Below are 461,373 nucleotides of genomic sequence, written 5' to 3'. Positions count from 1 at the left end.
GGCCGTTAGCCTACAAATCAAGCAGCTGGAAGAGCTGCTGGGCCAGCCGTTATTCGATTACGTCGGCAAAAAGCTCTATATGACTGAAGCAGCCGAAGCGTTGCAAAGGGCCAGCCGAGATATCTTCGGGCGCCTGGAAAACCTCGATATGCAGCTTTCGGACATGCAGGGCTCGTTGCAAGGCCAGTTGAAACTGGCGGTGGAATCCAGCGCCAAGTACTTCGTGCCGCACCTGTTTGCCGCCTTCAAGCGCCAGCACCCTGAGGTCAACCTGCACCTGACGGTGGTCAACCGCGCCCAGGTGATTCGCAGGCTGTCGGACAACCGTGATGACCTGGTGATCATGTCCATGGTGCCCCAGGACATGGGCCTGGAATTCCTGCCGTTCCTGAACAACCCGATTGTCGCGGTGGCGCCCCACGATCATCCGCTGAGCCATCAAGGGCCACTGCGCTTGCAGGACCTTGAGCCTTACACGCTGCTGTTGCGCGAGCCAGGGTCCGGGACGCGGATGGCGTGCGAGGAGTACTTCAAAGAGAAGCGCGTGCACTTCACCCAGACAGTGGAAGTGTCTTCCGCCGAGGCACAGCGGGAGTGCGTGACCGCCGGGTTGGGCGTGGCGCTGCTGACACGCCACGCGGTCAACCTGGAACTGGCCACCGGCGGGCTCAAGGAGCTGCCGGTGGAAGAACTGCCGCTGTACCGCAGCTGGTGCCTGGTGAAGGCCAAGGCCAAGCGTCTGTCACCGGTGGCCCATGCCTTCCTGGGCTTTATCCGCAGCGAGCGGCTACAGATCAGCGCGCTGGCTGAGCGCTTCGCTGGGCAGCTGCGGGCGCCTGCCAGTGGAGCTCCGGATAGTCACTGATGCTCTGTTGCAATTGGCGCTGATCGCAGCGGTCTTCAATTGCGCGACGGAAGGCCATGCGGCGCTGGTCTTCCTGTTGGCGGCGGGTTTTGACAGCGCTGTTGCTTTCTTCGTATTGCCGAGCCATTTCGAGTCTCCCAATGCGAGTAAGGGGAGTTCAGGATGGGCTCGGGCAATGACGGTTTAGCGGCACGGGGATGACAGGACGATGAATCTTCCGAGGCTCAACACGATCAACTGTGGGAGCTGGCTTGCCTGCGATAACGGTGCATCAGCCAATGAAGATGGCAACTGACAGATCGCTATCGCAGGCAAGCCAGCTCCCACATTTTGACCGTGTACGCCCTTGAGTCAGTCGTCGAGGGCTTTTACGGACTTGGGTGACAACCGAAGGCTGCGCAAGCTGCGCTTTACGCTCTTGAGGTGGTTGACCAGGCTCGGGCCGCGCGCCATGGCCACGCCCATCGCCAGCACGTCGATCACCACCAGGTGGGCGATACGCGAGGTCAGCGGCGTGTAGATTTCAGTGTCCTCGTGCACATCGATCGCCAGGTTGACGGTCGACAGCTCCGCCAATGGCGTCTGGCTCGGGCACAGGGTAATCAGGGTCGCGCCGCTTTCACGCACCAGGTTGGCGGTGATCAGCAAATCCTTGGAGCGGCCCGACTGGGAAATGCAGATCGCCACGTCGCTAGGCTTCAACGTCACCGCCGACATCGCCTGCATGTGCGGGTCGCTGTAGGCCGCCGCCGTCAGCAGCAAACGGAAGAACTTGTGCTGGGCATCCGCCGCCACCGCACCGGACGCGCCGAAACCATAGAACTCCACGCGCTGGGCCTGGGACATGGCAGTCACGGCTTTTTGCAGTTCTACCGGGTCGAGCTTTTCCCGCACTTCCATCAGGGTATGCAGGGTGGTGTCGAAGATTTTCAGGCTGTAGTCGGCGACGGAGTCGTCTTCGTGAATCGCGAACTGCCCGAAGCTCGCACCGGCGGCGAGGCTCTGGGCCAGCTTGAGCTTCAAGTCCTGAAACCCGGAGCAACCAATGGCGCGGCAGAAGCGCACGATGGTCGGCTCGCTGATGCCCACGCTGTGGGCCAGGTCGGCCATGGAACTGTGCATCACAGCCGCAGGGTCAAGCAGCACGTGATCGGCAACCTTGAGTTCCGATTTGCGTAACAGGTGGCGCGACTGGGCGATATGTTGCAACAGGTTCAAAGGGCTGGACTCTTGTTATTGGCAGACGCCAGGGATGTAGCAAGCTTGTAGTTATACTACAAGAATTACCGATTTGCCCGCTCGATGCATCACTTAATCACGCTGCTGCCCGCTGAAACAGCGGGCAGGACCGATGTAGCCCCGCGTGCGGCTTGGGCTCAACTACGGAAAATCGGCATTTTTTCGTAACAAATCCGCCAGGCCGTCCGCTTCCACCGGCCGACTGATCAAATAGCCCTGCACTTCATCGCATTGCTCGGCCCGCAGGAAATCCAACTGCTGTTGATCTTCCACGCCCTCGGCCACCACCTTGAGCGACAGCCCGTGGGCCATGGCGATGATTGCACGGGTGATCGAAGCATCTTCGCGGCCCTGCCCGAGGCCGCGGATGAAGGTCTGGTCGATCTTCACGTAATCCACGGGGATGCGCTTGAGGTAGCTGAGGGACGAGTAGCCGGTGCCGAAATCATCAATCGCCAGTTTCACACCCAAGTCACGCAGTTGCTGGAAGGTGGAAATGATGTGTTCGACACTGTCGAGCAGTTGGCTTTCGGTCAGCTCCAGCTCCAGGTACTGCGGATCAAGCCCGGTTTCTTCCAGCACCTGACGCACCAGACTGACCAGCTTCCCTTGGCGCAACTGGTGCACCGACAGGTTGACCGACACACGGATCGGTTCAAGCCCCTGGCGCTGCCACTCACAGGCCTGCCAGCAGGCCTGGCGCAACACCAACTCCCCAAGCGGTACGATCAATCCGGTTTCTTCGGCCAGCCCGATAAAATCCCCCGGCGGCACCATGCCCCACTGCGGATGCTCCCAGCGAATCAAGGCCTCGGCGGCATTCAGCTTGCCACTGGCCAGGCACAGCTTGGGCTGGTAGAACACCGTGAGCTGGCGCTCATCAATCGCCTTGCGCAGCTGGTTTTCCAGTTGCAAACGCTCCAGGGTGCTGGCCTGGAGGCTGTCGGTGTAGAACTGGAAATTATTCCCGCCCAAATGCTTGGCGTGCTGCATGGCCATGTTCGATTGGCTGACCAGCGCGGATATTTCCCGCGCATTGTCGGGCAACAGGCTGACGCCCATTGAGGCGCTGACCACCAGTTCATGCCCCTCCACCGTCACCGGCACCCGCAACTTGGCCAGCAGCCGCGTGGCCACCCGCGCCAGGCTCGACAGGTTGCCGTACGCATCGAACAACACGGCGAATTCATCACCAGAGAGCCGCGCAATGGTGTCGGCTTCGGGCAAGGCATTGATCAAGCGGCGGGCCATTTTCTGCAATAACTGGTCGGCCACTTCATGCCCGAGGCTGTCGTTGAGCAGCTTGAACCGGTCCAGGTTGATATGCAGCAAGGCCAGGCTGCGGCCGCCTTGGCGCACCCGTTGATGGGCTTCGCGCAGCCGCTCGCGGAACAGCGAACGGTTGGCCAACCCGGTCAATTCGTCGTAATGCGTGAGGTAGCGCATGCGCTCCTCGGATTCGCGCCGCGCAGACAGATCAGCGAAGAAACCGACGATATGACTGACATTTCCCCGAATATCCCGCACTACATTGAGTTGCAGCCATTGTGGGTAGAGTTCGCCGTTCTTGCGGGTTTCCACCAGCTCGCCCTGCCAGGTGCCGTGGCTGAGCAGCGCCTGGCGGATCACCGGGAAATGGCGACGCGCGTCGCGGCTGCTGGGCAGTTCAACGACATTGAGGCCGATCATGTCATCAATATCGAAGCCGGTGACGCGGCTGAACGCTTGGTTGACCGCCACCAGCACGTAGTCCGGGTTCAGGATCACAATGCCTTCGCTGGCTGCCTCGAACACCGTCGATGCCAGGCGCTGCTGTTCTTCCAGGACCTTGCCGGCGCTGATGTCGCGGCGGGTGCCGAGCATCCGCGTAACGCGCCCACTGGGCGAGCGCTCCACGGCGCGGCCACGGTCCTGAATCCACACCCAATGGCCATCGCCATGGCGCACCCGGTATTCCACCAGGTAATCCTCGCTGCGGCCTTTGAGGTGTTCCACCAGCGCACGCTTGAGCAGCGGCAAATCGTCCGGGTGCAGCCGCGGCTTGAGATGGCTGAGCATCGCCGTGACGTATTCCGGCTCCAGGCCGAACAGTTCCTTGAGTTGGGTGTGGTGGACCTCGTCGGTTTGCAGGTTCCAGTCCCACAGACCCAGTTCGCTGGCCTGCAACGCCATCGCCAGGCGTGCCTCGCTTTTGCTCAGGGCCAGGCTGGCGGCATCCAGTTCCTGGCTACGCTGATCGACGCGCTGCTGCAGGCCGATCTGCGCCTCACGCAGCTCCTGCTCGACCTGGCGTCGTTGCTCCACTTCACGCACCAGCTCCTGGTTCAACTGCTCGCTGCGCTGCTGCGCTTGCTGCAGATGCTCGATCAACGCCTGGTTCTGGAAGCGCCTGAGCAGCCCGCGCTGGATCAGGCGATTGACCTGCCACGCCACCAGGCTCAGGGATGCCAGCAGAATCAGGCCCAGGCAACCCCAGCCTTGTTGCTGAGGGTCACCGCTCCAGAACAGATAGATAATCGCCGGCACCAGGCAAGGCACGGCAAACGACAGGAATGCTGGCAGGCTGACGGCGTAGGCCACACTGGCGGACAAGGTCGCCGCGCCGAGCAAGCCGAACACCCAGGCCTGCTGCGCAAAGCTGTCCACCGGTACCAGGGCGATGGCAGCACTGGCCAGCGTCAGGCCGCTGACGGCCGAACCCAGCATGAACATGCGGCGCCAGATCGGCTGCGCCTGGCGGCTCGGCATGGCCGAATCGAACGCCGCCACCTGAATCACCCGCAGGGCCACCAACGCCACCAGCCACACCAGCCAAATGCTGTCCAGCAGGTAACGCTGCGGGCTCCAGAGTAACCAGGCGCAGACCAGTCCGTTCACCAGCATTAATAAGGTAGGCAGCAGGGAGCCTTGGTAAAGCAGGCGCGTGCGCTCGACCGCCATCTCCATGGCGTAGTGTTTGCGGATAACCTGCGCCGGCGCCACCGAGGGGCCAGCCAGGTCAATGCTAAGGGTCATAGGCAGTGTTCTTATAATGGTGAGCCCGAAACGTCGACGGAGCATACACAAGCAAACGCTCGGGCCAAACTGCTCCACGTCATAAAAACAGCGCGACAATCAGGCGCAAACCTTGGAGCCAGACAGCTTGAGTGAGACAGGGCGCGGGCTGCGGCCAATGACCGACCGGTCATCACCGTGAATAGATTGTTGCCTTATCCAGTGCAGGCCCTGAAGTTTTCCCGCGACCATCCGGCATTGGGATTTGCCCGACTCCCCCGGGCACCCTAGAATGCGCCGATGCGCGATGATCTCTCCCTTTTGCTGAACTCCCTCAACGATGCCCAACGCCAGGCCGTAGCTGCCCCCGTTGGCCGTCAGTTGGTCCTGGCCGGTGCTGGCTCCGGTAAAACCCGAGTGCTGGTGCACCGTATCGCCTGGTTGATCCAGGTCGAGAACGCCTCACCTCACTCCATCCTGTCAGTGACCTTCACCAACAAGGCCGCTGCCGAGATGCGTCATCGCATCGAGCAGTTGATGGGCATCAGCCCGGCCGGTATGTGGGTGGGCACCTTCCACGGCCTGGCGCACCGCCTGCTGCGGGCTCATTGGCAGGAAGCCGGCCTGAGCCAGACCTTCCAGATTCTCGACAGCGACGACCAGCAACGCCTGGTCAAGCGGGTGATCCGCGAGCTGGGCCTGGATGAACAACGCTGGCCGGTCCGTCAGGCCCAGTGGTTTATCAATGGCCAGAAAGATGAAGGCCTGCGTCCGCAACATATCCAGGCCAGCGGCGATCTGTTCCTGGCCACCATGCGCAGCATTTATGAAGCCTATGAAGTGGCCTGCCAACGCGCCGGCGTCATCGACTTCTCCGAATTGCTGTTGCGCGCCCTCGACCTGTGGCGCGACAACCCGGGCCTGCTGGCGCACTACCAGAAGCGCTTCCGCCACATCCTGGTGGACGAGTTCCAGGACACCAACGCCGTGCAGTACGCCTGGTTGCGCCTGCTGGCCAAGGGCGGCGACAGCCTGATGGTGGTGGGCGACGACGATCAGTCGATCTACGGCTGGCGCGGCGCGAAAATCGAGAACATCTACCAGTACAGCGACGACTTCCCGGACGCCGAAACCATTCGCCTGGAGCAGAACTACCGCTCCACAGCCGGGATTCTCAAGGCCGCCAACGCCTTGATCGCCAACAATACCGGGCGCCTGGGCAAAGAGTTGTGGACCGACGGCGGCGAAGGCGAAGCGATCAACCTGTACGCCGCCTTCAACGAACACGATGAAGCGCGCTACGTGGTGGAAACCATCGAAAGCGCCCTGAAAACCGGCCTGGCCCGCAGCGATATCGCGATTCTTTATCGTTCCAACGCCCAATCGCGGGTGCTGGAAGAGGCCTTGCTGCGCGAGCGCATTCCGTACCGTATCTATGGCGGCCAGCGCTTCTTCGAACGTGCTGAAATCAAGAACGCCATGGCCTACCTGCGCTTGCTGGAAGGTCGCGGCAACGATGCGGCGTTGGAGCGGGTGATCAATATCCCGGCCCGCGGCATCGGCGAGAAGACCGTCGAGGCGATTCGCGACCATGCCCGCCACAGCGATGTGTCGATGTGGGAAGCCATGCGCCTGCTGATCGCCAACAAGGGCCTGACCGGCCGTGCTGCCGGTGCCTTGAGCGTGTTTGTCGAGCTGATCGAGAACCTGGCCGCCAAGTGCATGGACATGCCCCTGCACCTGATGACTCAGACCGTGATCGAGCAGTCCGGCCTGATCGCCTACCACGAAGCGGAAAAAGGCGAGAAAGGCCAGGCCCGGGTAGAAAACCTTGAGGAACTGGTCAGCGCCGCCCGCGCGTTCGAAAACAACGAAGAGGACGAAGACCTGACGCCACTGGCGGCATTCCTCGGCCACGCTTCGCTGGAAGCGGGCGACACCCAGGCTGACGAGCATGAAGACAGCATCCAGCTGATGACTTTGCACAGCGCCAAGGGCCTGGAGTTCCCGTACGTGTTCCTGGTGGGCATGGAAGAAGGCCTGTTCCCCCACAAGATGAGCCTGGAAGAGCCCGGCCGCCTGGAAGAGGAACGCCGCCTGGCCTATGTGGGCATCACCCGGGCGATGCAGAACCTGGTGATGACCTACGCCGAAACCCGGCGCCTGTACGGCAGTGAGACCTACAACAAGGTGTCGCGCTTCGTACGTGAAGTGCCGAAAGGGCTGATTCAGGAAGTGCGCCTGTCCAACAGCGTCAGTCGCCCGTTCGGCGGCGGCCAGCAGCAGAACTCCAGCAGCATGTTTGCCGGTTCTGAAATTCCCGAGACGCCGTTCAGCCTTGGCCAGCACGTCAAGCATGCGGTCTTCGGCGAAGGCGTGATCCTCAACTTCGAAGGCTCCGGTGCCCAGGCTCGGGTGCAGGTGAACTTCGCCGAAGGCAGCAAGTGGCTGATGATGGGTTACGCCAAGCTCGAAGCAATCTGAAACAACTGCGGAACATGAAGGATGTTGGCCCGCCCTTGTATTTGGCAACGGTGGGGCCAATATCTGTACTAAGTCCTACAGACGATTCGGTATTGGCCCTACGCAAAAGCCCGAAACATTATGCCGCTGGCCACTGCCAACACACCTGTGCAACATGGCGCGCGTGCAATCCACAAATGGGAATTCCCTTTATGAAACGTTTTCTTAGCATCGCCATGGCGTTGTGCATCGGCCTGACGATGAGCCTCGACGCCAACGCCAAGCGCTTCGGTGGCGGCAAATCCATGGGTTCGGCTCCGAGCCACCAGACCAGCCAAATGGCCCCTGCCGGCGGCGGCATGGGCGGCGCAGCTGCGACCGCGGGTGCTGCCGGTGCCGCAGGCGCTGCTGCCAAGGCTGGCGGTGCTTCGCGCTGGTTGGGCCCTCTGGCCGGTATCGCGGCCGGTGGCCTGCTCGCCTCCATGTTCATGGGCGGCGGCTTCCAGGGCATGCAGATCTTCGACATCCTGATCATGGCGGTCATCGCCTTCCTGATCTTCCGCTTTATCGCCGCCCGTCGTCGCAAGCAGCAGGAGCACATGGCTCCAGCCGGCGCGCCGATGCAGCGTGAAGTGTTCGAACAGAAGCCTGCTGCCATGGGTTCGATCTTTGGGGGTTCGGCCGCACCTGCCGCTCGTCCGGTGATCAATGCGCCAGCCTGGTTCAACGAAGAGCGTTTCGTCGAAGCCGCTCGTGGCCACTTTCAGGCGCTGCAGCAACACTGGGACGCCAACGAAATGGACAAGATCGCCGAGTTCGTGACCCCGCAATTGCTGGAGTTCCTCAAGCGCGAACGGGCTGACTTGGGCGACGGCTTCCAGTCGACCTACATCGAAGACCTGAAAGTGCAGCTTGAAGGTGTGGATGACCGCGCCGACAAGACCATCGCCACCCTGACCTTCAGCGGCGTATCGAAGACCTCGCGGTTCGACCAGGGCGAAGTGTTCAGCGAAAGCTGGAACATGGAACGTCCACAGGGCGAAAACCAGCCTTGGCTGGTCGCCGGTATCCGCCAGAACGGCTGACCCCTGCACGCTTCGAGTGCGCTGTAACAAAAACCCCGGACTTGTCCGGGGTTTTCTATTTCACGGTTGCACTTATAGCGAGCTACTGTATAAAACGCCCCTATAAACCGCGCCATCTAGCAAGAGGATCCCGGCCGTGGAAGAAGTTATCGAACAATTGCGTGAAGCCAACGAACCGGTCCCGGTTCCTCTGGAGCTGCCTGACGAAGACCAACTGGTGGAGATTGAAGAAGAACTCTTCATCAATATTCCATTCGTCTTCAAAGAGTTTCTACTGACCGTCAGCGATGTGGTCTATGGCAGCCTTGAGCCGGTGACAGTCACCGACCCGGGCTCACACACCTACCTGCCTGACGTGGCCTCGACCGCCTGGGATCTGGGTGTACCGCGCGAATTAATCCCGATCTGCCAGGACGGCGACGACTACTACTGCGTCGAAGAAGACGGCACCGTGGTGCTGTGGTCCGGCGAAGAAGAACTCGTCACCGAAGAGACCTGGGAATCGGTGTGGCACTGGGCGCGGGACGTCTGGCTGGAAAGCTGAAACCCTGCACCACCCTGTAGGAGCGAGCTTGCTCGCGAAAATCGTCAACGATAACGCTGCCCTCCTGAGGGACGCGGCGCTCTCAGGCTTTTCGCGAGCAAGCTCGCTCCTACAATGTGTCCTTATGGTTATCCAGGGTCTCCAGCAAGGCGACCTGCATCCGCGTATGCACGCGGATGAACCACCGCCAGAGCACGGCGGCCACGGCGGCCGCTACCACGGCGATCAGCACCAGCAACTTGTTGGTCGGCAGGATACTGGCCGACAAGGCTGCCAATAGCAGGAAAATCACCAGCAGCGAAATAATCGGGATCACCTCGGCGATCACCCGGCGCACGCGCTGAGTGTGGCGCCCCGCCATTTCCGGCTTCACGCTCATCTCCGCCAGCAGCATCGACAGCGCCTTGAGCTTGCGGTACGCCGCAATCAAGAACGGCAGCGACAGCAGCAGCGCGCCACCCCAGATCAATGCTTTCTGCCAGCTCGGATCGCTGATCCAGCCTTCCAGATAACCGCCAATGCGCGCCGCAAAAAAGCTGCCGGCAAAAAAGATCGCCACCACCAGCGCCAGATTCACACCCACCTGCAAAATGATCTTGCGGATCATCGACGCCAGCATCGCACCCTCACCCTGGGGCTGAATGCTGCGCAGCCACTCGCCATACATCCCGAACACCCGGCTCATGCGCTTGGGCATCACAGCCGCTATCTTCAGCGACAGCGGGTCAGCGCCACGAATCAGATACGGGGTAAGCAGCGTGGTGATCGCAGACACCGCCACCGCCACCGGATACAGGAAATCGCTGGTGACCTGCAACGTCATCCCCAGCGCGGCGATGATGAATGAAAATTCGCCAATCTGTGACAGGCCCATCCCCACCCGCAGCGAGGTGCGGCCATCGTTACCCGCGATAAACGCCCCCAGCCCGCAGGACAACATCTTGCCCAGCACCACGGCCACGGTAATCACCGCGATCGGCCAGGCGTATTGCAGGAGGATCTGCGGGTCGATCATCAAGCCAATGGCAACAAAGAAGATCGCACTGAACATGTCGCGAACCGGTTCGATCAGGCGTTCAATCTTCAACAACTGCCGGGATTCGGCCATGATTGCGCCGATCAAAAATGCCCCCAGCACCATGCTGTATTCCAGCTTGACCACCAGCAGGCAGAAGCCGAAACACAGGCCCAGCACGGTGATCAACAGCATCTCGTTGCTTTCGAATTTGGCCACGTACTCCAGCAGGCGTGGCACCAGCAAGATCCCGATCACCAGCGCGACAATCATGAACAACGAGAGCTTGCCGACGGTGGAGAACACCTCGCCGGAGCTGACCGTGCCACTGACGGCGATGCTCGACAGCAGAGCGATGATGCCGATGCCGAGGATGTCTTCGACGATCAGCACGCCAAAAATCAGCTGGGCAAAGCGCTGGTTTTTCATCTTCAGGTCATTGAGGGCCTTGACGATGATGGTGGTGGAGGAAATCGCCAGGATCGCGCCCAGGAACAGTGAGTCCATGGTGTTCCAGTCGAACCAGCGGCCGATTTCGTAGCCGATCCAGATCATCAGGATGATCTCGAGGAACGCCGCGATAAACGCCGTGGCACCGACCTTGAACAGCTTGCGCAGGCTGAACTCCAGGCCCAGGCAGAACATCAGGAAGATCACCCCAAGCTCGGCCAGGGTCTTGATCGTGTCTTCGTCGTGGATCAGGCCAAAAGGCGGTGTGTGTGGGCCGATAATGAAGCCGGCGACGATATACCCCAACACCACCGGCTGCTTGAGCCGATGGAACAGGATCGTCACCACCCCGGCCACCAGCATGATCACGGCCAGGTCCTGGATAAAGCTGATGGCGTGCATGGCGAGGGGCTCCTTGAGGGTACTGGCGCTTTTCCCATTTCCACGCATTCACCCCGAAAGGTCGCAATGAACGGAAAGAAAAGTCTGCCTTGATCGTAAGAATTGCCCTTGAGGCGGGCTTTTGAAGGGTAACACCGCGACTTGCGACAGAAAGCCGGTGCAATATATGGAAACAGATCGCCCCGGGCGTGACGGCAAGCCGGGGCCCAGCGTCCCGTTATGAATGGCTCTGCAAAGATTCCAGCACCCGCAGAGGTGCCTCCCCACCCAATGCCTACAACCCGTGAGTGTGCTATGGAACCCGGAAACGCCCAGCTGTCGATGACCGTATTGATGACCCCTGACATGGCCAACTTTTCAGGCAATGTGCACGGCGGCACGCTGCTCAAATACCTCGACGAAGTGGCCTACGCCTGCGCCAGCCGTTATGCCGGCCGCTATGTGGTGACGTTGTCGGTGGACCAGGTGATTTTTCGCGAGCCGATCCATGTCGGTGAGCTGGTGACCTTCCTGGCTTCGGTCAACTACACCGGCAACACGTCGATGGAAGTGGGGATCAAGGTGGTCACCGAGAACATCCGCGAGCGTTCGGTGCGCCACACCAATAGCTGCTTCTTCACCATGGTCGCGGTGGATGACCAGCGCAAACCGGCCGCCGTGCCACCGCTGCAACCACACAACAGCGAAGACAAGCGCCGGTTTGTACAGGCCCAGCAACGTCGGCAGATTCGCCAGGAGCTGGAAAAGCGCTATCAGGAAATCAAGGCCGACGGGCCTTAAAGCCCTATGGGGGTTGCCTCGAAGCGAACCCGCGGATGGGCAATCCGGTCCTGGGCGCGCACCAGTTCCAGCTCATAGCTGGCGCATGCCTGAGTTTCCAGCAGCACTTCGTGCACCGCTGCAGCGGTGAACTCAAAGGCCGCCACCAGGCTGTCGCCCAACAACACCCGCGCCAGGAACAGGCCCGACGTCAGGTCACCCACGCCCACCGGCTGACGCGGGAACGCCAGCAACGGCCGGCGCAGGTGCCAGCTGCCTTCGGCTGTTACCAGTAGCATCTCGAAGGCGTCCGGCAGCTTGCCGGGATAATCCAGGTGCTTGACCAACACCGCTTTCGGCCCACGAGCCAGCAGCGCACGGGCCATGCCCAGGCAATCGAACAGCGACTGCGGCTTGCGCCCGGCAAAGCTGTCCAGCTCCAACTGGTTGGGGCACAGGAAGTCGGCCATCGCCGCCGCTTCGTCCAGCAGAAAGTCGCTGACCTCCTGGGGCACGATGCAGCCTTTCTCCGGATGGCCCATCACCGGGTCGCACAGGTACAGGGCCTTGGGGTTGATCGCCTTGATTCGTGCCACGCCGGTGAGGATCGCCCGCCCCTGGGCCGCACTGCCCAGGTAGCCCGACAGCACTGCATCACAGTTGCCCAGCTCGCCAATCGCCGCGATGCCTTCCACCAGCGCAGGAATTTGCTGCGGCGCCAACACTTCTCCCGCCCACTGACCATACTGAGTGTGGTTGGAGAACTGCACGGTATTGAGCGGCCACACGTTCACCCCGATCCGTTGCATGGGGAACACGGCGGCGCTGTTTCCGGCGTGGCCAAAGACCACATGAGACTGGATCGCAAGCAGATGGGGCGTACGTTTCATGCAGGGGATTTCCGTAAAGCGGTTGAATTTCTGGCTGCGCAGTATGCGACTAAACGCGGCCTGTACGACAGACCGGAGACGCAGTTAAGCTGGCCACACTTTGTTGGAGTTCATCGAATGCTGACCCTCGGAAATATCTTCGTGCTGATGCTGCTGGCGACCGGTGCCGCCTGGCTGTGGCACAACCACGGCCTGCGCGAGCGGGCGCTGGAACGGGTCAAGCAGCATTGCGCCAAGCTCGACATCGAGCTGCTCGATGGCGCCGTGGCGTTGAAGCGTATCGGTTTTGTGAAGGATGCCAGCGGTCGGCGGCGTCTGGCGCGGATCTACAACTTTGAATTCACCGTGACCGGCGAAACGCGGCACCCGGGGACCATCACCCAGTTCGGCGCCCATAGCGCGCAAATCGAGCTGGCGCCCTACCCGTTCGAAATCAAGACGCCACTGCCCAGCGCCGAGATCATCGAGCTAAGCCAGTGGCGCCAGGAGCATGGCAGCAGCAAGACCCGTCACTGACGGCAATCGGCTAACCCACGCTGTAACTGCGCAATGTCCTGCGCTTCACTGAAGATCAATTCGATACGCGAATCCCGGCGCCATTCGCTAGGCTGCCAAGCCAGCTCGGCGTTATCCACAGCGTTGGCCGACATCCAACCGTCGAGGCTGTGGATAACCAGTTTTGCCCGCCGCCAGCCCAGCGACTCCAGCCATTGCTGCAAGCGCTGCCGGTCGAATTGCTGGCTCGGATGCCAGCGCCAACCAATACTCCAGCCATCCTCCTGGCCCTGACTCAGGCAAATCGGCGCCGACGGATCCGTCCAGATGGCCGGCATTTGCCCCACGCCTTTGGGCACTTCGAAGTTATCCACAGCCGCTGCGGCTTGAGCGCTCAAACCCGGCAATTGCGCCAGGGATAGTTGCGCCTGCTGAGTCCAATAGATCGGCCGGTCAGGCAATTGCCCTTGAATCACCAGGCGCTGCGCATCACTCAGGGCTTCATTCTTGTTCAATACCAACAGTCCGGCGCTGGCCAATGCTTCACGTTGGGCATCAGGTAATGGCTTGCCCGCCGCCAACGTCTGGGCATCCAGTACCAACACGCACGGCTGCACCGCCAGCACCTGCTGCCAGGGCGCTTCCCGCAATTGCTTGAGCAGTTGAGCCGGATGCCCCAACCCGGACGGCTCTATAAACAGCCGGTCCGGCTTGGCCTTACGCAACAAACGGCCCAGTCCTACCTGGAACGGCGCACCGTTGACGCAACACAGGCAGCCACCCGCCACTTCCCCGAGGGCGATACCGTCGTCATCGCGGGTCAGCAACGCGGCATCCAGGCCAATCTGCCCGAACTCGTTGATCAACACCGCCCAGCGCTCGTTGGCCGGGCGCTGGGCCAGCAGGTGCTTGATCAGGCTGGTCTTGCCGGCGCCCAAGGGCCCGGCAATCACGTGGGTGGGAATGTTCTGCAGCATGGTGGACATCATTCAGACCGTGTAGAGAGGTTTGATCCTACCCGGTTACGCCAACCAATCCAGCGTCAGGATCAACCGTCGCTCATCCGCTTGCAGTTGCGGCGAGCGGTGGATCAGGCCAAAGCCTTCGTTGCCGTGCCATTTTTCGCCCTTGAGCAACGCCACTTCACCGCAGTGGATTTGCTCAATGCGCGCTTCCGGCTCCGCGCTCGCCTGGCTCAGGTGCCGCCGCTCCATCACGCCTTCGCGCAACCACTGGCTGCCGATACCGGCGTAAGTGGTGATCAGCCGCACCGGCACATGGTCCACGTGAAAACGCGGGCACATCGCCTTGTCCAGCAGCCGCAGGCGCACGCCGATGCGCTTGGCGCCCAGCAAACAGGCAAAGGCGCTGACCAGCCACGACACATCGGCGATAAAGCCTTCGTAACCTTCAAGGTCGCGGCTACCTGACGCAAAGTCCTGCAGGTTCGGCTCGGCGTCTTCGCTGTTCAACTCAACCACCAGCGACTCGGCCAACGGCTCATTGAGCGCCACCAGCAACGCGCCGAACTCGGCGATGTGCAGCGGCAACTGACGCTGCCACACCGCGAGATTCACGCCATCTTCAAGGATATCGGTGAGCACGGCCGGGGTTTCACCATGAGTCTGGCGAATCACCGGGCGCAGTTTCAGGGTCGGTGCCAGCATCAGGCAGCCTCTTCGAACCAAGGGCCAAAGGGATCAGCCAACAAGCGCCAGCCTTCGACGCCTGTGGCCATTTCATCATCGTTGAGCAGGCAGGCATCCAGTTCGGCGGTCATCTGCGCGAAGTCGATGTTCTGGCCGATAAACACCAGTTCCTGGCGGCAATCGCCGGTACTCGGCTGCCAATTGTTCATGATCGCGGCGACACCTTCCTCGTCCTGCGGCCACTGGGTTTTCGGCACAAAACGCCACCAGCGCCCGGCGAAACCATGGCGCATCAGGCCGCCGGCCTGGGACCAACTGCCGGCGTCCTGATGTTTACTGGCCAGCCAGAAAAAGCCCTTGGAGCGCAGCAGTTTTCCATTCACCCAAGGCCGGTCGATAAAGTCGAAAAACCGCTGCGGATGAAATGGGCGGCGGGCGCGATACGCGGTGGAGGCGATGCCGTATTCCTCGGTTTCCGGCACATGCTCGCCCCGCAATTCCTGCAACCAGCCCGGCGCCTGGGACGCGCGTTCGAAGTCGAAACGACCGGTGTTGAGGATCTTCGCCAGCGGCACTTCGCCCATGACCATCGGGATGATTTCCGCCTGAGCATTCAGCCGCTCCAGGATCGCCATCAACTCCTCGCGCTCGCGGCTGCTGATCAGGTCGATCTTGCTGATGAGGATCACGTCGGCGAATTCAATCTGCTCGATCAGCAGGTCGGTGATCGAGCGTTCGTCTTCTTCACCCAGGGTTTCGCCCCGCGACGCCAGGCTTTCGGCAGCCTGGTAGTCGAGCAAAAAGTTCATGCCGTCGACCACGGTGACCATGGTGTCGAGCCGAGCGATATCTGCCAGGCTCTGGCCTTCTTCATCGCGAAAGGTGAAGGTTTCCGCCACCGGCAACGGCTCGGAGATACCGGTGGATTCAATCAGCAGGTAATCGAACCGACCTTCCTTGGCGAGCTTTCCGACTTCCTCCAGCAAATCTTCGCGCAAGGTGCAGCAGATGCAGCCGTTGCTCATCTCCACCAGTTTTTCTTCGGAGCGATTGAGAGTGACGTCGCGCTGAACCTCACTGCCATCGATGTTGATTTCGCTCATGTCGTTGACGATCACCGCCACCCGCAGGTTTTCGCGGTTGCGCAGGACGTAGTTGAGCAGCGTGCTTTTACCGGCGCCGAGGAATCCGGACAGCACAGTAACGGGGAGACGATTGGGCATCAGGTATTCCTCATCAGGGTTGGCCGGTCAAATCGCCCGTTGATGGCGTTCGCGCAGCTCTTCACGTTCTTTGGCTTCGATACACAGGGTGGCCGTGGGGCGCAGCAGCAGGCGCTTGAGGCCGATGGGCTCACCGGTTTCACGGCACCAGCCGTATTCGCCGCGGGCCAGGTGTTCCAGGGCTTCGTCGATTTTGTCCAACAGCTTCTTTTCGCGCTCCAGCAGGCGCAGTTGCCATTGGCGCTGTTCTTCAGCACTGCCCACATCGGCCGGATCGCTGTTGGGTTCCTGTTCGCGCAGCACCATGAATTCAGCGTCGATGCGCACTTGCAGCTCATTGCGCTGGGCCAGCAACAGCTCGCGGAAGAAACCTTGCTGAGCTTCATTCATGTAGTCGGCGGAGGGTTGGGCGAGAAGGTCTTGTTCGGTCATTGGAGGTGGTTCACGGGTCAGGCTGTTTTTTAATGTTATAGTATAACAATGCAAATAAGCCAATCCCCCTTGCTCGTGACGACGAAGGGCGCAATGCTGGCAGCCGAATAACGCCCCGAGAGCCTCTATGAAATACCTGTTGTGCGCTGTGTTGCTGATGGTGGCGAGTCAGGCCAATGCCCAGGTTCCCAGCCTGTTGGCCAACTGCACCCGCAGCGCCAACCTGCTGGCGTGCGTCGACGCGCAGGGCAATGCCTACAGCGTCGCGACGGCGGGCAGCACCACGTATTTGCGGGGTTTCGAGGTGATCGGCAAACGCTACTGGGCACAGACCAACAGCCGCTACGGACAGCTGACGTTCTTTACCGGGTTGGCATCCGATGGTGAGGCGTGGGTGGGCTACACACGGCGAGTGGGCTGGACCACCATCAACCGGTTTTCCAGTTCCGGTGGTGCCAGCGCCACATTCACCTGCAGCCGGATTACCGGCTGTTAGACCTGGCCATTCTTCTGTTCCTGAACCCACGCCATGTAGCTGTTCATTGGCGGGTTCTTCTGGAAGTAGTTTTTCAACCCTTCAAATAAACCGTCTGCCACCGCCTGTTGATGGCGCGCGGTGACCAGCCGCTGGGCGTCCTGGGTGTTGGAGATAAATCCGGTTTCCACCAGGATCGACGGCACATCGGGCGACTTGAGTACCGCAAAGCCGGCCTGTTCCACGCGTTTTTGATGCAGCGAGGTGATGCTTTGCAGGCTGCCCAGCACCGAACTGCCCAGTTGCAGGCTGGAGGCGATGGTGGCGTTCATCGACATGTCGAGAATGACGCCGGCGAGCATCGGGTCTTTGTCCTTGAGGTTGAGCAAGGTGGTGGCGCCCAGCAGGTCGGCGCCGTTCTCCCGCTGTGCCATGAACCGCGCGGTGGCGGACGTCGCACCGCCTTCAGACAACGCATAGACAGAAGCGCCTGACGCCGTGAGCCGTGGCGCCGCATCGGCGTGCACCGAGATAAACATGTCGGCCTTGTGCTGACGGGCGATGTCCACGCGTTTACGCAGCGGCACGAAGAAGTCGTCGTTGCGCACCAGCTTCACATCGAAGCCCTTCTCACGCTTCAAGCGCTTGGCCAGCAATTGGGCGATGGACAGCACCACGTCTTTTTCGCGCTGGCCCTTCGAGCCGATGGCGCCCGGGTCTTTACCGCCATGGCCGGGGTCGACCACCACGATGATGTCGCGCTTCGGATGCGCCTTGTCCACCGGCGGTGCCAGGGGCGCCGGTGCCGCGGCGATTTGCTGAGGTACACGGGTGGCGCTGGTCAGGTCCAGCACCAGGCGATGACCTTGGCCATCCTGGGGCGGCAGCAGAAAGCTGTTGAGCTGCATCGGCGCCTTCAAGTCCAGCACGATCCGCGTATCACCCTGGCCAAAGTGCCCCGAGCGAATCGAGGTAATGCCGCTGTTGGTCAGGGCCAGTTGGCTGAAATCCCCGGTCAACTTCGCGCCGCTCAAATCAATGATCAACCGCTCCGGCGCGGTCAGGGTGAAGGTCTTGTATTGCACCGGGCCGCTGAGATCCAGCACCAGCCGCAGCTTGTTATCCGAGCGCCACAGCCGTGCTTTGCGGATCTGCGCGGCAGATACACCAAAGGGCAGGGTGAACACCGCGCTGGCCAGCAGCAGGTTGAGGAGTTGACGTCTGTGCATGACTTACACCGCAAATAAAGGAGCGTCCGTACTCGACATGACTGAATAAAAGACAGAGCAGAAAAACTTTCGTCGATTCAATTGTAATAATATAACATGTCTTTTTATTTCCAACGATGGACTGCTCATGAACGCGCTGACTCTGCCCGATATCGCCGCGCAGGCTTCACGCCAAGCCTTGCCGCTGGATTGGGTGGGCATGTGCGGCATTGCCCTGCCCATTCAGATCGACGGCCAGCGCCTCAGCGCCAAGGCCGATGCAGGCGTCAGCCTGGACGACGGCGAAGCGCGTGGCATTCATATGTCTCGGCTTTATCTGGCGCTGGAGATGCTTGAACAGCAGCCGCTTACGCCAGCACTGCTGCGCAGTGTATTGCAACGTTTTCTCGACAGTCATGAAGGTTTATCCACAAATGCCTACCTGCGGATTCATGCGGATCTGCTGCTGAAGCGCCCCGCTTTGGTCAGCCCGCTGGCCGGCTGGAAAAGCTACCCGGTGAGCATCGAAGCCCGTCTGGAAAACCAGATGTTCCACGTGGAACTAAAAATTGACGTTACTTACTCTTCAACCTGCCCGTGCTCGGCTGCCCTCGCCAGGCAATTGATTCAGCAGCAATTTATCGAAGACTTCGGCAACACCCCGTTGCAACACGAGGACGTGCTGACCTGGCTGGGCAGCGCGAACGGCATCGTCGCCACGCCCCACAGCCAGCGCAGCAGCGCGCTGTTAAAGATCCGCCTTCAAGGCGACCAGCCAACCCTGCCGCTGACGCAACTGATCGACGAAACCGAAGCAGCCCTTGGCACCGCCGTACAAACCGCCGTAAAGCGCGCGGACGAACAAGCCTTCGCCCTGGCCAACGGGCAGAACCTGATGTTCTGCGAAGACGCCGCCCGCCGCCTGAACCTCGCCTTGAAACGCTCGGATGCGGTCATTGCCTTCCACTTGAAAGTGATCCACGCCGAAAGCCTGCACGCGCACGATGCCGTGGCTGAAAGCCGCTGGACGAGACCTACCGAATGATCACCTGCACCGCCCTGCGCTGGGGCGCTCCCGGCCAACCACTGACGCCCGCTGTCGACTTCACCCTGGAAAAAGGCAGCCTCACCGGCATCATCGGCGCCAACGGCACCGGCAAAAGCAGCCTGCTGAAAGTCATCGCCGGCTTGCAAAAGCCATTGGCCGGGAAAGTGACGATTGATGTTCCACGCCGGGGTGGCCTGTCGTTCCTGCCCCAGCAACAGAACCTCGACCGCCAGTTCCCCATCAGCCTGCAAGAGTTGGTGGCCGCGGGCTTCTGGGGCAGCAAGCAAACCCCGCAACAACGCACCGAACGCCTGAACGCCGTGCTCGAAGACTGGTGCCTCAGTGGCCTGGAGCATCGGCCGCTGATGGCCTTGTCGGGCGGCGAACTGCAACGCGCCCTGCTCGCCCGCATGAGTTTGGCCGAGTCACCGATATTGCTGCTGGACGAACCCCACGCCGCCCTCGACGAAGACGGCCAAGCGCTGTGCTGGAAACACATCCACGCCTGGCACGACGAAGGCCGCACCGTGGTCGTGGTGTGCCATGACCTGGGCTCCGTCCGCCAGCACACCCAGCAAGTGGTGCAGATCAAAAGCAGCGGTTGTGTGTTCGGCTCAAGCAAAGAACTGATCCGCCCCCAGCCACACATGCAGGTGGCCTGATGCACTTCGCCGTTCACCTGTGGATGCCGTTTCTCGACTTCGTTTTCATGCGCCGCGCGCTTGTCGGCGGGCTGGTATTGGCGTGCAGCACGGCACCGCTGGGGGTGTTCCTGATCCTGCGTCGCATGAGCCTGATTGGTGACGCGGTGTCCCACGGCATCCTGCCGGGCGCCGCCCTGGGCTTCTGGTTCGCCGGCCTGAGTTTGCCCGCACTGACCATCGGTGGCCTGGGCGCCGGCCTGAGCATGGCCGGCCTCGCCGCGTGGATCACCCGTCGCACCGGGCTGAAGGAAGACGCGAGCCTCGCCGCTATCTACCCAATCTCCCTGGCCAGCGGCGTGCTGATTCTTGGCCTCGCCGGCAAGCGCCTGGACCTGCTGCACCTGCTGTTCGGCTCGGCCCTGGCGGTCGACGGCCCGACCCTCACCGGCATGCTCTGGGTCTCCGGCTTCAGCCTGATCGCCATGGTGGTGATCTACAAACCGCTGCTGCTGGACACCCTCGACCCGCTGTTCCTGCAAACCGTCAGCCGCCTCGGCCCGTTGGCTCACGGCCTGTTCCTGACGCTGGTGGTGCTGAACCTGGTGATCGGCTTCCAGGCCATCGGCGCCTTGATGGTGGTCGGGTTGATGATGTTGCCGGCGATTGCTTCACGTTTCTGGAGCCGGCGCCTGCCGGTGTTGATCGCCATATCGGCGGTGCTGGGATGCCTGTCGGTGTGGCTTGGCTTGTTGCTGTCGTTCTACTACTCGCTGCCCAGCGGCCCGGCGATTGTGCTGGTGGCTGGCGGCTTGTACTTGCTGTCCGTGGTCTTCGGTCCGGTGCACGGCTTGTTGCGCCGCCCGCCTTTGCTTACATCCCAATGAGGTGTTTCCCGATGCGCGCTCTACTCGTTCTGTTCAGTGTGTTGCTGCCGCTGTCGTTCGCGACGGCCCAGGCTGCCGACAAGCTTCAGGTGGTTACCAGCTTCAGTATTCTTGACGACATGACCCATCAGGTCGGTGGCGATCATATCCAGATCAGCAACATGGTCGGCCCCGACGCCGACGCCCACACCTACGAACCGACGCCAGACGATGCAAAGGCCCTGCTCAAGGCCAAGGTCATCATCAAGAACGGCCTGGGCTTCGAGCCTTGGCTGGATCGCCTGGTCACCAGCACCGAGACCAAGGCGACGGTGGTCACCGCCAGTAAAGGCGTGCTGTCCCACACCATGGAAGAAGACGGCGAGACCATTCCCGACCCACACGCCTGGCACAACCTGGCCAACACCGTGATCTACGTGAACAACATCACCAAGGCGTTGATCGCTGCCGACCCGGCCAACAAGGCGGACTACGAGCACAACAGCCAGGTGTACCTGAAAGAAATCTACCGCCTGCTGGCTGAAGCCAAAGCCAAGTTCGGCGCCCTGCCACCGGGCAACCGTCGCATCGTGACTTCCCATGATGCCTTTGGCTACCTGGGCCAGGCTTACGGTATCGAGTTCCTGTCGCCTCAAGGTTTGTCCACCGAACGTGAACCGTCCGCTGCCGAAGTCGCCACGCTGATCACCCAGATCCGCAAGGACAAGGTCAAGGCCGTGTTCATGGAAAACATCAAGGACTCGCGCCTGCTCAAGCAGATCGCGGACGAAAGTGGCGCGCAAATCGGTGGCACGCTGTACTCCGACGCCTTGGCTGCGGAAGGCCCGGCCAGCACCTTTACCGGCCTGTTCGAATACAACCTCAACACCCTGTGCGCGGCCCTGAGCAAGCCATGAAGCTGAGCATGCTCGACCTGGAAAAGGCCGCCATCGGCAGCCGCTTTCCACTCGACCGCGTGCTCGACGCCCTGCCGTGGAACAGCGATGGCCTGATCGCCGCCATCGCCCAGCAACACGGCAGCGGCGAGGTGTTGATGCTGGCCTGGATGAACCGCCCGGCCCTCGAAGAAACCCTGGCCACCGGGCAGGTCTGCTACTGGTCCCGCTCGCGCCAGCAGTTGTGGCGCAAAGGCGAAACCTCCGGCCACTGGCAATTGCTGGTGGAGGCGCGCCTGGATTGCGACGGCGACGCCGTGTTGCTGATCGTCGATCAGCAAGGCCCGGCCTGCCACACCGGGCGCCCCACCTGTTTCTACAACGCCATCGACGGCCGCCACGTACACATCCTTACCGCGCCCCTCCAGGAGCCTGCCCCATGATCCGCAAGAACCCTTCCGGCGATCTGCCCGTGATTGCCGAATCGGCCTACGTCGACAAAACCGCAATCATCTGCGGCAAGGTGATCATCGGCGAAAACGTGTTTGTCGGCCCTTACGCGGTGATCCGCGCCGACGAAGTCGACGCCAACGGCGACATGGACCCGATCACCATCGGCGCCAATTCAAATATCCAGGACGGCGTGGTGATCCACTCCAAATCCGGCGCCGCCGTGACCATCGGCGAGTTCACCTCCATCGCCCACCGCTCCATCGTTCATGGCCCGTGCACTGTCGGCGACCGGGTGTTTATCGGCTTCAACAGCGTGCTGTTCAACTGCATCGTGGGTGACGGTTGCGTGGTGCGCCACAACTCGGTGGTGGACGGTCGCGATTTGCCCGCCGCGTTCTACGTACCCTCCACCACCCGCATCGGCCCCAATACCGACCTGTCCCAGTTCCCGCCGGTGAGTGTCAGCGCCTCGGAGTTTTCCGAAGACGTGGCGCGCACCAACGTCGACCTGGTACTGGGTTACAAAGCCCTGCAAAACGAGTTCTGACCATGAGCCGCCTGCTGATCCGCAATGCCCGCCTGGTGAATGAAGGCCAGGAATTCGAGGCTGACCTGCTGGTCGCCAATGGCCGCATCGAGAAGATCGCCAGCAGCATCGACAACGCCAATGCCACCCTGGAAATCGACGCCCAAGGCCAGTGGCTGTTGCCCGGCATGATCGACGACCAGGTGCACTTCCGTGAACCCGGCGCGCCGGACAAGGGCAGCTTCTACAGCGAGTCCCGTGCAGCGGTGGCCGGTGGCATCACCAGTTTCATGGACATGCCCAACACCAACCCGGCGACGTTGAACCTGGAAGCCCTGGCCGACAAGAAGCGCCGCGCGGCGCTGCATTCGGTGGCCAACTACGGCTTTCATTTCGGGGTGAGCAACGACAACCTCGACACCGTGGCCGCGCTGGATCCGCGCGAGGTGGCTGGCGTCAAAGTCTTCATGGGCGCCTCCACCGGCAATATGCTCGTGGACGATCCGAAGATTCTCGAGCGCCTGTTCGCCGAGGTGCCGACCATTCTCCTGGCCCACTGCGAGCACACGCCCAGCATCCACGCCAGCGAGCAACGGATGCGCGAGCGCTTCGGCGAGCACATTCCTGCCGTGGCTCACCCGCTGATTCGCGATGCCGAAGCCTGTTATCGCTCGTCGTCTTTGGCGGTGGAACTGGCCAGGCGGCATGGCACGCGCCTGCATGTGTTGCACATCACCAGCGCCCGGGAGTTGGTGCTGTTCGAAGACAAACCCCTGGCGGAAAAACGCATCACGGCGGAAGTCTGCCTGCATCACCTCTTGTTCGATGACCGCGACTACGCGCGCCTCGGCCACCAGATCAAATGCAACCCGGCCATCAAGACACGCGCTGACCGCAACGCCCTGCGCCTGGCATTGTTGAGTGATCGTCTGGATGTGATTGGCAGTGATCACGCGCCGCACACCTGGGCGCAAAAACAGCTGCCGTATCGTGAAGCGCCGTCAGGCTTGCCGTTGGTGCAACACGCCCTGCCGGCGCTCCTGGAACTGGTAGCCGACGGCTTGCTGCCGCTGACCACCCTGGTGGCGAAGACCAGCCATCGCGTCGCGGACCTGTTTGCGATCCCCGACCGTGGCTATCTGCGGGAAGGCTATTGGGCCGACCTGGTGTTGATAAAACCCGAACCCCAAGGCAAGCCCGTCAGCAGCCAGCCGATTATGGCCCGTTGCGGCTGGACGCCCTTCGCCGAGCGCAGCTTCCGGCACAGCGTCAGCACCACCCTGGTCTCCGGTCACCTGGCCTGGCACGACGGGCGCGTGCACGACAGTTGCCAAGGGTTGCCGCTGCACTTCCAGCGCTGAAGGGAATCAGGCACTGGCAATCTAATCAAATGTGGGAGCGGGCTTGCTCGCGAATGCGGTAGGTCAGTCGCCACATGTATTAACTGATCCACCGCATTCGCGAGCAAGCCCGCTCCCACATTTTGATCGGGGGTTTATCTTAGGTTAAGCGCGCGGTTTGACGGTGCCGCAGTCGTTGCCCAACCACTGCGCGTGAGTGTCCAGGCTGCCCTTCTGCTGAATGCCGGTAGCGTTGAAGGTGCCGTTCACCGTGGTGGTGAATTCCTGTTGGCTCTGGAACGTCGCCACGCCAGTGCCCTGGGCTTTCGGGCAGCTGAAGCGGAACTTCCACTGGTTGCCGGTCTTGTCCGTCACTTGCTGTTTGCAACCCGATTGCGGGTCCGTCAGCGGGATGGAATCGGACGCCACCTGGGCCGGGGTCAGGCACACCTGCACGCCTTTGCCGGCCATGGTGATGCCTTGCTTCTCAAGCATGGCGCGTTGTTCCGGGGTCATCTGTTGCTTGAGCTGACCGAGGATCAGCGACAAGTCCGGCAGGTCCTGGTTATCGACCTTCATATTGCTGGTGGTCAACTCCCACAAGCCCGGCGCCAGCATCTGCGCTTGCGCCGCCACGGGCAGCGTTAAACCAACAACCATGGCCAAACCAAGCAGACGAGCATTCATCGGGTAACTCCTGGGCAATTGTCGGCGTTAGACGCCGCAAAAGCGCCAGTGTTGCACAGCAAATAAAATAGCGACATTCGTGGCCGAACATGGTCTGTTAGGCACTTGTTCGTCAGGAGTACCGTTGTCCATGGATTTCTTTGGCCCGCACCTGCTCGCCTATTTCATTGCCACCCTGCATTTTCTGGGCTCCCTCGCTGCCATCCATGCGGTGCTGACCGTCAGGACCGCCCAAGGCTCGATTGCCTGGGCGTTGTCGCTGATGTTCATCCCTTACCTGACGCTGATTCCCTACCTGATCTTTGGCCGCAGCACCTTCGACGCCTACATTCAGGCGCGTCGCCAGGCCAACCAGGAAATGCACAAGGCGATCACCGAGCTGAACTGGCGCCCATGGGTCGAAGAGGCACTGGCCGCGCGTAATTCCCACGCCTACGCCTCGCTGCGGGCCATGCCGAAGCTGGGGCGCATGCCGTGCCTGGCGAACAACCAGGTGCGCTTGTTGATCAATGGCGAGGCCACCTTCAGCGCGATTTTCGAGGCGATCCGCTCGGCAAAAACCGCCGTGCTGTTCCAGTTCTTCATCATTCATGACGACGAGCTCGGCCGCCAACTGCACACCTTGCTCAAGGAAAAGGCCGCCGAAGGCGTCTCCATTTTCGTCCTGTATGACCGTATCGGCAGCCACGCCCTGCCCCATCGTTATGTGCAGTCACTGCGGGACGCCGGAGTGCAGGTCAAGGCATTCGCCACCCGCAGTGGCTGGCTCAACCGCTTCCAGGTCAACTTCCGCAACCACCGCAAGATCGTGGTGGTCGACGGGATTACCGGGTTTGTCGGCGGGCATAACGTCGGCGATGAATACCTGGGTAAAAAGCCGCCCCTGGCGCCATGGCGCGATACCCACGTGCAGGTCAGCGGCCCGGTGGTGGCGTGCCTGCAGGAATCCTTTGCCGAGGACTGGTTCTGGGCCGCGCGGGAGTTGCCGCCGCTGTTGCTGCCGGATACCTACCCGGATGACGGCGTACTCTGCCAACTACTCGCCAGCGGCCCGGCGGATCCCTACGAAACCTGCTCGCTGTTTTTCGTCGAGGCGATTCATGCCGCGACCGAGCGGGTGTGGATCACCAGCCCGTATTTCATTCCCGACGAGGCGGTGTTTGCGGCATTGAGGTTGGCGGTACTGCGCGGCGTCGACGTGCGCCTGCTGCTGCCGTCACGGCCGGATCATCGCATCGTCTACGCCGCTTCCAGCCTGTACGCGATTGAAGCCGTGCGCGCCGGGGTGCGGGTATTCCGCTACACGCCGGGGTTCCTGCATCAGAAGGTGGTGTTGGTAGACAGTGAGATCAGCGCCATCGGCAGTGCGAACCTGGATAACCGTTCATTCCGGCTGAATTTCGAAGTGATGTTGCTGACCGTGGATGAGACCTTCGCCAGCCAGGTAGAGCACATGCTGTTGGATGACTTCGCCCAGGCCCATGAAATCAGCCAGGAAGAAAGCCGCCAGACCCACCGCCTGCAACAGCTGGGCATGCGAATCGCGCGGCTTATTTCCCCCATTTTGTAATGGCTTGCACCGAACCAAATGTGGGAGCGGGCTTGCTCGCGAAAGCGGAGTGTCAGTCACTGAATGTGTTTCTGATACAACGCCTTCGCGAGCAAGCCCGCTCCCACATTTAGATCACCGGTACCATTGCTTACTGGTACAGGTCATCCCGCGTCCAAGGCAGCTCATGGCTACCATCGGCATGGGGTTTCACCGCCAGAATCTGGTGCAGGTTGATCCAGCCACGGGCAAATGCATACGCACAGCCGGCCAGGTACAGGCGCCAGATGCGCAAGGCCTGCTCCGGCACCATCCTGCCCGCCGCCTCCAGGTTGTCTTCCAGGCGCTCGCTCCAGTGGTCCAGGGTGCGCGCGTAATGCAGGCGCAGGCTTTCCACGTCGACCACTTCCAGCCCGACTTCGCTGATCTCGGCGGTCATCATTGCCAGGTGCGGCAGCTCGCCATTGGGAAACACATAGCGCTCGATAAAGTCCCCGGCGCCACGGCCCACTGGCCGGCCATCGGTGTGCTTGGCGGTAATGCCATGGTTCATCACCAGGCCGCCCTCACGCACCGCGCCGTAAAGAATCTTGCAGTACTCCGCCAGGTTGGCGTGGCCAACGTGTTCAAACATGCCCACGCTCACCACCTTGTCGAACCGGCCATCCTGGGGCAAGTCGCGGTAGTCGAGCAGCGTCAACTCAACCTGATCTTCCAGGCCTTCGGCTTTCACCCTTTCCTGGGCCAGTTCCAGTTGTTCCTTGCTCAGGGTAATGCCGAACACCTTGACCCCGAATTCCCGCGCGGCATAGCGTGCCAGCCCACCCCAACCGCAGCCCACGTCGAGCAGATACTCCCCCGGCTGCAGCCGCAATTTGCGGCACAGGTGGCGGAATTTGTCTTGTTGGGCTTGATCGAGGGATTCACTGCCGGTCTCGAAATACCCGCAGGAATAGGCCATGTCGCGGTCCAGCCACAGCTGGTAGAACTCGTTGGACAAGTCGTAATGGTAGGAAATAGCGGCTGCGTCGGTGGCCTTGTCGTGGATCGAGCGTACTGGACGAGTGTCCTCGTCGTCATTCACCAGGGCATGACTCAACTCGTCAACCACCCTGATCACTTCGGAAATGGAGCCTTCCAGCTCCAGTTTGCCCTCGACGAAGGCTTCGCCCAGAGAATCGAGCGTCGGATGGCTAAGCTTTGAAACCATCATGGGGTCCTTGACCACAATGGTGACACTGGGATCCGGGCCCAGGTTGAATTCATGGCCGTCCCAGAGTCGAAGACGCAGCGGTAGCTGAAGATTCTGTAAGGCCGGTGGAAGTTGCGCGAGCATGAGTAGTCCCCCCTTGTTTCAGACGTCTGAAATGAGGGTAGACCATCCACGGAAAAATTAGCAGGCTATCGAAACAATAGCCCTTTTCTATGGTGCCCGCCGCTGGAGCAAACCCTCCTGGACCCACTGTTTCAGCCAGGTAACCGCTTGCAATGGCGCGCCCTCCTGGTAAGTGACTGCCAACTCGGCACACAGTTCGGAAAAACTCCAGCCACGGGTGACCATGCCAGTCAGCGCGCTGGCTTCAGCCGCTTCCAGGCTGCGGTACTGGCAAACATTCTGATGCCGCCAGACCAGGCAGACCTGCGCCAACGGCAGGGCCTCGCTGCCGGGAAAGTCCCATTCACCCTTGCTGGCGCGCCAGATGCCCAGACTGTTGAAGTCACACGTCACCTGCTGCACCGAAGGTGCGAGCTGCACGTGCAACCCGGGCCAGTCTTCAGGCGGCAGCGTTGCCATGTCTTGCAGGGTCAACGGCTCGCCTTGCGGTGCATCAAAGGCCAGGGTGAAGGCCCATTCCAGCCGCGCCAATTCGGCCAACGCCAAACCTTGCCCGGCGTAATGCTCGACGATAAACCCGGGTAAACGCTCGCCAAACCAACGCAGGCTGTAATGGGCCGAGGGGTAACGCCGGATATAGGCCGAACCCAGCTGCGCAAACTCCTCATCCCCCAGCCAATACCAGACGGCGCTGAAGTCATCGCGCAGCACTTCCTGCAACCGGGCGTGATAGGCGTTGTGGTAAATCGCCAGCCCCGTCTCGACATCCAGGGTCGGACCGCCAATCAAGGTGGCGCTGAAGCTGTTGCTGGCAGTGGACGTCTCGGCCAGCAAATGCTGCTCAAACGCCAATTGCCAATCGATCAGGCGCATAACGCTCTCCTGTCCAATGCGCTCGCGCCCAGTTCGCGGGCTTTGCTCAGCTCGTCGAGCAGTTCCTGGAACGGCGGGAAATGGTCATCGCGCTCCAGCAAGGTCGAGACCGGCCCAAGATGCTCCAGGGTCTGCTGATACAGCGCCCACACCGGATCGCATACCGGATGGTCGTGCGTGTCGATCACGTAGTCGCCGTAGTCCATGTGCCCGGCCAAGTGCAGTTGGCGGATGCTTTCGGGCGGCAGGTTGCGGATAAACGTCCAGGCATCGAAGCCGTGGTTGCGTGAGCTGACGTACACATTGTTCACGTCCAGCAACAGCTGGCAGCCGGTGAGATGGGTCAGGGCGTTGAGAAATTCCCACTCGGTAAACTCATCCGCCTTGGAGCGCACATAGCTGGAGACGTTTTCCAGCACGAAGGGACGCTGCAACACATCCTGCACTTGCCGCACGCGACCGGCGACGTGGTACAGGCTTTCTTCGGTGTAAGGCAGCGGCAGCAGATCATGCAACTGGTGCGCGTTGCCGCGGCTCCAGCACAAGTGGTCGGAAACCCACGACGGGTGGATGCGCTCGGAGAGCTGCTTGAGTTGCTTCAGGTAATCGATATCGAGGGCATGGGGCCCGCCGATGGACAGGGAAACACCATGCATCACCAGGGGATAACGCTCGGCTATTGCGTCCAGGTAGTACAAGGCCTTGCCGCCCTGCACCAGATAATTCTCGGAGATCACTTCGAACCAATCCACGGCCGGCGATTGTTCAAGGATCTGCTGGTAGTACTCGCTGCGTAAACCCAGGCCGTAACCCAGACTCGGAAGGGAAGCGGACATAAAAACACTCCTGGGGAAAGTGTCCGCAGCGGCGGGGGGCCCGCTGCGGTTGCACTCGGTTGTCGGTTACTCGCCGACTTTGCCGCCCTTCTGGTCGCACATCGCCTTGCTCATCGACAGGAAGCCCTGGCCTTTGCAAGAACCCATGCCTTTGCAGGCGTGGTCTTTGGTTTTGCAGTCATTCTGGCCTTTGCAAGCGTTGACGCCATAGCAATGGACCTGGGCGTCTGCTGCCTGTACCTGGGTGGCAACACCGGCAAACATGCCGGCAGCGGCGATAGCGAGGGCGGCACCAGCAGCAGCGGATTTGATGTTCATTGTGTATTCCTCATGATCGGTAGTGGAGCCGGTCTGAACGGATTGTTCAGTCTCGACATAGCACTAGAGTGAGGTCCCCCCATGGCGTTACAGCGCGACTGAAAAATTTATTCCTCGAGTTTCAATAGCGGCTCCTGGAACCGCAACAGACGCCCCGCATTGCCCAGCACCAGCAGCGTACTGAGGTTGTGCAGCACCGCCGCAATCATCGCTCCCGCCGCGCCCAACCAGCCGAATGCGGCGAACACCACGATCGCCAGCGTCCAGCCCAGGCCGATGATCACATTGACCTGCAGCGTGTGCCGGCACTGGCGACTCAAACGCACACAGGTACCCAGGCGCCGCAGGTCGCTGCCGATCAGCACCACGTCCGCCGACGCCAGGGCGATATCCGCCCCGCCCGCGCCCATCGCCACACCGACCACACCCGCCTTGAGCGCCAACGAATCGTTGATCCCGTCGCCCACCACCATCGGCCGGAAACCGCTGCCGATTTCCCCCAGCACGCGGTTGAGTTTGTCCTCCGGCAACGCCTGGGCTTCGACGTCGCTGATGCCCACTTCCAGCGCCAGGCTGTCGGCCACGCTTTGGCGGTCGCCCGTCAGCAACAGTTGGCGACCGAGGCCCAGTTCACGCAGCTCCTTCATGGCCTGGCGGGCTTCAGGTTTCACGCTGTCCGCCAGCAACAGCCAGGCAAGGAATTGCCCGTTCAACGCGAGCCCGGCAATCGGGCCGTCGTGATTGGGGACCGCCGTGGTCGCGATGCCCAATTGTTCAAACAATTCCGGCCGGCCGAGGGCGGCTTCGCCCTGCCCGGTCTGGGCGACCACACCGAGGCCCTGGCGCTCGCGAATATCTGACAGCACCAGCATTTGTTCCTGAGTCGCCAGCCCCGCCAATGCCCGGCTGACCGGGTGGCTGCTGGCAGAGCCGAGGCTGGCCGCCAGGTTGAGCAGCACTTGCCGATCCGGCTCGCGGGTGTCGATGGACTGCAAACGCAGGGTGCCAAACGTCAGGGTGCCGGTCTTGTCGACCACCAGTGACGTCAGGTCCGCCAACTCTTCGAGAAACGCCGAGCTGCGAATCAGAATGCCGTGACGTGCCGCCACCGCAATGCCCGCAATCGCCGTAGCTGGTGCCGACAACACCAATGCACACGGGCACGCCGCCACCAGTACAGCGAGCATCGCCTGAGCGTCATTGGTGACAAACCAGGTGACCGCCGCCAGCAACAGCACCAGCACCATGTAGCTGCCAGCGTAGCGCTCCAGCAATCGAGTGATCGGCGGCTTGGAACGTTCGGCGCTCTGCATCAGCGCGATGACTTTGCCCAGGGTCGACTCATTGCCGGTGCGGGTCACTTCCAGGCGCAGCAGGCCGTCGAGATTGATCGCGCCACCAAACACCTGCACGCCAACACTCGCTTCCAGCGGCACCGATTCGCCGGTGATCGGCGCGGTGTCCAGGCTGGCCTGTCCCGACAGCACCACACCATCGGCGGGCACCCGGTCACCGGCACGCACTTCGACGATATCGCCGGTCTTCAGGATGCCGTTGTCCACTTCCAGGATCGTCCCGTCCGCCTGCACCAACCGTGCGTGGCTACGGGTCAGCTTGCCCAGGGCATGAATCGCTTCCTGGGAACCGATGACACTGCGCTCTTCCAGCACATGGCCGAAGATCATGATGATCGGCAGCAGCGCGGCGGTCAGCAGGTCACCGGTAGCCCAGGCACCGAGCATGGCCAGTGCGATCAGTTGGTCGGTGATGCCATGCAGGCTCGGGTAACGCAGGCTGTACCAGGCCGAGCGCATCACGGGCACGGCCACCAGCAACGAGGCGACGCCCAGCAGCAATTGGCTCACGCCGGTCTGGTCCGGCGCCAGCCAGCGCCATACCAGGCCCAGGCTGAGCAAGCCCAAGGCGAGCATCGCCAGGGTCAGTTGCCGGGCGGCGCTGCGTTGTTCGGCCGATGAGAGCATCGGGGCGGCGTGGGCGGTCATTGTTCGGCTCCCTGAATGATCAGGCGGGAATCGTCTTTAGGGTCAACCGTGGTCACGGAGCCGGCCTGGCCGAGAATCTTCGGCAGGCGTTCGCGGTACAGGCGCAGCAGCAGGCCGGGGTCTTTGACCTGGGCCAGGCTGGCGACGGTGGCGGTTTGGGCCTGGGCGCTGGCCAGGCGCTCGCTGGCCTGGGCGTGGGCCACCTGCACGGCGCGGTCGGCGTCCTGGTTGGCGGTCTGGGTGAGTTTTTCGGCGTCGGTGCGCGCATTGGCCACGGTCTTGTCGGCTTGCTGGCTGGCGGTCAGCACCGCGTTGAAAGCGTTGACCGCAGGGCCCGGCAGGCTTGATTGCACGTCGACCCGGGTGACTTCGATGCCCAGGCCAAGGCCGGTAGACGTCAGATCAGCCAGGCGTTGATTAATGCCGCGTACCAGATCACCGCGCAGCCGTTCGCGGCGTTCCGCAGCCTGGTTGTCGGCGCCGATCAGTTCGGGGCGCGCCACCAGAATGGTGTCCAGGTCTCGCGCAGCGGTCAGCACCACGGCGCTGCGGGTGACCAGTCGATCCAAGGCCGGCAGCACGTGATCGCCCTGCAACACAAACGCATAGGGCTCGGTGACCTTGTAGAAGACCCGCACATCCAGTTGCACCACCCCGGCATCGCCGGTCAGCAGGTAACCGGAGCCGGCCAGGGCATCGCTCAGCGGCGTGGCAAAACTGGCCACGCGGTCGGCTTGGGTGGCCGCATCGGAACGCAGCAGGTTTTCCACCCGGCGCTCAATCACCCGGTCCGCTGCGGGCAACAGCACCACTTGCTCGAACGGACGCGGCCAGGCCAGCAGCAGCCCGGCATTCTGGATCCGGTCCAGCGCGCCGAAGTGCAACACCACGGCGCGGTTCTGCGGGTCGATCTGCCGCACGTTGGAAAATGCCCACGCCAGCGCAGCCAATACCGTCACCGCATACAGCGCCAGGAACGTCAGCCGTCCAGCCTGGATCCACGGGCTGTCGAGGCTTTCCCGCTCACTCATGGCTGAATATCCTTCGGCCCATCCACCAAAGCGCGGAACGGCGCAGCGTCGGTGCGCAGGATGATTTTGGTACCCGTTGTGACCACTGTGCCCAGGGTGTCGAGGGAGCGCAGCAGGTTGTACAACTGCGGATTGCCAGCGTAGGCACGGCCATAAATCTGCGCGGCTTCGACCCGGGATTGCGCTTCGATATCGGCGGCTTTCACCGTGGCGTCGGCCTGGACGATTCGCGCATCACGCTCGGCAGCCGAACGAATCTGCGCCGCCTCACGCTTGCCCACGGCGGTGCGTTCAGTGGCGATGGTCTCGCGCTCGGCACGCATGCGGTCGACAGTGGCGGCCAGGGTCACCGACGGCAAGGTCAGCCGTTCAACGCCGACCTGCACCACACGCACGCCATAGGTGGTGAGCAATTGTTGATCAATCTGCTGGCGCAACTGCGCTTCAAAATCAGCAATGCGCACCTGGCTGGCATCGGTGTTCACCAGGTTAGCCAGGTCGAAACTGGCAGCGGTGGTTTCCAACGCCGAGCCGACGAAGGTGCGAATCTGCCGCGCCGCTTCATCCGGCTGGTTCTGCACCGCGCGCATAAAGCGCTTCACATTGTCGGGGTCGCCCTGCACCTGCCAGGCCACGTAGGCCTGCACGATGATCCGCAGGCCATCCCGGGTGCCCACATCCTGCAAACCGCTGGAGGTGGTGCGCAGACGCAGGTCCACCGGAATCGCCGCTTCGAACGGCGCCGGCCAGCGCCAGCCCAGGCCCGGTTCCAGCAATACCCGCGACGGGTTGCCGAAGCGGGTAATCACCGTGGCTTCACCGGAACGCACCTGCACCAGGCTCGCCGCGGCAACGGCGAACAGCACCAGCAACACCGCCCAGCCCATACGCCGCCAAGGGAACGGGCCGGCTTCCTGTTCATCACCGTGATGGTGATGATGATGGCCGTGGTGGTGACCATGGCCTGCGTGATCGTGAGAATGAGCGCTCAACAGATGAACTCCTTATTGAACGGCTTTACGCGGCACTGCAGGGTCGGCCGGTAAGGTAAAGGAACGCAGATCAATGGTCGGTGCGCCTCTGGCGCCTAGGCGATGATCAAGAATGAGTAATTTGGCGTGGGACAGGCCCTGGCTCAGTTGGCTCAGGTACTGCTCCAGCACGAAGGCCTGGCCCGCTTGCTGATAGGCCTTTTGTTCGGCACTGAAGCGCAGATCCGCCGCCTGGGCGCCAGCACTGACTTCATGGGCCGTGGCCTGGGCCTGGTCGCGGGCGGTGCTGGCTTGCAGCAACGCCTGGTTGGTCTGCTCGCTGGCAGCGCCGCGCTCCCGGGAGATCAGCGCCTGGGCGCCAATCTGTGCGGCTTGCACCGCGTGGTAAGCGTTGGCCGCACCGGAAGGCGGGTGAATCGCTTCCACCACGGTGGCGAGGATTTCCACGCCGCTGTCGAGTGTCTTCAGGTCCGCTTGCACTGCCTTGCCAATTTCATCGGTGAGGCTGTTGCGTTCTTCACCCAGCAATTCATCGAGGGTTCGCGAGGCAAATTCGTGCACCAGGATGCGGCTGGCGGTGCTGCGGATCAGCGTAGGCACATCGGCACTGTTATAGGTGGCGGCGAGTGCGGCCTGGTCGGTCAAGCCGATGCGGTACACGAAGCGCACATCCATATTGACGATCTGGAAGCTCTGTTTGTCGCCGCTGCTGCTGGCGATGACCTGGGATTTGTCATTCACATGGCTCGCATCCCACAGGCGGTTGGCGATCAGCGGCGCCGGGCCCTCGGCCGGAGCGACGTCGGTGTTTGCCGCTTCGCCAACGCTGGTGGCCAGCTCATGGACCACGCCGTTCTCCACGTTCAGCACGCGGCCCAGCGGCCATGGCAAACCGGTATGCAGGCCAGGCCCGAAGACCTCCACCGGCTTGCCAAAGCGTTCATAAATCCCACGGCTTTGCAGGGCGACTTCATGCACGCCGGTCAGCAACCAACCTACGGCCAGCACCACCACCAGCACCGGCAGGAATGCCCGGCGCATGTAGGTAAAGGCCCAGATCTGTCGCAGGTCGATGCCGAAACGGTTGTGCAGTTCGTGCTGCAAGGCGAGCAACGGTTGCGGCGGCCAGCGCAGCATCCCGGCGATAAAACTTTGCGCCATCAGGCGCGGTTCAAGGCGCTCCTGGCGCGGGCTGAACAGCGACAGCAAGCCTCTTAGCAGAAACTCCAGCGCCACCAGAATCGGCAACAAGCCGATCAACACGGCCAGGCGCAACGGCCACACGGATTCTTCACCGGCAAACAGCAGACAAATCCCACTGACCACCAGGCAGATAATCGCCACCCGGCTCAATTGCGCGAGTTGCGCGGCTTCCGGCCATTGGGCGGTGCTTTCCTGGGCCATGCGCCGTTCAAACACCAGCAAGCCGAATGCCAGTGCCAAGGCAATGGCCGCGCCGACACTGGCAGCCTGGCCCACTGCAGCGGCGGGCAAGGTCAGGCTCCAGAATTCCAGGACGCTGAACAGCACCAGCAACGACCAGCCACACAGCCAGAACACCGGCGCGCCAATCTGCACCCGCAAGCCATTACCGACGCGACCGAACTGCCGGTTAAGCCAGCCAGGTTCTTCTTGTGGCAGCGGCTGCTCGATCAACCGCGCAGCCGGCTCCTCCAGCGCCATGGCCCGCCAATCCGCGACCCACCACGCCGATTGCAAACCGGCCACCAGCACCAGCAACGCCGAGGCGCAGTTGATCAGCACCACCGGCCAGATCGACAGTGGGGCGAACAGCGCCACAAACAGCGCCAGCATCCAGCCGCCGACCGCCAGCACCGTCAAGCCAATGCCGGCCTGCCTTAACCGGCGGGCATGAAACAACCCCTGCTGAAAACGCGGCAGCCCTTCGATGGCCACGTCATCAGCGTCTAGATCCACTCGCATCCCCAAACGCCCACCCAGAAACAATTAGTTACTCTATAACCCGAAGCGTGAAATTTTTGTTTGGTTTCACACAGATAGTGATGAAAGCCCCAGAAACACGAGCCATCACTGGTTTCAGCCGTGATAAATCGGCACACTCCCCACAGTTTTTCGCGGGCTTACGGACAAGGAAGCGTCACTCCCCATGATTTCGATCTATCAGCTTAAACCGCGTTTTCAGAACCTGCTGCGCCCGCTGGTGCAGCGCCTCTACGACAACGGCACCACCGCCAACCAGATCACCGTGCTGGCCGGGGTAGTTTCCCTGCTGGTGGGATTGCTGATTGCCGGCTTCGCCCAGCATCTGTGGCTGTTTGCGTTGATCCCGCTGTGGATGATCCTGCGCATGGCCCTCAACGCCATCGACGGCATGCTCGCCCGGGAATTCGGCCAGCAGTCGCGACTCGGCGCCTACCTCAATGAACTGTGTGACGTGATCGCCGACAGCGCGCTGATCCTGCCGTTTGCGCTGATCCCCGAGGTCAGCCTGGCGCCGGTGTTGCTGGTGACGCTGCTGGCGGTGTTCAGCGAATACGCCGGCGTGCTCGGGCCGATGGTCGGGGCCTCGCGGCGCTACGACGGCCCCATGGGCAAGAGCGATCGGGCATTTGTGCTCGGGGTGCTGGCCACCGGCGTGGCGCTGGGCTGGCTCGGTGCCGGTTGGGTCGATGCCGTGATGTGGCTGGTCGCGGCCTTGTTGGCCTATACCTTGGTCAACCGCGTGCGCCAAGGCCTCAAAGAACAACAAACCTCCCCTTCTGCATAAGGATTTTGCGATGCGTGAACAGCAAGAGCACACCTTCAGCACCCATGACGGGGTGGAGCTTTTCTACCGTCACTGGCCCGCCACGGCGCCTGCGGGCTTTGCACCCCGCAAGGCGATTTTGCTGTTCCATCGCGGCCACGAGCACTCCGGGCGTATCGCGCACCTGGTGGACGAACTGAACCTGCCGGAGTTCGACTTCTTCGCCTGGGACGCTCGCGGCCACGGCCAATCCCCCGGCGCGCGCGGCGACAGCCCGAGCTTCGCCACCAGTGCGCGGGACGTGCAGACCTTCGTTGACCATATCGGCGGCGCCTACAGCATTGAGGAAGAAAACCTCGCGGTGATCGCCCAGAGTGTCGGCGCAGTGATCGCAGCGACCTGGGTGCACGACTACGCGCCGAAGATCCGCTCGTTGGTGCTTGCCTCGCCCGCGTTCAAGGTCAAGCTCTACGTGCCCTTCGCCCGGCCGGGCCTGGCGCTGATGCGCAAGTTTCGCGGCAATTTTTTCGTCAACAGTTACGTCAAGGCCAAGTTCCTGAGCCATGACCCGGAGCGCGTGGCGTCCTACGACAGCGATCCGCTGATCACCAAAGCCATTTCCGTAAATGTGCTGCTGGGCCTGTACGAAGCCGCCGACCGGGTGGTAGCCGATGCCCAGGCAATCCAGGTGCCGACCCAACTGCTGATCTCCGGCTCGGACTTTGTGGTGCACCGCAAACCCCAGCAGCAGTTTTTCGACCGCCTGGGCAGCCTGAAAAAAGAACTGCACATCCTCCCCGGCTTTTTCCACGACACCCTCGGTGAACGTGACCGCGCCGTGGCCTTGAGCAGTGCCCGGCGCTTTATCCTGCAGAACTTCGAACACCCGCTGGACCGCGCCTCCTTGCTGGACGCCGACAAGATCGGCCTGACCTGCGCCGAATCCGAATCCCTGGCCGCGCCGTTGCCACGCAACTCCCTGCGCGACCTTTACTGGCGCATGACCCGCGCCAGCATGGGCCTGGGCAGCAAACTGTCGGATGGGGTGAAGCTTGGTTTCGACACCGGCTTCGACTCCGGCAGCACCCTGGACTACGTGTACCGCAACACACCCACCGGCAAAGGCGGGCTGGGGCGGATGATCGACACTAACTACCTCAACTCCATCGGCTGGCGCGGTATTCGCCAACGCAAGCTGAACGTGGAAGAGCTGCTGCGCCTGGCGATGGCCAAACTGCGGGACGAGCAGCGGGAAGTGCGCATCGTCGACATCGCCGCCGGGCATGGTCGGTACATTCTGGAAGCCTTACAGGGCGTTTCGCCGTTGCCGGAATCGATCCTGTTGCGGGACTACAGCGACATCAACGTGCGCGACGGTGGCGCGCTGATTCGTGAAAAAGGCCTGGGAGACATCGCACAGTTCGTCAAAGGCGATGCGTTTGACCGGGCGGACCTGGCAGCGCTGGAGCCCAAGCCGACGCTGGCGGTGGTGTCCGGGCTGTATGAACTGTTCGCGGATAACGCGATGGTCGGTGGCTCGCTCGCCGGTTTGGCCGAAGCCGTGGAGCCCGGTGGCTATCTGGTGTACACCGGCCAACCGTGGCACCCGCAACTGGAACTGATCGCCCGCGCCCTCACCAGCCACCGTCAGGGCCAGGCCTGGGTAATGCGCCGGCGCAGCCAGGCAGAAATGGATCAACTGGTGGAAGCCGCCGGTTTCCGCAAGATCACCCAGCGTGTGGATGAATGGGGGATTTTCAGCGTGTCCCTGGCACAGCGAGTCTGACCCATGCGTGAACCGGGCCTGTTAAAACCGGCGGTGCTGTGGCTGCTGCTGTTGGCACCGCTGTTTTTCAGCACCTACGGCTTTGCCACGTGGGTCACCAGCCAACGCAGCGACGTGGGCACCATGGTGTTCGGCTGGGAAACCCATATCCCGTTCTGGGCCTGGACCATCGTGCCCTACTGGTCGATCGACCTGCTCTACGGTTTTTCCCTGCTGCTGCCCAGCACCCGCCATGAGTTGAAGCAACACGCCTTGCGCCTGCTGACGGCGCAAGTGATCGCCGTCACCTGCTTCCTGATCTGGCCGTTACGCTTCACCTTCGAACGCCCGGAGCTGGATGGGGTGTTCGGCTGGCTGTTTGCGGTACTCGCCGGGTTCGACAAGCCGTTCAACCAGGCGCCATCGCTGCACATCGCCCTGCTGGTGGTGCTGTGGATAATGTACCAGCGGCATAGCCAGGGCCTTTGGCGCTGGGTGGTGCATGGCTGGTTTGCGTTGATCGGCATTTCGGTACTGACCACTTATCAACATCACTTTATCGACTTACCCACAGGCGCCCTCGCCGGCTGGCTGTGCGTGTGGCTGTGGCCGCTGGAACATCCGAGCCCGCTGCTGAATGCCCACCTGACTCGGGACCGGCAGCGTTGGCGGCTGGGGTTGCGCTATGGCTTCGGGGCTTTGGTGTGTCTGATCCTCGCGTTTTCCCTCGGCGGCGGCTGGTTGTGGCTGCTTTGGCCGGCAGTTTCCCTCGGGTTGGTGAAGGCGAATTATCTGGTGCTGGGCGTTTCAGGCTTTCAGAAACGCGCCGACGGGCGACTCACTCCGGCGGCACGCTGGTTGTTGGCGCCATACCTGGTAGCTGCCTGGATCAATTCCCGCCTGTGGACACGTAAACATCCACAGCCCGATCAGGTTGTGGATAACGTTTGGCTCGGGCGAATTCCCACCGGCGGCGAGCTGGAGTCATTCAAGGCGGTGGTCGATCTCTGCGCCGAGTTACCGATCAATCCACAGGGCCGCGCCTATTACAGCCTGCCGGTGCTCGACCTCACGGCGCCCACCGCCGCGCAATGTCTGGAAGCCGCCCAAGCCATTGAACGACTGCGCTCAGCCGGGCCATTGCTGGTGTGCTGTGCCCTTGGTTACTCGCGAAGTGCCACGGCTGTGGCTGCATGGCTGGTACACAGCGGGCGCGCAGGCAATGTTGACGACGCGGTAGCTATTATTCGTACAGCACGCCCGCATGTGGTCCTGCATCCCGCTCACCGTGAAGCCTTGGAGGGTTTAGCCCATGCCCGCTGATATGGAATTACAGGTCGTCGCCAGCCTGCTACGTCGCGGCCGTTCCCTGGATCAGTTATCCACAGGCCTGACCTTGCTCGGCGTACTGTTCGGCCTGGCGCAACTGCTGATGGCCAGCATCACGCCGATCTGCCTGATCCTCAGCCTGTGGATGATTGTGCTCGGGCTGCTGCAAAAATACTGGGCGCTGCGGGTGGCCTTCGACGCTGACCTGTTCGCCCTGCTCGCCCGTGATACCGAGCGCACGGCCGATTTTGACCAGGCGATGCAAACCCTCGGCCTGCAATCCGCCAAACGCGCGGGTCGGCCGTGGAACGAACGCCGTAGCGGCGCCCTGAAACTGTTGCGCAAGCAAGCCTACCTGCTGGCGGCGCAAGTGCTGCTGACCGTGGCCGTCATCCTGGCCAGCCCTTGGCTGCCCTTCGCCGGATAAGGAAACCTCATGTTCGAACCCGTGGTCGCCACCCTGATTACCTCCATGGCCCGCACCGTCACCGGCGCCCGCAGCCTGTGGCTTGGCTGCGCGCCCGTGCCGGTGCAGCGCATCTATTACGCCAACCACAGCAGCCACGGCGATTTCGTGCTGCTGTGGGCCTCGTTGCCACAGAACCTGCGTAAATTCACGCGCCCGGTGGCCGGCAGCGACTACTGGAATCAAAGCGCCCTGCGCCGTTACATCATCAACCGGGTGTTCAACGGCGTGCTGATTGATCGCGAGCGCAAGGACCCTGTGGATAACCCCCTGCAACCGATGCTCCAGGCCCTGGAGAACGGCGACTCGCTGATTATTTTCCCCGAGGGCACTCGCAACCTGGAAGACGGCTTGCTGCCGTTCAAAAGCGGGCTGTATCACTTGGCCAAGAGTTATCCACAAGCCGAGTTGATCCCGGTGTGGATCGCCAACCTCAACCGGGTCATGCCCAAGGGCCGCGTGCTGCCGCTGCCCTTGCTGTGTACCACCAGCTTCGGCGCACCGCTGCAACTGGAGGACGGCGAAGACAAGGCGTTGTTCCTCGCCCGCACCCGCGACGCCTTGCTCGCCCTCGCCCCGGAGCATTCCTGACATGGATAGCCAAACCCTGATGTTGTTCGGCGGGATCGGCGCGATCCTGGTACTCGCCTCGCTGATCGGCCTGATCCTCAAACTCCGTACCCGTGGCACGCCCAATGCGGTGATCGACAACCTCAACGCCCGCATCAATGCGTGGTGGGTGATGGTGGTGGTGATCGGCGTGGCCTTCTGGCTCGGCACCGGCGCGGTGATCTTGCTGTTCTACGCCGTGTCGTTCTATGCGCTGCGGGAATTCCTCACGCTCACACCCACCCGGCGCAGCGATTACCCGGCGCTGGTGGCGGCCTTCTACCTGGCGCTGCCGCTGCAATACCTGCTGATCTACTTCGACTGGTACGGGCTGTTCTCGATCTTCATCCCGGTGTACGTGTTCCTGCTGCTGCCGATCCTCGCGTCACTGGGCGGCGACAGCACGCACTTCCTGGAACGGGCGTCGAAGGTGCAATGGGGGCTGATGATCGCGGTGTTCTGCGTGTCCTTCGTGCCGGCGCTGCTGACCCTGGATATCGTCGGCTACGAAGGCCGCAACCTGCTGCTGATCGCCTACCTGGTGATCGTGGTGCAGCTGTCGGACGTCTTGCAGTACGTGTGCGGCAAGCTGTTCGGCAAACACAAGATCGCGCCCAACCTGTCGCCATCGAAAACCGTAGAAGGGTTTGTTGGCGGGATTTTGCTGTCGTCGCTGATTGGCGCGGCGCTGTGGTGGACCACGCCGTTCAACCCCTGGCAGTCGTTCCTGATTGCGCTGTTGATCAACCTGCTGGGGTTTGCGGGCGGGATTGTGATGTCGGCGATCAAGCGCGACCGGGGCGTGAAGGATTGGGGGCACATGATCGAGGGCCACGGCGGGATGCTGGACCGTCTGGATTCCGTGTGTTTTGCCGCGCCGATTTTCTTTCATCTCGTACGCTACTGGTGGACCTGACACACACACCAAAGACAACACAGATCAAATGTGGGAGCGGGCTTGCTCGCGAAGGCGGAGTGTCAGCCACTGAATGTGTATCTGATACTCCGCCTTCGCGAGCAAGCCCGCTCCCACACTTTTTCGCAGTGTTTTCAAGGTTGCGACAAAGTCTGAAATGCCATGCTTGAGCGCCCCTTCCCTTTCTGATCGTTCCCACGCTCTAGCCGGGAAGATGCCCCAACGGCAACGCACCCGGGGTCTTCACCGTCTGAATCGCGAAGTTGCTGCGGATATCGCTCACTCCCGGCAACTTCAACAAGCTCCCGGTCAGGAACCGCTCATACCCGCGCAAGTCCGGCACCACCACTTGCAACAGAAAGTCGGATTCCCCCGACACCAGAAACGCCGAAATCACCTGAGGCAACGCCGTCACCGCCAACCGAAACGCCTCGGCCTGTTCGTCGTTATGCCGCTCCACTTTGACCCCGACAAACACCGTCAGCCCCAACCCGACTTCATCCCGATCGAGGCTTGCCTGGTAACCACGAATCACGCCCGCCTCTTCCAACAACCGCACCCGACGCAAACAGGGCGAGGCCGACAAACCAATCTCGTCCGCCAGTTGCACGTTGCTCAAGCGGCCATCCCGTTGCAGCGCCTCAAGAATCTTGCGGTCAAACGCATCCAGTTTCAGGTTTGGCATAAGTGAAGTGTTTCGCCCGGTAAAAGTGGCAGGTTATGCCAAGACTAGACGCCTTTCCGGTCGACTACGCAAGCACCTGCCCCGGCCTTCACCTCTAAAATTGCCCTACGAATCACCTACCGCAAGGGGCAGGCACATGGCAGAACTCTGGTTGTTTTTAGTCGCGCTGGCGGTGGTGTACCTGCTGCCCGGCCCGGACATGATCCTGCTGCTGCAAACCGGCGCCCGCCAGGGCAAGGCGATGGCGCTGGCAACCGCAGCCGGTTTGGGGCTCGCACGGGCCTGCCATGTGGCGCTGGCGGGGATGGGCCTGGCGACGTTGTTCAAGGTCGCACCCTGGACTTTCGATGTGGTGCGCCTGGGCGGTGCGGCGTATCTGCTGTGGATCGGCGTGCAGTGCTTGCGCTCCAACCTGCTGCCCAACCTGAATACTCAAAACGGCCCGGCACCGGCCCATGCCTGGCGCGAAGCCTTTCAACGCGGCCTGCTGACCAACCTGCTCAACCCCAAGGCGTTGCTGTTCTGCTCCGTATTGCTGCCGCAGTTCATTGATCCACACGGCGCTTCGGTGACGGCGCAGTTCGCAACGTTGGGCGCAATTCTGGTGGCCGTCGGCCTGGCATTCGACAGTGGCTATGGATTGGCCGGCGCCAGAATCGGCCGCTGGCTGCAACGCAGCCCGTCCGCCCAACGCCTGCAACAGTGGCTGTTTGGCAGTCTTTTGATCGGTTTTGCGATACGCCTCACCTTCGTGCAGCAAGCCTGAGCAAAACGAGGTCTTTTACCGTCATCTTTTGTATTAAAGAGACGTGTAAGATACGCGACACATTGCCAGGGATGCTCACCATGTTTGATTCGTTAAAAGCGACCAGCCGCCGTTTTTTCGGGGCCTTGATCTCAGTGGTGAGTGTTGTGTTCCGCGCCGTGCGATGGCTGGCGCGCAGCCTGTTCGGCCAGTGGCAACCGCCGCGTTGGATGCAAGCGTCCGGCAACGGCCTGGTCAATGTCGGCCATAAGGCCCGGGCGTATCCGCGTCAGGCCGCAGGCGGTGTACTGGCCCTGGCGTTGCTGGTGGCCGCAGGCGTCTATGGCTGGCATTGGTATTCCCACCTGCCGCAGCCCCACACCGTGGGCTATTCGCTGCACAAGCCCAACCTGACGGATTACACCCAGCCGCAGCCGGTTGTGGATAACTTGCAGGTGCGCTTCGCGGAATCCGTGGCTCCGCTGGCGGCAATCGGCAAACCGGTCACCGAAGGCATCACGCTCAAGCCGAGCATCGCGGGTACCTGGCGCTGGTCGGACGACCGCAGCCTGGTGTTCACCCCGGAAAAAGACTGGCCCGTCGACGCCCACTACACCATCGACCTGGCCAAGAAAAACCTGCTGGCCGACGGTGTACTGCTCAGCCAATACACCAGCCAATTCTCCACCCAGCCGTTCCGCGCCACCTTGACGCAAAACGAGCTGTACCAAGACCCGAGCAACCCGACGCAGAAACAGCTGGTCGCGACCTTCCACTTTTCCCACCCGGTAGATGAAGACAGCGTACGCAAGCGTGCCTCGGTCACCCTCGGCAAAGGCCTGGCCTACCGCGACGCGCAACTGCCCAACCGTCCGGAAGTGACCTTCGACGAGCACAAGCTCAACGCTTTTGTACGCTCCGCCGCCCTGGCCACTCCGCTGGAAAGCACTCCGGTCAGCGCCAAGCTCGATGAAGGCCTCAAGGCCCGTGACGGCGGCAACGCCAGCACTGCACCGTTGGTGGCCGAAGTCACCGTGCCCGGCCGCTATCGCCTGACCTTTACCGGCGCCGAAGTCAGCTTTGTCGACAACGAGCGCGGCGAGCCCGAGCCGGTGCTGATGTTCAGCAGTTCCAGCGCCGTGGCCGACGAGACCATCGCCAACAAGGTCCAGGCCTGGATGCTGCCGGAAAAAGCCGAGGACGATACCCGCCCCTGGAACCTGCAAGACATCGACGACAAGCTGCTGGCCAGCAGCACCAAGGTCAAGCTGACCCACGTACCGAGCGTCGAACCGCTGAACACCCTGCACGCCTTCAAGTTCAAGGCCCCGCCGGGCCGCGCCCTGTATGTGCGGGTACCGGCCAACCTGGAAGCCATCGGCGGCTACCTGGCGAAAAATCCGACAGCCTCCCTCGTGAGCATGCCGGCTTATCCGCGCACGCTGCAGTTCCTGTCCGACGGCGCCCTGCTCAGCCTCACCGGCGAAAAACGCCTGGGCTTCATGGCCCGTGGCGTACCTGGCGCCCATGTGGAAATCGCCCGCCTGCTGCCCAACCAGTTGCAACACCTGGTGGACCAGAGCAGCGGCAGCTTTGCCCGACCGAATTTTGCCAATGACTACTTCGACCGGATGGTGGAACGTCAGAGCCTGGACATTCCGCTGTCGGCTGGCGACCCGTCAAAAACCGTCTACGACAACGTCGACCTGAGCAGCTACCTGACAGCCAACGGCGGCCGCCGAGGCATTTTCGTGCTCAAGCTGAGCCCGCAGGACGACCCGGCTGATCGCACCTTCGACTACTCGCGCAACACCACCAGCGACCTGCGTTTCATCGTGGTTACCGACTTGGGCATCATCGCCAAACGCTCCAGCGATGGCAGCCACGACGTGTACGTACAGTCCATCGGCAACGGCTCGCCGGTGTCCGACGCCCAGGTCGATATCATCGGCCGCAACGGTTTGCCGGTCGCCAGCGGCCATACCGACGCCGAAGGTCACGCGCACTTCGCCAAGCTGGATGAACTGCGCCGTGAGAAAACGCCATTGATGTACGTGGTCAGTCGTGGCAATGACCAATCGTTCCTGCCAATTGCCCGTCAGTCCCAGCAGCTGGATTTGTCGCGCTTTGATGTAGGCGGCCTGGAAGAAGACGGTGCGATCAATCGTCTCAGCGCCTACCTGTTTACCGACCGCGGCCTGTACCGGCCTGGTGAGACCGCGCACCTGGGCATGATCGTGCGCAGCGGCGACTGGAAAGGCGCCCTGCAAGGCCTGCCGGTTGAGCTGCAGATCACCGACCCACGTGGCCTCGAGGTGATTCGCCAGCCATTGAAACTGTCGGCCAGCGGTTTTGAAACCTTCGATTTCCCCAGCAGCGAAGTGGCGCCTTCCGGCGATTACACCGCGACCCTGCAACTGATCGGTGAGAAGCAGCGACGCACTGACCTGGGCAGCGTCAGCTTCAAGGTTCGCGATTTTGAACCGGACCGGATGAAAGTCAGCCTGAGCCTGCACGACACCCCGGTGCTGGGCTGGATCCCGCCAGACCAGGTGGTGGCCAAGGTCACCGCGATGCACTTGTTCGGCGCTCCGGCGGCGGGCCGTCGCGTCACGGCAAAAATGTCCCTGAGCCCAACGCTCGCGGCGTTTGATCGCTACCCGGATTACCGCTTCCGCCTGAATGACTCGCTGGAAGAAGCCAGCTCCGAAGACCTGGCCGAAACCACCGTCGACGACAACGGCCAAGCGGTGCTGGACCTGAACCTGCAACGCTTCGCCAACAGCACCTACCGCCTGCAAGTGATGACCCAGGTGTACGAAGCCGAAGGCGGTCGCAACGTCGCCGCACAAAGCGCGTTGCTGGTGTCGGCAGCACCGTACCTGGTGGGTGTGAAGAGCAAGGATTCGCTGTCTTTCGTCGCCAAAGACGCCCCGCGTGAAGTGCAATGGCTGGCCGTGGCGCCAGACCTCACGCCAGTCGCCGTGGACGGCCTGACCAGTGAAGTGGTCGAACACCGCTACGTCTCGGTGCTGGTGAAGCAATCCAACGGCACCTACAAATACGAGTCGCGCATCAAGAACATCAGCCAGCCGGCCTCGCCGCTGGTGATGACCAAGGACGGCGCCAAGCAAACCCTGAACACCGGCACCCCGGGCGATTTCACCCTGCAACTCAAGGATGCCAACGGCAACCTGCTGAACCAGATCGACTACAGCGTCGCCGGTCGGGGCAATACCTCACGTTCCCTGGAACGCAATGCCGAGCTGCAACTGCGCCTGGATAAACGCAGCTACGCCACCGGTGATGAGATCGCCATCAGCATTCGTGCGCCGTACACCGGGGCCGGGTTGATCACCATCGAGCGGGACAAGGTCTACACCCAGCAGTGGTTCAAGGCCGACAGCACCAACAGCGTGCAACATATCCGCGTTCCTGCGGGGCTTGAAGGCAACGCCTACGTCAACGTGCAGTTCGTGCGGGACATCGGCTCGTCCGAGGTCTACATGAGCCCGCTGTCCTACGGCGTGGTGCCGTTCAGCATCAACCTGGATGCGCGGCGCATGGCGCTGAAAGTCGAAGGCCCGGCGAAGATCGAGCCGGGGCAGACCCTGGATATCAAGGTCAACGCCGACCGCCCTGGCCGCGCAGTGGTCTACGCGGTGGACGAAGGCATCCTGCAAGTGGCGCGCTACCAGACGCCGGACCCGCTGGGCTTCTTCTTCCAGAAGCGTGCGCTGGAGGTCGGTACCAGTCAGATTCTTGACCTGATCCTGCCGGAATTCAGCCGCCTGCTCAGTGGGGCAGCGCCGGGTGGTGATACCGAAGGCGCCCTGGCCAACCACCTCAACCCGTTCAAGCGTAAACATCAGCCGCCAGTGGCCTGGTGGTCGGGCTTGGTGGACTTGCCGGCCGGTGAAACCGTTCTGCACTACCAGGTTCCGGACAGCTTCAACGGCAAACTGCACCTGTTTGCCGTCGCGGTGGACAGCGACAGCGTGGGCGTCAGCGAGGCCAATACCGAAGTGCGCGGGCCACTGGTAATCACGCCGAACGTGCCGGCTTTTGTCGCGCCGGGTGATGTGTTCAGCGTCAGCGCCGGGGTGTTCAGCAACCTCGACGCCGCGGCGGACGTGAAGTTTGAAGTGCAGACCAGCAATGGCCTGCAGGTGCAAGGCGACAAGGGCAGCACCCTGGCGCTGCAACCGCGCAAGGAAGGCGTCGCCGAGTTCAAGATCAAGGTGGGTGAAAACCTCGGCTCGGCCGACTTGCGCTTCGTCGCGGTGCTGCCGGATGGCAAGCGGATCCAGGTGGCGGAAACCACGTCGATCCGGCCATTGAGCGAACATCGGGTGGCCCTGAGCCTGGGCCGTTTCGACAGCGCCAGCAAAGAGCTGAAACCGACCCGCGACCTGTTCGGCCAGTTGCGCGATGTGCAGTTGGGCGTCGCCGCTTCGCCGCTGGTCTGGGCCAACGGCCTCAAGCATTACCTGGATGACTACGGCTACGCCTGCACCGAGCAATTGGTGTCCAAGGCCATGCCGGCGTTGATCTGGGGCGGTAACGCGCCGGAGGCCGAGCAGGCCTTCAACGGCGCGGTGCGCATGCTGCGTCAGCGGCAGAACCAGGCCGGTGGTTTCGGCCTGTGGGCGGCCAACCCGGACGTGGCGCCGTACGCCAGCCTGTACGCCACCGACTTCCTGATCGAAGCCAGGGAGCGCGGGCTGCCGGTACCGGAAGACCTGTTGCAACGTTCCAACGCGTACCTCACCGACCTGGCCAACGGCCCGAGCGAAGGTCTGTCGGAACTGCGCAACCGCGCCTATGCCAGTTACCTCCTGAGCCGTCAGGGGATTCTGGTGAGCGGCGCCTTGAGCGATATCCGCGAACGCTACGAGAGCTACTTCAAGGACACCTGGCAGAACGACATTGGCGCCGCGTACCTGGCTGCCAGCTACAAGTTGCTCAAGCAGGATCGTCAGGCCGACACGCTGTTCCGCAAGGTGCCGTGGCTTTCCCTGTCGGATAAATGGAACAGCGACGGCCTGTATTACGACCCGCTGGTGCACGACGCAGAGCACCTGCATTTGCTCGCCCGTCACTTCCCGGAAATGCTCGACGATGTGCCGGCAAGCCTGCTGGATAAACTCGGCAAGCGCCTCAACGAGCAACGCTACAACTCGCTGTCGGCGGCACTGTTGCTGCGGGCCCTGGACAACTATGGCCAGCGCGCGCAAAGCGACATGACCCTCAAGGCCACCGCATGGCTCAGCGACAAGCAGCAACAGTTGTTGCAGATGGCCGGCCAGCCGCCACGTGCGGCGGTGCCTGCCGGTACGCAAAAACTGCAGATGGAAAAATCCGACGGCCCGGCGGCGTTCTACATGCTGAGCGAAGCCGGCTATGACAAGGGCGCCAACCTCAAGCCGATCAACAGCGGCCTGGAAATCATCCACGAATACCTCGACCTCAAAGGCAACCCAGTCAGCAAGGTCGCGGTAGGCGATGAGTTCCTGGTGCGCCTGCGCTTGCGGGCCACCGACCGTGATCAGGTGCAACAAGTGGCCGTGGTCGACCTGCTGCCGGGCGGCGTCGAGCCTGTGTATAACTTGCCGCCAGAGCCGGAAGCGGCCAGCAGCGAGGAAAGCGAAGGCGACGATTCGGAGTACGTTGAAACCAGCGAAGACACCGAGGAAGCCGACGCCTGGCAGGCGCCGATTGGCGAGACCGACTTGAGCAACTGGCAACCGGACTATGTCGATGTGCGTGATGACCGAGTGGTGTTGTACGGCACCGCGCTGCGGGACGTAGGCACCTTCGTGTACCGCGTGCGCGCCACCAACGCCGGTACCTTCAATACGCCACCGGCCTACGCCGAGGGCATGTACGAAACCACCTTGCAAGGACGCGGCAAAGTAGGCCAGCTTGAAATTACCAAGCCTTAAAAGCCTGACGCCGCTGCTGGCAGCGGCGTTGGTTCTGGCGGGGCTACGGTTGTGGCCCCACGCGCCGCTGGAACAGGCAGCCACCTCCTCACGGGTGGTGCTGGCCGATGACGGTTCGCTGCTGCGCATGACCCTGGCGGCTGACGGGCAATATCGCCTGTGGCTACCCCTGGAACGGATTTCTCCGTCATTGGTGGAGGCGTTGCTGCTCAAGGAAGACCGCAATTTCTACTGGCACCCGGGGATCAATCCCCCGGCGTTGCTGCGGGCGGCCATGGCCACCTATAGCGGCGGCCAGCGCCAGGGCGGCTCGACCTTGAGCATGCAGTTGGCCAGGCGCCTGTGGGATCTCAATACCCGCCAGGTACCCGGCAAGCTGCAGCAAATGGCCTTGGCGTTGTGGCTGGAGGCGCGTTACAGCAAGCACGACATCCTCGAGGCCTATCTCAACCTGGCCCCCATGGGCGGCAATATCGAAGGTGCCGAAGCGGCCAGCCGGATCTATTTCGGCAAGTCAGCGGCGCAATTGTCCTTGTCTGAAGCCCTCGCGCTAGCTGTGATACCCCAGCAACCCGGCCGCCGCGCGCGCTTCGGGCCATCGCTGCAAACCGCTCGGCAACGGCTGATGTCGGACTGGCGGGAAACTTATCCACAAGACCCGCGTAACGACAGCTTGCTGGACCTGCCGCTGGAAGCCCGCAACCGCCAGCAGATCCCGTTTCTGGCACCGCACTTGAGCGAACAATTGCTGGCCTTGCAAACCGGCAACGAGTTGAACAGCACCCTCAACCTGCCGCTGCAACAATTGCTGGAACGGCTGATCACCGGTTTTATCGCCGAGCGCCGCAGCAGCGGTGTGGAAAACGCCACGGCTATCCTGATCGACAGCCGCGACCAGAGCGTAAAAGCCCTGGTGGGCTCGGCGGACTACTTATCCACAAGCATCCACGGCCAGGTCAACGGTGTGCTGTCGCGGCGCTCGCCCGGCTCTACGCTCAAGCCATTCCTGTATGGGCTGGCGCTGGACCAAGGGGTGATCCACCCCATGAGCATCCTCAAAGACATGCCGAGTAACTTCGGCTACTTCCAGCCGGAAAATTTCGACGGCAGTTTTGTCGGGCCGGTGACAGCCCGTGATGCGCTTATCCGCAGCCGCAATATTCCGGCGGTGTGGCTGGCCAGCCAAACCCGCTCGCCGTCACTCTACGGATTGCTGCAACGCGCCGGGATCAAGGGCCTGCGCGGCGAAAGCCATTACGGTTTGGCCCTGGCCCTGGGCGGCGGCGAGATGACGCCCGAGGAGCTGGCGCGGCTGTATGTGATGCTGGCCGGAGACGGGCATTTGCGGCCACTGCGCTATTTGCAGGAGCAACCGCAAACCACTGGCGCCCAGCTACTCACACCGCAGGCCGCGTTTATGGTGCGCGACATGCTGCGGCGCAACCCGCGCCCGGACGGCCTACCGGGACGCCATTGGCGCACGGCCTGGAAGACCGGCACCTCATGGGGTTTTCACGACGCGTGGAGCGCCGGCCTCGTAGGCCCTTACGTGCTGGTGGTGTGGGTCGGCAATTTCGACGGCCGTCCGAATCCAGAGTTTATTGGCGCGAAAACCGCCGCCCCCCTGTTCTTCCGTATCGCCGACGCCCTGCCCCTGGCCTTGCCGAATGTGGTGATCAAACACGACAAGCCGCCCGCCGGGCTGATCCGCATCGACGTCTGCACGGCCTCCGGCGACTTGCCCAACCGCTGGTGCCCGCGTACCCGCAAGACCTGGTACATCCCCGGCGTGTCACCGATTCGCGTGTCCAACCTGCACCGCCCGGTGCTGATCGACACCCGTACCGGCAAGGCCGCGTGCCCGCCATTCGACCCGCAGTACACCCGTGAAGAAGTCTTCGAATTCTGGCCCAGCGATGTGCAGCGGCTGTTCCGCGCTGCTGGCCTGCCCCGGCGCACGCCGCCCAATGTGCAGAAAAGTTGCCAACCCAATCGCATCGGCGACCAGAGCGAGGCGCCGCAGATTCGCTCGCCGCTGACCCAGGTCAGCTATCACCTGCGCCTGTCACAGCCTCAGGAAAGCATTCCGCTGAACGCCAACGCGGCCAGTGATGCACTGACGCTGTATTGGTTTGCCGATCAGACCCTGATCGGCCAGGGCCCGCCGCAAACCACGCTGAACTGGCGGCCGGGTAAGTCGGGGGACTATCGGTTGCGGGTCACTGATGATCAAGGCCGCAGCGCCAGCCGGGGACTGAAGGTGGAGTTTGTGCCCTGATCAGGGATCTTCGTCGCCTGAACCGGCGGTGCCGGCATCTTTTGCGAAATGCTTGTACGCGACCCCTAGCTTGCGTTGCTCAAAGATCGAAAACACCAGGGTGCCCAGCAGAATCATCATCCACACCAGGAACACCTTCATGGTGTCCACCTGAGCCACCACCAGCAGCAACGTCACCACGCCGCCAATCACCATGCCCAGGCCCATCCAGGCGCCCAGCACACGGCCTACCGCCAGGCGCATGCCCTTGGGCAGCAACAGCCGTAGCGCGAGCAACACCACGAACATTGTCAGCAAGAAGCCAAACGCGGCCATGAAAGGAATCACGAAGCCATTGTCACGGTACAACCAAGCCAGAAAACGATAGGCCGGGTTCAGATCTGCCATTTGCTGGTAGGTGGCAGGGCCCGGCAGATGCAGTTGGGCAAAATGCTCCGGGGTCATGGCCATGATGCCGACACCGATCAGGCCCACCACCACCGCGTAGAAACCACCGGCGCGCCACAACGGCGCCAGCACACGGCGATTCTCCACCTCCTTGGTCTCGGCCAGGCCGAACACCGCATCACGTTGCCGGCCCTGGGCAATCACCGTCTTGCCCTCACGTTCGCAGGCGTCGCCAATCAGCATCACCTGCATATCCTGGGTGAGGAGCAGTTCGCCCTGGCGGCGGGAGCTGCTGATCCACTCATGGTCGTCAGGGCGCTTCTTGCCGAACAGGTCGATGCCTTCGGCAATCACCGTCACTTCGCCGGTGGCGTCCTGCAGGCGGAAGTCGTTGCAGCGAGCCTCGGCTGAGACCTGGCTCCAGCTCCAGTCGCCGTCCTTGTCTTTGGTGCCTTCCTCGATGATCCACACATAACCCGCACAAGGCTTGCCGTTGACCGGTGAGATCAACGGCGTGTCGACGATCACCTTACCGTTCACTTCCACCAGGCCCATGGCCAAGGAGCGTATCTGGCTGGTGGCCAGGCGTTGTTCGGTGCGATAGAAGTTGGGGCCGAAGCTGGCCAGCAAACCGATCAAGATGCAGACAGGGAAAAACAGCGCCACCAGGATCGTCGGGGCGTAAACCATCAGGCCGATGAAGCCGGCGAGAAAGACCAGCGCCACTAGGGTTTTCCACGCCGGCTTTTTCGCGACAACGCCCGCCTGAGTGGTTTTCATGCTCCCGGCACCTCAAGCTTCACGCCCTCGTAGCGGGTTTCTTCGGCACTGATGGCCAGCAGCGGAATGCGCTGGTAGCCGAGCATTTTTGCGAAGAACAGATCAGGGAAAATCGCGATGGCGATGTTGTAGAGGTTGACCGACTCATTGAAGAACTCGCGGCGGTCGGCGATGCGCTCCTCCACCGCCGAGATCGCCTGCTGCAACTCGACCATGTTGGGGCCGGAGATCAGCGTCGGATAATTCTCGGCCACCGCAATCACCGACTTGAGCGCCGTATTGAGCAGGTTGGAGGCATCGACCTTATCGGTGAGGCTGCTGGCGTTGAGGTACGCGGTGCGGGCGTCGCTGAGGCGGGTGAACAGCGCGTTCTCATGGTTCATGGCGGCTTGCACCACGCGCATCAGGTCGGGAATCTGGTCCGCCCGTTGCTTGAGCAACACGTCGATGTTGGCAAAGGCTTTATCCACATCGTTGCGGCGCATCACCAGGCCGTTGTAGACCCCCACCAGCCAGCCGACCAGGCCGACCACAATAATCAGCACGACGATACCGGCGATCAGCAGTTCGATGTTCATGGGGCGGCATTCCCTGGCTAGTTATCCACAGCGCATTCTAGGGGTAAAGCGGGGGAATACCTCGGAATTAGTCCACAGAAACGGTAAGAGCTACCTGCAGCAACCGTCAGACCCGTTCACTTCCCATCAAAGCCTACATTCGTTGCAGCACGTAACTGTTCTCGAAGCCATGCACACTGCCCAGCACGTTGAAACCTTGAAAGAACCCTGTTGCTCTCAGCAGGTCGACAGTCGGGCCCACCTCTGGCGAGTGCTGAAAATCGCGGTAGTCGTCTAATACGATAAAGCCGCCCGAGACGACGCTTGGCGAATACAGCAAGAAGTCCAGCACTACGTTGCGACGGGTGTGGCCACCATCGATATGCAACAGCGCAACGTTGGGCGCGAGGTTGTAGAAACGTTCAGCACTCAGTTCCGAAAAGCCACGAATCACCTGCGCATTAGGCAACATCAGGTCCTTGTAGTAACTGAACTCTTCGAACTGGTTTGGCAATTCGAACGGGTCAATACCAATGATACGACGCTCGTGGTTGCATACCTCGTTCATCAGCATCAACGATTTGCCCTTCCACACGCCAATTTCCACCACATCACCCGGCAGCTCGGCAATCAGAAACGTAAGGTAGCCCAATAGACGTACCTGATCATGGAACGACAACTCGCGACGCTCCATTGCGAACTCAGCCGGCAAGCTGTCTTGCGCCTGCTCGAAATGCTGGCCGATAAACTCCCAGATCTGCGTGATGTTGTCGGTCAATTCCGGGTCGCTGGTAAATTCGTTGAGCGCTTGAATAGTGATCATGGTTTTCTCTGCTTACTTCCAATGATTACGAGGGAAGCTCTGAAAAAGGCTTCCAGAATTGATAAGACGTTGAAATAACAAGCGAATCAGTCAATCCCTAAACCATGCGTTTCGCCAGGCAACCAAGTGTTCATCCCGGAGCATCCATTTATCGACTACAGCGCTGCGTAGAGCATCTCCGGCAACGGCACTGGCGCGTGGTTCAGCAAGATGTTCGCGGATAGCGGCAATCCACTCTTTTGACGTGTTCTGGACCCGAGTCACTGGCAGGTCACCACGATAACAAAGGATGTCCGAGCAGATTACGGGGAAGCCGCAGGCGCCATATTCCAACAACCGTAAGTTGCTTTTACAGGCGTTGAAAAAATTGTCTTCCAACGGCGCCAACGCCAGGTCCAGATTCAAGTCGGCCAGCCGTGCAGGATATTTCTCGATATTGACGCCCTTATGGAACTCATGGACATACGGACGAAGCTCAGGTGGGCACATGCCCATAAATACCCATTCCACTTCGCCAGCCAGTTCACGAACGACATCGGCGATCACTTGCAAGTCACCGCCGTGGCTCGACCCGCCCGCCCAACCGACCCGAGGTTTCCGGCCTTGTTGGCGGTAGCTCATCAGCCCGCTCCACCACTGACTTGGCAGGCGATTCTCTACGACACGAATGTCCGCGTTAAAACCCTTCAACGCACTGGCCAGTGGCTGGGTCGACACCACCAGCCGGTCGCACATACCGACCGCTTTCTTCAGGCGCTTGGCGATATCCTTGGGAAACAGTTCTCGGCTTGGATTGCTGTTGGGTATCTTAAGAATATAGTCATCCAGCTCGTAAACCTTGAAGGCCCTGGAGAATGCCTTGGTGTTCTGGATGGTTTCCAGCTGAGGCGTCGTGCATTGCCGTTGGAAAATGATCGTGTCTGGCGCCAAGCGATGCAGCTCCACGGGATGAAGCAGGCCATCGCTTATCGTGCCCTCTATCAGGCGTGCGGCTTCAAGGGCTGCGAAGGGCTGGCGAACCCGATAGTTTCCGCTGCCGAAAGCGTCGGCGGGACAGCACAGCGCGTAAGGCAAAGAGCGACCGGCCAGCGGTTCCCAGGCGACCTCGCTACGGCATTCGTAGCCAAAGCCGCCGCCTTCCAAGGTCAGGTTGGGGTTGTAGGCAGGGTCACTGGCGAGCCGGGGCAGCCAATTCTTGTACATCACCGATTGCTCGCGCTTGAAACGCTCTTGCTTGGCTTTTAACTTCGTCTTGTCGACCTTATTCTGGCTGACGTTAGCTTCGTGCATGAGCACCGCATAAGGCGTCCAAACGATCAGTTGCCCGGCCTGGCCGACTTTCAGGCACAGATCGACATCGTTATAAGAAACCCCCAGGTTGATCTCGTCCATTCCACCCACCTGGCGGTACAGCTCGGTGCGGATCATCAAACAGGCAGCCGTCACGGCGCTGTAATTCTGGTCAACCTGGAGACGGTGCAGGTAGCCATTGGACTGCATTGGAGCGCCGATGAATGCATGGTCTGCCAAGCCACGTAAGCCGAGCACCACACCTCCATGCTGAATAGTCCCGTCGAGGAACAGCAATTTGGCGCCGACTATCCCGACTTCTGGCCGCTGAGCGTGATGGAGCAGCGAACCCAGCCACTCCCCATCAATGACGGCAGTGTCATTGTTGAGCAACACAAGGTAATCACCACGGGCGTGTCTGACGGCAAAATTATTGATCGCCGAATAGTTGAACGCGTGGGGATAACGCAAGATGCGCACCTTATCGCTGTTCAGACGCTCCATACCCGCGAACCAATTTTTTGCTTCAACCGTTTCACTGTTGTTGTCGACGATTATGAGTTCGAAGTTCGTGTAAAGGGTTTTTTCCATCACACTTTCGACGCAACGCATCAGCATCGGCAGTTGGTCTTTAGTGGGAATCACTATGGACACCAACGGCTGCGAGCTGTGCTGGTAAACCACCCGGTTGACCATCGGTAAAGGTCCCGGGCGCAACTCATGAGCGACGCCCAGGCGCTGCAGGTGCGCCTCGACTATAGCCGCGGAGTACTTAACGACCTGGGGTTCGACCAGCCACTGGCCCAGGTTGATTACATGATGCACCAGCACTTCACTGATGTGGCCGACAGCGCCCAGTCCATTAACCTCAATCAACCGATAAAGCAGGTCGTGGGGTGCCAGTTCGGCGAAAGCGAGATCGAAGCCATCGGCACCCAGAGCGGCCGCTCGGTTGAAGGCCAACGCTCGGCCGACATACGGATAACTGCGCAACAAGTCCAGGTTCAGGTCCGGCTTGAATATCGGGTCTTGGCAACCATTTGCGGTAAGCGTGCCTTCATCGCTGTAGCAAACGCTGATACCAGGGTTCAGGGCTATACCCTCCGCGAGTAGCAGCAGAGCGTGGGGGTCGAGTTGGTCTCCTCCCCGAAGCAAATAGCACCAGTCGACATCGATCTCATGCAGCAGCTCATTCAGCTGACTTGGCCAGCATTCAGCGAGCGGCAACCACACCAGGTTGTCGGAAGCTTCTACCCCTACAGGCTCGACGTTAGAAAGCACCGCAATGGCTGCCGCGCCGTAAAGCTGGCGATCAATGCTTTCCAAGCTGGAACGTAACTGCGCAATGTCACCTGTGGTATCAGTCAATACCACCAGAATGTTTGTGTGCTGCGGCCAATTCGCAAGCCGTGCGGGTAAACCTTCGAACTCAGCCGCAGACAGTTGCCGGGTATCCAGCCAGCGACGATACAGATTGATATCGCGCTGCTCTTTACCAATATTTGCCAGCACGCCGAAAAACCGTTCCACGGCGTGAGCCATGGTGCCGTCCAACTGGCCGCATTCAGGCTCAAAGTCTTTGTCGGTCAATTGCATCCGTTCTAAGTGCGCCAGCACCTCGGTACGCACAAAGAACATGGTACCGCCAAAAAAATCGGCCTGGTCCATTCGTTGTGGATCAATGCCGGCACGCTTAGCCAGGAAAAGTAGGTGAGAGCGGTTTTGTCCATTGAGGTTTTGGGTTACGGGCTGCCGGAACGCCTCAGTACCGATCAGCGGGTGGTGCATGGGATCAGCCAGGTATTCCACCGATTGGCTGAAGCGCGCCGGGTTTAGCAGGTCATCGAACAGGTCTTGGGCCCAGGAGTCTTCCACCCCCATGTGCAGCGAGCGCTTGGTGTGGAGTTTGATCAGCGTGTGGATGTTGTCTGCACGTAAAAACGGCAACACTCGCAGGAACGGCAAAATATCCCTGCCGTGATTGGGTACCCGATACAACGAATAGCTCAGCCCGCTCGCTGCCAGCAGGTCGCGCACCTCTTTATCAGCACCTCCCACGCAGGTTACGTACAGGTGCAGGTGCTCATTCAATTTAATCAGCCGGAGCAAAATTTCTTGCAGCACACCCGGATAATACGCATGGATGACGACACCGATTGGCGGCTTGCCGTCTTCAAGCGAAGGCTGACTTGAGAAGAGGACTTCGCACTGCTCGGCGAAGGGGGTAATGCTGCTGGCGGTATAGAGGTTCTGGGTATCAGGTGCCAGGTAAGCCTCTCGCAAACGAAACAGTTGAAAGGCCTGATCGGCTGACAACGGCGCACGGCGCACTTGCTTTAACGGCTGTGGGTTATACAGTCCCAGGGCATGTATCTGATTGATAAATCTTGCATGACCCTCTGCGAACAACGCTGGCATGTCTGGCTGTTTCTGGCGCTGTTCGGCGTGATGGCGAAAGAGCGACAGAGGCTCACTTAGAAACGCCAAGTGGCCGCGTTGAAGTAAGTTCACATACAGCGACAGGTCGTTGATAGCATCAACGAGCACGCCTCCAAGGGCGCAAATATTCGGAACTTTGTCTACCAACTGAGCCCGTCGAAACATGACGGTGGTGGGTTCGCCGATGAAGTTAACGGGCCAGTCACAGAGCAGTGAAATAAGGTCTGCACCATGAAGGCAGACATCTTCGCCAAATACTTCAGACGTCTCGAGGATGTCTGGCAGCGTCTCACCTTGGGCATCGATCAAACGGCGCCGCGAGGTGACCAGCGAGATGTCCGCGCGAGCATCCAGCACCGCGGCCATGCGCGTTACACAATCTGTCAGTAATACGTCATCGTCGTTGAGAAACTTGATGTACTCGCCCCTGGCTTCTTCCAGCCCACGGGTGAGGTTAAGCAGGCCGCCCAATTGCTGTTCGTTTCGCAGGTAACGGATCGGCACCGTGGTGTGTGCAGCAAGACGTTCGGTGATCAAACGAATACCATCGCCGCGACAGTCATCGTTGATCACGATTTCGATATTCGCGTAGCACTGGTTGAGCGCACTGTTCAGCGCGGCTTCGAAGAAGCGCGGGTTGTAAGCCGGTATCGCAATGGTGACAAGCGGCAAGCGCTCAGCCAAGAGGGGGTTTGTCATGCTCATACCAATTTGCATAAGGGACGAAGGTAGAACTCGCTTAAGCCGCTTTCACTGCCTGGGCGGTTGCAGGTACGGCCTGATCGAATACACGGTGCCAGTAATTGTTCTTGGGTCATTGGCGTGTACCAGAGCGAAGTAATTCCAGGAGCTGATGATTTGCCATATTGGCGCCAGTGACTATGACGACCAGAGGCTTTTCACAAGGCATAACGGTCATTAACTCACCTGCTTTTCAGCAAGCAACTCAGCCAGGCAATCGATAACTCTTCGGATGCTTGCATCGTTCAATGAAAGATGAAATGGCAAACCCAACAGGCGTTCAGCCAGGAGGTCAACCATTGGCAGCGGGCCCTTCGCGAACGCCTGAAAGGCCGGGTGGTCTTGCAGGGGTGGGCAGTACCAGCGGCGGGTTTCGATATCTTTGCCCAGCAGCCGCAGTTGAATATCAACAGCCCGGAATCCCGGGGGCAGTAGCACCAGCATCAGGCTGTAAACGCCATCCATGGGTTTGACCTGAAGTTTCAGCGCGGGAATTTTTTCCAGAAGCTGCTCGGTGTAGTGTTGATGCAGGTTGCGTCGTGCTTCAGCAGTGGTTGGCCAGTTGTCCAGGGCAGCCAGTGCAACGGCGGCGTGATATTCGCTCATCTTGCCGTTCTCACCCGCCTCGAACACCAGCCCGCCGCTGTGTGCATCGATACCGAAGTTACTCAACGTTCTCATGCTCTGGGCATAGGCATGGTTCCGCGAAGCGACGAACCCCCCTTCTCCACCACCGAGGGCCTTAGTGGCGTGCAGGCTGAAGGCGACTTTGGTGGTCAGGCCGATCTTCTGGTTACCCCAGGCACCTGCGGCGTCGATAACCACAGGGATGCCGGTTTCGGCACTGAACAGGTCCCAGCCTGCGACATCCTGGGGGCAGCCGTAAGTGGAGACTGGCATCACTGCGTCGAATGGCATTTCAGCGAGTGCTGCGCGTGCGATAGCAGGCGTCAGCAACCAGCTTTCGGAGTTTACGTCGCTGATCAAGGGAGTGAGCCCAGCCCTGATGATCGCTGTTGCCGTGGCGACGAATGTCAATCCGGGCACCAGTACGCGCGCCCCGCGGCGTAGCTTCAAAGCTTCCAAAGCTATTTGCAGCGCACAGGTACCATTCGCCATAGATACGATGTGTACCTGCGTTGGCTCCCGACTAAATGAGAGCGACAGCCGACGTTCGAGCTCGATTACAAGCGGGCCGAAGTTGGTGTACCACTGGTTTTCATCGATTTGCTGCCAGTAAGTGAGGATCTGCTCGACTTTAGGCACCTCAGGAACTAACAACTTGATGATGTTTTTCATGGTACACACTGCCGTCAATGAAATGTCGTCCCGTATTATCCAAAGAGGGCTTAAGCAGAAATCGCGCCAACTTCTAACTACCCTACCGCTGACGGGCTAATGGGCCCTTACACAGAACTGCATTATTTGACATGGGACTGTTGATCCATTCAGCTGCCGCCATCCTTCAGCGAGACCGCCGGCAACGCGCATTACCCTGCTGGATGCCGAAGGCGAGCCCCGGGACAACATTCCACGGCTGGACGTGCTTCTCCAGCCCGACAATCAAGCTACGGTATGTGCTATGGGGCCGTGAACATCAGGCAGGCAGAGCATCCATGCTTCCCTATTCAACTCCCCCCGACATCCACTTCCTGGATGTGGAGCGCTTATTTCGAGGCATCACGGTGTGCCTGCGCGACGGCAACTTCGTCCCGTGCTTGCGCTGGAAAGCGCAATTGCAACATCCAGGGGGTTACGCAATACTCAGCCAACCCAATATGTTTGGAGCGCAAAGCGAGAAGGGATGTTGAGAAAAACTCAACGAATGCTGGAGACGCTTTGATCCGGAAATTATAAGTAAGTTATTTCGAGAACAGTGCACTAGACCACTCCAGACACTGGCAACTTTCGGCTGTAGAGTCGCTCAGACCAGGAATGATTCATAAGAACTCTCAGGAGCTGAGATGAAAATTTACGCAATTGTAGGCGCAGGCGGTTTTGGGCGTGAGGTTGCACCGCTGGTCAACACAATGCCGAGCGTGATAAATCAAGATAACTTCAAAATTATCTTCGTGGTCGATAATTCGAAAGAAAAGACCGTGAATGGCTATGATGTGGTGAGTAGTGAGTCTTTCTTAAGCATGGAGGGGGATAAGTTTTTCAACATCGCTATCGCGGATAGTAAACCGAGGCAGGAAATCTCCGAACGCCTTATTTCGGCGGGCATAACTCCCTTCACTATTTCAGCTCTGAATGCCCTGAATTTAAGCAACAATACTATTGGTCAAGGCGCGATCCTCTGCCCATTTACCACTATCACTGCGAATGCAAAAATCGGTGATTTTTTTCACGCGAACATTTATTCGTATGTTGCCCACGACTGTGTGATTGGTAACTTCGTGACGTTCGCCCCTAACGTGCATTGCAATGGACGCGTTGTAATCGAAGATCATGCCTACATTGGGACTGGCGCGATTATTCGTCACGGCTCTCCCGACAGACCCATCGTCATTGGTGAGGGCGCCGTTGTTGGGATGGGATCCGTTGTTACGAAAAGCGTGGAACCTTACACAACAGTATTTGGTAATCCAGCAAAGCCATTGCGCACGACTCAACAATAATCAACGCGAATAAACCACATGAAAAAGTCTGGTTTTAAGACGTCGCTTTGAGCGATAGCCGGCCGCGTAACTCAGGCTGAATCCCACGAGCAAGCGCCTCGACGTCATGCTTCGCGCCTCACGTCGCGTGATTCATAGATCACTCGTTGAACGAGCTAGCCCTGATTCCAGCTGTGTCACGTGAGGCGCCGCCCGAGATCAAGCGGCACCTGCGACGGTTTTGATTCTCAAAATGAATTTAGAGAATTAAAACTGTCGCGGAAGGGGCCCGTTTTTTGTGGCCTGCAGCCTATTGGGGAGGAAACGCAAAACTGTCGCAACCACTCAGAAAACCGATTCGGACACGTGCACTAGAGAATTAAAACTGTCGCAGCTAGAAACGACGGGCTCTCACATGCGTTCAAGAGCACCGGCGGTTGGTCGGCCGCCGGCCCTGGAATCATAGACGTGGGATGAAGTAGGCAACGAGACCGATGGTCATCAACCAAACGTGAATTGAGCCGTCGACCGGGGTGTCACTGGAAAAAGGATCATGGTGTACATGGGCCGATTTTCCGGCCAGGGGAAGGGTCACCGCCGGATTTGACTGGTGACTGGCCTGACTTCGTATTTATTGGTCGTGATAGTCGAGTTGACGAATTCAGAGAAAAAAGCCGCGTCGGCTGAGTCTCTAGTCGTGGCAGGTTACGCGTCGATTCATGCTCTGCTTTAAACGATAGCGCCACAGTCGCTGGCGGAAGCTTTGGGAGTCGTGCTGGCTTCCCTAGTCGCTGTAAAACAGCAGACGTGCCAAGCTTGTTGATAAGTGTGTCTGCATCATGATTCGATCACCGTTGGTGTGACGCCTCGGTCCCCGTTTGAGAAGCAGCAACGGATTCGGTAAGTCGGAAAATGGCGCACCATTACGCGGTGAATCGTTCGCTTTTCAGCAAGTAGCGGCGCCTGTCGGGGAATTTCGTCTTGCTGCCAATGTTCGGCAAGTTGATCGGAGCACCCTAGATTTGGTTCTCCCTTAAATAGCCTCTGAGCTTAGTATCCAGGGATACACAGCCATAAAGGTGTGAGCTTTATCGAGTCGCTTTGATAGGCATCCTTCCCCTATTCCGGTAGTCTGCGGACAGGGTAAAACAGAAGCGAAACCGTCATGTGGATTAAAGAGTTCTCCATCGAAAACATCAAATGTTTCGAGCAGCAGACCTTGAAACTCGATCAGGAGAATACTCCCTACCAGTGGATTACATTTCTCAGTGAGAACGGCTGCGGGAAAAGTACAATTCTGCAATCGCTCGGCTTGCTGCTTGCCGGGCCAGACAGTATTCCCAGCCTGCTGCCTCGCCCCACTGGTTGGCTGCGCGATGAGAAAATGGCGGGTAAAATATCTATTCGAGTTCACCAAGGTCCTATGGACCCAGGGGACTTTGGCGAGGAAAAACGCCGACGCGTTTTCGCCTACAGCTACCACATTACAGGTGACCGGCCTGTCACAATCCGGAACAAGACCCACACAGCACCGGGTGTTCACGAAAACCCGGATCGGGCTTTGAGCTGGCTTCGGCAGAACGCATTCACGAGCAAGGGGCAAGGTTGGTTCTGCGCAGGTTACGGACCTTTTCGACGACTTACACGCTCTCATCAGATCATTGTGCCGACCCTGGAACCGCAGGCTCGGCATAACAACTTCATCAGCCAGTTCCAGGAAGACGAAGCGCTGGCGGTTTTTGAACGTTGGATGGTCTACCTGGACTATCGAATTGCTAAAGACGGTCATGAAAAAGACCGAAGGACTTTGAAGTACGGTATCGAGGCCATCGACAGTCTCTTACCGGATGATGTCTACTTCGACTCCATCTCCTCCGAAGGACGCATCCTCTACAGCGTCAATGGAGAAAAAGTACCCACGCTCTCGCTCAGTGATGGGTATCGGAGCATCTTGGCGTTTGCGGGCGATTTGGTCTGGCGCTTGCTGCTAGCGTTTCCTGAGAGCAAAAACCCAGCCCACGAGCAAGGGGTGGTGCTGATTGACGAGTTGGACATCCACCTGCACCCGCTGTGGCAAAGAGACATTGCCCTCAAACTCAGACGTGCGTTCCCCAAGCTTCAATTCATCGTGACCACCCACAGTCCCTTGGTCGCCGCAGGCGCGGGCGAAGATGCGTTGACAGTCAAGATTTCGAAGGGCGACAAGGGAGCTACATTCCATCCAGTGGATGACCTACACAAGCTATCCGTAGACAAGATATTGACTACAGAGGCGTTTGGCTTGGTGTCAGCATATTCGCCACAAACCAACGAAAAAATGGAACAGTACTCCCAGTTATTCAATAAACCGGACAAAACGCGTGCGGATAAGGCCGCTCTGAAAAAGCTCCAGCCCCAGATCAAAGATCTTACGAGCGGCCCATCTGGCGCTCAGGAACTAGATCAGAGGATTGATAAACTCCTGGCGAGCTTTATAGATGATCAAGCTTAAGCGACCGTTACAACCCAACATTCTCAAGCAGAATGAAACGACTTGGACGGCTGATTACTTGGCAGCTAGGGCATCTGGTGATGCTGACGCGATCGACTCTGCAGAAAGGAAATATCGCCATAAAGAAATCAAGAATGCCTTACGCGACATGCACCAGCGTAAATGTGCCTTTTGTGAGTCTTTCATTGAGCATGTTTCTTACTCCCATATCGAGCACTTCAAACCTAAAAAGCGCTATCCGAAAATGCTTGTCCGGTGGAGCAACCTCCTGCTAGCTTGCGGTGTGTGCAACGGGGCGGCCTATAAAGGTGAAAAATTCCCGAATGCGGCTCAAGATGGGCCTCTTATTAACCCTGCTAAGGAAAATCCTGACGATTTCCTGACCTATACATTTGATCCTGTGACGAATGTAGCGCTGGTCGGTTACAAACATCCCCGAGGGAAAACCACCATTGATACGCTAGGCCTAAATCGTCCGGATTTAGCGAAAGACATTCGATGCCAAGTTGTCAAAAAATTATTCGCCTTGCGAAAGATTATTGATCAGCCAAACGTGCAGGATGATGTTCGACAGCCCATGCTAGACATCCTGTCCGAAGCGGCTGATAGCGGCCAACATTACTCCGCGTTTGCAAAGGCGTTGCTACCCTGAATGAATTTTTCCGGCTTTCTTTAATACTGTTCAGCCTGAATGACGTCCTAACATGAGAAACTCAACCAGCGGCGGTTTCTGGCCGGAAACCGCCTGTCATGATTGACTGCTATCGGCAAAATCCGTCACTCAGTTTATTCGCGAAACAAGGGCAGTTCAGTTACCGGCAAAGTGAATGGTTGACTAACTTGAAAACGTACACATCAAATAATCCTTTCTAAATGCCCGGAATAACTATGGAAGATATAAACAAGTCACTCAAAGACAATGGAATTAGGATTGGCTCTGACTTAGTTAGCAACGGCAAAATTCTAAAAATATATCATAATGACATATTATGCAAAATAGCAAAGATCGATTCTCACCCTGCTAGATTGACGGCAGGATATCAAGCAATGCTCAACGACGTTTACAAAATTCAAGCTTATACAGAGCTCGGCAGCAAAATAGTCAACGAAAAATTGCAAAAAGACTTACCGGTTAAAGAGTTTAAATTCGATGACCCAAACCAATTGATTTGCAGTAGCTTATACCTGTCCGCAATTACCCTGTACGGAAAATGCTTTACCTCGGCTGAGGGAAGAATTGCCCAACTACAAGAAACACAAATATTGAAGAGAATGTCAGAATCTCAGCAAAAAAATCACGCGAAATTTATGGATCTTCGACACAACTGGGCCGGGCACGGCGGAAATAGTAATCACGAATTGATGTGTGGGGTAGTGGCTTTTTTGCCTGACAATAAAGCCTTGACCCTTTACCCAGCTCTAAGCACTGGCTTCTCTGTGGCAGGAAGCTTCGAAGATCTCTCGGACTTGTGCTCTATTTTGGCTGAAGAGATTCAATATCGTAAGGACCAACATTCGGCAGATGTATTTAAGAACAGGGACCAGCAAGAATATCTATATGAACTACTGGATAAATCTAAACTTTTTCTCCATATTGAAGATCCACAGCCAGAAACAAGCAAAAAGGCGAAAATGAAGCAGAAGAAAAACAAGCGTACTTAACATTTTAGGTCGGAATCCGACCAATTCGCCTTGAAAGAGACCGTAAGCCCGAGCCGAATCGTACTTGGTAATAAATACCCTTCTTTTCCCCAAAGCAGCCCTTCGCATAGTGTTGCTGATGGCCGAATAGCAAGGGCGAAGCTGCAACAGTCGACCTCTAGTATCGGCGCCGATGCCCAGGTGACCCAGTTGCCGAGATTTCACTGCCCCAGCCTGACTTCTCGTGAATCATTGTCTGTGCTGGATTTTTGCAGGTTTTGAGATGGGGCAGTCTTGCGTCGGCAACTGGATCAATCCAGGGGCAGCGCCAGGCGAGGAGCCAAACAGCAGTTCGCCCCCAGATATGCCGGGCATCGACACCCTGCTCGAGCATTTTCGAGGATATAGGGCTATACATGATAGATGGTTGAGGAGCTGGGGACTTCTCAGTTTGAGCTAGCTAATAATTTAGAAATCAATGAGGAATTAATAACAAAAGAGTATTTACTGATGAGAAAATTAACAACTGATTTTAAAAAACCAACAAGCCTGCACAATTAGTCGGAAGAGAAAATACATGAAGATAAAAGTAGAAAATGATGACGAATTATTATCGAATGCAGAGTCTGCAAAGTACAGAATCGAGATTGCGCTATTAAAAATCAAATATCAGCGCCTACTCAGCCTGACCGCGTTAGCGGCCTCATTTATATTGCTAATGGTTCTTCTATCCTTGCTGATTCACTCAACTTTTGAGGACGTAAGATTTGAATTGTACCTGCCAACCGTGACGCTGCTGGTTGGTTTTGTGTTTATTCAATCGTTACGCTGCTTCAGGATAAGCTGTTTCCTTTATTCATCTGCAATCCTATCGCGCCGACGTATAGCTGCTTCAATTGATGAGTGGCAAATGGTGTGTAGCGTGGAGAACCAGTTTGTGAGTCTTTCATTGAGCATGTTTCTTACTCCCATATCGAGCACTTCAAACCTAAAAAGCGCTATCCGAAAATGCTTGTCCGGTGGAGCAACCTCCTGCTAGCTTGCGGTGTGTGCAACGGGGCGGCCTATAAAGGTGAAAAATTCCCGAATGCGGCTCAAGATGGGCCTCTTATTAACCCTGCTAAGGAAAATCCTGACGATTTCCTGACCTATACATTTGATCCTGTGACGAATGTAGCGCTGGTCGGTTACAAACATCCCCGAGGGAAAACCACCATTGATACGCTAGGCCTAAATCGTCCGGATTTAGCGAAAGACATTCGATGCCAAGTTGTCAAAAAATTATTCGCCTTGCGAAAGATTATTGATCAGCCAAACGTGCAGGATGATGTTCGACAGCCCATGCTAGACATCCTGTCCGAAGCGGCTGATAGCGGCCAACATTACTCCGCGTTTGCAAAGGCGTTGCTACCCTGAATGAATTTTTCCGGCTTTCTTTAATACTGTTCAGCCTGAATGACGTCCTAACATGAGAAACTCAACCAGCGGCGGTTTCTGGCCGGAAACCGCCTGTCATGATTGACTGCTATCGGCAAAATCCGTCACTCAGTTTATTCGCGAAACAAGGGCAGTTCAGTTACCGGCAAAGTGAATGGTTGACTAACTTGAAAACGTACACATCAAATAATCCTTTCTAAATGCCCGGAATAACTATGGAAGATATAAACAAGTCACTCAAAGACAATGGAATTAGGATTGGCTCTGACTTAGTTAGCAACGGCAAAATTCTAAAAATATATCATAATGACATATTATGCAAAATAGCAAAGATCGATTCTCACCCTGCTAGATTGACGGCAGGATATCAAGCAATGCTCAACGACGTTTACAAAATTCAAGCTTATACAGAGCTCGGCAGCAAAATAGTCAACGAAAAATTGCAAAAAGACTTACCGGTTAAAGAGTTTAAATTCGATGACCCAAACCAATTGATTTGCAGTAGCTTATACCTGTCCGCAATTACCCTGTACGGAAAATGCTTTACCTCGGCTGAGGGAAGAATTGCCCAACTACAAGAAACACAAATATTGAAGAGAATGTCAGAATCTCAGCAAAAAAATCACGCGAAATTTATGGATCTTCGACACAACTGGGCCGGGCACGGCGGAAATAGTAATCACGAATTGATGTGTGGGGTAGTGGCTTTTTTGCCTGACAATAAAGCCTTGACCCTTTACCCAGCTCTAAGCACTGGCTTCTCTGTGGCAGGAAGCTTCGAAGATCTCTCGGACTTGTGCTCTATTTTGGCTGAAGAGATTCAATATCGTAAGGACCAACATTCGGCAGATGTATTTAAGAACAGGGACCAGCAAGAATATCTATATGAACTACTGGATAAATCTAAACTTTTTCTCCATATTGAAGATCCACAGCCAGAAACAAGCAAAAAGGCGAAAATGAAGCAGAAGAAAAACAAGCGTACTTAACATTTTAGGTCGGAATCCGACCAATTCGCCTTGAAAGAGACCGTAAGCCCGAGCCGAATCGTACTTGGTAATAAATACCCTTCTTTTCCCCAAAGCAGCCCTTCGCATAGTGTTGCTGATGGCCGAATAGCAAGGGCGAAGCTGCAACAGTCGACCTCTAGTATCGGCGCCGATGCCCAGGTGACCCAGTTGCCGAGATTTCACTGCCCCAGCCTGACTTCTCGTGAATCATTGTCTGTGCTGGATTTTTGCAGGTTTTGAGATGGGGCAGTCTTGCGTCGGCAACTGGATCAATCCAGGGGCAGCGCCAGGCGAGGAGCCAAACAGCAGTTCGCCCCCAGATATGCCGGGCATCGACACCCTGCTCGAGCATTTTCGAGGATATAGGGCTATACATGATAGATGGTTGAGGAGCTGGGGACTTCTCAGTTTGAGCTAGCTAATAATTTAGAAATCAATGAGGAATTAATAACAAAAGAGTATTTACTGATGAGAAAATTAACAACTGATTTTAAAAAACCAACAAGCCTGCACAATTAGTCGGAAGAGAAAATACATGAAGATAAAAGTAGAAAATGATGACGAATTATTATCGAATGCAGAGTCTGCAAAGTACAGAATCGAGATTGCGCTATTAAAAATCAAATATCAGCGCCTACTCAGCCTGACCGCGTTAGCGGCCTCATTTATATTGCTAATGGTTCTTCTATCCTTGCTGATTCACTCAACTTTTGAGGACGTAAGATTTGAATTGTACCTGCCAACCGTGACGCTGCTGGTTGGTTTTGTGTTTATTCAATCGTTACGCTGCTTCAGGATAAGCTGTTTCCTTTATTCATCTGCAATCCTATCGCGCCGACGTATAGCTGCTTCAATTGATGAGTGGCAAATGGTGTGTAGCGTGGAGAACCAGCTATGAATAAGAGAAAACAAGCTCGTGCATCTCTAGAATCTGCTACACGTGATCTGAAGAGCTACGCAGACGGAATCATACAGACGAGTGAAAATCTCAATAAGCTGTCGACAGCCGCACTTTATGGTGTGGTGGGTGGAGTGGTCGGAATGCTCATTGGTGGTTTAATTCCGAATATTCAGTTTTTGCCTCAAGCTGGCGTAATAGCCTTGATGAGCCTTGCGGGAATTGCAGGAGGGATTATCTTTCATCGCTCTGGCTCTAAGGGTATTCAGCAGGAGCAGCGGTTGAAAGCTCATCGTATGGTTCGCCAAGAGATGCTGAGCGGAATCAACGACGCGAGGAAATTAAACGCACCAGAAGCTGTACTTTTAAAGTTATGGGGTCAATATGAAAACCACAACTTAAACTTACAAGATTCTAGCCAAATTACTCAGCCAAGAATTGGAGGAGTTACCGGAGCGACCATATATATTGGGAGCGAAGACTTACACAAAACTGACGCGAAATCAGGAGAAGCGTGAATTATTCATATGCAAACAGATAAACCACCCTTCTGCATTGGTGTTAGAAAGAGCATATTTTATCGTAATTTCACCAGGTTATTACGTTAACCGAAGGCCTTTTAGATGATCTGAGCACCTCTCACTAAATCGCTAATAAGGAGATATGGAATACCGAGCATCATACTAGGTGTACCGCTTGTGAAGCGTGAATTATGGGATCCACTCGATGAGGACGCGACATGGGGAAGTTGATATAGGTAACCGCGAACAGCTTAAGGCGGAAAAAGTCGCAGATAAGCTGAAGAAACCCATTGCAGTGGTACCTGCGACTCCCCCAGTCAGCCCTTAAGCCCGTGAGCAAACTGGCTCCGTAGGCCCTTAGCCGCGGGTAGAACTGTCCCACCCGGGGTTAGGCATACAGCCAGCTCAGGCAGGAGAGGCCGCGAGCCAGAGAACCTGATTTTTTCATATCACCTCCTCATATATTCCAAGGCAACAAATCCGGTTCGTATTGTTCCACTAAAGGCTGGACTACATTCTTTAGCGCTCGCATAACCCTTGCCTGACTGAAAACCTCTGCGCCATTTATACCCCTTAGTTCCTCACTCACCTTTTTAGCTGCCTTGGACTCGACCATTCCACCGTCAATAAGATCCCAAGCTCGGAGTCCGGCGATCATAGGCCTGACACTATTCACAGCCTTCATAAGTTTATGGGCCCCGGGAGGCTCGACTAGCAAGGCAAGTAATGTGTCGATGTTTGCTCTATCTGCGAACGGGGCCTTTTCAGGAAGAATGCCCTTTTGGAGCAGAGCTAAATCGCGAAACGCATTGGCAGCACGCTGCTTGCTAACCAACATAGCTTCGATTCTCTGCATCGATGGCAACGGCTCAAATAGATCAACGTGCAACACAAGCTGATTTATCAGCTCGTGTCCGTTTATAACAATTTCCGCCTCATCTGTAGAGTGGACCCAACAACGCTGCCTACTCACCCGCCTAGGAAACGAAACTGGCGCTTGAAGCGAGGTGATAGTACTAACAGAGTCACCTACCCTAATCGTAGGTTCATCATCGCCCGTGAAGGTCACGTCCTCGGTTGCCGCAATCGGCCTTGCCTCTCCAACAGTGGAAAACTGTCCAGACGTACCCAGGTCCTCTCGACCTCTGTGAGACGTAATGTAGGACCACCAATCATGAAGTGCCTCCAAATCCGTTTCCAGAGAAAAATCGTAGAAGTAAAACCCTTGGTGATAGGGGATCTGATTGTAGAGATCAGTTGCCACCCCAAAGTATTTTTGGGCCGCTTTTTCAATCAGTGCGGCATGGCTAGGATCTGACACACGGTCCAGCACGTGCCATCCGAACTGCACAATATTGAGTACAGCCGCGTCGCCATCTGTCCACGGCTCGTCCAGATCGTCGGCAACACTGACGAAATACTCCTCGAGCTCACTTCTCAAGCTCACCAGTCGTGCATAAGCATCTCCAAACAAAAGACGTGCCTTCCGCTTGGCGATCTCAATCCAGAACAAGCGCTCTAGGTCATCTTTAACGTAGAGCTCTGATTTCGTATACTCAATTCTTGGCAATTGTCAACTCCAAATTGGGGTTTCCCGGTTTGAAATAGCGCACCTCGTAAAACAGCCGTAAGCTTGAGATCGCCAGGCAGCAGAATAAGACCTAGCATCCAATAATCGGCAGAGAGGAAAAACCCATGCCAGTACTAGCCCCATTGTTCCGCGAAATAAACTACTCCCGCATCACTCAGCTTGATGAGGCAGGGATGAGCGCACAAACAATTGCAAACATCATCCGCGACGAGACAGACTCGCAAGTGAAGCTCACCCCCTCTGATATCCGCAGCTATTTGAAGATCCAAGATGTGGCTTCTGAACGGATGCTGATCACGAAACCCACAATGAAGGAGGTGCTAAAGCGTCCACCGCTCGAGTCTCAGCCTGAGTGATCCTCAGACATCAGTGGCCCTCCGGCGAGCCCCGCAGGGCCACTGTGCTCCCCTCAAGTGAACACGCCGGCTGAACAAGTATATTGACACCTTGAATCGCCCTGGATTCTCTAGAGACCTTGCAAGCTCAACTCGCGGGACTCTTCGTCTGTCGCAGAAAGGAACTCATTGCCAGAAAGGTCTGGGTCGTCGTCTGGGTTCAACGGTGCGCGCGCATTGAATTGGTCAAGCAGCTTCTTCAGTTCTGGGGTACGACTTTTTTGCCAAGGTTCAATCATAAGCTGCTCCCCTTCCTAGTGAATTAGGCGTGGGTGCACTTGATCGAATCTCTAGCTCGTGCGGCCCCGCCTAAGCCCATGATCCGTACTATCCTTCTACGCACATAGCCTTCTGTTTTTCAGGGAAATACGTCGAGTCCAAGCCGCACCTCAGTTCATGGAAGGTGAGCAATTTTCTGAGTTGGATCGGCAAGAAGGTGATCGTAGCCCCAGCATTGATCGCCGCCGAAGGTATCTTCACCGGCGTGACATTGGATGGGCTTAAGGCGCTTCTCGGTATCAGCTAGTACCGATCTGGGGCGATTCATATAGGGGGAAAAAAAATGAGTCATCCGATGTGGATTGCTCAACGCGATGGGCATGATTGGACGGATGACTCTGTGCTACGCGTAATCGATTGGTTCCGAAACATGGTGACGGAATCTGTTTGGTCGCAACGTATGGATGCAGTGAGGGATCGATTCGAGGCTGGAAAGAGAGCATGGGCGCAAGGCAATCCTGAGCCCCTTTTTGATCCGGAAGACGCAATCTTCTGGTACCTCTTCCAGGCTGCTGCATATGCTTCCCCTGGTCGACGACATGACTATTTCGAGCCCGATGCTTTCAGGATTAGCCCGGTGTTCGCTCGGCTGGGTCAAATGCTCCCGCAGCTATCTCATGTCGTTGGCATTGAAGATCGCCTTGAGACATTAATAACTAAAGGTAAACGCCAGCCGGATGCAGGTCTCTATGAGGTTCTTGTTGCCGGTGCCTACAAAAGCCGAGGATGGAGAACAGTCACATTTGTTCCCGAACAGCCGGGTGTTGCGAAAACCCAGGATTTGCTGGTCACCAATGGCCGGCGACGGTGGGCGGCGGAATGCAAGCGGGTAAACCGAAACGAATATGAGGAGCAGGAGTATCAGTACGCCTTGGTTTTGGCGCAGCCTGTACACGAATTATCCGAACAGCTTGGATTGTCAGTCCTCTGTGAGGTGATGTTTCTAGTCGAGCTAAAAGACGTCCCCATGGGATATCTAGTAAACAGGTTGCGCGATTGTTTATCCGATCCGAGTTCGCGTGTTTGGGAGGACGAGATCGCTATCGGTTTCATTCAGGACGCTCGGCTGGATCTCCTCCAGCAGGTGTTGCAGCACGATGATGTGTTCTATGGCTCAAGCAGAATGGTTGAGTTGCTAGCAGGGAGGTATCGGCAGGATTTCGACCACAGCTTTAAGGCGCTGTGGGAGCCATCTCCGCAGCGCCCACTCCATGCATACTGGGTAAACCAAGCCAGTGTGGTCAGCTGGCGTAGTGGATCGCCTGAGGCAGCGGAGAGCAAGGCACGCCACTTTCGGGCTCTTATTGCAAAAGCCACCAAGCAATTACCTACTGATTGCCCTGGCGTTGTGCACGTGGGCTACGAGGCGCTCGGTAACAATTCTGTGGATCAACAGCGTCATGCACGCAATACTTTCGAGATGTGGCGATTTGATCCAGAAGGTTCCCGATTACGCTGGGTATATGCCAACTACCTCATGCCCGAACACACGACGGCGAGAAATGAGAATTGGGCGGTCAATGAAACCACCGCTCACTACCGCATAGGTCGGCATAAAACGGCTCAGCCATTGCCCGGTCATTTAGTACTAAGCCAAGAGGATGGAGAGCCGGGAGATCATTGGTAAGAGGGACAGATGAATGTCGACATCTGCATACCTGACAACGCGGCTTGTGAAGGTTTCTTCGGCCGACTGAAAACGGAGCTGTTCTATCCTCGCAACTGGCAGTCAACGAGCATCGAGCAGTTCATTCAGGCTTTGGATTCATACATTCGCTGGTACAACGAAAAACGTATAAAGATTTCCCTCGGCGCGCTCGGTCCCATTGAGTATCGTGAAAGCCTGGGCTTCGCGGCATAACCAGTCCAAGTTTTTGTCCGCATCCCCACTGGGTCAGTTTTCGGTCAGCGGCAACAATATGGGCTCTCTACCTCCCTACTTCTCTACATGCCTCCATCGGACACGACACATAGATCATGACCGCACCTTCCGCAATAGACACAACGAACTTGTTGACCATTCTTGGTGTGGTTGCCGCTGTATGGGCTCTCATTTCACCCACCAGCAAGCTGCAGCTCCGCTTCTGTTTGACATGGCTGGATTGGACGATAGGGTTCTCCATCCTTTTTCTCGCTCACTACCTGGTTTTCGCCCCTGCCTTGATGGAGCTCGGTCTGTATTACAGTCTTGGGCCGTGGCGGTGGGGACTGAACAGTTCGAGTGCGGTCTATCTCCTCCTATTAACGGGCGCTTTGTATTTCTTCTGGAGAACACGAACACCATCTTTAGTCCGAGGAAAAATCCCTGTCTTCCGCGAATTAATCGAAAACTTTCTTTTCACCAAGCGCTACGGCGAGCTGGTTCTGCATGTTGAGCCGCAATTGCCGAAGCTAATCCGCATGAGCAAAGGAGAACATTGGCTCGTTCGTTGGATCGATTGCGTCGCCTATTCTCGTTTGGATTTTGTGGTGCTCCTGCATGGCAGGACGCCCCCCTCCCCAAGCATGTGGCGCCAAGGCATGAGCAAAGTGCTGAGAAAGGTGAAGGTTTGGTTCTTGAAAATGGACCATTCAAGAGTGCAGGCCCGCGAAACCTTGCTAATCCTCGTGACATCACCTGAACTAGTTCATTACCTAGCAGTAACCCACCCCTACTTCTGCCTCAAGCTGACCGAGTCCGATGAGGCGACACGCTCCGATTTCATCGAAGAGTGTCTGGATGCCATGCTCGCCGCCCCAGGCAGCCGTCTCTACGTTGAACTCAAGAACAACCAAAACCTAAATAGCGGAAATCGCCTAGCACTCCCGGAGAGCAATCGACTGCTGCGCTTTTTTTTCGCAGATGCCTCTAAAGCAGCCGATAGTGGAGTGTCTCAGGCAATCGGTAATGCCGTACTCCGGCGACTGTCCGAAGATAGAAAGCTAGTCACGAAACTCAATGAACCGCTGATGTCTTATTTTGAGCAAGGGCGATTTCGCTGCCCAATCAACTCCGGCATCACCATGTTCGAGATCATGGTCCACGAAGGTATCCATCAGGGGCTAACAGACCACATGTGGCTGCATTACTTTCAATATTTTGCGAAAGAAATTATAAAGCAAATGCTGCCACTTACAGCCAGAATCGATCACTTGGAATGGCCTACGCCATTTCACTACCTGCTGTATCGTTTGATCAGCGTTGCTACGGATTGGGCTGAACAATGTGCACGCATAAAGGACTCTGAAATACCCGAAGAGATCCGCAATGTGGAAGGCTTTGATCGATATTACATATCCAAGCAAGCCACCAAATCCATGGGTGAAATGCTACAAATCATTATCCCAAGCGAGAAAATCTCAGACTCCTTTAAACGTTATTTGCTGGGGGTAGTCATTCGTGGTCACAACAAGCTTCAGGCCAACGCCGATCTTGTCGAAGTTGCAAACACTCTCCGCACCGAGGTGATTCAAGGTATAGATATGCAGACAACGTGCGACTATCGGAGAGATCTGCAGAATCAATTCAAGCAGCTCGACCACCGACTCAGAATGGATGCAGAGCCATTCGAAAAAGCCCTGCAGTTAGCTATTACGGAGTGCGAAGGCACCTAAGATTTGTCAAATCCAGCAGCACCCCATGGCTTCACTACGTACGCCTGGTGAATTGAATCGCCGAGGTGGAAAAGACTGTTTGGGATACGTTTTTGACCCGAGCTACCGGAACTCATTGACCCACTCGAAGGGTCAGCAACGATGACCCAGCGCGGAATTTCACACATCTAGGTGGGGCTGAATGGTAGTGGTCAACTAATCTCGGACACTGCGTTAAGTTTTTCCTCGGCCACAGCGGACGTCAGCCCGCTGTTTGTTGATGGAGGTATGTGGAAACGTCTGGCTGGAACATTATTAGCGTCGGAAGGGAAGCGAGCCGATCGGGGCTAATGCCCTTCGGGCCCATCAAACGACTGCTCTGCCAATCTCTTCACCTCTCCGGCTCGGAAGCTTCTCGGTATCGATGCGTTTCCGATACGAAATCGATAAATGCCACTGCTGCGGCAACCGCAAGCCGAGCATGCCTGGGCTGCAGACCGCGATGTTGGCCATCTTTGCCATGCCCGGTACCGTACAAACCTCTCAACTGCGTGAGATTGCTGGTCAACTGAGTGAGATTGCGGAGAATATTCTTGATGTTTTCCGAGCCTTAGCTGCTTCACTGACTCCGTCGGGAACCAGCTGCAATGCTTTGGTGACCTTCTTTGTAAGATTGCCTAGGTCATCGGCCTTGGTGAACGGAATTTCTCGTTTCGTGAGAATGGACTTGCAGCAGCTTTCCACCAGTTCTTTGGCTGTCCCGATCGCCAGTTCGGGGTCCGAATCGACTGCATATTCCAGACGTTCAATTTGCTTCGCCATCCATCCGGCGCTCAGCGCCTCGACAACAACTCTCGCTCGCATGACCGACCTGGTTGCGTTCGCTTCTGTCGAAGCGCTGCTTATCAACCGGTAGGAAAAGCGCGGGCGGCCGGCGATTTGCTGCTCCTGGTACAATTCCCAGCCGGCGTTCTGGAGTTGATCGTTGAAATGCTCAACGAGCTTAATCGCTTCTTCTCGTTGGGGGCGAACTACGGGGTGCACCGTTTCGCAGAGAAACCGGAGAAATGCCTCAGCGCTCCCATCGAAGAGGTTGAATCGGGAGTCGCTGAAGACCCAGTCATCCTCCCAGTCATCGTTGTTGTAGCGATGTTGCCAAATGTCGCCGACGGCGTCTTTGTAGCGATTGTCCGTGGAAGGAAGGGTTTCGAGCTCATACAGGCGACTCAGAAACTCAACATCATTGAGCTCCCCATACCACTTTACGTTCTCTAGACGTAGCCCATCCGTGATGTTTTGCCGCACCGATTTCGGTAGGTTGGAAGACTTCCCGGAACGCCAATCCACCTGATACTCACGTGCAGGCACGATCAGCGCCGAGTACGCATCGCTTTGTTCGTGCTCAGTTACCGTCCTTAACGCGGTTGTGATCCTTTCCTGGAGTTGGACCCGTTTGACCCCGAGCTTGGCGTACTCCAAAGCAGGAATGATGAAGCGAATTTCCCAATAGTTGGTTCCGCCATTCCAGTTGTCGTTGCCTGTCAGTTCCGCATTCGCAGGATGACCGCGGACTACCTCCGCCGCCTCATCAGCACCCTCTGCGCGGAGAACCGCGTATACCGTCGCCAAAAGCGGCTCAATTTCGGTTTGCTCCATACGGCCCCCCAATCCTGATAACTGAGAGTCATCGTAGCTAGCAGGAAGGGCCATCTGCTATCAAAAAATAGATAGGTCGGTGAAAAGCTAAACCCGAGCATGCCCAGTAAACCACGGGCCATGCACATGCCCTTCAGTTTTCAACCCTTTCCCTACTTGTGGTCCTCATTCCCTGAACCTGCAAGCGTGCCCTCCCTTCAGCTAACCCCGCTTACGAGATGTAGATCCGCGCGATACCTCCCTGTTGTGCGGCTATGACCTGATAGATTTTTACGAGAATGCTGGGCTTGAGCAAAAAGGCGCATTCACGGCTCCAGGGAAGCAGCAAGGATTTGCACTAACTCAAGGTATGTACGCAGACCTGGTTGTGATGGGCACACGAGGAGCAAATGTGGCGGCAGGTGTGTTCATGCTCAACGATCACGACGTAAAGGCGTTATTGGCTTACGCCTGACCTCATTTGAGCAAGCTTTGAAAAAAGCGCCGCACACCACGATGCATGAACTGATGATCAGAGCGGGCTTCAAAGAAGCTGCCAAACGTAGTCTCGATAGTTACTGACGTTTGCAAGCAAGCTTGGGGGGTGGACTGTAGCTTCGCCGAAATGAAAGTCAGCGTACAAAATCCTGACAATCACGCTAAAGAGCAAATCAATGGTAATTCAGGCCATCCTTTTTTTGCTGTGACAGAGCGCTGATCGAATTTTGATTTTTTTTATGTGTAACTAATTGATTTTAAACAAAATATTTAACAGCTATTTTTCACCATGCAAGGAGTATTGATTTTAAATTATAAATAGCGCTCTGTGACATAACGTGAAGGAGGATCACATGATCAAGGATGCGCTGGAGGAACTGGGACCTTGCCTAAGTACAAAGCTGGCGAGTTACCTAGCTGGGAAGCACGGCCTCTCTTCTGAGGCCGCTCGCCAACGCATAAGCCGTGCTTCAGATGAATTTCAAAAGCTGAAGAGCTTGCCTTTCGCACGCGGCGCAACATTTGTATACCTCAAAAGGCAGTATGCGACGGATGAGTACTGGGAAAACCTTTATAAAGCAATTTTCTCCGTCGATGGCGCCTACTCGTGGGCACTAGCTGCTGTCCTTTGCCGTGAGATATTGCCAGTCCATCACTTTCACATCGCCTGTGGCGCACCGATAGCTCAGAAGCGACATATTGCCTCCGCTGCTGTCCTCAAACGCATGACAGAGGCTGGCGTCTTAGTGGTGAAAGACCAGCCTGGAATTGGACCATGCGTGATGACTAGACAGACATGTATGAGCCCGGATTTGGATGCAATCTCAGCCGGTGTCCGTGCACGCCTGATGGCAGAATCCGTGCTTCTCGATAGCATCAAGGAATGGCTACGAAACCTAGCGTTCGCTAGCTACAACAGCGTCATCCTCAGAGGAGGAATTGAAGAGAAGTTACCTAGCGTCGGCACCTTTAACTGGGATCTCAGCGCTCCGAGCTACAGCACCGCTCTAGCTGATCGTGGCAAAGGCGAACTCAAGCCTGGATTCATCGCGTGCGATGTTCTCCTACTCGACAATGTCAGCGTCAGCGCAATCAAACCTTTTCTCCACAAAGTTAAAACACTCCAAGCATTGGGGAACATTGGTCGCGTGATGTTCCTATTGGTCGGACAGCGCTTCGAAAACGGCGCATTCGCTGAACTGAGATCGGCCGGTGTCATACCCGCGACTCCTGAGTCTCTTTTTGGTAAGGACGTGGCTGAGGCATTCCGCGATCTGACCAAAACACTAAAGAACGCCGTACAAGGAGTGGTGGACTCCGGAAAACTCGATGATGTCATTACAAGGCTAAGCAAGCTCGAAGGGGCTTTAGGGAACATGCGAGGATCCTTCTTCGAACTACTCATTGCCGAGCTCGTTCGGAAGACTTTTCCTGGGGAGGTTCAGCTCAACAAAATCTGCTCGGGTGTGGACGGTAAGGCTGAGGTGGATGTCTGGGCTGTGAAAGACGGAGTTTCAGCCCGATTCATCGAGTGTAAAGGTATGGGGCCTGGCATCCTTGTCAGTGATGAGGAGATAGGCCTATGGCTAAATACTCGCATTAAGCGGGTCAGGCACCATTTGCAAAACATAAAGTGGGACAAACCCAAACCACAGTTTGAACTGTGGACGAGCGGACTTCTGTCTCCTGAAGCCCTGCAACGGATCGAAAAAACACGCATCGCGAACAGTGCCAAATTTAACTTGATCGTGTGTGGCCCCGAGGATATTCGACAGGCTGCTAAATCTGTGGGGGATGCGTCTTTACTGAAAACCTTGGAGCACCACTTTATCCCTGTAAGTCACCCTTGATTTTTTGTACTCCTTCTAAGTTCATGGCTCGACTCGATGGTTGCCTGTAGTAGTCAACAATTCCCGGACAAAGAATTGAGTTTTTCTTCCGCAACCTCCAGCGGTGCGAAGCTGTTGTGCTGATGCGGCCCTGTCCAGTTGTAACGCTGAATGAGATATACGCTCCACAACGACCTCTTCGCGTCGAAAAAAGAGGTCAACGGTAGTGGATAGTCCTGCATTGCTGGTTGACTGGGCTTGGATAGAATCAGTGGAAGTCACAGTCCAAGTGGCTATGAAATGAGTGTCCAAGTATTCATGGAATGAGCATCCAAATGCTCATGGAGTCCTCATTCCAGCCTCATTAATGGCTTCCAGCCACTAACTCACCCTTCCGACCCGCGTTCTCCCGTGATAAAAGCCAATCACACCCACAGAGCGCACGGACTGCCTTACGCCATTTGGGACAGGCTTTCCAACAGGACGGAGAAGCAAGATGCATTTGAAGCGGATAAGGGCGTCAAATTTTCGTGCGTTTGGCGACGGTACGGTTGCCCCATCACTTGATTGGGAGCTTGCCCCAGGACTGAACATCCTTGTGGGGGAAAACGACTCCGGCAAAACCTCTGTAATAGACGCGATCCGCTACGTTCTATGGACAACCAGCTACGAGTTCATTCGCCTCTTCGAAACTGACTTTCACATCAGGGGCACAACACGAGCCCGCTCCCTGTTCATCGAAGCCACCCTTGTGGACCTGGACCCCGCGCAAGAAGCCTCCGTTCTCGAATGGATGACCCACGAAGCAGACGGGTCTCATAGCTTGATCGTCCACGTGTATGCGCGTTGGATACCACCGAAGGCCAACAAGCGTGGACGGGTCGAGGCAATCACCTGCTCTGGCCCGAACGGCACGGGGCCAGAGATCGGCACGGCGGTTCGCGAGCTCATACGGGCCACCTACTTGCGCCCCCTTCGAGATGCCGAAGCCGAGTTGCGCCCTGGTCGCCAGTCTCGACTGTCTCAAATTTTGGGCGCCCATAAACGCATTGATGGCCAAGAGCAAAATGACTTCGACCTAGCGGCCCCAGCTACCGTCCCCAGCAACCTGGTAGGGTTGATGGCTTTTGCTCAGCACCACTTGGGCGAGCATCAGGTCATCAGAGATGTCCAGGACGACATCAACGACAACTACCTGAACAAGTTCGCGTTCGCCGGCGATGCGCTGTCCTCACGTATCCAGATCGCTCCGGAGCTGGGCCTGCAGCCCATTCTGGAGCGCTTCGAATTAGCGCTGCTGCCATCCTCCACCATAGACCCAGGTGAGCGGTGCATTCGCGGACTCGGCTATAACAACGCTCTGTTCATGGCGACTGAGCTTGTTCTGCTGCGGGACGGTGATGAACTCGGATTGCTTCTGATCGAGGAACCCGAGGCCCATCTCCATCCGCAACTGCAGGAGCGCGTTCAACAGCTGCTCGAACGCACCTCCAAGGCAGCGGAGCCAGATAGCCGCGCTGTTCAGATCATCATGACTACTCACAGCCCATCTCTGGCGGCGGGTGCGGACATCGCAAGCCTGACCTTGGTAAACCGTGCCCACCTATTCAGCCTGGCTCACGGGAAGACCAAACTGCTAAAAAGCGATTACGAGTTTTTGAGGCGCTTTATCGATGCCACCAAAGCGAATCTGTTCTTCGCTCGGGGCGTTGCGATCGTGGAAGGGCCAGCAGAAGCGCTGCTACTGCCCGCTTTGGCTGCAGCTTCAGGATACTCGTTCAACGAACACGGCATTTCTTGCGTTAACGTCGGCGGAGTTGGGCTTTATCACTACGCGCGAATCCTGCAGCCGATTGATGGCTCGGCGATTCCCATTCCTGTCGCCTGCATCACGGATCGTGACATCGTTCCCAATGAGGCCACATACATATCTCCTCCCAAGAACAACCGTAAACGATTCGAAAAAGACTACACGCCAGAGGAAGTCGACGTACTAGTCAAAGCGAAGGTCGACCGCGCCCAGGGTGGCAGCACAATTGTCTGCGTCTCCAACAACTGGACGCTGGAATTCGATCTCGCCCTTCATGGATGTGCCCAGTTGATGCATGACGCAATCCACCTGGCTAAAAAGGCAGATTCGAGGGGTGAACGACTAACGGAGGACGATGAGAAGAAAACGATCTTCGAGGCAGGTGAGCGTTGGAAAGACCTCTCGAACGCTGGACACTCGCCAGTGGAACTGGCGTCACTCATTTACCAGCCACTCGTTGAAAAAGATGCATCAAAAGCGATCACCGCCCAATACGCTGCTCACCTGATTTCAACAGGCAACTATGGGAAAGGCGAGGACCTGTTTAACAAGCTGCCGCCTTACCTACAGCAGGCGTTACGGCATCTGACTGGCAGGGCTGAGCCATGACAGTCCCTGTGATCAATGCTGCCGATCTAGCGGCTCTACGCGAACTGACACCTGACTTGAACTTCGATGATCAAGAGCGGCGTGCCGTATTACTGGAGAACCTGTCTCGTGACATCAACGCCGCGCCAGGCAGTGGCAAGACCACGGTACTGGCTGCGAAGCTCTTGATGCTGAGCCGCAGATGGACCTCAAGCCGCGCAGGCGTTTGTGTGCTCAGTCATACCAATGTCGCACGGGATGAGATTCAACACCGGTTAGGTACAAGCCATGACGGGAGTCGCCTGCTCTCGCATCCCCACTTCATCGGGACGATTCACGCCATGGTGAATCAGTTTCTGGCTCTGCCCTACCTGCGAAGCAATGGGATGACTGTCGAGGTGATCGACAACGATATCTTTGCTCGGCGAGCATTGGCGTTAGCCCAAGCTAGCTTTGGTTTGAAGCTTTATATGCAAAATAATGCAAGCGTCGCGCCCATGCTAGAGGGGCTGGTGTACAAAGGTGCCTCTCTGGACCTCGCCAGCGAGTTTGGCTCGCTCCCTAAACCAGGCGCGAAAACCCTTCCAACAATCGTCGGTATCAAAGAAAAGCTCGTTGCTGAAGGGGTTTTCCGGCACGCGGACATGTTCGCGTACGCAGAACGTTTGCTGACCCTTTTCCCTAAGGTTCGTACCCAGCTATCCCGAAGATTCCCTATCGTCTTTATCGACGAAATGCAGGACACGTCCTGGGAGCAAGAGCGTTTGTTGAAACTGATGTTCGATGAGACCGTTATCGTTCAGCGCTTCGGCGACATCAATCAACGAATCCTTGGAAGCTCGGAAGGCGCGGAAAACCTGACTTTCCCCCGAGGCGACGTACTTCCTATCTCCTCCAGCAAGCGCTTTGGTCCCCACATCGCTAAGTCTGTGTCTAGAACACAGCTAGCAGGTACCGCTGTTACTGGAGAGGCCGTAGACCGCCACGCGTCCATGCTGATCGTCTACAGCACAGGGCGAGTAAAGGATGTGATTTCGACCTTTGGAGATCATGTACTAGACCGGTTCAGCGATACCGATCTGACCAGTGGAAAAGTCAAAGCCCTTTGCGCTCGCAAACAGGGAGATGCCATAAAACAGTTAGCAGGCCGTACCCTCTTAGACTACTGGCCGGCCTCGGGTGGCGGCCAATCACCCGGACTCAAGCTTGTGCGAATCTGGGCGCTTCTCGGGGGAGCCAAGCCTGCCGTAAACGCATCATTTTCATTAAGATTTGAGGAGATCCGCAGAGCACTGTTTTTGGTACTGCGCGCGGCCAAGGCAGAGATTGTCGAAGGCTTGAAAACCGATCATCAGTTAATTCGAAAACTCCGCGATGCTGATGGAGATGTTTCAGCCTTCCGGCTACTGATTCGTGATCTGTGCATGGCAAACGTGAGCGATGCGGATGAAGCTAGGCGTATCCGTATCGTGAATTCTTTATACGTCAGACTGCGTCCGTTGCTACCTAATCACATGACGCCACAGATATTCGCCGCGCTCCCGGTTTTTGAGCGACCAGAGGCCATGGCTATTCAAGGAGCCCACCGGTCCATGTGCTCTATCGAAAAAAATGGTCGCAGCTTAAATATTCATATCGGTACCCTCGCCTCGATGAAAGGCGAAACGCATCTGGCGACCCTCGTCATGGAGTCACTAGGCCATCCAAGTCGTCGCTTCGACCTGCAGCTAGCATTGCCCATCATCGCTGGGATTGGCACTCGCTCCGGGAAAATGCCTGAGACTCAGCTTTCTCAATTTCGAAACCTGTATGTCGGTATGTCGCGACCTACCAGCTTTCTATGCTTGGCAGTCAATGCAGAACGGGTTTCGGAGGAGTGTAAAACGGCATTGGCCGATCAAGGGTGGGCCATCACCTATTTGCTGTAGCAGGACAAGGAGTGCAGCCTTCGAGAGCGAGGGCTTCCTGACAGGCGTTGAGCCATTAGCAACTCATCGTCCAGAACTGATCGAGACCATCATCAGCTCGATGTACAGGTGCAACGCTTCGATGGCTGAGAGACGGGACACATTGCTCGTATCAGCCCACCCGAATGGTGTTAGGGATTGAAGCCCGAGTGGGTGAGACGGGGCGGCTGTTTGACCTGGCTCGATAATCAGCACGAAAGCCCGGCCCCCAGCGTAGCAAGGGAAACACCCCAAGGAGGGGATCACCCAATGCTAGACATGCTCAGTGCATCCATGTTTATAAAAAAGCCCTTCCCATTTACTTTCAGACCAACGGCCATCAATTTTCATTTACCGATTTTGTGCATTTTTTGGCTTCTCATTTACTACTATGCGCAACTCATTTACCAAAAATACCTTACGTAATGTACTGATTTTCATAGAAAAAATACATATATTTTATACATAAAAAAAAACACTCCTTCTAGATAGACGTAGAATATTGTCGTAGCCTGCGCTGACACTCTCGATGAATAGGTGCTGAGATGAATACCTTTGTTTCGTTTATTTCTGCAATTTCCAATGCTAATCCGTTGGTTTTAGTAACTGTTATTTCTGTGGTTGCCCTCCTAGTTGTAGCCGAGTGCGTCCGTCAGCTTTGCCGCGCGATTTCAAAAGGAGATGATTAATGGCAATCCGTTTCAGCAAGTGCCCTACCTGGTGGATTAGGGATCCGCAGATAGGGCTAATCAAATTTGGTGGTGGAAAAAGCGCGGGGTTAAACATCGCTGCATTGAAATGCTTCCTGGCAATTTCAACCTCGATCGACTTTCACTCGCAAAAAGCAAAATTGTCTATCTCAGACCTAGAAGCTCTGACCGGCCTATCAAGGCCAATGGTCATACGTGGCCTTCAAGTACTCGTTGAGCGCGGGATGGTCAAGGTGGACAAAACCGCACACATTTATGAGTACGAACTGACGTCAACGAGGAAAGATGAGGGCTGGGGAAAGATTCCTTACGAGCGTATCCGTAAGCAGTTGCCCGAAATTCTGAATCGGGGTGCTATTCCACTGACAGCTTTGAAAATCTACCTTCTGTTGATCTCGCTGCGTCCTAACGGATCGGAGTCCATCCCAATAAACTACGAGACGATGTTGGGATATTTGGGTTGCCAAAGGGCTCATATTCGACCGGCACTCGACATCCTTTACAGCCATACCTTGGTGCGCATCACGTTGGAGGGATCGGATGCAAGGCAACGGCATAATGTCTACACGATTCTGGGGATATAGATCTTGTGCCAGTACACTAAGGTAGTGAACCGCTTAAGACTGAATCTCGAAATGCAGAGTCAGGTCGGTTGCTAGGCCTGGCTCGAGTCGCGGCACGAAAACGTGGCCCGCTTGACCGCAATGGACACAACAGACAAGTCCCCCCAAGGTTAGCCAACAATCAGGCGACCAGAAGTGTTGGCGCCAGCGCCGAATTGATCCAGTTGCCGAGATATCACTGACCCGGGCAGCCCCCTCGCAACCACTACTTTTACTGGATTTGTGTTGACTTGAGGGTGGGCTAATCCCACGTCAGCAGGGGGTCAATTCAGCGTTGGCGCTAATACCATTTGATGAAATCCTCGTCAGCTGTAGCCGAGTGCATTCCAATCTGCCCCCCCCACAGCCCCTCAAGCTATTGCGACTGGGCGGTTCTGTAAGAACTGACCGATGGCAAAGCGGCCAAGCTTTGAACCTCTAAACTTGAGTTATGTGTTAACCGAGGCTTGGATGGGATGAAAATCACAGGTCGTGTAGAAGTCGAAGCTGTGACCGACGTGCGTTGTGACGTATGCGATTGCTCTACCCGTCTAGGAAGCGGCAACTTGGAGTATGGGAACCTCCATGCGCATTGGGGCTATGGTGCCTTGCACGACGGTGAACGCTATGAGGTGCATCTCTGCGAAAACTGTTTTTTAGCTACCCTCGCTTACCTCAAGCAGGAGAAACGCAAAGCGCACATGTTTGAGACTGGCCCTAAAAGGCCGGGAGACGATTTCGGGCTGGCCGCTAAAGATGACTTTTTCCGTGACAGTCACTGACCGCCCCCCATGATCAGGTCAGCTATTTAGGCTTTTTGGGACTGGATGACGGTGACTCCATGTACTGACGGAAGGAGCGCATTAAGTCCTCGTCGGTCGCCTTTGGGACAGGCAAGCGTCGGGTGGATTTGGCAGGGGTTTTATCTTCTGGCAAGGCGATATGCTTTAGCAGCGAGCGCTCCGCCTCAGTAGCCGACGAATTAAAAACCCTTGCCTGCACACGCTGGTCGCGATCTGCCCGTGTGAAGCTCACTACGTTCGACTTGTACTCAACGGGTAAGTCGAATGGGCAACGCAGGTCCAAGCGCTTGCTGGATCCTCTGCTGATCGTCTCCAACTGCAGGTATTCGACATCTCTCGCGTTGCTGGTATACGCACTGGACCGGTAGGCCGTATGAAGGTCATCGACTTCAATCCGGTGCCTGCCAGCGGCACGACATTCAATGTAAGCAAGCTTTAGCAACTGTACAACGAGTCGCTTGATACCAAAGGTGGAACGGTAAAGCTCCACCCCAAACTCATCATTGCCGACTTTGACACGGCCCCCACTAACCCTCATGCACTCGTCAACATAGTCAGCCCAATCCTGGCTCTTGGGATCATCGGGCAGCATGATCCGCGGCTCGGAAAGCAGTCTCTGCTTATCCTCGCTGTTACGACGGAGTAACTTGTGCACCAGGCTGTAATTGGACACAAAGATCATAGGGGGTCCGATGACTGCCATCGTCAGCAGGATGTCGGTCACTTTAGACGCGCCCTCACCAGTGTTGATGTGCTGGGTTTCATCCAGAACGACCAGCGTGACGCCATCCCGGTTGGCTAACCGACGGCAGTCCACGAGCAATTTCTTTAGATTGCCCCCACGACCGTCGTGACCACTGCCATGAACGAAATCCAGGAGAAGCTGCTTACCACCAGCTTTGCCGCGAGCGCTCGCATACCACAGCGACATCAGCTCGACGGTTCCTTGGTACAGGTCACAAGTGAGTGCTATCGGTGGAGGGAGAGCCCTCCATAGAGCAGCAATCGTCTGGCTCTTACCCACGCCCGCCAGGCCGGTAAGACAGATTGGTGAAACCTCCACCTCTGGAGGTGTGAAGATTCTGGCCGCGTACCCAGCCTCGCTGCTGAAAACTTTGAGGTTGTGCAGATACGCCAAACCGATCATTTCATGAATAAAGTTGAGAGATGATTCGCTGGGGATGTATATCTCCATCAGCCTCTCAGCGAGGAGTTGAGCGCCAATCGAAGGGTGAAGCGTCTCCAAATCTGAAACGGGCTCGGGTCGCACGACAACTCGTCTACGGATGCTTTCAATGTCCATATAACCGTCGAAACGAGATTCGATGGTTTTGTTCATTTCGTTGCACCTCTGAAACGGTTGTAATCGGCACTGTCACGCCGTGCCGCGCCGCCTTTGGAAGGCCGCCCTATTTTCCGCTCACCTGCGTCCCAATCCTCGCCTGTATTCAGTTTGAATCTGTCTTCGAAATGTTGATCATGAGCAGGCCTCTCTTCTCGAAGATCAGCATCAGTATCTCGTCGCACATGGTCAATTTCCTGCAGTTGGCGAAGTGAGATATCGATGGTGCCCTGCGACGTACGCACCGATCTCATAAAATCTAACTCATACAAAATCCCTTTAACTTCTATCCAGATGTGGCGAACACACATGACTAATACATATGCTGAAGTGTTGATGACGCCTTGCCGAGCTACCAAATCAAAAACTCCCGTCTCTTCCAGAGCACGGGATCTATATTTACGTCCGTAAAAATAGACGCCATCTTTTCTTATCGCGGCTGGTCGCACATCAAGAAACTCCTTTACAGCGGTATCGAAAGGTACGCCGATCGAGGAATCTCGACCACGCACGCTCCAGTAGCTGTAGATGTCATGGGGCGTTGGCTTAATGCCAGCCAGAATCATTTCCTCGTCCATACGCAGTCGTGCGTCAGAGGTGTGGTTGTCCTTCAGAACGCGCAGAATCTCGCGCTTGGCCATCTGCACAAAATCCAGCCTGCTATGAAAATAGGTCGGCTGTCCGAGTATTTTCTTATCCCTCGGGTGAGACGACTCTACGGAGGCCTTGGATTGACCAGAATAGACAGGTGTCAGCTCTACTGACTTCAGCCAGTGAATTTCTGGTTCTACCTCGTAGCCAGCTGCGGGGCCTCTATCCAGTACGATTCCACCTGACAGACCAATACTAGGCCATTCTTCCGCGCTGATCTCCACACCATACTGCTCGCAGTATTTGACCTTGTCGCACGCCATGGAATAGATCGCCATGCGATAAGCAGCCATATTTTCGCTGCCTTCCGAAAAGCCAATCCCTAGCACCATCCCTGACAGCGCACAGACAGCTCGGACAACACAGAAACTATCTACAGCACTACCTTCAGTTAGACCTGAAAGCTTCTCCGATATGTAGTAGCCATCAAACTCAATGCGTTGGTTAACATTGATGAGATTGTCGGCAAAACTTCCTTCGGAGCCTGATTGAGCACGAGCGCCATGCTTTCCTTTTAAAGAGATACGAAGCTCTTTCGGACTAATCATTTTAGATACCCAATACTTAAACTGGGGGAAGGACGGGAAAGGCTTACTTTGGGGATGTCTAAACTCCACTGTCTTACTGCTCTGTTTGGCTGAAACACAACCAAAAACTCTCGTGAGGACTTCGCTGTAAATCTTGTTTTGAGTCTTGTGGGGAGACTTATAAGTGAGAAAGCCTTCCAATATCAGTTGCTGCATGGCTGCATCACAACGATAGCCATGTCTTTTCCACTTGCGAGAGGGGCGACCAAGCTTCTTCGTTCGACCAGGTCCTTCTCGACTCCATGCCCCGATTCGGTGAAAAGGTGGCAACAGGGACCATTTGGTCTGGCCAAACACTACATAGGAATAGAACCAAAGCCTCATCCTTGCAGCGTTCTGATGGGGGCGCAGCGCTTTAGCGTGAGCGTTGATGAGAGCGTCAGGATCAGCGCTCGCAAAAATTTCATCTCGGCGAGCGACCAGGCTCGAGATTGCAGCAAAACGCTTATTCACCTTCTGCTCGTAACTCTGTTTCGATGAGGCCCGACGGTTTTCCAGATGCTCGATGGCCACACCTTCGATGGGTATCAGCCAAGGGGGGGTTGAATCGGCCAAGCCATCCTCCGCCAACCATCCATTCTCAACCGCGTCCTCAAAGTCAATCTGGCTCAGCTGAATCAGATGAGTACTGATTCTTTTCCCATCGTCCTTGAACTCGACCAGACGAACCCGGTTTCGCCGACCATCGCTCACGAGGAAGTGGTAGATAATGCCCTGTACGAGACTGAGAAACCCCTCTGGGGCGATGATCCGTGAACCTGCTCTCATGGCGCCGCCTCTTCGAAAAACGAGCCAAAAGCCTGAAGTAGATCGCAGCCACCCGTGATGAGCGGGCGATCGATCAGGATAGGTTCGTTGAAGTCGACGAGGAGCTTTCTATCCCAAATATCCTGGTAAATCTTGGCAATGAACTGATCGCGGAAGCCCCATCTAGCGCTATGTTCAATCGCCACATAAGCGACTGGTTTTCCGATTTTTATGGCATCAGTCACTGCACCACTGAAGTCTTCCAGCAGAGCTGCCCCAAGCGAGAAATCAAGATCGTGCATGCCAAACAAGAGATCCAGATTCGCTTGGATCGTAGGTGATACAAGATCGCGAGAAACTTCAACGGTTCGGATTCCGGCGCTTGCATAGTAGCGCCGCTCTAACTCGCCCCTTAGTTCTGCATGCTCACGGTCTTTCCTCTGCTGGACAGGTGTCTTGGGCGACATGCTTCGGCGTTCACGAAAAGCTAGAGCCTGGTCTTTGACAGTCCAGTTTACGGCGAAGGGTTCCCCTCGACTGTTGAGAAGGTACAGCAGCAGGTCCCCTTGGTAAGGGAATGGCATTTTGTGCCTGTTCCCGCTCGCATCCTCCACTACGATTTCAAAATGCTTAAAACCAATCTCCCTCGCGACATCAACAGTGCCGCGCAGAGGGGGCGGGAAGGTCCCTTTCGTCAGGGGATGTCCTCGAAGTGGATGGCCTGAATTAACTGGCCAGAGCATTTTCTGCTCGTGGAGCTCAAACAGATCAGGGTGATAAAGGGCTAATTGCGTAAATACCTTCTCGGGTCCAGAAAGTAGATGAAGTGTGCGTTTCAGCTTTCGACTGCGCAGCCTACTGATTCGAGATCCCTTTGGCGCCTCGCGGGGAACAGCCAGCGTGGACGGTATGTATTCACCGCCCCATTCGAACCGGCTTTGGCGACTCATAATGAGGGCAAATCTGTCTTGCGGTTTCATCCGAATATTCCAATCTCATCAGGATCGCGCGAGCTACATTTGCTGGGGATAACAGCATACGCTCCGGCGAAACCCTTATCCTGCGGGCAGGTAACCGCGCGTCCGGTTGTGGATAACGCGCAGCGTCTTGTGGATGAGCGAAGCCGTGCGAGACTTGACGTCTCACATGTTAGGGATAGAAAATGGATGAGTCAGGGATCGAAATCTGACTTATCCACAGAGGCCCAAGGTCGCACTTGGGCCTCTGTCTATCTGACATACAGCGCTCACGTTTAACGAGCTGTCATCTGATTTTTCGAATAGGGCATACCTTAGGCGTCATCGCCGATTGTGAACCGCCCACCATGACGAAGCCTATTTCAGGCGTTACGAGCATAGTGTTTCCTTCGCTAGCATTTCGATTAAGCAGAATATGTTACAGCCGGTAATTCCTAACTGACAACAAGTTTGCGCACCAACCAAGCATGATCTGAGTCGTTGATAAAAGCGGCATCAGTCTGCACCTACCTAGGCGTACACAAGATTCCGGTCCATGGACGGATTTTTTTCCGTTTTGAACTTTGGCTGGCGGTACGACGCCTCGACTCTGAAGGCTTTGAACAAAACAAAATAATAACTAGCTAAGTAATAACTTAAAGAGATTTCACAATTTTACAACGTGGAATTATGGTGACTCCTTTGAGCTACGAGATAAGGGCGCGCCATCAAAATGCGAACTGCGTATCTGCATTGGTTAGAGGACGAGTGCTTTTTTAGCCTATGTAGTCGGCAACATCTTCTTTGCGCCAACCATTCATCTGCGGAAACACTAAGCTATCTCTTTGGAAGCGAAACTACGTCGTTCTCACACGACTTCCCCCGAAGCCTCGAACTGCTGAATGAAGATGCAAAATTAACATGGGGTAGCTCAGAGGAAATAATTCGTAAGCATACGATTTCCCCTATATTCTTCCCTTTCCAATCACCTGAACATGTAGGTGCTCTTGAGCAAGCCATGAACAGGCCCACGCTGGGTTCTTTTAAATACAGACTAGGACTTGTCACCGGCAGGTTTGGAGGAGAACACCCTTTAAAGGCTTGTACTCAATGTATGACTGCTGATCGTGCGCTTCATGGAGTAGCTTATTGGCATCTATCTCACCAGTTTCCAGGCGTATCGATATGCCCACTTCATAATTGCTTACTTATGGAATCCACGGAAAATAGACAATGGTCGAGACGCTTTCAATGGGTTCTTCCAGATGAGGCGGCCCTTATTACGATTGGTTCACGTACACCTAGTGCTTCAACCCTCAAAACGCTGCAGGCTATGTCTATCGCAGTGGTAGCGCTCGGTAAATGGGGTAGCTCTTGTCGTTTTGAGCCCAGCATGGTCGTTCAAGTCTACAAGGCCGCGATCAATCTTCAGGGAATTTCCCCTCATGCGCGAGAGGCGACTGCAGAGCGCTTTGCGGAATATTGCTCTATTCTTCAACCTTATCCGCCTTTTTCTGCATTACCCTGCGACGCGCATTGTGCAATACGTTTCATGACTCAAATGACTCGCAAGCCGCGTAGCTATTGCCATCCGCTGAAGCATTTGACTCTCATAATGTTTCTATTCGGACGCTTCGATTTGTTCGTGGCCTCGTACCAACAGCTCGCCGCACAGCAGGAAATATCAGTATCAAGGAATGCTAAACTGATTAGTCAAATTCAACCTAATGAGTGCCCGCTACCAAAATTAGAACTAGAAGCATGCATTCCAAAACCAAAAAAGCTAATCAAGGAACTGAAAGATCAAATTATAAAGTCATTGATGGTAGGTACATCCAAAAAAGAAATCTGTTCAAGATTTGAACTATCAATAAGTACAGTGAATCGGGTGCTGCGCTTTAACCCTTTAGTTGAAAAAGAATTCAACAAGATAATTTATCTTAGAAAGCAAGAGCAACAACGAAACAGATGGGACACCAGTGTCAGTCTAAACCCCAACCTCAGCACGAATGATATTAAAAAGTTGAATCCTAATGTCTACGCTTGGCTTTATCGAAACGATCGTTCCTGGTTATCTAATCGAACCAGTAATCTACCGAGTGGCAGACGCGGTAATCATGTTTGCATGGACTGGGACAGCCGCGATGAAAAGTTACGCACTTTAATTAAATTAACGCTGATCGAGCACCCTACCAAACTTCGCAAGAGTGACTTATACCTGCTGGTGCCAAGTTTATTTTCATCACTTGAGAAGAGGTCGCATTACCCTAAAACTAGAAAGTTTCTCTCTGAAATGCGGCAGAGTTTCACTTAGCTTCGGACTACTGGATTCATATCTCTTGGAGCTGACTAAACATCATATTGAGCCGGGCGCTCACCTCATCTTCCTCGGTTGAGAGCTTCCGCAATTCGAAATTTGACTCCATTGGGCCGTATACGGTTCAGCCGCTAGGTATCAATGAGCTAGTCTTAGGCAAAGGAGATTGCTCTGCCGCCAATACACCCATCCGGTGGGGCGTAAAAAACACCACATTACTCCAACGTGAGCGAGTTTGTATGCCTGTTTCCGCAGCTATTTTTGACGCGTTCGGTACGCTGATAGAAATCAACGAAGGCAGTCACCCCTTTCGAAAAATTCTCAAACTCGGCATTGAACAGGGACGTCGGCCCCAACCTACTGATGCTGAACAGCTCCTTACCTTACCAATGGACCTGCGCCAGGCTGCGGATTTTTTTGGCATCCTGGTCGATCCATCCGTGATGTCACGTTTAGAGTCCGATCTACACAATGATTTAGCAGATATTCGAGCCTATCCGGACGGCGTTGTTGCGGTAGAGGCACTTCAAGACGCTGGAGTAAAAGTGGTGGTGTGTTCCAATCTGGCTAAACCCTATGCAGCAGCTATCGAAAACCTCTACCCAAGATTGGACGGTTACAGCTACAGCTTTGCTGTAGGCTCCATCAAGCCCTCCTTCGACATCTATCGCCACGCGACACAACTAATATCGGCAACGCCCTCTAACACTTGGATGGTCGGTGACTCAAAGCGATGTGATTGCGAAGGGCCCATCGCATTTGGTATGCACGGTTTTTGGCTCGACCGGCAAGGCCGTGGCACATTTACGTCGTTGCATCAATTCGCTGAAGCCATTTTGCGCACCCGCTGAACTTGGCCAATTAGTGCAGCGTATGGAAGCTTTCCTGAAGCGGAGTTACCAGATTTCCTATTATAGATTGAGCGGCCGCTTGGCCCACTTAAAGTATTCATCCGATATCCGCAGAGGTTTAGGGCTTTATTTGGGGGATGCCTGGTAATATCTCGCTCACCCTTCCCATCTTTAATTTTTGCCCATTAACTTTAGGATTGGGGAAATTACAACAAGGGTATTGCTTGGGCCGCCGTCTGTAATACCCATCTCCACTGCGATCATTTTCAGATAGCGAGCTTGGATAAGGGCAGAACCAGCGACCTACCCCGGAGGCGTAATCTTCTTCAACATAGTGAGCGGACTCTATCCCGCCCGACTGATACGTTGCCCATAGCGAGTCTATAGGTCGGGTATCAGCCTGCCTCGATCTCAGGCCCAGCAAAAAATCATCAAACCGCTCATAGAAAGTTGCAATAGCATCAATGATCCAAAGGTTTAAGTAGCCTATGCAATTCGCTTTGTTGTTCGAACGCGATTCAGTCAATATTTTGAGGTAGCCATCAATCCTTTGGAGTTCAGACTCTATTTCCACAGCGCGAGCTTTAGGCACGATCGAAATTAGAGACCCGGCCTTTTCCTGCAAGACGCGGAGCGCCACCTCATCACAGATGTGATGTGAAGACGAGCAAAGTCCATGGATGGTAATGGCACGCTTGAGTTCCGATAAATTATCGTTACGCAGGGACGGTGCCTCGGCAAGATGTTTGCCATCACACTTCCGCCACATTACATCCAATGTATGGCCTTTGCGTGAAAACGGTTTGCCGCAAAATGGGCAGTGGTTAAGAAGGACTACGTTGTGCTTGTAGCAGACCTTCACGTACCGGTTGCAGAAGCGTTTCCAATACGAAAAACCGAAGCTCTCAAGATCTTCTCTTACGCAGTCAGGGCAATAAGAAGCATCCCAGTCGCTATAGCGAACTTCCTCAGTAGCATAGTGCTTTCCAGAATAGGAAACATCTTGAGAGTTCTTAATTACAAACAGCTTTGCCACATCTGTGTGGTAATGAATCAGGCGATTGAATCCATAACACCCCTGCCATCCTATAGCCGACGCCAATTTCTTTACCTCGGCTCTACTGAATGAGGCACGCTTTGCCAGCTCTATAAAGACCTCCATATCGGATGCATACCTGTTGATAAGGAGGTTTCGCATTACAAAGGAAGTAAGTGACTCATCAGGTCGTATTTGCAAGAGCATCGGAAACGCCGGTGCATTGGTGCCAATTTAGGAACCGGGCGGGAGAAGCCTGTCGCGACATCAAGGGAGCCAACGAGCGCTCCCCTGTGCTGCGACAGTTTTAATTAGCTAGCGACAGTTTTAATTCTCTAAATCCAAAAAAACCATGGTTTGGGTGGGGCTTATTCCACCGTCACCGACTTCGCCAGGTTGCGCGGCTGGTCAACGTCAGTGCCCTTGAGCACGGCGACGTAGTACGACAGCAACTGCAGCGGGATGGTGTAGAGGATCGGCGACAGGGTGTCGTGGATGTGCGGCATGTTGATGACGTGGGTACCTTCGCCATTGGTCATGCCGGCCTTCTCATCGGCGAACACGATCAATTGGCCGCCACGGGCGCGCACTTCCTGCAGGTTGGATTTGAGCTTCTCCAGCAGTTCGTTGTTCGGTGCGACGGTTACCACTGGCATGTCGTCATCCACCAGGGCGAGCGGGCCGTGCTTGAGCTCACCGGCCGGGTAGGCTTCGGCGTGGATGTAGGAGATTTCCTTGAGCTTGAGCGAACCTTCCATCGCCACCGGGTATTGCGCGCCACGGCCGAGGAACAGGGTGTGGTGCTTGTCGGCGAACAGCTCGGCGACTTTCTCCACGGTGCTGTCCATGGCCAGTGCTTCGCCCAGGCGGGCCGGCAGGCGGCGCAGTTCTTCGACCAGGTGCGCCTCGACGCCTTCGCCCAGCGTGCCGCGAACCTGGCCCAGGGACAGGGTCAGCAGCAACAGACCGACCAACTGGGTAGTAAACGCTTTGGTGGAGGCCACGCCAATTTCGCGACCGGCCTGGGTCAGCAAGGTCAGGTCGGATTCGCGCACCAAGGAGCTGATGCCGACGTTGCAGATCGCCAGGCTGCCGAGGAAGCCCAGTTCCTTGGCGTTGCGCAAGGCGGCCAAGGTGTCGGCGGTTTCGCCGGACTGGGAGATGGTGACGAACAGGGTGTCGGGCTGCACCACCACCTTGCGGTAGCGGAATTCGCTGGCAACTTCGACCTGGCACGGGATGCCAGCCAGTTCTTCCAGCCAGTAACGGGCGACCATACCAGCGTGGTAGCTAGTGCCGCAGGCGACGATCTGTACGTTGCGCACTTTGGCGAACAACTCGGCGGCTTGCGGGCCGAAGGCTTGTACCAACACCTGGTTCTGGCTCAGGCGACCTTCCAGGGTGCGTTGCACCACGGCCGGTTGCTCGTGGATTTCCTTGAGCATGAAGTGGCGGAACTCGCCCTTGTCGGCGGCTTCGGCACCGTCGCGGTACTGCACGGCTTCACGTTCCACAGACTGGCCGTTGACGTCCCAGATGGACACGCTTTCACGGCGGATCTCGGCGATATCGCCTTCTTCCAGGTACATGAAGCGGTCGGTCACCTGGCGCAGGGCCAGTTGGTCGGAGGCGAGGAAGTTCTCGCCCAGGCCCAGGCCGATCACCAACGGGCTGCCACTGCGGGCGGCGACCAGGCGGTCGGGCTGGCTGGCGCTGATCACGGCCAGGCCATAGGCGCCGTGCAGTTCCTTGACGGTGGCCTTGAGGGCGTTGGTCAGGTCGCCGAGGTCCTTGAGCTTGTGGTTCAGCAGGTGGGCGATGACTTCGGTGTCGGTGTCCGAGGTGAAGACATAACCCTGGCCTTTCAGCTGCTCACGCAGCACTTCGTGGTTTTCGATAATGCCGTTGTGCACAACCGCCAGGTCACCGGAGAAGTGCGGGTGGGCGTTGCGTTCGCAGGGCGCACCGTGGGTGGCCCAGCGGGTATGGGCGATGCCCAGGCGGCCTACCAGCGGCTCACCGGCCAGTGCCTGTTCCAGTTCGCTGACCTTGCCCGGGCGACGCATGCGCTCAAGCTTGCCGGCGTTGGTGAAAAGCGCCACACCGGCGCTGTCGTAGCCACGGTATTCCAGGCGTTTGAGGCCTTCGAGCAAAATAGCGGTGATGTTTCGTTCAGCGACTGCGCCAACAATTCCACACATGGTTTCTCTCCTAGATGACTGCCGCGCAAATCAGCGTGATGCCGCGGGCTTGAATCTGGTCGCGGGCCTCAAGCGGCAGGCGATCATCGGTAATAAGGGTATGGACGCTGCCCCAGGGCAGTTCCAGGTTGGGGATCTTGCGGCCGATCTTGTCGGACTCGACCATCACCACCACTTCGCGGGCGACCTCGGCCATGACGCGGCTCAGGCCCAGCAATTCGTTGAAGGTGGTGGTGCCGCGCTCCAGGTCGATACCATCGGCACCAATGAAGAGCTGGTCGAAGTCGTAGGAACGCAATACTTGCTCGGCGACCTGGCCCTGGAACGAGTCCGAATGCGGGTCCCAGGTGCCGCCGGTCATCAATAACACCGGCTCGTGTTCCAGTTCGCTCAAGGCGCTGGCGACGTGCAGGGAGTTGGTCATCACCACCAGGCCGGGTTGCTGGCCCAGTTCGGGGATCATGGCGGCGGTGGTGCTGCCGCTGTCGATGATGATGCGTGCGTGTTCCCGCAAGCGCCTGACGGCCGCACGGGCGATGGCGCGCTTGTAGGCCGAGATGGGCTGGGCCGGGTCACCGACCAGTTCCTGGGGCATGGTGATGGCGCCGCCGTAGCGACGCAGCAACAGGCCGTTACTTTCAAGGGCAGCCAGGTCCTTGCGGATGGTGACTTCCGAGGTTTCGAAACGCTTGGCCAATTCGTCCACGCTGACTTCGCCTTGCTCGGTGAGCATGGCAAGAATGTTGTGGCGACGTTGGGGTGTATTTCGTTTCGACATGGTGGTGATAAGTTTCGTTTCGAAAGATAACGAAGGCAATCAAAACCTATTCACTCAAAATGGTCAAGCATGCGACTGAGTTTTTTGAATAAACGCAGATAAAAATGTGGGAGCGGGCTTGCTCGCGAAAGCGGTGTGTCAGTCAGCGCATGTGCAACCGAAAGACCGCCTTCGCGAGCAAGCCCGCTCCCACATGAGTACTACAGTGTTTCCGGGTTGTGGATAACTCAGGTCTTCTTGATTTTGACCGGGCGCTTCCAGCCGTCGATGTTGCGCTGGCGGGCGCGGGCTACACCGAGCTGCAACTTATCCACAGTCAGGTTGATTGTCGAGCCGGCGGCAGTGGTGGCGCCGTCGTCAATCGTCACAGGTGCTACAAGGGAGTTGTTGGAGCCGATAAACACGTCTTCACCGATGGTGGTCTGGTGTTTGTTGGCGCCGTCGTAGTTGCAGGTGATGGTACCGGCGCCAATGTTGGTGCGAGCACCGATCACAGCGTCACCCAGGTAGGTCAGGTGACCCACTTTCGCCTCATCGGCCAGCCGTGCGTTTTTCAGCTCAACGAAATTACCCACATGAGCTTTAGTGCCCAGCACGCTACCCGGACGCAGACGCGCGAACGGACCGGCATCACTGCCCTCGCCCATCTCCGCACCATCAATATGACTGTTGGCCTTGATCACCACGCCTTTGCGCAGGGTACTGTCCTTGATCACACAGTTCGGGCCAATCACCACGTCGTCTTCAATGACCACGCGGCCTTCGAGGATCACGTTGATATCAATCAGCACGTCGCGGCCTACGGTGACATCACCCCGCACATCGAAACGTGCCGGATCGCGCAGCGTCACGCCCAGCGCCATCAGGCGACGCCCTTCACGCAATTGGTAATGACGCTCCAGCTCCGCCAGTTGCTTGCGGTCGTTGGCGCCCTGCACTTCCATTGGGTCGTGGGGCTGTTCGGTGGCGACCACCAGGCCATCGCTGACGGCCATCTCGATGACGTCGGTCAGGTAGTACTCGCCCTGGGCGTTATTGTTGGACAGGCGGCTCATCCAGTCAGCCAGGCGATCGGCCGGAACCGCCAGGATGCCGGTGTTGCCTTCGGTGATGGCGCGCTGGGCTTCGCTGGCGTCTTTATGTTCGACGATGGCAGCGACCTTGCCGTCAGCGTTGCGTACGATGCGGCCGTAGCCGGTGGGGTCGTCCAGCTCGACGGTGAGCAGGCCCATCTGGCCTGGCACGACGTGTTTGAGCAGGCGCTGCAAGGTTTCCACTTCGATCAACGGCACGTCACCGTAGAGGATCAGCACGGTGTCGGCCTTGATGAACGGAACGGCTTGCGCAGTGGCATGGCCGGTACCCAATTGCTTGTCCTGCAATACGAAATTCAGGTCATCCGCCGCCAACCGCTCGCGCACCACATCAGCACCGTGGCCGATCACGACATGAATGCGCTGCGGATCCAGCTGTCGGGCGCTGTGGATAACATGGCCAAGCATGGAATTGCCGGCAACCGGGTGCAGCACCTTGGGCAGGGCCGAACGCATGCGGGTGCCCTGGCCTGCGGCAAGAATTACGATTTCGAGAGACATGAATGGCTACCAATCCTGGGCGGTCAGACTTCAGACCAAAGAAGTGTTTTGCAAAAAAAGAAAAAGGGTAGCCGAGGCTACCCTTTTTAATCAATCACGCATGAGGTTTGACGGCTTAGCCGCCAAACTTCTTGCGGATCTGCTGGACGGTGCGCAGCTGAGCTGCGGCCTCGGCCAGACGTGCAGCAGCAGAACCGTAGTCGAAATCTGCGCCTTTTTCGTTCAGGGCCTTCTCGGCAGCCTTGACGGCTTCCTGAGCGGAGGCTTCATCCAGGTCAGCAGCACGTTGCACGGTGTCGGCAAGTACCTTGACCATGTTCGGCTGAACCTCGAGGAAACCACCGGAGATGTAAAACACCTCCCGTTCCCCGCCCAGCTTGGTCAGAGTGATCGGACCAGGCTTCAAGGATGTAATCAATGGCGCGTGGCCAAAGTTAATACCCAGGTCGCCCAGTTCGCCGTGTGCAATCACACTCTCGATCTTACCGGAGAAGATTTCCCCTTCCGCGCTGACGATATCGCAATGGAATGTCATAGCCATCTGCTTGCCTCAACCTGATTAGCGCCCGTTGCCGGGCGCCGGAATTACAGTTTCTTGGCTTTCTCGATCGCTTCTTCGATGCCGCCGACCATGTAGAACGCTTGTTCTGGCAGGTGGTCGTAGTCACCGTTGAGGATGCCTTTGAAGCCAGCAATGGTGTCTTTCAGGGAAACGTATTTACCCGAGGCACCGGTGAAGACTTCAGCCACGAAGAACGGCTGCGACAAGAAGCGCTGGATCTTACGAGCGCGGGATACCAACTGCTTGTCGGTTTCCGACAGCTCGTCCATACCCAGGATCGCAATGATGTCCTTCAGTTCTTTGTAACGCTGCAGAACGTACTGGACGCCGCGAGCGGTGTCGTAGTGTTCCTGGCCGATGACGTTCGGGTCCAGCTGGCGCGAAGTCGAGTCCAGTGGATCAACCGCTGGGTAGATACCCAGGGAGGCGATGTCACGGGACAGTACGACGGTGGCGTCCAAGTGGGCGAACGTGGTCGCTGGCGACGGGTCAGTCAAGTCATCCGCAGGTACGTATACCGCTTGGATCGAGGTGATCGAACCGTTTTTGGTCGAAGTGATACGCTCTTGCAGAGTACCCATCTCTTCGGCCAGGGTCGGCTGGTAACCTACTGCGGAAGGCATACGGCCCAGCAGTGCGGATACTTCAGTACCGGCCAGGGTGTAACGATAGATGTTGTCGACGAACAGCAGAACGTCGTTACCTTCGTCACGGAACTTCTCGGCCATGGTCAGGCCGGTCAGTGCTACGCGCAGACGGTTACCCGGCGGCTCGTTCATCTGACCGTAAACCAGTGCCACTTTGTCCAGAACGTTGGAATCCTTCATCTCGTGGTAGAAGTCGTTACCCTCACGAGTACGCTCACCCACACCGGCGAACACGGAATAACCGCTGTGCTCGATGGCGATGTTACGGATCAGTTCCATCATGTTTACGGTTTTGCCTACACCGGCACCACCGAACAGACCGACTTTACCGCCCTTGGCGAACGGGCAAACCAGGTCGATAACCTTGATGCCGGTTTCCAGCAGGTCGTTGCCGCCCGCTTGTTCCGCGAAGGAAGGCGCAGGACGGTGAATGCCCCAGCGCTCTTCGGTGTCGATTGGACCGGCTTCGTCGATCGGGTTACCGAGGACGTCCATGATCCGGCCCAGGGTCGCTTTACCGACCGGTACGGAGATGGCTGCGCCAGAGTCAGTGACTTCCAGACCGCGCTTCAAGCCTTCGGTGGAACCCATTGCAATGGTACGAACCACGCCGTCGCCCAGCTGCTGCTGAACTTCCAGGGTGGTGCCTGCATCGCTTTTGACTTTCAAAGCGTTGTAGATGCTCGGTACGCTGTCGCGTGGGAATTCCACGTCGATAACGGCGCCGATGATTTGAACGATACGTCCGCTACTCATAGCTGGATCCTCTGAATATTTGAACCGTTAAACCGCGGCAGCGCCGCCGACGATTTCCGAGATCTCTTGGGTGATCGCAGCCTGACGCGCCTTGTTGTAGATCAGCTGCAAATCGCTGATCAAATCACCGGCGTTGTCGGTAGCGTTCTTCATCGCGATCATCCGCGCAGCTTGTTCAGCCGCGTTGTTCTCGACCACCGCCTGGTACACCTGCGACTCCACGTAGCGCACCATCAAGCCGTCAAGCAGCTCTTTGGCGTCTGGTTCGTAGAGGTAGTCCCAGTGGTGCTTGAGTTCTTGTTCCGGGGTCGCCACCAATGGAATCAACTGCTCCACGGTAGGCTGCTGCGTCATGGTGTTGATGAACTTGTTGGACACCACGGAGAGGCGGTCAATCCGGCCTTCCAGGTATGCATCCAGCATCACTTTGACGCTGCCGATCAAATCATTGATCGACGGTTCTTCACCCAGGTGGCTGATAGCTGCAACGACGTTACCGCCGAAGTTGCGGAAAAAGGCCGCACCCTTGCTACCGACCACACACAGATCGATCTCGACGCCGTTTTCGCGGTTTACCGCCATGTCCTTGACCAGGGCCTTGAACAGGTTGGTATTCAAACCACCGCACAAACCACGGTCACTGCTCACCACGACATAACCGACGCGCTTAACTTCACGGTCGAGCATGAACGGGTGGCGATATTCCGGGTTGGCGTTGGCCAGATGACCAATAACCTGGCGGATACGCTCCGCGTAGGGACGGCTAGCAGCCATGCGCATTTGTGCCTTGCGCATTTTGCTGACCGCCACTTTTTCCATGGCGCTGGTGATCTTTTGCGTGCTTTTGATGCTCGCAATCTTACTGCGAATCTCTTTTGCGCCTGCCATGTAACACCTATCAGGTTAGCAAGCGGGAGCCTCGCGGCCCCCGCTGCGGCTTACCAGGTTTGGGTGGCCTTGAACTTCTCGATACCGGCTTTGATGCCAGCGTCGATGTCGTCATTGAAGTCACCCTTCACGTTGATCTTCGCCATCAATTCGGCGTGATCGCGGTTGAAGTAAGCAATCAGCGCTTGTTCGAAGCTGCCGACCTTGGTGATTTCAACGTCGGTCAGGAACCCACGCTCAGCGGCATACAGCGACAGCGCCATGTCAGCGATCGACATTGGTGCGTATTGCTTCTGCTTCATCAGCTCGGTAACGCGCTGACCATGCTCAAGTTGCTTACGGGTCGCTTCGTCCAGGTCAGAAGCGAACTGGGCGAATGCCGCCAGTTCACGGTACTGAGCCAGAGCGGTACGGATACCACCGGAGAGCTTCTTGATGATCTTGGTCTGAGCGGCACCACCCACACGGGATACCGAAACACCGGCGTTCACTGCAGGACGGATCCCGGAGTTGAACATGGCCGATTCCAGGAAGATCTGACCGTCGGTGATGGAAATCACGTTGGTCGGAACGAACGCGGAAACGTCGCCAGCCTGGGTTTCGATGATCGGCAGTGCGGTCAGGGAACCGGTTTTGCCGGTCACTGCGCCGTTGGTGAACTTCTCTACGTATTCTTCCGAAACGCGGGATGCGCGCTCCAGCAGACGGGAGTGGAGATAGAACACGTCGCCTGGGTAAGCTTCACGGCCTGGTGGACGGCGCAGCAGCAGGGAAATCTGGCGGTAAGCCACTGCTTGCTTGGACAGATCGTCATAAACGATCAGCGCGTCTTCACCGCGGTCGCGGAAGTATTCGCCCATGGTGCAACCGGAGTACGGTGCCAGGAACTGAAGTGCAGCGGATTCGGAAGCACTGGCGGCCACGACGATGGTGTTAGCCAGGGCGCCGTTTTCTTCCAGCTTGCGAACCACGTTGGCGATGGTCGATTGTTTCTGACCGATGGCTACGTAGACGCAGAAAATCCCGCTGTCTTTCTGGTTGATGATCGCGTCGATCGCCAGAGCGGTTTTACCGATCTGACGGTCACCGATGATCAGCTCACGCTGGCCACGGCCGACAGGAATCATGGCATCGACAGCTTTGTAGCCAGTCTGTACAGGCTGGTCTACCGACTTACGCCAGATCACGCCTGGAGCAACTTTCTCGACCGCATCGGTCTCGGTGTTGTTCAGCGGACCTTTGCCGTCAACTGGGTTACCCAGTGCGTCGACAACGCGACCCAGCAGTTCCTTACCAACCGGAACTTCCAGGATGCGGCCTGTGCACTTGGCGCTCATGCCTTCAGCCAGAGTCTGGTAGGAGCCCAATACAACGGCACCTACAGAGTCTTGCTCCAGGTTGAGAGCCATACCGTAGACGCCGCCCGGAAACTCGATCATCTCGCCGTACATGACGTCGGCCAGACCGTGAATCCGCACGATGCCGTCAGATACGCTGACGACAGTGCCTTCGTTACGGGCTTGGGAGGTCACATCGAGCTTGTCGATGCGGCCCTTGATAATTTCACTTATTTCGGAAGGATTGAGTTGCTGCATTGCTCTGCTGCCCCTTCAAACTCAAGATTTCAATGCTTCGGCAAGATTCGCGAGTTTGCCGCGAATCGAGCCATCGATAACCAGGTCGCCGGCGCGAATGATGACACCACCAATCAGGGTGGCATCCTCCGCAACTTGCAGGCGCACTTCCCGGTCGAGTCGTGCACTGAGAACCTTGGCGAGTTTGTCTTGCTGTTCTTGGTTCAATGCAAAAGCACTGGTCACTTCAACGTCTACCGATTTCTCTTGTTCGGCCTTGTACAGGTCAAACAGAGCGGCGATCTCCGGCAGAAGCGGGAGACGGTCGTTTTCGGCAACGACGTGGATGAAGTTCTGCACTTTTACATCAAACTTGTCGCCGCACACGTCAATAAACGTGGCGGCCTTGTCTGCGCTCGTCAGTCGCGGGGCCTTGAGCACGCGCTGCATGGTGTCGTCTTGCGACACTGCTGCAGCCAGGCCGAGCATGGCTGACCAAGAGGCCAGCTGCTGGTGGGCCTGGGCGTGCTCGAAGGCTGCCTTAGCGTAAGGTCGGGCCAACGTGGTCAATTCTGCCATGATCGCCCTCGCTTAAATTTCAGCAGCCAGTTTGTTTACCAGCTCCGCGTGCGCGTTTTGATCGATTGTGGCACCCAGGATCTTCTCAGCACCGCCGACGGCCAGAGCACCCAGTTGGGCACGCAGCGCATCTTTGACACCGTTCAGTTCCTGCTCGATCTCGGCTTGAGCCTGAACCTTCACACGGTCAGCGTCGATACGGGCTTTTTCAACAGCCTCTTCAACGATCTGGTTACCGCGTTTCTTGGCTTGCTCAATGATTTCAGCTGCCTGAGCTTTCGCTTCGCGCAGTTGTTGACCCGCTTTATCTTGGGCCAACTCCAGGTCGCGAGCTGCTCGTGCGGCAGCGTCCAGTCCATCTGCGATCTTCTTCTGACGTTCGTGCAAAGCCGCGATGACCGGAGGCCATACGAACTTCATGCAGAAAACTACAAAAATCAAGAACGCTAAGGACTGACCAATAATGGTTGCATTAATGTTCACGCCAATACCTCGCTCGTTCGTTGCACAACACACCAATCACTCGAAAAAACGAGTGATTAACCGGCGAGTTGACCAACGAAGGGGTTCGCGAAGGTGAAGAACAGAGCGATACCAACACCGATCATGGTCACGGCGTCGAGCAGGCCGGCGACGATGAACATTTTAACTTGCAGCATTGGAACCATTTCTGGCTGACGCGCTGCGCCTTCCAGGAACTTGCCGCCCAGCAGGCCGAAACCAATGGCAGTACCCAGGGCGCCCAGGCCGATCAACAGTGCAACAGCGATAGCGGTTAGACCAACTACAGTTTCCATCTTTCCTCCCGACTTTTACGTCGTATGGTTTAGGTTTTTTAGATTTTAAAGCGGTAAAACAAATCGTTTCATAGCCCTTCAGGGCTACCCTCCCGTTTGACCGGGAGGGACATCAGACTAGTCGAGACTGGTCTTAATGGTTCTCTTCGTGCGCCATCGACAGGTAGACGATGGTCAGCATCATGAAGATAAACGCCTGCAGGGTGATGATCAGGATGTGGAACACAGCCCACGCCCACTGCAGAACAATGCCCAGGCCGCTAAGCCAGAGCAGACCACTGCCGAACATCACAGCGATCAGAATGAACACCAGCTCGCCGGCATACATGTTGCCGAACAGTCGCAGAGCCAGGGAAATCGGCTTGGCGATCAGGGTCACGAATTCCAGCAGGAAGTTCACCGGGATCAGCAGGGCTTGAACGAAGATGTTCTTGCTGCCGAACGGGTGCAGGGTCAGTTCGCCGATGAAGCCGCCGATGCCCTTGATCTTGATGCTGTAGAAAATGATCAACACGAACACCGACAGGGCCATGCCCAGGGTAGCGTTCGGGTCAGTGGTCGATACGGCACGGAATGGAATGTGCGGATCGCCGGAGATCGCCATGGCCAACTGAGGAATCCAGTCGACCGGAATCAGGTCGACGGCGTTCATCAGGAACACCCAGACGAAGATGGTCAGTGCCAACGGTGCGATCACCGCGCTACGACCATGGAAGCTGTCTTTCACGCTGCCATCGACGAATTCGACCAATACTTCAACGAAGTTCTGCAAAGCACCTGGCTGACCGGAAGTCGCCTTCTTTGCCGCCATGCGGAAAATCAGGACGAAGATCAGACCCAATGCGACAGACCAGCCCAGAGTATCCAGGTGGAATGCCCAGAAGCCCATTTCTTTGGCTTCTGCTGCGGTGTGGGCAAAGCCCCAGCCGCCGTTGGGAAGCTGACCGAAGGTCAGGTTCTGCAAGTGGTGCTGGATATAGCCCGAAGCGGTTGTTTCTGCCATGGTTGCCTCAAACGCCCTAAGGTTTCGAAAGTCTTGTTTTCATTAGCAGGGGAGCGAACCAGCTGACCAGTTGGGTCAACACGAAGACGCCGAATACAGCCAGCGGCGCCAATGGCTTCACACCTGCAAAGGTCAGTGCAAACAGCACTGCCGTCAAAATCAGTTTCCCCGCTTCGCCGGCATAAAAAGACCGGACGATGGCTTGGGCTGCTCGGGCGCCGGAAAACCGAAAGGCCCTGTGAGCAAAATACATATTGGGCAGCAAGGCTATCAGGCCTCCGCAGAGTCCCGAGTATCCCGCTACGACTCCATGCCAATACCAAAGCGCCAAAGCGGCGATCAGCAAGATGACAAATTGAGCCACTAAAACCGGGAAAACGGCCAAGCGATGGAACGGCAACGTGTTTGGCGTGCGGGTTTCCATCACTCTTGCTCCTCAATAGTCGGCTGCCGGAAATCAATAACTTGGCATAATTTGTGCCGACAAAATGCGCGCAGAGTATAGGGGCGGTTCTGCCCCTATTCAACTGCCGGGTAGTGATTTCCGACTGCGCGCTACATAAGCAATTGTTTCAACGGATGTGGGCAAGGACGCCCTGAAGCTCATCCAATGAGTTATATCCGATGACCAATTGCCCTTTACCTTTCTTGCCGTGGCGAATTTGCACCGCAGAGCCTAGGCGCTCGGCCAGGCGCTGCTCCAGGCGTGCAATATCCGGATCAGGTTTGGCGGTTTCGACCGGAGCAGGTTTGCCACTGAGCCACTGGCGAACCAGGGCTTCGGTCTGACGAACGGTGAGGCCTCGTGCGACAACGTGTCGCGCCCCTTCAACCTGTTGATTTTCCGGCAAACCGAGCAAGGCACGGGCATGACCCATTTCCAGGTCGCCGTGGGAAAGCATGGTTTTGATGACTTCCGGCAACGCAATCAGGCGCAGCAGGTTGGACACGGTCACGCGGGATTTGCCCACCGCATCCGCGACCTCCTGCTGCGTCAGTTTGAATTCCTGCTGCAAACGCTGCAGGGCGATCGCTTCCTCGATCGGATTGAGGTCTTCACGCTGGATGTTCTCGATCAACGCCATGGCGATGGCGGTTTCATCCGGCACATCACGCACCATCGCCGGGATGGTTTCCTTGCCGGCCTGTTGGCTGGCGCGCCAGCGGCGTTCGCCGGCGATGATTTCAAAGCGGCCAGCACCAATCGGGCGCACCACGATCGGCTGCATCACGCCCTGGGCCTTGATCGAATTCGCCAATTCTTCCAGCGCCTGCGGGTCCATGTCCCGGCGCGGCTGGTATTTGCCGCGCTGGATCAGGTCCAGCGGCAGGTGCTGCAGCTCACGCTCGTCGGCCTGCACCGCTTGCTCTTCAAGGATCGTGACAGTCGGACCACTCAGCAGTGCATCCAGTCCACGTCCGAGACCTCGTTTCTTGACGGCCATGGGGATTCCTTAAGTTGGCTGGGCTGCAGCGGTGCGTGAATTGCGGCGTTGACGACGAACCATCTCGCCGGCCAGCGCCAGGTAGGCAATGGCACCACGGGATGATTTGTCGTACGCCAGCGCGGGCATGCCATAGCTTGGCGCTTCGGCCAGGCGGATATTGCGTGGAATCACGGTGTCGTAGAGCTGGTCGCCGAAGTGTTCCTTGAGCTGCGCCGATACATCGTTCATCAGGCTCAGGCGCGGGTCATACATGGTCCGCAGCAAGCCTTCGATTTGCAGGTTCGGGTTGAGCAACTCGGCAATACGCTTGATGTTATCCACAAGGTCGCTCAAGCCTTCGAGCGCGAAGTACTCGCACTGCATGGGGATAATCACCCCGTCGGCGGCAACCAGCGCGTTCAACGTCAGCATCGACAGCGACGGTGGGCAGTCGATCAAAATGTAGTCGTAATTCTCGCGGATCGGCGCCAGGGCGCTGCGCAGACGGCTTTCTTTCATCTGCATTTCCAGCAGCACCACTTCCGCCGCAGTCAAATCGCGGTTGGCCGGCAGCAGTTGATAACCGCCGTGCTCGGAATAGTGCATGGCCTGGGCCAGGTCACACTCGCCAATCAGCAAGTCGTAGACCGAGTTTTCCAGGCCGTGTTTATCCACACCGCTACCCATGGTGGCGTTGCCCTGTGGATCGAGATCGATCAACAGCACCCGACGCTTGGTAGCGACCAGGGATGCTGCGAGGTTGATGCAGGTGGTGGTTTTGCCCACGCCACCTTTCTGGTTCGCTATCGCGAATACCTTAGCCATTCTTGCTTGTGTTCCCAATCATGCCGTGCGGCGCAGTATCAGCAGATGGCGTTGGCCTTGGCAACCGGGTACGGCCAAGGCGTGTTCGCTATCGAGGTGGAAGTCTGCCGGCAATGCTAACAGCTCGTCGCTTGGATGAACGCCCTTCATTGCCAGCCAACGGGTATCGCGGTCGCCGAGGTGGCGGGTCCAGTTGCTGAAGTTCTCCATGCTGCTGAACGCCCGGGAAACAATTCCGTTGAAAGGCTGTTCAGGCGTAAAGGCTTCGACGCGACTGTGGATAACTTGCAGGTTATCCAGCTTGAGTTCGAGTTTCACCTGGGTCAGGAAGCGGGTTTTCTTGCCATTGCTGTCGAGGCAGGTCACTTGTGACTCGGGAAACAAAATCGCCAACGGGATGCCGGGCATGCCGCCGCCGCTGCCAACGTCAAGCCAGCGGCCGTTTTCGATAAACGGCATCACACTCAGACTGTCGAGCAGGTGGCGAGAGACCATTTCGTCTGGATCACGCACCGCCGTGAGGTTGTAAGCCTTGTTCCATTTGATCAACAGGGCCAGATAACCCAGCAGCAACTCGTGCTGGGCTTCGGTCAGGTTGACGCCAAGCTGGCGAGCACCTGTGGATAACTCTTCGGCGTGTTGCGAGGTGACCAACGAACTCAAGCGCTTTGCTCCAACTGACGGCCCGCGCCGCGTTTTTTCAAATGAATCATCAACAGCGAAATGGCTGCCGGCGTGACGCCCGGGATACGGGACGCCTGGCCCAGGGTCTCTGGTCGAGTTATCCCCAGCTTGCCTTGAATCTCTTTCGACAGCCCGGAAATGTTTGTGTAATCGATATCCACAGGCAACTTGGTGTCTTCACTGGCCCGCAGGCGAGCGATTTCATCCTGCTGGCGGTCAATGTACCCGGCGTATTTGGTCTTGATTTCGACCTGTTCGGCGACCTGTGGATCTTCTGCGCCAACGCCGGTGACCGAGATCAGCCCAGCGTAGTCGATTTCCGGACGGGACAGCAGGTTCAGCAAGTTGTATTCGTGAGTCAGCGGCGTGCCGAATTTTTCGGCAATCGCGTCGCCTTGCTCGGTGCCCGGGCGAACCCAGGTACTTTTCAGGCGCTGCTCTTCCAACTCGATGCTTTCGCGTTTTTTGCAGAAGGCAGCCCAACGCACATCGTCGACCAGGCCCAGCTCACGACCCTTTTCGGTCAAGCGCAGGTCGGCGTTGTCTTCCCGCAGGATCAGGCGGTATTCGGCCCGGGACGTAAACATCCGGTACGGTTCCTGGGTACCGAGAGTAATCAGGTCGTCGACCAACACCCCGATGTACGCCTCATCGCGACGCGGGCACCAGCTGTCTTTGCCCTGGGCACGCAGTGCCGCGTTGGCTCCGGCCAGCAAACCCTGGGCGCCTGCTTCTTCGTAACCGGTGGTGCCGTTGATTTGCCCAGCGAAGAACAAGCCGCCGATAACCTTGGTTTCCAGGCTGTATTTCAAGTCACGCGGATCGAAGTAGTCGTACTCGATGGCGTAACCAGGCCGCACGATGTGAGCGTTTTCCATACCGCGAATCGATTGCACGATCTGGATTTGCACGTCGAACGGCAAGGAAGTGGAAATCCCGTTCGGGTACAGCTCGTGGGTAGTCAACCCTTCCGGCTCGATAAAGACCTGGTGGCTTTCCTTGTCGGCAAAGCGGTGGATCTTGTCTTCGATCGACGGGCAGTAGCGCGGGCCAATACCTTCGATCACCCCGGAATACATCGGCGAACGGTCGAGGTTCGCGGCAATTATTTCGTGGGTGCGAGCGTTGGTGTGGGTAATCCAGCAACTGACCTGTTTCGGATGCTGTTCCTTGGAGCCCATGAACGACATCACCGGGATCGGTGTATCGCCGGCTTGCTCGGTCATCACCGAGAAATCCACAGACCGGCCATCAATTCGCGGCGGCGTGCCGGTTTTCAGGCGACCAACCCGCAGTGGCAGTTCGCGAAGGCGCTGAGCCAAGGCGATTGACGGTGGATCACCGGCGCGACCACCGGAATAGTTCTGCATACCGATGTGGATAAGTCCGCCGAGGAACGTACCGGTGGTCAACACCACGGATTCTGCGAAGAAACGCAGGCCCATTTGCGTGACAACACCGCGTACCTGGTCTTGTTCGACGATCAGGTCATCGGCTGCCTGTTGAAATATCCACAGGTTCGGCTGGTTTTCCAGGGTTTCGCGGACAGCGGCCTTGTACAGGATCCGGTCGGCTTGAGCACGGGTGGCTCGCACGGCCGGGCCTTTGCGGCTGTTCAATACGCGAAATTGAATACCACCTTTGTCGGTAGCCATGGCCATCGCGCCGCCCAGGGCATCGATTTCCTTGACCAAGTGGCTTTTGCCAATCCCGCCGATTGCGGGATTGCAGCTCATGGCGCCGAGGGTTTCCACGTTATGCGTCAGCAACAGGGTTTTTGCCCCCATGCGTGCTGACGCCAGTGCTGCCTCGGTACCGGCATGACCGCCGCCGATGACGATCACTTCAAAACGGGAAGGGAAATCCACCACGCACCTCGTGCCTGCTTCTGTAGGTAATTAGGAATGAGCGTTCGAGATCAGGTTTTCGAACGAGTCGGCAAGTATAGGGACTTCGCCCTTCCTAAAGAACCCTTTGCACAAAATTTAACCAGCTGTGGATGAATCACGAACAATAGAAATTAAAAGAGAGAAATTTATTAAATCTTTGTTTTTATGTTTATTTCTACTGAGGCATGTTTCTGTGGATAGATCTCTACAGGCCTTTATTTTCGTTATGTACAAAGATTCAAAAGTCTGTGGTTAGGTGCCAAGGAGGCCGTTGGATAAGTGCTTTAAGCCTGTGGATTAAACAGGTGGTTATCCACAGATGGGTTTTTACTCAGGTTTCAAGCCTGGTTATCAACCGGGCACAGGGGCGGTTATTCACAGGGCTTAATCCACAGAAAATACGGATTTCGATAAGTTTCAGGCACACGGCGGCCTCCAAGAATCTTCGGATAGGCAGGAAACGCTTCGTTTGCATTTGTGAAACGGGTTGATGGCAGGCCTATTGTGAGAAAGCGTCACGGCAGTTAATAATAGTTATTATCATTAACCTACCTCGTCACCTCTCATGGCCCTTCCCCCACATACCCTTGCAGTCCAGCACATCTATGAGCAGCACCATTCGTGGTTGCATAGCTGGCTCAAGGGAAAGTTGCATAACGCCTGCGATGCAGCTGACGTGGCACACGATACGTTCGTGCGGATTCTGGGTGGCCGCAATGCGGCGCAGATCCTCGAGCCCAGGGACTATCTGGCCACGGTTGCCAGGGGACTGGTGATTGACCGCTATCGCCGCCGTGCCATTGAACAAGCCTATCTGCAAACCCTCGCAGACCGGCCAGAAGCAACCGCAATCAGTGAAGAAGACAAGGCCATCATCATTGAAACCCTGGTGGCTGTGGATAAAGCCTTGTATGGGCTGGGCGAGCGGGCTCGGCGAATTTTCATGCTGTCCCAGGTCGAAGGCCTGACTTATCAACAGATCGCCGATCAGCTGCGGGTCTCGCTGACCACCGTCAAGAAACATATGGTCCGCGCCCTGACAGAATGCGCCCTGATCATGGCGGGCGCGTAATGGCCGCCCCGGATCGCAAGACGTTCGAAGCCGCCGCCAGTTGGTACGTGCAATTTCAATCGCAACCCCCTACACCTGCGGAACACAGTGCCTGGCAGCAATGGCTCAACGGTGATCCATCCCATCAGGCGGCCTGGAACCAGATGGAGCAGTTGCAACGTGGCCTCGGTGCGCTACCCAAGGACTTCACCCGTCGTGCGCTCTCGGCCAGTCAACAACGGCGGCAAGTGCTCAAGCTGATGCTGATGCTCGGTGCCGCCGGGTACTTGGGGTGGAACGTTCAACAACACACGTCCCTGGGCAACCTCTGGGCAGACTATCGAACAAAGGTCGGCGAACGACGGCGAATCGGGTTGGCCGACGGCACTCAAATTGACCTCAATACGAACACGGCTATCGACGTACTTTTCGATGGGCAGCAGCGACTGGTCCGTTTGCGTGAGGGGGAAGTACTTATCCACACCGGCAAGTCGGGCCGGCAAACACCGTTTTATGTCGAAACCCGTGAGGGCCGTGTTCAAGCCTTGGGGACGCGGTTCACTGTTCGCCAACTGCAAGGGTCGACGCGGGTTGGTGTGCTGGAAGACCGGGTCAGTGTGCAACCCGTCGACCAGCCGGGCCATAGCCGAGTGCTCGGACCTGGTGAGAGTGTCGACTTCGGTACGCAAGACGTTGGCCCCAGCCATATTTATCGCGGGAACCAAGCCGCATGGGTCGACGGCCAATTGATCGTCCTGGACGCGCGGCTGGGGGATGTCATCGATGAACTCGCGCGCTATCGGCCGGGCGTCATGCAGTGCGATGCCGCATCGGCACGGCTGCGGGTGTCCGGCACTTTCCGTCTGGATTCCACCGACGCCGTATTGGCCAACCTGCAGGTCACGCTGCCGATCCAGGTGAAGTATTTCACCCGCTACTGGGTTGCCGTCACGCTTACAGGTTGATACCGAAAAATACTCTCAGCAGGGGTTATCTTTTTTTTACCTGGCGCGGCCCTACAGGTAATCACGATGCTACCTTCAGGGCTTACTCACACATGCGCCTTCCTACAAAACTTCGCCAGCGTCTCTCCTATCACGGCATCACGTATGGCTTGCTGCTGACTACGGCAGCGACTGCCAGCGCCTTGTCATGCACCCAGGCCATTGCTGCCAGTTCGGTGCAACATTACGCGATCGCCCCCGGGCCACTCGACAATGCCTTGAGCCAATTCGCATCGAAGGCCAATGTGATTCTGTCATTCTCGCCGCAACAGACGGCGAGCTTGCAGAGTCCTGGGCTGGAGGGTGACTACTCGGTGGAGCAGGGGTTTGCGTTATTGCTGCAAAACTCGGGATTGCAGGCGGCGGCTCAAGGCCCCGGCAGCTATGCGCTGCAGCCGGCCACGAGCGGGGAACAACTCATGTTGGCTCCGACGACTGTCAGCACTTATCAACAGACCGGTTTCAATCAGGAGATTGCCGGGGACGTAGGTTACAAGGCGCAAAACAGCCGAATCGGTACCAAGACCAGCACACCATTGTCGGAAACCCCACGCTCGGTGTCAGTGGTGACCGGCCAGCGCATCAAGGATCAAAAATCCCAGACGCTCACCGAAGTGCTGGGCTATGTGCCGGGAATCTTCGCCCCACCCTTCGCTGCGGGCGATGGCCTGGCGGGTGACCTGTTCTTCATTCGCGGCTTCAACGCCACGGATTATGGCTACGGCCTGCTGCGCGATGGCTTGCGAGTACAAGGCAACCGGTATGACACCACCAGCGAACCTTATGGGCTGGAACGGGTAGAAATATTCCGTGGTCCTTCTTCCCTGCTCTACGGCGAAAACGCACCCGGTGGTCTGGTCAACCTGGTGAGTAAACACCCGACAGCTACACCACAAGGCGAAGTTCAGCTGACCTACGGTTCGAATAATCGCCGCCAGGTAGGTGTGGATATCTCCGGTCCGTTGAACGACAACGACAATATTCTTGGACGCGTGGTGATGCTCGGCAGAAAGTCCGACACCCAGACCGATCACGTTCCCGATGACCGCTTGTATATCGCACCGTCCCTGACCCTCAATTTCGACGACTACAACACTCTGACGCTGCTGGCCAACTACCAGAAAGACCACACTAATCTTGAACTTGGCCTACCTGCCGCCGGCACGTTACTGACCAACCCCAACGGGAAGCTCTCCAAGCACACCATGCTCGGTGACCCGGACTGGAACACCTTCGAACGGGAAACCTGGAGCACCGGCTACGAGTTCAGCCACAGCTTCAACGATGACTGGCAGTTTCGGCAGAACTCGCGCTACATGCAGTCGCGAATCACCCGCCATGAAACCTGGCCAGGCAACCTGAATAATGCGGGGTTCGGCACCCAGCTGAACATGAATGCCTACGACCGCTACAACAAATCGATGGTCTACTCGCTGGATAACCAGTTGGAAGGAAAATTCCAGGTAGGCGGCCTGGAAAATACCGTGCTGTTCGGTGCCAGCTATGACCGGACCTCCTTCAGCCAGGATTGGAATGCCGGATTTGCAGGCACGATCAATGTGTATAACCCGGTGTACCTGAGGGACCCATTGACGCCTCTCGCGGTGCAAAACACGTTGCTCGAACAGCAGATGAAAGGTGTTTATGCACAGGTCCAGAGCAAGTATGACCACTGGTTATTCTTGCTCGGCGGACGCCAGGACTGGGTCGACAGTGATTTCCGCGACAAGGTGGCCAAGGCCGGCAACATCAGTTCTGAAGACCGCAAATTCACCTATCAGGGCGGGATCATGTACCAGTTCGACAACGGCCTGACGCCGTATGTCAGCTACTCGACTGCGTTCGTCCCGGTACAGCAGATCTCCAATGCCGGCACACCGCTGGACCCGATCACCAGCAGTCAATATGAAGTAGGCCTCAAGTACGAGCCGATCGGCTGGGACACGGCGATGACGTTGTCGGTCTATGACTTGCGCAAGCAGGACGACACGTACCTCGACGCCACGACCAATACCTACCGCCAGGTGGGCGAAAGCCGGGCCAAGGGCGTGGAAGTGGAGGTCAACAGCAACCTCACCCCTAATTTGAACGTGACTGCGGCCTACACCTACACCGATGCTCGGATTACCAAGGATTCGGCAACGTCGCTCGTGGAAGGTCACCAAATGACCGGTGTCCCACGTAATCAGGCTTCGGTCTGGGGCAAGTACCGCTTTCTTGATGGCCAACTCAAGGGCTTGTCCGTCGGCGGCGGCATGCGCTACTTCGACAGCACGTTCGCTTACACCGCGCCTTCCCTTTACGGGAAGTTGGATGCTGGAAGCGTAACGTTGGTGGATGCCGCCATTGGTTACCAGATTGACAAGCACTGGTCGGTGGACGTGAACGCTAAGAACCTGTTCGACAAGGAGTATGTGTCCGGCTGCAACGATGCAGGCCGCTGCTATTGGGGTGAAAGCCGGACGTTACTGGGAACAGTTTCCTACAACTGGTGACGTGCCAGCTGTGGATAACCTGGCTATTTACCGATACAGAAGCTTGAAAAAATCCGCCCCAACAAATCATCGGAGCTGAATGCGCCGGTGATCTCACCCAACAGCTGCTGCGCCTGACGTAAATCTTCAGCCAGCAGCTCACCGGCGCCTGCCAGCGTCAGCTGCGCGCGACCATGCTCGAGGGCGGCGCTGGCATGCCGCAGCGCCTCCAGGTGCCTGCGACGAGCGCTGAAGCTGCTTTCCGAGGTCTGCTCGTAGCCCATGCACGCTTTCAGATGATCGCGCAGCAGTTCCAGCCCCTCTCCCGCAGACTTGGCACTTAAGCTGATCGTCACGTGGCCGTCCTCACTGACTTCCAGGGTGATCGCCTCACCCGTCAGGTCGGCCTTGTTTCGAATCAGCGTGACCTTGGCCGGGTCTGGCCGCTGTTCGAGAAATTCCGGCCACAGAGCAAACGGATCTGCTGCCTCTGGCGCCGTGGCATCCACCACCAGCAGCACACGATCGGCCTCAGTGATCGCCTTCAACGCGCGTTCCACCCCGATCTTTTCCACCTGATCATCGGTGTCACGCAGCCCGGCCGTGTCCACCACATGCAGTGGCATACCATCGATGTGGATATGTTCGCGCAAGATATCCCGGGTGGTGCCGGCGATCTCGGTAACGATGGCCGCTTCTCGCCCCGCCAGTGCGTTGAGCAGGCTCGACTTGCCGGCGTTGGGTCGGCCGGCAATCACCACCGTCATACCGTCACGCAGCAAGGCACCTTGCCCGGCTTCGCGCAGCACTGTGGATAACTCATCACGAACCTTATCCAGCATCGCCAGGACATGGCCATCGGCGAGGAAGTCGATTTCTTCCTCCGGGAAATCAATCGCGGCCTCAACGTAGATTCGCAGGCTGATCAATTGCTCGGTGAGGTTATGCACACGCAGGGAAAATGCGCCCTGCAACGAGCGCAACGCATTGCGCGCGGCTTGTGCAGAACTGGCTTCGATCAGGTCGGCAATCGCCTCGGCCTGGGCCAGGTCGAGTTTATCGTTGAGGAACGCGCGTTCGCTGAATTCACCCGGGCGTGCCAGGCGGCAACCCAACTGCAGGCACCGCTGCAGCAGCATGTCCAGAACGATCGGGCCACCGTGGCCTTGCAGTTCCAGGACGTCTTCGCCGGTAAATGAGTTCGGCCCCGGAAAATAAAGGGCAATACCTTCGTCCAGCACCTCTTCATCAGTACCTAAAAACGGCCCGTAATGCGCATACCGCGGCTTCAGCTCCCGACCGCTGATGGCTTGGGCAGCCACGCCGGCGAGCGGCCCGGAAATACGAACGATACCGACACCACCACGACCTTGAGCGGTGGCGACAGCGGCGATGGTTTCACGAGGAGCGCTCATGGCGGGTACTCGGATAAAAGTGACGGAAAGCAAAACGCCCCACTAGGGGGCGTCTTGAGTGGTGTTATCCACAGAGTAAATTACGCCTCGGCTTTTTTGGTAGCCGCTTCGATTTTACGTGTGATGTACCACTGTTGGGAGATCGACAAGCAGTTGTTGACCACCCAGTACAGCACTAGACCAGCCGGGAACCACAGGAAGAAGAAGGTGAAGATGATTGGCATCATTTTCATTACCTTGGCCTGCATCGGGTCCGGCGGAGTCGGGTTCAGACGCTGCTGGATGAACATGGTCGCGCCCATGATGATCGGCAGGATAAAGAACGGGTCTTTGATCGACAGGTCAGTTATCCACAGCATGAACGGAGCCTGGCGCATTTCCACGCTTTCCAGGAGCACCCAGTACAGCGACAGGAACACCGGCATCTGCACCAGAATCGGCAAGCATCCACCCAGCGGGTTGATCTTCTCTTTCTTGTACAGCTCCATCATGGCCTGCGACATTTTCTGCCGGTCATCGCCATGTTGTTCTTTCAGCGCGGCCAGTTTCGGGGCCACGGCACGCATACGTGCCATCGACTTGTAGCTGGCAGCCGACAGTGGGAAGAAGATCCCCTTGATCAACATGGTCAGCAGGATGATCGAGAAGCCCCAGTTGCCGACGATGCTGTGGATATGTTGCAGCAGCCAGAAGATAGGCTGGGCAATGAACCACAGAATGCCGTAATCCACAGTCAGTTCCAGACCTGGGGATAACTCTTTCAGCACAGCCTGGCTCTTCGGACCGGCGTACAACGTAGCACTCGCTTCGGCCTTGGCACCCGGAGCGACGGTCAACGTCGGGCCAGTAAAGCCAATGATGTAGTTGCCTTGGCTGTCTTTACGGGTTTGAACCAGGTTGGCATCACCCTTGTTCGGGATCCATGCGGTCACGAAGTAGTGTTGCAACCAGGCAACCCAGCCACCTTGAACGGTTTCTTTCAGCGCGCCCTTGTCGATATCTTTCATCGACACTTTTTTGTACGGCTCGTTACTTGTCCACAGGGCGGCGCCCAGGTAAGTCGCGGTGCCGGTGGCAGTGCTGGAAGAAGGATCGGCGCTGTTGTCACGCTTGAGCTGGGCAAACAGGTTGCCAGTCCACGGCTTGGCGCTCTCGTTGTCGATCAGATAAGTGACTTTCAGATCGTACAAACCGCGAGTGAAGCTGAAGCGCTTGATGTAGTTGACGCCGTCGTGACTGAATTTCAGGTCAACGTTCAACTGGTTCTGGCCATCAGCCAGTTGATAAGTCTTCTGTTCGGTCGAATAAACCGGACGACCGGTAGCACGAGCATCCGGACCGTCAGTGCCAGTCAGGCCACTTTGTGCCAGATATACACGTTCGCCGCCGTTATCGAACAGCTGGAACGGAACATCCGGATGGTCTTGGCGACGTGGATACAGCGGCAATTTCAGCTGCGCGATATCGCCACCCTGAGGATCGATTGCCAGGTCCAGTACATCCGTTTTTACATGGATGAGGTCTTTATTGGTGACGACCGGGGTTTCTACCGGGGTGCTGGTATCGGCATTCGCGCTGGGTACATCGGCACTGGCGGCAGCATTGTTACCCAGTGGCGTATCCGGAATAGCCGGCGCCGACTGATTGGTAGCAACATTCTGAGTCGGCAGGGCAGCTTGGCCATAATCCTGGTTCCACTTAAGAACCATAGAGTAGGACACGATTGCCAGGGCGACGATCAGGATCGTGCGTTTAATATCCATGATTACTCGGCCATCGAAGAAGAACGGGAGGTAGGGATAGGCGGAACCGGGTCATAACCACCGGGATTCCACGGATGACAGCGACCTAAACGACGAAAGGTCAGCCAGCCACCGCGCAGAAGGCCATGATTTTCTATGGCTTCCAACGCGTAGCAGGAACAACTGGGGTAGAAACGACAGTGGTTTGCCATCAGGGGACTAATGGCATAGCGGTAAAACTGGATCGGAACGAGCGCCAGTTTACGCATCAGTACTGTCTACCCCTACAGTTTCGGTGCTGACAGCTGGTGCTGGCTTGTTGGTACGAGCCAAACGTTTCCAGAGCTTGCCGAAATGCTGAATCAATTCGGGGTTTTCTACGTCCCCCAAGCCTTTGCGCGCGACGATAACAATATCCCAACCAACCAGAGTCTCCTGGTGGAGGCGAAACGATTCGCGCATCAGACGCTTGAGGCGATTGCGCTCAACGGAGAGCTTTACGCTCTTCTTGCCGATCACCAACCCGAGACGGGGGTGATCCAGATCGTTGTTACGCGCAAGGAGCAGGAGATTTTTCCCCGGAACCTTGCCGGTGGGGGAGTCAAAGACTGCCTTGAAATGCCGGGGGGTTAGCAGACGCTTTTCCCGACTGAAGTCCTGACTCACCACCAGTACCGGATTATCAAACTGCCAGACGCGCACGACCTTTGGCGCGGCGACGCGACAGGACAGCACGGCCGTTCTTGGTGGCCATGCGAGCACGGAAGCCGTGAGTACGGGCGCGTTTGATGGTGCTTGGTTGGAAAGTACGTTTCATGGCGTGTTACCTGGTTCGTCCACAACGGGCCGGAATGGCCCCCGTTTTAAGAGACCGGCGATTCTAGAGAAAGCAAGCCTCTAGGTCAATTTCCAACCAGCTTTTCCTTTAATTAGATATCTGGAGGCCTCTGGACCGAATCCGGGCGGTTCGGCTTTCACGAGCAATGCCATAGATATAAAAATAAAGAAGGAAGTTATTTAAAGCTTTTCTGTAAAGCTTATAAAAGCTAGGGAGGCCATCTTCTGTGGATAACTGCCTTTAGGCCATATTCCACGTGGTGTACAGAGAATGACAACACGGGGGAGAAACGGTGCTCTACCTGTGCTGCGCTATCGGATAAGCTGTGTGTGGAATGGCCACTTATCCACAGGCCAGTTACCCACAGACTTTCGACCCCACTTGTACAACGGGCTTAGGGGCGCTTATCCACAGAGCTTATGCACAGACCATTTGTCGCCTTTTTTACGGTTAAGGCATTGATTCTTGGCGGCCTGTAAGCAAGCTACATGTGGATAAGTGGACGGCTGGCCGCTACAATGGCGGCTGTTTTTGCCTCACCGGCTTTCAACTTAGGGGATATCCGTGTCAGTGGAACTTTGGCAGCAGTGCGTGGAGCTTTTGCGCGATGAGCTGCCTGCCCAGCAATTCAACACCTGGATCCGTCCGCTACAGGTCGAAGCCGAAGGCGACGAGTTGCGTGTCTACGCGCCCAATCGTTTTGTTCTCGACTGGGTCAACGAGAAATACCTGAGCCGCGTTCTCGAATTGCTCGATGAACATGGCAACGGGCTTGCTCCGGTGCTCTCCTTATTAATAGGCAGCAAACGTAGCTCGGCACCTCGTGCTGCGCCGAATGCACCGTTGGCAGCCAGTGCCTCGCAGGCTCAGGCCGCTGCGGCACCTGTTAATAACTCGCCAGCCCCGGTTGCCCAGACGCCTTCGAAATCCTCGTCGCAGAAAAACGCGCCTATAAATGAAGAGCCGTCCCGCGACAGCTTTGACCCAATGGCCGGCGCCAGCTCCCAGCAGGCTCCGGTTCGTGCCGAACAGCGCACTGTCCAGGTAGAAGGCGCGCTCAAGCACACCAGCTATCTGAACCGCACGTTCACCTTTGAGAACTTTGTCGAAGGTAAATCCAACCAGCTGGCCCGCGCGGCTGCCTGGCAGGTCGCCGACAATCCCAAGCACGGTTACAACCCGCTCTTCCTTTATGGCGGCGTTGGCTTGGGTAAAACTCACTTGATGCACGCCGTGGGTAACCACCTATTAAAGAAGAACCCGAATGCCAAGGTCGTGTACCTGCACTCGGAGCGCTTCGTGGCCGACATGGTCAAGGCGCTGCAGCTCAATGCAATCAACGAGTTCAAACGGTTCTACCGTTCCGTTGATGCCTTGCTGATCGATGACATTCAATTCTTCGCCCGCAAGGAACGTTCCCAGGAAGAATTTTTCCACACGTTCAACGCGTTGCTTGAAGGTGGCCAGCAGGTCATCCTGACCAGTGACCGTTATCCGAAGGAAATCGAAGGCCTGGAAGAGCGCCTGAAGTCGCGCTTCGGCTGGGGCCTGACCGTTGCGGTAGAGCCGCCGGAACTGGAAACCCGCGTCGCGATCCTGATGAAAAAGGCCGACCAGGCTAAAGTCGACCTGCCTCACGACGCCGCGTTCTTCATCGCCCAGCGTATTCGTTCCAACGTGCGTGAGCTGGAAGGCGCCCTCAAGCGTGTCATCGCTCACTCGCACTTCATGGGCCGCGACATCACCATCGAGTTGATTCGCGAGTCCCTGAAAGACCTGTTGGCGTTACAAGACAAGCTGGTGAGTGTGGATAACATCCAGCGCACTGTGGCCGAGTACTACAAGATCAAGATTTCCGACCTGCTGTCCAAGCGCCGTTCGCGCTCGGTAGCACGTCCCCGTCAGGTAGCGATGGCGCTCTCCAAAGAGCTGACCAACCACAGCCTGCCGGAAATTGGTGATGTGTTTGGCGGTCGCGACCACACCACGGTCTTGCACGCGTGCCGCAAGATCAACGAACTTAAGGAATCCGACGCGGATATTCGCGAGGACTACAAGAACCTGCTGCGTACACTGACTACTTGATGAACACCAGCGCAGCTTATTAAGGCAAGGGACTAGACCATGCATTTCACCATTCAACGCGAAGCCCTGTTGAAACCCCTGCAACTGGTCGCAGGCGTCGTCGAGCGCCGACAGACCTTGCCGGTGCTTTCCAACGTATTGCTGGTTGTCGAAGGCCAGCAATTGTCCTTGACCGGTACCGACCTCGAAGTCGAACTGGTTGGTCGTGTCCAGCTCGAAGAACCCGCCGAACCTGGCGAGATCACCGTGCCGGCGCGCAAGCTGATGGACATCTGCAAAAGCCTGCCCAACGACGCGCTGATCGACATCAAGGTTGATGAGCAGAAGCTGGTGGTCAAAGCCGGTCGCAGCCGCTTCACCCTGTCGACCTTGCCGGCCAACGACTTCCCGACTGTGGAAGAAGGTCCTGGCTCGCTGACCTGCAGCCTGGAACAAAGCCGACTGCGCCGTTTGATCGAGCGTACCAGCTTCGCCATGGCCCAGCAGGACGTGCGTTACTACCTGAACGGCATGCTGCTGGAAGTCTCCGAAGGCATCATCCGCGCTGTTGCCACTGATGGTCACCGTCTGGCCATGTGCTCGATGAAAGCCGATATCGGTCAGCCGGATCGCCACCAGGTGATCGTGCCGCGTAAAGGTATTCTGGAACTCGCGCGCCTGCTGACCGAGCCGGATGGCAATGTCAGCATCGTCCTGGGCCAGCACCACATCCGTGCGACTACCGGCGAGTTCACCTTCACGTCCAAGCTGGTTGACGGCAAGTTCCCGGATTACGAGCGTGTTCTGCCTAAAGGCGGCGACAAGCTGGTGATTGGTGATCGTCAGGCACTGCGTGAAGCATTCAGCCGTACCGCCATTCTTTCCAACGAGAAGTACCGCGGTATTCGCCTGCAATTGGCCAACGGCCAGCTGAAAATTCAGGCGAATAACCCTGAGCAGGAAGAAGCGGAAGAAGAAGTGGGCGTCGACTACAACGGCGGCAACCTGGAAATCGGCTTCAACGTCAGCTATCTGCTGGACGTGCTGGGCGTGATGACCACCGAACAAGTTCGCCTGATTCTGTCTGACTCCAACAGCAGCGCCCTGGTGCAAGAATCCGACAACGATGACTCGGCTTACGTTGTCATGCCGATGCGCCTGTAATCATGTTCAGCAGAAGCTAGATGTCCCTCAGTCGCGTCTCGGTCACCGCGGTGCGCAATTTGCACCCGGTGACCTTCTCCCCTTCCCCCCGCATCAATATCCTCCACGGCGCCAACGGCAGTGGCAAAACCAGCGTGCTGGAAGCCATTCACCTGCTAGGGCTAGCCCGTTCCTTTCGCAGTGCCCGCTTGTTACCGGTGATTCAGTACGAGCAACTGGCGTGCACGGTATTTGGCCAAGTCGAATTGGCGGAAGGCGGTCATAGCAGCCTGGGGATTTCTCGTGATCGTCAGGGGGAGTTTCAAATACGCATCGACGGGCAGAATGCTCGCAGTGCCGCGCAGCTGGCGGAAATCCTGCCACTGCAACTGATCAACCCAGACAGCTTCCGCTTGCTGGAGGGTGCGCCAAAAATCCGTAGGCAATTCCTCGATTGGGGAGTGTTCCACGTGGAACCGCGTTTCATGGCCACTTGGCAGCGCCTGCAGAAGGCCCTGCGGCAGCGGAACTCATGGCTGCGGCATGGTACACTTGACGCCGCTTCGCAAGCTGCTTGGGACCGGGAACTGTGCCTGGCCAGCGCTGAAATAGATGAATACCGCCGCGCCTATATCAAAGCCTTGAAACCAGTCTTTGAGCAGACCTTGAGCGAGTTGCTTGAACTCGAGGGGCTGACGTTGAGCTACTACCGTGGTTGGGACAAAGACCGGGAACTGAGTGCAGTGCTCGCGACGTCCTTACAGCGGGATCAGCAAATTGGTCACACCCAGGCCGGACCACAACGAGCTGATTTGCGCCTTAGATTGGGCGCACATAATGCTGCGGACATCTTGTCCCGTGGTCAGCAGAAGTTGGTGGTCTGTGCCCTGCGTATCGCCCAAGGGCATCTGGTTAGCCAGGCCCGGCGCGGGCAATGTATTTATCTGGTGGATGACTTGCCGTCCGAACTGGACGAGCAGCACCGCCGCGCGCTATGCCGCTTGTTGGAAGACTTACGCTGCCAGGTGTTTATCACCTGTGTAGACCACGAATTATTGAGGGAAGGCTGGCAGACGGAAACGCCAGTCGCTTTGTTCCACGTGGAACAAGGCCGTATCACCCAGACCCACGACCATCGGGAGTGAAGGCATGAGCGAAGAAAATACGAATACGTACGACTCGACCAGCATTAAAGTGCTTAAAGGTTTGGATGCCGTACGCAAACGTCCCGGTATGTACATCGGTGATACCGATGATGGCAGCGGTCTGCACCACATGGTGTTCGAGGTGGTCGATAACTCGATCGACGAAGCTTTGGCCGGTCACTGCGACGACATCAGCATCATCATCCATCCGGACGAATCCATCACCGTGCGCGACAACGGTCGCGGCATCCCGGTAGATGTGCATAAAGAAGAAGGCGTTTCGGCGGCAGAGGTCATCATGACCGTGCTCCACGCCGGCGGTAAGTTCGATGACAACTCCTACAAAGTATCCGGCGGTTTGCACGGTGTAGGTGTTTCCGTGGTGAACGCCCTCTCCGAATTGCTGGTGCTGACCGTGCGTCGCAGCGGCAAGATCTGGGAGCAGACCTACGTTCACGGCGTTCCGCAAGAGCCGATGAAAATCGTTGGCGAAAGCGAAACCACCGGTACCCAGATTCATTTCCGTCCTTCCGACGAAACCTTCAAGAACATCCACTTCAGCTGGGACATCCTGGCCAAGCGGATTCGTGAATTGTCCTTCCTCAACTCCGGTGTGGGTATCGTCCTCAAGGACGAGCGCAGCGGCAAGGAAGAGCTGTTCAAATACGAAGGTGGCCTGCGGGCGTTCGTTGAATACCTGAACACCAACAAGACTGCGGTCAACCAGGTGTTCCACTTCAACATCCAGCGTGAAGACGGCATCGGCGTTGAAATCGCCCTGCAGTGGAACGACAGCTTCAACGAGAACCTGTTGTGCTTTACCAATAACATTCCTCAGCGCGATGGCGGTACTCACCTGGTGGGTTTCCGTTCTGCGCTGACGCGTAACCTGAACACCTACATCGAAGCAGAAGGCCTGGCGAAGAAGCACAAAGTCGCCACCACCGGTGACGATGCCCGTGAGGGCCTGACCGCGATTATTTCGGTCAAGGTTCCGGATCCGAAGTTCAGCTCCCAGACCAAAGACAAGCTGGTGTCTTCCGAAGTGAAGACCGCCGTTGAACAGGAAATGGGCAAGTACTTCTCCGACTTCCTGCTGGAAAACCCGAACGAAGCCAAACTGGTTGTCGGCAAGATGATCGACGCGGCGCGGGCTCGTGAAGCGGCGCGTAAAGCCCGTGAGATGACCCGTCGTAAAGGCGCGCTGGATATCGCTGGCCTGCCCGGCAAACTGGCTGACTGCCAGGAGAAAGACCCTGCCCTCTCCGAACTGTACCTGGTGGAAGGTGACTCTGCTGGCGGTTCCGCCAAGCAGGGCCGTAACCGTCGCACCCAGGCCATCCTGCCGTTGAAGGGTAAGATCCTCAACGTCGAGAAGGCGCGCTTCGACAAGATGATTTCCTCGCAGGAAGTCGGCACCTTGATCACCGCCTTGGGCTGTGGCATCGGCCGCGACGAGTACAACATCGACAAGCTGCGCTACCACAACATCATCATCATGACCGATGCTGACGTCGACGGTTCGCACATCCGCACCCTGCTGCTGACGTTCTTCTTCCGTCAGTTGCCGGAGCTGATCGAGCGTGGCTACATCTACATCGCCCAGCCGCCGCTGTACAAAGTGAAAAAGGGCAAGCAAGAGCAATACATCAAAGACGACGACGCCATGGAAGAGTACATGACGCAGTCGGCCCTGGAAGATGCGAGCCTGCACTTGAACGACGAAGCCCCGGGCATCTCCGGTGAAGCGTTGGAGCGTCTGGTAAACGATTTCCGCATGGTGATGAAGACCCTCAAGCGTTTGTCGCGCCTGTACCCTCAGGAGCTGACCGAGCACTTCATCTACCTGCCTGCCGTCAGCCTCGAGCAGTTGGGCGACCACGCTCACATGCAGAATTGGCTGGCCCAGTACGAAGTCCGTCTGCGTACCGTCGAAAAATCCGGCCTGGTTTACAAAGCCAGCCTGCGTGAAGACCGTGAACGTAACGTCTGGCTGCCAGAGGTCGAACTGATCTCCCACGGCCTGTCGAACTACGTCACCTTCAACCGCGACTTCTTCGGCAGCAACGACTACAAGACCGTAGTTACACTCGGCGCGCAATTGAGCACCCTGCTGGACGACGGTGCTTACATTCAGCGTGGCGAGCGTAAGAAAGCGGTTAAAGAGTTCAAGGAAGCCCTGGACTGGTTGATGGCTGAAAGCACCAAGCGTCACACCATTCAGCGATACAAAGGTTTGGGCGAAATGAACCCGGATCAGCTGTGGGAAACCACCATGGACCCCGCTCAGCGTCGCATGCTGCGTGTGACCATCGAAGACGCCATTGGCGCGGATCAGATCTTCAACACCCTGATGGGTGATGCGGTCGAGCCTCGTCGTGACTTCATCGAGAGCAATGCCTTGGCGGTGTCCAACCTGGACTTCTGATCAGGTTGCAGCGCAGACAAAAAAGGCCAACGCTAAGCGTTGGCCTTTTTTTATTGGCTGGGATTTGGGCATTTTATAAATGCTCCACGTGGAACATCTCAATCCTCGGCAGCAGATGTCACACTCTCCAACCGATACCCATACCCATAGATCGTCAGCAACTGCCACCCCCGCTCCGCCGTCAGTCCGAGCTTATTCCGTAGCCGATAAATATGCGTATCCAGCGGCCGTGACGACACCATTTCCTCATGAGTCCAAAACCGCTCATACAAATATTCCCGAGAAAGTGGTCGCGCCAGATTCTCAAACAGGCACCGAGCCAGGCGATATTCGCGCTCCGTCAGGTTGATGGGCTTCCCTGCCCTGCTCACTGTGAGTTCAGCATCATCAAACGTCAGGTCGTTGAAGGTCAGCACTTCGCTGGCCGCGGACTTTTGCAGGCCGTGGCGCCGCAGAACGGCATTGACCCGTGCCTTAAGCTCGTTAGGGCGAAATGGCTTGCTGACGTAATCGTCGGCGCCACTGTTCAGCGCCTGGACGATATCGCTCTCGGCATCGCGGCTGGTGAGCATGATGGCGGCGGGTGGCGCCTCCATGTGCTCGCGGGTCCAGCGCAGCAATGCCAAGCCGCTGAGGTCGGGCAGTTGCCAGTCAAGGATCAGCAGGTCAAAGGTTTCCCGGCGCAGTTGGCGCAGCAGGTCTTCTCCACGCTCGAAGCAGTGCAGCGTCCATGGCTGATCCGCAGCGCTGGGGATTTGTCGCAGTGTCTGTTCCACCCGCCGCAGTTCAGCAGGTTCGTCATCCAGTATTGCGACACGCATGGCAGGGTCCTTTCTGATTGAAGAATGCGGGCATGAATCTGAACAATTATGGCCAGATTCTCAGGCCCTCTGAATCTCTCGGTACGCTGATATCAAATGGCCGTAGCCATTGGAAATCGTCAATACCCAAGCTGGGAAGATACCGGCTCGAGACCTTCAGGAAAAGGATCAATGGCAATCTGGTTTTATGCTGTTTCGAGACGTGTGGCCCTTCTGGAGAAGATCAATGTATGGGGGCGATTGGTATTGGTGGTAATGGCGGCAACTTTGGGGACCGAAACGGTGGGGGCATCGAAGCCGGTAGTGCCTGCATCGTTCGATGAGCGTCAAACCCTGAGTGAGCCCGGTAACGGCATGGGCTTCGCCAGCTCACCCTTTGAGCCGCTCAGCGAACCACAGCAGAACCAACGCTGGGTGTTTTAATCAGCGCCAAATCTGAACAAATGTTGCGAATTGGTCCGATGAACCTCTCTTGTATGTAAATTCGTTGTCGCTGTATGACACACGGATTGGAGCGAGGGAATTGCTCCGGCACAGGGATGTGTCATCTTCTGCCATAGATCCCCACGCCCCAGACATTTCGGCTATCGACTGGATACCTCATCGAGTATCGTAGGCGGTATTCAAGGTCTTCCCCGCGAGACGCTTCCTGAACGTGCTTTCTGATGATCCATTAGAACTAGAATCTTGATGAGCGCCATGACCTTTTTCCCCTGCCGATTCCGCTTTGCCATTTCTACGCTGTTGGGCTCAGGCTTGATTGTTACGCTAGGCGTAGTGAGCCTGCCGGCCTTGGCACGTTCCGCCCCTCCCCGCGCGCCCTACATTGACGACAACCAGATGTGCCGCGCGCAGCCGCTACCGGCGGTGGTTCAGCACCTGACAGGCGAGGCCTGGAAGCTGGATGCCAAGGGTGTGTCCACTGCCTTGCAAGAAGGCATGGTCATTGATGAACAAGAGCGTGTAAAAACCTCACCAGACGCATTTGTCAGCCTTCTGCTGGGAGACGGTTCGCGGATTGTCTTGCCGTCCAGCTCCCAGGTTCGACTGCACCTGGTCGAGGAGCAATCGATCCCTCAGGTGATACTTGAAGAAGGTCAGGTTGAGGCTTATGTCATCAAGCGTGCCAGTGACTATGACCGTTTTCAGATCGTGACCCCGGTAGGTGTGCTCGGTGTGCGCGGCACGCATTTCCGTGTGCGTAACGACGGCGAACAATCCCTGGTGGAAGTGCTCAATGGGCAAGTCGCGGTCAATCGGGATGATGCTCCAGCAACCCTACGACCGATCAAGAAGAAGCCCATTACCGGTCCGGTTTCGGGTGAAGTGAAGGTCGGTGCGAGGCAGGGGCTGGCATTCAAGAAACAAGGTGAACTCAAGCCCGTGGAACTGCTGGATGCGCCACGTCTGGTGGGCCAGGACGGGCAAAAAGGCGATGCGCCGGTATGGACGCTGTTCCTGCGTCCGTTAGCCGGTGCCCAGCGTTACCGGGCCCAGGTCGCGACCGATAAGGCGTTTCTGAACATCAAGCAGGAAAACTTCTCCGACAAGCCGCAAATGCGCTTCACTGGGCTCAAGGCATCGTTCTATCACGTTCGTTTGTCGGCCTATGATGAGCAAGGGCTTGAGGGAGAAACCGGGGTCTATGACATCTTCTATTACCCGCCCGCGAACCGCGTGCAATAACGCTCTGGACGCTAACCGGTGAGGCTTTGGCGCAAGGCTGAAAAGCGCCAACCGACCCAGGCTCAGCGACTGTTCAATGGCTTGGTGCGCGAATGGCTCTGGGTCAGCCTGTTGCTTTTACCCATCACGGCATTCCTGTCCCTGAGCCCGGGCTTTTCCCTCAACAACCTGCTGTATGACAGCCTTCGCCGCTTGGCCCCGTTGCCGGTGGATCCACGCATCTTGCTGGTGACCATTGATGACCGCAGCCTGAAGGAACTTGGCCAATGGCCTTGGTCCCGACGCGTACACGCCGACCTGCTGGATCGGCTGAGCGTTGCCAAACCCGCAGGTGTTCTGTTTGATGTGATCTTCAGTGAGCCCGCCCGGGAGCCGGCCAATGACCTGCGCCTGGCCGAGGCTATGTGCAACGCCGGCACTGTTCTGTTGCCCTTGATTCGTGAAGGCTCGCCCCGCTACGAGCAAGCTGTTGCGCAAATCCTGCCGGTGTTGCCCTTGCGCGATTGTGCCAGGGGCGTCGGCCATATCAATGTTGAAGCGGACAGCGACGGTATCGTTCGAAGTCTGTATTTGCGTGAAGGCCCACCAGGGGACATGACGCCCCAATTGGCCTGGTTGGCGTTCGAGCTGAGCGGCCAGCAGGCTGTTATGCCGGGCGCGCTTGGTCCGGCGGACAGCAACCATTGGCAGCGGCAAAACTCCATTCGAATTCCGTTCATCGCCAGCCATGCCGGCTTTCCCAGCGTGCCGTATATCAGCGTTTTACGCGGTGAGGTGCCGCCTGAGCTGCTCAGAGGCCGCTTGATCCTGGTCGGCGCCACTGCGCCGGGTATGGGCGACCGTTACGTCACGCCACTGTCAGCCAGTGTCGGCACGACACCTGGTGTGGAGATTCAGGCCAACATCCTTAATGGCTTGCTGCAAGGACGCAGCATCGTTGACCTGCCTGCCTGGACGGCAACGCTGCTGGCCACTGCCATGGTCGCGCTGCTATTGGGCTTGCTGTTGTTTCGCCCCCGTTATGCGCTGTGGTTGACCGTCGGGTGCATGAGTGCCGCGCTTCTCGGTTCTTGGTGCCTGTTGCGCCTGGGTCATTGGTGGTCACCTGCGGCGTGCCTGATCGGCATGCTGCTCAGCTACCTGATCTGGAACTGGCGGCGCCTGAGCGTGATCCTGGCCTATTTCGGTTGGGAACTGGCACGCCTGGACAACGAACCCAAAGTGCTCCCGGAGCGGCGTAGAGCGCCCGCCAGCCAGGGTGATGTTTTGCAGGGACGGATCTTCGCCCTGGAACAAGCGGTCAGCCGTACCCGGGACACGCGCCGCTTTATGGCTGATGGCCTGGAATGCTTGCCCGTAGCGACCTTGATTACCGATCCCAAGGGCAATGTCCTGTTGGCCAACCGAATCGCTCGTGATGTATTCGGCAATGAATTGGTGGCTGAAAACCTGCTGGAGCAGCTCGCTGCATTGGGTTATCCACCGCTGCAGGACGGCATTCGCCCTGCCCTGTCGGCGCTGGAAATCGTCGAATTCCGCGACACCCATAACCGTAGCCTGCGCCTCGACCTGGCCCCGCTGCTGCCCGCGGACGGTGACGTGGCATTGGGCTGGTTACTCAGCCTCACAGACCTGAGCATCGAACGCGACGCCCAGCAGCAGCGGGAAACCTTGCTGCGCTTTCTGTCCCACGACCTGCGTGCTCCGCATTCGGCGATCCTCGCCCTGTTGGATGTCCAAGACACTGCAGCGCCAATATTTGGCCTGATCGAACAACAAGTCCGTCGCGCCTTGAACTTGACCGAATCATTCGTGCAACTGGCGAAAGCCGAATCTGACGGCTACCAATTCCAGCCCAGCCTGTTCGCCATGCTGGTGCTCGACGCATTTGATCAAGTCGCGGTGCACGCCCAGTTGAAAGGCATCCATCTGGTCCACGATCTGGATGAAGACGGCGAGGAAATGGTCTGGGCAGATCAATCGCTGCTGACCCGTGCCTTGTTCAACCTGCTGGAGAACGCAGTCAAATACAGTCCTTCGGGGACCACCGTGACGTTAAGCCTGACCAGCAGCGAAGATCGTTTGGAATGCCGTATCAGCGACCAGGGGCGAGGAATCGCCGCGCAGGATTTGCCAGAGCTGTTCGCTCAATACCGGCGCTTCACCTCTGCTCAAGGCAGTGAGGGATTGGGGTTGGGGCTGACCATGGTCAAGGCGGTAGTGGACCGCCACGGGGGGCGGATTGGCTGCGAAAGCGTGCTGGGTAAAGGCACGACCTTCATCCTTCAGCTGCCATTGTGGAGAGAGTGAACGGCTGCTTTTACCTGTGCATAAAAAACCGGTCTCAACGACCGGTTTTTTAATGCGGAAAAAACTTATGCACCTTTTCCGCTGTTTTATGAGGTTGGGAAATATGTAAGTAAATCAGCAGCCTATAATCAAAAAAGCCCAATTCGCCAACAAACCGTACACAGGTTATCCACAGAAACTCAAATCACCGGAGTGTCGACGACGACCGGCTCCGGCGGCAGCGAACCCATGGCTCTTTGTTGCGCTTCATTCCATGCCTGGGCACGGTCGTTCAGCGCAGCAATAGCGCGCGGGCCTTCACCCTCGGCATACATCGGTTCGCCAATGATCACAGTGATGGTGCCTTCACGCTTGGCCCAGCCGGTCTTTGGCCAAAACTTGCCTGCGTTGTGGGCAATTGGCAGCACCGGCAGGCCTGCGTTTACCGCCAAAGCCGTACCGCCACGTGAGAACTTGCCCACAGTGCCGTAGGGCACCCGCGTACCTTCGGGGAAGATCAGCACCCAAACGCCGTCCTTGAGCAGCTCGTCGCCCTTCTTCGCCACATGCTTGAGCGCTGCCTTGGGGTTGTCGCGGTCGATGGCGATCGGACGCAGCATGGCCATGGCCCAGCCGAAGAACGGCACGTACAGCAGCTCCCGCTTGAGCACTTGGCTCAGGGGCGAGAAGTAGGCAGACAGGAAGAAGGTTTCCCAGGTGCTCTGGTGGTTCGACAGAATCACGCAAGGCTGGTCCGGGACGTTTTCGGCGCCTTTGATCTCGAAACGAATGTTCAGGAACACCTTGGTCAACCACAACGCGCAGTTGCACCAAAAGACGTTGATGAAACGATAGCGCGCCTTGAACGGCAGAAAAGGCGCGATAAAAAAGCTCAGGGTGCACCAGAGGAAAGAACTGGTGCCCAGCAGCAGGTAAAAGAAGAAGGTTCTGATGGCCTGCAAAATCGACATGGCGGCATTTACCGTTGCGGGACAAGGCCCGCCTGTTAAAAGCGCGCTCCCGAACAGTCCTTGGTCAGGAAGTCAGAAGGGCTGCTAGTTGTTGATAAGTTCTGCGGCAACCGCCGCCAGATCGTCAAAAATCAAGGTGCCTACCGGCAGGGTTTTAGCCTGGGTCTTTTCGCCTTTTCCGGTTTTTACCAAAACTGGCTGAGAGTCGACGGCTTTGGCAGCCTCCAGGTCACCGAGGCTGTCCCCGACAAACCATAGCCCAGCCAATGGCACGTTGTAATGTTCAGCAATAGTTTTAAGCATACCGGGTTTGGGCTTGCGGCAATCGCAACCTTCATCCGGGCCATGTGGGCAATACACCACCAGCCCTACTTCACCGCCCTGCTCGGCCACCAGCATGCGCAAGCGCGCGTGCATGGCGTCGAGGGTGGCGATGTCGTAGTAGCCGCGGGCGATGCCGGACTGGTTGGTGGCGATGGCCACCGTCCAGCCCGCTTTGCTCAACTGCGCGATGGCCTCGATCGAGCCGGGCAGTGGAATCCATTCCGCCACCGATTTGATGTAAGCGTCGGAGTCGTAATTGATCACTCCGTCCCGATCGAGAATCAGCAGTTTCAACATGGTCAGCTCAGTACGGAAATGTCAGCGATATTGATGAACAAGCCACGCAGACGCGCCAGCATGGCGTAGCGGTTTTTCCGCACGCCCGCATCTTCGGCATTGATCATCACCGCTTCGAAGAACGCATCCACCGGCTCACGCAAGGTGGCCAGGCGCGCCAGTGCTTCGGCGTAGTTACGTTCGGCGATCAGCGGCTTCACTGCGTTTTCTGCCTTGGCGATGGCCGAGTTCAGCGAGAACTCTTTGGCATCGGCAAACAGGCCTGGGTCGACTTCGGCATTGCCGAGGTTGTCGGCCTTGCTCAGCAGGTTCGATACACGCTTGTTCACGGCGGCCAGTGCACCGGCTTCCGGCAGCTTGCGGAAGGCCTGAACGGCTTGTACGCGTTGGTCGAAGTCCAGCGCCGAACCCGGTTGCAGGGCACGTACCGACAGGTACACCGAAACATCCACGCCTTCGTCTTCGTAACGTGCACGCAGACGGTCGAACACGAACTCCAGCACTTGCTCGGCCAGGCCCGCTTGCTTGACCTTGGCACCGAACTGGCCGACAGCGAACACCACGGCCTGGGTCAGGTCGAGGTCGAGCTTCTTGTCGATCAGGATCCGCAGTACACCCAGGGCTGCACGGCGCAGGGCATACGGGTCTTTGCTGCCGGTAGGCAACATGCCGATACCGAAGATACCGACGAGGGTATCCAGCTTGTCCGCGATAGCCACGGCCGCACCGGTGAGGGTGGTCGGCAGCTCGGCGCCAGCACCGCGCGGCATGTACTGCTCGTTCAGCGCCAGGGCGACGTCTTCCGGCTCGCCATCATTCAGGGCGTAGTAGTAACCGGCGACACCTTGCATCTCCGGGAACTCGCCGACCATCTCGGTGGCCAGGTCGCACTTGGACAGCAGGCCGGCACGCGCAGCCCAGGCAGCATCGCCACCAATGCGAGGGGCGATGTAGGCCGCCAGCTTGGAAACCCGCACGGCCTTGTCGTAGACACTGCCGAGTTTTTCCTGGAACACCACGTTTTGCAGGCGCAGGTTGAAGTCTTCCAGCTTCTGCTTTTTGTCTTGCTTGAAGAAGAACTCGGCGTCAGTCAGGCGCGGGCGAACGACTTTCTCGTTACCGGCGATGATCTGCTGCGGGTCCTTGCTTTCGATGTTGGCCACGGTGATGAACCGAGGCAGCAACTTGCCGTCGACGTCCAGCAGGCAGAAGTACTTCTGGTTGTCCTGCATGGTGGTGATCAGTGCTTCCTGTGGCACGTCGAGGAAACGTTCCTCGAACGAGCACACCAGCGGCACTGGCCATTCAACCAAAGCCGTCACTTCGTCCAGCAGGCTTGGCGGCACGATGGCGGTGCCTTCCTGCTGGCGGGCCAGCTCTTCGGTGCGCTTGCTGATCAGCTCGCGACGCTCATCGGCATCGGCCAGCACGTAGGCGGCACGCAGGTCAGCGGCGTAGTTGGCCGGCGAGGTGATGCGTACGGCTTCAGGATGGTGGAAGCGGTGACCGCGGGAATCACGACCGGCCTTCTGGGCGAGGAGGGTGCAATCGATGACTTGGTCACCGAGCAGCATCACCAGCCATTGGGTTGGACGCACGAACTCTTCCTTGCGGGCACCCCAGCGCATGCGCTTCGGGATCGGCAGGTCGTTCAGGGAATCTTCAACTATGGTCGGCAACAGGCTGGCAGTCGGCTTGCCGGTGATGACCTGGCTGAAGCGCAATTTTGGGCCGCTCTGGTCGATCTCGCTCAGCTCGACGCCACACTTCTTGGCAAAACCAAGGGCGGCTTGAGTCGGGTTGCCTTCAGCATCGAAGGCGGCCTGGCGTGGCGGGCCGTCGAGGTTGATGCTGCGGTCCGGCTGCTGGGTTTCCAGCGCGGTGAGCAACACCGCCAGGCGGCGTGGCGCGGCGTAGACCTTCTTCGCTGCGAACTTCAGGCCAGCGGTTTGCAGGCCTTTTTCGATACCGGCCAGAAACGCGTCGGCCAGGGTGTTGAGTGCCTTGGGTGGCAGCTCTTCGGTGCCCAGTTCAACCAGGAAATCTTGAGCACTCATTGTGCAGCCTCCAGCTTAGCCAACACTTCATCACGCAGGTCCGGGGTTGCCATCGGGAAGCCCAGCTTGGCGCGAGCCAGCAGGTAGGCTTGGGCGACGGAACGCGCTAGGGTGCGTACACGCAGGATGTATTGCTGGCGCGCGGTGACCGAGATGGCACGGCGAGCATCCAGCAGGTTGAAGGTGTGAGACGCCTTCAGCACCATTTCATAGCTCGGCAGCGGCAGTGGCTGATCCAGTTCGATCAGGCGCTTGGCTTCGCTTTCATAGAAGTCGAACAGCTCGAACAGTTTCTCGACGTTGGCGTGTTCGAAGTTGTAGGTCGACTGCTCCACTTCGTTCTGGTGGAACACATCGCCATAGGTCACCTTGCCGAACGGGCCGTCAGCCCACACCAGGTCGTAGACCGAGTCCACACCTTGCAGGTACATGGCCAGACGCTCGAGACCGTAGGTGATCTCGCCGGTCACCGGGTAGCACTCGATGCCACCGGCTTGCTGGAAGTAAGTGAATTGCGTCACTTCCATGCCGTTGAGCCAGACTTCCCAGCCCAGGCCCCAGGCGCCGAGGGTTGGCGACTCCCAGTTGTCTTCGACGAAACGGATGTCGTGGACCAGCGGGTCCAGGCCGACATGTTTCAGCGAGCCCAGGTACAGCTCCTGGAAGTTGTCCGGGTTCGGCTTCAGAACCACCTGGAACTGGTAGTAGTGCTGCAGGCGGTTCGGGTTTTCGCCGTAGCGGCCGTCAGTCGGGCGACGACTGGGCTGCACATAAGCGGCGTTCCAGGTTTCCGGGCCGATGGCCCGCAGGAAGGTAGCGGTGTGGAAAGTGCCGGCGCCTACTTCCATATCGTAGGGCTGAAGTACCACACAACCTTGCTCGGCCCAGTATTGCTGGAGGGCGAGGATCAAGTCTTGGAAGGTACGCACGGCTGGCGTAGGCTGGCTCACGAAATTCACCTGTTACTTGGGCTGCGATTTAAAGAGCGGGAGTATACCCGATTCGGCCGCGCCACCATCCCCTGGAGCCTTATGCCACGCTGCTTTTGGTGTTCTGAAGATCCGCTGTACATGGCTTATCACGATCAGGAGTGGGGAACGCCGCTGCGCGATGCGCAGGGACTGTTCGAGTTGCTTTTGCTCGAAGGGTTCCAGGCGGGCCTGTCCTGGATCACCGTTTTACGCAAACGCGAGCACTATCGAAAGGTCTTGTTTGGATTTGATGCTCAGCGTTTGGCGCAACTGAGCGATGCCGAGATTGAAGCGCTGATGCTCGATCCGGGCATCGTGCGTAACCGCCTGAAACTCAATGCCACCCGGCGCAATGCCGCCGCCTGGCTGGCGCTGGAGGATCCTGTGGGGTTGCTCTGGTCGTTTGTCGGCGGCGTGCCCAAGGTCAATCATTTCAAGGATCGCAGCCAGGTTCCGGCGATTACGCCTGAAGCGGAAGCCATGAGCAAAGCCCTGAAAAAAGCCGGCTTTACGTTCGTCGGACCGACCATCTGCTACGCGTTCATGCAGGCCTCGGGCATGGTCATGGACCACACCCAGGACTGCGACCGTTACGCGGACCTGGCCAACGCCGGTTAGAATGGCGGTTTTGCGCACCACACACGATCAGGAGTGACCTGTGGAAAAGTTTAAAGGCGCCTTGCTGGTAGGCGCTCTTCGGTTGTTTGCCCTGCTGCCTTGGCGCGCGGTGCAAGCGGTCGGTTCGGCGATTGGCTGGATCATGTGGAAAACCCCCAACCGCTCCCGCGAGACGGTGCGGATCAACCTGTCCAAATGCTTCCCCGACATGGACCCGGCCGAGCGCGAGCGTCTGGTGGGCCAGAGCCTCAAGGACATCGGCAAGTCCCTGACCGAAAGCGCTTGCGCCTGGATCTGGCCGGCCCAGCGTTCCATTGACCTGGTGCGTGAAGTCGAAGGCCTGGAAGTGCTGCACGAAGCCCTGGCCTCGGGTAAAGGCGTGGTCGGTATCACCAGCCACCTGGGCAACTGGGAGGTGTTGAACCACTTCTATTGCAGCCAGTGCAAACCGATCATTTTCTACCGCCCGCCGAAGCTCAAGGCGGTGGATGACTTGCTGCGCAAACAGCGGGTGCAATTGGGCAACCGTGTGGCGGCGTCCACCAAGGAAGGCATCCTCAGTGTCATCAAGGAAGTGCGCAAAGGCGGCCAGGTGGGCATTCCTGCCGACCCGGAGCCGGCAGAGTCCGCCGGGATCTTCGTGCCGTTCTTCGCCACCCAGGCGCTGACCAGCAAGTTCGTGCCGAACATGTTGGCGGGGCACAAGGCGGTCGGGGTGTTCCTGCATGCCCTGCGGCTGCCGGATGGCTCGGGCTACAAAGTGATCCTGGAAGCGGCGCCGGAAGACATGTACAGCACCGACACCGCCACTTCGTGTGCGGCGATGAGCAAGGTGGTGGAGCGGTATGTGGCTGCTTACCCAAGCCAGTACATGTGGAGCATGAAGCGCTTCAAGAAACGCCCGCCGGGTGAGGCGCGGTGGTATTGACCCGCTTCCTGTAGGAGCGAGCTTGCTCGCGAAGGTCGTTAACGATTATGCGGTCTTTCTGATTTGACGCGGCGCTCTCGGGTTTTTCGCGAGCAAGCTCGCTCCTACAGGTGTTTATCGAGTTTCTTCAGGAACACCGTCATTTCTTTTTCGGCCTGCTTGTCGCCATGGGCCTGGGCCGCTGTAATCCCCTGCTCCCAAGCCAACCGCGCCGCAGCATTATCACCCTGCCCCACTTGCGCCTTGCCCAACAGCTTCCACGCCGCCGAATACTTCGGATCAAACTCGACGCACTTCTGCAAATGCTCCGCCGCCCTGGCGTTGTCCTTCAGATCCAGATAACCCTTGCCCAACCCAAACCGCAGCAGTGAGTTATCCACACCCTTGGCGAGCATTTTTTCCAGGGATTCGAGCATGTCGGTCACTCCGTTTGATCAGAAAAAGCTCAGGCCCACGTGGAACAGTTTCTCCACATCGCGGATATGTTTTTTATCCACAAGGAACAGAATCACATGGTCGCCGGTGGCGATCACCGTGTCGTCGTGGGCGATGATCACTTCTTCATCGCGAATGATCGCGCCGATGGTAGTACCCGGTGGCAGGCCGATATCGCGGATCGCCTTGCCAATCACCTTGCTCGACTTCGAGTCGCCGTGGGCAATCGCCTCGATGGCTTCCGCCGCGCCCCGGCGCAATGAGTGCACACTGACGATATCGCCGCGCCGTACGTGGGCCAGCAAGGTGCCGATGGTTGCCAGTTGCGGGCTGATGGCGATGTCGATATCGCCGCCCTGGATCAGGTCGACATAGGCCGGGTTGTTGATGATGGTCATCACCTTCTTCGCCCCCAGCCGCTTGGCCAGCAACGACGACATGATGTTGGCTTCGTCATCGTTGGTCAGCGCCAGGAAGATGTCGGCGTCGGCAATGTTTTCTTCCAGCAGCAGGTCACGGTCCGAGGCACTGCCTTGCAGGACCACGGTGCTGTCGAGGGTGTCGGACAAGTACCGGCAGCGTGCCGGATTCATCTCGATGATCTTCACCTGATAGCGGCTTTCGATGGCCTCGGCCAGGCGCTCGCCAATCTGCCCGCCGCCGGCGATGACGATGCGTTTGTAGGTTTCATCCAGACGGCGCATTTCGCTCATCACCGCGCGAATATTCGCCTTGGCCGCGATGAAAAATACTTCGTCGTCGGCTTCGATCACCGTATCGCCCTGCGGCAGAATCGGCCGGTCGCGACGGAAGATTGCCGCCACTCGCGTCTCGACGTTGGGCATGTGCTCGCGCAGTTGGCGCAGTTGCTGGCCCACCAACGGCCCGCCGTAGTACGCCTTGACCGCTACCAGCTGCGCCTTGCCTTCGGCGAAGTCGATCACCTGCAAGGCGCCCGGGTGTTCGATCAGGCGCTTGATGTAGTGGGTCACCACCTGCTCCGGGCTGATCAGCACGTCCACCGGGATCGCGTCGTTGTCGAACAGCCCGGCGCGGGTCAGGTAAGCCGCCTCACGTACCCGGGCGATTTTGGTCGGGGTGTGGAACAGGGTGTGGGCGACCTGGCAGGCGACCATGTTGGTTTCGTCACTGTTGGTGACTGCCACCAGCATGTCGGCATCGTCGGCACCGGCCTGGCGCAGTACCGTAGGAAACGAGGCACGGCCTTGTACGGTACGGATATCCAAGCGGTCGCCTAAATCCCGCAGGCGCTCCGCGTCGGTGTCGACCACGGTGATGTCGTTGGCTTCGCTGGCCAAATGCTCGGCCAGCGTACCGCCGACCTGCCCTGCGCCGAGGATGATGATTTTCATCCGGTCACTCCCTTAAAACCATTCAGCCGCGAGCGGCGGCAATCTTGATCAGCTTGGCGTAATAGAACCCGTCGTGGCCGCCTTCCTGGGCCAGCAACTGGCGGCCATGAGGCTGCTTGATCCCGGCCTGGATGTCGAGGTCCAGTTCCCGTGCGCCGCTGGTGCGGGCCAGGAAGGCTTCGATGACTTCGGTGTTTTCGGTGGGCAGCGTCGAGCAGGTGGCGTACAGCAGGATGCCGCCGACTTCGAGGGTCGGCCACAACGCGTCCAGCAACTCGCCTTGCAGCACGGCCAGGGCGGCGATGTCGTCGGGTTGGCGGGTCAGCTTGATGTCCGGGTGACGGCGGATCACGCCGGTGGCGGAACACGGCGCGTCCAGCAGGATGCGCTGGAAGGGCTTGCCGTCCCACCAGGTGGCGGTGTCGCGGCCGTCGGCGGCGATCAGTTCGGCGCTGAGGCCCAGGCGCGCGAGGTTTTCCCGCACGCGCACCAGGCGCTTGGCTTCCAGGTCGACGGCGACGACGCCGGCCAGGTCAGCTTGAACTTCCATAATGTGGCAGGTTTTGCCGCCGGGGGCGCAGCAGGCGTCCAGCACCCGTTGGCCAGGCGCCAGGTCCAGCAGGTCGGCGGCCAGTTGTGCGGCTTCGTCCTGCACGCTGATCCAGCCTTCGGCGAACCCGGGCAGGTTACGGACATCGCCCGGTTCTGTAAGAACGATGCCGTCCTGGCTGTAGACACAGGCCGTAGCTGCTACGCCGGCTTCGCCAAGCAGCGCGAGATACGCATCGCGAGTGTGATGACGGCGGTTCACCCGCAGGATCATCGGCGGGTGCGCGTTGTTGGCGGCGCAGATGGCTTCCCATTGCTCGGGCCAGAATGCCTTCAGGGATTTTTGCAGCCAGCGCGGGTGGGCGGTGCGCACCACCGGGTCATGTTCCAGTTCGGCCAGCAGCGCTTCGCTTTCGCGCTGGGCGCGGCGTAGCACGGCGTTGAGCAAGGCCTTGGCCCAGGGCTTTTTCAGTTTGTCGGCGCAACCGACGGTTTCGCCGATGGCGGCGTGGGCCGGCACGCGGGTATAGAGCAGTTGATAGAGGCCCACCAGCAACAGCGCCTCGACATCGGCATCTGCGGCCTTGAACGGCTTTTGCAGCAGCTTGGCCGCCAGCGCCGACAACCGCGGCTGCCAGCGGGCGGTGCCGAAAGCCAGGTCCTGGGTGAAGCCGCGATCGCGGTCTTCGACTTTATCCAGCTGGGTCGGCAACGAACTGTTGAGGGAAGCCTTGCCGTTGAGTACGGCGGCCAGGGCCTTGGCGGCGGCCAGACGTGGGTTCATTGGGTGTCTACCGCTTGGCCGAGGACGATGCCGACGGCAAATTTCTCACGACGGCTGTTGAACAAATCGCTGAAATTCAGCGCCTTGCCGCCGGGCAGTTGCAGACGGGTCAGGCACAGCGCCTGTTCACCGCACGCTACCAACAGGCCGTCTTTGCTGGCGCCGATAATCTCGCCGGGGGCACCTTTTCCATCGGCCAAGGTGGCGGCCAATACTTTCAGGGCTTCACCATTGAGGGTGCTGTGGCAGATCGGCCACGGGTTGAAGGCGCGTACCAGGCGTTCCAGCTCAACGGCCGGGCGGCTCCAGTCGATGCGGGCTTCATCCTTGTTCAATTTGTGGGCGTAGGTGGCGAGGCTGTCGTCCTGCACTTCGCCTTCCAGGGTGCCAGCAGCCAGGCCGGCGATGGCCTGGACTACGGCCGGCGGGCCCATCTCGGCGAGGCGATCGTGCAGGCTGCCACCGGTATCTTCAGCGGTAATCGGGGTGGTGACTTTCAACAGCATCGGGCCGGTGTCCAGGCCCGCTTCCATGCGCATTACGGTCACACCACTTTCGGCGTCACCGGCTTCAACGGCCCGTTGGATCGGTGCCGCACCGCGCCAGCGAGGCAGCAGCGAGGCGTGGCTGTTGATGCAACCCAGGCGCGGGATATCCAGCACGGCCTGAGGCAGGATCAAACCATAAGCCACTACCACCAGCAGGTCCGGCTTCAGCGCAGCCAGTTCGGCTTGGGCATCGGCGTTGCGCAGGGTTGGCGGCTGCAGCACGACAATGTTGTTCTCAAGTGCCAGCTGCTTGACCGGGCTGGGCATCAGCTTTTGCCCACGACCGGCCGGGCGATCGGGCTGGGTGTAGACCGCCACGATTTCATACGGGCTGGCGAGCAGGGCCTTGAGGTGTTCGGCGGCGAATTCGGGGGTGCCGGCAAAAACGATGCGCAGTGGCTCGGTCATGGGAAACGTCTCACAAAAGAAAAAGGCTTGCCGGAGCAAGCCTTTGAAAGAAGGGAATCAAGCTTGCTGGCGATGCTTCTTTTCCAGCTTCTTCTTGATCCGGTCGCGTTTAAGCGTGGACAGGTAATCGACAAACAGCTTGCCGTTGAGGTGGTCGCATTCGTGTTGGATGCACACCGCCAGCAGGCCTTCGGCAATCATCTCGAACGGCTTGCCGTCACGGTCCAGGGCCTTGATCTTGACGCGCTGGGGACGGTCGACGTTCTCGTAGAAGTCAGGCACCGACAGGCAGCCTTCCTGATACTGGCCCATCTCGTCGGTCAGGGTTTCGAACTCAGGGTTGATAAACACCAGGGGCTCGCTGCGGTCTTCGGACAGGTCCATGACCACGACGCGCTGATGCACGTCGACCTGGGTCGCGGCGAGGCCGATACCCGGGGCTTCATACATTGTTTCAAACATGTCATCGACCAACTGACGAACCTTGGCGTCCACTACGGCCACTGGCTTGGCGATGGTGCGCAGGCGTGAGTCCGGAAATTCGAGGATGTTCAAAATAGCCATAAGCGTAATTGCTGCACATGTGAGGTAAAGGCAAGTCGGCGCCGGGGATGGACCCTTGATGTGCCGGAATAAGTGCCGTGGGAAAACGTCCGAAAGCCGCGAAGGCCAAGGCGTTTCACGCGAATGCACATAATAAAGGAGATTCACCCCATGAGGAAATCGCTACTCGTCTTGCTGCTGTGGGCCCAGGCCGTTGTTGGCCAGGTTCCTGCGAGCTTTCCACAGGCGGGTCAACCGCTGCCGCTTCATACGCAACAAGCCATCCAGCGCTTTTTACTGCACAACCGCATTCTCGATACGCCCCAGGAACTGGACCACGCTCCCTATATTGTTGCAGCAGATGCCGGCCGAGTATTGGGCGCCAATGGCGAACGTGTTTATGCGCGTGGGGCCCTGGACCCTGCCGTCCAAAGCTACGGGATCTTCCGCCGGGGCAAGGCTTATACCGACCCCGATAGCCAGGAATGGCTGGGCATCAACGCTGACGATATAGGCACCGCACGTTTTGTGACAGCGAGCGACGTCAGCACATTGGGTGTGCAGCGGGTGACCCAGGAGGTGCGTCCCGGGGACCGGCTGCTCAGCCAGCAAGCACCCACGGACCTTGCCAGCCTGGTGGTTCAGTGGCCTGCCCGCGCCATTGCCGGGCACATCATCGACGTGCCCCGGGGCGTGACGCAGATCGGCGTGCTGGATGCGGTGACGTTGAACAAGGGCCGCCGTGACGGGCTGATGGAAGGTCATTTGCTGGCCGTGGTGAGAGCCGGTGAAACCGTTCGGGACAGAGTGACCGGCGTTCCGGTGAAGATGCCTGATGAGCCTGCCGGGACGCTGGTGGTGTTTCGCACCTACGAAAAACTCAGCTACGGCCTGGTGCTCAGCGCGTCACGTTCGCTGGCGGTAATGGACCGTTTTGAGGCGCCTGATCAAAGGCAATAATTAGGTTGCTAAATAAGTTACCAACAGAGTTATCCACAGTTTATTCCGATCAAGGACGATCAAATGTTACCGACGAATAACCGCGAAATTTCCCCGGCAGAGCTGGAAGCCCGACTACGCTTGCACAGGCTGCCGGAGCTGGGTCCCAAAGGTTTTCAAAAGCTCATCGAGGCGTTTGGTTCTGCGTCAAAAGCCATCAGCGCACCGGCGAGTGCCTGGCGTTCATTGGGACTCAAGGTGGCCAGCGCCGACGCCCGGCGCAGTGAGGAAGTACGTGATGGTGCCAGTGCAGCCCTCGCCTGGCTGGAGCGTCCGGCCCAGCATTTGCTGATGTGGGACCAACCCGACTACCCGGCATTGCTCGCAGAATTGGATGACGCGCCCCCGCTATTATTCGTCGCCGGCAACCCGGCGATTCTGGAAAAACCGCAATTGGCGATGGTCGGCAGCCGTCGTGCCTCCAGGCCAGGAATGGACACCGCCGCCGCGTTTTCCCGCAGCCTGGCGAGTGCCGGTTTTGTCATCACCAGTGGCCTTGCCCTGGGGATCGACGGCGCTGCTCACCAAGCGGCTTTGGATGTTGGTGGACATACAATTGGCGTACTGGGCACCGGGCTCGAAAATTTTTATCCACAGCGCCACCGACGCCTGGCCGAAGCGATGATTGCCCAAGGCAGCGCCGTGGTTTCCGAGTTTCCGTTGGACGCCCCGCCCCAGGCCGGTAACTTCCCACGCCGCAACCGTATTATCAGTGGCCTGTCCCTTGGGGTGCTGGTGGTGGAGGCCAGCATGGCCAGCGGTTCGCTGATCACCGCACGCCTGGCGGCGGAACAAGGCCGCGAGGTATACGCCATCCCCGGGTCGATCCATCACCCTGGAGCCAAAGGCTGCCATCAATTGATTCGAGATGGTGCGGTGCTGGTGGAAACCATTGAACACATCCTCGAAAACCTGCGCGGCTGGCAGGCACTGTCCCGCCCGGCGCCGATTGCGGTCACTCACCCACTGGTGGCGCTGTTGCACGCGGCGCCCCACACCAGTGAAGCCTTGGCGATTGCCAGCGGAAGGGCCTTGTCCGAGGTGCTGGCCAGCCTGACGGAACTCGAGCTGGAAGGCCGGGTAATCTGCGAAAGCGGGCGCTGGCTTGCGCGCGGCTAGGTTTTGTAACGAAGATCGGTAAACTGCGCAGAGCTTTAGTCCGGAGAGTGAGCAATGGTCAACAGGTGGCGTGTGCGAGAAGCCGCACGAGAAATTCGCGCAGGCGCGGTGATTGCCTATCCAACCGAGGCGGTCTGGGGCCTGGGCTGTGACCCTTGGAACGAAGAGGCCGTGGATCGGTTGCTGGCGATCAAGGGCCGGTCTGTGGATAAGGGGCTGATCCTGATTGCTGACAACATCCGTCAGTTCGATTTTCTCTTCGAAGACTTTCCTGATGAGTGGATGGACCGCATGGCCAGTACCTGGCCGGGTCCCAATACGTGGCTGGTGCCCCATCAGGATTTGTTGCCCGAGTGGATTACCGGGGTGCATGACACGGTGGCGCTACGGGTGACTGATCATCCGCAAGTGCGGGATCTGTGCTCGCTGGTCGGGCCGCTGATTTCCACCTCGGCCAACCCACAGGGCCGCCCAGCGGCGCGCACGCGGATTCGTGTGGAGCAGTATTTCCGTGGGCAGGTGGATCTGGTGTTGGGCGGGAATCTGGGGGGGCGCAAGAACCCGAGTTTGATTCGGGATCTGGCGACGGGTGAGGTTGTGCGGCCGTCTTAAGACCGAGTCGCGGCTATCGCGGGCAAGCCCGGCTCCCACACGGATCTCCAGCGAACACAAAATTTATGTTCACCGCAGACTCCAGTGGGAGCCGGGCTTGCCCGCGATGAGGCCCTTACAGGCCCCAGAGACCTAAAGCCCTAAGGCAACAGAATGGTCGACCCAGTCGTCCGCCGCGCCGACAACTCAATCTGCGCCTTTGCCGCATCCCCCAGCGAAAACCGCTGATTAATATCAATCTGCAACTTGCCACTGATGATCATCGAAAACAGATCATCCGCCATCGCCTGCAGGTTTTCCGGGTTGTTGGCATAAGTCGCCAGGGTCGGGCGGGTCACATACAGCGAACCTTTCGCCGCCAGAATCCCCAGGTTGACCCCATCCACAGCCCCCGAAGCATTCCCAAAACTCACCACCAACCCGCGTGGCGCCACGCTGTCCAAGGAGGTGAGCCAGGTGTCCTTGCCTACGCCGTCGTACACCACCGGGCATTTCTTGCCGTCAGTCAGTTCCAACACGCGCTGTGCGACATTTTCCTTGCTGTAGTCGATGGTTTCCCAGGCGCCGAGGGATTTTGCCAACGCTGCCTTTTCCGGCGAACTGACGGTACCGATCAGCTTCACGCCCAAGGCCTTGGCCCATTGGCACGCCAGCGAGCCCACACCACCGGCGGCGGCGTGGAACAGGATGGTTTCACCGCCTTTCAGCTCATAGGTCTGGCGCAACAGGTACTGCACGGTCAGGCCCTTGAGCATCGCGCCGGCGGCCTGTTCGAAGCTGATGTCGTCCGGCAGGTGCACCAGGTTGGCGGCCGGCAGCACATGCAATTCGCTGTAGGCACCCAGCGGGCCGCTGCCGTAGGCCACGCGATCACCTACCTTGAATTGAGTGACTTCACTGCCTACTGCCTCAACAACGCCGGCGCCCTCAGAGCCCAGGCCCGACGGCAGGGCCGGTGGCGCGTACAGGCCGCTGCGGAAATACGTGTCGATGAAGTTCAGGCCAATGGCCTTGTTCTGCACGCGAACCTGCTGCGGGCCGGGTTCTGCCGGGGTGTAGTCCACATACTCAAGTACTTCGGGGCCGCCATGGGCACGGAACTGGATACGTTTGGCCATCTGCACTCTCCTCAAGTCAATTTCGCGTAGCCCCCTATCGGACTCCTAAGCTTGATCTTCGTCAACTGCGGCAATACGGGGTGCAGTGGTATCCTGTGCGCCCATTTGCCGCCGACGCCCAATGGCCTCGCGTAGCTTTGCCCGATTCAAGGTGATGTCATGACTACCCGCACCGAGGCTGTCAAAGCCTACCTGCTCGACCTGCAAGACCGTATTTGCAGCGCCCTGGAAACCTTTGAGACGGACACTCGCTTTATCGAAGACGCCTGGACCCGGCCGGCCGGCGGCGGTGGTCGCACCCGTGTGATCGAAAACGGTTCGGTGATCGAGAAAGGCGGCGTTAACTTTTCCCACGTGTTTGGCAGCGGCCTCCCACCGTCCGCCAGTGCGCATCGCCCGGAATTGGCCGGTCGCGGTTTTGAAGCCCTCGGCGTGTCGCTGGTGATCCACCCGCACAACCCGCATGTGCCGACTTCCCACGCCAACGTACGGTTTTTCATCGCTGAAAAAGAAGGCGAAGAGCCGGTGTGGTGGTTCGGTGGCGGCTTCGACCTGACGCCCTACTACGGCAACGAAGAAGACTGCATCCACTGGCACCGCGTCGCCGAGCAGGCCTGCGCGCCGTTTGGCCCGGACGTGTACTCGCGCTACAAGGCCTGGTGCGACACCTACTTCCACATCAAGCACCGCAACGAACCCCGGGGCATCGGCGGTTTGTTCTTCGATGATTTGAACGAGTGGGACTTCGACACCAGTTTCGCCTTCATGCGCGCCATCGGCGACGCCTACATCGACGCCTACCTGCCAATCGTCCAGCGCCGCAAGGCCATGGCCTATACCGAGCAGCAGCGTGAGTTCCAGGAATTCCGCCGTGGCCGTTACGTTGAGTTCAACCTGGTCTACGACCGTGGCACCCTGTTCGGCCTGCAATCAGGCGGGCGCACCGAGTCGATCCTGATGTCGCTGCCGCCGCAAGTGCGCTGGAGCTATGACTGGAAAGCCGCGCCCGACAGTGAAGAAGCGCGTCTCACCGACTACTACCTGCAAGACCGCGACTGGCTGGGCGTGCTGCCCAAGGCGGCGGTCTGATGGATCGTTATGTCGTCTTCGGCAACCCCATCGGCCACAGCAAGTCGCCGCTGATTCACCGTCTGTTCGCCGAACAGACCGGTGAGCAACTGGACTACAGCACCTTGCTCGCGCCACTGGAGGATTTCACCGGCTGTGCAAAAGCATTTTTCGCACAAGGCCGTGGCGCCAACGTCACCGTGCCGTTCAAGGAAGAGGCCTATCGCCTGGCCAATACCCTGACCGAACGGGCCCAACGTGCCGGCGCGGTGAATACCCTGAGCAAACTCGCCGATGGCAGCTTGTTGGGAGACAACACCGACGGCGCCGGCCTGGTGCGGGATTTGACGGTGAATGCCGGGTTCAGCCTGCAAGGCAAACGCATCCTGTTGCTGGGCGCCGGTGGTGCGGTGCGCGGCGCGTTGGAGCCGTTGCTGGCTGAGCAGCCGGCTTCGCTGATCATCGCCAACCGCACCGTGGAGAAAGCGGAGTTGCTCGCCGAGTTGTTCGACGATCTCGGCCCGGTGTCCGCCAGCGGTTTCGACTGGCTGCGTGAGCCGGTGGACCTGATCATCAACGCCACCTCCGCCAGCCTGTCAGGCGATGTACCGCCGATTGCCGGCAGCCTGATCGAACCCGGAAAGACTTTTTGCTACGACATGATGTACGGCAAAGAGCCTACGGCTTTCTGCCGCTGGGCCAGTGAGCAGGGCGCCGCGGCAGCGATGGATGGCCTGGGAATGTTGGTGGAGCAGGCGGCGGAAGCGTTCTACCTGTGGCGCGGCGTGCGCCCGGATTCGGCCCCGGTTTTAGCTGAACTGCGTCGGCAACTGGCCTGATGCAACGCTAAATGTGGGAGCGGGCTTGCTCGCGAATGTGGTGGATCAGTCGATACATACGGCGACTGTCACACCGCATTCGCGAGCAAGCCCGCTCCCACAGTCTTAACCGCATTCAGTCTTCGAAATGGATGGGGCATTTGTCGGCCCCTTCCAGTTTCTTCAGCTCTTCCACCACCTGCGGCCGGGCCTTGCGCAACGCCAGGCTGCGCCCCAATCCGTTCAATCGGCGCGCTTCCTGGTGCAGCATCTCCACCCCGGAATAGTCGATAAAGTTGATCTGCTGCGCCTCGATCACCACCCGCTGGCCGTGCAGGCTTTGCAGCCGCACCTGCAGGTAATGGCTGGCGCCGAAAAAGATCGACCCGCCGACCCGCAGCACATCGTCCTCACCGTCACGCCATTGCTGGACTCGCGGTTGCGAGGTGCGCTTGAGGTAGAAAAACAGCGACGCCAGCACACCCGCATAAATCGCCGTCTGCAATTCCAGCAGCAGCGTGGCGATGCAGGTCAGGCTCATCACCGCAAACTCTGCGCGGCTGACCCGGAACAGCGCCCGAATACCGCGATGGTCCACCAACCCCCAGCAAATCAGCAGGATGCTCGCGGCCATGCTCGGGATCGGGATATGCGCGATCAGGGCCGCGCCGAACAGCGCAAACAGCGCCACCCACAGCGCAGAAAACACCCCGGCCAGCGGCGAGCAAGCACCTGCTTCATAGCTCAGGCCCGAACGGGTGAAGGAACCTGCCGACAAGTACCCGGAGAAAAATCCGCCGACGATGTTGGATAAACCCTGCGCACGCACTTCCTGATTCGCATCGAGCAATTGCTGGGAGCGGGCCGACAGCGAGCGCGCAATCGACAAGCTGGTCACCAGCCCCAGCATGCCCACCGCCACGGCACTCGGCAGCAGGCGCAGAACCATGTCCAAGTCCATCGGCAGCGGGCTGAAGGGCGGCAGTTTGCCGACAAATGAACTGACCAACGCCACCTGCCCGAACCTCGCCGGCCATAGCCATGGGATGAGGCTGCCCAAGGCCAGCGCGATCAACAGTGTGGGCCAGCGCGGCACCCATAGTTTCAGCAGCACCCCCACCAGCAAGGTGCCGAGCCCGAGCACCAGTGAAGGATGATTCCATTCCCCTGCGTGGTTGATCAGCGCCAGCAGGCTGTTGATCGCCGTGGCCTGGCTGGGCAGGTCCAGCCCCAGCAGATTGGGCAATTGCCCCAGCGCGATTACCACCGCAGCGCCGAGGGTGAAGCCGAGTACCACCGAGTGCGAGACGAAATTCACCAAGGCACCGAAGCGCAGCATGCCCAGCAGCCATTGGAAGACGCCGGCCAGGAAGGTCAGCAACAGGATGAGCGTGATGTAGTCCTGGGAGCCGGGCACGGCCAGCGGGCTGACGCTGGCGTACAGCACAATGGAAATCGCTGCCGTAGGCCCGCAGATCAGGTGCCAGGAAGAGCCCCACAAGCAGGCGATCAATACCGGAATGATTGCGGCGTACAGGCCGTATTCCGGTGGGAGACCGGCGATCAGTGCGTAGGCAATGGATTGCGGTAATGCCAGGACTGCACCGCTCAGGCCGACGACCGCGTCCCGCCCGACGCTGGCGCGGGTTTGGCGCGGGAGCCAGCTGAGGAAGGGGAAGAGTGTACGGCGGTTGGGCCAGGGCATTGGAAACTCGGGCTGGAAGGATTAGGTCAGGATATCAGTTGGTCACGCGTAGCAGCTGCCGAGCCTTGGCGAGGCTGCGTTGGCGGCGTATCGCAGCCTCGCCAAGGCTCGACAGCTGCTACGCGGGTTTTAGCGTTAGAGTTGATCGTTCCCACGCTCTGCGTGGGAATGCCGTCTTGGACGCTCTGCGTCCGCTCTTGAGTCGTGACGCGGAGCGTCACCGGATGCGTTCCCACGCAGAGCGTGGGAACGATCAGTGCATCAGAGTTTGGCTTTTACGGCGGCCAGCGCATCCTGGCCGTCGACGGTTTTAACCCCGTCCAGCCACTTGTCCAGCACCGCCGGATTTGCCTTGATCCAGGCCTTCGCCGCATCAGCGTTGCTCACCTTCTTGTTAACCACCTCCGCCATGATGGCGTTCTCCATCTCCTGGGTGAAACTCAGGTTGGTCAGCAATTTCCCGACATTCGGGCAGGCTTGCGCATAGCCCTTGCGGGTCAAGGTATACACGCTGCCGGTGTCACCAAAGTACTTCTCCCCACCCTTGAGGTAATGCATCTTCAACTGCACGTTCATCGGGTGCGGCGTCCAGCCGAGGAACGTCACGAACTTCTGCTTCTTCACCGCCCGGGACACTTCGGCCAGCATCGCCTGTTCACTGGACTCGATCAGCTTCCACTGGCCCAGGTCGAAGTCGTTTTTCTTGATGATTTCCTGCAACGAGATATTCGCCGGCGCACCCGAACCGATGCCGTAGATCTTCTTGTCGAACTTGTCGGCAAACGTGTTCAGGTCGGCAAAATCATGCACCCCGGCGTCCCACACATAATCCGGCACGGCGAGGGTGAACTCGGTGCCGTCGAGGTTTTTCGCCAGTTGCGTCACATCGCCATTAGCCACGAACTTGTCGTAGAAGCCCTGCTGCGCCGGCATCCAGTTACCCATGAACACATCCACCTGGCCGTCCTTGAGCCCGCCAAAGGTGATCGGCACCGCAAGGGTATCAACCTTGGCCTTGTAGCCCATGCCGCTCAACAGGAAACCGGTAATGGCATTGGTGGCGGCGATATCGCTCCAGCCCGGATCGGCCATCTTCACGGTGTCGCAGCTTGAGTCCGCGTAGGCGCCGGCACTGCTCAATGCCAGCAGCGCAACGCTCAACACGGTGGATAACTTTTGCATGGCCTTCCCCTCAGTTTTATTGGTTTTGGCAGGGTTGTGGAAAACGTGCCTTGCGCTCCAGATCGTCGAGGTCGATATGGTTGCGCATGTATTGCTGACTGGCGTCTACCAGTGGCTGGTGGTCCCAACTCTTCAGCTTGCCTTGGGTCAGCGCCTCGAATACCAGGCGGCGACGGCGTTGGCTGGCGAGCACCTGCTGGTGGATCGCCGGGATGTCCCACTTGGCCCGCGCCTCACTCAAAAACGCCTCGAACAGCGGCCGGTGTTCCGGTGACTGGCTGAGTTCTTCCCGCTCGTGCGGGTCGTTGTGCACATCGAACAATAGGCAAGGATCGTCCTCGCTGTAGATGAACTTGTAGGCGCCACGGCGAATCATCATCAGCGGGCCGATGGTGCCTTCGGCCATGTATTCGCCGAACACTTCGTCGTGCCCGCCCTGCCCTTGCAAGTGCGAGACCAGCGAGCGGCCGTCCAGTGGCAGGTTGGCGTCGAGTTGGCCGCCGGCCAGTTCCACCAGAGTCGGCAGCAGGTCGGCGGTGGACACGGCAGCCGTCACGCGGCCCGCCGCAAACTGCCCCGGCGCGCTGATCAGCAGCGGCACCCGGGCGGCCATTTCAAACCAGTGCATTTTGTACCAGAGCCCGCGTTCGCCGAGCATGTCGCCGTGGTCACCGGAGAAGATGATGATGGTGTCATCGGCCAGGCCCGTGTCTTCCAGGGTTTGCAGCAGCTTGCCGACGTTGCTGTCGATGTAGCTGCACGCGCCGAAGTAGGCGCGGCGTGCATCGCGGATCTTGTTCAGCGGCAGCGGCTTGTCCCACAGGTCATAGACCTTGAGCAGGCGTTGGGAGTGAGGGTCGAGATCTGCTTGTGCCGGCGTTGTGGGCAATGGGATATCGTTGTCGTCGTACAGGTCCCAGAACGGTTTGGGAATGGTGTACGGGTCGTGTGGGTGCGTCATCGACACGGTCAGGCAGAACGGCTGGTCGCCATCCTCGCGGATATGGTCGAACAGATACTGCTGGGCCTTGAACACCACCTCTTCGTCGAAATCCAGCTGGTTGGTGCGCACGCAGGGCCCGGCTTGCAGCACCGACGCCATGTTGTGGTACCAGGTAGGGCGCACGTCCGGCTCATCCCAGTTCACCGCCCAGCCATAGTCGGCCGGGTAGATGTCACTGGTCAGGCGTTCTTCATAACCGTGGAGCTGGTCGGGGCCGCAAAAATGCATCTTGCCCGACAGCGCGGTGCGGTAGCCGAGGCGGCGTAGGTAGTGGGCATAAGTCGGCACGTCGGCGGGGAAATCGGCTGCGTTGTCGTAGGCGCCGATCTTGCTCGGCAACTGCCCACTCACCAGGATAAAGCGCGATGGTGCACACAGCGGGCTGTTGCAGTAAGCGGCGTCGAACACCACGCCCTCAGCGGCGAGGCGGCTCAAGTTCGGCAGTTTGATAGGCGAAGGACCGTAGAACGGAAGCATCGGCGCGGCCATTTGATCGGCCATGATAAAAAGAATGTTCTTGCGCTTCATGGTTTCGCGGCATTCCATAGTCAACGTTTATGCGAATGAGCATGCAGGCCATGGAAATCGTGGTAAAGCCCATGAGAAGCAATGTCTAGGATAAGCACAGCTTATGTATGAATCCCTCGGTCACCTGTCACTCGACCTGCTGCGCGCGTTTGAAGCGGCGGCTCGCCAACGCAGCTTTACGGCAGCGGCGATGGAGTTGGGCACTACCCAGCCGGCCATCAGCCAACAGATCAAGCGCCTGGAAGAACAGCTGAAGGTGCGCCTGTTTGATCGCATTTACCGGGGCATCGAACTGACCGACGCGGGCGCCCTGTTGTTCGAGCAGGTGCAGGCCGGTTTGCAGAGCATCAACCAGGGCCTGAGCGCGATTGCCGAGCAGGACCAGCACGAAGTCCTGCAGGTGGCGACCGACTTTGCGTTCGCCGCTTATTGGCTGATGCCGCGCCTGCATCGTTTCCATGAAGCGAACCCGCAGGTGGACGTGAGTCTGGTCACCAGCGAGCGCAATCACGCCGCGTTGCGCAGCGATATCGATGTGGCGGTGTTGTTCGGCGACGGCCGTTTCAAACAGGGCGACAGCCTGTGGCTGTTCAACGAGGAGGTGTTCCCGGTGTGCAGCCCGCAGTTGCTCCAGGACCGCAGCGCGCCGTTGCCGGTGCAGAGCCTGCTGGAGTTTCCCTTGCTGCACCTGCGCCAGCAAAACAACAACCAGTGGTTCGACTGGAGCGGCGTGTTTCGCGAGCTGGGCATCACCACGGCGCCCACCCCGGGCCAACTGCGTTTCGACAATTACACGCTGTTGATCCAGGCCGCGATCGCCGGCCAGGGCGTGGCCATCGGCTGGCGCCACCTTGTGGATAACTTGCTCGAGCAAAAGTGGCTGTGCCGGCCGATTGGCGACACTGTGATCTCACGCTTCGGCTATTACGTGGTGCTGCCCCAGCGCAAACGTCGCAGCCAGTTGATCGAACGTTTCGTCGACTGGCTGATGGCCGAACAAGCCAGCAGCGCACAATCACTGACCGGCCTGGCCCTGCCGTCCATTGCGGTCTAGGATTTGCCGATCATTGAGCCCGGAGCCTGTCATGCAACGTATCAAGGGCTACCACGCCCACATCTACTTCGACGCCAACACCATCGACCAGGCGCGCAAACTCTGCGAGGACGCCGCGCAAATGTTCCCGTTGCGCATGGGCCGCGTGCATGAACGCCCGGTGGGCCCGCACCCGGACTGGAGCTGCCAGCTGGCGTTCGACCCGGAATACATCGGCGTTGTGCTGCCGTGGTTGGCACTCAACCGCAACGGCCTGGTGGTGTTCCTGCACCCGACTACCGGCGATGACCTCAAGGACCACACCGACCACGCGATCTGGATGGGGGCGATGCGCACGTTGGACCTGTCGATATTCTAAGTATGTTAATTCCCTATATGTGGGACTGATATTTATATATTGAGACTTTGACGGTCTTGGGTTTATATTCGCCTCATCCGCTCAGAACACTCAGGTGAAGCGATGCAGGCGCAATTGATCGCGCTCGATTGGGGAACCAGTTCCCTTCGTGCTTACAAGCTCGGCCCGGCAGGCGTCGTCATCGAACGACGCGCCCTGGCGTCGGGGATCATGCACTTACCCACCGAACCCCGGGACATTGCCGGTGTTCGCTGCAGCAATGGCTTCGAGCTGGCATTCGACGCGGCCTGCGGTGACTGGCTCGATGCCCAGCCCGGCCTTCCGGTCATCGCCTGCGGCATGGTCGGCAGCGCTCAGGGCTGGAGCGAAGCGGCTTACCGCGACACCCCGGCCGACGTCTCCACCCTCGGCCAGGCGCTGCATGTTGTGCGCAGCCTGCGAGGTACAGCGGTGCACATCGTGCCCGGCGTGATTCAACGCGGCGCGTTGCCCAATGTGATGCGCGGCGAAGAAACCCAGGTGCTTGGCGTGCTGCAAAGCGTGTCCGCCACTACCGGGAGCGACGTACTGATCGGCCTGCCGGGCAGCCATTCCAAGTGGGTCGACGTGGTGGAAGGCTGCATCACCCACTTCGACACTTTCATGACCGGCGAGCTGTTCGCCGTGCTCAGCCAACACAGTATTTTGGGGCGCACCCAGCGCCCTTCCGAAGCGTTCCAGGCGGCGGCTTTTGATCGCGGCGTGCAGGTGGCGCTGTCGGTGGACGGCCAGGCCGGGCTGCTGTCGAACTTGTTCAGCGCCCGCACCCTGGGATTGACCGGTGAACTGGCGCCCGAGGAGCAGCCCGACTATTTGTCCGGCCTGATGATCGGCCACGAACTCATGGGCCTGCGCACCCGCCAGCCTGCCCAGCAGCGCGACATCGTTCTGGTGGGCGCTACTCAACTCTGCACCCGCTACCAGCGTGCACTCCAACTCTGTGGCTTCCCCCGCGTGACCCAGGCACAGGAGGCTACCGAGCGTGGCCTTTGGCAGCTGGCCATGGCGGCGGGGCTGCTGCCTGCAACCTGACGAGAGGCTCGACATGCTCAAGCAAGCACTGACACACAACGGTTTGATCGCGATCCTGCGCGGCCTGCGACCGGAGGAGGCGCTGGCAATCGGCGAGGTGTTGTACCAGGCGGGCTTCAGGGTGATCGAAGTGCCGCTCAATTCACCGGACCCTTATTCCAGCATCCGCATCCTGCGGGACAGCCTGCCCGCCGATTGCCTGATCGGCGCCGGCACCGTGCTGACCCCGGAACAGGTTGATCAAGTCAAAGCCGCCGGCGGCCAGGTCATCGTCATGCCCCACAGCGATGCCAAGGTGCTGCGTGCCGCCAAGGCTGCGGGCCTGTATCTGTCGCCGGGTGTCGCCACGCCCACCGAAGCCTTTGCCGCGCTGGCCGAAGGCGCCGACGTGCTGAAGCTTTTCCCCGCCGAGCAAATGGGCCCGGCGGTGGTCAAGGCCTGGCTCGCGGTACTGCCCGCGGGCACGGTGTTGCTGCCGGTGGGCGGCATTACTCCGGACAACATGCAGGTATTTTTCGACGCGGGCGTCAAAGGCTTCGGCCTGGGCTCCGGGTTATTCAAGCCGGGCATGAGCGTCGCCCAAGTGGCGAGCAACGCCCAGGCCTACGTCGCGGCCTGGCACGCCTTGGGCTGATCAGCGTTCTCCATCTACAAGAGAGATAAGAAGATGAAAATCACCAAACTGACCACCTTCATCGTCCCGCCGCGCTGGTGTTTCCTCAAGGTTGAAACCGACCAGGGCGTGACCGGTTGGGGCGAACCTGTGGTCGAGGGCCGCGCCCACACCGTGGCTGCCGCCGTCGAAGAACTGTCCGACTACTTGATCGGCAAAGACCCACGCAATATCGAAGACATCTGGACGGTGCTCTACCGCGGCGGTTTCTACCGTGGCGGCGCGATCCATATGAGCGCCCTCGCCGGCATCGACCAGGCGCTGTGGGATATCAAGGGCAAGGCTCTCGGTGTGTCGGTCAGCGACCTGCTGGGTGGCCAGGTGCGCGACAAAATCCGCGTGTATTCATGGATTGGTGGCGACCGCCCGGCCGACACTGCCCGCGCCGCCAAGGAAGCCGTGGCCCGTGGTTTTACTGCGGTGAAAATGAACGGCACCGAAGAACTGCAATTTCTCGACAGCTTCGAAAAAGTCGACCAGGCCCTGGCCAACGTCGCCGCCGTGCGTGATGCGGTAGGCCCCAACGTCGGCATCGGCGTCGACTTCCATGGCCGGGTGCACAAGCCCATGGCCAAGGTGCTGATGAAGGAGCTCGATCCCTACAAACTGATGTTTATCGAAGAGCCGGTGCTTAGCGAAAACTACGAAGCGCTGAAAGAGCTGGCGCCGCTCACCAGCACCCCGATTGCCCTTGGCGAGCGCCTGTTCTCGCGCTGGGACTTCAAGCGCGTGCTCAGCGAAGGTTATGTCGACATCATCCAGCCGGATGCCTCCCACGCCGGTGGTATCACGGAAACCCGCAAGATCGCCAACATGGCCGAAGCCTACGACGTGGCCCTCGCCCTGCACTGCCCGCTCGGCCCGATTGCCCTGGCGGCGTGCCTGCAGCTGGACGCGGTTTGCTACAACGCGTTCATCCAGGAACAGAGCCTGGGCATTCACTACAACGAGAGCAACGACCTGCTGGATTACGTGCGCGATCCGGGCGTTTTCGACTACGACCAGGGCTTCGTGAAAATCCCCAATGGGCCGGGCCTGGGCATCGAGATCAACGAGGAATACGTGATCGAGCGCGCGGCCATCGGGCATCGCTGGCGCAACCCGATCTGGCGTCATGCCGATGGCAGTTTTGCGGAGTGGTAAACACCGCGAACTTGAGGTGAAAACCCGATCAATGTGGGAGCGGGCTTGCTCGCGAAGGCGGAGTGTCAGTCAACATATCCGCTGCTGGTAGACCGCTTTCGCGAGCAAGCCCGCTCCCACATTTGATTCGGTTTCTTCAGTAAGACCTGTCCTCAATAACCATAAGAAGAGGCAACCCCCATGCAATCCGAGTCCTTCACCGGGCAGGCTTCTTTAGTCACGCCCAGCCGAAAGCGTTTCTTCATCATGGTGCTGCTGTTCATCACCGTGGTGATCAATTACCTGGACCGCAGCAACCTGTCGATTGCCGCCCCGGCCCTGACCAGCGAGTTGGGGATCGACCCGGTGCATGTCGGGCTGATTTTCTCCGCGTTCGGCTGGACCTACGCGGCCATGCAAATCCCCGGCGGCTGGCTGGTGGACCGGGTACCGCCGCGCATTCTCTACAGTGTCGCCCTGCTGCTGTGGTCGATCGCCACCGTGATGCTCGGCTTTGCCGCCAGCTTCATCGCACTGTTCGTATTGCGCATGGCGGTCGGTGCCCTGGAAGCCCCGGCTTACCCGATCAACAGCCGCGTGGTGACCACCTGGTTCCCTGAGCGTGAGCGGGCCACGGCGATTGGTGTTTATACCTCCGGCCAGTTTGTCGGGCTGGCGTTTCTCACGCCGGTACTGGCCTGGCTGCAACACACCTTTGGCTGGCACATGGTGTTTGTCGCCACCGGTGGCGTGGGCATTGTGTGGGCGTTGATCTGGTACGCCGTGTACCGCGAGCCACGGGATTTCAAAGGTGCCAATGCGGCGGAAATCGAGCTGATCCGCGAAGGTGGCGGGTTGGTGGACATCCAGGCGCAGGCGGCCAAGGCGCCGTTCAGTTGGGTCGACCTCGGCATCGTGCTGAGCAAGCGCAAGCTGTGGGGGATCTACCTGGGGCAGTTCTGCCTGAACTCCACGCTGTGGTTTTTCCTGACGTGGTTCCCGACCTACCTGGTGAAATATCGCGGCATGGACTTCATCAAGTCCGGCCTGCTGGCGTCACTGCCGTTTCTGGCGGCGTTTGTCGGGGTGCTGTGTTCGGGGCTGTTTTCCGATTGGCTGATTCGCCGCGGAGCGTCCGTGGGGTTTGCGCGCAAGTTGCCGATCATTGGCGGGCTGTTGATTTCCACGGCGATCATCGGCGCCAACTTTGTTGACTCCACGGCGTGGGTGATTGCGTTTCTGGCGGTGGCGTTTTTCGGCAATGGCCTGGCGTCGATCACCTGGTCATTGGTGTCGACTCTGGCGCCGGCGAGGCTGCTGGGGTTGACGGGTGGGGTGTTTAACTTCATCGGCAATCTGTCGGCGATTACCACGCCGATTGTGATTGGCTTTCTGGCGACAGGGGATTCGTTTGCACCGGCGATTACGTATATCGCGGTGCTGGCGTTGCTGGGGGCGTTGTCCTACATCTTGTTGGTCGGCAAGGTCGAGCGCATAGAACTGTAGGAGCGAGCTTGCTCGCGAAAAACCTGAGAGCGCCGCGGGGTGTCAGATGCCCCGCGTTATCGTTAACGTTTTTCGCGAGCAAGCTCGCTCCTACAGGAAGCTACTAGTACAGCGCGCCATCCAGGATTTGATAAACGATGCTGGTGCCAATCGCGATCAACACGATGTCCCCACCCGAGCGACGCCATTCATAACCAGGGTATTGCGGCAGATGCGACAGAGCCCGAGGGTCCAGGCGCTCACCATAGTAGTTTGGCGGCAGGCGCTGGCCGCGCACCAGGTGGATGCCGGGAGGCGGCGGTGCGCCACGGCGGAAGTCGCCATGGTTATCGCGGATGACCTGCCTCACAGGGCCGAAGTCCTGAGGAGGACCGCCACGGTGGTTGTCCTGCGGCCCGCGATGGTCATCGCCACGTTGATCGTGCTGGCCCTGTGGGCCGCCACGGTCAGGTCCGCCGCCTTGGTCATACGGTGCGGCTTGCACCAGCGCGCTGGCGCCGAGCAACAGCACGCCCAGACCGGCTATCACACGTTTAGGCATTTTCATCAGGGGTTTCCTCAACTGCACAAACAACAAAAAGGGATTTCGAACCACGTTCGAAATCCCTTGGTCTTGTTAGCTTAGGTGCTGATTTCCCGGCTTGATTCCTCTGTATCAGGAACTTTACCTACCGCTTACGAGCCGCTTACTTACGGGCGTTGCGCACACCTTCCGACAGCGCTGAACACAGGGTCAATACACCGTCGATGGCCTGCTGATCGTTGCTGGCGTTGGCGATGTGATCGATCAGTGCCGAACCCACCACCACACCGTCTGCCAAACGGGCGATTGCAGCGGCCTGCTCCGGGGTGCGGATACCAAAACCGATGCTGATCGGCAGGTCGGTATGCCGACGCAGACGGGTCACGGCTTCTTCAACGTGTTCCAGGGTGGCGGCACCGGCACCGGTCACACCGGCCACCGAAACGTAGTACACAAACCCGGAGCTGCCGTTGAGTACGGTTGGCAGGCGCACGTCGTCGGTGGTCGGCGTGGTCAGGCGGATAAAGTCGATACCGGCAGCCTGGGCCGGGTCGCACAGCTCGCCGTTATGCTCGGGCGGCATGTCGACCACGATCAGGCCGTCGACGCCGGCTTCTTTCGCGTCGCTGATAAAGCGTGGCACGCCGTACATATGGATCGGGTTGAAGTAGCCCATCAGCACCAGCGGCGTGTCGCTGTTGCCCTCGCGGAACTCGCGAACCATTTGCAGGGTTTTCGTGAGGTTCTGCTTGGCGGTCAGTGCGCGGATGTTGGCCAGCTGAATGGCCGGGCCATCGGCCATCGGGTCGGTGAACGGCATGCCCAGCTCGATTACATCGGCGCCGGCCGCCGGCAAGCCCTTGAGGATCGCCAGCGAGGTGTCATAACCCGGGTCACCGGCGGTGACGAAGGTCACCAGGGCGGCGCGGTTTTGTTCTTTCAGTTGCGCAAAACGTGTTTGCAGGCGGCTCATCAGTGTTTCTCCTGCTTGGACTGTTCCATGTGGTGCATCACGGTTTGCATGTCTTTGTCGCCACGACCGGACAGGTTGACCACCATCAGGTGATCTTTCGGCAAGGTCGGCGCGCGCTTGAACACTTCGGCCAAGGCGTGGGCGCTTTCCAGTGCAGGAATAATCCCTTCCAGGCGGCAGCATTTGTGAAAGGCGTCGAGGGCTTCGTCGTCGGTCACCGAGGTGTACTGGACGCGGCCGATGTCGTGCAACCAGGCGTGTTCAGGGCCGATGCCCGGGTAGTCGAGGCCCGCGGAGATCGAGTGGGCGTCGATGATCTGGCCATCGTCGTCCTGCAACAGGAAGGTACGGTTGCCGTGGAGCACACCCGGTACGCCGCCGTTGAGGCTGGCCGCGTGTTTGCCGGTCTCGATACCGTAGCCGGCCGCTTCAACACCGATGATTTCGACGCTGGTGTCATCCAGGAACGGGTGGAACAGGCCCATGGCATTGGAACCGCCGCCGATGCACGCCACCAGGCTGTCGGGCAGACGGCCTTCCTGCGCCTGCAGTTGGGTACGGGTTTCCTTGCCGATCACGGCCTGGAAGTCGCGAACCATGGCTGGGTACGGGTGCGGACCGGCCACGGTGCCGATCAGGTAGAAGGTGCTGTCGACGTTGGTCACCCAGTCACGCAGCGCTTCGTTCATCGCGTCTTTCAGAGTGCCGGTGCCGGCGACTACCGGGATCACTTCAGCGCCCAGCAGCTTCATGCGGAATACGTTGGCCTGCTGGCGCTCGATGTCGGTGGTGCCCATGTAGATCACGCATTGCAGGCCAAAACGCGCGGCGACGGTGGCGGTGGCCACACCGTGCATGCCGGCGCCGGTCTCGGCGATGATGCGTTTTTTACCCATGCGCCGCGCCAGCAGGATCTGGCCGATGCAGTTGTTGATCTTGTGGGCGCCGGTGTGGTTCAGCTCTTCGCGCTTGAGGTAGATCTTGGCGCCACCGCAGAACTCGGTCAGGCGCTCGGCGAAGTACAGCGGGCTTGGGCGTCCGACGTAGTCACGCTGGAAGTAGGCCAGTTCTTCATTGAAGGCCGGATCGATCTTGGCCGCTTCGTATTCGCGGGCCAGATCAAGGATCAACGGCATCAGGGTTTCCGCCACGTAGCGGCCGCCGAACGAACCAAACAGGCCATTGGCGTCTGGGCCGTTGCGTAAATCGGTCTGGGTCTGAGTCATGGGACGCTCCAGGTAGAAAATGTGTAAGAGGCAATGACGGTCACTCTACCTCTGACGCTTCCACGTGAAAACCGATAAGATCGCCACAACCTGTCAGGAAAACTCACAGATGAGCCGAGACCTCCCACCCCTGAATGCCTTGCGCGCTTTCGAGGCGGCTGCACGCCTGAACAGCGTGAGCCAGGCCGCTGAGCAACTGCACGTGACCCATGGCGCGGTCAGCCGGCAGCTCAAGGTGTTGGAAGAACATCTCGGCGTCAGCCTGTTCGTCAAGGACGGGCGCGGCCTCAAACTCACAGATGCCGGCATCCGCCTGCGAGATGCGAGTTTTGAGGCGTTCGAGCGTCTGAGGGACACCTGCGCAGAACTCACACAAAGCAGCGCAGACGCACCGTTTGTGCTCGGCTGCTCCGGCAGTCTGCTGGCGCGCTGGTTTATTCCGCGGTTGGGGCGCCTGAACGCCGATCTGCCGGATTTGCGCCTGCACCTGTCGGCGGGCGAAGGCGACCTCGACCCGCGCCGCCCCGGGTTGGACGCGCTGCTGGTGTTCGCTGAGCCGCCGTGGCCGGCGGATATGCAGGTGTACGAACTGGCCAGCGAACGCATCGGCCCGGTCATGAGCCCGCGATTTGCCGATTACGAGCGTTTAAGCCAGGCACCTGCCGAAGCCCTGCTGGATCAAGCCTTGTTGCACACCACTTCGCGCCCACAAGCCTGGCCCAGCTGGGCGCAGCACCACGGAATCGACGCTGGCGCGTTGAAGTACGGTCAGGGGTTCGAGCATTTGTATTATTTGCTGGAGGCGGCGGTGGCCGGGCTGGGAGTGGCAATTGCGCCTGAGCCGCTGGTGGCAGAGGACCTGCGAGCGGGTCGCCTGGTTGCGCCGTGGGGTTTCAGTGAAACCCCGGCGCAACTGGCGTTGTGGCTACCCAAGCGCGCCGCGGATGGGCGCGCCCGGCAACTGGCGCAGTGGCTCAAGGCTGAGCTTGCGCGCCAGGTTGTTTAGTCGCCGCGTTTGCACAGCAAGTAAGCCGCCAGCAGGCCCAGCGCGCCAACGGCGACGCCAGCGGTAGTCCAAGGGTGCTCTTGCGCGTAGTCCCGTGTCGCAACACCGGTTTCGCGGATTTTGACTTTGCTTTCTTCGTAAGCATCGCTGATCAGGTGACGGGAATGCTTGAGGGCGTTCTCGGCATTGCTTTTCAGGGCCTTCAGGGTTTTGCGCGACTCGTCAGACGCATCGTCCTTGAGGCTTTCCAGAGATTTGAGCAGGCTCGAAATCTCGGCTTCCATGCTTTCCAATGACGCTTTGCGTAAAGAGGTGTTGGCCATGTGGGCTCTCCTGGAGTGATTGAGTGGCGTGTGTTGCTTCCGACTGCTGCGGTTTCAGAAAGTGCAGTAAATCTGAACTTTCGTATGGGAATAGTCGCCAGAAGCAGTACGAGAATTCACTGCTAGGCTTCATTAACGACCCCAGGAGAAAACCTTATGAGTGATCATCACACCTACAAGAAAGTCGAACTGGTGGGTTCTTCCACCACCAGCATCGAGGACGCCATCAACAATGCCCTGGCCGAAGCCAGCAAGAGCATCAAGCACTTGGAGTGGTTTGAAGTGACCGAAACCCGCGGTCATATCAAGGACGGCAAGGCCGCGCATTTCCAGGTGACCCTCAAGGTGGGGTTCCGAATTGCCAGTAGTTGATTGAGCCGGTTGAACTTGCGCGCTGGCCGATTGCCATAAACTCCGCTACAACCTTTAGGCACGTCGACGTGACGAGCGGCGATGTGCTTCCTTTCGATCAACCCAAGGAAGTGACGGATGAAGAACTTTTTGTTGGCGGTAGGTTTGTTGAGCATTGCGGGCACAGCTCTGGCGGCGGGCAAGCCTTGTGAAGAGCTGAAAAGCGAGATCGCGGCGAAAATCGACGCGAAAGGCGCTTCGGGCTACTCCCTGGAAATCGTGGACAAAGGTGCTGCACCTAGTGACCACACGGTTGTCGGCAGCTGTGAAGCCGGTACCAAGGAAATCGCCTACAAGCGCGGGTGATCCCGTGTTGCAGACGTAAAAAACCGACGCAAGTGCGTCGGTTTTTTTATGCCTGCGATCCCTCGCTCCGCGTGGGAATGTAGCCTGGGATGCTCTGCGTCCCGCCTCACTCCTGGATTCAGCCCTTCATAATCTGGGCCAGCAGCTCGTAGGAATGAATCCGGTCGGCATGCTCGTACAGGTCACAGGTGAAGATCAGCTCATCCGCGCCGGTCTGCTCCACCAGCACTTCCAGCTTGGCGCGGATCTTCTGTGGGCTGCCCACCATGGCCAGGCCAAGGAAACTGCCTACAGCGTCTTTCTCATGGGGCAGCCACAGGCCGTCCATGGTCTTGACCGGCGGGCGCTGCACCAGGCTTTGCCCACGCATCAAAGCGAGGATTCGCTGGTACACCGAGGTGGCCAGGTAATCAGCCTGTTCATCCGTATCGGCGGCCACCAACGGGATGCCGAGCATCACGTAGGGCTTGTCCAGCACGGCCGAAGGCTTGAAGTGGTTGCGATAGACGCGAATCGCTTCATGCATCAGGCGCGGTGCGAAATGTGAGGCAAAGGCGTAAGGCAAACCGCGCTCGCCTGCCAGCTGCGCACTGAACAGGCTGGAGCCCAATAGCCACACAGGGACGTTGGTGCCGGTGCCGGGTACCGCGATCACTCGTTGGTCCGGAGTGCGCGGGCCGAGGTAGGCCATCAGTTCCGCTACGTCTTCCGGGAAATCATCGGCGCTGCCGGAGCGTTCACGGCGCAGGGCGCGGGCGGTCATCTGGTCGGAGCCAGGCGCGCGGCCCAGGCCCAAATCGATACGGCCCGGGTACAGGCTTTCCAGGGTGCCAAACTGTTCGGCGATCACCAACGGCGCGTGGTTGGGCAGCATCACGCCACCGGAACCGACACGAATCGTCGAGGTGCCGCCCGCCAGATAACCCAGCAATACCGAGGTCGCCGAGCTGGCGATACCGTCCATATTGTGGTGTTCGGCCACCCAGAAACGGTTGTAGCCGAATTTTTCCACGTGCTGGGCCAGGTCCAGGGAATTGCGCAGCGACTGCGCCGGGCTGCCGTTGGCACGCACGGGTACGAGGTCGAGGGTCGAGAACTTTACGTCGGACAGCGATTTCATAAGCCTGCTTCTCCAATGGGGGCGCAGGCTTCTTAGACGAACCAAAACCTGCCGCTTCATGTGCATGCTCTATGCAATGAGGGCATATACCCGAGATTCAATAGCGAAGGTGAAATTTCCTACTTAATCGCTAGGTTTCTCCGACAAGATGAACTTTGCCGGGGCGTCTATCCTCAGAACCCTTACTGAGGCAAAACCACCGTTCGAGGAGACCGCTATGAGTATCGTTAAACAAGCATCCGCGCATTGGGAAGGCGACCTGAAGACTGGCCTGGGTTCCATTTCCACGGAAACCGGCGTGCTGCGCGAAGCGCCCTACGGCTTCAAGGCCCGTTTCGAAGGCGGCAAGGGCACCAATCCTGAAGAACTGATCGGCGCCGCCCATGCCGGTTGTTTCTCCATGGCCTTTTCCATGATTCTCGGCGACGCCGGGCTCAAGGCCGATAGCATCGACACCCAGGCCGAAGTGACCCTGGACCAAGTGGACGGTGGCTTTGCGATTACAGCCGTGCACCTGATCCTCAAGGCGAAGATCCCGGGCGCCAGCCAGGCCCAGTTCGATGAGCTGAGCAAGAAAGCCAAGGAAGGATGCCCGGTATCCAAGGTACTGAACGCAACCATTACCCTGGATGGCACCCTCGTTAATTGATCGACCCTTGTAGGCGCGAGCTTGCTCGCGAAGAGCTCAAAGGTGCCGCGCCCTTCCAGGCGGCACGCGTTATCGTTGAGGTTTTTCGCGAGCACGCTCGCTCCTACACGTTCAGGTGTGGTCGAATAGCCGATTGCAGACTCAGCGCACACCCGTGCGCGTGCATTCAGGGAGCTTCACACATGAAACGTATTGCCTTGGCGGTTATCTGCTGCGCACTGGCCACGTCGGCCTTAGCGGCGCCGAAAGACTGTGAAGAGCTCAGGAAAGAGATCGAGGTCAAAATCCAGGCGAATGCCGTCCCGTCCTATACCCTCGAAATCGTCACCAAGGAAGAAGCAGACAAGCACGACAGCGCCATGGTTGTCGGCAGCTGTGAGAATGGCACCAAGGCCATCGTCTACCAGAAGAACAACGACTGATCAGATGCAGTTGACGCTACGTTCTTCGGCCAGCAATTGACCCGCTTTGTTGTACAGCCGGATATTCGGGTTGTAGCCCAGTGAGCGCCCTTCCAGGCGATAGCGCTGGCCTGCCTCGAAACGATCGTATTGCAGGGTCATGAAGCAGGTTCGGTCAGTGGTTTGGCCAAATCCGCCGAAACTGCCGCCGGTAGGCACCTCGAAATCAAACCGCACCATCAATTCGTGGCTGCCAGGTGGCACCTGGAAGTAGCGCCCGTCGTTCAGGTTTTTCCCGTCCAGGCGTTGCGCCATCACCAGCTTGGCGCCGGGCGTCGGTGTGGCGAAGTCGACCCAGGCTTGTTGCGGATCAACCGCCGGTAGCGGCGTCGACGTGCAGGCGCTGAGAAAGATCGCGGCGACGGGAAGCAGTAGCTGACGCATGTTAAGCACTCAACTGTTGGAATGGTCGTTTGAGCGGCTGCGCTCGGCAGCACGCTCCCTGAGTATAAACACGCCACGCCATGGAAAAATTCCCCACAGGCGAGATAGTCTGGCGGGATAGTCACCTGCGAGAGGTTTTAATGGTCAGGCGTTTACTTCCCGGGTTGATGCTGCTGTTGCTCAGTGGCTGCTCCAGCGTCAGTTATTACAGCCAACTGGCAGACGGCCAATTGCAATTGCTGCGGGCCCGGGAGCCAGTCTCCAAGGTCATCGCCGACCCGTCCCGGCCACAGGCGCTGCGGGACCACTTGGCGCAGTCGCAGAAGGCCCGTACCTTCGCCAGCGAGCACCTGCACCTGCCGGACAACCAGAGTTACCGCCTGTATGCGGATATTGGCCGCCCTTACGTAGTCTGGAACGTCTTCGCCACGCCTGAATTTTCCCTGTCGCCGCAAACCCACTGCTTCCCGATTGCCGGGTGCGTGGCCTATCGCGGTTACTACAACCAGGGCGCCGCACGCGGCCAGGCGGCGTTGTTGAAGCAGCAAGGCATGGACGTGTCGATTGGTGGCGTGGAGGCCTATTCCACCCTTGGCTGGTTCAATGATCCGATCATGAGTTCGATGATGAGCTGGGGCGACGAGCGCCTGGCCACGCTGATTTTTCATGAACTGGCGCACCAGCGGTTTTATGTGAAGGACGACACCGAGTTCAACGAGTCGTACGCCACCTTCGTCGAGCAGGAAGGCACTCGACAATGGCGCGCGGCCCGGGGCTTGCCGCCTGCCAGCGAGTCGGCGTTGAAACAGCGCGACCAGTTCACCCGGCTGGTGCTCGACACCCGCAAACGCTTGGAGCAGCTGTATGCGCAGCCGCTGGCGGCAGATGCCATGCGCCAGGCCAAGGCGGCCGAATTCGAACGTCTGCGCCGTGATTACCGGCAAATGCGCGATAGCCAGTGGGGTGGCGACAAGCGTTATGACGCCTGGATGAACTTGCCGATGAACAACGCCAGGTTGTTGCCGTTTGGCCTGTATGACCAATGGGTGCCGGCATTTGCCGCGTTGTTCCGGCAGGAAGGCGGGGATTGGCTGAAGTTTTTTGCGGCGGTGGAGAAGCTGGGCGGGTTGCCGGTAGAGCAGCGCAAGGCGGCACTCAGAACACTGGAAGCCCCGCCCTCGTCCTCGTAGGGATTGTTTTATGGCCGCTGCAAAAACGCCTGATGCATTTCGGCCAATGTTTCGAAGTGCCAGGTCGGCGCTTCGGCACTCAGCTCCTCACGGCTGCCAAATCCATAACCCACCGCCGCCGCATCCAGCCCATTGCTGTGGGCGCCGATCAGGTCGTGCTTGCGGTCGCCAATCATCAAGGTGCTGGCCGGGTCCAGGCCTTCTTCGGCCATCAGGTGGGCGATCAGCTCGACCTTGTTGGTGCGGGTGCCGTCCAGCTCGCTGCCGTAGATCACCTTGAAGTGTTTGGCGAAATTGAAATGCCGGGCGATTTCACGGGCGAACACCCAAGGCTTGGACGTAGCCACATACAGCTGGCGGCCCTGGCCATTCAAGTCCTCAAGCAGCGGCATCACGCCGTCGAATACGCGGTTTTCGTACAGGCCGGTGACCTTGAAGCGCTCGCGGTAAAAATTCACCGCTTCCCAGGCCTTGGCTTCGTCGAAGCCATAAAACTGCATGAACGCTTGCAGCAGCGGCGGGCCGATGAAGTGCTCAAGCTTGGTCAGGTCCGGCTCATCGATCCCCAGTTTGGCGAGAGCGTACTGAATCGAGCGGGTGATGCCTTCGCGCGGGTCGGTGAGGGTGCCATCGAGGTCGAACAGAACGGTTTGGTAATGCATGGGTGTCCTTGTCATTGGTCGAAGCCTTCGGCCAGGTGCAGGTCTTTGAGCTTCACGTAGTTCGCGGCGCTGTAGGTGAAAAACGCCCGTTCCTTGTCAGTCAGCGGGCGGATCTGTTTAACCGGGCTGCCAACATACAAGAACCCGCTCTCGAGTTTCTTGCCCGGCGGCACCAGGCTGCCGGCGCCGATGATCACGTCGTCTTCCACCACGGCGCCGTCCATCACAATGCTGCCCATGCCGATCAGGATCCGATTGCCCACCGTGCAGCCATGCAGCATGACCTTGTGGGCAATGGTCACATCGTCGCCGATCAACAGCGGGAAACCATCAGGATTGAAGGGCCCGGCGTGGGTAATGTGCAGCACGCAGCCGTCCTGCACGCTGGTGCGCGCACCAATGCGGATGCGGTGCATGTCGCCGCGGATCACCGTCAGCGGCCATACCGAGCTGTCGGCGCCGATTTCGACGTCGCCGATCACCACCGCCGATGCATCGACGAAAGCCCCGGCAAGCAAGGCCGGCGTGTGATTCTGGTAGGTGCGAAGGGTCACGATAGGCTCTCTCTCTTCTGCTGATAGCTGCGGTGGGCGTTGATTGTAATTAAGATGGCCCCATCTTTGTTCTTACATGTTTCTTCAGCCAAGGTGCCCACCGTGAGCGCGAACAACCCTCTTCTGCAGTCCTACGACCTGCCGCCGTTCTCGGCGATCCGTGCCGAGCACGTACAGCCGGCCATCGAACAGATCCTCGCCGACAACCGCGTCGCCATCGAAGGCATCCTGCAAAGCCAGGGTAAACATCCGACCTGGGCCGGGCTGGTCCTGGCCATGGACGAACTCAATGACCGCCTGGGTGCTGCGTGGAGCCCGGTCAGCCACCTGAATGCCGTGTGCAACAGCGCCGAACTGCGCGAAGCCTACGAGGCTTGCTTGCCGGCACTGAGCGCCTACTCCACCGAGATGGGCCAGAACCGTGAACTGTTCCAGGCGTTCGAAGCCCTGGCCAACAGCCCGGAAGCCGCCGGCTTCGACGTGGCGCAAAAAACCATTCTGGAACACTCCCTGCGGGACTTCCGTCTGTCGGGTATCGATTTGCCGCCTGAGCAGCAAAAGCGTTATGCCGAAGTGCAGAGCAAGCTTTCCGAGTTGGGCAGCAAATTTTCCAACCAATTGCTCGACGCCACCCAGGCCTGGACCAAGCACGTCACCGACGAAGCGACCCTCGCCGGCCTGACCGATTCGGCCAAGGCGCAAATGGCGGCCGCTGCCCAGGCCAAAGGCCTCGACGGCTGGCTGATCACCCTGGAATTCCCAAGCTACTACGCGGTGATGACCTACGCTCACGACCGCGCCCTGCGTGAAGAAATCTACGCGGCCTACTGCACCCGTGCGTCGGACCAAGGCCCGAATGCCGGTCAGAACGATAACGGCCCGGTCATGGAACAGCTCCTTGACCTGCGTCAGGAACTGGCGCAACTGCTGGGCTTCGCCTCGTTCTCCGAACTGAGCCTGGCCACCAAAATGGCCGAGTCCAGCGACCAAGTGCTGAGCTTCCTGCGGGACCTGGCCAAGCGCAGCAAGCCGTTCGCCACCCAGGACCTGCAACAGCTCAAGGCCTATGCCGCCGAACAAGGCTGCCCGGACCTGCAAAGCTGGGACAGCGGCTTCTACGGCGAAAAACTGCGTGAACAGCGTTACAGCGTTTCCCAGGAAGCCCTGCGCGCCTACTTCCCGATCGACAAGGTGCTCGGCGGCCTGTTCGCCATCGTGCAGCGCCTGTACGGCATCGAAATCGCCGAGCAGAAAGGCTTCGACACCTGGCACCCGGACGTGCGCCTGTTCGAAATCAAGGAAAACGGCCAGCACGTCGGCCGCTTCTTCTTCGACCTGTACGCCCGCGCCAACAAGCGTGGTGGTGCCTGGATGGACGGCGCCCGTGACCGTCGCCGTACCGTTGATGGCGTGCTGCAAAGCCCGGTGGCCAACCTGGTGTGCAACTTCACCCCGGCCGACAGCGGCAAGCCAGCCCTGCTGACTCACGATGAAGTGACCACACTGTTCCACGAATTCGGCCACGGCCTGCATCACCTGTTGACCCGTGTCGACCATGCTGGCGTGTCTGGCATCAACGGCGTGGCCTGGGATGCGGTGGAGTTGCCGAGCCAGTTCATGGAGAACTGGTGCTGGGAGCCGGAAGGCCTGGCGCTGATTTCCGGTCACTACGAAACCGGTGAGCCGCTGCCTCAGGACCTGCTGGAAAAGATGCTCGCGGCGAAGAATTTCCAGTCTGGCCTGATGATGGTTCGCCAGTTGGAGTTCTCGCTGTTTGACTTCGAGCTGCACGCCACCCACGGCGATGGCCGCAGTGTGCTGCAGGTGCTTGAAGGCGTGCGTGACGAGGTGTCGGTGATGCGTCCGCCGGCCTACAACCGCTTCCCCAACAGCTTCGCGCATATCTTTGCCGGCGGTTACGCGGCGGGTTACTACAGCTACAAGTGGGCCGAAGTGCTGTCGGCGGATGCCTTCTCCAAGTTCGAAGAAGACGGCGTGCTCAATGCCGAGACTGGCCGCGCGTTCCGCGAGGCGATCCTGGCCCGGGGCGGTTCCCAGGCACCGATGGTGCTGTTCGTCGACTTCCGCGGACGTGCGCCGTCGATTGACGCACTCTTGCGCCACAGCGGCCTGAGTGAGGACGCGGCAGCATGAGCGAAGCGCCTGTGAAAACCAAAAAACGCTTTATCGCCGGGGCCGTCTGCCCGGCGTGCAGCGAGCCGGACAAGTTGATGATGTGGAGTGAAGACGATGTGCCGCATCGCGAGTGTGTGGCCTGCGGCTATTCCGACACGCTGAATGAACAAGGTCTGTCGGTACCCAAGGAATTGGGTACGCGGGTCAATACATCGGCGTTGAAAGCACCGGATCCCAAGGTGCAGGCGGTGCAGTTCTTCCCCAACCCGAAGCTGAAAAAAGACTGACCGGCATGCGCTCCCTGAGTCGATGGCTCAGGGCGCGACCACCCAGGATGTTTTTTCCTGGGCAGGGTCTGTGGCGTTGTCCGCGGTATTCAGCCAGCTTTTCATCGAGCACAGCGCAAAAGCGCTGGTGCTGCATTCACCGCTGGCCAGTGCCGTGCGTAACTTGTCGACATCGGCCTTCATCATGTAGCGAACGCCGGCTTTGAAACCACTGCTGGCGCCAAATCCGCCCAGGGTCATTTCGTTCAGCGCGTCTTCCTTGCTCCATCCCTGAATCACCACCCGATACATCGCCGCCATCAGGCCCGTGCGGTCGGAGCCGTGTTTGCAGTGCATCAGCACCGGGCCATTGGCTTCGGCGTCTTGAATGGCCCGCAGCGCCGCGAGCACATCGGCGTCGTCGACATGGTTGGTGCGATAAGGCAATTGCACCTGGTTGATGCCGGGTGATTTCAGCCAGCTGGCATCGGACTCGGGCAGAAAGTTGATCACCGTTCCGATCTTGAGTTTTTCCAGTACAGGAACAGCACCGCTATTTGGCAGCGCGCTGCGATAGAGCGTGGGCGTCATCTGATACAGGTTGTATTGATCGCCCACCGGCTGAGCCCATTCCAATGAACGCATGGGCGTGAGTTCTTCGGCTTGGGCAGGGGCAGTTGTGAACAGCGCCATGAACACGAAGCTGAGAGCAGGCAGCAATTGATTCTTGAACATGCGCGATGTAACCGAATAGGGAGAGGGCTGATAGGGCCAAGATTCGCTTACAGGGGGTCAATGCCGTGTGAGGTGCTCGTCAAAGAATCGTGAATAAGCCGGCTACCGGTGTGTTTTTTCCTGCTGAATCGATTTTCATCGATCCTTAGCCTGCTATCATTTGTAACTATTGATTACTACTGTGTTCTATCCCTTTGGGTCCTTTGGATCCCATTTGCTGCCAAAACTATAAGTCGCTCCTTGAAGCGGCTGATAAACCCGTGACCACATGATGAGGTGCCACCATGTCTGATCAAGATCAAGACAACCCCCGGCGTGAGTTTTTGCGCAAATCCTTGACCTTGATCCCCGTGGTCACTGTCGCCAGCACGGGCCTGGGCGGTTCGATGCTGATGGCGGTTCCCGAGCCGGCTCAAGCCAGCCCCGAAAAGGCGCCTGCCAGCAGCAAGGCCTATGAGCCGAGCTATTTCACTGCCGAGGAATGGGCGTTTATCAACGCGGCCGTTGCCCGCTTGATCCCGGCGGACGACCAAGGCCCAGGCGCCCTGGAAGCCGGCGCGCCGGAATACATCGACCGTCAGATGAACACCCCATACGCGGCTGGCGCCCTCTGGTTTATGCAAGGCCCGTTCAATGCCGACGCGCCGCCTGAAATGGGCTGGCAGAGCAAGTTGGTGCCCAAAGAGATCTACCGCCTGGGCATTGCTGCCACGGATGCCTGGTCGAAAGCGATGAACGGTAAGCTATTTGCTGAGCAAGACAGCGCTACCCAGGAAAAATTGTTGCAACGACTGGAGGCTGGTGACGCGCAGTTCGACAGCGTACCGCCGAAGATTTTCTTCAATCTGTTGCTGCAAAACACCAAGGAAGGGTTCTTCTGCGACCCGGTCCACGGTGGCAACAAAGGCATGGTCGGCTGGACCATGATCGGCTTCCCCGGCGCCCGCGCCGATTTCATGGATTGGGTTGAACGCAACGAGCAATACCCCTTCCCGGCTGTATCGATCCGTGGCGAGAGGGCATAAACGTGGCGACCATCATGAAGAAAGTGGATGCAGTGATCGTCGGCTTCGGCTGGACCGGCGCGATCATGGCCAAGGAGCTGACGGAAGCGGGCCTCAACGTGGTAGCGCTGGAGCGCGGCCCGATGCAGGACACCTACCCGGACGGCAACTATCCCCAGGTCATCGACGAACTGACCTACAGCGTGCGCAAGAAACTCTTTCAGGACATCTCCAAGGAAACCGTGACCATTCGCCATAGCGTGAATGACGTGGCGATGCCCAACCGACAACTGGGCGCCTTCCTGCCTGGCAATGGTGTCGGCGGTGCCGGCCTGCACTGGTCCGGCGTGCACTTTCGGGTGGACCCGATCGAGTTGCGCATGCGCAGCCATTACGAAGAGCGTTACGGGAAAAACTTCATTCCCAAGGACATGACCATCCAGGATTTCGGTGTCAGCTATGAAGAGCTGGAGCCATTTTTCGACTATGCCGAGAAAGTCTTCGGCACCTCCGGGCAAGCCTGGACGGTGAAGGGCCAGTTGGTAGGCGAAGGCAAGGGCGGCAACCCTTATGCGCCGGATCGCTCCAATCACTTCCCGCTGGAATCGCAGAAGAACACCGTCTCCGCACAGCTGTTCCAGAAGGCCGCCACGTCCGTGGGCTATAAACCCTACAACCTGCCTTCCGCGAATACGTCGGGGCCGTACACCAACCCTTACGGCGCCCAGATGGGCCCGTGCAACTTCTGCGGCTTCTGCAGCGGTTATGTCTGCTACATGTATTCCAAGGCTTCGCCGAACGTGAACATCCTGCCGGCATTGCGCCTGGAGCCCAAGTTCGAACTGCGGCCCAATTCCCACGTACTGAAGGTCAACCTCGACAGCACCAAGCGCAAGGCGACCGGCGTGACGTATGTCGACGCCCAAGGTCGGGAATGTGAGCAGCCGGCGGATCTGGTGATTCTCGGTTCCTTCCAGTTCAACAACGTGCGCCTGATGCTGCTGTCGGGCATTGGCAAACCCTACGACCCGATCTCCGGCGAGGGTGTGGTGGGCCGAAACTTCGCCTATCAGAACATGGCCACCATCAAGGCGTTCTTTGACAAGGACGTGCACACCAACAACTTTATCGGTGCCGGCGGCAATGGCGTGGCGGTCGATGACTTCAACGCCGACAACTTCGACCACGGGCCTCACGGCTTTGTGGGCGGCTCGCCGATGTGGGTCAACCAGGCGGGCAGTCGGCCGATTGCCGGTACCTCCAACCCGCCGGGCACGCCGGCCTGGGGCAGCGCGTGGAAGCGCGCCACGGCTGATTACTACACCCACCAGGTGTCGATGGATGCTCACGGCGCCCATCAATCCTACCGTGGCAACTACCTCGATCTGGACCCGGTTTACCGCGATGCCTATGGCATGCCGCTGCTGCGCATGACCTTCGATTGGCAGGAAAACGACATCAAGATGAACCGCTTCATGGTCGACAAAATGAGCAAGATCGCCGAAGCGATGAACCCCAAGGCGATTGCCTTGCTGGGCAAAAAGGTGGGCGAGCACTTCAACACCGCCTCTTACCAGACCACCCACCTCAATGGTGGCGCGATCATGGGCACCGACCCGAAAACCAGTGCCTTGAACCGCTACTTGCAGTGCTGGGACGTACACAACGTGTTTGTCCCGGGCGCTTCCGCGTTCCCACAAGGCTTGGGCTACAACCCTACGGGCCTGGTGGCGGCGTTGACCTACTGGTCGGCGCGGGCGATTCGCGAGCAGTACCTGAAAAACCCCGGCCCACTGGTTCAGGCATAAGGAGCGATGACCATGAAAGCATTTGTGATTGCCTCCTTCGCCTTGATCAGCAGCTGCTCGGTGAGTGCGGCGGAAACCGATCTGGTAAAACAGGGTGAATACCTGGCGCGCGCCGGTGACTGCGTGGCCTGCCACACCGCCAAGGGCGGCAAGCCGTTCGCCGGCGGCCTGCCGATGGAAACCCCGATCGGCACCATCTACTCCACCAACATCACCCCGGATAAAACCGGCCTGGGCGACTACAGCTTCGAAGACTTCGACCAGGCCGTGCGTCATGGCGTCGCCAAGAACGGCAGTACCCTTTACCCGGCGATGCCCTACCCGTCTTACGCGCGCGTCAGCGAAAGCGACATGCACGCGCTGTACGCGTACTTCATGAAGGGCGTGGAGCCGGTGGCGCAAGCGAACAAGGACAGCGACATTCCCTGGCCGTTGAGCATGCGCTGGCCGTTGGCCGGTTGGCGCTGGATGTTCGCGCCCAAGGTTGAGGACTATCAGGCTCAGGCGGGCGCAGACCCCGTGATCAGCCGTGGCGCGTATCTGGTGGAAGGCCTCGGCCACTGTGGTGCTTGCCACACGCCACGGGCGCTGACCATGCAGGAAAAATCCCTGAGTGCGTCGGACGGCAGCGCCTTCTTGTCCGGCAGTGCACCGCTGGAAGGTTGGATCGCCAAAAGCCTGCGCGGTGATCACAAGGACGGCCTGGGCAGTTGGAGCGAGGAACAGCTGGTGCAATTCCTCAAGACCGGTCGCAGTGATCGCAGTGCGGTGTTTGGCGGCATGAGCGACGTTGTGGTCCACAGCATGCAGTACATGTCGCAAGATGACCTGACGGCTATCGCCCGCTATCTCAAGAGCCTGCCGGCGGTGGATCCCAAGGATCAGCCGCACCAGTACGACAAGCAGGTCGCCGACGCGCTGTGGAAAGGCGATGACAGCAAGCCCGGGGCATCGGTGTATATCGACAACTGCGCGGCGTGCCACCGCACTGATGGCCATGGCTACACCCGGGTATTCCCGGCGTTGGCGGGCAACCCGGTGTTGCAGACGGCGGATGCCACCTCGTTGATCAACATTGTGTTGAACGGCGGTACGTTGCCGGCGACCCACACCGCGCCTTCGACCTTCACCATGCCGGCGTTCGCCTGGCGTTTGTCGGATCAGGAAGTGGCGGATGTCGTCAGTTTCGTGCGCGGCAGTTGGGGTAACAAAGGCGAGCCGGTGAAAGCCAGTGACGTGGCGAACCTGCGCAAAAATGATATGCGGACCACTTCCGGCGATGATCTTGGCCAGGTGACCTCCAAACATTGATTGGAGGTTGACCGCCCAACGGCACTGGTCAGAAACCCCGCGCCTCTATACTGTATAAAAAAACAGTATAGAGGCGCTTTCATGTCCACTCCTCTGCCGCCTCGCGGGCGCGGCACGGCCACCAACCTGCACAACCGTTTTGCGCCTACCGTCAGCGTGGCGGAAGACGACGGCTGGTATCAGGAAGTGCCACAGACCCAGGGCACCGAAGTCCGTATCGAAACCGCGAAAACCATCATCACCCGCAACAGCTCGCCGGATATCCCGTTTGATCGGGCGATCAATCCGTATCGCGGCTGCGAGCATGGCTGTATCTACTGCTATGCGCGGCCCAGCCATGCGTATTGGGACCTGTCGCCGGGGCTGGATTTCGAAACCAAGCTGATCGCCAAGACCAACGCCGCCGATGTACTGGAGCAGCAACTGTCAAAACCGGGCTATACCTGCGCGCCGATCAACCTGGGCTCCAATACCGACCCGTACCAGCCTATCGAACGCGAGTACAAGATCACCCGCCAAACCCTCGAAGTGCTGCTGCGCTATCGGCACCCGGTGACGATCATCACCAAGGGTTCGCTGATCCTGCGGGACCTCGACCTGCTGACCGAGCTGGCGCAACAGCAGCTGGTGGCGGTGATGATCAGCCTCACCAGCCTGGACGACGAGCTCAAGCGCATCCTGGAACCGCGTACGGCTGCGCCCAAGGCGCGGCTGAGGGCGATTCGGGTGATGCGTGAGGCGGGAATTCCGGTAGGTGTGTTGTGTTCACCGATGATTCCGATGATCAACGACAGCGAGCTGGAAAGTTTGCTGACCGAGGCGCATGCCGCTGGCGCACAAAGTGCGGCCTACATGATGCTGCGCCTGCCCCTGGAGGTTGCGCCGCTATTTGAAGAATGGCTGGCGGCCCACTATCCGCAGCGCGCGGCCCATGTGATGAGCCTGGTGCGGCAGGTGCGCGGTGGTGAGGTCTATGACAGTCGCTTCGGGGTACGCATGCGTGGCGAAGGGCCGTTTGCCGATTTGCTGGCGCAACGTTTCGCCAAGGCGATCAAACGATTGGGGCTCAACCGGCGGGAAGGGTTTAATCTGGATTGCACCGCGTTTTGCCCACCGGGCAGGCAGATGGCATTGTTGTAAACTGCTGGGTAAGGTGCGCGGCCTTGTAGGAATAGTCGCGTTTTGATATCACTGAAAGCCCCGATCTAGAGCGGTTCATTCAGTTTGAGTTAAGTTTCGGCGGGTACCTTGTTTATCGAGTGACTAATGAGTCGGCGCTTCGGTTTGGGCGCCAGCCGCACTGGAAAACGCCCCTGCTCCAACCAAGAGGATGAATCATGAGTGACAAGGATAAACAGCCGTTGGCTGCGTCGGCTTCAGCCCCTCACGAGGCGGAGTCCGCCGATGCAGCGCTGCAGCACATCGTTGAAGGCTTTTTGCATTTCCATAACGAGATCTTTCCACAGCAGGAAGAACTCTTCAAAAAACTCGCCACGGCCCAGAGCCCACGAGCGATGTTCATTACCTGCGCAGATTCGCGCATCGTTCCCGAACTGATCACCCAGAGTTCCCCGGGGGATTTGTTTGTGACCCGCAACGTCGGCAACGTCGTGCCGCCTTATGGGCAGATGAACGGCGGTGTTTCCACGGCCATCGAGTACGCGGTACTGGCCCTCGGCGTGCAGCACATCATCATTTGCGGCCACTCCGACTGCGGCGCCATGCGCGCAGTGCTCAACCCTCAAAGTCTGGAAAAAATGCCCACGGTCAAAGCCTGGCTGCGTCACGCCGAGGTCGCCAAGACCATGGTCCAGGACAACTGTGACTGCGCCAACGAACACGAAAGCATGCATGTGCTGACCGAAGAAAACGTGATCGCCCAGTTGCAACACTTGCGCACGCACCCGTCGGTGGCCTCGCGCATGGCCAACGGGCATCTGTTTATCCATGGCTGGGTCTACGACATCGAGACCAGCGAGATCAGGGCCTACGATGCGGATCAGTCGGCGTTCCTGCCGTTGAACGGTACCCAGCCGATCCCATCCGCGACGCCTAAAGCGCGCTTCTAAAACAATCCCCTGTCGGGTAACGCGATGGCTGCCATTCGAGCAGCCAGGCGTTGCCACGCCCGGCAAATGCCTCGGGAGAGTCATCATGCGTGCTGCTCAATTAAAAGCTGTGCTGCCACGGGAGCTGCTGGCCTCCGTGGTTGTGTTTCTGGTTGCCCTGCCACTGTGCATGGGGATCGCAATTGCGTCAGGAATGCCGCCTGCCAAAGGCCTGATCACCGGGATCATCGGTGGGCTTGTGGTGGGCTGGCTGGCGGGGTCGCCGCTGCAAGTCAGCGGCCCGGCTGCCGGCTTGGCGGTGCTGGTGTTCGAATTGGTGCGCCAGCATGGCATGGCTATGCTTGGGCCGATCCTGTTGCTGGCGGGCTTCCTGCAGTTGGTGGCCGGGCGCTTGCGCCTGGGCTGCTGGTTTCGTGTTACGGCACCTGCAGTGGTCTACGGGATGCTGGCGGGGATCGGGGTGCTGATTGTCCTGTCGCAGGTCCATGTGATGCTCGACGGTGTGCCAAAACCCTCCGGGCTGGATAACCTCGCCGCCTTTCCCGCCGCGTTGATTCAGGCGATTCCTGCACTGGGCGGCGGGCTTGGCTGGCAGGCGGGCCTGCTAGGGCTGTCGACGATTCTGGTGATGTGGCTGTGGGACAAGTTCCGTCCGCAAAAGCTGCGTTTCGTCCCCGGCGCCTTGCTTGGCGTAGGATTGGCGACAGTCACCAGCCTGGTGCTGGCGTTGCAGGTCAAGCGTGTGGAAGTGCCGGAAAACCTGGCGGACGCCATCGACTGGCTGCGCCCCAGCGACCTGTTGAACCTGGCGGATCCCAATCTGTTGATCGCCGCGTTCGCCGTCGCCTTTATCGCCAGCGCTGAAACGCTGCTTTCGGCAGCAGCCGTTGATCGTATGCACAGTGGCCAACGTTCCGATTTCGACAAGGAATTGTCGGCGCAAGGCGTGGGCAACATGTTGTGCGGTCTGGTCGGCGCCCTGCCGATGACCGGTGTGATCGTACGCAGTTCGGCCAACGTCCAGGCCGGTGCCACCACGCGCTTGTCGGCGATGTTCCATGGTTTGTGGCTACTGGCGTTCGTGCTGTTGCTGTCCAGTGTGCTGCAAAGCATTCCGGTGGCGAGCCTGGCGGGTGTGCTGGTGTACACCGGGATCAAGCTGGTGGACATGAAGGCGTTTCGTGGCTTGGCGCGTTACGGGCGGATGCCGATGTTTACCTACGCAGCGACGGCCCTGGCGATCATCTTTACCGACTTGTTGACGGGGGTGCTGGTGGGCTTCGGGCTGACCCTGGTCAAGCTGGCGTTCAAGGCTTCACGCCTGAAAATCAGCCTGGTGGACCTGCCGCAGGAGGGCGAGATGGAGTTGCGATTGACGGGGACTGGGACCTTTCTCAAGGTGCCTGCGTTGACTCAGGTGTTGTCGACGGTACCCGCCGGGACCACCTTGCATGTGCCACTCAATAACCTGAGTTACATCGACCACTCCTGCCTTGAGCTATTGGAGGAATGGGGTCGGGCCAATGCGGCCAAGGGCTCGAAGCTGATGATCGAGGCGCGGGGGTTGAAGCGCAGGTTGGAAGGACGGGTAAGAACCACGACCGGAATAGGCTCGGCGCCGTCTGTTGGCTGACGAAACCGGATCAAAAATGTGGGAGCGGGCTTGCTCGCGAAGGCGGAGTGTCAGTCACTGAATGTGTTTCTGATACACCGCTTTCGCGAGCAAGCCCGCTCCCACATTGGATCTTTGCAAGCGGGCAAATCTAAGCTGGCTGGTCCAGCTCAAGGCCCACACCCAACTGCCGCGACAGGCACGGCCAGCGCTTCCATGCCGCTTCCGTGTCCGGGCTCTTGAGCTTGTCGCGGTACGTCTCGACCGACTCCAGCGCAAAGCTCTCTTCGTTAAGCATCTCATCCACCGCGTGGTGCACCGCTTCATCCAACTGATTGGCAAAGGTCTCGCCGATCAATTGGTGAGCAATCACGTTCGCCACAGTGGTATCCAGCGGAATCAACGGCTGGCCGAAGTGCTTGATATACAGATCGTTGACCTCTTCCACCAGGCGATGAGCCAGGTAGGCCTCGTCCAGCAAACCGTCCAGGCCTTCATGCCCGGCCAGGATCGCTGGCGGTTGCAGGAAGAAATGCTCGGCGATTTTCAGCACCGGTTTGATCTGGCTCTCAATACCGGCTTCGCGGGCGACATCATTGGCTGCGTCCAGCAGATCCGGGACCTGGTCGATGTAGGCGCTGACAAAACGCGTCATCACGCCCTTGGCGTCGACGTCAGGCAGGGCAATCGCCGGGTGCAGGTGCGGTAACTGGACTTCCAGCTGCTGAGCAAGCTGGCCAGTGCTGGATTCGTGTTGATGGGCACGGGAAATCTGCTCGCGCAATGCGGCGGTGTTCATGAAAGCTCCAGTGATGCAGGCGTAGGAAATAGGGAGAGCATAAGGTAGCTCGTTTGTACGAGCACCTAAGACGTATTTGTCATAATTATTTCATGGTTATGCGCTGTCGTTATATCAAATTGCCAGCGTTCGTCGGATAACTCGCGCCACCGGTCCTGTTGTGTGGTCGCTTCACCCATTTTCGTTCATTTGCCCGATCACATTGCGGGGTGGCGGTCGCTGTCTATACTCGTTTTGTACGCAATTAGCTGATGACGCCCGACTGCATGAGCAGGCAAGGCTTGGCGGTTGTAAGCAGTATGGAAGCCGCTCCCTTGGCCGCAGGTGCAAACCGGCGGGATAACAAGAACGATAAGGGGAACCCGCAATGACGCGACATCCACATGTTTGGATGGGCCTACTGTTGTGGTCAGTATTCGGCCAGGCGCAAGCCGCCTGGACAACGAATATGGCGCCAGGGGCCACTGAAGTCAGTCACGCCGTGTTTGACCTGCACATGACCATTTTCTGGATCTGTGTGGCGATTGGCATCGTCGTGTTTGGCGCGATGTTCTGGTCGATGATTATTCACCGGCGCTCAACGGGCCAAGTGGCGGCCAAATTTCACGAGAGTACGACGGTGGAGATTCTCTGGACCGTGGTGCCCTTGCTGATCCTGGTGGCGATGGCCATTCCGGCCACCAAGACGCTGATCAACATCTACGACAGTACGGAATCGGATATCGATATCCAGGTCACCGGCTACCAATGGAAGTGGCATTACAAATACCTGGGCCAGGACGTCGAGTTCTTCAGCAACCTGGCTACGCCCGCCGAGCAGATCCATAACCAGGCCGTCAAAGGCGAACATTACCTGTTGGAAGTCGACCAGCCGCTGGTGCTGCCGGTGGGTGCCAAGGTGCGTTTCCTGGTGACTGCCGCCGACGTGATCCACTCCTGGTGGGTGCCCGCGTTTGCGGTCAAGCGTGATGCGATTCCAGGCTTCGTCAACGAGGCGTGGACCCGGGTCGAGAAGCCCGGCATCTACCGTGGCCAGTGCGCCGAGCTGTGCGGCAAAGACCATGGTTTCATGCCGATCGTGGTGGAGGTCAAGTCCAAGGCGGACTACGAGACCTGGCTCGGCGAGCGTAAGGCAGAAGCCGCCAAGCTCAAGGAATTGACCTCCAAGGAATGGACCCTGGATGAGCTGGTGGCCCGTGGCGACAAGGTTTACCACACCACTTGCGTGGCCTGTCACCAGGCTGAAGGCCAAGGCCTGCCGCCGATGTTCCCGGCGCTCAAAGGCTCGCCGATTGCCGTCGGGCCCAAGGAAGACCACCTGCACCGCGTGTACTTCGGCAAACCCGGCACCGCCATGGCGGCGTTCGGCAAGCAACTGTCGGAAGTCGATATCGCGGCGGTCGTGACCTACGAACGTAACGCCTGGGGCAACAACAAAGGCGACATGGTCACTCCTAAAGACGTGCTGGCTCTGAAACAGGCGGAAAGCAAATGACCTCCTTCATTGCGTATTCCCTGAACCGTCCCGCCCACTCGTTCGCAGGAGAAAGGCCATGAGCGCTGTGATCGACGACCACGGTCATGCCGGTGGCCCCGCCAAGGGCCTGATGCGTTGGGTGCTGACCACCAACCACAAAGACATCGGGACCATGTACCTGTGGTTCAGCTTTGCCATGTTCCTGCTTGGCGGCTCGTTCGCCATGGTGATCCGCGCCGAGCTGTTCCAGCCGGGCTTGCAGATCGTGGAGCCGGCGTTCTTCAACCAGATGACCACCATGCACGGCCTGGTGATGGTGTTCGGTGCGGTGATGCCGGCGTTTGTCGGCCTGGCCAACTGGATGATCCCGTTGATGATCGGCGCGCCCGACATGGCCCTGCCGCGCATGAACAACTTCAGTTTCTGGCTGTTGCCGGCGGCGTTCCTGATGCTGGTGTCCACGCTGTTCATGCCCGGTGGCGGGCCGAACTTCGGCTGGACCTTCTACGCCCCGCTCTCCACCACCTACGCGCCGGAAAGCGTGACCTTTTTCATCTTCGCCATCCACCTGATGGGTATCAGTTCGATCATGGGCGCGATCAACGTGGTCGCCACCATCCTCAACCTGCGTGCCCCTGGCATGACCTTGATGAAAATGCCGCTGTTCGTCTGGACCTGGCTGATCACCGCGTTCCTGCTGATCGCGGTGATGCCGGTGTTGGCAGGTTGCGTGACCATGATGCTGATGGACATCCACTTCGGCACCAGTTTCTTCAGCGCCGCCGGTGGCGGTGATCCGGTGCTGTTCCAGCATGTGTTCTGGTTCTTCGGCCACCCCGAGGTGTACATCATGATCCTGCCGGCCTTCGGTGCCGTCAGCTCGATCATCCCGACCTTCTCGCGCAAGCCGCTGTTCGGCTACACCTCGATGGTGTACGCCACAGCGAGCATCGCGTTCCTGTCGTTCATCGTGTGGGCGCACCACATGTTTGTGGTGGGCATCCCGCTGGTGGGCGAGCTGTTCTTCATGTACGCCACGCTGCTGATCGCGGTACCCACGGGCGTGAAGGTGTTCAACTGGGTCAGCACCATGTGGCAAGGCTCGCTGACCTTCGAGACGCCGATGCTGTTCGCGGTAGCGTTCGTGATTTTGTTCACCATCGGCGGCTTTTCCGGGCTGATGCTGGCCATCGCTCCGGCGGACTTCCAGTACCACGACACCTACTTCGTGGTCGCGCACTTCCATTACGTACTGGTACCCGGCGCGATCTTCGGGATCTTCGCCTCGGCCTACTACTGGCTGCCGAAATGGACCGGCCACATGTACGACGAAACCTTGGGCAAGCTGCACTTCTGGCTGTCGTTCGTGGGGATGAACATGGCGTTCTTCCCGATGCACTTCGTAGGACTTGCCGGCATGCCGCGTCGGGTGCCGGACTACAACCTGCAGTTCGCCGATTTCAACATGGTCTCCTCCATCGGTGCCTTCACCTTTGGCGCGACGCAGATCTTCTTCCTGTTCATCGTCATCAAGTGCATTCGTGGCGGTAAGCCTGCGCCCGCCAAGCCGTGGGATGGTGCCGAAGGGCTGGAGTGGAGCATCCCTTCGCCTGCGCCGTACCACACATTCACCACACCGCCGGAGGTCAAATGAACACCTCCCTATCCTGTGGGAACTGGCTTGCCTGCGATGGCGTCACTTCGGTGTACCTGAAAGACCGAGTTGCCAGCATCGCAGGCAAGCCAGCTCCCACAGAAAAGCCACTCACAGAACATTCATTCGTAGGTGGCCGCCATGCTTGAGTCCGTGCCTATCAAGCGCCTGGTCACGCGGCTGTTGATCCTGGTGGTGGCGATGTTCGCCTTCGGCTTTGCCCTGGTGCCGATCTACGACGTGATGTGCAGGGCGTTCGGCATCAATGGCAAGACTGCCGGGCAGTACGAAGGCGAGCAGGTGGTGGACCCGACGCGCCAGGTGCGGGTGCAGTTCCTGTCCACCAATGCCATCGACATGGTCTGGGAGTTCCACTCCAAGGCCGACGAGGTGGTGGTCAATCCCGGCGCGGTCACCGAGATGCTGTTTGTGGCCTACAACCCCACCGACAAGCCGATGACCGCCCAGGCGGTGCCGAGCATTTCGCCCGCCGAGGCGGCGATGTATTTCCACAAGACCGAGTGTTTTTGCTTCACCCAGCAAGTGCTACAGCCAGGTCAGCGCATAGAAATGCCGGTGCGCTTCATTGTCGACCGCGACATGCCGAAGGATGTGAAGCATTTGACCCTGGCGTACACGCTGTTCGATATCACCGCGCGCCAACCGCCCGTGGCTGTCCATACCGGCGGCTAGGCGTTGCTTGCGGGCTCGATTAGGAGAACGAATACATGTCGACTCATGATACGTACTACGTACCAGCACAGAGCAAATGGCCAATAATTGCCACGCTGGGCATGCTGATTACGGTGGTCGGGCTGGCTACCTGGTTTAACGATTTGAAGGCCGCACGCCCGGAATCCCACGGCCCGCTGATCTTTTTCGTCGGCGGCCTGCTGCTGGCCTACATGATGTTTGGCTGGTTCGGCGCGGTGATCAAGGAAAGCCGCGCCGGTTTGTACAGTTCACAGATGGACCGCTCCTTTCGTTGGGGCATGACCTGGTTCATCTTTTCCGAGGTGATGTTCTTCATCGCGTTCTTTGGCGCACTGTTTTATGTGCGGCATATGTCGGCGCCGTGGCTGGCGGGCGAAGGCTCAAAAGGCGTTGCCCACATGCTGTGGCCGAACTTCGAATTCGCCTGGCCGCTGCTGAACAATCCTGACCCGAAACTGTTCCCTGCGCCCAAGGGCACCATCAGCCCCTGGGGCTTGCCGCTGATCAACACGATCTTGCTGGTCAGTTCCAGCGTGACCATCACTATCGCCCACCACGCCTTGCGCAAAGGTCATCGCGGCGCGCTGAAGATCTGGCTGGCGATCACCGTGTTGCTGGGTTGGGCGTTTCTCGGGTTCCAGGCCGAGGAATACATCCACGCTTATAAAGAGTTGGGCCTGACCCTCGGTTCCGGCGTGTACGGCGCGACCTTCTTCATGCTCACGGGCTTTCACGGCGCCCACGTAACCATCGGCACGATCATTTTGTTTGTGATGCTGATGCGCATCCTGAAAGGGCATTTCAACAACGAGCACCAGTTCGGTTTCGAGGCGGCCAGTTGGTATTGGCACTTTGTGGACGTGGTGTGGATCGGGCTGTTTTTCTTCGTTTACGTGCTTTGAGGCCGTTCACCAAGGCGCATGAGATACCAGCTGGCCGCTGAAGAAACCCCAGGTGATCAGCCCTAAGGTGATCACAGCCAGCACCACACGCACGGTCAAGGCAGTGACGAGGCGATTGGAGTTGCCCTCGTCCTTGACCAGGAAGAACAAGCCACTGAACAGGCTCACAACGGTAGCAATCAGCATCAGGGCAATGGCTGCTTTGAGCATGGTGGGCTCCGGGGCTCTTTTTTGGAGGGGGCGAGCAATGAGATTCAGTATAGCCAGCGCAGCACCGACCTCTGCGGCAATGCCATGAAACCCTTTCGCCCCGGTATTGCGCCGACGCTGGTGGTGCTTGTTCTGCTGCCGTTGCTGGTGTTTCTCGGCTTCTGGCAGCTTTCCCGCGGCCAGGAAAAACAGGCGCTGCTGGAAACCTACGCCGAGCGCCGCGCTGCCGAGCCCATGAGCAGTGCGCAATTACAGGCCATCGAAGATCCGGCCTTCCGCCGCGTGCATTTGCGCGGGCAATTCGATGCCGAGCACAGCGTGCTACTGGATAACCGCTTTCGTGACGGCAAGGTCGGTGTGGAAGTGCTGCAACCCTTCCACGATCAGGCCAGCGGTCAGTGGCTGCTGCTCAATCGCGGCTGGCTGCCTTGGCCGGACCGGCGCACGCCAGCGATTTTCACCACCCCCGAACAACTGCTGAATCTCGACGCCTGGGTCTATGTGGCTCCCGGCGAAACCTTCCAGTTGCACGCCGATCCGGCGGGCGCACAGTGGCCACGATTGTTGACCGCGCTGCATCCCGAAGCGCTGTGGACCGAGTTGGGCCGTAGCGGATTCGCCTATGAAATGCGAGCCGAAGCCGGCCCCGGCACTTTCGAAACCAACTGGCCCGTGGTCGCCATGGGCCCGGAAAAACACTTGGGCTACGCCGTGCAATGGTTCGCCATGGCGCTGGCGCTGTTCGGTCTTTACCTCTACCTCGGATGGCACAACACAAAGGAGAAGCGCCATGGGAGCGGCCATGAATCCACCCAACATGTCTGACGCGCCAGCAGCGCCCAACCGGCGCAAGGGGCGCTGGCAACTGATCCTGATTTTGCTGATGGTGATCGGCCCGATGGTGCTCGCCACCTTCATGTACAAGTTGCAGTTCTGGGTACCGGACAGCCGCAGCTACCACGGCGAGATGATCGGCAATGGCCAGACCCGTGCCGACATTGGCGTGCAGGCCGACGAAGACCGCTGGCAGCTGCTGGTGACCGCGCCCGCTGCCTGCGCCGCCGACTGCCAGCAACTGGTTTACCTGGCTCGCCAGCTGCAAATCGGCCTGGGTCGCGATGCCTCTCGTGCCAGCCACGCCCTGGCCAGCGCGCAGCCTTTGAGCACTGCGTATGACGCCAAGCTCAAGGCCGAATATCCGCAACTGCAACGTTATCCCCTGGACCTGTCGACCTTCAACAAAGACGCCGCCGCCCAAGGCAGCGGCGATGCCCAGCTGTGGATCGTCGACCCCCACGGCAACCTAGTGCTGCGCTACGACGCCCGGGTCAAGGGCAAGGACCTGCTCAACGACCTGCGCCTGCTGCTGAAACTGTCGAACATCGGATAAGGACACCGTCATGGCCAAACCTGGATTTCGCCTCGCGCTGTTTGCCACCCTGCTGGCCCTGATCGTGGTGCTGCTGGGTGCTTATACCCGGCTGACCCACGCGGGCCTCGGTTGCCCGGATTGGCCGGGTTGTTATGGCTTTATCAGCGTGCCAAAAAGCGAAGCCCAACTGGCCCATGCCGAACTGCATTACCCGGACACGCCGGTCGAGGCGGACAAGGGCTGGAACGAGATGACCCACCGTTATTTCGCCGGCACCCTCGGGCTGCTGATTGTGCTGCTGGCGGCGCGCGCCTGGACCCACCGGCATCATCCGGGGCAGCCGTTGAAATTGCCGTTGTTCCTGCTGGTGGTGGTGTTTGCCCAGGCGGCGTTTGGCATGTGGACGGTGACGCTGAAGCTCTGGCCGCAGGTGGTCACCGGGCATTTATTGGGCGGGTTTGCGACGTTGAGCCTGCTGTTTTTGCTGACACTGCGGCTGTCCGGTGTATTGCCGGCGCTGATTGTGCCCAGGCGTTTGCAGTATTGGGCCACGGCTGGCCTGGTGCTGGTGATCGGCCAGATTGCCCTGGGTGGATGGGTCAGCTCCAACTACGCGGCCGTGGCCTGTATCGACCTGCCGACCTGTCACGGCCAATGGTGGCCGGCGGCGGATTTCGCCAATGGCTTTCACCTGACCCAGCATATCGGTCCCAATTACCTCGGCGGGCAACTGGACAGTGATGCGCGCACGGCGATTCACCTGACCCACCGAATTGGCGCGCTGCTGGTCACTGTCGTACTGCTGGGCCTCGCCTGGCAACTCAAGGTGGTCGGCATGACCCGCTTGGCCGGCCTGTTGCTGATCGCCCTGGCGGCGCAAATCTGCCTGGGCTTGAGCAACGTGTACTTTCACCTGCCGCTGCCGGTTGCGGTCGCTCATAACGCCGGCGGCGCGGCGTTGCTGCTGACGCTGGTGCTGGTCAATTACCACGCCCGCACCAGTCTGGTCCGGGTGCGGCACCAGTTGCCGTTCGGCTGGCGCTTCAGCCCGCGTAAACACGTGTCGGGCCTCATTACCCTTAAAGGAGAGATGCCATGGCGACCTTGATCGGCGAGCGTCATAGCCAGGCGATCTGGCGTGACTACCTGGAGCTGACCAAGCCCAAAGTGGTGGTGCTGATGCTCATCACCTCGCTGGTGGGCATGTTCCTCGCCACCCGCGCCGGGGTGCCGTGGCCGGTGCTGATTTTCGGCAACCTGGGGATCGCCCTGTGTGCCGGCGGCGCGGCGGCGGTCAACCATGTGGTGGATCGGCGCATCGATGCGCTGATGGCGCGCACCCATAAACGTCCACTGGCGGAAGGGCGCGTATCGCCTGTGGCGGCGCTTGTTTTCGCGATGGTGCTGGCGGTGGCCGGGCTGGCGTTGTTGCTGGCGTTTACCAATCCACTGGCCGCCTGGCTGACCCTGGCTTCGCTGTTGGGCTACGCCGTGATCTACACCGGTTTTCTCAAGCGTGCGACGCCGCAGAACATCGTCATCGGTGGGCTGGCCGGCGCCGCGCCGCCGTTGCTGGGTTGGGTTGCCGTCACTGGCCACGTCAGCGCCGAGCCGTTGCTGCTGGTACTGATCATCTTCGCCTGGACTCCACCACACTTCTGGGCCCTGGCGATTCACCGCAAGGAGGAATACGCCAAGGCCGATATCCCCATGCTGCCGGTGACCCACGGCGAGCACTACACCAAAGTGCATATCCTGCTCTACACCTTCGCCCTGCTGGCGGTCAGCCTGATGCCGTATGTCATCCATATGAGCGGCATGCTGTATCTGGTGTGCGCACTGGTTCTGGGCGGGCGCTTTCTGCAATGGGCCTGGGTGCTGTACCGTGGCAGTCGGCCGCACGCGGCGATCAACACCTTCAAGTACTCTATCTGGTACTTGTTTGCGCTGTTTATCGCCCTGCTCGTAGACCATTACCTATTGTTGAATCTATGACTCGAACTCAAAAAACTGTCTTCATTCTGGTGGCCATTGTCGCGTTGATCATGGGCCTGACCGTCAACAAAGTACTGAGCGGCAAAGGCCAGGGCGACCCGACTGCCTTGATCGATGCCGGCATCATCCTGCTGCCGCAAAGCCGCCAGTTGCCGCCGGTGACCATGACCAACCAGGACGGCCAGCCGGTGGTGGTCAACGAGCTGAAAGGCAAGTGGAGCGTGCTGTTCTTCGGCTACACCTTCTGCCCGGACATCTGCCCGACCACCCTCGCCCAACTGCGCCAGATCAAGAGTGAACTGCCTAAAGACGTTGTGGATAAGTTGCAGGTGATCCTGGTCAGCGTTGACCCGAACCGCGATACGCCGGCGCAGCTCAAGCAATACCTGGGCTACTTCGATCCGCAGTTTGAAGGCCTGACCGGTGCGAATGTGGAGGATGTGCAGAAAGTGTCCAATGCGGTGAGCATTCCGTTTATTCCGGCGGACACCAGCAAGCCCAACTACACCGTCGACCACAGCGGCAACCTCGCGCTGATCGGGCCGGACGGCACCCAGCGCGGGTTTATCCGGGCGCCGTTGAACAACCAGAAATTGGTGGCGCAGTTCCCGGGGTTATTGCAGCGTAAATAAGCCTGCCGACCATTTCCTGAGCGACACAAATCAAATGTGGGAGCGGGCTTCGCGAAGGCGGTGTGTCAGTCAACAGATGTATCGACTGAACCACCGCCTTCGCGAGCAAGCCCGCTCCCACATTGGTTTAGATCGTTCCCACGCTCTGCGTGGGAATGCCGCACTGGACGCTCTGCGTCCGCTTTTGAGGTCGTGACGCGGAGCGTCACAGGATGCGTTCCCACGCAGAGCGTAGGAACGATCGATCGGGGTTTCGGCCTTGGATCAGAACGCCGGCAGGATCGCGCCTTTGTACTTCTCGAGAATGAACGCTTTCACTTCCGGGGTGTGCAGGGCTGCAACCAGCTTCTTCACCGCATCCGAATCCTTGTTGTCTTCGCGGGTCACCAGGATGTTCACGTAAGGCGAGTCGTTGCCTTCGATCACCAGTGCGTCCTTGGAGGGGTCCAGCTTGGCTTCCAGGGCGTAGTTGGTGTTGATCAGCGCCAGGTCGACCTGGGTCAGCACGCGCGGCAGGGTGGCGGCTTCCAGTTCGCGGAATTTCAGGCTTTTCGGGTTTTCGGTGATGTCCTTGATGGTCGACAGGATATTGGTCGGGTCCTTCAGGGTGATCAGGTTGTGCTTGGCCAGCAGCAACAGCGCACGGCCGCCATTGGTGGCGTCGTTCGGGATGACTACGTTGGCGCCGCTTGGCAGTTCTTCCAGCTTTTTGTACTTGCTGGAGTAGGCGCCCAGAGGTTCCAGGTGCACAGCGCCGACGCTCACCAGGTGAGTGCCCTTGGCTTTGTTGAATTCATCCAGGTACGGCTGGTGCTGGAAGAAGTTGGCGTCCAGGCGTTTTTCGGCAACCTGTACGTTTGGCTGGACGTAGTCGGTAAAGACTTTGACCTGCAAATCCACGCCTTCTTTAGCCAGGGCCGGCTTTACGAATTCGAGGATTTCAGCGTGGGGTACCGGGGACGCGGCCACGGTCAGGGTTTCGGCGGCGTGGGCGGAGAACGCGGCAACGGCGGCGAAAGCAACCAGTAGTTTTTTCATCCAACAAGCTCCTTGTTCGGGCATTGGCCGGCTTCGCGCCGGCAATAGCCGTTATTTTCGAGAAAAGTGCACCACCAGCTTGTCGCCGACGGTTTGCAGAATTTGCACCAGGATCAACAGCAGCACCACGGTGACCACCATCACATCGGTCTGGAAGCGTTGATAACCGAAGCGGATGGCCAGGTCACCCAGGCCGCCGGCACCCACCACACCGGCCATGGCCGTATAGGAAACCAGTGTAATCGCCGTCACCGTAATCGCCGCGAAGATGCCGGGGCGGGCTTCGGGCAACAAGGCGTTGGTGATGATCTGGCGAGTGGTGGCGCCCATGGCCTGGGTCGCTTCGATAATCCCGCGGTCCACTTCGCGCAGTGCGGTTTCCACCAGGCGCGCAAAGAACGGTGTGGCGCCCACCACCAGCGGCGGAATCGCACCGGCAACCCCCAGCGAGGTACCGGTGATCAGCACCGTGAACGGGATCATCACGATCAGCAGAATAATGAACGGCAGCGAACGCAGGATGTTCACGATCAGTGACAGCATCGCGTACAGGCCTTTTTGTTCGAACAGCTGGCGCGGGCTGCACAGGAACAGCAGCACGCCCAGCGGCAGGCCCAGCAACACGGTGAACAGCAGCGAGCCGAACAGCATGGTCATGGTGTCGCCGGTGGCCAGCAGGATTTCGGACCAGTCGATGTTCGAGAAAAAGCTCAAGAAGATTTCCATTAGCGCAGCACCTCCATGTGGACGTCTGCGGCGGTGAAGGCGGCAAAGGCGGCCTCCATGTCGCCACCGGTGACGGCGAGGGTCAGTTGCCCGTAGGGAATGTCTTTAATACGGTCGATACGACCGGCAAGGATGCTGTAGTCCACACCCGTTTCACGGGCGACGGTACCCAGCAGCGGTGCGTAGGTCGCTTCGCCCTGGAACGTCAGGCGCACGATGCGGCCCGGCACGTGAGCGAAGTCATCACGCTGCTCGCCTTCGTCAACCTGCTCGGACTCTTGCACGAAACGCTTGGTGGTCGGGTGCTTGGGGTGCAGGAACACATCGGCGACGGTGCCTTGCTCGACGATCACGCCGGCGTCCATCACGGCCACGTGGTCGCAGACTCGACGGATCACGTCCATTTCATGGGTGATCAGCACGATGGTCAGCTTCAGCTCACGGTTGATCTCGGCCAGCAGTTGCAGCACCGAGGCGGTGGTCTGTGGGTCGAGGGCGCTGGTGGCTTCGTCGCACAGCAAAATCTTTGGCTTGGTGGCCAGGGCGCGGGCGATGCCGACGCGCTGCTTCTGGCCGCCGGACAGCTGCGCCGGGTACTTCTTGGCGTGGTCGGACAGGCCAACCCGGGCCAGCAGTTCGGCCACGCGCACGTCGATTTCCTTGCGGGAAAGTTCGCCCGCAAGCGTCAGCGGCAGCGCCACGTTGTCGGCGACGGTCTTGGAGGCCAGCAGGTTGAAGTGCTGGAAGATCATTCCGACCTGTTGCCGGAAACGGCGCAGGCCGTTGGCGTCGAGGGCGGTGACTTCTTCGTCATCGACCTTGATCTGGCCACCGCTGGGTTCTTCCAGGCGATTGATCAGGCGCAGCAAAGTACTTTTTCCCGCACCGGAATGGCCGATCAGACCAAACACCTGGCCATTTTCGACGCGCAGGTTGGTGGAATGCAGTGCGGGGATATCCTTACCGGCGACCCGGTAGGTTTTATGGACGTTATGAAACTCGATCACGTAGCGAACCTTGTGGGGCGCATTAAAAAGGGATCAGCGGTTAGCCGGGCGCGCATTTTAGCCTGTCCGTATAGCGTTTCTTAGCATTTATTTCTCATCCGACCAGCGATTTGGCAATAACGCGATCAAAGGTCATAAAAAAGGAACGGTACAAAACCGTGTCAGTCACTACATAAGCAACTCGAAATTCCCAGGTGCCGTGCCTGGGGTTTTGCTCAAGAAGAGCCGGGGATCGCTCTGGCCTACGCAAACGAGGAGTTTTTGTCTGATGAGTACTAAAAAGCCAGTCACCCCGCCCAAGAGCGAACTTGCGGGTACCGACACTCTGGACCGTGGTAACACCAACGCCAAGCTGCAAAGCCTGGAAACATTTCGCTCTGACGCTACCGGCCAGGCGCTGCGTACCAATCAGGGCGTGAAGGTTTCCGACAACCAGAACAGTTTGAAGGTCGGCTCCCGTGGTCCTTCGCTGCTGGAAGACTTCATCATGCGTGAAAAAATCACGCACTTTGACCATGAGCGCATCCCGGAACGTATCGTTCATGCCCGGGGTACCGGTGCCCATGGTTATTTCCAGACCTATGAAAACCACTCGGCGCTGACCAAGGCCGGGTTCCTGCGTAACCCCGAACACAAAACCCCGGTATTTGCGCGTTTCTCTACGGTGCAGGGCCCTCGCGGCTCGGGTGATACCGTGCGTGACGTGCGTGGCTTTGCTGTTAAGTTCTTCACCGACGAGGGCAACTTCGACTTGGTGGGTAACAACATGCCGGTGTTTTTCATTCAGGACGCGATCAAGTTTCCTGACTTCGTGCATGCGGTAAAACCTGAGCCCCACAACGAGATTCCTACGGGCGGCTCGGCCCACGATACGTTCTGGGATTTTGTCTCGCTGCAGCCGGAATCGCGCACATGGTGATCTGGGCCATGTCTGACCGGGCCATTCCAAAAAGCTTGCGGACCATGCAGGGGTTTGGTGTACACACCTTCCGCTTGGTGAATGCCGAGGGCAAATCCAACTTCGTCAAATTCCACTGGCGTCCTACCGTCGGCACCTGTTCCCTGGTGTGGGACGAGGCGCAGAAGCTGGCGGGCAAAGACACCGACTTCCATCGTCGTGACCTGTGGGAATCCATCGAAAGTGGCGATTACCCGGAATGGGAATTGGGCGTGCAGATCATCGCCGAAGAAGACGAGCATAAGTTCGACTTCGACATTCTCGACCCGACCAAGCTGATCCCCGAAGAGCTGGTGCCGATCACGCCGCTGGGCAAGATGGTGCTCAATCGCAACCCGGACAACTACTTCGCCGAGACCGAGCAAGTGGCGTTCTGCCCGGGGCATATCGTGCCGGGTATCGACTTCTCCAATGACCCGCTGCTGCAGGGTCGGTTGTTTTCCTACACCGACACACAGATCAGCCGACTCGGCGGCCCGAACTTTCACGAGTTGCCGATCAACCGTCCGGTGGCGCCGTTCCATAACGGCCAACGCGATGCCATGCACCGCACCACCATCGACAAGGGGCGCGCGTCCTACGAGCCGAACTCGATTGATGGTGGCTGGCCGAAAGAAACTCCGCCTGCGGCGCAGGACGGTGGCTTTGAGACCTATCCGGAGCGAATCGACGCCCACAAGATCCGCGAGCGCAGCGAGTCGTTCGGCGATCACTTCTCCCAGGCGCGGTTGTTTTTCCGCAGCATGAGCAAGCACGAGCAAGAGCACATCATCGCGGCTTATAGCTTCGAGCTGGGCAAGGTGGAGCGTGAATTCATCCGGGCCCGGCAGGTGAACGAGATCCTCGCCAACATCGACCTGGAGCTGGCCAAGCGCGTGGCGCAGAACCTGGGCTTGCCGGCGCCGAAGAAAGGCACCGTGCCGGAGCGCAAGACGTCTCCGGAACGTTCGCCAGCGTTGAGCCAGGCCAACTTGCTGTCGGGTGATATCAAGACTCGCAAGGTGGCGATTCTGGCCGCGAACGGCGTTGATGGCGCGGCGATTGCTGCCTTGAAGGCGGCGCTGGAAGCCGAAGGTGCACACGCGAAGCTGCTCGGGCCGACATCGGCACCGGTGACGACGGCGGATGGCAAGAGCCTGCCGGTGGATGCGTCCATGGAAGGTTTGCCGTCGGTGGCGTTCGACGCGGTATTTGTGCCAGGTGGTGCGAAGTCGGTGCAGGCACTGAGTGGTGACGGCGTTGCGTTGCATTACCTGTTGGAGGCGTACAAGCACTTGAAAGCGATTGCCTTGGCCGGTGAGGCGAAGCAGTTGCTGGATGTGTTGAAGCTTGAGGCGGATGCGGGCTTGATTGTGGGCGGCGATGCGAAGGCGTTTAAGGCGTTCTTTGCGGCGATTGCCCAGCATCGGGTCTGGGATCGGGAGCCGAAGGCTAAAGCTGTTCCGGCTTAGTCATTGGTTGATTGTTAGACCGCTTTCGCGAGCAAGCCCGCTCCCACATTTTGAATGGTGAATACATTCAAGTGTGGGAGCGGGCTTGCTCGCGAATGGCGTTATTCAGTCTTACGCGGAATCAGCACAACCTGCGCCGGAACCTTCTTCAGGATCTGCCGGTGAATCTTCAGGTCATACCCCGAATCGATGCGCTTCACCCGTTTGGTCAGCAACGTGGCCAGCCATGGGTAATCTTCGGTGCGCGGTGCCTGGATGCTCACATCGCACTGGTAATTCACCACATCGGTGGCGATTTCATCCAGTTGATGGCGCAGCGCTTCAATATCGGTGAGGTTCAGCGCAACCGTGGTGCTTGGCGCTGCCGGGTCGATGACCTTGGCAGGCGGCTTGGCTTCAGCGGCTTTCAAGGCAGCCTCGGCTTTATCCAGTTCGACCTTGCGGGCGTGGGTAATCGCGCTGTTGACGCCGCCGGTCAGCGCTGGCGCTTTGGGCATCAACGCCCGGGCGCGGCTCAAGGCCGTGGCGGCTGCATTGACGTCACCTTTTTGCAGCACGATCTGGCTGCGCTGCAAATAGGCTTCGGCCAGTTGGCGCTGATAAGGCTCCAGCGCCGGGTCGTTGGGCGACTGGGCCTGCAAGGCGGCCAGCTCGTCTTCGGCGGTGGCCAGTTCACTGCTGGCGAGGTTTTGCTCCAGCTGTGCGATGGCCGCAGCACGTGCGTCCGGCGCGTTGGGGGCGGCGGGCGGGGTGCTTTGGCAGGCGCCCAGCAGCAAGGAAAATGCGGCAAGGAGCAGATAACGGGCGTTGAACAGCTTCATTCCTGCGACTCTCTAATTGCGCAAAAAGCGAGCAAGTCTACACCCCACGACGGGGCAGGACAAAACTCAGCAGAAACAGGGCGGCCGCCGTGACCACAATCGACGGGCCGGCCGGGGTGTCCTTGAACCATGACAGCGCCAGGCCACCACACACCGCAAGCATCCCCAACAGGCTGGCGCCGACCGCCATTTGCTCCGGCGAACGGGCATGACGCTGGGCCGCTGCCGCCGGGATGATCAGCAGCGATGTGATCAACAATACGCCGACAATCTTCATCGCGACAGCAATCACCACCGCGATCAGCAACATCAGGGTCATGCGCAGCGCCGCCACGGGCAAGCCTTCGACAGTGGCCAGTTCTTCGTGGACGGTAATCGCCAGCAGCGGGCGCCACAGCGTCACCAGCAGCACCAGCACCGCCGCGCTGCCGCCGAGAATCCAGGCCAGGTCGGTGGGGCTGATTGCCAGCAGGTCGCCGAACAGGTAGGCCATCAGGTCGATGCGCACTTCATGCATGAAGCTCAGGACTACCAGGCCCAGGGACAAGGTGCTCGGCGCCAGGATGCCCAATAACGTATCGGAAGCCAGCGGCTGGCGCTGTTGCAGGGTCACCAGCAGCACAGCCAGCAGCAGGCAGCCGACGGTGACGGCAATGGTCGGGCTCACATCCAGCAGAAATCCCATGGCCACGCCCAGCAGCGCAGCGTGGGACAGGGTGTCGCCAAAATAGGCCATGCGCCGCCAGACCACGAACGAGCCCAGTGGGCCCGCCACCAGCGCCAAAGCCAAGCCTGCCAGCAGGGCGTAGAGCAGAAAATCAGCCATGCTTGCAGCTATCTCCATGAACGTGGGTATGGGATGCGGTGGAGTCATCGACTACGGCGCCATGCAGGTCATGGGCGTGGTCGTGATGGTGGTGGTAGATCGCCAGGCTCTGGGCGTTCTTGCCGAACAGCTCGACAAAAGCCGGATCGCCGCTGACTTGTTCCGGGTGGCCGGAACAGCACACGTGACGATTGAGGCACACCACCTGGTCGGTGGTGCTCATCACCAGGTGCAGGTCGTGGGAGACCATCAGCACGCCGCAACCATGGCGGTCCCGCAGGCGGGTGATCAGGCTGTACAGCTCGGCCTGGCCGGCCACGTCGACACCCTGCACGGGTTCATCGAGTACCAGCAATTCCGGCTCGCGCAACAGGGCACGGGCCAGTAGCACGCGCTGCATTTCGCCGCCCGAGATGCTTTGCACCGGGCTGTCGATCACCTGTTCGGCGCCGACTTCCTTGAGCGCGGACTGCGCGCGAGCACGGTCAACACCGGGCACCAGGCGCAGGAAGCGTAGCACTGACAGGGGCAAGGTCGGGTCCACATGCAGCTTCTGCGGCATGTAGCCAACTCGCAGCTTAGGCTTGCGCCACACGCTGCCGCTGTCGGGCTTGAGCAGGCCGAGCACGGCGCGCACCAGCGTGGTCTTGCCGGCGCCGTTAGGGCCGATCAGCGTGACGATCTGCCCCGGCTCGACGCTCAGCGCGATGTTATCCAGCACGTTTTGCCCGGCGAACGTGACCCCGACCTGTTCCAGGCGGATTAACGCAGTGCTCATCAAGCCCCCTGGCAGCCCGAGCACACACCGACCACTTCGACGGTTTGCCCTTCGACCTTGAAGCCGACGTCGCCGGCGCTCTTGATGATGCTGTCGCTGATGCTTTTTTGCTCAAGTTCGATGGCGGCGTGGCACTCGCGGCAAATCAGGAACTGGCCCTGGTGCGCGTGTTCCGGGTGGTTGCAGCCGACAAAGGCGTTGAGCGACGAGATGCGGTGCACCAGGCCGTTGTCCAGCAGGAAGTCCAGCGCGCGGTACACCGTAGGCGGCGCGGCGCGGCGGCCGTCCTGCTCGCTGAGTACGCCGAGGATGTCGTAGGCACCCAGCGGCTTATGGCTTTGCCACACCAGCTCCAGCACCCGGCGACGCAGGGCGGTCAGGCGCAGCCCTTGGCGCGCGCACAGTGCGTCGGCCTCTGACAGCGCGGTGTGCACGCAGTGAGAGTGGTCATGGGGACGGCTGGCAAGCGGTGTTTTAGGCATGAGCGGCGACAGATATTTGTGAGAGACGTTATTATGTTACCTGTTCCTGCCTCCTTGAGTGGTCATCGTGTCCAGACTTTTTCCCGTTTTTGTCGTATTTGTCACCAGTTTGTTGATTGCCGGTGCCGCTCAGGCGGAGGTTCGGGTGCTGACCAGCATCAAACCCTTACAGCTGATTGCCGCTGCCGTGCAGGACGGCGTGGCGGTTCCCGAGGTCTTGCTGCCGCCGGGCGCATCGCCGCATAACTATGCGCTGCGTCCATCCGACGTACGGCGCGTGCAGTCGGTGGACCTGCTGTATTGGATTGGCCCGGACATGGAGAGTTTTCTGCCGCGTGTCCTGAAAGGCCGGACTCTGCCGACGGTAGCCGTGCAGGACCTTGCGGGGATGAAACTGCGCCGGTTCACCGAAGATAGCCACTCCCATGCTGAAGATGCCGACGAGCATGATCACGATCATCGTCCGGGCAGCCTGGATGCGCATTTGTGGTTGTCGACAGTCAACGCCCGAGTGATCGCCAACCGTATGGCAGCGGACCTTAGCGCTGCTGACCCGGCCAATGCAGAGCGTTATCAGAGCAACGTGAAGGCCTTTGATGGCCGTATGGACGCCTTGGATGCACGCTTGAAAGCACGTATGGCGGATGTCGCCGGCAAGCCTTACTTCGTATTCCATGAGGCGTTCGATTACTTCGAAGATGCCTACGGCCTCAAGCACACGGGTGTGTTCAGCGTTGCCGCAGAAGTGCAGCCGGGCGCCCAGCACGTGGCGGCGATGCGCACGCGGTTGCAGGAAGTGGGCAAGACTTGTGTGTTCAGCGAGCCGCCGCTGCGCCCTCGTCTGGCGGAAACGCTGGTGGCGGGTTTGCCGGTGAAGCTGGCGGAACTGGATGCGTTGGGCGGCTACACACCGGCGACGGCTCAGGGTTATGAGCAGGTGCTGGAGAAGCTGGGGAATGACCTGGCTGGGTGCCTGGAGTCGTTGTAAGCCACTGCGCAAAACAAATGTGGGAGCTGGCTTGCCTGCGATAGCGGGGTGTCAGTTACCACAGAGTCAACTGGCCCACCGCTATCGCAGGCAAGCCAGCTCCCACACTGACCGCGCACGACCGGGTGATTGCTTACAACGCGAACGGCAGGGGAGTTTTGACCTGCTGGCGTTGCGCCAGGCGCACTTGAAACTCTCGCGGGTCGTGAATCAGCACGTCCTGCCCGGCGAACGATTCCGCCGCAATCAGGCGTGACAGCCAGAACCGCACACAGGCCACGCGCAACATCGTCGGCCACAGCTCCGCTTCCTTGGCGGTAAACGGTCGCAAGCCCGCATAAGCCCCCAACAATGCCCGCGCCCGTTGGCCGTCGATCACGCCGTCGGCGTCCGAGCACCAGTCATTCAGGGCGATCGCCACGTCGTACAGCATTGGCCCGGAGCAGGCGTTGTAGAAGTCGATCAGCCCGGTCAGGTGCGTGCCTTCGAACATCGCATTGTCGCGAAACAGGTCGGCGTGGATATTCGCCCGGGGCAGCGCGAGGATCTGCGCCTTATGCGCCTCGATCTCGTCCAGCGCGGCTTGCAGCAGGCGCTGTTGCTCTGTGTCGAGGTGCGAAATCAGTTGCGCGCCTTCGCTGAGCATCCAGTCCAGCCCGCGATCGGTCTTGCGTTCCAACACCTTGTCGCCTTGGGTGGCCAGGTGCAGGTGACCGAGCAATTCGCCCACTTGCACGCAATGCTGGGCGTTGGCGTCCTTGATGTGCTTGCCCGCCAGGCGCGGTTGCAGCAGCGCCGGTTTGCCCGCCAACTCGCGCAAGGCCACGCCGTCGGTGGTACGCAGGGCGTAAGGCACTGGCAAATCAGCGTCGTGGAGCACGTCCAGCAGTTCGATGAAGAACGGCATTTCCTGCACGGGGCCGCGTTCGACCAGGGTCAGGACAAATTCGCCCTGTTCCAGGCTGATGAAGAAATTGGTGTTTTCACTACCAGCGGCAATCCCCTGGAAATCAAGCAGGCGGCCGAGCCCGTAAGGGGCAAGAAAGGTTTCCAGCTCGGGCCGAGCCAGGGGGGTGAACACAGACATGGTTAAAACTGCCGTTACGGGCGCTGCGGGGAGCAGCGCCGATTAAAGTTAAGAAATCATTTCCATTCGAAGATCTTCCATGACGGGATCAGCATATCCGGCTGGTCAGAGCGGATGAAGTTCGCATCGGTTCCGTCCGCGCGCACCAGGAAGTAAGGCGGAAAGCCTTTCTGGGTCACCTTGATTGCGTACAGGAAGCCATTCTGGCGGTATTCCTGGATGGTCTTGTCGCCTTCCGTGCGAATGGTGACTTCCGGGTCGCCTGAAGGGGCAGTATCTGCCGCCATGGCCACTAACGGAGTGAGTGCAATCAAGCCGGTCAACAACAGGCGATTTACTGTACGCATGATAACCTTGTCCCTTTGTCGTCATTGGTCCGGCTATTCTAGCGCCTGACCCGCCGAAAAGGTTGATCCTGCTCATGAGCCAAGCCCCCCTCGTCCTGGTGGACGGTTCTTCTTACCTGTACCGCGCCTTTCACGCGCTGCCGCCGCTCACCACTTCCAAAGGCCTGCCTACCGGCGCGGTCAAGGGCGTGTTGAACATGCTCAAAAGCCTGCGCAGGCAATACCCGAACAGTCCGTTCGCGGTGGTGTTCGACGCTAAGGGCGGGACATTTCGCGATGAGCTGTACGCCGAATACAAGGCCAACCGCGCGAGCATGCCCGATGACATGCGCGTGCAGATCGAGCCGCTGCACCAGAGCGTGATCGCCCTGGGCTTCCCGCTGCTGTGCGTCGAAGGCGTTGAAGCGGACGACGTGATCGGCACCCTGGCACGCAGCAGCGCGGCCGCCGACCGGCCGGTGGTGATTTCCACCGGTGACAAGGACATGGCGCAGTTGGTGGACGGGCACATTACCTTGGTCAACACCATGACCGGTAGCGCCATGGACGTTGAGGGCGTGAAGGAGAAATTCGGTGTCGCTCCCGAGCAGATCATCGATTACCTGGCGTTGATGGGCGACTCGTCCGACAACATCCCGGGCGTTCCCGGCATTGGTCCGAAGACAGCGTCCGGCTTGCTGGTAGGCGTGAACGGCGGTTTGAAGGAGCTCTACGAGCAGCTCGATATCGTGCCGACCTTGCCGATTCGTGGTGCCAAGACGTTGGTCGCCAAACTCGAAGAGCATAAGGCGAGTGCGTTCCTGTCCTACGAGTTGGCGACGATCAAGATCGACGTGCCGCTGGATGTGGGCCTGGACGACTTGCACCTGATCGAGCCCGACCGCGAGAAGCTGCTGGAGTTGTACACGCTGCTGGAGTTCAAGAGCTGGATTGACGAGATTCAGCGCGATGCCAAGCGTGTTGAGCTGAGCGCCGCCCCATCGGCTGCAGTCGCGGAGGAAGCGATTGAAACAGTCGCTCCGGTCTCTGTAGAGCCGGTGTACGAAACCATCCTCACCCAGGCTCAGTTTGATGTCTGGCTAAAGAAGCTTAACGACGCCAAGCTGTTCGCCTTTGATACTGAAACCACCGGGATCGACGCCCAGAAAGCGCAACTCGTGGGTGTGTCGTTTGCCGTACAGGCCCATGAAGCGGCCTACATTCCGCTGACCCACTCCTACATCGGCGCGCCGGAACAGCTGGATCGGGACACCGTGCTGCTGGCCCTGAAGCCGTTGCTCGAAGACCCGGAAAAACTCAAGGTCGGCCAGCACGCCAAGTTCGACATGAACATCCTGGCCAACTGCGCCATCGGTGGCGACCCGGCACACGGCATCACCGTGCGCGGCATTGCCTTCGACACCATGCTTGAATCCTACGTGCTGAACTCCGTCGCGACCCGCCACGACATGGACAGCCTGGCGAAGAAGTACCTGGACTACGACACCGTCAGCTTCCAGGACATCGCTGGCAAAGGCGCCAAGCAGCTGACCTTTGACCAGATTGCCCTGGAGCAAGCCGGGCCTTACGCGGCGGAAGACGCTGATGTAACCCTGCGCCTGCACCAGGAACTGCATAAGCAGCTCTCTGCGATTCCTACCTTGGCCAGCGTCGTGTCCGACATCGAGATGCCGCTGGTACCGGTCTTGGCGCGCATTGAGCGCCAGGGCGCCCTGGTTGATGCTGCCTTGCTGGGTATCCAGAGCATCGAGCTGGGCAACAAGATGGTCGACCTGGAGCGCCAGGCTTACGAGATCGCAGGCGAGGAATTCAACTTGGGCTCGCCCAAGCAGTTGGGCGCGATTCTCTACGAGAAGCTTGGGCTGCCAGTGCTGAAGAAGACCGGCAAAGGTCAGGCGTCTACGGCCGAGGAAGTCTTGGCCAAATTGGCTGAAGACGACTATCCGCTGCCGAAAGTGCTGATGCAGTACCGCAGCATGAGCAAACTGAAAAGCACTTACACCGACCGCCTGCCCGAGCAGATCAACCCGCGTACAGGGCGGGTTCACACGTCCTATCACCAGGCTGTAGCAGCTACCGGGCGCCTGTCTTCCAGCGATCCAAACCTGCAGAACATTCCGGTGCGTACCGCCGAAGGCCGGCGCATCCGCCAGGCGTTTGTCGCGCCCAAGGGCTACAAGCTGCTGGCGGCGGACTATTCGCAGATCGAGCTGCGCATCATGGCGCACTTGTCCAAGGACGAAGGGTTGCTGAATGCGTTCCGCGACGACCTGGACGTGCACACCGCCACCGCGGCCGAGGTGTTCAAGGTTGAGTTGGCCGAGGTCACGTCCAATCAGCGTCGCAGTGCCAAGGCGATCAACTTTGGCCTGATCTACGGCATGGGCGCCCAGAAGCTAGGCAAGGACATCGGCGTCGACACCAAGACCGCCAAGGCTTACATCGATGTGTATTTCGCCCGTTACCCGGGGGTTCGCGAGTACATGGACCGCACCCGTGCCCAGGCGGCTGATCAGGGCTACGTGGAAACCCTGTTCGGGCGTCGCCTGTACTTGCCGGAGATCAATTCCAACAAGCCCCAGGAGCGTGCTGGCGCCGAGCGTACGGCGATCAACGCGCCGATGCAGGGCACGGCGGCCGATATCATCAAGAAGGCCATGGTCAAGGTCGACAACTGGCTGACGGCCTCGGGCCTGGATGCCAAGGTCATCCTTCAGGTGCACGATGAATTGGTGCTGGAAGTGCGTGAGGATCTGGTGGCTGAAGTCAGCGCGAAGATTCGTGAGCACATGAGCGAGGCGGCGAAGCTGGATGTGCCGCTGGTGGTAGACGTCGGCGTGGGCGACAACTGGGACGAGGCGCACTAAGCCAGGGGCTTGGGCCGCGGCATCATGCCGCGGCAGCGCTTTAGATCGGAAAACGCGGCGAGTTATTTCCAATAGTTTTTTGAGCGTGCCGGAACTTAACCCGTGAATTGCTACTCAGAGTTACTGAATGGGTGGTGAAGCCCTTCAATGCTCCTATGTTGTGTTAAGTGTTGGCAGATATCTGGACCCCGCCCTAGCGGTCCGGAACTTGGACCCCGAACTTCCCCTCCCCATACGAAGTCCGGGGTTTTTTTTGCCCCGAGTTTTTACTCGGCAGCTTCCGAACCCTTGTCAGCCAGTTCCATCCAGCCTGCCAGCACAGTGTAGGCATCTTCCAGGCCCATGCGTTTTGGCGCCGAGAACAGCTGGATCGTCACCGCATCGCCCCAACCCTTACGGATTTCTGCCTGCACTTTGAGCAGGGTGTTTTTCGCTGCGCCGTAGGTCAATTTGTCGGCCTTGGTCAGCAGAACGTGCATCGGCATGCCGCTGGCGACGGCCCAATCGAGCATCAACAGGTCGAAGTCGGTCATTGGATGACGGATGTCCATCATCAGAATCAAACCCTTCAAACTCTCCCGGCCACCCAGATACGCTTCGAGGTGACGCTGCCAGTGCAGCTTCAGCGGGATAGGTACTTTTGCATAACCGTAGCCCGGCAGGTCGACCAGACGCCGATCATCGTCTAGCTTGAAGAAGTTGAGGAGCTGTGTGCGCCCCGGGGTTTTCGAGGTGCGGGCCAGGCTGGCGTGGGTCAGGGTGTTCAGCGCGCTGGATTTGCCGGCGTTGGAACGGCCGGCGAATGCGACTTCGAAGCCTTCGTCATCGGGGCATTGGTCGACTTTGGCGGCGCTGAGCATGAAGGTGGACTGTTGGCACAGGCCGAGGATGGGATTCTTGAGTTGCATGAGTTTTCCGATGTGGGCGGTGCCGGGAATGGGTGCGGCAAGCGGTGTCGTTTCCGTTTCAGTAGCGCCAGTATATAATGCCGCAGATTTTGTGTGTGCTTTGTCCCAGCGAAGGATGAAGTTCACGGGAGCGATAGACCTTTATTGCGCATTAGAACGCAAAACGCTCTCAAACCCTGAAAAGGTCGATGTATGACCAAGTGGCTGCTAGCCGTCGGTGTCTTGATGCCACTTTACAGTGCTCAGGCTACACAGGATCCGGAGGCTGTGTACAACCGCGTTTGCGGGGCCTGCCATGCCGGACAGTTGCCCAACGCCCCGAAACGGGGTGACCAGGCAGCCTGGAAGCCAAGACTGGCTCAAGGTATGGACACGCTGGTGCAACACGTGACCCAGGGTTTCAAGGCGATGCCGCCGCGTGGTTTGTGCATGGACTGCAGTACCGAGGATTACCATGCCGTCATTCAGTTGATGGTGAGTGAACCCGGTCCATAACTCTTTAACCCTTAGCCGTAGTTGGATTAGCTGATGAACAAACTGATCGTGAGTCTGCTGTTGACCTTGGGCATCACCGGTGTTGCCCATGCCGCAGGCGACGCCACAGCCGGCCAGGCGAAAGCCGCCGTATGTGGTGCTTGCCATGGACCGGACGGTAATAGCCCGGCGCCAAACTTTCCAAAACTGGCCGGCCAGGGTGAGCGTTACCTGACCAAGCAGATGCACGACATCAAGGACGGCAAGCGTACGGTCCTGGAAATGACCGGCTTGCTGACCAACCTCAGCGATCAGGACCTGGCGGATATCGCGGCGTATTTTGCCAGCCAGAAAGGCAGTGTGGGAGCTGCTGATCCGAAACTGGTGGCCCGCGGTGAAGAATTGTTCCGCGGCGGCAACCTGGAAAAAGGCATGCCTTCCTGCATCGGTTGCCACTCGCCTAACGGCGCAGGCCTCGCTGCTGCTGGCTTCCCGCACTTGAGCGGCCAACATGCCCCGTACATCGGCAAACAGCTGACGGACTTCCGCGAAGGCAATCGCACCAACGACGGCGACACCAAAATCATGCAGAGCATCGCCGGGAAACTCAGCAACAAGGACATCGAAGCCGTGTCCCAATACATCCAGGGCCTGCACTAAGTGCCCCGGCTACGTTAACGCTCGATTAATCCGTCGATGCAAGCATAAAAAGGGTGGCCCAGGCCGCCCTTTTTTGTGGTCGGTGCCGTTACACTAACGAACTCATGCCCGCGTAGACCTGTCACAACAAAGGTCGCGTGAGGCGACTTTATTTGTCCAGGAGTAAAGCATGCGTAATCTGATCCTCAGCGCCGCTCTCGTCACTGCCAGCCTTTTCGGCATGACCGCACAAGCAGCCGACGTGCCGCTTGAAGCCGGTAAAACCTATGTCGAATTGACCAATCCTGTGCCGGTTTCCGTACCGGGCAAGATCGAAGTGGTGGAGCTGTTCTGGTATGGCTGCCCGCATTGCTACGCCTTTGAGCCAGTCATCAATCCGTGGGTCGAGAAGCTGCCTCAGGACGTGAACTTCAAACGTATTCCTGCCATGTTCGGCGGCCCATGGGATGCCCACGGTCAGCTGTTCCTGACCCTGGAAGCCATGGGCGTGGAGCACAAGGTCCACAACGCGGTATTCGACGCGATCCAGAAACAAGGCAAGCGCCTGACCAAGCCTGATGAAATGGCTGACTTCGTTGCCACCCAGGGTGTCGATAAAGACAAGTTCCTGGCCACCTTCAACTCCTTCGCTATCCAGGGCCAGATCAAACAGGCTAAGGAACTCGCCCAGAAATACGGCGTGCAAGGCGTACCGACCCTGATCGTCGACGGCAAATACCGTTTCGACATCGGCAGTGCCGGCGGCGAAAAGGAAGCGCTGAACGTGGCTGACCAGTTGATCGCCAAAGAGCGCGCAGCCAAGTAAGGGGCCCGTCATGCGTCGCTGGGGTACTGAACGTGTCGTTGGCCTGCATGACCCGAAGGTCAACGAGCACCATCTTGAATCCACGGGCCTGCCGGCAGACAGTCGGCTGCGTCTGCTCAGTTTCAATATCCAGGTGGGCATCAGCACCGAGAAATACCGGCACTACCTGACCCGTGGCTGGCAGCACCTGCTGCCCCACAATGGGCGTGCCGGTAATCTGCAGAAGATCGGCGCCCTGTTGGGCGATTTCGACCTGGTAGCCCTGCAGGAGGCCGACGGTGGCAGCCTGCGCTCGGGCTACATCAACCAGGTCGAGCACCTTGCCCAGCTCGGTGCCTTTCCCTACTGGTATCAACAACTCAATCGCAACCTCGGCAAACTCGGCCAGCACAGCAATGGTGTGCTCAGCCGCCTGAAGCCGTGGGCGATCGAGGATCACCCGTTACCCGGTCCAAAAGGCCGCGGGGCGATTCTCGTTCGGTTCGGCGAAGGGCCGGAAGCGTTGGTCGTGGTGATGATGCACCTCGCGTTGGGGGCACGAACCCGCACCCTGCAGTTGGCCTACATCCGCGAGTTGATTGGCAACTACAAACACCAGGTGCTGATGGGGGACATGAACACCCACGCTACAGACCTGCTACAGAATTCCCCGTTGCGCGACCTTGGGTTGCTGGCGCCGCAAGTCGAAGCCACCTTTCCCAGCTGGCGACCGCAACGTTGTCTTGATCACATCCTGCTCAGCCCGACCCTGACACTCGAAAGTGTGCAGGTACTGGCGCAGCCCATCTCCGATCACCTGCCCGTCGCGGTAGAGATTCGTCTGCCGGGTTCGCTCACGGCTGATGCATTGCCCGCGTTGAGCCCCGGCCCTCGCGGACCCCTTGCATGAGCGACGACGCCCAGCGTTGGAAAGAAAAATACCTTAAAAGTGTCGAGCAACAAGAAAAGCTCGAGCGCCGCTGGGCCGCCCGCCTCGACCTGCTGCGCCGGGGGCTGGTGCGCAGCACCCTGGCGGCAGAAGGAACTGATCGTGCGGTTGACCAATGCATGAAGGAAATGCGCGATGTAGTGCGCACCGACGACATGGACGCCGCCCTCGCCGCATTGTTGCCGCGCCTGGAAAAGGCCGTGCTGGATTCGGAGCAGCGCCGCGAAACCCGGGTTGACCAGATCGGCAGTGCGTTGACGGCCTTGGTCACCCAGTTGCAGAAATTGCCCTTGCCGCGTGAGGTGAGTCGCCCGCTGAAGGCGTTCGCCAAACAGCTGGATGGTCGGGTCGGCCAGGCGCGGGAGATCCCGCTGTTGCTGAGTGAACTGAGCGGCCTCCAGGGGCAGGCCTTGAGTAACCTGGAGCCGGAGGGCGAAACCAACCGCTCGAGCCCGGGGCTGTTGCAGCGTCTGTTTGGCGCCAAAGATACCGCGGCCGAAGCCCCGGAGGTCGAGCTACCCGCACCATCCCGTCCGGCTGTTCAGGCGCCAGCTGCATTAAAGCCGGTGGATGAAGTTGAAGCGCCGGCGCAATCGGCGGAGCTGACTCAGGCGCTGCAGGCTTTTGCACCGCAGCCAAAGGTCACGGCCCCCGTCGAGTCGTCCCCTGAGCCCGTACCGCAAATAAAGCCTGTCGAGGTTGTCAGCGAAGCAGCGCCAGTGGCACCCGCCGTCGTGGCCAAAGCGCCCGTCATCGAGGCATCTACTGCGATTATCGAACCATTGGAGCCCGAACAACCGCTTGAGCCGGAAGTTGAGCCAGCGCTCGAGAGTGCTCTTGCCGCCATGGTCGAGGCACCAGAGGTTCAGGCCCGTGAGCCGGAGCGCACGGAAATCGGCAGTCTCTCCTTGCCACCGGTCATGTCCGACGAGCCCGAAGAGTCGCCAGAGCTGAACCCCGACGAGCTGCAAGCGGATCAGACCTACGCCCTGCCCGACACCCCCGAGCCGTCTTACAGTTCGGTGGCCAAACACATTGAAGACACCCTGCTCGGCTTGCTGGAGGACCTGTCGCTGCCCGAGCGTCATAGGCCCCAGGCCGAAGCCATGCGTGAGCGCCTGGCTCACGGATTGAACTGGTATGAACTGCTGCCGATCCTCGATGACCTTGCGGTGTTGATGCTGGCGATCACCGACAGCGGCCAGCACGAGTTTGAAGCCTACCTCAAGCAACTCAACGAGCGTCTCGAGGCATTTCAGGGGCATCTGCAGGTCGCCACCGACGGTCACGCCGACAGTCGCTCGGCCGCCAGAGAACTGGATACGCAGATCCGCGAACAGGTGGATGGTTTGCAAACCAGCGTCCAGGATGCCGCGGATCTGGACAGCCTCAAGCACGTGCTGGAGAGCCATCTCGAAGGGCTGCTGGGCACCATGGACCAACACCAGCACCAGCGTGACCAGCGCGAGCAGGAAGTGGCTGCACGCCTCAAAAGCCTCGCCGAACGAGTCGCCAATATGGAGCAAGAGGCTCAGGGCTACCGAGAGCATTTGGAGGTTCAGCGCCAAAAAGCCTTGATCGACCCGCTCACCGGCTTGCCCAACCGTGCCGCCTGGACCGAGCGCCTGGAGCAAGAGGTCAACGCCTGGCACCAGCACGGCAACAGCCTGTCATTGGCGATGCTGGACCTGGATCACTTCAAGCGCATCAATGACGGCTATGGCCATCTGGCGGGCGACAAGGTGCTGAAGATCATCGCCACGGTGCTGCGAAAACGCTTGCGGCCCAACGACTTCATCGCACGCTTTGGCGGTGAAGAGTTTGTGTTGCTGATGCCCAACTCATCACTGTCCGATGCCTTGGCCGTGGGTGAGACCCTGCGCGCAGCCATTGAAGCCTGCCCGTTTCACTTCAAGGGCGAGCCGGTGACCATCACGGTTTCCATGGGCATGGCGCAGTTTCAGCCGGCAGAGCGCAGTGACCTGGCGCTAAAACGCGCTGACGAGGCGCTTTACCGTGCCAAGGCTGCCGGACGCAACCAGGTGCAGGCGGCCTGAAAATGTTCCATTTTGTTTAAAACTTCGCATTTGGCCGCCGGGCAGCAAACGGTACGTTACACTGTTGCATTATCGTCTTAAGCGTATTGTCTGCTGCCATGAAATTTCTGTGCTCCGCTTTTCTGTTTCTCCTGCTCGCCGGCTGCGCGAGTGGCCCTCGTCTGGACACCAGCCATCCGTCGGTGAACCACGACAATCGTGTTCAGTTCGTCATCGTGCACTACACCTCGGCGTCCCTGGAGCGTTCCCTGGCGCTGTTGACCCATGGTCAGGTCAGCAGTCATTACCTGATCGGTGATGACGCCTCGGCCACCATCTATAAGCTCGTGGATGAAAGCCAACGCGCCTGGCATGCCGGAGAAAGTGAATGGATGGGCCGCACCTGGCTCAACTCCAGTTCCATCGGGATCGAGATTGTGAACCCGGGCTATCGAGACCTGTCGACGGGCCGCGTGTGGTATCCGTACTCCGAAGCGCAGGTGCAGTCGCTGGTGGTGCTCCTCAAGGACATCAGCAAGCGCAACGGCATCGACCCGCGAAACATCATCGGTCATAGCGACATCGCCCCGCTGCGCAAACTGGACCCGGGGCCGCTGTTCCCCTGGAAACGCCTGGCGGATGAAGGCCTGGGCATATGGCCGGACGCCAAGGCGGTTGCCCGTTACCAGGTGCAGTACGCAGCCGAGTTGCCGAGCATCACCTGGTTCCAGGAAGAGTTGGCGAAGCTGGGCTATCCGACGCCGCAGACGGGCGAGCTGGATGTGGCAACGCGGCATGTGGTGGCCGCATTCCAGATGCATTTCCGGGCGTCGCTGTTTGATGGGACGCCGGATGCCGAGAGTGCCGCGATCCTGCGGGCGTTGAATCACCAATAACGGTTGGCGCGTGATCCTACAGGGGCAGCGCCATATAGAACTGCGTTCCCTGCCCTGGCCGTGAATAAACCCCCATCCGGCCACCGTGCAATTGCACGATCTCCTTGCACAGTGCCAGGCCCAGCCCGGCGCCGCCTTTCTTGCGGCCTACCTGCACAAACGGTTCGAAGATTCGTCCCTGTTGGCCGTAGGCAATGCCTTCACCGTTGTCCTCGACGCTGACAATCACCCGTTCGCCATGACGACGCGCCTGCAAGCGGATCTGCCCACCGTCGGCCGTGTGCCGCAGGGCATTGCCTAAAAGGTTGTCGAGCACCCGCTCCAGCTGCGCTCGATCAGCATGCAACCTTGGCAGCGGGGATTGCTCCTCAACCAGCAGCTCGATGTTCTGCGCATTCGCCTGCTCCGCGAAACGCGCGCGGGCATGTTCCAGCAGGTCGCTGATATCGCACGGGCCAAGGGTAAGTTTCTGCAAGCCATTCTGATAGCGCGAGAAGTTGAGCAAGTCGTTGATCAACTGCATCAGGCGCTGCATTTCCTCATTGACCGTATCCAGCAGGTCCGCTTCGCGGGATTCCGCAGGAAACTTCGCCCGTTCCCGGAACAATCCGAATGCCATGTGCATGCCCGTGACTGGCGTGCGTAATTCATGAGACGCGCGCAACACGAACTCACTGCGCACCCGTTCAAAGGCGCGTTGTTCGGTAACGTCATGCAGCACCATGACCGCGCCCAGAATGTGCCCCTGGGTATGGCTCACCGGCGTCAGGCTGTACGTCAGCAGGCGTAGCTCACCCTCAACCTCCACTTCCAGGTCTTCGGGTGCGCGTTCGAGGTTGCCGCCGCGCAGCACCAGATGCAGCTGTTCATCCAGTTCGGGGCGCACCAGTGCTTCGCCAAGGCCTTGGCCCAGGCGGTTTTCGTCCCAGCCCAGTTGGCGCTGCGCCACCGGGTTAAGGTGTTCCAGGCGACCTTGGCGGTCGATCATCAGCAGGCCGTCGTCGATGCTGTCGAGCACCGCCTGCAGGCGTTGCTGCCCGGCGAGCAGCTCGTCGACATTGGTTGCCTGATGCTGGCGCAACGCCTCGGCCATGATGCCGAAGCGTCGGGTCAGCAAGTTCATCTCGGCGGCTGACGAAATGGGCAGCGTGACTTCGAAGTTGCCCTGGCCGATCTTGTCGGCGGCCTTGGCCAGCGCTTCGATCGGCCCGCCAAAGCGCCGGGCGATCCCGTGGGCAGTGACGAAGCCAATGATCAGCACCGCCAGCCCGACCAAACCCAGCAAGCCGGCGATCAACAGCGCGCGCTCACGGGACTTGTGTTCGGTGTCGTTGATGTTATCCAGGGCCTTCTTGTGCTCGGCGATGAGGCCGTTGCGCAAGATGTTGAAACGCTTGGTCAACTCGTCGTTGTTACGCAACTGCGCCGGAGCATTCTCCTTTTGATCGAATGCCTCGAGAAAGCTCAGGTAATCGGTCTTGGCCTGGGTGAAACCGCTGGTTGCCGCATCCTTTTTTTCGTGTTCGATGCCTTGCTGCAGCAGCGCGAAATAACGTTGCTTGGAATCTTCCAGCGCAGCGGTATTTGGTTGCTCGTTGAGCATGATCATCAGCTGGTCGCCGAGGGTCTGCCGCAGCTTGAGGCCCAGGTCCAGGGTGATGAAGTTGCTGCGAATCAGCGATTCCTGGGTCTTGGCCATTTGCATGACACTCACCAGGCCCAGCAGCAATCCCAGCAGGGCAACGGTGATCAGCGCGGAGATGCTCAGGAACAGCCGAGTGCGCAGCTTCATCGCAAGCTTCATAGGGTACAGCTCACAGGTTGTATTGTTTGCGTTTGCGGTACAGCGTTGACGCATCAATGCCGAGGGTTCGTGCCGCCTGGTCCAGGGTGTCACTGGTGGCCAGCACGGCGCCGATATGGGCCTTCTCCAGTTCATCCAGGCTCAACGCCGCACCAATACGCGGGGCGTTGTTGGTTGGCTGTTCGGCCATGCCGAGGTGGCTGATCTCAACCTTTTCCTGTGGGCAGATGATGCTCGCGCGCTCGACCACGTTGCGCAGCTCGCGAATGTTCCCCGGCCAGCGGTAGTTGAGCAGCGCCTCGCGGGCTTCATCGCTGAATCCGCGGGCAGGCCGCGCATATTCCTTCACGAAGCGCGCCAGGAAGCGGTCGGCCAGGGTCAGGATATCTTCGCTGCGTTCGCGCAGGGGCGGCAGGTGCAAGGTGATGACATTCAGGCGATACAGCAGGTCTTCGCGGAAACGGCCGTCGCGGACCATGTCTTCCAGGTTCAGGTTGGTAGCGGCGAGAATTCGCACGTCGGCGCGACGAGTCACCGGATCGCCGACGCGCTCGTATTCCTTGTCCTGGATAAAACGCAGCAACTTGGGTTGCAAGGTCAGCGGAAAGTCGCCGATCTCGTCGAGAAACAGCGTACCGCCATCTGCCTGGTTGACGCGACCCAGGGTGCTTTCACTGGCGCCCGTAAACGCACCACGGCTATGGCCGAACAGCTCGCTTTCCATCAGCTCCGCCGTCAGCGACGGGCAGTTGATGGTGACGCAGGATTTTTTTGCCCGCTTGCTCCAGCCGTGTATCGCTCGGGCCAGCTCACCTTTACCGGTGCCGGACTCGCCGAGAATCAGGATGTTGGCATCAGTGCCTGCCACTTGGCGTGCGGTTTCCAGCACCACCATCATTGCCGGGCTGTGGGAGTCCAGACCGTCCTTGGGCTGGCGCACTGCGCCTTCCAGGGCTTCCAGGCGCGCCGAGAGCTGGCGTACTTCCAACTGTTTGGCCGTGGCCAGGCGCAATTGGTCGGGGCTGCAAGGTTTAACCAGGTAGTCGGCCGCGCCGGCCTGAATCGCGTCTACTGCAGTGTCGACAGCCGAATGGGCGGTGACGATCACCACCCGCATCCATGGCGCCTGGACGCGCATTTGCGCCAATACGTCGAGGCCGTTGTCTTCGCCCAAGCGCAGGTCAAGGAAGCACAGGTCAAACACCTGGCGTTGCAACAGGGCATCGGCTTGGGCGGCGCTGTTGGCGGTGGCTACGGTGTAGCCTTCATCTTCCAGGCAGTATCGGAAGGTGCGAAGGATCGCGGATTCGTCATCCACTAAAAGAATGCGGCCTTGAAGTTCCTTGGCTGATTCCATCTGTCCCGCGCTCCCACTAAGAATGAATGATGTTGTTTAGTCCCGGAATAATCGGGCAAGTTGCATGGTTTATTCTGATTGATTAAAGCCGTCATCGCGCAGCTATCTGCGCTTCTTCTTACAGAGACGCCGATTCGTGGCGTTTTTACCTCCCTGTAGCCACTTCGGCAGTCGAACGTTGCTTTCCTATCCCCTGATCCGACCAGTGACCATCGTGCATTTCGCACGGTAAGGATAGGGGCATCGTGCAGGATGCTCGTGGTGTCAAAGCGCTTTTGTTTTTAACTATTTGATTTTATTGAGTTTTATTTTGTTAAAAAACTGGCACGCAGGCTGCAATACACCTCATACGAGCGTCACCAACGAATAATCAGATCAGAATGCGGGAGAGACACAGCATGACTCGCCAAAGCCTCACTCAATTGCGTGTATCGCCACTGCGTCTGCAACAGGGGCTGTTTGCCAGCCTGGCCCTGTTGGTGACTTTGATCGGCGGTCAGCAATTGGCGCATTGGCAGCAGAGTCACCAGCAAGTCGCGCATTTTGAACGTCCGATGATGACCCAGACCCATTTCCGTTCCGTCGGCAGCACCACCGCCGACGTGACAACCCCGCAACTGACGGCGGTTGAACAAGACTCCACCCTCGGCGACCTGCCTTATCAGGAACGCTGGGTGTTCTAGGCAATACACGGTCCTTGAATCAAGCGACCGCACGCATCACCGCTGTTACCCCTAAAAGAAGCGTAAGGAGAATCACCATGTTGAGTTGGGCAATCACATTTCTGATCATCGCCATTGTGGCTGCAGTCCTGGGCTTCGGTGGTATCGCGGGCACCGCCACGGGTATCGCCAAGATTCTGTTTGTGGTCTTCCTGGTGATGTTCATCGCTTCCTTCTTCTTTGGCCGTCGTGGCCGAGGCTAAGCATGTTCAATTCGTCCCTTAAAGCCCTGACTGCCGCCCTGTTGTTGGGCGGCAGCGGCCTGGCGCTGGCTGCCAATGACGGCCAGACTCGGGCCAACGAACTGCTGAGCGCGGACCCGCAATACCGCGAAACCTGGCAGAGCGTGGTCAAGAAGGAAGAGCGTCTGCCGGAATGGGTGATGAACCTGTCGGGCAGCGCTGAACAAATGAATGCCGTTGAAGAGGACGGTGACAAGTACTTGGTAGGGCCGCTGTGTGAAACCGCAGATACGTGCCTTAACAAGCGCCTGATCGTCGCTTTCAGCTTCGACAAAGAAGATGCGTACGCCATGTTGGTGGAAGTTCCTGCGGGCTTGCCTGCGGACAAATCGCCAACGCGGCACGCCGACTACCGCTTTCTTGGCAAGCCTGATGAAGGCATGCAGAAGCTGTTGATGGAACAGCTCAAGAAAGATCCGAATTGGTACTAGGTTCGGTCTGACGACCCTGTCGTCTATCGGCCTATCGTCCATAGAAAGAAGCGCCATGCTTCTTTCTGTTTGCAGCGCCCGACAAGGGCGGTGCATGACCAAGGGGTCGGGTTGCTCTGATCGTTCGGATCGGCGTGACCTACGGGTACAGGGAGTGCCTGCGCAAGGGCCGGGTCAGGTGAAAAGCTGCGACGCAAGTTCCCAAGCCGATGGTTTGTGGAACTTGCGACGGGCTTGCGGCTCTTATGCCCGCTTCTGTCATACCGCCCATAGCGGCAATTTCCCTTTTTGCTTCGCCTCAACCATTTCCTGGTGTTTCCGTGTGACCATCTATCGAGAAAGTTTGTCTCCTGCCAGACAAAGTTTTCGATGGTATGCGTAGGAATTTTCAGCAGTTTTCAGCAGCAGCCGTAGATTCTCAAAAAACCTGCGCGAGCCTGAAATGGCCGGTTCGCGGCATTTATGCCTGCCGAAATGTCACATTCGAACTGACCGTTCAGACAGAAAAACTCAAAAAAACTCATGCCGATTCGGCATAGGGTAGGCGTTTACGGCATTAGACGTCGCCTCCTTGCATCGGAATAGTTGCGCCTTTTTTCGCCTGCCAGTGAGCCATATCGGCCAACTGCGGTGACCTTCTACGGGGGCAGATGCACACACCTTTTTCGCTTCCGAGCGTTCCAGCTGCTGGCGCATCTGCCTGAGTCCACTTGAAGTAAGGGTAATGACATGAAGAAGGCAAAGCTAAGCCTCGCCTGGCAGATCCTCATCGGTCTGGTGCTGGGGATTGCAATCGGTGCGGTGCTTAACCATTTCAGTGCTGAAAAGGCCTGGTGGATCAGCAACGTGTTGCAGCCCGCTGGCGATATCTTTATCCGCCTGATCAAGATGATCGTTATCCCGATCGTGATTTCGTCGCTGATTGTCGGAATCGCCGGTGTTGGGGATGCGAAAAAGCTCGGTCGGATCGGCGTGAAAACCATCCTTTACTTCGAAGTAGTCACCACCATTGCTATTGTGGTCGGCCTGCTGCTGGCCAACCTGTTCCATCCGGGTACCGGCATCGACATGAGTACCCTGGGTACCGTCGACATCTCCAAATACACGGCCACTGCCGCTGAGGTCCAGCACGAGCACGCGTTCATCGAGACGATCCTCAACCTGATCCCGTCGAACATCTTCGCCGCCGTCGCCCGTGGCGACATGCTGCCGATCATCTTCTTCTCGGTGTTGTTCGGCCTCGGCTTGTCGAGCCTCAAGCCTGAACTGCGCGAGCCCCTGGTCACCATGTTCCAGGGCGTGTCCGAGAGCATGTTCAAAGTCACCCACATGATCATGAAATACGCCCCGATTGGTGTATTTGCCCTGATCGCGGTGACCGTCGCCAACTTCGGTTTCGCCTCGCTGCTGCCGCTGGCCAAGCTGGTGATTCTGGTTTACGTCGCCATCCTGTTCTTCGCCTTTGTGGTCCTCGGCCTGATCGCCCGTCTGTTCGGCTTCTCGGTGATCAAGTTGATGCGCATCTTCAAGGATGAGCTGGTGCTGGCCTACTCCACTGCCAGTTCCGAAACCGTGCTGCCACGTGTGATCGAGAAGATGGAAGCCTACGGCGCGCCGAAAGCGATCTGCAGCTTTGTGGTGCCGACCGGCTACTCGTTCAACCTCGACGGTTCGACCCTGTACCAGAGCATCGCGGCGATCTTTATCGCCCAGCTGTATGGCATCGACCTGTCGATTGGCCAGCAACTGATGCTGGTGCTGACCCTGATGGTCACCTCCAAAGGCATCGCCGGCGTACCGGGTGTGTCGTTCGTGGTACTGCTGGCGACCCTGGGCAGCGTGGGTATTCCGCTGGAAGGCCTGGCGTTCATCGCCGGTGTCGACCGCATCATGGACATGGCGCGTACTGCACTGAACGTGATCGGCAACGCCCTGGCCGTACTCGTCATCTCCCGCTGGGAAGGCATGTACGACGACGCCAAGGGCGAGCGTTACTGGAACTCCCTGCCGCACTGGCGTACCAAGCAAGTGATGCCGGCCGGCGAGACCACTCGCGGCTGATCGCCAGAGTTGGCTCCTACACAAACCCCGGAAAATTCCGGGGTTTGTCGTTTCTGCCAGCCCCGCTATCATTCGCCCCATCTTTCGGGGGATTCAACTGATGCTCAATGGCCTGTGGCTTGGCTTTTTTATCGTGGCGATGGTGTCCGCGCTGGCGCAATGGCTGATAGGCGGTAACGCCGGCATCTTTGCGGCGATGGTGGAAAGCATATTCGCCATGGCCAAGCTGTCAGTCGAGGTCATGGTGTTGCTGTTCGGCACGCTGACCTTGTGGCTGGGCTTCCTGCGCATCGCCGAGAAAGCCGGGATCGTCGATTGGCTGGCCAAGGCCCTGGGGCCACTGTTCCGTCGCCTGATGCCGGAGGTGCCCGCCGGCCACCCGGCCATCGGCTTGATCACCCTCAACTTCGCCGCCAACGGCCTGGGCCTCGACAATGCGGCCACGCCTATCGGCCTCAAGGCCATGAAGGCGCTGCAAGAACTCAACCCTATTCCCAACACCGCCAGTAACGCGCAAATCCTGTTCCTGGTGCTCAACGCATCTTCCCTGACCCTGCTGCCGGTCACCATCTTCATGTACCGCGCCCAGCAAGGTGCGCCGGACCCGACGCTGGTATTCCTGCCGATCCTGCTGGCCACCAGTGCCTCGACGCTGGTGGGCCTGCTGTCGGTGGCGGTGATGCAACGCCTGCGGCTGTGGGACCCGGTGGTGCTCGCGTACCTGATTCCGGGGGCGTTGGTACTGGGTGGCTTCATGGCCTTGCTGGCGACGCTCTCAGCCACTGCGCTGGCGGGGCTGTCCTCGATCCTCGGCAACCTGACGCTGTTCGGGCTGATCATGTTGTTCCTGGTGATCGGCGCGCTGCGCAAGGTCAAGGTCTACGAGGCGTTTGTCGAAGGGGCCAAAGAAGGCTTCGACGTGGCCAAGAACCTGCTGCCGTACCTGGTGGCGATGCTTTGCGCGGTAGGCGTGTTGCGGGCGTCTGGCGCGCTGGATTTCGGCCTGGAAGGGATTCGCCATCTGGTGGCCTGGACCGGCATGGATACACGCTTTGTTGATGCGTTGCCGACGGCGATGGTCAAGCCGTTCTCCGGCAGCGCGGCGCGGGCGATGCTGATTGAGACGATGCAGACCCAGGGCGTGGACAGCTTCCCTGCGCTGGTGGCAGCGACGATTCAGGGCAGTACCGAGACCACGTTTTATGTGTTGGCGGTGTACTTTGGCTCGGTGGGAATCCAGCGGGCGCGGCATGCGGTGGGGTGTGCGTTGTTGGCGGAGTTTGCTGGCGTCGTGGCGGCGATTGCGGTGTGCTACTGGTTCTTCGGCTAAATCGCTATCCCTGTAGGAGCGAGCTTGCTCGCGAAAAGCCTGAGAGCGACGCGGGGTATCAGGTTCCCCGCGTTATCGTTGACGATTTTCGCGAGCAAGCTCGCTCCTACATTGGTGGGCTATCTTCTCGGTGCGGAATTGCCCTGGCTCACAACCCAATCCACCACCTGCTTGTTCAACGCATCCCCAGCCTGACCAAACCCGGCCACCACCGCCGGCACCTTGGTATCCCCCACCGGCTGCCTCACCTCAAACCGCTTGCTGGCAATAATCCGCTGATCACTGCCGCGCACCAGCCGCGCATCCAGGCGTATCACCACCTCAACCGCACTGCCGCGATACTCACTCTGAAACGCCTGCAACTGCCCGCCCAGCTCAAAGTCCGCCTGCAGATTGGTCTCGTCGGTACTGAGCAACGTCACCCGCCCGTCCCGCTGGAACCCGTCCAGCAACCGGTTACGCAACAGCACTGGCGCCGGATCGCTCCAGCGGGAATTCGCGTAGCTGCTGATCAGGTCACCGTTAGGCACTACGGCAATCCGCGGGCTGTCGAGGAATTCGCTGGTCTGCGGCTTGGCCACGCGCAGCGACCAGGCCACAGGGCTGGCCTGCGCGGTGGTCTGCGCCGAGGGCAGCCGGTACACGTCCGAAGGGTCCGCCTTGGGTAAGATCGAACACGCACTGACCAATGCCAGGGCAACGGGGGCGATCACTTGGTAAGCACGCTTCATGGCGTGAACTCCTTGTTCTTGTCGCTGCCCAGCAGGTAACCGCTGGGGTTGGCTTCCAGGCGGCGGGAAATGGCGCGCAACGAGCCCAGGGTCTCCCGCAACTCGCGCACCGCAGGTGCCAGTTCGTTGAGACCCTGCATGCCGCTGTTGAGGGAGTCCTTGTTGTTGGTCAGCAAGGTGTCGAGGGTGGCGGTGCTTTGTTGAAGGGACTGCATGGCCTTTTCAGCACTGCCGAACACCTGCTTGCCCTGATCATTGAGTAAACCGTTGGCGTTGCGCATCAGTGCGGTGGTTTGCTCCAGGGTGGCGCTGGCCTGTTTGCTCACCTGCATCAATTGCTGCATCACTACCTTGATGTCGCCGCGTTGGTCGGCAATCGCGCCGGTGGTCTGTTGCAGGTTGACCAGGGTATTGCTGAGGCGCTCGACGTTCTCCCGGGAGAACATGTGGTTGGCGTTGTGCAGCAGCAAGTTGATGCTGGTCATCAGGTCATTGCTGTTGTTCAGCAGGCGAGCGATAGGTGACGGTGAGGCGATGATTTGCGGCAACTCGCCGTCCTTGCCCTTGAGTTCCGGGCTTTGGGGCGTGCCGCCGCTGAGCTGGATGATCGAGGTGCCGGTGATGCCGGTCAGGGCCAGCTTGGCCTGGGTGTCTTCCTTGATCGGTGTTTGCCCGGCCAGACGGATGCGCGCCAACACCCGGCGCGGGTCTTTCGGGTCGAGGCGCAGGCTGGTGACGTCGCCCACCTTGATCCCGCTGTACTGCACGGCGCTGCCTTGGGACAAACCACTGACCGCCTCGTTGAAGATCACTTCGTAATCCTGAAAGGCGCTGTCGACGCTGGATTTGGCCAGCCACAGGCCAAACAGCATGGCGCCGACCACGACGATCACGCTGAACAGACCGATCATCACATGATGGGCTCGGGTTTCCATGTCATACCTCGTTGAGCAGTTGAGCGGCATCCAGTGCCGCGCGGCCCCGTGGGCCATGGAAGTATTCGTGAATCCAGGCGTCGTCGGTTTCCGAGACGACATCGATGGCATCTGCCACCAGTACCTTTTTCTGCGCCAGTACCGCCACGCGGTCGGTGATGGTGTACAGCGTGTCGAGGTCGTGGGTGACCAGGAACACGCTCAAGCCCAACGCATCACGCAGGGTCAGGATCAGTTGATCGAAGGCGGCGGCGCCGATCGGATCGAGGCCGGCAGTGGGTTCGTCGAGAAACAGGATGTCCGGGTCCAGCGCCAGGGCGCGGGCCAGGGCCGCACGCTTGATCATGCCGCCGGAGAGTGACGATGGATATTTGTCCGCAGCCGACAGCGGCAACCCGGCCAGCGCCAGCTTTACCGCCGCCAGGTGTTCGGCATCGGCACGGCTGAGGCCGGCATGTTCGATCAGCGGCAAGGCAACGTTTTCGGTGACCGTCAGCGAAGAAAACAGCGCGCCCTTCTGGAACAGCACGCCGAAACGCCGTTCCACCATCGAGCGTTCGTGCTCCGAGAGGCTCGGCAAGTTCTTCCCGAACACCCGCACTTCCCCTTCGCTCGGCTGGCGCAGGCCAATGATGCTGCGCAGCAGCACCGACTTGCCGCTGCCGGAGCCACCGACTACGGCGAGGATTTCGCCCTTGTACAAATCCAGGTCGAGGTTCTCGTGCACGCTTTGCGGGCCAAAGCGGTTGCACAGCCCACGGACTTCGATCACCGCCTCGGTGGGCGCGCGGCGTAAACGACTCACCAGCCCATCTCCATGAAGAACAGTGCGGCGACCGCATCCAGTACGATCACCACGAAAATCGATTGCACCACGCTGGAGGTGGTGTGGGCGCCGACGGACTCGGCGCTGCCGCTGACCTTGAAGCCTTCCAGGCAGCCGATGGCCGCGATCAGGAATGCGAAGATCGGCGCCTTGATCATGCCGACGATAAAGTGCTGTACGCCAATGTCCGATTGCAGCAGCGAGAGGAACATCGCCGGTGAAATATCCAGGGCCACTGCGCACACCACACCACCCCCGATAATCCCCGAGATCATCGCCAGGAACGTCAGCATCGGCAGCGCCACTAGCAATGCCAGCACGCGGGGCAGCACCAGTAACTCCATCGGGTCGAGCCCCAGGGTGCGAATTGCGTCGATCTCTTCGTTGGCCTTCATCGAGCCGATTTGCGCGGTGAAGGCACTTGCGGTGCGGCCGGCCATCAGGATCGCGGTGAGCAACACGCCGAATTCCCGCAGGAACGAGAACGCCACCAGGTCCACGGTAAAAATGCTCGCGCCAAAACTGGCCAGCACCGTGGCGCCGAGAAACGCGACCACCGCGCCCACCAGAAAGGTCAGCAAGGCCACAATGGGCGCGGCGTCGAGACCGGTTTGTTCGATATGCGCAACCATTGGCGTCACGCGCCAGCGCTTGGGCCGGAACACGCCACGGGCGAAGGTTTCGAGGATCAGGCCGATAAAGCCCAGCAGTTTCATGCCGTCTTGCCAGACGGTGTAGACCGCGCCGCCGATGCGCGCCAGCAACATGATGCCGGCGGCTTCTTCCGGTTCCTTGACCGGCACACAGAAGTCGTTCAGGGAGCGGTAAACGGTTTTGAGCAATGCGCGGTCGGCGGTAGAGAGGCTGCAGTCGGTCTGTTCGGCGGATTGTTCGATACGCTCGGGGCCGAGCAACTCCACCAGCAGCGAGGCGCCGGCCGTGTCCAGGGCGCCGAGGCCGTTAAGGTCGATGCGCGCGCCCGCGTCGTACTGGCCGTCGAGCTTTTCCGACAGCTTCTTCAGGTTGGCATAGTGGGCAAGCGTCCAATCCCCCGTGATCCTCAGCTGTGGAGGTTGGGTGGACGTGTCCAGATGGGCTGCACCGGCCGTTGTGCTACTGGTCATAAGCTCCGAGCTTGTTTGGCTATTCCAGAATTCCTACGTAATAGCACGATCCTGCCTACTTTGGCGCGTCTGGCGTAGTAGCGCCCTGACCAGGGTCAGTCACCTTGAAGCGCAGCACGCCGATCACCTGACCATCTTCGGTCAGCACTCGCACCTGCCAGCGTCCCACCGAGTCGGGTGGGAAGTTCTGCTTGTGGGTCCAGGCCCGATAACCTTCCTTGCGCCCGCCATGGATATCCAGGGCGATACGGTCGACTTCCTTGCCGTTGAATTTCCACACATGGTAGATCCGCTCATCCAGCCCGCGCGGCGCGTTGATCGCGGTGTAGGCATACAACCCGCTGCTGCGCAGTTGGGCGGCGCTGACTTCTTTCAGGTCATCGCCGGGCGTGCGGTCCTGCAATTGAGTGCTGATGGCCACTTCGGTCATCCACAGCGTGGCGGGCGGCACCCAACTGCGCAAGAACCAGCCGGCGCAACCAATTGCCGCGGTAACCCCCAGCAGCATCGCCCAGCCTTTGATGCTGCGCAGCGGCAGGCTCACGGCCAGGCTCGGGATAGAGAGCGCCATAGCCACACCGAGGGCCAGTTTGTAACTCTCGGCGGTGGTCAGGTGCAGGATGATCGGCAGCGCGGTCAGCAGGGCTGCGAACAGGGTCAGGGTATGCAGTGCCAGAAACAGCGAGCGCTTGGGCGCCAGCCACTTGTAGTACAGCGGGTCGGTGATCGAGACCAGGGCCGCCGCGCCCAGCAGGCCGGTAAAAATCGACTGGCCGCTGTTCCAGGTGGTGGTGACAAAAAAGAACGGCAGGACAAAAAACAGACTTTCCTGGTGGATCATCTGCGTGGCGTAGCGCAGCAGCGGTTCGGGAATCTCCCGTTTGAAGACTTTGCTGAACAGCTGGGTGAGGCTGTTTTCGAGCATCAGCCATAACCAACTCACCAGCATGATGACCGCGATCCAGCTGGCCATGCCTTGCTGGCGATCCACCAGGATGAAGCTGCCCACACCCGAGATGAAGCCGCCGAGTGCAATCACCCCTGGGTAGCGCTTCATCAGCTCGAGGATGCGCTGGATGTAGTGGGTCAGGTTAGGCATTCGGCAGTTCACAGTCTTTGTAGGAAAAAATCCCAGACAGAATAACGTTTTAGCCGTTTTCCCGGGGCCTCATTACGTAATCCCTTTGCGATAACGCCACACGCCGAGCAACACAATCGCAATCAGCCCCAGCACACCGGCGGCGATCCAGTTGAGGGAATCGTAGCTGAACAACGGTTTCTCGATGCGCCAGTAGCCGTTCTGCTTGAACAACTCGCGCATCGCCTGGTTGGCTTGCGCCAGGCTGACGGCCTTGATGCGCTTGGCCGGGTCACTGAAGCGCCCTTTGGCGTAGTCGCCCGAGGCACTCCAATAATAGTCGGCCAACGCGCTATTGCCTTGAACGGCCCAGGCCTGGCGGGCAACGGCGGCTTGTTGCAGGCGGGCAAAGGTGGTGGGGTCGAGGCCGTCCTGCAGCAGTTGGGCCTTGAGAGTTTCCAGCACCTGCTCGGCTTCGGGCAGGTCGTCGCGCTCAAGGTCGGCGTTGAGGCTCATGAAGCCGACGCCGCCCAGTACTTCGCGCTCGCTCCATGGGCCGTAGGACAAACCATGCTGCAGCCGCAGTTGGCGATACAGCGCCCAGTCCAGGTAGTCCTTGAGCAGGTCGAAGGTTTCATCGTACTGATCGTCCAGCACCGGCTCGGGGAATAACCAGTGCAGTTTGGCGTTGTCACCGACCCAGCCGTGGATCAGATCGCGGCGGATGGCAGCGGCGCGTTGAATCTCCGGCAATGGCCGATGTTCGCTGGGGTCAACCGGGTCAAGCGCGCCGTAGGTGCGTTCGAGGTAGGCCGGTAACAGCTTGTCGAGGTCGCCGACGATGATCAGGGTCATGTTGTTGGGGGCGTACCAGGCCTTGCGCAGTTTTTCCAACTGGTCGCGGGTCAGGTGCTCGACTTCGGCCCGCTCGGCGCATTTGAGGCCCAGCTCCACGGCAAGCTGGCTGCTGGCCTTGTGGCCGAGGTCCTGTCGATCCAGCAGGCGTTGCAGGTGCGAGTAGTGCCCGCCGTCTTCGCGCTCCACCACTTGTTTGGCGGCGTTGATGTTGGCGTCGGTCAGTTCGGTGCGGGTGATGATGGCCAGCAGCAGGTCGAGCACCTTGCGCTGGTTTTGCGCCGGAGCCTCGATGACGAAGGTGGTGTCGGCGTTGCTGGTGTAGGCGTTCCAGTCACCGCCGAGGGCTTGCATGCGTTCTTCCAGCTCACCTTCGCCACCGCCGTCGATACCGCTGAACAGCAGGTGTTCCAACAGGTGCGGCAGCTCCTTGTCTTCGCAACTGAAGTCATCCAGGCCCACACCCACCACCAGGCGAATGGCTACGTGGCCGCGCTCAGTGCCCGGTTTGAGCAGCAATTGCAGGCCGTTGGGCAGGGTGTAGCCCTCGACTTGCAGGCGGTCAAAGGCAAAGGTGTGTGCCGAGCCGATGAGCAGGCAGGCGAATAGCAGGCGACGCATAACAGGCTTCCTGGCGAATGAGGTCCGTTGTTAACTGACTTCACTCGCCGTCGTACGTTCAGGGCGAATGGGTGATGTCGGCAATATCGTCCGCCGAGAGCGCACCGGTGTCGGTGGTTTCCAGCACCACATAAGCGCTGCTGCAGAACAGCGAGTTGAGACGCTTCATGTCGGCAATCAGCTCCAGGTGCAGGGAACTGGTCTCCAGACTCTGTACGATTTTACGTTGCAAGCGGCTGACGTGGGCGTGGGCCAGGCGACGCTCCTGGGCGCGAAAACGACGTTTCTCCCGCAGCAGTTGCCGGGCGCTTTCCGGGTCGGCGCTGAGGAACACCGACAGGCCCAAGCGCAGGTTGGCGATCAACTGAGATTGCAGGCCGGCCAGTTCCTCCAGGCCGACTTCGGAGAACGAGCGGCGCTGAGAGGTTTTTTGCTGCTGGACCTTGCGCAGCATGCGTTCGATCAGGTCGCCGGCCAGCTTCAGGTTGATCGACAGCTCGATGATCTCCGCCCAGCGTCGGCTGTCTTGCTCGCTGAGGTCTTCCCGGGGCATTTGCGCGAGGTAGAGTTTGATCGCGCTGTAGAGCGCCTCGACATCGTCGCTCAGGCTGCGCATTTCCTGAGTGATAGCGGTCTGCTTGCCCCGCAGCACTTCCAGCATTGAGGTCAGCATGTTGTCGATCAGGTCGCCCAGGCGCAGGGTTTCGCGGGCGGCGTTGGCCAGTGCCAGGCTTGGGGTGGCGAGGGCTGCCAGGTCCAGGTGGCGTGGCTTGGCCAGGCCGTTGACCTCTTCGCGTTCCGGCAGTAACCAGGCGCACAAGCGGGACATTGGGCCAATGGTCGGCAGCAGGATCAGGCAACGGATAACGTTATAGAGCAGGTGAAAGGTGATCACCATGCCTTGGGCGCTGTAGTCCAGGTTGTCCATCCAACCGACCAGCGGGTCGAGCACCGGGATGATCAGCAGCAAGCCGATCAGCTTGTAAAGCAGGCTGCCCAGGGCCACCTGGCGACCGGCGGCGTTCTGCATGCTGGTGCTGAGGAAGGCCAGCACACCGCTGCCGATGTTGGCGCCGATCACCAGGCCGATGGCCACGTGCAGGCCGATCACGCCGGCACCGGCCAGGGTCGCGGTCAGCAGGACGGCGGCCAGGCTGGAGTAGGAAATCATCGCGAACAGTGCGCCGACTAGGGCATCGAGCAAGATGTCGCCGGTCAGCGAGGCGAACAGGACTTTAACGCCCTGCGCGTGAGTAATCGGGCCTGCGGCTTCGACGATCAATTGCAACGCGAGGATAATCAGGCCGAGTCCGATTCCGACACGGCCCATCTGCCCGGCGCGCGTCTGTTTGCGCGACAGGAAGAAAATCACCCCGAGGAAAATCAGCAGCGGCGACAGCCATGACAGGTCAAAGGTCAGCACCCGGGCCATCAGCGCGGTACCGACGTCGGCACCGAGCATAGTCGCCAAGGCGGGCATCAGGCCCATCAGGCCCTGGCCGACAAATGAGGTCACCAGCATCGCCGTGGCGTTGCTGCTTTGCACCATGGCCGTTACCAGGATGCCGGCGATAAACGCCAGCCACCGCTTGGACATGTTCTGCCCGATAACCTGGCGCAAGTTGGAGCCGTAGACCCGCAGGATGCCGGTACGGACGATGTGCGTGCCCCAGATCAGCAGGGTTACCGCGGAAAGCAGATTGAGCAGGGTCAGCATGCTGGGCCCCCTGTGTTGAGTCGTGCTCCAATCGGAGCCAGTGAATAGTGCCGCGTGCCTTTCTACGTCTTGTACTTAAGCTGTAGTTGGCGAATGGGCTCGGCGCCAGCATCGCATAGCTAAAGTCGGGATTGAAACAAAACTGTCATGAAATCAGCTTTTTGCAGATGAAAAAAAGGGGCTTTGCAGGAGCGAGCTTGCTCGCGAAGCACTCCAGGACAACGCGTTCAATCAGACTGCGCGCGTTATCTTTGGCGATCTTCTCGCGAGCAAGCTCGCTCCTGCAGGAGTTCCAGGTTATTGACCCGGAATGTCCTTGCGCAGTTTCACAGGGTCCTGCTGTTTCTTCTTTTTGTTGATGGCAGTGCGCATCTTGATGTTCACCGCTTCTACCGCCAGGGAGAACGCCATGGCGAAGTAAACGTAGCCTTTAGGCACGTGCACGTCGAAGGCCTCGGCGATCAGCACGGTACCCACCACCAGCAGGAACGACAGCGCCAGCATTTTCAACGACGGGTGTTTGTCGATGAAATCGCTGATGGTGCCAGCGGCCATCATCATCACCAGTACCGCGACGATGATCGCGGCCACCATCACCGGTACGTGGGAAACCATACCAACGGCGGTAATCACCGAGTCCAGCGAGAACACGATGTCGATGATCGCGATCTGGATGATGGTGTAGATGAACTGGCCACCGGCACCTTTCGGTTCGTCGTGGGTTTCGTCTTCGCCTTCCAGCGCGTGATACATCTCCTGGGAGCTTTTCCAGAGCAGGAACAGCCCACCAAAGAACAGGATCAGGTCGCGGCCGGAAATGCCTTGGCCGAACACCACGAACAGGTCGTCGGTGAGGCGCATCACCCACGTAATCGACAGCAGCAACATGATTCGCGTGACCATGGCCAGGGCCAGGCCGAAGATCCGGGTGCGGGCCTGCATGTGCTTGGGCATGCGGCTGACCAGGATCGAAATCATGATGATGTTATCGATGCCCAGGACGATTTCGAGGGCAGTCAGGGTGAAGAAGGCAATCCAGATTTCTGGATTGGTCAGCCATTCCATGTGTAGTCCTTTGAACGAGTTTGGACCGCGCCAGCCTTAAGATCCGGCGCGGTGAGTTGTACGATTACAGAGTGCTGAACAGCGGAAAAATCCCCATCAGCAACGCTGCGACCATTATGCACAGGCACACCAGCACCGCCCACTTGAGGGTGAAGCGCTGGTGATCGCCAAATTCGATACCCGCCAGCGCCACCAACAAGTAGGTTGATGGCACCAGTGGGCTCAACAAGTGCACGGGTTGGCCAACGATCGAGGCGCGGGCCATCTCCACGGCAGTGATGCCGTAATGGCTGGCGGCTTCGGCCAGTACCGGCAGTACGCCGTAGTAGAAGGCATCGTTGGACATGAAGAAGGTAAACGGCATGCTCACCAGTGCCGTGATCACCGCAAGATAAGGGCCGAGGGCGTCAGGGATGACTGCGAGCAGGCTCTTGGACATGGCGTCGACCATGCCGGTACCGGACAGAATACCGGTGAAAATCCCGGCGGCGAAGATCAACCCGACCACTGCCAGTACGCTGCCGGCGTGGGCGGCGACGCGGTCTTTCTGCATTTGCAGGCATGGATAGTTGACGATCATCGCGATACTGAACGCCACCATGAACAGTACGGGCAGCGGCAGCAGGCCGGCGATCAGGGTGCACATCAGGGCCAGGGTGAGGGCGCCGTTGAACCAGATCAGTTTCGGACGGCGTGCATCCGGGTACTGCGAAACGCTGATTTCGCTATGGTCGATCTCGTCGCCGTGCAAGTGCAGTTCGCCGAGGCGCGCACGTTCGCGTTTGCCGTACAGGTAGGCAATCACCAGGATCGCAACCACGCCCGCCAGCATCGCCGGGATCATTGGCACGAAAATGTCCGACGGGTCTACATGCAGCGCACTGGCCGCACGGGCAGTCGGGCCACCCCACGGGGTCATGTTCATCACGCCGCCGGCGAGGATGATCAGGCCGGCCATGATCCGCGGGCTCATGCCAATGCGCTTGTACAGCGGCAGCATGGCGGCCACGCAGATCATGTAGGTGGTGGCGCCGTCACCGTCCAGCGAGACCACCAACGCCAGTACGGCGGTGCCGACCGAGACCTTCAACGGGTCGCCTTTGACCAGCTTGAGGATCTTGCGCACGGCCGGGTCGAACAGGCCGGAGTCGATCATCAGGGCAAAGTAGAGAATGGCGAACATCAGCATCACGCCGGTCGGCGCGAGCTTGGTGATGCCTTCGAGCATCATCGGGCCGATCTTCGGCGCAAAGCCGCCGAACAGCGCGAACAGGATCGGCACGATGATCAGGGCAATCAGCGCGGACAGGCGCTTGGTCATGATCAGGAACATGAACGTGATGACCATGGCAAAGCCAAGGAAAGTCAGCATAGGAATACTCCAGGCGTAGCGCGGCTAAGGAATGGCGAACCGGTTGGGGTCAGCGCAGAACGAACAGCACGAGGCGTACGGGGGGAGTTGGGGCAAACAGGCGGGTACGAGCGGACATCGGGAATCACCATTGTTGTTGTTAATAACCGGTCTGTTGCCGGTAGTGGTGGGCGATCCTAGTCCCGGAAGCTTTCAGCCAGCTTTCGCTTAAGAAACAGGCTACGTTGAGTGACGACTGGTCCTATATGAAATGAGGATATGGGAGACAAAGCATGCATGAGCAACACCAAGGCGGCTGCCATTGCGGCCGGGTGCGCTATGAGTTCTGCGGGGCGTTGGTGGACATTGCCCACTGCCACTGTTCGATTTGCCGGCGGGTCAGTGGAGGGTTGGTGACCACCTGGATCACCCTGCCCCGCTCCGCATTTGCCTGGGTGGCGGGAACGCCCGCGCAGTACGAATCGTCATCGACGTGTGTGAGGTATTTCTGTTCGAACTGTGGGGCGCACCTGGCATTGACGACCCGCCTGAGCCCTGAGGGTATTGATGTGACCATCGCGACCCTGGATCACCCGGAGCGAGCCCCGGCAGATCGGCACATCTGGGTAGAGAGCCGATTGCCGTGGTTGCATCTGGATGAGCAGTTGCCGGAAGAGGATGAAGAGGCGCTCTAGGGCAGCTCGAATCCGCCGGAGGCCTTGTGCAAGGCGCGCAAGTGCTCGCCCAGCAGCTTGAGGTTGGCTTCACACGCGGCAATCTCCGCAGCGCGGGACGGCTCCAGCAGCGCCCTCACCTCTTTGTCCAGATCGCCCGTCAGCGACTGCAATTGCTTCTGGCGCGCGGCGCTTTCCGATTCCAGGCGCTGGGATTCCGTGGGCTGTGGCAAGCCGTAACCGCTGGTGCCCAGCAGCTCTGCCGGGCGACTGAGGAAGCCGCTGTTGGCGAGGATCTGCTGCAAGGTCGCGTTGGCTTTCTCCATGCCGCCGTTCTCCAACTCCCGGGCGCCGAGGTAGCGTTGTTTGACTTCATCCTGGGCCAGCATGAGCTGCTTGCGAAAGCTCGCCTGCTCCAGCAACAGCAAGGCCGCGCTGGCGCGCAGGTCCGCCTCGGCAAACCATGGGCGCCGTTCCTCCGCGCTCAGGGACAACCAATCTTCCACCTCGGCCTGTTTGATCGGCAGGCGCTTTTTCAGCACCTCGAACATCGCCTGGTAACGCTCGCGAAAGGAATCGAAGTGATAGCCGAGGCGCAGCGCGCGCTTTTTGTCATCCAGCACGCTGGTATCGGCCAGGCCCCGGCCCTTGAGGACTTCCAGCAGGCCATTCGGCGTGATGTTGTCCAGGCCAGTCAGTTGCGGGTTGGCGCTGCCGCTGCGTAACAGTTTCAGGCTTTCGACTGCGCAGTTGTTGGAGATGAAGAAGTAGTTGCCGTCATAGCTCCAGTGCATTTCGGCGGCGTGCTCAACGGTGTCGTTGATCTCCTGGCGCGTCAATTTCAGCGGCACTGAGGCCAGGCCACGCAGTTCGGTCTTGGTGTACTCGTCGATGACCTGGGACAACGGCAGCACGAACAGCCGCGATGGGTACTTGCCGATCAGACCGTCCCAACTCGACAGCTGTACGTCACCGACAAACGCGCGGTAGGACAGAACCAGGTGCTGGTCCAGGTCCAGCCGGCAATCCGGGCCGCGTGGCCGGCCCGGAGCGCAGATCACCAGGCGCAACATGCTGTGGCCCCAGCGGCTCACCAGGTTCTGGTTGGCTTCGGCCAGCAGGTAGTCGATTTCATAGACCCGCTCGGGATCGACCTGGCCCAGTGGCGTCTTGGCGAAGTCGTTGCCGGCGTTGAGGAAGGCGTAGGTTTTGGCGCAGGTGTCCTTGGCCGGCGGCGCCCAGCCAAAGTGTTCCTTGTAATAGCGGTACAGCGAAGGCCGGCGGCAGGCGTAGCTCGGGTCGAGGAGGAAGTACTCCATGTTGACCGCGACGAACTCCAGCGGGCTGGTGGTTTCGTAGATGTCCGGGCTGCGGGCGACCTGGTGGTTGTTCTGTTCACGTTCGCCGCGGCGACCGACGTATTGCGGCCACCCGGCGAGGTCCAACAGGCGCGGGTCATCGCTGAGGGTAAAGCGGCGGTCGTTCTGGCCACGGCATTGATCGGGCAGGCCGATCAGGCCAGTGATGTTGTTCTGGCGACTGCAACGCTGGATCAGCTTGCGGTCGGCGCTGGACCACAGGCGGGCGCGGTCGTAAATGTGGGTCAGTTCATGCAGCACGGTGGCGAGCATTTCCCGGCGCACGGTCCCGTGGGGGCGATTGGTTTTTTGGGTTGCGGCGCTGCCGTCGGTAAGGCTGTCCAACAGGTTGCTGTTGAGGTCCAGTTCGGACACCAACGAGGCCTGGCCGTAGGCGTTCTCGGGCATCTTGTCGGTCCAGCCGACGTCGATGGTCCGGTCCAGTTGCTGGATGAAACGCGGCGGCAACGCCTGCATCGCTTCATCCAGCAATGCCTGGCTGGCCTGCTGTTGGGCCGGGCTCAAGCCATCGGTCTTGAGCCGTAGTTGCAGGTCGGCCTGAGCCGCGCTGGCGCCCAGCAGCAAGGTGCCGGCCATTAGCCAGGCGGCAATGCGCCTCACAGAGAGAGGATAGCTTCGGCGAGGACCTGGTCGCTGGCGTCGCGGGCTTCCGGCACGCGGGTTCGCAGGGTGTCGAAGGCGGCTTCCAGTTGAGCGCCGCGAATCTCACCATTGCTGGCGACGAAGCTGGCGGCATCGTCATGGGCTTCGCGTACGACTTTGGAGTCGCGGATGGACGTGGTGGTATCCGAGGTAAAATCAATGGTGCGGGCCGAGGCGCGGACGATGATGTTACTGGTGGCCTTCAGGGTTTGTGCCTGGGCAACTCCGGCCAACAACAGCAGGCCGAGAGCGGCGGCGATCAGCGGGCTACGCATGGAAAGACTCCGAAATACAAAGATGATTATTGGACGAGAATTGCTTGCGCCAGTTCAAGGTCACTGGCGTTAAGTTTTGGCTGGGCATGGCGCAGATAATCCAGCGCTGATTCCAGTCGGGCTCCCCGCCATTGGCCGTCAGTGGCAATGAAAGCGGCAGCGTCATCCTGGGCGGCCAGTATCAGTTTATGGTCGAACGGTGCGGAGGTCACTTTGCTGGTGGCGTACGCACTGACAACGAGGCTCTGGGTGGACAGGTCAAAGGCCAGAACTTGCGTGGACCAGCAGGCGCAAAACATTACGGGAACGATCAACAGGCGGTATGAAAAAGCCATGGGACTCGACAACTGAAAACGAGCGCCAAGGCTAGCGCAATGCCCGTGCGAGAGCCAGCGCGGAGGGTTCAGGGAGCGCTTGGCGCTCCCTTCTTCCTCGCCTGCGGTCAGATGGCCAGGATCGCCTGGGCCAGTTGAGCGTCTGTCGCGATGTTCAGTTGTGGGGCCTGTTGGCGGATCTGGGCCAGGGCGCTTTCCAGTTTCACACCACGGATGGCACCTTCGCTGGCCACAAAGCTGGCGGCGTCGTCGCGGGCGGCACGTACGACTTTGTTGTCACGCAGGGAGGATGTAGCGTCGGAGGTCGCATCTGAGGTGGCTTTCAGTGCGCCGACGATCGAGTCCGTGGTCACGATCAGGCTGGAGGCGTTGGCATTGGCAGCCAGGGACAGCAGTGCTGCAGTGCTCAGCAGGCGAAGACGGGACATAGGGTGACTCCTGTGGATGAACGAATAAAGGTGGCACAAAGCCGCTAAGTGAGCAGCGGGACCATGGGCATCAGACGCCCGTTCTACAGGGTTCGCCACGTGGTAACCGGATATTAAGCCGCCGTTTATCTGTTCGGATAGCCACCTGAGCTGATTACTCGCTCCAGAACGATTTGGACAGCTCAGATGCTCGGTCCCCGTGACTGATTCCCGCGTCAGATAATTCCCGTGGATCCAGTTGAGCCAGCAGCCTGCGTGTGCGGGTACGTTGCCCCCAGCCGTCGAGCGCTGCGGTCGTGCGCTTGAGTAGCCGTATCAACAGAGGGCGTTGCTGAATTTGGGTAGTCATGACGAGCGCCTTTCATGGGGTTCTGGAACACCATGTTGGGCCGGAAGGTATTACCGGTACAGATACACCAATGCTTAATTGTACTGCTTAATTGTTATGTTTTTTCAACTGTACCTGTCTGTATGAGAGCCTACTGTTTTCGCCCTTGAAAATCCAAACCCCAGAAACCACAAAACCCGCCTCCGGTTACCCGGGGCGGGTTTTGCTTCAACAATTCGGAGTGCTGGCGGTGGACCCGGTGGGTCAGGGCCAGCGGACGCTAATTAGCGCCAGAACGGCTTGCTCAGCTCTTCGTAGCGTTGTGCTTCGCTGATACCGGCGTCAGCCAGCAAACGCGAATCCAGACGAGCCAGTTGATGGCGGCTGGAGATGCGGCGCTGCCACAACATCAGGTTGGCGAGAACGCGCAGAGGCAGGGAAGCCTGGGTGTTTACAGCTTTTTCTTCGAAGAACAGATCGGAACTGAGTGTACGTTCCATGATGACATCCTTCCGCTTGTGGCGGGATTAGGTAGTGGTTTAACTGATGCCAATGATCCTCCTCCGGCGCAAGACTCTCTAGATACAGTTCACCTGTATTGTGAGGGGCCAGTTAACTGTTTATAGAGGCTGTACTGTACGAAATTGGGGCAACTGTACCTATGAGCACTTTAATGGTGCGTTTTAGGTGATTTTTGAGGTGTGAGTAGGATTTTACGGTAGGAAATGACCGGTACAGCAGTACAGTTTTTTATAAAAATTGGGTTTGGAAACCCGGACTGATGAAACTGTGTTTGCATCAGTCCGAATCTGTATCAATCACGCCTTCAGCATATGCCCGGTTTCTTCCAGGTTGATGTGCCAACTCAGGGCTTCTCGCAGGATATGCGGGGTGTGCCCGCCTAGAGCACAGGCTTGGGTGAAGTACGTGTTCAGGGCATCGCGGTACGCCGGGTGCACGCAGTTGTCGATGATGACCCGAGCCCGCTCCCGCGGCGCCAGGCCCCGCAGATCTGCCAGGCCGACCTCGGTCACGAGGATGTCGACGTCATGCTCGGTATGATCCACATGGCTGACCATCGGCACCACGCTGGAAATCGCGCCAGCCTTGGCGATTGACTTGGTGACAAAGATCGCCAGGTGCGCGTTACGCGCAAAGTCGCCCGAGCCGCCAATCCCGTTCATCATCCGCGTGCCGCAGACATGGGTGGAGTTGACGTTGCCGTAGATGTCGAACTCCAGTGCGGTGTTGATACCAATGATACCCAGGCGCCGCACCACTTCCGGGTGGTTGGAGATTTCCTGAGGCCGCAGCACCAGTTTCCCTTTATAGCGTTCCAGGTTGCCGAACACGTCGGCGTTGCGACGCTCCGACAACGTGATCGAGCTACCGGAGGCGAAGCTGAGTTTGCCGGCGTCGATCAGGTCGAACGTGGAGTCCTGCAGAACTTCCGAATACATCGTCAGGTCTTCGAACGGCGACTCGATCAGGCCACACATCACCGCGTTGGCGATGTTGCCGATGCCGGCCTGCAGCGGACCGAGCTTGTTGGTCATGCGCCCGGCGTCCACTTCTTCTTTAAGGAAGTTGATCAGGTGATTGGCGATCGACTGGGTGTCGCTGTCGGGCGGCGTCACGGTGGAGGCCGAGTCCGATTGGTTAGTGATGACGATGGCGACGATCTTCTCCGGCGGGATCGGGATCGCGGTGCTGCCGATACGGTCGTCCACGGCCACCAACGGAATTGGCGTACGGGTCGGGCGATAGCTAGGGATATAGATGTCGTGCAGACCTTCCAGGTTCGGGTTATGCGCCATGTTGATCTCGACGATCACCTGCTTGGCGAAAATCGCGAAACTGGCGGAGTTACCCACAGAAGTGGTCGGAACAATATGGCCCTGCTCGGTGATTGCCACGGCCTCGATCACCGCAATGTCTGGCAGCTTGAGCTGATTGTTGCGCAGTTGCTCGACGGTTTCGGACAGGTGCTGGTCGATAAACATCACTTCGCCGGCGTTGATCGCCTTGCGCAGCGTGCTGTCCACCTGGAATGGCATGCGTCGCGACAGTACGCCGGCTTCGGTCAGTTGCTTGTCCAGGTCGTTGCCCAGGCTGGCGCCGGTCATCAGAGTGATTTTCAGCGGTGATGTCTTGGCGCGTTCGGCCAAGGCGTGCGGCACGGCCTTGGCTTCACCGGCGCGGGTGAAGCCGCTCATGCCGACGGTCATGCCGTCCTGGATCAGTGCGGCAGCGTCAGCCGCGCTCATGACCTTGTTCAACAACGAAGGCAAGCGGATACGATCACGGTACATGGATTGTTATCTCGGGCTACGGAAGCAAGATGCGCAGTCTAGTGATTTCAAAAAGTTTCGTCCCGCTACCATGGTCGAATGCCAGGCAGCGATTTAGAGCCTTTTGTCGGTTTCTATCCACAATAAAAAACCCCAGCCTACTAAAGGCCAGGGTTTTGGGTATTGCGCTGGCGCAGTGTTTATTCGACGGCCTTGACCATGTCTTCGATGACCTTCTTGGCATCGCCGAAGACCATCATGGTCTTGTCCAGGTAGAACAGTTCGTTGTCCAGGCCGGCATAGCCGCTGGCCATCGAGCGCTTGTTGACGATGATGGTCTTGGCCTTGAACGCTTCGAGGATCGGCATGCCCGCAATGGGCGATTTTGGATCGTTCTTGGCGGCCGGGTTGACCACGTCGTTGGCGCCAAGTACCAGCACCACGTCGGCCTGGCCGAACTCGGAGTTGATGTCTTCCATCTCGAACACCTGGTCGTAAGGCACTTCTGCCTCGGCCAGCAGCACGTTCATGTGGCCAGGCATGCGCCCGGCAACCGGGTGGATCGCGTACTTCACGGTCACGCCGCGGTGAGTCAGTTTCTCGGTCAGCTCTTTCAGCGCATGTTGTGCCCGTGCTACCGCCAGGCCGTAGCCCGGGACGATGATCACGGTGTCGGCGTTGGTCAGCAGGAAGGTCGCGTCGTCAGCCGAACCGGACTTCACCGGGCGCGCTTCTTTCGAACCGGCCGGGCCGGCGGCGTCTGCCGTATTGCCGAAACCGCCGAGCAGCACATTAAAGAAGGAGCGGTTCATCGCCTTGCACATGATGTACGACAGGATCGCGCCGCTTGAACCCACCAGCGAGCCGGCGATGATCAGCATCGAGTTGTTCAGCGAGAAGCCGATACCCGCCGCTGCCCAGCCGGAGTAGCTGTTGAGCATCGAGACGACCACCGGCATATCGGCGCCGCCAATCGGGATGATGATCAGCACGCCCAGCACGAACGCCAGGGCCAGCATCAAGGCGAAGGCGCTGAGGTTGCCGGTGAACATGAAGGCCAGGCCCAGGCCCAGCGTCAACAGGCCCAACACCAGGTTAAGCTTATGCTGACCGCCGAACTGTACCGGTGCGCCCTGGAACAGGCGGAACTTGTACTTGCCCGACAGCTTGCCGAAGGCGATGACCGAGCCGGAGAAGGTAATTGCGCCGATGGCTGCGCCGAGGAACAACTCCAGGCGGTTGCCGGCAGGGATCGAATCCCCCAGGTGTTTGACGATGCCCAAGGATTGCGGCTCGACTACGGCGGCAATCGCAATAAACACCGCAGCCAGGCCGATCATGCTGTGCATGAACGCCACCAGCTCCGGCATCTTGGTCATTTCCACGCGCTTGGCCATGATTGAGCCAGCGGTGCCGCCGACCAGCAGGCCAACGATGACGTAGCCGATGCCGGCAGTCGCCAGCTCGGCGCCGAGCTTATAGATGAGGCCCACAGTGGTGAGCACCGCCAGTGCCATGCCGAGCATGCCGAACAGGTTGCCGCGCCGCGAAGTGGTTGGGTGTGACAAGCCCTTGAGGGCCTGGATAAAGCAGATCGACGCGATCAGGTAGAGCGTCGTGACCAGATTCATGCTCATGACGATGGCGCCTCTTCTTTCACTTTCGGGGCTTTCTTCTTGAACATCTCAAGCATCCTGCGGGTAACCAGGAAGCCACCGAACACGTTGACCGCCGCGAGGGCTACGGCCAGGGTGCCCATGGTCTTGCCCAGCGGTGTCACGGTGAGTGCGGCTGCCAGCATGGCGCCGACGATCACGATCGCCGAAATCGCGTTGGTCACGGCCATCAGCGGGGTATGCAAGGCCGGGGTGACGTTCCAGACCACGTGATAACCGACATAAATCGCCAGCACGAAGATGATCAGGTTGTAGATACCGGGGGAGATAAGCTCTTCCATCGTCTGAATCCCTGCTTAGGCGTTTTTGCGGATGACTTGGCCGTCGCGGCACATCAGGCACGCGGCGACGATGTCGTCTTCGAGGTTGATTTCAAACTGCCCTTCCTTGGTGAAGACCAGCTTCAGGAAGTCCAGCAGGTTGCGTGCGTACAGCGCTGAGGCGTCGGCTGCGACGGCGCCTGCCAGGTTGGTCGGGCCGCAGATGGTCACGCCGTTTTCCACGACCACCTGGTCTGCCACGGTCAGCGGGCAGTTACCGCCTTGGGCTGCGGCGAGGTCGATGACCACCGATCCTGGCTTCATCTGTGCGACGGTCTCGGCGCTGAGCAGGGTCGGTGCCTTGCGGCCCGGGATCAATGCGGTGGTGATGACGATGTCGGCCTGCTTGGCGCGCTCATGCACGGCCAGGGCCTGACGTTGCATCCAGCTTGTTGGCATCGGGCGTGCGTAGCCGCCAACACCGACGGCGCATTCACGCTCTTCGTCGGTTTCGTAGGGCACGTCGACGAACTTGGCGCCCAGGGATTCGATCTGTTCCTTTACGGCCGGACGCACGTCGGACGCTTCGATGACTGCGCCCAGACGTTTTGCAGTAGCGATCGCCTGCAGTCCCGCTACGCCTGCGCCGAGAATCAACACGCGGGCGGCTTTCACCGTACCGGCTGCGGTCATCAGCATTGGCATAAAGCGCGGGTAGTGATGGGCGGCGAGCAATACAGCCTTGTAGCCGGCGATGTTGGCTTGGGAAGACAGCACATCCAGGCTCTGCGCGCGGGAGGTACGCGGCGCGGCCTCAAGAGCAAAGGCCGTGACGCCATGCTCGGCCAGCCGGGTAATGGTTTCGTTGCTGAACGGATTGAGCATGCCCACCAGCACGGCGCCGCTTTTGATCAGCGTCAGTTCGCTGTCATTGGGGGCGACCACCTTGAGGATCAACTCGGCGCCGAATGCATCACTGGCGTTGCCAATGGTTGCGCCTGCCGCTTCATAGGCACTGTCGACGACACTGGCATTGATGCCTGCCCCGCTTTGCACAGTGACCTTGTGGCCCTGGCCGATCAGCTTCTTGATGGTTTCCGGGGTGGCAGCCACCCGCGTTTCACCGGTCTGGGTTTCGAGAGGAACACCAATGTGCACGTCAAATCTCCTGCATGATCTTTTTGCATTGATTTTGTAAAAAGGCCAGTGCACCGCAAGAGGCACATCTGGGCGGCCGATCAGCACGATCCCGCTGAAACACAGCGGGGCGCGGCATTTTGCAGGCGAACTTTACGGCCTTCAAGAGATTATGACGGGTGACGAAAAATTAACTACAAGTCACCCCGTGACCGATTGTCGCAACGCTTGGTTATAAAGCCTTAAAATACAGGTGGTTAAAGGGATTAAGCTGAAGCCAGAGCCTTTTTCAATGACCGATGTGAATGGCTGTGTATCGCTGGAGCTTTATGGCTACAGGCCAATATAAACATGGCCTGAAGGCTTATTTATGGATAAAAGGTACGGTCTTCTAAATTGCGACATATATATACATATGTAGGTATTTTTATTATTTGACTACAGGGTCAGTTAATTGCCGTTCCCCTTTAAATGTTGGGGTTATAGCGTTGTGACTGATCAATCAGCCAGTCTCTGAATGCGTGGAGAGAAGCAGATTCGACTTTCCTCTCGGGAATCATCAGGTAGTAAGCCTTTGAGCTGGCCAATTTCTGAGGGCTGGCAATCACCAGGTGCCCTTCGCTCAGTTCTCTCTGAATAAGGAACGGTGGGATCAGTGCAATGCCCATGTCGTGTATGGCTGCCTGGGACAACATGGAGAATAGCTCGTAACGCGGCCCTGTCATGTCGCGGGGTATGTCCAGCTGTTGCGCGTTGAACCACTGGCGCCAGGCGTAGGGTCGTGTGGTTTGCTGCAGAAGAGGCAGTTCGGCGATCTCCTGCGCGGTGAAGTGCATGCGCTCACCCAGCAAGCGAGGGCTGCACACTGGGAGTGGGTTTTCTCCCATCAGTTTGTGGGATTCGGTACCGGACCAGTCGGCATCGCCAAAGTAGATCGCGGCATCAAACTCCGTATCGGCGAACAGGAAAGGTCGTGTGCGGTTGGTGAGGTTGACGGTGACTTCGGGGTGTTGGCGCTGGAAGTCCTTGAGGCGCGGGATCAGCCATTGGGTGCCGAACGTTGGGACCACCGCCAGTTCGATAACGTTGGTGCCCTGCTGGCCCATGACCGACAAGGTGTCGCGCTCGACCGCGTCCAGCTGTGTAGCCACCCGGCGGCTGTAGGAAAGCCCGGCTTCTGTCAGTTTTACGCCGCGGCGCGAGCGCCGAAACAGCTCGACACTCAAAAATTCCTCGAGGCTGGCGATCTGTCGGCAGATTGCGCCTTGGGTGATTGAAAGCTCCTGCGCAGCCTTGGTAAAGCTCTCGTGGCGGGCTGCTGCTTCAAAACTGACCAGAGCTGTGGTGCTGGGAATCTTTCTGCGCATGTACCGTAGTCTCACAAGTAAAGAGCATCTATAACGCTTATGGATGTTACGGAGTGAGAAATTAGCACAAGGCTATGCAAAAACCTCGTTTGCCCTCTTCGCCTGCCCGGCCTAGGCTCCATGCACGACTTTTGATTTATTTCGCGAGGACTCACTCATGGGCGGTAAGGCAAGCTTCAACTGGATCGATCCACTGCTGCTGGATTCACAGCTCACCGAAGAAGAACGCATGGTGCGCGACAGTGCCGAGCGGTTCGCTCAGGACAAGCTGGCGCCGCGTGTGCTCGAAGCCTTCCGCCACGAAAAGACGGACCCTGCGATCTTCCGCGAGATGGGTGAGACCGGCCTGCTGGGGGCGATGATTCCAGAGCAGTACGGTGGCAGCGGCTTGAACTACGTCAGCTATGGCCTGATCGCACGTGAGGTCGAGCGTGTGGACTCCGGCTACCGTTCGATGATGAGTGTGCAGTCCTCGCTGGTGATGGTGCCTATCAATGAGTTCGGCACCGAAGCGCAAAAGCAGAAATACCTGCCAAAACTGGCCTCTGGCGAATGGATTGGCTGCTTTGGTCTGACCGAGCCTAACCATGGTTCCGACCCGGGCGCGATGATTACTCGTGCGCGTAAGGTGGATGGCGGCTACAGCCTCACCGGCAGCAAGATGTGGATCACCAACAGCCCGATTGCCGATGTGTTCGTGGTGTGGGGTAAGGACGACGCTGGCGACATCCGTGGCTTCGTTCTGGAGAAGGGTTGGAAAGGCCTGAGTGCTCCGGCGATTCACGGTAAGGTCGGGCTGCGCGCGTCGATCACCGGTGAAATCGTCATGGACAACGTGTTTGTGCCTGAAGAAAACATCTTCCCGGATGTGCGTGGCCTGAAAGGACCGTTCACTTGCCTTAACTCGGCACGCTATGGGATCTCGTGGGGGGCGCTGGGCGCTGCGGAGTTCTGCTGGCATACCGCGCGTCAGTACACCCTTGATCGTCAGCAGTTCGGGCGACCATTGGCGGCTACCCAGTTGATCCAGAAGAAGCTGGCAGACATGCAGACTGAGATCACCCTCGCCCTTCAAGGTTGCCTGCGGTTGGGTCGTATGAAGGATGAAGGCACTGCGGCTGTGGAAATCACCTCGATCATGAAGCGCAACTCGTGTGGTAAGTCCCTCGACATTGCCCGGATGGCGCGTGACATGCTCGGTGGGAATGGCATCTCCGATGAGTTCGGCATCGCCCGTCACTTGGTCAACCTTGAGGTGGTAAACACCTATGAGGGCACCCACGACGTGCATGCGCTGATCCTGGGGCGCGCGCAAACCGGTATTCAGGCGTTCTATTAATAGGAGGACGACCATGGGCGCGCTATCGCACCTGCGGGTACTGGATTTGTCGCGAGTGCTGGCGGGCCCATGGGCCGGGCAGATACTGGCGGACCTTGGCGCTGAAGTGATCAAGGTCGAGCGGCCCGGCAACGGCGACGATACTCGTGCCTGGGGGCCGCCCTTCCTTAAAGATGCCTATGGGGAGAACACCACAGAGGCGGCGTATTACCTGTCGGCCAATCGCAATAAGGAGTCGGTGACGATCGACTTCACGCGGCCGGAAGGTCAGAAGCTGGTGCGTGACCTGGCGGCAAAGTCCGACATTCTGATCGAGAATTTTAAGGTGGGGGGCTTGGCCACCTATGGGTTGGACTATGAGTCGCTCAAGGAGATCAATCCGGAGTTGATCTACTGCTCTATTACCGGGTTTGGTCAGACCGGGCCCTATGCGACACGGGCGGGCTACGACTTCATGATCCAGGGGCTTGGCGGGCTGATGAGTCTGACTGGTCGTCCGGAGGGTGAAGATGGCGCAGGGCCGGTCAAGGTGGGTGTAGCGCTGACGGATATCCTTACGGGGCTCTATTCAACGGTCGCGATTCTGGCTGCCATGGCTCACCGGGATCATGACGGCGGTGGTCAGCATATCGATATGGCGCTGCTGGATGTACAGGTGGCTTGTCTGGCCAATCAGGCGATGAACTACCTGACGACGGGAGTCTCTCCCAAGCGTTTGGGTAACGCTCATCCGAATATCGTGCCGTATCAGGATTTTCCTACGGCGGATGGCGACTTCATTCTCACTGTGGGTAACGATGGGCAGTTCCGTAAGTTTGCCGAGGTGGCTGGGCAGCCCCAGTGGGCGGATGATCCTCGGTTTGCCACTAATAAGCTGCGAGTGGCCAATAGGGCGACGCTGATCCCGTTGATTCGTCAGGCTACCGTGTTCAAGACCACTGCTGAATGGGTGGCCCAGTTGGAGCGAGTAGGTGTGCCATGCGGCCCTATCAATGACCTGGCACAGGTGTTTGCCGATCCTCAGGTAAAGGCGCGCGGGTTAGCAATGCAGTTGCCTCATGCGTTGGCGGGGGTGGTGCCCCAGGTGGCTAGTCCTATGCGCTTGTCCAAGACGCCTGTTGAATACCGCAGTGCGCCTCCTCTATTGGGTGAGCATACTTATCAGGTGCTGCAGCAAGTGCTCGGTTTGACGCCGGCGAGTGTGTCGGCGTTAAGGGAGGCTGGGGTCATCTGAAGCTTCTCTCTATAGAGGGCTTCTGTGGCCCTCTTTATAGAGGGGGAATTGGTCGGTTTTTAGTCAAAATTGTCTATTTGATAGAAATCCTGAATTAAGGGTTGACGGCAGATTCTGGAAGTCTATAATTCGCCCCACTTCCGGCGCAGTCGAAACGGAAAACTCCTTGGTAAACAAAGGGTTATGTAGGTTTCGACAGCGAGCTGCTTCAGATCATCGAGGCCCAGAAGGAGTTAGTAAGGCAGTGTTGTTTAGCTCTATTAACGGTTCGATCTTCTCGGTCGAAAGCGGAGAAAAAGAGGTGTTGACAGCAGCGTGTAACGCTGTAGAATTCGCCTCCCGCTAACGAGAGATCGGAAGCGCAAGTGGTTGAAGTTACAAAGGAAACTTTGAAAACTTCTTAAAAAAACCGCTTGACAGCAACAGGGGCTGCTGTAGAATGCGCGCCTCGGTTGAGACGAAAGATCTTAACCAACCGCTCTTTAACAACTGAATCAAGCAATTCGTGTGGGTGCTTGTGGAGTCAGACTGATAGTCAACAAGATTATCAGCATCACAAGTTACTCCGCGAGAAATCAAAGATGTAACCAACGATTGCTGAGCCAAGTTTAGGGTTTCTTAAAAACCCAAAGATGTTTGAACTGAAGAGTTTGATCATGGCTCAGATTGAACGCTGGCGGCAGGCCTAACACATGCAAGTCGAGCGGTAGAGAGAAGCTTGCTTCTCTTGAGAGCGGCGGACGGGTGAGTAATGCCTAGGAATCTGCCTGGTAGTGGGGGATAACGTTCGGAAACGGACGCTAATACCGCATACGTCCTACGGGAGAAAGCAGGGGACCTTCGGGCCTTGCGCTATCAGATGAGCCTAGGTCGGATTAGCTAGTTGGTGGGGTAATGGCTCACCAAGGCGACGATCCGTAACTGGTCTGAGAGGATGATCAGTCACACTGGAACTGAGACACGGTCCAGACTCCTACGGGAGGCAGCAGTGGGGAATATTGGACAATGGGCGAAAGCCTGATCCAGCCATGCCGCGTGTGTGAAGAAGGTCTTCGGATTGTAAAGCACTTTAAGTTGGGAGGAAGGGCAGTAAATTAATACTTTGCTGTTTTGACGTTACCGACAGAATAAGCACCGGCTAACTCTGTGCCAGCAGCCGCGGTAATACAGAGGGTGCAAGCGTTAATCGGAATTACTGGGCGTAAAGCGCGCGTAGGTGGTTCGTTAAGTTGGATGTGAAATCCCCGGGCTCAACCTGGGAACTGCATTCAAAACTGACGAGCTAGAGTATGGTAGAGGGTGGTGGAATTTCCTGTGTAGCGGTGAAATGCGTAGATATAGGAAGGAACACCAGTGGCGAAGGCGACCACCTGGACTGATACTGACACTGAGGTGCGAAAGCGTGGGGAGCAAACAGGATTAGATACCCTGGTAGTCCACGCCGTAAACGATGTCAACTAGCCGTTGGGAGCCTTGAGCTCTTAGTGGCGCAGCTAACGCATTAAGTTGACCGCCTGGGGAGTACGGCCGCAAGGTTAAAACTCAAATGAATTGACGGGGGCCCGCACAAGCGGTGGAGCATGTGGTTTAATTCGAAGCAACGCGAAGAACCTTACCAGGCCTTGACATCCAATGAACTTTCTAGAGATAGATTGGTGCCTTCGGGAACATTGAGACAGGTGCTGCATGGCTGTCGTCAGCTCGTGTCGTGAGATGTTGGGTTAAGTCCCGTAACGAGCGCAACCCTTGTCCTTAGTTACCAGCACGTAATGGTGGGCACTCTAAGGAGACTGCCGGTGACAAACCGGAGGAAGGTGGGGATGACGTCAAGTCATCATGGCCCTTACGGCCTGGGCTACACACGTGCTACAATGGTCGGTACAGAGGGTTGCCAAGCCGCGAGGTGGAGCTAATCCCAGAAAACCGATCGTAGTCCGGATCGCAGTCTGCAACTCGACTGCGTGAAGTCGGAATCGCTAGTAATCGCGAATCAGAATGTCGCGGTGAATACGTTCCCGGGCCTTGTACACACCGCCCGTCACACCATGGGAGTGGGTTGCACCAGAAGTAGCTAGTCTAACCTTCGGGAGGACGGTTACCACGGTGTGATTCATGACTGGGGTGAAGTCGTAACAAGGTAGCCGTAGGGGAACCTGCGGCTGGATCACCTCCTTAATCGACGACATCAGCTGCTCCATAAGTTCCCACACGAATTGCTTGATTCATTGAAGAAGACGATAAGAAGCAGCCCGAAATTGGGTCTGTAGCTCAGTTGGTTAGAGCGCACCCCTGATAAGGGTGAGGTCGGCAGTTCGAATCTGCCCAGACCCACCAATTTTGTGTGGGAAACGCCTGTAGAAATACGGGGCCATAGCTCAGCTGGGAGAGCGCCTGCCTTGCACGCAGGAGGTCAACGGTTCGATCCCGTTTGGCTCCACCACTACTGCTTCTACGTTATGAAAGCTTAGAAATGAGCATTCCATTGTTATGATGGTGAATGTTGATTTCTAGTCTTTGATTAGATCGTTCTTTAAAAATTTGGGTATGTGATAGAAAGATAGACTGAGCGTTACTTTCACTGGTAACGGATCAGGCTAAGGTAAAATTTGTGAGTTGCTCTTTATGAGCAAGAATCGAATTTTCGGCGAATGTCGTCTTCACAGTATAACCAGATTGCTTGGGGTTATATGGTCAAGTGAAGAAGCGCATACGGTGGATGCCTTGGCAGTCAGAGGCGATGAAAGACGTGGTAGCCTGCGAAAAGCTTCGGGGAGTCGGCAAACAGACTTTGATCCGGAGATGTCTGAATGGGGGAACCCAGCCATCATAAGATGGTTACCTTACACTGAATACATAGGTGTATGGAGCGAACCAGGGGAACTGAAACATCTAAGTACCCTGAGGAAAAGAAATCAACCGAGATTCCCTTAGTAGTGGCGAGCGAACGGGGACTAGCCCTTAAGTGGCTTTGAGATTAGCGGAACGCTCTGGAAAGTGCGGCCATAGTGGGTGATAGCCCTGTACGCGAAAATCTCTTAGTCATGAAATCGAGTAGGACGGAGCACGAGAAACTTTGTCTGAATATGGGGGGACCATCCTCCAAGGCTAAATACTACTGACTGACCGATAGTGAACTAGTACCGTGAGGGAAAGGCGAAAAGAACCCCGGAGAGGGGAGTGAAATAGATCCTGAAACCGTATGCGTACAAGCAGTGGGAGCAGACTTTGTTCTGTGACTGCGTACCTTTTGTATAATGGGTCAGCGACTTATTTTCAGTGGCGAGCTTAACCGAATAGGGGAGGCGTAGCGAAAGCGAGTCTTAATAGGGCGTCTAGTCGCTGGGAATAGACCCGAAACCGGGCGATCTATCCATGGGCAGGTTGAAGGTTGGGTAACACTAACTGGAGGACCGAACCGACTACCGTTGAAAAGTTAGCGGATGACCTGTGGATCGGAGTGAAAGGCTAATCAAGCTCGGAGATAGCTGGTTCTCCTCGAAAGCTATTTAGGTAGCGCCTCATGTATCACTGTAGGGGGTAGAGCACTGTTTCGGCTAGGGGGTCATCCCGACTTACCAAACCGATGCAAACTCCGAATACCTACAAGTGCCGAGCATGGGAGACACACGGCGGGTGCTAACGTCCGTCGTGAAAAGGGAAACAACCCAGACCGTCAGCTAAGGTCCCAAAGTTATGGTTAAGTGGGAAACGATGTGGGAAGGCTTAGACAGCTAGGAGGTTGGCTTAGAAGCAGCCACCCTTTAAAGAAAGCGTAATAGCTCACTAGTCGAGTCGGCCTGCGCGGAAGATGTAACGGGGCTCAAACCATACACCGAAGCTACGGGTATCATCTTCGGATGATGCGGTAGAGGAGCGTTCTGTAAGCCTGTGAAGGTGAGTTGAGAAGCTTGCTGGAGGTATCAGAAGTGCGAATGCTGACATGAGTAACGATAATGGGTGTGAAAAACACCCACGCCGAAAGACCAAGGTTTCCTGCGCAACGTTAATCGACGCAGGGTTAGTCGGTCCCTAAGGCGAGGCTGAAAAGCGTAGTCGATGGAAAACAGGTTAATATTCCTGTACTTCTGGTTATTGCGATGGAGGGACGGAGAAGGCTAGGCCAGCTTGGCGTTGGTTGTCCAAGTTTAAGGTGGTAGGCTGGAATCTTAGGTAAATCCGGGATTCTAAGGCCGAGAGCTGATGACGAGTTAACTTTTAGTTAACGAAGTGGTTGATGCCATGCTTCCAAGAAAAGCTTCTAAGCTTCAGGTAACCAGGAACCGTACCCCAAACCGACACAGGTGGTTGGGTAGAGAATACCAAGGCGCTTGAGAGAACTCGGGTGAAGGAACTAGGCAAAATGGCACCGTAACTTCGGGAGAAGGTGCGCCGGTGAGGGTGAAGGACTTGCTCCGTAAGCTCATGCCGGTCGAAGATACCAGGCCGCTGCGACTGTTTATTAAAAACACAGCACTCTGCAAACACGAAAGTGGACGTATAGGGTGTGACGCCTGCCCGGTGCCGGAAGGTTAATTGATGGGGTTAGCTAACGCGAAGCTCTTGATCGAAGCCCCGGTAAACGGCGGCCGTAACTATAACGGTCCTAAGGTAGCGAAATTCCTTGTCGGGTAAGTTCCGACCTGCACGAATGGCGTAACGATGGCGGCGCTGTCTCCACCCGAGACTCAGTGAAATTGAAATCGCTGTGAAGATGCAGTGTATCCGCGGCTAGACGGAAAGACCCCGTGAACCTTTACTATAGCTTTGCACTGGACTTTGAATTTGCTTGTGTAGGATAGGTGGGAGGCTTTGAAGCGTGGACGCCAGTTCGCGTGGAGCCAACCTTGAAATACCACCCTGGCAACTTTGAGGTTCTAACTCAGGTCCGTTATCCGGATCGAGGACAGTGTATGGTGGGTAGTTTGACTGGGGCGGTCTCCTCCTAAAGAGTAACGGAGGAGTACGAAGGTGCGCTCAGACCGGTCGGAAATCGGTCGTAGAGTATAAAGGCAAAAGCGCGCTTGACTGCGAGACAGACACGTCGAGCAGGTACGAAAGTAGGTCTTAGTGATCCGGTGGTTCTGTATGGAAGGGCCATCGCTCAACGGATAAAAGGTACTCCGGGGATAACAGGCTGATACCGCCCAAGAGTTCATATCGACGGCGGTGTTTGGCACCTCGATGTCGGCTCATCACATCCTGGGGCTGAAGCCGGTCCCAAGGGTATGGCTGTTCGCCATTTAAAGTGGTACGCGAGCTGGGTTTAGAACGTCGTGAGACAGTTCGGTCCCTATCTGCCGTGGACGTTTGAGATTTGAGAGGGGCTGCTCCTAGTACGAGAGGACCGGAGTGGACGAACCTCTGGTGTTCCGGTTGTCACGCCAGTGGCATTGCCGGGTAGCTATGTTCGGAATAGATAACCGCTGAAAGCATCTAAGCGGGAAACTAGCCTCAAGATGAGATCTCACTGGAACCTTGAGTTCCCTGAAGGGCCGTCGAAGACTACGACGTTGATAGGTTGGGTGTGTAAGCGCTGTGAGGCGTTGAGCTAACCAATACTAATTGCCCGTGAGGCTTGACCATATAACACCCAAGCAATTTGCAGGCTTCGAGCTGAAAAGCGAAAGAGCACCAGATTGCGGTGTGTGAAGACGAAACGAACCGAAAGTTCGAGATACTCACAAACACCGAAAGCTATCACATACCCAATTTGCTGAAGCGAGGCCAGCTGGTCACGACTCAGTACCCGAATTTCTTGACGACCATAGAGCATTGGAACCACCTGATCCCATCCCGAACTCAGCAGTGAAACGATGCATCGCCGATGGTAGTGTGGGGTTTCCCCATGTGAGAGTAGGTCATCGTCAAGATTAAATTCCGAAACCCCTGATTGCTAACGCAATCAGGGGTTTTGTTTATGTAGAAGTCCATGATTTTCACCGGCACGTTGCGAACGCAACGGTCTGGTACACAGAATTTCTTGACGACCATAGAGCATTGGAACCACCTGATCCCATCCCGAACTCAGCAGTGAAACGATGCATCGCCGATGGTAGTGTGGGGTTTCCCCATGTGAGAGTAGGTCATCGTCAAGATTGAATTCCGAAACCCCTGTCTGCTAACGCAGCAGGGGTTTTGTCGTTTAGGGGCCACATAAAAAAACAATACCTGCTCAACCCTTACGTGTCTTACCGCTTCGTCTGGCCAGTAACTTACGCCACCAAATGTAGATCCCGGTAGCAGACAACATCGCGATCACTACCCCCAGTAGCGCAATCAACACCTGCCCCGTCAGCCCTATGATCCTGCCCCCATGGATCGGCAGTTGCAGCCGATAAAAGCGCTCTCCCAACGTACCTTGCCCTGCTATTTCCTGCCCTAATAAACGCCCGTCCGTCCCATGGAAAAACAACCAGGATTTCCCATGGGCCTCCGTATCATGTTGCCCAAAACCAGCTCCATAAAAGTTGTATTCAAAGCTGTAATACAGCTCTCCAATCGCCGCCGTCAGCCCTAGCCGCTTGCCTTCCTCCAGCGCCCGCTCATAGGCCTGTTGATAACTCAGTTGGGTTACGCCCAATTGTTCGGCCGGTAACCTGCCACGGGCCTCATAGACGCTGGCCTCGACCGGTGAGAACAGCGACACTGCGGGCTTGAACACCTGACTCGGCAAATTCATTGCCACGCTGCTAACTGCGATCGGCAGTAACAACAGCCAAAGCCACAGGCCGCCTGCGCGATGCAGGTCGAAATTCAACCGATAAGCATGACCACCCTTGATCTTCCAAGCTGTGGACCACTTCTTCCAGAAGGGTTTGCCCCGAGGCAGAGTCAGCCACAGCGCGATAAAACAATCGAACACCCACGCAATCGCCACCAGCCCCATCAGCCACAAACCCCAATTTCCCGGCAGTGTCAGGTTGTAGTGAAACTCCAGAATGAACGGGATGAGATTCTCACGCTGAAAGCAGCACGCGCCCCAAACACGCCGGCCCAGTTCTTCACCACTCACCGGATCAAGATAGAAAACCTGGTTAGGTTCATCAAAGGGTTTGCCCGTCGCCGGATCGTTTCTGGCGACTGCCGCCAACATAGCGGTATGACCGGCCTCTTGTGGATATTCCATGTACCAGACTTGCAGCTTGGGATGCTGCCCCTGCAACGTATCCACCAGTTCCCCTGGCGGTAATGCACGGCCCTTGGCTGTCGCTTCGTAGAACCCGGGATTGAGCCATTCATCCAGCTCATGGTTGAACGCCAGAAGGCTGCCCGTTATCCCCGCCATCATCAGAAACAACGCCGTCGCCAATCCGATGTAGCGGTGAAATAAAACCAGCAATGCACGCATAAAGTTTTCCTGCAAAGACGACAAAGCCAGCGCCTGGAATCAGGCACTGGCTTTGGATGAATCGAGAGAAATTAGAACTGGTAGCTCACCGTCGCACTGACGTTGCGCTCTTCACCCAGGTAGCAGAAGTTCAGGCTCGCGCACGACGCCACGTAAGACTCGTTCGTCAGGTTGTTGGCATTCAGGCGCACATCCACACCCTTCAAACCAACCTTGCCGAGGTCATAACCCATCGAGGCATCAAACAGCGTATAGGCGGGCACTTTCATGGTGTTCTCCGCATCCGCCCAGCTGTAGCCGACATAGCGCACGCCACCGCCGAGCCGCAGGCCATCCAGGGCGCCGCTGTCGAATTTGTAGTCGGCCCACACCGATGCCATATGACGCGGAGCCTGGGTCGGCGAATTTCCCTCGTTCTCGATCACGTTGCCCGCAGTACTCAACGTGCTGACCATCGACTTTGAATACTCGATATCAGTGAAGGTGTAGCTGCCCAGCAACTTGAGATTGTCGGTCAGCTGCATATGCGCCTCCAACTCCAGGCCCTGGGAGCGCACAGCACCTACCGCGCGATAGAAGTTTTCCTGCGGCAGTTTGGTCGCCAGGTTTTCCTGATCGATGCGGAACAGCGAAGCGGTGAACAGGTTGTCAGTACCCGGCGGCTGATATTTCAAGCCAACCTCCCACTGGGTGCCGTCGGTAGGTGCCAACGGATTGCCGGCACTGTCCGAATAGGAGTTCGGGTTGAAGGATTCCGAATAGCTGACGTAGGGTGCGAGGCCGTTATCAAACAGATAAAGCGCTCCTGCACGCCCAGTCAGCTTGGTACGTTTATCACTGATCTCCGTGCCCAGCGGCCGTCCCGCTTCAGCAATGCGGTTTTCATCGGAGGTCTCAACCCAGTCCTGACGCAGCCCGAGAGAGAACCGCCACTTGTCCATCTCAATCAGGTCCTGCAGGTAAACACCAGTCTGCTCAAGCCGACGCAGATAACTGGTTGGACTGTAATAACTGATCTCGGAATTGCCATACGCCGGATTGAACGCATTGATCGGCGCAAGAGAGCCACTGGTCCAGTCCACAACGGTTTTGCGCCGCTGATAGTCCGCCCCCATCAACACCGTATGCTTCGTCGCACCGGTAAAAAATTCAGCCTGCAGCATGTTGTCGATGATGAACGCATGCAGCTTCTCGTCACCGCCTGAATAGTAGCGATTCAGCTCATTACTGGTGGGCGTGGTCCAGCCATAGGCATACACCTGGTCCAGCCGGACCTTGGAATCCAGATACCGAAAGTTTTGCCGCGCGGTGAAAACATCATTGAAGCGATGCTCAAATTGGTAGCCGAACGACTGTTGATCCCGCTTGTACCCATCAATGTCCGGCTCGCCCTCGAAGAAGTGATTGGAGATCCGCTGGCCATTGCGCTGATGCAACGCGCCATCCGCCGGCATGCCACCGTGGTAGCCACCGTCGGGATCATGCTGCAGATAAGCCTGGAGTGTGAGGGACGTATCATCGGTAAAGTCGATGCTCAAGGTGGGCGCCAGTGCGTAGCGTTTTTCCTTGGCATGGTCGAACTGTGTGTCGGACCTGTCCGCAAGCCCGGTCAGTCGGTAAGCAATACGCTTGTCGTCATCCACCGGGCCGCTGAAGTCGAAACCCATGCCTCGCTGCCCTTGGGAACCCACAGTGGCCTGCACCTGATGGTAGGGCTCAAACAATGGCTTCTTGCTAGTCAACGCCACCAGCCCGCCCGGCGAGCTGCGCCCGTAGAGCACCGATGACGGGCCTTTAAGAATATCCACGCGCTCGAGGAAGTACGGGTCCACCTGCATGGTGCTGTACGTCCCGCTGTCCCCCATGGATTTCAGACCGTCGAGGTAGATGTTGTCCACCGAACCGTCGTTGAAGCCACGCATCGCCACATAGTCATAGCGGTGAGTCGCGCCATACGGGTTGGTCAGCACGCCAGGGGTGTAACGCATGGCCTGGGCAACGGTTTGCGAGCCTTGGTCATCCATCTGCTCGCGGGTCACCACCGAAACCGTCTGGGACGTTTCCAGCAGCGCGGTACTGGTCTTGGTGGCGATCTGGCTGTGAGTGGCGTTGTAGCCCTCCATGCTGCCCAAGGCGTTACCCAGGGCGAAGCCTTTGATGTCGGTGGTCGGCAAGGTCAGCGCCTCGCTCTCGGGCTGCGCCTGCAACACGAAACTCACGTCGTCCTGAGCCTGCGCCTGCAAGCCTGACCCGTTGAGCAACTGGCTCAAACCTTGTTCGGCAGAATACTCCCCATGCAGTCCGACAGATTGGCGGCCCTGAGTCTGCGCAGGCGTGCTGGAAAGCGTGATGCCTGCCTGACGGGCGAACTGATTGAGCGCATCGCTCAGCGGGCCTGCAGGGATGTCATAGCGCTGGCTGATACGCTCGACGCCGCTATCAGCCGCGACACCGGCCACCGGCAGCAAGCCGATGCCCATTGTGGTCGACAGCAACGCTGCACGTACGGCTTTACCGAGCAAAGGGTAGGAAGAGGGTGGGTTACTGAAAAAACGCACAGTCATTGTCGAGATCCGTAGAGGTCGCTGAAGGCAGATTGAATTGCTTACTGTCTAAGCCGGACTTACGGAAAAAAGCCGCCAAAAATAATCAGGTGCGACAGAAATAATCAGGCCTGACGCTCCAGGCTCACCCACCAGCGTGTGCGATAGCGCAGGCGCACAGGCAGCGTCTGCGGAAGGATTGCCAACAGCTTCTCGGTGTCTTCCAGGCGAAAAACACCCGACAGGCGCAAGTCTGCGATATCACTTGAACAGCCCAGATAGCCCTGGCGATAGCGCCCCACCTCCGCCAGGAAGTCGGCAAGACGCATGTTGCGGGTGACGATCAATCCGTCGGCCCAGGCCCCAGTATCCATATCCGAGGGCGGCGCGAGAACGGCCCCGTTCTGACGCACCACGTAGCTTTCTCCTGCATGCACTTGAGTGAACAGTCCGTCGGCGGTATGGGGTGAATGAATCGCGACGTTGCCTGAAGCCACGCTCAAGCGCGTGCAATCACCGTCCTGACGCACCACAAACCGCCCGTCGATGCCTTCGAACAAGCCATGGCGCGTGCGAACCAGCAACGGTGCGGTCGCAACGGCGCCGCAGGTCACCAGGATTTCCCCGCGTACCAACGTGATCAGGCGTTGCTGCGGGTTGAAGTCCAGGTCCACCGCGCTGTCGGTGTTGAGCTGCAGGCGTGTGCCATCCGGCAGTTGCACGCTGCGACGCTCGCCGGTGGTGGTAGCCAGGTCCGAGGTCCAACGCTGCCAACCGGTGAGGTCTCGGCTGACCCAGGCCGCCGAGCCCATCAACAGCACACCGGACAACACCTTCAACGCTTGCCGGCGACCAAGGCGCTGGGCACTGTTCTCCAGCGTCGCATGGGCGCCAGGAATCGCCGCTAACTGGCTGCTCAACTCATGTTGCAGCGCCTGCACGCGTTGCCAGGCCAACTCGTGTTCATGATGAGCCTCACGCCAGTGCTCGCACTGCGCCTTCAACCGGACATTCGCGCGATTATTACGCAAGCGCAGCATCCAGCTGATGGCCTGCTTGACCACCTGCGGGTCGGGCCCGGAGCGCGCCGTGTTATCCATCGAGGTCATGCCTCATACCGCAGCACATAACAGTGATACAGGGCCTCGGCGACATACCGCTCCACCGAGCGCAACGACACGCCCATCTGCTGCGCAATCTGCTTGTATGTCAGCCCGTCGCACTGAGCCAGTAGAAACGCCTTGCGCACCTTGGGCTTGAGTCCGTCCAGAAGCCGGGCGACGGACTCCAGCAATTCCAGAATCAGCGCACGCTCTTCAGCACTCGGTGCCAAGGCGTCGGGCAAATGCGCGATGGACTCCAGATAGGCGCGCTCGATTTCTTCGCGACGCCAATGATCGATCACCAGGCCTCGGGCGATGGTGCGCAGGAAGGCCCGAGGAGCCTTGAGTTCGAAGCGTTCGGTTTTTTGCAGCAAGCGCACGAACGTGTCCTGCGCCAGGTCTGCCGCATCTGCTGCATTACCCAGTCGGCTGCGCAGCCAGGTGTTCAGCCAGCCATGATGGTTGCTATAGAGCGTCTGTACTGCGTACTCGGAAGAGGGCATTCACGCGGCCTGGCAAAGCGTCACAAATGATAATTAGTCGCATTGTCGGCAAGGCTGAAAAATTTTGCAACTCCTGCCATCGGGGGGCTACCGCTGGTCGGCTTCTGACGCAAAAAGCAGATGCTTCTCACAAATTCCTAAGATTTATCCTGACTTGGCCGACAGCCTGACGAGCCATGCGTGCACCGAAATAGAGCAGTCACAGAGTCTGCCTATCCCGTTACATGGAATGTTGCATCCGGCACGCTCACCCCCTTTTGGCAAAAAGAAGTCAATGAAATGAATCTCAAGTTCAGTCATAAAATTCTGTTGGCCGCGTCAGGCGTAGTGGTTCTGGCCTTCGCGTTATTCACGTTCTACAACGACTACCTGCAGCGCAACACCATCCGGCAAAACCTGGAATCGTCTATCCAGCAGTCCGGTGAGCTGACCGCCAGCAGTGTGCAGAACTGGCTCAGCGGCCGGGTACTGGTGTTGGAAAGCCTGGCGCAAAACGTGGCCCACCAGGGCAGCGCTGCCGATCTTCCGGGGTTGGTCGACCAGTCGGCATTTACCTCCAACTTCCAGTTCACCTACGTCGGTTCAACCAACGGTGTGTTCACCCAACGGCCCGACGCCAAAATGCCGGATGACTATGACCCACGTCAGCGTCCTTGGTACAAACAAGCGGTGGCCGCCGACAAGACCATGCTCACGCCGCCCTATATGGCAGCGGTAGGTGGGCTGATCGTGACCATCGCGATGCCGGTGAAAAAGAATGGTGAACTGCTAGGCGTGGTTGGCGGTGACCTGAGCCTGCAAACCCTGGTGAAGATCATCAATTCGGTGGATTTCGGCGGCATCGGCCATGCATTCCTGGTCAGCGGTGACGGCCAGGTGATCGTCAGCCCGGACCAGGACCAGGTGATGAAAAACCTCAAGGACATCTACCCGGGCACTAACGTACGCATCGAGAAGGTCAGCCAGGAAGTGGTCCTCAATGGCCAGGAACGGATCCTGTCCTTCACCCCGATCAGCGGGTTACCGAATGCAGATTGGTACATCGGCCTGTCGATCGACAAAGACAAAGCCTACGCACCGCTGGGCAAGTTCCGCACCTCGGCATTGATCGCCATGTTTATTGCAGTCGCCGCCATCGCGGTGTTCCTGAGCCTGCTGATCCAGGTCTTGATGCGCCCGCTGACCACCATGGGGCGCGCCATGCAGGACATTGCCCAGGGCGAGGGTGACTTGACCCGCCGCCTGACCGTGGAAAGCAAGGATGAATTCGGTGACTTGGGCAGTGCCTTCAACCAGTTCGTCGAGCGTATTCACGCGTCAATTTCCGAAGTTTCCTCGGCTACCCGCCAAGTACATGACTTGTCCCAGCGTGTAATGGCCTCGTCCAACGCATCGATCGTCGGCTCCGACGAACAAAGCGCCCGTACCAACAGCGTGGCCGCGGCAATCAACGAGCTGGGTGCCGCCACTCAGGAAATCGCGCGCAACGCCGCTGATGCTTCGCAACACGCCAGCGGTGCCAGCGAGCAGGCTGATGACGGGCGCAAGGTGGTGGAGAAAACCATCCTCGCGATGTCGGAGCTTTCGCAAAAAATCAGCCTGTCCTGCACACAGATTGAAACCCTGAACGCCAGCACCGACAACATTGGCCACATCCTGGATGTGATCAAAGGCATCTCCCAGCAAACCAACTTGCTGGCCCTCAACGCTGCGATTGAGGCTGCGCGCGCCGGTGAAGCCGGACGTGGGTTTGCCGTGGTGGCGGATGAAGTCCGCAACCTGGCGCACCGCACCCAAGAGTCGGCGGAGGAGATCCACAAAATGATCACCTCGCTGCAGATTGGTTCGCGTGAGGCTGTGACCACGATGAACGCCAGCCAGACCTCCAGCGAAGAAAGCGTCGAGGTCGCCAACCAGGCCGGTGAGCGCCTGGTCAGCGTGACTCAGCGGATCGTCGAGATCGACGGGATGAACCAGTCGGTAGCGGCCGCCACCGAGGAACAGACTGCCGTGGTGGAAACCCTCAACGTCGACATCAACCAGATCAACCTGCTGAACCAGCAAGGCGTGGCCAACCTCAACGAAACCTTGAAGGATTGCGACGCGTTGTCTCAACAGGCCAACCGGCTGAAGCAGTTGGTCGACAGTTTCAAAATCTGATGATTAACCTGTAGGAGCGAGCTTGCTCGCGAAGAACGTCAACGGTAACGCAGCGCTATCAGATAGCCCGTTTCGCCTATTCGTTTTTCGCGAGCAAGCTCGCTCCTACCGTTCAGGCAAGCATCGCCCGCACATTCTCCAGCGCGCTGTCGGCGAATGCCTGCACAAACGGCTCAAACTCTTCCATACCCTGTTCAACCGGTTCGGCGATGATCGTCCAGGTCACCCGTGAGCAGCGCTCTCCCAATGCTTCGACATCCATGGCTGCCCACAGCCGTGCCACGTCCAAGGTGTTGTAAATCGTTGTCCAGCTCATGTGCATGGCCTGCTCGTCCCGGCTGTTGAGTTGTTCCACCACCAGATTTCCATCGTGGAAGCATTTCTTGCGCAGCGATCCGGTGCCCTCACCGGTCATTTCGATGTGAGACAAGGCGGGGATAAATCTATCAAACCCAGAAAAATCACCGACTACCGCCCAGGCACGTGCGGCATCACAGGCAACCATCACTGAAGACACCACAGGCTTGCCGCAAGGGTTGCGAATCAACGTATCGGGTTTCATAGGGTTTCCTTCAATTGAGAGCCTGGCGGCAGGAAGCCGATGCTCTTGAGGTACTCGCAGCCCTTGCGTAACAGCGCCGGATTTTTCTCGGGGTAGTGCGTGCCCATTTGCTCGACGCCACGTCGTGCGTTGTCATGCCGGATCATTGATGTATCGCCGATGTCCTCGCCCACGCCATTCAGGTAGAAACCCAGTACGCCGAACAGCGCATTGCGGCTATCTACTGTGTGCAGGTGACGTTGCCAGTGGGCGACGCTCACCAGTTCGAATGCATGGCCTGCCTGGCGAAAGGCGTCGACGTAGGTTTCCCAGCTCAAGGGCCGCGGGTTGTGCAGGTTGAACACGGTTCCTCCATCACCACAGCGGCCACTGTGGAACGCAATAAACCGGGCAAGAAAGTCCACGGGCATCAAGTCAAAATTCAGCTTGAGGCGGGGCACCAGGCCCAGCTGGAGTGAGCCTTTGAGCATCAGCATCAGGCGATTTTTCTGTGGTTCGCAGACACCGCTGCGGCTGTTGAAACTGATGTTCCCGGGACGGTGGATATTGACCCACGTTCCTTGCTCGGCGGCCCGTCCCAGCAAGCGTTCCGCGACCCATTTGGACAGGTTGTAGCCATTCTGGATGTAGAGCGGCGGGTTGGTGGCAGCGAGTGTTTCGAGAACCTGGCCTTGTGCGTCGACGCTACTGGCCGCCGACAGCGTCGAGATAAAGTTGAAGACCTTCTTGCACCGGGTTTCACACAGGCGCAGGCATTCCAGCACGGGTTCGACGTTGTCCTTGGCCAGCGTGGCGTAGTCCATTACGTGATTGACGTGGGCGGCGTTGTGCACCAACACGCCGAACGTCCCGGCGAGGTACTCATACGCCTCGCTGGCCAAGCCAAGACGCGGCTGACTGATGTCGGCGGCATACACCCGCACCCGGCTCAGGTCCAGGTGTTCCAGGCGGTACTCGCGCAGTGCCTCGGCAAACCTCTCGGTCGCCGAATGTCCAGGGTGATCGCGCACCAGGCACGCCACTTCAAGTGCGCCCTCGGCCAGTAACGCCTCGACGATATGCACCCCGAGAAAACTGTTGGCCCCGGTCACGATCACTTTACGACGTTCGCCTGCCCGGTCCTCTGGCAATGCCTGCAAATGCAGCTCACGCAGCGCATCCCGGGTTGCCTGGCCGGTCGGTGCTTCGGGAGGTGCATCGTCACCCATCAGCGTCGCGAGGGTGCGGACCGTGGGGGTCTCAAAAAAACGGCTGAGGGAGAGGCTGCGCCCGAACTGCTCGCGAATGCGCAGCAGCATCCTCGACAGGAGGATGGAATGGCCACCGAGATTGAAGAAGCTTTCATCCGTCGACAACTGCGTGACCGGTACGCCCAGCAACTCGCTCCACAGGTTGAGCAACTGGACTTGCATCGGCGTGTGCGGTTCGCCGTGATGGGTGGTCGGCAGCGGTTGAGTCGGTAGCGCAAGCAATGCCTGGCGGTCGACCTTTCCGTTGGGCGTGCACGGCATGCTCGCAAGCTCCGTGCACAGCGTTGGTTGCAGATAGTCCGGCAGTGTTTGCCGGGCATGCTGTTTCAGTGCAGTCAGGGCGTCTGGTGTTTCGGGCTGGGCCACAAAGGCCAGGATTTGCCGGTCACGATCAATCACCACCGCCACTTGGCGAAACAGCTGACTGCTGCGCAGGCAATGTTCGACCTCTTGCGGCTCGACCCGGAAGCCACGGATCTTCACTTGCTGATCCCGCCGCCCGCCCAGTTCGATCCCGCTTTTCGTCCACTTCGCCAGATCGCCGCTGCGATAGGCCCGCAAGGTCTGCCCGTCGGGCAACGGCAGGTGTACGAAATGCTCGGCGGTCTGGCGAGGCTGGTTGAGGTAACCCAGGCTGACACCAGGGCCGACGATGTACAGCTCGCCCATCACCTGTTCGTCCACCGGTTGTAGCTGCTCGTCGAGGATCAGTACCTGGCTGTTGGCGATGGGCGTGCCGAGGTTGCGGTTACTGTCGCCTGGCAGCAACGTGCGGTGGGTCGCCAGCACGGTGGCTTCGGTGGGGCCGTAGAAGTTGTGCAGGCGACACTGCCCCGCCAGTTGCTCGATGACACAGGGCTCGCACACATCACCGCCGGTGATCACATGGGCCAGGCCCAAGGGTTGATCCAGCGGCAGGATGCTCAGCAGCGCGGGAGGCAGGAAGGCGTGAGTGATACGTTGTTGGCGGATCAGCTCCACCAGTTGCTGCGGGTCACGTCGCTGGTGTTCACTGGGCACGATCAACTCGGCGCCCGCTATCAGGCTCGGGAAGATATCAATCAGCGAAGAGTCAAAACTCAAGGGCGAGAACTGTAAGACCCGGCTGTGTTCGTTCAGTCGTACATGGCTACCGAACCATGCGGTGAAATGCGCCAGATTGTGCTGACTGAGCAGCACGCCCTTGGGCTGGCCGGTGGTGCCCGAGGTATAGAGCACCATGCAGGCTGCGTCCATGGATGGGCGCTGGCGCATTAGCTGCGGGTTGCCGGTGGTGTCGAGCGTGCTCACATCCAATGCAGAAAAACCGTCCCGCAGTGGATGCTTGCCGTCATCCAGCAGCACCGCGACGCCGGCGGTTTCCAGCATGACTTGCTGGCGTTGCAGCGGGTGGCCTGGCTCCAGGGGCAGGTACACCGCGCCATAGGCCAGCACCGCGAGGATGCTGGCGTACAGCTCTGGAGACTTGCCCAGGCAGACACCGATCACCGGCGGTGTGTCGTGGTGTCTAAGCAGAGGCCCCAGACGTTGCTGGATGGCCAGGCTCATACGATGTAACTGTCGATAACTCAGCACGCTGCCAGCCATGTTCAGCGCCGGCCGGTCGGCGAAGGTTTGAAGGCTGTTTTCCAGTCGTTCGATCAGTGGCACCTGGGCTTGCTGCCACAACTCCGCATCGGCGGTCTGGTTAAAGCGATGCAGGTAAGCCAGCGATGCGAGCGCTTGCAGGCCGTGTTCCGGATCATCGGAGGCGACGGCCGTCTGCGAGAAGTAGCCCGGGTCCCGGGAGAACCCACTCACCTGCTGGGCCACCCATTCCACCAAGTCGCTGACTGCCTGTTGACGCCACCGTTGACCATTCCCACTGGCTTGGTCGGCAACGTCCAGAGTCGCCAGAAGTCGCCGTGAGTGGTCGTAACACCTGAACTGCAGGGTTGGCAGTCCGCAGTCACTCAACGTTCCCATACCCACGCGCAGGCTCATCAAGGCTGTGCAAGTCAGGCCTGGCGGAACCTCCTCGCTGCCGTCATCGATCAGCAGATCGACGCGGGCTATATCCCGTGCTCGCACCAACCCATGACCGTATTGCGCCAGCGCCTCACTGATTTCATTCAACGCCGCACTGGAACCCGTCAGCCCAATTTTCAGGTGCCTCATGGGTGCCCTCCTGATGCCGGAAGAAAGGCATCCAACGCCCGAACCACGCTCGGTGTTTGCAGCAGGCCGCTGTGATTCAGGAACCCCATGATATTGCCCATCAGTGGGTGCTGGCGGGTAATGGGAAAGCCCATCGCCTGCACTTCAGCACGCAGCGCAGAGCGCGTGTCGTCACTGACATCCAGGTGCTCGATCAATTGCAGGTCGAAGTTTTTTTGCAGGTCGTGGGTCAAATAATGCTGGAGAAATACCGGCAGGATCCGGGCGATGCAGTCGCGGTCCGAGGCGTTGGCAGAGTGCCAATAAATACGCACCAGACGCGTCCAGAAAACTGCATGTCGGCCCTCGTCACACAAGTGGTCGGCCATCAATCCACGGATGGATTGCTTGACACTGTCGTCCTTTGAAAACGCGGCCACGTCATGGGTCACTGTGTTCTCGGCGATGGCCACCGCGATCAGTTCCATGGCATCGCGCAGGTGTTCGGGGGCCAGCGCCAGCGCGGCAGGCAAGGCACGGCTCAGCTCGATTTGCCCAGGCAGCTCCAGGGCCGGGATGCCGGTCATCTCGACGGTCTGTTGCATGAAATCGAGGGCGACGAGGGCGTGGTAATCCTCATCCACTACTACGGTCATGGCGTCGTAGCGACAGGCGAGCGGGAAGGGCACTGAAAAGCGATTCTTGGCAATGCTGCGTGCGGTCTTGTCGACGATCTCGGTTTCAAAGATCACCACGTCGTTGATGAACTTATAGAACGTCTGCAGCAAGACAAAATCCCGATGCTGTGGGCATTGATCGATAAAGGTCGCGCTCAGCACCAAGGGTTGTCGGCTCAAGGGATAAATCAACTTTTGATCATTTTCCAGCAAGCGGCGCGGGCGCGTGCGGATAGTCGCGCGGCGCTCCCAGTCGTCCGCAAATGAGCGGTAGTCGGCAGGGTTCATACGCTCACCTCCAACAGGCGCAGGTACAACCCGTCCCAAAAGGCCAGGCGGCTTTCCACGGCGCCGAGGGCGCTACTGTTGGCTTGCTGCTCGCGACGCGGGTCGGCGAGGATAAGGCGTTGCAGCAATTGCGCCGCCGCCGGGCCATGCTCTTCGGCGTCGATTTCCATGTGGCGGTTGAGGTAGTAGCAGAAGGTCGGCGCCTGGCGGTGAGCTATCTCGCAGCTCTCCAGAATGCGTTTGAACATTGACGGGATGACGCTCTCGCGGCCGTGCAGAAAGGCAGCTGCTACGCAGTGGGTGGGCGCGTTCAGCGCAACCTGCAGTGTGCTTCTGACGAACCGGGCCACGACAGGGTGAATATCGATTTTTTGCAGGGCCGTTTCTGCATCGTCGCCGTCACGTTGCAGGCTGACGAACCGCTCGATGGTCGCCGTATTCGCGCCAACTTCACGCATGGCCTCCAGGTACAGTTCGAAGTGGCTGCGGTGTCCGTGGCCGGGGTACGCGTCCGACTCTTCGCCCAGTACGATTTCATTGATCAGGCGAGCCGCTTGTGGATCCGTTGGCGGTAACCAGGGCAGGCGCATACCAGTGAGGTCATGTTGCAGGCGCTTGGTCAGTGTCATGAAATCCCAAACGGCGAATACGTGGCTCTCCATAAAGTAGTGCAACTGTTGAAGCGTATTTATTTGTAAAAATAATGGATGGCTGTGCAACTGCAGCTTTTTTTGTTTAAGCAGGTGTGAATGCTGGAGCATGGTCGATGCCTATAAGTCGTTGTCTCTTCCCTGATAAAAGCGTTTTGCTTCAGCGACAAATAAACATTGGTTTTCACGCGCGCGGATGCCTTGATAGCGGATTAGCCATGCTTGAGGCTGGCTCCGTTATTCAAGAAGTCGCACGCTGTGACAAAACACAAGGCTTTATTTAAAGGAACGCCACTCACGGTGACGCCCGAGCATGAGTTCACGCTATTGGTTTGGGAGATTGGGAGTATGGATAATAAAAAACAATAATCTGATTGGGTGTTCAGCGGCTTTAAGTTTTATAAGTTTTTGCAAATAAATGTGTTGCTGTAGTTGGTGTGTTATATGAGGTGTGGGAAGTTTCCTTGGGTATTAAATATTGAGCTGGAGTGGTTATTTTTAACTAATGTTTCGCCGGGCAAAAACTTCGCCGCCGTAATGCACTGAGCTCCCCTGACCCAGGCGGCTTCGCAGCGCTATGTGGTCGAAGGGAGAGATTCAGTTCCTAAGAGCATTCACAGCGATGTTTTATCGTCGCTCTGCTCAAGGCTCCTGAGGTAACCCGTAATCACCTCCATGCCGCGGGTGAGGTGGTTACGCAACGTCAGGATGCTTTCTTCGATCTTCTTTTTTGCCACCAAATCCAGCAGTTCCCGGTGGTCTTCCTGGGACGTCTTGCCCAGGCCCATGGCTTCGAGGTTGAAGCGCAGGAAGCGCTCCTCTTCATTCAAGCCGTGCTCAACCAGCTTGAGCAGCCGCTGATTGCCTGCCTTGCCATACAGCGCCATGTGAAACAGGCGGTTGAGCCGGCCGATTTCGGTGTAGTCGCTTTCTCGTTCCAGCGCATCAATGAAGGCGCCAGCCTGGGCAATGTCATCGGGCGTGAGCAGGGGAATCGACAAGCGCAGCGCTTCGGATTCCAAGAGTATGCGCAGAGCGTAGGTTTCCGCCGAATGGTCTTCAATCAGCGGGGCCACCACCGCGCCTTTGTGGGTGACCACATGCAGCAGTGACTGGGCTTCCAGTTGACGCAATGCCTCGCGCACCGGCATCCGGCTGACCCCGAACAAGCTGGCCAGCTCCTGTTGGCGCATGGCGGTGCCGCAGGGCAAGCGGCCATCCAGGATGGCGTTGCGCAATGTTTCTTCAATCACGGAGCGAGCGAGATGGGCGGGGATAGGCCCGCTGATCTGGATGCTGCTCAAAGGGTTCGGCTTCTGCGTCACGACTACGCTATCCTCCTTTTCAGGGTGAGGTGGCTAATTGGATCCAATGCACACTAGAGTTTGTCCACAAGCTTGTCAAACAGGCAAGGTTTCGGCTTGTAAGCGACTCAACAACGCTGCTTTTTGACCCACATTTCTTGCTTGCTGCGTCTTACGGCCGCGGTGGAAAAATGGGTGCTGCCGCGGTGATTGCACCGTGCCATTGTTTTTTACCATTCGAACCTTCACCATCCAACGCTACTCCGTCTTCTTCTACGGATTGAACGCTTTGGCGGTACGTTTTATTCCCCCTTGGGTCCTGCGCTGGCTTTTTTCGGTGCTATTGCTGGCTGGCTTATTGCCTGGCGGGTTGCATGCCGATTGGGATTTCTCCCAGATCAGCCGCAAAGCAACCGCACTGTACGGCCCGTTGGGAGAAGGGCAGCAGCGCATTGATGCCTGGCAGCGGTTGTTGGCGACGCAGAAACAAGTCAGCGAGCTGGAGCAGCTTAAAGTAGTCAACCTGTTCTTCAACAAGCAAATGCATTATGTGGAAGACATCGACCTGTGGCACCAGGTGGACTATTGGGAAACCCCTATCGAAGGCCTGTGGAAGGGCGCCGGGGATTGCGAAGACTATGCAATCGCCAAGTATTTCAGCTTGCGTCATCTGGGCGTCGCCAGCGACAAATTGCGCATTACCTACGTCAAGGCGTTGCGTCAGAATCGCGCCCACATGGTCTTGACCTATTACTCGACGCCGGACGCGATGCCGCTGGTGCTCGACAGCCTGACTGATGAAATCCAGCCGGCAAGCCAGCGTACCGACTTGCTGCCTGTCTACTCCTTCAATGCTGAAGGCTTATGGTTGCCGGGCGCCAAGGGCGACAAAAAAGTCGGTGATACCAAACGCTTGTCACGCTGGCAGGATGTGTTGAAAAAAATGCGTGCGGAAGGCTTTCCAGCCGAGCCTGCCAACTAGGAGTACCTGTACAGATGTCTCTGTTCAAACAGCTTTTGATCGCTATCTGTCTGTTTTTGGTGGTCGCCTTCAGCGGCAGCTTCATGGTGAGCCTGGAAAGTTCGCGCACCCAATATGTCAACCAGCTGCGCTCCCATGCGCAGGACGCCGCGACCGCATTGGCGCTGTCATTGACCCCCAATATCGATGACCCGGCGATGGTGGAGTTGCTGGTCAGCTCGATCTTCGACAGCGGCTACTACGCCAGCATCCGCGTGGTAGATCTGAAGAATGACCAGGTCATTGTCGAACGCAACGGTACCCCCGACAGCGACGGCGTGCCCAAATGGTTCGTCAACCTGATCGGCCTGGAGCCGGCGGGCGGCGACGCCCTGGTTAACCGTGGCTGGGAGCAGGCGGCACGGGTCGAGGTGGTCAGCCACCCGATGTTCGCCCTGGCCAAGCTCTGGCGAAGCGCGCTTGGCAGCCTTGGCTGGCTGTTGCTGTGTGGCGCTGTCAGCGCCGTGCTGGGAGCCCTGTTGCTGCGCCGACAATTGAAGCCCTTGGACTACATGGTCAAACAGTCCCATGCGATTGCCCGTCGGGAATTCTTGAGCTTGCCTGAGCTGCCGCGCACCCCGGAGTTACGTCGTGTGGTGCAGGCGATGAACCAGATGGTGGAGAAACTCAAGGCGCTGTTTCAGGAGCAGGCCGAGCGCAGTGAAAGGCTGCGGGTCGAGTCATACCAGGACAACCTCACCGGCCTGGCTAACCGGCGCTATTTCGAGATGCAACTCAACGCCCGGGTGAGTAATCCGGAGGAGACCAACTCCGGTTATTTGCTGCTTCTGCGAGTCAAGGACCTGGCCGGGCTCAACCAGCGCCTGGGCGGCCAGCGCACCGACCAATTGCTGCAGGCGGTGGGCGAGCAACTGTTGCGTCAGTGCGAGCCGTACCCGGAAACCCACAACCTGGTCACCCGGATCCGCGGCGGCGAGTTTGCCGTGCTGGCGCCGGGGCTGGTACGCGAAGAGGCGTTGCAGCTGGCGCAAAACCTGGAAAACGTCCTGCTTAGCCTGCAAGCCACGGGTGCCAGCGATGTCACGCCGGTCGCTTACATCGGCCTGGCACCGTTCAACCATGGCGACGCACCCCAGGCCGTGCTGACACTGGCCGACCAGGCCCTTGCCCAGGCGGAGACCCAAGGGGACACCAGTTGGGTGTGCCTGGACCATAGCGCGCCGGCCAGCGTTGGCGATGACCATCATGCCTGGCATACCTTGCTCGACCGTGCGTTGACCGAGCAACGTTTTCAACTCTATTTCCAGCCGGTGGTTGCCAGCCACGACCCGCAGATGGTGCTGCACTACAAAGTGCTGTCACGCCTGCAGGGCGACCAAGGACAGACGATTGCGGCGGGGCGTTTCCTGCCATGGCTTGAACGCTTCGGCTGGTCGGCGCGCCTTGACCGCATGATGCTGGAGCTGGTGTTCAAGCAGATGGCCGGCCACACCGAATCCCTCGCGCTGAACCTGTCGGCCGCGACCTTGGCCGACCCTCAAGCCCTGAATCGAGTGTTCGAGTTGTTGCGTCAACACTCCAATCTTGGCCCACGGCTGACCCTGGAAATCGGCGAAGAGCAACTGCCGGAACAAGCGGCGCTTGAGCAACTGACCCATCGCCTGCGCGAGCTCAATTTCTCCTTGAGCCTGCAGCGCTTCGGCGGGCGCTTCAGCATGATCGGCAACCTGGCGCGCCTGGGCCTGGCCTACCTGAAGATCGACGGCAGCTACATTCGCGACATCGACCAAGAGAGCGACAAACGCCTGTTTATCGAAGCCATCCAGCGCGCCGCCCACAGCATTGACCTGCCACTGATCGCTGAGCGTGTGGAGACCGAGGGTGAGCTGGCGGTGATCTGCGAGATGGGCGTTTTCGGCGTGCAGGGGCAGTTGTTTGGCGAGCCGGCGCCCTGGAAGTAATGCGTGTAGCCGCTGCCAAGGCAGTGGCTACCGTCTGTGGCTTCAGATCAGCCCGGTTTCTTCATCGTTGATCAAGCTGTTCAGCCCACCGAGTGCTTCCCGCGCCTGGTTGCGATCCAACAGTTTGGCCTGGGCTGCCGGCGGCAGGTCGGTGACGCGAATCACCCCCTTGCTGGTCAATACCTGGATCAAGTCATCCAGCACCCGAATCATCTCCAGGTCGCTTTGCTTGAGCTGATTCAAGCTGGTTTCGACGAGCGTATTGGCATACCACGCTTCAATCTCATGGTGATCGGCCGGCAGCGTTTCCGTTGACTCGGTGAAGGGCGCGGCCTCTACGCGAATCAGCCCGCCGTGGGCATCACGTTGCACATAAAACATAACAATCCCTCAGCAATGAAGCCCGCAGCCATCAACACAGGCTAACGGTGGGTAATGGGTGCGAGTATGCGGTGCAATCGTCCCACAGAGCCAGTGACGAGCCATTAATGGACATCGGCCGCCCGGTTGGGCGGCCGATGAACGCAGGCTTAGGCGGTGTGATCGATCTTGATGGTCGGGTCGGCACCACTGATCAGCGAGTTGATGCTGGTGTGAGACCAGTCGTTGCCTTCCAGCTTGATGGTGACATCTGCGTTCGCCAGACCGCCGGCCTTGTTCAGGTTACCTTCGGTACTGACTTGCAGTGTCGAGACGCCTTCCACCGTGGTGATCTTGAGGTAGTTGTCGATGGTGCTGTCGCTCTCACCTTTCAACAGATCCCGCAGGTCAATCCGGTCACCGTCCGCGGCCTTAAAGTCCTTGATCACGTCGTTGCCCAAGTCACCAGCCTTCCACACGAACAAATCAGCACCGGAACCACCCACCAGGATGTCGTTGCCCTGCCCGCCGATCAACGTGTCGTTGCCGGTACCGCCCAGCAGGATGTCATTACCCTTGCCGCCATCGAGGTAGTCATTGCCGCCCTGACCGAACAGGATGTCGTCGCCGTTGCCGCCCAGCAGCGTGTCGTTCCCGTCCTTGGCGCCGGACACATCAAAGTCGGCGTAGTGTTCGGTCACGTACTGATGCACGTTCGACGTGGTGACGGCCGTGACGGCCACCCCGGTTTTCTGTGCGACGAAGGCCTGCAGCGCGTTGTAGCCCTCGCCGGTGACCCCACTGAAGCTCACCAGGTCACCGAAGATGATGTCATTGCCATCGCCGCCGTTAATGGTGTCAGAGCCCGGCAAGGTCGCCTCGGTGTGGCCCAGGATAGCGTTGGCCAAGTCCTTCGGATCGATGTTGCTCTGTGGCTTGCCGTCCGAGTCGTACGGTTTGAGGTCGTTGAGGCTGACCCCGCTGTTGATACCAATGGCCTCCACGCTGGACAAGCCGCTGAGCAATGCAAACCCGCTGCCGGCATTGCTGGTCGTCGCAGAGCTGGTGCTGCTACCGCTGCCGTCCAGGTACGAGACCTCATAGGTGCCGTCGCCTTGGGCATGCACGGTGCCGATGACGCCGCTGTCGTACCAGCTGCCGTTCCAGTTCTGCATCCACTTGTGAACCTGACCGGCGCTGTCGATCAGTTGCAGCTTGCTGCTGCCGACGGTGATCGAGAACGCGTTGCCCAACTGATAGTTGTTGGTGTTGATGTAGTCATCCAGCCGGCCATCGGTGGCAAAGTAGTTGTAGAAGTCGGCGACCACCGGGTTGGTCTGTTCGCCGTTCTGGAAGTACGTCGGCTGGCCATCAGTGATGAAGTAAGTCAGGTTGGTCGCGCCGGTATTGCCGGTCGCCAGGTTGCTCTGGAAGAAGTTGGCGGTGGCCTTGAACACGTCTTCATAGTTGGTGCCGCCACCGGAGACCATCGAATCCAGCACGCCCTTGAGTATCGCCAGCGCATTTGGATCGTTCAGGTTAATCGCCACCGATTTATTGACCTGGGTATCGAAGTCCGCCACGAAGATATTCACGGTGCCCGATGTGTTGGCGCCGAGGCTGTTTTTCAGTGAGCTGAACACCGAGGTCAGCGACGCCTTGGCCGCGTTGACCGAGTCGGTGCTCATGCTGCCGGAGCTGTCGACCATGAACGCGATGTTGTAGTTCTTGCCTTGCACCACGTTCAGGCCACCGATGTCCGCGACCACAATGTCATTGGCATCGGTGCCGGTGATGTTGTCGCTGCCCGACGTCGCGGTGATCGAGTTGTAGTTCGCCGGGTAAACCGTGACCGGCAACTGCGCGGTGGTAACGGCCGAGCCGCCCAGGCTTTCAGTCGAGGTCGAGGTCACCGTCAGGTTGAACTGGCCGCTGTAGTAGGTCGGTGGCTTGATGGTCAGGGTGCTCAAGTCCCAGCCCGTTACGTTCACTTCACCGGTGCTCGCGCCGGCGCTATAGGTATGCCCGGCACCATCGGTGAGTACCGAACCTGCCGGGATCCCGCTGATCTTCACGCTCAGGCTTTCCGAGCCGTCAGTATCGGTCAGGCTGGTGGTGACCTTGGACAGGTGCACCGAGCCATTCTCCAGGCCTTCGTTGAGCTTGTAGCCGGTGTAGTAACCGTCGCCGTTGCTGCCATGCAGGTCGGACACGGTCACGCCGGCATTGATCAGGTCGCTGACGCCGGTGTAGAGCGGTATGCCGCTGGTGTTCAGGGGCTGGACCGCACCGTTGCCGATTTGCACGTTGACGTTATAGCTGCCAGGTCCGGACTGGTTGGCGTGGTAGATCTCGATGCTGTAGTAGCCGCTGACGGTCGGGGTGATCGAACCGCTGAACTTGCCGCTGTTGGTGCCCCACAGCGCGCTCGCTACGTCTTTGCCGCCAACGTTGATCACCAGGCTGTCATCGCCGGTGCCGCTGAAGGTGTAGCTCTTCCCGGCTTCCATGTAGATCAGGCCGGAAGTCTTGGAGCCAGAGCCCCCCGCAACGTTCGTTTCAGACACGACAGTGGTCACGGTGGTGCTGGTGTTCGGCGTGCCGGCGTTATCAATCGCGTTTTTCAGGTCTGCCGGTGCAGCGCCGTTGCCGTTGGTGCCCAGGTTCGCAATGCTGTTCCAGCTTTGCTTGGTCAGGCCTACGGAATTCACGGTGTTATCCGCGACCGTCAGGTTCGGCGCGTCCGCCACTGGGGTGATATCGACTTTCACCGTCGCGGCAGTGCCCAGATCCTTGCCATCGGTTGGCTGGAACTTGAACTGCGCATAGTCGGCCTGTTTATTGCCAATACCAGTACCGCCGTAACCATCGGTTCCGGACTCGTTGGCATTGGGCGTAAAGCGCAATTGCCCGGCGTCGATCTGGGCCTTGGTAAAGGTCTGGCCGCTGGTCACGTTGGACCAGGTCACCCCGTCCGCTGCCAGGAACTGCAATTTACCGGCAACCGGCAACTCGGTGATTTTCACCCCGAGGCTCGCTTGTGGCGAGTCGACGTCAGTCACGCCGAAGTTCGACCAGGCCAGGGCCAGCGGCGTGTCTTCGGTACCCGTGACGGCGCTGCCGGTAGCGACCGGCGCATCGTTGACGGCCACCACGTTGACGGTGGCAGTGGCAACGTTGGAGTAGTTACCGCCATCGGTCACCGTCACGGTAATGATCCGCGGCGTGGTGCTCGGGTCATGGCTGTTGTTGGTGAACGTGATGTTCTGGATCCGCGTCATGTAATCGGCCAGCGTCGCGGTGCCTGACAGCGTCAGGGTGATGGTGCCCGTCTGGTTGTTGGAGTTGATCGTGATGCCGTTGACGCTATTGCCCAGGTTCAACGCGTCGCCCACTTGCGCGTTGGTCAGGGTAACGGTGGCGCCGGTCAGCATGGTGCTGTCCGGGTCGGTGATCTTGATGTCGGTGTCAGCAATCGACACACCCGGCCCGGTGGTGCCTTCGGTGAACGTCACCTTGTAATCTGCACCGGTGGCGCCGCTGGAATTGTTGGCGTCCAGGTCGATGACCGGCGGGGCGTCGTTATCGATGATATTGGTGCTGATGCTGCCATTGGTGCCGCTGATCGCCAGCTTCTCGAAGTTGCCACCAGAGGTCTTGTCGATGGTGATCACCAGCGTTTCGGTAGGTTCGGTCAGCTTGTCGTCAAGGGTGTTCACGTTGAAGGTTGCACTGCTGGCGCCAGCCGGGATCTTCACGGTGTAGACGCCGTTGAAGTCCGAACCGTCGGTGGCCGTGCCGCTGTATTTCAGCGTGACGGTCACGTCAGTGGCCGCCGGGTTGCTCAGCGTGAGGGTGTAGTGGGCTGTCTGGCCCTCATTCACTGAAGCATCGCCAGTGATGCTGATCGTGGTGGTGTCGATCGAGTCGGTGATGGTGGTGACCGCTGGGTGGCTATTATCCGGGACCAGCTTCTCGAAGTTGCCGCCAGTGGCTGTGGTGATGGTGGTACTGACGGTTGAGCTGTTGTTGTAGACGTCGTTGGCTGGCGTCTGGAAGACCACGGTACCGGTGGTTTTGCCGGAATCGATAGTGATCACCTGGCCGTTGGACAAGGTCACGGTCACCGGGGCGTGAGCGACGTTGCTCAAGGTCGCGGTGTAGGTGATCTGGCCGCCTTCAGTGATCGCGGTGTTGGCCGTCGACAGCGTCACAGTGGTGGTGTCGATCGAATCCGAAATGACAGTGGTCGGCGGGTTGGTGTTATCCGGGACCAGTTTCTCGAAGTTGCCGCCAGTGGCTGTGGTGATCGTCGTGCTGACGGTGGAACCGTTGTTGTAGACGTCGTTGGCTGGTGTCTGGAAGACCACAGTGCCGGTGGTTTTACCGGAATCGATAGTGATCACCTGGCCGTTGGACAAGGTCACGGTCACCGGGGCGTGAGCGACGTTGCTCAAGGTCGCGGTGTAGGTGATCTGGCCGCCTTCAGTAATGGCGGTGTCAGTGGTGCTCAACTTGACGGTCGTGGTGTCGATCGAGTCGGTGATGGTGGTGACAGCTGGGTGGCTGTTATCCGGGACCAGTTTCTCGAAGTTACCGCCAGTGGCCGTCGTAATGGTGGTGCTGACGGTGGAGCCGTTGTTGTAGACGTCGTTAGCCGGAGTCTGGAAGACCACGGTGCCGGTGGTTTTACCGGAGTCGATAGTGATCACCTGGCCGTTGGACAAGGTCACGGTGACCGGGGCGTGAGCGACGTTGCTCAAAGTCGCGGTGTACGTGATCTGGCCGCCTTCAGTGATCGCGGTGTTGGCCGTCGACAGGGTAACGGTGGTGGTGTCGATCGAATCCGAAATGACAGTGGTCGGCGGGTTAGTGTTATCCGGGACCAGTTTCTCGAAGTTGCCGCCAGTGGCTGTGGTGATGGTCGTGCTGACGGTGGAGCCGTTGTTGTAGACGTCGTTAGCCGGAGTCTGGAAGACCACGGTGCCGGTGGTTTTGCCGGAATCGATAGTGATCACCTGGCCGTTGGACAGCGTCACGGTGACCGGGGCGTGAGCGACGTTGCTCAAGGTCGCGGTGTAGGTGATCTGACCGCCTTCAGTAATGGCGGTGTCGGTGGTGCTCAACTTAACGGTCGTGGTGTCGATCGAGTCGGTGATGGTGGTCACCGCTGGATGGCTGTTATCCGGAACCAATTTTTCGAAGTTGCCGCCAGTAGCCGTCGTAATGGTGGTGCTGACGGTGGAACCGTTGTTGTAAACGTCGTTGGCCGGCGTTTGGAAAACCACAGTGCCGGTGGTTTTGCCGGAATCAATGGTAATCACCTGGCCGTTGGACAGGGTCACGGTGACCGGCGCATGCGCTTCATTCGAAAGCGTGGCGGTGTAGGTGATCTGGCCGCCTTCGGTGATGGCGGTGTCAGTGGTGCTCAACTTAACGGTCGTGGTGTCGATCGAGTCGGTGATGGTGGTCACCGCTGGATGGCTGTTATCCGGAACCAGCTTCTCGAAGTTGCCGCCAGTGGCCGTCGTAATGGTGGTGCTGACGGTGGAACCGTTGTTGTAAACGTCGTTGGCTGGCGTTTGGAAAACCACAGTGCCGGTGGTTTTGCCGGAATCAATGGTGATCACCTGGCCGTTGGACAGGGTCACGGTGACCGGCGCATGCGCTTCATTCGAAAGCGTGGCGGTGTAGGTGATCTGGCCGCCTTCGGTGATGGCGGTGTCAGTGGTGCTCAACTTAACGGTCGTGGTGTCGATCGAGTCGGTGATGGTGGTCACCGCTGGATGGCTGTTATCCGGAACCAGTTTCTCGAAGTTGCCGCCAGTAGCCGTCGTAATGGTGGTGCTGACGGTGGAACCGTTGTTGTAAACGTCGTTGGCCGGCGTTTGGAAAACCACAGTGCCGGTGGTTTTGCCGGAATCAATGGTAATCACCTGGCCGTTGGACAGGGTCACGGTGACCGGCGCATGCGCTTCATTCGAAAGCGTGGCGGTGTAGGTGATCTGGCCGCCTTCGGTAATGGCGGTGTCGGTGGTGCTCAACTTAACGGTCGTGGTGTCGATCGAGTCGGTGATGGTGGTCACCGCTGGATGGCTGTTATCCGGAACCAGTTTCTCGAAGTTGCCGCCAGTAGCGGTGCTGATGGTGGTACTGACCGTCGATCCGTTGTTGTAAACATCGTTGGCTGGTGTTTGGAATACCACGGTACCGGTGGTTTTGCCTGCGTCGATGGTGATGACCTGTCCGTTAGACAGAGTCACGGTTACCGGCGCGTGAGCTTCGTTGCTCAAGGTCGCGGTGTAGGTGATCTGGCCGCCTTCGGTGATCGCGGTATCGGTGGTCGACAGCGTCACAGTAGTGGTGTCGATCGAATCCGAAATGATGGTGGTCGGCGGATTAGTGTTATCCGGAACCAACTTCTCAAAGTTACCGCCAGTAGCCGCCGTAATCGTGGTGCTGACGGTGGAACCGTTGTTGTAGACGTCGTTGACCGGAGTCTGGAAAACCACAGTGCCGGTGGTTTTACCTGCATCAATGGTAATGACCTGGCCGTTGGATAGCGTCACGGTGACCGGGGCGTGAGCTTCGTTGCTCAAGGTCGCGGTGTAGGTGATCTGGCCGCCTTCGGTAATCGCAGTGTCTTTGGTCGACAATGTCACCGTAGTGGTGTCGATCGAATCCGAAATGATGGTGGCCGGCGGATTGGTGTTGTCCGGAACCAGTTTCTCGAAGTTGCCGCCAGTCGCGGCTGTGATCGTGGTGCTAACGGTCGAAGCGTTGTTGTAAACGTCGTTGACTGGTGTCTGGAAAACCACGGTACCGGTGGTTTTACCGGCATCGATGGTAATCACCTGGCCGTTGGACAGCGTCACGGTCACTGGCGCATGAGCTTCATTGCTCAAGGTCGCGGTGTAGGTGATCTGGCCGCCTTCGGTAATCGCAGTGTCTTTGGTCGACAATGTCACCGTAGTGGTGTCGATCGAATCCGAAATGATGGTGGCCGGCGGATTGGTGTTGTCCGGAACCAGCTTCTCGAAGTTGCCGCCAGTCGCGGCTGTGATCGTGGTGCTAACGGTCGAACCGTTGTTGTAAACGTCGTTGACTGGTGTCTGGAAAACCACAGTGCCGGTGGTTTTACCAGCATCAATGGTGATCACCTGTCCGTTGGACAGGGTCACGCTCACCGGCGCATGCGCTTCATTCGAAAGCGTTGCCGTGTACGTGATTTGGCCACCTTCGGTGATCGCAGTGTCAGTGGTCGACAGCGTCACAGTGGTGGTGTCGATCGAGTCCGAAATGACGGTGGTCGGCGGATTGGTGTTGTCCGGAACCAGCTTCTCGAAGTTACCGCCAGTAGCCGTCGTAATGGTTGTGCTAACGGTGGAACCGTTGTTGTAGACATCGTTGACGGGGGTTTGGAAAACCACGGTACCGGTGGTTTTACCGGCATCGATGGTAATCACCTGGCCGTTGGACAGCGTCACGGTCACTGGCGCATGAGCTTCATTGCTCAAGGTCGCGGTGTAGGTAATCTGACCGCCTTCAGTGATCGCCGTGTCGTTAGTCGACAAGGTCACGGTGGTGGTGTCGATCGAGTCGGTAATCGTGGTGGTCGGCGGATTGGTGTTATCCGGAACCAACTTCTCAAAGTTGCCGCCAGTAGCCGCAGTAATCGTGGTGCTAACGGTCGAGCCGTTGTTGTAAACATCGTTGACCGGTGTCTGGAAGACCACGGTGCCCGTGGTTTTACCCGCATCGATGGTGATCACCTGGCCGTTGGACAGGGTCACGGTCACTGGCGCGTGAGCCTCGTTGCTCAAGGTCGCGGTATAGGTGATCTGACCGCCTTCGGTAATAGCGGTGTCATTAGTCGACAGCGTTACCGTCGTGGTGTCGATCGAATCCGAAATGACAGTGGTCGGCGGATTCGTGTTATCCGGGACCAGCTTCTCGAAGTTGCCGCCAGTAGCCGTCGTAATCGTGGTGCTAACGGTAGAACCGTTGTTGTAGACGTCATTGACCGGGGTTTGGAAAACCACGGTACCGGTGGTTTTACCGGCATCGATGGTGATCACCTGGCCGTTGGACAGGGTCACGGTCACTGGCGCGTGAGCCTCGTTGCTCAAGGTCGCGGTGTAGGTGATCTGACCGCCTTCGGTGATCGCCGTGTCGTTAGTCGACAAGGTCGCGGTGGTGGTGTCGATCGAGTCGGTAATCGTGGTGGTCGGCGGATTTGTATTGTCCGGAACCAACTTCTCGAAGTTGCCGCCAGTGGCCGCCGTAATCGTGGTGCTGACGGTGGAACCGTTGTTGTAGACGTCGTTGACCGGAGTCTGGAAAACCACGGTACCCGTGGTTTTACCGGAGTCGATAGTGATCACCTGGCCGTTGGACAGAGTCACGGTCACCGGCGCATGCGCTTCATTGCTCAAGGTCGCGGTGTAGGTGATCTGACCGCCTTCGGTGATCGCCGTGTCGTTAGTCGACAAGGTCACGGTGGTGGTGTCGATCGAGTCGGTAATCGTGGTGGTCGGTGGATTGGTGTTGTCCGGGACCAGCTTCTCGAAGTTGCCGCCAGTAGCCGTCGTAATGGTGGTGCTAACAGTGGAACCGTTGTTGTAGACGTCATTAACCGGCGTTTGGAAAACCACGGTGCCCGTGGTTTTACCCGCATCAATGGTAATAACTTGACCGTTAAACAGGGTCACGGTCACCGGCGCTTGAGCTTCGTTGCTCAAGGTTGCGGTGTAGGTGATCTGACCGCCTTCGGTAATGGCGGTGTCAGTGGTCGACAGAGTTACGGTGGTGGTATCGATCGAGTCCGAAATCACAGTGGTCGGCGGATTGGTGTTGTCCGGAACCAACTTCTCAAAGTTGCCGCCAGTGGCCGTGCTGATGGTGGTGCTAACGGTGGAACCGTTGTTGTAAACGTCGTTAACCGGTGTTTGGAAAACCACAGTGCCGGTAGTTTTGCCGGCATCAATGGTGATCACCTGACCGTTAGACAGCGTCACGGTCACCGGCGCCTGCGCTTCATTCGAAAGCGTGGCGGTGTAAGTGATCTGACCGCCTTCGGTGATGGCAGTGTCGTCGGTCGACAACGTCACCGTAGTGGTATCGATCGAATCCGAAATGACGGTGGTCGGCGGATTTGTATTGTCCGGAACTAACTTCTCAAAGTTGCCGCCAGTAGCCGCTGTAATCGTGGTGCTAACGGTGGAACCGTTGTTGTAAACGTCATTGACCGGAGTCTGGAAAACCACGGTGCCCGTGGTTTTACCCGCATCAATGGTGATCACCTGACCGTTAGATAGGGTCACGGTCACCGGCGCTTGAGCTTCGTTGCTCAAGGTTGCGGTGTAGGTGATCTGACCGCCTTCGGTGATTGCAGTATCGGTGGTCGACAGCGTCACGGTGGTGGTGTCGATCGAATCCGAAATGACGGTGGTTGGCGGATTGGTGTTGTCCGGAACCAGTTTCTCGAAGTTGCCGCCAGTGGCGGTGGTAATCGTGGTGCTAACGGTGGAACCGTTGTTGTAAACGTCATTGACCGGAGTCTGGAAAACCACAGTGCCCGTGGTTTTACCCGCATCAATGGTGATCACCTGGCCGTTAGACAGGGTCACGGTCACCGGCGCTTGAGCTTCATTCGAAAGCGTGGCGGTGTAAGTGATCTGACCGCCTTCGGTGATGGCGGTATCGGTGGTCGACAGCGTCACAGTGGTGGTGTCGATCGAATCCGAAATGACGGTGGTTGGCGGATTGGTGTTGTCCGGAACCAGTTTCTCGAAGTTGCCGCCAGTGGCGGTGGTGATCGTGGTGCTAACGGTCGAACCGTTGTTGTAGACGTCGTTGACCGGAGTCTGGAAAACCACGGTGCCCGTGGTTTTGCCTGCATCAATGGTGATCACCTGACCGTTAGACAGGGTCACGGTCACCGGCGCCTGCGCTTCATTCGAGAGCGTGGCGGTGTAAGTGATCTGGCCACCTTCAGTGATCGCAGTGTCGTTAGTCGACAAGGTCACGGTGGTGGTATCGATCGAATCCGAAATGACGGTGGTCGGCGGATTAGTGTTATCCGGAACCAACTTCTCGAAGTTACCGCCAGTGGCGGTGGTGATCGTGGTACTAACGGTCGAACCGTTGTTGTAAACATCATTGACCGGCGTTTGGAAAACCACGGTGCCCGTGGTTTTACCCGCATCAATGGTGATCACCTGACCGTTAGACAGCGTCACGGTCACCGGCGCCTGCGCTTCATTCGAAAGCGTGGCGGTGTAAGTGATCTGGCCACCTTCGGTAATGGCGGTGTCAGTGGTCGACAGCGTCACCGTAGTGGTATCGATCGAATCCGAAATGACGGTGGTCGGCGGATTCGTGTTATCTGGGACCAGCTTCTCGAAGTTGCCGCCAGTGGCTGTGGTGATAGTCGTGCTGACGGTGGAGCCGTTGTTGTAGACGTCGTTAGCCGGAGTCTGGAAGACCACGGTGCCGGTGGTTTTACCGGAATCGATAGTGATCACCTGGCCGTTGGACAGGGTCACGGTAACCGGCGCTTGAGCTTCGTTGCTCAAGGTCGCGGTGTAGGTAATCTGCCCACCTTCGGTGATGGCGGTGTCAGTGGTCGACAGCGTCACGGTGGTGGTATCGATCGAGTCCGAAATGACGGTGGTCGGCGGATTGGTGTTGTCCGGAACCAACTTCTCGAAATTGCCGCCAGTAGCGGTGGTGATCGTGGTACTAACGGTCGAGCCGTTGTTGTAAACATCGTTGACCGGAGTCTGGAAAACCACAGTGCCCGTGGTTTTACCGGCATCAATGGTGATGACCTGGCCGTTTGACAGAGTCACGGTCACTGGCGCCTGCGCTTCATTCGAAAGCGTGGCGGTGTAGGTGATCTGACCGCCTTCAGTGATGGCGGTGTCAGTGGTCGACAGCGTCACGGTGGTGGTGTCGATCGAATCCGAAATGACGGTGGTCGGCGGATTAGTATTGTCCGGGACCAGCTTCTCGAAATTGCCGCCAGTCGCGGTGGTAATGGTGGTGCTAACGGTCGAACCGTTGTTGTAGACGTCATTAACCGGCGTTTGGAAAACCACGGTGCCGGTGGTTTTACCCGCATCAATGGTAATAACTTGGCCGTTAGACAGCGTCACGGTCACCGGCGCTTGAGCTTCGTTGCTCAAGGTCGCGGTGTAGGTAATCTGCCCACCTTCGGTGATAGCAGTGTCGGTGGTCGACAGCGTCACGGTGGTGGTGTCGATCGAGTCCGAAATCACAGTGGTCGGCGGATTGGTGTTGTCCGGAACCAACTTCTCAAAGTTGCCGCCAGTGGCCGTGCTGATGGTGGTGCTAACGGTGGAACCGTTGTTGTAAACGTCGTTAACCGGTGTTTGGAAAACCACAGTGCCGGTAGTTTTGCCGGCATCAATGGTGATCACCTGGCCGTTAGACAGCGTCACGGTCACCGGCGCCTGCGCTTCATTCGAAAGCGTGGCGGTGTAAGTGATCTGACCGCCTTCGGTGATGGCAGTGTCGTCGGTCGACAACGTCACCGTAGTGGTGTCGATCGAATCCGAAATGACGGTGGTCGGCGGATTTGTATTGTCCGGAACCAGCTTCTCGAAGTTGCCGCCAGTAGCCGTCGTAATGGTGGTGCTAACAGTGGAACCGTTGTTGTAGACGTCGTTGACCGGCGTTTGGAAAACCACGGTGCCGGTGGTTTTACCCGCATCAATGGTAATAACTTGGCCGTTAGATAGGGTCACAGTCACCGGCGCTTGAGCTTCATTCGAGAGCGTGGCGGTGTAAGTGATCTGGCCACCTTCGGTGATCGCAGTATCGGTGGTCGACAGCGTCACGGTGGTGGTGTCGATCGAGTCCGAAATCACAGTGGTCGGAGGATTTGTATTGTCCGGAACCAGCTTCTCGAAATTACCGCCAGTAGCGGTGGTAATCGTGGTGCTAACGGTCGAACCGTTGTTGTAAACGTCATTGACCGGAGTCTGGAAAACCACGGTGCCCGTGGTTTTGCCTGCATCAATGGTAATGACCTGGCCGTTAGATAGGGTCACGGTCACCGGCGCCTGCGCTTCATTCGAAAGCGTTGCCGTGTACGTGATTTGGCCACCTTCGGTGATCGCAGTGTCAGTGGTCGACAGCGTCACAGTGGTGGTGTCGATCGAGTCCGAAATGACGGTGGTCGGCGGATTGGTGTTGTCCGGAACCAGTTTCTCGAAGTTACCGCCAGTAGCGGTGGTAATCGTGGTGCTAACGGTCGAACCGTTGTTGTAAACGTCATTGACCGGAGTCTGGAAAACCACGGTACCCGTGGTTTTGCCCGCATCAATGGTGATCACCTGGCCGTTAGACAGGGTCACGGTCACCGGCGCTTGAGCTTCGTTGCTCAAGGTCGCGGTGTAGGTAATCTGCCCACCTTCGGTGATGGCGGTGTCAGTGGTCGACAGCGTCACGGTGGTGGTATCGATCGAGTCCGAAATCACAGTGTTCGGCGGATTAGTGTTATCCGGGACCAACTTCTCGAAATTGCCGCCAGTCGCGGTGGTGATGGTGGTGCTAACGGTCGAACCGTTGTTGTAAACGTCGTTAACCGGTGTTTGGAAAACCACAGTGCCGGTAGTTTTGCCGGCATCAATGGTGATCACCTGGCCGTTAGACAGCGTCACGGTCACCGGCGCCTGCGCTTCATTCGAAAGCGTGGCGGTGTAGGTGATCTGGCCGCCTTCGGTAATAGCGGTGTCATTAGTCGACAGCGTTACCGTCGTGGTGTCGATCGAATCCGAAATGACGGTGGTCGGCGGATTGGTGTTATCCGGAACCAGCTTCTCGAAATTACCGCCAGTAGCGGTGGTAATCGTGGTGCTAACGGTCGAACCGTTGTTGTAAACATCGTTGACCGGCGTTTGGAAAACCACGGTGCCCGTGGTTTTACCCGCATCAATGGTAATAACTTGGCCGTTAGACAGGGTCACGGTCACCGGCGCTTGAGCTTCGTTGCTCAAGGTCGCGGTGTAGGTAATCTGCCCACCTTCGGTGATGGCGGTGTCAGTGGTCGACAGCGTCACGGTGGTGGTGTCGATCGAGTCCGAAATGACGGTGGTCGGCGGATTAGTGTTATCCGGAACCAGCTTCTCGAAGTTGCCGCCAGTAGCGGTGGTGATCGTGGTACTAACGGTCGAGCCGTTGTTGTAAACATCGTTGACCGGAGTCTGGAAAACCACAGTGCCCGTGGTTTTACCGGCATCAATGGTGATGACCTGGCCGTTTGACAGAGTCACGGTCACTGGCGCCTGCGCTTCATTCGAAAGCGTGGCGGTGTAGGTGATCTGACCGCCTTCAGTGATGGCGGTGTCAGTGGTCGACAGCGTCACGGTGGTGGTGTCGATCGAATCCGAAATGACGGTGGTCGGCGGATTAGTATTGTCCGGGACCAGCTTCTCGAAATTGCCGCCAGTCGCGGTGGTAATGGTGGTGCTAACGGTGGAACCGTTGTTGTAGACGTCATTGACCGGCGTTTGGAAAACCACGGTACCCGTGGTTTTGCCCGCATCAATGGTGATCACCTGACCGTTAGACAGCGTTACAGTCACCGGCGCCTGCGCTTCATTCGAGAGCGTGGCGGTGTAAGTGATCTGGCCACCTTCAGTGATCGCGGTGTCAGTGGTCGACAGAGTCACGGTGGTGGTGTCGATCGAATCCGAGATAACAGTGGTCGGCGGATTTGTATTGTCCGGAACCAGCTTCTCGAAATTGCCGCCAGTGGCGGTGGTGATCGTGGTGCTAACGGTGGAACCGTTGTTGTAGACGTCGTTGACCGGAGTCTGGAAAACCACAGTGCCCGTGGTTTTACCCGCATCAATGGTAATAACTTGGCCGTTAGACAGAGTCACGGTCACCGGCGCTTGAGCTTCGTTGCTCAAGGTCGCGGTGTAGGTGATCTGACCGCCTTCGGTAATGGCGGTGTCAGTGGTCGACAGCGTCACGGTGGTGGTGTCGATCGAATCCGAAATGACGGTGGTCGGCGGATTCGTGTTATCCGGGACCAGCTTCTCGAAGTTGCCGCCAGTAGCCGTCGTAATGGTGGTGCTAACAGTGGAACCGTTGTTGTAGACGTCATTAACCGGCGTTTGGAAAACCACGGTGCCCGTGGTTTTACCCGCATCAATAGTGATCACCTGACCGTTAGACAGGGTCACGGTCACCGGCGCTTGAGCTTCGTTGCTCAAGGTCGCGGTGTAGGTGATCTGACCGCCTTCGGTAATGGCGGTGTCAGTGGTCGACAGAGTTACGGTGGTGGTATCGATCGAATCCGAAATCACAGTGGTCGGCGGATTTGTATTGTCCGGAACTAACTTCTCAAAGTTGCCGCCAGTAGCCGTCGTAATGGTGGTGCTAACAGTGGAACCGTTGTTGTAAACGTCATTGACCGGCGTTTGGAAAACCACGGTGCCCGTGGTTTTACCCGCATCAATGGTGATCACCTGACCGTTAGACAGCGTCACAGTCACCGGCGCTTGAGCTTCGTTGCTCAAGGTCGCGGTGTAGGTGATCTGACCGCCTTCAGTGATTGCGGTGTCAGTGGTCGACAGCGTCACGGTGGTGGTGTCGATCGAGTCCGAAATGACGGTGGTCGGCGGATTGGTGTTATCCGGGACCAACTTCTCGAAGTTACCGCCAGTGGCGGTGGTGATCGTGGTGCTAACGGTCGAACCGTTGTTGTAAACGTCGTTAACCGGTGTTTGGAAAACCACAGTGCCGGTAGTTTTGCCGGCATCAATGGTGATCACCTGACCGTTAGACAGCGTCACGGTCACCGGCGCTTGAGCTTCGTTGCTCAAGGTCGCGGTGTAGGTAATCTGCCCACCTTCGGTAATGGCGGTGTCAGTGGTCGACAGCGTCACGATGGTGGTGTCGATCGAGTCCGAAATGACGGTGGTCGGCGGATTGGTGTTATCCGGAACCAACTTCTCGAGATTGCCGCCAGTAGCGGTGGTGATCGTGGTACTAACGGTCGAACCGTTGTTGTAGACGTCATTGACCGGCGTTTGGAAAACCACGGTGCCGGTGGTTTTACCTGCATCAATGGTGATCACCTGACCGTTGGACAGCGTCACAGTCACCGGCACCTGCGCTTCATTCGAAAGCGTGGCGGTGTAAGTGATCTGGCCACCTTCAGTGATCGCGGTGTCGTTAGTCGACAGCGTTACCGTCGTGGTATCAACCGAGTCGGTGATCGTCGTCACAGCTGGCGTAGTGCTCGGCACCAGGTTCTCAAAATTACCGCCAGTAGCCGCGGTAATGGTGGTGCTAACCGTCGAACCATTGTTGTAAACATCATTGGCTGGCGTATCGACGACAACCGTCCCGGTGGACTTCCCGGCTTCAATGGTAATCACCGAGCCATTGCTCAAAGTGACAGTCACCGGTGTCTGCGCGGGGTTGGTCAAGGTAGCGGTGTATGTAATCTGACCGCCTTCGGTGACGGTATCACCGGCCGTCAGCGTGACCGTAGTGGTATCGACCGAATCGGTAATGGTGGTAACCGCTGGCGTAGTCGCCGGCACCAGGTTCTCGAAGTTACCGCCGGTAGCCCCGGTAATCGTGGTGCTGATGGTTGAACCGTTGTTGTAAACATCGTTGGCTGGCGTATCGACGACAACCGTCCCGGTGGACTTTCCGGCTTCAATGGTAATCACCGAGCCATTGCTCAAAGTGACAGTCACCGGCGTCTGCGCGGGGTTGGTCAAGGTAGCGGTGTAAGTAATCTGACCGCCTTCGGTGACGGTGTCACCGGCCGTCAGCGTGACCGTAGTGGTATCGACCGAATCGGTAATGGTGGTAACCGCTGGCGTAGTCGCCGGCACCAGGTTCTCGAAGTTACCGCCGGTAGCCCCGGTAATCGTGGTGCTGATGGTTGAACCGTTGTTGTAAACATCATTGGCAGGCGTATCGACGACAACCGTCCCCGTAGACTTCCCTGCTTCAATGGTAATCACCGAGCCATTGCTCAAAGTGACAGTCACCGGTGTCTGCGCGGGGTTAGTCAGGGTAGCGGTGTAAGTGATCTGACCGCCTTCGGTCACGGTATTGCCGGCTGTCAGCGTGACAGTGGTGGTGTCGACGGTGTCGGTGATTTGGGTCACCGCCGGCGCGGGGTCGGTGGTCAGCACCAGGTTGTTGCCACCGGTGGTGCCGGTGACGGTGACGCTGATCTGGCTTGCATCGATGTACGGGGTGTCGTTGGGGGCCAGGGGCACATTCACGGTGCCCGTCAATTGGCCGGCCGGGATGGTGATCACCGCGCCATTGGACAGGGTGATGCTCAGGTCGCTGGTGGGCGCCTGCGTCACCGTGGCGGTGTAGGTCAGCACGCCGCCCGCTTCGGTGATGGTCGGGGTCGCGCCCAGGGTCAGGGTGGAGGCTTGCAGCACCAGGCCGCCCGCGTCGTTCGGCTGTCCGCCAGTATTCTGGGTCAGGGCCGAGGTGGTCACACCCAGGCCGGCTGTTGGGAAGCCAATGGTCGGCGCGACGCTGGCCGCCGTTGCATCCAGCACCACGAAACTATGGCCGCCACCCGCTGCGCCCGTGCCGGCCGCAGTCGGCCCTGCTGCGGTAGCTTCCAGGTCGGTGGTCGGGTCGGCGCCGGCAGCGATGGCTTGCTGCAGCTCGGCAACCGACGGCGCGGCCTGGGCAGTGGCTTGGGCCAGGTCGAGGCTGGAGTCCGGCGTGTCGGCGCTCCACTGGGTTTCACGGCCCAGGTCCAGTGTGCGGCCGTCGGCCAGCTCCAGGCTAACGGCGCCCGAGAGGCCGGTGTCTACCTGATCCCCTGCGAACAGTCGGTCGCCTTCGACAAGTACACGTCTGACTCCTTCTGGAGAAATGACGAAAACTTGGCCAACAATGCTTTTGACGATGGCAACAACACTGCTCATTGAAGATTTCTCCGGCGATCCGTTCGGGTAACTTCCATAGACCTGAGCACTAGTTAGCGTCAGTTTGGAGGTGTTAAGACTTTTGACAGGTGATTCGTCAATAATTTGGCGATAATTTTTAGGAATTAACTTTATGCCAAACTATTGACCTTATGGCCGCCATCCTAAACAATCGCCCCACTAATGTCACATTGATATTTATGCGGCGAACCGTCCTACATGTGTGAACCAGTTCCGCTTTTGAACTTTCCGACGTACGGTCATTACGGTTGCCATTTTCCGACACAGCGACTCGATCTGCTGTGATTTGAGACAAGAAGTCCTGGGGAATTTTTGAAATGCGTTTGCACCTGTTTAAGGCACTGCCGTTCGTCCTCGCCGCGAGTTTTGTACACGCCCAAACATTGCCTCAGGCCATGCAACAAGCGCTCGACGTGCACCCTGAGATTCAGGCCGGCGTAAATAGTCGTATCGCCGCCGACTACCAATTGCGAGCCGCCCAAGGTGGCTACCTGCCGAAGGTGGATGTGGCCGCCGGCTACGGTCGTGAAGGCGTGGACAACTCCACCACTCGTGCCGCCAATGGCCGTGGCAACAACCAATGGGACACGCTCAACCGCGGCGAATCGAGCCTGCGCCTGCAGCAAATGATTTTTGACGGTTTTGCCACTTCCAGCGAAGTAGGGCGTCAACAAGCCACCGTTAACTCCCGTGCCTATTCGTTGCTCGGCACCTCTGAGCGCACCGGCCTGACCGTTGCCCAGGTCTACCTGGACGTGCTGACCCGTCGTGAATTCGTGCGCCTGGCTGAAGAGAACCTGCGCAATCACGAGCGCATCTACGACCAGATCAAACTGCGCACCCAGCGCGGCGTCGGTAACGGTGCTGACCAGGACCAGGCTGAAGCCCGCCTGGCTCAAGCCCGTAACAACCTGATCACCGAGCAGACCAACCTGGCCGACTCCCAGACTAACTATCTGAGTGCCGTGGGCCAGATGCCTGATCAGTTGGAGCGCCCGGCACCGTTCATGACAATGCTGCCAGCCGACCTGAACGAAGCGCGTCGCCAGATGCTCGACAACAGCCCGATCCTGCGCTCGGCTGAATCCGACATCGTCGCAACCGAACAGCAGTACCAAGCCGCCAAATCGACGTTCTACCCGCGTTTCGATGCTGAACTCGGCACCAATGCCGACAACAACGTCAGCGGTGACCCGTCCCACAGCAATGGCTGGGAAGCCATGTTGCGCATGCGCTTCAACCTTTACTCCGGGGGCAGCAACAAAGCTGACCTGGAATCCAAATCGGCCCTGTCCAACCAGGCCCTGGATATCCGCAATAACGCCTTGCGCCAGTTGAACGAGGAGCTGGGCCTGGCCTGGAACGCTCTGAACAACGCCAACGCCCAAGTGCCGATCGCCCAGCAATACGTCGATCACAGCACCCGAGTACGCACTTCCTACCAGCAGCAATTCAGTTTGGGCCAACGTACCCTGCTCGATTTGCTCGACAGCGAGAACGAACTGTTCACCGCTTCCCGCCGTTTGGAAGAGATCAAAAACATTCAGTTATTTACTCAGTACCGAATCAAGGCGACCATGGGCGAATTGCTCAAAAGCCAGGGAGTGGTCGCGCCAATGGCCTCCGTCGTGCAAAACGACGTGAAGCCTAAAGTCCAACTGCCAGGGATGAATTGAGCCACCCCTCCAAGCCCCATCTGTTAGTCGAGAGTACCCGCGTGGAATCAGAAGTCAGTCGAGTTCATCTCAGTCATGATCCACGCATGCTGCACGACGACCCGTTACTCGACGGGTTGCTTGCGCTTTGTGCACTGCATCAGAAACCTGCCAGCGCGGCGATGCTCACCACCGGCCTGCCGTTGCCTGCGCAACGCCTGAGCGCCGAACTGCTGCCTCGCGCCGCCGCACGCGCGGGGCTCCAGGGGCGTTTGTTGCAACGCAAGCTGGAACAGATTCCGACCATCGCCCTGCCGGCCTTGCTGTTGCTCAAGGACGGTCGCAGCACGGTGTTGGTCGGTTGGCACGGCGAGGACGAAGCCCGCATTCTGCTGAGCGAAAGCGACGGCGGTGAAGTCATCATCAAGCGCGACGTGCTGGCCGATGATTACACCGGCAAAGTGTTCTTCGCCCAACCCCAGCACAAGTTCGACGTCAACCACGGCACCCTGATTCCCCGTGCCCGCTCCTGGTTCCGCGACACCTTGAAGCGCTCGCGCTGGCTTTACACCGACGCCATCGCCGCCAGTTTCCTGATCAACATCATCGCCATGGCCGCACCGCTGTTCGTGATGAACGTCTATGACCGTGTAGTGCCGAACCAGGCCACGGCCACCTTGTGGGTGCTGGCTATCGGCATTGGTGGCGCCTATCTGTTCGATCTGATCCTCAAGAGCCTGCGCAGTTTGTGCCTGGACCTGGCCGGGAAAAAAACTGACCTGATTATCTCGGCGACGCTGTTCGAGCGCATTGTCGGGATGTCCATGAAATACCGCCCGGCGCGGGTGGGCAGCTTTGCCCAAAATATCCACGAGTTTCAGAGCCTGCGGGATTTCCTCGCGTCGCTGACCCTCACCAGCCTGATCGACCTGCCGTTCACCCTGCTGATTTTCCTGGTGATCGCTATCCTCGGCGGGCACCTGGTGTGGATCCCGGTGTTGGCGTTCCCGCTGGCCCTGGGCATCGGTTATGCCTTGCAAAAGCCCCTGGTGGCGACCATGGAGCGAACCATGGCCCTGGCCGCCGAGCGCCAGTCCAGCCTGATCGAAACCCTCGCCGGGCTGGACGCGGTCAAGGTCAATAACGCCGAAAGTGAACGTCAATACCAGTGGGAACAAACCATTGGCACCCTCAGCCGTCTGGAACTGCGGGTGAAGTTGCTGTCGGGCCTGTCGATGAACATGACGCTGCTGATTCAGCAATTGGCGGGCGTCGTGATGATTTGCTTCGGTGTTTACCAGATCATCGATGGCAACCTGAGCATGGGCGGCCTGATTGCCTGCTACATGCTCAGTGGCCGTGCCTTGAGCCCGCTGGCTTCGCTGTCTGGCCTGCTGACCCGTTACCAGCAAGCCAAAGTCACCATGAAATCGGTAGACCAGATGATGGAGTTGCCCCAAGAGCGCAACTTCGAAGAGCGTCCGATGAGCCGCCGCACGCTGCAAGGTGCGATCGAATGCCGGGGCCTGAACTTCACCTACCCGGACCAGCAAAACGCCGCGCTGAAAAACCTCAACCTGGTGATCAAACCCGGGGAAAAAATCGGCATTATCGGACGCAGTGGTTCGGGTAAAAGCTCACTCGCCAAATTGATTGTCGGCCTCTACCAGCCTGACTCCGGCGCCTTGCTGGTGGACGGCGTGGACGTTCGCCAGATCGACGTCAGCGAGTTGCGCCACAACATCGGCTACGTGCCCCAGGACATCCAACTGCTCGCCGGCACCCTGCGCGATAACCTGGTATCCGGTGCCCGCTATGTCGAAGACGAAATGGTCCTGCAAGCCGCGGAATTGGCCGGTGTCCACGAGTTCGCCCGCCTGCACCCCCAAGGTTACGAACTGCAAGTCGGCGAGCGCGGGCAGAACCTGTCCGGCGGCCAGCGGCAGAACGTCGCGCTGGCCCGTGCCTTATTGCTCAACCCGCCTATCCTGCTGCTCGACGAACCGACCAGCGCCATGGACAACACCGGTGAAGAACGCTTGAAACAACGCCTGCAAGCTGTGGTGCAAAACAAGACGGTCGTGCTGGTCACGCACCGCGCCTCGCTGCTGTCCCTGGTGGACCGCCTGTTGGTGGTCGATCGTGGTCAGATTCTCGCCGATGGCCCGAAAGCCGCCGTCATGGAAGCGTTGAAAAAGGGGCAAATCAGTGTCGCTTAAGTCCTTCAAAAACGCGATTGGCCGCTACTTCAAAGGCTCCGAATCCCTGCAAGACCAGCCGCTGCCCGAGGTCAACAAAGCACTGATCGAAGATGCGCCGCGGGTCATCCGCCTGACCATCTGGGCGATCATCGCGTTTTTCCTGTTTCTGGTGGGCTGGGCGTATTTCTCCAGTATCGACGAAGTGACGCGCGGCGACGGCAAGGCGATTCCGTCCTCCAAACTGCAGAAAATCCAAAACCTTGAAGGCGGTATCGTCGCAGAGCTGTACGTCAAGGAAGGCCAGATCGTCGAAGCCGGGGCGCCGTTGATTCGTCTGGATGACACGCGCTTTGTGTCCAACGCCGGCGAAACCGAAGCCCTGCGGTTGTCGATGTTGCTGCGGGTCGAACGCTTGAGCGCGCAGGTGGATGACCGTCCGCTGAATATTCCGGACGACGTGCTCAAGGCCGCGCCAAGCCAGGCCGCCAGTGAGCGCTCGCTGTACGAAAGCCGTCGCCAGCAGCTCAAGGACGAAGTCGGCGGGTTGCAGGAGCAACTGGTGCAGCGTCAACAGGAACTGCGCGAGTTCTCCTCCAAGCAAGGCCAATACCGCAACCAGCTGTCGTTGCAGCGCCAGGAAATCAACATGTCCGAGCCGTTGGTGGCCCAGGGCGCGGTTTCTCCGGTTGAAGTGCTGCGGCTCAAGCGTGCGGAAATGGAAACCCGTGGCCAGCTCGATGCAACCACCCTGGCGATTCCACGTGCCGAATCGGCGATTAAGGAAGTGCAGCGCAAGATCGACGAAACCCGCGGCAAATTCCGCAGTGAGGCCCTGACGCAACTCAACGAAGCCCGTACCGAACTGAACAAGGCTGCGTCTACCGGCAAGGCCCTGGAAGATCGTGTCAGCCGTACCCTGGTGACCTCGCCGGTACGCGGCATCGTCAAGCAGCTGCTGGTGAACACCGTAGGCGGCGTGATCCAGCCAGGCAGCGACATGGTGGAAATCGTGCCGCTGGATGACACCCTGCTGGTGGAAGCCAAGATACGCCCGCAAGACATCGCCTTCCTGCATCCGGGACAAGAAGCGGTGGTCAAGTTCACCGCCTATGACTACACCATCTACGGCGGTCTCAAAGCCAAGCTCGAGCGCATCGGTGCCGACACCATCACCGACGAAGACAAGAAAACCACCTACTACATGATCACCCTGCGCACCGACCGCAGCCACTTGGGCACGGATGAAAAGCCGCTGATCATCATCCCCGGCATGGTGGCTTCGGTCGACATCATCACCGGTAAGAAAAGCATCCTCAGCTACTTGCTCAAGCCGATCCTTCGGGCGCGGGCAGAGGCGTTGCACGAGCGCTGATCCCGACTGCACGCCCAGGCAAGCCCGCCCCCCAGGAATGAATGTTTCCCTGTGGGAGCCGGGCTTGCCCGCGATGAGGCCCTCCAAAACACCCAAGCGCCATGGCCTGTACAAAAGCCATATCGATATTCATTAACGGTATTTAAAATGCCGTTCTTATGACTATAAAGTCACTCTCCTGACCGTCCGGGAGTGAACTCATGTCTGCCACCTCTACTGTTCCAACAGCGAACGATACTGCACAAACCTTTGAGATCCGTCCATTTCCCGGCAGCGTCGGCGCCGAGATCGTTGGCCTGGACCTGACCCGTCCGATCAGCGACCAGGACTTCGCCCGCATCCATCGCGCGCACCTGGATCATCACGTCGTGGTCTTCCGCGACCAACGCATCACTCCCGAACAACAGATCGCCTTCAGCCGCCGCTTCGGTGTGCTGCAAATCCACGTGCTCAAACAATTCCTCCTGGCCAACCACCCGGAAATCCTGATCGTCTCCAACATCATCGAAAATGGGCAATCCATCGGCCTGGGAGACGCCGGCAAGTTCTGGCACTCGGACCTCTCCTACAAAGAGCTGCCGAGCCTCGGCTCAATGCTCCATGCCCAGGAGCTGCCGTCCGAAGGCGGCGACACCTTGTTCGCCGACATGCACAAAGCCTGGGACCACCTGCCCGAGCACCTGCGCAAGGCTGTCGAAGGTCGCAGCGCCGCACACTCCTACACGGCGCGCTACAGCGAAACCAAATTCGAAGGCAACTGGCGCCCGACCCTCACCCCTGAGCAGCTCGCTCAGGTGGCGGAAGTGGTGCACCCGATCGTGCGCACCCACCCGGAAAACGGCCGCAAGGCGTTGTTCGTCAGCGAGGGCTTCACCACCCGTATCGTCGGCCTGCCGGAAGATGAAAGTCGCGACTTGTTGGCCCAGCTCTACGCCCACAGCGTGCTGCCCGAAAACATCTACCGCCATCAGTGGCAGCCCCACGACCTGGTGTTCTGGGACAACCGCTCGCTGATCCACCTGGCGGCCGGCTGCCCAAGCCACCTGCGGCGCAAGTTGTACCGCACCACCATCCAGGGCGACGCGCCTTTCTGATCCGGAGCATGACCATGTCCAAAAAAATCCCATTTGCGCGCCTGGCCGCCACGGTCGGCCTGGGCGTCAGCCTGGTGGCCGGCAGCCTTGTTGCACCTGCGGCCGCCCAGGCCGAAGGCGAGATTCGCATCGCCGAGCAGTTCGGCATCGTCTACCTGTTGCTCAACGTGGTACGTGACCAGAACCTGATCGAAAAATACGGCAAGCAGGAAGGCATCGACATCAAGGTCGACTGGACCCAGCTGTCCGGCGGCGCCGCCGTCAACGATGCGTTGCTCTCCGGCTCCATCGACATCGCCGGCGCTGGCGTCGGCCCGCTGCTGACCATCTGGGACCGCACCCACGGCAAGCAGAACGTGAAAGCCGTCGCCTCCCTGGGCAATTTCCCTTACTACCTGGTGAGCAACAATCCCAAGGTCAAGACCATTGCTGACTTCACCGAAAAAGACCGCATTGCCGTACCCGCAGTGGGTGTCTCCGTACAGTCGCGCTTCCTGCAATACGCCGCGGCCAAGCAGTGGGGCGACAAGGAATTCAATCGCCTCGACAAGTACACTGTCGCCGTCCCGCACCCGGATGCCACGGCTGCGTTGATCGCCGGCGGCACCGAGCTGACCGGGCACTTCTCCAACCCGCCGTTTCAGGAACAGGCCCTGACCAACCCGAATGTGCACGTGGTGCTCAACTCCTACGACATCCTCGGCCCCAACTCGCCGACCGTGCTGTTTGCCACCGAGAAATTCCGCAACGACAACCCGAAAACCTACAAGGCGTTTGTGGAGGCGCTGACCGAAGCCGCGCAGTTCGCCCAGAACGACAAAGGCGCCGCTGCCGATACCTACATCCGCGTGACCAAGGCCAAGATCGACCGCGCCGAGCTGCTGAAAATCATCGAAAACCCGCAATTCGAATTCAGCGTCACACCGAAAAATACCTATCCGCTGGCGGAATTCCTCTACCGCGTCGGCGCGATCAAAAACAAACCTGAATCGTGGAAGGATTACTTCTTCCAGGACGCCAAACCGCTGCAAGGGAGCTGACATGAACGCGCCCTTGCAAGGCCACACGGCCAGCAACCCGAAAACCATCGAAGCGCTGCTGTCGGTGGACCACGTCAGCCTTGAATACCGCACGCCGGAACGGGTGGTGCGGGCCACCCATCAGGTCAGTTTCGAGATCGACCCGGCGGACCGCTTTGTCCTGTTGGGGCCTTCGGGCTGCGGCAAATCCACGCTGCTGAAATCCATCGCCGGCTTTATCAAACCGTGTGAGGGCGAGATCCGTCTGCTTGGGCAAAAAGTCGAGCAGCCAGGGCCGGACCGCATCGTGGTGTTCCAGGAGTTCGACCAACTGCCGCCGTGGAAAACCGTCAAGCAGAACGTCATGTTCCCGCTGCTCGCTTCCAAGACCCTGAAGCGTCGCGAGGCCGAAGAGCGGGCCCTGTACTACCTGGAAAAAGTCGGCCTTACGGCCTTTGCCGATGCCTATCCACACACCCTGTCCGGCGGCATGAAGGCCCGCGTGGCCATCGCCCGGGCGTTGGCCATGCAGCCGAAAATCCTGCTGATGGACGAACCCTTCGCCGCCCTCGATGCGCTGACCCGACGCAAGATGCAGGAAGAACTATTGCTGCTCTGGGAAGAGGTGCGCTTCACGCTGTTGTTCGTCACGCACTCCATCGAAGAAGCGCTGGTGGTGGGCAACCGCATCCTGTTGCTGTCGCCGCATCCCGGGCGTGTGCGAGCGGAAATCCACAGCCATCAATACGACCTGCACAGCCTCGGCGGTGTGGAGTTCCAGGCTTCGGCGCGGCGTATTCATCGCCTGCTGTTTGATGAAGCGCCCGAGGCGGAAACCGAGCTGGGTTTCGCCGATATCCGCATCGCTTATTGAAGGGGTTCCACCATGCGCCAGGAATATGAAATCACCCTCGAACCGTTGCCCGGTGTTCGCGTAGAGCGCGAGTTGCCGTGGCGTCAGCGCTTGTGGCAACAAGGCTGGCTGCGTAAAAGCCTGATCCTGATCGTGCTCGCGATCCTCTGGGAAGCGGCCGCGCGTTATCAGAACAATGACCTGCTGCTGCCAAGCTTCCTGCAGACCCTGAGCGCGTTCTACGACGGCATGGCCAGTGGCGAGCTGTTGAGCAAGGTCAGCATCTCGCTGGTAGTGCTGATCAAGGGTTATCTGATCGGCATTGTGCTGGCGTTTGCCCTGACCACCCTGGCGGTGTCGACCCAGCTGGGCCGCGACCTGCTGAGCACCCTGACCTCGATGTTCAACCCGTTGCCGGCGATTGCCCTGCTGCCGCTGGCGCTGTTGTGGTTTGGCCTGGGGCAGAACAGCCTGATCTTCGTGCTGGTGCATTCAGTGCTGTGGGCGCTGGCGCTCAACACCTATTCCGGGTTTCTCGGTGTCTCGGAAACCCTGCGCATGGCCGGTCGCAATTACGGCCTCAAGGGCATGCGTTTTGTGCTGTTCATCCTGATCCCGGCGGCGCTGCCGTCGATCCTCGCCGGGCTGAAAATCGGCTGGGCGTTTGCCTGGCGCACGCTGATTGCGGCCGAGTTGGTATTCGGCGCCACCAGCGGCAAGGGCGGGCTGGGCTGGTACATCTTCCAGAACCGCAACGAGCTGTACACCGACAAGGTGTTTGCCGGCTTGGCAGTGGTGATCCTGATCGGTCTGCTGGTGGAGAACCTGGTGTTTGACACCCTGGAGCGGGTCACCGTGAAGCGTTGGGGCATGCAACGCTAATCACCTGCTGCTCCCTGTAGGAGCGAGCTTGCTCGCGAAAAAATGCCCAGGCGACGCGTCCCTTCAGGATGCCCGCGTTACCGTTAACGTTCTTCGCGAGCAAGCTCGCTCCTACAGAGAAGCCTGCTACGATTGCGCCAAGTTCACTCCCAACCCATCACGAGTGCTTGGCATGCAATTACCGGACATGAACCTGCTGGTCGCCCTCGACGCCTTGCTCGACGAGGGCAGTGTGGTGGGGGCCGCACGGCGGATGAACCTGAGCCCGGCCGCCATGAGCCGCACCCTCACGCGAATCCGTGAGGCGGTGGGCGATCCGATCCTGGTGCGCGCCGGTCGCGGCCTGGTGCCGACGCCCAAGGCCCTGGAGCTACAAGGCCAGGTGCGTAACGTGGTGGAACAGGCGGCGCTGCTGTTTCGCTCGGCGGACGAAGTGGACTTGCGCACGTTGCGCCGCCGGTTCAGCGTGCGGGCCAATGACTTTTTTGTCGGGGTGTATGGCGGTCGGCTGTTCGACACCATGGAGCGCATGGCGCCGCTGTGCGAGCTGCGCTTCGTGCCCGAAGGCGACACCGACGACGAAGCCCTACGTGAAGGCCGGCTCGATCTGCGGGTGGGTAACACCATGCCGATCACTCCGGAAGTGAAGGTGCAAAACCTGTTCACCACCACCTTCGTCGGGCTGGCGCGGGAAGGGCATCCGTTGTTCGACGGGGAAATCACCGCAGCACGGTTCGCCAGCTACTCCCACATCAGCATCTCCCGGCGCGGCATCGCCCGTGGGCCGATCGACACGGCGCTCAACGCCCAGGGCCTGGAACGTCGAGTCGCCATGATCGCCCCGGGGTTTCACGGCGCGATGTTCATGCTGCCGGACTCCGACCTGATCCTGCCGGTGCCCAAGGAAGCGCTCTACAGCGCCAATCGCCTGAAGCTGCCGTTGCGCGCCTTCACCCTGCCGATCTCCCTGCCGACCCTGGTGTTGACCCAGGCATGGCACCCGCGTTTCGACAAAGACCCGGCCCATAAATGGCTGCGCGAGACCATGCGTGAATGCTGCGAGGCGACGTGGCAAGAAGCGCAACCCACGTGAGTCGCAAGTGAGCTCGGTCAATGTGGGAGCTGGCTTGCCTGCGATGCGGGTGACCCGGCTTTTCAGGAATAGCGAGGTGATGCCGTCGCGGGCAAGCCCGGCTCCCACAGAGATCGCCTACATTTTGATCATTGCGTCTGGTGCACTTATAAGCTTCCTATAAGTCACTTTTTGTCATGTCTAAGCCTGATTAAACTGCTCGGGTATTTCTTATTCCGAGTTGTAGTTCATGACGTCCCTCGCTGCTCCCGCACCCCTGGCCGCAGCCAAGCCGACCGCCATCACCCCGCCCGTTTTCGGCCCGCGCATCATCATCGGCCTGGTGGGCGTATTGCTCGCAGTGCTGGTGTCCGGCCTCAACGAGATGGTGACCAAAGTCGCCCTCGCCGATATTCGCGGCGCGATGTACATCGGCTTCGACGAAGGCACCTGGCTGGTGGCTGCGTACACCGCCACCTCCGTCTCGGCGATGGCCTTTGCACCCTGGTGTTCGGTGACGTTCTCTCTGCGCCGTTTCACCCTGTGCGCCATTGGGCTGTTCACCGTGCTTGGCGTGCTGTGCCCGTTCGCACCGAATTACGAAAGCCTGCTGATTTTGCGCACCGTGCAAGGCCTGGCCGGCGGCGCTTTGCCGCCGATGCTGATGACCGTGGCCCTGCGGTTCCTGCCGGCCCACGTGAAGCTGTACGGCCTGGCCGGCTACGCCCTGACCGCAACCTTCGGCCCCAGCCTCGGCACACCGTTGGCGGCCATGTGGACCGAATACGTCGGCTGGCAATGGGCGTTCTGGCAGATTGTCGGGCCGTGCCTGCTGGCCATGGCTGCTGTGGCCTACGGCTTGCCTCAGGATCCCGTCCGCCTGGAGCGCTTCAAGCAGTTCAACTGGCGCGGCCTGCTGCTGGGGTTCCCGGCGATCTGCATGCTGGTGATCGGCCTGTTGCAGGGCAACCGCCTGGACTGGCTCGAATCACCGCTGATCACCTCGTTGCTGATCGGCGGCCTGGTGTTGCTGGTGCTATTCATGATCAACGAGTGGTCGCACCCGATGCCGTTTTTCAAGTTGCAGATGCTCGGCATCCGTAACCTGGCGTTCGCGCTGATTGTGCTCGCCGGCGTGCTGATCGTGCTGCTGGCGGTGACCATCATTCCGTCCAGCTACCTGGCCCAGGTGCAAGGCTACCGCCCGCTGCAAACTGCCCCGGTGATGCTGATCATGGCGCTGCCGCAGTTGATTGCGCTGCCGTTGGTGGCAGCGCTGTGCAACCTGCGTTGGGTCGATTGCCGCTGGGTATTGGGCATCGGCTTGAGCATGTTGATCCTGTCCTGTGTGGGCGGGGCGCAACTGACGTCGGCGTGGATCCGCGATGATTTCTACGCGCTGCAGTTGCTGCAAATCTTCGGGCAACCCATGGCGGTGTTGCCGCTGTTGATGCTCTCCACCGGCAGCATCACGCCCCAGGACGGGCCGTTCGCCTCGGCGTGGTTCAACACCGTCAAAGGCTTGGCCGCCGTGGTCGCCACCGGCGTGATCGACGCCCTGACCACCCACCGCCTGCATTTCCACTCGACCATGTTGGTGGACAGCCTGGGCAACTCGCCCCTGGCCGACAGCGATGCCGCCGGCCTTGCCCATCGCTTGCACCAGCAGGCCGTGGTGCTCACTTCTTCGGATCTCTACTACGTCATGGCCGGTGTCGCGGCGGTGTTGATCCTGCTGATTTTCTGGATGCCGACGCGGATTTATCCGCCCCGGGCGCCGACTTGATTGCTCACTGAGCCAAAGGGATCGTTATGAAACGCAAAGACAAAATCGCTGTAACCGTCATCACCGTGTTCGCCGTGGGTGTGCTGGTTTACCTGCTGGCGCCGGGCGTGTTCGGCAGCAAGCGCCAGACCACCAACGACGCTTTCGTCGCCGCCGACTACACCCTGGTGGCGCCACGCGTGGCCGGGTTTATCAAGGAAGTGCTGGTGGAAGACAACCAGCGGGTCAAGGCCGGCCAGTTGCTGGCGTTGATCGATGACCGTGACTTTCGCGCCGCCGCCCAGGCGGCCGACGCCGATACATTGGTGGCCCAGGCGCAACTGAAAAATGCCACGGCGACCCTGGAGCGGCAAAGCTCGGTGATCGCCCAGGCCCAGGCCACCGTGGCGGCGGATCGCGCCGAAGTGGCGTTCGCCGAACATGAACTGAACCGTTACAACCACCTTGCCGGCGTAGGCGCTGGCACCGTACAGAACGCCCAGCAAGCCAAGACCCGCATCGACCAGGCCACTGCGCGCCTGGCGAGTGCCACGGCGGTGCTGGCTGCCGAGCGCAAGCAGGTGGAAATCCTCAGCGCCCAGCGGGATGCGGCCGAAGGCGGTTTGAAACGTGCCCAGGCCGCACTGGAAATGGCCAGCTTTCAGTTGTCGTACACCCGCATCGTCGCGCCGGTGGACGGCATGGTCGGTGAGCGCGCGGTGCGGGTTGGCGCCTATGTGACGCCGGGCAGCAAGATCCTCGCCGTAGTGCCGCTGGCCGAGGCTTATGTGGTGGCCAATTTCCAGGAGACCCAACTGTCCCACATGCACGCAGGCCAAGCGGTTGAAGTGCGGGTCGACAGTCTTGACGGTGACGTACTCAAGGGGCATCTCGAAAGCCTGGCGCCGGCCACCGGCGTGACGTTTGCCTCAGTCAAGCCGGACAACGCCACCGGCAACTTCACCAAGGTGGTGCAGCGCATTCCGGTGAAAATCATCCTGGAGCCCGGCCAGGCGCTGACCGAGCGCCTGCGGGTCGGCATGTCGGTGGAAGCCAGCGTCGACACCCACGCCGCCGCCCAGCCACGGGAGGTCGCCCAGCAATGAGACGCCTCGCCTGGATTACCTTGAGCTTGTTCAGCCTGAGTGCCTGCACCGTCGGCCCGGACTTCCAGCGCCCGCAAAACCCGCTGGGCAAATGGACCGAGCCTCAGGGCCGACAAGCCGTCAGTCATGCGGTCAACGACCCGTTGGAAGAGCGTTGGTGGGAAGTGTTCCATGACCAGCAACTCACCGCGCTGACGCGTCGTGCACTGATCGACAACCTCGACCTGAAACTCGCCAGCAGTCGCCTGCAACAAAGCCGCGCGGCGCGCCAGGTGATCACCGCCGAGCGCTACCCGACCGTCAACGCCACCGGGGATTATTTGCGCCAACGCAACAGCGCCGATGGCTTGAGCGATCCCTCCGGCAAGAATGGCCGCTCGGCCTTTAACCAGTGGGATATGGGGTTCTCCGCCGCCTGGGAACTGGACTTCTGGGGCCGGGTAAAACGCGAAACCGAAGCCGCCGACGCCACTCTGCAAGTCGCCGAAAACGACCGCCGTGCCGTGCTGTTGTCAGTGCTGGCGGAAACTGCCCAGGACTACATCCAACTGCGCGGTGTGCAGAACACCCGGGCCGTCACCGAGCAAAACCTCGACGTCGCCCGCCACAGCCTCAAGCTGTCGCAGCTGCGCCTGGCCGACGGGGTTGCCACTGACCTGGACGTCGCCGAAGCCGCCGCTCAAGTCGCCGCCATCGAGGCGCGCCTGCCGGACTTGCAGCAACGCCAGGACCAACTGATCAACGCCCTGAGCCTGCTGATGGGCGAACCGCCACAAGCGCTGTATGCCGAACTGTCCAAGGACGCCGCCGTGCCGCAGACACAACGTCAGGTTGCCATTGGCCTGCCGTCGCAACTGGCCGAACGTCGCCCCGACATCCGTCAGGCCGAAGCGCGCTTGCATGCCGCCACCGCTTCCATCGGCGTGGCCAAGGGCGACTTCTACCCGCGTATCACCCTGTCCGGCAGCGTGGGCTCCCAGGCGTTGCAGTTGGCGGACTTAGGTTCATGGAGCTCCCGTGCATTCGCATTTGGGCCGCAGTTGAGCTTGCCGATTTTCAACGGTGGCCGGCTGCAAGGCATGCTCGATCTACGCGAAGCCCAGCAACAGGAAGCGGCCCTGGCCTACCAGCAGACCGTGCTGCGGGCCTGGCATGAAATCGATGATCAACTGACCCGCTACAACGCCAGCCAACTGCGCCGCGACAGCCTTGCCGAAGCCGTTCGGCAGAACCAGATCGCCCTCGCTACTGCGCAGCATCAATACGTCGAAGGCGTGGTGGATTTCGTCAACGTGCTGACGGTGCAAAGCGCGTTGCTGGCGACGCAAGAGCAGTGGGTGGAAAGCTCCACCGGCGTGTCTCTGGCCATGGTCGGGTTGTACAAGGCGTTGGGCGGTGGCTGGGAATCGGTGTATCCGTTGCAAACCGCCGGACGCTGAATGACAAAGAACTTTGCCAGCCGCGCAACAAGGTGTAATGATAATTGCTCTCAATAACGTATCTGAGCTTTTCATGGACACCGCGACTGACGGCCGGCAACAGCTTCATCTCCTGTATCGCGACCATCACGGCTGGCTGCAAGGCTGGCTGCGCAAACGCCTGGGGGATCGCGAACACGCCGCCGATGTGGCGCAGGACACCTTCCTGCGCTTGCTGGTATCGGGGCGCTTTCCCGGTGACAAGGAAAGCCGCAGCTACCTGACACAGATCGCCCGCAACCTGGTGATTGATCAATGGCGGCGCCTGCGCATCGAGCGCGCCTACCTGGAAAGCATCGCCCACCTGCCGGAGCCCGAGTCGCCGTCCCTTGAGACCCGCGCATTGATCCTTGAAACCCTGATGCAAATCGACGCCATGCTCGACCGCATGCCCGACAACGTGCGCCGCGCGTTCCTGTTGTCGCAGTTCGAAGGGCTGAGCTACGCACAGATCGCCGAGCGCCTGGAGGTGACCGTCAGTTCAGTGCAGAAGTACATGACCCGGGCGATTCTCGCCTGCTATCAGGTCGTCTACGAAGAATGAGAACCCGGCACGAAGCGCCGATTGCCCCGGCCATTGTCGAGCAGGCCAGCGAGTGGTTGATGCTGCAGTGGGGCGGCGAGATGGACGGCGATCAGCGCCAGGCCTTCGCGCGCTGGCAGGAGGCCGACCCGGAACACCGGCGCGCCTGGAAGCGCTTGCAGCAGTTACAGCAAACCCTCGGCGGTGTGCCGGTCGACAGTGCCCGTGCGGTGTTACGCGATACACCGGACACCCAACGCCGCGCCGCCTTGAAACTGCTCGGGCTGTTGCTGGTGGCCGGTGGCAGCGGCTATCTGGTGCAAAGCAGCCAGCCTTGGCAGGCGGCGTTTGCCGACTACCGCACCGCCACCGACGAGATTCGTCACCTGACCTTGAGCGATGGCACGCGCCTGGACCTCAACAGCAACAGCGCGGTCGACCTGCGGTTCAGCGCCAGTGAGCGGCGTATCCGCCTGATACGTGGCGAGATCCTGCTGACCAGCGGCCACGATCCGTCCCGGCCATTGATCGTCGAAACCCCGGCCGGAGATGTGCAGGCCTTGGGCACCCGGTTTGCCGTGCGTGAAGTGGACGATGGCAGCCGCGTCGACCTGTATGAAGGGCGCGTGCAGGTGCGTCCGGTGCACGGTGTCGCGGTGCAGATGAATGCCGGGGACAGCCTGTGGTTCAGCGCCAGCCAGGCCTCGACGCTGGCGCCTGTGAATGCCAACGCCAGCAGTTGGACCGAGAACCGCTTGATCGCCGAGCGTCAGCCGCTGGGGCAGTTCGTTGCCGAGTTGAGCCGTTATCGCCCGGGGCTGTTGCGCTGCGATGCGGCAGTGGCCGGCTTACTGTTGACCGGCGTGTTTCCGCTGAATGATACCGACGCGATCCTCCACGCGCTTGAACGTTCGTTGCCGGTGCAGGTACAGGCGGTGACGCGCTATTGGGTCACGATCAAGGCGCGGGTCTAAAAAAATTTTTTGCCTACGGCTTGTCGGTTTTCCAACCCCGTCCGGGATACCTCTTGAAAGCCAATCAAGAAGCGTTCTCACGGGGAGCCCTGCAATGTCGCACCACCCAATCCAACCTCTGGCCCGCGCCCTGCGCCGTGGCCTGTTTGTCAGTTTGCTGGCGACGGCGCCTGTGGTGCCGAGCGTGGTCCAGGCTCAGGAGAGCGCTGAAGCCCTGCGCCAATACAACATTCCCGCAGGCAACCTCGACCAGGCCTTGAACCAGTTCGCCAGCGCCTCGGGAATCCTGTTGTCGGTGGACGCCTCGCTGACCCAAGGCAAGCGCAGCGCCGGCTTGCAGGGCCGCTACGCCACCGGGCCAGGGTTGGAACGGTTGTTGGCCGGCAGCGGGTTGGTCGCGGTGCAATCCCAGGGCGGCTGGTCGTTGCAGGCGCTGCCAGCGAACGGTGCGCTGCAACTCGGAGCGACGCAGATCAGTGGCCAACAGGATCAGGAAACGGCCTGGGGCGCGGTCGACGGCATCGTTGCCAAGCGCAGCGCCACCGGCAGCAAGACCGATTCGGCGCTGGTGGAAATCCCCCAGACCATCAACGTCATCACCGCCGCCGAGATCAAGGGCCGCGGCGCCCAAAGCGTCACCCAGGCGCTGCTTTATACGCCGGGCATGACCGCCGGCGGCTTTTCCGATCGGGTCAAACTGTTCGATGAACCCACCTCCCGTGGCTTCTCGCCGACGCCGCTGTACCTCGATGGTTTGCACTTGCCTTATGGCGGCGGCAGCACCGGCGGTGCATTGCAGATCGAGCCGTACTCTCTGGAACGCATCGAAGTGCTCAAGGGCCCGGCCTCGGTGTTATACGGGCAGAACCAGCCGGGCGGCATCGTCAATATGGTCAGCAAGCGCCCCAGCGAAACCCCGGTGCATCAAGTGGTGCTGGAAGCCGGCACCTACGAACACAAAAGCGCCGCCATCGACCTCAGTGGCCCACTGGATGAACAAGGCCAGTTTCTCTATCGCCTCACTGGCCTGGCCAAGGACGAGCAGGGCGAGATCAACTACGTCGAGAACAAACGCCAATTCATCGCCCCCAGCCTGACCTGGCAGCCCAACGACGACACGCGCCTGACCGTGTTCGCCCAGTACCAGAAAGACAAAGGCGTGCCCGAGGCCCAGGGTTTGCCCGCGTCCGGGACGATCTGGGACAACCCCAACGGCAAGATCAAGCGTGATGTGTTTATCGGCGAGCCTGGCGTCAACCAGTACAACCGCGAGCAGTACGTGTTGGGCTATGAGGTGTCCCATCGCCTGAACGACACCTGGACCCTCAAGCAAAATGCCCGCTACGCCGAGGTGGACGACCGTTACACCGCACCGCTGCACGGCTACAGATTTGTACCCAACCCGGCAACTGGCGTGCAAGACCAACGCTACCTGCAGCGCTTCGGCGTGGACTGGTCGCAGAACAACAAAGTGTTTGGCGTGGATAGCATCGCCCAGGCGGAATTCGACACCGGGGCACTGTCCCATACGCTGATCGTCGGCCTCGATTACTACCACTTCAACTCGCAATTCCACGGCCTGTACGACCGTAATCCGCCGGTGATCGACCTGTTCAAGCCGGTCTACGGCCAGCGGATGAATTTCGGCCAGCCTTACCGCTGGGACCGCACCGTGACCCAGACCGGCCTGTATGTGCAGGACCAGATCAAACTGGATAAGTGGGCGCTGGTCCTTGGCGGGCGCTACGACTGGGCCAACGTGGTCAACAAGGAGCCGTTGGCCGACACCCGCACCAGCAGCAAAGACCAGGCGTTCACTGGTCGGGCCGGTTTGGTGTACCTGTTCGATAACGGCCTGGCGCCGTTTATCAGCTACTCCGAATCCTTCCTGCCGCTGTCGGGCACCGATATCAGCGGCAAACCGTTTGATCCCTCTACCGGCAACCAGTACGAAGTCGGCCTGAAATATCAGCCGCCGGGCCAGAAGAGTTTTGTGCAGGTCTCGGTCTACCAACTCGACCAGGAAAACGTGCTGACCACTAACCCGGTAGACACCACCTTCAGCACCCAGAGCGGTGCCATGCGCTCACGGGGTGTGGAGCTGGAGGCCAAGGCCTCCCTCAGCGATGCCTGGGACGTGGTCGCCTCGGCAGCGCGCAACGACATCAAATACACCAAGGACAACGACGGCCGCCAAGGCCGACACCCGGCAGGCATCTCACCGCTTACCGCTTCGGTGTGGGTCAATTACACCGTCCTCGGCGACACGCCCCTGGCGGGCCTTGGGGCAGGCGTGGGTACGCGCTACGTTCGCAGCAGCTTCGGTGATTACTACGCAGGAGCGTTCAGCATCCCGTCCTATACCGTCTACGACGCCAGCCTGAGCTACGACCTGGGTGCCTCGCCGTTCAAGCTCAAAGGTGTGAAGCTGGCGATGAATGTGCAGAACCTGACCAACAAAACCTACGTGTCGCAATGCACCAGCGACCTAGATTGTTACTACGGGGAAGGGCGTACGGTGGTGTCGAGTTTGACCTATGACTGGTAAAACACCGGGCATTCGCGGGCGTTAGTCTTTAAGCCATCAGTGCCCGCAGTCCACGGACTGCGGCACTCAAGGATTCTGCAAAAACACCACATACCCACGAAACCACTCATTCCCCTTCAAATACCCCGGCTCCTCCCATTCCCCACCCTGAATCAAGCCAATCTTGAACGGCACTCCCAGCCGGTTCATGCGTGGCAGGTACGCCGCGTAATCCGGAATGCTGTGGCGGCCCTGGTAGGTCTGCACCACCACTTCATCAATCACGCCTTTGAGTTGGGCGATGGCGGCCGGGTCAGCGTTGCTGCTCCAGTCCATCAGCCCGGTGATGCTGAGGCGCAAATCCTTGGGCAGGCGCTGGCGCAAGTCGCGCAGGAAGTCGGCGTATTCGTTGAGGTATTGCGTGCGTGCGTCGAAGTCGATCTGGATGCCAACCACCGGGTTGCCCGCGTCTCGCCAGCGTTGTACCTGGCCGAGCATCTGGCTGTAGACCGACTCGGGCCAGTGCAGGGTGTGGGCGCGGTACACCACCCAGATTTCACCTTGGGTGATGCGCGGCACACTCATGCCCTGGGCGATGAACTGCACGCCACGCTGGGGTGCGCGGCGGGTTGAGTTGATCTGGCCCTGGAGGATGTACAGGGTTTTCGCCTGCTTGAGCACCGGCTGCGGCGCGACGCCGCTCCACAGCCAGAACGCATCATGGTCGCGGGCGTCTACCGCGCCGAAGGCCGGGCTTGCCAGCAGGAGCAGGGCCAGCCAGAAGCGCTTCACGGCTTACCAGTAGTACTGCTGCGACTTACCCCATTGGGTATCGGCAAACCCGGTTTTCAGCTGGCGGAACCAACCTTTGCGCACGGCCTTGTCGACGTCTTCCCCACCGCAGCTGTTGTAGCCCGAAGGCCCGTAGCAGTTGATGGCGCGAAACAGTGCGTAGGCCTTGTCGTTGTGAGGAGTTTTGGGATTGCCGATCACCCGCTTGTAGCCTTCGAGCCGCGAGAAGGTTTCGCCCTTGAAGGGCGAGGCGGTACTGCCCAGGCTGCCGGCGGAGCGCGCTTGTTCCAGGGGCATGCCGTCCAGACCGTTACGCAGGACGAATTCACCGAGGCAGTTCAGGCCTTGCGGGTTTTTCGGATCGGCCTGCAGGGTGCTGGCGATTTGCGCGATGCTCGGGCAGGTGTAGCCGGACTCGGCCTTGTCACCGTTCCATTGGAACAGTTTCAACGACTGGCCGCCGCTATAGACGTAACCCAGGCTGGTGCCGAGCTTGTCATCGGGAACCGAGGCGGGCAGTTGCTTCAGGTCCTCGGCAAAGGTCTCAAACTGGCCGCGCAGCAGGTCTTTATAAAGCAGCGTGAATTGCGCGGTCTGGCGCTCTACCGGGTCGCCGGCATGGGCAAGCTGTTGGCGCAGCAGATCGGGACCGGCGACGTTGCGCAGCAGGATATAGCGCACCTGTTTGGCACTGATCGGCGAATCGGCGGCGAATACCTTGGCCAGCTGGCCGCTGCGTTCGTAGTTCATCGCCAAGGCCAGCTCCAGCTGGTCGCGTTGCAGCGGTTGCTTGGCCAGCGGCAGCAGTTGCAGCCACAGCGCTTCGGCGGCTTTCCAGTCTTCCTTGGCTTCCAGTGCCAGGCCGCGCAGGGTCTGCTGGCTGAAGGCGAAGTAGTCCAGATTCGACGGCACGTCTTGCGGCAACAACTTCAAGGCGCGATCAGGTTGATGCTCGACGTACACGGCAAACGCCGCTTGCACGTAGTCATATAACGCCGGTTCTTGGGCGAATATCGTTTTTTGCCCGTCGAGGGCGTCACGGGTGAGCTTCGGCGGGTCACCGGCGCGCATCCACATCAGGTCGTTGAGGGCCAGGATCAACGGATTGCCCACGGGTGCCGTGGTGCTGGTCAGCAATTTGGTGTCGGCTTCCTGCACCAGTTCATCCAGCGATACGTTGCGCTGGGCCTCGGTGGCCTGGGTCAGTTGCCAGGCGAAGTCGTCCGCCAGTTTGTCGGGGTTGGGCGCCAGCCAGTGCACCCGGCGCAGCAGGCCGCGGGCGGAGGCGGCATATTCGCCCTGTGGATAAGTTTTCAGGTAATCATCGAATCCAGTCTCGGCCTGTTGCAACGCGGACTTATCCACATGCTCAAGCGAGGGCGTGCCGTATTCGTCGAAAGCGTTTTGCTGGGCGTCGTTCAGCGCGGTGCGCGCCGTCATGTACAACGCCGTTTCCTTGAGCCAGGGCAGCGAACTGCTCGTCAGGCCGGCAAAGCCTTTTTGCGCATCGCCGAAGCGCCCGCTGTAAAAATCCCCGGCGGCTTTCAGATAGGCCAGCAATGCCTGGCCGTCTGCCGATTTCAACTGATCGGCCTCGCCCGCAGGGACGCCGTCCGAGGAACAGCGGGTGAGCATCTGCAAGCGCAGTTTGGCCAGCACCTGGCGCTCGGCCTGCGGTACATCGGCCTTCACCACCTGGCTGATAAACGCGGCGGCGCTGTCATCGGCGTTGCTGCGGCAACGGCTGCCTTCGCCGGAAAGGAAGGCTTCACCGGCGGCCTTGTAGTCATCGCGCTTGATGCCGAGTGGGCTGAGCAGTTCATCCAGTTCGGCGGTGCGCGAGTCGTCGGGTTTGTTGTCGGGCTCATCCGCTGCGGGCGTGAGCCGATACACCGGGAATGGCACCGGGCCAAATCCTTCGGAAAAGTCCTGCTCGCCCAAGGCATTCGGTGCCAGCGGCATGACGTTTTTGTCCGCCAGCAGCAGCCGCAGGTTGACCCGGCTGTCATTGCCCGGGCTCAAAAACGGCAGGTTGCTGCACACGTCCAGGCTGTTACGCGACACCCGCCAATCTGGGTAGCACGAATCATCGCCGCTGGCGTGGGCCTGAAAGGGCAGGGTGGCGAGCAATGCCAGTGTCAGGGGTGACAGAAGACCGATGCGCATGAAGTGTCCTTGATCCTGAATCCATGGAAGGCAGCAATCATAGCCTGATCCGACCAAAGCGTCGGAGACACCCTGCGCAAAATTCAGATTTGTCCGATTGGCGGATGGCGGCTCAAAACGAGCAAAACAGCGGGCGAATCAAGGCCTTTTCACCTAGAGTGGCGGGTGTTCGCGCAAGCGCAGGTTCAGTAGTGGGTGAGGAAGTAGAGGTGCGACGCTCTGTGGCGGAACAAGACAACAAGGCCGGGGCCTTTCCCGTGGTCAATCCTGGTCTTTGGGAGAATGCCGGCTGGCTGGCTCGATTGTGGTGGGTGCCGCTGGTGGCGTTGGCCATGGCCGTGCGCTTCTATGGTTTGACCGCCTCCGCAATCTGGGGAGATGAAGGTTCAAGCCTGCTGCTCGCCGAGTACTCCCTGGAAGACCTGTGGTTTCACGCCGCCCATGACGTTCATCCGCCGCTGTATTTCTTCATGCTGCGCGGCTGGATCGAGCTGTTTGGCGACAGTATTTTCTCCCTGCGCAGCATGAGTGCGATCCCTGGCGTGGTCGCCGTCGGCCTGGGCGTCTGGCTGACGCGCCTGATCGCGACCCGTCGCGCGTCGGTACTGGCCGGAATTCTGCTGGCGTTGCTGCCCACGGCGGTGCGCTACAGCCAGGAAGTGCGGATGTACTCGCTGCTGGGCGTGTGGCTGCTGGCCGCCACTTTGGCATTGGTGTATTGGGTCCGCCAGCCTGAGCGTAAGCGGTATCTGGTGGTCTATGCGCTGTTGATGACCGCCGCCTTCTACACCCACTACTTCACCGCGTTGTGCGTGCTGGTGCACTGGGCGTGGCTGGTATTGCTGCGGCTGCCACGGGCCGGGGGCCTGCGCCTTGTCACGCGTCCGGGCTGGTGGTTGGCCAACGTGGCGATTGTGTTGCTGTACTTGCCCTGGCTGCCGAACCTGCTCGGCCTGGTGCAGCACACCGAAGAACTCAAGGTGGGCGGTGATATTGGCTGGGAGGATCCGGTCAACCTGTATTCCATGCCATCGATGGTGTGGCAGTTCCTCATTCAGGACCCAGGCGACCATTTGTGGCGTCCCCTCTTCATTGCGTTTCCTTTACTACTGATAGCGTTGGTAGGCGTGACCGCCTGGCGCGATCAAAGCCGCTATCGCTTCGGCTGGCTGCTGGCGCTGTTTTTCATCCTGCCGGTGCTGCTGGTCTATGGGGTTTCGTTCATTTCCCCGGTGTTTATCGAGCGTTATCTCACCGCCTACGCGATGAGTTTGCCGATCATCGTGGCGGTGGCTGTCGACCGTCTGTCGCCACGCCTGCCGCTCGCGGGGGCTGCGCTGCTGGTGCTGTTTGTCGGGGTCGAGTGGGTGGGCGTGAAGACCAACGCCACCGTCGATGAGCATGATCAATTCAACGTGGTGGTGGAGTTCGTCAACCGCAACTACCAGGAAGATGACCGCATCGTCATCAGCGACATGCTGTGGTATTTGCCCTACGTCTATTACGACGAAACCGACGCCCAGTTGCAGCTCTTCACACCGCCGACCGCCGCCGGCAAATCAACGCGGCCGAATGCCTATGGTTTTGGCACCTTGGTGGACCAGGATGGCGGGCGAATTTACCTGGATCGCCTGTCGGCGTTGCCGGCCGAAATCCAGCGTGTCTGGCTGATCAGCGCCGCTGATGGCCCGGATGATTTTGCCCCATTGCCGGCAGGATGGCGCCAGCTCAGCCAGCAGGATGGCGGTGGCGCACGGGCCAGACTGTTTGTGCTGTGCAACGCGCCGGCAGGTGTTCACCGCACTGGCTGTGATTAATCTGCGCGGCACCTCAGAGGTTCTAGACTCAGATGAGCCCTCCTTCAGGAACACATCATGGAATCTCCAGTCCACAGCTTGCCGTCATTGTTCAAACAGCTTGGCTTGCCGGATGACCCGGTGAGCATCGAGCGCTTTATCGCGGTGCATTCCCCGCTCAAACCCGAACTGCATCTGGCGGAAGCGTTTTTCTGGACGCCAGGCCAGAAGGCGTTTTTGCGTGAAGAGATTTTGGAGGATGCGGATTGGGCAGAGGTGGTGGATGAGTTGAATTTGCGGCTGAGAGAGGGGCGCGGGGTGTAAAAAAAATTTTGTAAAAACCCCATAATGTAAAAATAAATGGTGAGAGGTAAAAAAAACTGAGCTTTAATCCCCCCTGGTTAATGTTTTCTAGGGACGCTCACCATGCCCGTCGTTGGTTACGCTCATTTATGTGAGGCGTTGAGCCTTAAGGTCATCGCTCCCAAGCGCGTCGCCATGATCAAACCGGTGACGCGCATCACCTTGATTGGTGATTGCCTCGCGGTCCCGCAATCGGTGGCACCCGGACAAGATTCTTTATTCGAGCATGTGCTGTTCGCCCTCAAGCATGAAGGCATCAACCTGCCTGTTTTGGCTCAGACATTTGAGCAGTTTGGCCCTGAGCCTTTTCTGTCTGAACTCGCCAAGTCTCCCAATGGTGTGTTTATTCGCAAAGCCTGCTTCCTGTGGGAAGGGCTCACTGGACGCTCGCTGGATTACACAACGCCGGTGCGCGGAAGTGTTGTTTTCCTGTTCGATCCCAAGCGCTATGTAACAGGCCCCAGTACCCGCAATAGCCGCTGGCGAGTCGATTTCAACGGTCTGGGCTCGTTGCATTACTGTGCCACCGTAGAGCGCACTCCACAGATAGAGGCGTTACTGGCGCTGGATGTGTTGGGCCGCGCCAAGTCCTTCATGGCCACCCTCCCGCCTGAAATGATGGACCGCGCCATCCAATGGGCTTACCTGCATGAAACCCGCGACTCGTTCGCCATCGAAAAAGAACAACCTAGCGAAGAAAAGTCCCGTCGCTTCGTTCAACTGCTGCGCCAGGCCCATGAAGGGCGCCTGCTCACCGAGGACTACCTGGTAGAGCTGCAAAACAGCACTGTATCCAATCCCTTCGACAAAGCTGTCGCCTTCCGTCACGAGCAGAATCACCTGCATAACGGTCTGAGGGGCGCTGCGGGCGTCAGCTATGTGCCCCCCGCGCCGGATTTGTGCCAGGAGTTGATGGAAGAGCTAATGGCTTTTGCCAACCAGCCAGTGCGGGACGTCGACCCATTGGTGGCAGCAGCAGTGACCGCCTTCGGTTTCGTGTTCTTGCACCCGTTCATGGACGGCAATGGGCGCTTGTCGCGCTTTCTGGTGCATCAGACGCTCTGTCATTACGGTGCTTTGGAAAACGGCCTGCTGCTGCCGGTATCGGTCGCGATGAAGCATGAGGAACAAGCCTACCTGCAAGCCCTCAAGGCATTCTCACAACCCTCCCGGGAATTCTGGAATGTCACCTGGCTGGATGGCGACCAGATGGCCTTTGACTTCATTGGCCATCCTTCGATTTACCGCTATTGGGATGCCACCCGCTGCGTGGAATTCACCTTGCAGATGGCCCGCCGGGCGCTTGAAGTAGAGCTGCGCGAGGAAACCGAATTCCTGGATCGCTACGACCGCGTGGTTAAAGCCGTAAACGAGCGCTACGACGTGCGCGGCAGCGATCTGTCGAAGCTGGTGATGATGTGCCTGGATAACGAGGGCAAGGTTTCCCGGCACCGACGCAAGCAGTTCCAGTACAGCGTTGCGCAGGAGGTGTTTGAGTTTATTGAGGAGGAGGTAGGACGGGTGACGGCATAGCGGCGATCGGCTCGGTGCAAAAAAATCGCCTTTCGCACGGACGTTTCCGGCACATGAACTAGGGTAAAGAGCAGCAGTTCCTTGGGCTGCGGCGCTTCGCCACCCATCCGCAAATTTGTATCAAAACTTGACTGCTTTGGATCCATCGACCATATTGATAGTTAGCAAACTAACTGTATGCGAAGAGTCCAGTGTCCCAGACCCTCGAACAACTCCAGATGAACATCAGCAGCAGCATGGTGGTAGGTGCCAGGACCTGGCGCAAAATCTGCCAGACCACGCTCGTCAGCTATGGCATCTCCGAAGCCTGCGCCGTGCCGCTGCTGATGATCGGCCGCCTCGGCGACGGTGTGCATCAGGTCAAGGTGGCCCAGGCCGCCGGGATGGAAAGCCCGTCCCTGGTGCGTCTGTTGGACCAGCTGTGCAATTCCGGCTACGTGTGCCGCACCGAAGACATCCACGACCGCCGCGCCAAGGCCTTGAGCCTCACCGAGCGTGGCCGCGAGCTGGTGCAGGCGGTGGAGGAACAGCTGGTGCGCCTGCGCCGCGAGGTGCTGGCGACGATCGATCCCGATGACCTGGAAGCTGCGCTGCGTGTACTGCGGGCCTTCGAAGGCGCCAATCAACATCCCATGGTTGTGAGTTCTTGAACGGATTTTTTACCGGCATGCCGCCGGCCAAGGATTGGTTCTACGGCGTAAGGACATTCGCCGCTTCAATGATCGCGTTGTACATCGCCATGCTGATGCAAATGCCGCGTCCGTATTGGGCGATGGCCACGGTGTATATCGTTTCCAGCCCGTTTGTCGGCCCTACCAGCTCCAAGGCGCTGTACCGGGCGGTCGGTACCTTCATGGGCGCCGCCGCTGCGGTGTTTTTTGTGCCGATGTTTGTGCAGACGCCTTACGTGTTGGTGGTGGTGATCGCGCTGTGGACCGGGATTCTGCTGTTCCTGTCCCTGCACCTGCGCACCGCCAACAGCTATGCGCTGATGCTGGCCGGCTACACCTTGCCGCTGATCGCCCTGCCGGTGGTGGATAACCCGCTGGCGGTGTGGGATGTGGCCGAAGCGCGGACCGAAGAAATTTTCCTCGGTATCGCCGTGGCCGCCGTGGTGGGTGCGATGTTCTGGCCACGACGCCTGGCGCCGGTGTTCGATGATTCGGTAAGCAAGTGGTTTGCCGACGCGCAGGTCTACAGCCGGCGCTTCCTCAGCCGCAACGTGCAGCCCGAAGAAATCAGCACCCTGCGCGGCGGCATGGTTGCTACCTTCAACACCCTGGAATTGATGATCGGCCAGTTGCCCCATGAGGGCTCGCGGCCGCAAACGGTGCGCAACACCAAGGAGCTGCGCGGGCGGATGATCCACCTGCTGCCGGTGATCGATGCTCTCGACGATGCCGTGTATGCCCTGGAACACCGCGCGCCGGAATTGCTCGACCGTTTCACACCGTTGCTGACCGCCGCCAACGAGTGGCTGGACAGCACGCAAAAGGACGCGTCCCTCGAACGCTGGCGTGTTCTGCGCGACCAGATCGAAGCCCTGCAACCCGATGCCGACGCCCTGGATGACCGCCACCAGTTGCTGTTCTCCAACGCCCTGTATCGCCTCGGCGAGTGGGTGGATCTGTGGCAAGACTGCCGCAGCCTGCAAGCTGCCATCCAGTGCGAAAGCCAGGACAGCTGGCGCGCGGTCTACCGCCACTGGCGCCTGGGCCGGCTGACACCCTTCCTCGACCGTGGCCTGATGTTCTACTCGGCGTTTTCCACCGTCACCGCGATCATCGTCGCCTCGGTGCTGTGGATCCTGCTGGGCTGGACCGACGGTGGCAGCGCGGTGATCCTGGCGGCGGTGGCCTGCAGCTTCTTCGCCTCGATGGACGACCCGGCGCCGCAGATCTACCGGTTCTTTTTCTGGACGGCGATGTCGGTGCTGTTCGCCAGCCTCTACCTGTTTCTGGTGCTGCCCAACCTGCATGATTTTCCGATGCTGGTGCTGGCGTTTTCGGTGCCCTTTATCTGCATCGGCACGCTGACGGTGCAGCCGCGCTTCTACCTCGGCATGCTGCTGACGCTGGTCAACACCTCGTCGTTCATCAGCATCCAGGGCGCCTACGACGCGGACTTCCTGGCCTTCGCCAACTCCAACCTGGCGGGCCCGGTGGGCTTGTTGTTCGCCTTTGTCTGGACCCTGATTGCCCGACCGTTCGGCGCTGAACTGGCGGCCAAGCGCCTGACCCGCTTCAGCTGGCGCGACATCGTCACCCTGACCGAGCCTGCGACCCTGGCCGAACACCGCAAGATGGGCGTGCAGATGCTCGACCGCCTGATGCAACACCTGCCGCGCCTGGCCATGACCGGCCAGGACACCGGCATCGCCCTGCGGGAAGTACGGGTGGCGCTGAACCTGCTGGACCTGCTGGCGTACTCGCCGCGCATCCTCGGGGTTCCGCGTGTGTTGTTGAACCAGGTGGTGGAAGGCGTCGGCGGTTACTTCAAGGCCTGCCTGAAAGCCGGTGAACGTCTGCCGGCCCCCAGCGGTCTGCTGATGACCCTCGACCGTACCCGCCGCGCGCTCAACGGCCAGGGCCTGCAAGGTGAGGGCGAAACCCGCCTGCACCTGCTGCACGCCCTCAGCGGCTTGCGCCTGGCGTTGTTGCCCGGCGTGGAATTTCTTGGCGGCACAGAGACGCAAGCGCCGTTACCCGATGGAGCGCCTTTATGATCGGTGATCTGGATATCAGCGGGGTGTTCCTGCCCACGCTGCTGGTGCTGATGGGCATTACGTATGTGTTGTACCTGGTGGTGCACGGGCTGTTGACCCGCCTCCACTTCTATCGCCTGGTCTGGCACCGGGCATTGTTCAATGTGGGTCTCTACGCTCTGTTGCTGGGCGCAGTGGACTCACTCAGTCGATACCTCATGACATGAAAAAACCTTTTTTGACCATCGGCCGTGTAGTCCTGACGTTATTGGTGGTGACCTTCGCCTGCGTCGTCGTGTGGCGCATGGTGATGTACTACATGTTCGCCCCCTGGACCCGTGACGGCCATATCCGTGCCGACATCGTGCAGATCGCCCCTGACGTGTCCGGGCTGATCCAGCAAGTGGACGTGCGTGACAACCAGTTGGTGGTGCGCGGGCAGGTGCTGTTCTCCGTCGACCAGGACCGCTTCAAGCTGGCCCTGCGCCAGGCCCAGGCCGCCGTGGCCGATCGCCAGGAAACCCTGGCCCAGGCCGTGCGCGAGAACAAGCGTAACCGTGGCCTCGGCAACCTGGTGGCCAGCGAGCAACTGGAAGAAAGCCAGTCGCGCGTGGCCCGTGCCCAATCGGCCCTGGCGGAGTCGCAAGTGGCGGTGGATGCCGCGCAGCTCAACCTGGACCGCTCGGTGATCCGCAGCCCGGTGGACGGCTACATCAACGACCGTGCGCCGCGTAATCAGGAGTTCGTGACGGCCGGGCGCCCGGTGTTGTCGGTGGTGGACAGCAATTCCTTCCACATCGACGGCTATTTCGAAGAGACCAAGCTCGACGGCATCCACGTCGGCCAGAGTGTCGACATCCGCGTGATCGGCGACAACGCTCGCCTGCGCGGGCATGTGCAGAGCATCGTCGCCGGTATCGAAGACCGTGACCGCACCAGCGGCTCCAACCTGCTGCCCAACGTCAACCCGGCGTTCAGCTGGGTGCGCCTGGCCCAGCGGATTCCGGTGCGCATCGCGTTTGACGACGTACCGGCAGACTTCCGCATGATTGCCGGGCGCACAGCCACGGTGTCGATCATCGGCGATAAACCCACGTCGGAGAACCAGCCATGAAACGGCTTTTAGCAACCGCCGGGTTGGGGTTGTTGCTGTCGGCCTGCCAAGTGGTGGGCCCCGATTACAAGCTGCCGGACAAAGCGGCCGTGAACCGTGGTGACCTTCAGGGCCAGTTGGCCGGGGAGGGCAACAATGTGGTGTCGGCGCCGGTGCCGGCGGACTGGTGGAAGCTCTATCAAGACCCGCGCCTGGATAAGCTGGTGGAGCAGGCCATGGCCTCCAACACCGACCTGCGGGTGGCTGCGGCCAACTTGCAGCGCTCGCGCTATCAGGTGCAGCAAGCCGAGTCTGCCGGCGGCTGGAGTGCCGGCGCCAAAGCGGAAGCCCAGCGCTTGCAAGAGTCTGGTGAGGCCTATTTGCTGACGGAAAAAGTCCCGGTGGCGAACATCGGCAGCGCCAGCATCAGCACCTCCTACCAATTCGATTTGTTCGGCACCTTGCAGCGCGGCATTGAAAGCTCCCAGGCCAGCGCCGACGCGGCCCAGGCGGCGGCTGATATTGCCCGTATCACCCTGGTGGCTGACGTGGTGCGTTCCTACACCCAAGTGTGCGCGGCCAACGAAGAGCTGGCGATCGCCAACGAGTCCCTGGACCTGCAAGCCCAGAGCACGCACCTGACCCAGCGCCTGCGGGACGCCGGGCGTGGCGATGAAACCCAGGTCACCCGTTCGCAAACCCAGTACAAATCCCTGCGCGCCGAAATGCCGCGCTATGAAGCATTGCGCCAGGCCGGGCTGTTTCGCCTGTCGATGCTGTTGGCCAAGCCACTGAATCAACTGCCGGCCGGCACCGCCCAATGTGCCGAGCTGCCGCATATCGCCCAATTACTACCGGTGGGCGACGGCGCCACGCTGCTCAAGCGTCGCCCTGATGTGCGCCAGGCCGAGCGCCAACTGGCGGCTGCCACGGCGCGCATCGGTGTGGCCACCGGCGCGCTGTACCCGGATATCAGCATCGGGGCCACCGTCGGCACCGTGGGTATTCTGGATGACCTGGGCACGCCAGCCACCAACCGCTGGGGTTTTGGCCCGTTGATCAGCTGGACGCTGCCGACCAACGGCGCCCGCGCCCGCATCCACGAAGCCGAAGCCGCGACCCAAGGCGCCCTGGCGCATTTCGACGGCGTGGTGCTCAACGCCATCCGCGAAACCCAGACGGGCCTGGCGCAATACACCGCGCAACTGCAACGTCGCGATGCGTTGGCCGATGCTGGCGCGTCGGCCAAAGAGGCCGCGGAGCAGACGCACCGCTTCTTCCAGGCCGGCCGCGCCTCATTCCTGGCCGACCTGCAAGCCACCCGCACCTACACCGATGTACGGGCGCAACTGGCGGCGGCGAACACCCAGGTTGCCATGAGCCAGATCGATTTGTTCCTGGCCCTGGGCGGCGGTTGGGAAAGTGGACGAACGCAAGCCACACAAGCCAGCAAACCCTGAGCTGATTGCTATGCTTTGACTGGCGGGTTCTGTTGATGACCCGCTTGTCACTGCTCGCGTTTGCTCATGGGGATTCCAATAATGAAAAACCCTTATGCTCCCGCTTTCTGGTGCGTGTTCTTCGCACTGGTGTTGCTATCGGCGACGTACTTCTACGGCATCATGCTGGCCCATCAAATCGACAAGGCCATGGTGTTCCTCGACAGTGCCAGCGCGCTGATCGCGGTGCTGTCCATCGGTGTGGTGGCGTGGGCCACCTACCAGGGCCAGCGAATCAAGCGAAGACTGCTCGAACAAGGCAAGACCCGCGTGGCGATCTGGGACACCAAAGTCGCCCTGCGCCGGGTCGAGACGGTGTTCGACCGCTACTTCTGGGGCAGCTACTGGCAACCGGGGCGCACCTTCCAGGAAGTCATGGGTGAACTGACCGGCACCCCGCTGGAAAAAAGCCTCGAAGCCCTGAAAAAACAATGCGTGATGCTTGATCGGCAAGTCGCCGACGGACGGCATTGGCTGAATAACGCCCGGGAGTTATCCGACGTGGCCACCGCGATGGCGCGAGAGCGTTACCAGCTGGATTTTTATGATCCCAAGTCGGATACGCCGGGCAATGCGGTGATTCACCGTGAGTTTGAAGTGCTGGTGTATACGTGGACGGCGCGGCTGAAGAGCTTTGATCATCAATTGGATGAGATTGAAACCGAGTATTCCTGAAGTCTGTGGTGTCTGTACTGACGCCTTCGCGAGCGAGCCCGCTCCCACATTCGACTGCATTCCAAAGATGGAACTCGATCGAATGTGGGAGCGGGCTTGCTCGCGAAGGCGCTTTACCGTTCACCGCTGAAGCCTGCGCCTATTGAAAAACTGGGCCGCATACGCCAGCCAATGCTAATCTTCCCCGGATTTCGGCGGGCTTGAGCCGACACCCTTCGGGGTTCAGGGAAGACAGCCCACTTCACAGGATTTGATCAGGTCACTACATGAATAAGCCAGCAGTCGTTCTCTTGGGTATCGTCGTCGCCATTGGTGCAATCAGTGCAGGCGGTGCCTGGTACACCGGCAAGCAACTGGAGCCGGTGCTGCAAACCGCCATCCAGGACGCCAACAAGGAACTGCAGACCTCCATGGCCGGCGTCGACGGCACCGTGACCCTTGAACTGGTCTCCCTCGACCGCCAGCTGTTCAGCAGCACCGCCCACTATCGCCTCAAGGCCCAGGGCGCAGTGTTCGGCGAAAACAATCAGGACACCGAACTGCTGTTCGTCGACCATATCGAACACGGCCCGCTGCCGTTCTCGCGCCTGGTGTCGCTGAAGTGGTTGCCGGTCATGGCCACCAGTCACTACGAGCTTGAGAAAAACCCCACCACCGAAAAATGGTTCGCCGCCAGCAAAGACGTGTCGCCGCTCAAAGGCGTGGCCAACATCGGCTACAACCGCTCGGTGAACGGCAACGTTGAACTGCTGCCCCTGGAGCTCAAGGACGACAAGTCGGCCGTGAGCTTCTCCGGTGCCAACCTGGACTTCGACTCCACTGCCGAAGGCAAGAAGGTCAAGGCCAGCGGCTACATGGACAGCCTCAAGGTTTCGGTTGTCGATGCCAACAACGCCAAGCTGGATGCCGAGCTGAGCGGCCTGACCATCGCCAGCAACCTGGAAAAAACCACCTTTGGTTTCTACACCGGGCAAAACACGGTCGAGCTGACCAACACCAAGGTCACCTTCGGCCCGCAGCAAGCGGTGCTGACCCTCAAGAACTTTGAGCAGAAAGACAGCAGCGAAACCAAGGACAACAACCTGGCCGGCCGTGTCGACTACAAGATCGACGAGATCGGTTACCAGGGCAAGCCAGTGGGTTCGGCGGCCATGGCGGTCAGCATGAAGAACGTCGATATCCCATCGATGCTGGTGCTGACCAAGCTCTACCAGGAAAAAGTGCAACCGGCCCAAGCCGCTGCCGCTGCAGGCCAGCCAGTGCCTGAGTTGCAACTGACCGAAGCCGAGCAAACCCTGGCCCAGGCCAATGTCAACCAACTGCTGGCTGCCAAGCCGCAGGTGGCGGTAGAAAACCTGTCGCTGAAAACCACCAATGGCGAGAGCCGCTTCAACCTGGTGGCGGACTTCGCCAAGCCGTCGAGCATGGACCTGCCGCCGGTTGAACTGGGCAAGCAAATCGTTGCGCTGCTGGACGCCAACCTGACGCTGTCCAAGCCGATGGTTCAGGACGTTGCCGCCCTGCAAGCGCAGATCGGCGGTGTGACCGACCCGAAAGCCATCGAGCAGCAGTCCCAGATGGCCAGCGAGATGATCAGCGGCATGGCCGTGGGCACTCAACTGGCGACCCTGGTGGGCACCGATATCGTGTCCAAGCTGCACTACGCCAACAATGAAGTGACCTTCAACGGCCAGAAAATGACCGTCGAGCAATTCATTGGTTTTGTGCTGGGCAAGTTCGGCGCGGTCAACGGCGCTCAATAAAACTCGTCTCAAAGTGATGTAGGCCAATTCTGAAGAATTGTTCGGAATTGGCCTTTTTTGTACCCCTCTCAAGGATATTGCGCCCCAGGAAAGCTTGGCCGCGTCATCAGATGCTGGCCGCCTGGAGTGTCGTGCAGGTGAATTTATCGCTACAGCTTTCCCAGGTGAGGAAGCTGACGACATGTCGCGTAATGTTCATCCCTTTATCCGTTTGGCCCTGTGTAGCCAGTTGCTCTGGCCTTTCATCGCGTCGGCGGATGCTGCCTATGATTCGCTGATCAACCAGGCCCGCAGCGGCAACTATGGCCCGGCCCTCAATCTGTTGCGCCAATTGCCCGCCGAGCGTCAGACGCCGGGGCAGGTCAGCGATCACCTGTTGATTGCCAGCTGGGCACGCCAGGACGCCGAAGTGCTTTCGGTCTACGAGACCCAGGGCCGCAGTCGTACCCTGACCACCCAGGCGCTGGCCACCGTCGCCCGCACTTATCGCAACCAGCAGCGTTGGGAGCCGGCGATTGCCGTGTATCGCCAGGCGCTGCAACGCGAGCCGAATAATCCGGACCTGCAACTGGGCCTCGCCCTGACCCAGGCCGACGCAGGCCAAACGGCCGAAGCCGTACAGCGCGCCCGTGCTCTTGTGGCCGCCAAGCCCGACGACGCCGACCGCCGCATGGCCTTGGGTTACGCCCTGACCCGCGCCGGTTCAACCTATGACGCGCTGTTCGAGTTCGACCAGGCCTTCATCCGCGCCGGCAACAAACCCGAAGTCGCCCGCGAATACATCGTCGCCCTGCAACGCGCGCGTCTGCCGGAACCGGCCCTGCGCCTGGCCGCCCGGCGCCCGGGCCTGTTGGACCCGGTCACCCAGCGCCGCCTCGAAGGTGACCTGGCTGCCGAGCGCGTGCGCATGGCCGAGTTCGCCTCACGCAGTGAAAAAGAGCGCTACGTCATCGCCGACCGCGCCCTCAAGGACTACGACCAACTGCTCGCCACCTGGACACCGGATGCCACTGCCCATGACGACGTGGTGCGCTGGCGCATAGACCGCCTGGGCGCGCTGAAGGCCCGGGCACGCACCGCCGAGGTGATCCGCGAGTACGAAGCCCTGACGGCCCAAGGTGTGCAACTGCCGACCTACGCCGTGCGTTGGGTCGCGGCGTCCTACCTCGACCAGCGCCAGCCAGAAAAGGCTACGCCGCTGTATCGCCAGGCGGTGACCGCTCCGGACGCGGACGTCGGCGACCATGTTAAAGACAGCTCCGCCCTGTTCTACGCCTTGTTGGAAAGTGACCAAGTGGCCGAGGCTCGCGCGGTCGCCACTCACCTGGCCGAAACCGAGAAGCCCCGGGTTGAACTCAAGGGCCTGCCCATCGGCAACCCTAACGATGAATGGATGGACGCCCAGCAACTGGCGGCCCAGGCCGGTACCTATGGCGCGGACCTCAACGCCAGTGAAGAAAGCCTGGAGGCCCTGGGCAATAAAGCCCCCGGCAGCATCGGCGTACGTCTGGCCCAGGCCGAGATGTACCGTGCCCGTGATTGGCCGAGGCGCGCCGAAGATTCGCTCAAGGAAACTGAAAACCAGAGCCCGCGCGACATCGGCGTGGAAATGTCCCAGGGCTTCACGGCGTTGGACTTGCAGGAGTGGCGCCAACTCGACCTGCTCACCGACGATGTGGTCGCCCGCGCGCCCGAAAACCGCCAGGTGCAGCGCCTCAAACGCCTGCGCGATGTGCACGACATGGCTGAAGTCCGGGTAGAGGCCTACACCGGTAAAAGCTTCGGTGGCGGCAACGACCAGGAAGCCGGTGCGGTGTCCGGTAGTCGTGACTGGGGCATTGAGACCGTGATCTACACCCCGCCCATTGACGAAGACTGGCGCCTGTTCGCCGGTGTCGGTTATGGCACCGCCGACTTCGCCGAAGGCACCGGCCATCATCGCTGGCAGCGCGTCGGCGTAGAGCGGCGTACCCGCGACATGACCCTCGAAGCGGAGGTCTCCAATCACTCCTATGGCTTTGGTTCCAAACAAGGCGCGCGGGTGTCGATTGCCAGGGACATCAACGACCACTGGCAATACGGGGGCAGCCTCGATTACCTCTCGGCCACCACCCCGTTGCGGGCGCTGAACACCGACGTCACGGCCAACGGCGGCAGTGGTTTTATCCGCTGGCGCGCCAATGAGAGTCGGGAGTGGAAACTCGCGGTCAGCCCGTCCCATTTCAGCGATGGCAACAACCGGGTCGAAGCGTTGCTCACCGGCCGCGAGGGTGTCTACAGCTCGCCCAAGGTGCAAGTGGAGCTGGGCCTGGATGTCAGTGCCAGCCGCAACAGCAAGGAAGACACGCTGTACTTCAACCCCAAGTCGGACCTCGGCGTGTTGCCCACCGTCACCGTCAACCATGTGCTCTATAACCGCTACGAAACCCAGTGGAGTCAGCAGTTCCAGGTCGGCGCGGGTACCTATAGCCAGCGTGATTACTCCACCGGCGGTGTCGGCTTGATCGGCTACGGTCAACGCTTGCGCTGGAACGACGTACTGGAAGCCGGCGCCAACCTGAGCCTGGTCAGCCGACCTTATGACGGTGAGCGCGAGCGCGATCTGCGCCTGCTCGTCGACCTCACTTACCGTTTCTAGAAGAGCCTGACCATGACCCTCCTCAGCCGTTGCTTGCTGGTCCTGGGCGTATTGCTGGCCGCCGCCTGCGCCCAGCAACCCGCGCCATTCACTCCTCCCGCCGAGCGGCCGACCCTGGCCAACGAAGCGCCGTGGCCGAAGAACCACTTTTTGGGCATTGCCTACCACGATGTCGAGGATAACGACCCCGATCAGGCGGTGGTCGCCGTACGCACCGAGCGTTTGATCGAGCAGTTGGCCTGGCTGCGGGAGAACGGTTACCAGGCGGTCAGTGTGGACCAGGTTCTGGCCGCTCGCCGGGGCGGGCCGACACTGCCGCCCAAAGCCGTCATGCTGAGTTTCGACGACGGCTATTCAAGCTTCTATACCCGCGTGATGCCGATTCTGCGGGCGTATAACTGGCCGGCCCTGCTGGCGCCGGTAGGCAGCTGGATCGATACTCCGCTCAACCAACCGGTGGATTTCGCCGGAACGCCTCGGCCCCGTGGCGACTTTCTGACCTGGCAGCAGATTCGGGAAGTGTCCCAATCCGGCCTGGTGGAAATCGCCGCTCACACCGATGCCAATCACAAAGGCATCCTGGCCAACCCCCAAGGCAACCTGGAGCCGGCGGCCACCACACGGCGCTTTGATCCGGCGACCCATCGCTATGAAACCGAGGCGCAGTTCCAGGCGCGGATGCGCGCCGACGTGGTCGCGATCTCCAACAAAATCCGCACGGTCACCGGCAAGGCGCCTCGGGTATGGGTATGGCCGTATGGCGCCGCCGACGGCACCTCGCTGGCGGTGGTGGGTGAGCACGGCTATGAGATGGCGCTGACCCTGGACGACGGCCTTGATGACTCGAACAAGCTGATGAACAGCCCGCGCTTCCTGGTGGATTCCGACCCGGACGGCGAGCATTTCGCCAGCAGCATTGTCTCGGTGCAGGCCAAGGCCCCGCTACGCGTGCTGCATGTGGATCTGGATCACGTCTACGACCCCGACCCGGTGCAACAGGCGCATAACCTCGACGTGCTGGTACAGCGTGTGGTGGACATGGGCTCTGTGACCGTGTTCCTGCAAGCCTATGCCGACCCCAAAGGTGACGGCCTGGTGCAATCGTTGTACTTCCCCAACCGTCACTTGCCGATGCGCGCTGACTTGTTCAACCGGGTTGCCTGGCAGTTGCACACCCGTGCCCGGGCCAGCGTGTTTGCCTGGATGCCGGTACTGAGTTTCGACCTTGATCCCAAACTGCCACGCGTCACGCGTTGGGATCCGGAAACCGGCAAGGTCAGCCCTGATCCTGACCAATATCGGCGCTTGTCGCCGTTTGATCCGAAAGTGCGGCAGATGATCGGCGAGATTTATCAAGACCTGGCGAGCACCGGCAACAGCGCCATCGACGGTGTGCTGTACCACGATGACGCGCTGCTCAGCGATTTCGAAGATGCCAGCCCAGCCGCGCTCAAGGCCTATGCCGCCAATGGCCTGCCCAACAGCATCGCCGCGCTGCGCGCGGACCCTGCCGTTCTGCAGCGCTGGACCCGTTTCAAGAGTCGCTACCTGATCGACTTCACCAACGAGTTGACCGCCAAGTTCCGCGCCATCCGTGGCCCACAGATACAAACCGCGCGCAACCTCTTCGCCGAGCCGATGCTCAATCCCGGCAGCGAAACCTGGTTCGCACAAAACCTCGATGACTTCCTCCAGGCGTACGACTGGACCGCGCCCATGGCCATGCCGCTGATGGAAGGCGAGACACTCAAAAACTCCAATGCCTGGCTGGAAAGACTGGTGGCGACGGTCAAGGCGCGTCCCGGTGCGCTGGAGAAAACCGTATTTGAGTTGCAAGCCAAAGACTGGCGCACCAAGGCCGCTCCCGACATCAGCGGCACGCAATTGGCCGAATGGATGAATGTGCTCAAGCGCCAGGGCGTGACCAGTTTTGGCTACTACCCGGACAACTTTCTGGAGAATTCGCCGGACCTGAAAACCGTGCGTCCGGCCCTTTCCAACCAGTGGAATCCTTGACTCATGTTCGACAGAATCCTCGCGCTTATCGTTTTGTCGTTGGTATTGGGTGTGCCCCTTGGCCTGATCTTTTTGATCACCGGGCAGTTCCTGATGGACTTCGTATTCTTCTATCCGCTGTTCATGTCCGGCCTGTGGATCGCCGGCGGCCTGTACTTCTGGCTGCACTGGGAGCGCCATTGGCCATGGGCGGACGACACGCCGGCGCCGGTGTTGGCCGGTGAGCCACTGATCTCGATCCTGATCCCTTGCTACAACGAAGGCGACAACGCCGCCGATACCATCGGCGCCGCGTTGGCCCAGCAATACCGCAACATCGAAGTGATCGCGATCAACGACGGCTCCAGCGACAACACCGCCGCCGTGCTCGATGCGCTGGCGCTGAAAGAACCGCGCCTGCGGGTGCTGCACCTGGCGCAAAACCAGGGCAAGGCCGTGGCCTTGCGCATGGGTGCGGTAGCCGCGCGCAGCGAATACCTGGTGTGCATCGACGGCGATGCATTGCTCTCGCCGAACACGGCGGCGTACCTGGTAGCACCGATGCTCGACAACCCGCGTCTCGGTGCCGTCACCGGCAATCCGCGGATTCGCACGCGCTCCACCTTGATAGGCCGGGTGCAGGTGGGCGAGTTCTCTTCGATCATCGGCTTGATCAAGCGCACCCAGCGGGTCTTCGGGCGGATCTTCACCGTCTCCGGCGTGGTGGTGGCGTTTCGGCGGGCGGCCCTGGACCGGGTCGACTACTGGAGCACCGACATGATCACCGAAGACATCGACGTGAGCTGGAAGCTGCAACTGGACCACTGGAGCATCTTCTACGAGCCCCGCGCGCTGTGCTGGATCCTGATGCCGGAAACCCTCGGCGGCCTGTGGAAGCAGCGCCTGCGCTGGGCCCAGGGCGGCGCTGAAGTGCTGTTCAAGAACATCCGGGGCATCTGGCAATGGCGCCATCGCTACCTGTGGCCGCTGCTGTTCGAGTACTGCCTGTCCACCGGTTGGGCCTTCACCTTTTTGCTCTCGGTGATCTTCTGGGCCGTGGGCAAAGTCGTGACGCTGCCCGCCGCCATCGCCGTCGACTCACTGATGCCGCCGGCCTTCACCGGCCTGTTGCTGGCAGTGGTGTGCCTGGTGCAATTCGCGGTGAGCATCATGATCGACCGGCGCTATGAAAAGGGCCTGTGGAAAACCCTGTTCTGGACCGTCTGGTACCCGCTGGTGTTCTGGCTGGTGAGCCTGTTCACCACCCTGGTCAGCTTCCCCAAAGTGTTGTTCCGCCAACACCAGAAACGCGCGCGCTGGGTCAGCCCGGATCGCGGTATCAAAGCCCCCGCCAAGGAACTGCAACCATGAACCTGATCCGAACCCAACAACGCCCGGTAATGTGGGCGATCGACGTATTCCTGACCCTGCTGGCCTGGGCCGGGCTGATCCTCCTGCTGGTGCGCGGCATGGTGCCGATGCTCGACAGCCACGGCGGCCCGCGCATCGAAGCCCCGATTTTCGCCACGCTGGACACCTTGCAGATCTACCTGTGGATCGCCGTGTTCAACGCCGTGATATTGATCAGTTGGGCACGTTACCAGCAGCAACGCGGCAAGCGCTTTGCCCAGCGCCGCTCTGCGGCCAAGGCCTTGAGCGACCAGCGTTTGAGCCACAGCTTCAGCCTGGGGGAAGGTGACCTGGAGCAACTGCGTCGCCCGGGTGTGCTGGTCATTCATAACGACCATGAAGGTGGCGTGCAGGAAGTGACAGCGCATGTGTCCCGGCATGTGGAGAAGCCAGGGCTGAAGCTGGTGCCGGGGCAGGAGCGGGCGAAGGAGGTCGGTTAACCGGAATGCCGAAAATTGGGATCCAATTCACAAAATAGCCGCGAACTTTTCCGGTTTTTTGGCTACTAACCAGTCGTGATAACAGATTGATGGCCAAGTAGTGGCAACTGTAAGCCCTTTAGCCGAAGTTGTATCAATACTGTTACCGCTTGTCGGAATAAAAATTCCAATTGCAAGCGATTAAGCGTTGCATGATTTATTTATTGTTAATAATCAGCAACTTAAAGGCCTATTAAACATAATTTCCAACTAAGTCAGATTCTTGGCCGACTGGAAGTTCGATGTTAGTTTGCCGGCCCCCGCTTTCTCGACGGATCGAACATGTCTTTATTACTGCCACGGACTCGGCTGCTGCTGGGCGTTTGCCTGCTGACTTGCTTTGCACTCAATAGTGCGACGGCTGCGCCCACGCCTGGCGATCAGGACCTGATCCGCGACCGGCAAAACCGTCTGCTGGAAGAACAGCGCCGGCGCCTTGAAGACCTCAAGGAACTGCCCGGCAAAGAAGCCAAGCCCGAAGCGCCTGCCACCCCGGCTGACACCCGTTGCTTCCCGATCAAAGACATCGAACTCAAGGGCGCCGACAGCCTGCCTGCACCGGACCGCGAGCGCCTGCTCAAGCCCTATATCGGCCAGTGCCTGGGCGTGTCCCAGCTCAATCAAGTGCTCAAGGCGATCACCGACTACTACATCGACAAAGGCATGGTCACCAGCCGTGCTTACTTGCCGCAGCAGGACCTGTCCACCGGCCACCTCCAGGTGTTGGTGGTGGAAGGCAAACTCGAAGGCTTGAAGGGCGCCGACGGCAGCAACCTGTCCCAACGCGAGTTGGCCATGGCCTTTCCCGGCAAGGTTGGCGAGCAGCTCAACCTGCGGGAAATCGAGCAGTTGGTGGACCAGTTGAATCGCTTGCCGTCCAAGCAGGCACAAATGGAACTGACCCCCGGCAGCCAGGTGGGCGGCAGTGAAGTACAGGTCAAGAACGTCCCGCAAAAGCCCTGGCGCGCCAGCCTGTCGCGCAATAACGACGGGCAGAAAAGCACCGGCGAACAGCAGTGGGGCGCCGGCCTTGAGTGGGACAGCCCGCTGGGCCTGGCCGACCAGCTTGTGTTGCGCGGCGGCCACGATGCCGTCAGCGACCACCAGAAGACCTCGAAAAACACCATGCTCTACTACAACGTGCCGTGGGGCTGGTGGAACTTCAGCTACATCTACAGCGAGAGTGATTACCGCACCTTTGGCGTAACCAACGACTTTAAATTCAAGCAGAACGGCGACAACGAAAACCACCAACTGCGCGCCGAGCGGGTGATCCATCGTGACGACGTGAGCAAGACCTCGGTGAACGTCGGCCTGTCGCACCTGCGCACCAACAACTACATCCTCGACGTGCGCACCGAGCCCAGCAGCAACCGCCTCAGCGAACTGCAACTGGGCATCAACCACGGCCGCCGCATCGGCAATGCCTTCGTCAACCTCGACCTGGGCATGCAGAACGGTATCGGCGCCTTCGATGCCCAAGCCGAAAACGAGCGCGATCAGAACGGCAATCGCCTGCCCAACGCGCGCTACCGCAAATACACCGCCACCGTCAGCTACTTGCAGCCGTTCACGCTGTGGGGCGAGTCGTTCAGTTTCTCCAGCCTGGCCACCGGCCAACGCAGTGAAGACATTCTGTTCAGCCCCCAGCGCATGAGCCTCGGCGGCTCGGCCTCGGTGCGCGGTTTCAAAGACCAGCAGCTCACCGGCGACAGCGGCGGCTACTGGCGCAACGACGTGCGCTGGGCGCGCCCGGTGACCTGGGACTGGATGCGCCCGGCCTTTGCCGAATACGGCGCCAGCGTCGGCTACGACCAGGGTGTGATCAGCAACGACCGCTACAACGGTGAAGTGCATGGCCGGGTCTCGAGCAACTCGTTGGAGTTGTTCGCCCGTGGCAAATACGTCAGCACCAGCGTGACCTTTGCCCATTCCCTGGAACGCCCGGCAGTGATGAGCGAGCGCGAAGCGCCGATCTACTTCCGCATGGATTTCTTCCTGTAATTCAACGCCCCGTTACATCGAGAATATGACAATGGATGTTCGCCACTTTGCCTTCCTGGCCCGCCAACCTTCTGCTGCGCTGAAACCGCGAGACTCGTTCTTCGGCCTGCCCAAGCGCGGCCTGGTGCTGATCCTGGCCAACGCGCTGTTCTGGCAGCCGCTGCTGGCTCAGGCCGAAGGCATTGTGGTCAGCGCGCCGGGCACCACCGTCGGCCAGGCCGGCAATGGCGTGCCGGTGGTGAACATCGCCACCCCCAATGGCAGTGGCTTGTCCCATAACCAATTCAAGGACTACAACGTCGGCCCCAACGGCGTGATCCTCAACAACGCCAACGGCCCCGTGACGAACACCCAACTGGGTGGCTACATCGTCGGCAACCCCAACCTCAAGGGCGGCGCGGCCAGCGTCATCCTCAACGAAGTCAACGGAGGCAGCCCCAGCCAACTGCGCGGCTATACCGAAGTGGCGGGCCAGTCGGCCAAAGTCATCGTCGCCAACCCGTACGGCGTCACGTGCAGCGGTTGCGGCTTTATCAACACCCCCAACGTGACCCTCACCACCGGCAAACCGGTGCTCGACGCCAGCGGCCAGTTGCAGCGCTACCAGGTTGACGGCGGAGCCGTGACCATCGACGGCGAAGGCTTGAATGCCAGCAACGTCGACCGCTTCGAAATCATCACCCGCTCGGCCAAGATCAATGCGCAGATCAATGCACGGGAATTGACTGTGATCGCCGGGCGCAACGATGTCGACGCCAAAAGCCTGAAAGCCACCGCGCGCGCCGATGACGGCAGCGCCAAGCCCGAGCTGGCCATCGACTCCTCGGCATTGGGCGGCATGTACGCCGGTGCGATCAAACTGGTGGGCACCGAGGCCGGCGTGGGCGTGAAGCTTGACGGTACGCTGGCCGCCAGTGGCGGCGACATCCAGCTGGATGCCAACGGGCGCCTGAGCATGGCGCAGACGGCGACCACCGGTAACCTCAAGGTCACCGCGCAGAACGTGAACCTGACCGACAAGGTCTACGCCACCGGCAATGTGCAGGTGAGCAGTGCTGAAGAACTGGTCAACCAAAAGAGCCTGGCCGCTGGCCAACGCATCGAACTCAACGCCACCACCGTCACCAACCCGGGCATCATCGAAGCAGGCGTGCAGGCCGATAACAGCCGCAATGCCACCGGCGATGTGGTGGTGAATACGCAAACCCTGAACACCAGCGGCAACGTCCTGGCCAGCCGCTCGCTGAGCGCCACGGCCACCCGGGAACTGAACAACCAGGGCGCAGTGATCCAGGGTAAAACCGTCACGCTGAACAGTGCCAGACTGACCAACCAGGGCGCCACCGCGCGGGTGTATGGCGAGCAAGCGCTGGCGATCAACGCGCCGGCCATCGTCAACCTCGGCGGGCTGATTCGCTTCGGTGCCGATCAGGCGGCAACGCTGCAAACCGATTCGCTGGATAACCGCCAGGGCCATATCCAGGTCGCGGGCGGCAGCTTGACGCTCAACAGCGGCACGCTGAATAACACCGGCGGGCAGATTGTCGCGGGCAACCTCGGTGTAACAGCGGACACAATCAACAACCAGAACGGTTTCCTGGTTGCCGACGCCGTGACGGTCAACGCCGCCCGCCTCGACAACAGTGCCAAGGGCTTGATCAGTGCCGAGAAAGGCGCGCTCAACCTCACCGTCACCAACACCTTCAACAACAGCCAGGGTCATGCCCAGGCTGGCACTGACTTGAACCTGCGCGCCGGTGACGTCGCCAACCAGGACGGCAAGCTGGTGGGTGGGCAACTCACCGCTACCGTCGGCAGCCTCAGCAACAACGACGCAGGTGTACTCAGCGCGGATGCCGGCAAGTTGACCTTGACCGTCGCCCAACAGTTGAACAACGCCAAAGGTCACTTGCAGGCCGCCCAGGGCGACATCGAACTGCACGCCGCGAGCCTGGATAACCAGGGCGGCGCCATCATCGGCAAGCAGTTGCTGCTGGATGCGCGAAGCGGGCAGATCGACAACCGCGCCGGGCGTATCGTCGGTGACCAACTGGACGTGCGCGCCGGCAGCCTCGACAACCGCAGTGCCGGGTTGCTGGCCGGTGGTGTGCCGGGTGTGAGCGTGGTGCTGAACGACCAATTGCTCAACACCCAGGGCCGTATTCAAAGTGAGGGTGACCTGCTGCTGACCGGCAAGCGCCTGGGCAACAGCGCCGGGATCCTGCTGGGCAAGGCCCTCACTGTCACCGCGCAAGACCTCGACAACAGCAGCAAGGGCGCGCTGGTCAGCAATGAGGGCGACATCACCCTCAACATCAGCAACCTGCTGACCAACACCAACGGTGTGATCGACGCCGCCGAACGCAGTGTGCTGGTCAAGGCCTTGACCACCCTCGACAACCAGGGTGGCACCTTGCGGGGCAAGCGCCTGGATATCGCGGCGCAAACCCTCGACAACGACCAGGGCCAACTCCTGGCCGGCAATCAGGGCGTGAGCTACCGCGGCCAGGACCTGAGCAATCGCCAGGGCATGATCCTCAGCGGTGGCGCGGCGGTCGACCTGACGCTGGGCACCTTGAACAACCAGGGCGGCACCGTGCAGGGCGATAGCTTGACGGTGACAGCCGACAGCGTCGACAACAGCCAAGACGGCACCAAGGCCGGCGCGTTGACCGCCTTGAAGAGCGACCTGCAACTGACGGTCGAGGCCTTGACCAACCGGGGCGGCAAACTGTTCGGCAAGGAGCACGTCACCGTCTCCGGCGCCACCCTGGACAACAGCGCCAACGGCCAGATCAGCGGCAATCAGCTCAGCCTGACCTCGCGTACCCAACTGACCAACCAAGGCGGCCTGATTGAGTCCAACCAGGGCCTGACCTTCAATGGCGGCAACCTCGACAACAGCGCGGGCGGCCAACTGCGGGCGATGGAAGGCGCCAGCAGCACGCTGACGGTCACCGACCAACTGAATAACCAGAACGGCATTCTTGAATTCGGCAGCCAGGCCTTCAGCCTCAGCGCCGGGCATCTGAATAACCAGGCCGGGCAACTGCAGCACGCTGGCACCGGCGTGTTCAGCCTCAATACCAGCAGCCTCAGCGGCAGCCAGGGCAGCATCAATGGCCTGGGCACCGCCGACTGGTCGTTCGGCCGGGTCGATGGCCTCGGCCGTGTGCAACTCAATGAAGCCTTGCACTACACCAGCACCCAGGGCCTGAGCCTCAAGGCCGGCGACCGCCTGGCCAGCGCCAAGGGGCTGACCCTGGATATCGCCAGCCTGGATAACGCGGGCGAGTTGCTCAGCGACGGTGACCTGACTGTCAACCTGACCGGCGACATGACCAACAGTGGCCGCCTTTCGGCCCAGCAAAAGCTGAGCGTGGTCGCCAACAACCTCAGCCAGAACGGCGGGCGTTTGGCCGGCGGCACCACCACCCGCATCACCCTGGGCGGTACGCTGGATAACCTCGGCTACCTCACCGCACGCCAGCAACTCGACATTGCCGCCGCACACATCAACAACCGCGGCACCCTCGGTTCACAAGGCAACGTCAACCTCAACGCCAGCAATGGCATCAGCAATAGCGCAGACACGCTGCTGTTCAGCGGCGGTGATCTGACCCTGCGCGGGAACAGCTTCAGCAACCTGTACGGCGACGTCTACAGCAAGGGCAACCTGAGTTTCGCGGCGCTCGATGGCGGCATGGCGGCGGGCTTCAGCAACCTTTCCGGTACGGTTGAAAGCGAAGGCAATATCGGCATCAGTGCGCGGAATGTGGAAAACGCCAAGGCTGAATTCGAGTTGGGCCAGACCGTCACCACCGGCAGCCTCAATTGGCAGTGCGGCCAGCACTGCGGCGGGCACGACTCGTTCAAGCGCGGTCAAATCACCATCAACCAGACCTACCTTGAATCCGCGATCAAGGACTCGGCCTCTGCACGCCTGGTGGCGGGCAAAGACCTGCTGATCCAGGGCGACAACGTCCAGAACCGCTATAGCCTGCTGGCGGCGAATGGCAACCTGAGCATCACCGCCAACGACCTGCTCAACCAGGGCGCCGCGACTCGCACCGGGCAGAACACCATCGTCATCGGCACCCCGCAGCGCATCGACACCGATGAGTGGGACCGGATGGAATACATCGACGTACCCGCCTTCAACGCAGCGGTGGCAGCGGGTAATTTCGATGAAGCACGCTTTGAGGTGCTCAAGGCCCGGTCGAGCGACTGGCGTTTCTCCGAACAAAGCAACGTCACCACCTGGACCGACAACGGCGGCCCAGGCTACACCGCGACGATACAGGCCGGTGGCGCGGTCAACCTCAACGTTGCGCGCACCCTGCAAAATGGCACGTTGCACACCAACACCCTGGAGCAACTGACCGGCACCCTCGGTGACGACCAGACCGGCATCCCCGTCGGCGGCATCAACATCAACCTGAGCAAGCACGTCAACGACGCCACCGCCCAGGCGCCAAGCAGCGTATTGCCGGTGACCAGCATCGCGCCCGACGGCCGCTACGTACCCGTGGACTACACCGGCGAGTCCTTCACCCCGGTCGACCCCACCACCGCGCCCGGCTTCCAGTTGCCCAAGGGCGACTACGGCCTGTTCATCAAAAACGCCGACCCCACCAGCCACTACCTGATCGAGACCAACCCGAACCTCACCACTGTGGCGGGCTTCTTCAGCTCCGACTACATGCTCGGCAAGCTCGGCTACAGCCCCGACAACGCCTGGCGTCGCCTGGGTGACGGGCAATACGAGTCACGGCTGATCCGCGATGCCGTGCTGGCGCAAACCGGGCAACGCTTCCTCGCCGGTGGCCTGACCAGCGACTACGACCAGTTCCGCTACCTGATGGACAACGCCCTGGCCAGCAAGGACGCCTTGCGCCTGAGCGTTGGCGTGTCCCTCACTGACCAGCAAGTCGGCGCCCTGACCCACGATATCGTGTGGATGGAAAACCGCGTGGTCGACGGCCAGACCGTGCTCGTGCCGGTGCTCTACCTGGCCCAGGCCGACTCCCGCAACGTGCGCGGCAACAGCCTGATCCAGGGCCGCGACCTCAACCTGATGACCGGCGGCGACCTGATCAACGTCGGCACCCTGCGCGCCAGCAACAACCTCTCAGTGGCCAGCAGCGGCAACATCTACACCGGCGGCCTGATCGAGGCCGGCAACAACCTCAGCCTGCTGGCCCAGGACAGCATCCGCAATTCCATGGCTGGCGAGATACGCGGCACCCAGGTCAGCCTCACCACCCTGAAGGGCGACATCACCAACGACAACACCGCCATCCAGGTGCGCCAGGGCGCCGGCATGCGCACCCTCACCGACAGCAGCGCCGGCACCATCACCGCCCGCGAAAACCTGGCCATCGACGCTGGCCGCGACCTCACCAACCACGGCGCACTCACCGCCGGCGGCGATGCCGACCTGAAAGCCGGGCGCGACCTCAACCTGATCGCCGTCAGCGACACCAGCGAGATCCACGCCTTCAGCGACGGCGGGCACAAATCCACCATCACCACCGACGTGAAAAACCAAGCGGCCACGGTCACGGCCGGCGGCAACCTGAGCATGGTGGCGGGGCAAGACGTCAACATCATCGGCAGCAACGCCACCGCGGGTAAGGACCTGAACATTCAGGCCGGGCGCGATTTCAACGTGGCGTCTGTCAGTGATGTGCACAACGTCGAAGGCAAGGAAAAGGACGGCAAGAAACGCATCAAGACGGCGGACGAGCAGACTACGCAGTTGGCCAGTGTGCTGACGGCGGGCAGGGACTTTACGAGCCAGGCCGGGCGCGACACCACGCTGGTGGCGAGCAAGATCAGTGCGGGGAATGAGGCTTATCTGTATAGCGGGGATAAGTTGAATTTGCTGGCGGCTGAGAACAGTACGCATACGTTGTATGACATGAAGGAGAACGGTGGCTGGGGCGCGAAGAAGACCAAACGTGATGAAGTCACCCGCGTTACCAACGTCGGCACCGAGATCAAGACCGGCGGCAACCTCACATTAGCCAGTGGCGGCGACCAGCTGTATCAGCGGGCCAAGCTCAGCAGTGGCAACGATCTGACGATTGCTAGTGGCGGCGCGATTACTTTTGAGGCGGTCAAGGACCTGCATCAAGAGAGTCACGAGAAGAGTAAGAGCGACCTGGCGTGGACCAGCGCCAAGGGTAAAGGCAATACCGATGAGACGCTGCGCCAGAGTGAGTTGATGGCGCAGGGACAGTTGGCGATTAAGGCCGTTGATGGTTTGAAGATTGATATCAAGCAGATCGATCAGAACACGGTTAGCCAGACGATTGATGTGATGGTGAAGGCTGATCCCCAGTTAGCTTGGTTGAAAGAAGCCGAGAAGCGTGGGGATGTGGATTGGCGGCATGTGAAGGAGCTGCATGATTCCTTCAAGTACAGCCATTCCAGCCTAGGCCAGGGGGCAATGCTGGCGATCATCATTGTCGTCACTGTATTGACGGCAGGAGCGGCCAGTGCGCTTGCTGCGTCAGCTGGCAGTGCAGTGGGTGCCGGGTCGACCATGGCTGCGGCGACAGCCGGAACTGTTTCGGCATCGGGAGCCGTAGTAGGCGCAACGTCAGCCGGCCTCGGCAACATCATTGCGACTGCCTCGTTGACCTCCTTGGCGAGCACTGGCGCGGTCAGCACGATCAATAACAAGGGCAACCTCGGGGCGGCGTTCAAGGAAACCTTTAGCAGCGATAGCATGAACCAGGCGCTGATCGCTGGCGCCTCGGCAGGCTTCGTAAATTACGCCAGTGGCAATTGGTTCGGCGCACAAAGCGACCCTGTTACCAACAAAGTGAGCGGTCCCAGCGTAGTGCCTCACTGGAACGACCCGGCCGCTATTGGGCGTTTCGGAACGATCCAATTGGCGGGCGGAGCAGTGCGCGGAACGCTTTCTGAAGCGCTTGGGCAAGGCAGCTTCAAGGACGCCATGAAAGGCAGCCTTTTCGATGTACTGCAGGCGACCGCGTTCACAGGCGTTGGTGATTTTGGCAATGCCTTCAAACTTCAAGACAGTGGCCTGAGTAAAACAGCACTGCACGCCGTTGTGGGCGGGTTGCTTTCGGAAGCAATGGGCGGCGACTTCAAAACGGGGGCGATTGCTGCGGGTGCTAATGAGGCGCTTATTGTGGCGCTGGATAAGTCGCCTTTGCTGAGCAGCAGTGATCCAGCAGAGCATGATCGACTGGTCAATGCGGCGTCTAAGCTGGTGGGTTTACTCGCTGCGGCCAGTGTTAATGGCGATGTCGCCATGGGCTCTGAAATCGCTGGGAATGCACAGTCGTACAACCGGAAATTGCACGTCCAAGAAGAGAAAAGATTGGCTCAGGAGGCCAAGAGCCTAGATACCACAAGGAAAAGCCGCTCTGGCTTTGAGTGGGACGCTCTCCTGACGTTTGTTGCGGGAGGTGAAGTCGATCAGAAAACCAACAATGAGCTCCAAGAAGTTCTTTCCCGCTACAGCCCTACCAACCCTGAGGGGCAGGCATTGGGTGACGACCTGAGTGTTGCGCGGGAAGTGATCACTAAGCTGCAAAACGAGAAAGTCCTTCTGACCTGGGCAGATGGTAGCCCGATTGTCGCGAACGGGGCTCAGGTCGTTGCGTTCAAGTCTACGGACAAGCAGTACACAGACTCGCGGCTATTCAATCCTTCGAGTAACACCACCTACAACAATGAACCCGGTGGTATGGGGGTCGTGCCTGATGCGTGGGCCGAGCAATACGGTGAGGGTACGGCTATCAGGAAGCTCCCTGAAATCGCCGCGCTCAGTTCTGACGCCATTTCCCAAGCAGAGCAAATCGACCGATTACGCGTATTGGTGGGCGGCGGCATCAATTCAAATATCGATCTAAAGCTCCTTGCTGAGCTTATGCCTATCGGTGGAGTGGGTAAGGGAACACTCTTAAACGCGATCAAAGAGTTGGCTGCGCGGGATGTATTGGCGGTCAAAGGTACGGAGGCTATTGCAGAGAGGGCGGCGGAAACGGTTGCTGGTAAAGGTCTCGAGTCTGTTGCAGGTAAAGGCATAGATGCCGCGGCCGGCAAGGGCACCGAACAGTTTGCCAACCAAGCTCAGGCGAAATTAGCTGGCTATAGCCCCTGCTGTTTTGCTGCTGGGACGATGGTTGCCACTCCTGATGGTGAGCGAGCCATTGATGCACTCAAGGTGGGCGATATCGTCTGGACCAAACCTGAAGAGGGAGGTGAGCCATTCGCCTCCAAGGTTTCCGCTACCCACATTCGAACAGACCAGCCGATTTATCAGCTGACGCTGGTGAAAAACGGCGCTGCGGGCGAAGGTACAACAGAGACCTTGCAAGTCACCCCGGGCCATCCATTCTACGTCCCGGCGCGCAAAGGCTTTGTACCAGTGATAGAGCTCAAACCGGGCGATCAACTGCAATCGTTGGGGGATGGTGCTACGCAAGATGCTTCGATCTCTGTGGTATCCATAAAGCTGCTGCAGTCACAGGGAAAGACATACAACCTGACGGTGGATATCGGGCATACGTTTTATGTCGGGAAGCTAAGTACTTGGGTGCATAACACCGGGCCTTGTTATACCTGTAATGCAGGGAGTTGTTCGATCCATCAAACGACATCCGCCGGGTCACCTGCTAGTAAAAGTCACTCCGACCGGACGTTTCAAGAGCTTGTGCCTGACGGTAAAGTGCCTACCGTTCGCAACGGCGCTTTCACACGATGGTTTGACGACCTGTCGCCTGCGGAGTTAGATGTTCTCTGGGAAAATAAGGCTACTCGAGAGGCTATTGAAGCGAGAATTCGACAGCCAGGAGGTTTGCATGAGTGGTGTATGGTTTGTCGCGCCCCAGAGTTTAAACAATGGGGTGTCCCAATGAGTGAGATTCAGCGGTTCAGAACAAAGACATCTGAATTGACCTGGGTCAATCCGATTGACGGAGTACCGGGTGGACACGGTGGGAATGCTTCAGGCGCTTTCCACAACGAATTAAAGGCTGTTATTGATAATAGTAAATCTCTTAATGAGTTCAATAATGGCGTAACGGCTTTGCGTGATCGATGGAAAATCGATCCTTCTCTTTTGCCAGATTTGCCAAGAGGAGCGAAATAATGTCATCCCTTTTAGATGATTGGTGCGCTTTTTGCGAGGGGCAGACTTATTTTGATAAGTCGCATTTTTTGGCTTTGTTCAAAATTCACACTTCCTTGCCTGAGATTACTAAAGCGACGCTTTATTTTCCTCATGCCGACAGTCTAGTGCTGCGAATAAATGAAGTGATTCAGGCAGGTACGCTAAAAGAAAGGTTATACCTGTTCCCAACCACGGATTCGACCGACTTTGAGTTGATGCGCAAGGGGAAGGCCTGGTTGCAAGATCAGGCAAATTTTTGTAAATCGCTTGGCGACAATGAACTGTACGAAATATGCAGTCATGCAAAACTGGTTTACGGCGACAAAGATGATTTTAAGTCTTTTGACAAGCTGGATACTCCAAGTAGTTGGATACTTGAGCTGGTGGGGGATCAGGTCAGGGATTCAAGGTTGCTCAAGACTGAGCAAGAATATGCGTTGTTTGAGGCGCTTTACGGCGTCGCTGCTGACTATTATTTGGCGTGGTATATGGGGCAACCTTTGATAACGCTGGAATTCGATTTTCGGTCATATTTTGAATTTTGGCGTGTGGGCGGTGTTGGGTATCTCAGTGAAGATCGATTTTTGATATGCCGAAGATAACGGATTATACGTAAAGTGCGTAAAGGGGATGCGTAAAGGGGACGGATTTATTTAAACAATTTAAAACTCCAGATGAGTTGATTAAATAAATCCGTCCCCTTTGACCTCCTGGTCGCGGGTAACGACGCCAGCCTCAGCGCCGGCCGCGACCTGAACCTGGTCGCCGTCAGCGACACCAGCGTGATCCACAACACCATTGATGGCGGCGAAAAATCCACCATCACCACCGACGTCAAAAACCTTGCAGCCAGCGTCACGGCGGGCGGCAACGTCAACATGCAGGCCGGGCAAGACGTCAACATTATTGGCAGCACCGCCACCGCCGGTAAGGACCTGAACATTCAGGCTGGGCGCGATTTCAACGTGACCTCTGTCAGCGATGTGCACAACGTCGAAGGCAAGGAAAAAGACGGCAAGAAACGCATCAAGACAGCGGATGAGCAGGCTACGCAGTTGGCCAGTGTGCTGACGGCGGGCAGGGACTTTACGAGCCAGGCCGGGCGCGACACCACGCTGGTGGCGAGCAAGATCAGTGCGGGGAATGAGGCTTATCTGTATAGCGGGGATAAGTTGAATTTGCTGGCGGCGCAGAACAGTACTCATACGTTGTATGACATGAAGGAGAAGGGAAGCTGGGGCGCGAAAAAAGCGCAGACAGATGAAGTCACCCGCACGACTCAGATGGGCACCGAGATCAAGACGGGTGGCAATCTGACGCTTAAAAGTGAAGGCGACCAGCTGTACCAAGTTGCCAAGCTCAATAGCGGTAAGGACATCGTCCTCGATAGCGGTGGTGCGGTTGTCTTTGAAGGGGTCAAAGACCTGCACGATGAGAGCCACACCAAAAGCAAAAGTGACCTCTCATGGTTCAGTGCCAAAGGTAAAGGCAATACGGATGAAACCTTGCGCCAAAGTGAACTGGTTGCTCAAGGCCAGCTCGTCATCAAGGCCGCCGAGGGAATTCGCATCGATGTCAAACAGGTCGATCAGCAGACCGTAAGTCAGACCGTTGATGCTATGGTCAAGGCTGATCCCAATCTGGCGTGGCTTAAGCAGGCCGAAGCACGTGGCGACATTGATTGGCGCCAGGTCAAAGAGATTCACGAGAGCTTCAAGTACGACAACTCTGGCTTGGGCGCCGGCGCCAAGATCGCGATTGCGATCATGATGGCCGCGATCATGGGGCCGGCAGGTTTTGGTCTTGGGGGCTGGGAGTTGGCAGTTGCCACGAGCTTCTCGACCACAGGTGTTACCAGCACGATTAACAATAAAGGCAACCTCGGCAGAGCCTTAAAGGAAACCGCTAGTAGCAACAGTATTAAAAGTGCGGCAGTCGCCGGTTTTACGGCTGGCGCGCTTTCTTATGCTGACACCAATTGGTTCAGCGGCACTGAGAGCACAAGTACAACAGCAGTCCAAGGCGTGAGCCCCAGCGCGGGGTCAACTTTGGCCGTCACCAACTCTTCCAGCGATATTTTTACCTGGACCTCCGCAGGTGATATTGCCTTGCGCGCTGGTGGTCGAGCGGTCATCTCCAGCGGAATCTCGACGGCTATCCAGGGAGGAAGCTTCGGCGACAACTTCAACGCGGCATTACTGGGAGAGGCTGGCAACGTAGCAATGGCGACCGGTTTTAACTGGGTGGGTGACTACGTCACCTTCCCGAACGGTAGCCCTCAAAAAATTCTTGCCCACGCCTTAATGGGCGGCCTGCTGGCAGAAGCGACTGGCAGCGACTTCAAAACCGGTGCTGCTGCTGCGGGGTTGAATGAGGCGCTTATTAATCAACTGGTGTGGGCGGCTCAAGGTAACAACGATATAACGCTGATGCTTTCACAGCTGACTGGACTGATAGGCGCGGCGGCGGTCGATGGCGATTTGGAGAAAGGCTCACAGATTGCTCAGAAGGCTACGACGTTCAACTACCTCTACCATGAGGAAGTTGAGCAGATGCTGCGGGAGGTCGACAGCAAAAGTACGGAAAAAGAGAAGCGTGAGGTCAGGCAGCGCTATGAGGAACTTGATCAACAGAGAAATGACGAGTTGGATACGCTTTGCGCGCGCGATCCGCAAAGATGCAGAGGTATCGCTACCTCCTTGGCGAACGATGATCAGAAACTCGTCGATCTGGTAGGGAGACTTAGAGCGCAAGGGCAAGGTGGGGCAGCTTCGGTAGTCGGTTATATCCTAGGAAACAACCTAGACGCCTCCAATAGAATCGCCGCAGATCTTGGCTCTGCAGGCGGTGGGGTATTGGTTAAACTCAGCGCAGAGGCTATCAAGGCGGGCGTTGGGGTAACATTACCCTCGCGTGCTGGGGCAGGGAAAGGTAAAGGTGGTCAGGGTGACGCAGCGACTCCTGACTTACCGCTAGGTGCAAAAGACACTACTCGATTCATCGATGGCATCAAGGTTGTTGATCAAAAAACTGGTCAGGTCCTCCAAGGCACAGTTGATCTTGGCCCAACCTTGGATCGGATAAAGTCAGGTGGATCTTTCCCTCATCGAAACGACGGCTCTATATTCCAGAATCGCGCATCGGATCTGCCGCAGAAACCAGCCGGTTACTACACTGAATACGTCCATCCTACGCCCGGTATTGCAGGGCCAGGACCTCAGCGAATCGTCGTAGGAAAAGGCGGCGAAATGTATTACACAGCCGACCACTACAAAACCTTCATCCCGATAAAAAATTGAGGCCTGTCGAAAATGTTGCCATTCAAGTTTGTGGACATCCCGCCTTCATATGACGCGGCCGAGGTTTTTTATGTGCGGATTGACCCGTCCATTGGGATTGCAGAGGAATTGATAAGATCGCTGTATTACCTGCTTTGGTTGCCGGGGTATTTTGGATTTAACTGGGATGCCTTATATGATTGCTTAAGAGATCTTAGCTGGATTCCATGCCACAAAATCGTCCTTGTACATGTGACTCTTCCAGAATTGCCAAGAGAGGATCTACAGGTATACCTTGAGATTCTACGTGATGCGGTCTTTGATTGGATTGGTGACGAAGGGCACGAGATAGAAGTAGTCTTCAGAGAAATTGATAGGCTTACGGTCGAGGATCTGCTAGACAAATAGCTTAAGCCGCTGGTGCAAAAGCAACTGGGGCCGCTGGCGGTGACGCTGAAAAGATTGTCACAGTCAGCAAAAGCCGCTTTCCTGAATCAGCGCAACACATCGAAGATGCTATTGACGCGGGTAAGCCAACGTAAAGGGGACGGATTTATTTAAACAATTTAAAACTCCAGATGAGTTGATTAAATAAATCCGTCCCCTTTGACCCCAGGATCCTACGACTTTGTTACATTACCTGACGGAACTATTAAGGTTAGTAGACAGAATGTGAATGAGCATTTTTCGACACATCTCGGGCTTAGGGGTGGAGGAGAAGTGAAATATGCCGGCTCGGTACGCTTTGGTAATAATGATGGTCCAGAGCGAGGAAAAATAACAGGTTGGGATAATAGTTCTGGCCACTATCAGCCGCCGGCCACCTTAAAAGGTAACTCGGGGCTTCCAGAAAAAACATTTAATCCAAGAAAATAGGTTTGATATGGACGCTCGGTTAACGTCACTTTGTAAAGAAATAGTGAAGATGACTTCTGATCAGGCTGCTGCTTGGATAATGAGTGAGTATCCTATCAATTCTGAACATTGGAGTGAGGCTTTGGTGCTTATACCTCACCGATCTTGGAAGAAGTCCGAACAAAGACTCTTAGCGGAGTACTATTTCAAGAATGTCCCTTTTTCAAGTGGAAGAGGCTATGAAGCGTTCGCGTCAATTATGTCTACTAAACTGATGATTGCATGCCTTAAGGACGCTGTGCCGAAGGATCCGGCCAGGTGTGATTTGATGCAGTATTATTTAATTCCGGTGCTGGAGCGTTTTGCGAAAAATGATACGGATCGAATGGCTATAAATGATTTTTTTTGTGCTGTTTCCGCAAAATAAAAAGAAGCGCTTTAGGAAAAGCGGGGTCGGGCTACGATTAATGTGAATGCGGGTATTGGTGGTCTAGCCCCTGTTTTGGCAAAGAGAAGAATAGCGGTCTGATCCCTATTTCCTCATCTAGAGAGTTGTTAAGCAGAACCGTAAAGCGTAAAGGAAGAGCGTAAAAGGACGGATTTATTTAAATATATAAATTCAGATGAGTTGATTAAATAAATCTGTCCCCTTTAACCCTTCCTTGCCTGAGATTACTAAAGCGACGCTTTATTTTCCTCATGCCGACAGTCTAGTGCTGCGAATAAATGAAGTGATTCAGGCAGGTACACTAAAAGAAAGGTTATACCTGTTCCCAACCACGGATTCGACCGACTTTGAGTTGATGCGCAAGGGGAAGGCCTGGTTGCAAGATCAGGCAAATTTTTGTAAATCGCTTGGCGACAATGAACTGTACGAAATATGCAGTCATGCAAAACTGGTTTACGGCGACAAAGATGATTTTAAGTCTTTTGACAAGCTGGATACTCCAAGTAGTTGGATACTTGAGCTGGTGGGGGATCAGGTAAGGGATTCAAGGTTGCTCAAGACTGAGCAAGAATATGCGTTGTTTGAGGCGCTTTACGGCGTCGCTGCTGACTATTATTTGGCGTGGTATATGGGGCAACCTTTGATAACACTGGAGTTCGATTTTCGGTCATATTTTGAATTTTGGCGCGTGAGCGGTGTTGGGTATCTCAGTGAAGATCGATTTTTGATATGCCGAAGATAACGGATTATACGTAAAGGGGACGTGTAAAGGGTGGTGTAAAGGGGACGGATTTATTTAAACAATTTAAAACTCCAGACGAGTTGATTAAATAAATCCGTCCCCTTTGACCCCTGCTCTTCTGCTAAGAGTTACCGCTGAGGGAGGGGCAGCAATGCCAAATCGTCTAACAGTCCTAGTTAAAGATGGGAGAATAGGTAATGGACAATGAAGAAGCGCTTAAAGTCATTGACAGTATGATGTGGGTAAAGAAAGCCTCAATTTTCCTTCTGTTGCTTGATTATGCTCTACGTAACCTTGACTCGGCGAGTGATACGCAAAAAAAATGTCAGGAGGCAGTTGATAAGTGTTGGCGATGGTTGTCTGATCGAGGGCTCAGTGCTGATGAATTAGCATATTATCTAGACTCCGATGATATGCAGAGCGGACCGCTGGCAGAAGGAAATTTTGCATCTGAAAGCGTAGAACAAAATAGTTTAATTTTAATATTGTTGGTGATCGGTTTTTTTGCCAATAAGGCCTATAAGATTGTAGGGCTACAAGAGCAAATGTCTGAGCCGGTATGTGAGGCGGACGAGAGCTCTGCTGTATATATTGTTGATTATATTGAACGGATAGGCTTGTCTGATAAGTTGAGTGTTTATCTATCTGCACACGTTTTGGAAAATAGGGGGCAATCCACGTTTTAATGCTGGCAGAGTTGCTCTTTAACGTAAAGGGGAAGGATTTATTTAGGACGTAAAAGTGACGGATTTGTTTAAATATTAGATTTAAAAACTCCAGCTAGGTCGATTAAATAAATCCGTCCCCTTTGCCCACTGAGAGCTTGGATCCTCGCACAGTTAGCTACGTTGAGAGCAAGCTTGGTGTGAAAATAGGTGAATTAACAAGTTTTTGCAGGAATTCTGCTGGTGCATGTGCAGAGGTATCAGCAGTAGATAAGCTTGTCAGGTCAGGAGGGAATCCAGAAAATATCAAATTCACACAGGCTTTACGTCCTAAAACCATCAGGGATGAAGGTGGATACACCCCTAAAGCAGTTATAGAAACATGCCCGAATTGTAAGGTGACTTGGCCGGGGAATAAATGATGGTTATTGATGAACAATGGGTTCCAGGATTTGGAGAAATTGTTACTTGGTTTGCGATGGACAAAGCCGGTGCTATTGCCGTCATGGTGAATAACTGTTTTGGATCGTTACCAAAGGTTTTGTTGGAAGTTACAGCTGTGGAGCAGAAGCTTGATAGCTTAAGTGAGTACTTGTGGGAAGAGTCTGGTGATTACGAAGAATATCCGAAAGCTAAAAACGGTAAAACAATTCTTGATTTATACTCTGCCTGTGCATATCGTCACCTAGACTCTAGGGCTGAAGTGGAACGATGGATAGCGGATCGATCTTCACTCCAAGCCAGGCTGACAGAATATAACCTTCCAGCAATTAAAGGTGTCTATATATACCATGCTATAGAAGGTAGTGTGTCTGGGGAGGACTTCCCTTCCGGTTATGATGGAGAGTCTAAAATGGGGGACTATTTTCGCTACTTAATCCCTAGCGTTAAGGCTGGTATAGAAGATATTCCTTTTGAGCTTAGGGGGATAGTTGTTGTTTCTGATAGTCTGGAATTTTCAGATGTGAGTTTTTGGTCTGGAAGTTCTATTGATGAGCATTTCTCTCGTATGTATTGACGTAAAAGGGGCAGATTTATTTAAATATTAAATTTAAAAAACTCCAGATGGGTCGATTAAATAAATCCGTCCCCTTTGACCCAGTCCCCTTTGACCCATTAACCCAAGAGGTTCCTACAAGGACAGAAGGACCTACTCGGGGTGCTTCTTTCGCCACGGAGTTTGATCCTAAAACGGGCAGTACGAGGCAATGGATGGAAAGCTATGACCATGCAGGAGAAGTAATCCGTGTCCACCCGAAAAGTATTAATGGGCAGCCGGTTGATGCTCAGCACTACCCTCCGACCGCAGCAGAGCTAAAGAGTTGGGGGCAGCAATGAGCATGGAAGACATAGTGGCTGACAGACTTGGAAGAGCAGTTGCTGATGGATTTGATATTTTTAAAATATCAAAAGAGGCACTTGATATTTACCAAGATCCAAACCTTTCTCTCACAAAAGATTTAGACATTGCGTTGTTGTCACTAATGGCAATGGTCGAAGGGCCAGAGTTTGAGATGACAGAAAAAGAATTTTATGATTTTTTATCTGATATTCGACAAATGTAGTTTTCAATATACCCAACTTGATCAGGCACTATCGACACCGGCCTTGCGCCGGTGTTTTGCACTCTATTTGCACCCTTTTTGCCGCCTTCCTGCACTCATCCTGTGAGCGTAATGCGTAAAGGGGACGGATTTATTTAAATATTTAAAAATCCAGATGAGTTGATTAAATAAATCCGTCCCCTTTGACCCTCTTTGACCCTAAAGATGCTTTAAAAGTTTTGCTTCATGGCAAGTGAGGTTGTTTAACCGAGTAAAAGGGGCGGCACCCAGGCCGCCCGGCTTTTACTCAGGATGGATCGGTATTGAGTCTGCGACTGATGACATCCAGCAAATCACACCCATCGCGCAGCGGAATAGCCAGCAATTGGGCGAAGTCTTGAAGCACCACAGCATCGCTGCTGAGCTGTTCGCGAAAGGCCAGGTTTTCCAGCAGTTGGGTGACGGCGCGAATCCGGTACACGGCGGCGTCGTGGAGGACATCGAGGGGCGCATGGGTGTCGATAAGCAGGGCGGGGACGGTGCAGTCGTGGCCCGTGAGGGGCATGTATCGATTCATTGTCAGTACTCTGTTGGTGGATTAAGCCACCACTCACTCGTCGCCAAACGAATGGGTGGCAGCTGTACGCAGGTTGGCGAACCGGCAACAGAGTAAACCGGCAGACCCGGAGGTCTCCCGCGCACAGCCGCCATATCATGCACAGCTTTGCGGGTGCAAAAACACCTGCATAGAAGCGGGATGCTTTTGCGCTCTGTTGTCAGGTCGCCAAACCTGAATCGCCATATGGGCGACGGCCCGGACTATAAGCCCGCACCCAAACCCACGCAAGGCAGCAAAGTACTGGCCCAATCACAAGGCTTCATGTCTTCACCCCCATTGCCGACACACTGGCGTTGATTAAACGCATCCACCCACCACCAACATTAAAGGACTGATGTGAAAAACCTTCTCCTGGTTCTCCTCTCCACCCTCATCCTCGGCGGCTGCGTCAGCCAGCCCCTCACGCCCGAGCATCGTGCGCAGGTCAAGACGGTCAAAGTGCTGCCCGTAAAGTGGGAAAAGAACATGGTCTACATGGGCCGTGAACAAGCCTGGGGTGCGGCCTTGGGTGCCGGGCTTGGCGCGGGCGTCGGCATGGCCAGCGGCGCGTCCAAGCTGGGCACGGCAGCCTTGAGCGGCGCGGGGTTTGCCGCCGGCATGAAGGCGGGGCAACTGGCCGAGATGTCGACGCCGGCGGCGATCCTCACGGTGATGGACGCCGAAAATATCGACTTGGGTGTGTTGCTCAAGCAGGCCTTCATTGATGCCTTGGGTAAGACGTCATCGCTCAAAGTGGTGGGTGACGACGAGCCGGCCGATGCGCAGATTCAACTGACGGTAGGCGAGTGGGGCTTTCGCCTGACCCAGGGTTTCAGCAGCGTGGTCTACCCGACGCTCACCGTGGTGGCGCGCATGGACCGTGGCGACGAGATGCTCTGGCGCACGGTGGAGTCGATCACGCCGTTCAATGGCCAGAATGTCTACGGCTACACGCCGCTCACTTATCGCACTGATCCTGAGGCGTTGCGCCGCGCGTTGACGGGTATCACGCAGATCTCCGGGAGTTATCTGGTGAAGGAGCTCAAGTAGACCAGCGAGAGGTCTCCGCGTGGCTTGCGGTGGCTGATCCTGACGCGAGCAGTTTGATAGAACTCGCCGAGCACCTTGAACATTTTGTATATCCCAGTGTCTTTACCCCGCCCACCCGCAACCGGTCGGGCTGCATGGACTGCAGCGTTTTCAAATGACATTAAGGATTAATGTGAACCTCACCCCCCAAGCCTCTTTTCTGTCACCGCCCGCTGTGGTGCACAGGCGCGCGCCTGCGTTTCGGGAAGGCACCCTGGGGGAATGCATTCGGATCAATTGATCCCTCGCTTAGCACACCTACTGCCGCCGGGCCTATTGGCGGCTTTTAATGTAGTTCATGGAGTTTGAAATGAAGCGTAAGCAGTTCCAGAAAAGCCTGTTGGCACTCATGGTCGGCGCAATCAGTACGCAAGCGCTGGCGGTGGAATTCGACCTGGGGCAGGGCAAGAACATTTGGGTCGGCGAGACCTTTAATGAGTCATTGATTATCAACGGGACGTTCTCCGAAGTAGTGGTGCCGACCACCACCAACCCTGCCGGACTGGGTGTGGCCAACACCACTATCCAGGGTTCGTTGATCAACCGTGCCGACATCACTCTGGATTCCCAGGGCGCCGCCATCCGTGCGATTGCCCTGGACCCGCTGTTCTGGTCGGGCCCGCAGAACCTGAGCCCGGGAACTGTCACCGGGGACGTGGTCCAGGCGGGCAACATTCTTATGAAAAATGGGGGTTACGAGGGGCTTGAGATCGGCGCGACGACCATCGGTGGAAGTGTCATCAACTCCGGCACCATCCGTTCCACGCTGCCCCTGAGCCCGCCGGCTTCACCCTCCTACGTGGATGGCGGCGAAGGCATTTACCTGCATGGCACCACCATCGCCGGCGACGTCTTGAACACCGGTGTGATCGACATGAGCGGTGATTACGCCATCGGCCTGATCCTCGACCGTCAGAACAATCTGGGGACCACCGTCGGCGGCAAAATCCTCAACGCCGGCACGCTCAAGGCGACGGGCGAGGGCGCCTGGGGCATCGAGGTGGAAACCGACACCAACCCTCTGCGCATCGAAAACAGCGGCCTGCTTTCTGCCAACGGCAATGACGCCAAGACGGTGATGTTTCTAAACGGTAAGGTCGACTACATCCTCAACACCGGCACCGTCGAGGCCACGGGCACCAACGCCAATGCCTTCGAGTTTGCCGGGGCAACCTTTGCCCAGAACAGCGCGACCGGCGCGCGCGGCATCGTTAACCGCGGCACGATCAGCGCCGATGGTACAGCCATTCATGTAGATGCCGCGGACCAGACCTCGGCGTTCGAGATCAACCAGCAAGCCGGCGAAATCCGCAGTAACGCCGGCATCGCCATCGACGCCGCCAACCTTGCCACGCTGAATTGGACCGGCGGCAAAATCACCGGCGACCTGCTCAACTTGAGCGCGGTGAATGTCGCAGGCCAGGCCGATTTCACCGGCAGCCGCATCATCGCGCCGGTATCGGTCAACTCGGGCTCGCTGAACCTGTCGGCGCCCGGTACTGCGATCACTGGCAACCTCAACGTTGCTAGCGGCGCAGGTATTGATATGCACCTGGCCGACAGCGTAGTGCCGACCACGCCGTACCTGACCGTCAACGGTGCAGCGAATTTCGCCCAGGCTTCAAAGCTGACCGTGAGCGCCAAGCCGGGCGACTTCGCCAGCACCAACAACGGCACTCAGTACACCCTGTTGCAAGCCACCAGCGTGCAAGACAATGGCCTGTCTGTGGCCAGCTCGTCCTCTCTGCTGAACGTGCTGAGCTACTCGGCCGACGCGCAAACGGTCAAGGCCGTGGTGGCGGTTAAAGACAACCAGCAAGTGCAGCAGGAGCTCGCCGCGGTGGGCGCCGGCGCTGCGTCAGCGACGGCGGTGAACACCTTTAAAAACGACGTACTGAGCGGACTCAATCAGAACGACCCAGTGTTCCAAACCCTGGCTGACGCCGGCACAGCACAGCAGCTTGCTCAGGTCAGCGAACAACTCAAGCCGGACGTCAATCGCGGCGCCCTGGACGTGGCGTTGTCGGGCCAGACCGTGGTCAACGGCGCGATCTTCAACCGCCTCACCGACCAGCGCGAAAGCCATCAAACCGGCGGCGTGTGGGTGCAGGGCCTGAGCAGCAACATGGACCAGGACGGGCGTGGCGGCAACAACGGCTACTCGGCCAACAGCAGCGGCATGGCCGTGGGTGTGGACGGGCGCTTGAACGACACCACCACGTTGGGCGTGGCGTACAGCTACCTTAACTCCAACATCCATTCCGACCTCGGCAACAAGACCGATGTGGAGGGCCATGCGCTGTCGCTGTACGGCAACTGGTCGCTGCAAAACTGGTTTGTCGACGGCAGCCTCAGCTATGGCCATAACGACAACGACAGCAAACGCCATATCGCCGGCACCACAGCCAAGGGCAGTTACGACAGCAATGTGCTGTCTGCGAGTGTGATCGGCGGCTACAGCTTCAAGCCGTCGCAGGCCGTGGTGATCGAGCCGCGCGTGGCAGCGCGTTACGCCAACGTGCGCATGGACGGTTTCGACGAGAAGGGTTCTTCGGCCGCGCTGAGCACCCAATCGCAACGCTATGAAGTGGGCGAGCTGGGCGCTGGTGTGCGCTTGGCGGGCAACTTGCCCATGGGCGCCGGTAGCCTGCAGCCGGAAGCAACCTTGATGGCGTATCACGACCTGATGGGTGATCGCGTCGCACAAACCTCCAGCTATGTGCTCGGCGGTTCTGCGTTCACCGTCACCGGCGCTTCGGTGGCGCGTGACAGCTATGAAGCCAGTGTCGGCGTGAACTACCAGGTGTCGGACTTTACCGTGGGGGCCAGCTACACCCGCCAGGCCCGCAGTGGGTTTGATGCCGATGGGGTGATGCTCAAGGCGCGGTACGCGTTTTAAGTATTACGGCCGATAGAAAACGGCATCGGGCTGCGGTTCTCCCACGTAGCCCGAGCCAGATTTTTAATTGTGTTCAAGGAAGTTACCCATGAAAAAGACCTCACTCCTAATCCTCGCCCTGGCCTTGGCCGGCTGCCACTCCACTGCCAGGAACTCCTCGCCAAGCCTGCTGACGGACGGCGTTCAGTTGCAGCAAAAAAAGGTCGAGGTGGACGCCGAACACGCCAAGGTCATCATGAAGGCAACCGGTTTCACCTACCCGGTGCAGTTCTCCGTACGCCGTAGTTCCGATGTGGACCAGCGCCCGGAAATCCTCGGGACGGTGGTTGATTCCGGTCGCGGCAAGGTATTTGGCTGGATCGCCAAGATGAGCGAAGTGGGCAACAGCGCCGTCGCCAAACGCTTCCCGCAGTTGGAAGTGCAGGCTGACCCGGGGCAGCCCTTTGAAGTGATCGGTGAGTCTCGGGTCTACAACGCCAACTACGTTGGCCTCGTCAAAACCTATGTGTATGAATGCGGCCCCATGAGTTCGACCTTCAAGCCTGAGAAGCAAAAGGTTTACCTGGTGGAGTTCGTGATTATCGGGAAGGGGTGTGAGCAGCATGTGTATGACGTGACTGCGCCTAATGAGCGTGTTCCGGTCGCAACGGTAGCGACAGCAAACTAAGCTGCCGCCCGACGCCGCTGTAAAGGTTGCCATCGGCGAATAAGTATTTACGGCGGCGGGCGGATGAAGCAGGACTCGAAAAGGTGCCTGCAACGTCGTAAAATGAAGTCAAATTGACATCATTCAGGGACGAGTTCAGACATGCGCGTTGTTGCTTTACTCCTGGCATTCAGCTTTCTGGCTGGCTGCGCCTCCAAGCCGGCTTACTACATTTCCCCCGCACCGGTTCACATTCCCAAGACCGCCACCTATTGGCTCGATACCTTCGACGTTGACGTGGTGGGCAAGAACCCACGCTTCCTGCCTGATGACAAAGTCCGCGAGCAACTGGGTGTCGACCTGGTCAATCGCCTGATCACGGCCAAGCGCTACGCCACCAGCAAGGAAAGCGCCGACTATCTGTTGGATGTGAAGGTCGTCTACGCCCGTCATTTCCAGGATTCGAAGGGCGGGATCGCCACGGTGCTCGTTGATGACAACACGGTCCTGACCAGTGTGGATTTCAACTACCTGGTCAAGGTCAAGAAGGCCGGTGCCGAGGTATTACACTTCGCCAAGGACCGCGACAGCCTGGTTCCCGCGGGCTTGTTTGGCCAATGGCAGCAATACAAGACGATCGGCGGGATCGTCAGCAATACCGGCAACACCAGCGTCGAGCCGTTTTACACGGGCGTGTTGAGCCGCTTTATCGTCGATGATTTGCGCGATATTCCGTCACGCTAAGTTGCTTTAACCCGAATCACCCACTCCTTGCGTCTGACCTTGTGAACGGATCATTCACTCACGAGGTTCAGACTATGTCCCGTCCTGTTCTGCTGTTGCGTCCTGCCGCCCAAGGCTTCGCCGTGACCCTGCTGGTGGCGCTCGCCGGGTGTGGGCTTTCTTCATCCCGTGATGTGGCCAAGCCTGCTGAATCGGCACCTGTTGTGCAGGTGCAAAGTGAGCCCGCCAGCGTTCAGGGGGCCATGGTCAAGCGGATGGTTGCTCCTGCACCGATGGCGTCGCGGTTGGTCATGAACGACGCCGTCGCCCTGCAATACCAGGCCGAGCCTCGGGAGCACTATCAGAACCTTCCGGACAACCCGATCCGCAGCGTGGCCGAAGCGCCGGTTTCCACGTTCAGCGTCGACGTCGACACCGGCAGCTATGCCACCGTACGACGTTTCCTCAACCAAGGCAGCCTGCCGCCCGAGGGTGCTGTACGACTGGAGGAAATGGTCAATTACTTTCCCTACGACTACGCCCTGCCTACCGACGGCTCGCCCTTTGGTGTGACCACGGAAGTGGCCCCCTCACCGTGGAACCCCCACACCCGACTGCTGCGCATCGGCATCAAGGCCTCGGACCGCGCCGTGGCGGACCTGGCACCGGCTAACCTGGTGTTCCTGGTCGACGTGTCCGGCTCAATGAATCGCCGCGAAGGTCTGCCGTTGGTCAAGAGCACCCTCAAATTGCTGGTGGACCAATTGCGCGACCAGGACCGCGTGTCGCTGGTGGTCTATGCCGGCGAATCGCGAGTGGTGCTCAAGCCCACCTCGGGCCGGGACAAAACCAAGATCCGCAACGCCATCGACCAACTGACCGCCGGCGGCTCCACCGCAGGCGCTTCGGGTATCGAAATGGCCTACCAAATGGCCCGCGAAGGGTTTATCGACAAGGGCATCAACCGCATCCTGCTGGCCACCGATGGCGACTTCAACGTGGGCGTCAGTGACTTCGACAGCCTCAAGCAAATGGCCGTCGACCAGCGCAAAAGCGGTGTGTCCCTGACCACCCTCGGCTTTGGTGTGGATAACTACAACGAACACCTGATGGAACAACTGGCCGATGCCGGTGATGGCAACTACGCCTACATCGACAACCTGCGCGAAGCCCGCAAGGTGCTGGTGGACCAGCTCAGCTCGACCCTCGCTGTGGTGGCCCGGGATGTGAAGCTGCAAGTGGAATTCAATCCGGCGCAGGTCAGCGAATACCGATTGCTCGGCTATGAAAACCGCGCCTTGAAACGTGAGGATTTCAACAACGACAAGGTCGACGCCGGCGAAATCGGTGCCGGGCATACGGTGACCGCGTTGTATGAAATTGTCCCGAAGGGTGAACAGGGTTGGCTGGAGCCACTGCGCTATGCATCGGCGGCCAAGGCTGACGGTAAAACTGATGAGTTGGCGATGTTGCGGGTACGCTACAAACCAGCGGAAGGCGGCAACAGCCGACTGATCGAACACCCGATCAGCAACCAGCAGAGCGGCGAACCCAGCGACGACCTGCGTTTCTCTGCCGCCGTGGCCGCCTTCGCCCAGCAACTCAAGGGTGATGGCCGCTACACTGGCTCCATGAGTTTCAAGGACACGGCCGCACTGGCCCGCTCCGCCCGGGGCGACGACCCCTTCGGCTTGCGCAGCGAGTTTGTGCAACTGGTCGAATTGGCCCAGAGCCTCCAGGCCCCGGCCAAACACTGATCCACCTCAAAGGAGTGCGCCACCTGATGGATTCACCCAGCGACGAAGCCCTGCTGTCCCGCTACCGCAGCGGCGACGGTGCAGCGTTCGAAGCCCTGTACGCGCGGCATCGACAGGGCCTGTACCGTTTTCTCGTGTCCTTGAGCAACAAGGCCGAACTGGCCGAGGAAGTGTTCCAGGACACCTGGCTCAGCCTGATCCGCAGCACCAGCGAGCCACAGGGCCGGGCGAGTTTTCGCACCTGGTTATTCCAGATTGCCCGCAACCGCCTGATCGATCACTGGCGCAAACACGGCATCCACAACCCGCTGCACGACAGCTACGATGAGCAGCTTCACGGCCAGCCCGACGACAGCGCCGGGCCAGAGCAACTGCTGAGCCTGAGCCGCGACCAGGCGCGCCTGGACAGCGCACTGCAAGACTTGCCCGAAGACCAGCGCGAAGTGTTCCTGCTGCGCCTGCATGGCGAGCTGGAAGTGCCACAAATCGCCGCGCTCACCGGCGCCCCACTGGAAACGGTAAAAAGCCGCTTGCGTTACGCCCAGCAGAAACTGCGCCGACTGCTGGCCGAGGAGGTACCCGCATGACTGACTCCCGACATACCCAGGACTCGAACGACGAGGTGCTGATCGAGCATTTCCGTCAACACACCAGCGGCGAGCCGCCGGCTTCCCTCGACGCGTTCATCCTGGCCACCGCCCACCGCGAAGCGCCCGTGCGGCAACCCGGCCTGTGGCAGCGCTGGTTGCAGGCCTGCCAACGGCCGCGCTGGCAGATGGCATTTGCCACCGTCGCGGGTGTGGCCCTGATGATTGGTTTGGTCACGCGCTCGCCGGTGCCGCAGCCGGAGTTATCCACAGGCACTTACGCGGCGGCTCCGCAAGAACTCGCTCGCCCGGCCCCGGCAGCGGCGCCGATGGCTCGATTCTCAGTGGCTCCGCAGGCCGATAGCGCACCGCAGGTGCAGGCAGAAGTCGCGGGTTCGCTGGCGGATGAGCCGGTGGCGAAGATGAGCAAGCGCTCGGCTGTTGTGCTGCCGCCATTGGAGCAGGGGCTGCAGGAAATCCTGCGGTTGCGGCAGGCGGGAGAGGCGAAGGCGGCGGATGAGAAGCTGCTGGAGTTGCATAAGCGCTTTCCCAAGGAAGACTTGCCGGCGCGGTTGGAGGCGTTGAAAAATCCTTGAGGTGGAGGTCGCCAGCCGGCGGTTGACGAGAAACTTCCGGCCTTTATAATCATCCGCAACACGGCCCCTGTCGGTTGATGCGCTTCGGTGCAGCAATTGCTCAGGGGTTTTTTATTGCCTTGATTTTTTCGATTACCAATCGCGCTCCTGCCAGTGGTGATCCACTCCCATGCCCTCCAAATTAAGATCAAGGTGGGACAAGTCTGGAAAGTCATTCTCCAATAGTGCTTTCAGCCGTCGTCCCCAGCTTGATGACGGATTGATGACCTTCATCAAGTGGTGGGTGAGGCGTTATATCGTTCTGTAACGATCATTCCGCGAGCTATCAATATCTCAAGTTGGTCCTGGTAGCTCTGCCAAGGTTTAGGGTAACCCTGGATCATTGGTGCATCACTTTAGGCATGTGCAAGTCCCTCCTGCTTGAAATCGATACAAGCGCCCGCCCTTCGATGTGTGGCGTCACTCGGGCTTTCACTTTGCTGGTCGAGAAACTTATGGTCAGCCATAAAACTGTTACTTTATTTGCATCTTCTTCCTTATCTTGCGCCCACAAAAAAGCCCCAGGCCTTTCGACCTGGGGCTTTTTCATCTGTATCTGGTGCCCCGGCGTCGTTTGAACCGGTCAGTAATAGGCCCGTATTCATTGGGTTTGTTTGGTGGTGCTTCGGTTAGGCATACACGTGGGCATACACGGTGCTTCCTTCTGGTCACTTTTTCGAGGTATCCCCGTAGGGTAAAGCAACATCAAATGGTGGCTGATGTGTTGCCATCCAGCTGAGTAGTTACTTCTTCGCTCGATCTTCTGCCGCCAGTGAGGCGAGCGCAAGGGTGATGAATCCTGCATTTCCATCCAGGGTATCCAGTGCCCCTCGAATGTTCTGTGCCACTTCTGTAGATCCTCTTTGCTCAACCCAGTTTGACAGCTCCTCGAAAGCTGCCCCCAGGGCCAGTTGGTTTTCATTCATGCGCTTGAGTAATGAAGCAAGCAAAGGGGTGTCTTCCATGATGTTCTCCCGCCGTGTTGTCAGGTAGTCAATCTACCTCGAGCCAGTGGCATTGCATATCAGCTGTCCTCACCATCTGGTGATCAGAAATCATGCCGACCATCTTGATTCACTAGAGGCCAACAATGTGTTGTAGGGCCAATTTGGAAAGGCAGCATGAGAGCACACACCCAGCCCCCCTCAAAAACTGGTGTAACCGGTGTTACGAGTGTAACGCCCTTCACCAAACGCCCGGTTTCATTGGCTTTCACGGCTGTTACACAGCAACGCTGCATCGCGTACATCGGATGTAACGCTGCCCGTGCGTGTAACGCTAAAGTCAGCATCCAGGTGTTGTGGTCAGGCGCTTTGCGCTCCAGCCTACCAAGCGAATTTCGCTGGCTCCGCCTCTCGATGAGAGGAAATCACGCTGGGGACCCTGAGAGGTTTCGCTTCACACGGGGCATGAAACCCGCGGGATCGAGTTAGTGGGAGGTGCCGGAAGTTACTGAAATTTCAATCGTTGAAATTGAAAGGATCGTGAAGAAAAAGGGCTATCGTTACAGCTTCGGTAAAGGTGGCTGTATTTGTTGCGTATAGTGAACACCTCCATTGCGTCAACCATGGTGACGGGTGTCAACCACGTCAACCTGTCAACCAACTTAAAAAATCCAGCCGCTAACACGAACGCGCGGGTTCTATGCCCCGTGTCTATCCGAAATGCCCAGGGGCCCCGGCGGCTTTCCGATTCATTGGGCAAATGCACTGGTGAACAGCAGTTCACCCGGTTTACCTGTTCACTAAGCTGGGCACCTTTCTGCTGACACGATCACGCGGGTTTCCGACCCCGTGTCTCAATGAAAACCTCAGGGGCCCCGGCACGAGGCGCACCTGAAGTTCGCTGGAGGGATTGGTGCTACCGGGGAGCGGGGCTCGTATCTATTCATAATGCGGTCCTATTGTTTTTATGGAGATTTATTTGAGTTACACCAATCTGAAATACCAATTTTCAAGTGTGTAACTGAGTCAAGTCGGGTAACAGTTTCAGATGAAAGCAGGGCACGCCAACTGGTTGACCGCCCGTTAGTAATGGTTAGCCGTCGGTAATCATCAGGCATGAGGCCGTCAGCTGTGTCAGCAATTCGCAAGCAGTCGCAAAAGGCTGCTTTCGGCCGAGGCTGTGTGAAAACGTTTCTCAGCGTTACAGGTACTCAAAACCGGACTGGAAATCGCGCTTCTACGAGAAATCCACATCTGCTGACGTGCCGATAAATTTCAGATTTAACGTAGACGCGCACACTTTAATTTTGGCGAAGCGTTTTTACACACTCTGGGCCAAAAGCAGCCAGTCGATCCGGTTCTGTTTTCGCCCGATCCGTATGGCATTCGAGCCTATGCAATAGACAACTATTGGTATTGAGATCTAGTTTCTGATTGGTGGCATTCACGTTCGCGACATTTTTAAGCGAGCAGTCGTGTGAACCCAATTCTCATCCTATCGCTTTCCCGTATCAAATAGATGGCTTTTGGCTGGATGGCTGATTAACATCGGCATGCCTCGCCTGCTTGCTGGTGCAGCCGCCTCACAGCACTGAACCAAGTTTGACAGACGCCAGCCATCTCTCTTGGGAGGTTGCTGTACGGGTCGCGACCAAGATCGCCGTTAAGGCTTCGCGGTCTCCCGAAGGTTGAAGATCCTCTGTAGCAGTTGGGTGAGAGTTCGCTGGTGTCTCCCAACAAACAAGGAGTTTTTGTGGCTTCGTCACTTTACCGTCGAATCTACAGCGGGGATTCGTTGTATTCGGCCTTGAGAAAGGTCAAAGAAAGCGCTTTTTCTTCATCATCCGAAACTATTCGAAATGAAGCCAAGGATTTTGAAAGCCAACTCCCCAAGTCGCTTTCCGACATCCAGCGCGCGCTATCGAAGAAGATATTCGCCTTCCAAAAGCAAACCGGCGTAGCAAAGACCAAAACCAACTGTAGTGGTCTAATGAAACCGGACACCCATTTAGGCGAGAATGCTCGCCAGATCGAGGTGTCAGATGACCAAACAACGCCGTTCCTTTTCTGCTGAATTCAAACGCGAGGCTGCCGACCTCGTGCTCAAGCAAAACTACAGCTACATCGAAGCCAGCCGTTCACTCGGCGTCGGCGAGTCGGCCCTGCGCCGCTGGGTCGATCAGGTTCAGCAGGAGCGCCAAGGCGTCACTCCGCAGAGCAAAGCGCTGACCCCGGAACAGCAGAAAATCCAGGAGCTGGAAGCCCGGATCGCCCGTCTTGAGCGGGAAAAATCGATATTAAAAAAGGCTACCACGCTCTTGATGTCGGAAGATCACGAGCGTACGCGCTGATCGATCAGCTAAGCGTCCATGAGCCGGTTGATTGGCTGTGCAAAGTGTTTGATATCAACCGCTCAAGTTATTACGCCCAGCGCCTCAAGCGCCGAACGCCGGATGTCGAACGGCTTCGGTTGCGCAGTCGGGTGAGCGAGTTGTTTTCGCAAAGTCGCAGTGCTGCGGGCAGCCGCAGCATTCTCTCGTTGATGCGTGACGATGGTGAGCAGCTCGGTCGGTTCAAAGTGCGCAGCCTGATGCGTGAACTGGATCTCGTCAGCAAACAGCCAGGTTCTCATGCCTATAAACGAGCGACGGTTGACCGGTTGGATATCCCGAACATCTTGAATCGGGAGTTCGATGTTCCGGCACCCAATCAGGTGTGGTGCGGCGACATCACCTACATCTGGGCCCAGGGGAAATGGCATTACCTGGCTGTCGTGCTGGATCTTTGCACGCGCCGGGTGGTGGGCTGGGCGTTGTCGGAAAAGCCGGACGCCGAGCTGGTTATCAAGGCGCTGGATATGGCTTACGAACAACGAGGAAGGCCTCAGGGTCTGCTGTTTCACTCGGATCAAGGGTCGCAGTATGCGAGTCGTTTATTTCGCCAGCGGCTGTGGCGTTATCGAATGCGCCAGAGCATGAGTCGCCGGGGAAATTGCTGGGACAACGCGCCAATGGAGCGCGTGTTCCGCAGCTTGAAAACGGAATGGATACCGACCACGGGTTACAGAACGGCTCAAGAAGCCCAGCGCGATATCAGCCACTTCTTGATGCATCGGTACAACTGGGTTCGCCCCCATCAATTCAACGGTGGGCTGGCGCCAGCTCGGGCCGAAGAAAAACTTAACGTCGTGTCCGGGATTAGTTGACCACTACAATTGCGGCTGGTTCGGCCCGGCCGGGCAGCGACAGGGCGGCGCGTGCCCAGCCTGCGGCTCAACTAGGGCTAAAGCGCCCAGCAAGGCAGTGACCCATGTTTACGAAGCCTGGCCAAGCTGCTGAGCGACTTAAGGGCGCCCAGGTTGACTGCATATCAATGCGCGCGATGGTGGATCAGTCTGTCCAGAATTGCCGAACGCTTCAGGACGTTCAGACATCACTCACCGCAAAGGCGGCTGCATTTGACGCTTCAATGAAGTTGATCGGCCTGCCGGCTGATACTGCGCCTGATGTGTTCCCTGGTGTGGTTCAGTCCATTCTGCACGGCCAGCTTCGCTACACCATGCACCGCGACGTGCTGCGGCTTGATCAGGCTACGTGGGATTCCGTGCAGGATTTCCCGCAACACAAAATGTCAGCCTTGGACTACGACCAGGCGGTCGACCGGCAGATCTCGCGCTGGCGACGTGTTCAACAACATGCTCAAGCTCGACTTGAGGATGAAGATCGCCTGGTATAGGTGGAAGCTACTGAATCGCAGGGAACTGGTTAGCGCCTGACCCGTCACCAGCAGTTTCCCAGCAAGTATTAACGACACATTAAGAAATTATCTTGCGCCAAGTGCAACAGTGCTTTGCTGGGCCATAGTCATTGCCGATGATGATGTGCGGCCGTCGTTCGTTCTCAACGCAAGGGGGGGGCGCTAATGACTTGAAAGTGCCTTCCACATTCATCAGCGTGGTTTTCAACCCATAGACCCCAGCTTGACTCTCCGCTTGTTCGAAGAACTATCATCATCGCTGAAGACTGGTGCCAAGGGATGATCGCCCTGCGTGCCTGTTAGAGATATGTTGCTGATTTTCGCTATTAACCTAAAATTTAAGAGCCATAAAGCTGGTGTGGTTTATATTTTGAAACGACCAACCATTTGATTAAGAGATATTGCAAGCCTCGAAAGCTCATTGCTGGCTAGCAGAGTCTGATGAGTGCCCTCGCTACTTTGAATACTAAGTTCTCGAATACTTATTAGGGCTCTATCTACCTCTCTCGCAACATGGGCTTGCTCTTCGGATGCAGTCGCTATCTGTTGATTTCTATCGTCAATCAGCCGAACGGCCGAAGTAATAGCTTTAAGCGACTGGCCAGCTTCTTCAGCTGTCTGCCGAGTGCTATGGGCTTCATGGGTGCTACTTATCATAGACTCCACAGCTTGAGCGCTACCTGACTGAATGCTGGAGATCATTTGTTCGATTTCTTGAGTTGCAGTTTGAGTGCGATGGGCAAGCGCTCTAACTTCATCTGCTACAACTGCAAACCCTCTTCCTTGTTCACCAGCTCTAGCAGCTTCAATGGCCGCGTTTAGTGCTAAAAGATTAGTTTGCTCCGCGATCGCTCGAATCACACTTAAAACCTTACTTATGTCTTGCGTTTGTCCGGCTAATAATTGGACCTGTTCGGACGTGAGCTCAATCCTGTCGGTTAAACTCCGCATCGCCTTGAGTGTCTCATCAACTTTATCATTACCAGCCGTTGCCGCTTTATTTGAGTCACGAGCTGATTCTGATGTGGAAATAGCGTTACGAGCTACCTCATCCACTGCAGCGCTCATTTGGGTAACTGCAGTAGCAGCCTGCTCGATTTCACTATTTTGTTGCTGAAGGGTCACACTTGCACCCTCTGTTATTGAACTCATTTCAACTGCGGCAGTGCTAAGCTGGGTGGCAGCTTCCGATATTTCGCCGATAGTGTCGCGCAAAGTGGCTTGCATGGTATTAAGCGCTCGCATTAACCTCGCCGACTCATCATTTCCTGTAACCTGAAGAGACAGCCTCAGATCACCTGCGGCTATTTCTTCTGCCATCTTCAAAGAAGAGTTCATTGGTCGAACTATGCTTCGAGTGAGTGCGGTTGCGAGTAGGACTGTTAGAATCAATGAGATGCCAATTACTGAGTCGACAATGGTAAGGCTCCGTGAGTAGACCGCCGTAGCAGTAGTACCTGCCGTCGCCGCACCTTTGACGTTGTGATCTCTTAGTGCAGTAAGCTTAACCTGGTAATTGTTGGCGCGATCTCGCTGTTCTGTATTTGCAAATTCCACAGCTTTCTCATGCTGTGTTCTGTCTAATTCGATTATAGTTTTGAGCCCCTCAATATATTTCTCCATGGTTGCAGCTGCTTCATTAAATGTAGAAAGTTCTTCTTTGTCTGATATTAAATTTTTTCGATAGTATTCTGTTTGCTTGTTTAGTAAGTTTTGCGCATCGATTAATTGTTGTGCGGCTGTAATTTTTTCTTCTTGATTAGAGGTGGCCAGCAAGCGAATACTTTCTAGTCGGGCGCCTAGCAGTGCAATCTGTATATCGTCAGCAGTCCGTATGCTTGCAAGCCAATTGGTTTCAATATCCTGTTCAGTTCCTCTTAACTTGCCGAGTTGCACATATGAAAACGACCCTAAGGCAATAACAAGCATGGTGATCATGCCAAAACACAGGGCCGATCTCGGAGCGATATTGATGGAACGAAAATTCATAATGCCTCCATTGGCAAAAGCAGACGTGCTGCTAATATTGTTTCCTTATCGGCAATAAACTCTACAACATTAATAAAAAAAATCTATCGAAAGGCAGCTTTTATTAAAGAAACAAGCTTTCCTGGGGTTTATGGTCACGTTGGTTTGCCAGTTCTAGGCCTCATCAATCGCGATTATTGAGTTGAGGGGAGTTCGGAAGATGCCTCAAGTGGTGAGCCGATGAAACCGCTATAGCTATAGTAGTCAATAAGTTTTATCTCCCTGATCGCTGATAACCTATGACGAAATAGCTCAGTAAGTGCTAGTCCAAAATGAGCACTGATATGAGCGTAGCAGTAATTTTTGCTATTCGCTCATAAGAAAATAGGTTTACTTATCAGATAGTTACAGGCTCGGTGGCGAGTGTCTCAGACTCGCTGTTCATGGTGTGCGCCTCCAGCAGGGGCTGCCTGCTACAAGGTTAGTGAATCCTTGCATTGCTGGGCAGCACGTTCAGTTCCTAGATTTCATGCTCTAGGATGTGCATGTGCTGTTTTTACATTTCCCGGGCCGCCGGTAGACGAAGTCATGGAGAAGCGTATCCGTCAATTTATATTATGTTTATCAGGCAATTCATGTGTTTCCATTGATATGTATTTTACCATTGTGTGAATTGAACCTAAAAACCGTCGACTTATCCATAGAGGAGTAGGCTTCCTCGTGCCCTGGTACCTTCTGTCGGATGCTCTGTCGTTCAGGTATGCGGTGATGGCAATTTGGTATTGCGGCGGCTAAGAATGTACCCTAGCGAGTTGCCGCTATCACCTGAATGAGGCGTGTATGAAGTGGATTCTGCGACTAATTAACCTAGAAGGCGAGAGCGTCTATAGCGAAGCCATGGACATCCATGGCAATAGGCGCGTGTGTCGTAAACAAAAATTCGCCGAGCAGTTCGAAAGCTTGCCATCCGCTGAGCACGGATCGAACTATTTCCAGCTGTTGTGGGAGTTTCGCGCTTACGTTATTGAAATTGTTGAAATACACGATGCAGAAAGCCTTGGCGTATCGGGTAGGTCCGCACTTTGATTCGCCGAAAATGCAGATACCTGCGAATCTCGTGACTTCCGAAGCAGGCGCAGGCGGCCCTCGACTCTGACCAAAGCCTAATCAACCTTCGCGAAATTTCGATCCGGGATTCTGCGTGCCTACCAAGGCCAACCCTCGGAAGGATGTAGCCTAAAAACAGGCTAGCTGGCGATCATAAATTGGTATTAGTCGCTATCAGCGCATTGGGTACTATCTGGCCGCAGTTGCCTTCGGCCAGTTTGCTGTCTGGAAGCGGAGAAGCAAACGACAGGAAGCATTATCTCTATCGGTGATATCTGGAAATTTCGAAGGACCCCAGCCATTTCGTAGAGATATTCCAGGTTCATCAGCGGTTGTACTACGACGGTAGGCTCTTGGAAATGACGATGTGATGCATATCCATGCGAGTTTTAGGGACGTTGGACCGATAGATTGCGCCCGGAACTCTATGCCTCTCGAATATCTGTATTGAGCATTAAGCTTCAAGCAGCCGGCTTTGACCATATAGGTCTGCATGAGAGCAGGGGGAACTGATTTCTCCTAGAGACCATCTAAAATAACGTTAGACTTGTATGGACACAAACGTAGCTCTTACCATGCTTTTGGTACATGATCAAAATCGATCCGCCGCTTTTCGTCACCTAGGAACGCTTGAGATACCTTGTTGGTCAATTAAATCCGGTGGGTGAGTTTTGATGAGCAATGACAGGAAGTCAAAAGCGTTAGCCGCTTGGCGCTCCATGATTGAAGAAACTGAACTGTTCATAGACCACGAGGAGCTTTACTCGATTCTCATCGAAATGGCCAACTCCTTGGAGCGAGACAAAGTCATTTCTGAGTCGGAGTGGCGTGATCTTGTTCGGCAAGCGTCCACGATTCTTGCTTAGTAATGTTGCGGGCTCGGATCGGGGAGGGCAAATACAAGAAGCCCGGTGCGGGGCCGGGCTTGGATTGCTATCTGGGAGGTCATTGAAACAGGCGAAGTGCTCTTTTTTTACCGTCCGAGACAAAATTGGTGTGTTGAAAGTTTAGACGGGTTCGATCCCAAAAAACGAAGGCTGTTAAATCACCGCCCCAAACATTAAAGTCACCTGCTACTGCCCAGCGTGGGCATCACGCCTTTAAGATCCTCTACAGCGACCTTGAGTTTCTCGATTTGCTCGCCAACGGCTTCTGCTAGCTCATTTAAACCGCAGCCTTTGAGCACATCAGCTTCATGTTCCATTTGCGCGATACATTTTTGAATTTTATTAATTTGGCGCCCGAGCACTGCCTGATCAAAGTTATAAATGTTAGGCATGATTATTATGCCTCCGACCTAATAATAAGCCCGATCGATTATCCTCCGCATCCCCCACCAGCCTGTCCTCAGTTTCCTGAAACGAGAATGCGATCTTCATAAGCTCGTTGGCGCCTTGCTCGTCACCGGCGGCCAGCATTCGGTTCGCTACTCCCAACAAGTCGACGTCTGTAACCGTCCGGCAAAGTCACCTACCAACCCCCTGCAATAAGGGCGATGTTCTCCACTTAAAAAATACGTGGACACCATCGCCCTTATCATCAGGATTGCCATGCGCCAGAGAACTTCTTACCCCAAGCCCTTTAAAGCTCAGATCGTCTAGGAATGCCTGCAACCTGGCATGTCGATGGCCAGCGTAGCCCTGCGCCACGGCATCAACGCGAATCTAGTTCGCAAATGGATACCTCTTTATCGTGATTGTGAGGCGACAACGTTGCCCGCTTTTGTTCCGATAAAACTACCATCCCCACCCCAGGCCGATCTGCAAATGTCCGTCAGTATCGACGTTCCTTTCGGCCATCAAAACCTCACCGTGAAGTGGCCACTGGCCGATCCCGACGGGTGCGCCCGTTTTATCCGTGGTCTCACTCAATGATCCGCATCGACGCCATCTGGCTCGCCACCGAGCCCATGGATATGCGCGCCGGCACCGAGACCGCCTTGGCCAGAGTTATCACGGTGTTCGGTGCGGCGAAGCCGCACTGCGCTTATATCTTTGCCAATCGACGGGCTAACCGAATGAAAGTGCTGGTTCACGACGGGATTGGTGTTTGGTTAGCGGCTCGGCGGTTGAACCAAGGCAAATTCCACTGGCCAGGCATTCGACGAGGTAGCGAGCTGGAACTGGATGCCGAGCAACTTCAGGCCCTGGTACTTGGTCTGCCTTGGCAGCGCGTTGGCGCTGGCGGTGCAATAACGATCCTTTAAAAAGGCTGTAATTAACGTCTGAGCCTGCTGCCGCAGGCGGTCTGCTTTGGTAAAGTCCACGGCATGACTTCCTTGCCCAACCTCGACCAAATGACCCCCGACCAGCTGCGCGTTCTCGCTGCGCAGTTGCTGTCGAAGGTCGACACCATGGGCAGAAAGAGCCACCGCGATGACACTATCATCGAGCAGTTGACCCACGAGATCGCACTCCTCAAGCGGCACCTGTTTGCCAAGCGCAGCGAGCAGATCAGCCCTGAGCAGGGCAGCTTGCTCGACGATCTGCTTAACACTGATCTTGAGGCAATCGACGCTGAGCTGACGGCACTCCAGCCGGCTCCGGCTCCAGAAGAGGTGCGCCAAAAACCAAAGCGCGCGCCGTTGCCGCCACAGTTTCCACGCACCGTCATTCATCATGAGCCAGAAAACACTCAGTGCTCCTGCGGTTGCCAGCTCCAGCGCATCGGCGAGGACGTCAGCGAGAAGCTCGACTACACGCCAGGCGTGTTCACCATCGAACAACACGTGCGTGGAAAGTGGGCCTGCCGTCAGTGCGAAACACTGATCCAGGCGCCGGTACCGGCCCAGGTGATCGACAAGGGCATTCCAACCGCAGGCCTGCTGGCCCACGTGATGGTGGCGAAGTTTGCTGACCACTTGCCGCTGTATCGGCAGGAGAAAATTTTCGGGCGCGCCGGTTTAGCGATCCCGCGCTCGACACTGGCGCAATGGGTTGGGCAGACCGGTGTGCAGCTTCAACCGTTGGTTGATGCCTTGCGAGAAGCTGTCTTGGCACAGCGAGTCGTCCATGCCGATGAGACGCCGGTGCAAATGCTTGCGCCCGGACAGAAGAAAACTCACCGTGCTTATGTCTGGGCTTACTGCACCACACCGTTCTCGGCAATTAAAGCTGTGGTTTATGACTTCAGCCCGAGCCGGGCCGGTGAGCATGCGCGTAACTTCCTCGGTACATGGAACGGCAAGCTGGTGTGCGATGACTTTGCTGGCTACAAAGCAGGCTTCGAGAAGGGCATGACCGAAATCGGCTGCATGGCCCACGCCCGCCGTAAGTTTTTCGATCTGCACGTGGCCAATAAAAGCCAGTTGGCAGAGCAGGCGCTGCACTCGATTGGCGGCTTGTACGAGGTTGAACGCCAAGCGCGAGACATGAGTGACGAGGATCGTTGGCGAATCCGGCAAGAAAAAGCAGCACCATTGGCCAAAGCACTTCACGACTGGATGTTGACCCAGCGCGATCTTGTGCCTGACGGATCAGCGACGGCTAAAGCCCTGGATTACAGCCTTAAACGCTGGGTAGCGCTGATGCGCTATGTGGAGGATGGGGCTGTGCCCATCGACAATAATCCGGTCGAGAATCAGATCCGGCCGTGGGCACTTGGGCGTTCGAACTGGTTGTTTGCTGGATCGCTACGCAGCGGCAAACGGGCGGCGGCGATCATGAGCTTGATCCAGTCTGCGCGCATGAACGGGCATGATCCGTATGCGTATCTGAAGGACGTACTGACTCGTTTGCCGACACAGCGGGCGAATGAAATTACGGAGTTGCTGCCGCATAAGTGGGCGCCAGTGTAGCCTCGGAAAGCGCGCTCAGCGGACGCTCGATGTTAGAAAGCGAAAACTATGAGTTGGCGGCCAGACCAGCAACCGCCGCTATCTAGGGAAGGAGCATTAATTGAATATAATCAGCCTCAAAGATTTGACTGCGCGGCATGTCTTGGAGATATGGGAGCAGGCAAAGCAGCCTCCCAAATCCGTCAAGGGCACCGTGGGTTGGTCATTCGAAGGGAATGGTATTCGCACCCGTACCACGTTCATACAAGCTTTTGGACAGCTTGGTTTGCAATTCATTGAGCTTCCGAATCTTCTCAAGTCGAAGGAGCGTGTAGAAGATCTAGCGGGCTACCTTGATCATTTTTACTCTATTTATGTCATCAGGGAGTCGAGCCATGAAAAGCTGAAGGAATTTGCTTCGGCGAGTGGAAGGCCCGTAATAAATGCCATGTCGGCTCAGGGGCATCCCTGCGAGGTTCTTTCCGATGCCTTCTACGTCCACTCTAAATTTGGTGAGATCCGTAAGGCAAAGATAGGGCTGTGGGGCCCAACCACAAATGTGCTGCGCTCATGGCACGAGCTGGCGGAAGTGCTAGGAATAACGATCATGCATTTCTGTAGCCAAGACCTTCATCATTTAAATCCTCATATTGCCTTTTCCGACGTTGCCAATCGGCAAGTGGATATCTTGATTACCGATTCGTGGCCAGCCAACTTCACAGACACTGAGTGGTCGCTCACAAAAGAACATCTGGCAACGCTAGGCAACCCGATCTTGTTACCAACACCGCCCTTTTTTATCGGTGAAGAGGTTGGATTTGATCCTGTCGACTACAGCGGTTTCGCTGGATACGAGCAGAAGGCAGCACTGCTTCAGATTCAGCGCGCAATCATGGAATACGCCATGGGTGCATGCCTTACCTAGCCGCTGACCGCCTGAATGCTGGAATTGGCAAGGTGTGTTCTCGGAACGCTTACGAATGGACGCACAGTAGTCACCGGCACACTGCCATGACATCCATGATGCGCCCCGATATCTCATCAGGATTGCTCGTCAGAGACTTTTAAAGGACTGTCAGCCCCAGCCCAGCCAGCAGCATGCCTGCCTGACTACGAGAGATGATCGCACCTTTGAACAGTTTGGCGTCGACCAAGCGCAGTCCTTGCAGGCTAGCCTCACGCAGATCTGCGTCATCAAATCGTGCATTGTTCACACGAGCCATAGACAGACTTCCGCCATCAACAAATACTGCTTTACGAAAATCGCAGTACGTCAGATCAGCATCGCTAAAATCGATCTTATGCAACTCTGTCTTAAAAAAAGAAATGCCAGAAAGCATGGCGCTATTCAGCAGGCAGTCAGAAAAACTCAAGCCAAGCGCGGACACATCACCGAAATTCGCTCCGGTGAGCTTGCATCCTTCAAATCGCACATGGGCTACCTTGCCCCGTTGCCAGTTCGTGTTATTGAGATCGCACCGTTCAAAAGCTGCATCAGTGAGAGCAGCAGAACGGAAAATAGATCGTCCAGCGCGACAGCTAACCCATCGGGTATTGGTTAGGTTCGCAGCGGTAAAATCCGTGCCTGTTAAAATACACCGTTCCAAATGGGCGCCTGCGAGGCTTACTCTGGATAAATCCTGGCCACTCAAATCGATCCCTTCACAGCGCAACGGCAATGACTGGAGGTTAGCCAACTCAGAAAGAGCCCGATCCTCTAGATCGTCAGGGCCGATACAGAAGTAACCATTTTGGCTATTCATTCCTTTCCCTACGTTTGTATTGAAGCAGCGCATTCTCTGGCATACACGTAGTCAGATCAATGGTTACCGACGTCTGCCCATTTGAGGGTGACCGCCGCCTCCTTCAGGTCTCGTCGCAGCTGCTGCTTGGGCTTGGTGAGGGACATGGCTATTTCTCCGTCGTTTTCCTATGGTCCTTTACCACGCGCTTCAATTGCGCTGATTGGTCGAACCCGATCTGGCCAACTCGTCGTAACCGCTCTCTTTGAAGTCAACGCGCTGGTCGAAAAGAGTATGGACCATCTGCTCCAGCTGTTTGGTGTACAGCTCGGTTTGATACTCGGCAGAGTGACCATCGCCAGCCTCCTAGCGAAATCCAGCTTTCAGCTTTTAGTCCAATATAGACAGGTCTCAGCGTGACTCTTTTTGAGGCTCGGTGGTGCTGATAATCCCGATGTCACTTAGGCCAACCTTGACGATTAGGCCATCCATCACCTGCTTGGCGTAGGTCCGCAGGACATCCACATGGTCATGAATCCTACTAATTCTCTCCATGGCCGTGAGGAACTCAGGCTCATCGTATGCCTTCGCCTTTCTAAATAAATCCTGAACAGCAGCCTCAATTTCATCTGCGGCAGCTTCTAAGGTTTGGTGAAGTTCTTGGTTGGGTTTGGTGAGGTGCATGGGGTTGTACCATCAGATTGCTAGTTGGTGAGTATGAGCGGAAATACGAGATGAACTCAATGTAACTGTGCAGTCAGCAAGATATAGGCATCACCAATAACGAGGGCTGCGCAGTGACTGCTCTACGCGACTGCCAGCGTAGTCGGGGAAATTCTGCGCTAGTCTGATAGGGCAGACCAGCAAGCACAGGGAAGGCTATGGATTATCAGATGATATGGATGGCGACAATATTAACCGGGTGCTGGGTAATCGCAGTGTCGATGGTTATTTATGCGATTTTTGGATAAAGCAAGCTCTGGAGTGCGCGGCTACAGGGCTTCTTTTTTTGCCTCCACAACCTTGATTTATGGCAAACGTTGTGCGGAGATTGCCAGCGATGCGATGACGAATCATAGCTGCTATAGGTGGGTGTATTGGGTGTGCAAGGCCCCGGGGGCGTAGGCCACCGCCACGCTTTATCATTATCGAAACACGGTGCGCAACACTAAAAAAATGTCTAATAATGTCTTGATCTATCCCTGTTTCACTGGCCTAAACCGGCGCTGTATCGTTGACCAATTTAGACAGTGAATCCCTGCAAGCCAGGTTGTACGCTGCCTACGCCCCTCTCAAGTCCATACTGCTGCATTAGCAGCGCCAGGCATTCAAGAAACAACGTTTAAGAATTGTTTGAAAAATTCAGTGTATTTCGCGACTGCCCCCAACGCGATTGCAATGACGGTAAACGCGGAAAATAGCGGGTGACCTTTTGCGATTTCCAGCATTGCAATCGGACGGACACCAAGCTTGTCTGCCCAGGTAGCGTTTGTTTTAAGGCGTTTTTCATGTGTACGCTCGAAGAAATTTGCAAACATGTCCAGCTTTCTGAGCGTTGATCTGTGCATCTTAAGATAATCACCGCTGACGAATGCGTCAGCTTCCTGTTCGCCTGTCAGCGCGTCGACGTCCGATACATTGTTCAGCTCTGTCAGGCTCATTATTCGGCCTCTGCGGCCCTTGCTGTCCTCGTGTGGAGCATAGGACTTGCCATACAGGCTAACTAGTACCCTAGCCAGATCTACTTTTTTGTCATCCTGAAGCTCAAAAGGCTGCCCGCCCATGACGCGGTGTCGATGTTCAAGGGCGAAAAAGCCAAAATGCTCGTCTCGCATATTCCAGTGAATGAACCGGCAGTCTCTATGCTGCTCTAGAAAAGTAAAATAGCCATCAAGCATTGATTTTTCATGGCTATCCAGCTCATCCGACATCGTCGCAAGTGAACCCTTCAGCTCTGCTGATTTATGAAGCGACCAAGATTTTGTCTGTGCAGACTTTAGGTTTCTCACGGCGATGGACGTCACTCGTTTCGAAGCGCCGGTGGATCCTTCATAAAATGATTCGCATGAGTAATGCACTACGTATACACGGCTTGCGTCTTGGTAGAGCTCATCCACCAAGGCCCGGCTTCTAGCGCGATCCTTTACCCGGTCAATCTCCGAACTCATATTTTGCCCCAGTCGCTTCACGTGACGCTGTCATTAAGCTGGCATAACCGAGCCAAAACCAACCATCCAGCCACAAAAAAGGCACTCGCGGTAAACGCTAAGCGCCTGATTTGTATAGCTTATTTGGTGGGTCGGGGTAATCTGAAACGGTAATTTATCTTATTGATTATTATAGTTAATATTAGTTGTGTATTTTTATTGGAATACCAAATGGAATACCTCATGGGATAGCACTCCGTTGACCCCCGCCTGTATTCGATCTGAAAACCTTGCTTCGCATCCATGATAAGCAGTGATCTTCTCGCAGCAGGCGGGACAACGGGCAGCACTCGATCCGAGTCGGAAGGTGGCAACAGGCAGAAACCGGCCATAAGTTGCCGTTCGAACAGATCAGCTTCGATCCCAAACGTAAGCGTTCCGGAAACACACCTTTCGAACTCCAGAATTAATGGCGATGGTGTCCGCGTATTTAGGTGGACGCCATCGCCTTAAGCGATGGCATCAGGAATGTGTGTTGCCCGGACGGTTGAAACTGATATCGCTCTGTGTCCGAGGCACGGGGGGACGTGTCGGCGTTGGCTGCCCATCCGCACCATATACGTATATGTCTCCAGTCTATACCTAGGCCACTTAGGAGGTGTCATGAGCGCCTCAAGTTCACTTATACAAAATCGCTTGATGAATATCCTCCAGTGCCATGATGCGCTGGGCGGCGTTGAGTTTGATGGCTTCCTTGGGCATGCCGAACACCACGCAGCTGGCTTCGTCCTGGGCGACTGTCGCGGCCCCGGCCTCAAGCATTTCTTTGAGTCCGCGCGCGCCGTCGTCGCCCATGCCGGTCATGATGATGCCGGTGGCGTTCTTGCCGGCGAACTTGGCCACCGAGCGAAACAGCACATCCACTGATGGCCGGTGCCGGTTGACCAACGGCCCATCAATGACCTGGGCGTGATAATAGGCGCCGCTGCGAGTGACCATCATGTGCTTGCCCCCAGGGGCGATCAGGGCCAGGCCAGGCAGGATGCGGTCGTTGTTGCGCGCTTCGCGCACCTCGACCTCGCATAAACCATTGAGGCGTTCGGCAAACGAAGCGGTGAATTTTTCTGGCATGTGCTGCACGATCACCATGCCTGGGCACACCCTCGGCAATGCCGTCAGTACCGCCTCCAACGCTTGGGTACCGCCGGTAGACGTGCCGATGGCGATGATACGTTCGGTGGTCTGTGCCATGGCATGGCCATTGGCGGCAGGCAGGATCGCATCCGCACTGAGCTTGCTGGCCGGGGCCAGTGCCGGGCTGGCGCTGCGCTTGCTCAAGTTCCTGACGTTGGAATTCGCTGCGGCGCGGATCGCTGCCACCAGCTCGGCCGCCGACTCGATCAGGAAACTCTTCAACCCGGTACTGGGCTTGGTGATGATTTCCACAGCACCCGCCGACAGCGCCTGCAGGGAAGTTTCCGCGCCTTTCTGGGTCAGCGAGGAACAGATCACCACCGGTGTCGGCCGCTCGCTCATGATTTTCTTGAGAAAGGTGATGCCGTCCATGCGTGGCATTTCCACGTCCAGCACGATCACATCCGGCCATTCCCGGGCGAGTTTGTCCATGGCGAAAATCGGGTCGGAGGCGGCGCCCATAACGTGGATATCCGGCGTATCGCTGAGGATCGCCAGCAGTACCTGGCGCACCACCGCCGAGTCATCGACCAGCAGTACACTGATTTTTTTGGTAGGCATCTTGTTGAATTATTCCCATTGGTTGGTGCCGTACCCAGACGTTGCCGTTCCACAGGTCGAACATGATCGTGCGGTAACCGGTACTGCCCATGTCCTGGGCTGTCAGGTGCAGGTGATAGTGCTTGGCCAGCGCCAGCGCTGCGCGAATATTCAGGCTGGCCACGTCCTGCGTTGGCAGGCGGCGCTGCTGCTCGGGAAACATCTTGCCGCCGCCGAACAACTTGACCTGGTAATCCTGTGCATACGTGCCATTGACCTTGGCGTGGAGCAGCAACAGTTCCATGGCTTCGTCGGCATACCTGCCATCCAGGGGCTGATGGTCGCGCAGGCGCCCCGGCAGCATGAAGTGACACATGCCGCCGATCAGCCGTTGCGGGTGCCAGAAGGTGATCGCCACGCAGGAACCGAGCAAGGTGCGTAGGCGCGTCGGCCGCGTCGCAAAGCTGACCTGGCCAGGCGCCAACACCACTTCGCTCACACCGACTGGTTTTTTCATGGCTTGCGGTAAATCGACGGCGCCACCAGCTTCAAGGTGTCGTTGACACCGTTGAGGCTTTCCGAATGGCTGATGATGAAATAACCGCCGGGCTTGAGCAGCGGCAACAGACGCGCGACCACCTGGCTCTTGGTCTGCTGGTCGAAATAGATCATCACGTTGCGCAGGAAGATCACCTCGAACTCGCCCAGGGCCGGCAGCGCTTCGTTCAGGTTGACCTGCACAAAATTGACGCGGTTGCGCAAGGACTTGTCGATCAGGAAGGTGCCCTCCTGGCGGCCAATGCCCTTGAGGCAATACTTGGTCAGCAGCGGCTGGGGCAGCGTCGCGGCGCGCTCCATGGCGTAATGGCCGTTGCGTGCCTTGGCCAGCACCTGGGTGCTGATGTCCGAGCCGATCACTTCCCAAGGCGTGGTGCCCAGGCTCTCGGCCAGGGTCATCGCCAGGCTGTAGGGTTCTTCGCCCGAGGAACTGGCCGCGCTCCACACGCGAAATACCTTGCCAGGCGCGGCCCCGGGCAGCACCTGCTGGCGCAGGAAGTCGAAGTGCTTGGGCTCGCGAAAAAAATAGGTTTCGTTGGTGGTCAGCAAATCCAGGGCAACCTGCAGCTCACCCTTGCGTTGGTCACTCATGATCAGCTTGAAGTACTCGCCATAGCTGTGCAGCTCGTAGTGCTTGAGGCGCTTGAACAGGCGCCCGGCCACCAGGGCTTTCTTGGCCGGCGACAGGTTGATGCCGGCCGCGCGGTACAGCCAGCTCTGGAACTGGCCGAATTCACGATCGTCGATGGAGGCGGTATCTGGCATGGTCGGGACTCAACGCGGATCGAGGTCGAGGGCCGCCGCCTGGCCGTCCTCGGCGAGGCTGGACATCTCATCGATGGACAGCACCTTGTCCACCTCCAGCACAATCACGAACTTGCCGTCGACCTTGGCCATGCCGCCGATGAAATCGGCGCGAATCCGCGCGCCGAAACTGGGCGGCGGTTCGATCTGCGCGGCCGGGATCTCCTGCACGGCGGACACGGTGTCGACCAGCAACCCAATATCCTGGGGCCGGCCGTCGTCGGTATTCGCCTCGATGATGATCACGCAGGAGCGCCGGGTGATGGCCGAGTTGGCCCGCCCGAAGCGCGCCGACAAGTCCACCACCGGCACCACCGCGCCGCGCAGGTTGATCACCCCGCGCACGAACGCCGGCATCATCGGCACCACGGTCAGGCTGCCGTATTCGATAATTTCCTTGATGCCCAGAATGCCGATGGCGAACATTTCACCGCCGAGCATGAAGGTCAGGTATTGCGCGTCCTCATCCACCGCAACCGCGGTATGCCGAGTCGTCATCACTGCGCCCATGTCACTCTCCTTGTAGGCCCGTATCGATCGTGGGATCAGAAGCGGGTGAAGTCCGATTCGTCAGGTGCGCCGGCCATGTTGTAGGCGAAGGCCTTGCGCGGTGCCTGTGGTTTCGGGCGCGGCGGCTGACGGCTGGGCTTGCTGCCGGGGCTGTCGACGCTGCTGCTTTGAACCGCGGACTTTGGGGTTGAATCGAGCACGAAGAAGCTCATGGCTTGCTGCAATTGCTCTGCCTGGCTGCTCATTTCTTCGGCCGTGGCCGCCAGTTCCTCGCTGCTCGACGCATTTTGCTGGGTCACCTGGTTGAGCTGGGTCATCGCGGTGTTGATCTGCCCGACACCGGCGGCCTGTTCTTCGGAGGCGGCGCTGATTTCTTGCACAAGGTCGGACGTTTTGTTGATGGACGGCACCATTTCGTCAAGCAGCTTGCCGGCCTTCTCAGCCATGTCCACGCTGCTGGACGACAGCTCGCCGATCTCCTGGGCCGCGACCTGGCTGCGCTCGGCCAGCTTGCGCACTTCGGCGGCCACCACGGCGAAGCCCTTGCCGTGCTCGCCGGCCCGCGCGGCCTCAATGGCGGCATTGAGGGCGAGCAGATTGGTCTGGTAGGCGATGTCATCGATGATGCTGATGCGTTGGGCGATTTTCTTCATCGCCACCACGGTCTGCTGTACCGATTCGCCGCCTTCGGTGGCTTCCTTGGCGGCCTTGCTGGCCATGCCATCGGTGACCTTGGCATTCTCGGTGTTCTGGTTGATGCTGGCGCTCATCTGCTCCACCGAGGCGCTGGTTTCCTCGACACTGGCGGCCTGTTCACTGGTGGCCTGGCTCATCGATTGCGCCGTGGCGCTGACCTGTTCGGAGGCGCTGGCAAGGTTGTCGGCGGCGTTACGCACTTCGCCGATGATATGCGCCAGCTTGCCGACCATGTTGCGCATGGCGTTGAGCACCATGCCGGTTTCATCCTTGGCACCCGGCTCGATGTGGGCGTTGAGGTTGCCTTCGGCCAAATGTTCGGCGGCGGTTGCGGCCTGCCTCAACGGGCGGGAAATAATCCGGGCGATGAATACCGCCAGGCCCAGGCCGATCAACAAGGCCGCGACCAGTACCGCGCTGATCGACAGGCGTGCGTTTTCATACAGCGCCGAGCCCTTGTCACCCGCAACCGTCGCACCGGCATCATTGATCTCGATCATTTTCTGCAGGCGGCTGGTTACCTCGTCGAAATGCCCCTTGGACTCTCCCCTGAGCAAACCACGTGCCTGGACTTCCTGGTTCTGCCGGGAAAACTCGAGCACTTGCTTGCTGCTCGCCAGGTACGCGTCCCACGCACTTTTCACGCTGGCCAGCAGTTGGCGATCTTCGTCGTTCGACAACAACTGCTCGTAGGTGCCCATGCGGGTGTCGAACTGTTGGCGCGCGTCGGCGGCCTCACGTTCGGCCTGGGCCTTTTCCTCGGCGATGTCCGTCGCAAGGTGGCGGTTTTCTTTCAAGCGATAGTTGGCAGCAAAAAAACGCATACCGGCTGCTGCGCGCATGGAAGGCATCCAATTGCCCCTGATGTCCTGGGCCGCCTGGTTGACGGCGCCGAGCTGGAGAATGGCGAAGCCGCCCATGGCCGCAGTGAGCGCCAGGACCACCAGGAACGAGCTGATCAGCTTGGTGGATATTTTAAGATCGTAGAACCATTTCATCGGGGAACCTCCATGGAATTGCTTATGCGTCAGCGAGCGACGACCGGCGGCGATTGAGGCGCCTGGGGCGTGCGGGCTTCCAGTTGTACGAGTTGGTTGAGCAGTGCCGGTACATCCAGGATCAGCGCCACCGCGCCGCTGCCCAATATGGTCGAGCCGCTGATGCCGCGCAGCGCGCCGAACAGCTTGCCCAACGGTTTGATCACGGTCTGGAACTCACCGAGCAGGTCATCCACCACCAGCCCGGCCTTGTGCTCGGCGTAGCGCACCACCACCACGTTCTGGCGCCGTGCGGCCGGCCCCTCGTGGCTGAAGTGTTCACGCAGGTCCACCAGCGGCAAGACCTCGCCACGCAGGTCCAGATAGCCGTCGTCGCGGCTGGACTGGCGCTGGCGTTCATCCAGTTCGATACATTCCTGGACCATGTCCAAGGGAATCACATAGGTGGATTGGTCGATGCCGACCAGGAACCCATTGATGATCGCCAGGGTCAGCGGCAAGCGGATGCGCACCACCGTGCCCTCGCCGGGGCGGCTGTCCAGGTCGACGGTGCCGCGTAACAAGGTGATATTGCGCTTGACCACGTCCATGCCAACGCCCCGCCCGGACAGGTTGGTCACCGCCTCGGCGGTGGAGAAACCCGCTTCGAAGATCAGGTTGTAGATTTCCTGGTCGGTGAGCACCGCGCCGCTGGCCACCAGCCCGCGTTCCTGGGCCTTTTGCAGGATGCGTTCGCGGTTGAGCCCGGCGCCGTCGTCGGCGATTTCAATGACGATGCTTCCGGAGTCATGGTAGGCATTGAGGCTCAAATGACCCTTGGTCGGCTTGCCGGCCGCCTGTCGCGCATCGGCGCTTTCGATACCGTGGTCCATGGCGTTGCGCAGCAGGTGCATCAGCGGGTCGCCGATTTTCTCGACCACGGTTTTGTCCAGCTCGGTGTCCGCACCGCTGATGCTCAGTTCGATGTCCTTGCCCAATTCCTGGCTGATATCGCGCACCACACGGCGAAAACGGTTGAACGTGTCACCAATGGGGATCATGCGCAGGTGCAGGGCGCCATCGAGGATTTCTTCCACCAGCGCCGATACTGTCGAGGTCGCCTCTTGCAAAGGGTCGTTGTTACAGGAGCGGGCCAGCAGGCTTGAGCCGGCACTGGCGATCACCAATTCGCCGACCAGGTTGATCAGTTCGTCGAGCTTGTCGGCGTTGACCCGCAAGTAATTGCCGTCGCGGGGTTTCGCCTCGCTGGCTGGCGCAGAACGCTGCGGTGTCGCCGCCACAAGGCCTTGCTCTGCCTGGGTGACCTGGTCGCCGGCGACGACCGCCGTGCTGCCGGGCGCTTCGTCGACCGCCCTGATGTGCACCTCGCAGTCGTCACGCACAAAGTCGAACACTTCGTTGAGGGTGGCGTGACTGGCCGTCGAACGCAGGTCGATCTCGAATCCCAGGTAGCAGCTTTCCGGGTCCCAGCGGTCCATGGGCGGGATGCTGTCGGTCAGGGTGGTGACCTGCAGCACCTGACCCAGGGTCTCGAGGTAGCGCAAAAACGACAGCGGGTCCATGCCGTTACGGAACACGTCGACGCCAAAGCGCAGGGAGAGGTGCCAGAGCACGTCGACCGCCGCGTCGTCGGCCACCTCTGCGGTTTCGACGCCGGCAGCGGCGGTTCGCATCGGCTGATAGGCACTCAGTGCCTCGCGCAATGCCTCACCGCGCTCCAGCGCTGCGGGCGTCGGCGCCTCACCGCGGTTGGCGACCACTTCGACCAGTTCGAGCATGTGGTCGCCGCATTTGAGCAGCAGCGCGATCAACGTGGCGTCCACCGCCACCTTGCCTTCGCGCAGGCGGTCAAGCACGTCTTCGACGATATGCGTGAACCCCACGATCGACGCCAGACCGAAAAGGCCCGCCGAACCCTTGATGGTGTGTGCGGCGCGGAAAATCGCGCCGATGGCATCCTGGTCGCCGGGCTCGCTTTCCAATTGCAGCAGGGATTGCTCCATGGCCTGCAACAGCTCGCGTGCCTCAACGATGAATGTCTGCTGTGCCTGATCGAGATTGATGCTCACCTGGACTGTCCTTGTCGATCAAAAAAACATGGGAAGTGGCGACTACAAGCCTGCGCTACGGCAAAGTTGCAGTGCGTGCATGACCGCCTGGCTTTGGCCGGTCACACTCAAGGCCGTACCGGCAACGCCCGCCTCACGCTGGACTACTGCGAGCAACTGCAAACCGGCGCCATCCATCTCCGTGACCTGCGACAGATCCAGCTCCAGGCGGGGAGTCGCGCCGATCCGGGGCAGCAGCGTGGCCGCCAGTTCCGCTACGGTGTAGATGGTCAGCTCGCCGTCGATGCGCACGCAGGCAATATCGTCGGCTGTTTCAGTAGTAATCGGCATGGGAGCCTCCCTGGCGCCGGGATCAAGGCAGGATCAGTTTAGACACTGCCGCCAACATCTGCGCAGGCTGGAACGGCTTGACCACCCAAGCCTTGGCGCCAGCGGCCTGGCCCTCGGCCTTCTTCGACTCCTGGGACTCGGTTGTCAGCATGATGATCGGGGTGAACTTGTAGTTGGCCAGCTTCTTGACCTCCTTGACGAAGGTGATGCCGTCCATGTTGGGCATGTTCACGTCGCTGATGATCAGGTGCACTTTCTGCCCGGTCAGCTTGCCCAGGGCATCTTTGCCGTCGCTGGCCTCGATGACGTCGTAACCGGCGCTTCTCAAGGCTATGCCGACCACTTGCCGCACGCTGCTGGAGTCGTCGACCACTAGTACATTCTTCGCCATGATGTGCTCCTAAAAGAAGGTGATGTCTTGAGAATTCTGCTGCACGGCCGCCTCTCCATGATGGAGGCGCCGCTGCTCGTCGGTGGCATAGGTCGCCTCCATGCGCGCCAGCCATTGGCGGGCGTCGACGGCCATCCGCTGGTCCGGGGTCTGGCTGGCCTGCAGGAGGTGCTCATGCAAGGCGTGCATGTTGTCTCGCACGTGGCTGAGGATCTGGCTGACCCGGTCCTGGAATTGCAGGTTGACCAGCACCTCGGTCATCTCATCCCGGATCCCGTAGCTTTCCTGCTTGAGCAGGTCGGCGGATTCGGCCAGGCGCCCGGTGATGTTCTGGAAGCGTGCGAGCACCACTTGAATACTGTTTTCGGACTCGGCCACCGAATGGCTGTCCTGGTCGGCACTGCTGGACGCGGCCTGGACCAATTGCGTAATGGCGTTATTGATGATGTCGACCTTGGCCGACATCTGCTGGCCGGTTTCACTGGATTTGCTCGACAGGCTGCGCACCGCGTCGGCTACCACCGCAAAGCCGCGACCGGCCTCACCGGCACGCGCCGCCTCGATGGCTGCGTTGAGGGCCAGCAGGTTGGTTTGTGCGGCAATCGCCGCCACATCAGCGGCCATGGTGCGCAGTTCGCCGGTGTAGGCGGTAAGGCTGCGGACCTGGGCCAGGGTCTGGTCACGGCTGGTCTGAGTGGCCTTGAGCGAGTTGATTACCTGGCTCAACTCGCTGTCACTGCGTGCCAGCACCTCAAGCGCGCCGTCGGCGGCGTGGCCATCCAGTTCACCGGCTGCCTGCTGCGAGGCTTGTACCGTTTCCTGCAAGCGCGCGGCGATCCCGGTAAACCGGTTAGCCAGGCTCACAATCGCTTCTTCGGTCTGATGACGCGAGCTTTCCACCTGCTTGGCCCAGATAGGGATGGCGCCAAGCAACACTTCATCGAGCTGTGTCCGGGAGGCCATGCCGTTGCGCGCCGCGTCCGCGTCGGCCAGATCCGACTGCGCCCGCGCAACGCCTAGCAGCACTGCGTCACGCTGCGAACCCGCGCTCCAGCCGCTGGCACCGAGGCCGATCAGCACTAGTACCGCGCAGACCGCCAGGTTGGCCGCAGAGGTTGATTGCACGAGTATCCAAATCACAGCGGGTACGACCGGGATGAAAGCGAACCAGCGAAAAGGCGGATAAACGGGAGGGGTGATGCGGCTAGATTGGCGCTGGGTCATGGGTTCGATCCTTGAACTTTGTTGCGGATATAAACGACATAGGAGTTATCTGCCCTGTGCGTAACAACTTTAGATATCCAATGTGCCTTCCGTCTGATTTATGACCAGCAGGTTACTGTTTCTTGGGTTTACCTACAGAGCCTAGGTCTCGCATGAGCCAAACCAACGAAACCGGCAGTGACAGCTTTCTTGGCAAAGATATTTTTGAGTGCTAAATGCCGAAACGACTAGTTCATTAAAATGAAACTTGCGGCGCTGATAGCGCCGGAGTGAAGTCGTCTAGGGGACACATGCGGAGCGCTGCGTGATGCCTCCGAGGGCAAAAGTATCCAAACAATCCCGTTGGGTAACTGCCTGAAAAATGCTTCTGCAACTCGACCGCTGATCCCCACCTCCGACTGCCTCTATCTGTTGACAATAGGCAAAAATCGGCCAAAAGCAGGCGTTCGCGGGTGGCCGTTTTCATCCTTTTGCAGCCAGTGGTATTGGGTAAAATTGGACAGAAGCAAATCTTTGCGTTGTCGCTATCGTTCTACTATCACCGGTAAAATGAACAGTCTTCCTTGGATATAGACATGCTAAATCCACATTCTTTAGGAAAGAGGTAATCAATGGTGCAAAATTTCGATTTCTCCAACGAAATTGAGTGTGGTGTAGAAGTTTATCATGACGGCGATGGCATATTAGGTGAGGGGCAGTTAACATTTGGCGGCGGCAGTTTTGTCTGTATGCAGCTAGACTTTGACTCTAATTTCATAGCATCACAAAAAGAGCTTCCGATCCTTAAGGCGAGAACAAAAGAGGGACGGCACTTTACTTTATTCAATTGCGAAATTGACGACCGATTATTATATACGCGCTTTATTGTTTGTGGCGATGTTAAAGCGGATATAAGCGAGTTTCATGTTAAGTATGCAGAATTGTCTGATTGGTTTTTACATGGCCAATATATTACTGGTGAGCTGGGTGAAAGTGTAAGCTGGAACAATCCATCGCCCCAGCTTTCTATAACTATTAAAATGGCTGACCAAGATTTTTCTCTAAAAACTGATACATTTAGCAGCTTAACAAAACGTGGCGAAGATCATGTAATACATGAGCATACGCGTTTTGTTTTTGAGCGAGCTTGTGGAGTGTTTTCAGTTGATGAGCTCAGGGAGAAATCTTTAGAACTCTCCACTTTGTTATCTCTACTGACTGCAACCCCGGTATCTATTGCAAATGTATGGGTTCGTTCAGGCGTAGGTTATCCTATCCAGACCTACTTTTCAGCCTTTAAAAAAATCGGCGAAGGATCGTCGAGCGGAGCTTATTGGCTAAGCTGTTTAACACAAAGATATTCGTTGGATGATAAATGGCAATCAATATTTGAGCGATTTTATGCCTCCGACTACCGAATAACTTCCTGGGTTCGTCTTGCAGGAATGCAACGTTATGAAGGGTTTTGGGAGTTCAAAATTCTAGGGTATGTGAGTTTGCTTGACGAATATGTTAGCAACTACGCAAAAATTGCAAATCAAAAAGTAACAAAATCCGAGAATGAAAAAGTCACAAGATTCAAAAAACAGATCAAGCTTCTAAAAAAACCTTTGGATAAATATCAGATTGAAGATGTAGAGTCTCTTATTGAGTCAATTTTCGTGACATCGCGCGAGCTGACATTCAGAGAGAAATATGATTACGCAAAAAACTTGACGGATGAAAATATCCGCAGAGTTATCAATTTTACAGATGATGACTTTTCGCTAATAAAACGAATTAGGGATAAAATTGCGCATGGGGCTGCGCCAGAATTAGCTGATACGTCATATCGGGAGCTTCATGTTATTATTGAAAAGATTGCGCTTCTAATGACGTATTGGGCGCATTCCGATCTCGGATTTTCACCGTCTGATTTTGCAGCTTCTTTGAAGCACACACACAATCGCCTTCAATTTAATCAGGGATTAGACAAGGTCCATCTCGACCGCATAACCAATTCTGCACAATTCATTAAAGTTTCAGAAAGTCTTTTTGAGCAATTTGCCTCTGGTGAGGTTTCGATTGTTAACGCCTGCTTTATTCAAAGCGCTGAAGGAGGCTTGGCGTACTCTGAAAGGCACAAAGAAATGTACAATGCATGGATTAATAATCGAGCTAGAACTAGCAGTAAAATTATTGATGCTTTTGGATCCGAGTCTGAGAGAGTGACCGCAGCAGGTAGCTTGTATTTGGAGTGCGGAGAAAAAACAATACGATTGCATATGGCATACGTCATTCAAGAAGTATAAATACAGGAAGCAACTTTCTATGGGATATGTAGTAAGGGGCGTGCGCAATTGGCTCCATAACAGTCAGTCATCAGTGACCGCTTATGGCCGAAACCGGTCAAAAGCCTGCAGCCGCCACAGATCAGAAGCCGAACAATCTGAAACCTTGCTTGTAATGGGAGGATCTAGCGAAACGGAAGCTGCTTAAGCTTCCGCTTCTTTATCAACCGCTCTTTCTTTTGAGCTGGAGGTCAATGAAATCAAGCTCGGCCTTGATTGCATCAATCGTGCGCTTCTCGACTTTCGTTTCTTTGTTTGCTCTTGCATTGAGCTTTTTCATGTCGTCCACGACGGCGATTATCCCGTTCAAATGGAGCTTTCGGGCCCTTAGGTAATCAGCCATCTTTGCGCTGTTCTGTGGTGGTGTATTCATGGTGAGACCGATAGTAGGCCCGAAACAACCTGCCTTTCTCAGGCTGCTTCGGGGAAGGTTTGCGCTACGCTGCCAATAGGTCAAGCAGGCTGTGTCGGTGTGAGCGCTCCAGGAGTTCGCGCCAGGTCCAGCTTCCAAAGTGCTCGCCCTGTTCAGGGATATCCAGCTTCATCAGTGCAACCGGGTCACGACTAATCAGGCTGCGTGCGGCCCACAACTTACCGCCTGTTTCCAGCAGCGCTTTCGCAGCCTCATTCCACTTTTCTTCTAATACCGTGTTTGCCAGATGTGCTGCTTCTTTTTCAATCTTGGCATGTTCCTTTTGTGCCTCCGTAATGTGCAGATCAATCGTCACCAACTCCTGCTCCAGCGCCTTGATGAGCAGTTGTTGGCGGCGGTGATGCTCAACCGCCGCCGTGAGGTTTTTTGCTGCCTTTTGAGCTTCTGCGTTAGCGGCTTTCTCGCCCTCCACATCGCCCCACGCGACAGCCTGCGCATAAGCGGTGCAGCGTCCGTTTCAGCTTGTCGGGCCTTTGCCATGTCTTCCTGATCGCTCTGGCGGACCTGCTGCAACCGCGTCTCGATGCTGCTTCGCTTTTCGTTGAGTTCCATCTCGTCGGCTTTCCAGTTCGCCATATCGCTGAGATAGCCCGCAGCTAAGGTCTCACGGTTCGCCAATGTCTCAAGGCGATCAATTTTTTGATTCAGGTTGCGGATCTCAAGGCTTCGCGAGTCGATGCGTCTTTTGTGATCGTTGATTTCATCCTGCACTGCCCGTTAGCGCCCTTGCTGGATAACCTCTGGGCTTTCCAGCGCCTCTTCGAAGGGCGCCAGGTCGGCCTGAATGCTCTCCATTTCGAGGGTCAGTGTGTCGCGGCGGTCTTTCAATTCTTGAATAGTGTTCATTTGTATTGTCTCTGGGTAATACGGTTCATAGAGATGGTTGTCGAACGGCTGGCGAGGCCGAGAATGAGCCGGCGCTACCTTTATCAGCAGGCATGCCGTTAGGCAGCCCAGACCTCGCTCTCATCCGTGCCCGGAATCGTCTTCACGATGTAGCAGCGTTGCTGACCCAGACCGGGTAACCGAACCAGACTCGACGCCTTGCCGTCACTGGACGGTTCCAGCACTCCTCGTTGCAGCAGCTCCTTGTTCACTGCACTGATATTCATGCCCTTGAAGATTTCGGCCCTCCAGGCTTCCGGCAGCACGTAGTAGGTGTTGGTGGTGTGCAGGGCGTCGCCCATGCCGTGTTCCATCGTCTTGCGAAAGCCCAACCGATCAATCGTGCGTGGGCCGTGTTCATCGATCTTGGCGGCGGCGGATTCCCAGCGGGTGAAGCGGCTTTCTCCAAAGCGTTCGATGACTTGGCGCAGCCGCGCCAAGATCGCATCGCCCTCGAAGTTTCCGGCTCCGCCGCGTTCGGCCAGCCACGCATGCAGACACACCCGTGCTGCGGTTGTGGCTGTGCCATCGGGCCAGCCAGTAACGCCGAAGGCGGTGGCTAACTCCCCGGCCGCTGCTGCGAGGCCAAAGCGAAGGGCGGCGCGTTGGGCCTGCCCGCTTGCCGAGGCTGGCAGGTTTTGGGTGATGAACTGTTCCACCGTGCGGCGAACGATCACTGACCACCTGAGCATTTCTCCGGGTGCGCACAGTGCGTGCAGGAAGGCGGTGAGCGGCGTGCCGTAGTATTTGGCTACGCGGGCCTTGAGCGCATCGGAGAGGGCAGCAGCATCCTCAAAACCATTCAGCACATCGAACATGCCGAGGCCTTTGCTGGCATCCGCAGGCACGGCGAGCATGCGCACCTCCATACCGGCTTTCAGCTCCTTGTTGGCATCCGCCATGTGCTGCGCCAACGTCTTCTCTCCCGTAGAGAGAAACAGCAAGCGCCACTCCTGCACCTGTCGGCCCGCTTGTCCTCGATCGTTCGCCCGTGCCTTACCGGCGCCATTGCCGAGCATGTAGACCGTCTCGCCGATAATGCGCGGGTCGCACATGCCGATTTCATCCAGGACCAGTAGGCCGTCTGAGTGTGCGGCGGCGATGGACTCCAAAGCGTTGTCTGTCGAGCGCCACGAACGCACCAGACGCGGCCCGCCATAGACCGAGGCAGCAACTTGCAGGTGGGTGGTCTTGCCCCCGGAACTGTCGCCATAAAGGTGGAAGCCGCCCGACTCATGCCCCAGCAGGTTCAGCAGAGGCCCTGCAAACGCCACAGAGACGACAAACGCTAAGCGGTGGTTACCGATGCATAGCGCGCCGATGTGCTGCTGCCACTGCTCCAGAGAACCCGCCTCGTTGATGGGTGGAAGCTGCGCCCCGGCTTCATAAAAATGCAGGTGTTCGGCGTGCGAGCCGATCTGTTGCTCTGGCAATAGAAACGCATTGTCGTGCCAGCCCAAGCGCGTCACCAAGCGTGCGCGCTGGGCGCTGTCGAAGCCGCCAAGGTAACTCTGCAGGTCATTGCGTGCGTTGCGCCCTGATCGGCTTCCGGCAAGGCGCAGGCCCATGTCTACCAGCGGGCCGAGTACGTCTTTGCCGAAGTCGCCGGTCATGGTTCGGGCTGGAATGTTCCAACGTTTTTTAGCGCCGTCCGGGTCGTCGAACTCAACCAACAAGCCCCAGTTGTGGCCCTTGTCGTCGCGAGTGCGAGCGATGATTTCTAGAGGCGAACACACGGGGCGTGCCTCACCATCATCGCCGGAATAAAACACTCCTTCGGGCGTCAGGCGAAAGCCGCCCGGCAACAGATCATTTTTCGATTTCGCGGGGCGTTTGACGGGCGCCTTGGCCGCCTGTTCTTTGGGGTCAGTTGGCTCAGCGGCACCGCCGAAAAACTCACCGCTGCGCACCAGCTCGGCTACGTGCCCAGCGGTCCAGCCTTTGGCTAACGCATCCGCTGCATCATCGCCGTCTGCCCATTTTCCACCCTTGATCAGCGTAGGCTTGCCGCCTTTGCTGCTGGGCTTGAGCTTGAACACGTCGAGCGCAATTCGTTGTACCGAAGCGGTGACCAGCTCAATCAGCTTGAGCTCGATGGCGTCCATGCAGGTCTTGCCGCTGGCGTCGTTATCCGGCCACAGCACCACAGCGCGTCCTTTGAGGGGCGTCAGGTCGGCCTTGTGCCAAGAGTTGGAGCCGTTCGGCCAGCAGGTGGCTACGTGGTCGGGCATCAGTTCGGCGGCGGCATCAGCAGCCTTTTCGCCTTCACACAACACCACAGGCGCATCGACGCGCTGTGCCAGCTCATCCAGGCGCAGCAGTGGCCGAGGCTCGGGCAACCCCTGCCAGCGCCATTGTGTGGTTTGCCCATCGGAGCGCTTGCACCAGGTCAACGGCGCAAAGACCTTTCGCGGTTTGCCATCTTCATCGGGGCCCAGGTCGAAGCGATACAGCGCCATGATCGCCTGGCCCTGCGCATCGCGATAGATCCACACCTTGGACGGAACTCCGTGTTGCCGGTGTTTGGCAGGGCACTTGCTCATGGCCTCGGCCGGGATCGGCTGAATCGCAATCCACTCCGGCGTTGCGCTCTTGACTGGCGTGCTTTTGGTGGTTGCAGATCCTGCGGAAACGCTGAGCAGATCCGCAAGTTTTTTACAGGCCTCAACGTCCGTGCCGCCGTCGATGTAACGCACCAGGTCGATCAGGTCGCCGCCCTTATCGCCGGTAGCAAAATCCGCCCATGTGCCTTTGCTCAAATTGACCTTAAGTGAGCCTGCACGTTTGTCCGTGCGCGTCGGGTTTGGTGCAGTGTATTCCTTGCCGCCGTCGACGCGTTTGCCGTTTGGCAGCCAGTGAGCAAGCACGCGGTCGATGTTCTTCAGGGCAGCGCTTTTCACATCGGCAAAGCTGGGACGTTTTGAGGTGTTGCCGGTGCGCTGAGTCATGGGGCTGTCCTCGTTGCATACAGCGCATCGTTGACGTCATCGATCAGTGCTTTTGCCATCTCGCCCAGGTAGAACGCCGGCCAACTGAAACGCTCGCCCTCGTTACTCATGGCAGCATCGAGGGTCAGTTGATTGGCGTAGTGCTGAAACAGTGAAATTGCTTCAAGCGCATCCTCAAGGGGCACGCCTGCATTCACCCGAAACAACTTCTGGTGGGTGTCGTTGGCACACGAGAACTCGGCACGCCCAAGAGTGGTGGCAGTGTTCACAGTGCACCGCCTTTCTGGCCCATTGGCACAGACGAGGCATCACCGTACATGGTGAGTGTTTTGATCAAACCCAAGGTCCCGCGCACGTCCCAAATGACGGATGACAGCACGCGGTTGGAAAGCAGGGGTTTATCGCCGTCTAAGTGATCTTCCAACAGCATGAGGACTGAATCGGCACGGTCGAGCGCACAGGTGATGGCGTCGATAGGTAGACCGGCTTCGGCGTCCTGGCTGACGCAGAGCAGATCCTCGGGCAGTGAGAAGCCTGGGAGTATGCTCATTGGGCACCCCTTGCGGATTCCAGGGCGCGAGCCTTGGACATATGGGCGTTGTAACGGGAAAGGCGTGTAGCGAGGCTGGAGTTGGCGTGTAAAGCGGCGAGAGCCATTGCTCGATGAGCAGCGGCGCGAATTTTGGACGGATTGAGGGCGGGCATAGGTGACACTCCAAGTTTGAAGATGGAGCTGCCACTGATCGTCGCCAAACGAATTAGGGTGGCAGCTGTGCGCAGGTTGGCGAACCGGGAACTTGGAACCCGGCAGACCCGAAGGTCTCCCACGCACAGCTGCCATAACACGAAACGGCAGGCACAAAAAAAGCGCCTGCTGTCGGATGGGGCGCCTGTGCGCCAAGTAACTCGGGTCGCCAAACCCGGTCGCTGAATTTGCAGCGACAACCGAAGAGTAACGTCCGTTTTTTGAAAGTGCAACTGTGCAGATAGCTTGCGGAATTTTTTGATGCGGCATAAATTGATCAGGCATGTAGATTTACCTCAACGCCTCCGGTTGCCGCCGGGGGCGTTTTCATTTCAGGCTTGGATTTCCCAGCTCAGGGAAACAAAGGGCAAGAAGTCGCTATCGAGGCAAGCGCGTGCATCTTCGTAGGCGTCTAGTTGTTGGCCTTCGTCTACGATGATTGCTCGGGGTGCTTGGCAGGGAACTGACAATGCGCACCAGATGCCGTCTGCCCATCGCATCACCATCACGTCCCGATTTAGGCGTTTTTGCTCAGTGCGGTAGCGTTCGAAGCGTTGCATCCACCGCGGCGTGAATCCGACTGTTCTGAGTACAGAAAAGGGCTGCAAAATGGCCTTGTTGGCGACTCGATTTTTCATGCTGCCACCTGGTCGCGAGCCTCTATACGACTTCGTGCCCATGTTTGGATTTCAGATAAAACCCAAGCTACGGGTGCACCGCGAGCATTGCTGTTGCTCAGCTTGACGGGCAGGGGAAAGTCTCTATCTGTGCGCTGCATGAGTTTGTAGATGGTGGAACGCTTCATGCCCACGATCCGCTCGACCTCGGGCATACGGATCAATGTCGACGATGCGTCAAAGATTGAGCTTGGAGTGGTTGGGTTAAGGTGGGGAATTTCGGTGATAGGGGCTTTCATAGGTCTTGCTCTCGACTGGTTAGGACTGAGAGCAATGATCTAGGTGCAGATCTGTGGTGAGCAGTTCACTTCCAATTGAAATCCGATTGAAATTTCTGGCTTACAGCACGAAATAGCGTTTGAGAATGGCCTCAACTCTTTTGCGTGTTAGGGCTTTTTCGGTCTCAAGCGTAATCCACTCAGGCCGCTGTGTTGGAGGTTTTGCCACCTCACCTTGTAGCCAGGCTTGCACCTTCGTTGCAACGTTGCGTTTGGGCATCCCCGCTGCGCGGTAGTGAAGCCCCTGTTTAACTATCGCGGCGTCTCGAACGCTAATTTCTTCGTTACGCTCCATACCGCTGACGAGGCCGCCTTTTTTGCGGATGGCATTTTTGATCGCTCGGTCGGCGATGTGTCTTAGTTCATCGTCGGTCAGGCAGGGTAGGGATATGATTGGTTTCAGATAGAGGGCGTAATCATCAAGTGTCTGAATGCGTTCATCCGGATCGACCTGCATCTCGACGAACTGACAGTAGAGATCCCTGGGCCAGTCGGTAGGACGTTCAGAGACGTGAGACCAAGCCTCTTGATCGACTGTCTGCATCCAGTTGGCTAACGTCTCCAGCGCTTTTACGGCACAAGCCATGATGTATGCAGAATGAGCATCGCGCTCTGACGCTGAGTAGCAATTGCTGTACATGCGGACCCAATGCGCGAGGCGTGCCTTGGTATCGGTGGAGGCATATTGAAAAATCGTCTCCTCATGGATCGTCGTCTGAATGCACATGCTGGCTAAATCTTTGTTGATATCGTCACCATGAATGCGCAGAAAGCATTGGTCGATCAAACGGCAGGCGTCAGCGGCCTGCTCACGGCAGAGGTCATAGAGCGGTTGCGCAGAGAGATAACTAAACAAGCCTCGGCTTAACGCCAAACGCAAAATGGGTTGGTGATCATTCATTGCCAACTGTCTCATTCACCCTGTAAAGGTGATTCCCGCGCCCTGCATTCGAAGCGAATACCCAGCGAAAGCCATTTTGTAGGCGCATGTTTAGACCGCTTGCCCTCAGGCGTGTAGTGACTTTGGCGTTACACGCAAGGGCAGCGTTACATCGCATGTACGTTAAGCTGTTGAAATGTGTAACGGGCGTGAAAGCCAATGAAACCGGGCACTTGGCGCGTGGCGTTACACGAGTAACACGCGTTACACCGGATTCAGAGGGGGGCAGGGTTAGTGCTCTCATACTGCCTTTCCAAATTGCCCCTGAACGACATTTCCACTCACTAGGGCATCAAGGTGATCGGCGTACCACTGCATCATCACTCTGCGCTGAGGTAGGTACACCGCTTTGTTATAGACTCCGGCAATACCCTCCTTTACATGAGACAGCTGGGCTTCAATGTGATTCTCATCGAAACCCTGCTCATTGAGTATGGTGCTGGCGATGTGACGAAAGCCGTGGCCTGTTTGCCGACCGGCATATCCCAGTCTGCGGAGCGCCATTAGAAAGACTGTATTGCTACGGGGGATTGTCCTGTCTTTCCTGCCTGGAAATAGGAGAGGGTAGGCACCTGTCAGTGTTCGTAACTCAGTGAGTGCTTCAATTGCCTGTCGAGAGAGAGGCACCACATGTTCGCGACGACGTTTCATTCGCTCGGCCGGGATCGTCCATAGCTTTTTGGAGAGATCGATTTCTGACCAGCGTGCTTCTCGGATCTCGCTCGGGCGCGATGCTAATAAAGATAGCAAGCGAAGCCCTATACGAACGTCCTTTGCGTGAGGGTAGGAGTTGATCGCTCGAAGTAGCGCAGGCAGTTCTTCAATTGAAACGTGTGCATAGTTTTCAGCGCTACGTGATTGCAGGAATTTGCTGAGACCTTCAAGGGGGTTGTGGACGGCTCGTCCTGTTACGCGGGCCAGGTCATAGATCTCTTTACAAAAGGCACGAACTCGGCCCATTTGTTCAATGATCCCCTTCTGCTCCATGCCGCGTAGAAACTCCATCCATTCCAGGGGCAGTATTTCCGTGTATACGCGTTTGCCGAACACGGGGAACACGTGAAGCTCCAGTGCGCCAAGCACTCGTCGAGACGTACCTGACTCCCAGCTTGTGCGTCTGGCATCAAACCACTCCCGGCCTAATGCTTCAAAGGTGTTGTTGGCAGCAACCTGGTCTGCAACCTTGCGAGCTTGCTTGCTCACCAATGGATTTTTGCCGGTCGATGCGTCTTCCCGCAGTTGAGCTGCTTTCTGTCTCGCCAAAGAGCCACTGATTTCCGGGTAGCCTCCGAGCCCCAGCCAAGACCATTTCCCGTCTGGCTTTTTGTAGCGCAGCTCCCACGATTTTTGACCGTTAGGTTTCACCCGGAAGTGCAGGCCATTCCCATCCTGCTCCCGATATGTAGCGTGCTCAGGCTCCAGGCCTGCAAGCGTGGTATCTGCTAAGGGGCGGCGTTTGATTTCAGAGCGTTTCACTTCCTGTATGCCTCCAGTTATAGGAATCTCAAAGCATACACGTGGGCATACACGGCGGGAAGTTATAGGGGAGGACAGGGATGGATAGCCAGAAACAAGAAAGCCCGCACAGGGCGGGCTTCTTGGGGTGTTTCGTAGACTGTCTGAGACAGCCCGAGACTGCTATATGGTGCACCCGGCGGGATTCGAACCCACGACCCCTGCCTTCGGAGTCCTAAAAGTCGACGTTTAGAATCAATACGTTAGCGAGGATTAGCTGGGAAATCAATGGGTTGTGTTAGCTGGGGTTAGCGGGTTTTCGCCCCAGTTAGCGGGGCGAGTGTGGCAAATTTGTGGCATTTATGGGTATTGAGCGTGGTTACCATTGGCATGGCTGGCTGTGAGTTATCGTATATCGCCGACATTTATGGGCGACTGGTGAATCGCCCCTGGTTTCATAGACATCTCCAAGCCTCATAATGAGGCCCAAATAGGAGGTGCCATGAGTCATTAGCGTTACCCCGAAGAATTCAAGATCGAAGCGGTCAAGCAAGTGACCGAGAAAGGCAAACCTGTCGCCGATGTTGCCCAGCGCCTGGGCATGTCCGTTCACAGCCTCTACGCCTGGATCAAGCTCTACAGCAAACCCCGAGAGCAGCGTCAGCAAGACGATGACCAGCAAGCCGAGCTGCATCAGCTTCGCTCCGAACTTAAGCGTGTGACTGAAGAGCGAGACATCTTAAAAAAGGCCGCCGCGTACTTTGCCAAGGAGTGCGGCTGAAGTACGCCTTCATCAAGAAGCACTCAACTGATTACCCGGTACGGCGCCTTTGCCAAACTCTCAAGGTGCACCCCAGTGGCTACTACGCCTGGCTGAGCGAGCCTCAATCTGCCCGAGCAAAAGAAGATCAACGCCTGCTTGGCTTGATCAAACATGCTTGGCTGGAGAGCGGAAGTGTATACGGCTATCGCAAAATTCACGATGACCTGCGTGAGCTGGGAGAAGCATGCGGGCGAAATCGAGTTGGGCGCTTGATGCAGGCGGAGGGGCTGCGTTCGCAAACGGGCTATCGGCGGCGTCCAGGGTTTTACGGTGGAAAACCAACAGTGGCCTCGCCCAACCACCTCGCGCGGCAGTTCAAGGTCAGTGAGCCGAACAAGGTCTGGGTGACAGATATCACTTACATCCGCACCTATGAAGGATGGCTCTACCTGGCGGTAGTGCTGGATCTGTTCTCACGCCAAGTAATTGGTAGGTCAATGAAGCCAAGGATGTGCAGCGACCTGGCTATCGACGCGATGTTGATGGCTGTATGGCGACGCAAGCCACAGCAGCAAGTGATGATCCACTCAGACCAAGGCAGTCAGTTCAGTAGCTCAGACTGGCAAAGCTTCTTGAAGGCCAACAATGTAATCAGCAGCATGAGTCGGCGAGGAAACTGCCACGACAATGCCGTAGCCGAAAGCTTTTTCCAGCTTTTGAAGCGGGAGCGAATTCGACGAAAGATCTACACAACGCGTGAAGACGCCCGAAGTGATATTTTCGATTACATCGAAATGTTCTATAACCCTAAACGCCGGCACAGCAGTGCTATGCAGCTGTCTCCAGTAGAGTATGAGAAACGCTATTTCCTGAGCTTGGAGAGTGTCTAGAAAATCCGGGCGATTCAGACAGCCGCAAATCATCTCTGAAACTCATGGTCGTAATTTTCCAGAGACAAAGCGCGCAACTCACTTTTGAGAAGCGTTAGAACCTCATCTCCCCCAAACTCATCGCGCCAACACATGCCGAGCGAGCCTACGGTGTCTAGAGAGAAGTCTAAGGTCACGATTTGTCCTTGCGCCATGAAGTGCGAGGCCACCCGCTCGGAGGCGACGGACAGCATATCGCTGTATTGCAAGAGACATAAATTCCCGATCACTGACGAAGACTGCACACGGAAGGGTGGGGGACCCATTCCGGCTCGAACCAACGCGAGATCGAGCTTGTTGCGGATGGGCGTTCCTTCTGCCCAAACGATCCAGTCAAAGCGGTAAAGCCGCTCCCACGTTATTTCAGCATCAACTACCAATGGATGTCCTGGGCGACAGATGATCTTCATTTCCTCGTCATAAAGTAGCTCAGTACGCAGGTTGGTACGTGGTGCAACGTTGTCCATACGCCCTACGACTAGATCGACTTGACCCATTTCCAGTTTGTTGAGCAGCTGATTCATGGCCCCTTCGCGTAACTCGATGCGGCCTTCCGGTTTCCGTTCCAGGATTCGAGCGACTGCCCTTGGCACCAGGTAGGGTGCGGACGCAGCTGTAGTCCCGACTACCACTAGCGACGCCTTGCCATTTTGCGCCGCAGCGAGATTGACCTGAGCCCTATTCATCTCGCTCAAAATGCGTTGCGCGTGCCTGAACAGCAAATTGCCCTGCAGGGTCGGAGTCAGGCCGCGCGCGTGCCTTTCAAACAGTGGGGCGCCCACGTCGTCTTCCAGCTCTTTGAGCCATTTCGATAGCGCTGGTTGTGTGGTAAATGTCGCTCGTGCGGCTTCACTGAGGCTTCCGGTCTCTACCAGACTCACCAGCAGATGAAGGTGCTGCACGCGGATTCGTCGAGTCCAGTCGTAGCTCATGCTCAAGCCTCCTTCTTGCAGTCAAACGAGCCCTGCTTGGGCCGTGAAGGTATACGAGATAATACATAGATGTATCATTAAATACCATTATTCCTATATGGCTACCTTGCTGATAATCAACGCACTTCGATTGCCTGACGGTGTTTGAAAAGCTCCGTCGTCGGTCCTAATGCAAGAGGTGCCCATGAATAACAACAGCAAAGGGGTGCGCGAGGCTTTCTACCAGCGCATCAACGAAATCAACCTCTTCCCGCTCTGGGAGCAACTCCACAATCTGGTTCCGCAGGCGCCGGCAGGTGCATGCGTTCCCGCGCTGTGGCGCTATTCGGATGTCCGTCCCCACTTGATGGAGGCGGGCGAGTTAATCACCGCTCAAGAAGCGGTGCGCAGGGTGCTGGTTTTGGAAAACCCCGCATTGCGCGGACAAGCGTCGATTACCTCCAGCCTTTATGCAGGCTTACAGTTGATTCTGCCTGGCGAGATCGCTCCAAGCCACCGGCATAGTCAGTCTGCGCTGCGGTTTGTGATCGAAGGGCAGGGCGCGTATACCGCTGTCGACGGCGAACGCACGACGATGTCTCCGGGTGATTTCATCATCACCCCATCCTGGGCCTGGCATGACCATGGCAATCCTGTGGAGGCTGAGGGTGGAGAGCCAGTGGTTTGGCTCGACGGGCTGGACATCCCGTTGGTGCGATTCTTCGACGCAGGATTCGCGCAAAACTGCGATGTTGCGGCTCAACCACTGAGTCGCCCGGAAGGCACCAGCCTCGCGCGTTTTGGTAACAACATGTTGCCCGTCAATCACGTGCCTGGATCGCTCACCTCTCCGATTTTTAATTATCCCTACTTGCGCACACGCGAGGCGCTCGACACGCTGCTCCGACAGTCGCCGCTCGAGCCCTGCGACGGGGTCAAGCTGAGATATATCAATCCCGAGACGGGTGGCTCGCCCATTCCGACAATGGCGACCTTCATGCAGCTCTTGCCGCGTGGATTTCGAGGTGCAACTTACCGTAGCACCGACGCCACAGTGTTCTCGGTCGTTGAGGGCAGCGGTGTAGTTGTGATCGCAGGTCAGCGTCTGTCATTCACTCCCAAAGACACTTTCATTGCGCCTAGTTGGAGTTCGATCAGCTTCGAAGTTGACGAAGAGTGCGTGCTCTTCAGCTTCTCCGATCGACCTGTTCAGCAGGCATTGGGCATCTGGCGCGAATCGCGCGACCCGGCCTAACCATCCATACCAACTCAGGATTAAGTCATGAATTACGTTTTGCCTCCGGTTGAAGTGACCGCATTGGCTATCAACGGCAGTAGCGACACTTTTCCAGTGCGTCGCGTCTATTGCGTCGGCCGCAACTACGCGGCCCATGCACGGGAGATGGGTTTCGATCCAGATCGTGAGCCGCCCTTCTTCTTTTGCAAACCCGCAGATGCGGTAGTCCCTCTGCAGCCGGGTCAGACACTGGACCTGCCTTACCCCAGTGAAACTGCCAACTATCACTATGAAGTTGAGCTGGTGGTGGCGATTGGCAAAGGCGGTCGCAACATTGCACTGGAACAGGCTACCGATCATGTCTGGGGATATGCCGTTGGCCTTGATATGACTCGCCGGGACTTGCAAATGGCCGCTCGTGAGATGGGACGTCCATGGGAGCTTGGAAAATCATTCGACCAATCCGCGCCCATTGGTCCGCTGACTCGACGTGCAGAGTACGTCGAGGCGGGGAGTACGCCGATCTGGCTGCAAGTGGACGGCTCGGACAAACAACGAAGTGCGCTGGAGTACCTCATCTGGTCGGTGCCAGAAACCATTGCATACCTGTCCAAGTTTTTTGAGCTCCGTCCAGGCGATCTGATCATGACCGGTACGCCGGAGGGTGTAGGTCCTGTCGTTGCGGGCCAACTCATGACCGGGGGGGTTGGTTCGCTGGCGAGCATCAGCGTGCGGGTGATCTAGGCCCGCGATTGCAAGCCTCAGCGTTTGACTTCTCTCTGCAACTTCGAGAACCCGTTATGCAACTTCATAGTTTCTTCAACAGCTCGACCTCTTATCGCACGCGGATTGCGTTGGCACTAAAGGGCTTGAGTTACGACTGTCTGCCGGTAAACCTGAGAGCCGGGGATCAGCGTCTGAGCGATTATCTCAATCTCAATCCATCAGGCGGTGTACCCGTCTTAACTACTGATGATGATCTGTTGATCACTCAGTCGCTGGCGATCATCGACTACGTGGACAACCGGTACGGTGGTATCCAACTCATCCCGCAAGCATCGGAAGAACGAGCACGCGTACTCGAAATAGCCTACCTGATCAGCTGCGATATCCATCCGCTGAACAATCTGCGGGTACTGGCCTACCTCGAGAAAAATCTGGGTGTGAACCCAGAGCAGAAGTCGCAGTGGTACCGACATTGGATTGAACAAGGAATGCAGGCGTTAGAAACCCTCCTTTCGCGCTATGGACATGGGCCTTACTGTCTCGGGGACGAACCTACCCTGGCCGATTGTTGCCTGGTCCCGCAAGTCGCCAATGCCCTGCGTATGGGCTGCGATGTTGAACGCTTTGAGCTGACGCTTGCCATCTATCGGCACTGCCTCAAGCACCCTGCATTCCAGGCTGCTGCCCCTAAAAACCAGCCGGATTACGTGAAGTAAGTTCTTTGCTTCTGGAGACTGATGTAATGAATAACAACAATGTAGATAGTCAGAAGGTCATTATCGTCGGAGGGGGTATCGGCGGTTTAGCTGCCGCTCTTGCACTTACCCGTCAATGCGTCAGCGTAGAGTTGCTTGAACAAGCCGACGAAATTGCCGAAATCGGTGCTGGCATTCAGTTGGGGCCAAATGCCTATGCGGCATTGGACGCGCTTGGCGTTGGCGACGCTGCGCGCAAGCGCTCAGTATTCACCGACCACATCATCATGATGGACGCCGTTGATGCTACTGAAGTCATGCGAATCGAAGTGGGCGAGGCTTTTCGCCAGCGGTTCGGTAACCCGTATGGAGTGATCCACCGCGCCGACATTCATCGCACTATTCTCGAAGCAGTGGAAAAAGATCCACTGATCAGCTTTCGTACTTCCACGCGCATTGTCAGCATGGAGACGACTGACGCTGGTGTCAGTCTGGTTGACCAGCACGACAATCGGTTTGAAGCCCACGCGGTCATCGGCTGCGACGGGGTCAAGTCTGTCGTAAGGGAGAATCTGCTGGGCGATTCTCATCGTGTCACCGGCCATGTTGTGTATCGGGCTGTGGTCGATAAAGCCGAGATGCCGGAAGAGCTGCATATCAACGCCCCAGTACTCTGGGCGGGTCCGCATTGTCACCTGGTGCATTATCCGTTGCGCGGTGGTGAGCAATACAACCTGGTCGTGACCTTCCATAGCCGGGAGGTTGAAGAATGGGGCGTGCGCGAAGGAAGCAAAGAGGAAGTCATGTCCTATTTCCAGGGTATCCATCCGACTCCTGCGAAACTGCTGGACACACCTAAATCCTGGCGCCGTTGGGCGACTGCCGACCGAGAGCCGGTCGAGCGGTGGGGCGAAGGCAGGGCAACCCTGCTCGGTGATGCTGCACACCCGATGAGCCAATACCTGGCGCAGGGCGCCTGCATGGCACTTGAGGATGCGGTGACTTTGGGTGAAGCCGTAAACGCATGCAACGGTGATCTAGAAGCCGCCTTTCGTAGGTATGAGGCAGTTCGTATTCCTCGCACCGCGCGGGTAGTGTGGTCTACCCGTGAAATGGGAAGGTTTTACCATGCCAAGGGCGTGGAACGCACTGTGCGGAACTCGCTGTGGGTCGGGCGAACTCAGGATGAGTTTTATTCGGCAATCAGCTGGTTATACAACTGGAACGTTCGCGACTGCCTCAAATCGCGCTGCCTTGCTTCAGAGAAAAAGATATGACGACGAATACATCGCAGCATTGGGACGAGAAAGTTGATCTTCTCGTCCTCGGTGCGGGCGCCGCTGGCATGGCAACAGCCCTCGTGGCAACTCAGCAAGGCTTGAACGTTAGATTGGTCGAGAAATCCGACCAAGTAGGTGGCACAGCGTCGACCTCCGCTGGCACCTTGTGGATTCCTGGCAACCGGCAGGGCATTGCTGCTGGTTATAACGACTCTGTGGGAGCGGGCCGCCGCTACCTGCGCGAACTGGTAGGCGACGAATATGGCTGGGCAGCGCGCGAAGCTTTTCTGGCCAACGGTCCGGACGCTGTGGACTATTTCAACGCCAATACTCAGGTTCAGCTTGTGAGCTGTGGCAAGCATCCCGACTACCTGGATCGGCCAGGCTCGGCGGTGTCTGGACGTGCTCTCGTTCCCCGTCCATTTGACGGTCGATTGCTGGGTGAAAAATTCCGACGTATTCGCGCGCCTATTCCGGAGTTCCTGATTTTTGGCGGCATGATGGTAGGCAAGGATGATATCCCTCGCTTGGTGAGACGCTTCAAATCCGTCTCCGACTTTGTGTACTCAGGAAAACTGTTCGCACGTTTTCTGTTGGACCGGATTCGGTATCCGCGAGGCACCCGGATAACCATGGGGAATGCACTGGTGGCGAGGTTGTATGCGAGCCTGCTCGATGCAAAAACCACAGTGGAATTCGATACCAGTCTTAAAGAGCTGGTTTCTGAAGGCGGCGAGATTATGGGAGCCGTCCTGGAACGTGCAGATGGGACACTGACTCGCATCCGCGCAACCAGGGGTGTGGTATTGGCCACTGGCGGATTCGCCCATAATCCAGCATTGCGCAAGGCCTTTATTCCCCACACCATTGCGCGCTCCGTGGCGTGTAAAACCAACGAAGGCGAAGGTATCGAAGCTGCCATGCGCCTGGGTGCGCACGTCAACGTAGCTGAGCACAGTCCTGGTGGCTTCTGGACGCCGGTGTCCGATACCCTGCGAAAGGATGGCAGCAAGGGGGTGTTCCCGCATCTCTCGCTTGACCGTGCCAAGCCAGGCTTGATTGCTGTCAATACCAGGGGGGAGCGATTCGTTAATGAGGCAAATTCATATCATGATTTTGTCTCTGCGATGCTGGAGTCGAACGGAGAAGCCATTCCGGCCTATCTGATTTGTACAGTGGCGTTCATTAAAAGCTACGGCTTGGGTCTGATTCCTCCGGGGGCCAGTGACCGCCAAGTGACCACTTTCGCCAACCAGGGCTACCTCAGGCTCGCTGACAACCTGGCGTCGCTGGCAGCACAAATTGGCGTAAGTGCAGAAGCTCTTGAGCGCACCGTTAATCGCTACAACCTCAATGCCGCGAAAGGTATCGATCCCGATTTTGGAAAAGGAAGCACTGAGCTCAATCGATTCAACGGAGATCCCTCCGTCCGTCCCAACCCTTGTCTGGCACCGCTTTTAGCTGGCCCAGTATGTGCCTTGGCCGTATGGCCAGCTGAAATTGCAGGAAGTACGGGTTTAGCCGCGAACGAGCACGGTCAAGTGCTTAATGCAGCAGGCGATATTCTGCGAGGGTTGTATGCCTGCGGCAATGACATGGAATCTGTCATGAAGGGCACCTATCCTGGGCCAGGGACGACGTTAGGTCCTGCTCTAACGTTCGGTTACATAATCGGTCGCCATGCCAGTAATAACGAAGCTGCTGCGACACGAACTCAGTCGCCGGAATTTGAGATTAACCCGTCCTGATTTAAAAAATGTAAATCACTATCGGAATGGGGGTACAGCCCTTTTACGGCAGTATTTTGCCCAGTGGTTTAAATACTGCGATAAAAACAATAAAATACGGGCACTTTCATGACGTATAAAAATCATAAGGCCCTTTGCGCGGCGTTATGCATCAATTGCATGAGTGTTTCTCTCTTGGCCCATGCTGCATTTGTGGAGGATGCTAAGTACAGCGTGCAAATGAGAAATTTCTACATCAATGGCGATTACCGTTCCAGCGGTGTCGCTCAATCTAAAAGAGAAGAATGGGCGCAAGGTTTCCTCTTTACAGCTCGGTCGGGCTGGACGGAGGGAGACTTAGGCTTTGCTGCGGAAGCAAATGCATCTCTGGGTATCAAACTGGATACAGGTAGATCTCGATCTAATACGGGCTTGCTGCCTGATAGTTACGGAAATACCGGGCCAGATGAATACTCTCAACTCAGTGGGATCGCCAAACTTCGCTATGCAAAGACACTATTAAATATCGGGGAATTACGTCCGCAGTTGCCTATTTTGACGTCCAGCGACTTGCGATTGCTCCCCCAAACTTTTACCGGATTTATGCTGGAAAGCCGAGACTTGGACCCCGTCACCTTGCAGATGGGGCGATTTACGGGCACCAGCTACCGAGCGTCGACCAACGCCAATGAAAAGCTGCAAATCTATAATTCTTCAGCAGAAAGCGATGATTTCCGTTATGGCGCTATCCAGTACAAAGTCAATCCGTCGCTGCAGGTGGATGTGTGGCATGACGACCTGCAGAATATCTACAGTCAAGAATATTATAATGTGGTCACCAGCACGTCGCTTTATGATTGGCAGTTAGGAGCCAGTTTAGGTTTGTTTGTCAACCGTGATGCGGGCTCTCAACGCGCGGGTAATATCGACAATCAACTGACATCCCACATGTTCAGTGCCTCATCAAAAGGTCATACGTTTCGGCTCGGTTATCAGAAAAGTCGAGGCGAAACGGCTTTCCCTCAGATTGTTCAGACCGACGTAGCCATGGCCAACGGTGTCATGGTATTGGGATTCAATCGTGCTTACGAAGAGTCATGGCAAGCGCGTTACGACTTGGATTTTGCACCCTATGGTGTCCCAGGTCTTCGTTTCTTCGCGCGTTACTTGCGGGGCGATGGCTTTGAGGTTGCGGGACAGGACGGCAAAGAGTGGGAGCGCAATTTAGATCTCAGTTATGTCATCCAGGGCGGTCCTCTGAAAAATCTTTCCTTCCGCTGGCGACATGCGTCCGTGCGTTCGGATGCCGTCACGGCATTGGATGAACATCGACTGATTATTCAATACACCTTTAACTTTAACTAGGTAGCCCGGGCATCGAGCCGCGGTGTGATCCATGTGACCTCTAATAAGGCTGACTTCATGCAACAGGCTTCTTCGAATTTTGAACTTCCTTGGATGTTTCATCCCACGCAGTTGGTCGATGATCTGGAACACGCGGCTGCATGGTTCCAAAAGGTCTTCGGTCGTGACCGGGTGACATGGGCTCAACGCTGGGACTTGAGCAAGCTTTCTCCGGAGTACCCTGTCGACTATTCCTTCTGGATCATGATTGGAGAGGTTGTGCATGACGTGATCTGCCCCGCGCTCTATAAAGTTGAAGGAGACGCGGTGCCATGGGGTGAGTACGCTGGACTCTCGGGAATCAGTTGGTGGGTGAGGGACTCCAGTGGGTTTGCGACCGCCATGGAGTCACATGGATTGACGCTCATCGATCAGGCCGGACAATCGATCAAGAACGGGCGATTCGCTCGCTCTTTGCTCACTGATGAATTCACCCTGATGTCGATGAGTGCCGAAGAGGTTGGATTCCCGCACACATTCTCTGAAATTCTGGGTCAGTCCAAAGCACGATTTGCTCAGGTGGACCATCGCTTGGCTGATGGATGGCGTCTCCCATCTGCGGGAGCAACGGACCCTCTGGGCATAGTGGCCTGCGCTTGGCAGACCATTTCGACTGTCAATGTTGATCGGGCAAGATGGTTATTCACTGACGTTCTACGTGGACAGTTCCTCGGTCAAGCGCAGGATGTGGTCAGCTCTGGAGACGCTCACTATGTCTACGCTGCCAATACTGTAGTCGAGCTAGTAGGGCCTCGGGGCTCGCAATCTGCTGACGCGGCGGACACCTTTGACTCCATCACATTTTTGGTGGAAGACCTCGATAAGACCCGGGCACACCTGAGCGCTTGTGGCATTCGCTTGGCGCTCGAAGCTGGCGATCTCATCCGAACTGATCCGCGTGATTGCCTGGGTGCAACCTGGGGCTTCACTCGACGCCTTGCGCCTTCGGACCCAAGGCTTGAAATACCTGAGTGGGCTGCGTTGGCTTCTTAATTGCCCTTCTCTGCTCCGACTGCTGATCTCAGCGCTATTAATTCGCAATTATTGGAGATGCACGATGAACACTCACGGCAAAACGGTGCTGATCACAGGGGCCGATGGTGGGCTTGGTCGAGACATGGCCGCACACCTGGCCAAGGCAGGCTGGTCGCTTGTTCTGGTTGACCGCAGTGACACTATTCATCAATTGCCTGCACGTTTGAATGTGGCGCCAGATCAGGCCAAAACCCGCCAGTGCGACCTTGCTGACGAGGCTCAACTGGAAGCGCTGTGTAGTGAAATCCGCGAGGGTGAACTGCGCTGTGACGCGCTGATCAACAACGCTGGTATTTCCTCCTACGGTCAAGATGGCAATCGCTTGTCGATCGACGACATCGATCGAGCAATTCTGCAGAATGTGCTAGACATTAATCTCATCGCGCCGTTTCTGCTGTCGCGCGCGGCTTTGCCAGCGATGCGCGAGCGCAAGTGGGGGCGGTTGGTTCACATTGCCTCCCGAGGAGGCCGCACTTTTTCCGAAGTGTTCCCGTCGAACTTCTCGGCCTCAAAGTCGGGGTTGATTGGGCTAAGTCGCAGTATCGCCGGGGAATCGGCGCGCTTTGGCATTACCTCCAATGTCATTGCTCCTGGCGTCATCATCACTCCGCAAACCGGCAAAGTTGATCCAGCGCTGCTCAGTCAGGCCAAGATTCCCGCTGAGCGCTATGGCGAGCCTGCGGAGATTACCGGCGCAGTTGCCTATCTCCTCTCAAATGAGGCTGGCTTTACCACGGGGTCAGTCATGGATATCAACGGCGGTGCCTTCATGCCGTCTTAAGGCGAATGTATTCTCCTCCCAACTGCTTAACAATAATAAGAGTAACTCACATGGCTATAACCAAAACCTTGAATGCTGAGAGCGTCTCAAGGCCAATTAGTAAATGGTGGTATGTCATTACCAGCTTCGTCGCGTTGATGGTCGGCGTGAATTCGGTGAACATTATATTTAACGTCATGGCGCCGGCGCTGATGACTGAATTTGGATGGACTCGCTTACAGCTGAATTCGGGTTTGACCATTTTCACCATTGTTGATGGCATCAGTGTATTGCTGGTCGGCTTCTTGATTAGCAAATACGGAATAAAGAAGGTCGCAATCCCTACAGCGGCTCTGTTTGGCATGGGGATCGGGCTGGTCGGGATATTGCACAACGATATTGTGCTTTTTTACCTGTGCTGTGCCGTCGCGGGAGCGGGCGCTGGCGCCGTGGGTCCCTCTGTTTACTCGGTAGTAATAGGCGCCTGGTTTGAAGATAAGCGTGGCCTGGCATTAGGTATCATCAATGTCGGGCTTGGGCTCTGCGGCACCCTCATGCCATTTCTGATCCACTACCTGTTTTCTGCGTATGGATGGCGCTGGACATTCGGTGTAGTGGGTATGCTGTGCGGATTTATCCCAGCTATCGCCTATGGCTCCGTACTGAGGATGCCTGGAGCATGGGAAACTGCACGCGTGTCGGCCCAATCCGACGGCAGGGCAATTGGGGAGCCACTCGGCGTGCTGCTAAGACAGCGTCCACTCTGGCTCATCAGCATTTCCATCATGCTGGTTTCAGCGGCAACGTACGGCATGCTTTCGCAGATTGTGGCCATTTGTACTGACTACAACATTGATCGGGCTGTGGCGCTCTCCATTTTGGCAACAGCAAGCATCAGTTCGATCGCATCCAGGCTGGTGGTTGGCTATCTGCTTGACCGATTGTTTGCTCCCTTCCTGGCATGCTCGATCTTTGTTCTGTGTGCAGTGGGTGTCATTGTCATGACTCAGACTTCACAGGTTCCCATGCTCTATCTTGGAGCTGTTTTGCTGGGCCTGGGTCTTGGCGCAGAAGGTGATGTCGCTGCTTACATCATTAGTCGTTACATCGACAAAAACTCTTACGCCAAAGCACTGGGTGTCGTTATTTTCCTGTTTGCCCAGGGCGGGGCATTAGGCGTTGCTCTGTTGAGTTACACCTATTCAATCACCGCCAGTTACACCATCGCCGGGGTGTTGATCTGTGCCCTGACGGTCCTCTCTGCCATTTCATTACTGCTTCTGGGCCCTTATCGATATGACGTGAAAGGCAAAAAAATTGATCGGGTGTCCACAGCAAGGCACACCAGCCCATTGGAGGATCACTGATGCCTGCCTCAGTACCTGCTCTATATCACCCAACGCTTGCGGTTCATGATCTGGAGGCTGCTCGGGATTGGTTTCGACGTGTTTTCAACCGCCCGCCATTGCGCTGGGAGGAAACCCTGGATCTTAATACCTTGAATCCGGAATACCCTGTCAATTATTCATTCTTCGCGTTTATCTGTGATATTCATTGGGTCTTTCTCTGCCCCGCCTTGCATGCGCAGGGCGCCTTGAAGGGGCAAGCTCGCTACCAGCATAAGCCGGAGGGGATGATCGGCCTCGGCTGGTACGCAAACGATGCGGTAGCGATGTTTGCCAAGCTGGGGGCCCACGGTATCCGTTCCCATAACCAGCGTGGGGAACGCATCACTGCTCAACAGCCGCCCACTTCGTCTTTTCTGCCCGATGTATTCACCGGGTTTACCGAGCCCGAAGACACAGGCATTCGCTACGAATTCCAAGAGACGGGAAGGCGACACTGGGCAAAGTATTCCGAGAAAGCCGATTTGCGATTACGCCCCGATTGGCGTGGGCCGGAGCTTGACCCTGAGGATCCTTTAGGCTTGTTGTTGACCTCCCATCACACCATTGTGACGGCCGATCTCGGGCGGGCGTTTAAGCTTTACACTCAAATTCTCGAGGGTGAAGAGATCCAGCCAATCGCAGACGTCGAGGCCGGAAGGCGCAGCACCTTCGTTCGTCTGGCTGACACGATCCTGGAATTCCAGGTCCCACTGCCTGGCACTGAGTTGTGGACACGGGTATCAGAGGGGGAGGACTACTACCAGGGCGTTACTTATCTGGTGGTAAATACTGATAATGTCAACGCGCACCTCGATGACGCAGGAATACCGTACATCGTCGGAGCGGATGGTGAAACCATCATTCCATCGGCATCCGGTTTCGGGGTTCAATGGCGCTTTGTATGGTCATTACCCTATTGCAAGGAAGCACGAAGACCTCCTGCCTTCTGACACCCTGAAATGCGAACGCTCCAGCGTCAATCCGCTAAGCGTTCGCGATGCTGGCCACAGCCTCGACTCTGAATTTTAGAGCAACGCCCAGTGGGGTATCAGAGTAAGCGTCCGGCCATCACATATTTACAAACGTTTAATATTCGCTTTTCAAGCCGTGACGTGCAGCAAAACCGCGCCAACCAGCACCAAAACCACTCCTATCACTTGGGTAGTTGACAGTCGCTCCTTGAAGAAAAAGTAGCCCAGAATGGCTGCAATCCCGCCCGAAAGAGTGCTAATGACTGTTACTATTGAAACGGATCCTACTGTCGTTCCCAAAGAGAATGCCGAGAATCCGCCTAGGTTCATAAGACTGGTTCCGGTTAGAGCGATGCAATTTTTGGGACTCGGGATTTTCATTCCCTCCCTGAATCTCAGAATGATAAACAGTAGCACGGTGATCCCCACTGAGTATCCGAGCCAAAGCATCGGGATTGGGCCAAGCAGTGGCAGAGTGAATTTGCCTTGCAGCCAGAAGCTCGATCCATAAAGAACAGCCGCAAGCAGGGCATAACCGACTGACCGGGTAGTGTTTACGTTGTGCGGTAGGTCGGAGCCCCTATGGATGCTCGAAAGCATTACCCCAACGACGCAGAGACCGATCCACATAAATTGCATCATGTTGATTTGTTCGCCGCTGACCCAGGAGAGTAGAGTTGTGATCACTCCATAAGAGGTGACTAGCGGTGCAATGATCGCTGCCTTTCCCAATGCGAAAGCCTTTGATAGCGCTAAGGCTCCTGACACAGTAAATGCGGCAGCTACAACTCCCATACCCCACACGTGTTGCCGCTGACCGAAAACTGACCCAGTAGAGGCTGTTCTGCCGACTGAAAACTGACCCAGGTGCTCAACTGCTTCTGCTCACTTTTTGAGCAGGAGAACACAGGGTGATCAGCATGGAAATGTTGGGAAAAATCCGGCGGATGTACTTCCGCGACAAGCTCTCGCTGCATCAGATAGCCAAGCGTACCGGGCTGTCGAGAAACACCATCCGAAAATGGGTCAGAGCGCCCGAAGCCAGTCAACCAGCGTACCAACGGTGCGCATCCTTCAATAAGCTCAACCCTTTTCACGAGACCCTGGAGCAGGCGCTCAAGGCCGATTCGTTCCGGCCAAAACACAACCGTAGGAGCGCCAAGGCACTTTTTGAGCAGATCAAGGCCGCGGGTTATGACGGCGGTTACAGCCAGCTCACGGCGTTTGTCCGCTCTTGGCGAGGGGAGCAAGGCAAGTCTTACGCGCTTTTGTACCGCTGACGTTTGCGCTCGGTGAGGCCTTTCAATTTGACTGGAGCGAAGAAGGTCTGCTGATCGGGGGTCTTTTTCGACGTATCCAGGTCTCCCACATGAAGCTGTGCGCCAGCCGCGCATTCTGGTTGGTTGCGTACCCCAGCCAAGGCCACGAGATGCTCTTTGATGCCCATACCCGTTCGTTTGGAGCATTGGGTGGTGTGCCGCGTCGCGGCATCTACGACAACATGAAAACGGCTGTCGACAAGGTTAACAAAGGCAAAGGCCGCACGGTCAACGCCCGGTTTTCCGTGATGTGCGCGCACTATCTGTTCGATCCGGACTTCTGCAACGTGGCCTCTGGCTGGGAGAAGGGCATCGTCGAAAAGAACGTGCAGGACAGCCGGAGGCGAATCTGGCTCGATGCTCAAAATTGCATGTTCCATACCTTTGAGGAACTGAATGTCTGGCTCGGCCAGCGTTGCCGGTCGCTCTGGAGCGAACTGGTGCATCCGCAGTACAACGGGCTGACGGTGGCCGAGGTCTTGGAGCTGGAGCAGGTCGAAATGATGCCAATGCCGACGGCATTTGATGGCTATGTCGAGCGTACCGTGCGGGTCTCCAGCACCTGTCTGATCAGCGTGGCGCGAAATCGCTATTCAGTGCCATGTGAGCGAGTCGGCCAGTGGGTCAGCAGCCGTTTGTACCCTTCGCGGATCGTGGTCATTGCCGACGAAACGGTAATCGCCAGTCACGAGCGCCTCTTTGATCGAGATCAGGTCAGTTTTGACTGGCAGCACTACATCCCACTCATCGAACGCAAGCCTGGTGCATTGCGCAACGGCGCGCCATTTGCTGATCTGCCAAAACCGTTACGGCTTCTCAAACGAGGACTGAGGCGTCACACCAACGGTGATCGAATCATGATGCAGGTACTGGCTGCTGTGCCAATTGCGGGTCTCGAACCAGTGCTGGTGGCGGTGGAGCTGGTACTTGAGTCGGGAAGTCTGAGCGCCGATCACATCCTCAATGTCGTTGCCCGCCTGACCTCCACCGCACCACCTCCCTGTGTAGAAACCAGCCTGCAACTCAAGGTCGCGCCTGTTGCCAATACGGCACGCTACGACCAGCTCCGTGCGACCGATGAGGAGAATCGCAATGCGTGACCTAATGACTGAACTCAAAGAACTTCGCCTGCACGGCATGGCCAGTGCTTGGGAGGAACTGGTTTCTCAAGGAACAGCGTCGACGGCTTCATCGAAATGGCTGCTGGAACATCTGCTTCAGCAGGAACATGCGGATCGCGCGGTGCGCTCGGTGAATCATCAGATGAACATGGCAAAACTCCCCATGCACCGTGACTTAGCTGGCTTTGACTTCAGCGCTTCCAGCGCTGATGCCCGACTGGTCAGCGATCTATCCAGCTTAGCGTTCACTGAAACCGCGCAGAATGTCGTGTTCATCGGCGGCCCTGGAACCGGGAAAACACACCTGGCCAGTGCCTTGGCTGTATCCGGAATCACGGCCCACAACAAACGCGTGCGCTTCTTTTCCACGGTGGATCTGGTGAATCTGCTGGAGCGTGAGAAGTACGATGGCAAGGCAGGGCGAATCGCCCAGGCACTGCTGCCACAGACCTGGTGATACTGGATGAACTCGGATATTTGCCCTTCAGCCAAAGCGGTGGCGCCCTGTTATTTCACCTGCTGTCCAAACTGTACGAACACACCAGCGTGGTCATCACCACCAACCTGAGCTTCTCGGAATGGTCGAGTGTGTTTGGCGACGCCAAGATGACCACCGCGTTGCTGGATCGGCTGACACACCACTGCCACATCGTCGAAACGGGCAACGAGTCCTACCGCCTGCAACACAGCACCTTGGCCGCCCAGACAAAGATCAAGTCACGGGAACGAAAGCGCAAGGACGGAGATAATATCGAGGACGATGAGCCATTTTGATCCGCACCATAAATACCCTGCTGCATGCATACATGCGGTGGGGCTTGATGCGTCTTGAATCGGCACACTGCTGCTAAGCTTATCCACAATTGCTGGGACAGAAATCAGCAATCCGTCCTGGGTCAATTTTCAATCGGCAGGGTGGGTCAGTTTTCAATCAGCGCCAACAGCCGTCAAGCAGAGCTACAGAAGTAGGAAGGAAAAGTACGGCCGCAGCGCCAGATCGCGTGTGGTGAGAGACGGAGATGTATTTCCCCTGACTCGACCTCAACAGGTTTACGGGGAGAATAGTCCCGAAGTGATTCAATCGCCTGTTTCGCGGGTCAAGAGATGATCGCCATCACCGATGATGCCGGTGCTTTTGAGTTGGATTCTAAAGAAATTGAGCCGGATGACTAGTTGCGGTCATCCGCTAGAATGTTCACCCATCAAGAAGACAGAGTAGTCTCTGTGAAATCGTTATCGCACCACGCAAGTCGACGGGCCCTGATACTTGGCGTCTTTTCTATGACGCTACAGCTTTCCGGCTGTGTTGGGATGTTCAATAAAGAACCTCGCGAAATAGCTCAGTCCTGGGTAGGCTATAACGTCAATTTATTGCTGAAAAAATGGCATGGAGATCCTTCAGATTCTTTCAAGGTTGGCAATGAAACGGGATACTACTGGAGCTTTGGCGACAATGGTGGCTACGTCAACGCCTCTCACCAAGAGGCCCAAGGCTATGGCGGCAATGGCCAGATGGTCATGGGTGAAGTCGGTGGCGGTTACTACCGACCTGCGGTCAGCTATTGCGATCTGACCTTCTACACCGATAGCTCGGGCATCATCACCCGCTACGCTTTGAAAGAGTATGACCGCAATAATTGCTCGCGATACATCAACAGTTGGGGCGGTCCAAACCATAGCCGATCCGGTATTGCTCAAATATTTGAATGATTAATTCATCGCTTCGCTGCTGAACATAAACCGGTAACCAAGACCCACGCGGTCCGCGGTTCACTCAGGTTAAGCCCTGCTAGCCTAGGCTCCAGCACCCTTTATGAAAAAGTGAATGAACATTGAACAGGGCGACGCATAAGGCTTAAGCGGGTTTCAGCGTGTAAATCGACGATGGCCGAATGCTTGAATTGTTGGTTGACGAAATCTTTTCGGGTGACTGCGTATGGCAAGTCATGGATGCAAACGGACAGGTTTTGGATCGTTCCGACATTTAGCACGATCAGGCGATCAGGCTCACGGCCTGTGCGCCGGTCTGAACAAAACGTTGAAGTAGGAAAGTCGGATGAAGCATAACGAGCATGTAATGACCTGGCTCGGCACATCTGTGCGATGAAGCCTCGCGCCCAGGGTGCGAGTTGAAGCGCATCATCGAAATCACAGAAATCGTCGCTCGGTACGCTTTCAGCACCGGAAGCGTTTGAATAGAAAGTCACCCCAGGCACGACAGCCGAGGTTTGGCGCGACGTGGGCTATGACGCTGGCATGCGAGGCCAACTCACGACTCCGGCCCGCACGATCAGAGCCAAGGAGCTTTTTCTACCATTGGGAGCGAGGCTACTACACCGCCGAGGCCGACCGGATCGCCGAGGAAGGCTAGTAGCCTACCGACTCCGCATAACGAACCGATAGGAAAAATGGCTACCAAAAGCAAGCTTGTACTGGCGCTTGCTTCAGATATCTGCTGCCCGGTACATCCGGGGCCAATAACGCGACTCCACGCCAGCGCAGCGCCCCATGCCAGACAGCCACAGTGGCTGGAACCGCTTACCGTCGAAGCGCCAGAACTGCTCACTGCCACAGTCACCAAAGCCCCTTGCCCGGTTAAAACTCGACAGTTCTCCTGTGTCCGGATCGTAACCAACAGCGCCGTTTGGCTCATCGCCCAAGGCATCAGGAAAATCCTGCATTTCAAGAGGGCTGGCCTGCTCAGGATGCTCACGCGGTGCTTGGTACAGCGCATATGCGCAGTTGTAGGCTGCACACCAGGTTTGGATGATAACCAGCGCCTTTTCCTTGGTCAGGGCGTAAACGCTGGCCTCGACCTTGCTCATATCATCGACGTCTTGCTTCCAGCTATCACGAGTCGCAGCGATCACCGCATCGCCGATCCGCTTTTGTTCTGCATCATCCGGTTGCCCAACAGGCGTGAACTCCGGCAGTATAGGTGCGACCGGCGCCGACGGCACTTCACTGTCAGGCTTGTCGCCTCGACGCATCAAAGCGCTCTGTGTGCCGACTCGCTCTTGCACTGCATCCATCAACAACAGTGAAGCACTGATTCCATCAAGCGACGCTACCTGCTCGCCCTGTGTCGCAGCTACAGTCAGGCGATTGCCATTGCGTAACTCGTCGATCAGCGTCAACGCTGCGGCACCGGTGGCGTACCAATCCTCGCCTGATTCTGCATCGCCTTGTTGCAGTGCACTCCTTAACGGTTTGCCGTCCAGTTGGGGCTGGCCTTTGACGTCCTGTTGGGTATAAAGAGCAACCCTTGGCCTTCCTTCAGGACCGGCCTTGCGTGTAATGCGTACCGTCCACTGCGCAATCTCCATGTCCTCGGACGCAGACACTGCTGTGCACTGACGTGTGTTGTCGCATCCCACCACCCAGTCCTTGATTTCACGATACAGCGGCACGTGCTCAGCTGCGTATGGCGCAGAGCTCACCGCAGCGGCCGCCAGCCCTGCGGCGATCAATGCGGACTTCATACGAAACCCACCTGACGCTGACGCAGCGCTGCCAGTTCCTGCTCGGCGCGAGCCACGTTCAAGTAGCTCTCCATCACGCCCATGAGCTGGTCATCGCGCAGCGGTTTTCCGTTGACCCGATAGCCCACGGACATGATACGTACCTTGGGCGTGCCACGGTGCGCGTAAACAGGGCCTTGGAGAACTGGAAGCTGACCTTGCGTTGGTGCGCGTTATCGCCGGAGTCCGGGCCGAGTTCGAGCATCAGCGATTCCACCCAACCGCCGTTCTTGTAGCTCACACGCCCCACCTGCAGCAGATCGATGGGCTGCTGAAGGTTGTGCACACGTAGATGACGGTGATCCAGAGTCATGAACACAAACTTGCCTGAGTGGCGGTTGGCCCAGGTAGCGGCAACCAGTACGGCAACCCCGACCAGGCAGAAGATCAGGGCACCCACGCCGCCCTTGTCACCCGGACGATGCAACCCACCCATGTCACGCAGCACCGCCAAGGCCAGCAGTGCCATCACCAGCGCGGCGATGGGCAACACGTATTTGACACGGGGTGAGGAGGTGAACTCGGTCTTGTCCGGCACCGAGTCGATGAAGGCTTGCAGGTCGCCGGCGGCGTCTTCGGCCTCGATGCGGGTGGCCTGGTTGTATTCGTCGGTCAGCGACGCAGCAAGGTCGGCAGCGCTGCCAGGTTGGTAAGGTTTATTCATGGGTCGAGTCTCCGTGCTGCTCATGCGGCGTGCTCCGTGTCTGCGAGCAATTGGTTGAACCACTGGCTGTCGGCCTCGCTGGCCGGACGGGACGCCTGACGTATCAAGTCATCGTCCAGTGCCACCTTGAGGTTGTGTACGCGTTGCAAGGTCGGCGGATGGGTGTCGAAGGGGTGCTCGACACGGTGTTCGAGGGTGTGGGGGCTGACCGGCAACGCGTGCTGCCCCATGTGGCTGTTGAGCGCCTGCACAATGTTGCGGGTCTGCGGGCTGGCGAGCAGCAGGTCGATCAGCTCGGACAAGGCACACACCCGTAGCAAGGCGCTGGCGAACGTGCGGGCACCGGCCACCCTGGCGCCCACTTCGTCGGCGGCCAGTTCCTGCCGGCGGCTCCAGTGATGGAAGGCCTGATCGAATCGCTCAAGAAAGTACAGCGACACCCAGATGCCAGGACCGGCCAGCAGGGTGTCGCTATCGTTGTCTTCGAGCATGGTGTGGATACGTGAATGCACGCTATGGAACAGCGACGACAGCTGCGAGCCCTTCTCCGTGTCGCCGGACGCGAAGTGTCCCAGCTCATGTCCCACCACAGCGCCTGCTTCGTCCTGGCTCATGGCCGAGGCGTAGGTGAGCGGGATATACAGCGTGCGCCCAAGCAACGGCGCTTGCGCTGATTGCAGGAACACCTGGCTGCTGGTCACGAACCAGGAGCGATCAACGCCCACCACGATATGATCCGGCGAGGGCGCATTGGCCGTGCGTGCAATGTCGTCCACCCAACGCCACAGGCCCGGCGCATGCTCGCGTGGCAATTCACGCCCCAGCAACCCTAGCGCAGGTGCCTCCAGCGGTGCCAGCCGCTTGCGGATGCTGCGCAGCAACAGCACGCCACCTGCCAGCACCACCCACAGCGGCAGGGTGAACAGCAGCGGCATGGCGCCGCCCCTGTCCCAGTTGCTGTAGGCCCAGACCATTTCGTAGAGCAGGCACAGGCTGATGCCTGCCACTAGCAGCGCCACATCAAGGAAGATCAGTTGGGTAACCCGCTGCCAGGCCAGTGTCAGGTGCTGCAGCATGTAGTCTTGCGAACGCATAGAGCGCAGGGCGTCGTACTTGAGGTTACCCAGCAGCGCCAGACCGGTCAGGGCGGCCGCCAGCGCACACAGCTCAGCCAGGTGCGCGAGTAACCCGCGTAGCGTCAGCCAGCCGTGGTCCTGCACGATGCGGGCGATCTCCTGCTGCATATGCGGCACAATGTACTCGGCCCCCACATACCCGCCGGTCAGGCTCTTGTGCACCGGCAGCAGATGCTCGGGGTCTTTTTCTGCGGCCACGATCCAGTCGCGCATTTGCTGCTCGTCGCTCAATGCCCAGTGCACGCGACCGTCTTGCAACAGTGCGTAAAGCATCAGCCCCAACGGGACCAGAAACAGAAAGGCCAGCAGCCGCAGCCTGCGTGATGAGGTGGACATGATCACTTCTGATTCAGGTAGTCGGTGAGGAACGCTTGGGCATCGCCCTGTGAAGATAGCCCTTCGCTGTAGCCCACGTTCAACTCCTGGCTTTCGTCAGGCAGGTACAGCTCGCCATAGCCATCTTGAAGGATCAACGCCACGAACTTCTGGCCGTTGACCACGGTGCTGTAGCGCGTGTCTTTGGCGGTCTTTTCCACTTTCATTTTCTGGATGCGCAGGTTCCAGTCATGGTCCACCCCTTCCACTTGCACCAGGGCCTCGTTGGCAGCGCGGGCGCCGATGCGCAGCGTCCATACCTTCATGCCTTGCTCACCTTGGTAAGCCATGACCTTGTCGGCCACTTCCGGGCGGGCGTCGTCGGCCAGGGTGAAAGCGGAAGTCAGCAGCAACGCGCCAACGGTAAGTGCGCGCACGCAGGTGCTCAGAAACATGCCAGTGTCCTCGGTAATGAAATGAGGGTACCTGATAAGCCAGAGTCACCGAATCGTCAAGGTTGCTGACCGCCTCACACAAGTGAATAGCCGCCGGTCACAGGCACTGGTTAAAAAATCACCACCTGCACTATACTGTGACCCCGTTGTCGGATTGACGTCAAATAGCTGTTAGCCAGTATTGAAAGCCATGCAGAGCTGGACCCCTTATCGGGACACCGAAGTGTTCTTTGATGGCCCGCAGCCCTTGAGCCGGTCAAATATCCTCGACGCGTCCGCGCGCGAGATCATCGGCAGTGCCAGCGGGTACTATCAGGCGCGAACCGTGCGCCCATTAATGCAGTATTTCGACTGCGACCTTCGCTTTACCGAACCGCTACGCATCCACAAGGTGCTGCCCGACAGTCTGTGCATTGTGCAGGTCCTCGAAGGAGGATGGAGCCATAGCATCGACCGCCGCACGCCTAATCGCTACACGACGGAAGCAACAGTCAGCCTGGGCCTGAGCGAGCCAATGGAAGCGGTGGACATCCTGCCGGCCGGTAGCCACGCACGTCTGGCGGGGCTGCGCATCGCCGGATCGTTCATTCACGAACAGGCTGAGGAAGGCGACACCACACTGTTGCCGCTGCTGCGCCTGCAACAGGACGGTGTACGTTTCACGCCACTGCCCCGCTGCATGGCGCTGCGCTCGCTGTTCGAGCGCCTCTACCAGACGCCCTACCACGGCGCACTGGGCAGGCTGCATCAGGAAAGCCTGACCCTGGCAGTTCTGGTGGAGCTGGCAGTGCACCTGGGCGGCCAGCAAACCCGCCCCCAGGGCCAGACCCGTGCCCAGCGCGATCTGGCACACGAAGCCCGGCAACTGCTCGAAGACAACCTCCCCCGGCCACCGTCCAGCCCTGAGCTCGCATACATGCTAGGTGTTGGGGAAACCACGCTGCGCCGCGCCTTCAAGCAGGCGTTCGGCAGGTCAATGCTGAACTACCTGCGCGACCGTCGCATGGAGGTGGCTCGCCAACTGTTGCGCGAACGCAAATGGCAGGTGGCGCAGGTCGCGTACCGTGTCGGCTACGCAGACCCGGCCAACTTCACCCATGCTTACAAGGCGCGGTTCGGGTATCCGCCGGGGATGGAGTGAGCGGCGTATTGAATCAACCTTAGCTAAGCCGACTTGTTTGAGCACCTCTGCGGCCATCTGGGGCACATCGTACAGCCGAACGATCTGTGCTGCAGCAGCCCGCCGTGCTCGAATTTCGTGAGTGCCATGATCGTTTTTCGTGACTAGTGGCTGTCTTTGAGAAAGATATGTGTGCTTGCTTGAAAAGCGATGTTTTCAGCGGTTAGAGGGGTTTAACGCTTATCCTGCAGAAGCGAGGCTGAAATATCTGGGTCGTTTTCCTATGGCTGGGATCAAAATGAAATGGACTCATCCCAGAAAGGATCTTCAGCTTTATGAACAGTGGCCTTTGCCTTTATTCTCACTTCTACCGCCTTGATGAAACGGATGGATGAGGCCACGTGATTGAAGATCAGCAGGCTTTCGTCGTAGTTCAGAATTGGATTGTCATGCGCGAGGCTCTTGTTATTGCGCACATCATTGAAGGCCTCCAAAACTGAGATGCTGGATCGTAATATGCGCTCTGTCATCGCCGACTCAAGATGGCCACTCACGCGTAGCGCTTTCGCATATTCACCGAACACACTGTGTAACGGTTTGTCCCGCGTGACCGTTATGCCATGAGGCTCACAGGTGACCCGGATGAACTTGTTTACGAATGTGTGCAAGCGATCTAAAGCGCCCTCCGGCTGGTTTTTTTCGATGGCTTCACGCACATGTTGGGCCACCACTTCGAAATCACGCTCGTCGGCAATCGCCGTCAGTGCCTCTAGGTCAGCGACAGGCTGGTTACTCAAGAGTCGCTGAGCAATTCTACGGCAGTCATCTTCGAGCGTTGAGTTACTGTCTCTCAGCAATTTGAATTGGAGGCCGTAGCAAATTAGCCCTTCGAGGACTTTACCAACAGTGTGGTTTTGCCCAATGCCCCAGAAGGTACGCATCCTCTTGGCCTTCGAATCACCACTTACTCGAAACTGAGCTGCCTCAATATCGACACGGAAGTCGAGAAAAAACTCTGCATAGGTGCGATCCGAGAAGCTCAGGACATACCCATCACCCATACCAAACAGCATTTCAAGTTTGCGCCGCTCTAAAGCACTTATCTCTGCCATGTCTTTTGTCTCAACTTCGTGAACGCGAATATCTACGTCATCGCCCCCTCAGTTGACGGCGGGACTGTGGTGTACCCAGCAACGATACAATGCCGGCCTCTCATAGTAGCCGGCCCACGTGCGTATTGGTGACGTGTACTCATGGTTGATTTCATAGCAGTTAGAAAGGCCGGAGCGTATCGAGCTCATGGCAGCTTCATTCGCTTGGCAGCCGTCAGCCCTCTCACTGGCGAGCCATCCGGCTGGGTCAGGTCGGTCAAGCTAAAATTCTATTCTTTTTGGAGGACCATGGTGTTCATGCTTGTGGCCTAAGTAGCGACGCACTAGCTGAACCAATGCAGGCTTCCAGCCGCTCGCTGCTCAAGGCATTCACGGCTTCCGGTGTCATGCATCCTGCGTGGAAAAGCCCGAGGTGTTGCCCCCTGGTCCGGCCGAGCGGTAAGTTTGTGAGCGGCAGCGCACCGGCCGGAAGGCCGAATTCGAGTCGTTGCAGGACTTCGTCGAGTCCCGCCAGGAACGTGGGTTGGTCCGGGAAGAGTGCCGACAGGATTTGATGCGTGGAGCGCAAGTGAAAGCGGGTTGCGTCGGCGATTCCGATGATGTTCCCGTATCCGACAGCGCCTCCGGAGGGCGTGGTTGAGAACCGCCTCTCCAACACGTCGACAGGGGTGCCCTTGATCCAGTCGTGCATGAGCGCCGCGCGTTTGCACCGGCACCAGAACTCAATCTCGTCCTGGCAATATCGCTGCAGCGCCGGTGTCATCGCATGCCCATAACGCTGCGCCCCATCATTGGCGCGCACGCTCTCCGACCGTCCCCGCTTCATAACCGGAGTGTAGATCGCATCCATTTCGTTGAGGACCTGCACCATCGCCAGCACCTGGGTGGGGGACGTCTGTGCGGCGTTCAGTTGCTTCATCAACTCGACCAACCGCAGGCTCGACTCAAACGATAAGGACGAAGCGCCGCAGGCGCGTCCGAGCAAAGTTAGGTGGATCAACTCGCCCTCGCGCTCGGCCAGCCCGGCCTGCTGCAGGCGCTCAACCAACGCAGTGACTTCACGCTCCACGATTGCGATCCATTGCGGGTTTGCGCGTGATGCAGAGTAGCCGCCGAACTTGTTGACCAGAAGGCCAGGAATTTCGGTGGCTCGCACTTTCCGAACCTGACTAAGCAAGTGCAATGTCCAGGTCGGCAGGTCGCGCTGCTGGAAGGATGACTTCACGTCTTCAGGCACGCCGAGTACGTACGTCTGGAACAGTTGCGCGCGTTCCATCGGCGTTTCAGCAAGGATGATGGCCTTGCCGGTCTCGTTGTATCGGAGCCGTCCTGCCCGTCCTGCCATGTTCTTGTACTCGGCGACGGTGAATGGGCGGCCGTCCTCACCGACGAACTCGTTCTCGGCCAGGATCACCGTCGATGCCGGCGTGTTGATACCTGCAGCTAGCGTTGTGGTGGCCACAAGCGCATGGATACCGCCGCCAGCGTTGCGATAACCTTTCTCGACGGCTTCGCGCTCCGCGCGCAACAGATTGGTGTTGTGGAACGCGGTGCCACCTGCTAGGCATTCTCGCAGATCCTGCGAGACGCCGGTCAGATCCTGAGTCGGCAGCACGTCCAGGACGGTCGTCGCAGGACCCTGGTCCAATTCCTTGGACAAGTATTTGGCGCAACCCTGTGCAGGACCACGCATGTTGCGGAAGACCAGCAACTTCTCGCCCTGTGCTACCAGTTGTTGAATCAACGGCACGATCACGTCTTGCGAGCTGGGTTTGTCTCGACGCTGCACGATGCGATGCACAGGCAACAGGGCTTCGGTCTTGGTGGTGCCGTCTACATCGATGAACTGGAGCGTCCCGCGCCGATCGAGTACGCCCTCAACCAGAGGCACAGGCCGCTCGCGGGACATCAATAAGGGCAGGTCGAGCCAGCGATCGAAGCTGTTGAGGTTGCCAATGACCGCCGACAAGATCACCAGTTGCGGCTCAATGCCGCGCTGACGTGCCCGCAGTAGGAGCGCGAAAATCAACTCGACCGTAATGCCTCGATTCGGGGCCGTGATGAACTGGCCCTCATCAAGCACGACGAGGCCGAGGTGGTTGAGCAGGCGCGGCGAGCCGAGCGCCAGATTGAGATAGGTTTCGTAGGTGAGGAAACCCAGGTTGTTGGCGCTGATTGAAAATTGACCCAGGACGGATTGCTGATTTTTGCCCCAGCAATTGTGGATAAGCCTAGCAGCAGTGTTCCGATTGAAGACGCATCAAGCCCCACCGCATGCAGCAGGGCATTTATGGTGCGGATTAAAATGGCTCATCGTCCTCGACATCATCTCCGTCCTTGCGCTTTCGTTCCCGTGGCTTGATCTTTGTCTGGGCGGCCAAGGTGCTGTGTTGTAGGCGGTAGGACTCGTTGCCCGTTTCGACGATGTAGCAGTGGTGTGTCAGCCGATCCAGCAACGCGGTGGTCATCTTGGCGTCCCCAAACACACTCGACCATTCCGAGACGCTCAGGTTGGTGGTGATGACCACGCTGGTGTGTTCGTACAGTTTGGACAGCAGGTGAAATAACAGGGCGCCACCGCTTTGGCTGAAGGGCAAATATCCGAGTTCATCCGGTATCACCAGGTCTGTGCGCAGCAGTGCCTGGGCGATTCGCCCTGCCTTGCCATCGTACTTCTCACGCTCCAGCAGATTCACCAGATCCACCGTGGAAAAGAAGCGCACGCGTTTGTAGTGTGCCGTGATTCCAGATACAGCCAAGGCACTGGCCAGGTGTGTTTTCCCGGTTCCAGGGCCGCCGATGAATACGACATTCTGCGCAGTTTCAGTGAACGCTAAGCTGGATAGATCGCTGACCAGCCGGGCATCAGCGCTGGAAGCGCTGAAGTCAAAGCCAGCTAAATCACGGTGCATGGGGAGTTTTGCCATGTTCATCTGATGATTCACCGAGCGCAACGCGCGATCCGCATGTTCCTGCTGAAGCAGATGTTCCAGCAGCCATTTCGATGAAGCCGTCGACGCTGTTCCTTGAGAGACCAGTTCTTCCCAAGCACTGGCCATGCCGTGCAGGCGCAGTTCTCTGAGTTCAGTCATTAGATCACGCATTGCGATTCTCCTCATCGGTCGTACGGAGCCGGTCGTAGCGTGCTGTATTGGCAACAGGCGCCACTTTGAGTTGCAGGCTGGTTTCTACACAGGGAGGTGGTGCGGTGGAGGTCAGGCGGGCAACGACATTGAGGATGTGATCGGCGCTCAGACTTCCCGATTCAAGTACCAGCTCCACCGCCACCAGCACTGGTTCGAGACCCGCAATTGGCACAGCAGCCAGTACCTGCATCATGATTCGATCACCGTTGGTGTGACGCCTTAGTCCTCGTTTGAGAAGCCGTAACGGTTTTGGCAGATCAGCAAATGGCGCGCCGTTGCGCAATGCACCAGGCTTGCGTTCGATGAGTGGATGTAGTGCTGCCAGTCAAAACTGACCTGATCTCGATCAAAGAGGCGCTCGTGACTGGCGATCACCGTTTCGTCGGCAATGACCACGATCCGCGAAGGGTACAAACGGCTGCTGACCCACTGGCCGGCTCGCTCATATGGTACTGAATAGCGATTTCGCGCCACGCTGATCAGACAGGTGCTGGAGACCCGCACGGTACGCTCGACGTAGCCATCAAATGCCGTCGGCATTGGCATCATTTCGACCTGCTCCAGCTCCAAGATCTCAGCCACCGTCAGCCCGTTGTACTGCGGATGCACCAGTTCGCTCCAGAGCGACCGGCAACGCTGGCCGAGCCAGACATTCAGCTCCTCGAAGGTATGGAACATGCAATTTTGAGCATCGAGCCAGATTCGTCTCCGGCTGTCCTGCACGTTCTTTTCGACGATGCCTTTCTCCCAGCCAGAGGCCACGTTGCAGAAGTCCGGATCGAACAGATAGTGCGCGCACATCACGGAAAACCGGGCGTTGACCGTGCGGCCTTTGCCTTTGTTAACCTTGTCGACAGCCGTTTTCATGTTGTCGTAGATGCCGCGACGTGGCACGCCATCTAACGCGCCAAGTGAGCGGGTATGGGCATCGAACAACATCTCGTGGCCTTGGCTGGGATACGCAACCAACCAAAATGCGCGACTGGCGCACAGCTTCATATGAGAGACCTGAATACGCCGGAACAGGCCGCCGATCAGCAGACCTTCTTCGCTCCAGTCGAATTGAAAGGCCTCACCGAGCGCAAACGTCAGCGGTACAAAAGCGCGTAAAGACTTGCCTTGCTCACCTCGCCACGAGCGTACAAACGCCGTGAGCTGGCTATAGCCGCCGTCATAACCCTCGGCCTTAATCTGCTCAAAAAGTGCTTTGGCGCTTCTGCGGTTGTGTTTTGGCCGGAACGAATCGGCCTTGAGCGCCTGCTCCAGGGTCTCGTGAAAAGGGCTGAGTTTGCTGAAGGTCGCGCACCGTTGGTACGCTGGCTGAGTGGCTTCGGGCGCTCTGACCCATTTTCGGATGGTGTTTCTCGACAGCCCGGTACGCTTGGCTATCTGATGCAGCGAGAGCTTGTCGCGGAAGTACATCCGCCGGATTTTTCCCAACATTTCCATGCTGACCACCCTGTGTTCTCCTGCTAGAAAAGTGAGCAGAAGCAGTTGAACACCTGGGTCAGTTTTCAGTCGGCAGAAGAGCCTCTACTGGGTCAGTTTTCGGTCAGCGGCAACAGAGCATCGGCTTGGTCACTCGCTTGAATGCACGATGGTCTAGCTCGACAATGTTATAGCATCGATTGCATCGAAGTCTGCCTGTCCATCGCGACCTTGCCGGGCTCACCGTTCGTTTCCATAGCTTTGTCGAAAAGGCACTTGGCTACCGCCTAATCGCGTTTGGCGGTCAGCAAAGAATCGACGGTTTGGCCGTGCTTGTCGACAGAGTGTGTAGAAGTATTTCCAGGCACCTTTGACCTTGATGTAGGGGTCGCTTCAGAAAACGGAAAACATCGTACGCTAAGCCGGTTGCAGCGGTCGTAGCGACCTGAATTTGCCCGCGCCGATCTTGGCGCTGCTGCGCCAGAGGTAATCGCCGGTCAGGTTGATGTGCTCCGAGCCCAGCGGCGACAGGTATTGCAACAGCATGTCATCGACAGCGTGGCCGTGGCCGCGCAAAGCCCTTGCGGCACGTTCCAGATAGATCGTGTTGCACAGCACGATTGCCGCCGTCACCAAATTGAGGCCGCTGGCCCGGGAGCGTTGTTGCTCGAAACTGCGGTCGCGGATTTCGCCCAGGCGGTTGAAGAACACGGCACGAACCAAGGCATTGCGCGCTTCACCTTTGTTCAGTCCGGCGTTGACACGGCGGCGCAGGTCGACACTTTGCAGCCAGTCCAGAATAAACAATGTGCGCTCGATACGGCCCAACTCCCGTAGGGCATGGCCAGGCTGTTTTGGCGTGGATAGCTGCCCAGCTTGCGCAACATCAACGAGGCAGTGATGGTGCCTTGTTAGCTTTGTGTCGATAGCGGACGGTCAGTACCACCGTCAGACCGCTCAAGTAGAAAACTCAATTGCCACAGCCGTTAAGAACACTGCCACCGCTGCCTTGCCGGCCAGCGAAATGAAACGCGGGAAATAAGCTAACCCCACGCTTATCGTGTAGCCCAACACCGCGAATGTGCAGAACCACGTGACCCATGATCGGCCATCTGGCGCACTCGCTATACAAAAGATTAACGATCCCGCAACGCCAGTGAATCCCAGCCAACGCAACGCCCGCTGGCCGGGCCATGTCGGTCGGTTGTTGAAGACGTCGCGGTAGTGCCTGTTTAACGAAAGGCACAAAGCCGTCAGGGCCGCGTATAGCAAAGCGCTCCATGTCAGCAGGCTCATGAATGCTTCTCGCGTCGGGAGGCCCTTGAACCCGGCGCACGAGTTTGCGGTATGCACTGCTGCACAGGTTGGTAGAGCCGCCAGGCCACAATCGCGAAACTCATTCCAAGCAGTCCGCAGACCAGGTTCAGCCCGTTCATTGGATGGGGACCTGTAAGGATATCGAGCACAGGTAACCCACCACACGTCAACGCACACAGCATTGTCTGCTCTCGCCAGGCACGTTGGATCGACCGAATTTGAGCGTGCAATAGCGTTAGCAGCCAGGTGCAGAAGAAGGCCTGTATTTCACGAACATCCCGAACGGGCATTTCGCCGGGCAGTAGCCGGTTGGCCCAGAGAAACGCAGCCATAGCCGTGGGCAGGCCGAGCATTGCCGCGATGTTCAGGCCTTCAATATGGCGATAGACCCTGCGCGTTGCGTTGCCTCTTCGTTTGATCACCCACAGCTGCAGCCCTGTGGCAATCATCGCGCAGCCGCCCAGCCCACTGAGAAATAACAACACACGCAGCAGCGGATCGGCGAAATGCGCCAAGTGCAGCCCGTACATCACACCATAGAAAGCCTTAACGGGCCCCGTTGATGGGTTCGTGCCGACCCACTCACTACCCACGCCGTCCAGCACTAGACGTTGCGGCTGCGATGAGACGTGATCCAGAGTGTCCCTGAACAGCTCGACGCGGGCATTGACGGCTCCCGGCGCAGCGATCGACACACGAGCAATATGCTCTTGACCCCAATGCTGCCGGGCTTGCTGAATGAGGGTTTCTGGCGAGGCCAGAACGGCCCTCCCGAGCGCCGGCACCTGCGGCGGACTGAAGTCGCGAATGTCACGAAAGAACGCTGCGCGATCAGGGCCATAGACCAGATCGACGCCCCACGGGATATACACGAACATTAAGGTGATCAGCCCGGTGTAGGTGATCAGTGCATGGAACGGCAGCGCTAACACACTCAACGTATTGTGCGCATCGAGCCAGGAGCGCTGGCCTTTGCCTGGTCTGAAGGTAAAGAAGTCCTTGAAGATGCGCCGATGGATAATCACGCCACTGACGATGGCGATGAGCATCGCCATGCTGGCAACGCCAACGATCCAGCGGCCGATCTGCGACGGCAGGCTGAGCTGAAAATGAAACCCGTAAAAGAAGTCTCCGCCAAAGGTTTTGCGCGGGTTTAGTGTCTGCGCGGAGGCTGGATCAAGCCACTCGCTGTTGTAACGTCGCTCCCCTGCACCTTGCCACATAACCTGAGTCACAGGCAGACGCGTCGTGGGCAGGTCAATCAGCCAGGAAGCGGCATCCGGCGCACGCAGCTCCAACCAATTCATCGCTTGTTTGAGTGAAGCGGCCTCGCTGATCGGCGCCGAGGGGCGAATTTCCGGGTGCATCCAGGCGGTAATCTCACTGCGGTAATAGCTGGCAGTGCCGGTCATGAAAATAGCCAGCAACAGCCAGCCGACAACCAGCCCCGACCAAGTGTGCAGCCAGGCCATGCTTTGACGTAATCCTTCTTTCATCAGGTATTACCAGGCTGGGAGACGGCGGACAACCACACATAGCCACCCCCGAGCAGCAACGTCGCGGCATGCAGCCCCAGCCAGGCGCGCAAGGCCGAGCGTGCCGCGAAAACCCAGATGGCTGCAAGGCACAGAATCAGGCAGGCAGGCAACGTCGCCGCCAATACGGTCTCGCCGCGAGGCTGTAACACGACAAGGGGCAGCCCGATGGCCAGGCAGGCGGTGAACAGCGCGGTGACGGCGTACCCGCCTATCACCGCTGCGAGGATTCTTGAGAATATCCCTAACCTATAGCGAACGGACGGCTGGGGCTTGCCATGCCTTACCACTGGTAGCTCACAGAGCCGATGACACTGCGCTCGTCGCCGTAGCGGCACGAGGTATTGCACGACAGATACGACTCATTGGTCAGGTTCTGGGCCTTGGCAGTCAACTGCCAATGGTCGCCGATGTCATAGCTGACTCGTGCATCAAAGCGGGTGTAGGCCGGGATCTTGCGATCAGTGATGGTCGGTGTGGTGCGGGTGGTACCGGTGTACAACGCGCCCACGCCGATCTTGACCTGCGGCAGACCGAACGCAGCCAGACGATAGTCCGTCCAGAGCGAGGCGTTGTGGTAAGGCACCCCTTCAAGGCGTTTGCCAATGTTGGTGACGACGTTATCTTCCAGGACATGCGCGTCGGTATAGCTGTAGCTGGCCGTCATGCTCACGGTGTCAGTCAGGTCGGTCTTGGCTTCAAGTTCCAGCCCCTTGGAGCGACTTTTGCCATACTGCTCGTACTGCGCGGTCAGAGCGTTGTAGGTGATCGCGTTGGTCTGTGTCAGCTCGTAGACCGCCGCGCTGAGCATCGTGTTGCTGTCCGGTGGCTGGTAGCGAATGCCCACCTCGTACTGCTCGCCTTCGATCGGGTCGAACGTCCCCGCGACGCCAGGGTTGGCAACATCGGCCGGCTGGAACGACTGGCTATAGCTGACATAGGGCGCTACGCCGTTATCGAACAGGTACAACAGCGCGATACGGCCGGTAGGTTTCTGATCGCTGCGTGGCGTACGGGCGCCGTTGACGAAGGAATAATTATGGCTTTCTGCCCAGTCCTGACGGCCACCCAACAGGAACACCCAATGGTCGTCAAAGGTGATCTGGTCTTGAAGGTAGAGACCCACCTGACGGCTGTGGATATCCCACCCGGATTCGGGTCCGGTGTTCGCCCCTACACCGGTGTAGGTAAAGGTCGAGAGGTTCAGGCTGGGAGCAAGTTGCGCTGCTGTGGCGCTGATGTGGCGATGGGTGTCGTAGGTCTTGTGGTAGTAGTCCACACCCGCCAGTAGCGTATGGCGCCAGCGGCCTGCGTCGATCTTCCATTCAACATTGTTGTCGCTGGTCCAGCCGGTGGAGGTTTCTTCACGTTCGCTGTAACGGCGGTTCAACGTGTTACCGGACATGCTGAACGGTAACAAGTAGTTCCAGGACACCCTGGACTGGTAGTAGCGCAGGGCGTGACGTACTTTGAGCGTTTCACTAAAGCTGTGTTCGAACACGTAGCCCAAGGTATCGATGCGGCTGTTGAAATGATCGTAACCGGGCTCGCCCACAAAATCGTCGCGCCCGATCTTTCGTCCAGGGTTTGGACTGTAGGTGGTCATGGCGTAAGTCAGCGGCGGCGTCAGGCCGGTGAGTGCTTCGGTGTGGCTGGCGAGCACAGTGAGAGAGGTATCGTCGTTCGGCTGCCAGGTAAAAGAGGGAGCGATGTAGCGCTTGTCGTCGCGAATGTGGTCTACCTGCGTGTCAGCGTCGCGCCACAGACCGTCGAGCCGATAAGAGAACTCACCTTGTTCATCCAGCGGGCCGGCCAGGTCCAAGGTGTACTGCTTGCGATCATGGCTACCGTATTCGACGCTGACCCGATGCAACGGGATATCGGTGGGCCGCTTGCTCACAGCGTTGATCATGCCTCCCGGCGACAGTTGGCCATACAGCACAGACGACGCGCCCTTGAGCACTTCGGCGCGCTCCAGACCGAACGGCTCGATGCCGCCGTCGTAGACGCTGGACTGCAATTTCATGCCGTCGAGCAGGATACCGCCGGTCCCGGAGCCAACGTTGAAACCGCGCAAGGTATAATCGTCCGCCACCCGACTGAAACCATTGGGCTGGCCTACAAACCCAGGCGTGTAGCCCAAGGCATCTGCCAGGGTGTCACTCTTGCGGTCGTCCATTTCGGCGCGGGTAACTACAGAAATCGATTGCGGCGTCTCAATCAGTGGCGTGTCGGTCTTGGTCGCACTGGCGGCACGTTTGGCCACATAGCCATAGACCGGACCGTAAGCCGATTCCTGATCGGACACTGCATCGATGTTCGACACACCCAACATCAGCGCACCGGTTTCCGGCTGCACGCTCAGCGCTCCGCTGCCACTGATCAAAATCGACAGTCCGCTGCCCTGCAGTGCCTGTTCGACGGCCTGCTCTGCTGTCAGTTGGCAGGAAACTCCATGGGCCTGTCGCCCTCTGACGTCATCCGGCAGGAACACCACCTGACGACCACTGCGCTGACCGATCGTGATAAGCGTCGCCTCCAGAGGACCTGCGAGCAAGGCGTACATCTGGCGCCCGGCCGCGCTGACCGGCTCTGCAGCAAAAATGATGTTTATAGGCGCAACGACAATGCTGACAGCAATGGCCAAAGGGCAAAGGAGCTGGGGACGCATGGGCGAATGACTCTCCGGTGTCAGGACAGAACAGCTGCAAACGGCGCAGCACTGTCTTGCTTGTGCGATGAGCCAGCAAAATATTAAGAGCCGATTGAAACAATTTTCAGGCGGACCTCAGCTCAGGGACACACGGGTCCAGAATCCCAGAAAATGCTCGATCCGCAGCGGCAACACATCAGCCATTGCAGCCAGCGCCTGTTCACTTTGATCGAGGCTGAACACGCCGGAGATTTTCAGTCGCGCAGCTTCGGGGCTGATGGTCAACACGCCCCGGTGATAAGGTCGCAACGCCTCGATGACCGTCGCCAGCGTCTGATCGTGAGACTCCAGCATGCCCTGCGACCAGGCTGAGGCACTGTTCGCAGACCTTCCGATCGGCTCGATGCCTCTGCCGGTCAGCCGTACACCCTGCCCCTCTGCCAACGTCGCACCCGAGCCGTTGATGTGCGTTACCCGCAGGCCTTTCTTCAAAGCCCAGATACGGGACTCATCCGGCAAGAGCATCATCATGCAGCGTCCTTCGGCCATGCTCGCAGTCCCCAGGCGAGAACACAGCCGCAGGGCATCCCGCTCGCTGGCCCGCACGTCGGCAATCACACCGCCGTCAAGCAATTCAACATCGCGCTTATGTGCCCCGAAACGCAGGTTCACTGCACTTTGCGCATTGAGCAGCAGAGACGAACCGTCTGGCAGAGCGATGCGTTCACGCTGGGCGGTGCCGGTACTCAAATCTGAGCGCAGTCCCGCCAGTCCCCACCCCGGGCCGGTCAGGCAATAACTGCCAGCGGCCAACCCGCATAGCCCCAACGCCCCTCGCAGAAAGGCACGACGACGAACCGGTCGGTCCTTGGCCAACATTCGGCCCGACACACCGTCAACGCCGGCAAACGTTGCCTGCAACCGAAGCTGCAACTGTTGCCAGGCCTCCTGATGGTGTCGGTCGGCCGCAAGCCACTGCTCGAAAGACAGTTGCTGCTGCGCATCGAAAAACCCGGAACGCTGATAGGCCATCCAGGCGATGGCTTCATCCACAGCAGCAGGCGGTGCAGCCGTCATAGCCGCGCCTCGAAACAGGCACGCAGCCCCTGGACCACGTACTGATGAACCCGCGGCGCTGACACCCCCAGCTCGCGGCCGATTTCGATGTAAGTCATGCCATCGAGCTGACTGTACAAAAACGCCGCCCGGGCTCGGGACGATAGCCCCTCAAGCAAACGATCAATCTCGACCAGGGCTTCGATCGCGAGCGCTTGCTGCTCTGCTGACGGGGCAAACTGCTCAGGCTCGCCGGCCAACGTCTCCAGATAGGCACGCTCCAGATCGCGTCGGCGCCAACTGGCGTACATCAAGCGCTTAGCGATGGTCGTCAACAGCGCCCGAGGCTCGCGAATCGACTGCGGATCGTCCAGTGCGACCACGTGGGCGAAGGTTTCCGACGCCATGTCCGCGGCGTCGCTGGGGCAACCCAATCGCGCCCGCAACCGGTCGAACAACCACCCATGGTGATCGCCGAACAGCTGATGGAGCAGGCTTTGGCGAGCAGTCAACTTGACGCAGGCGACACTGGGATGGGCTGCCATTGAGAGGATCACTAATGGAAATGGTTCTCAATTCTGCCAAACCCAAACCGCTCTCGCAATAAAAGTCATTGGCAGGACAGAAAAAGACCGACCAGATTGGCGGTGATATTCTTCACGCGTAACAGCACACCAACTTATTAAACTGCTAGTGATCACCGAGCATGTCGGATACTCCCGAGCCAGAGCTTTCACTAGGGATGGTCTGAAGTAGACCGCTATTTTCCGGCTACCGAGCCATCGGGGCTTTAAAAAACGGCCGCCGTTCAAGATTGATCGAATCTGCCCCGTACTTCATGCTTTTTGGTTGCTGCGAGCGCCTCGCAGCAACCATTTGCCCTATTAAGGGCGCACCTCTCCTGCGCTGGAGAGCAAATATCGACGTGCCATCCACAGGTTCGACAGGGCGAACAGCGTCACCATCTGAGCCGTGTTTTTCACCAAGCCTCGAAAGCACACTTTCGTATAGCCAAACTGGCGTTTGATCACGCGAAATGGATGCTCAACCTTGGAGCAAACCTTAGCCTTGGCTCTCTCGATCTTGCGTATCGCTTTGTACAACACGCTGCGTTTGCCGTGTTTTTTGTAGGTGCTGCGTCGGGCGACAACCTGCCAGACGACTTGGCGTCCCGCATGTTCTTCGCGCTTATTGACACCGGTATAGCCCGCATCAGCGCAGACCACGTTCTCGGCGCCATGTAGCAGTTTATCGACCTGGGTCACGTCCGCAACGTTGGCCGCAGTGACTACCACGCTGTGCACCAGCCCTGACTCATCGTCGACCCCAATGTGCGCTTTAGCGCCGAAGTAATACTGGTTGCCCTTCTTCGTCTGATGCATTTCCGGATCGCGTCTGCCGTCCTTGTTCTTGGTCGAGCTGGGCGCATGAATCAGCGTGGCATCGACGATGGTGCCTTGTCGCAGCGACAAGCCACGGTCGTCCAGATAGCCATTGATCGCGCCGAGAATACCAGTGGCCAACTCGTGCTTTTCCAGCAGGCGACGGAAGTTGAGGATGGTGGTTTTATCCGGGATTCGCTCCAGGCTCAGTCCGGAGAACTGGCGCAGGATCGTCGTTTCGTAAAGCGCCTCTTCCATCGCTGGATCGCTGTAACCGAACCAGTTTTGCATGAGATGAACCCGTAGCAACGCCATCAACGGATAGGCTGGACGGCCGCCTTCGCCCTTCGGGTAATGAGGTTCGATCAGGGCGATCAACCCCTTCCAGGGCACGACCCGATCCATCTCGATCAGGAACAGTTCCTTGAGGGTCTGTGTGCGCTTACCGGCGTACTCGGCGTCGGCGAAGGTCATTTGCTTCATCATCGAAAAGCTCGGCGATTGGTGTTCGGGGATTTTGCCAAATCAGGAAGTCTTTTTCAGAATTTCCCTAGCTCGCGAAGAGTTCGGCTTGGGGGGATTTGAATATTTAGGAAACATTCCTGGATCGGTTGGAGGGGGCCGTCATGAACGCAGGGGCGTTTGGGCACGAGATCGCGACGGTGACCCAAAGGGTGCGAGTTTATGCAATTCGCACTCAGCAGGTGATCGAACTGAGCCATGCGGAGTGCCGATGGGGGTACCGTTCGTCCTTGTTTCAAAACGAGGAGTACGTGGTGTTGGGAGCGTATTTTCGATTGCATAATGCTGATCGGAAGTATTTACGTGCCAGCAGGCTATCAAATCTGGCGCTTAGGCGGGCGCGTTATCCCAGATCGCAACCGAATGCGGGGAGTGTTTTCAAACGCCCACCGCATGGTCTCAAAGTCGGGGAAATGATCGAGACTCTCGGGCATAAAGGATACTCCATCGGCACCGCTGAAATCTCAGACAAACACGCGGGGTTTATTGTGGCTAAACGTCCTGCACAAGCAAGCGATATATGTGCGCTGATCGCATTTATGCAGAGAGAGATGCGACAGCACTTTGACGTGGAGACGGAGGAGGAGCAAAAGCTGTTGTAGAGGTAGTTAGAATTTTTTCTTGAGGAACGGCTATGACAATTTATCAAAAGCACTCGCGGGTGCTAGCGAAGCTTGAAAAAAACGTTCGGTGGGATTTTGAATCTTCTCATCTATCTGATATATCTAGGATATGGAACTTTTTGACAGAGCGCGTACCTAAAATATTTAACGGGCCGGTGCTCATGTCAAATGATATGTCGGGTAACTTTGACACTCTCGAGGTTAACTTGCTCCGGACGTCCTATGCAGCATTCATGGCATGGCGCGAGCTCAATCACCCAAGCAAGAGCGCAAACCTCTGATTTCCGATCGCTGCTATCAAGACGTCCAATGGCTTCTTTCTTCTGGGCACCATGGCCGCACATACTTCGAATGCCGGAATAAGCTATTATACCTCTGGAACATTGAATGACGATGACGTGCTAGAAGACGAAACCGTCGCGTTGGAGAGGTCGCTTATTCGAGAGGTTGAAGAAGAAACAGGGTTGACCGTTGACGATTTTGACCTAAAGACAGTTGGACTAGAGTAGAGAACGACGTGTACTGCGCTTTTTTCAAGGAGGCGCAGTTGAAATGGACGCGAGCCGAGGTTTCCGAACGGATTGAGAAATTTCTGGCGGAACAGTTAGATCCTGAGCTGTCAGGTATCTTGTTCGTAAAAAAACGGTCAGATCTAACTGGACTCAAGCTACCTGCCGACCAGAGAGATTACTTCGAAAGGATCTTGCCTGGTCATTGAATTCGCATGTGGTAGTTGTCCACGGTCGCTCACGAATGCAAAATCTGAGTATTGAGTACACCGACAAGCAACGCTGGTTTGCGTTCACCAAGATATACACCCTCTCGGCCCTGTCGCAGATCGTGCAGATCGGTATAGTCACTCCGCTGCTGTCGCTTTCGCTTGAGCCGGGTAATTTGAATCGGTCTTTTATATTTTTGATTATTATAATAAATATTTGGTTTGGATTTTTATTGGAATGCCAATTGGAATACCTTACGAGATAGCAACGCCATTGCTCCTCGCTTGTAATCGACTTGCCAACTTTACTTCGCATCCGCATTACGCGGTGATTTTCTTAAAGCTGTCGGGGCAACAGGTCGCGGACGATCCGAAGCTGAAGGAGATTGAAGGCTGAGACCGTGCCAAAAGCGGTCGCTGGAGTTGTCTAAAACAAGAAGCAATTCAAACCTGCGCTCCTGGAAGTCGCCCAAATATCTCGGAAGGCCCAGCCGCAGAATCGCGGCTGTTCCAGGCGTCGTTGCGGATCGCCGTGCAGGCCACTCACGAATGTCTTCCCCAGTAGACTTATGACCGGCTTCTGACCGGACTGGCAGTCCATCGAGACTGATCCACGATCAGCCGCAACTTTCGCCAGCGGCTGTGGCGTTATCGCATGCGTCAGAGTATGAGCCGCCGAGGAAACTGCTGGGATAATGCGACGATGGAGCGGGTTTTTCGCAGCTTGAAAACAGAGTGAATACCAACCACTGGCTACATGACCGGCCACCAGTCTCAGAGAGATATTAGCCAGTACCTGATGCATCACTACAACTGGATCCGACCTCATCAATTTAACGATGGATTGGCCCCAGCGAAAACGGAAGAAAAACTTAAAACCGTGTCCGGGATGAGTTGACCACTACACTTGATCGCATAGCCCGAATAGGACTGCTAATCTGCAGCTACGCGCTTCAAGCTCAGAAAATCAGTTGAAGGTTGTCCGATTTGCGACATGTAAGCTTCAGGTTCAGGGAGCGGAACGCCTACCTCCAGTGCATCTAATAATCCGCCCAGAATTGCATCATCCTACGTCTCGGCTCGACGTATTCTGCATGATTGTATGCAGCCCGTATTTGGTTGGCATCAGCATGTGAAAGCTGCGCCTCAATCCACGCCTTTACAAAGCCAACCTCATTGAGCGCCGTTGAGATGGTGGCCCTGACGCCATGACCAGTGAGCCTCCCTTTGTAACCCATCCGGCTAATCGCAGTGTTAAGGGTATTTTCACTGATCATTTCCTGCGGTTCGTATCGGTGAACCAGTAGGTACCGCGCACCGCGCGCCCTTAACTGCATTAGCCGCTGCACAATTGCATTTGCTTGGGTAGACAGTGGAATCACATAAGGTGGGATCTCGTCCCCCTGGGTTCGAACACGGCTCCGGAGTTGCTTGACACCCTCCGGGGGCACCAACCAGATCCCTTTGTCGAGGTCGAATTGGTCTGGCGTCGCCGCCCGCAGCTCTCCTGTATGGAGCCCTGTCAACAACAATAGACGAATACCAAGCCGTGTCGCTTCTGCACACCCGTAGTGGGTGAGGGTCCTGAGCAGTCCTGAAATTTCATTTACCTGGAGGAAGGGATTATGGAGAACTGGCCGCGGCGTCTCGGCAACGATGTCAAGATCTGCTGCTGGGTTCACATCAACGAGCCCTTCCGCTATGGCAAAACGAAAGATCTGGTTGAGCCAGGTCCGTACCTTTCGAGCAGAGACCAGCGCACCTCTGCGCTCAATTCGCCTAATGAGCTCCAGCACGTCACCACGAGAAATATCTGAGATCGGAAGATCGCCCAAACACGGCAGCATGTCCTTCTTCAGGTATTTGCTCGCTTGCCCTGCACTGCCCTTCTTACTTTTCGTCAGTTTTTTACTTCGGAACTCAAGCCAGCGACCAGCAACCGCTTCAAACGTGTTGTTGGCGGCGTGAGAGGCTTTTTGGCGCTCGGCGCGACGATGTGAGTGGGGATCGATATTGTTGGCCACCAGCGCACGTGCAGCCTCTCTCCGGTGGCAAGCCTCCTTGAGACTGACGTCGGGATAGATGCCAAGGGAAATACGCAGTTGCTTGTCATGCCAATAGAAACGGAAATGCCAGCGCTTTGAACCCGTCCTGGGCACCTGCAGAGATAAGCCATCCCCATCCGTTAACGTATAAGGCTTGCTGGCGGGCTTGGCTTGCTTGATCGCTGTATCTGTCAGAGCCATCAGACACCTCCTTTTGCATCAAGGAGGGGAATACAACCCAGCGGTAGACGAACCAATACGAAAATTGATGCGCAAGGAATCGTAAAAGGCTGTGCCAGCGGTGTACTTAAATGTGTACTTAAAAACCGCGGCTGGAGATGGATTCCAGTGGAATTCAGTGGAATTCAGTGGAATTCAGAAAACGAAAAAAGCGGCTCAAGGGCGCTATTTCCGTGACTTCCAAGCGTTCAGTGGGCCTTAGTGGAAGCAAATATGGCGCAGCGGACGGGATCATAACTCATCCTTCAAGTGTTTGAAAGCTCAAGATTTCCAAAGTATAGCGTTACGCTGATGGCCTTAATTGTGTACTCATTATTTGTGCTGGCGTTTTTACGTGGCTACGGCCGAATCACACGGGGTCAGGCCGGGTAAGACTTCTCATGCTATATCCGCATCGGTTTAACCAAAAAAATGGATTCGTACTCATTGGGGAGTCGCACAGGCGTACACCCAGCAGTGGGCACGTGAACTCTGAACAGGTTTCTGAATCGGCACGATCTCGCCCTCTTCTGTTACCGATGACGCAGCATTGAGTAGCACATGATTTACTTCCGGATCGCCACGTCTGGGACTTCGATCACCCGCATCTTGTATAACTTGATGGAAGTGCCACGCAAGCTATGATCGTACCTAACGGTTATTGCCTACCGCCCAACTCGCTGGTGATGGATCAAAGGCTAAAAATGCCCCACGATGTCTGCATTGGATTCTATCACTGTCGACCACCGGCCTTCAGACCCACAATCGTGTAGCAACCCACCGCCACCACGTAACCATCAATTCGTTGTAGAAAGGTCTGTTTGAGCTCGTTCTGACCCGTCATAGGGTTACGCCACAAGTAAGTCATCTCGGCGTTGTCCTCAGTGCGCATCAGTTCAAGCATGGCTTCGCCAATGGGCTTGCCATCGGTGGAACGCAGCGACTTGAAGTCAGTGCCCACCAGCCTGGGCAAGAAGCCATGGGCGGCGAAGCGTTGGGTCTTCAGGTCCACCACAAAGGCATACAGATCATCTTCGGTGAGTTGCTTGTCGTGTTTGTTGATGCGATCCAGCGTAGAGGCCGGGTCGCTGGCCAGTTGTTCGGTCATCCGTTGCAGCAACTGCCTGGCCTGTTCAGCGCTGGCTCGGGGCATGTAGTAGCCCACCGAGATCACCCGATCGGCCACACGCTCGTAGAACACACGCTTGCGCTCCACTTTGCCGTGCTGCCAGTTCCACCAGCGGTATTCGGCGCTGCGCACCGTACCGTCAGCCGGTTGCGAAATAGCGTGCTGGAAGGCGGCCTTGAGGTCGTCATCCAGCACGCTGACCACGGGCTTGCCCACCAATGACGCTGAAGGTCCGCCACTGGCTAGCATTACGCCGGCGGTGTCGACCACGTAGATGTATAGCTCACCATCCACATAGGCGCCCTGGCGACTGAACTCGGCGAGGGCACCATCACCCCGCGTCTTGTAATCGGCCACGGCCTTGGCCAGCAAGGCATTGGCGCGCTGGGCTTCGCCACCGTAGACATCCGTCGTCGCAGCTTGGGCCCCATTGATGAACGCGCTGCACCACAGGCACAGCAGCACGAAAGGTCGGTAAAGGCTCATTAATGGTGTTCCTCAAAAGGTGGCTGCATCATCTGGTGTCACAGGGTCCGCCCGATGATCTCCTTCATGATCTCCGAGGTGCCGCCGTAGATTCGCGCGACACGGGCATCCACCCACGCCCGGCTGATCTTGTACTCGCTCATGAACCCGTACCCACCGTGCAGTTGCAAAAACTCGTCGAGCAGCTTGCCCTGCATTTCCGAGCCCAGCAGTTTGGCCATCGCCGCGACATCCGGCGCCAGCTCGCCGCGCATGACCTTGGCCAGGCAATCATCGACAAACACACGCAACATGGTGAATTGCGCCTTGGCCTCGGCCAGCTTGAAGCGGGTGTTCTGGAAGTCCAGCACCGGCTTGCCGAATACCTTGCGCTCACGGGTGTACTCGATGGTTTCCGAGAGCAACGTGTCGATCGACTGCGCGGCCCGGATGGCAATGATCAAGCGTTCCCAGGCCAACTGGTGAGTCAGGTATTTGAAGCCCTGCCCTTCCTCGCCCAGGCGGTTGGCTGCGGGTACGCGCACCTCATCGAAAAACAGCTCGGCGGTGTCCTGGCCCTTGAGGCCGATCTTTTCCAGCAGGCGCCCCTTGGCGAAGCCTGGACGGTCCTCCTCGATACAGATCAGGGTCAGTTCCTTGGCGCTGAGGTCAAGCTTGGTGGCGGTGACCATCAACCCGGCGTTGCCGCCGTTGGTGATGAAGGTCTTCTGCCCGGAAACGATGTAGTCATCGCCGTCGGCGCGCGCCAGGGTGCGCATCGAGCGCAGGTCACTGCCGATTCCCGGCTCACTCATGGCGATCACGCCGATCAGCTCGCCACTGACCATTTTCGGCAACCAACGCTGCTTCTGTTCTTCGGTGCCGTAGGCAACGATGTACGGCGCGACGATTTCCGAGTGAGTGGTAAAACCCACTGCCGTGGCGTTGGCACGCGCCAGCTCCTCGATCATCACGGCGCTGTGGCCAAAATCGCCACCGGGGCCGCCATATTCCTCAGGCACTGTGGAGCACAACAGCCCGGTTTCCCCAGCCTTGAGCCAGACTTCCTTGGGAACGATGCCGGCCTTTTCCCATTCATGCAGGTAGGGCACGATCTCGCGATCGACAAACCGACGGGCTTGGTCGCGGAACATGCTGTGGTCTTCGCGAAAAACACTGCGCATTGTCAGTCTCCAGAATTGGGTCGATAAGCCATCAACGGTCGCGGTAGTCGGGTGCGCGTTTTTCGACAAACGCCGACACGGCTTCGTGATGGTCTTCGGTGTGATGAGCCAGCGATTGGTACGCGGCCGACAGCTCCAGCAAGGAGTCCAGGCGCATATGCTGGCCTTCGCGGAGCAGGCGTTTGCACAAGCGCAACGAATGCCCCGGGTTGCTGGCAATCCGTTCGGCGAGCGAGCGCGCTTCGGCCATCAAGGTCTGGTGCGTGCACACTTGCTCCACCAGCCCCCATTCCTGGGCCTTGACGGCATTGATGGCGTCGCCGGTGAACGACATCAGGCTGGCCTTGGGAATGCCGATGATCCGCGGCAGCAACCAGGCGCCGCCGTCTCCCGGAACGATCCCCAAGCGCACGAAACTCTCGGCAAACACCGCCGAGGTCGAAGCCAGGCGAATGTCGCACATGCACGCCAGGTCAAGGCCGGCGCCGATTGCCGGACCGTTCACGGCCGCAATCACGGGGATATCCAGCTCGTAGATCGCCAGGGGTATGCGCTGAATCCCATCGCGGTAGGTATTGCGCAGTTCATAGGGTGAGCCGGCGAAAATCCCGCCGCGCTCATGCATATCCTTGACGTTGCCACCGGCGCAGAAAGCGCTGCCATTGCCGGTAAGAATCATCACCCGCGCCGATTGGTCGCGGCGCAATTGGCTGCACAGCTCGACGAACTCCTGGATCTGCTCGGGGGTCGTCAAGGCATTGCGGGTGTCGGGATGGTCCATGCGCACGGTGACAATGCCGCCGTCGCGCTCGATCTGCAGAAACGGCTTCATGATGCATCACTCCCGGATGGGCACAAGGGTTGCCTGCCATGGTCGGTCAGCAACGGCCAGAACCCATCGCTGCCACCCTGGCAGATGCGCTGGCCCAGACGTTGACTCCAGAGGCTGGCCGAGCCTGCCTCGCTGCGCCACGCCCATAGCCGGCGGGTCAGCAAGTGCAAAGGGTATTCCTCGGTAAAACCGATGGCGCCGTGCACGGAGTGAGCAAAGCCGGCGCCTATGCCGGCCGCCTCGGCGGTACTGATCTTCGCTGCAGCGATAGTCAATTCGGCCAGCCCGTCGCCTGATTCGGCAAACGCCGCTTCGGCAGCAATCCCGGCAGCAGCGGCCTGTTCGGCAAACACCGCCAGTTGCTGCTGGATAGCCTGGAACGACCCAATCGCCTTGCCAAACTGCTGGCGCTCGCGGGCATAGTTGGCGGTCATGTCCAGCAAGCCGTGCAGCGCCCCGGCAATCTGCGCCGAACGCAGCATGGCGGCGCCCAGTTCAAGTACGTTGCCGGCAAAACTCTCAGGCAAGGCTGCCTGCGCCAGCACCTGGGCACCGGTAAAGCCCAGGTCGTCGCGGGGCTCACCGGCGATATTCAAGCTGAGCGTCAACTCGCTGGCATCGCTGCGCTTCAACAGCACCACGCTCGGCTTGCCGGACGACGACTGGGTCGCCACCGCCACCAGCGCTTCAACCTGACGGCCCCACGGCACCGCGTACGCCGAGCCGAATACCCGATCATCGTCGAGCAGCAAATCGGTGTCGGCCGCGATGCTCAAGCTCCCCGCGACCCCTTCCAACCCGGCCTCGCTCAACAGCCAGTTGCCAAGCAGGGCTTCAGCCAGTGGCGCCGGCACGCTATGACGCCCGGCCGCACGTACCAGCACGTACATATCGGACCAGCTGGCACCGGCGCCACCGAGCGCCTCGCTGACGCCGGCCAAGGTAAAGCCGGATTCGTCCAGGGCTTGCCACAACGCCGTAGGCCATTCGCCGCCGTCACACGCCATCACATAACTGGGCGTCGCCAGGTCGGCCAACAGGCGTTCAATTGTCGATTCAAATAGTTCGCGCATTATCGCAACCCCAAGCCACGGGCAATGATGCCCCGCAGAATTTCACGCGTGCCGCCGCGCAATGAGAATGACGGCGCCATTTGTGTCAGGTAGGCCAGCACTCGCGCGTGTTCACTCCCACCGTCCTGGCGCGGTTCGGTTTCCAACAGCAACTGGGCCACTTCGGGGATTTCCTGCTCGAAGGCATTCCCCAGGTCCTTGACGCAGGAGGCCGCCCACGTCGGTTGCGCCCCCGCCGCCAGTTGGGCAGTGACCGAAAGCGACATATTGCGCAGGGTCAACAGCTTGGCCGACATTCGGCCGATCTCCCGCGACTGCAAGGCGTCGGGATGGTTGCCCACCGCATCGATCAGGGTTTTCAACAGCGCGATGCAACTGAGAAAACGCTCCGGGCCGCTGCGTTCGAAGGCCAACTCGGCGGTGACCTGGTCCCAGCCTTTGCCCTCGCTGCCGATCAGGGCATCCACCGGCAAGCGCACGTTGTCGAAGAACACTTCATTGAAATGCTCACCGCCAGCCAAGTCACGGATCGGCCGGATCGTGATGCCCGGCAGGCTCAGGTCGACAATAAATTGCGACATGCCCTCGTGGCGCGCCGCCTGTTTTTCCCCGGTGCGCAATAGAGCGATCATGTAGTGCGAATGGTGAGCGTTGGTCGTCCAGACCTTCTGCCCATTGAGCACCCAGCTGTCGCCGTCACGCACCGCGCTGCTTTTGATCGACGCCAGGTCCGACCCCGAATTGGGCTCGCTCATGCCGATACAGAAGTAGCTTTCGCCGCGACAGATAGCCGGCAGGTAATGCTGTTTTTGCGCCTCGGTACCGAAGCGATTGATCAACGGACCGCTTTGCCGATCGGCAATCCAGTGCGCCGAAACCGGAGCCCCGGCCGCCAGCAGCTCCTCGATGATCACGTAGCGGGCAAAGGGCCCGGCCGCCGCCCCGCCATATGCCTTTGGCAAGGCCATGCCAACCCAGCCCTGGGCTCCGAGTTTTTGACTGAAAGCCGCGTCGAACCCCATCCAGGATTCCGCCCGCAAGGTATTCGGGTATTCGGCCAGGTGCGTATGAATAAAGGCGCGGACGCTTGCGCGAAGCGCCTCGGCTTCGGCAGGAATACTACTGTAGGAAAATTGGCTGATGGGCATATGCGTTCTCTTACGCTGAACACGAGCGCGACCGCCTCGAACGAGGCGACCACGGAACCTCTACCGCCCCACTGCCGCCCTTGGTGGGCGACGGTGGGAGCAGCGGCAACTTACAACGCGGTTTGCGCGTCAGCTTCGGCGAACATCGCGTTGATGTCGCCGGATGTCACCGGCTTGTTGTCTTGCCGACCGTGGTCGGCACCGCCCAGGCCCAGGGCCGGTTCGATGCTGACGTGAGTCGCCTTGGCCCGCAGCGCGGCGACCGTGCAGTCTTCGCGCTTATGGATCGAGAACGGGTCGTAGGAGAACTCGCGCATCGCGTTCAAGTGGGTGATCTTGTCGATCATCTCTTTATCCAAGTGCTGCAAGCCTTCCCACGCGGTTTCAGGCGAGTTCGGCCAGGTGCAGTCGGAGTGCGGGTAGTCGCTTTCCCAGGTGACCATCTCGGTGTTCAAGTATTTGAGGTTCTGCAGACCGAAATTGTCTTCGATAAAGCAGGTGACGAAATGTTTGTTGAAGATGTCGCTGGGCATCTTCCCGCCGAAGTTGGAGTTGGTCCATGCGTTGTGGTGGCGGTGCGTGAAGTCCGCACGCTCCAGCAAGTATGGAATCCAACCGATGCCGCCTTCGGAGAGTGCCATGCGCAGATCGGGGAATTTCTTCCACATCGGCGCCCAGATCCAGTCCGCCGCCGAGTTGGCGATGGAGATCGGCATCGAGGTGATCCAGGCGTCGATCGGTGACATGTCCGAGGCGTGATTGGCTTTGACGCCGGTGCCGATGTGGCAGCAAATAACCACCTTGTTATCGCTGCAGGCTTTCCACAACGGGTCCCAGTAATCGCTGTGGATCGACGGGTAACCGTGAATCGCCGGGTTATCCGACAGCGACAGTGCATGCACGCCCTGCCTGGCCAGACGCTCGACTTCGGCAGCGGCGGCTTTCATGTCCCACCACGGCACGATCATCAACGGGATAAAACGCCCCGGTGCGGCATTGCACCAGTCGTGCAAGTGCCAGTCGTTGTACGCCTGGATCGCGGCCAGGGACACATCGCGGTCGGCATGCACCTGGAAACGCTGCCCGGCAAAGCCCGGGAAGGTAGGAAAGCACAATGAGCCGAGCACGCCGTTGGCGTTCATGTCGTCGACGCGGTCCTTGATATTCCAGGTACCACGACGCATCTGGTCGTAGCCCAGCGGCTCCATGCCGTATTCCTCTTTCGGCCGGCCAACCACAGAGTTCAACCCCATGTAACCGGTGGCCTGCTCTTCGAACACCCACACATCACGGTCGCCCTTCTTGACCACATGAGGCTCACGCCCCTTGAAGCGCGCAGGCATGTGACGGGCAAAGGCATTCGGCGGCTCAATCGCGTGATCATCGACGCTGACGAGAATCAGATCTTCAACTTTCATTGTTTTTCCCCTTCGCATTCGGGCTTGTTGTTGTGCCTGAATGATAGAGCAGGATCTGCATTAATTAAACACTTTTTTTAATTGTGTTCATTTAATGCAGTTTTTCAAGCGTTTGGCTGGCTCTTGATTTTGATCTAGAGCGCCCCGTCAACCACGCTGGCCGAGGTACCGAGTGGTGGGGCGAAGACCTTTTGGTTACTTTTGGCTGGGCCGGCATTCCGGGCGGTTGCCAAAAGTGACCCGCCGTAAGGGCGGAACCAAAAGAGGCCATTACCGCAGAAACGGATATGTACTCCGACCGATAGCTCTGGCGCCCAACACACAGCCATCGCAGGCAAGCCAGCTCCCACCTTTTGATACGGTTTACACCCGGCAAGTGACCTGCTCGCCTGTAAGACCGCTTTCGCGAGCAAGCCCGCTCCCACAGGTGGGTCGCGGGGCATCAGTCACATCCCGGTCGACCTAGAGGCCGCTTTCGCGGGCAAGCCAGCTACCACAGTATGATCCGGTGTACGTCGGTCAATCCCACAACACATGCAGATAATGCGGCCCGCGCAACTGCGCCCCCACGATCTGCGGCCCAGGCTTGGACGGGTCAAGGCGAATGTTCGGCATCAAGTCAAGAATGGCATTTAGCGCGCAGTTGATCTCCGTCTTGGCCACAAACTGCCCGATGCACATGTGCGGGCCAAAACCGAAGCCAAACGAGGGCTTGGCCTTGCGATCGATATCGAAGGTATCAGCTCGTTCAAAGGCGTCTTCGTCGCGGTTCGCCGAGGTTACGATGCACTGCACCATGGCGCCCTTGGGAATCGCCACACCGCGAATCTCCAGGTCCTTGGCGGCCTGGCGTACCTTGAACGTGGCCACCGGCTCAAACCGCACCGCTTCATCGATGGCTTTGTTGACCAGGCTGCGATCGTTGCGTACGCGCTCCAGCACATCCGGGTGCTGCAACAGCAACGACATCAAGGTGCCAAAGGTGCGCGTCGTGGTTTCGCTGGCAGCTGGCAACAACGAGCGCACGAACGTGGCGATTTCGTGATCGTCCAGGGACCGGCCCTGGTACTCGGCATTGATCAGGCGACTGATCAAATCATCGCCGGTGGCGCCGTTGGCGCGGCGCTCAGCCACCACCGTCTTGACCACATCGTAAAGCGCCTTGGCCGCTTCCATCGCGGCACCGCGTGCGGCGGCGGCCTTTTCCGGGTCGACCTGGGGGCCGGCGAGAATGGCCAATGCCCAGGCGGCGTACTGCTCGATCTGTTCAGGGCGGTCTTCGGGAAAGCCGATCAGCGAATAGATCACGCGGATCGGGAAATACAGCGCGAAGTCCATCAGGTCGGCGCCCTTGGCCGGCACCATGGGCTTGAGGTATTCCTCACGAATGACGCGGTCGATCTTGGTTTCTTTCCAGCGGTTGACCGTCTCTGGCATGAACACCGGTTGCAGCAGGTTGCGGACATTCTTGTGGGCATCACCGTCCATCGCGGTAAGGATCAAACCATCAAAGAATGCGCCCAGGCCCTCGGCAATAAACCCGCTGGTGAACGTCCCGGCATCGCGCATCACGGCCATGACGTCGTCGTATTTGAACAAGGTAAAGGTGGGCCGACTGGCGTCCAGACCGGCAATCGTCGGCACACCCAAACGCGCCATGAAGTTGTCCTGGAGCACCGGGGAGTTTGCGCGCATGTCGCGGTAAGTCGCGTGCAGGTCAATGTCGCTGGTACCCCGGTAATTACTGGCGACATCGTTGAATGCCTTGGTCAGGTCACTCTGTGCAGGTGTGGACATGAGCATCTCCGTCATTTTTGTCGTTATTGTTTGAGGCTGATCGCAGTCAGGTCGCTATCAGGCGACGGCAGCCGGACTGCGCGCGAATATATGGACGCTTTTTCGATAATTGATCAGTTTCACATCCAAATGCAATCAGTAAGCTTGTTGAACGACGGTCATACGTCCGCCTGCCAACATCAACGCACAGAACATACCCAGCTCCACCACCTGCTCCGGCGAGAAGAAGATAGCCAGTTGGGCAAAATGCGTATCGTCGATAGCCAGGTAGTCACCGGCGAACAGCTCGGCGTAGGCAAGTGCCGCCTGTTCAGCGGGTGTGAAGTGCGCGCTGTCCGAGTTCATGCAAACAATGTCCTGCTCGGTAACGCTGTCGGACTTGCGCGCCAGCCGGCAGGCCTGACAGGTGGTGATGCTGGCAATCTTCAGCCGCACCAGTTCCCGCAAGCGCTCATCCAGCAGGCTTTCACTGTGCAGGGCCTCCATCAACCCCAGCCAGGCCAGGGCTGCCCGAGGCCGGTGAGCCCAGACTTGCACCGGGGTGATGGCGCTGAGCATGCGGCTTTGCCGGCCGCGCGCGACCGCCTCCTGCAACGCAGCCGGCATCGCCTCCAACGTAATCAGCGGCAGGCGCGCCACCTCAGTCGAGCCGTTCGATAATGGTGGCGGTACCCATGCCACCGGCGCAGCAGATCGCTTGCAAACCGTAACGCGCGCCACGTCGCTCAAGTTCGTTGAGCAAGGTGGTCATCAACCTCGCGCCACTGGCGCCCAATGGGTGACCAAGGGCAATCGCGCCGCCATTGACGTTGAGCTTGCTGTGGGGCACACCTGTTTCCTGCATCCAGGCCAGCGGCACCGAGGCGAACGCCTCATTGACTTCGAACAGGTCGATATCCGCAAGACTCAACCCGGCCTTGGCGAGCACCTTGTGGGTCGCGGCGATGGGCCCGGTGAGCATCAGCGTCGGGTCCGAGCCCACCGTGGTGAAGGCCACGATGCGCGCCCGTGTCTTGAGCCCGAGCTGACGCGCAGTATCGGCCCCCATGATCAGCAGGGCCGCGGCGCCGTCGCTGATCTGCGACGAATTGCCGGCGGTGATACGCCCGCTTTCCGGGCGAAAGCTGGTCTTGAGAGTCGCGAGTTTTTCCAGCGAAGTATCACGACGAATGGTCTCGTCGCGACTTAGCGTCGTGGCAGGCTCCTCCAGCGCCTTTTCCCGCAATGCCTCGACAGGTACGCCGACGATTTCGTTATCGAAATGGCCGGCATCGCTCGCGGCGGCCGCGCGCTGCTGGCTGGCCAAGGCAAACGCATCCAGCGCTTCGCGGCTCAGCGCCCACTTGTCGGCAATGCGCTCGGCGGCCTCGCCCTGGCTGGTCGGTTCATAGTGCTGCGCTGCCATCCAACCGAATGCCTCGCCGTGGATCTCGCGGTTACTGCCCATGGGCACGCGGCTCATGTTTTCCGCGCCGCCCGCCACCACGATGTCGGCAGAGCCTGCGGCAATCATACCGGCCGCCAGGTGCACTGCGACTTCACCGGAGCCGCATTTGCGGTCAATGGTCAGCCCTGGAATGGTCACCGGCCACCCAGCCCCAAGCAACGCGGTACGGGCAATGTTGGCCGATTGCTCGCCAATTTGCGTGACACAGCCAAAAATCACGTCGTCGACGCACGTCGGTGACAGATCATTGCGCTTGAGCAACTGGTCGATCACCCACGCACCGAGGTGATCGGCACGCACCCCCGCCAGGCCGCCGCGAAACCGGCCGATAGGCGTGCGCACCGCATCCACAATCACGATGTCGTTCATAGCGCACTCGCCTTGAGCCCGGAACCCGCGACCGGCTTACCTTCTTCGTAGCGGTAAACCCCGTGCCCGGTCTTGCGCCCCAGGCGCCCGGCCGCGACCATTTTGATGATCAGTGGGCACGGCCTGAATTTCTCCCCGAGGGTCTGGTGCAAGTAGCGCAGCACTGACAACCGCGTGTCCCAGCCCGTCAGGTCGCCCAACTCCAGCGGCCCCATGGGATGGTTGAAGCCAAGGCGCAGCGCGGTGTCGATGTCTTCGGCGGTGGCGGTGCCTTCCTGCAGCATCCACATCGCCTCATTGCCCAGCAGGGCCGACATACGGCTGGTGGTGAGCCCCGGGGACTCATTGACCACAATCGATGTTTTGCCCAACTGATCGCACAGGGTGCGCGTGCGGGCCACCACCTCATCGCTGGTCGCCAGGCCACGTACCAGCTCGATGAGCTTCATCTTGTGCACGGGGTTGAAGAAATGCATGCCGATCACCCGTTCGGCGCCCGGTATTGAGGCGGCAATCTCGGTGACGCTGAGCGCCGAGGTGTTGGTTGCAATGATTGCATCCGGCGCCAGCAGCGGTGCCGCCAGGCCGATCACCGCCTTCTTTACCGCCAGTTGCTCGGAGACCGTCTCCACCAGCCAGTTTGCGCCGGCGGCGGCTTCACTCAAGTCGCCGCCGGTCAGCAGGTTCGCCAGAGAAGCCTTGGCTTGCTCTTCGCTGACCTTGCCCAGGCGCACGCCGTCGCTGAGGATTTTTTCGATACTCGCTCGGGCCTGGGTCAACGAGGCGGCATTGGTGTCGACCAGCAGCGTTGTAAAACCCGAACTGGCGAACGCGTGTGCGATACCGGTTCCCATCAAACCGGCACCGACGACCACTATTTTTTCTTGTTTGGCGTTCATTTTTGTCTCTCGATTAAGCGTGGATTTTTCGCCCGACAACATTACGTAACGTGCCAATGCCTTCGACACTGGCCTCCACCACATCGCCCTCTTTAAGAAACAACCCGGTGCCCATGCCGACGCCTGCGGGTGAACCCGTGAACAGCACGTCGCCACAGGCAAAGCTGGAGCGCTGCTGCACAAAGCGAATCAACTGGCCTACATCCCACGTCATTTCGGCGGTCGAGCCGTCCTGGCGCGTTTCGCCATTGACCTTCAGCGTCAGGCGCAGCTTGGGCGAGCCCTCAGGGAACTCGTCCTTGGTGACGATCCAGGGGCCGAGGCCCGTGGTCTGGTCCTGGCTCTTGGCCGCGAATAAATCCATGCCGATCCCGGCCGCACCGCTGCGCTGCAGGTCGCGGGCACTGACATCATTGCCAACGGTGTAACCCAGCACGCAGGCCAGCGGGTCTTCCAGATCGATTTCATGGGTGCCGATCACCGCCACCAATTCCACTTCGTGATCGAGCTCTTCGGTCAGTGGCGGAAAACGGATCGGATCATGGGCGCCGATCAGTGCGCCGTAGGCCTTGAGAAAGGCCACCGGCTGAGCCGGTGCCCCCAAGCCGAACTCCACCAAGTGCTTGGCGTAATTGGCGCCCGCGACCACTACGCGATTGACCGGCTCGATCGGCGGCAGCAAGCGCACCTTGGACAGCGGCAACGCAGGGCCGGCAATGCGCACCGAGCTGATCCCGCGTCCTGCAGCCACCGCCGGCGCCCAATCCTTGAACTCACCGGAAATCGGCGTCACTTCGTTCTGCGCAACATCCACCACGGCCCAGAACACGCCGGACGCGAAATATTCACAACGCGCCAGCTTCATCAGGCACCTACCTTGCCCAACTTGGCGGGATCCAGGTGCAGCAGGCGGCAGGCATTTTCATAGCGGATCTTGCGCAGGTCGGAATCCGACAGACGCAGCCCGTCGGTCAGGTCGTGACGCACCGCATCGCTACCACCGAAGTTGCTGCCGTACAGCACATGGTCGGCGCCAATGATGTCGACCAGGGCCTGGCGCATCGGCACTTCATGCAGCTCGACATCAAAGTAGAAGTTCTTCATGTATTCCAGCAGCGGCTTCTTGTTGAATTTGACGTCGAGGTTTTCGTTGGTCTTGGCCAGGCGTCCCAACTGGTACGGCACATAACCGCCACCGTGGGTGATGTACACCTTCAGATTAGGGAAACGGTCGAGCACGCCACCGCAGATCAGGTTCCAGAAGCAGCGGCTCTCGTCGTACTGCATGCCGACGATGGCAGTCGTTTCATAGCGGTCGTCATTGGCGTTCTTGCCCCAGGTGACCGACTGGTTGTAGCCGTGGATGAACATCGGCAGGTCGAGGTCGCAGAGAGTTCTCCAGACCACGTCGAGTTCCGGCGAGTCGAACTCCAGGCCACCAAAGTTGGCGCCACCGGCAACCATGCCTTTGGCTCCCAACTCGGTGCAGGCATAGCGCAATTCGGCGGCTGCGGCCTCGGGCGAATTCAATGGCACATGCGCCCAGAACATCAGGCGGTCAGGAGCGGCCGAGCAGTATTCGGCCAGGGTGTTATTGACGGTGCGCGCAAACGGCACCGCGAACTCGGCTTCCGTCCAGTACATGTAGCAATGGGACGGGACGGACACCACTTGCAGGTTTTGCCCCGCCTTGTCCATGCCGGCCAGGCGCACTTTCGGATCGGCCCAGCGCGACAGGTACTCTTCAAGCTTTGGCCCGTTACCGGAACGTACGGCGGCTTTGCGCTCAGGCGAGCCCAGGCCCAGGATCCAGTCCCCGACACGCAGTTTGATATCGCCGTCGGAATGTTGCTCGAAGAAAGGCCCCCAGTGCGGGTGCTGGTTGTAGTAGCCCGGATGGGGAGCATGAGCGTGGAGATCGATGAGCATGTCTAGGTACCTCGAAGTTGGCACTTTTTGTTGGGGATTAGCGCGGTGCCTTCACGCGACAAGGTCGGTCTGCCGCGAAAAGGGGCAGCCGTACGGCTCGCTGCTAAGGCTTGAGCTTAAATTTAATTTGAGCATAAATCAAAAAACTGTTCATATTAATTTCAATCAGGCGTCCGAACGCCCGAGCCAGAGCGCTCGATCGGCGTGAGAAGCAAAGAAAAAGCACACGCAATTGCCCGCGAATCGAAAAAAACGCCGCTTAAGATTGCGATTAGTCAGCCATGCAGAAACACAAAGCCCCCCGAAATTCGGGGGCTCTAAAGGTGGTGCGGGAAAAACGCGGGGTTTAACGGCGGGTGCGCGACGTGGAGCCCATGATCAAGGCCCCGAGCAGTTTTTTCACGCGGATCGGGAACAGACGCCGCCCTGCCGCTTCCGGCACCAGAATTTCGCTGAGCACGTAGCGGATGATCATTTCACAGACCAACTCCCGGTCCAGGCGAACGCCCAACCGGTCGTCCCAATCGTCGAACACGATGCTCAGGCCGTCCTGAAAACGCACGATCGAGTCATGAAAAATTCGCCGGAAGAAGCCCAGGGCGTAATCCGGCGCCACGACCAGCAGGCGTCGTGCCCGGCTTTGTTCCAGGTAATTGTCGAGGTAAGCGAACAAGGCGTTGAGGCGCGCTTCGGGGTCGGTGATCGGGCCCAGTTCCTGGGACAGCGAACTGTGGAAGCTTTCGCGCTTGTGTCGCGAAAACGTGTCCAAAAGGTCTTCTTGTGAGGCGAAATACCGATAAAAAGTCCCCCGCGAAACCCCCGCGACCTGACACACATCGAGAATCGAAATGCGCTCGGCGCCGGACATCAACACCACTTCTTCAGTGGCCTTGAGGATATTCGCGATGGTTTCTTCCGAGCGCCGGTTCGGCTTGACCGGTGCACCGGACACGGCTTTGTTCCCGGCGCGCCGCTCGACGGGCTTGACCGCACGGGGAGCCGCTTCTGCCACTGCGGCTTTTTTAATTTTTGGGGTTTTCGCAGCTGGCTTAGGCGTTTCGGCTTTCTGCGGCGCAGTTTTTGGCATGGATTGGCAGGCTCATGAAGAGAAAAGATGGCCAACATTAGCACAGGATCTGTGCATAAATAACACAACATGTTCAACTTATTCCTAAAGACATTTTATTAGTTTGTATTTAGAATCAAATTCTTTCACCAAAATAAAATCAGGTAACCCCTTCGCTGCGGGCGCCTAAACGGAGAACCGATATGGGTAGCACTGGAAATCCCGAGACCTGGGCCGTCGGAGATCGAGACACGGTCATCGATGCGCTTGAACGTGCAGTGGCGAGGCATCCAGACAAAATATTGCTGGATTTCAGTGGTGAGTTATACACATATGCCGAGGTTGACTCACTTTCCACAAAAATGGCCAATGCGCTCACGGTGCTGGGGGTCAAGGCCGGTGAAACCGTACTGACGATGCTGGACAACAACATCGACGCGGTAACCACCTGGCTCGCGATCAACAAGTTGTGCGCTGTCAGCGTGCCCATCAACACGGCGCTCAAGGGCGAATTTCTGCGACATCAGATCGCCGATACCGGCACTTCGGTGGTGATTTGCGAAGCCGCTTACCTGGCGCGTATCACACCGCTGGCGGAACAACTGCATGACGTGCACCACATTCTCCATCGCGGCCTGCTGCAGAACGCTCCAGACTGTCGGATTCGCATCGCGCCGCTGGATGCGTTTCGTGGCCACGATGCCACCCCGCTGCCGACCAAACCGCAGCCATCCGACCTTGCCTGCCTGATCTACACCTCCGGCACCACCGGCGCATCTAAGGGCTGCATGATCAGCTACAACTTCATGTGCAACCTGGCGCGCCTGCAATTGCGTGCCGGGCCGGCCAGCGCCGATGACATCACCATCACCCCGCTGCCGTTGTTCCATATGAACGCGCTGTGCGTGTCGATCATTGCCAGCATCCTGGTGGGTGCGCGGGCGGCAATCCTGCCACGGTTCTCGGTGTCGAACTTCTGGCCGGAAGTGGAACGCTCGGGTGCCACCATCGCCTCGATCCTCGGCGGCATGGGCGGCCTGCTGGCACAAGCGCCGGATAACGATGCGATGCTGCGCTGCGTCGGGCAGATCCATACCGCACGTGGCAACCCTTACACCGAAGAGACCAAGCAGCTCTGGCGCGAACGTTTCGGCACGCGGCTGGTTGGCGGCAATGGCTACGGCCTTACCGAAGCGTGCGTGATCACTTCCCTGGCGGCCGGCGAATACGCCGCACCGGGTTCGTCAGGCAAACGCATTGCCGACTTTGACGTGCGCATCGTTGATGAATTCGACCAGGAGTTGCCTGCCAACTGCGCCGGCGAGATCGTGGTACGCCCGCTGCGCCCGGACATCATGTTCCAGGGTTACTGGAAGCGTCCCGAAGACACCCAAAAATTGATGCGCAACATGTGGTTCCACAGCGGCGACATCGGCAAGTTCGACGACGAGGGTTTTTTCTACTTCGTCGACCGCAAAAAGGATTACCTGCGGCGCCGTGGCGAAAACATCTCCAGCTTCGAGATGGAAGCTGCGTTCGCGGTTCACCCTGCACTGGCGGAAGTGGCGGTGCACGCGGTGCCATCCGACAAGGGCGAGGACGATGTGAAAGTCACGGCGGTGTTGCATGAAGGCGCAGCGCTGCAGCCCGAAGATCTGTTCCAGTGGGCGACGGATTCGGTGCCTTACTATGCCCTGCCGCGCTACATCGAGTTTCGCAGCAGCTTGCCGAAAAACCCTCAGGGCCGGGTGCTCAAGTATTTGCTGCGGGACGAAGGCAAGACCGCGACCACCTGGGACCTGGAAACCACATCTATCGTGGTCTCCAAGAAATAGGCGCTACGGCAACATCAGAAAAAGCGCGGCACTCGCCGCGCTATTTTTATCGCGCCAGGCTCAGTATTCCCGCACCGGCACCGCTTTGGGGCGGGAGTTGTAGCCGGGCAAATGCAGCCCACCGTCCACGTGGATGGTTTCCCCAGTGATATAGCGCGACATCTCCGACGCCAGGAAGACCACGGCCGGGCCGATATCAGCCTCTGGCTCGCCACAGCGACCCAATGGACGCATCGAGGCAGACATTTCGGCAAAACCCGGGTTTTCCGCCGCAAGCTTGTGGAACGTCGCGCCCATGGCGGTCGGCGCTATGGCGTTGACGCGTACATTGAAGCGTCCCCACTCCGATGCCGCGCTGCGCGTCAGCCCGACGATCGCCGCTTTCGCAGTGTTGTAGTCGCCATGCAGCCAGGCGCCGATTTCAACATCGATGGAGTAAAAGTTGACGATCTTGCCACCGCCGCGCGCCTTCATGTGCGGCAGCGCGGCACGCATCGCCCACCAGGCCGCCCACACGGTGGAACCCAAGGTCTGTTCAAGCATCGCATCGGTCTTGTCTTCCAACAGAACATTGGGCGTGGGGGCGAAGGCATTGTTGATGAGGATATCCAGGCCGCCGAATTCATCCACCGCCAACTGCACGGCCGCCTCGACCTGCGCCTTGACGCACACGTCGGTCTTGATGAACACCGCCCTGGCGCCCAGGGCCTTGAGCTCGGCGACAACGGCTTCGCCACTGGCGACATCCAGCTCCGCCACCACGACTGCCGCCCCCTCTTTAGCGAAATTGAGCGCAATACCGCGGCCAATGCCGCCCCCTGCGCCAGTGATCAGCGCGACCTGTTCGGTTAGCAGTGCCATGAGCCACTCCATTTTTTGTTTTTAGTGAACATTTTTGGTTATAGTGTTCAAATATAACCGATTTCTTACGCCTGAACAGCTGTAGTACAAAGGATATTGAGGATGACTGCATTTCGCCGCCGCGTGGATATCATCGCCAGCCGCCGCCATGGCTCTGGTGAAGTGCGCGCCGCCCTGGAAGACGACTTTCACCACTTTCGCGTTTGGGTCCGGCATGCAGACGCCACAGTCATCGCCATCGGTGGCGAAGCGCTGCGGTATCCGTACTCGATGTGCCCGCAGGCTTGCGACCAATTACAGCAGTTGGTTGGCATGCCGTTGGATCGCGTGGCGCATTCGGTCACCCGGCAAACCGACGCCAGCCATCAGTGCACCCATTTGCTCGATCTGGCCGGCCTGGCCATTGCCACCGCAGCACGCGGCACCACCGCGCGACGCTATGACATCCAGGTGGACCGCCGCGTCAATCAGCGTACACGCCCCACGCTGGTACGGGATAACCATGAGGAACTGGTCTGGGAAGTCAACGGTACCCTGATCGAAGGGCCCTCCCCCTACGCCGGTGTCAACTTGCGTGAAGGCATGGCGCGCTGGGCGCTGGCGACCCTTAACGAAGAAGCCGCAGAGGCGGCGCTGCTGTTGCGGCGTTGCACGCTGATTTCGATGGGCCGAGCATTCAACCTCGATGACCAGGCACACGCCGAGAACAGCAACCGGTGTTACAGCCAGCAGGCGGTGAGGGCCGAACAGGCCCTGCGGATAAAAGGTTCGACCCTGGATTTCAGCGACCGACGAGAACGCCTGTGCGCCGACGACCAGGCATGGCTGCAAGCGGTCAATGCACTCCCTGTGCATTGACCCTGTGCCTTAGAGAAACACCGCCAGGTTTGGCGTACCCAAGACCGCCTGGTCGAGAATGACCTCACGGCGCGCCAGCTTGAACCCGGTTTCACCCAGGCGCAGCACATCACGACGTTCGCCACTGATGACATCGACATGAGTGTCCTTGAAGCGGCTGCGGGTCAGCAGCAGATAGCTGGTCACCACGAACTCATCCGGCTTGGCGGTTTCCTCGACGAACACGTTGGTCACCAGACGACGCGTACGCGAGGGCGGATCTTCGGCCCAGGCGCTTTTGCCGGACAGGCGCAACACCCGGCCCATGATCGAACGATAATCGTCGTGGTAATGCTGCACCGTACGCACGATGGTGGTTTTCAGCTCTGCGGCCAGGCGCGTCTGGCGCAATGGCACGGTGTACACCAAGTCGGTATCCAGGCGCTCGGACCATTCCTGCAGGCGGATCTGGTCGAGCAGCGTGGCTTCCTCGTACAGAAAGGTCACCACGTCGTTATAGATCGGCGAACCCACCGGCACCCGTTTGGTGCCCACCGGAGAACCCGGCTGGATGTCTTCCTCGCCGCGTTGTTGAACCTGAGCCATGAGTCATTTCCTCACTGTTATTGTTGTGCTGATAGAGAGCGCTGCCAGCGAGCGCGGCCTGCAAGGGCCGCGCCGCCTGGCACGGGCTTACTGCTCGTCCGAAGCCGTCATCAATTCATGCCAGTACAACCACCAGTGCCATTGGGTGTCGTCCTTGGTGAAGCCTTCGTTGACGATCCCTGGGCCCGGCCAGCCTTCCGGCGCACCGGTTTCAAAGCAGGCCTGGTATTTGAGCGTGCTCTTGCGGCCCATGGCGCCTTTGGCGGCCAGGGTCATGTGCGGCCAGGTGTCGGAGTCATCCTGTTCAACCATGCCCGACGTGCCGAACAGCTGAATGGTCTGCTTGAGCATTTTGTCGCGCAGTTCCGGCGAAGCGTCCTTCTCGGCGAACACCCAGTTGACGAATTCCAGCTGGTTCGGCCCACGCGGCACGTAGGCGTGCAAGGTCATGGAGCCGACTACGCTGCCGTCCGGCTGCGGGATGTAGACAAAGCCGAAGAGAATGTTCGGGAACATCCCACCCACTTGCGGGGGCATGGTGGTGAGGACTTTCAGTTGATCCTCGCTGAGGTTGCGCGCCAACTGTTCAACCATGTCGGCGGTCATGCCGGCCGGAGGCAGTGCCTGGAGTTTCTGCTCCACGCTCAACTCCGCCGGATCGAGCCCGGTGAGGCGCTTGATCTTGCGCGCCAGGTCGATGCAGCGCAGCGCATGGCCATGGGGCGAGCTGATCTCAACGCCGATCATCTCCGGGCTCAGGTCGGCGGTCTCGCCTTCACCTTTCTTGGCATAGTTGCCCACTTCACCCAACCAGCGGTGCAGGGTCAGGGTGTGAAAGCCATCGGCAGCCGATTGCTCGCCGGCGGTTTTCCAGTTGGCGTTGACCACGAAGCGCTGCGGCGGGCCAAGCACTTCCATGCCCTTGTCCGAACGGCAAAAGAGCATGTCGTAATACCACTTGGCGTCACCGAGGAACTCGTCGAACGAAGGCCCGTCGATGTTCCAGGTAGCGAATACCAGGCCGCCGTACAACGTGACCCGGGCCTTCTTCAGGCCCAGCTCTTCCTTGGGCAGCATCTTGCCGTGCATGCATTCGCGCTCGACCGGCGAACCGACGAAGTCACCGTTGGGACGGAAGGCCCAGCCGTGATAGATGCATTTATGAATTTGCGTGTTGCCGCAGTCAGCGGTGCTGATGCGCATACCACGGTGCGGGCAGACGTTAAGCGTGACGAAGACTTCGCCTTCTTTGCCGCGCGCAACAATGACCGAATCGGAGCCCAGGTCACGCACCATGAAATCCCCGGAATTCGGAATTTCCGACTCGTGCCCCAGCAGCACCCAAATCTTGCCGAAGATCTTCTCCATCTCCAGGTCGTAAATCTCGCGGTCAGACAACACGCGCATCTGTACTTCACGGCTGGAGGGGTAGATGAGGTCAGAGACCTTGGTTCCATCAGACAACACGGGGCTTGTTATTGTTAGCATGCTTGCCTCCTACTCTTGGCTTCACGGCGGTAAGCCGCAAGATAATATAAGACACTTTTCAGATTTGCGTATACTAAATTCACGCACAATTTGTGGGTGAAATCACTCGAATCCGCTTTCACTGGGCAGGCTTTAGGCCCACTTGGGTACGCAGTACGCCGATACCGTCAATTTCCAGCTCAACCACATCACCGCGTTTCAGATACCGCAACTGCTCCAGGCCGCAACCGTTACCCACGGTGCCGGAACCCAGGAACTCACCGGCGTGAAGCGTTTCATCACGCGAAACGTGGGCGATCACATCTTCAAATTGCCAGCGCATGTCACGGGTATTGCCACGCCCCCATTCCTCACCATTGACCCGGGCAATCATGTTCAGGTCATAGGGGTCGCCCAGCTCATCAGCGGTGACCAGGCACGGGCCCATGATGTTCGCCGTATCGAAGTCCTTGCTTTTGGCCGGCCCGAGCATCCCGGGCATTTCCAGGGCCTGGGCATCGCGGGCGCTCATGTCGTTGAAAACCGTGTAGCCGACGATGTGTCCGCGGGCCGCCTCGCGGCTGATGTCCTTGCCACGCTTGCCGATGTAGCAGCCGAACTCCAACTCGAAATCCAGCGCCCGGGTGAAGCTCGGCCATTGGAATTCATCATCGATACCGACCACCGCAAAGCGGTTGCCCTTGTAGTAGATCGGTTGCTTGTTGAAGGTCTCGATCACGCGGTCATCGGCGCGGGTGTTCATGGCTTTCAAGGTGGCTTCTGGGTCGTCGGTACGCAGGGCGCGCGCGCGACGGGCTGCGGCGAAGCTCTGGCGCAGGTGCAGTTCGAAGCAGGAGCAGTCACGCATTTGCGGTGGCGGCTGGATCGGCGCGCGCAGCTTCACATGGGCACGCTCCAGCACCGCGTCGGCCGGTGCTTTGGCCAGCAGGCCACGCGCCAGCTCCAACGCCGGCTCGCCAGCCTCCACCAGCCCGAGAATGCTGCCCAGCGCCGCGCTGTCACGCCCTTGCACCGCGCGGTAGGCGCGTTGCAGGTCCAGCACCTGCTGATCGTCGTTGAACAAGGCTCCCGCGCGATCAATGCCCTCGGCATCGGTGTAGGTCACCAGCCTCATACGCGGCCACTCACCGGCAACAGCGCGCCGGTCACCGCTGCCGCGTCATCCGACAACAGGAACGCCACCACCGCTGCCAGCGCCTCGGGTGTAACCCAGCGGCTGCTGTCGGCGTCGGGCATATCGGCGCGGTTGGTCGGTGTATCGATAATGCTCGGCAACACCGCATTCACGGTCACGCCACGGTCTTTCAGTTCTTCCGCCAGGGCTTCGGTAAAGCGTGCCACGCCGGCCTTGGAGGCGGCGTACGCGCCCATGCCGGCCGACGCCTTGACCGAGGCCAGCGCGCCAATGTTGACGATGCGCGCGGCGTTGCCCGCCACCAGGTGCGCCAGCGCCGATTGGGCGCTGACCACGGCAGTGCGCAGATTGATCTGGTACAGGCGGTCCCAGGTCTCCAACTGCCCTTCCTCGACCGTCTCCCAGGCGAAGCCGCCCGCCACGTTGACCAGGCCGTCAATGCCGCCCCACTGCGCGGCGACCCGTTCAAAGGCAACGCCGGCCGACGCTGCCGACGTCAGGTCTACCCCATCCAGGCATAGCAAGCCTTGTGTGTCCAACAGCGTGGCAGGTGCCTCACTGCGATCGAGCAAGGCCACCTGCGCACCGCGCGCCAGTAAATACTTGCCCAGCGTGCTGCCCAACACACCGAACCCACCGGTGACGACTATCCTCTTGCCCTGTAATGGCTGGGACATAGCGCAATCCTCTTGTTGTTTTTAGTGCGCGAACAGTCGATTCGCACATTCACTACGGCGAATATATGACACTTTTCGAAAATATGTTCAAATGATACCGTACGACTTCGAGTCAAACACTTCGCAGCGGACTACGTCATGCCTAGAAAACTTCCCGCACTCAACGCCGATAACCGCGCCTTCTGGCAAGGCGGTGAACAGGGCACCTTGTTCGCTCACCATTGCGCGGCGTGCAGCCTGTACTTTCACCCGCCCGCCCCACTTTGCCCGCATTGCGCCAGCCTTGACGTGGCGCCCAGGGCGGTGAGCGGCAAGGGCAAGGTGCTCAGTTACACCGTCAACCACCAACCCTGGACGCCGGGGCTGGAGGTGCCGTATGTGGTGGCGATCATCGAACTGGTGGAACAGGCCGGCTTGCAGTTCGTCAGCAATGTGGTGGGCATGCCAGTTGATGAAGTGCACATCGACATGCCGGTGCGGGTCAGCTTCCTCAATATCGAGGATGTGTGGTTGCCTCTGTTCGAGAAGGATCAATGATGTTCGATCATCGGTATGAAAAAGACGTGGCAATCACCGGCGTCGGCCAATCCGAAGTCGGCCGACCGTCGAGCCTGTCGGCCATGCGCCTGACGGTCGACGCCTGCCTTGAAGCGATCGCCGACGCTGGCCTGCAGCGCAGTGACATCGACGGCGTGGCCTGCTGGCCGGGCGACAACAACAACGGCGATGCATTCTCGCCGGTGGGCCCGAGCGCATTGAAAAACGCGCTGGGCCTTAACGTGAACTGGTTCGGCGGCGGTTATGAAGGCCCGGGGCCGCTCGCCGGGGTGATCAACGGCGCCATGTCGATTGCAGCCGGGCTGTGCAAGCACGTGCTGGTGTTTCGCACCATCACCGAGGCCTCGGCACGCGTGGTCGACAAACAAGCCGGAGCCTTGACCAACAAGACCCAGGGCCGCGACAGCAGCTTCGCGTGGCAATGGTTTACCCCGTTCAACGTGCAGTCAGGCATCAACTTGATGGCGTTGTATGCGCAACGGCATTTTCATGAGTACGGCACCCGGCCGGAGCAGTTGGCGCAAATTGCCCTGACCTGCCGCCGCAACGCCATGCGCAACCCGAAGGCGGTGTACCGCACGCCAATGAGCATGGATGACTACATGGCGTCCCGGATGATTTCGTCACCGCTGCGTATGTTCGACTGTGACGTGCACTGCGACGCGTCCACGGCCATCGTGCTGTCGCGGCGGGACATTGCCAAGGACCTGCCCAACCGCCCTATCCGCATCGAGGCCATGGGCGCGGCACTCAACCAGCCCTGGTCGTGGGACCAGATCTCGCTGACGAAGATGGCCGCGTTCGATGTCGGCCAGATGATGTGGGCGCGCACCGACTACACCCCGCAGGATGTCGGCTCTGCGCAGCTGTATGACGGCTTTTCGATTCTGACGCTGATCTGGCTGGAGGCGCTGGGGCTGTGCCCCACCGGTGAAAGCGGCGCGTTTGTCGAGGGCGGTACCCGCATCGCGCTGGAGGGCGCCCTGCCGATCAACACCAATGGCGGCCAACTGTCCGCTGGCCGAACCCATGGCCTGGGCTATGTGCATGAGGCTTGCCAGCAACTGTGGGGGCGCGCCGAGGGCAGGCAGACGCGCGACCACGAGGTGAGCACCGTGGCTGCCGGCGGCGGCCCGCTGGGTGGCAGTTTGCTGTTGGTGCGCGAGTAACCGCGCGCCTCAGTACAGCACGCAGGCCACCTCGCCGCAGAACTCGATCAACGCCTTGCCCAGTTCGGCAAGGCCTTCCTCGTCGCGCTGCCCGCGAAACATCACGGCCGAGACGGTGAAGTCGATGCTGTCGGACGGCGAATAGATCGGCGCCGCCACCGCCAGGATGCCGACCGAAAAATGCCCGTCGTCCATGGCCCAGCCGCGCTCGGCCGCCAGTTTGACCTCCTCGCGATAAGTCGCCAGCGGCAACGGTCGGGCCCAGCGGATGGTCTCGTAACCGCTCTGCACCAGAGGGTCTTCCATGTCGATCTGGGTCGCGAACATGCGTCCGCTGGCGCCCATCAGCAGTGGCAAGCGTTGGCCTTCGGCCATGTCGATGCGCACGTCGGTCGGGCTGGCGGCGGAGCTGACGATCACGATCCGATCCGGGCTGGTGCGGCGCCACAGGGTGATCGTCACCCGCAGGCGCGCGGCCAGGTTCTGCAGCAGCGGCTTGGCCATCTGCACACGATGGCCCTGGGTCACTTGCTGTTCCACCAACCGCGCCAGGCCCAGGCCGACCGAGTAGCGCTTGGACATGGCACTGAAATCCACCACATCCTCCTGCACCAGCGTGCGCAGGATGTTAAAGCAGGTGCTGGGGTTGATTGCCAATTGTCGGGCGATGTCCACCGAACGTTCGGGCGTGCCGACCTGGCTGAGGTAGCGCAGGATACGTATGGCGTTGGAAACCGGCTTGACGGTAACCGCTGTGCCCAATTTAGTGCTGTCGTTGACGTCGGAAGAGTCCATGCCCAGTCCAGGTAACCAAAGATTGCTGGCATTCTAGCTTGAGAATGAAACCCTACGTGAAAGTTTTATCTGGGAATTTTCCTACGCATCGCTGACCGACGCCAAGGGCGGCTGGTAAATCAGCCGACGCGTCTGCAGGTCTTCACAGCAATAGCGCTCTATCAGGCGTTCCTGGGCGTGGTCCGCCTGTGTGACGCGTAACTGCTGGCGCAAATAGTCGAGCCAGGATTCAACCGTAAACCGCTCGACATACAGCTGCGGCTGCGCCATGTCGCGGTAAAGCCGCCAGTTCTGCGCGCCGTTGCGCCGACGCGCCTTGCCCACTGCGTAGACGCTGTTCAGGAAGTCCGCGCGCTGCGCATCCGTGACCTGATAGACGATCTCTACCGACACCGGTCCGTCGGCGTGGGCGACCGTAGCGGTCAGCAGGGGTTTTTCGGTCAGGGCCACCAGGGCGAAATCCGCTTCCTGGCCCAGCTCGAACTGCCCCTTGCGAGTGAGCATCAGCCCGCCGATCAACAACAGTGTCGCCAGTAGCAAGCTCTGCTCGAGCCCCACGTACTCGGCCAGTGCGCCCCATAGCACGCCACCGGCCGCCATGGCGCCCATCAACGTCAGCACGTACACCGAGGCCACGCGCGCGCGCACCCAGTTGGCCGCGTAGGTCTGCACAACCGTGGAAATGGTCGCGTTGACTGCCATCCAGCCAAAACCTGCCAACAACATCATGGCGCAGACCACCGCGCGGTTATGCGACAACGCTGCGCTGAGGGTGGCGGCGCTGAAGGCGATCACACCGCAGACGATCAGGCGTCGCAGGCTCAAGGTTCGGTACAGCTTTGGCAGGCAGATGGCCGACAACACCGCGCCAGCGCCGAGAAATGCCATCAGCAGGCCGTAACCACCGGCATCCATGCCCAGCTCCTGCTTGGCAACCAACGGCATCAATGCCCATAACGCACTGGCGCAACTGGTGAACACCAACACCTGTCGCAGCGCGCTGGATAAAACCGCCGAATGCCGGATATAGCGCAGCCCGCTGCGCATACCGCCCGCCAGGGTTTCCGGCGGCAAGCCAAACTCGGGCGGCGCGGGTGCCAGGCGAAACAGAAACAACATGACCACAAACATGCACAAGGCGATCACCACGAATACCAGAGTGGTGCTCCAGTAGGCAATCAACGCGCCTGCCAACGCGGGGCCCAATGCCCGTGTGGCATTGATGGCAATGCCATTCAAGGAGACGGCTGCAGGCACCTGGTCACGCGGCAGCACACCCACCATGGTCACCATCCACGCCGACATGCCCAAGGCACTGCCGGTACCCAGCACAAAGGTAAAGGCCAGCAACCCCAGTGCTTCAAGGTGTGCGGTCCATGCAAGGAGGCTGAGGACCACGGCGGCGAACAGCATCATGCACTGGGTGATGATCAGCCAGTTTCGGCGATCCACGCGGTCTGCGATCACCCCGCCCGGCAAGGCAAACAGGAACACCGGCAAGGTCACGGCCGTTTGTACCAGTGAAACCATGGTGGCGGATGGGGTCAGCGTGGTCATGATCCACGCCGCTCCCACGGTGTGCATCCAGATCGCCAAGTTGACCAGCGCACCGCCCAGCCATAAGCCACGGAACGCCTTGTTACGAAACGGCGCCCACGCCGAGCCATCGCTCATAGTTACTCCTGCCAGGAATTCATTGTTTAGGAACACCGGTTTACGCCAGCGGTTGACCCAACCTGCCCTTTGCCCGCGCGCCACTCAGGGCGCGCGGCGCGGCAATGGTGTTGCGCAAACGGCCGACACCGCTGATCTGCGCATCGACGCGATCGCCTGGCTGCAGGAAGCGCCCTGTTTCCAGCCCGACACCATGGCTGGACCCGGTAAACACCAGGTCTCCGGGGCGCAGGGTGATGCGCGCATCGAGGTAGTTGAGCAGCTCGTCCAGCGGGAAAATCATCTGCCGGGTGTTGTCCTGCTGGCGTAGCTCATCGTTGACAGTCAGTTGCATGTTCAACATCGGCTGCCCTCTCACACCCAACTCGTCAGGCGTGACGATCCACGGGCCGACGGGTGTGGTGCGGTCCATGGCCTTCTGGGTCAGCAAGTCCAGGCGGCCGATCTGTTTGCCGGCGTCCCGTGCGCTGATGTCGTTGCCGACCGTGTAGCCCAACAGGCAATGGCTGGCGCGCGGCTCATCGAGCAGCGGCCGGCCAATCACGGCGACAAGTTCGACTTCGTAATCGAGCTGGGTGGTCAGGGGTGGATAGTGGATCTCATCATTGGCCCCCACCAGAGCCGATTCAGGCTTCATGTAGGCCAAGGGGTGGGCCGGCACCGTGCTGCCCAGGCGTTGCAAATGGGGGTAATTCAAACCGACGCCAAACACCCGCCCGCCAGGCTCCAGGGGTGGAAGCAGCCGAGCGGCGGACCGGGGCAGGCGTTCAGGCCCCAGGTCCAGGGCATCCAACGCCTGCGCCCCCGTTAACCCGGCCCAGTGTGCGAACGGTGCATTAATGGGCCGCAGGCGATGGGTCTCATCTTCAAGCAGCGCCCAGAATGCCCTGCCGCCCACCTCGACCCGCGCAATGCGCATGTCAGCGCTTGGCCAGGTAGATGGGCAAGTACTCGGCGTCGAGCACCTCTTCGGGCGTCTTGACACTGGCACCCAGGATCGGCCCGACCATTTCATGCCCCCACAGGCTGAGCTTTTCAGGGTTCAGCTCGTAGGGATCGCCCTGCCACGGCTCGATTTCGGCAATGGTTTCGAAGGCAAAACCCGAGGGGGTGAAATGGTAGAACGACAGGTGCGGGTCCTGGGCATGCTGGCCAAGGGTCATCATCATCGGCAGTTCGCGCTGGCGCACAATGTCGTAGGTTTCGCCGACATCGCGCACATTGCGCACAAACAAGCCCACGTGTTGCACGCCCATCCGCCCCGGCCCGTGGCCATAGGCAATGTCGTGGCTGGTATGGTGGTTGAGCTTGGAGCGAAAGAACCCGGTGCGGCCCTTGCCCGCACCCGCACCATACCAACTGAACCCCATCACGTTGAGCAGAAAGTCTTCCAGCTCGGGGGTGTAGTCCGGCGTGATCAACACCACATGGCCGGCGCCCCGCTCATCGGCGAGAAAACCACTGTGCGGGCGCCCGGGCTGGAACGAACGTGGCAGCCATTTCTGCCCGTAGAACAGCTCGTGCCGATAGCCGACCGGGTCGCGAAAACGCACCACCTCGCGCACACCGCGCAGCTCGCAGAATTGCGCATCGCCGCGCGTGTATTCGACCTTGGCAGCCTCAAGTTTCTTGATACCGGCCTCGAACGCCATACGACCGATGGCCTCCCAACCGATATAGGCGATACGGTCGACCTCACCGGGGTGGAATGCAAACCGGTGGCGACGATCGTCGATCTTGAAGTACAGCGAATCCGGGTCGCTCTCGGGGTTTTTGCCTATGCCGAAGCCCATCACCTGCGGGCCGTATTCACGCCACGCGTTCAGGTGCGGGGTTTCGAAACCCATGTAACCGATGCCGATGATGTCCACGTTTTTTCACCTTTTTATTGTTCGAGATGAAACGGTGCGGCGCTGGCTAGATCGCCAGTAAGCCGCCGTCGATGACAAAGTCCGAGCCGGTAATGAAGGACGCCTCATCGGACGCCACGAAGACCGCCAGCGCCACCACTTCCTCGGGTTCACCGGGACGGTCCATCAGCACGCCGTCCAGCAGCATCGCGCGCAGCTTGGCGTCTTCCAGGAACGGACGGGTGCCGGGGGTAGCGACGAATCCGGGGCTCAGGCTGACCGCCCGTATGCCGAACGGTGCGCCCTCTACGGCAAGCTGCCGGGTGAACGACACCACCGCGCCTTTGGCGGCCGAGTGGGCACTGATGCCCGCGACCTTCGAGCCGCCCCAGGCGGCAGTGGACGACACATTGATGATCACCCCGCGCTGCTCGGCCAAGTGGTTCCAGGCGTATTTGGTGGTGTAGAACAGCAGGTCGATTTCGTTACGCATTGTGTACTGCCAATCTTCGATCGACAGTTCGCTGACCAGCCCGAAACGCGCGGCCGAAGCGTTGTTGTAGAGGATATCGATACGCCCGTGCTCGGCGACGGCGGCATCGATCCAGGCCTTGGCTTGCTCGTGGTCGCCCAGGTCGACCGGGGCACTGCCGTAAAGGGTGAAACCTTCGGCGCGCATCAATTCGGCGGTCTGCTCATGGCCCTCGGCGACAAAGTCGCAACCGACCACGATGGTGCCCTCGCGGGCAAAGCGCAGTGCTGCAGCACGCCCTTGGCCGCCGCCGGTACCGGTGATCAAGGCCACCTTATTGTGTAAACGTCCCATCGACCTCTCCTCAGCGTGTGTTATCCCAAAGCGCATGCGCGCCGATTCAAACGGCGTCGTCTGCGGCGGTGATGGGCTCCAGCCAGATGGCTTCGGCCGGACACGCTGCGGCACCTTCGCGTGCTTCTTCTTCAAGCTCCACAGGCACGCGGGCATCGTCGAAGTACACCAGGCCATCGGCGTCGAGTTTGTAGACACTGGGGCAGATCGTGGCACACAAGCCATAACCACAGCAGCGGCTACGGTCTGCCACGGCCTTGAACTGCGCAGGTTCTGAACTCATTTTTTTCTCCTTATCAGGTTCAGTTTCGGCAAATTATGAACACTTATTTATTTTATGTGCAATTAATTTTTAGCGCGGATATGCTGGTGATCAGCCCCGGGGGCAAAACAACCCGGCCGGCTGCCTGCGACGAGGGCTTGAATACAGTCAAGCCAGCTTGATCCAACGTCGCCTGCGGCGCAGGTATTTTCGTTTGTCTGTCAGTCACATGGCGATGCTGGACAAACCCAGATGGGCAATTTTAGTCTCCACCCGGTATCCGGTTCTGAATACAGAACCAAACAGTCTCCCCAGCAGCGCTTGGCTCAACAAAACCTATAAGGAAGCCAACCCCATGCAGCCTTCGAAAAACGAAGCGGCTATTGATTTTCATGAATTCCGTCAGGGCTGGAAAATCCTGATCCTGTCGGTCGCCGGTGTCGCCATCAGCATCAATGCCGCGCTGTTGTATGGCTTCGGCACGTTGGTGGTGCCGCTGGGCGACGCCTTCGGCTGGAGCAGAAGCGAACTGCAGGCGTGCATCACCTTCCTGTTCGGCGGCGCCGTGGTATCGCTGCAATTGGTGGGCTGGTTCAACCTGCGCTACGGGATGAAACGCGTCACCGTGATTTCGCTGCTGCTGCTCTCCCTCGGCTACCTGGCCACCACCCAACTGACTGCCTCCATCTGGTCGATGTACTTTGCCTTTGCGGTACTGCCGATCATCGGTATGGGCGCCTTGGCGGTCACCTGGACCCAACTGCTGAGCTTGTGGTTCGACCGCAATCGCGGGCTCGCGCTGGCCATCGGGCTGTCCGGTACTGGCGTCACCGCAGCCACCATTCCACGCCTGATGGCCTGGGGCATCGAGCAATGGGACTGGCGTGCAGCCTTCGTCATCCTCGCGTTGCTTAACCTGCTGGTATTGCTGCCCCTGATTTTGCTGTGGTTCAAGCTGCCGATGGCCCAGGGCGATGGCGACAGAAAGCAGGCGCTGGCGGCCCTGCCCGGCATGAGCTTTCGCGAAGGCATGGGCTCGCTGAAGTTCTGGACCTGCAACCTGGCGCTCAGCCTGGTGATTTCCTCGATTGTGGGGATGGTCACCAGCACCGTGCCCATGCTGCAAGCCAAAGGGCTGTCGGCGGGTGACGCGGCCACGGTATTCAGTTGCTTCGGGATTTCGCTGATCTTCGGCCGGCTGTTGATTGGCTACCTGCTCGATCGCCTGTGGCCGCCTGCGGTGTCGGCGATCAGCCTGATCCTGCCTGCCGTGGGGTGTTTCATTTACCTGAACACCTCCACCGAAATCGCCCCGTTGATGCTGGCGGCCGTGCTGGTGGGTTTTGGTGCAGGCGCAGAATTCGATATCGCCGCCTTCCTCATTGCGCGTTATTTCGGCTTGCGCGAGTACGGCCGCCTGTTTGGTGTGCACCAAGGCCTGAACACCGTGGCCTCGGCCCTGGCGCCACTGTTGTTCGCCGTGATGCTCGCACGTACCGGTTCCTACACCGCGATGCTGGTGTACAGCGCCGCCTGCTGCCTGATCGGCCCGCTGTTGCTACTGACCCTGGGCCGCGTGCCGCGCTTTACCGCGCAGGCGCTGCCCCATCAATCCTGAGAAGAACCGGAGCAGAACATGCCCACATTGACGTTTATTGAACACAACGGCACCGAACACCGGGTCAACGGCAGCATCGGCCAGTCGGTGATGCAGGCGGCGACCTTCGCTTCGGTGCCCGGCATCCCTGCCGATTGCGGGGGTGCGTGCAGTTGCGCCACCTGCCACGCCTATGTCGACGAGGCTTGGCTGGCCAAGGTGGCGCAACCGGAAAGGATGGAGACCGACATGCTCGAGTACGCCTTCGAGCGCCAGGACAACAGCCGCCTGAGCTGCCAGTTAATCATCAGCGAAGACATGGACGGCATGGTCTTGCGCCTGCCGTCGTCGCAATTCTGAATACGCGCCAAGGAGCTGTCATGACCCTCGCCTCTGTCGTTATCGTCGGTGCTGGCCAGGCCGGTTTTCAAGTTGCGGCGTCCCTGCGCCAGGAAGGCTTTGAAGGCCGTATAACGCTGATTGGCGATGAGCCCGGCCTGCCCTATCAACGCCCGCCGCTCTCGAAGGCCTACTTGCTGGGCAAGATCCAGGCAACCAACTTGCTGTTTCGCCCTGAAGAGTTCTACGCCACCCAACGCATTGAACTGGTGCATGACCAGGCAACGGCCATCGACCGCCTGAACCGCCGCGTACTGCTTGCGTCTGGAGAAGCCGTGGGCTACGACCACCTGGTGCTCGCCACTGGTGCTCACAACCGCCCGCTGCCGGTGCCTGGCGCAGAGCTGCCGCAGGTGTTCGGCATCAAGACCAGGGCCGACGCCGACGCCCTGGCGCCACTGGCCAAGGCGGCGCGCAACGTGGTGGTCATCGGCGCGGGGTTCATTGGCCTGGAATTCGCGGCCGTGGCCGCCGCCCTCAGCGCCAATGTACATGTGCTGGAGCTGGGTCAACGGCCGATGGCGCGGGCGGTCTCGCGGGAGATGTCCGAGCTGTTTCGCCAGGCCCATGAAGCCTGGGGCGTGCATTTCGACTTCCGCCAGGGCCTGAGCAGCATCGAAGCCGACAATGGCAACGTGTGCGCGGTGCACACCAACGACGGGCGCCGCTTGCCGGCGGACCTGGTGGTGTTCGGCATCGGCGTGATCGCCAATGCCCAGCTGGCGACCGAAGCCGGGCTGGCGATCGAGAACGGGATCAAGGTCGACGCCAATCTGCTCACCTCTGATGCGCAGATCTCTGCGCTGGGCGATGTCGCCAGCTTCCCGTGCCTGCAAAACGACGAACAGCACACCCGCCTGGAATCCGTGCAGAACGCCATTGATCAGGCGCGCGCCGTGGCAGCACGTTTGATGGGCAAGCCTGCACCTTACGCGGCCCTGCCTTGGTTCTGGACTGACCAGGGCGACCTCAAGCTGCAAATCGCCGGGCTTTCCACCGGTTACGACAGCACCGTAGTGCTGGGCTCTGCCGAAAACCGGCAACTGTCTGTGTTGTGCTTTCGCAATGAGCGGCTGGTGGCAGTGGAGTCATGCAACCGCATGGGTGACCACATGGCCGCGCGCAAGATCCTGGCCCGTGCTCCCCGCTTGACGGCTGTCGAAGCCGCCGCCGAAGGCTTCGACTTGAAAACCTGGGAAGCGGCCAACCGCGACTGATCCATTCCCCTTGCGCCGCATCCGCGCCTGGCGTGAGTGCGGCTTTTTTATGCGCAGAGCGCAGGAGCCATCCCATGAACAAAACCTGGTTTATCACCGGCGCGGCACGTGGCCTTGGCGCGGCCATCGCCCGCGCCGCCCTGGATGCGGGCGACAACGTAGTGGTCAGCGGTCGACGCCTTGAGGTCTTGCAAGGCGTCTTCGCCCCCTACGGCGAGCGCGTCCTGGCGGTGGAGTTGGACGTGAGCGACGAAGCCCAGGCACTGGCGGCGGTCGATGCCGCGGTGGCGCAGTTTGGCCGCATCGATGTGCTGGTCAATAACGCCGGTTATGGCCAACTGGCGCCCTTCGAAGAAAACCTCGCCGCCGAAGCCGAACAACAGTTCGCCACCAATGTGTTCGGGGTGTTCAATGTGTGCCGCGCCGTGCTGCCGGTCATGCGCCGCCAACGCAGTGGCCGCGTGTTCAACCTGTCGTCGATGGGAGGCCTGCTGGGCATGGGCGGCGCAGCGCTGTACTGCGCGTCGAAGTTTGCGGTGGAAGGCTTTTCCGAATCCCTGGCCCAGGAGGTCGCGGGGTTCGGCATCAAGGTCACGCTGGTTGAGCCGGGGGTGTTTCGCACCGACTTCCTCGACCCAAGCTCGGCAGTGTTTGGCAGCCGCGGCCTGGCGGACTACGAGGTGTTCACCGCCAAGGTCAAGGGCGCCTCGGCCGCCTACAACCATCAGCAGACCGGCAACCCGGCCAAACTGGGCGCGGCTCTTGTAGGCCTGGCCAACCACGAACAGCCGCCCCTGCGTTATCTGGCGGGTTCGGATGCGTACCAGCAAGTCAGCACCAAGCTGACCGACATGCTCACGCACATTGAACAATGGCGCGAGCTGTCGTTTTCGACCGACGGGGTATGAACGGCTACAGGTCGTTGAAGTAACGCACCGACAATTTGCCCTCTTCGAACCGATACAACTCAATGGTCTCTATACCGCCTTCCAGCTCGCGGAAGGCGTTGAGGTGATGACAGGCAGCCTCGCTACCGTTGACGATGCACTGGCGCACCTCGACACGGATCTTGGGCTGCTGCTGCGCCCACATGCCCTCCAATACCTGCCAGCCATCCTGCACTGGCCTGCCGACGTATTCGATGCTCAAGCCGTTGGGCGACACGCTGCGGTAGTGGGCAAAAAATCCCTGCTTGTCACCCTTGTTCCAACAGTCGACCTGTCCATGCAGGAAACGCTCGATAGCTTGTCTGTCCATGCTCATAAACTCGATGTCCTCAGGGAAAGGCTTCAGGCGGGTTGCTGCTGTTGCCAGGCATACCGGCGCGCCAGGAATGCCGGTTCCATCTTCAGGCACAGCAGGATGGTCGGGCCGATGATCGCGCAGCAGAAACAGCACACCAACACGGCTGAATAGCTGCCGTACACGTCGTAGAGATGCCCGAACAACATCGGCACCAGCCCGGACACGATGGTGATCAGGCACAGGTGCAGGCCGAAGATCCGTGCGTAATCCTTGAGCCCGAAATAACGCGCCATCAGGAACGCCGCCAGATCAAACTCGGCCCCGGCACTCGCGCCGATGCAGAGGGTGGCAAGCACCAGCAACGGCAGGCTTTGCCCGCCGCTGAAATAGAAAATTGCGCAGCCCAGCGCCGGCAGCACCAGGCTGACCGCCGCCACCATCGACGGCGAATAACGGTCCAGCAAGTAGCCCACCAACAGGCGCCCGGCGATGATCGAGATACCGAAGGTACTGAATACCTGGGCCGCCTCCTGCGGGCTGAGCCCTTTGCTTTGCAACATCGGCACCATGTTGGTGACCATGCCGACGGTCAACGACACCGACAGGATCAGCGCCACGTTGAAGCCCCAGTACATGCCGCTGCGCAAGGCTTGCCGGAAACTCATGCCGGACAGCTCCAGCGGTTTGCCCTGCTCGGCCGAATGGCTGCCGGTGGCAGGCCTTGAAAAGTCAGTCGGCAGGCGCAACCACCACAGCGCCAACGGCAATGTGAACAGCAATGGCATCGCACCCAGGGCGAAGAACCCGGCCTGCCAGCCATAGGCCGCAATCAGCCGAGACAACAACGGCGGCAGCACCATGGCCATCAACCCGGTGCCGCACAAGATAATCGCCAGCGCCAGGCCACGGTTGCGCTCGAACCACAGGTTGACCAATTGGGTCCAGGTAATGGCGATGGTGCCGGCACAGACGATCGGCATGGCAAAGAACGCCAGGTACAGCCAGCCAATCGAACCCTGGATCTGGGTGATTGCGAAATAGCCGACGATCTGCAGCACAATCGAAACAATTGCCACGCGACGCAGGCCATAACGCCGATACAACCAACCGACGACCTGGGTGGAAATCGCCACGCCCGCGAAGAGGAACGTGATCGACGCTTGCAAGTCGCCGCGGCTCCAGCCAAACGCTTGTTCCAGCGGAATCACCAGGGTGCCGAAGGCATACAGCAATGCCGCAGTAATACTGGTGCAGATGCCGAACAGTCCGAGCAGGACCACGCGCCAGCCGCGCTTGAATTCGGAAAAATCACTGCCCTGCCGAGGCGCAGTTTTGGTGCGTGTATCAGTCGTCATGGTCTAACTCCCGGCGCAATGCGCGACATGCTTAGTGGCCCTTGAGGATGTCTTCGACCTTGGGCAGTGCGATCATCGTGGCACCACCGTCCACCAGCAGCGACGTGCCGGTGATATAGGAGGCTTCGTTGGAGGTGAGGAACAGCACGGCGTTGGCAATGTCGGCGGACTCACCCAGGCGGCTTACCGGAAAATGCGCGGCCAGTTGATGCGGCAATTCGTTGCCCAGGGTTTCCAGCATATGGTCAGTGCCAATCAGGCCCGGCTCGACCACATTGACCAGGATGCCCAGCGCGCCGAACTCCACCGCCAAGCCACGGGCAAACGCGTTCATGAACGCCTTGCTCGCACCGTAGGCGATCAGGCGAGGGGTGTACTTGCGGTTGGCTTCGCCAGATGAAATAAAGATCAATCGGCCCTTGTCGGCAGCCTTTGACAGATACGGCGCACTGTCTTTCGCCAACCAGAACAACGATTGAATATTGCTGCGCACGATGTGATCGAAGGTGTCATCGGCCATTTCGGCCATCAAGCCGTGGCTGGTGTCAGCCGCGCAATGCACGACGATGTCCAGCTGGCCAAAGCCGTCGACCGCGCCTTGCACCATAGCCCTGATCGCTTCACGGTCGGCAATGTCGCCGCCCACCAGACAGGCTTGCGCTCCCAAGGCCTGGATCTGCCCTACGGTTTCTTCGCCATAACGCGCAGTGCGCGCCGATACGACCACCCTGGCGCCTTCACGGGCATAAGCCAGTGCGATTGCACGGCCCATGCCGCGACCGGCACCCGTGACCAGCACTACTTTGTCGCGATATTTCATCGCCAGATCCCCATTGTTTTTATTAGTCGAGGTGGATGTCGCGGCGGCGGCCGGCCCGCTCGGAGGCGGCCGCCTGGAGGTTATAAGTCCTGGCCTTTGACGTTGCGCGCCGAACCGTTGCGCCGGTCCGATTCACCCCAGCCCAGCCAGTGGGACGGCTCACGGGTATCGCCCACCCGGCGCCAGCGGCCTTCCTGCTGGGCGGTGATCGGGAAGCCGCCGACGAAGTCGATCATCTCGCCCTTCTCGTCCGGCAAAAATTCCCATTGTTCCTTGCCTTCCAGGGTGATCTTCGCGGACTTGAGGAAGTAGCTGCCGTCCTTGTGCTCGGTGAGGCCCTCAATGTCGGTCGTCACCCGCACTTCGCCCTTTTCGTTGTTGAAGATGGCGTAGCCCAAGTGGTCGTGACCGACCATGAAGGAGCCGGTGTCCCAGGTGCCGTCCTTGTACACCGTGACAAACGACCACCAGATCACGTGCTTGTTGTTGTTCACTACCAGGTCTTTCTTGAAGTGGATCGCGCCACCTTCAGCCATGTAGAACTGGTCCAGCGCCATCGCCCCCTTTACCGGGCGGCCTTCGCACACACCGGACAGCTCCCACAACTGCGACACGTAGAACGTGCCCCACTCGACGCCGGGCAGGTACCATTGCAAACCCGGGCCGAGCAGGCGGCCTTCCAGCTGGAACAGGCCCTCTTCCTTCCAGGTCAGGCATTCGCTGTTGGCGGTAATTTCCCAGGCATTACCCGGCTCACCGGGCTGGCTGGCCCAACGCGCGGTGTCGCCGTCCAGGCTGTGCACGGGCAGCGGGGTCAGTGCCTGCTTGGCCATTTTTTCGTGGTCCATGCGCAGGTTTACGTGATCCACGTGGTTGTTCAGGTAGAAGAACTTAGTGGGGTTGGGCGTGCCGTTGGGCGCCATCAGCGAGCGCACGAAGGAGTAGATATTGCCCTCCTCGTCACGCACCGAGCCGAACGGCGAGCTCTTGCTCAGGTGCAGGCCGAAGAACCCGCGCTCGGCGGCCATCGACGCGCCCGTGACCTTGTGCGGGCCGACCAATTGTTGAAAGCCGAAATCACCGCGTTCTGGAATGGTTTTAAACGTTCTCATGCTGCCCTCTTTTGTTTTTGTAGGGATGCTTTGTAGAAAGGTGTGTTCAGTCCCAGATCACCGGGAGTGTGGAAACGCCACGCAACTGCGCGCCGTTGATCTGCGGCACAGGCTGGCTCGGGTCCAGGCGCAGGTTGGGAAGCAGATCGAGGATTGCGTTCACCGCGCTGCTGATCTCGACCTTGGCAACGAACTGGCCGATGCACATGTGGGGACCAAAACCGAAACCGAAAGACGGCTTTGGCTTGCGGTCGATGTCGAAGACGTCAGGGTGTTCGAATGCGGCTTCGTCACGGTTGGCAGACACCACCATGCATTGCACGAAGGAGCCTTTGGGGATCTTCACACCGTGGAACTCCACGTCCTTGGCGGTCTCACGCACCTTGAAGGTGGCGACCGGCTCGAAGCGCGTGGTTTCGTCCATCAATTTGGCGATCAACGAACGGTCGGCTTTCACGCGATCCAGCAGACCTGGAGTAGTCAAAAGCAAAGTCATCACTGAACCGAACATGCGCGTGGTGGTTTCACCGGCTGCCGGCAACAACGAACGCGTGAAGGTGATGACTTCGTGGTCATCTAGGGTCCGCCCTTCGTATTCGGCACGCAGCAGGCGCCCCACCACGTCATCGCCCTGGCTGCCCTCGGCGCGACGCTGCACCACGACTTCCTGCAGCGCGTCGTACAAACCCTTGACCGCAATGCCGGCCTGACGGCGTGCTTCGACCATCTTGGTCGGATCGATCTGGTTGCCACCGACAATGGCCAGCGCCCAGGCAGCGTATTGCTTGTATTTGGAGGGGTCGTCCGAAGGGAACCCCATCAAGGCGTACATCACCCGAATGGGCAGTTCGAGGCCGAATTTCATCAGGTCGGCCTTTTTTGCCGCCAGCATGGGCTGGATGTACTCCTCACGGATCACTTGATCGATCTGCGGGCGCCATTTGTTCACGGTCTCCGGCATGAACGCCGGCTGCAACAACGCCCGGACCTTGCGGTGCTCATCGCCGTCCATCGCGAGGATGATCAAACCGTCGAAGAACGCACCGAGGCCTTCGGCAATGAACCCGCTGGTGTAGGTAGCGCCATCGCGCAACACGCTCATCACATCCTGATAAGTGAACAAGGCGAAGGTCGGACGCGTACCCTGCTG

General features: G+C 58.4%; 377 protein-coding genes, 2 tRNA genes, 4 rRNA genes and 15 pseudogenes (2 of these 398 running past the window's edge). 197 read left to right on the top strand and 201 right to left on the bottom strand.

Going from position 1 to position 461,373, the window contains the following annotated elements; genetic code table 11:
* On the top strand, window positions 1–865 hold the 3' portion of the coding sequence (locus ACUN0G_RS13490) for a LysR family transcriptional regulator (protein WP_445573646.1). 110 nt of this gene lie to the left of the window's left edge; the window shows 865 of its 975 coding nt (coding positions 111–975); the start codon falls outside the window, past its left edge; its stop codon occupies window positions 863–865.
* On the opposite strand, the gene ACUN0G_RS13485 is transcribed toward ACUN0G_RS13490, so the two are convergent.
* From ACUN0G_RS13485 to ACUN0G_RS13475, 3 genes are all read right to left on the bottom strand, one after another.
* Window positions 795–992 (bottom strand): PA3496 family putative envelope integrity protein, encoded by a 198-nt coding sequence (locus tag ACUN0G_RS13485; RefSeq protein WP_081253237.1) that lies wholly within the window; start codon window positions 990–992, stop codon window positions 795–797. The two genes, ACUN0G_RS13490 and ACUN0G_RS13485, sit on opposite strands and share 71 nt — an antisense overlap.
* A 224-nt stretch (window positions 993–1,216) precedes the next feature.
* Window positions 1,217–2,083 carry a transcriptional regulator HexR gene (gene hexR / locus ACUN0G_RS13480; protein WP_003213447.1) on the bottom strand — a complete coding sequence of 289 codons (867 nt, stop codon included), beginning with the start codon at window positions 2,081–2,083 and terminating at the stop codon, window positions 1,217–1,219.
* Window positions 2,084–2,245: 162 nt separating this feature from the next.
* Window positions 2,246–5,119 carry an EAL domain-containing protein gene (locus ACUN0G_RS13475; protein ID WP_445573645.1) on the bottom strand — a complete coding sequence of 958 codons (2,874 nt, stop codon included), beginning with the start codon at window positions 5,117–5,119 and terminating at the stop codon, window positions 2,246–2,248.
* A 279-nt stretch (window positions 5,120–5,398) separates the two neighbouring features.
* Here ACUN0G_RS13475 and uvrD point away from each other — a divergent pair, with 279 nt between their 5' ends.
* The 3 genes from uvrD (at window position 5,399) to ACUN0G_RS13460 (ending at window position 9,190) form a co-directional block, all read left to right on the top strand.
* Complete coding sequence (gene uvrD / locus ACUN0G_RS13470) at window positions 5,399–7,582, top strand: DNA helicase II (protein ID WP_258342904.1); 2,184 nt, start codon at window positions 5,399–5,401, stop codon at window positions 7,580–7,582.
* A gap of 191 nt (window positions 7,583–7,773) precedes the next feature.
* On the top strand, window positions 7,774–8,646 hold the full coding sequence (locus ACUN0G_RS13465; protein ID WP_258342905.1) for a Tim44 domain-containing protein: 873 nt from the start codon (window positions 7,774–7,776) through the stop codon (window positions 8,644–8,646).
* A 136-nt stretch (window positions 8,647–8,782) separates the two neighbouring features.
* On the top strand, window positions 8,783–9,190 hold the full coding sequence (locus ACUN0G_RS13460; protein WP_088421990.1) for an SMI1/KNR4 family protein: 408 nt from the start codon (window positions 8,783–8,785) through the stop codon (window positions 9,188–9,190).
* 109 nt (window positions 9,191–9,299) lie between these two features.
* Here ACUN0G_RS13460 and ACUN0G_RS13455 read toward each other — a convergent pair whose 3' ends face one another.
* The gene (locus ACUN0G_RS13455) at window positions 9,300–11,057 is read right to left on the bottom strand and encodes a cation:proton antiporter (RefSeq protein ID WP_445573644.1); all 1,758 of its coding nucleotides are present in this window, start codon (window positions 11,055–11,057) and stop codon (window positions 9,300–9,302) included.
* Between the two features lie 294 nt (window positions 11,058–11,351).
* On the opposite strand from ACUN0G_RS13455, the gene ACUN0G_RS13450 reads away from it, so the two are divergent.
* Window positions 11,352–11,837, top strand: coding sequence for an acyl-CoA thioesterase (locus tag ACUN0G_RS13450; RefSeq protein ID WP_076013223.1), 486 nt, complete (start codon window positions 11,352–11,354; stop codon window positions 11,835–11,837).
* On the opposite strand, the gene pdxY is transcribed toward ACUN0G_RS13450, so the two are convergent.
* Window positions 11,834–12,706, bottom strand: a complete 873-nt coding sequence (gene pdxY, locus ACUN0G_RS13445; protein WP_445573643.1) for a pyridoxal kinase PdxY — start codon at window positions 12,704–12,706, stop codon at window positions 11,834–11,836. The two genes, ACUN0G_RS13450 and pdxY, sit on opposite strands and share 4 nt — an antisense overlap.
* 117 nt (window positions 12,707–12,823) lie before the next feature.
* Here pdxY and ACUN0G_RS13440 point away from each other — a divergent pair, with 117 nt between their 5' ends.
* Entirely contained in the window at window positions 12,824–13,222 is a 399-nt protein-coding gene (locus ACUN0G_RS13440; RefSeq protein WP_017476780.1) for a DUF3301 domain-containing protein, read from the top strand.
* On the opposite strand, the gene ACUN0G_RS13435 is transcribed toward ACUN0G_RS13440, so the two are convergent.
* Genes ACUN0G_RS13435 through dksA form a run of 4 tightly spaced genes read right to left on the bottom strand, consistent with a single transcriptional unit; the run spans window position 13,216 to window position 16,505 of the window.
* Entirely contained in the window at window positions 13,216–14,178 is a 963-nt protein-coding gene (locus ACUN0G_RS13435; RefSeq protein ID WP_445573642.1) for a CobW family GTP-binding protein, read from the bottom strand. The genes ACUN0G_RS13440 and ACUN0G_RS13435 overlap by 7 nt on opposite strands.
* Window positions 14,179–14,223: 45 nt before the next feature.
* Window positions 14,224–14,868 (bottom strand): DUF1826 domain-containing protein, encoded by a 645-nt coding sequence (locus ACUN0G_RS13430; RefSeq protein ID WP_445573641.1) that lies wholly within the window; start codon window positions 14,866–14,868, stop codon window positions 14,224–14,226.
* On the bottom strand, window positions 14,868–16,073 hold the full coding sequence (gene zigA / locus ACUN0G_RS13425) for a zinc metallochaperone GTPase ZigA (protein ID WP_445573640.1): 1,206 nt from the start codon (window positions 16,071–16,073) through the stop codon (window positions 14,868–14,870). The genes ACUN0G_RS13430 and zigA overlap by 1 nt, the downstream gene beginning before the upstream one ends.
* 27 nt (window positions 16,074–16,100) lie before the next feature.
* Window positions 16,101–16,505 (bottom strand): RNA polymerase-binding protein DksA, encoded by a 405-nt coding sequence (gene dksA / locus ACUN0G_RS13420; RefSeq protein WP_177043646.1) that lies wholly within the window; start codon window positions 16,503–16,505, stop codon window positions 16,101–16,103.
* Window positions 16,506–16,632: 127 nt separating this feature from the next.
* On the opposite strand from dksA, the gene ACUN0G_RS13415 reads away from it, so the two are divergent.
* On the top strand, window positions 16,633–17,001 hold the full coding sequence (locus ACUN0G_RS13415) for a glutamine synthetase (RefSeq protein WP_445573639.1): 369 nt from the start codon (window positions 16,633–16,635) through the stop codon (window positions 16,999–17,001).
* On the opposite strand, the gene ACUN0G_RS13410 is transcribed toward ACUN0G_RS13415, so the two are convergent.
* A complete protein-coding gene (locus ACUN0G_RS13410) occupies window positions 16,998–18,209 on the bottom strand; it encodes an N-acetylmuramoyl-L-alanine amidase (protein WP_445573638.1) in 1,212 nt (403 codons plus the stop codon). The two genes, ACUN0G_RS13415 and ACUN0G_RS13410, sit on opposite strands and share 4 nt — an antisense overlap.
* A gap of 127 nt (window positions 18,210–18,336) precedes the next feature.
* Here ACUN0G_RS13410 and folE2 point away from each other — a divergent pair, with 127 nt between their 5' ends.
* The 7 genes from folE2 to ACUN0G_RS13375 are packed head-to-tail and all read left to right on the top strand — an operon-like array spanning window position 18,337 to window position 23,979.
* Window positions 18,337–19,233 (top strand): GTP cyclohydrolase FolE2, encoded by an 897-nt coding sequence (folE2, locus tag ACUN0G_RS13405; protein WP_445573637.1) that lies wholly within the window; start codon window positions 18,337–18,339, stop codon window positions 19,231–19,233.
* Window positions 19,230–19,898: a metal ABC transporter ATP-binding protein gene (locus ACUN0G_RS13400; RefSeq protein WP_421551193.1), complete on the top strand. Its 669-nt coding sequence runs from the start codon at window positions 19,230–19,232 to the stop codon at window positions 19,896–19,898. Before folE2 ends, ACUN0G_RS13400 begins: the two co-directional genes overlap by 4 nt.
* Window positions 19,898–20,764 carry a metal ABC transporter permease gene (locus ACUN0G_RS13395; RefSeq protein WP_445573636.1) on the top strand — a complete coding sequence of 289 codons (867 nt, stop codon included), beginning with the start codon at window positions 19,898–19,900 and terminating at the stop codon, window positions 20,762–20,764. Before ACUN0G_RS13400 ends, ACUN0G_RS13395 begins: the two co-directional genes overlap by 1 nt.
* A gap of 11 nt (window positions 20,765–20,775) precedes the next feature.
* The gene (locus ACUN0G_RS13390) at window positions 20,776–21,660 is read left to right on the top strand and encodes a metal ABC transporter substrate-binding protein (RefSeq protein ID WP_010168406.1); all 885 of its coding nucleotides are present in this window, start codon (window positions 20,776–20,778) and stop codon (window positions 21,658–21,660) included.
* A complete protein-coding gene (gene hisI, locus ACUN0G_RS13385; RefSeq protein ID WP_258342919.1) occupies window positions 21,657–22,082 on the top strand; it encodes a phosphoribosyl-AMP cyclohydrolase in 426 nt (141 codons plus the stop codon). The genes ACUN0G_RS13390 and hisI overlap by 4 nt, the downstream gene beginning before the upstream one ends.
* On the top strand, window positions 22,079–22,639 hold the full coding sequence (locus tag ACUN0G_RS13380) for a gamma carbonic anhydrase family protein (RefSeq protein ID WP_076013235.1): 561 nt from the start codon (window positions 22,079–22,081) through the stop codon (window positions 22,637–22,639). Before hisI ends, ACUN0G_RS13380 begins: the two co-directional genes overlap by 4 nt.
* 2 nt (window positions 22,640–22,641) lie before the next feature.
* Window positions 22,642–23,979 (top strand): dihydroorotase, encoded by a 1,338-nt coding sequence (locus ACUN0G_RS13375; RefSeq protein ID WP_445573635.1) that lies wholly within the window; start codon window positions 22,642–22,644, stop codon window positions 23,977–23,979.
* A gap of 144 nt (window positions 23,980–24,123) precedes the next feature.
* Here ACUN0G_RS13375 and ACUN0G_RS13370 read toward each other — a convergent pair whose 3' ends face one another.
* Window positions 24,124–24,645 (bottom strand): DUF3617 domain-containing protein, encoded by a 522-nt coding sequence (locus tag ACUN0G_RS13370; RefSeq protein ID WP_258342923.1) that lies wholly within the window; start codon window positions 24,643–24,645, stop codon window positions 24,124–24,126.
* 130 nt (window positions 24,646–24,775) lie between these two features.
* Between ACUN0G_RS13370 and cls the strand changes: the two genes are divergently transcribed.
* Window positions 24,776–26,215: a cardiolipin synthase gene (gene cls, locus ACUN0G_RS13365; protein WP_258342924.1), complete on the top strand. Its 1,440-nt coding sequence runs from the start codon at window positions 24,776–24,778 to the stop codon at window positions 26,213–26,215.
* Between the two features lie 130 nt (window positions 26,216–26,345).
* On the opposite strand, the gene cfaB is transcribed toward cls, so the two are convergent.
* The 8 genes from cfaB to hflK (ACUN0G_RS13325) all read right to left on the bottom strand — a co-directional run bounded on the left by cfaB (window position 26,346) and on the right by hflK (ACUN0G_RS13325) (window position 35,527).
* Entirely contained in the window at window positions 26,346–27,530 is a 1,185-nt protein-coding gene (gene cfaB / locus ACUN0G_RS13360) for a C17 cyclopropane fatty acid synthase CfaB (protein ID WP_258342925.1), read from the bottom strand.
* An 87-nt stretch (window positions 27,531–27,617) separates the two neighbouring features.
* The gene (locus ACUN0G_RS13355; protein ID WP_445573634.1) at window positions 27,618–28,403 is read right to left on the bottom strand and encodes an HvfC/BufC family peptide modification chaperone; all 786 of its coding nucleotides are present in this window, start codon (window positions 28,401–28,403) and stop codon (window positions 27,618–27,620) included.
* A complete protein-coding gene (bufB, locus tag ACUN0G_RS13350; protein ID WP_445573633.1) occupies window positions 28,394–29,239 on the bottom strand; it encodes an MNIO family bufferin maturase in 846 nt (281 codons plus the stop codon). The genes ACUN0G_RS13355 and bufB overlap by 10 nt, the downstream gene beginning before the upstream one ends.
* A 66-nt stretch (window positions 29,240–29,305) precedes the next feature.
* Window positions 29,306–29,557 (bottom strand): BufA2 family periplasmic bufferin-type metallophore, encoded by a 252-nt coding sequence (bufA2, locus tag ACUN0G_RS13345; RefSeq protein WP_003213503.1) that lies wholly within the window; start codon window positions 29,555–29,557, stop codon window positions 29,306–29,308.
* A 107-nt stretch (window positions 29,558–29,664) separates the two neighbouring features.
* Window positions 29,665–31,560: a cation-translocating P-type ATPase gene (locus ACUN0G_RS13340; protein WP_178912043.1), complete on the bottom strand. Its 1,896-nt coding sequence runs from the start codon at window positions 31,558–31,560 to the stop codon at window positions 29,665–29,667.
* Window positions 31,557–32,591 carry a protease modulator HflK gene (hflK, locus tag ACUN0G_RS13335; RefSeq protein WP_445573632.1) on the bottom strand — a complete coding sequence of 345 codons (1,035 nt, stop codon included), beginning with the start codon at window positions 32,589–32,591 and terminating at the stop codon, window positions 31,557–31,559. Before hflK (ACUN0G_RS13335) ends, ACUN0G_RS13340 begins: the two co-directional genes overlap by 4 nt.
* The gene (gene hflC, locus ACUN0G_RS13330) at window positions 32,588–33,586 is read right to left on the bottom strand and encodes a protease modulator HflC (RefSeq protein WP_445575555.1); all 999 of its coding nucleotides are present in this window, start codon (window positions 33,584–33,586) and stop codon (window positions 32,588–32,590) included. Before hflC ends, hflK (ACUN0G_RS13335) begins: the two co-directional genes overlap by 4 nt.
* Window positions 33,587–33,595: 9 nt before the next feature.
* Entirely contained in the window at window positions 33,596–35,527 is a 1,932-nt protein-coding gene (gene hflK, locus ACUN0G_RS13325; protein WP_445573631.1) for a protease modulator HflK, read from the bottom strand.
* A gap of 184 nt (window positions 35,528–35,711) precedes the next feature.
* On the opposite strand from hflK (ACUN0G_RS13325), the gene ACUN0G_RS13320 reads away from it, so the two are divergent.
* Genes ACUN0G_RS13320 through ACUN0G_RS13295 form a run of 6 tightly spaced genes read left to right on the top strand, consistent with a single transcriptional unit; the run spans window position 35,712 to window position 41,396 of the window.
* Entirely contained in the window at window positions 35,712–36,332 is a 621-nt protein-coding gene (locus tag ACUN0G_RS13320) for a CDP-alcohol phosphatidyltransferase family protein (protein WP_421523222.1), read from the top strand.
* A gap of 10 nt (window positions 36,333–36,342) precedes the next feature.
* Window positions 36,343–38,097, top strand: coding sequence for a bifunctional alpha/beta hydrolase/class I SAM-dependent methyltransferase (locus ACUN0G_RS13315; protein ID WP_445573630.1), 1,755 nt, complete (start codon window positions 36,343–36,345; stop codon window positions 38,095–38,097).
* Between the two features lie 3 nt (window positions 38,098–38,100).
* Window positions 38,101–39,399: a phosphatase PAP2/dual specificity phosphatase family protein gene (locus ACUN0G_RS13310; RefSeq protein WP_445573629.1), complete on the top strand. Its 1,299-nt coding sequence runs from the start codon at window positions 38,101–38,103 to the stop codon at window positions 39,397–39,399.
* Complete coding sequence (locus ACUN0G_RS13305; RefSeq protein ID WP_445573628.1) at window positions 39,389–39,832, top strand: hypothetical protein; 444 nt, start codon at window positions 39,389–39,391, stop codon at window positions 39,830–39,832. Before ACUN0G_RS13310 ends, ACUN0G_RS13305 begins: the two co-directional genes overlap by 11 nt.
* A gap of 9 nt (window positions 39,833–39,841) precedes the next feature.
* Window positions 39,842–40,462 (top strand): lysophospholipid acyltransferase family protein, encoded by a 621-nt coding sequence (locus tag ACUN0G_RS13300; RefSeq protein WP_076013249.1) that lies wholly within the window; start codon window positions 39,842–39,844, stop codon window positions 40,460–40,462.
* A gap of 1 nt (window position 40,463) precedes the next feature.
* Window positions 40,464–41,396 carry a phosphatidate cytidylyltransferase gene (locus ACUN0G_RS13295; RefSeq protein WP_063033761.1) on the top strand — a complete coding sequence of 311 codons (933 nt, stop codon included), beginning with the start codon at window positions 40,464–40,466 and terminating at the stop codon, window positions 41,394–41,396.
* A gap of 202 nt (window positions 41,397–41,598) precedes the next feature.
* On the opposite strand, the gene ACUN0G_RS13290 is transcribed toward ACUN0G_RS13295, so the two are convergent.
* Window positions 41,599–42,072, bottom strand: a complete 474-nt coding sequence (locus ACUN0G_RS13290; protein WP_026078018.1) for an Lrp/AsnC family transcriptional regulator — start codon at window positions 42,070–42,072, stop codon at window positions 41,599–41,601.
* Between the two features lie 145 nt (window positions 42,073–42,217).
* On the opposite strand from ACUN0G_RS13290, the gene ACUN0G_RS13285 reads away from it, so the two are divergent.
* The 3 genes from ACUN0G_RS13285 (at window position 42,218) to pbpC (ending at window position 51,049) form a co-directional block, all read left to right on the top strand.
* Complete coding sequence (locus ACUN0G_RS13285) at window positions 42,218–42,847, top strand: LysE family translocator (RefSeq protein WP_258348682.1); 630 nt, start codon at window positions 42,218–42,220, stop codon at window positions 42,845–42,847.
* An 80-nt stretch (window positions 42,848–42,927) separates the two neighbouring features.
* Window positions 42,928–48,771, top strand: coding sequence for an alpha-2-macroglobulin (locus tag ACUN0G_RS13280; RefSeq protein ID WP_445573627.1), 5,844 nt, complete (start codon window positions 42,928–42,930; stop codon window positions 48,769–48,771).
* Window positions 48,752–51,049, top strand: coding sequence for a penicillin-binding protein 1C (gene pbpC / locus ACUN0G_RS13275; RefSeq protein ID WP_445573626.1), 2,298 nt, complete (start codon window positions 48,752–48,754; stop codon window positions 51,047–51,049). Before ACUN0G_RS13280 ends, pbpC begins: the two co-directional genes overlap by 20 nt.
* Here pbpC and ACUN0G_RS13270 read toward each other — a convergent pair whose 3' ends face one another.
* The 5 genes from ACUN0G_RS13270 to ACUN0G_RS13250 all read right to left on the bottom strand — a co-directional run bounded on the left by ACUN0G_RS13270 (window position 51,050) and on the right by ACUN0G_RS13250 (window position 59,365).
* The gene (locus ACUN0G_RS13270; RefSeq protein WP_445573625.1) at window positions 51,050–52,216 is read right to left on the bottom strand and encodes a hypothetical protein; all 1,167 of its coding nucleotides are present in this window, start codon (window positions 52,214–52,216) and stop codon (window positions 51,050–51,052) included.
* The gene (locus ACUN0G_RS13265; protein WP_445573624.1) at window positions 52,213–52,794 is read right to left on the bottom strand and encodes a LemA family protein; all 582 of its coding nucleotides are present in this window, start codon (window positions 52,792–52,794) and stop codon (window positions 52,213–52,215) included. The genes ACUN0G_RS13270 and ACUN0G_RS13265 overlap by 4 nt, the downstream gene beginning before the upstream one ends.
* A 133-nt stretch (window positions 52,795–52,927) precedes the next feature.
* Window positions 52,928–53,596 carry a class I SAM-dependent methyltransferase gene (locus ACUN0G_RS13260; RefSeq protein WP_445573623.1) on the bottom strand — a complete coding sequence of 223 codons (669 nt, stop codon included), beginning with the start codon at window positions 53,594–53,596 and terminating at the stop codon, window positions 52,928–52,930.
* 90 nt (window positions 53,597–53,686) lie between these two features.
* Complete coding sequence (locus ACUN0G_RS13255; protein WP_445573622.1) at window positions 53,687–58,030, bottom strand: glycosyltransferase; 4,344 nt, start codon at window positions 58,028–58,030, stop codon at window positions 53,687–53,689.
* A gap of 213 nt (window positions 58,031–58,243) precedes the next feature.
* The gene (locus ACUN0G_RS13250) at window positions 58,244–59,365 is read right to left on the bottom strand and encodes a DegT/DnrJ/EryC1/StrS family aminotransferase (RefSeq protein ID WP_445573621.1); all 1,122 of its coding nucleotides are present in this window, start codon (window positions 59,363–59,365) and stop codon (window positions 58,244–58,246) included.
* 665 nt (window positions 59,366–60,030) lie between these two features.
* Between ACUN0G_RS13250 and ACUN0G_RS13245 the strand changes: the two genes are divergently transcribed.
* From ACUN0G_RS13245 to ACUN0G_RS13210, 8 genes are all read left to right on the top strand, one after another.
* Window positions 60,031–60,687, top strand: coding sequence for an acetyltransferase (locus ACUN0G_RS13245; RefSeq protein ID WP_445573620.1), 657 nt, complete (start codon window positions 60,031–60,033; stop codon window positions 60,685–60,687).
* 1,144 nt (window positions 60,688–61,831) lie between these two features.
* A complete protein-coding gene (locus tag ACUN0G_RS13240; protein ID WP_445573619.1) occupies window positions 61,832–63,157 on the top strand; it encodes an AAA family ATPase in 1,326 nt (441 codons plus the stop codon).
* Window positions 63,144–63,809 carry a retron system putative HNH endonuclease gene (locus ACUN0G_RS13235; RefSeq protein WP_130138154.1) on the top strand — a complete coding sequence of 222 codons (666 nt, stop codon included), beginning with the start codon at window positions 63,144–63,146 and terminating at the stop codon, window positions 63,807–63,809. Before ACUN0G_RS13240 ends, ACUN0G_RS13235 begins: the two co-directional genes overlap by 14 nt.
* 236 nt (window positions 63,810–64,045) lie before the next feature.
* Window positions 64,046–64,819 (top strand): hypothetical protein, encoded by a 774-nt coding sequence (locus tag ACUN0G_RS13230; protein WP_130138153.1) that lies wholly within the window; start codon window positions 64,046–64,048, stop codon window positions 64,817–64,819.
* Window positions 64,820–65,806: 987 nt separating this feature from the next.
* On the top strand, window positions 65,807–66,214 hold the full coding sequence (locus tag ACUN0G_RS13225) for a hypothetical protein (RefSeq protein WP_445573618.1): 408 nt from the start codon (window positions 65,807–65,809) through the stop codon (window positions 66,212–66,214).
* Window positions 66,215–66,450: 236 nt separating this feature from the next.
* On the top strand, window positions 66,451–67,224 hold the full coding sequence (locus tag ACUN0G_RS13220) for a hypothetical protein (RefSeq protein WP_130138153.1): 774 nt from the start codon (window positions 66,451–66,453) through the stop codon (window positions 67,222–67,224).
* 556 nt (window positions 67,225–67,780) lie between these two features.
* Window positions 67,781–68,143, top strand: coding sequence for a hypothetical protein (locus ACUN0G_RS13215; RefSeq protein WP_130138152.1), 363 nt, complete (start codon window positions 67,781–67,783; stop codon window positions 68,141–68,143).
* Window positions 68,140–68,661 carry a hypothetical protein gene (locus ACUN0G_RS13210; RefSeq protein WP_130138151.1) on the top strand — a complete coding sequence of 174 codons (522 nt, stop codon included), beginning with the start codon at window positions 68,140–68,142 and terminating at the stop codon, window positions 68,659–68,661. The genes ACUN0G_RS13215 and ACUN0G_RS13210 overlap by 4 nt, the downstream gene beginning before the upstream one ends.
* Window positions 68,662–69,121: 460 nt before the next feature.
* Here ACUN0G_RS13210 and ACUN0G_RS13205 read toward each other — a convergent pair whose 3' ends face one another.
* Window positions 69,122–70,234 (bottom strand): hypothetical protein, encoded by a 1,113-nt coding sequence (locus ACUN0G_RS13205; protein ID WP_445573617.1) that lies wholly within the window; start codon window positions 70,232–70,234, stop codon window positions 69,122–69,124.
* Window positions 70,235–70,359: 125 nt separating this feature from the next.
* Between ACUN0G_RS13205 and ACUN0G_RS13200 the strand changes: the two genes are divergently transcribed.
* The 4 genes and pseudogenes from ACUN0G_RS13200 to ACUN0G_RS13185 all read left to right on the top strand — a co-directional run bounded on the left by ACUN0G_RS13200 (window position 70,360) and on the right by ACUN0G_RS13185 (window position 74,523).
* Window positions 70,360–70,611 carry a hypothetical protein gene (locus ACUN0G_RS13200; RefSeq protein WP_130138149.1) on the top strand — a complete coding sequence of 84 codons (252 nt, stop codon included), beginning with the start codon at window positions 70,360–70,362 and terminating at the stop codon, window positions 70,609–70,611.
* A 601-nt stretch (window positions 70,612–71,212) separates the two neighbouring features.
* Complete coding sequence (locus tag ACUN0G_RS13195; RefSeq protein WP_445573616.1) at window positions 71,213–72,556, top strand: hypothetical protein; 1,344 nt, start codon at window positions 71,213–71,215, stop codon at window positions 72,554–72,556.
* 24 nt (window positions 72,557–72,580) lie between these two features.
* Window positions 72,581–72,790 (top strand): annotated as a pseudogene (locus ACUN0G_RS13190) (IS3 family transposase); the annotation flags it as partial.
* 116 nt (window positions 72,791–72,906) lie between these two features.
* Entirely contained in the window at window positions 72,907–74,523 is a 1,617-nt protein-coding gene (locus ACUN0G_RS13185; RefSeq protein ID WP_445573615.1) for a hypothetical protein, read from the top strand.
* Between the two features lie 370 nt (window positions 74,524–74,893).
* Here ACUN0G_RS13185 and ACUN0G_RS13180 read toward each other — a convergent pair whose 3' ends face one another.
* On the bottom strand, window positions 74,894–75,049 hold the full coding sequence (locus ACUN0G_RS13180; RefSeq protein ID WP_445575554.1) for an abortive infection family protein: 156 nt from the start codon (window positions 75,047–75,049) through the stop codon (window positions 74,894–74,896).
* A gap of 17 nt (window positions 75,050–75,066) precedes the next feature.
* Window positions 75,067–76,158: an AbiJ-related protein gene (locus tag ACUN0G_RS13175; RefSeq protein ID WP_445573614.1), complete on the bottom strand. Its 1,092-nt coding sequence runs from the start codon at window positions 76,156–76,158 to the stop codon at window positions 75,067–75,069.
* Between the two features lie 830 nt (window positions 76,159–76,988).
* Between ACUN0G_RS13175 and ACUN0G_RS13170 the strand changes: the two genes are divergently transcribed.
* The 5 genes from ACUN0G_RS13170 (at window position 76,989) to ACUN0G_RS13150 (ending at window position 84,902) form a co-directional block, all read left to right on the top strand.
* Window positions 76,989–78,485, top strand: coding sequence for a hypothetical protein (locus ACUN0G_RS13170; protein ID WP_445573613.1), 1,497 nt, complete (start codon window positions 76,989–76,991; stop codon window positions 78,483–78,485).
* A 475-nt stretch (window positions 78,486–78,960) separates the two neighbouring features.
* Entirely contained in the window at window positions 78,961–80,883 is a 1,923-nt protein-coding gene (locus ACUN0G_RS13165) for an ATP-dependent nuclease (protein WP_445573612.1), read from the top strand.
* Window positions 80,884–80,939: 56 nt separating this feature from the next.
* Entirely contained in the window at window positions 80,940–82,790 is a 1,851-nt protein-coding gene (locus ACUN0G_RS13160) for a UvrD-helicase domain-containing protein (RefSeq protein WP_445573611.1), read from the top strand.
* Between the two features lie 706 nt (window positions 82,791–83,496).
* Window positions 83,497–84,102, top strand: coding sequence for a helix-turn-helix domain-containing protein (locus ACUN0G_RS13155; RefSeq protein WP_122736360.1), 606 nt, complete (start codon window positions 83,497–83,499; stop codon window positions 84,100–84,102).
* Between the two features lie 494 nt (window positions 84,103–84,596).
* Complete coding sequence (locus ACUN0G_RS13150; RefSeq protein ID WP_169386759.1) at window positions 84,597–84,902, top strand: hypothetical protein; 306 nt, start codon at window positions 84,597–84,599, stop codon at window positions 84,900–84,902.
* A 22-nt stretch (window positions 84,903–84,924) separates the two neighbouring features.
* On the opposite strand, the gene ACUN0G_RS13145 is transcribed toward ACUN0G_RS13150, so the two are convergent.
* Genes ACUN0G_RS13145 through ACUN0G_RS13135 form a run of 3 tightly spaced genes read right to left on the bottom strand, consistent with a single transcriptional unit; the run spans window position 84,925 to window position 89,230 of the window.
* Window positions 84,925–86,262 carry an AAA family ATPase gene (locus ACUN0G_RS13145; RefSeq protein ID WP_445573610.1) on the bottom strand — a complete coding sequence of 446 codons (1,338 nt, stop codon included), beginning with the start codon at window positions 86,260–86,262 and terminating at the stop codon, window positions 84,925–84,927.
* The gene (locus tag ACUN0G_RS13140) at window positions 86,259–88,271 is read right to left on the bottom strand and encodes a transposase (RefSeq protein WP_445573609.1); all 2,013 of its coding nucleotides are present in this window, start codon (window positions 88,269–88,271) and stop codon (window positions 86,259–86,261) included. The genes ACUN0G_RS13145 and ACUN0G_RS13140 overlap by 4 nt, the downstream gene beginning before the upstream one ends.
* Window positions 88,268–89,230 (bottom strand): hypothetical protein, encoded by a 963-nt coding sequence (locus tag ACUN0G_RS13135; protein WP_445573608.1) that lies wholly within the window; start codon window positions 89,228–89,230, stop codon window positions 88,268–88,270. Before ACUN0G_RS13135 ends, ACUN0G_RS13140 begins: the two co-directional genes overlap by 4 nt.
* Before the next feature lie 709 nt (window positions 89,231–89,939).
* On the opposite strand from ACUN0G_RS13135, the gene ACUN0G_RS13130 reads away from it, so the two are divergent.
* Both ACUN0G_RS13130 and ACUN0G_RS13125 read left to right on the top strand, forming a co-directional pair.
* Window positions 89,940–91,520, top strand: coding sequence for a TnsD family Tn7-like transposition protein (locus tag ACUN0G_RS13130; protein WP_445573607.1), 1,581 nt, complete (start codon window positions 89,940–89,942; stop codon window positions 91,518–91,520).
* Window positions 91,521–91,762: 242 nt separating this feature from the next.
* Window positions 91,763–92,374, top strand: coding sequence for an HAD family hydrolase (locus ACUN0G_RS13125; RefSeq protein ID WP_445573606.1), 612 nt, complete (start codon window positions 91,763–91,765; stop codon window positions 92,372–92,374).
* 118 nt (window positions 92,375–92,492) lie between these two features.
* Here ACUN0G_RS13125 and ACUN0G_RS13120 read toward each other — a convergent pair whose 3' ends face one another.
* From ACUN0G_RS13120 to mnmG, 17 genes are all read right to left on the bottom strand, one after another.
* Window positions 92,493–93,536, bottom strand: coding sequence for a TniQ family protein (locus tag ACUN0G_RS13120; protein WP_445573605.1), 1,044 nt, complete (start codon window positions 93,534–93,536; stop codon window positions 92,493–92,495).
* 242 nt (window positions 93,537–93,778) lie between these two features.
* Window positions 93,779–95,611: a glutamine--fructose-6-phosphate transaminase (isomerizing) gene (glmS, locus tag ACUN0G_RS13115; protein WP_063033753.1), complete on the bottom strand. Its 1,833-nt coding sequence runs from the start codon at window positions 95,609–95,611 to the stop codon at window positions 93,779–93,781.
* Between the two features lie 10 nt (window positions 95,612–95,621).
* Window positions 95,622–96,389 carry a DeoR/GlpR family DNA-binding transcription regulator gene (locus tag ACUN0G_RS13110; protein ID WP_309254046.1) on the bottom strand — a complete coding sequence of 256 codons (768 nt, stop codon included), beginning with the start codon at window positions 96,387–96,389 and terminating at the stop codon, window positions 95,622–95,624.
* 227 nt (window positions 96,390–96,616) lie between these two features.
* Window positions 96,617–97,984, bottom strand: a complete 1,368-nt coding sequence (gene glmU, locus ACUN0G_RS13105; protein ID WP_421551208.1) for a bifunctional UDP-N-acetylglucosamine diphosphorylase/glucosamine-1-phosphate N-acetyltransferase GlmU — start codon at window positions 97,982–97,984, stop codon at window positions 96,617–96,619.
* Between the two features lie 115 nt (window positions 97,985–98,099).
* Entirely contained in the window at window positions 98,100–98,525 is a 426-nt protein-coding gene (locus ACUN0G_RS13100; protein WP_445573604.1) for a F0F1 ATP synthase subunit epsilon, read from the bottom strand.
* A gap of 44 nt (window positions 98,526–98,569) precedes the next feature.
* Window positions 98,570–99,949 (bottom strand): F0F1 ATP synthase subunit beta, encoded by a 1,380-nt coding sequence (gene atpD / locus ACUN0G_RS13095; RefSeq protein ID WP_003213545.1) that lies wholly within the window; start codon window positions 99,947–99,949, stop codon window positions 98,570–98,572.
* Window positions 99,950–99,976: 27 nt separating this feature from the next.
* Window positions 99,977–100,837: a F0F1 ATP synthase subunit gamma gene (atpG, locus tag ACUN0G_RS13090; protein WP_076013260.1), complete on the bottom strand. Its 861-nt coding sequence runs from the start codon at window positions 100,835–100,837 to the stop codon at window positions 99,977–99,979.
* A gap of 50 nt (window positions 100,838–100,887) precedes the next feature.
* Window positions 100,888–102,432 (bottom strand): F0F1 ATP synthase subunit alpha, encoded by a 1,545-nt coding sequence (gene atpA, locus ACUN0G_RS13085; RefSeq protein WP_003213549.1) that lies wholly within the window; start codon window positions 102,430–102,432, stop codon window positions 100,888–100,890.
* A 21-nt stretch (window positions 102,433–102,453) separates the two neighbouring features.
* A complete protein-coding gene (locus ACUN0G_RS13080) occupies window positions 102,454–102,990 on the bottom strand; it encodes a F0F1 ATP synthase subunit delta (RefSeq protein ID WP_003213551.1) in 537 nt (178 codons plus the stop codon).
* A gap of 12 nt (window positions 102,991–103,002) precedes the next feature.
* Complete coding sequence (locus tag ACUN0G_RS13075) at window positions 103,003–103,473, bottom strand: F0F1 ATP synthase subunit B (RefSeq protein WP_008439543.1); 471 nt, start codon at window positions 103,471–103,473, stop codon at window positions 103,003–103,005.
* Window positions 103,474–103,529: 56 nt separating this feature from the next.
* Window positions 103,530–103,787 (bottom strand): F0F1 ATP synthase subunit C, encoded by a 258-nt coding sequence (gene atpE / locus ACUN0G_RS13070; protein WP_002555987.1) that lies wholly within the window; start codon window positions 103,785–103,787, stop codon window positions 103,530–103,532.
* A gap of 133 nt (window positions 103,788–103,920) precedes the next feature.
* Window positions 103,921–104,790, bottom strand: coding sequence for a F0F1 ATP synthase subunit A (gene atpB / locus ACUN0G_RS13065; protein ID WP_017477891.1), 870 nt, complete (start codon window positions 104,788–104,790; stop codon window positions 103,921–103,923).
* A gap of 16 nt (window positions 104,791–104,806) precedes the next feature.
* Window positions 104,807–105,214, bottom strand: a complete 408-nt coding sequence (locus ACUN0G_RS13060) for a F0F1 ATP synthase subunit I (protein ID WP_181077562.1) — start codon at window positions 105,212–105,214, stop codon at window positions 104,807–104,809.
* A 148-nt stretch (window positions 105,215–105,362) separates the two neighbouring features.
* On the bottom strand, window positions 105,363–106,235 hold the full coding sequence (locus ACUN0G_RS13055) for a ParB/RepB/Spo0J family partition protein (protein WP_445573603.1): 873 nt from the start codon (window positions 106,233–106,235) through the stop codon (window positions 105,363–105,365).
* 9 nt (window positions 106,236–106,244) lie between these two features.
* Complete coding sequence (locus ACUN0G_RS13050) at window positions 106,245–107,042, bottom strand: ParA family protein (RefSeq protein WP_017477894.1); 798 nt, start codon at window positions 107,040–107,042, stop codon at window positions 106,245–106,247.
* Window positions 107,043–107,060: 18 nt separating this feature from the next.
* Window positions 107,061–107,705 carry a 16S rRNA (guanine(527)-N(7))-methyltransferase RsmG gene (gene rsmG, locus ACUN0G_RS13045; protein WP_003213561.1) on the bottom strand — a complete coding sequence of 215 codons (645 nt, stop codon included), beginning with the start codon at window positions 107,703–107,705 and terminating at the stop codon, window positions 107,061–107,063.
* On the bottom strand, window positions 107,702–109,594 hold the full coding sequence (mnmG, locus tag ACUN0G_RS13040) for a tRNA uridine-5-carboxymethylaminomethyl(34) synthesis enzyme MnmG (RefSeq protein ID WP_063034100.1): 1,893 nt from the start codon (window positions 109,592–109,594) through the stop codon (window positions 107,702–107,704). Before mnmG ends, rsmG begins: the two co-directional genes overlap by 4 nt.
* A gap of 586 nt (window positions 109,595–110,180) precedes the next feature.
* Here mnmG and ACUN0G_RS13035 point away from each other — a divergent pair.
* The 3 genes from ACUN0G_RS13035 (at window position 110,181) to ACUN0G_RS13025 (ending at window position 114,165) form a co-directional block, all read left to right on the top strand.
* A complete protein-coding gene (locus ACUN0G_RS13035; protein WP_258342951.1) occupies window positions 110,181–110,687 on the top strand; it encodes a sigma-70 family RNA polymerase sigma factor in 507 nt (168 codons plus the stop codon).
* On the top strand, window positions 110,687–111,631 hold the full coding sequence (locus tag ACUN0G_RS13030; RefSeq protein WP_445573602.1) for a FecR domain-containing protein: 945 nt from the start codon (window positions 110,687–110,689) through the stop codon (window positions 111,629–111,631). The genes ACUN0G_RS13035 and ACUN0G_RS13030 overlap by 1 nt, the downstream gene beginning before the upstream one ends.
* Window positions 111,632–111,723: 92 nt before the next feature.
* Window positions 111,724–114,165 carry a TonB-dependent siderophore receptor gene (locus ACUN0G_RS13025; RefSeq protein WP_445573601.1) on the top strand — a complete coding sequence of 814 codons (2,442 nt, stop codon included), beginning with the start codon at window positions 111,724–111,726 and terminating at the stop codon, window positions 114,163–114,165.
* A gap of 23 nt (window positions 114,166–114,188) precedes the next feature.
* Here ACUN0G_RS13025 and mnmE read toward each other — a convergent pair whose 3' ends face one another.
* The 5 genes from mnmE to rpmH form a co-directional block, all read right to left on the bottom strand.
* On the bottom strand, window positions 114,189–115,559 hold the full coding sequence (gene mnmE, locus ACUN0G_RS13020) for a tRNA uridine-5-carboxymethylaminomethyl(34) synthesis GTPase MnmE (RefSeq protein ID WP_445573600.1): 1,371 nt from the start codon (window positions 115,557–115,559) through the stop codon (window positions 114,189–114,191).
* An 80-nt stretch (window positions 115,560–115,639) separates the two neighbouring features.
* Complete coding sequence (gene yidC, locus ACUN0G_RS13015) at window positions 115,640–117,322, bottom strand: membrane protein insertase YidC (RefSeq protein WP_010168487.1); 1,683 nt, start codon at window positions 117,320–117,322, stop codon at window positions 115,640–115,642.
* A gap of 2 nt (window positions 117,323–117,324) precedes the next feature.
* The gene (gene yidD, locus ACUN0G_RS13010) at window positions 117,325–117,570 is read right to left on the bottom strand and encodes a membrane protein insertion efficiency factor YidD (protein ID WP_003213574.1); all 246 of its coding nucleotides are present in this window, start codon (window positions 117,568–117,570) and stop codon (window positions 117,325–117,327) included.
* A complete protein-coding gene (gene rnpA, locus ACUN0G_RS13005; RefSeq protein ID WP_010168490.1) occupies window positions 117,563–117,967 on the bottom strand; it encodes a ribonuclease P protein component in 405 nt (134 codons plus the stop codon). The genes yidD and rnpA overlap by 8 nt, the downstream gene beginning before the upstream one ends.
* Window positions 117,968–117,983: 16 nt before the next feature.
* The gene (gene rpmH, locus ACUN0G_RS13000) at window positions 117,984–118,118 is read right to left on the bottom strand and encodes a 50S ribosomal protein L34 (protein ID WP_003213577.1); all 135 of its coding nucleotides are present in this window, start codon (window positions 118,116–118,118) and stop codon (window positions 117,984–117,986) included.
* A gap of 585 nt (window positions 118,119–118,703) precedes the next feature.
* Between rpmH and dnaA the strand changes: the two genes are divergently transcribed.
* From dnaA to gyrB, 4 genes are read left to right on the top strand one after another with little or no spacing between them, the layout of a single operon-like run.
* A complete protein-coding gene (dnaA, locus tag ACUN0G_RS12995) occupies window positions 118,704–120,224 on the top strand; it encodes a chromosomal replication initiator protein DnaA (protein ID WP_032868695.1) in 1,521 nt (506 codons plus the stop codon).
* 39 nt (window positions 120,225–120,263) lie between these two features.
* Window positions 120,264–121,367, top strand: coding sequence for a DNA polymerase III subunit beta (dnaN, locus tag ACUN0G_RS12990; protein ID WP_003213582.1), 1,104 nt, complete (start codon window positions 120,264–120,266; stop codon window positions 121,365–121,367).
* A 20-nt stretch (window positions 121,368–121,387) separates the two neighbouring features.
* The gene (gene recF, locus ACUN0G_RS12985) at window positions 121,388–122,491 is read left to right on the top strand and encodes a DNA replication/repair protein RecF (RefSeq protein WP_003213585.1); all 1,104 of its coding nucleotides are present in this window, start codon (window positions 121,388–121,390) and stop codon (window positions 122,489–122,491) included.
* Between the two features lie 4 nt (window positions 122,492–122,495).
* Complete coding sequence (gene gyrB, locus ACUN0G_RS12980; RefSeq protein ID WP_017477902.1) at window positions 122,496–124,919, top strand: DNA topoisomerase (ATP-hydrolyzing) subunit B; 2,424 nt, start codon at window positions 122,496–122,498, stop codon at window positions 124,917–124,919.
* Between the two features lie 98 nt (window positions 124,920–125,017).
* Here the strand turns inward: gyrB and ACUN0G_RS12975 are convergent, their stop codons facing one another.
* The gene (locus ACUN0G_RS12975) at window positions 125,018–125,740 is read right to left on the bottom strand and encodes a response regulator transcription factor (RefSeq protein ID WP_177025264.1); all 723 of its coding nucleotides are present in this window, start codon (window positions 125,738–125,740) and stop codon (window positions 125,018–125,020) included.
* A gap of 171 nt (window positions 125,741–125,911) precedes the next feature.
* Between ACUN0G_RS12975 and ACUN0G_RS12970 the strand changes: the two genes are divergently transcribed.
* The 3 genes from ACUN0G_RS12970 (at window position 125,912) to ACUN0G_RS12960 (ending at window position 129,736) form a co-directional block, all read left to right on the top strand.
* Complete coding sequence (locus ACUN0G_RS12970) at window positions 125,912–126,163, top strand: hypothetical protein (protein ID WP_421523207.1); 252 nt, start codon at window positions 125,912–125,914, stop codon at window positions 126,161–126,163.
* Window positions 126,164–126,430: 267 nt separating this feature from the next.
* Complete coding sequence (locus tag ACUN0G_RS12965) at window positions 126,431–127,426, top strand: FecR family protein (protein WP_445573599.1); 996 nt, start codon at window positions 126,431–126,433, stop codon at window positions 127,424–127,426.
* An 18-nt stretch (window positions 127,427–127,444) separates the two neighbouring features.
* Entirely contained in the window at window positions 127,445–129,736 is a 2,292-nt protein-coding gene (locus tag ACUN0G_RS12960; protein WP_445573598.1) for a CHASE2 domain-containing protein, read from the top strand.
* A gap of 179 nt (window positions 129,737–129,915) precedes the next feature.
* Here ACUN0G_RS12960 and ACUN0G_RS12955 read toward each other — a convergent pair whose 3' ends face one another.
* The 4 genes from ACUN0G_RS12955 to glyQ all read right to left on the bottom strand — a co-directional run bounded on the left by ACUN0G_RS12955 (window position 129,916) and on the right by glyQ (window position 134,314).
* Window positions 129,916–130,686, bottom strand: coding sequence for a lysophospholipid acyltransferase family protein (locus ACUN0G_RS12955; protein WP_003213596.1), 771 nt, complete (start codon window positions 130,684–130,686; stop codon window positions 129,916–129,918).
* An 84-nt stretch (window positions 130,687–130,770) separates the two neighbouring features.
* The gene (gmhB, locus tag ACUN0G_RS12950; RefSeq protein WP_167664612.1) at window positions 130,771–131,307 is read right to left on the bottom strand and encodes a D-glycero-beta-D-manno-heptose 1,7-bisphosphate 7-phosphatase; all 537 of its coding nucleotides are present in this window, start codon (window positions 131,305–131,307) and stop codon (window positions 130,771–130,773) included.
* A gap of 2 nt (window positions 131,308–131,309) precedes the next feature.
* The gene (gene glyS, locus ACUN0G_RS12945) at window positions 131,310–133,364 is read right to left on the bottom strand and encodes a glycine--tRNA ligase subunit beta (protein WP_445573597.1); all 2,055 of its coding nucleotides are present in this window, start codon (window positions 133,362–133,364) and stop codon (window positions 131,310–131,312) included.
* Complete coding sequence (gene glyQ / locus ACUN0G_RS12940; protein WP_003213601.1) at window positions 133,361–134,314, bottom strand: glycine--tRNA ligase subunit alpha; 954 nt, start codon at window positions 134,312–134,314, stop codon at window positions 133,361–133,363. Before glyQ ends, glyS begins: the two co-directional genes overlap by 4 nt.
* An 81-nt stretch (window positions 134,315–134,395) precedes the next feature.
* On the opposite strand from glyQ, the gene ACUN0G_RS12935 reads away from it, so the two are divergent.
* Both ACUN0G_RS12935 and ACUN0G_RS12930 read left to right on the top strand, forming a co-directional pair.
* A complete protein-coding gene (locus ACUN0G_RS12935) occupies window positions 134,396–134,953 on the top strand; it encodes a DNA-3-methyladenine glycosylase I (RefSeq protein WP_258342963.1) in 558 nt (185 codons plus the stop codon).
* 40 nt (window positions 134,954–134,993) lie between these two features.
* Window positions 134,994–135,881, top strand: a complete 888-nt coding sequence (locus ACUN0G_RS12930) for a lysophospholipid acyltransferase (protein WP_088421939.1) — start codon at window positions 134,994–134,996, stop codon at window positions 135,879–135,881.
* Between the two features lie 104 nt (window positions 135,882–135,985).
* On the opposite strand, the gene ACUN0G_RS12925 is transcribed toward ACUN0G_RS12930, so the two are convergent.
* Genes ACUN0G_RS12925 through def form a run of 5 tightly spaced genes read right to left on the bottom strand, consistent with a single transcriptional unit; the run spans window position 135,986 to window position 140,542 of the window.
* Window positions 135,986–136,297, bottom strand: coding sequence for a hypothetical protein (locus ACUN0G_RS12925; RefSeq protein ID WP_445573596.1), 312 nt, complete (start codon window positions 136,295–136,297; stop codon window positions 135,986–135,988).
* A gap of 18 nt (window positions 136,298–136,315) precedes the next feature.
* Window positions 136,316–137,689, bottom strand: coding sequence for a Trk system potassium transporter TrkA (trkA, locus tag ACUN0G_RS12920; protein ID WP_003213611.1), 1,374 nt, complete (start codon window positions 137,687–137,689; stop codon window positions 136,316–136,318).
* Window positions 137,690–137,711: 22 nt separating this feature from the next.
* A complete protein-coding gene (rsmB, locus tag ACUN0G_RS12915) occupies window positions 137,712–139,022 on the bottom strand; it encodes a 16S rRNA (cytosine(967)-C(5))-methyltransferase RsmB (protein WP_177069844.1) in 1,311 nt (436 codons plus the stop codon).
* A complete protein-coding gene (fmt, locus tag ACUN0G_RS12910) occupies window positions 139,019–139,978 on the bottom strand; it encodes a methionyl-tRNA formyltransferase (protein ID WP_218263594.1) in 960 nt (319 codons plus the stop codon). The genes rsmB and fmt overlap by 4 nt, the downstream gene beginning before the upstream one ends.
* 57 nt (window positions 139,979–140,035) lie before the next feature.
* Window positions 140,036–140,542 carry a peptide deformylase gene (def, locus tag ACUN0G_RS12905; protein ID WP_003213617.1) on the bottom strand — a complete coding sequence of 169 codons (507 nt, stop codon included), beginning with the start codon at window positions 140,540–140,542 and terminating at the stop codon, window positions 140,036–140,038.
* 150 nt (window positions 140,543–140,692) lie between these two features.
* On the opposite strand from def, the gene ACUN0G_RS12900 reads away from it, so the two are divergent.
* From ACUN0G_RS12900 to ACUN0G_RS12890, 3 genes are all read left to right on the top strand, one after another.
* Entirely contained in the window at window positions 140,693–141,481 is a 789-nt protein-coding gene (locus ACUN0G_RS12900; RefSeq protein ID WP_445573595.1) for a peptidoglycan-binding protein, read from the top strand.
* 63 nt (window positions 141,482–141,544) lie between these two features.
* Window positions 141,545–142,639 carry a DNA-processing protein DprA gene (dprA, locus tag ACUN0G_RS12895; RefSeq protein ID WP_330208066.1) on the top strand — a complete coding sequence of 365 codons (1,095 nt, stop codon included), beginning with the start codon at window positions 141,545–141,547 and terminating at the stop codon, window positions 142,637–142,639.
* Window positions 142,640–142,693: 54 nt separating this feature from the next.
* On the top strand, window positions 142,694–143,251 hold the full coding sequence (locus ACUN0G_RS12890; protein ID WP_003213622.1) for an L-threonylcarbamoyladenylate synthase: 558 nt from the start codon (window positions 142,694–142,696) through the stop codon (window positions 143,249–143,251).
* Between the two features lie 140 nt (window positions 143,252–143,391).
* Here ACUN0G_RS12890 and ACUN0G_RS12885 read toward each other — a convergent pair whose 3' ends face one another.
* Entirely contained in the window at window positions 143,392–144,369 is a 978-nt protein-coding gene (locus ACUN0G_RS12885) for an NADPH:quinone reductase (RefSeq protein WP_445573594.1), read from the bottom strand.
* A 159-nt stretch (window positions 144,370–144,528) separates the two neighbouring features.
* Here ACUN0G_RS12885 and hemF point away from each other — a divergent pair, with 159 nt between their 5' ends.
* Window positions 144,529–145,458 carry an oxygen-dependent coproporphyrinogen oxidase gene (gene hemF / locus ACUN0G_RS12880; protein ID WP_017477929.1) on the top strand — a complete coding sequence of 310 codons (930 nt, stop codon included), beginning with the start codon at window positions 144,529–144,531 and terminating at the stop codon, window positions 145,456–145,458.
* On the top strand, window positions 145,458–146,276 hold the full coding sequence (gene aroE, locus ACUN0G_RS12875; protein ID WP_445573593.1) for a shikimate dehydrogenase: 819 nt from the start codon (window positions 145,458–145,460) through the stop codon (window positions 146,274–146,276). The genes hemF and aroE overlap by 1 nt, the downstream gene beginning before the upstream one ends.
* 115 nt (window positions 146,277–146,391) lie before the next feature.
* On the opposite strand, the gene ACUN0G_RS12870 is transcribed toward aroE, so the two are convergent.
* The 3 genes from ACUN0G_RS12870 to betC form a co-directional block, all read right to left on the bottom strand.
* A complete protein-coding gene (locus tag ACUN0G_RS12870; RefSeq protein WP_445573592.1) occupies window positions 146,392–147,960 on the bottom strand; it encodes a SulP family inorganic anion transporter in 1,569 nt (522 codons plus the stop codon).
* 261 nt (window positions 147,961–148,221) lie between these two features.
* Entirely contained in the window at window positions 148,222–149,142 is a 921-nt protein-coding gene (gene choX / locus ACUN0G_RS12865) for a choline ABC transporter substrate-binding protein (protein WP_445573591.1), read from the bottom strand.
* Window positions 149,143–149,158: 16 nt separating this feature from the next.
* Window positions 149,159–150,673 carry a choline-sulfatase gene (betC, locus tag ACUN0G_RS12860; RefSeq protein WP_445573590.1) on the bottom strand — a complete coding sequence of 505 codons (1,515 nt, stop codon included), beginning with the start codon at window positions 150,671–150,673 and terminating at the stop codon, window positions 149,159–149,161.
* A gap of 103 nt (window positions 150,674–150,776) precedes the next feature.
* On the opposite strand from betC, the gene ACUN0G_RS12855 reads away from it, so the two are divergent.
* The 6 genes from ACUN0G_RS12855 to ACUN0G_RS12830 all read left to right on the top strand — a co-directional run bounded on the left by ACUN0G_RS12855 (window position 150,777) and on the right by ACUN0G_RS12830 (window position 156,457).
* Complete coding sequence (locus ACUN0G_RS12855) at window positions 150,777–151,727, top strand: choline sulfate utilization transcriptional regulator (protein WP_421523194.1); 951 nt, start codon at window positions 150,777–150,779, stop codon at window positions 151,725–151,727.
* A 31-nt stretch (window positions 151,728–151,758) separates the two neighbouring features.
* Window positions 151,759–152,085 carry a DOPA 4,5-dioxygenase family protein gene (locus tag ACUN0G_RS12850; RefSeq protein WP_093203349.1) on the top strand — a complete coding sequence of 109 codons (327 nt, stop codon included), beginning with the start codon at window positions 151,759–151,761 and terminating at the stop codon, window positions 152,083–152,085.
* A 102-nt stretch (window positions 152,086–152,187) separates the two neighbouring features.
* On the top strand, window positions 152,188–153,156 hold the full coding sequence (locus tag ACUN0G_RS12845) for a 2-dehydro-3-deoxygalactonokinase (protein WP_445573589.1): 969 nt from the start codon (window positions 152,188–152,190) through the stop codon (window positions 153,154–153,156).
* Window positions 153,157–153,169: 13 nt separating this feature from the next.
* On the top strand, window positions 153,170–153,790 hold the full coding sequence (locus ACUN0G_RS12840; protein WP_134325491.1) for a 2-dehydro-3-deoxy-6-phosphogalactonate aldolase: 621 nt from the start codon (window positions 153,170–153,172) through the stop codon (window positions 153,788–153,790).
* Between the two features lie 33 nt (window positions 153,791–153,823).
* The gene (gene dgoD, locus ACUN0G_RS12835; protein WP_003213645.1) at window positions 153,824–154,972 is read left to right on the top strand and encodes a galactonate dehydratase; all 1,149 of its coding nucleotides are present in this window, start codon (window positions 153,824–153,826) and stop codon (window positions 154,970–154,972) included.
* A gap of 180 nt (window positions 154,973–155,152) precedes the next feature.
* Window positions 155,153–156,457: an MFS transporter gene (locus ACUN0G_RS12830; protein ID WP_063033727.1), complete on the top strand. Its 1,305-nt coding sequence runs from the start codon at window positions 155,153–155,155 to the stop codon at window positions 156,455–156,457.
* On the opposite strand, the pseudogene ACUN0G_RS12825 reads toward ACUN0G_RS12830, so the two are convergent.
* The 4 genes and pseudogenes from ACUN0G_RS12825 to trpB form a co-directional block, all read right to left on the bottom strand.
* A pseudogene (locus tag ACUN0G_RS12825) lies at window positions 156,444–156,539 on the bottom strand (outer membrane lipoprotein carrier protein LolA); the annotation flags it as partial. The gene ACUN0G_RS12830 and the pseudogene ACUN0G_RS12825 sit on opposite strands and share 14 nt — an antisense overlap.
* A 21-nt stretch (window positions 156,540–156,560) precedes the next feature.
* Window positions 156,561–157,004: an anti-virulence regulator CigR family protein gene (locus tag ACUN0G_RS12820; RefSeq protein WP_445573588.1), complete on the bottom strand. Its 444-nt coding sequence runs from the start codon at window positions 157,002–157,004 to the stop codon at window positions 156,561–156,563.
* A gap of 139 nt (window positions 157,005–157,143) precedes the next feature.
* The gene (trpA, locus tag ACUN0G_RS12815) at window positions 157,144–157,953 is read right to left on the bottom strand and encodes a tryptophan synthase subunit alpha (RefSeq protein ID WP_008439583.1); all 810 of its coding nucleotides are present in this window, start codon (window positions 157,951–157,953) and stop codon (window positions 157,144–157,146) included.
* A complete protein-coding gene (trpB, locus tag ACUN0G_RS12810) occupies window positions 157,953–159,179 on the bottom strand; it encodes a tryptophan synthase subunit beta (RefSeq protein WP_003214899.1) in 1,227 nt (408 codons plus the stop codon). Before trpB ends, trpA begins: the two co-directional genes overlap by 1 nt.
* A 109-nt stretch (window positions 159,180–159,288) precedes the next feature.
* Here trpB and ACUN0G_RS12805 point away from each other — a divergent pair, with 109 nt between their 5' ends.
* Window positions 159,289–160,185: a LysR family transcriptional regulator gene (locus tag ACUN0G_RS12805; protein ID WP_445573587.1), complete on the top strand. Its 897-nt coding sequence runs from the start codon at window positions 159,289–159,291 to the stop codon at window positions 160,183–160,185.
* On the opposite strand, the gene ACUN0G_RS12800 is transcribed toward ACUN0G_RS12805, so the two are convergent.
* Window positions 160,182–160,508 (bottom strand): DUF883 family protein, encoded by a 327-nt coding sequence (locus ACUN0G_RS12800; protein WP_003170746.1) that lies wholly within the window; start codon window positions 160,506–160,508, stop codon window positions 160,182–160,184. The genes ACUN0G_RS12805 and ACUN0G_RS12800 overlap by 4 nt on opposite strands.
* 156 nt (window positions 160,509–160,664) lie before the next feature.
* Between ACUN0G_RS12800 and ACUN0G_RS12795 the strand changes: the two genes are divergently transcribed.
* Together ACUN0G_RS12795 and ACUN0G_RS12790 are read left to right on the top strand one after the other, a co-directional pair.
* Window positions 160,665–160,880 carry a dodecin gene (locus ACUN0G_RS12795; protein WP_003214895.1) on the top strand — a complete coding sequence of 72 codons (216 nt, stop codon included), beginning with the start codon at window positions 160,665–160,667 and terminating at the stop codon, window positions 160,878–160,880.
* A 117-nt stretch (window positions 160,881–160,997) separates the two neighbouring features.
* A complete protein-coding gene (locus ACUN0G_RS12790) occupies window positions 160,998–161,225 on the top strand; it encodes a DUF1161 domain-containing protein (protein WP_003214893.1) in 228 nt (75 codons plus the stop codon).
* Window positions 161,226–161,343: 118 nt separating this feature from the next.
* Here the strand turns inward: ACUN0G_RS12790 and ACUN0G_RS12785 are convergent, their stop codons facing one another.
* The gene (locus ACUN0G_RS12785) at window positions 161,344–162,345 is read right to left on the bottom strand and encodes an LLM class flavin-dependent oxidoreductase (protein WP_008439586.1); all 1,002 of its coding nucleotides are present in this window, start codon (window positions 162,343–162,345) and stop codon (window positions 161,344–161,346) included.
* 217 nt (window positions 162,346–162,562) lie between these two features.
* Here ACUN0G_RS12785 and ACUN0G_RS12780 point away from each other — a divergent pair, with 217 nt between their 5' ends.
* Both ACUN0G_RS12780 and ACUN0G_RS12775 read left to right on the top strand, forming a co-directional pair.
* Window positions 162,563–162,994 carry an OsmC family protein gene (locus tag ACUN0G_RS12780; RefSeq protein WP_445573586.1) on the top strand — a complete coding sequence of 144 codons (432 nt, stop codon included), beginning with the start codon at window positions 162,563–162,565 and terminating at the stop codon, window positions 162,992–162,994.
* 182 nt (window positions 162,995–163,176) lie between these two features.
* Window positions 163,177–163,416 carry a DUF1161 domain-containing protein gene (locus tag ACUN0G_RS12775; protein WP_003214887.1) on the top strand — a complete coding sequence of 80 codons (240 nt, stop codon included), beginning with the start codon at window positions 163,177–163,179 and terminating at the stop codon, window positions 163,414–163,416.
* Here ACUN0G_RS12775 and ACUN0G_RS12770 read toward each other — a convergent pair whose 3' ends face one another.
* Complete coding sequence (locus ACUN0G_RS12770) at window positions 163,417–163,839, bottom strand: PA0061/PA0062 family lipoprotein (protein WP_421523187.1); 423 nt, start codon at window positions 163,837–163,839, stop codon at window positions 163,417–163,419. It lies immediately after the preceding gene.
* A 140-nt stretch (window positions 163,840–163,979) separates the two neighbouring features.
* Between ACUN0G_RS12770 and ACUN0G_RS12765 the strand changes: the two genes are divergently transcribed.
* Window positions 163,980–165,029, top strand: coding sequence for an aminopeptidase (locus ACUN0G_RS12765; RefSeq protein ID WP_445573585.1), 1,050 nt, complete (start codon window positions 163,980–163,982; stop codon window positions 165,027–165,029).
* Between the two features lie 8 nt (window positions 165,030–165,037).
* Here the strand turns inward: ACUN0G_RS12765 and ACUN0G_RS12760 are convergent, their stop codons facing one another.
* Complete coding sequence (locus ACUN0G_RS12760) at window positions 165,038–165,691, bottom strand: HAD family hydrolase (RefSeq protein WP_445573584.1); 654 nt, start codon at window positions 165,689–165,691, stop codon at window positions 165,038–165,040.
* Between the two features lie 11 nt (window positions 165,692–165,702).
* Complete coding sequence (locus ACUN0G_RS12755) at window positions 165,703–166,245, bottom strand: gamma carbonic anhydrase family protein (protein WP_076013301.1); 543 nt, start codon at window positions 166,243–166,245, stop codon at window positions 165,703–165,705.
* Window positions 166,246–166,347: 102 nt separating this feature from the next.
* Here ACUN0G_RS12755 and prlC point away from each other — a divergent pair, with 102 nt between their 5' ends.
* Window positions 166,348–168,399: an oligopeptidase A gene (gene prlC, locus ACUN0G_RS12750; RefSeq protein WP_445573583.1), complete on the top strand. Its 2,052-nt coding sequence runs from the start codon at window positions 166,348–166,350 to the stop codon at window positions 168,397–168,399.
* The gene (locus tag ACUN0G_RS12745) at window positions 168,396–168,668 is read left to right on the top strand and encodes a YheV family putative zinc ribbon protein (protein ID WP_003214872.1); all 273 of its coding nucleotides are present in this window, start codon (window positions 168,396–168,398) and stop codon (window positions 168,666–168,668) included. The genes prlC and ACUN0G_RS12745 overlap by 4 nt, the downstream gene beginning before the upstream one ends.
* A gap of 27 nt (window positions 168,669–168,695) precedes the next feature.
* On the opposite strand, the gene ACUN0G_RS12740 is transcribed toward ACUN0G_RS12745, so the two are convergent.
* Window positions 168,696–169,382 carry a dual specificity protein phosphatase family protein gene (locus tag ACUN0G_RS12740; RefSeq protein WP_445573582.1) on the bottom strand — a complete coding sequence of 229 codons (687 nt, stop codon included), beginning with the start codon at window positions 169,380–169,382 and terminating at the stop codon, window positions 168,696–168,698.
* Window positions 169,383–169,666: 284 nt separating this feature from the next.
* On the opposite strand from ACUN0G_RS12740, the gene ACUN0G_RS12735 reads away from it, so the two are divergent.
* From ACUN0G_RS12735 to ACUN0G_RS12710, 6 genes are all read left to right on the top strand, one after another.
* On the top strand, window positions 169,667–170,407 hold the full coding sequence (locus tag ACUN0G_RS12735; protein WP_445573581.1) for a gluconate 2-dehydrogenase subunit 3 family protein: 741 nt from the start codon (window positions 169,667–169,669) through the stop codon (window positions 170,405–170,407).
* 2 nt (window positions 170,408–170,409) lie between these two features.
* The gene (locus ACUN0G_RS12730; RefSeq protein WP_445573580.1) at window positions 170,410–172,194 is read left to right on the top strand and encodes a GMC family oxidoreductase; all 1,785 of its coding nucleotides are present in this window, start codon (window positions 170,410–170,412) and stop codon (window positions 172,192–172,194) included.
* 12 nt (window positions 172,195–172,206) lie between these two features.
* Window positions 172,207–173,505, top strand: a complete 1,299-nt coding sequence (locus ACUN0G_RS12725; protein ID WP_445573579.1) for a c-type cytochrome — start codon at window positions 172,207–172,209, stop codon at window positions 173,503–173,505.
* Window positions 173,506–173,586: 81 nt separating this feature from the next.
* Window positions 173,587–174,645 (top strand): PA0069 family radical SAM protein, encoded by a 1,059-nt coding sequence (locus ACUN0G_RS12720; RefSeq protein ID WP_445573578.1) that lies wholly within the window; start codon window positions 173,587–173,589, stop codon window positions 174,643–174,645.
* Between the two features lie 197 nt (window positions 174,646–174,842).
* On the top strand, window positions 174,843–175,574 hold the full coding sequence (locus ACUN0G_RS12715; protein ID WP_258342996.1) for a carbonic anhydrase: 732 nt from the start codon (window positions 174,843–174,845) through the stop codon (window positions 175,572–175,574).
* 85 nt (window positions 175,575–175,659) lie between these two features.
* Window positions 175,660–177,207 (top strand): SulP family inorganic anion transporter, encoded by a 1,548-nt coding sequence (locus tag ACUN0G_RS12710; protein WP_445573577.1) that lies wholly within the window; start codon window positions 175,660–175,662, stop codon window positions 177,205–177,207.
* Window positions 177,208–177,337: 130 nt separating this feature from the next.
* Here ACUN0G_RS12710 and ACUN0G_RS12705 read toward each other — a convergent pair whose 3' ends face one another.
* Window positions 177,338–177,985: a hypothetical protein gene (locus tag ACUN0G_RS12705; protein ID WP_258342999.1), complete on the bottom strand. Its 648-nt coding sequence runs from the start codon at window positions 177,983–177,985 to the stop codon at window positions 177,338–177,340.
* 367 nt (window positions 177,986–178,352) lie between these two features.
* On the opposite strand from ACUN0G_RS12705, the gene coxB reads away from it, so the two are divergent.
* The 4 genes from coxB (at window position 178,353) to ACUN0G_RS12685 (ending at window position 182,732) form a co-directional block, all read left to right on the top strand.
* Window positions 178,353–179,480 (top strand): cytochrome c oxidase subunit II, encoded by a 1,128-nt coding sequence (gene coxB, locus ACUN0G_RS12700; protein ID WP_445573576.1) that lies wholly within the window; start codon window positions 178,353–178,355, stop codon window positions 179,478–179,480.
* A 58-nt stretch (window positions 179,481–179,538) separates the two neighbouring features.
* Entirely contained in the window at window positions 179,539–181,116 is a 1,578-nt protein-coding gene (gene ctaD, locus ACUN0G_RS12695) for a cytochrome c oxidase subunit I (RefSeq protein WP_445573575.1), read from the top strand.
* 141 nt (window positions 181,117–181,257) lie between these two features.
* Complete coding sequence (locus ACUN0G_RS12690; RefSeq protein ID WP_076013311.1) at window positions 181,258–181,809, top strand: cytochrome c oxidase assembly protein; 552 nt, start codon at window positions 181,258–181,260, stop codon at window positions 181,807–181,809.
* Window positions 181,810–181,844: 35 nt separating this feature from the next.
* The gene (locus tag ACUN0G_RS12685; protein ID WP_258343004.1) at window positions 181,845–182,732 is read left to right on the top strand and encodes a cytochrome c oxidase subunit 3; all 888 of its coding nucleotides are present in this window, start codon (window positions 181,845–181,847) and stop codon (window positions 182,730–182,732) included.
* A gap of 6 nt (window positions 182,733–182,738) precedes the next feature.
* Here the strand turns inward: ACUN0G_RS12685 and ACUN0G_RS12680 are convergent, their stop codons facing one another.
* Window positions 182,739–182,942: a twin transmembrane helix small protein gene (locus tag ACUN0G_RS12680; RefSeq protein WP_010168612.1), complete on the bottom strand. Its 204-nt coding sequence runs from the start codon at window positions 182,940–182,942 to the stop codon at window positions 182,739–182,741.
* Window positions 182,943–183,026: 84 nt separating this feature from the next.
* Here ACUN0G_RS12680 and ACUN0G_RS12675 point away from each other — a divergent pair, with 84 nt between their 5' ends.
* The 5 genes from ACUN0G_RS12675 to ACUN0G_RS12655 are packed head-to-tail and all read left to right on the top strand — an operon-like array spanning window position 183,027 to window position 186,941.
* Window positions 183,027–183,767, top strand: coding sequence for an SURF1 family protein (locus ACUN0G_RS12675; protein WP_445573574.1), 741 nt, complete (start codon window positions 183,027–183,029; stop codon window positions 183,765–183,767).
* The gene (locus ACUN0G_RS12670; RefSeq protein WP_421526174.1) at window positions 183,733–184,332 is read left to right on the top strand and encodes a hypothetical protein; all 600 of its coding nucleotides are present in this window, start codon (window positions 183,733–183,735) and stop codon (window positions 184,330–184,332) included. Before ACUN0G_RS12675 ends, ACUN0G_RS12670 begins: the two co-directional genes overlap by 35 nt.
* A 10-nt stretch (window positions 184,333–184,342) precedes the next feature.
* Window positions 184,343–185,422, top strand: a complete 1,080-nt coding sequence (locus ACUN0G_RS12665) for a COX15/CtaA family protein (RefSeq protein WP_258343008.1) — start codon at window positions 184,343–184,345, stop codon at window positions 185,420–185,422.
* Window positions 185,410–186,309 carry a heme o synthase gene (gene cyoE / locus ACUN0G_RS12660; RefSeq protein ID WP_258343009.1) on the top strand — a complete coding sequence of 300 codons (900 nt, stop codon included), beginning with the start codon at window positions 185,410–185,412 and terminating at the stop codon, window positions 186,307–186,309. Before ACUN0G_RS12665 ends, cyoE begins: the two co-directional genes overlap by 13 nt.
* Window positions 186,306–186,941, top strand: coding sequence for an SCO family protein (locus ACUN0G_RS12655; protein ID WP_010168617.1), 636 nt, complete (start codon window positions 186,306–186,308; stop codon window positions 186,939–186,941). The genes cyoE and ACUN0G_RS12655 overlap by 4 nt, the downstream gene beginning before the upstream one ends.
* A gap of 264 nt (window positions 186,942–187,205) precedes the next feature.
* Here ACUN0G_RS12655 and ACUN0G_RS12650 read toward each other — a convergent pair whose 3' ends face one another.
* The 3 genes from ACUN0G_RS12650 to ACUN0G_RS12640 are packed head-to-tail and all read right to left on the bottom strand — an operon-like array spanning window position 187,206 to window position 189,712.
* Window positions 187,206–187,979, bottom strand: coding sequence for a MetQ/NlpA family ABC transporter substrate-binding protein (locus ACUN0G_RS12650; protein WP_445573573.1), 774 nt, complete (start codon window positions 187,977–187,979; stop codon window positions 187,206–187,208).
* A gap of 51 nt (window positions 187,980–188,030) precedes the next feature.
* A complete protein-coding gene (locus ACUN0G_RS12645) occupies window positions 188,031–188,705 on the bottom strand; it encodes a methionine ABC transporter permease (RefSeq protein ID WP_063033708.1) in 675 nt (224 codons plus the stop codon).
* A complete protein-coding gene (locus tag ACUN0G_RS12640; RefSeq protein WP_076013316.1) occupies window positions 188,705–189,712 on the bottom strand; it encodes a methionine ABC transporter ATP-binding protein in 1,008 nt (335 codons plus the stop codon). The genes ACUN0G_RS12645 and ACUN0G_RS12640 overlap by 1 nt, the downstream gene beginning before the upstream one ends.
* Before the next feature lie 268 nt (window positions 189,713–189,980).
* Here ACUN0G_RS12640 and katE point away from each other — a divergent pair.
* A pseudogene (gene katE, locus ACUN0G_RS12635) lies at window positions 189,981–192,121 on the top strand (catalase HPII).
* A gap of 101 nt (window positions 192,122–192,222) precedes the next feature.
* On the opposite strand, the gene ACUN0G_RS12630 reads toward katE, so the two are convergent.
* The 4 genes from ACUN0G_RS12630 to zur are packed head-to-tail and all read right to left on the bottom strand — an operon-like array spanning window position 192,223 to window position 195,028.
* Window positions 192,223–192,942, bottom strand: a complete 720-nt coding sequence (locus tag ACUN0G_RS12630) for a PA5502 family lipoprotein (protein WP_445573572.1) — start codon at window positions 192,940–192,942, stop codon at window positions 192,223–192,225.
* A 37-nt stretch (window positions 192,943–192,979) separates the two neighbouring features.
* Window positions 192,980–193,768, bottom strand: a complete 789-nt coding sequence (gene znuB, locus ACUN0G_RS12625; RefSeq protein WP_010168631.1) for a zinc ABC transporter permease subunit ZnuB — start codon at window positions 193,766–193,768, stop codon at window positions 192,980–192,982.
* Window positions 193,761–194,546, bottom strand: coding sequence for a zinc ABC transporter ATP-binding protein ZnuC (gene znuC, locus ACUN0G_RS12620; protein ID WP_003214821.1), 786 nt, complete (start codon window positions 194,544–194,546; stop codon window positions 193,761–193,763). Before znuC ends, znuB begins: the two co-directional genes overlap by 8 nt.
* Window positions 194,546–195,028 (bottom strand): zinc uptake transcriptional repressor Zur, encoded by a 483-nt coding sequence (gene zur, locus ACUN0G_RS12615; RefSeq protein WP_026078035.1) that lies wholly within the window; start codon window positions 195,026–195,028, stop codon window positions 194,546–194,548. The genes znuC and zur overlap by 1 nt, the downstream gene beginning before the upstream one ends.
* 58 nt (window positions 195,029–195,086) lie before the next feature.
* Between zur and ACUN0G_RS12610 the strand changes: the two genes are divergently transcribed.
* Window positions 195,087–196,016, top strand: a complete 930-nt coding sequence (locus ACUN0G_RS12610; RefSeq protein WP_445573571.1) for a zinc ABC transporter substrate-binding protein — start codon at window positions 195,087–195,089, stop codon at window positions 196,014–196,016.
* A gap of 133 nt (window positions 196,017–196,149) precedes the next feature.
* On the opposite strand, the gene ACUN0G_RS12605 is transcribed toward ACUN0G_RS12610, so the two are convergent.
* Window positions 196,150–197,103, bottom strand: a complete 954-nt coding sequence (locus ACUN0G_RS12605; protein ID WP_431035896.1) for a homoserine kinase — start codon at window positions 197,101–197,103, stop codon at window positions 196,150–196,152.
* 56 nt (window positions 197,104–197,159) lie between these two features.
* Window positions 197,160–197,450: a DUF2782 domain-containing protein gene (locus ACUN0G_RS12600; RefSeq protein WP_421525464.1), complete on the bottom strand. Its 291-nt coding sequence runs from the start codon at window positions 197,448–197,450 to the stop codon at window positions 197,160–197,162.
* 74 nt (window positions 197,451–197,524) lie between these two features.
* On the opposite strand from ACUN0G_RS12600, the gene polA reads away from it, so the two are divergent.
* A complete protein-coding gene (gene polA / locus ACUN0G_RS12595) occupies window positions 197,525–200,317 on the top strand; it encodes a DNA polymerase I (RefSeq protein WP_445573570.1) in 2,793 nt (930 codons plus the stop codon).
* Between the two features lie 266 nt (window positions 200,318–200,583).
* On the opposite strand, the gene yihA is transcribed toward polA, so the two are convergent.
* Window positions 200,584–201,225, bottom strand: a complete 642-nt coding sequence (gene yihA, locus ACUN0G_RS12590; RefSeq protein WP_003214811.1) for a ribosome biogenesis GTP-binding protein YihA/YsxC — start codon at window positions 201,223–201,225, stop codon at window positions 200,584–200,586.
* Between the two features lie 192 nt (window positions 201,226–201,417).
* On the opposite strand from yihA, the gene ACUN0G_RS12585 reads away from it, so the two are divergent.
* The 6 genes from ACUN0G_RS12585 to ACUN0G_RS12560 all read left to right on the top strand — a co-directional run bounded on the left by ACUN0G_RS12585 (window position 201,418) and on the right by ACUN0G_RS12560 (window position 207,024).
* Window positions 201,418–201,720, top strand: a complete 303-nt coding sequence (locus ACUN0G_RS12585) for a c-type cytochrome (protein WP_421525462.1) — start codon at window positions 201,418–201,420, stop codon at window positions 201,718–201,720.
* Window positions 201,721–201,753: 33 nt separating this feature from the next.
* On the top strand, window positions 201,754–202,359 hold the full coding sequence (locus ACUN0G_RS12580) for a c-type cytochrome (protein WP_445573569.1): 606 nt from the start codon (window positions 201,754–201,756) through the stop codon (window positions 202,357–202,359).
* 169 nt (window positions 202,360–202,528) lie between these two features.
* A complete protein-coding gene (gene dsbA / locus ACUN0G_RS12575; protein WP_258343024.1) occupies window positions 202,529–203,164 on the top strand; it encodes a thiol:disulfide interchange protein DsbA in 636 nt (211 codons plus the stop codon).
* A 10-nt stretch (window positions 203,165–203,174) separates the two neighbouring features.
* The gene (locus ACUN0G_RS12570; RefSeq protein ID WP_445573568.1) at window positions 203,175–204,053 is read left to right on the top strand and encodes an endonuclease/exonuclease/phosphatase family protein; all 879 of its coding nucleotides are present in this window, start codon (window positions 203,175–203,177) and stop codon (window positions 204,051–204,053) included.
* Window positions 204,050–206,149 carry a diguanylate cyclase gene (locus ACUN0G_RS12565; protein ID WP_445573567.1) on the top strand — a complete coding sequence of 700 codons (2,100 nt, stop codon included), beginning with the start codon at window positions 204,050–204,052 and terminating at the stop codon, window positions 206,147–206,149. Before ACUN0G_RS12570 ends, ACUN0G_RS12565 begins: the two co-directional genes overlap by 4 nt.
* A gap of 98 nt (window positions 206,150–206,247) precedes the next feature.
* Complete coding sequence (locus ACUN0G_RS12560; RefSeq protein ID WP_445573566.1) at window positions 206,248–207,024, top strand: N-acetylmuramoyl-L-alanine amidase; 777 nt, start codon at window positions 206,248–206,250, stop codon at window positions 207,022–207,024.
* A 16-nt stretch (window positions 207,025–207,040) separates the two neighbouring features.
* Here the strand turns inward: ACUN0G_RS12560 and ACUN0G_RS12555 are convergent, their stop codons facing one another.
* Both ACUN0G_RS12555 and algB read right to left on the bottom strand, forming a co-directional pair.
* Complete coding sequence (locus ACUN0G_RS12555) at window positions 207,041–208,828, bottom strand: KinB sensor domain-containing domain (RefSeq protein ID WP_258343027.1); 1,788 nt, start codon at window positions 208,826–208,828, stop codon at window positions 207,041–207,043.
* Between the two features lie 10 nt (window positions 208,829–208,838).
* Window positions 208,839–210,185, bottom strand: a complete 1,347-nt coding sequence (gene algB / locus ACUN0G_RS12550) for a sigma-54-dependent response regulator transcription factor AlgB (protein ID WP_258343028.1) — start codon at window positions 210,183–210,185, stop codon at window positions 208,839–208,841.
* Window positions 210,186–210,583: 398 nt separating this feature from the next.
* Between algB and ACUN0G_RS12545 the strand changes: the two genes are divergently transcribed.
* The 5 genes from ACUN0G_RS12545 to ACUN0G_RS12525 all read left to right on the top strand — a co-directional run bounded on the left by ACUN0G_RS12545 (window position 210,584) and on the right by ACUN0G_RS12525 (window position 214,971).
* Window positions 210,584–210,868, top strand: a complete 285-nt coding sequence (locus tag ACUN0G_RS12545) for a hypothetical protein (protein ID WP_258343029.1) — start codon at window positions 210,584–210,586, stop codon at window positions 210,866–210,868.
* 77 nt (window positions 210,869–210,945) lie between these two features.
* Complete coding sequence (locus ACUN0G_RS12540) at window positions 210,946–211,110, top strand: DUF1328 domain-containing protein (RefSeq protein WP_003170804.1); 165 nt, start codon at window positions 210,946–210,948, stop codon at window positions 211,108–211,110.
* A gap of 2 nt (window positions 211,111–211,112) precedes the next feature.
* Entirely contained in the window at window positions 211,113–211,580 is a 468-nt protein-coding gene (locus ACUN0G_RS12535) for an inhibitor of vertebrate lysozyme family protein (RefSeq protein ID WP_258343031.1), read from the top strand.
* A 729-nt stretch (window positions 211,581–212,309) separates the two neighbouring features.
* On the top strand, window positions 212,310–213,641 hold the full coding sequence (gene gltP / locus ACUN0G_RS12530; RefSeq protein ID WP_063033694.1) for a glutamate/aspartate:proton symporter GltP: 1,332 nt from the start codon (window positions 212,310–212,312) through the stop codon (window positions 213,639–213,641).
* Between the two features lie 100 nt (window positions 213,642–213,741).
* Window positions 213,742–214,971: a nucleoside recognition domain-containing protein gene (locus ACUN0G_RS12525; protein WP_167664657.1), complete on the top strand. Its 1,230-nt coding sequence runs from the start codon at window positions 213,742–213,744 to the stop codon at window positions 214,969–214,971.
* Window positions 214,972–215,090: 119 nt separating this feature from the next.
* Here the strand turns inward: ACUN0G_RS12525 and ACUN0G_RS12520 are convergent, their stop codons facing one another.
* The 9 genes from ACUN0G_RS12520 to ACUN0G_RS12480 form a co-directional block, all read right to left on the bottom strand.
* Complete coding sequence (locus ACUN0G_RS12520; RefSeq protein ID WP_445573565.1) at window positions 215,091–215,702, bottom strand: ABC-type transport auxiliary lipoprotein family protein; 612 nt, start codon at window positions 215,700–215,702, stop codon at window positions 215,091–215,093.
* Window positions 215,699–216,637 carry an MlaD family protein gene (locus tag ACUN0G_RS12515; RefSeq protein ID WP_445573564.1) on the bottom strand — a complete coding sequence of 313 codons (939 nt, stop codon included), beginning with the start codon at window positions 216,635–216,637 and terminating at the stop codon, window positions 215,699–215,701. The genes ACUN0G_RS12520 and ACUN0G_RS12515 overlap by 4 nt, the downstream gene beginning before the upstream one ends.
* Window position 216,638: 1 nt before the next feature.
* Window positions 216,639–217,442, bottom strand: coding sequence for an ABC transporter ATP-binding protein (locus ACUN0G_RS12510; RefSeq protein WP_445573563.1), 804 nt, complete (start codon window positions 217,440–217,442; stop codon window positions 216,639–216,641).
* Window positions 217,439–218,587 carry an ABC transporter permease gene (locus ACUN0G_RS12505; protein WP_275710900.1) on the bottom strand — a complete coding sequence of 383 codons (1,149 nt, stop codon included), beginning with the start codon at window positions 218,585–218,587 and terminating at the stop codon, window positions 217,439–217,441. The genes ACUN0G_RS12510 and ACUN0G_RS12505 overlap by 4 nt, the downstream gene beginning before the upstream one ends.
* 55 nt (window positions 218,588–218,642) lie before the next feature.
* Window positions 218,643–219,686: a DUF2914 domain-containing protein gene (locus tag ACUN0G_RS12500; RefSeq protein WP_258343038.1), complete on the bottom strand. Its 1,044-nt coding sequence runs from the start codon at window positions 219,684–219,686 to the stop codon at window positions 218,643–218,645.
* 72 nt (window positions 219,687–219,758) lie between these two features.
* A complete protein-coding gene (locus tag ACUN0G_RS12495) occupies window positions 219,759–221,141 on the bottom strand; it encodes a M16 family metallopeptidase (protein WP_445573562.1) in 1,383 nt (460 codons plus the stop codon).
* Between the two features lie 58 nt (window positions 221,142–221,199).
* Window positions 221,200–222,858, bottom strand: coding sequence for a Na/Pi cotransporter family protein (locus tag ACUN0G_RS12490; RefSeq protein ID WP_258343040.1), 1,659 nt, complete (start codon window positions 222,856–222,858; stop codon window positions 221,200–221,202).
* A 297-nt stretch (window positions 222,859–223,155) separates the two neighbouring features.
* Window positions 223,156–223,923 (bottom strand): TerC family protein, encoded by a 768-nt coding sequence (locus tag ACUN0G_RS12485; RefSeq protein ID WP_167664662.1) that lies wholly within the window; start codon window positions 223,921–223,923, stop codon window positions 223,156–223,158.
* Between the two features lie 64 nt (window positions 223,924–223,987).
* Window positions 223,988–225,295 (bottom strand): CitMHS family transporter, encoded by a 1,308-nt coding sequence (locus ACUN0G_RS12480; protein ID WP_258343041.1) that lies wholly within the window; start codon window positions 225,293–225,295, stop codon window positions 223,988–223,990.
* 272 nt (window positions 225,296–225,567) lie between these two features.
* Here ACUN0G_RS12480 and ACUN0G_RS12475 point away from each other — a divergent pair, with 272 nt between their 5' ends.
* The gene (locus ACUN0G_RS12475) at window positions 225,568–225,969 is read left to right on the top strand and encodes a GFA family protein (RefSeq protein ID WP_445573561.1); all 402 of its coding nucleotides are present in this window, start codon (window positions 225,568–225,570) and stop codon (window positions 225,967–225,969) included.
* Here the strand turns inward: ACUN0G_RS12475 and ACUN0G_RS12470 are convergent.
* From ACUN0G_RS12470 to ACUN0G_RS12420, 11 genes are all read right to left on the bottom strand, one after another.
* Window positions 225,966–227,927 carry a DUF7844 domain-containing protein gene (locus ACUN0G_RS12470; RefSeq protein WP_421525453.1) on the bottom strand — a complete coding sequence of 654 codons (1,962 nt, stop codon included), beginning with the start codon at window positions 227,925–227,927 and terminating at the stop codon, window positions 225,966–225,968. The genes ACUN0G_RS12475 and ACUN0G_RS12470 overlap by 4 nt on opposite strands.
* The gene (locus ACUN0G_RS12465; RefSeq protein ID WP_003214760.1) at window positions 227,924–228,244 is read right to left on the bottom strand and encodes a DUF2388 domain-containing protein; all 321 of its coding nucleotides are present in this window, start codon (window positions 228,242–228,244) and stop codon (window positions 227,924–227,926) included. The genes ACUN0G_RS12470 and ACUN0G_RS12465 overlap by 4 nt, the downstream gene beginning before the upstream one ends.
* Before the next feature lie 26 nt (window positions 228,245–228,270).
* Entirely contained in the window at window positions 228,271–228,579 is a 309-nt protein-coding gene (locus ACUN0G_RS12460; protein ID WP_076013344.1) for a DUF2388 domain-containing protein, read from the bottom strand.
* Between the two features lie 107 nt (window positions 228,580–228,686).
* Entirely contained in the window at window positions 228,687–229,007 is a 321-nt protein-coding gene (locus tag ACUN0G_RS12455) for a DUF2388 domain-containing protein (RefSeq protein ID WP_076013345.1), read from the bottom strand.
* A gap of 154 nt (window positions 229,008–229,161) precedes the next feature.
* Window positions 229,162–229,356 carry a DUF1127 domain-containing protein gene (locus ACUN0G_RS12450; RefSeq protein WP_445573560.1) on the bottom strand — a complete coding sequence of 65 codons (195 nt, stop codon included), beginning with the start codon at window positions 229,354–229,356 and terminating at the stop codon, window positions 229,162–229,164.
* A gap of 263 nt (window positions 229,357–229,619) precedes the next feature.
* Window positions 229,620–229,835, bottom strand: coding sequence for a DUF1127 domain-containing protein (locus tag ACUN0G_RS12445; protein WP_003214752.1), 216 nt, complete (start codon window positions 229,833–229,835; stop codon window positions 229,620–229,622).
* Window positions 229,836–230,153: 318 nt separating this feature from the next.
* The gene (locus tag ACUN0G_RS12440; RefSeq protein WP_445573559.1) at window positions 230,154–231,647 is read right to left on the bottom strand and encodes an acetyl-CoA hydrolase/transferase family protein; all 1,494 of its coding nucleotides are present in this window, start codon (window positions 231,645–231,647) and stop codon (window positions 230,154–230,156) included.
* Between the two features lie 179 nt (window positions 231,648–231,826).
* Window positions 231,827–233,263, bottom strand: coding sequence for an NAD(P)(+) transhydrogenase (Re/Si-specific) subunit beta (locus ACUN0G_RS12435; RefSeq protein WP_003214748.1), 1,437 nt, complete (start codon window positions 233,261–233,263; stop codon window positions 231,827–231,829).
* Window positions 233,260–233,583, bottom strand: a complete 324-nt coding sequence (locus ACUN0G_RS12430; protein ID WP_003170836.1) for an NAD(P) transhydrogenase subunit alpha — start codon at window positions 233,581–233,583, stop codon at window positions 233,260–233,262. Before ACUN0G_RS12430 ends, ACUN0G_RS12435 begins: the two co-directional genes overlap by 4 nt.
* A 15-nt stretch (window positions 233,584–233,598) precedes the next feature.
* Entirely contained in the window at window positions 233,599–234,720 is a 1,122-nt protein-coding gene (locus tag ACUN0G_RS12425) for a Re/Si-specific NAD(P)(+) transhydrogenase subunit alpha (RefSeq protein WP_421525450.1), read from the bottom strand.
* 446 nt (window positions 234,721–235,166) lie between these two features.
* Entirely contained in the window at window positions 235,167–236,066 is a 900-nt protein-coding gene (locus tag ACUN0G_RS12420; RefSeq protein WP_445573558.1) for a LysR family transcriptional regulator, read from the bottom strand.
* A 157-nt stretch (window positions 236,067–236,223) separates the two neighbouring features.
* Between ACUN0G_RS12420 and ACUN0G_RS12415 the strand changes: the two genes are divergently transcribed.
* From ACUN0G_RS12415 to rrf (ACUN0G_RS12380), 8 genes are all read left to right on the top strand, one after another.
* The gene (locus ACUN0G_RS12415; protein WP_445573557.1) at window positions 236,224–237,405 is read left to right on the top strand and encodes an acyl-CoA dehydrogenase; all 1,182 of its coding nucleotides are present in this window, start codon (window positions 236,224–236,226) and stop codon (window positions 237,403–237,405) included.
* Window positions 237,406–237,418: 13 nt separating this feature from the next.
* Window positions 237,419–238,639: a CaiB/BaiF CoA transferase family protein gene (locus ACUN0G_RS12410; protein ID WP_445573556.1), complete on the top strand. Its 1,221-nt coding sequence runs from the start codon at window positions 237,419–237,421 to the stop codon at window positions 238,637–238,639.
* A gap of 638 nt (window positions 238,640–239,277) precedes the next feature.
* A 16S ribosomal RNA gene (locus tag ACUN0G_RS12405) occupies window positions 239,278–240,814 on the top strand.
* Between the two features lie 82 nt (window positions 240,815–240,896).
* Window positions 240,897–240,973, top strand: a tRNA-Ile gene (locus tag ACUN0G_RS12400).
* A gap of 30 nt (window positions 240,974–241,003) precedes the next feature.
* Window positions 241,004–241,079: transfer RNA gene (locus ACUN0G_RS12395), tRNA-Ala, on the top strand.
* 249 nt (window positions 241,080–241,328) lie between these two features.
* Window positions 241,329–244,222 (top strand): 23S ribosomal RNA (locus ACUN0G_RS12390).
* Window positions 244,223–244,393: 171 nt separating this feature from the next.
* Window positions 244,394–244,509 (top strand): 5S ribosomal RNA (gene rrf / locus ACUN0G_RS12385).
* Between the two features lie 109 nt (window positions 244,510–244,618).
* Window positions 244,619–244,734, top strand: a 5S ribosomal RNA gene (gene rrf, locus ACUN0G_RS12380).
* Together the 16S, 23S and 5S rRNA genes with 2 tRNA genes alongside form the textbook arrangement of a ribosomal RNA operon.
* Before the next feature lie 77 nt (window positions 244,735–244,811).
* Here rrf (ACUN0G_RS12380) and ACUN0G_RS12375 read toward each other — a convergent pair.
* From ACUN0G_RS12375 to ACUN0G_RS12360, 4 genes are all read right to left on the bottom strand, one after another.
* Window positions 244,812–245,987, bottom strand: coding sequence for a PepSY-associated TM helix domain-containing protein (locus tag ACUN0G_RS12375; protein ID WP_445573555.1), 1,176 nt, complete (start codon window positions 245,985–245,987; stop codon window positions 244,812–244,814).
* 71 nt (window positions 245,988–246,058) lie between these two features.
* The gene (locus tag ACUN0G_RS12370) at window positions 246,059–248,551 is read right to left on the bottom strand and encodes a TonB-dependent siderophore receptor (protein ID WP_445573554.1); all 2,493 of its coding nucleotides are present in this window, start codon (window positions 248,549–248,551) and stop codon (window positions 246,059–246,061) included.
* A 104-nt stretch (window positions 248,552–248,655) separates the two neighbouring features.
* Complete coding sequence (locus ACUN0G_RS12365) at window positions 248,656–249,639, bottom strand: FecR domain-containing protein (RefSeq protein ID WP_445573553.1); 984 nt, start codon at window positions 249,637–249,639, stop codon at window positions 248,656–248,658.
* A complete protein-coding gene (locus ACUN0G_RS12360; protein WP_093203194.1) occupies window positions 249,636–250,136 on the bottom strand; it encodes a sigma-70 family RNA polymerase sigma factor in 501 nt (166 codons plus the stop codon). The genes ACUN0G_RS12365 and ACUN0G_RS12360 overlap by 4 nt, the downstream gene beginning before the upstream one ends.
* Window positions 250,137–250,415: 279 nt before the next feature.
* Here ACUN0G_RS12360 and ACUN0G_RS12355 point away from each other — a divergent pair, with 279 nt between their 5' ends.
* Entirely contained in the window at window positions 250,416–252,296 is a 1,881-nt protein-coding gene (locus tag ACUN0G_RS12355) for a methyl-accepting chemotaxis protein (protein WP_063033679.1), read from the top strand.
* Between the two features lie 112 nt (window positions 252,297–252,408).
* Here ACUN0G_RS12355 and ACUN0G_RS12350 read toward each other — a convergent pair whose 3' ends face one another.
* The 5 genes from ACUN0G_RS12350 to ACUN0G_RS12330 form a co-directional block, all read right to left on the bottom strand.
* The gene (locus ACUN0G_RS12350) at window positions 252,409–252,858 is read right to left on the bottom strand and encodes an SRPBCC family protein (RefSeq protein WP_445573552.1); all 450 of its coding nucleotides are present in this window, start codon (window positions 252,856–252,858) and stop codon (window positions 252,409–252,411) included.
* Complete coding sequence (locus tag ACUN0G_RS12345) at window positions 252,855–256,265, bottom strand: amino acid adenylation domain-containing protein (RefSeq protein ID WP_445573551.1); 3,411 nt, start codon at window positions 256,263–256,265, stop codon at window positions 252,855–252,857. The genes ACUN0G_RS12350 and ACUN0G_RS12345 overlap by 4 nt, the downstream gene beginning before the upstream one ends.
* On the bottom strand, window positions 256,262–257,209 hold the full coding sequence (locus ACUN0G_RS12340; protein WP_445573550.1) for a diiron oxygenase: 948 nt from the start codon (window positions 257,207–257,209) through the stop codon (window positions 256,262–256,264). Before ACUN0G_RS12340 ends, ACUN0G_RS12345 begins: the two co-directional genes overlap by 4 nt.
* Window positions 257,206–257,970 carry a DUF3050 domain-containing protein gene (locus ACUN0G_RS12335; protein ID WP_258343060.1) on the bottom strand — a complete coding sequence of 255 codons (765 nt, stop codon included), beginning with the start codon at window positions 257,968–257,970 and terminating at the stop codon, window positions 257,206–257,208. The genes ACUN0G_RS12340 and ACUN0G_RS12335 overlap by 4 nt, the downstream gene beginning before the upstream one ends.
* Before the next feature lie 503 nt (window positions 257,971–258,473).
* Window positions 258,474–259,184: a GntR family transcriptional regulator gene (locus ACUN0G_RS12330; protein WP_017478015.1), complete on the bottom strand. Its 711-nt coding sequence runs from the start codon at window positions 259,182–259,184 to the stop codon at window positions 258,474–258,476.
* A 268-nt stretch (window positions 259,185–259,452) separates the two neighbouring features.
* Here ACUN0G_RS12330 and lapG point away from each other — a divergent pair, with 268 nt between their 5' ends.
* Entirely contained in the window at window positions 259,453–260,145 is a 693-nt protein-coding gene (gene lapG / locus ACUN0G_RS12325; protein ID WP_167665764.1) for a cysteine protease LapG, read from the top strand.
* A 14-nt stretch (window positions 260,146–260,159) separates the two neighbouring features.
* Window positions 260,160–262,106: a cyclic di-GMP receptor LapD gene (gene lapD, locus ACUN0G_RS12320; RefSeq protein ID WP_445573549.1), complete on the top strand. Its 1,947-nt coding sequence runs from the start codon at window positions 260,160–260,162 to the stop codon at window positions 262,104–262,106.
* 42 nt (window positions 262,107–262,148) lie between these two features.
* On the opposite strand, the gene ACUN0G_RS12315 is transcribed toward lapD, so the two are convergent.
* The 4 genes and pseudogenes from ACUN0G_RS12315 to ACUN0G_RS12300 all read right to left on the bottom strand — a co-directional run.
* On the bottom strand, window positions 262,149–262,487 hold the full coding sequence (locus tag ACUN0G_RS12315; protein WP_258343063.1) for a tryptophan synthase subunit beta: 339 nt from the start codon (window positions 262,485–262,487) through the stop codon (window positions 262,149–262,151).
* Between the two features lie 149 nt (window positions 262,488–262,636).
* Window positions 262,637–263,641, bottom strand: coding sequence for a calcium-binding protein (locus ACUN0G_RS12310; RefSeq protein WP_445575553.1), 1,005 nt, complete (start codon window positions 263,639–263,641; stop codon window positions 262,637–262,639).
* Between the two features lie 62 nt (window positions 263,642–263,703).
* A pseudogene (locus tag ACUN0G_RS12305) lies at window positions 263,704–278,917 on the bottom strand (immunoglobulin-like domain-containing protein); the annotation flags it as partial.
* Window positions 278,918–279,046: 129 nt separating this feature from the next.
* A pseudogene (locus tag ACUN0G_RS12300) lies at window positions 279,047–279,421 on the bottom strand (retention module-containing protein); the annotation flags it as partial.
* A 338-nt stretch (window positions 279,422–279,759) separates the two neighbouring features.
* Here ACUN0G_RS12300 and ACUN0G_RS12295 point away from each other — a divergent pair.
* From ACUN0G_RS12295 to ACUN0G_RS12230, 14 genes are all read left to right on the top strand, one after another.
* Window positions 279,760–281,118 (top strand): TolC family outer membrane protein, encoded by a 1,359-nt coding sequence (locus ACUN0G_RS12295; RefSeq protein WP_258343065.1) that lies wholly within the window; start codon window positions 279,760–279,762, stop codon window positions 281,116–281,118.
* Window positions 281,119–281,159: 41 nt separating this feature from the next.
* Entirely contained in the window at window positions 281,160–283,316 is a 2,157-nt protein-coding gene (locus ACUN0G_RS12290) for a type I secretion system permease/ATPase (RefSeq protein ID WP_258343066.1), read from the top strand.
* A complete protein-coding gene (locus tag ACUN0G_RS12285; RefSeq protein ID WP_258343067.1) occupies window positions 283,306–284,670 on the top strand; it encodes an HlyD family type I secretion periplasmic adaptor subunit in 1,365 nt (454 codons plus the stop codon). Before ACUN0G_RS12290 ends, ACUN0G_RS12285 begins: the two co-directional genes overlap by 11 nt.
* A gap of 200 nt (window positions 284,671–284,870) precedes the next feature.
* A complete protein-coding gene (locus ACUN0G_RS12280) occupies window positions 284,871–285,764 on the top strand; it encodes a TauD/TfdA dioxygenase family protein (protein WP_445573548.1) in 894 nt (297 codons plus the stop codon).
* A gap of 14 nt (window positions 285,765–285,778) precedes the next feature.
* Window positions 285,779–286,804: an ABC transporter substrate-binding protein gene (locus ACUN0G_RS12275; RefSeq protein WP_445573547.1), complete on the top strand. Its 1,026-nt coding sequence runs from the start codon at window positions 285,779–285,781 to the stop codon at window positions 286,802–286,804.
* 1 nt (window position 286,805) lies between these two features.
* On the top strand, window positions 286,806–287,657 hold the full coding sequence (locus ACUN0G_RS12270; RefSeq protein ID WP_421524476.1) for an ABC transporter ATP-binding protein: 852 nt from the start codon (window positions 286,806–286,808) through the stop codon (window positions 287,655–287,657).
* A 12-nt stretch (window positions 287,658–287,669) separates the two neighbouring features.
* The gene (locus ACUN0G_RS12265; protein ID WP_003218225.1) at window positions 287,670–288,518 is read left to right on the top strand and encodes an ABC transporter permease; all 849 of its coding nucleotides are present in this window, start codon (window positions 287,670–287,672) and stop codon (window positions 288,516–288,518) included.
* Window positions 288,519–288,690: 172 nt separating this feature from the next.
* On the top strand, window positions 288,691–289,611 hold the full coding sequence (locus ACUN0G_RS12260) for a LysR family transcriptional regulator (RefSeq protein WP_063033667.1): 921 nt from the start codon (window positions 288,691–288,693) through the stop codon (window positions 289,609–289,611).
* Window positions 289,612–289,840: 229 nt separating this feature from the next.
* Window positions 289,841–291,376: an MFS transporter gene (locus ACUN0G_RS12255; protein WP_445573546.1), complete on the top strand. Its 1,536-nt coding sequence runs from the start codon at window positions 289,841–289,843 to the stop codon at window positions 291,374–291,376.
* 26 nt (window positions 291,377–291,402) lie between these two features.
* On the top strand, window positions 291,403–292,461 hold the full coding sequence (locus ACUN0G_RS12250) for an HlyD family secretion protein (RefSeq protein WP_093203138.1): 1,059 nt from the start codon (window positions 291,403–291,405) through the stop codon (window positions 292,459–292,461).
* Window positions 292,458–293,900 (top strand): efflux transporter outer membrane subunit, encoded by a 1,443-nt coding sequence (locus tag ACUN0G_RS12245; RefSeq protein WP_445573545.1) that lies wholly within the window; start codon window positions 292,458–292,460, stop codon window positions 293,898–293,900. The genes ACUN0G_RS12250 and ACUN0G_RS12245 overlap by 4 nt, the downstream gene beginning before the upstream one ends.
* Window positions 293,901–293,973: 73 nt before the next feature.
* Entirely contained in the window at window positions 293,974–294,483 is a 510-nt protein-coding gene (locus tag ACUN0G_RS12240) for a sigma-70 family RNA polymerase sigma factor (protein WP_008433639.1), read from the top strand.
* On the top strand, window positions 294,480–295,436 hold the full coding sequence (locus ACUN0G_RS12235; protein WP_445573544.1) for a FecR domain-containing protein: 957 nt from the start codon (window positions 294,480–294,482) through the stop codon (window positions 295,434–295,436). Before ACUN0G_RS12240 ends, ACUN0G_RS12235 begins: the two co-directional genes overlap by 4 nt.
* 94 nt (window positions 295,437–295,530) lie before the next feature.
* The gene (locus ACUN0G_RS12230) at window positions 295,531–297,984 is read left to right on the top strand and encodes a TonB-dependent siderophore receptor (RefSeq protein ID WP_445573543.1); all 2,454 of its coding nucleotides are present in this window, start codon (window positions 295,531–295,533) and stop codon (window positions 297,982–297,984) included.
* Window positions 297,985–298,050: 66 nt separating this feature from the next.
* Here the strand turns inward: ACUN0G_RS12230 and ACUN0G_RS12225 are convergent, their stop codons facing one another.
* Both ACUN0G_RS12225 and ACUN0G_RS12220 read right to left on the bottom strand, forming a co-directional pair.
* Window positions 298,051–298,755, bottom strand: a complete 705-nt coding sequence (locus ACUN0G_RS12225) for a DUF3142 domain-containing protein (protein WP_177025663.1) — start codon at window positions 298,753–298,755, stop codon at window positions 298,051–298,053.
* A 3-nt stretch (window positions 298,756–298,758) separates the two neighbouring features.
* The gene (locus ACUN0G_RS12220; protein WP_445573542.1) at window positions 298,759–300,921 is read right to left on the bottom strand and encodes an outer membrane assembly lipoprotein YfiO; all 2,163 of its coding nucleotides are present in this window, start codon (window positions 300,919–300,921) and stop codon (window positions 298,759–298,761) included.
* Window positions 300,922–301,142: 221 nt separating this feature from the next.
* On the opposite strand from ACUN0G_RS12220, the gene ACUN0G_RS12215 reads away from it, so the two are divergent.
* The 26 genes and pseudogenes from ACUN0G_RS12215 to ACUN0G_RS12090 all read left to right on the top strand — a co-directional run bounded on the left by ACUN0G_RS12215 (window position 301,143) and on the right by ACUN0G_RS12090 (window position 337,580).
* Window positions 301,143–302,738 carry a glycosyltransferase family 39 protein gene (locus ACUN0G_RS12215; protein WP_445573541.1) on the top strand — a complete coding sequence of 532 codons (1,596 nt, stop codon included), beginning with the start codon at window positions 301,143–301,145 and terminating at the stop codon, window positions 302,736–302,738.
* Window positions 302,739–302,795: 57 nt separating this feature from the next.
* Complete coding sequence (locus tag ACUN0G_RS12210; protein ID WP_258343086.1) at window positions 302,796–303,041, top strand: DUF2789 domain-containing protein; 246 nt, start codon at window positions 302,796–302,798, stop codon at window positions 303,039–303,041.
* A 102-nt stretch (window positions 303,042–303,143) separates the two neighbouring features.
* Window positions 303,144–304,613, top strand: a complete 1,470-nt coding sequence (locus tag ACUN0G_RS12205; protein ID WP_445573540.1) for a Fic family protein — start codon at window positions 303,144–303,146, stop codon at window positions 304,611–304,613.
* A 218-nt stretch (window positions 304,614–304,831) separates the two neighbouring features.
* Entirely contained in the window at window positions 304,832–305,263 is a 432-nt protein-coding gene (locus ACUN0G_RS12200; RefSeq protein WP_003218197.1) for a MarR family winged helix-turn-helix transcriptional regulator, read from the top strand.
* A complete protein-coding gene (locus ACUN0G_RS12195) occupies window positions 305,260–307,338 on the top strand; it encodes an FUSC family protein (protein ID WP_445573539.1) in 2,079 nt (692 codons plus the stop codon). Before ACUN0G_RS12200 ends, ACUN0G_RS12195 begins: the two co-directional genes overlap by 4 nt.
* Entirely contained in the window at window positions 307,335–307,544 is a 210-nt protein-coding gene (locus ACUN0G_RS12190) for a DUF1656 domain-containing protein (protein WP_017478036.1), read from the top strand. Before ACUN0G_RS12195 ends, ACUN0G_RS12190 begins: the two co-directional genes overlap by 4 nt.
* Window positions 307,541–308,431, top strand: coding sequence for an efflux RND transporter periplasmic adaptor subunit (locus ACUN0G_RS12185; RefSeq protein ID WP_258343091.1), 891 nt, complete (start codon window positions 307,541–307,543; stop codon window positions 308,429–308,431). Before ACUN0G_RS12190 ends, ACUN0G_RS12185 begins: the two co-directional genes overlap by 4 nt.
* Window positions 308,428–309,870 (top strand): efflux transporter outer membrane subunit, encoded by a 1,443-nt coding sequence (locus tag ACUN0G_RS12180; protein ID WP_169386682.1) that lies wholly within the window; start codon window positions 308,428–308,430, stop codon window positions 309,868–309,870. The genes ACUN0G_RS12185 and ACUN0G_RS12180 overlap by 4 nt, the downstream gene beginning before the upstream one ends.
* An 81-nt stretch (window positions 309,871–309,951) precedes the next feature.
* The gene (locus tag ACUN0G_RS12175; protein ID WP_258343094.1) at window positions 309,952–310,584 is read left to right on the top strand and encodes an NADH:ubiquinone oxidoreductase subunit N; all 633 of its coding nucleotides are present in this window, start codon (window positions 309,952–309,954) and stop codon (window positions 310,582–310,584) included.
* A 266-nt stretch (window positions 310,585–310,850) separates the two neighbouring features.
* On the top strand, window positions 310,851–312,347 hold the full coding sequence (locus ACUN0G_RS12170) for a YdgA family protein (RefSeq protein ID WP_258343096.1): 1,497 nt from the start codon (window positions 310,851–310,853) through the stop codon (window positions 312,345–312,347).
* Between the two features lie 181 nt (window positions 312,348–312,528).
* Window positions 312,529–314,985: a poly-beta-1,6 N-acetyl-D-glucosamine export porin PgaA gene (gene pgaA / locus ACUN0G_RS12165; protein WP_445573538.1), complete on the top strand. Its 2,457-nt coding sequence runs from the start codon at window positions 312,529–312,531 to the stop codon at window positions 314,983–314,985.
* Between the two features lie 12 nt (window positions 314,986–314,997).
* A complete protein-coding gene (gene pgaB, locus ACUN0G_RS12160) occupies window positions 314,998–317,001 on the top strand; it encodes a poly-beta-1,6-N-acetyl-D-glucosamine N-deacetylase PgaB (RefSeq protein ID WP_445573537.1) in 2,004 nt (667 codons plus the stop codon).
* A 3-nt stretch (window positions 317,002–317,004) separates the two neighbouring features.
* A complete protein-coding gene (gene pgaC, locus ACUN0G_RS12155; RefSeq protein ID WP_445573536.1) occupies window positions 317,005–318,351 on the top strand; it encodes a poly-beta-1,6-N-acetyl-D-glucosamine synthase in 1,347 nt (448 codons plus the stop codon).
* The gene (pgaD, locus tag ACUN0G_RS12150) at window positions 318,348–318,830 is read left to right on the top strand and encodes a poly-beta-1,6-N-acetyl-D-glucosamine biosynthesis protein PgaD (RefSeq protein WP_421552930.1); all 483 of its coding nucleotides are present in this window, start codon (window positions 318,348–318,350) and stop codon (window positions 318,828–318,830) included. Before pgaC ends, pgaD begins: the two co-directional genes overlap by 4 nt.
* Window positions 318,831–319,151: 321 nt before the next feature.
* Window positions 319,152–320,873 carry a ShlB/FhaC/HecB family hemolysin secretion/activation protein gene (locus ACUN0G_RS12145; RefSeq protein WP_445573535.1) on the top strand — a complete coding sequence of 574 codons (1,722 nt, stop codon included), beginning with the start codon at window positions 319,152–319,154 and terminating at the stop codon, window positions 320,871–320,873.
* 31 nt (window positions 320,874–320,904) lie between these two features.
* Window positions 320,905–330,006, top strand: coding sequence for a two-partner secretion domain-containing protein (locus tag ACUN0G_RS12140; RefSeq protein WP_445573534.1), 9,102 nt, complete (start codon window positions 320,905–320,907; stop codon window positions 330,004–330,006).
* A complete protein-coding gene (locus tag ACUN0G_RS12135; RefSeq protein ID WP_445573533.1) occupies window positions 330,006–330,629 on the top strand; it encodes a hypothetical protein in 624 nt (207 codons plus the stop codon). The genes ACUN0G_RS12140 and ACUN0G_RS12135 overlap by 1 nt, the downstream gene beginning before the upstream one ends.
* Window positions 330,630–330,737: 108 nt before the next feature.
* Window positions 330,738–332,480, top strand: a pseudogene (locus ACUN0G_RS12130) (DUF637 domain-containing protein); the annotation flags it as partial.
* The gene (locus ACUN0G_RS12125; protein WP_445575552.1) at window positions 332,457–333,326 is read left to right on the top strand and encodes a ribonuclease domain-containing protein; all 870 of its coding nucleotides are present in this window, start codon (window positions 332,457–332,459) and stop codon (window positions 333,324–333,326) included. The pseudogene ACUN0G_RS12130 and the gene ACUN0G_RS12125, both read left to right, overlap by 24 nt.
* 12 nt (window positions 333,327–333,338) lie before the next feature.
* Window positions 333,339–333,713, top strand: coding sequence for a barstar family protein (locus ACUN0G_RS12120; RefSeq protein WP_087693608.1), 375 nt, complete (start codon window positions 333,339–333,341; stop codon window positions 333,711–333,713).
* Between the two features lie 312 nt (window positions 333,714–334,025).
* Complete coding sequence (locus ACUN0G_RS12115; RefSeq protein ID WP_177117231.1) at window positions 334,026–334,181, top strand: hypothetical protein; 156 nt, start codon at window positions 334,026–334,028, stop codon at window positions 334,179–334,181.
* Between the two features lie 49 nt (window positions 334,182–334,230).
* Complete coding sequence (locus ACUN0G_RS12110) at window positions 334,231–334,587, top strand: hypothetical protein (protein WP_445573532.1); 357 nt, start codon at window positions 334,231–334,233, stop codon at window positions 334,585–334,587.
* A gap of 235 nt (window positions 334,588–334,822) precedes the next feature.
* Complete coding sequence (locus ACUN0G_RS12105; RefSeq protein WP_256348235.1) at window positions 334,823–335,350, top strand: hypothetical protein; 528 nt, start codon at window positions 334,823–334,825, stop codon at window positions 335,348–335,350.
* Between the two features lie 197 nt (window positions 335,351–335,547).
* On the top strand, window positions 335,548–336,036 hold the full coding sequence (locus tag ACUN0G_RS12100; RefSeq protein WP_003218174.1) for an Imm6 family immunity protein: 489 nt from the start codon (window positions 335,548–335,550) through the stop codon (window positions 336,034–336,036).
* Between the two features lie 397 nt (window positions 336,037–336,433).
* Entirely contained in the window at window positions 336,434–337,033 is a 600-nt protein-coding gene (locus ACUN0G_RS12095; protein ID WP_080673289.1) for a hypothetical protein, read from the top strand.
* A gap of 316 nt (window positions 337,034–337,349) precedes the next feature.
* On the top strand, window positions 337,350–337,580 hold the full coding sequence (locus tag ACUN0G_RS12090; RefSeq protein WP_003218173.1) for a hypothetical protein: 231 nt from the start codon (window positions 337,350–337,352) through the stop codon (window positions 337,578–337,580).
* 286 nt (window positions 337,581–337,866) lie between these two features.
* Here ACUN0G_RS12090 and ACUN0G_RS12085 read toward each other — a convergent pair whose 3' ends face one another.
* Window positions 337,867–338,124 (bottom strand): hypothetical protein, encoded by a 258-nt coding sequence (locus ACUN0G_RS12085; protein ID WP_017478047.1) that lies wholly within the window; start codon window positions 338,122–338,124, stop codon window positions 337,867–337,869.
* Window positions 338,125–338,514: 390 nt separating this feature from the next.
* Between ACUN0G_RS12085 and ACUN0G_RS12080 the strand changes: the two genes are divergently transcribed.
* The 7 genes from ACUN0G_RS12080 (at window position 338,515) to ACUN0G_RS12050 (ending at window position 346,454) form a co-directional block, all read left to right on the top strand.
* Window positions 338,515–339,207: a hypothetical protein gene (locus tag ACUN0G_RS12080; protein WP_003218168.1), complete on the top strand. Its 693-nt coding sequence runs from the start codon at window positions 338,515–338,517 to the stop codon at window positions 339,205–339,207.
* Window positions 339,208–339,556: 349 nt separating this feature from the next.
* A complete protein-coding gene (locus ACUN0G_RS12075; RefSeq protein ID WP_445573531.1) occupies window positions 339,557–342,145 on the top strand; it encodes an autotransporter outer membrane beta-barrel domain-containing protein in 2,589 nt (862 codons plus the stop codon).
* An 88-nt stretch (window positions 342,146–342,233) separates the two neighbouring features.
* Window positions 342,234–342,812, top strand: coding sequence for a hypothetical protein (locus tag ACUN0G_RS12070; protein WP_445573530.1), 579 nt, complete (start codon window positions 342,234–342,236; stop codon window positions 342,810–342,812).
* A gap of 141 nt (window positions 342,813–342,953) precedes the next feature.
* Window positions 342,954–343,535, top strand: coding sequence for a hypothetical protein (locus ACUN0G_RS12065; protein ID WP_177069512.1), 582 nt, complete (start codon window positions 342,954–342,956; stop codon window positions 343,533–343,535).
* 74 nt (window positions 343,536–343,609) lie between these two features.
* Complete coding sequence (locus ACUN0G_RS12060; protein WP_445573529.1) at window positions 343,610–345,271, top strand: vWA domain-containing protein; 1,662 nt, start codon at window positions 343,610–343,612, stop codon at window positions 345,269–345,271.
* 26 nt (window positions 345,272–345,297) lie between these two features.
* A complete protein-coding gene (locus tag ACUN0G_RS12055) occupies window positions 345,298–345,858 on the top strand; it encodes an RNA polymerase sigma factor (protein WP_003218160.1) in 561 nt (186 codons plus the stop codon).
* The gene (locus tag ACUN0G_RS12050; protein ID WP_445573528.1) at window positions 345,855–346,454 is read left to right on the top strand and encodes a hypothetical protein; all 600 of its coding nucleotides are present in this window, start codon (window positions 345,855–345,857) and stop codon (window positions 346,452–346,454) included. Before ACUN0G_RS12055 ends, ACUN0G_RS12050 begins: the two co-directional genes overlap by 4 nt.
* Window positions 346,455–347,236: 782 nt before the next feature.
* Here the strand turns inward: ACUN0G_RS12050 and ACUN0G_RS12045 are convergent.
* Window positions 347,237–347,458 (bottom strand): hypothetical protein, encoded by a 222-nt coding sequence (locus tag ACUN0G_RS12045; RefSeq protein ID WP_445573527.1) that lies wholly within the window; start codon window positions 347,456–347,458, stop codon window positions 347,237–347,239.
* A 1,732-nt stretch (window positions 347,459–349,190) separates the two neighbouring features.
* Between ACUN0G_RS12045 and ACUN0G_RS12040 the strand changes: the two genes are divergently transcribed.
* The 3 genes from ACUN0G_RS12040 (at window position 349,191) to ACUN0G_RS12030 (ending at window position 351,172) form a co-directional block, all read left to right on the top strand.
* The gene (locus ACUN0G_RS12040) at window positions 349,191–349,511 is read left to right on the top strand and encodes a hypothetical protein (protein ID WP_445573526.1); all 321 of its coding nucleotides are present in this window, start codon (window positions 349,191–349,193) and stop codon (window positions 349,509–349,511) included.
* Window positions 349,480–350,642, top strand: a protein-coding gene (locus ACUN0G_RS12035) for an IS3 family transposase (protein WP_445573525.1) whose coding sequence is annotated in 2 segments (ribosomal slippage) — window positions 349,480–349,735 and window positions 349,735–350,642 — 1,164 coding nt in all. Because the reading frame shifts where the segments join, the coding sequence is not laid out codon by codon here. Before ACUN0G_RS12040 ends, ACUN0G_RS12035 begins: the two co-directional genes overlap by 32 nt.
* A 104-nt stretch (window positions 350,643–350,746) precedes the next feature.
* A complete protein-coding gene (locus ACUN0G_RS12030; protein ID WP_445573524.1) occupies window positions 350,747–351,172 on the top strand; it encodes a hypothetical protein in 426 nt (141 codons plus the stop codon).
* Window positions 351,173–351,556: 384 nt separating this feature from the next.
* Here ACUN0G_RS12030 and ACUN0G_RS12025 read toward each other — a convergent pair.
* Window positions 351,557–352,156 (bottom strand): annotated as a pseudogene (locus tag ACUN0G_RS12025) (methyl-accepting chemotaxis protein); the annotation flags it as partial.
* A gap of 303 nt (window positions 352,157–352,459) precedes the next feature.
* Window positions 352,460–353,122, bottom strand: a pseudogene (locus ACUN0G_RS12020) (MCP four helix bundle domain-containing protein); the annotation flags it as partial.
* An 879-nt stretch (window positions 353,123–354,001) separates the two neighbouring features.
* On the opposite strand from ACUN0G_RS12020, the gene ACUN0G_RS12015 reads away from it, so the two are divergent.
* Window positions 354,002–354,247 (top strand): hypothetical protein, encoded by a 246-nt coding sequence (locus tag ACUN0G_RS12015; protein ID WP_445573523.1) that lies wholly within the window; start codon window positions 354,002–354,004, stop codon window positions 354,245–354,247.
* 1,087 nt (window positions 354,248–355,334) lie between these two features.
* Here ACUN0G_RS12015 and ACUN0G_RS12010 read toward each other — a convergent pair.
* Complete coding sequence (locus ACUN0G_RS12010) at window positions 355,335–355,547, bottom strand: hypothetical protein (protein ID WP_445573522.1); 213 nt, start codon at window positions 355,545–355,547, stop codon at window positions 355,335–355,337.
* Between the two features lie 346 nt (window positions 355,548–355,893).
* On the opposite strand from ACUN0G_RS12010, the gene ACUN0G_RS12005 reads away from it, so the two are divergent.
* The 4 genes from ACUN0G_RS12005 (at window position 355,894) to ACUN0G_RS11990 (ending at window position 358,968) form a co-directional block, all read left to right on the top strand.
* A complete protein-coding gene (locus ACUN0G_RS12005) occupies window positions 355,894–356,142 on the top strand; it encodes a hypothetical protein (RefSeq protein WP_445573521.1) in 249 nt (82 codons plus the stop codon).
* The gene (gene tnpB, locus ACUN0G_RS12000; RefSeq protein ID WP_445573520.1) at window positions 356,139–356,474 is read left to right on the top strand and encodes an IS66 family insertion sequence element accessory protein TnpB; all 336 of its coding nucleotides are present in this window, start codon (window positions 356,139–356,141) and stop codon (window positions 356,472–356,474) included. The genes ACUN0G_RS12005 and tnpB overlap by 4 nt, the downstream gene beginning before the upstream one ends.
* A gap of 63 nt (window positions 356,475–356,537) precedes the next feature.
* Window positions 356,538–358,064, top strand: a complete 1,527-nt coding sequence (gene tnpC / locus ACUN0G_RS11995) for an IS66 family transposase (protein ID WP_445573519.1) — start codon at window positions 356,538–356,540, stop codon at window positions 358,062–358,064.
* Window positions 358,065–358,164: 100 nt separating this feature from the next.
* Entirely contained in the window at window positions 358,165–358,968 is an 804-nt protein-coding gene (locus ACUN0G_RS11990) for a hypothetical protein (RefSeq protein WP_445573518.1), read from the top strand.
* Between the two features lie 139 nt (window positions 358,969–359,107).
* On the opposite strand, the gene ACUN0G_RS11985 is transcribed toward ACUN0G_RS11990, so the two are convergent.
* A complete protein-coding gene (locus ACUN0G_RS11985; protein WP_445573517.1) occupies window positions 359,108–359,806 on the bottom strand; it encodes a pentapeptide repeat-containing protein in 699 nt (232 codons plus the stop codon).
* 144 nt (window positions 359,807–359,950) lie between these two features.
* Between ACUN0G_RS11985 and ACUN0G_RS11980 the strand changes: the two genes are divergently transcribed.
* Window positions 359,951–360,205: a hypothetical protein gene (locus ACUN0G_RS11980; protein ID WP_445573516.1), complete on the top strand. Its 255-nt coding sequence runs from the start codon at window positions 359,951–359,953 to the stop codon at window positions 360,203–360,205.
* On the opposite strand, the gene ACUN0G_RS11975 is transcribed toward ACUN0G_RS11980, so the two are convergent.
* The 11 genes from ACUN0G_RS11975 to ACUN0G_RS11925 all read right to left on the bottom strand — a co-directional run bounded on the left by ACUN0G_RS11975 (window position 360,197) and on the right by ACUN0G_RS11925 (window position 370,985).
* Window positions 360,197–360,469: a hypothetical protein gene (locus ACUN0G_RS11975; protein ID WP_445573515.1), complete on the bottom strand. Its 273-nt coding sequence runs from the start codon at window positions 360,467–360,469 to the stop codon at window positions 360,197–360,199. The two genes, ACUN0G_RS11980 and ACUN0G_RS11975, sit on opposite strands and share 9 nt — an antisense overlap.
* Window positions 360,470–361,113: 644 nt before the next feature.
* Complete coding sequence (locus tag ACUN0G_RS11970) at window positions 361,114–361,953, bottom strand: hypothetical protein (RefSeq protein ID WP_445573514.1); 840 nt, start codon at window positions 361,951–361,953, stop codon at window positions 361,114–361,116.
* A 657-nt stretch (window positions 361,954–362,610) separates the two neighbouring features.
* The gene (locus tag ACUN0G_RS11965) at window positions 362,611–363,687 is read right to left on the bottom strand and encodes a protein-glutamate methylesterase/protein-glutamine glutaminase (protein ID WP_445573513.1); all 1,077 of its coding nucleotides are present in this window, start codon (window positions 363,685–363,687) and stop codon (window positions 362,611–362,613) included.
* Window positions 363,650–364,183: a chemoreceptor glutamine deamidase CheD gene (gene cheD / locus ACUN0G_RS11960; RefSeq protein WP_445573512.1), complete on the bottom strand. Its 534-nt coding sequence runs from the start codon at window positions 364,181–364,183 to the stop codon at window positions 363,650–363,652. Before cheD ends, ACUN0G_RS11965 begins: the two co-directional genes overlap by 38 nt.
* The gene (locus ACUN0G_RS11955) at window positions 364,180–364,989 is read right to left on the bottom strand and encodes a CheR family methyltransferase (protein ID WP_445573511.1); all 810 of its coding nucleotides are present in this window, start codon (window positions 364,987–364,989) and stop codon (window positions 364,180–364,182) included. Before ACUN0G_RS11955 ends, cheD begins: the two co-directional genes overlap by 4 nt.
* 9 nt (window positions 364,990–364,998) lie before the next feature.
* Window positions 364,999–365,538 (bottom strand): chemotaxis protein CheW, encoded by a 540-nt coding sequence (locus ACUN0G_RS11950; RefSeq protein ID WP_065895560.1) that lies wholly within the window; start codon window positions 365,536–365,538, stop codon window positions 364,999–365,001.
* Window positions 365,539–365,573: 35 nt separating this feature from the next.
* Window positions 365,574–367,232 (bottom strand): methyl-accepting chemotaxis protein, encoded by a 1,659-nt coding sequence (locus ACUN0G_RS11945; RefSeq protein ID WP_445573510.1) that lies wholly within the window; start codon window positions 367,230–367,232, stop codon window positions 365,574–365,576.
* Window positions 367,233–367,261: 29 nt separating this feature from the next.
* Complete coding sequence (locus ACUN0G_RS11940) at window positions 367,262–369,301, bottom strand: chemotaxis protein CheA (protein ID WP_445573509.1); 2,040 nt, start codon at window positions 369,299–369,301, stop codon at window positions 367,262–367,264.
* A gap of 42 nt (window positions 369,302–369,343) precedes the next feature.
* A complete protein-coding gene (locus ACUN0G_RS11935; RefSeq protein WP_445573508.1) occupies window positions 369,344–369,631 on the bottom strand; it encodes an STAS domain-containing protein in 288 nt (95 codons plus the stop codon).
* A 22-nt stretch (window positions 369,632–369,653) separates the two neighbouring features.
* Complete coding sequence (locus tag ACUN0G_RS11930) at window positions 369,654–370,022, bottom strand: response regulator (protein WP_053130151.1); 369 nt, start codon at window positions 370,020–370,022, stop codon at window positions 369,654–369,656.
* A gap of 9 nt (window positions 370,023–370,031) precedes the next feature.
* Entirely contained in the window at window positions 370,032–370,985 is a 954-nt protein-coding gene (locus ACUN0G_RS11925) for a methyl-accepting chemotaxis protein (protein ID WP_445575551.1), read from the bottom strand.
* A gap of 872 nt (window positions 370,986–371,857) precedes the next feature.
* Here ACUN0G_RS11925 and ACUN0G_RS11920 point away from each other — a divergent pair.
* Window positions 371,858–373,516: an ApeA N-terminal domain 1-containing protein gene (locus ACUN0G_RS11920; RefSeq protein ID WP_445573507.1), complete on the top strand. Its 1,659-nt coding sequence runs from the start codon at window positions 371,858–371,860 to the stop codon at window positions 373,514–373,516.
* A 202-nt stretch (window positions 373,517–373,718) separates the two neighbouring features.
* Here ACUN0G_RS11920 and ACUN0G_RS11915 read toward each other — a convergent pair whose 3' ends face one another.
* The 10 genes and pseudogenes from ACUN0G_RS11915 to ACUN0G_RS11870 all read right to left on the bottom strand — a co-directional run bounded on the left by ACUN0G_RS11915 (window position 373,719) and on the right by ACUN0G_RS11870 (window position 381,937).
* The gene (locus tag ACUN0G_RS11915; protein ID WP_445573506.1) at window positions 373,719–373,928 is read right to left on the bottom strand and encodes a hypothetical protein; all 210 of its coding nucleotides are present in this window, start codon (window positions 373,926–373,928) and stop codon (window positions 373,719–373,721) included.
* A gap of 64 nt (window positions 373,929–373,992) precedes the next feature.
* Window positions 373,993–374,699: pseudogene (locus ACUN0G_RS11910) on the bottom strand (chromosome segregation protein SMC).
* Between the two features lie 6 nt (window positions 374,700–374,705).
* Window positions 374,706–374,834, bottom strand: coding sequence for a hypothetical protein (locus ACUN0G_RS11905; RefSeq protein WP_445573505.1), 129 nt, complete (start codon window positions 374,832–374,834; stop codon window positions 374,706–374,708).
* A gap of 98 nt (window positions 374,835–374,932) precedes the next feature.
* On the bottom strand, window positions 374,933–377,821 hold the full coding sequence (locus ACUN0G_RS11900) for a DUF927 domain-containing protein (protein WP_445573504.1): 2,889 nt from the start codon (window positions 377,819–377,821) through the stop codon (window positions 374,933–374,935).
* Window positions 377,818–378,090 carry a DUF3077 domain-containing protein gene (locus ACUN0G_RS11895; RefSeq protein WP_042945258.1) on the bottom strand — a complete coding sequence of 91 codons (273 nt, stop codon included), beginning with the start codon at window positions 378,088–378,090 and terminating at the stop codon, window positions 377,818–377,820. The genes ACUN0G_RS11900 and ACUN0G_RS11895 overlap by 4 nt, the downstream gene beginning before the upstream one ends.
* On the bottom strand, window positions 378,087–378,371 hold the full coding sequence (locus tag ACUN0G_RS11890) for a hypothetical protein (RefSeq protein WP_313064771.1): 285 nt from the start codon (window positions 378,369–378,371) through the stop codon (window positions 378,087–378,089). The genes ACUN0G_RS11895 and ACUN0G_RS11890 overlap by 4 nt, the downstream gene beginning before the upstream one ends.
* A gap of 527 nt (window positions 378,372–378,898) precedes the next feature.
* Window positions 378,899–379,204 carry a hypothetical protein gene (locus ACUN0G_RS11885; protein WP_445573503.1) on the bottom strand — a complete coding sequence of 102 codons (306 nt, stop codon included), beginning with the start codon at window positions 379,202–379,204 and terminating at the stop codon, window positions 378,899–378,901.
* A complete protein-coding gene (locus tag ACUN0G_RS11880; RefSeq protein ID WP_445573502.1) occupies window positions 379,201–379,482 on the bottom strand; it encodes a helix-turn-helix transcriptional regulator in 282 nt (93 codons plus the stop codon). Before ACUN0G_RS11880 ends, ACUN0G_RS11885 begins: the two co-directional genes overlap by 4 nt.
* A gap of 100 nt (window positions 379,483–379,582) precedes the next feature.
* Window positions 379,583–380,422, bottom strand: coding sequence for a hypothetical protein (locus tag ACUN0G_RS11875; RefSeq protein ID WP_445573501.1), 840 nt, complete (start codon window positions 380,420–380,422; stop codon window positions 379,583–379,585).
* Window positions 380,423–380,701: 279 nt separating this feature from the next.
* Window positions 380,702–381,937, bottom strand: coding sequence for a tyrosine-type recombinase/integrase (locus ACUN0G_RS11870; protein WP_445573500.1), 1,236 nt, complete (start codon window positions 381,935–381,937; stop codon window positions 380,702–380,704).
* Between the two features lie 514 nt (window positions 381,938–382,451).
* Here ACUN0G_RS11870 and ACUN0G_RS11865 point away from each other — a divergent pair.
* A protein-coding gene (locus ACUN0G_RS11865) for an IS3 family transposase (RefSeq protein WP_445575550.1) occupies window positions 382,452–383,569 on the top strand; the annotation gives its coding sequence in 2 pieces (ribosomal slippage) (window positions 382,452–382,665 and window positions 382,665–383,569; 1,119 coding nt in all).
* Window positions 383,570–383,598: 29 nt separating this feature from the next.
* Here the strand turns inward: ACUN0G_RS11865 and ACUN0G_RS11860 are convergent.
* Window positions 383,599–384,540 (bottom strand): LysR substrate-binding domain-containing protein, encoded by a 942-nt coding sequence (locus ACUN0G_RS11860; protein ID WP_445573499.1) that lies wholly within the window; start codon window positions 384,538–384,540, stop codon window positions 383,599–383,601.
* Between the two features lie 184 nt (window positions 384,541–384,724).
* Here ACUN0G_RS11860 and gtdA point away from each other — a divergent pair, with 184 nt between their 5' ends.
* The 10 genes from gtdA to ACUN0G_RS11810 all read left to right on the top strand — a co-directional run bounded on the left by gtdA (window position 384,725) and on the right by ACUN0G_RS11810 (window position 395,721).
* Window positions 384,725–385,774, top strand: coding sequence for a gentisate 1,2-dioxygenase (gtdA, locus tag ACUN0G_RS11855; protein ID WP_445573498.1), 1,050 nt, complete (start codon window positions 384,725–384,727; stop codon window positions 385,772–385,774).
* Between the two features lie 27 nt (window positions 385,775–385,801).
* Window positions 385,802–386,500 carry a fumarylacetoacetate hydrolase family protein gene (locus ACUN0G_RS11850; protein WP_445573497.1) on the top strand — a complete coding sequence of 233 codons (699 nt, stop codon included), beginning with the start codon at window positions 385,802–385,804 and terminating at the stop codon, window positions 386,498–386,500.
* 56 nt (window positions 386,501–386,556) lie between these two features.
* Window positions 386,557–387,198, top strand: coding sequence for a maleylacetoacetate isomerase (gene maiA, locus ACUN0G_RS11845; RefSeq protein ID WP_445573496.1), 642 nt, complete (start codon window positions 386,557–386,559; stop codon window positions 387,196–387,198).
* Window positions 387,199–387,224: 26 nt separating this feature from the next.
* The gene (locus ACUN0G_RS11840) at window positions 387,225–388,454 is read left to right on the top strand and encodes a 3-hydroxybenzoate 6-monooxygenase (RefSeq protein WP_445573495.1); all 1,230 of its coding nucleotides are present in this window, start codon (window positions 387,225–387,227) and stop codon (window positions 388,452–388,454) included.
* A complete protein-coding gene (locus tag ACUN0G_RS11835) occupies window positions 388,451–390,205 on the top strand; it encodes an FAD-dependent oxidoreductase (protein WP_445573494.1) in 1,755 nt (584 codons plus the stop codon). Before ACUN0G_RS11840 ends, ACUN0G_RS11835 begins: the two co-directional genes overlap by 4 nt.
* Window positions 390,206–390,364: 159 nt before the next feature.
* Entirely contained in the window at window positions 390,365–391,549 is a 1,185-nt protein-coding gene (locus tag ACUN0G_RS11830; protein ID WP_445573493.1) for an OprD family porin, read from the top strand.
* Window positions 391,550–391,606: 57 nt separating this feature from the next.
* Window positions 391,607–392,581: a hypothetical protein gene (locus tag ACUN0G_RS11825; RefSeq protein WP_445573492.1), complete on the top strand. Its 975-nt coding sequence runs from the start codon at window positions 391,607–391,609 to the stop codon at window positions 392,579–392,581.
* A 64-nt stretch (window positions 392,582–392,645) separates the two neighbouring features.
* Window positions 392,646–393,404: an SDR family NAD(P)-dependent oxidoreductase gene (locus ACUN0G_RS11820; RefSeq protein ID WP_445573491.1), complete on the top strand. Its 759-nt coding sequence runs from the start codon at window positions 392,646–392,648 to the stop codon at window positions 393,402–393,404.
* Between the two features lie 50 nt (window positions 393,405–393,454).
* A complete protein-coding gene (locus ACUN0G_RS11815) occupies window positions 393,455–394,750 on the top strand; it encodes an MFS transporter (protein WP_445573490.1) in 1,296 nt (431 codons plus the stop codon).
* Window positions 394,750–395,721, top strand: a complete 972-nt coding sequence (locus ACUN0G_RS11810) for a VOC family protein (protein WP_445573489.1) — start codon at window positions 394,750–394,752, stop codon at window positions 395,719–395,721. The genes ACUN0G_RS11815 and ACUN0G_RS11810 overlap by 1 nt, the downstream gene beginning before the upstream one ends.
* 150 nt (window positions 395,722–395,871) lie before the next feature.
* Here ACUN0G_RS11810 and ACUN0G_RS11805 read toward each other — a convergent pair.
* Window positions 395,872–396,546 (bottom strand): annotated as a pseudogene (locus ACUN0G_RS11805) (EamA family transporter); the annotation flags it as partial.
* A gap of 116 nt (window positions 396,547–396,662) precedes the next feature.
* Here ACUN0G_RS11805 and istA (ACUN0G_RS11800) point away from each other — a divergent pair.
* From istA (ACUN0G_RS11800) to ACUN0G_RS11790, 3 genes and pseudogenes are all read left to right on the top strand, one after another.
* Window positions 396,663–398,161: pseudogene (istA, locus tag ACUN0G_RS11800) on the top strand (IS21 family transposase).
* A pseudogene (gene istB, locus ACUN0G_RS11795) lies at window positions 398,154–398,956 on the top strand (IS21-like element ISPsy20 family helper ATPase IstB). Before istA (ACUN0G_RS11800) ends, istB (ACUN0G_RS11795) begins: the two co-directional pseudogenes overlap by 8 nt.
* A 507-nt stretch (window positions 398,957–399,463) precedes the next feature.
* The gene (locus ACUN0G_RS11790; protein ID WP_445573488.1) at window positions 399,464–399,892 is read left to right on the top strand and encodes a hypothetical protein; all 429 of its coding nucleotides are present in this window, start codon (window positions 399,464–399,466) and stop codon (window positions 399,890–399,892) included.
* A gap of 734 nt (window positions 399,893–400,626) precedes the next feature.
* Here ACUN0G_RS11790 and ACUN0G_RS11785 read toward each other — a convergent pair.
* The 4 genes from ACUN0G_RS11785 to ACUN0G_RS11770 form a co-directional block, all read right to left on the bottom strand.
* Window positions 400,627–401,664 carry a DUF1176 domain-containing protein gene (locus ACUN0G_RS11785; protein ID WP_445573487.1) on the bottom strand — a complete coding sequence of 346 codons (1,038 nt, stop codon included), beginning with the start codon at window positions 401,662–401,664 and terminating at the stop codon, window positions 400,627–400,629.
* A 73-nt stretch (window positions 401,665–401,737) separates the two neighbouring features.
* Entirely contained in the window at window positions 401,738–402,367 is a 630-nt protein-coding gene (locus ACUN0G_RS11780; protein WP_445573486.1) for a hypothetical protein, read from the bottom strand.
* A gap of 20 nt (window positions 402,368–402,387) precedes the next feature.
* A complete protein-coding gene (locus tag ACUN0G_RS11775) occupies window positions 402,388–403,839 on the bottom strand; it encodes a M48 family metallopeptidase (protein ID WP_445573485.1) in 1,452 nt (483 codons plus the stop codon).
* 2 nt (window positions 403,840–403,841) lie between these two features.
* A complete protein-coding gene (locus ACUN0G_RS11770) occupies window positions 403,842–404,273 on the bottom strand; it encodes a hypothetical protein (protein ID WP_313629919.1) in 432 nt (143 codons plus the stop codon).
* A gap of 190 nt (window positions 404,274–404,463) precedes the next feature.
* Here ACUN0G_RS11770 and ACUN0G_RS11765 point away from each other — a divergent pair, with 190 nt between their 5' ends.
* Window positions 404,464–405,414 carry a helix-turn-helix transcriptional regulator gene (locus ACUN0G_RS11765; RefSeq protein WP_445573484.1) on the top strand — a complete coding sequence of 317 codons (951 nt, stop codon included), beginning with the start codon at window positions 404,464–404,466 and terminating at the stop codon, window positions 405,412–405,414.
* A 272-nt stretch (window positions 405,415–405,686) separates the two neighbouring features.
* Here the strand turns inward: ACUN0G_RS11765 and ACUN0G_RS11760 are convergent, their stop codons facing one another.
* The 12 genes and pseudogenes from ACUN0G_RS11760 to ACUN0G_RS11705 form a co-directional block, all read right to left on the bottom strand.
* Window positions 405,687–406,505: an abortive infection family protein gene (locus tag ACUN0G_RS11760; RefSeq protein ID WP_445573483.1), complete on the bottom strand. Its 819-nt coding sequence runs from the start codon at window positions 406,503–406,505 to the stop codon at window positions 405,687–405,689.
* Between the two features lie 295 nt (window positions 406,506–406,800).
* Entirely contained in the window at window positions 406,801–408,588 is a 1,788-nt protein-coding gene (locus tag ACUN0G_RS11755) for a DEAD/DEAH box helicase (protein ID WP_445573482.1), read from the bottom strand.
* A gap of 217 nt (window positions 408,589–408,805) precedes the next feature.
* Entirely contained in the window at window positions 408,806–409,609 is an 804-nt protein-coding gene (gene istB, locus ACUN0G_RS11750; RefSeq protein WP_445573481.1) for an IS21-like element ISPsy20 family helper ATPase IstB, read from the bottom strand.
* Window positions 409,602–411,100: pseudogene (istA, locus tag ACUN0G_RS11745) on the bottom strand (IS21 family transposase). Before istA (ACUN0G_RS11745) ends, istB (ACUN0G_RS11750) begins: the two are co-directional and overlap by 8 nt.
* A gap of 396 nt (window positions 411,101–411,496) precedes the next feature.
* Window positions 411,497–411,990, bottom strand: a pseudogene (locus ACUN0G_RS11740) (Tn3 family transposase); the annotation flags it as partial.
* Window positions 411,991–412,036: 46 nt separating this feature from the next.
* Window positions 412,037–412,375 carry a DUF3325 family protein gene (locus ACUN0G_RS11735; protein ID WP_445573480.1) on the bottom strand — a complete coding sequence of 113 codons (339 nt, stop codon included), beginning with the start codon at window positions 412,373–412,375 and terminating at the stop codon, window positions 412,037–412,039.
* Entirely contained in the window at window positions 412,372–413,892 is a 1,521-nt protein-coding gene (locus ACUN0G_RS11730; protein ID WP_445573479.1) for a PepSY-associated TM helix domain-containing protein, read from the bottom strand. The genes ACUN0G_RS11735 and ACUN0G_RS11730 overlap by 4 nt, the downstream gene beginning before the upstream one ends.
* Window positions 413,892–414,149 carry a DUF3649 domain-containing protein gene (locus ACUN0G_RS11725; protein WP_445573478.1) on the bottom strand — a complete coding sequence of 86 codons (258 nt, stop codon included), beginning with the start codon at window positions 414,147–414,149 and terminating at the stop codon, window positions 413,892–413,894. The genes ACUN0G_RS11730 and ACUN0G_RS11725 overlap by 1 nt, the downstream gene beginning before the upstream one ends.
* Before the next feature lie 65 nt (window positions 414,150–414,214).
* Window positions 414,215–416,602 carry a TonB-dependent siderophore receptor gene (locus tag ACUN0G_RS11720; RefSeq protein ID WP_445573477.1) on the bottom strand — a complete coding sequence of 796 codons (2,388 nt, stop codon included), beginning with the start codon at window positions 416,600–416,602 and terminating at the stop codon, window positions 414,215–414,217.
* Window positions 416,603–416,719: 117 nt separating this feature from the next.
* Entirely contained in the window at window positions 416,720–417,661 is a 942-nt protein-coding gene (locus ACUN0G_RS11715) for a FecR domain-containing protein (RefSeq protein ID WP_445573476.1), read from the bottom strand.
* A complete protein-coding gene (locus tag ACUN0G_RS11710; RefSeq protein WP_445573475.1) occupies window positions 417,658–418,185 on the bottom strand; it encodes a sigma-70 family RNA polymerase sigma factor in 528 nt (175 codons plus the stop codon). The genes ACUN0G_RS11715 and ACUN0G_RS11710 overlap by 4 nt, the downstream gene beginning before the upstream one ends.
* A gap of 339 nt (window positions 418,186–418,524) precedes the next feature.
* Window positions 418,525–419,505 (bottom strand): IS5 family transposase, encoded by a 981-nt coding sequence (locus ACUN0G_RS11705; protein WP_445575549.1) that lies wholly within the window; start codon window positions 419,503–419,505, stop codon window positions 418,525–418,527.
* A 143-nt stretch (window positions 419,506–419,648) separates the two neighbouring features.
* Between ACUN0G_RS11705 and ACUN0G_RS11700 the strand changes: the two genes are divergently transcribed.
* The gene (locus tag ACUN0G_RS11700) at window positions 419,649–420,146 is read left to right on the top strand and encodes a hypothetical protein (RefSeq protein WP_445573474.1); all 498 of its coding nucleotides are present in this window, start codon (window positions 419,649–419,651) and stop codon (window positions 420,144–420,146) included.
* A 1,358-nt stretch (window positions 420,147–421,504) separates the two neighbouring features.
* Window positions 421,505–421,783, top strand: a pseudogene (locus ACUN0G_RS11695) (integrase core domain-containing protein); the annotation flags it as partial.
* A gap of 142 nt (window positions 421,784–421,925) precedes the next feature.
* Here the strand turns inward: ACUN0G_RS11695 and ACUN0G_RS11690 are convergent.
* The 14 genes from ACUN0G_RS11690 to ACUN0G_RS11625 form a co-directional block, all read right to left on the bottom strand.
* Window positions 421,926–423,131 carry a tyrosine-type recombinase/integrase gene (locus ACUN0G_RS11690; protein ID WP_445573473.1) on the bottom strand — a complete coding sequence of 402 codons (1,206 nt, stop codon included), beginning with the start codon at window positions 423,129–423,131 and terminating at the stop codon, window positions 421,926–421,928.
* Between the two features lie 751 nt (window positions 423,132–423,882).
* Window positions 423,883–424,764 (bottom strand): cache domain-containing protein, encoded by an 882-nt coding sequence (locus ACUN0G_RS11685; protein WP_445573472.1) that lies wholly within the window; start codon window positions 424,762–424,764, stop codon window positions 423,883–423,885.
* A gap of 38 nt (window positions 424,765–424,802) precedes the next feature.
* A complete protein-coding gene (locus ACUN0G_RS11680) occupies window positions 424,803–425,927 on the bottom strand; it encodes an acyl-CoA dehydrogenase family protein (RefSeq protein ID WP_445573471.1) in 1,125 nt (374 codons plus the stop codon).
* A gap of 31 nt (window positions 425,928–425,958) precedes the next feature.
* On the bottom strand, window positions 425,959–426,759 hold the full coding sequence (locus ACUN0G_RS11675) for a crotonase/enoyl-CoA hydratase family protein (RefSeq protein ID WP_057023745.1): 801 nt from the start codon (window positions 426,757–426,759) through the stop codon (window positions 425,959–425,961).
* Window positions 426,756–427,832, bottom strand: coding sequence for an acyl-CoA dehydrogenase family protein (locus ACUN0G_RS11670; RefSeq protein ID WP_445573470.1), 1,077 nt, complete (start codon window positions 427,830–427,832; stop codon window positions 426,756–426,758). Before ACUN0G_RS11670 ends, ACUN0G_RS11675 begins: the two co-directional genes overlap by 4 nt.
* On the bottom strand, window positions 427,832–428,980 hold the full coding sequence (locus ACUN0G_RS11665; protein WP_057023743.1) for an acyl-CoA dehydrogenase family protein: 1,149 nt from the start codon (window positions 428,978–428,980) through the stop codon (window positions 427,832–427,834). Before ACUN0G_RS11665 ends, ACUN0G_RS11670 begins: the two co-directional genes overlap by 1 nt.
* A 110-nt stretch (window positions 428,981–429,090) precedes the next feature.
* Window positions 429,091–430,398: an amidohydrolase family protein gene (locus ACUN0G_RS11660; protein ID WP_057023742.1), complete on the bottom strand. Its 1,308-nt coding sequence runs from the start codon at window positions 430,396–430,398 to the stop codon at window positions 429,091–429,093.
* Window positions 430,399–430,917: 519 nt separating this feature from the next.
* Window positions 430,918–432,195 carry a cytochrome P450 gene (locus tag ACUN0G_RS11655; protein WP_445573469.1) on the bottom strand — a complete coding sequence of 426 codons (1,278 nt, stop codon included), beginning with the start codon at window positions 432,193–432,195 and terminating at the stop codon, window positions 430,918–430,920.
* 135 nt (window positions 432,196–432,330) lie between these two features.
* Window positions 432,331–432,834 (bottom strand): carboxymuconolactone decarboxylase family protein, encoded by a 504-nt coding sequence (locus ACUN0G_RS11650; RefSeq protein ID WP_172833423.1) that lies wholly within the window; start codon window positions 432,832–432,834, stop codon window positions 432,331–432,333.
* 1 nt (window position 432,835) lies between these two features.
* Window positions 432,836–434,011, bottom strand: coding sequence for a thiolase family protein (locus tag ACUN0G_RS11645; RefSeq protein ID WP_445573468.1), 1,176 nt, complete (start codon window positions 434,009–434,011; stop codon window positions 432,836–432,838).
* Window positions 434,008–434,910 (bottom strand): 3-hydroxyacyl-CoA dehydrogenase, encoded by a 903-nt coding sequence (locus tag ACUN0G_RS11640; protein WP_445573467.1) that lies wholly within the window; start codon window positions 434,908–434,910, stop codon window positions 434,008–434,010. Before ACUN0G_RS11640 ends, ACUN0G_RS11645 begins: the two co-directional genes overlap by 4 nt.
* 13 nt (window positions 434,911–434,923) lie before the next feature.
* Window positions 434,924–435,775: a fumarylacetoacetate hydrolase family protein gene (locus tag ACUN0G_RS11635; RefSeq protein WP_057023738.1), complete on the bottom strand. Its 852-nt coding sequence runs from the start codon at window positions 435,773–435,775 to the stop codon at window positions 434,924–434,926.
* Window positions 435,775–436,839, bottom strand: coding sequence for an amidohydrolase family protein (locus ACUN0G_RS11630; RefSeq protein WP_057023737.1), 1,065 nt, complete (start codon window positions 436,837–436,839; stop codon window positions 435,775–435,777). The genes ACUN0G_RS11635 and ACUN0G_RS11630 overlap by 1 nt, the downstream gene beginning before the upstream one ends.
* Before the next feature lie 346 nt (window positions 436,840–437,185).
* Window positions 437,186–437,926, bottom strand: coding sequence for a TetR/AcrR family transcriptional regulator (locus ACUN0G_RS11625; protein ID WP_057023736.1), 741 nt, complete (start codon window positions 437,924–437,926; stop codon window positions 437,186–437,188).
* A 182-nt stretch (window positions 437,927–438,108) separates the two neighbouring features.
* Between ACUN0G_RS11625 and ACUN0G_RS11620 the strand changes: the two genes are divergently transcribed.
* The gene (locus ACUN0G_RS11620; protein ID WP_057023735.1) at window positions 438,109–439,740 is read left to right on the top strand and encodes an ATP-dependent acyl-CoA ligase; all 1,632 of its coding nucleotides are present in this window, start codon (window positions 438,109–438,111) and stop codon (window positions 439,738–439,740) included.
* 60 nt (window positions 439,741–439,800) lie between these two features.
* Here ACUN0G_RS11620 and ACUN0G_RS11615 read toward each other — a convergent pair whose 3' ends face one another.
* A complete protein-coding gene (locus ACUN0G_RS11615; RefSeq protein ID WP_057023734.1) occupies window positions 439,801–440,601 on the bottom strand; it encodes an SDR family NAD(P)-dependent oxidoreductase in 801 nt (266 codons plus the stop codon).
* A gap of 102 nt (window positions 440,602–440,703) precedes the next feature.
* Here ACUN0G_RS11615 and ACUN0G_RS11610 point away from each other — a divergent pair, with 102 nt between their 5' ends.
* Window positions 440,704–441,459: a DUF2889 domain-containing protein gene (locus ACUN0G_RS11610; RefSeq protein ID WP_445573466.1), complete on the top strand. Its 756-nt coding sequence runs from the start codon at window positions 440,704–440,706 to the stop codon at window positions 441,457–441,459.
* 9 nt (window positions 441,460–441,468) lie between these two features.
* Here ACUN0G_RS11610 and ACUN0G_RS11605 read toward each other — a convergent pair whose 3' ends face one another.
* The 4 genes from ACUN0G_RS11605 to ACUN0G_RS11590 form a co-directional block, all read right to left on the bottom strand.
* Window positions 441,469–442,044: an aromatic-ring-hydroxylating dioxygenase subunit beta gene (locus ACUN0G_RS11605; protein WP_057023732.1), complete on the bottom strand. Its 576-nt coding sequence runs from the start codon at window positions 442,042–442,044 to the stop codon at window positions 441,469–441,471.
* A gap of 87 nt (window positions 442,045–442,131) precedes the next feature.
* The gene (locus ACUN0G_RS11600; RefSeq protein ID WP_445573465.1) at window positions 442,132–443,532 is read right to left on the bottom strand and encodes a Rieske 2Fe-2S domain-containing protein; all 1,401 of its coding nucleotides are present in this window, start codon (window positions 443,530–443,532) and stop codon (window positions 442,132–442,134) included.
* Between the two features lie 118 nt (window positions 443,533–443,650).
* Window positions 443,651–444,646 carry a fumarylacetoacetate hydrolase family protein gene (locus ACUN0G_RS11595; RefSeq protein ID WP_445573464.1) on the bottom strand — a complete coding sequence of 332 codons (996 nt, stop codon included), beginning with the start codon at window positions 444,644–444,646 and terminating at the stop codon, window positions 443,651–443,653.
* The gene (locus tag ACUN0G_RS11590) at window positions 444,643–445,344 is read right to left on the bottom strand and encodes an SDR family NAD(P)-dependent oxidoreductase (RefSeq protein ID WP_445573463.1); all 702 of its coding nucleotides are present in this window, start codon (window positions 445,342–445,344) and stop codon (window positions 444,643–444,645) included. The genes ACUN0G_RS11595 and ACUN0G_RS11590 overlap by 4 nt, the downstream gene beginning before the upstream one ends.
* 138 nt (window positions 445,345–445,482) lie before the next feature.
* Here ACUN0G_RS11590 and ACUN0G_RS11585 point away from each other — a divergent pair, with 138 nt between their 5' ends.
* Window positions 445,483–445,881, top strand: a complete 399-nt coding sequence (locus ACUN0G_RS11585) for a Zn-ribbon domain-containing OB-fold protein (RefSeq protein WP_057023728.1) — start codon at window positions 445,483–445,485, stop codon at window positions 445,879–445,881.
* On the top strand, window positions 445,881–447,071 hold the full coding sequence (locus ACUN0G_RS11580; RefSeq protein ID WP_445575548.1) for a thiolase family protein: 1,191 nt from the start codon (window positions 445,881–445,883) through the stop codon (window positions 447,069–447,071). The genes ACUN0G_RS11585 and ACUN0G_RS11580 overlap by 1 nt, the downstream gene beginning before the upstream one ends.
* Window positions 447,072–447,080: 9 nt before the next feature.
* Here ACUN0G_RS11580 and ACUN0G_RS11575 read toward each other — a convergent pair whose 3' ends face one another.
* From ACUN0G_RS11575 to ACUN0G_RS11550, 6 genes are all read right to left on the bottom strand, one after another.
* Window positions 447,081–447,866 carry an IclR family transcriptional regulator gene (locus ACUN0G_RS11575; protein WP_445573462.1) on the bottom strand — a complete coding sequence of 262 codons (786 nt, stop codon included), beginning with the start codon at window positions 447,864–447,866 and terminating at the stop codon, window positions 447,081–447,083.
* An 81-nt stretch (window positions 447,867–447,947) separates the two neighbouring features.
* On the bottom strand, window positions 447,948–449,540 hold the full coding sequence (locus ACUN0G_RS11570) for an MFS transporter (RefSeq protein WP_445573461.1): 1,593 nt from the start codon (window positions 449,538–449,540) through the stop codon (window positions 447,948–447,950).
* Window positions 449,541–449,580: 40 nt separating this feature from the next.
* On the bottom strand, window positions 449,581–450,459 hold the full coding sequence (locus tag ACUN0G_RS11565; protein ID WP_445573460.1) for a fumarylacetoacetate hydrolase family protein: 879 nt from the start codon (window positions 450,457–450,459) through the stop codon (window positions 449,581–449,583).
* Between the two features lies 1 nt (window position 450,460).
* Window positions 450,461–451,411 carry a VOC family protein gene (locus ACUN0G_RS11560; RefSeq protein ID WP_445573459.1) on the bottom strand — a complete coding sequence of 317 codons (951 nt, stop codon included), beginning with the start codon at window positions 451,409–451,411 and terminating at the stop codon, window positions 450,461–450,463.
* A 46-nt stretch (window positions 451,412–451,457) separates the two neighbouring features.
* On the bottom strand, window positions 451,458–452,216 hold the full coding sequence (locus tag ACUN0G_RS11555; RefSeq protein ID WP_445573458.1) for an SDR family NAD(P)-dependent oxidoreductase: 759 nt from the start codon (window positions 452,214–452,216) through the stop codon (window positions 451,458–451,460).
* 46 nt (window positions 452,217–452,262) lie between these two features.
* Window positions 452,263–452,499: a ferredoxin gene (locus tag ACUN0G_RS11550; protein ID WP_057023721.1), complete on the bottom strand. Its 237-nt coding sequence runs from the start codon at window positions 452,497–452,499 to the stop codon at window positions 452,263–452,265.
* Between the two features lie 334 nt (window positions 452,500–452,833).
* Here ACUN0G_RS11550 and ACUN0G_RS11545 point away from each other — a divergent pair, with 334 nt between their 5' ends.
* The 4 genes from ACUN0G_RS11545 (at window position 452,834) to ACUN0G_RS11530 (ending at window position 456,599) form a co-directional block, all read left to right on the top strand.
* Complete coding sequence (locus tag ACUN0G_RS11545) at window positions 452,834–454,096, top strand: MFS transporter (protein WP_057023720.1); 1,263 nt, start codon at window positions 452,834–452,836, stop codon at window positions 454,094–454,096.
* 18 nt (window positions 454,097–454,114) lie between these two features.
* Window positions 454,115–454,435 (top strand): 2Fe-2S iron-sulfur cluster-binding protein, encoded by a 321-nt coding sequence (locus ACUN0G_RS11540; protein ID WP_445573457.1) that lies wholly within the window; start codon window positions 454,115–454,117, stop codon window positions 454,433–454,435.
* A 20-nt stretch (window positions 454,436–454,455) separates the two neighbouring features.
* Entirely contained in the window at window positions 454,456–455,691 is a 1,236-nt protein-coding gene (locus ACUN0G_RS11535) for an NAD(P)/FAD-dependent oxidoreductase (RefSeq protein WP_445573456.1), read from the top strand.
* A gap of 74 nt (window positions 455,692–455,765) precedes the next feature.
* Window positions 455,766–456,599 (top strand): oxidoreductase, encoded by an 834-nt coding sequence (locus ACUN0G_RS11530; RefSeq protein WP_445573455.1) that lies wholly within the window; start codon window positions 455,766–455,768, stop codon window positions 456,597–456,599.
* A gap of 4 nt (window positions 456,600–456,603) precedes the next feature.
* Here ACUN0G_RS11530 and ACUN0G_RS11525 read toward each other — a convergent pair whose 3' ends face one another.
* From ACUN0G_RS11525 to ACUN0G_RS11505, 5 genes are all read right to left on the bottom strand, one after another.
* Window positions 456,604–456,954 carry a nuclear transport factor 2 family protein gene (locus ACUN0G_RS11525; RefSeq protein WP_445573454.1) on the bottom strand — a complete coding sequence of 117 codons (351 nt, stop codon included), beginning with the start codon at window positions 456,952–456,954 and terminating at the stop codon, window positions 456,604–456,606.
* 26 nt (window positions 456,955–456,980) lie between these two features.
* A complete protein-coding gene (locus ACUN0G_RS11520) occupies window positions 456,981–458,291 on the bottom strand; it encodes an MFS transporter (protein WP_177081569.1) in 1,311 nt (436 codons plus the stop codon).
* 31 nt (window positions 458,292–458,322) lie between these two features.
* The gene (locus ACUN0G_RS11515) at window positions 458,323–459,111 is read right to left on the bottom strand and encodes an SDR family NAD(P)-dependent oxidoreductase (RefSeq protein WP_445573453.1); all 789 of its coding nucleotides are present in this window, start codon (window positions 459,109–459,111) and stop codon (window positions 458,323–458,325) included.
* A gap of 80 nt (window positions 459,112–459,191) precedes the next feature.
* Window positions 459,192–460,223 (bottom strand): hypothetical protein, encoded by a 1,032-nt coding sequence (locus ACUN0G_RS11510; protein ID WP_445573452.1) that lies wholly within the window; start codon window positions 460,221–460,223, stop codon window positions 459,192–459,194.
* A gap of 46 nt (window positions 460,224–460,269) precedes the next feature.
* Window positions 460,270–461,373, bottom strand: the 3' portion of a protein-coding gene (locus ACUN0G_RS11505) for a cytochrome P450 (protein WP_445573451.1). It continues 174 nt past the right edge of the window; 1,104 of the gene's 1,278 nt are visible here — the last part of the coding sequence; its start codon lies beyond the right edge, outside the window; its stop codon occupies window positions 460,270–460,272.

It is taken from the genome of Pseudomonas sp. 32A (assembly GCF_052682255.1).
This window is presented reverse-complemented; position numbering and strand designations above follow the sequence as displayed.

Coding starts and splice junctions, on each gene's coding strand:
- ACUN0G_RS13485 (WP_081253237.1), bottom strand. CDS start 992: ATGGCTCGGCAATACGAAGAAAGCAACAGCGCTGTCAAAACCCGCCGC.
- ACUN0G_RS13475 (WP_445573645.1), bottom strand. CDS start 5,119: ATGACCCTTAGCATTGACCTGGCTGGCCCCTCGGTGGCGCCGGCGCAG.
- uvrD (WP_258342904.1), top strand. CDS start 5,399: ATGCGCGATGATCTCTCCCTTTTGCTGAACTCCCTCAACGATGCCCAA.
- ACUN0G_RS13465 (WP_258342905.1), top strand. CDS start 7,774: ATGAAACGTTTTCTTAGCATCGCCATGGCGTTGTGCATCGGCCTGACG.
- ACUN0G_RS13455 (WP_445573644.1), bottom strand. CDS start 11,057: ATGCACGCCATCAGCTTTATCCAGGACCTGGCCGTGATCATGCTGGTG.
- ACUN0G_RS13450 (WP_076013223.1), top strand. CDS start 11,352: ATGGAACCCGGAAACGCCCAGCTGTCGATGACCGTATTGATGACCCCT.
- pdxY (WP_445573643.1), bottom strand. CDS start 12,706: ATGAAACGTACGCCCCATCTGCTTGCGATCCAGTCTCATGTGGTCTTT.
- ACUN0G_RS13440 (WP_017476780.1), top strand. CDS start 12,824: ATGCTGACCCTCGGAAATATCTTCGTGCTGATGCTGCTGGCGACCGGT.
- ACUN0G_RS13435 (WP_445573642.1), bottom strand. CDS start 14,178: ATGCTGCAGAACATTCCCACCCACGTGATTGCCGGGCCCTTGGGCGCC.
- ACUN0G_RS13430 (WP_445573641.1), bottom strand. CDS start 14,868: ATGCTGGCACCGACCCTGAAACTGCGCCCGGTGATTCGCCAGACTCAT.
- zigA (WP_445573640.1), bottom strand. CDS start 16,073: ATGCCCAATCGTCTCCCCGTTACTGTGCTGTCCGGATTCCTCGGCGCC.
- dksA (WP_177043646.1), bottom strand. CDS start 16,505: ATGACCGAACAAGACCTTCTCGCCCAACCCTCCGCCGACTACATGAAT.
- ACUN0G_RS13415 (WP_445573639.1), top strand. CDS start 16,633: ATGAAATACCTGTTGTGCGCTGTGTTGCTGATGGTGGCGAGTCAGGCC.
- ACUN0G_RS13410 (WP_445573638.1), bottom strand. CDS start 18,209: ATGCACAGACGTCAACTCCTCAACCTGCTGCTGGCCAGCGCGGTGTTC.
- folE2 (WP_445573637.1), top strand. CDS start 18,337: ATGAACGCGCTGACTCTGCCCGATATCGCCGCGCAGGCTTCACGCCAA.
- ACUN0G_RS13400 (WP_421551193.1), top strand. CDS start 19,230: ATGATCACCTGCACCGCCCTGCGCTGGGGCGCTCCCGGCCAACCACTG.
- ACUN0G_RS13395 (WP_445573636.1), top strand. CDS start 19,898: ATGCACTTCGCCGTTCACCTGTGGATGCCGTTTCTCGACTTCGTTTTC.
- ACUN0G_RS13390 (WP_010168406.1), top strand. CDS start 20,776: ATGCGCGCTCTACTCGTTCTGTTCAGTGTGTTGCTGCCGCTGTCGTTC.
- hisI (WP_258342919.1), top strand. CDS start 21,657: ATGAAGCTGAGCATGCTCGACCTGGAAAAGGCCGCCATCGGCAGCCGC.
- ACUN0G_RS13380 (WP_076013235.1), top strand. CDS start 22,079: ATGATCCGCAAGAACCCTTCCGGCGATCTGCCCGTGATTGCCGAATCG.
- ACUN0G_RS13375 (WP_445573635.1), top strand. CDS start 22,642: ATGAGCCGCCTGCTGATCCGCAATGCCCGCCTGGTGAATGAAGGCCAG.
- ACUN0G_RS13370 (WP_258342923.1), bottom strand. CDS start 24,645: ATGAATGCTCGTCTGCTTGGTTTGGCCATGGTTGTTGGTTTAACGCTG.
- cls (WP_258342924.1), top strand. CDS start 24,776: ATGGATTTCTTTGGCCCGCACCTGCTCGCCTATTTCATTGCCACCCTG.
- cfaB (WP_258342925.1), bottom strand. CDS start 27,530: ATGCTCGCGCAACTTCCACCGGCCTTACAGAATCTTCAGCTACCGCTG.
- ACUN0G_RS13355 (WP_445573634.1), bottom strand. CDS start 28,403: ATGCGCCTGATCGATTGGCAATTGGCGTTTGAGCAGCATTTGCTGGCC.
- bufB (WP_445573633.1), bottom strand. CDS start 29,239: ATGTCCGCTTCCCTTCCGAGTCTGGGTTACGGCCTGGGTTTACGCAGC.
- bufA2 (WP_003213503.1), bottom strand. CDS start 29,557: ATGAACATCAAATCCGCTGCTGCTGGTGCCGCCCTCGCTATCGCCGCT.
- ACUN0G_RS13340 (WP_178912043.1), bottom strand. CDS start 31,560: ATGACCGCCCACGCCGCCCCGATGCTCTCATCGGCCGAACAACGCAGC.
- hflK (WP_445573632.1), bottom strand. CDS start 32,591: ATGAGTGAGCGGGAAAGCCTCGACAGCCCGTGGATCCAGGCTGGACGG.
- hflK (WP_445573631.1), bottom strand. CDS start 35,527: ATGCGAGTGGATCTAGACGCTGATGACGTGGCCATCGAAGGGCTGCCG.
- ACUN0G_RS13320 (WP_421523222.1), top strand. CDS start 35,712: ATGATTTCGATCTATCAGCTTAAACCGCGTTTTCAGAACCTGCTGCGC.
- ACUN0G_RS13315 (WP_445573630.1), top strand. CDS start 36,343: ATGCGTGAACAGCAAGAGCACACCTTCAGCACCCATGACGGGGTGGAG.
- ACUN0G_RS13310 (WP_445573629.1), top strand. CDS start 38,101: ATGCGTGAACCGGGCCTGTTAAAACCGGCGGTGCTGTGGCTGCTGCTG.
- ACUN0G_RS13305 (WP_445573628.1), top strand. CDS start 39,389: ATGCCCGCTGATATGGAATTACAGGTCGTCGCCAGCCTGCTACGTCGC.
- ACUN0G_RS13300 (WP_076013249.1), top strand. CDS start 39,842: ATGTTCGAACCCGTGGTCGCCACCCTGATTACCTCCATGGCCCGCACC.
- ACUN0G_RS13295 (WP_063033761.1), top strand. CDS start 40,464: ATGGATAGCCAAACCCTGATGTTGTTCGGCGGGATCGGCGCGATCCTG.
- ACUN0G_RS13285 (WP_258348682.1), top strand. CDS start 42,218: ATGGCAGAACTCTGGTTGTTTTTAGTCGCGCTGGCGGTGGTGTACCTG.
- ACUN0G_RS13280 (WP_445573627.1), top strand. CDS start 42,928: ATGTTTGATTCGTTAAAAGCGACCAGCCGCCGTTTTTTCGGGGCCTTG.
- ACUN0G_RS13270 (WP_445573625.1), bottom strand. CDS start 52,216: ATGAAAACCACTCAGGCGGGCGTTGTCGCGAAAAAGCCGGCGTGGAAA.
- ACUN0G_RS13265 (WP_445573624.1), bottom strand. CDS start 52,794: ATGAACATCGAACTGCTGATCGCCGGTATCGTCGTGCTGATTATTGTG.
- ACUN0G_RS13260 (WP_445573623.1), bottom strand. CDS start 53,596: ATGATCACTATTCAAGCGCTCAACGAATTTACCAGCGACCCGGAATTG.
- ACUN0G_RS13255 (WP_445573622.1), bottom strand. CDS start 58,030: ATGAGCATGACAAACCCCCTCTTGGCTGAGCGCTTGCCGCTTGTCACC.
- ACUN0G_RS13250 (WP_445573621.1), bottom strand. CDS start 59,365: ATGAAAAACATCATCAAGTTGTTAGTTCCTGAGGTGCCTAAAGTCGAG.
- ACUN0G_RS13245 (WP_445573620.1), top strand. CDS start 60,031: ATGAAAATTTACGCAATTGTAGGCGCAGGCGGTTTTGGGCGTGAGGTT.
- ACUN0G_RS13240 (WP_445573619.1), top strand. CDS start 61,832: ATGTGGATTAAAGAGTTCTCCATCGAAAACATCAAATGTTTCGAGCAG.
- ACUN0G_RS13235 (WP_130138154.1), top strand. CDS start 63,144: ATGATCAAGCTTAAGCGACCGTTACAACCCAACATTCTCAAGCAGAAT.
- ACUN0G_RS13230 (WP_130138153.1), top strand. CDS start 64,046: ATGGAAGATATAAACAAGTCACTCAAAGACAATGGAATTAGGATTGGC.
- ACUN0G_RS13225 (WP_445573618.1), top strand. CDS start 65,807: ATGCTTGTCCGGTGGAGCAACCTCCTGCTAGCTTGCGGTGTGTGCAAC.
- ACUN0G_RS13220 (WP_130138153.1), top strand. CDS start 66,451: ATGGAAGATATAAACAAGTCACTCAAAGACAATGGAATTAGGATTGGC.
- ACUN0G_RS13215 (WP_130138152.1), top strand. CDS start 67,781: ATGAAGATAAAAGTAGAAAATGATGACGAATTATTATCGAATGCAGAG.
- ACUN0G_RS13210 (WP_130138151.1), top strand. CDS start 68,140: ATGAATAAGAGAAAACAAGCTCGTGCATCTCTAGAATCTGCTACACGT.
- ACUN0G_RS13200 (WP_130138149.1), top strand. CDS start 70,360: ATGCCAGTACTAGCCCCATTGTTCCGCGAAATAAACTACTCCCGCATC.
- ACUN0G_RS13195 (WP_445573616.1), top strand. CDS start 71,213: ATGAGTCATCCGATGTGGATTGCTCAACGCGATGGGCATGATTGGACG.
- ACUN0G_RS13185 (WP_445573615.1), top strand. CDS start 72,907: ATGACCGCACCTTCCGCAATAGACACAACGAACTTGTTGACCATTCTT.
- ACUN0G_RS13175 (WP_445573614.1), bottom strand. CDS start 76,158: ATGGAGCAAACCGAAATTGAGCCGCTTTTGGCGACGGTATACGCGGTT.
- ACUN0G_RS13170 (WP_445573613.1), top strand. CDS start 76,989: ATGATCAAGGATGCGCTGGAGGAACTGGGACCTTGCCTAAGTACAAAG.
- ACUN0G_RS13165 (WP_445573612.1), top strand. CDS start 78,961: ATGCATTTGAAGCGGATAAGGGCGTCAAATTTTCGTGCGTTTGGCGAC.
- ACUN0G_RS13155 (WP_122736360.1), top strand. CDS start 83,497: ATGGCAATCCGTTTCAGCAAGTGCCCTACCTGGTGGATTAGGGATCCG.
- ACUN0G_RS13150 (WP_169386759.1), top strand. CDS start 84,597: ATGAAAATCACAGGTCGTGTAGAAGTCGAAGCTGTGACCGACGTGCGT.
- ACUN0G_RS13145 (WP_445573610.1), bottom strand. CDS start 86,262: ATGAACAAAACCATCGAATCTCGTTTCGACGGTTATATGGACATTGAA.
- ACUN0G_RS13140 (WP_445573609.1), bottom strand. CDS start 88,271: ATGAGAGCAGGTTCACGGATCATCGCCCCAGAGGGGTTTCTCAGTCTC.
- ACUN0G_RS13135 (WP_445573608.1), bottom strand. CDS start 89,230: ATGAAACCGCAAGACAGATTTGCCCTCATTATGAGTCGCCAAAGCCGG.
- ACUN0G_RS13130 (WP_445573607.1), top strand. CDS start 89,940: ATGCGAACTGCGTATCTGCATTGGTTAGAGGACGAGTGCTTTTTTAGC.
- ACUN0G_RS13125 (WP_445573606.1), top strand. CDS start 91,763: ATGCCTGTTTCCGCAGCTATTTTTGACGCGTTCGGTACGCTGATAGAA.
- ACUN0G_RS13120 (WP_445573605.1), bottom strand. CDS start 93,536: ATGGAGGTCTTTATAGAGCTGGCAAAGCGTGCCTCATTCAGTAGAGCC.
- glmS (WP_063033753.1), bottom strand. CDS start 95,611: ATGTGTGGAATTGTTGGCGCAGTCGCTGAACGAAACATCACCGCTATT.
- ACUN0G_RS13110 (WP_309254046.1), bottom strand. CDS start 96,389: ATGTCGAAACGAAATACACCCCAACGTCGCCACAACATTCTTGCCATG.
- glmU (WP_421551208.1), bottom strand. CDS start 97,984: ATGTCTCTCGAAATCGTAATTCTTGCCGCAGGCCAGGGCACCCGCATG.
- ACUN0G_RS13100 (WP_445573604.1), bottom strand. CDS start 98,525: ATGGCTATGACATTCCATTGCGATATCGTCAGCGCGGAAGGGGAAATC.
- atpD (WP_003213545.1), bottom strand. CDS start 99,949: ATGAGTAGCGGACGTATCGTTCAAATCATCGGCGCCGTTATCGACGTG.
- atpG (WP_076013260.1), bottom strand. CDS start 100,837: ATGGCAGGCGCAAAAGAGATTCGCAGTAAGATTGCGAGCATCAAAAGC.
- atpA (WP_003213549.1), bottom strand. CDS start 102,432: ATGCAGCAACTCAATCCTTCCGAAATAAGTGAAATTATCAAGGGCCGC.
- ACUN0G_RS13080 (WP_003213551.1), bottom strand. CDS start 102,990: ATGGCAGAATTGACCACGTTGGCCCGACCTTACGCTAAGGCAGCCTTC.
- atpE (WP_002555987.1), bottom strand. CDS start 103,787: ATGGAAACTGTAGTTGGTCTAACCGCTATCGCTGTTGCACTGTTGATC.
- atpB (WP_017477891.1), bottom strand. CDS start 104,790: ATGGCAGAAACAACCGCTTCGGGCTATATCCAGCACCACTTGCAGAAC.
- ACUN0G_RS13060 (WP_181077562.1), bottom strand. CDS start 105,214: ATGGAAACCCGCACGCCAAACACGTTGCCGTTCCATCGCTTGGCCGTT.
- ACUN0G_RS13055 (WP_445573603.1), bottom strand. CDS start 106,235: ATGGCCGTCAAGAAACGAGGTCTCGGACGTGGACTGGATGCACTGCTG.
- ACUN0G_RS13050 (WP_017477894.1), bottom strand. CDS start 107,042: ATGGCTAAGGTATTCGCGATAGCGAACCAGAAAGGTGGCGTGGGCAAA.
- ACUN0G_RS13035 (WP_258342951.1), top strand. CDS start 110,181: ATGGCCCTTCCCCCACATACCCTTGCAGTCCAGCACATCTATGAGCAG.
- ACUN0G_RS13030 (WP_445573602.1), top strand. CDS start 110,687: ATGGCCGCCCCGGATCGCAAGACGTTCGAAGCCGCCGCCAGTTGGTAC.
- ACUN0G_RS13025 (WP_445573601.1), top strand. CDS start 111,724: ATGCGCCTTCCTACAAAACTTCGCCAGCGTCTCTCCTATCACGGCATC.
- mnmE (WP_445573600.1), bottom strand. CDS start 115,559: ATGAGCGCTCCTCGTGAAACCATCGCCGCTGTCGCCACCGCTCAAGGT.
- yidC (WP_010168487.1), bottom strand. CDS start 117,322: ATGGATATTAAACGCACGATCCTGATCGTCGCCCTGGCAATCGTGTCC.
- yidD (WP_003213574.1), bottom strand. CDS start 117,570: ATGCGTAAACTGGCGCTCGTTCCGATCCAGTTTTACCGCTATGCCATT.
- rpmH (WP_003213577.1), bottom strand. CDS start 118,118: ATGAAACGTACTTTCCAACCAAGCACCATCAAACGCGCCCGTACTCAC.
- dnaN (WP_003213582.1), top strand. CDS start 120,264: ATGCATTTCACCATTCAACGCGAAGCCCTGTTGAAACCCCTGCAACTG.
- recF (WP_003213585.1), top strand. CDS start 121,388: ATGTCCCTCAGTCGCGTCTCGGTCACCGCGGTGCGCAATTTGCACCCG.
- gyrB (WP_017477902.1), top strand. CDS start 122,496: ATGAGCGAAGAAAATACGAATACGTACGACTCGACCAGCATTAAAGTG.
- ACUN0G_RS12975 (WP_177025264.1), bottom strand. CDS start 125,740: ATGCGTGTCGCAATACTGGATGACGAACCTGCTGAACTGCGGCGGGTG.
- ACUN0G_RS12970 (WP_421523207.1), top strand. CDS start 125,912: ATGGCAATCTGGTTTTATGCTGTTTCGAGACGTGTGGCCCTTCTGGAG.
- ACUN0G_RS12965 (WP_445573599.1), top strand. CDS start 126,431: ATGAGCGCCATGACCTTTTTCCCCTGCCGATTCCGCTTTGCCATTTCT.
- ACUN0G_RS12955 (WP_003213596.1), bottom strand. CDS start 130,686: ATGTCGATTTTGCAGGCCATCAGAACCTTCTTCTTTTACCTGCTGCTG.
- gmhB (WP_167664612.1), bottom strand. CDS start 131,307: ATGTTGAAACTGCTGATTCTCGATCGGGACGGAGTGATCAATTACGAC.
- glyS (WP_445573597.1), bottom strand. CDS start 133,364: ATGAGTGCTCAAGATTTCCTGGTTGAACTGGGCACCGAAGAGCTGCCA.
- ACUN0G_RS12935 (WP_258342963.1), top strand. CDS start 134,396: ATGCCACGCTGCTTTTGGTGTTCTGAAGATCCGCTGTACATGGCTTAT.
- ACUN0G_RS12925 (WP_445573596.1), bottom strand. CDS start 136,297: ATGCTCGAATCCCTGGAAAAAATGCTCGCCAAGGGTGTGGATAACTCA.
- trkA (WP_003213611.1), bottom strand. CDS start 137,689: ATGAAAATCATCATCCTCGGCGCAGGGCAGGTCGGCGGTACGCTGGCC.
- rsmB (WP_177069844.1), bottom strand. CDS start 139,022: ATGAACCCACGTCTGGCCGCCGCCAAGGCCCTGGCCGCCGTACTCAAC.
- fmt (WP_218263594.1), bottom strand. CDS start 139,978: ATGACCGAGCCACTGCGCATCGTTTTTGCCGGCACCCCCGAATTCGCC.
- def (WP_003213617.1), bottom strand. CDS start 140,542: ATGGCTATTTTGAACATCCTCGAATTTCCGGACTCACGCCTGCGCACC.
- ACUN0G_RS12900 (WP_445573595.1), top strand. CDS start 140,693: ATGAGGAAATCGCTACTCGTCTTGCTGCTGTGGGCCCAGGCCGTTGTT.
- dprA (WP_330208066.1), top strand. CDS start 141,545: ATGTTACCGACGAATAACCGCGAAATTTCCCCGGCAGAGCTGGAAGCC.
- ACUN0G_RS12890 (WP_003213622.1), top strand. CDS start 142,694: ATGGTCAACAGGTGGCGTGTGCGAGAAGCCGCACGAGAAATTCGCGCA.
- ACUN0G_RS12885 (WP_445573594.1), bottom strand. CDS start 144,369: ATGGCCAAACGTATCCAGTTCCGTGCCCATGGCGGCCCCGAAGTACTT.
- hemF (WP_017477929.1), top strand. CDS start 144,529: ATGACTACCCGCACCGAGGCTGTCAAAGCCTACCTGCTCGACCTGCAA.
- aroE (WP_445573593.1), top strand. CDS start 145,458: ATGGATCGTTATGTCGTCTTCGGCAACCCCATCGGCCACAGCAAGTCG.
- ACUN0G_RS12870 (WP_445573592.1), bottom strand. CDS start 147,960: ATGCCCTGGCCCAACCGCCGTACACTCTTCCCCTTCCTCAGCTGGCTC.
- choX (WP_445573591.1), bottom strand. CDS start 149,142: ATGCAAAAGTTATCCACCGTGTTGAGCGTTGCGCTGCTGGCATTGAGC.
- betC (WP_445573590.1), bottom strand. CDS start 150,673: ATGAAGCGCAAGAACATTCTTTTTATCATGGCCGATCAAATGGCCGCG.
- ACUN0G_RS12855 (WP_421523194.1), top strand. CDS start 150,777: ATGTATGAATCCCTCGGTCACCTGTCACTCGACCTGCTGCGCGCGTTT.
- ACUN0G_RS12850 (WP_093203349.1), top strand. CDS start 151,759: ATGCAACGTATCAAGGGCTACCACGCCCACATCTACTTCGACGCCAAC.
- ACUN0G_RS12845 (WP_445573589.1), top strand. CDS start 152,188: ATGCAGGCGCAATTGATCGCGCTCGATTGGGGAACCAGTTCCCTTCGT.
- ACUN0G_RS12840 (WP_134325491.1), top strand. CDS start 153,170: ATGCTCAAGCAAGCACTGACACACAACGGTTTGATCGCGATCCTGCGC.
- dgoD (WP_003213645.1), top strand. CDS start 153,824: ATGAAAATCACCAAACTGACCACCTTCATCGTCCCGCCGCGCTGGTGT.
- ACUN0G_RS12830 (WP_063033727.1), top strand. CDS start 155,153: ATGCAATCCGAGTCCTTCACCGGGCAGGCTTCTTTAGTCACGCCCAGC.
- ACUN0G_RS12820 (WP_445573588.1), bottom strand. CDS start 157,004: ATGAAAATGCCTAAACGTGTGATAGCCGGTCTGGGCGTGCTGTTGCTC.
- trpA (WP_008439583.1), bottom strand. CDS start 157,953: ATGAGCCGCCTGCAAACACGTTTTGCGCAACTGAAAGAACAAAACCGC.
- trpB (WP_003214899.1), bottom strand. CDS start 159,179: ATGACTCAGACCCAGACCGATTTACGCAACGGCCCAGACGCCAATGGC.
- ACUN0G_RS12805 (WP_445573587.1), top strand. CDS start 159,289: ATGAGCCGAGACCTCCCACCCCTGAATGCCTTGCGCGCTTTCGAGGCG.
- ACUN0G_RS12800 (WP_003170746.1), bottom strand. CDS start 160,508: ATGGCCAACACCTCTTTACGCAAAGCGTCATTGGAAAGCATGGAAGCC.
- ACUN0G_RS12795 (WP_003214895.1), top strand. CDS start 160,665: ATGAGTGATCATCACACCTACAAGAAAGTCGAACTGGTGGGTTCTTCC.
- ACUN0G_RS12790 (WP_003214893.1), top strand. CDS start 160,998: ATGAAGAACTTTTTGTTGGCGGTAGGTTTGTTGAGCATTGCGGGCACA.
- ACUN0G_RS12785 (WP_008439586.1), bottom strand. CDS start 162,345: ATGAAATCGCTGTCCGACGTAAAGTTCTCGACCCTCGACCTCGTACCC.
- ACUN0G_RS12780 (WP_445573586.1), top strand. CDS start 162,563: ATGAGTATCGTTAAACAAGCATCCGCGCATTGGGAAGGCGACCTGAAG.
- ACUN0G_RS12775 (WP_003214887.1), top strand. CDS start 163,177: ATGAAACGTATTGCCTTGGCGGTTATCTGCTGCGCACTGGCCACGTCG.
- ACUN0G_RS12770 (WP_421523187.1), bottom strand. CDS start 163,839: ATGCGTCAGCTACTGCTTCCCGTCGCCGCGATCTTTCTCAGCGCCTGC.
- ACUN0G_RS12765 (WP_445573585.1), top strand. CDS start 163,980: ATGGTCAGGCGTTTACTTCCCGGGTTGATGCTGCTGTTGCTCAGTGGC.
- ACUN0G_RS12760 (WP_445573584.1), bottom strand. CDS start 165,691: ATGCATTACCAAACCGTTCTGTTCGACCTCGATGGCACCCTCACCGAC.
- ACUN0G_RS12745 (WP_003214872.1), top strand. CDS start 168,396: ATGAGCGAAGCGCCTGTGAAAACCAAAAAACGCTTTATCGCCGGGGCC.
- ACUN0G_RS12740 (WP_445573582.1), bottom strand. CDS start 169,382: ATGTTCAAGAATCAATTGCTGCCTGCTCTCAGCTTCGTGTTCATGGCG.
- ACUN0G_RS12735 (WP_445573581.1), top strand. CDS start 169,667: ATGTCTGATCAAGATCAAGACAACCCCCGGCGTGAGTTTTTGCGCAAA.
- ACUN0G_RS12725 (WP_445573579.1), top strand. CDS start 172,207: ATGAAAGCATTTGTGATTGCCTCCTTCGCCTTGATCAGCAGCTGCTCG.
- ACUN0G_RS12720 (WP_445573578.1), top strand. CDS start 173,587: ATGTCCACTCCTCTGCCGCCTCGCGGGCGCGGCACGGCCACCAACCTG.
- ACUN0G_RS12715 (WP_258342996.1), top strand. CDS start 174,843: ATGAGTGACAAGGATAAACAGCCGTTGGCTGCGTCGGCTTCAGCCCCT.
- ACUN0G_RS12710 (WP_445573577.1), top strand. CDS start 175,660: ATGCGTGCTGCTCAATTAAAAGCTGTGCTGCCACGGGAGCTGCTGGCC.
- ACUN0G_RS12705 (WP_258342999.1), bottom strand. CDS start 177,985: ATGAACACCGCCGCATTGCGCGAGCAGATTTCCCGTGCCCATCAACAC.
- coxB (WP_445573576.1), top strand. CDS start 178,353: ATGACGCGACATCCACATGTTTGGATGGGCCTACTGTTGTGGTCAGTA.
- ctaD (WP_445573575.1), top strand. CDS start 179,539: ATGAGCGCTGTGATCGACGACCACGGTCATGCCGGTGGCCCCGCCAAG.
- ACUN0G_RS12690 (WP_076013311.1), top strand. CDS start 181,258: ATGCTTGAGTCCGTGCCTATCAAGCGCCTGGTCACGCGGCTGTTGATC.
- ACUN0G_RS12685 (WP_258343004.1), top strand. CDS start 181,845: ATGTCGACTCATGATACGTACTACGTACCAGCACAGAGCAAATGGCCA.
- ACUN0G_RS12680 (WP_010168612.1), bottom strand. CDS start 182,942: ATGCTCAAAGCAGCCATTGCCCTGATGCTGATTGCTACCGTTGTGAGC.
- ACUN0G_RS12675 (WP_445573574.1), top strand. CDS start 183,027: ATGAAACCCTTTCGCCCCGGTATTGCGCCGACGCTGGTGGTGCTTGTT.
- ACUN0G_RS12670 (WP_421526174.1), top strand. CDS start 183,733: ATGGGAGCGGCCATGAATCCACCCAACATGTCTGACGCGCCAGCAGCG.
- ACUN0G_RS12665 (WP_258343008.1), top strand. CDS start 184,343: ATGGCCAAACCTGGATTTCGCCTCGCGCTGTTTGCCACCCTGCTGGCC.
- cyoE (WP_258343009.1), top strand. CDS start 185,410: ATGGCGACCTTGATCGGCGAGCGTCATAGCCAGGCGATCTGGCGTGAC.
- ACUN0G_RS12655 (WP_010168617.1), top strand. CDS start 186,306: ATGACTCGAACTCAAAAAACTGTCTTCATTCTGGTGGCCATTGTCGCG.
- ACUN0G_RS12650 (WP_445573573.1), bottom strand. CDS start 187,979: ATGAAAAAACTACTGGTTGCTTTCGCCGCCGTTGCCGCGTTCTCCGCC.
- ACUN0G_RS12645 (WP_063033708.1), bottom strand. CDS start 188,705: ATGGAAATCTTCTTGAGCTTTTTCTCGAACATCGACTGGTCCGAAATC.
- ACUN0G_RS12630 (WP_445573572.1), bottom strand. CDS start 192,942: ATGAAGCTGTTCAACGCCCGTTATCTGCTCCTTGCCGCATTTTCCTTG.
- znuB (WP_010168631.1), bottom strand. CDS start 193,768: ATGGCTGATTTTCTGCTCTACGCCCTGCTGGCAGGCTTGGCTTTGGCG.
- znuC (WP_003214821.1), bottom strand. CDS start 194,546: ATGAGCACTGCGTTAATCCGCCTGGAACAGGTCGGGGTCACGTTCGCC.
- zur (WP_026078035.1), bottom strand. CDS start 195,028: ATGCCTAAAACACCGCTTGCCAGCCGTCCCCATGACCACTCTCACTGC.
- ACUN0G_RS12605 (WP_431035896.1), bottom strand. CDS start 197,103: ATGTCTGTGTTCACCCCCCTGGCTCGGCCCGAGCTGGAAACCTTTCTT.
- ACUN0G_RS12600 (WP_421525464.1), bottom strand. CDS start 197,450: ATGCGTACAGTAAATCGCCTGTTGTTGACCGGCTTGATTGCACTCACT.
- polA (WP_445573570.1), top strand. CDS start 197,525: ATGAGCCAAGCCCCCCTCGTCCTGGTGGACGGTTCTTCTTACCTGTAC.
- yihA (WP_003214811.1), bottom strand. CDS start 201,225: ATGCAACTCAAGAATCCCATCCTCGGCCTGTGCCAACAGTCCACCTTC.
- ACUN0G_RS12585 (WP_421525462.1), top strand. CDS start 201,418: ATGACCAAGTGGCTGCTAGCCGTCGGTGTCTTGATGCCACTTTACAGT.
- ACUN0G_RS12580 (WP_445573569.1), top strand. CDS start 201,754: ATGAACAAACTGATCGTGAGTCTGCTGTTGACCTTGGGCATCACCGGT.
- dsbA (WP_258343024.1), top strand. CDS start 202,529: ATGCGTAATCTGATCCTCAGCGCCGCTCTCGTCACTGCCAGCCTTTTC.
- ACUN0G_RS12570 (WP_445573568.1), top strand. CDS start 203,175: ATGCGTCGCTGGGGTACTGAACGTGTCGTTGGCCTGCATGACCCGAAG.
- ACUN0G_RS12565 (WP_445573567.1), top strand. CDS start 204,050: ATGAGCGACGACGCCCAGCGTTGGAAAGAAAAATACCTTAAAAGTGTC.
- ACUN0G_RS12560 (WP_445573566.1), top strand. CDS start 206,248: ATGAAATTTCTGTGCTCCGCTTTTCTGTTTCTCCTGCTCGCCGGCTGC.
- ACUN0G_RS12555 (WP_258343027.1), bottom strand. CDS start 208,828: ATGAAGCTTGCGATGAAGCTGCGCACTCGGCTGTTCCTGAGCATCTCC.
- algB (WP_258343028.1), bottom strand. CDS start 210,185: ATGGAATCAGCCAAGGAACTTCAAGGCCGCATTCTTTTAGTGGATGAC.
- ACUN0G_RS12545 (WP_258343029.1), top strand. CDS start 210,584: ATGACTCGCCAAAGCCTCACTCAATTGCGTGTATCGCCACTGCGTCTG.
- ACUN0G_RS12540 (WP_003170804.1), top strand. CDS start 210,946: ATGTTGAGTTGGGCAATCACATTTCTGATCATCGCCATTGTGGCTGCA.
- ACUN0G_RS12535 (WP_258343031.1), top strand. CDS start 211,113: ATGTTCAATTCGTCCCTTAAAGCCCTGACTGCCGCCCTGTTGTTGGGC.
- gltP (WP_063033694.1), top strand. CDS start 212,310: ATGAAGAAGGCAAAGCTAAGCCTCGCCTGGCAGATCCTCATCGGTCTG.
- ACUN0G_RS12525 (WP_167664657.1), top strand. CDS start 213,742: ATGCTCAATGGCCTGTGGCTTGGCTTTTTTATCGTGGCGATGGTGTCC.
- ACUN0G_RS12520 (WP_445573565.1), bottom strand. CDS start 215,702: ATGAAGCGTGCTTACCAAGTGATCGCCCCCGTTGCCCTGGCATTGGTC.
- ACUN0G_RS12515 (WP_445573564.1), bottom strand. CDS start 216,637: ATGGAAACCCGAGCCCATCATGTGATGATCGGTCTGTTCAGCGTGATC.
- ACUN0G_RS12505 (WP_275710900.1), bottom strand. CDS start 218,587: ATGACCAGTAGCACAACGGCCGGTGCAGCCCATCTGGACACGTCCACC.
- ACUN0G_RS12500 (WP_258343038.1), bottom strand. CDS start 219,686: ATGCCTAACCTGACCCACTACATCCAGCGCATCCTCGAGCTGATGAAG.
- ACUN0G_RS12495 (WP_445573562.1), bottom strand. CDS start 221,141: ATGCGTCGCCTGCTATTCGCCTGCCTGCTCATCGGCTCGGCACACACC.
- ACUN0G_RS12490 (WP_258343040.1), bottom strand. CDS start 222,858: ATGCTGACCCTGCTCAATCTGCTTTCCGCGGTAACCCTGCTGATCTGG.
- ACUN0G_RS12485 (WP_167664662.1), bottom strand. CDS start 223,923: ATGGAATGGCTGACCAATCCAGAAATCTGGATTGCCTTCTTCACCCTG.
- ACUN0G_RS12480 (WP_258343041.1), bottom strand. CDS start 225,295: ATGCTGACTTTCCTTGGCTTTGCCATGGTCATCACGTTCATGTTCCTG.
- ACUN0G_RS12475 (WP_445573561.1), top strand. CDS start 225,568: ATGCATGAGCAACACCAAGGCGGCTGCCATTGCGGCCGGGTGCGCTAT.
- ACUN0G_RS12465 (WP_003214760.1), bottom strand. CDS start 228,244: ATGCGTAGCCCGCTGATCGCCGCCGCTCTCGGCCTGCTGTTGTTGGCC.
- ACUN0G_RS12460 (WP_076013344.1), bottom strand. CDS start 228,579: ATGGCTTTTTCATACCGCCTGTTGATCGTTCCCGTAATGTTTTGCGCC.
- ACUN0G_RS12455 (WP_076013345.1), bottom strand. CDS start 229,007: ATGTCCCGTCTTCGCCTGCTGAGCACTGCAGCACTGCTGTCCCTGGCT.
- ACUN0G_RS12450 (WP_445573560.1), bottom strand. CDS start 229,356: ATGACTACCCAAATTCAGCAACGCCCTCTGTTGATACGGCTACTCAAG.
- ACUN0G_RS12445 (WP_003214752.1), bottom strand. CDS start 229,835: ATGGAACGTACACTCAGTTCCGATCTGTTCTTCGAAGAAAAAGCTGTA.
- ACUN0G_RS12440 (WP_445573559.1), bottom strand. CDS start 231,647: ATGTACCGTGATCGTATCCGCTTGCCTTCGTTGTTGAACAAGGTCATG.
- ACUN0G_RS12435 (WP_003214748.1), bottom strand. CDS start 233,263: ATGAGCATGAATCTGGTCACGACGCTCTACCTGATCGCGTCGATCTGC.
- ACUN0G_RS12430 (WP_003170836.1), bottom strand. CDS start 233,583: ATGGAAGAGCTTATCTCCCCCGGTATCTACAACCTGATCATCTTCGTG.
- ACUN0G_RS12420 (WP_445573558.1), bottom strand. CDS start 236,066: ATGCGCAGAAAGATTCCCAGCACCACAGCTCTGGTCAGTTTTGAAGCA.
- ACUN0G_RS12415 (WP_445573557.1), top strand. CDS start 236,224: ATGGGCGGTAAGGCAAGCTTCAACTGGATCGATCCACTGCTGCTGGAT.
- ACUN0G_RS12410 (WP_445573556.1), top strand. CDS start 237,419: ATGGGCGCGCTATCGCACCTGCGGGTACTGGATTTGTCGCGAGTGCTG.
- ACUN0G_RS12375 (WP_445573555.1), bottom strand. CDS start 245,987: ATGCGTGCATTGCTGGTTTTATTTCACCGCTACATCGGATTGGCGACG.
- ACUN0G_RS12370 (WP_445573554.1), bottom strand. CDS start 248,551: ATGACTGTGCGTTTTTTCAGTAACCCACCCTCTTCCTACCCTTTGCTC.
- ACUN0G_RS12365 (WP_445573553.1), bottom strand. CDS start 249,639: ATGACCTCGATGGATAACACGGCGCGCTCCGGGCCCGACCCGCAGGTG.
- ACUN0G_RS12360 (WP_093203194.1), bottom strand. CDS start 250,136: ATGCCCTCTTCCGAGTACGCAGTACAGACGCTCTATAGCAACCATCAT.
- ACUN0G_RS12355 (WP_063033679.1), top strand. CDS start 250,416: ATGAATCTCAAGTTCAGTCATAAAATTCTGTTGGCCGCGTCAGGCGTA.
- ACUN0G_RS12350 (WP_445573552.1), bottom strand. CDS start 252,858: ATGAAACCCGATACGTTGATTCGCAACCCTTGCGGCAAGCCTGTGGTG.
- ACUN0G_RS12345 (WP_445573551.1), bottom strand. CDS start 256,265: ATGAGGCACCTGAAAATTGGGCTGACGGGTTCCAGTGCGGCGTTGAAT.
- ACUN0G_RS12340 (WP_445573550.1), bottom strand. CDS start 257,209: ATGAACCCTGCCGACTACCGCTCATTTGCGGACGACTGGGAGCGCCGC.
- ACUN0G_RS12335 (WP_258343060.1), bottom strand. CDS start 257,970: ATGCTCCAGCATTCACACCTGCTTAAACAAAAAAAGCTGCAGTTGCAC.
- lapD (WP_445573549.1), top strand. CDS start 260,160: ATGTCTCTGTTCAAACAGCTTTTGATCGCTATCTGTCTGTTTTTGGTG.
- ACUN0G_RS12315 (WP_258343063.1), bottom strand. CDS start 262,487: ATGTTTTATGTGCAACGTGATGCCCACGGCGGGCTGATTCGCGTAGAG.
- ACUN0G_RS12310 (WP_445575553.1), bottom strand. CDS start 263,641: ATGCAGAACTGGAACGGCAGCTGGTACGACAGCGGCGTCATCGGCACC.
- ACUN0G_RS12295 (WP_258343065.1), top strand. CDS start 279,760: ATGCGTTTGCACCTGTTTAAGGCACTGCCGTTCGTCCTCGCCGCGAGT.
- ACUN0G_RS12280 (WP_445573548.1), top strand. CDS start 284,871: ATGTCTGCCACCTCTACTGTTCCAACAGCGAACGATACTGCACAAACC.
- ACUN0G_RS12275 (WP_445573547.1), top strand. CDS start 285,779: ATGTCCAAAAAAATCCCATTTGCGCGCCTGGCCGCCACGGTCGGCCTG.
- ACUN0G_RS12270 (WP_421524476.1), top strand. CDS start 286,806: ATGAACGCGCCCTTGCAAGGCCACACGGCCAGCAACCCGAAAACCATC.
- ACUN0G_RS12265 (WP_003218225.1), top strand. CDS start 287,670: ATGCGCCAGGAATATGAAATCACCCTCGAACCGTTGCCCGGTGTTCGC.
- ACUN0G_RS12260 (WP_063033667.1), top strand. CDS start 288,691: ATGCAATTACCGGACATGAACCTGCTGGTCGCCCTCGACGCCTTGCTC.
- ACUN0G_RS12255 (WP_445573546.1), top strand. CDS start 289,841: ATGACGTCCCTCGCTGCTCCCGCACCCCTGGCCGCAGCCAAGCCGACC.
- ACUN0G_RS12250 (WP_093203138.1), top strand. CDS start 291,403: ATGAAACGCAAAGACAAAATCGCTGTAACCGTCATCACCGTGTTCGCC.
- ACUN0G_RS12245 (WP_445573545.1), top strand. CDS start 292,458: ATGAGACGCCTCGCCTGGATTACCTTGAGCTTGTTCAGCCTGAGTGCC.
- ACUN0G_RS12240 (WP_008433639.1), top strand. CDS start 293,974: ATGGACACCGCGACTGACGGCCGGCAACAGCTTCATCTCCTGTATCGC.
- ACUN0G_RS12235 (WP_445573544.1), top strand. CDS start 294,480: ATGAGAACCCGGCACGAAGCGCCGATTGCCCCGGCCATTGTCGAGCAG.
- ACUN0G_RS12230 (WP_445573543.1), top strand. CDS start 295,531: ATGTCGCACCACCCAATCCAACCTCTGGCCCGCGCCCTGCGCCGTGGC.
- ACUN0G_RS12220 (WP_445573542.1), bottom strand. CDS start 300,921: ATGCGCATCGGTCTTCTGTCACCCCTGACACTGGCATTGCTCGCCACC.
- ACUN0G_RS12210 (WP_258343086.1), top strand. CDS start 302,796: ATGGAATCTCCAGTCCACAGCTTGCCGTCATTGTTCAAACAGCTTGGC.
- ACUN0G_RS12205 (WP_445573540.1), top strand. CDS start 303,144: ATGCCCGTCGTTGGTTACGCTCATTTATGTGAGGCGTTGAGCCTTAAG.
- ACUN0G_RS12200 (WP_003218197.1), top strand. CDS start 304,832: ATGAACATCAGCAGCAGCATGGTGGTAGGTGCCAGGACCTGGCGCAAA.
- ACUN0G_RS12190 (WP_017478036.1), top strand. CDS start 307,335: ATGATCGGTGATCTGGATATCAGCGGGGTGTTCCTGCCCACGCTGCTG.
- ACUN0G_RS12185 (WP_258343091.1), top strand. CDS start 307,541: ATGAAAAAACCTTTTTTGACCATCGGCCGTGTAGTCCTGACGTTATTG.
- ACUN0G_RS12180 (WP_169386682.1), top strand. CDS start 308,428: ATGAAACGGCTTTTAGCAACCGCCGGGTTGGGGTTGTTGCTGTCGGCC.
- ACUN0G_RS12175 (WP_258343094.1), top strand. CDS start 309,952: ATGAAAAACCCTTATGCTCCCGCTTTCTGGTGCGTGTTCTTCGCACTG.
- ACUN0G_RS12170 (WP_258343096.1), top strand. CDS start 310,851: ATGAATAAGCCAGCAGTCGTTCTCTTGGGTATCGTCGTCGCCATTGGT.
- pgaA (WP_445573538.1), top strand. CDS start 312,529: ATGTCGCGTAATGTTCATCCCTTTATCCGTTTGGCCCTGTGTAGCCAG.
- pgaB (WP_445573537.1), top strand. CDS start 314,998: ATGACCCTCCTCAGCCGTTGCTTGCTGGTCCTGGGCGTATTGCTGGCC.
- pgaC (WP_445573536.1), top strand. CDS start 317,005: ATGTTCGACAGAATCCTCGCGCTTATCGTTTTGTCGTTGGTATTGGGT.
- pgaD (WP_421552930.1), top strand. CDS start 318,348: ATGAACCTGATCCGAACCCAACAACGCCCGGTAATGTGGGCGATCGAC.
- ACUN0G_RS12145 (WP_445573535.1), top strand. CDS start 319,152: ATGTCTTTATTACTGCCACGGACTCGGCTGCTGCTGGGCGTTTGCCTG.
- ACUN0G_RS12140 (WP_445573534.1), top strand. CDS start 320,905: ATGGATGTTCGCCACTTTGCCTTCCTGGCCCGCCAACCTTCTGCTGCG.
- ACUN0G_RS12135 (WP_445573533.1), top strand. CDS start 330,006: ATGTCATCCCTTTTAGATGATTGGTGCGCTTTTTGCGAGGGGCAGACT.
- ACUN0G_RS12125 (WP_445575552.1), top strand. CDS start 332,457: ATGCTTTCACAGCTGACTGGACTGATAGGCGCGGCGGCGGTCGATGGC.
- ACUN0G_RS12120 (WP_087693608.1), top strand. CDS start 333,339: ATGTTGCCATTCAAGTTTGTGGACATCCCGCCTTCATATGACGCGGCC.
- ACUN0G_RS12110 (WP_445573532.1), top strand. CDS start 334,231: ATGACTTCTGATCAGGCTGCTGCTTGGATAATGAGTGAGTATCCTATC.
- ACUN0G_RS12100 (WP_003218174.1), top strand. CDS start 335,548: ATGGACAATGAAGAAGCGCTTAAAGTCATTGACAGTATGATGTGGGTA.
- ACUN0G_RS12095 (WP_080673289.1), top strand. CDS start 336,434: ATGATGGTTATTGATGAACAATGGGTTCCAGGATTTGGAGAAATTGTT.
- ACUN0G_RS12090 (WP_003218173.1), top strand. CDS start 337,350: ATGAGCATGGAAGACATAGTGGCTGACAGACTTGGAAGAGCAGTTGCT.
- ACUN0G_RS12085 (WP_017478047.1), bottom strand. CDS start 338,124: ATGCCCCTCACGGGCCACGACTGCACCGTCCCCGCCCTGCTTATCGAC.
- ACUN0G_RS12075 (WP_445573531.1), top strand. CDS start 339,557: ATGAAGCGTAAGCAGTTCCAGAAAAGCCTGTTGGCACTCATGGTCGGC.
- ACUN0G_RS12070 (WP_445573530.1), top strand. CDS start 342,234: ATGAAAAAGACCTCACTCCTAATCCTCGCCCTGGCCTTGGCCGGCTGC.
- ACUN0G_RS12065 (WP_177069512.1), top strand. CDS start 342,954: ATGCGCGTTGTTGCTTTACTCCTGGCATTCAGCTTTCTGGCTGGCTGC.
- ACUN0G_RS12060 (WP_445573529.1), top strand. CDS start 343,610: ATGTCCCGTCCTGTTCTGCTGTTGCGTCCTGCCGCCCAAGGCTTCGCC.
- ACUN0G_RS12055 (WP_003218160.1), top strand. CDS start 345,298: ATGGATTCACCCAGCGACGAAGCCCTGCTGTCCCGCTACCGCAGCGGC.
- ACUN0G_RS12050 (WP_445573528.1), top strand. CDS start 345,855: ATGACTGACTCCCGACATACCCAGGACTCGAACGACGAGGTGCTGATC.
- ACUN0G_RS12045 (WP_445573527.1), bottom strand. CDS start 347,458: ATGGAAGACACCCCTTTGCTTGCTTCATTACTCAAGCGCATGAATGAA.
- ACUN0G_RS12030 (WP_445573524.1), top strand. CDS start 350,747: ATGTTTACGAAGCCTGGCCAAGCTGCTGAGCGACTTAAGGGCGCCCAG.
- ACUN0G_RS12015 (WP_445573523.1), top strand. CDS start 354,002: ATGAAGTGGATTCTGCGACTAATTAACCTAGAAGGCGAGAGCGTCTAT.
- ACUN0G_RS12010 (WP_445573522.1), bottom strand. CDS start 355,547: ATGCCTAACATTTATAACTTTGATCAGGCAGTGCTCGGGCGCCAAATT.
- ACUN0G_RS12005 (WP_445573521.1), top strand. CDS start 355,894: ATGGCCAGCGTAGCCCTGCGCCACGGCATCAACGCGAATCTAGTTCGC.
- tnpB (WP_445573520.1), top strand. CDS start 356,139: ATGATCCGCATCGACGCCATCTGGCTCGCCACCGAGCCCATGGATATG.
- tnpC (WP_445573519.1), top strand. CDS start 356,538: ATGACTTCCTTGCCCAACCTCGACCAAATGACCCCCGACCAGCTGCGC.
- ACUN0G_RS11985 (WP_445573517.1), bottom strand. CDS start 359,806: ATGAATAGCCAAAATGGTTACTTCTGTATCGGCCCTGACGATCTAGAG.
- ACUN0G_RS11980 (WP_445573516.1), top strand. CDS start 359,951: ATGGCTATTTCTCCGTCGTTTTCCTATGGTCCTTTACCACGCGCTTCA.
- ACUN0G_RS11975 (WP_445573515.1), bottom strand. CDS start 360,469: ATGCACCTCACCAAACCCAACCAAGAACTTCACCAAACCTTAGAAGCT.
- ACUN0G_RS11970 (WP_445573514.1), bottom strand. CDS start 361,953: ATGAGTTCGGAGATTGACCGGGTAAAGGATCGCGCTAGAAGCCGGGCC.
- ACUN0G_RS11965 (WP_445573513.1), bottom strand. CDS start 363,687: ATGCCTACCAAAAAAATCAGTGTACTGCTGGTCGATGACTCGGCGGTG.
- cheD (WP_445573512.1), bottom strand. CDS start 364,183: ATGAAAAAACCAGTCGGTGTGAGCGAAGTGGTGTTGGCGCCTGGCCAG.
- ACUN0G_RS11955 (WP_445573511.1), bottom strand. CDS start 364,989: ATGCCAGATACCGCCTCCATCGACGATCGTGAATTCGGCCAGTTCCAG.
- ACUN0G_RS11950 (WP_065895560.1), bottom strand. CDS start 365,538: ATGGGCGCAGTGATGACGACTCGGCATACCGCGGTTGCGGTGGATGAG.
- ACUN0G_RS11945 (WP_445573510.1), bottom strand. CDS start 367,232: ATGAAATGGTTCTACGATCTTAAAATATCCACCAAGCTGATCAGCTCG.
- ACUN0G_RS11935 (WP_445573508.1), bottom strand. CDS start 369,631: ATGCCGATTACTACTGAAACAGCCGACGATATTGCCTGCGTGCGCATC.
- ACUN0G_RS11930 (WP_053130151.1), bottom strand. CDS start 370,022: ATGGCGAAGAATGTACTAGTGGTCGACGACTCCAGCAGCGTGCGGCAA.
- ACUN0G_RS11925 (WP_445575551.1), bottom strand. CDS start 370,985: ATGGCCTCCCGGACACAGCTCGATGAAGTGTTGCTTGGCGCCATCCCT.
- ACUN0G_RS11920 (WP_445573507.1), top strand. CDS start 371,858: ATGGTGCAAAATTTCGATTTCTCCAACGAAATTGAGTGTGGTGTAGAA.
- ACUN0G_RS11915 (WP_445573506.1), bottom strand. CDS start 373,928: ATGAATACACCACCACAGAACAGCGCAAAGATGGCTGATTACCTAAGG.
- ACUN0G_RS11905 (WP_445573505.1), bottom strand. CDS start 374,834: ATGAACACTATTCAAGAATTGAAAGACCGCCGCGACACACTGACCCTC.
- ACUN0G_RS11900 (WP_445573504.1), bottom strand. CDS start 377,821: ATGACTCAGCGCACCGGCAACACCTCAAAACGTCCCAGCTTTGCCGAT.
- ACUN0G_RS11890 (WP_313064771.1), bottom strand. CDS start 378,371: ATGAGCATACTCCCAGGCTTCTCACTGCCCGAGGATCTGCTCTGCGTC.
- ACUN0G_RS11885 (WP_445573503.1), bottom strand. CDS start 379,204: ATGAAAAATCGAGTCGCCAACAAGGCCATTTTGCAGCCCTTTTCTGTA.
- ACUN0G_RS11880 (WP_445573502.1), bottom strand. CDS start 379,482: ATGAAAGCCCCTATCACCGAAATTCCCCACCTTAACCCAACCACTCCA.
- ACUN0G_RS11875 (WP_445573501.1), bottom strand. CDS start 380,422: ATGAATGATCACCAACCCATTTTGCGTTTGGCGTTAAGCCGAGGCTTG.
- ACUN0G_RS11860 (WP_445573499.1), bottom strand. CDS start 384,540: ATGAGCTACGACTGGACTCGACGAATCCGCGTGCAGCACCTTCATCTG.
- gtdA (WP_445573498.1), top strand. CDS start 384,725: ATGAATAACAACAGCAAAGGGGTGCGCGAGGCTTTCTACCAGCGCATC.
- ACUN0G_RS11850 (WP_445573497.1), top strand. CDS start 385,802: ATGAATTACGTTTTGCCTCCGGTTGAAGTGACCGCATTGGCTATCAAC.
- maiA (WP_445573496.1), top strand. CDS start 386,557: ATGCAACTTCATAGTTTCTTCAACAGCTCGACCTCTTATCGCACGCGG.
- ACUN0G_RS11840 (WP_445573495.1), top strand. CDS start 387,225: ATGAATAACAACAATGTAGATAGTCAGAAGGTCATTATCGTCGGAGGG.
- ACUN0G_RS11835 (WP_445573494.1), top strand. CDS start 388,451: ATGACGACGAATACATCGCAGCATTGGGACGAGAAAGTTGATCTTCTC.
- ACUN0G_RS11830 (WP_445573493.1), top strand. CDS start 390,365: ATGAGTGTTTCTCTCTTGGCCCATGCTGCATTTGTGGAGGATGCTAAG.
- ACUN0G_RS11825 (WP_445573492.1), top strand. CDS start 391,607: ATGCAACAGGCTTCTTCGAATTTTGAACTTCCTTGGATGTTTCATCCC.
- ACUN0G_RS11820 (WP_445573491.1), top strand. CDS start 392,646: ATGAACACTCACGGCAAAACGGTGCTGATCACAGGGGCCGATGGTGGG.
- ACUN0G_RS11815 (WP_445573490.1), top strand. CDS start 393,455: ATGGCTATAACCAAAACCTTGAATGCTGAGAGCGTCTCAAGGCCAATT.
- ACUN0G_RS11810 (WP_445573489.1), top strand. CDS start 394,750: ATGCCTGCCTCAGTACCTGCTCTATATCACCCAACGCTTGCGGTTCAT.
- ACUN0G_RS11790 (WP_445573488.1), top strand. CDS start 399,464: ATGACGCTACAGCTTTCCGGCTGTGTTGGGATGTTCAATAAAGAACCT.
- ACUN0G_RS11785 (WP_445573487.1), bottom strand. CDS start 401,664: ATGAAGTCCGCATTGATCGCCGCAGGGCTGGCGGCCGCTGCGGTGAGC.
- ACUN0G_RS11780 (WP_445573486.1), bottom strand. CDS start 402,367: ATGAATAAACCTTACCAACCTGGCAGCGCTGCCGACCTTGCTGCGTCG.
- ACUN0G_RS11775 (WP_445573485.1), bottom strand. CDS start 403,839: ATGTCCACCTCATCACGCAGGCTGCGGCTGCTGGCCTTTCTGTTTCTG.
- ACUN0G_RS11770 (WP_313629919.1), bottom strand. CDS start 404,273: ATGTTTCTGAGCACCTGCGTGCGCGCACTTACCGTTGGCGCGTTGCTG.
- ACUN0G_RS11765 (WP_445573484.1), top strand. CDS start 404,464: ATGCAGAGCTGGACCCCTTATCGGGACACCGAAGTGTTCTTTGATGGC.
- ACUN0G_RS11760 (WP_445573483.1), bottom strand. CDS start 406,505: ATGGCAGAGATAAGTGCTTTAGAGCGGCGCAAACTTGAAATGCTGTTT.
- istB (WP_445573481.1), bottom strand. CDS start 409,609: ATGCGTGATCTAATGACTGAACTCAGAGAACTGCGCCTGCACGGCATG.
- ACUN0G_RS11735 (WP_445573480.1), bottom strand. CDS start 412,375: ATGAGCCTGCTGACATGGAGCGCTTTGCTATACGCGGCCCTGACGGCT.
- ACUN0G_RS11730 (WP_445573479.1), bottom strand. CDS start 413,892: ATGAAAGAAGGATTACGTCAAAGCATGGCCTGGCTGCACACTTGGTCG.
- ACUN0G_RS11720 (WP_445573477.1), bottom strand. CDS start 416,602: ATGCGTCCCCAGCTCCTTTGCCCTTTGGCCATTGCTGTCAGCATTGTC.
- ACUN0G_RS11715 (WP_445573476.1), bottom strand. CDS start 417,661: ATGACGGCTGCACCGCCTGCTGCTGTGGATGAAGCCATCGCCTGGATG.
- ACUN0G_RS11710 (WP_445573475.1), bottom strand. CDS start 418,185: ATGGCAGCCCATCCCAGTGTCGCCTGCGTCAAGTTGACTGCTCGCCAA.
- ACUN0G_RS11705 (WP_445575549.1), bottom strand. CDS start 419,505: ATGAAGCAAATGACCTTCGCCGACGCCGAGTACGCCGGTAAGCGCACA.
- ACUN0G_RS11700 (WP_445573474.1), top strand. CDS start 419,649: ATGAACGCAGGGGCGTTTGGGCACGAGATCGCGACGGTGACCCAAAGG.
- ACUN0G_RS11690 (WP_445573473.1), bottom strand. CDS start 423,131: ATGGCTCTGACAGATACAGCGATCAAGCAAGCCAAGCCCGCCAGCAAG.
- ACUN0G_RS11685 (WP_445573472.1), bottom strand. CDS start 424,764: ATGAGCCTTTACCGACCTTTCGTGCTGCTGTGCCTGTGGTGCAGCGCG.
- ACUN0G_RS11680 (WP_445573471.1), bottom strand. CDS start 425,927: ATGCGCAGTGTTTTTCGCGAAGACCACAGCATGTTCCGCGACCAAGCC.
- ACUN0G_RS11675 (WP_057023745.1), bottom strand. CDS start 426,759: ATGAAGCCGTTTCTGCAGATCGAGCGCGACGGCGGCATTGTCACCGTG.
- ACUN0G_RS11670 (WP_445573470.1), bottom strand. CDS start 427,832: ATGCGCGAACTATTTGAATCGACAATTGAACGCCTGTTGGCCGACCTG.
- ACUN0G_RS11665 (WP_057023743.1), bottom strand. CDS start 428,980: ATGCCCATCAGCCAATTTTCCTACAGTAGTATTCCTGCCGAAGCCGAG.
- ACUN0G_RS11660 (WP_057023742.1), bottom strand. CDS start 430,398: ATGAAAGTTGAAGATCTGATTCTCGTCAGCGTCGATGATCACGCGATT.
- ACUN0G_RS11655 (WP_445573469.1), bottom strand. CDS start 432,195: ATGTCCACACCTGCACAGAGTGACCTGACCAAGGCATTCAACGATGTC.
- ACUN0G_RS11645 (WP_445573468.1), bottom strand. CDS start 434,011: ATGAACGACATCGTGATTGTGGATGCGGTGCGCACGCCTATCGGCCGG.
- ACUN0G_RS11640 (WP_445573467.1), bottom strand. CDS start 434,910: ATGAACGCCAAACAAGAAAAAATAGTGGTCGTCGGTGCCGGTTTGATG.
- ACUN0G_RS11635 (WP_057023738.1), bottom strand. CDS start 435,775: ATGAAGCTGGCGCGTTGTGAATATTTCGCGTCCGGCGTGTTCTGGGCC.
- ACUN0G_RS11630 (WP_057023737.1), bottom strand. CDS start 436,839: ATGCTCATCGATCTCCACGCTCATGCTCCCCATCCGGGCTACTACAAC.
- ACUN0G_RS11625 (WP_057023736.1), bottom strand. CDS start 437,926: ATGCCAAAAACTGCGCCGCAGAAAGCCGAAACGCCTAAGCCAGCTGCG.
- ACUN0G_RS11620 (WP_057023735.1), top strand. CDS start 438,109: ATGGGTAGCACTGGAAATCCCGAGACCTGGGCCGTCGGAGATCGAGAC.
- ACUN0G_RS11615 (WP_057023734.1), bottom strand. CDS start 440,601: ATGGCACTGCTAACCGAACAGGTCGCGCTGATCACTGGCGCAGGGGGC.
- ACUN0G_RS11610 (WP_445573466.1), top strand. CDS start 440,704: ATGACTGCATTTCGCCGCCGCGTGGATATCATCGCCAGCCGCCGCCAT.
- ACUN0G_RS11605 (WP_057023732.1), bottom strand. CDS start 442,044: ATGGCTCAGGTTCAACAACGCGGCGAGGAAGACATCCAGCCGGGTTCT.
- ACUN0G_RS11600 (WP_445573465.1), bottom strand. CDS start 443,532: ATGCTAACAATAACAAGCCCCGTGTTGTCTGATGGAACCAAGGTCTCT.
- ACUN0G_RS11595 (WP_445573464.1), bottom strand. CDS start 444,646: ATGAGGCTGGTGACCTACACCGATGCCGAGGGCATTGATCGCGCGGGA.
- ACUN0G_RS11590 (WP_445573463.1), bottom strand. CDS start 445,344: ATGTCCCAGCCATTACAGGGCAAGAGGATAGTCGTCACCGGTGGGTTC.
- ACUN0G_RS11585 (WP_057023728.1), top strand. CDS start 445,483: ATGCCTAGAAAACTTCCCGCACTCAACGCCGATAACCGCGCCTTCTGG.
- ACUN0G_RS11580 (WP_445575548.1), top strand. CDS start 445,881: ATGTTCGATCATCGGTATGAAAAAGACGTGGCAATCACCGGCGTCGGC.
- ACUN0G_RS11575 (WP_445573462.1), bottom strand. CDS start 447,866: ATGGACTCTTCCGACGTCAACGACAGCACTAAATTGGGCACAGCGGTT.
- ACUN0G_RS11570 (WP_445573461.1), bottom strand. CDS start 449,540: ATGAGCGATGGCTCGGCGTGGGCGCCGTTTCGTAACAAGGCGTTCCGT.
- ACUN0G_RS11565 (WP_445573460.1), bottom strand. CDS start 450,459: ATGCGCATTGCGCGGGTCGAGGTGGGCGGCAGGGCATTCTGGGCGCTG.
- ACUN0G_RS11555 (WP_445573458.1), bottom strand. CDS start 452,216: ATGGGACGTTTACACAATAAGGTGGCCTTGATCACCGGTACCGGCGGC.
- ACUN0G_RS11550 (WP_057023721.1), bottom strand. CDS start 452,499: ATGAGTTCAGAACCTGCGCAGTTCAAGGCCGTGGCAGACCGTAGCCGC.
- ACUN0G_RS11545 (WP_057023720.1), top strand. CDS start 452,834: ATGCAGCCTTCGAAAAACGAAGCGGCTATTGATTTTCATGAATTCCGT.
- ACUN0G_RS11540 (WP_445573457.1), top strand. CDS start 454,115: ATGCCCACATTGACGTTTATTGAACACAACGGCACCGAACACCGGGTC.
- ACUN0G_RS11535 (WP_445573456.1), top strand. CDS start 454,456: ATGACCCTCGCCTCTGTCGTTATCGTCGGTGCTGGCCAGGCCGGTTTT.
- ACUN0G_RS11530 (WP_445573455.1), top strand. CDS start 455,766: ATGAACAAAACCTGGTTTATCACCGGCGCGGCACGTGGCCTTGGCGCG.
- ACUN0G_RS11525 (WP_445573454.1), bottom strand. CDS start 456,954: ATGAGCATGGACAGACAAGCTATCGAGCGTTTCCTGCATGGACAGGTC.
- ACUN0G_RS11520 (WP_177081569.1), bottom strand. CDS start 458,291: ATGACGACTGATACACGCACCAAAACTGCGCCTCGGCAGGGCAGTGAT.
- ACUN0G_RS11515 (WP_445573453.1), bottom strand. CDS start 459,111: ATGAAATATCGCGACAAAGTAGTGCTGGTCACGGGTGCCGGTCGCGGC.
- ACUN0G_RS11510 (WP_445573452.1), bottom strand. CDS start 460,223: ATGAGAACGTTTAAAACCATTCCAGAACGCGGTGATTTCGGCTTTCAA.